433 protein-coding genes, 4 tRNA genes and 1 riboswitch (1 of these 438 only partly in view) are annotated in these 451,260 nt (G+C 61.6%); of the genes, 213 read left to right on the top strand and 224 right to left on the bottom strand.

Translation table 11 applies throughout. From position 1 onward, the window contains the following. On the bottom strand, positions 1–247 hold a 247-nt coding region (locus tag C0V73_RS12725; RefSeq protein ID WP_102020327.1), incomplete at its 3' end, for a hypothetical protein. Positions 248–373: 126 nt separating this feature from the next. Further along, a complete protein-coding gene (locus C0V73_RS12720) occupies positions 374–616 on the bottom strand; it encodes a hypothetical protein (protein WP_102020326.1) in 243 nt (80 codons plus the stop codon). 434 nt (positions 617–1,050) lie between these two features. On the opposite strand from C0V73_RS12720, the gene C0V73_RS12715 reads away from it, so the two are divergent. Beyond that, positions 1,051–1,737, top strand: a complete 687-nt coding sequence (locus tag C0V73_RS12715) for a TetR/AcrR family transcriptional regulator (protein WP_102020325.1) — start codon at positions 1,051–1,053, stop codon at positions 1,735–1,737. Between the two features lie 23 nt (positions 1,738–1,760). Then, the gene (gene ilvC, locus C0V73_RS12710; protein WP_054151077.1) at positions 1,761–2,780 is read left to right on the top strand and encodes a ketol-acid reductoisomerase; all 1,020 of its coding nucleotides are present in this window, start codon (positions 1,761–1,763) and stop codon (positions 2,778–2,780) included. Between the two features lie 79 nt (positions 2,781–2,859). Here ilvC and C0V73_RS12705 read toward each other — a convergent pair whose 3' ends face one another. Then, positions 2,860–4,053 (bottom strand): GGDEF domain-containing protein, encoded by a 1,194-nt coding sequence (locus C0V73_RS12705; RefSeq protein WP_102020324.1) that lies wholly within the window; start codon positions 4,051–4,053, stop codon positions 2,860–2,862. A gap of 199 nt (positions 4,054–4,252) precedes the next feature. Between C0V73_RS12705 and C0V73_RS12700 the strand changes: the two genes are divergently transcribed. The 5 genes from C0V73_RS12700 (at position 4,253) to C0V73_RS12680 (ending at position 8,654) form a co-directional block, all read left to right on the top strand. Next, entirely contained in the window at positions 4,253–5,476 is a 1,224-nt protein-coding gene (locus C0V73_RS12700) for a PLP-dependent aminotransferase family protein (protein ID WP_102020386.1), read from the top strand. A gap of 117 nt (positions 5,477–5,593) precedes the next feature. Continuing rightward, complete coding sequence (locus tag C0V73_RS12695; protein ID WP_102020323.1) at positions 5,594–6,703, top strand: endonuclease/exonuclease/phosphatase family protein; 1,110 nt, start codon at positions 5,594–5,596, stop codon at positions 6,701–6,703. Further along, complete coding sequence (locus C0V73_RS12690) at positions 6,700–7,437, top strand: DNA mismatch repair protein MutT (protein ID WP_102020322.1); 738 nt, start codon at positions 6,700–6,702, stop codon at positions 7,435–7,437. The genes C0V73_RS12695 and C0V73_RS12690 overlap by 4 nt, the downstream gene beginning before the upstream one ends. Positions 7,438–7,511: 74 nt before the next feature. After that, entirely contained in the window at positions 7,512–8,429 is a 918-nt protein-coding gene (locus C0V73_RS12685) for a PhzF family phenazine biosynthesis protein (protein ID WP_102020321.1), read from the top strand. 149 nt (positions 8,430–8,578) lie between these two features. Beyond that, positions 8,579–8,654 (top strand) — tRNA-Lys (locus tag C0V73_RS12680). A gap of 306 nt (positions 8,655–8,960) precedes the next feature. Here C0V73_RS12680 and C0V73_RS12675 read toward each other — a convergent pair. From C0V73_RS12675 to C0V73_RS12665, 3 genes are read right to left on the bottom strand one after another with little or no spacing between them, the layout of a single operon-like run. Beyond that, the gene (locus C0V73_RS12675; protein WP_102020320.1) at positions 8,961–9,752 is read right to left on the bottom strand and encodes a heme ABC transporter ATP-binding protein; all 792 of its coding nucleotides are present in this window, start codon (positions 9,750–9,752) and stop codon (positions 8,961–8,963) included. Further along, positions 9,752–10,840, bottom strand: coding sequence for an iron ABC transporter permease (locus C0V73_RS12670; RefSeq protein ID WP_102020385.1), 1,089 nt, complete (start codon positions 10,838–10,840; stop codon positions 9,752–9,754). Before C0V73_RS12670 ends, C0V73_RS12675 begins: the two co-directional genes overlap by 1 nt. A gap of 2 nt (positions 10,841–10,842) precedes the next feature. Continuing rightward, positions 10,843–11,724 carry an ABC transporter substrate-binding protein gene (locus tag C0V73_RS12665; protein WP_102020319.1) on the bottom strand — a complete coding sequence of 294 codons (882 nt, stop codon included), beginning with the start codon at positions 11,722–11,724 and terminating at the stop codon, positions 10,843–10,845. A gap of 245 nt (positions 11,725–11,969) precedes the next feature. On the opposite strand from C0V73_RS12665, the gene C0V73_RS12660 reads away from it, so the two are divergent. From C0V73_RS12660 to C0V73_RS12625, 8 genes are all read left to right on the top strand, one after another. Beyond that, complete coding sequence (locus tag C0V73_RS12660) at positions 11,970–12,314, top strand: antibiotic biosynthesis monooxygenase (protein ID WP_102020318.1); 345 nt, start codon at positions 11,970–11,972, stop codon at positions 12,312–12,314. A gap of 7 nt (positions 12,315–12,321) precedes the next feature. Beyond that, positions 12,322–12,840, top strand: coding sequence for a heme utilization cystosolic carrier protein HutX (hutX, locus tag C0V73_RS12655; protein ID WP_102020317.1), 519 nt, complete (start codon positions 12,322–12,324; stop codon positions 12,838–12,840). 122 nt (positions 12,841–12,962) lie between these two features. Continuing rightward, the gene (locus C0V73_RS12650) at positions 12,963–15,569 is read left to right on the top strand and encodes a mechanosensitive ion channel family protein (RefSeq protein ID WP_102020316.1); all 2,607 of its coding nucleotides are present in this window, start codon (positions 12,963–12,965) and stop codon (positions 15,567–15,569) included. A 109-nt stretch (positions 15,570–15,678) separates the two neighbouring features. After that, complete coding sequence (locus C0V73_RS12645) at positions 15,679–15,951, top strand: hypothetical protein (RefSeq protein ID WP_102020315.1); 273 nt, start codon at positions 15,679–15,681, stop codon at positions 15,949–15,951. Between the two features lie 149 nt (positions 15,952–16,100). Then, positions 16,101–16,925: a response regulator gene (locus C0V73_RS12640; protein ID WP_102020314.1), complete on the top strand. Its 825-nt coding sequence runs from the start codon at positions 16,101–16,103 to the stop codon at positions 16,923–16,925. 86 nt (positions 16,926–17,011) lie between these two features. Then, entirely contained in the window at positions 17,012–18,343 is a 1,332-nt protein-coding gene (locus C0V73_RS12635; RefSeq protein ID WP_102020313.1) for a response regulator, read from the top strand. Positions 18,344–18,412: 69 nt separating this feature from the next. Then, positions 18,413–19,339 (top strand): ABC transporter ATP-binding protein, encoded by a 927-nt coding sequence (locus tag C0V73_RS12630; protein ID WP_102020312.1) that lies wholly within the window; start codon positions 18,413–18,415, stop codon positions 19,337–19,339. Beyond that, entirely contained in the window at positions 19,336–20,097 is a 762-nt protein-coding gene (locus tag C0V73_RS12625; RefSeq protein ID WP_102020311.1) for an ABC transporter permease, read from the top strand. The genes C0V73_RS12630 and C0V73_RS12625 overlap by 4 nt, the downstream gene beginning before the upstream one ends. Before the next feature lie 5 nt (positions 20,098–20,102). Here the strand turns inward: C0V73_RS12625 and C0V73_RS12620 are convergent, their stop codons facing one another. From C0V73_RS12620 to cobS, 3 genes are read right to left on the bottom strand one after another with little or no spacing between them, the layout of a single operon-like run. Next, positions 20,103–20,804 (bottom strand): TIGR02281 family clan AA aspartic protease, encoded by a 702-nt coding sequence (locus C0V73_RS12620; protein WP_172450150.1) that lies wholly within the window; start codon positions 20,802–20,804, stop codon positions 20,103–20,105. Next, positions 20,801–21,022 carry a DUF1289 domain-containing protein gene (locus C0V73_RS12615; RefSeq protein WP_102020309.1) on the bottom strand — a complete coding sequence of 74 codons (222 nt, stop codon included), beginning with the start codon at positions 21,020–21,022 and terminating at the stop codon, positions 20,801–20,803. Before C0V73_RS12615 ends, C0V73_RS12620 begins: the two co-directional genes overlap by 4 nt. A 35-nt stretch (positions 21,023–21,057) precedes the next feature. After that, positions 21,058–21,843: an adenosylcobinamide-GDP ribazoletransferase gene (gene cobS / locus C0V73_RS12610; protein ID WP_102020308.1), complete on the bottom strand. Its 786-nt coding sequence runs from the start codon at positions 21,841–21,843 to the stop codon at positions 21,058–21,060. A gap of 141 nt (positions 21,844–21,984) precedes the next feature. On the opposite strand from cobS, the gene cobT reads away from it, so the two are divergent. Both cobT and C0V73_RS12600 read left to right on the top strand, forming a co-directional pair. Beyond that, entirely contained in the window at positions 21,985–23,007 is a 1,023-nt protein-coding gene (cobT, locus tag C0V73_RS12605; protein WP_102020307.1) for a nicotinate-nucleotide--dimethylbenzimidazole phosphoribosyltransferase, read from the top strand. Continuing rightward, entirely contained in the window at positions 23,000–23,422 is a 423-nt protein-coding gene (locus C0V73_RS12600; RefSeq protein ID WP_102020306.1) for a diacylglycerol kinase, read from the top strand. The genes cobT and C0V73_RS12600 overlap by 8 nt, the downstream gene beginning before the upstream one ends. Positions 23,423–23,429: 7 nt before the next feature. On the opposite strand, the gene C0V73_RS12595 is transcribed toward C0V73_RS12600, so the two are convergent. After that, positions 23,430–24,965: a HAMP domain-containing sensor histidine kinase gene (locus tag C0V73_RS12595; RefSeq protein WP_102020305.1), complete on the bottom strand. Its 1,536-nt coding sequence runs from the start codon at positions 24,963–24,965 to the stop codon at positions 23,430–23,432. Positions 24,966–25,084: 119 nt separating this feature from the next. On the opposite strand from C0V73_RS12595, the gene C0V73_RS12590 reads away from it, so the two are divergent. The 3 genes from C0V73_RS12590 (at position 25,085) to C0V73_RS12580 (ending at position 26,891) form a co-directional block, all read left to right on the top strand. Further along, positions 25,085–25,666 (top strand): thermonuclease family protein, encoded by a 582-nt coding sequence (locus C0V73_RS12590; protein WP_102020384.1) that lies wholly within the window; start codon positions 25,085–25,087, stop codon positions 25,664–25,666. A 26-nt stretch (positions 25,667–25,692) separates the two neighbouring features. Continuing rightward, positions 25,693–26,337: a uracil-DNA glycosylase family protein gene (locus C0V73_RS12585; RefSeq protein ID WP_245407963.1), complete on the top strand. Its 645-nt coding sequence runs from the start codon at positions 25,693–25,695 to the stop codon at positions 26,335–26,337. A 65-nt stretch (positions 26,338–26,402) separates the two neighbouring features. Beyond that, positions 26,403–26,891 (top strand): Lrp/AsnC family transcriptional regulator, encoded by a 489-nt coding sequence (locus C0V73_RS12580; RefSeq protein WP_102020303.1) that lies wholly within the window; start codon positions 26,403–26,405, stop codon positions 26,889–26,891. Positions 26,892–26,918: 27 nt separating this feature from the next. Here C0V73_RS12580 and C0V73_RS12575 read toward each other — a convergent pair whose 3' ends face one another. The 3 genes from C0V73_RS12575 to C0V73_RS12565 form a co-directional block, all read right to left on the bottom strand. Beyond that, the gene (locus tag C0V73_RS12575; RefSeq protein ID WP_102020302.1) at positions 26,919–27,788 is read right to left on the bottom strand and encodes an NAD(P)-dependent oxidoreductase; all 870 of its coding nucleotides are present in this window, start codon (positions 27,786–27,788) and stop codon (positions 26,919–26,921) included. Positions 27,789–27,860: 72 nt separating this feature from the next. Beyond that, positions 27,861–29,423 (bottom strand): hypothetical protein, encoded by a 1,563-nt coding sequence (locus C0V73_RS12570; protein ID WP_102020301.1) that lies wholly within the window; start codon positions 29,421–29,423, stop codon positions 27,861–27,863. A 92-nt stretch (positions 29,424–29,515) separates the two neighbouring features. After that, entirely contained in the window at positions 29,516–30,334 is an 819-nt protein-coding gene (locus C0V73_RS12565) for a methyltransferase domain-containing protein (protein WP_102020300.1), read from the bottom strand. Positions 30,335–30,459: 125 nt separating this feature from the next. Between C0V73_RS12565 and C0V73_RS12560 the strand changes: the two genes are divergently transcribed. Further along, positions 30,460–31,197 carry a DUF2270 domain-containing protein gene (locus C0V73_RS12560; protein WP_102020299.1) on the top strand — a complete coding sequence of 246 codons (738 nt, stop codon included), beginning with the start codon at positions 30,460–30,462 and terminating at the stop codon, positions 31,195–31,197. Positions 31,198–31,199: 2 nt separating this feature from the next. On the opposite strand, the gene C0V73_RS12555 is transcribed toward C0V73_RS12560, so the two are convergent. The 4 genes from C0V73_RS12555 to C0V73_RS12540 all read right to left on the bottom strand — a co-directional run bounded on the left by C0V73_RS12555 (position 31,200) and on the right by C0V73_RS12540 (position 34,154). Beyond that, positions 31,200–31,466, bottom strand: a complete 267-nt coding sequence (locus C0V73_RS12555) for an usg protein (protein WP_006726048.1) — start codon at positions 31,464–31,466, stop codon at positions 31,200–31,202. 172 nt (positions 31,467–31,638) lie between these two features. Then, the gene (locus tag C0V73_RS12550; RefSeq protein WP_102020298.1) at positions 31,639–32,469 is read right to left on the bottom strand and encodes an ABC transporter permease; all 831 of its coding nucleotides are present in this window, start codon (positions 32,467–32,469) and stop codon (positions 31,639–31,641) included. Continuing rightward, positions 32,466–33,269, bottom strand: a complete 804-nt coding sequence (locus C0V73_RS12545) for an ABC transporter permease (protein WP_102020297.1) — start codon at positions 33,267–33,269, stop codon at positions 32,466–32,468. Before C0V73_RS12545 ends, C0V73_RS12550 begins: the two co-directional genes overlap by 4 nt. Before the next feature lie 111 nt (positions 33,270–33,380). Further along, positions 33,381–34,154, bottom strand: coding sequence for an ABC transporter substrate-binding protein (locus tag C0V73_RS12540; RefSeq protein WP_102020296.1), 774 nt, complete (start codon positions 34,152–34,154; stop codon positions 33,381–33,383). A 357-nt stretch (positions 34,155–34,511) separates the two neighbouring features. Here C0V73_RS12540 and C0V73_RS12535 point away from each other — a divergent pair, with 357 nt between their 5' ends. After that, complete coding sequence (locus C0V73_RS12535) at positions 34,512–36,875, top strand: OmpA family protein (RefSeq protein ID WP_102020295.1); 2,364 nt, start codon at positions 34,512–34,514, stop codon at positions 36,873–36,875. A 66-nt stretch (positions 36,876–36,941) separates the two neighbouring features. Here C0V73_RS12535 and mobB read toward each other — a convergent pair whose 3' ends face one another. The 4 genes from mobB to C0V73_RS12515 are packed head-to-tail and all read right to left on the bottom strand — an operon-like array spanning position 36,942 to position 40,231. Beyond that, positions 36,942–37,463 (bottom strand): molybdopterin-guanine dinucleotide biosynthesis protein B, encoded by a 522-nt coding sequence (gene mobB, locus C0V73_RS12530; RefSeq protein ID WP_102020294.1) that lies wholly within the window; start codon positions 37,461–37,463, stop codon positions 36,942–36,944. Beyond that, positions 37,460–38,086 (bottom strand): molybdenum cofactor guanylyltransferase MobA, encoded by a 627-nt coding sequence (gene mobA / locus C0V73_RS12525; protein ID WP_102020293.1) that lies wholly within the window; start codon positions 38,084–38,086, stop codon positions 37,460–37,462. The genes mobB and mobA overlap by 4 nt, the downstream gene beginning before the upstream one ends. Positions 38,087–38,090: 4 nt before the next feature. Then, the gene (locus C0V73_RS12520; protein ID WP_102020292.1) at positions 38,091–39,296 is read right to left on the bottom strand and encodes a multidrug effflux MFS transporter; all 1,206 of its coding nucleotides are present in this window, start codon (positions 39,294–39,296) and stop codon (positions 38,091–38,093) included. Positions 39,297–39,325: 29 nt separating this feature from the next. Continuing rightward, positions 39,326–40,231: a DMT family transporter gene (locus tag C0V73_RS12515; RefSeq protein WP_172450149.1), complete on the bottom strand. Its 906-nt coding sequence runs from the start codon at positions 40,229–40,231 to the stop codon at positions 39,326–39,328. Positions 40,232–40,460: 229 nt separating this feature from the next. Here C0V73_RS12515 and C0V73_RS12510 point away from each other — a divergent pair, with 229 nt between their 5' ends. Beyond that, positions 40,461–42,995, top strand: a complete 2,535-nt coding sequence (locus tag C0V73_RS12510; RefSeq protein ID WP_172450148.1) for a HAMP domain-containing methyl-accepting chemotaxis protein — start codon at positions 40,461–40,463, stop codon at positions 42,993–42,995. Between the two features lie 24 nt (positions 42,996–43,019). On the opposite strand, the gene moaA is transcribed toward C0V73_RS12510, so the two are convergent. Continuing rightward, on the bottom strand, positions 43,020–44,006 hold the full coding sequence (gene moaA / locus C0V73_RS12505) for a GTP 3',8-cyclase MoaA (protein WP_245407962.1): 987 nt from the start codon (positions 44,004–44,006) through the stop codon (positions 43,020–43,022). Between the two features lie 205 nt (positions 44,007–44,211). On the opposite strand from moaA, the gene C0V73_RS12500 reads away from it, so the two are divergent. Beyond that, the gene (locus tag C0V73_RS12500) at positions 44,212–44,574 is read left to right on the top strand and encodes a DUF971 domain-containing protein (protein WP_102020288.1); all 363 of its coding nucleotides are present in this window, start codon (positions 44,212–44,214) and stop codon (positions 44,572–44,574) included. On the opposite strand, the gene C0V73_RS12495 is transcribed toward C0V73_RS12500, so the two are convergent. Further along, complete coding sequence (locus C0V73_RS12495; protein WP_102020287.1) at positions 44,555–45,046, bottom strand: MarR family transcriptional regulator; 492 nt, start codon at positions 45,044–45,046, stop codon at positions 44,555–44,557. The genes C0V73_RS12500 and C0V73_RS12495 overlap by 20 nt on opposite strands. Before the next feature lie 47 nt (positions 45,047–45,093). Here C0V73_RS12495 and C0V73_RS12490 point away from each other — a divergent pair, with 47 nt between their 5' ends. Together C0V73_RS12490 and C0V73_RS12485 are read left to right on the top strand one after the other, a co-directional pair. Beyond that, the gene (locus C0V73_RS12490; protein ID WP_102020286.1) at positions 45,094–46,017 is read left to right on the top strand and encodes an alpha/beta hydrolase; all 924 of its coding nucleotides are present in this window, start codon (positions 45,094–45,096) and stop codon (positions 46,015–46,017) included. 70 nt (positions 46,018–46,087) lie between these two features. Next, positions 46,088–46,696, top strand: a complete 609-nt coding sequence (locus tag C0V73_RS12485) for a pyridoxamine 5'-phosphate oxidase family protein (RefSeq protein ID WP_102020285.1) — start codon at positions 46,088–46,090, stop codon at positions 46,694–46,696. A gap of 10 nt (positions 46,697–46,706) precedes the next feature. Here C0V73_RS12485 and C0V73_RS12480 read toward each other — a convergent pair whose 3' ends face one another. Together C0V73_RS12480 and C0V73_RS12475 are read right to left on the bottom strand one after the other, a co-directional pair. Then, positions 46,707–47,771, bottom strand: a complete 1,065-nt coding sequence (locus tag C0V73_RS12480) for a GGDEF domain-containing protein (RefSeq protein ID WP_102020284.1) — start codon at positions 47,769–47,771, stop codon at positions 46,707–46,709. 218 nt (positions 47,772–47,989) lie between these two features. Continuing rightward, on the bottom strand, positions 47,990–49,597 hold the full coding sequence (locus C0V73_RS12475) for a fumarate hydratase (protein ID WP_102020283.1): 1,608 nt from the start codon (positions 49,595–49,597) through the stop codon (positions 47,990–47,992). 178 nt (positions 49,598–49,775) lie between these two features. Between C0V73_RS12475 and C0V73_RS12470 the strand changes: the two genes are divergently transcribed. Continuing rightward, a complete protein-coding gene (locus C0V73_RS12470; protein ID WP_172450147.1) occupies positions 49,776–50,642 on the top strand; it encodes a diguanylate cyclase in 867 nt (288 codons plus the stop codon). 45 nt (positions 50,643–50,687) lie between these two features. Here the strand turns inward: C0V73_RS12470 and fumC are convergent, their stop codons facing one another. After that, on the bottom strand, positions 50,688–52,076 hold the full coding sequence (gene fumC / locus C0V73_RS12465; protein ID WP_102020281.1) for a class II fumarate hydratase: 1,389 nt from the start codon (positions 52,074–52,076) through the stop codon (positions 50,688–50,690). 448 nt (positions 52,077–52,524) lie between these two features. Between fumC and C0V73_RS12460 the strand changes: the two genes are divergently transcribed. Further along, the gene (locus tag C0V73_RS12460; protein ID WP_102020280.1) at positions 52,525–54,399 is read left to right on the top strand and encodes a L,D-transpeptidase family protein; all 1,875 of its coding nucleotides are present in this window, start codon (positions 52,525–52,527) and stop codon (positions 54,397–54,399) included. Between the two features lie 63 nt (positions 54,400–54,462). Here the strand turns inward: C0V73_RS12460 and C0V73_RS12455 are convergent, their stop codons facing one another. Further along, entirely contained in the window at positions 54,463–55,134 is a 672-nt protein-coding gene (locus tag C0V73_RS12455; protein ID WP_245407951.1) for an HAD family hydrolase, read from the bottom strand. 147 nt (positions 55,135–55,281) lie between these two features. Between C0V73_RS12455 and rpiA the strand changes: the two genes are divergently transcribed. From rpiA to gor, 3 genes are all read left to right on the top strand, one after another. After that, positions 55,282–55,983, top strand: a complete 702-nt coding sequence (rpiA, locus tag C0V73_RS12450) for a ribose-5-phosphate isomerase RpiA (RefSeq protein WP_102020278.1) — start codon at positions 55,282–55,284, stop codon at positions 55,981–55,983. A 17-nt stretch (positions 55,984–56,000) separates the two neighbouring features. Continuing rightward, positions 56,001–56,543 (top strand): DUF2059 domain-containing protein, encoded by a 543-nt coding sequence (locus C0V73_RS12445; RefSeq protein WP_102020277.1) that lies wholly within the window; start codon positions 56,001–56,003, stop codon positions 56,541–56,543. Between the two features lie 115 nt (positions 56,544–56,658). Beyond that, positions 56,659–58,047 carry a glutathione-disulfide reductase gene (gene gor / locus C0V73_RS12440; RefSeq protein WP_102020276.1) on the top strand — a complete coding sequence of 463 codons (1,389 nt, stop codon included), beginning with the start codon at positions 56,659–56,661 and terminating at the stop codon, positions 58,045–58,047. A 445-nt stretch (positions 58,048–58,492) separates the two neighbouring features. On the opposite strand, the gene C0V73_RS12435 is transcribed toward gor, so the two are convergent. Then, positions 58,493–59,353 (bottom strand): alpha/beta fold hydrolase, encoded by an 861-nt coding sequence (locus tag C0V73_RS12435; RefSeq protein WP_102020275.1) that lies wholly within the window; start codon positions 59,351–59,353, stop codon positions 58,493–58,495. 244 nt (positions 59,354–59,597) lie between these two features. Here C0V73_RS12435 and C0V73_RS12430 point away from each other — a divergent pair, with 244 nt between their 5' ends. After that, positions 59,598–60,974 carry a 3-deoxy-7-phosphoheptulonate synthase class II gene (locus tag C0V73_RS12430; RefSeq protein ID WP_102020274.1) on the top strand — a complete coding sequence of 459 codons (1,377 nt, stop codon included), beginning with the start codon at positions 59,598–59,600 and terminating at the stop codon, positions 60,972–60,974. Between the two features lie 81 nt (positions 60,975–61,055). Then, on the top strand, positions 61,056–61,454 hold the full coding sequence (locus tag C0V73_RS12425) for a GFA family protein (RefSeq protein ID WP_102020273.1): 399 nt from the start codon (positions 61,056–61,058) through the stop codon (positions 61,452–61,454). Between the two features lie 6 nt (positions 61,455–61,460). On the opposite strand, the gene C0V73_RS12420 is transcribed toward C0V73_RS12425, so the two are convergent. Then, positions 61,461–62,351, bottom strand: coding sequence for a hypothetical protein (locus C0V73_RS12420; protein WP_102020272.1), 891 nt, complete (start codon positions 62,349–62,351; stop codon positions 61,461–61,463). Between the two features lie 204 nt (positions 62,352–62,555). Continuing rightward, positions 62,556–64,487: an LTA synthase family protein gene (locus tag C0V73_RS12415; RefSeq protein WP_102020271.1), complete on the bottom strand. Its 1,932-nt coding sequence runs from the start codon at positions 64,485–64,487 to the stop codon at positions 62,556–62,558. 200 nt (positions 64,488–64,687) lie between these two features. Between C0V73_RS12415 and C0V73_RS12410 the strand changes: the two genes are divergently transcribed. The 4 genes from C0V73_RS12410 to bluB all read left to right on the top strand — a co-directional run bounded on the left by C0V73_RS12410 (position 64,688) and on the right by bluB (position 68,568). Next, positions 64,688–66,367, top strand: a complete 1,680-nt coding sequence (locus C0V73_RS12410) for an NAD+ synthase (RefSeq protein ID WP_102020270.1) — start codon at positions 64,688–64,690, stop codon at positions 66,365–66,367. A 2-nt stretch (positions 66,368–66,369) separates the two neighbouring features. Beyond that, positions 66,370–66,705, top strand: coding sequence for a hypothetical protein (locus tag C0V73_RS12405; RefSeq protein ID WP_102020269.1), 336 nt, complete (start codon positions 66,370–66,372; stop codon positions 66,703–66,705). A gap of 19 nt (positions 66,706–66,724) precedes the next feature. Continuing rightward, complete coding sequence (locus C0V73_RS12400; RefSeq protein WP_102020268.1) at positions 66,725–67,561, top strand: TolB family protein; 837 nt, start codon at positions 66,725–66,727, stop codon at positions 67,559–67,561. Between the two features lie 38 nt (positions 67,562–67,599). Beyond that, positions 67,600–67,790: riboswitch (cobalamin riboswitch) on the top strand. 40 nt (positions 67,791–67,830) lie between these two features. After that, positions 67,831–68,568, top strand: a complete 738-nt coding sequence (gene bluB / locus C0V73_RS12395) for a 5,6-dimethylbenzimidazole synthase (protein ID WP_102020267.1) — start codon at positions 67,831–67,833, stop codon at positions 68,566–68,568. Here the strand turns inward: bluB and C0V73_RS12390 are convergent. The 4 genes from C0V73_RS12390 to C0V73_RS12375 form a co-directional block, all read right to left on the bottom strand. Beyond that, a complete protein-coding gene (locus C0V73_RS12390) occupies positions 68,525–69,718 on the bottom strand; it encodes a DUF2865 domain-containing protein (RefSeq protein ID WP_172450146.1) in 1,194 nt (397 codons plus the stop codon). The two genes, bluB and C0V73_RS12390, sit on opposite strands and share 44 nt — an antisense overlap. Continuing rightward, positions 69,715–70,356 carry an acyl-homoserine-lactone synthase gene (locus tag C0V73_RS12385; RefSeq protein WP_102020265.1) on the bottom strand — a complete coding sequence of 214 codons (642 nt, stop codon included), beginning with the start codon at positions 70,354–70,356 and terminating at the stop codon, positions 69,715–69,717. Before C0V73_RS12385 ends, C0V73_RS12390 begins: the two co-directional genes overlap by 4 nt. A 100-nt stretch (positions 70,357–70,456) precedes the next feature. Then, positions 70,457–71,185, bottom strand: coding sequence for a helix-turn-helix transcriptional regulator (locus C0V73_RS12380; protein WP_102020264.1), 729 nt, complete (start codon positions 71,183–71,185; stop codon positions 70,457–70,459). Positions 71,186–71,301: 116 nt separating this feature from the next. Then, positions 71,302–73,617 (bottom strand): NADP-dependent malic enzyme, encoded by a 2,316-nt coding sequence (locus C0V73_RS12375; RefSeq protein WP_102020263.1) that lies wholly within the window; start codon positions 73,615–73,617, stop codon positions 71,302–71,304. 212 nt (positions 73,618–73,829) lie between these two features. Between C0V73_RS12375 and C0V73_RS12370 the strand changes: the two genes are divergently transcribed. From C0V73_RS12370 to C0V73_RS12350, 5 genes are all read left to right on the top strand, one after another. Next, entirely contained in the window at positions 73,830–74,684 is an 855-nt protein-coding gene (locus tag C0V73_RS12370) for a UDP-2,3-diacylglucosamine diphosphatase (protein WP_102020262.1), read from the top strand. Between the two features lie 153 nt (positions 74,685–74,837). Then, positions 74,838–76,007, top strand: a complete 1,170-nt coding sequence (locus C0V73_RS12365; RefSeq protein WP_172450145.1) for an ABC transporter permease — start codon at positions 74,838–74,840, stop codon at positions 76,005–76,007. A gap of 7 nt (positions 76,008–76,014) precedes the next feature. Next, the gene (locus tag C0V73_RS12360) at positions 76,015–76,824 is read left to right on the top strand and encodes an ABC transporter ATP-binding protein (RefSeq protein WP_102020260.1); all 810 of its coding nucleotides are present in this window, start codon (positions 76,015–76,017) and stop codon (positions 76,822–76,824) included. A gap of 3 nt (positions 76,825–76,827) precedes the next feature. Beyond that, a complete protein-coding gene (locus C0V73_RS12355; protein ID WP_102020259.1) occupies positions 76,828–78,201 on the top strand; it encodes an MlaD family protein in 1,374 nt (457 codons plus the stop codon). Between the two features lie 26 nt (positions 78,202–78,227). Next, positions 78,228–78,863, top strand: coding sequence for an ABC-type transport auxiliary lipoprotein family protein (locus tag C0V73_RS12350; protein ID WP_245407950.1), 636 nt, complete (start codon positions 78,228–78,230; stop codon positions 78,861–78,863). A 122-nt stretch (positions 78,864–78,985) separates the two neighbouring features. Here C0V73_RS12350 and C0V73_RS12345 read toward each other — a convergent pair whose 3' ends face one another. Continuing rightward, complete coding sequence (locus C0V73_RS12345; protein ID WP_102020257.1) at positions 78,986–84,832, bottom strand: hypothetical protein; 5,847 nt, start codon at positions 84,830–84,832, stop codon at positions 78,986–78,988. A gap of 472 nt (positions 84,833–85,304) precedes the next feature. Between C0V73_RS12345 and C0V73_RS12340 the strand changes: the two genes are divergently transcribed. Then, entirely contained in the window at positions 85,305–85,679 is a 375-nt protein-coding gene (locus C0V73_RS12340; RefSeq protein ID WP_102020256.1) for an Hpt domain-containing protein, read from the top strand. 114 nt (positions 85,680–85,793) lie between these two features. Next, entirely contained in the window at positions 85,794–86,114 is a 321-nt protein-coding gene (locus tag C0V73_RS12335) for a 2Fe-2S iron-sulfur cluster-binding protein (RefSeq protein ID WP_102020383.1), read from the top strand. A gap of 295 nt (positions 86,115–86,409) precedes the next feature. Here the strand turns inward: C0V73_RS12335 and C0V73_RS12330 are convergent, their stop codons facing one another. Continuing rightward, the gene (locus tag C0V73_RS12330) at positions 86,410–87,036 is read right to left on the bottom strand and encodes a DUF922 domain-containing protein (RefSeq protein ID WP_102020255.1); all 627 of its coding nucleotides are present in this window, start codon (positions 87,034–87,036) and stop codon (positions 86,410–86,412) included. A 104-nt stretch (positions 87,037–87,140) separates the two neighbouring features. Between C0V73_RS12330 and folP the strand changes: the two genes are divergently transcribed. From folP to folK, 3 genes are read left to right on the top strand one after another with little or no spacing between them, the layout of a single operon-like run. Then, positions 87,141–88,016 carry a dihydropteroate synthase gene (folP, locus tag C0V73_RS12325; protein WP_102020254.1) on the top strand — a complete coding sequence of 292 codons (876 nt, stop codon included), beginning with the start codon at positions 87,141–87,143 and terminating at the stop codon, positions 88,014–88,016. Beyond that, on the top strand, positions 88,013–88,384 hold the full coding sequence (gene folB, locus C0V73_RS12320) for a dihydroneopterin aldolase (RefSeq protein WP_102020253.1): 372 nt from the start codon (positions 88,013–88,015) through the stop codon (positions 88,382–88,384). The genes folP and folB overlap by 4 nt, the downstream gene beginning before the upstream one ends. After that, positions 88,365–88,889, top strand: a complete 525-nt coding sequence (gene folK / locus C0V73_RS12315; RefSeq protein WP_102020252.1) for a 2-amino-4-hydroxy-6-hydroxymethyldihydropteridine diphosphokinase — start codon at positions 88,365–88,367, stop codon at positions 88,887–88,889. Before folB ends, folK begins: the two co-directional genes overlap by 20 nt. A 27-nt stretch (positions 88,890–88,916) precedes the next feature. Here the strand turns inward: folK and C0V73_RS12310 are convergent, their stop codons facing one another. The 4 genes from C0V73_RS12310 to C0V73_RS12295 form a co-directional block, all read right to left on the bottom strand. After that, positions 88,917–89,468, bottom strand: coding sequence for a hypothetical protein (locus C0V73_RS12310; protein ID WP_102020251.1), 552 nt, complete (start codon positions 89,466–89,468; stop codon positions 88,917–88,919). Positions 89,469–89,609: 141 nt separating this feature from the next. Beyond that, positions 89,610–90,719 (bottom strand): TIGR01620 family protein, encoded by a 1,110-nt coding sequence (locus tag C0V73_RS12305; RefSeq protein ID WP_102020250.1) that lies wholly within the window; start codon positions 90,717–90,719, stop codon positions 89,610–89,612. Next, positions 90,716–92,188 (bottom strand): YcjX family protein, encoded by a 1,473-nt coding sequence (locus C0V73_RS12300; protein ID WP_102020382.1) that lies wholly within the window; start codon positions 92,186–92,188, stop codon positions 90,716–90,718. Before C0V73_RS12300 ends, C0V73_RS12305 begins: the two co-directional genes overlap by 4 nt. Before the next feature lie 129 nt (positions 92,189–92,317). Next, on the bottom strand, positions 92,318–92,812 hold the full coding sequence (locus C0V73_RS12295) for a histidine phosphatase family protein (protein WP_102020249.1): 495 nt from the start codon (positions 92,810–92,812) through the stop codon (positions 92,318–92,320). Between the two features lie 275 nt (positions 92,813–93,087). Here C0V73_RS12295 and dksA point away from each other — a divergent pair, with 275 nt between their 5' ends. After that, the gene (gene dksA / locus C0V73_RS12290) at positions 93,088–93,507 is read left to right on the top strand and encodes an RNA polymerase-binding protein DksA (RefSeq protein ID WP_102020248.1); all 420 of its coding nucleotides are present in this window, start codon (positions 93,088–93,090) and stop codon (positions 93,505–93,507) included. 91 nt (positions 93,508–93,598) lie between these two features. Here the strand turns inward: dksA and C0V73_RS12285 are convergent, their stop codons facing one another. Next, a complete protein-coding gene (locus C0V73_RS12285) occupies positions 93,599–95,086 on the bottom strand; it encodes a flagellar biosynthetic protein FliO (RefSeq protein WP_172450144.1) in 1,488 nt (495 codons plus the stop codon). Between the two features lie 257 nt (positions 95,087–95,343). Here C0V73_RS12285 and C0V73_RS12280 point away from each other — a divergent pair, with 257 nt between their 5' ends. Next, entirely contained in the window at positions 95,344–97,965 is a 2,622-nt protein-coding gene (locus C0V73_RS12280) for a PAS domain-containing sensor histidine kinase (RefSeq protein WP_102020246.1), read from the top strand. 90 nt (positions 97,966–98,055) lie between these two features. On the opposite strand, the gene C0V73_RS12275 is transcribed toward C0V73_RS12280, so the two are convergent. Both C0V73_RS12275 and C0V73_RS12270 read right to left on the bottom strand, forming a co-directional pair. Then, entirely contained in the window at positions 98,056–98,982 is a 927-nt protein-coding gene (locus tag C0V73_RS12275) for a pseudouridine-5'-phosphate glycosidase (RefSeq protein WP_102020245.1), read from the bottom strand. A gap of 28 nt (positions 98,983–99,010) precedes the next feature. Then, entirely contained in the window at positions 99,011–99,955 is a 945-nt protein-coding gene (locus C0V73_RS12270) for a carbohydrate kinase family protein (RefSeq protein ID WP_102020244.1), read from the bottom strand. Positions 99,956–100,197: 242 nt separating this feature from the next. Here C0V73_RS12270 and recA point away from each other — a divergent pair, with 242 nt between their 5' ends. The 3 genes from recA (at position 100,198) to C0V73_RS12255 (ending at position 105,480) form a co-directional block, all read left to right on the top strand. Further along, positions 100,198–101,286: a recombinase RecA gene (gene recA / locus C0V73_RS12265; RefSeq protein ID WP_102020243.1), complete on the top strand. Its 1,089-nt coding sequence runs from the start codon at positions 100,198–100,200 to the stop codon at positions 101,284–101,286. 153 nt (positions 101,287–101,439) lie between these two features. Next, positions 101,440–104,097, top strand: a complete 2,658-nt coding sequence (gene alaS, locus C0V73_RS12260; protein ID WP_102020242.1) for an alanine--tRNA ligase — start codon at positions 101,440–101,442, stop codon at positions 104,095–104,097. Between the two features lie 135 nt (positions 104,098–104,232). Next, complete coding sequence (locus C0V73_RS12255; RefSeq protein ID WP_245407949.1) at positions 104,233–105,480, top strand: GGDEF domain-containing protein; 1,248 nt, start codon at positions 104,233–104,235, stop codon at positions 105,478–105,480. Between the two features lie 6 nt (positions 105,481–105,486). Here the strand turns inward: C0V73_RS12255 and C0V73_RS12250 are convergent, their stop codons facing one another. Beyond that, on the bottom strand, positions 105,487–107,121 hold the full coding sequence (locus C0V73_RS12250; RefSeq protein ID WP_102020380.1) for a SulP family inorganic anion transporter: 1,635 nt from the start codon (positions 107,119–107,121) through the stop codon (positions 105,487–105,489). A gap of 163 nt (positions 107,122–107,284) precedes the next feature. Between C0V73_RS12250 and C0V73_RS12245 the strand changes: the two genes are divergently transcribed. After that, a complete protein-coding gene (locus C0V73_RS12245) occupies positions 107,285–107,803 on the top strand; it encodes a hypothetical protein (protein ID WP_102020241.1) in 519 nt (172 codons plus the stop codon). Between the two features lie 33 nt (positions 107,804–107,836). Here C0V73_RS12245 and C0V73_RS12240 read toward each other — a convergent pair whose 3' ends face one another. Continuing rightward, positions 107,837–109,051 carry an NADP-dependent isocitrate dehydrogenase gene (locus tag C0V73_RS12240; protein WP_102020240.1) on the bottom strand — a complete coding sequence of 405 codons (1,215 nt, stop codon included), beginning with the start codon at positions 109,049–109,051 and terminating at the stop codon, positions 107,837–107,839. Positions 109,052–109,273: 222 nt separating this feature from the next. Here C0V73_RS12240 and C0V73_RS12235 point away from each other — a divergent pair, with 222 nt between their 5' ends. The 7 genes from C0V73_RS12235 to C0V73_RS12205 all read left to right on the top strand — a co-directional run bounded on the left by C0V73_RS12235 (position 109,274) and on the right by C0V73_RS12205 (position 116,518). Beyond that, positions 109,274–109,810 (top strand): hypothetical protein, encoded by a 537-nt coding sequence (locus C0V73_RS12235; protein ID WP_102020239.1) that lies wholly within the window; start codon positions 109,274–109,276, stop codon positions 109,808–109,810. A 135-nt stretch (positions 109,811–109,945) separates the two neighbouring features. After that, on the top strand, positions 109,946–110,779 hold the full coding sequence (locus C0V73_RS12230) for an RNA methyltransferase (protein ID WP_102020238.1): 834 nt from the start codon (positions 109,946–109,948) through the stop codon (positions 110,777–110,779). Beyond that, complete coding sequence (murI, locus tag C0V73_RS12225) at positions 110,757–111,602, top strand: glutamate racemase (RefSeq protein ID WP_102020379.1); 846 nt, start codon at positions 110,757–110,759, stop codon at positions 111,600–111,602. Before C0V73_RS12230 ends, murI begins: the two co-directional genes overlap by 23 nt. An 84-nt stretch (positions 111,603–111,686) precedes the next feature. Continuing rightward, positions 111,687–112,976, top strand: coding sequence for a hemolysin family protein (locus C0V73_RS12220; protein ID WP_102020237.1), 1,290 nt, complete (start codon positions 111,687–111,689; stop codon positions 112,974–112,976). Between the two features lie 394 nt (positions 112,977–113,370). Beyond that, entirely contained in the window at positions 113,371–113,607 is a 237-nt protein-coding gene (locus C0V73_RS12215; protein ID WP_102020236.1) for a DUF1127 domain-containing protein, read from the top strand. Positions 113,608–113,761: 154 nt separating this feature from the next. Next, the gene (locus C0V73_RS12210) at positions 113,762–114,898 is read left to right on the top strand and encodes an MFS transporter (protein ID WP_102020235.1); all 1,137 of its coding nucleotides are present in this window, start codon (positions 113,762–113,764) and stop codon (positions 114,896–114,898) included. Positions 114,899–114,997: 99 nt separating this feature from the next. Next, on the top strand, positions 114,998–116,518 hold the full coding sequence (locus C0V73_RS12205; protein ID WP_172450142.1) for an ATP-binding protein: 1,521 nt from the start codon (positions 114,998–115,000) through the stop codon (positions 116,516–116,518). 29 nt (positions 116,519–116,547) lie between these two features. On the opposite strand, the gene pepT is transcribed toward C0V73_RS12205, so the two are convergent. The 3 genes from pepT to C0V73_RS12190 form a co-directional block, all read right to left on the bottom strand. After that, complete coding sequence (gene pepT, locus C0V73_RS12200; RefSeq protein ID WP_102020233.1) at positions 116,548–117,783, bottom strand: peptidase T; 1,236 nt, start codon at positions 117,781–117,783, stop codon at positions 116,548–116,550. A gap of 29 nt (positions 117,784–117,812) precedes the next feature. After that, positions 117,813–118,643: a D-alanyl-D-alanine carboxypeptidase family protein gene (locus C0V73_RS12195; protein ID WP_102020232.1), complete on the bottom strand. Its 831-nt coding sequence runs from the start codon at positions 118,641–118,643 to the stop codon at positions 117,813–117,815. A gap of 166 nt (positions 118,644–118,809) precedes the next feature. Then, positions 118,810–119,853, bottom strand: a complete 1,044-nt coding sequence (locus C0V73_RS12190) for an endonuclease/exonuclease/phosphatase family protein (RefSeq protein ID WP_102020231.1) — start codon at positions 119,851–119,853, stop codon at positions 118,810–118,812. A gap of 361 nt (positions 119,854–120,214) precedes the next feature. On the opposite strand from C0V73_RS12190, the gene rpsD reads away from it, so the two are divergent. The 5 genes from rpsD (at position 120,215) to C0V73_RS12165 (ending at position 124,777) form a co-directional block, all read left to right on the top strand. After that, positions 120,215–120,832 (top strand): 30S ribosomal protein S4, encoded by a 618-nt coding sequence (gene rpsD, locus C0V73_RS12185; RefSeq protein WP_102020230.1) that lies wholly within the window; start codon positions 120,215–120,217, stop codon positions 120,830–120,832. Positions 120,833–120,945: 113 nt separating this feature from the next. Then, positions 120,946–121,872: a glutaminase gene (locus C0V73_RS12180; protein ID WP_102020229.1), complete on the top strand. Its 927-nt coding sequence runs from the start codon at positions 120,946–120,948 to the stop codon at positions 121,870–121,872. 58 nt (positions 121,873–121,930) lie between these two features. Further along, positions 121,931–122,818: a tRNA 2-thiocytidine(32) synthetase TtcA gene (gene ttcA, locus C0V73_RS12175; RefSeq protein ID WP_102020228.1), complete on the top strand. Its 888-nt coding sequence runs from the start codon at positions 121,931–121,933 to the stop codon at positions 122,816–122,818. 175 nt (positions 122,819–122,993) lie between these two features. Beyond that, entirely contained in the window at positions 122,994–124,199 is a 1,206-nt protein-coding gene (locus C0V73_RS12170) for a lipase (RefSeq protein WP_102020227.1), read from the top strand. Further along, a complete protein-coding gene (locus tag C0V73_RS12165; RefSeq protein ID WP_102020226.1) occupies positions 124,196–124,777 on the top strand; it encodes a protein-S-isoprenylcysteine O-methyltransferase in 582 nt (193 codons plus the stop codon). Before C0V73_RS12170 ends, C0V73_RS12165 begins: the two co-directional genes overlap by 4 nt. Before the next feature lie 6 nt (positions 124,778–124,783). On the opposite strand, the gene C0V73_RS12160 is transcribed toward C0V73_RS12165, so the two are convergent. Continuing rightward, positions 124,784–125,401, bottom strand: a complete 618-nt coding sequence (locus tag C0V73_RS12160; protein ID WP_172450141.1) for a thioesterase domain-containing protein — start codon at positions 125,399–125,401, stop codon at positions 124,784–124,786. Positions 125,402–125,678: 277 nt separating this feature from the next. Between C0V73_RS12160 and C0V73_RS12155 the strand changes: the two genes are divergently transcribed. Beyond that, a complete protein-coding gene (locus C0V73_RS12155; RefSeq protein ID WP_102020224.1) occupies positions 125,679–126,506 on the top strand; it encodes an inositol monophosphatase family protein in 828 nt (275 codons plus the stop codon). A 58-nt stretch (positions 126,507–126,564) separates the two neighbouring features. Here C0V73_RS12155 and C0V73_RS12150 read toward each other — a convergent pair whose 3' ends face one another. The 3 genes from C0V73_RS12150 to C0V73_RS12140 form a co-directional block, all read right to left on the bottom strand. Then, the gene (locus tag C0V73_RS12150; RefSeq protein WP_102020223.1) at positions 126,565–127,770 is read right to left on the bottom strand and encodes a multidrug effflux MFS transporter; all 1,206 of its coding nucleotides are present in this window, start codon (positions 127,768–127,770) and stop codon (positions 126,565–126,567) included. A 132-nt stretch (positions 127,771–127,902) separates the two neighbouring features. Further along, positions 127,903–128,235, bottom strand: coding sequence for a Grx4 family monothiol glutaredoxin (gene grxD, locus C0V73_RS12145; RefSeq protein ID WP_102020222.1), 333 nt, complete (start codon positions 128,233–128,235; stop codon positions 127,903–127,905). A gap of 106 nt (positions 128,236–128,341) precedes the next feature. Then, entirely contained in the window at positions 128,342–128,572 is a 231-nt protein-coding gene (locus C0V73_RS12140) for a hypothetical protein (protein ID WP_102020221.1), read from the bottom strand. A 122-nt stretch (positions 128,573–128,694) separates the two neighbouring features. Between C0V73_RS12140 and C0V73_RS12135 the strand changes: the two genes are divergently transcribed. Beyond that, positions 128,695–129,849: a hypothetical protein gene (locus C0V73_RS12135; protein ID WP_102020220.1), complete on the top strand. Its 1,155-nt coding sequence runs from the start codon at positions 128,695–128,697 to the stop codon at positions 129,847–129,849. A 58-nt stretch (positions 129,850–129,907) separates the two neighbouring features. Here the strand turns inward: C0V73_RS12135 and C0V73_RS12130 are convergent, their stop codons facing one another. From C0V73_RS12130 to C0V73_RS12120, 3 genes are all read right to left on the bottom strand, one after another. Continuing rightward, on the bottom strand, positions 129,908–130,141 hold the full coding sequence (locus C0V73_RS12130) for a BolA family transcriptional regulator (RefSeq protein WP_054149753.1): 234 nt from the start codon (positions 130,139–130,141) through the stop codon (positions 129,908–129,910). 114 nt (positions 130,142–130,255) lie between these two features. Beyond that, positions 130,256–132,478, bottom strand: coding sequence for a phosphoribosylformylglycinamidine synthase subunit PurL (gene purL, locus C0V73_RS12125; RefSeq protein ID WP_102020219.1), 2,223 nt, complete (start codon positions 132,476–132,478; stop codon positions 130,256–130,258). Between the two features lie 148 nt (positions 132,479–132,626). Then, entirely contained in the window at positions 132,627–134,045 is a 1,419-nt protein-coding gene (locus tag C0V73_RS12120) for a PLP-dependent aminotransferase family protein (RefSeq protein ID WP_102020378.1), read from the bottom strand. Between the two features lie 43 nt (positions 134,046–134,088). Between C0V73_RS12120 and C0V73_RS12115 the strand changes: the two genes are divergently transcribed. Then, positions 134,089–134,385 (top strand): DUF1127 domain-containing protein, encoded by a 297-nt coding sequence (locus C0V73_RS12115; RefSeq protein WP_102020218.1) that lies wholly within the window; start codon positions 134,089–134,091, stop codon positions 134,383–134,385. Here the strand turns inward: C0V73_RS12115 and C0V73_RS12110 are convergent, their stop codons facing one another. From C0V73_RS12110 to purC, 5 genes are all read right to left on the bottom strand, one after another. Then, complete coding sequence (locus C0V73_RS12110; RefSeq protein ID WP_102020217.1) at positions 134,386–134,772, bottom strand: hypothetical protein; 387 nt, start codon at positions 134,770–134,772, stop codon at positions 134,386–134,388. It abuts the gene before it with no gap. Between the two features lie 61 nt (positions 134,773–134,833). Continuing rightward, on the bottom strand, positions 134,834–135,505 hold the full coding sequence (purQ, locus tag C0V73_RS12105) for a phosphoribosylformylglycinamidine synthase subunit PurQ (RefSeq protein ID WP_102020216.1): 672 nt from the start codon (positions 135,503–135,505) through the stop codon (positions 134,834–134,836). Then, complete coding sequence (locus C0V73_RS12100; RefSeq protein WP_102020215.1) at positions 135,502–135,759, bottom strand: hypothetical protein; 258 nt, start codon at positions 135,757–135,759, stop codon at positions 135,502–135,504. Before C0V73_RS12100 ends, purQ begins: the two co-directional genes overlap by 4 nt. 19 nt (positions 135,760–135,778) lie before the next feature. Next, positions 135,779–136,021, bottom strand: a complete 243-nt coding sequence (gene purS, locus C0V73_RS12095; RefSeq protein ID WP_102020214.1) for a phosphoribosylformylglycinamidine synthase subunit PurS — start codon at positions 136,019–136,021, stop codon at positions 135,779–135,781. A gap of 18 nt (positions 136,022–136,039) precedes the next feature. Continuing rightward, positions 136,040–136,804, bottom strand: a complete 765-nt coding sequence (gene purC, locus C0V73_RS12090; RefSeq protein ID WP_102020213.1) for a phosphoribosylaminoimidazolesuccinocarboxamide synthase — start codon at positions 136,802–136,804, stop codon at positions 136,040–136,042. 242 nt (positions 136,805–137,046) lie between these two features. Here purC and C0V73_RS12085 point away from each other — a divergent pair, with 242 nt between their 5' ends. Beyond that, entirely contained in the window at positions 137,047–137,361 is a 315-nt protein-coding gene (locus C0V73_RS12085; protein WP_102020212.1) for a DUF1476 domain-containing protein, read from the top strand. Positions 137,362–137,400: 39 nt separating this feature from the next. Here the strand turns inward: C0V73_RS12085 and C0V73_RS12080 are convergent, their stop codons facing one another. Together C0V73_RS12080 and C0V73_RS12075 are read right to left on the bottom strand one after the other, a co-directional pair. Further along, the gene (locus C0V73_RS12080; RefSeq protein WP_245407948.1) at positions 137,401–139,872 is read right to left on the bottom strand and encodes an EAL domain-containing protein; all 2,472 of its coding nucleotides are present in this window, start codon (positions 139,870–139,872) and stop codon (positions 137,401–137,403) included. Between the two features lie 183 nt (positions 139,873–140,055). Continuing rightward, a complete protein-coding gene (locus C0V73_RS12075) occupies positions 140,056–140,604 on the bottom strand; it encodes an alpha/beta hydrolase (protein ID WP_102020211.1) in 549 nt (182 codons plus the stop codon). 167 nt (positions 140,605–140,771) lie between these two features. Between C0V73_RS12075 and C0V73_RS12070 the strand changes: the two genes are divergently transcribed. Both C0V73_RS12070 and C0V73_RS12065 read left to right on the top strand, forming a co-directional pair. Then, positions 140,772–142,430, top strand: a complete 1,659-nt coding sequence (locus C0V73_RS12070; protein WP_102020210.1) for a tannase/feruloyl esterase family alpha/beta hydrolase — start codon at positions 140,772–140,774, stop codon at positions 142,428–142,430. A 242-nt stretch (positions 142,431–142,672) separates the two neighbouring features. Then, a complete protein-coding gene (locus C0V73_RS12065) occupies positions 142,673–143,464 on the top strand; it encodes a DUF2189 domain-containing protein (RefSeq protein ID WP_102020209.1) in 792 nt (263 codons plus the stop codon). 16 nt (positions 143,465–143,480) lie between these two features. Here the strand turns inward: C0V73_RS12065 and C0V73_RS12060 are convergent, their stop codons facing one another. The 5 genes from C0V73_RS12060 to rpe form a co-directional block, all read right to left on the bottom strand. Further along, positions 143,481–143,771 carry a hypothetical protein gene (locus tag C0V73_RS12060; protein WP_143708338.1) on the bottom strand — a complete coding sequence of 97 codons (291 nt, stop codon included), beginning with the start codon at positions 143,769–143,771 and terminating at the stop codon, positions 143,481–143,483. 80 nt (positions 143,772–143,851) lie between these two features. Further along, on the bottom strand, positions 143,852–145,153 hold the full coding sequence (gene purB, locus C0V73_RS12055) for an adenylosuccinate lyase (RefSeq protein ID WP_076397530.1): 1,302 nt from the start codon (positions 145,151–145,153) through the stop codon (positions 143,852–143,854). Positions 145,154–145,216: 63 nt separating this feature from the next. Then, positions 145,217–145,699, bottom strand: coding sequence for a hypothetical protein (locus tag C0V73_RS12050; protein WP_245407947.1), 483 nt, complete (start codon positions 145,697–145,699; stop codon positions 145,217–145,219). Continuing rightward, complete coding sequence (locus C0V73_RS12045) at positions 145,696–146,415, bottom strand: DUF2259 domain-containing protein (RefSeq protein WP_102020206.1); 720 nt, start codon at positions 146,413–146,415, stop codon at positions 145,696–145,698. Before C0V73_RS12045 ends, C0V73_RS12050 begins: the two co-directional genes overlap by 4 nt. Then, entirely contained in the window at positions 146,412–147,089 is a 678-nt protein-coding gene (rpe, locus tag C0V73_RS12040) for a ribulose-phosphate 3-epimerase (protein ID WP_102020376.1), read from the bottom strand. The genes C0V73_RS12045 and rpe overlap by 4 nt, the downstream gene beginning before the upstream one ends. 212 nt (positions 147,090–147,301) lie before the next feature. Here rpe and C0V73_RS12035 point away from each other — a divergent pair, with 212 nt between their 5' ends. Further along, complete coding sequence (locus C0V73_RS12035; RefSeq protein WP_102020205.1) at positions 147,302–148,066, top strand: SDR family NAD(P)-dependent oxidoreductase; 765 nt, start codon at positions 147,302–147,304, stop codon at positions 148,064–148,066. 6 nt (positions 148,067–148,072) lie between these two features. Here the strand turns inward: C0V73_RS12035 and C0V73_RS12030 are convergent, their stop codons facing one another. Continuing rightward, positions 148,073–149,167, bottom strand: coding sequence for an ABC transporter substrate-binding protein (locus tag C0V73_RS12030; RefSeq protein ID WP_102020204.1), 1,095 nt, complete (start codon positions 149,165–149,167; stop codon positions 148,073–148,075). 164 nt (positions 149,168–149,331) lie between these two features. Here C0V73_RS12030 and C0V73_RS12025 point away from each other — a divergent pair, with 164 nt between their 5' ends. The 7 genes from C0V73_RS12025 to C0V73_RS11995 are packed head-to-tail and all read left to right on the top strand — an operon-like array spanning position 149,332 to position 155,078. Next, entirely contained in the window at positions 149,332–149,817 is a 486-nt protein-coding gene (locus C0V73_RS12025; RefSeq protein ID WP_102020203.1) for a flavin reductase, read from the top strand. A gap of 26 nt (positions 149,818–149,843) precedes the next feature. Continuing rightward, positions 149,844–150,776 carry a MoxR family ATPase gene (locus C0V73_RS12020; protein WP_102020202.1) on the top strand — a complete coding sequence of 311 codons (933 nt, stop codon included), beginning with the start codon at positions 149,844–149,846 and terminating at the stop codon, positions 150,774–150,776. A 1-nt stretch (position 150,777) separates the two neighbouring features. Continuing rightward, positions 150,778–152,052, top strand: a complete 1,275-nt coding sequence (locus C0V73_RS12015) for a VWA domain-containing protein (protein ID WP_102020201.1) — start codon at positions 150,778–150,780, stop codon at positions 152,050–152,052. Next, positions 152,049–152,378, top strand: coding sequence for an XdhC family protein (locus C0V73_RS12010; RefSeq protein ID WP_102020200.1), 330 nt, complete (start codon positions 152,049–152,051; stop codon positions 152,376–152,378). The genes C0V73_RS12015 and C0V73_RS12010 overlap by 4 nt, the downstream gene beginning before the upstream one ends. Then, positions 152,378–153,094, top strand: coding sequence for an XdhC family protein (locus C0V73_RS12005; protein ID WP_102020199.1), 717 nt, complete (start codon positions 152,378–152,380; stop codon positions 153,092–153,094). The genes C0V73_RS12010 and C0V73_RS12005 overlap by 1 nt, the downstream gene beginning before the upstream one ends. Further along, on the top strand, positions 153,091–154,734 hold the full coding sequence (locus C0V73_RS12000; RefSeq protein WP_102020198.1) for a molybdopterin-binding/glycosyltransferase family 2 protein: 1,644 nt from the start codon (positions 153,091–153,093) through the stop codon (positions 154,732–154,734). The genes C0V73_RS12005 and C0V73_RS12000 overlap by 4 nt, the downstream gene beginning before the upstream one ends. Before the next feature lie 2 nt (positions 154,735–154,736). Then, on the top strand, positions 154,737–155,078 hold the full coding sequence (locus tag C0V73_RS11995) for a TfoX/Sxy family protein (RefSeq protein ID WP_102020197.1): 342 nt from the start codon (positions 154,737–154,739) through the stop codon (positions 155,076–155,078). On the opposite strand, the gene C0V73_RS11990 is transcribed toward C0V73_RS11995, so the two are convergent. The 5 genes from C0V73_RS11990 to bcp form a co-directional block, all read right to left on the bottom strand. Then, positions 155,066–155,473 carry an NUDIX domain-containing protein gene (locus tag C0V73_RS11990; protein WP_102020196.1) on the bottom strand — a complete coding sequence of 136 codons (408 nt, stop codon included), beginning with the start codon at positions 155,471–155,473 and terminating at the stop codon, positions 155,066–155,068. The two genes, C0V73_RS11995 and C0V73_RS11990, sit on opposite strands and share 13 nt — an antisense overlap. Before the next feature lie 5 nt (positions 155,474–155,478). Further along, positions 155,479–156,981: a DEAD/DEAH box helicase gene (locus C0V73_RS11985; protein WP_102020195.1), complete on the bottom strand. Its 1,503-nt coding sequence runs from the start codon at positions 156,979–156,981 to the stop codon at positions 155,479–155,481. Between the two features lie 235 nt (positions 156,982–157,216). Next, positions 157,217–158,524 carry a M23 family metallopeptidase gene (locus C0V73_RS11980; protein ID WP_245407946.1) on the bottom strand — a complete coding sequence of 436 codons (1,308 nt, stop codon included), beginning with the start codon at positions 158,522–158,524 and terminating at the stop codon, positions 157,217–157,219. 134 nt (positions 158,525–158,658) lie between these two features. Next, a complete protein-coding gene (locus C0V73_RS11975) occupies positions 158,659–159,504 on the bottom strand; it encodes a ferritin-like domain-containing protein (RefSeq protein WP_172450140.1) in 846 nt (281 codons plus the stop codon). 1 nt (position 159,505) lies between these two features. Next, positions 159,506–159,973: a thioredoxin-dependent thiol peroxidase gene (gene bcp, locus C0V73_RS11970; RefSeq protein WP_102020194.1), complete on the bottom strand. Its 468-nt coding sequence runs from the start codon at positions 159,971–159,973 to the stop codon at positions 159,506–159,508. Positions 159,974–160,095: 122 nt separating this feature from the next. Between bcp and C0V73_RS11965 the strand changes: the two genes are divergently transcribed. Further along, on the top strand, positions 160,096–163,506 hold the full coding sequence (locus tag C0V73_RS11965; RefSeq protein WP_102020193.1) for a DUF3971 domain-containing protein: 3,411 nt from the start codon (positions 160,096–160,098) through the stop codon (positions 163,504–163,506). 12 nt (positions 163,507–163,518) lie between these two features. On the opposite strand, the gene C0V73_RS11960 is transcribed toward C0V73_RS11965, so the two are convergent. Next, entirely contained in the window at positions 163,519–164,211 is a 693-nt protein-coding gene (locus C0V73_RS11960) for a cobalt-precorrin-6A reductase (RefSeq protein ID WP_102020192.1), read from the bottom strand. After that, positions 164,201–165,337 carry a cobalt-precorrin-5B (C(1))-methyltransferase gene (locus tag C0V73_RS11955; protein WP_102020191.1) on the bottom strand — a complete coding sequence of 379 codons (1,137 nt, stop codon included), beginning with the start codon at positions 165,335–165,337 and terminating at the stop codon, positions 164,201–164,203. The genes C0V73_RS11960 and C0V73_RS11955 overlap by 11 nt, the downstream gene beginning before the upstream one ends. Before the next feature lie 107 nt (positions 165,338–165,444). Between C0V73_RS11955 and cobA the strand changes: the two genes are divergently transcribed. Genes cobA through cbiB form a run of 4 tightly spaced genes read left to right on the top strand, consistent with a single transcriptional unit; the run spans position 165,445 to position 169,584 of the window. Continuing rightward, the gene (gene cobA / locus C0V73_RS11950) at positions 165,445–166,302 is read left to right on the top strand and encodes a uroporphyrinogen-III C-methyltransferase (protein ID WP_172450139.1); all 858 of its coding nucleotides are present in this window, start codon (positions 165,445–165,447) and stop codon (positions 166,300–166,302) included. Beyond that, positions 166,299–167,603 (top strand): cobyrinate a,c-diamide synthase, encoded by a 1,305-nt coding sequence (locus C0V73_RS11945; RefSeq protein WP_102020189.1) that lies wholly within the window; start codon positions 166,299–166,301, stop codon positions 167,601–167,603. Before cobA ends, C0V73_RS11945 begins: the two co-directional genes overlap by 4 nt. Then, positions 167,600–168,604 (top strand): threonine-phosphate decarboxylase CobD, encoded by a 1,005-nt coding sequence (gene cobD / locus C0V73_RS11940; RefSeq protein WP_102020188.1) that lies wholly within the window; start codon positions 167,600–167,602, stop codon positions 168,602–168,604. The genes C0V73_RS11945 and cobD overlap by 4 nt, the downstream gene beginning before the upstream one ends. Then, complete coding sequence (cbiB, locus tag C0V73_RS11935; RefSeq protein ID WP_102020187.1) at positions 168,601–169,584, top strand: adenosylcobinamide-phosphate synthase CbiB; 984 nt, start codon at positions 168,601–168,603, stop codon at positions 169,582–169,584. The genes cobD and cbiB overlap by 4 nt, the downstream gene beginning before the upstream one ends. 59 nt (positions 169,585–169,643) lie before the next feature. Here cbiB and C0V73_RS11930 read toward each other — a convergent pair whose 3' ends face one another. After that, positions 169,644–170,369, bottom strand: coding sequence for a Crp/Fnr family transcriptional regulator (locus C0V73_RS11930; protein ID WP_102020186.1), 726 nt, complete (start codon positions 170,367–170,369; stop codon positions 169,644–169,646). Positions 170,370–170,560: 191 nt separating this feature from the next. On the opposite strand from C0V73_RS11930, the gene hemN reads away from it, so the two are divergent. From hemN to C0V73_RS11890, 8 genes are all read left to right on the top strand, one after another. Beyond that, on the top strand, positions 170,561–171,910 hold the full coding sequence (gene hemN / locus C0V73_RS11925; protein WP_102020185.1) for an oxygen-independent coproporphyrinogen III oxidase: 1,350 nt from the start codon (positions 170,561–170,563) through the stop codon (positions 171,908–171,910). A 105-nt stretch (positions 171,911–172,015) separates the two neighbouring features. After that, entirely contained in the window at positions 172,016–172,294 is a 279-nt protein-coding gene (locus tag C0V73_RS11920) for an acyl carrier protein (RefSeq protein WP_102020184.1), read from the top strand. Positions 172,295–172,318: 24 nt separating this feature from the next. Then, complete coding sequence (locus C0V73_RS11915; RefSeq protein ID WP_102020183.1) at positions 172,319–172,792, top strand: 3-hydroxyacyl-ACP dehydratase FabZ family protein; 474 nt, start codon at positions 172,319–172,321, stop codon at positions 172,790–172,792. A 101-nt stretch (positions 172,793–172,893) separates the two neighbouring features. Then, on the top strand, positions 172,894–174,096 hold the full coding sequence (locus C0V73_RS11910) for a beta-ketoacyl-ACP synthase (RefSeq protein ID WP_102020182.1): 1,203 nt from the start codon (positions 172,894–172,896) through the stop codon (positions 174,094–174,096). Positions 174,097–174,109: 13 nt separating this feature from the next. Continuing rightward, on the top strand, positions 174,110–175,399 hold the full coding sequence (locus tag C0V73_RS11905) for a beta-ketoacyl-ACP synthase (RefSeq protein ID WP_102020181.1): 1,290 nt from the start codon (positions 174,110–174,112) through the stop codon (positions 175,397–175,399). Between the two features lie 169 nt (positions 175,400–175,568). Then, positions 175,569–176,597 carry a zinc-binding dehydrogenase gene (locus C0V73_RS11900; protein WP_006726181.1) on the top strand — a complete coding sequence of 343 codons (1,029 nt, stop codon included), beginning with the start codon at positions 175,569–175,571 and terminating at the stop codon, positions 176,595–176,597. 10 nt (positions 176,598–176,607) lie between these two features. Next, entirely contained in the window at positions 176,608–177,531 is a 924-nt protein-coding gene (locus C0V73_RS11895) for a lipid A biosynthesis lauroyl acyltransferase (protein ID WP_172450165.1), read from the top strand. A gap of 236 nt (positions 177,532–177,767) precedes the next feature. Beyond that, positions 177,768–178,499, top strand: coding sequence for a PAS domain-containing protein (locus tag C0V73_RS11890; protein WP_102020179.1), 732 nt, complete (start codon positions 177,768–177,770; stop codon positions 178,497–178,499). A 34-nt stretch (positions 178,500–178,533) separates the two neighbouring features. Here the strand turns inward: C0V73_RS11890 and C0V73_RS11885 are convergent, their stop codons facing one another. Further along, positions 178,534–179,055, bottom strand: coding sequence for a hemerythrin domain-containing protein (locus C0V73_RS11885; RefSeq protein WP_102020178.1), 522 nt, complete (start codon positions 179,053–179,055; stop codon positions 178,534–178,536). A gap of 277 nt (positions 179,056–179,332) precedes the next feature. On the opposite strand from C0V73_RS11885, the gene ccoN reads away from it, so the two are divergent. The 10 genes from ccoN to C0V73_RS11835 all read left to right on the top strand — a co-directional run bounded on the left by ccoN (position 179,333) and on the right by C0V73_RS11835 (position 190,370). After that, positions 179,333–180,973: a cytochrome-c oxidase, cbb3-type subunit I gene (gene ccoN / locus C0V73_RS11880; RefSeq protein ID WP_102020177.1), complete on the top strand. Its 1,641-nt coding sequence runs from the start codon at positions 179,333–179,335 to the stop codon at positions 180,971–180,973. Between the two features lie 11 nt (positions 180,974–180,984). After that, positions 180,985–181,716 (top strand): cytochrome-c oxidase, cbb3-type subunit II, encoded by a 732-nt coding sequence (gene ccoO / locus C0V73_RS11875; protein WP_102020176.1) that lies wholly within the window; start codon positions 180,985–180,987, stop codon positions 181,714–181,716. A gap of 10 nt (positions 181,717–181,726) precedes the next feature. Continuing rightward, positions 181,727–181,879, top strand: coding sequence for a CcoQ/FixQ family Cbb3-type cytochrome c oxidase assembly chaperone (locus C0V73_RS11870; RefSeq protein ID WP_006726187.1), 153 nt, complete (start codon positions 181,727–181,729; stop codon positions 181,877–181,879). A gap of 3 nt (positions 181,880–181,882) precedes the next feature. Further along, on the top strand, positions 181,883–182,749 hold the full coding sequence (gene ccoP / locus C0V73_RS11865; protein ID WP_102020175.1) for a cytochrome-c oxidase, cbb3-type subunit III: 867 nt from the start codon (positions 181,883–181,885) through the stop codon (positions 182,747–182,749). Between the two features lie 167 nt (positions 182,750–182,916). After that, on the top strand, positions 182,917–184,503 hold the full coding sequence (ccoG, locus tag C0V73_RS11860) for a cytochrome c oxidase accessory protein CcoG (protein WP_102020174.1): 1,587 nt from the start codon (positions 182,917–182,919) through the stop codon (positions 184,501–184,503). Then, the gene (locus C0V73_RS11855) at positions 184,500–184,988 is read left to right on the top strand and encodes a FixH family protein (RefSeq protein WP_102020173.1); all 489 of its coding nucleotides are present in this window, start codon (positions 184,500–184,502) and stop codon (positions 184,986–184,988) included. The genes ccoG and C0V73_RS11855 overlap by 4 nt, the downstream gene beginning before the upstream one ends. Before the next feature lie 2 nt (positions 184,989–184,990). Further along, the gene (locus C0V73_RS11850) at positions 184,991–187,300 is read left to right on the top strand and encodes a cation-translocating P-type ATPase (protein ID WP_172450138.1); all 2,310 of its coding nucleotides are present in this window, start codon (positions 184,991–184,993) and stop codon (positions 187,298–187,300) included. Continuing rightward, positions 187,297–187,452: a cbb3-type cytochrome oxidase assembly protein CcoS gene (gene ccoS, locus C0V73_RS11845; RefSeq protein WP_102020172.1), complete on the top strand. Its 156-nt coding sequence runs from the start codon at positions 187,297–187,299 to the stop codon at positions 187,450–187,452. Before C0V73_RS11850 ends, ccoS begins: the two co-directional genes overlap by 4 nt. A gap of 96 nt (positions 187,453–187,548) precedes the next feature. Next, positions 187,549–188,970, top strand: a complete 1,422-nt coding sequence (gene gndA, locus C0V73_RS11840; protein WP_102020372.1) for an NADP-dependent phosphogluconate dehydrogenase — start codon at positions 187,549–187,551, stop codon at positions 188,968–188,970. A gap of 218 nt (positions 188,971–189,188) precedes the next feature. Continuing rightward, positions 189,189–190,370, top strand: a complete 1,182-nt coding sequence (locus tag C0V73_RS11835) for a GGDEF domain-containing protein (protein WP_102020171.1) — start codon at positions 189,189–189,191, stop codon at positions 190,368–190,370. Positions 190,371–190,423: 53 nt separating this feature from the next. Here the strand turns inward: C0V73_RS11835 and C0V73_RS11830 are convergent, their stop codons facing one another. Next, positions 190,424–191,455 (bottom strand): LacI family transcriptional regulator, encoded by a 1,032-nt coding sequence (locus C0V73_RS11830; RefSeq protein WP_102020170.1) that lies wholly within the window; start codon positions 191,453–191,455, stop codon positions 190,424–190,426. A gap of 450 nt (positions 191,456–191,905) precedes the next feature. Between C0V73_RS11830 and C0V73_RS11825 the strand changes: the two genes are divergently transcribed. The 10 genes from C0V73_RS11825 to C0V73_RS11780 all read left to right on the top strand — a co-directional run bounded on the left by C0V73_RS11825 (position 191,906) and on the right by C0V73_RS11780 (position 205,028). Continuing rightward, the gene (locus C0V73_RS11825; RefSeq protein ID WP_102020169.1) at positions 191,906–193,141 is read left to right on the top strand and encodes an ABC transporter substrate-binding protein; all 1,236 of its coding nucleotides are present in this window, start codon (positions 191,906–191,908) and stop codon (positions 193,139–193,141) included. A 164-nt stretch (positions 193,142–193,305) separates the two neighbouring features. Beyond that, on the top strand, positions 193,306–194,208 hold the full coding sequence (locus C0V73_RS11820; RefSeq protein ID WP_102020168.1) for a sugar ABC transporter permease: 903 nt from the start codon (positions 193,306–193,308) through the stop codon (positions 194,206–194,208). Beyond that, positions 194,201–195,145: a carbohydrate ABC transporter permease gene (locus tag C0V73_RS11815; protein ID WP_102020167.1), complete on the top strand. Its 945-nt coding sequence runs from the start codon at positions 194,201–194,203 to the stop codon at positions 195,143–195,145. The genes C0V73_RS11820 and C0V73_RS11815 overlap by 8 nt, the downstream gene beginning before the upstream one ends. Before the next feature lie 4 nt (positions 195,146–195,149). Next, entirely contained in the window at positions 195,150–196,238 is a 1,089-nt protein-coding gene (locus C0V73_RS11810; RefSeq protein WP_102020166.1) for an ABC transporter ATP-binding protein, read from the top strand. 62 nt (positions 196,239–196,300) lie between these two features. Next, positions 196,301–198,760: a glycoside hydrolase family 2 protein gene (locus tag C0V73_RS11805; protein ID WP_102020165.1), complete on the top strand. Its 2,460-nt coding sequence runs from the start codon at positions 196,301–196,303 to the stop codon at positions 198,758–198,760. 63 nt (positions 198,761–198,823) lie between these two features. Continuing rightward, positions 198,824–199,585 carry a sugar phosphate isomerase/epimerase gene (locus C0V73_RS11800; protein WP_102020164.1) on the top strand — a complete coding sequence of 254 codons (762 nt, stop codon included), beginning with the start codon at positions 198,824–198,826 and terminating at the stop codon, positions 199,583–199,585. 27 nt (positions 199,586–199,612) lie between these two features. Then, positions 199,613–200,746, top strand: coding sequence for a Gfo/Idh/MocA family oxidoreductase (locus C0V73_RS11795; protein ID WP_102020163.1), 1,134 nt, complete (start codon positions 199,613–199,615; stop codon positions 200,744–200,746). Between the two features lie 170 nt (positions 200,747–200,916). Next, on the top strand, positions 200,917–201,969 hold the full coding sequence (gene mgrA / locus C0V73_RS11790) for an L-glyceraldehyde 3-phosphate reductase (protein WP_102020162.1): 1,053 nt from the start codon (positions 200,917–200,919) through the stop codon (positions 201,967–201,969). Between the two features lie 173 nt (positions 201,970–202,142). Beyond that, positions 202,143–203,750, top strand: a complete 1,608-nt coding sequence (locus tag C0V73_RS11785; RefSeq protein WP_102020161.1) for a glycoside hydrolase family 43 protein — start codon at positions 202,143–202,145, stop codon at positions 203,748–203,750. A gap of 213 nt (positions 203,751–203,963) precedes the next feature. Then, complete coding sequence (locus C0V73_RS11780; RefSeq protein ID WP_102020160.1) at positions 203,964–205,028, top strand: DMT family transporter; 1,065 nt, start codon at positions 203,964–203,966, stop codon at positions 205,026–205,028. A 98-nt stretch (positions 205,029–205,126) separates the two neighbouring features. Here C0V73_RS11780 and fghA read toward each other — a convergent pair whose 3' ends face one another. The 10 genes from fghA to C0V73_RS11730 all read right to left on the bottom strand — a co-directional run bounded on the left by fghA (position 205,127) and on the right by C0V73_RS11730 (position 212,431). Further along, complete coding sequence (gene fghA, locus C0V73_RS11775; protein WP_102020159.1) at positions 205,127–205,960, bottom strand: S-formylglutathione hydrolase; 834 nt, start codon at positions 205,958–205,960, stop codon at positions 205,127–205,129. A 28-nt stretch (positions 205,961–205,988) separates the two neighbouring features. Beyond that, on the bottom strand, positions 205,989–206,633 hold the full coding sequence (locus C0V73_RS11770) for a DUF1345 domain-containing protein (protein WP_245407945.1): 645 nt from the start codon (positions 206,631–206,633) through the stop codon (positions 205,989–205,991). 48 nt (positions 206,634–206,681) lie between these two features. Further along, the gene (locus tag C0V73_RS11765; protein WP_102020157.1) at positions 206,682–207,128 is read right to left on the bottom strand and encodes a YaiI/YqxD family protein; all 447 of its coding nucleotides are present in this window, start codon (positions 207,126–207,128) and stop codon (positions 206,682–206,684) included. Between the two features lie 4 nt (positions 207,129–207,132). Further along, positions 207,133–207,432 carry a type II toxin-antitoxin system RelE/ParE family toxin gene (locus tag C0V73_RS11760; RefSeq protein ID WP_102020156.1) on the bottom strand — a complete coding sequence of 100 codons (300 nt, stop codon included), beginning with the start codon at positions 207,430–207,432 and terminating at the stop codon, positions 207,133–207,135. Between the two features lie 3 nt (positions 207,433–207,435). After that, entirely contained in the window at positions 207,436–207,687 is a 252-nt protein-coding gene (locus tag C0V73_RS11755; RefSeq protein ID WP_245407944.1) for a type II toxin-antitoxin system ParD family antitoxin, read from the bottom strand. A gap of 77 nt (positions 207,688–207,764) precedes the next feature. After that, positions 207,765–208,223, bottom strand: a complete 459-nt coding sequence (locus C0V73_RS11750; protein WP_102020155.1) for a GNAT family N-acetyltransferase — start codon at positions 208,221–208,223, stop codon at positions 207,765–207,767. Then, positions 208,220–209,347 (bottom strand): S-(hydroxymethyl)glutathione dehydrogenase/class III alcohol dehydrogenase, encoded by a 1,128-nt coding sequence (locus C0V73_RS11745; protein ID WP_102020154.1) that lies wholly within the window; start codon positions 209,345–209,347, stop codon positions 208,220–208,222. The genes C0V73_RS11750 and C0V73_RS11745 overlap by 4 nt, the downstream gene beginning before the upstream one ends. Positions 209,348–209,448: 101 nt before the next feature. Further along, positions 209,449–210,066 (bottom strand): GNAT family N-acetyltransferase, encoded by a 618-nt coding sequence (locus C0V73_RS11740; RefSeq protein ID WP_102020153.1) that lies wholly within the window; start codon positions 210,064–210,066, stop codon positions 209,449–209,451. 57 nt (positions 210,067–210,123) lie between these two features. Further along, the gene (locus C0V73_RS11735) at positions 210,124–211,395 is read right to left on the bottom strand and encodes a hypothetical protein (protein WP_102020152.1); all 1,272 of its coding nucleotides are present in this window, start codon (positions 211,393–211,395) and stop codon (positions 210,124–210,126) included. A gap of 103 nt (positions 211,396–211,498) precedes the next feature. Beyond that, a complete protein-coding gene (locus tag C0V73_RS11730; RefSeq protein ID WP_102020370.1) occupies positions 211,499–212,431 on the bottom strand; it encodes a DMT family transporter in 933 nt (310 codons plus the stop codon). A 283-nt stretch (positions 212,432–212,714) separates the two neighbouring features. Here C0V73_RS11730 and C0V73_RS11725 point away from each other — a divergent pair, with 283 nt between their 5' ends. Continuing rightward, the gene (locus C0V73_RS11725; protein WP_102020151.1) at positions 212,715–213,152 is read left to right on the top strand and encodes a helix-turn-helix transcriptional regulator; all 438 of its coding nucleotides are present in this window, start codon (positions 212,715–212,717) and stop codon (positions 213,150–213,152) included. 4 nt (positions 213,153–213,156) lie between these two features. Here C0V73_RS11725 and lipB read toward each other — a convergent pair whose 3' ends face one another. Further along, the gene (lipB, locus tag C0V73_RS11720; protein WP_102020150.1) at positions 213,157–213,873 is read right to left on the bottom strand and encodes a lipoyl(octanoyl) transferase LipB; all 717 of its coding nucleotides are present in this window, start codon (positions 213,871–213,873) and stop codon (positions 213,157–213,159) included. 214 nt (positions 213,874–214,087) lie between these two features. Here lipB and C0V73_RS11715 point away from each other — a divergent pair. The 4 genes from C0V73_RS11715 (at position 214,088) to C0V73_RS11700 (ending at position 217,907) form a co-directional block, all read left to right on the top strand. Next, positions 214,088–214,172: transfer RNA gene (locus C0V73_RS11715), tRNA-Leu, on the top strand. A 331-nt stretch (positions 214,173–214,503) separates the two neighbouring features. Then, positions 214,504–216,168 (top strand): alginate export family protein, encoded by a 1,665-nt coding sequence (locus C0V73_RS11710; protein ID WP_172450137.1) that lies wholly within the window; start codon positions 214,504–214,506, stop codon positions 216,166–216,168. Between the two features lie 29 nt (positions 216,169–216,197). Then, positions 216,198–217,220 (top strand): SDR family oxidoreductase, encoded by a 1,023-nt coding sequence (locus tag C0V73_RS11705; protein ID WP_102020148.1) that lies wholly within the window; start codon positions 216,198–216,200, stop codon positions 217,218–217,220. 105 nt (positions 217,221–217,325) lie between these two features. Continuing rightward, entirely contained in the window at positions 217,326–217,907 is a 582-nt protein-coding gene (locus C0V73_RS11700) for a DUF308 domain-containing protein (RefSeq protein ID WP_102020369.1), read from the top strand. Between the two features lie 6 nt (positions 217,908–217,913). On the opposite strand, the gene C0V73_RS11695 is transcribed toward C0V73_RS11700, so the two are convergent. Together C0V73_RS11695 and C0V73_RS11690 are read right to left on the bottom strand one after the other, a co-directional pair. Beyond that, positions 217,914–218,414, bottom strand: coding sequence for a BON domain-containing protein (locus C0V73_RS11695; protein ID WP_102020147.1), 501 nt, complete (start codon positions 218,412–218,414; stop codon positions 217,914–217,916). Between the two features lie 68 nt (positions 218,415–218,482). Then, entirely contained in the window at positions 218,483–218,977 is a 495-nt protein-coding gene (locus tag C0V73_RS11690; protein WP_102020146.1) for a peptide deformylase, read from the bottom strand. A 181-nt stretch (positions 218,978–219,158) separates the two neighbouring features. Here C0V73_RS11690 and mgtE point away from each other — a divergent pair, with 181 nt between their 5' ends. Both mgtE and C0V73_RS11680 read left to right on the top strand, forming a co-directional pair. Then, complete coding sequence (gene mgtE / locus C0V73_RS11685; protein ID WP_102020145.1) at positions 219,159–220,571, top strand: magnesium transporter; 1,413 nt, start codon at positions 219,159–219,161, stop codon at positions 220,569–220,571. Positions 220,572–220,680: 109 nt separating this feature from the next. Further along, positions 220,681–221,073, top strand: coding sequence for a MerR family DNA-binding transcriptional regulator (locus tag C0V73_RS11680; protein WP_054149681.1), 393 nt, complete (start codon positions 220,681–220,683; stop codon positions 221,071–221,073). A gap of 29 nt (positions 221,074–221,102) precedes the next feature. Here the strand turns inward: C0V73_RS11680 and C0V73_RS11675 are convergent, their stop codons facing one another. From C0V73_RS11675 to C0V73_RS11665, 3 genes are all read right to left on the bottom strand, one after another. Further along, the gene (locus C0V73_RS11675; protein WP_102020144.1) at positions 221,103–221,579 is read right to left on the bottom strand and encodes an isoprenylcysteine carboxylmethyltransferase family protein; all 477 of its coding nucleotides are present in this window, start codon (positions 221,577–221,579) and stop codon (positions 221,103–221,105) included. A gap of 14 nt (positions 221,580–221,593) precedes the next feature. Beyond that, the gene (locus C0V73_RS11670; RefSeq protein WP_245407943.1) at positions 221,594–222,568 is read right to left on the bottom strand and encodes a DUF1624 domain-containing protein; all 975 of its coding nucleotides are present in this window, start codon (positions 222,566–222,568) and stop codon (positions 221,594–221,596) included. Positions 222,569–222,680: 112 nt separating this feature from the next. Continuing rightward, on the bottom strand, positions 222,681–223,373 hold the full coding sequence (locus tag C0V73_RS11665; RefSeq protein WP_102020142.1) for a DUF599 family protein: 693 nt from the start codon (positions 223,371–223,373) through the stop codon (positions 222,681–222,683). Between the two features lie 592 nt (positions 223,374–223,965). Here C0V73_RS11665 and C0V73_RS11660 point away from each other — a divergent pair. The 5 genes from C0V73_RS11660 (at position 223,966) to dusA (ending at position 229,113) form a co-directional block, all read left to right on the top strand. Beyond that, positions 223,966–225,366 (top strand): L-serine ammonia-lyase, encoded by a 1,401-nt coding sequence (locus C0V73_RS11660; protein WP_102020141.1) that lies wholly within the window; start codon positions 223,966–223,968, stop codon positions 225,364–225,366. A 262-nt stretch (positions 225,367–225,628) separates the two neighbouring features. Further along, positions 225,629–226,066, top strand: a complete 438-nt coding sequence (locus C0V73_RS11655) for a DUF1489 family protein (RefSeq protein WP_102020140.1) — start codon at positions 225,629–225,631, stop codon at positions 226,064–226,066. Positions 226,067–226,153: 87 nt separating this feature from the next. Continuing rightward, positions 226,154–227,239 (top strand): DUF1176 domain-containing protein, encoded by a 1,086-nt coding sequence (locus C0V73_RS11650; RefSeq protein ID WP_102020139.1) that lies wholly within the window; start codon positions 226,154–226,156, stop codon positions 227,237–227,239. A gap of 139 nt (positions 227,240–227,378) precedes the next feature. Continuing rightward, a complete protein-coding gene (locus C0V73_RS11645; protein WP_102020138.1) occupies positions 227,379–227,990 on the top strand; it encodes a tyrosine-protein phosphatase in 612 nt (203 codons plus the stop codon). 55 nt (positions 227,991–228,045) lie between these two features. Continuing rightward, a complete protein-coding gene (gene dusA, locus C0V73_RS11640; RefSeq protein WP_102020137.1) occupies positions 228,046–229,113 on the top strand; it encodes a tRNA dihydrouridine(20/20a) synthase DusA in 1,068 nt (355 codons plus the stop codon). Between the two features lie 79 nt (positions 229,114–229,192). On the opposite strand, the gene C0V73_RS11635 is transcribed toward dusA, so the two are convergent. Beyond that, a complete protein-coding gene (locus C0V73_RS11635) occupies positions 229,193–229,405 on the bottom strand; it encodes a cold-shock protein (RefSeq protein WP_006724570.1) in 213 nt (70 codons plus the stop codon). Positions 229,406–229,852: 447 nt separating this feature from the next. Here C0V73_RS11635 and C0V73_RS11630 point away from each other — a divergent pair, with 447 nt between their 5' ends. After that, positions 229,853–230,485 (top strand): J domain-containing protein, encoded by a 633-nt coding sequence (locus tag C0V73_RS11630; RefSeq protein ID WP_102020136.1) that lies wholly within the window; start codon positions 229,853–229,855, stop codon positions 230,483–230,485. 359 nt (positions 230,486–230,844) lie between these two features. On the opposite strand, the gene C0V73_RS11625 is transcribed toward C0V73_RS11630, so the two are convergent. From C0V73_RS11625 to uvrB, 4 genes are all read right to left on the bottom strand, one after another. Beyond that, entirely contained in the window at positions 230,845–231,351 is a 507-nt protein-coding gene (locus tag C0V73_RS11625) for a hypothetical protein (RefSeq protein ID WP_102020135.1), read from the bottom strand. Positions 231,352–232,458: 1,107 nt separating this feature from the next. Next, entirely contained in the window at positions 232,459–234,174 is a 1,716-nt protein-coding gene (locus tag C0V73_RS11620) for a hypothetical protein (RefSeq protein WP_172450136.1), read from the bottom strand. A gap of 40 nt (positions 234,175–234,214) precedes the next feature. Continuing rightward, positions 234,215–235,183 carry a winged helix-turn-helix domain-containing protein gene (locus C0V73_RS11615; protein WP_102020133.1) on the bottom strand — a complete coding sequence of 323 codons (969 nt, stop codon included), beginning with the start codon at positions 235,181–235,183 and terminating at the stop codon, positions 234,215–234,217. Positions 235,184–235,273: 90 nt separating this feature from the next. Continuing rightward, on the bottom strand, positions 235,274–238,333 hold the full coding sequence (gene uvrB, locus C0V73_RS11610) for an excinuclease ABC subunit UvrB (protein ID WP_102020132.1): 3,060 nt from the start codon (positions 238,331–238,333) through the stop codon (positions 235,274–235,276). A 227-nt stretch (positions 238,334–238,560) separates the two neighbouring features. Between uvrB and C0V73_RS11605 the strand changes: the two genes are divergently transcribed. Further along, on the top strand, positions 238,561–239,472 hold the full coding sequence (locus C0V73_RS11605) for a hypothetical protein (protein ID WP_143708336.1): 912 nt from the start codon (positions 238,561–238,563) through the stop codon (positions 239,470–239,472). 34 nt (positions 239,473–239,506) lie between these two features. On the opposite strand, the gene C0V73_RS11600 is transcribed toward C0V73_RS11605, so the two are convergent. Continuing rightward, on the bottom strand, positions 239,507–241,486 hold the full coding sequence (locus C0V73_RS11600) for an EAL domain-containing protein (RefSeq protein ID WP_102020130.1): 1,980 nt from the start codon (positions 241,484–241,486) through the stop codon (positions 239,507–239,509). Positions 241,487–241,821: 335 nt separating this feature from the next. On the opposite strand from C0V73_RS11600, the gene C0V73_RS11595 reads away from it, so the two are divergent. Continuing rightward, positions 241,822–242,172: a DMT family protein gene (locus C0V73_RS11595; protein WP_102020129.1), complete on the top strand. Its 351-nt coding sequence runs from the start codon at positions 241,822–241,824 to the stop codon at positions 242,170–242,172. Between the two features lie 54 nt (positions 242,173–242,226). Here C0V73_RS11595 and C0V73_RS11590 read toward each other — a convergent pair whose 3' ends face one another. Then, on the bottom strand, positions 242,227–242,664 hold the full coding sequence (locus C0V73_RS11590; protein ID WP_102020128.1) for a hypothetical protein: 438 nt from the start codon (positions 242,662–242,664) through the stop codon (positions 242,227–242,229). A gap of 137 nt (positions 242,665–242,801) precedes the next feature. On the opposite strand from C0V73_RS11590, the gene C0V73_RS11585 reads away from it, so the two are divergent. Beyond that, the gene (locus C0V73_RS11585; RefSeq protein ID WP_102020127.1) at positions 242,802–243,578 is read left to right on the top strand and encodes a helix-turn-helix transcriptional regulator; all 777 of its coding nucleotides are present in this window, start codon (positions 242,802–242,804) and stop codon (positions 243,576–243,578) included. Positions 243,579–243,584: 6 nt separating this feature from the next. On the opposite strand, the gene C0V73_RS11580 is transcribed toward C0V73_RS11585, so the two are convergent. Then, a complete protein-coding gene (locus C0V73_RS11580) occupies positions 243,585–243,971 on the bottom strand; it encodes an acyl-CoA thioesterase (protein ID WP_102020368.1) in 387 nt (128 codons plus the stop codon). 182 nt (positions 243,972–244,153) lie between these two features. On the opposite strand from C0V73_RS11580, the gene C0V73_RS11575 reads away from it, so the two are divergent. The 4 genes from C0V73_RS11575 to C0V73_RS11560 all read left to right on the top strand — a co-directional run bounded on the left by C0V73_RS11575 (position 244,154) and on the right by C0V73_RS11560 (position 249,075). After that, the gene (locus C0V73_RS11575; RefSeq protein WP_102020126.1) at positions 244,154–245,965 is read left to right on the top strand and encodes a methyl-accepting chemotaxis protein; all 1,812 of its coding nucleotides are present in this window, start codon (positions 244,154–244,156) and stop codon (positions 245,963–245,965) included. Between the two features lie 165 nt (positions 245,966–246,130). Continuing rightward, positions 246,131–246,919 carry a hypothetical protein gene (locus tag C0V73_RS11570; protein ID WP_102020125.1) on the top strand — a complete coding sequence of 263 codons (789 nt, stop codon included), beginning with the start codon at positions 246,131–246,133 and terminating at the stop codon, positions 246,917–246,919. A 263-nt stretch (positions 246,920–247,182) separates the two neighbouring features. After that, positions 247,183–248,004, top strand: a complete 822-nt coding sequence (locus C0V73_RS11565; RefSeq protein ID WP_102020124.1) for a sulfite exporter TauE/SafE family protein — start codon at positions 247,183–247,185, stop codon at positions 248,002–248,004. Between the two features lie 96 nt (positions 248,005–248,100). Further along, complete coding sequence (locus C0V73_RS11560; RefSeq protein WP_172450135.1) at positions 248,101–249,075, top strand: DUF2971 domain-containing protein; 975 nt, start codon at positions 248,101–248,103, stop codon at positions 249,073–249,075. A gap of 284 nt (positions 249,076–249,359) precedes the next feature. Here C0V73_RS11560 and C0V73_RS11555 read toward each other — a convergent pair whose 3' ends face one another. Then, complete coding sequence (locus tag C0V73_RS11555) at positions 249,360–250,385, bottom strand: GlxA family transcriptional regulator (protein WP_102020122.1); 1,026 nt, start codon at positions 250,383–250,385, stop codon at positions 249,360–249,362. Positions 250,386–250,706: 321 nt separating this feature from the next. Next, complete coding sequence (locus C0V73_RS11550; protein WP_102020121.1) at positions 250,707–250,934, bottom strand: hypothetical protein; 228 nt, start codon at positions 250,932–250,934, stop codon at positions 250,707–250,709. A gap of 102 nt (positions 250,935–251,036) precedes the next feature. On the opposite strand from C0V73_RS11550, the gene C0V73_RS11545 reads away from it, so the two are divergent. The 3 genes from C0V73_RS11545 to C0V73_RS11535 all read left to right on the top strand — a co-directional run bounded on the left by C0V73_RS11545 (position 251,037) and on the right by C0V73_RS11535 (position 252,756). Next, a complete protein-coding gene (locus C0V73_RS11545) occupies positions 251,037–251,246 on the top strand; it encodes a hypothetical protein (protein ID WP_143708335.1) in 210 nt (69 codons plus the stop codon). An 81-nt stretch (positions 251,247–251,327) separates the two neighbouring features. After that, positions 251,328–252,224, top strand: coding sequence for a LysR family transcriptional regulator (locus C0V73_RS11540; RefSeq protein ID WP_006727766.1), 897 nt, complete (start codon positions 251,328–251,330; stop codon positions 252,222–252,224). A gap of 97 nt (positions 252,225–252,321) precedes the next feature. Then, positions 252,322–252,756 carry a thioesterase family protein gene (locus tag C0V73_RS11535; RefSeq protein ID WP_102020119.1) on the top strand — a complete coding sequence of 145 codons (435 nt, stop codon included), beginning with the start codon at positions 252,322–252,324 and terminating at the stop codon, positions 252,754–252,756. A gap of 3 nt (positions 252,757–252,759) precedes the next feature. On the opposite strand, the gene C0V73_RS11530 is transcribed toward C0V73_RS11535, so the two are convergent. Both C0V73_RS11530 and C0V73_RS11525 read right to left on the bottom strand, forming a co-directional pair. Then, positions 252,760–253,389, bottom strand: coding sequence for a histidine phosphatase family protein (locus C0V73_RS11530; protein WP_102020118.1), 630 nt, complete (start codon positions 253,387–253,389; stop codon positions 252,760–252,762). A 44-nt stretch (positions 253,390–253,433) separates the two neighbouring features. Then, positions 253,434–254,159 carry a pyridoxamine 5'-phosphate oxidase family protein gene (locus tag C0V73_RS11525; RefSeq protein WP_172450134.1) on the bottom strand — a complete coding sequence of 242 codons (726 nt, stop codon included), beginning with the start codon at positions 254,157–254,159 and terminating at the stop codon, positions 253,434–253,436. 112 nt (positions 254,160–254,271) lie between these two features. On the opposite strand from C0V73_RS11525, the gene C0V73_RS11520 reads away from it, so the two are divergent. Then, positions 254,272–255,627: a PLP-dependent aminotransferase family protein gene (locus tag C0V73_RS11520; RefSeq protein ID WP_245407942.1), complete on the top strand. Its 1,356-nt coding sequence runs from the start codon at positions 254,272–254,274 to the stop codon at positions 255,625–255,627. A 21-nt stretch (positions 255,628–255,648) separates the two neighbouring features. Here C0V73_RS11520 and C0V73_RS11515 read toward each other — a convergent pair whose 3' ends face one another. Next, positions 255,649–256,275: a TetR/AcrR family transcriptional regulator gene (locus C0V73_RS11515; RefSeq protein ID WP_102020115.1), complete on the bottom strand. Its 627-nt coding sequence runs from the start codon at positions 256,273–256,275 to the stop codon at positions 255,649–255,651. A 98-nt stretch (positions 256,276–256,373) separates the two neighbouring features. Here C0V73_RS11515 and C0V73_RS11510 point away from each other — a divergent pair, with 98 nt between their 5' ends. Beyond that, positions 256,374–256,970 (top strand): NAD(P)H-dependent oxidoreductase, encoded by a 597-nt coding sequence (locus C0V73_RS11510; RefSeq protein ID WP_102020114.1) that lies wholly within the window; start codon positions 256,374–256,376, stop codon positions 256,968–256,970. 139 nt (positions 256,971–257,109) lie between these two features. Here the strand turns inward: C0V73_RS11510 and C0V73_RS11505 are convergent, their stop codons facing one another. From C0V73_RS11505 to C0V73_RS11465, 9 genes are all read right to left on the bottom strand, one after another. Beyond that, entirely contained in the window at positions 257,110–257,988 is an 879-nt protein-coding gene (locus C0V73_RS11505; protein ID WP_143708334.1) for a hypothetical protein, read from the bottom strand. A 99-nt stretch (positions 257,989–258,087) separates the two neighbouring features. Beyond that, positions 258,088–259,320 (bottom strand): hypothetical protein, encoded by a 1,233-nt coding sequence (locus tag C0V73_RS11500; protein ID WP_172450133.1) that lies wholly within the window; start codon positions 259,318–259,320, stop codon positions 258,088–258,090. A 272-nt stretch (positions 259,321–259,592) separates the two neighbouring features. After that, on the bottom strand, positions 259,593–261,626 hold the full coding sequence (locus tag C0V73_RS11495) for an ASKHA domain-containing protein (RefSeq protein ID WP_102020111.1): 2,034 nt from the start codon (positions 261,624–261,626) through the stop codon (positions 259,593–259,595). Between the two features lie 127 nt (positions 261,627–261,753). Beyond that, positions 261,754–262,728: a methyltetrahydrofolate cobalamin methyltransferase gene (locus C0V73_RS11490; RefSeq protein WP_102020110.1), complete on the bottom strand. Its 975-nt coding sequence runs from the start codon at positions 262,726–262,728 to the stop codon at positions 261,754–261,756. Positions 262,729–262,806: 78 nt separating this feature from the next. After that, positions 262,807–263,904, bottom strand: coding sequence for a methylenetetrahydrofolate reductase (locus C0V73_RS11485; RefSeq protein WP_102020109.1), 1,098 nt, complete (start codon positions 263,902–263,904; stop codon positions 262,807–262,809). 4 nt (positions 263,905–263,908) lie between these two features. Continuing rightward, entirely contained in the window at positions 263,909–264,508 is a 600-nt protein-coding gene (locus C0V73_RS11480; RefSeq protein WP_102020108.1) for a methylenetetrahydrofolate reductase C-terminal domain-containing protein, read from the bottom strand. Beyond that, positions 264,501–264,803, bottom strand: coding sequence for a virulence factor (locus tag C0V73_RS11475; RefSeq protein ID WP_102020107.1), 303 nt, complete (start codon positions 264,801–264,803; stop codon positions 264,501–264,503). The genes C0V73_RS11480 and C0V73_RS11475 overlap by 8 nt, the downstream gene beginning before the upstream one ends. Before the next feature lie 108 nt (positions 264,804–264,911). After that, positions 264,912–265,655, bottom strand: a complete 744-nt coding sequence (locus C0V73_RS11470; RefSeq protein WP_172450132.1) for a formyl transferase — start codon at positions 265,653–265,655, stop codon at positions 264,912–264,914. Between the two features lie 44 nt (positions 265,656–265,699). Further along, positions 265,700–266,347 carry an exopolysaccharide biosynthesis protein gene (locus C0V73_RS11465; RefSeq protein ID WP_102020105.1) on the bottom strand — a complete coding sequence of 216 codons (648 nt, stop codon included), beginning with the start codon at positions 266,345–266,347 and terminating at the stop codon, positions 265,700–265,702. 221 nt (positions 266,348–266,568) lie between these two features. Here C0V73_RS11465 and C0V73_RS11460 point away from each other — a divergent pair, with 221 nt between their 5' ends. Further along, the gene (locus tag C0V73_RS11460; protein WP_102020367.1) at positions 266,569–266,736 is read left to right on the top strand and encodes an entericidin B signal peptide protein; all 168 of its coding nucleotides are present in this window, start codon (positions 266,569–266,571) and stop codon (positions 266,734–266,736) included. A 28-nt stretch (positions 266,737–266,764) separates the two neighbouring features. Here C0V73_RS11460 and C0V73_RS11455 read toward each other — a convergent pair whose 3' ends face one another. Further along, positions 266,765–267,391, bottom strand: coding sequence for a DUF1638 domain-containing protein (locus tag C0V73_RS11455; protein WP_102020104.1), 627 nt, complete (start codon positions 267,389–267,391; stop codon positions 266,765–266,767). A gap of 37 nt (positions 267,392–267,428) precedes the next feature. Between C0V73_RS11455 and C0V73_RS11450 the strand changes: the two genes are divergently transcribed. Both C0V73_RS11450 and C0V73_RS23385 read left to right on the top strand, forming a co-directional pair. Further along, positions 267,429–267,590: an entericidin gene (locus C0V73_RS11450; protein ID WP_102020103.1), complete on the top strand. Its 162-nt coding sequence runs from the start codon at positions 267,429–267,431 to the stop codon at positions 267,588–267,590. Between the two features lie 54 nt (positions 267,591–267,644). Further along, a complete protein-coding gene (locus C0V73_RS23385) occupies positions 267,645–267,779 on the top strand; it encodes a hypothetical protein (RefSeq protein ID WP_280951001.1) in 135 nt (44 codons plus the stop codon). A gap of 26 nt (positions 267,780–267,805) precedes the next feature. Here the strand turns inward: C0V73_RS23385 and C0V73_RS11445 are convergent, their stop codons facing one another. Next, entirely contained in the window at positions 267,806–268,507 is a 702-nt protein-coding gene (locus C0V73_RS11445) for a B12-binding domain-containing protein (RefSeq protein ID WP_102020102.1), read from the bottom strand. A gap of 270 nt (positions 268,508–268,777) precedes the next feature. Here C0V73_RS11445 and C0V73_RS11440 point away from each other — a divergent pair, with 270 nt between their 5' ends. The 3 genes from C0V73_RS11440 to C0V73_RS11430 all read left to right on the top strand — a co-directional run bounded on the left by C0V73_RS11440 (position 268,778) and on the right by C0V73_RS11430 (position 271,987). Then, the gene (locus C0V73_RS11440) at positions 268,778–270,343 is read left to right on the top strand and encodes a trimethylamine methyltransferase family protein (RefSeq protein WP_102020366.1); all 1,566 of its coding nucleotides are present in this window, start codon (positions 268,778–268,780) and stop codon (positions 270,341–270,343) included. A gap of 98 nt (positions 270,344–270,441) precedes the next feature. Beyond that, positions 270,442–271,143 (top strand): ferredoxin, encoded by a 702-nt coding sequence (locus C0V73_RS11435; protein WP_102020101.1) that lies wholly within the window; start codon positions 270,442–270,444, stop codon positions 271,141–271,143. A 100-nt stretch (positions 271,144–271,243) separates the two neighbouring features. Continuing rightward, entirely contained in the window at positions 271,244–271,987 is a 744-nt protein-coding gene (locus C0V73_RS11430) for a phosphodiester glycosidase family protein (protein ID WP_102020100.1), read from the top strand. 9 nt (positions 271,988–271,996) lie between these two features. Here the strand turns inward: C0V73_RS11430 and C0V73_RS11425 are convergent, their stop codons facing one another. The 5 genes from C0V73_RS11425 to C0V73_RS11405 form a co-directional block, all read right to left on the bottom strand. Next, on the bottom strand, positions 271,997–272,338 hold the full coding sequence (locus C0V73_RS11425; RefSeq protein WP_102020099.1) for a hypothetical protein: 342 nt from the start codon (positions 272,336–272,338) through the stop codon (positions 271,997–271,999). A gap of 118 nt (positions 272,339–272,456) precedes the next feature. Further along, positions 272,457–273,662 (bottom strand): ABC transporter permease, encoded by a 1,206-nt coding sequence (locus C0V73_RS11420; protein WP_102020098.1) that lies wholly within the window; start codon positions 273,660–273,662, stop codon positions 272,457–272,459. Further along, positions 273,652–274,368: an ABC transporter ATP-binding protein gene (locus tag C0V73_RS11415; RefSeq protein ID WP_102020097.1), complete on the bottom strand. Its 717-nt coding sequence runs from the start codon at positions 274,366–274,368 to the stop codon at positions 273,652–273,654. Before C0V73_RS11415 ends, C0V73_RS11420 begins: the two co-directional genes overlap by 11 nt. An 8-nt stretch (positions 274,369–274,376) precedes the next feature. Continuing rightward, positions 274,377–275,603 carry an efflux RND transporter periplasmic adaptor subunit gene (locus C0V73_RS11410; protein WP_172450163.1) on the bottom strand — a complete coding sequence of 409 codons (1,227 nt, stop codon included), beginning with the start codon at positions 275,601–275,603 and terminating at the stop codon, positions 274,377–274,379. A 239-nt stretch (positions 275,604–275,842) separates the two neighbouring features. Next, a tRNA-Ser gene (locus C0V73_RS11405) sits at positions 275,843–275,932 on the bottom strand. A 304-nt stretch (positions 275,933–276,236) separates the two neighbouring features. On the opposite strand from C0V73_RS11405, the gene C0V73_RS11400 reads away from it, so the two are divergent. The 7 genes from C0V73_RS11400 (at position 276,237) to C0V73_RS11370 (ending at position 283,703) form a co-directional block, all read left to right on the top strand. Next, entirely contained in the window at positions 276,237–277,301 is a 1,065-nt protein-coding gene (locus tag C0V73_RS11400; protein ID WP_102020096.1) for a septal ring lytic transglycosylase RlpA family protein, read from the top strand. Positions 277,302–277,355: 54 nt separating this feature from the next. Further along, complete coding sequence (locus C0V73_RS11395) at positions 277,356–278,525, top strand: D-alanyl-D-alanine carboxypeptidase family protein (protein WP_102020095.1); 1,170 nt, start codon at positions 277,356–277,358, stop codon at positions 278,523–278,525. 118 nt (positions 278,526–278,643) lie between these two features. Then, positions 278,644–279,336, top strand: a complete 693-nt coding sequence (gene tmk / locus C0V73_RS11390; protein ID WP_102020094.1) for a dTMP kinase — start codon at positions 278,644–278,646, stop codon at positions 279,334–279,336. Beyond that, the gene (locus C0V73_RS11385; protein ID WP_102020093.1) at positions 279,333–280,358 is read left to right on the top strand and encodes a DNA polymerase III subunit delta'; all 1,026 of its coding nucleotides are present in this window, start codon (positions 279,333–279,335) and stop codon (positions 280,356–280,358) included. Before tmk ends, C0V73_RS11385 begins: the two co-directional genes overlap by 4 nt. Positions 280,359–280,530: 172 nt before the next feature. Further along, complete coding sequence (gene metG, locus C0V73_RS11380; RefSeq protein ID WP_102020092.1) at positions 280,531–282,084, top strand: methionine--tRNA ligase; 1,554 nt, start codon at positions 280,531–280,533, stop codon at positions 282,082–282,084. Positions 282,085–282,088: 4 nt separating this feature from the next. After that, complete coding sequence (locus C0V73_RS11375; protein ID WP_102020091.1) at positions 282,089–282,874, top strand: TatD family hydrolase; 786 nt, start codon at positions 282,089–282,091, stop codon at positions 282,872–282,874. A 10-nt stretch (positions 282,875–282,884) separates the two neighbouring features. Then, on the top strand, positions 282,885–283,703 hold the full coding sequence (locus C0V73_RS11370) for an MBL fold metallo-hydrolase (protein ID WP_102020090.1): 819 nt from the start codon (positions 282,885–282,887) through the stop codon (positions 283,701–283,703). Between the two features lie 48 nt (positions 283,704–283,751). Here C0V73_RS11370 and C0V73_RS23270 read toward each other — a convergent pair whose 3' ends face one another. Next, positions 283,752–283,919: a hypothetical protein gene (locus C0V73_RS23270; protein ID WP_245407940.1), complete on the bottom strand. Its 168-nt coding sequence runs from the start codon at positions 283,917–283,919 to the stop codon at positions 283,752–283,754. 115 nt (positions 283,920–284,034) lie between these two features. Between C0V73_RS23270 and C0V73_RS23265 the strand changes: the two genes are divergently transcribed. After that, positions 284,035–284,295 (top strand): hypothetical protein, encoded by a 261-nt coding sequence (locus tag C0V73_RS23265; protein WP_245407939.1) that lies wholly within the window; start codon positions 284,035–284,037, stop codon positions 284,293–284,295. Positions 284,296–284,506: 211 nt separating this feature from the next. On the opposite strand, the gene C0V73_RS11360 is transcribed toward C0V73_RS23265, so the two are convergent. Then, the gene (locus C0V73_RS11360) at positions 284,507–285,262 is read right to left on the bottom strand and encodes a metallophosphoesterase (RefSeq protein ID WP_102020088.1); all 756 of its coding nucleotides are present in this window, start codon (positions 285,260–285,262) and stop codon (positions 284,507–284,509) included. A 111-nt stretch (positions 285,263–285,373) separates the two neighbouring features. Further along, the gene (locus tag C0V73_RS11355) at positions 285,374–287,860 is read right to left on the bottom strand and encodes a glycoside hydrolase family 3 C-terminal domain-containing protein (protein WP_102020087.1); all 2,487 of its coding nucleotides are present in this window, start codon (positions 287,858–287,860) and stop codon (positions 285,374–285,376) included. 237 nt (positions 287,861–288,097) lie between these two features. Between C0V73_RS11355 and C0V73_RS11350 the strand changes: the two genes are divergently transcribed. After that, complete coding sequence (locus C0V73_RS11350) at positions 288,098–288,538, top strand: DUF4864 domain-containing protein (protein ID WP_245407938.1); 441 nt, start codon at positions 288,098–288,100, stop codon at positions 288,536–288,538. Positions 288,539–288,596: 58 nt separating this feature from the next. Here C0V73_RS11350 and tgt read toward each other — a convergent pair whose 3' ends face one another. The 5 genes from tgt to coaD all read right to left on the bottom strand — a co-directional run bounded on the left by tgt (position 288,597) and on the right by coaD (position 292,559). Beyond that, positions 288,597–289,727 (bottom strand): tRNA guanosine(34) transglycosylase Tgt, encoded by a 1,131-nt coding sequence (gene tgt / locus C0V73_RS11345; protein ID WP_102020085.1) that lies wholly within the window; start codon positions 289,725–289,727, stop codon positions 288,597–288,599. Between the two features lie 3 nt (positions 289,728–289,730). After that, a complete protein-coding gene (gene queA, locus C0V73_RS11340; RefSeq protein WP_102020084.1) occupies positions 289,731–290,825 on the bottom strand; it encodes a tRNA preQ1(34) S-adenosylmethionine ribosyltransferase-isomerase QueA in 1,095 nt (364 codons plus the stop codon). A 92-nt stretch (positions 290,826–290,917) separates the two neighbouring features. Further along, positions 290,918–291,427 carry a peptidylprolyl isomerase gene (locus C0V73_RS11335; RefSeq protein ID WP_102020083.1) on the bottom strand — a complete coding sequence of 170 codons (510 nt, stop codon included), beginning with the start codon at positions 291,425–291,427 and terminating at the stop codon, positions 290,918–290,920. Positions 291,428–291,466: 39 nt separating this feature from the next. Further along, a complete protein-coding gene (locus C0V73_RS11330; RefSeq protein ID WP_102020365.1) occupies positions 291,467–292,036 on the bottom strand; it encodes a peptidylprolyl isomerase in 570 nt (189 codons plus the stop codon). Positions 292,037–292,064: 28 nt separating this feature from the next. After that, entirely contained in the window at positions 292,065–292,559 is a 495-nt protein-coding gene (gene coaD / locus C0V73_RS11325) for a pantetheine-phosphate adenylyltransferase (RefSeq protein ID WP_102020082.1), read from the bottom strand. Between the two features lie 210 nt (positions 292,560–292,769). Here coaD and C0V73_RS23085 point away from each other — a divergent pair, with 210 nt between their 5' ends. The 3 genes from C0V73_RS23085 to C0V73_RS23380 all read left to right on the top strand — a co-directional run bounded on the left by C0V73_RS23085 (position 292,770) and on the right by C0V73_RS23380 (position 293,361). Continuing rightward, complete coding sequence (locus C0V73_RS23085; protein WP_172450130.1) at positions 292,770–292,928, top strand: hypothetical protein; 159 nt, start codon at positions 292,770–292,772, stop codon at positions 292,926–292,928. Between the two features lie 83 nt (positions 292,929–293,011). Then, positions 293,012–293,164 (top strand): hypothetical protein, encoded by a 153-nt coding sequence (locus C0V73_RS23080; protein WP_162760091.1) that lies wholly within the window; start codon positions 293,012–293,014, stop codon positions 293,162–293,164. A gap of 62 nt (positions 293,165–293,226) precedes the next feature. Then, on the top strand, positions 293,227–293,361 hold the full coding sequence (locus tag C0V73_RS23380; protein ID WP_267499031.1) for a hypothetical protein: 135 nt from the start codon (positions 293,227–293,229) through the stop codon (positions 293,359–293,361). A gap of 166 nt (positions 293,362–293,527) precedes the next feature. On the opposite strand, the gene gyrA is transcribed toward C0V73_RS23380, so the two are convergent. Then, on the bottom strand, positions 293,528–296,329 hold the full coding sequence (gene gyrA / locus C0V73_RS11320; protein WP_102020081.1) for a DNA gyrase subunit A: 2,802 nt from the start codon (positions 296,327–296,329) through the stop codon (positions 293,528–293,530). A gap of 195 nt (positions 296,330–296,524) precedes the next feature. Here gyrA and C0V73_RS11315 point away from each other — a divergent pair, with 195 nt between their 5' ends. Continuing rightward, positions 296,525–297,154, top strand: a complete 630-nt coding sequence (locus C0V73_RS11315; protein WP_102020364.1) for a MarC family protein — start codon at positions 296,525–296,527, stop codon at positions 297,152–297,154. Positions 297,155–297,164: 10 nt separating this feature from the next. After that, the gene (locus tag C0V73_RS11310) at positions 297,165–298,442 is read left to right on the top strand and encodes a DUF2254 domain-containing protein (RefSeq protein ID WP_172450129.1); all 1,278 of its coding nucleotides are present in this window, start codon (positions 297,165–297,167) and stop codon (positions 298,440–298,442) included. 92 nt (positions 298,443–298,534) lie between these two features. Here the strand turns inward: C0V73_RS11310 and C0V73_RS11305 are convergent, their stop codons facing one another. Next, positions 298,535–299,083, bottom strand: a complete 549-nt coding sequence (locus C0V73_RS11305; RefSeq protein WP_102020080.1) for a single-stranded DNA-binding protein — start codon at positions 299,081–299,083, stop codon at positions 298,535–298,537. A 268-nt stretch (positions 299,084–299,351) separates the two neighbouring features. Here C0V73_RS11305 and uvrA point away from each other — a divergent pair, with 268 nt between their 5' ends. The 3 genes from uvrA to C0V73_RS11290 all read left to right on the top strand — a co-directional run bounded on the left by uvrA (position 299,352) and on the right by C0V73_RS11290 (position 304,982). Beyond that, positions 299,352–302,273 carry an excinuclease ABC subunit UvrA gene (gene uvrA, locus C0V73_RS11300; RefSeq protein WP_102020079.1) on the top strand — a complete coding sequence of 974 codons (2,922 nt, stop codon included), beginning with the start codon at positions 299,352–299,354 and terminating at the stop codon, positions 302,271–302,273. 92 nt (positions 302,274–302,365) lie between these two features. Next, a complete protein-coding gene (locus tag C0V73_RS11295; protein WP_102020078.1) occupies positions 302,366–303,169 on the top strand; it encodes a DUF72 domain-containing protein in 804 nt (267 codons plus the stop codon). Positions 303,170–303,320: 151 nt separating this feature from the next. After that, on the top strand, positions 303,321–304,982 hold the full coding sequence (locus tag C0V73_RS11290; RefSeq protein ID WP_172450128.1) for a Na/Pi cotransporter family protein: 1,662 nt from the start codon (positions 303,321–303,323) through the stop codon (positions 304,980–304,982). Positions 304,983–304,997: 15 nt separating this feature from the next. Here C0V73_RS11290 and C0V73_RS11285 read toward each other — a convergent pair whose 3' ends face one another. Continuing rightward, complete coding sequence (locus tag C0V73_RS11285) at positions 304,998–306,476, bottom strand: NAD(P)H-hydrate dehydratase (protein WP_102020077.1); 1,479 nt, start codon at positions 306,474–306,476, stop codon at positions 304,998–305,000. Positions 306,477–306,827: 351 nt separating this feature from the next. Between C0V73_RS11285 and C0V73_RS11280 the strand changes: the two genes are divergently transcribed. The 4 genes from C0V73_RS11280 (at position 306,828) to hspQ (ending at position 310,122) form a co-directional block, all read left to right on the top strand. After that, positions 306,828–307,166: a P-II family nitrogen regulator gene (locus tag C0V73_RS11280; protein ID WP_006727717.1), complete on the top strand. Its 339-nt coding sequence runs from the start codon at positions 306,828–306,830 to the stop codon at positions 307,164–307,166. 63 nt (positions 307,167–307,229) lie between these two features. Then, positions 307,230–308,639 (top strand): type I glutamate--ammonia ligase, encoded by a 1,410-nt coding sequence (glnA, locus tag C0V73_RS11275; RefSeq protein WP_054149214.1) that lies wholly within the window; start codon positions 307,230–307,232, stop codon positions 308,637–308,639. Positions 308,640–308,784: 145 nt separating this feature from the next. Continuing rightward, positions 308,785–309,705 (top strand): DMT family transporter, encoded by a 921-nt coding sequence (locus C0V73_RS11270; protein ID WP_102020076.1) that lies wholly within the window; start codon positions 308,785–308,787, stop codon positions 309,703–309,705. Positions 309,706–309,792: 87 nt separating this feature from the next. Further along, the gene (gene hspQ / locus C0V73_RS11265) at positions 309,793–310,122 is read left to right on the top strand and encodes a heat shock protein HspQ (RefSeq protein WP_102020075.1); all 330 of its coding nucleotides are present in this window, start codon (positions 309,793–309,795) and stop codon (positions 310,120–310,122) included. 78 nt (positions 310,123–310,200) lie between these two features. Here hspQ and C0V73_RS11260 read toward each other — a convergent pair whose 3' ends face one another. Beyond that, positions 310,201–310,836: an invasion associated locus B family protein gene (locus tag C0V73_RS11260; protein ID WP_102020074.1), complete on the bottom strand. Its 636-nt coding sequence runs from the start codon at positions 310,834–310,836 to the stop codon at positions 310,201–310,203. A 274-nt stretch (positions 310,837–311,110) separates the two neighbouring features. Between C0V73_RS11260 and C0V73_RS11255 the strand changes: the two genes are divergently transcribed. From C0V73_RS11255 to C0V73_RS11245, 3 genes are all read left to right on the top strand, one after another. After that, positions 311,111–312,916, top strand: a complete 1,806-nt coding sequence (locus C0V73_RS11255) for an extracellular solute-binding protein (protein WP_102020073.1) — start codon at positions 311,111–311,113, stop codon at positions 312,914–312,916. A 98-nt stretch (positions 312,917–313,014) separates the two neighbouring features. Continuing rightward, on the top strand, positions 313,015–313,686 hold the full coding sequence (locus tag C0V73_RS11250) for a DsbA family oxidoreductase (protein WP_102020072.1): 672 nt from the start codon (positions 313,015–313,017) through the stop codon (positions 313,684–313,686). A 57-nt stretch (positions 313,687–313,743) separates the two neighbouring features. Then, positions 313,744–314,679 (top strand): DMT family transporter, encoded by a 936-nt coding sequence (locus C0V73_RS11245; protein WP_102020071.1) that lies wholly within the window; start codon positions 313,744–313,746, stop codon positions 314,677–314,679. Between the two features lie 33 nt (positions 314,680–314,712). On the opposite strand, the gene mfd is transcribed toward C0V73_RS11245, so the two are convergent. Both mfd and C0V73_RS11235 read right to left on the bottom strand, forming a co-directional pair. After that, the gene (mfd, locus tag C0V73_RS11240) at positions 314,713–318,222 is read right to left on the bottom strand and encodes a transcription-repair coupling factor (protein WP_102020070.1); all 3,510 of its coding nucleotides are present in this window, start codon (positions 318,220–318,222) and stop codon (positions 314,713–314,715) included. Between the two features lie 3 nt (positions 318,223–318,225). Further along, entirely contained in the window at positions 318,226–318,540 is a 315-nt protein-coding gene (locus C0V73_RS11235) for a succinate dehydrogenase assembly factor 2 (RefSeq protein ID WP_102020069.1), read from the bottom strand. 95 nt (positions 318,541–318,635) lie between these two features. On the opposite strand from C0V73_RS11235, the gene recG reads away from it, so the two are divergent. Next, on the top strand, positions 318,636–320,741 hold the full coding sequence (gene recG / locus C0V73_RS11230; RefSeq protein ID WP_102020068.1) for an ATP-dependent DNA helicase RecG: 2,106 nt from the start codon (positions 318,636–318,638) through the stop codon (positions 320,739–320,741). 8 nt (positions 320,742–320,749) lie between these two features. On the opposite strand, the gene C0V73_RS11225 is transcribed toward recG, so the two are convergent. The 9 genes from C0V73_RS11225 to pcsA form a co-directional block, all read right to left on the bottom strand. Next, positions 320,750–321,481 (bottom strand): DUF502 domain-containing protein, encoded by a 732-nt coding sequence (locus tag C0V73_RS11225; protein WP_102020361.1) that lies wholly within the window; start codon positions 321,479–321,481, stop codon positions 320,750–320,752. Positions 321,482–321,583: 102 nt separating this feature from the next. After that, positions 321,584–323,410, bottom strand: a complete 1,827-nt coding sequence (gene glmS / locus C0V73_RS11220) for a glutamine--fructose-6-phosphate transaminase (isomerizing) (RefSeq protein ID WP_102020067.1) — start codon at positions 323,408–323,410, stop codon at positions 321,584–321,586. A gap of 139 nt (positions 323,411–323,549) precedes the next feature. Continuing rightward, positions 323,550–324,911, bottom strand: a complete 1,362-nt coding sequence (glmU, locus tag C0V73_RS11215) for a bifunctional UDP-N-acetylglucosamine diphosphorylase/glucosamine-1-phosphate N-acetyltransferase GlmU (protein WP_102020066.1) — start codon at positions 324,909–324,911, stop codon at positions 323,550–323,552. Between the two features lie 73 nt (positions 324,912–324,984). Continuing rightward, entirely contained in the window at positions 324,985–325,737 is a 753-nt protein-coding gene (locus C0V73_RS11210; RefSeq protein WP_102020065.1) for a FadR/GntR family transcriptional regulator, read from the bottom strand. Positions 325,738–325,887: 150 nt separating this feature from the next. Further along, positions 325,888–326,961, bottom strand: coding sequence for a BMP family ABC transporter substrate-binding protein (locus tag C0V73_RS11205; RefSeq protein WP_102020064.1), 1,074 nt, complete (start codon positions 326,959–326,961; stop codon positions 325,888–325,890). Positions 326,962–327,001: 40 nt separating this feature from the next. Next, positions 327,002–327,922 (bottom strand): ABC transporter permease, encoded by a 921-nt coding sequence (locus tag C0V73_RS11200; protein ID WP_102020063.1) that lies wholly within the window; start codon positions 327,920–327,922, stop codon positions 327,002–327,004. Further along, on the bottom strand, positions 327,919–329,010 hold the full coding sequence (locus C0V73_RS11195; RefSeq protein WP_102020062.1) for an ABC transporter permease: 1,092 nt from the start codon (positions 329,008–329,010) through the stop codon (positions 327,919–327,921). The genes C0V73_RS11200 and C0V73_RS11195 overlap by 4 nt, the downstream gene beginning before the upstream one ends. Then, positions 329,000–330,589, bottom strand: a complete 1,590-nt coding sequence (locus tag C0V73_RS11190) for an ABC transporter ATP-binding protein (RefSeq protein WP_102020061.1) — start codon at positions 330,587–330,589, stop codon at positions 329,000–329,002. Before C0V73_RS11190 ends, C0V73_RS11195 begins: the two co-directional genes overlap by 11 nt. A 122-nt stretch (positions 330,590–330,711) precedes the next feature. Next, entirely contained in the window at positions 330,712–331,440 is a 729-nt protein-coding gene (gene pcsA / locus C0V73_RS11185) for a phosphatidylcholine synthase (RefSeq protein WP_102020060.1), read from the bottom strand. A 190-nt stretch (positions 331,441–331,630) separates the two neighbouring features. Between pcsA and C0V73_RS11180 the strand changes: the two genes are divergently transcribed. Continuing rightward, positions 331,631–332,836 carry a UbiH/UbiF family hydroxylase gene (locus C0V73_RS11180; RefSeq protein ID WP_102020360.1) on the top strand — a complete coding sequence of 402 codons (1,206 nt, stop codon included), beginning with the start codon at positions 331,631–331,633 and terminating at the stop codon, positions 332,834–332,836. On the opposite strand, the gene C0V73_RS11175 is transcribed toward C0V73_RS11180, so the two are convergent. Beyond that, complete coding sequence (locus C0V73_RS11175; RefSeq protein ID WP_102020059.1) at positions 332,813–333,775, bottom strand: AEC family transporter; 963 nt, start codon at positions 333,773–333,775, stop codon at positions 332,813–332,815. The genes C0V73_RS11180 and C0V73_RS11175 overlap by 24 nt on opposite strands. Positions 333,776–333,817: 42 nt before the next feature. Beyond that, positions 333,818–334,564 carry a cytochrome c biogenesis CcdA family protein gene (locus C0V73_RS11170; RefSeq protein ID WP_102020359.1) on the bottom strand — a complete coding sequence of 249 codons (747 nt, stop codon included), beginning with the start codon at positions 334,562–334,564 and terminating at the stop codon, positions 333,818–333,820. A 185-nt stretch (positions 334,565–334,749) separates the two neighbouring features. On the opposite strand from C0V73_RS11170, the gene C0V73_RS11165 reads away from it, so the two are divergent. From C0V73_RS11165 to C0V73_RS23370, 3 genes are all read left to right on the top strand, one after another. Continuing rightward, a tRNA-Lys gene (locus C0V73_RS11165) sits at positions 334,750–334,825 on the top strand. Positions 334,826–334,928: 103 nt separating this feature from the next. Continuing rightward, positions 334,929–335,051, top strand: a complete 123-nt coding sequence (locus tag C0V73_RS23375) for a hypothetical protein (protein ID WP_280951000.1) — start codon at positions 334,929–334,931, stop codon at positions 335,049–335,051. A 126-nt stretch (positions 335,052–335,177) separates the two neighbouring features. Beyond that, positions 335,178–335,303, top strand: a complete 126-nt coding sequence (locus C0V73_RS23370) for a hypothetical protein (RefSeq protein ID WP_280950999.1) — start codon at positions 335,178–335,180, stop codon at positions 335,301–335,303. A 138-nt stretch (positions 335,304–335,441) separates the two neighbouring features. Here C0V73_RS23370 and C0V73_RS11160 read toward each other — a convergent pair whose 3' ends face one another. Then, entirely contained in the window at positions 335,442–336,896 is a 1,455-nt protein-coding gene (locus C0V73_RS11160) for a cobyric acid synthase (RefSeq protein WP_102020358.1), read from the bottom strand. Positions 336,897–337,894: 998 nt separating this feature from the next. Here C0V73_RS11160 and C0V73_RS11155 point away from each other — a divergent pair. The 4 genes from C0V73_RS11155 (at position 337,895) to bmt (ending at position 342,221) form a co-directional block, all read left to right on the top strand. Further along, positions 337,895–338,893 (top strand): ABC transporter substrate-binding protein, encoded by a 999-nt coding sequence (locus C0V73_RS11155; protein ID WP_102020058.1) that lies wholly within the window; start codon positions 337,895–337,897, stop codon positions 338,891–338,893. 220 nt (positions 338,894–339,113) lie between these two features. Next, on the top strand, positions 339,114–340,028 hold the full coding sequence (locus C0V73_RS11150; protein ID WP_102020057.1) for a proline/glycine betaine ABC transporter permease: 915 nt from the start codon (positions 339,114–339,116) through the stop codon (positions 340,026–340,028). Beyond that, positions 340,021–341,073, top strand: coding sequence for a glycine betaine/L-proline ABC transporter ATP-binding protein (locus C0V73_RS11145; RefSeq protein ID WP_102020056.1), 1,053 nt, complete (start codon positions 340,021–340,023; stop codon positions 341,071–341,073). The genes C0V73_RS11150 and C0V73_RS11145 overlap by 8 nt, the downstream gene beginning before the upstream one ends. A gap of 128 nt (positions 341,074–341,201) precedes the next feature. Then, a complete protein-coding gene (gene bmt, locus C0V73_RS11140) occupies positions 341,202–342,221 on the top strand; it encodes a betaine--homocysteine S-methyltransferase (RefSeq protein ID WP_102020357.1) in 1,020 nt (339 codons plus the stop codon). Positions 342,222–342,293: 72 nt separating this feature from the next. Here bmt and C0V73_RS11135 read toward each other — a convergent pair whose 3' ends face one another. The 5 genes from C0V73_RS11135 to cysG all read right to left on the bottom strand — a co-directional run bounded on the left by C0V73_RS11135 (position 342,294) and on the right by cysG (position 347,251). Next, positions 342,294–343,106, bottom strand: coding sequence for a ferredoxin--NADP reductase (locus C0V73_RS11135; protein ID WP_102020055.1), 813 nt, complete (start codon positions 343,104–343,106; stop codon positions 342,294–342,296). A 170-nt stretch (positions 343,107–343,276) separates the two neighbouring features. Further along, positions 343,277–343,789, bottom strand: coding sequence for a DUF934 domain-containing protein (locus C0V73_RS11130; RefSeq protein ID WP_102020054.1), 513 nt, complete (start codon positions 343,787–343,789; stop codon positions 343,277–343,279). 13 nt (positions 343,790–343,802) lie between these two features. Beyond that, a complete protein-coding gene (locus C0V73_RS11125; protein WP_102020053.1) occupies positions 343,803–345,476 on the bottom strand; it encodes a nitrite/sulfite reductase in 1,674 nt (557 codons plus the stop codon). Between the two features lie 15 nt (positions 345,477–345,491). After that, positions 345,492–345,806 (bottom strand): DUF2849 domain-containing protein, encoded by a 315-nt coding sequence (locus tag C0V73_RS11120; RefSeq protein WP_102020052.1) that lies wholly within the window; start codon positions 345,804–345,806, stop codon positions 345,492–345,494. A gap of 2 nt (positions 345,807–345,808) precedes the next feature. Next, a complete protein-coding gene (gene cysG, locus C0V73_RS11115) occupies positions 345,809–347,251 on the bottom strand; it encodes a siroheme synthase CysG (RefSeq protein ID WP_102020051.1) in 1,443 nt (480 codons plus the stop codon). 270 nt (positions 347,252–347,521) lie between these two features. On the opposite strand from cysG, the gene C0V73_RS11110 reads away from it, so the two are divergent. From C0V73_RS11110 to C0V73_RS11100, 3 genes are read left to right on the top strand one after another with little or no spacing between them, the layout of a single operon-like run. Continuing rightward, the gene (locus C0V73_RS11110; RefSeq protein ID WP_102020356.1) at positions 347,522–348,109 is read left to right on the top strand and encodes a deaminase; all 588 of its coding nucleotides are present in this window, start codon (positions 347,522–347,524) and stop codon (positions 348,107–348,109) included. A gap of 20 nt (positions 348,110–348,129) precedes the next feature. Next, the gene (gene mazG / locus C0V73_RS11105) at positions 348,130–348,963 is read left to right on the top strand and encodes a nucleoside triphosphate pyrophosphohydrolase (protein WP_102020050.1); all 834 of its coding nucleotides are present in this window, start codon (positions 348,130–348,132) and stop codon (positions 348,961–348,963) included. 6 nt (positions 348,964–348,969) lie between these two features. Next, the gene (locus C0V73_RS11100) at positions 348,970–350,187 is read left to right on the top strand and encodes an NAD(P)/FAD-dependent oxidoreductase (protein WP_102020049.1); all 1,218 of its coding nucleotides are present in this window, start codon (positions 348,970–348,972) and stop codon (positions 350,185–350,187) included. Here the strand turns inward: C0V73_RS11100 and bchJ are convergent. From bchJ to dusB, 11 genes are all read right to left on the bottom strand, one after another. Next, positions 350,087–350,824, bottom strand: coding sequence for a bacteriochlorophyll 4-vinyl reductase (gene bchJ, locus C0V73_RS11095; RefSeq protein WP_102020048.1), 738 nt, complete (start codon positions 350,822–350,824; stop codon positions 350,087–350,089). The genes C0V73_RS11100 and bchJ overlap by 101 nt on opposite strands. Beyond that, the gene (gene bchE / locus C0V73_RS11090) at positions 350,811–352,436 is read right to left on the bottom strand and encodes a magnesium-protoporphyrin IX monomethyl ester anaerobic oxidative cyclase (RefSeq protein WP_102020047.1); all 1,626 of its coding nucleotides are present in this window, start codon (positions 352,434–352,436) and stop codon (positions 350,811–350,813) included. The genes bchJ and bchE overlap by 14 nt, the downstream gene beginning before the upstream one ends. Positions 352,437–352,522: 86 nt before the next feature. Further along, positions 352,523–353,857: a GTPase HflX gene (hflX, locus tag C0V73_RS11085; RefSeq protein ID WP_102020046.1), complete on the bottom strand. Its 1,335-nt coding sequence runs from the start codon at positions 353,855–353,857 to the stop codon at positions 352,523–352,525. A 67-nt stretch (positions 353,858–353,924) separates the two neighbouring features. Beyond that, positions 353,925–354,176 carry an RNA chaperone Hfq gene (gene hfq, locus C0V73_RS11080; RefSeq protein ID WP_006728386.1) on the bottom strand — a complete coding sequence of 84 codons (252 nt, stop codon included), beginning with the start codon at positions 354,174–354,176 and terminating at the stop codon, positions 353,925–353,927. Between the two features lie 110 nt (positions 354,177–354,286). After that, positions 354,287–355,150 carry a D-amino-acid transaminase gene (locus tag C0V73_RS11075; RefSeq protein WP_102020045.1) on the bottom strand — a complete coding sequence of 288 codons (864 nt, stop codon included), beginning with the start codon at positions 355,148–355,150 and terminating at the stop codon, positions 354,287–354,289. Between the two features lie 14 nt (positions 355,151–355,164). Further along, on the bottom strand, positions 355,165–356,541 hold the full coding sequence (gene trkA, locus C0V73_RS11070; protein ID WP_102020044.1) for a Trk system potassium transporter TrkA: 1,377 nt from the start codon (positions 356,539–356,541) through the stop codon (positions 355,165–355,167). Between the two features lie 49 nt (positions 356,542–356,590). Then, entirely contained in the window at positions 356,591–357,955 is a 1,365-nt protein-coding gene (locus C0V73_RS11065; protein ID WP_102020043.1) for a sigma-54 dependent transcriptional regulator, read from the bottom strand. After that, positions 357,945–360,209, bottom strand: coding sequence for a PAS domain-containing sensor histidine kinase (locus C0V73_RS11060; RefSeq protein WP_102020042.1), 2,265 nt, complete (start codon positions 360,207–360,209; stop codon positions 357,945–357,947). The genes C0V73_RS11065 and C0V73_RS11060 overlap by 11 nt, the downstream gene beginning before the upstream one ends. A gap of 179 nt (positions 360,210–360,388) precedes the next feature. After that, the gene (gene ntrC, locus C0V73_RS11055; RefSeq protein WP_102020041.1) at positions 360,389–361,840 is read right to left on the bottom strand and encodes a nitrogen regulation protein NR(I); all 1,452 of its coding nucleotides are present in this window, start codon (positions 361,838–361,840) and stop codon (positions 360,389–360,391) included. Then, positions 361,840–362,979, bottom strand: a complete 1,140-nt coding sequence (locus tag C0V73_RS11050; RefSeq protein WP_102020040.1) for a nitrogen regulation protein NR(II) — start codon at positions 362,977–362,979, stop codon at positions 361,840–361,842. The genes ntrC and C0V73_RS11050 overlap by 1 nt, the downstream gene beginning before the upstream one ends. After that, positions 362,976–363,977, bottom strand: a complete 1,002-nt coding sequence (gene dusB / locus C0V73_RS11045) for a tRNA dihydrouridine synthase DusB (protein ID WP_172450127.1) — start codon at positions 363,975–363,977, stop codon at positions 362,976–362,978. Before dusB ends, C0V73_RS11050 begins: the two co-directional genes overlap by 4 nt. Before the next feature lie 173 nt (positions 363,978–364,150). On the opposite strand from dusB, the gene C0V73_RS11040 reads away from it, so the two are divergent. Both C0V73_RS11040 and C0V73_RS11035 read left to right on the top strand, forming a co-directional pair. Then, entirely contained in the window at positions 364,151–365,359 is a 1,209-nt protein-coding gene (locus C0V73_RS11040; protein ID WP_102020038.1) for a bifunctional 2-C-methyl-D-erythritol 4-phosphate cytidylyltransferase/2-C-methyl-D-erythritol 2,4-cyclodiphosphate synthase, read from the top strand. After that, the gene (locus tag C0V73_RS11035) at positions 365,359–365,865 is read left to right on the top strand and encodes a CinA family protein (protein ID WP_102020037.1); all 507 of its coding nucleotides are present in this window, start codon (positions 365,359–365,361) and stop codon (positions 365,863–365,865) included. The genes C0V73_RS11040 and C0V73_RS11035 overlap by 1 nt, the downstream gene beginning before the upstream one ends. On the opposite strand, the gene C0V73_RS11030 is transcribed toward C0V73_RS11035, so the two are convergent. From C0V73_RS11030 to C0V73_RS10950, 17 genes are all read right to left on the bottom strand, one after another. After that, the gene (locus C0V73_RS11030; protein WP_102020355.1) at positions 365,850–366,302 is read right to left on the bottom strand and encodes a type II toxin-antitoxin system RatA family toxin; all 453 of its coding nucleotides are present in this window, start codon (positions 366,300–366,302) and stop codon (positions 365,850–365,852) included. The genes C0V73_RS11035 and C0V73_RS11030 overlap by 16 nt on opposite strands. A 10-nt stretch (positions 366,303–366,312) precedes the next feature. Then, positions 366,313–366,873 carry an AAA family ATPase gene (locus C0V73_RS11025; RefSeq protein WP_172450159.1) on the bottom strand — a complete coding sequence of 187 codons (561 nt, stop codon included), beginning with the start codon at positions 366,871–366,873 and terminating at the stop codon, positions 366,313–366,315. A gap of 21 nt (positions 366,874–366,894) precedes the next feature. Beyond that, a complete protein-coding gene (locus C0V73_RS11020; protein ID WP_102020035.1) occupies positions 366,895–367,191 on the bottom strand; it encodes a HigA family addiction module antitoxin in 297 nt (98 codons plus the stop codon). 8 nt (positions 367,192–367,199) lie between these two features. Continuing rightward, positions 367,200–367,481 (bottom strand): type II toxin-antitoxin system RelE/ParE family toxin, encoded by a 282-nt coding sequence (locus tag C0V73_RS11015; protein WP_102020034.1) that lies wholly within the window; start codon positions 367,479–367,481, stop codon positions 367,200–367,202. Positions 367,482–367,507: 26 nt separating this feature from the next. Then, positions 367,508–368,503 (bottom strand): lipoyl synthase, encoded by a 996-nt coding sequence (lipA, locus tag C0V73_RS11010; protein ID WP_102020033.1) that lies wholly within the window; start codon positions 368,501–368,503, stop codon positions 367,508–367,510. 40 nt (positions 368,504–368,543) lie between these two features. Then, positions 368,544–368,798, bottom strand: a complete 255-nt coding sequence (locus tag C0V73_RS11005; RefSeq protein WP_172450126.1) for a GlsB/YeaQ/YmgE family stress response membrane protein — start codon at positions 368,796–368,798, stop codon at positions 368,544–368,546. 76 nt (positions 368,799–368,874) lie between these two features. After that, a complete protein-coding gene (gene lpdA, locus C0V73_RS11000) occupies positions 368,875–370,320 on the bottom strand; it encodes a dihydrolipoyl dehydrogenase (RefSeq protein ID WP_102020032.1) in 1,446 nt (481 codons plus the stop codon). Positions 370,321–370,395: 75 nt separating this feature from the next. Beyond that, positions 370,396–370,662, bottom strand: a complete 267-nt coding sequence (locus tag C0V73_RS10995; RefSeq protein ID WP_102020031.1) for a YdcH family protein — start codon at positions 370,660–370,662, stop codon at positions 370,396–370,398. A gap of 110 nt (positions 370,663–370,772) precedes the next feature. Beyond that, entirely contained in the window at positions 370,773–371,411 is a 639-nt protein-coding gene (locus C0V73_RS10990) for an SGNH/GDSL hydrolase family protein (RefSeq protein WP_102020030.1), read from the bottom strand. 16 nt (positions 371,412–371,427) lie between these two features. Next, complete coding sequence (locus C0V73_RS10985) at positions 371,428–372,771, bottom strand: pyruvate dehydrogenase complex dihydrolipoamide acetyltransferase (RefSeq protein ID WP_102020029.1); 1,344 nt, start codon at positions 372,769–372,771, stop codon at positions 371,428–371,430. A gap of 12 nt (positions 372,772–372,783) precedes the next feature. Beyond that, a complete protein-coding gene (locus tag C0V73_RS10980) occupies positions 372,784–374,160 on the bottom strand; it encodes a pyruvate dehydrogenase complex E1 component subunit beta (protein ID WP_102020028.1) in 1,377 nt (458 codons plus the stop codon). A gap of 15 nt (positions 374,161–374,175) precedes the next feature. Then, complete coding sequence (gene pdhA / locus C0V73_RS10975) at positions 374,176–375,222, bottom strand: pyruvate dehydrogenase (acetyl-transferring) E1 component subunit alpha (RefSeq protein ID WP_102020027.1); 1,047 nt, start codon at positions 375,220–375,222, stop codon at positions 374,176–374,178. A 148-nt stretch (positions 375,223–375,370) separates the two neighbouring features. Then, positions 375,371–375,688 (bottom strand): septum formation initiator family protein, encoded by a 318-nt coding sequence (locus C0V73_RS10970; RefSeq protein ID WP_102020026.1) that lies wholly within the window; start codon positions 375,686–375,688, stop codon positions 375,371–375,373. 147 nt (positions 375,689–375,835) lie between these two features. After that, entirely contained in the window at positions 375,836–377,110 is a 1,275-nt protein-coding gene (eno, locus tag C0V73_RS10965; RefSeq protein WP_102020025.1) for a phosphopyruvate hydratase, read from the bottom strand. 214 nt (positions 377,111–377,324) lie between these two features. Beyond that, complete coding sequence (kdsA, locus tag C0V73_RS10960) at positions 377,325–378,173, bottom strand: 3-deoxy-8-phosphooctulonate synthase (protein ID WP_102020024.1); 849 nt, start codon at positions 378,171–378,173, stop codon at positions 377,325–377,327. Then, positions 378,170–379,063, bottom strand: coding sequence for a VOC family protein (locus tag C0V73_RS10955; RefSeq protein WP_102020023.1), 894 nt, complete (start codon positions 379,061–379,063; stop codon positions 378,170–378,172). The genes kdsA and C0V73_RS10955 overlap by 4 nt, the downstream gene beginning before the upstream one ends. Positions 379,064–379,090: 27 nt before the next feature. Next, entirely contained in the window at positions 379,091–379,633 is a 543-nt protein-coding gene (locus tag C0V73_RS10950; RefSeq protein ID WP_102020022.1) for a DUF1003 domain-containing protein, read from the bottom strand. 201 nt (positions 379,634–379,834) lie between these two features. Between C0V73_RS10950 and lexA the strand changes: the two genes are divergently transcribed. Further along, on the top strand, positions 379,835–380,548 hold the full coding sequence (gene lexA, locus C0V73_RS10945; protein ID WP_102020021.1) for a transcriptional repressor LexA: 714 nt from the start codon (positions 379,835–379,837) through the stop codon (positions 380,546–380,548). Here lexA and C0V73_RS10940 read toward each other — a convergent pair. Beyond that, on the bottom strand, positions 380,529–382,802 hold the full coding sequence (locus C0V73_RS10940) for a ComEC/Rec2 family competence protein (RefSeq protein WP_245407958.1): 2,274 nt from the start codon (positions 382,800–382,802) through the stop codon (positions 380,529–380,531). The genes lexA and C0V73_RS10940 overlap by 20 nt on opposite strands. Positions 382,803–383,290: 488 nt before the next feature. On the opposite strand from C0V73_RS10940, the gene gltA reads away from it, so the two are divergent. The 6 genes from gltA (at position 383,291) to glp (ending at position 390,270) form a co-directional block, all read left to right on the top strand. Further along, positions 383,291–384,580, top strand: coding sequence for a citrate synthase (gene gltA, locus C0V73_RS10935; protein WP_102020019.1), 1,290 nt, complete (start codon positions 383,291–383,293; stop codon positions 384,578–384,580). A 217-nt stretch (positions 384,581–384,797) separates the two neighbouring features. Further along, positions 384,798–386,687, top strand: a complete 1,890-nt coding sequence (locus C0V73_RS10930) for a peptidylprolyl isomerase (RefSeq protein ID WP_102020018.1) — start codon at positions 384,798–384,800, stop codon at positions 386,685–386,687. A gap of 26 nt (positions 386,688–386,713) precedes the next feature. Then, the gene (gene trpD, locus C0V73_RS10925; RefSeq protein WP_102020017.1) at positions 386,714–387,736 is read left to right on the top strand and encodes an anthranilate phosphoribosyltransferase; all 1,023 of its coding nucleotides are present in this window, start codon (positions 386,714–386,716) and stop codon (positions 387,734–387,736) included. Positions 387,737–387,746: 10 nt separating this feature from the next. Further along, the gene (gene trpC, locus C0V73_RS10920) at positions 387,747–388,562 is read left to right on the top strand and encodes an indole-3-glycerol phosphate synthase TrpC (RefSeq protein ID WP_102020016.1); all 816 of its coding nucleotides are present in this window, start codon (positions 387,747–387,749) and stop codon (positions 388,560–388,562) included. Further along, entirely contained in the window at positions 388,559–389,056 is a 498-nt protein-coding gene (gene moaC / locus C0V73_RS10915; RefSeq protein WP_102020015.1) for a cyclic pyranopterin monophosphate synthase MoaC, read from the top strand. Before trpC ends, moaC begins: the two co-directional genes overlap by 4 nt. Continuing rightward, complete coding sequence (glp, locus tag C0V73_RS10910) at positions 389,056–390,270, top strand: gephyrin-like molybdotransferase Glp (RefSeq protein WP_172450125.1); 1,215 nt, start codon at positions 389,056–389,058, stop codon at positions 390,268–390,270. The genes moaC and glp overlap by 1 nt, the downstream gene beginning before the upstream one ends. Before the next feature lie 87 nt (positions 390,271–390,357). Here glp and C0V73_RS10905 read toward each other — a convergent pair whose 3' ends face one another. The 4 genes from C0V73_RS10905 to C0V73_RS10890 all read right to left on the bottom strand — a co-directional run bounded on the left by C0V73_RS10905 (position 390,358) and on the right by C0V73_RS10890 (position 394,444). Then, positions 390,358–391,995, bottom strand: a complete 1,638-nt coding sequence (locus tag C0V73_RS10905; RefSeq protein WP_280951005.1) for a CTP synthase — start codon at positions 391,993–391,995, stop codon at positions 390,358–390,360. A 134-nt stretch (positions 391,996–392,129) separates the two neighbouring features. Further along, positions 392,130–392,537, bottom strand: coding sequence for a preprotein translocase subunit SecG (secG, locus tag C0V73_RS10900; protein WP_102020014.1), 408 nt, complete (start codon positions 392,535–392,537; stop codon positions 392,130–392,132). Positions 392,538–392,645: 108 nt separating this feature from the next. Continuing rightward, positions 392,646–393,416 carry a triose-phosphate isomerase gene (tpiA, locus tag C0V73_RS10895; RefSeq protein WP_102020013.1) on the bottom strand — a complete coding sequence of 257 codons (771 nt, stop codon included), beginning with the start codon at positions 393,414–393,416 and terminating at the stop codon, positions 392,646–392,648. Positions 393,417–393,562: 146 nt separating this feature from the next. Next, a complete protein-coding gene (locus C0V73_RS10890; protein WP_102020012.1) occupies positions 393,563–394,444 on the bottom strand; it encodes an alpha/beta fold hydrolase in 882 nt (293 codons plus the stop codon). Between the two features lie 217 nt (positions 394,445–394,661). Between C0V73_RS10890 and parE the strand changes: the two genes are divergently transcribed. The 3 genes from parE (at position 394,662) to C0V73_RS10875 (ending at position 398,565) form a co-directional block, all read left to right on the top strand. Next, positions 394,662–396,716 carry a DNA topoisomerase IV subunit B gene (parE, locus tag C0V73_RS10885; protein ID WP_102020011.1) on the top strand — a complete coding sequence of 685 codons (2,055 nt, stop codon included), beginning with the start codon at positions 394,662–394,664 and terminating at the stop codon, positions 396,714–396,716. Between the two features lie 91 nt (positions 396,717–396,807). After that, positions 396,808–398,013 (top strand): AI-2E family transporter, encoded by a 1,206-nt coding sequence (locus C0V73_RS10880; RefSeq protein WP_102020351.1) that lies wholly within the window; start codon positions 396,808–396,810, stop codon positions 398,011–398,013. A 132-nt stretch (positions 398,014–398,145) separates the two neighbouring features. Beyond that, positions 398,146–398,565 carry a hypothetical protein gene (locus C0V73_RS10875; protein ID WP_102020010.1) on the top strand — a complete coding sequence of 140 codons (420 nt, stop codon included), beginning with the start codon at positions 398,146–398,148 and terminating at the stop codon, positions 398,563–398,565. A gap of 5 nt (positions 398,566–398,570) precedes the next feature. On the opposite strand, the gene C0V73_RS10870 is transcribed toward C0V73_RS10875, so the two are convergent. From C0V73_RS10870 to C0V73_RS10860, 3 genes are all read right to left on the bottom strand, one after another. Continuing rightward, positions 398,571–399,710 (bottom strand): DUF2336 domain-containing protein, encoded by a 1,140-nt coding sequence (locus tag C0V73_RS10870; protein WP_102020350.1) that lies wholly within the window; start codon positions 399,708–399,710, stop codon positions 398,571–398,573. A 148-nt stretch (positions 399,711–399,858) separates the two neighbouring features. Beyond that, on the bottom strand, positions 399,859–400,467 hold the full coding sequence (locus tag C0V73_RS10865) for a flavin reductase family protein (protein ID WP_102020009.1): 609 nt from the start codon (positions 400,465–400,467) through the stop codon (positions 399,859–399,861). Next, complete coding sequence (locus C0V73_RS10860; RefSeq protein WP_102020349.1) at positions 400,467–401,051, bottom strand: nitroreductase; 585 nt, start codon at positions 401,049–401,051, stop codon at positions 400,467–400,469. Before C0V73_RS10860 ends, C0V73_RS10865 begins: the two co-directional genes overlap by 1 nt. 110 nt (positions 401,052–401,161) lie before the next feature. Here C0V73_RS10860 and C0V73_RS10855 point away from each other — a divergent pair, with 110 nt between their 5' ends. After that, complete coding sequence (locus tag C0V73_RS10855) at positions 401,162–402,115, top strand: hypothetical protein (RefSeq protein WP_102020008.1); 954 nt, start codon at positions 401,162–401,164, stop codon at positions 402,113–402,115. 4 nt (positions 402,116–402,119) lie between these two features. Here the strand turns inward: C0V73_RS10855 and C0V73_RS10850 are convergent, their stop codons facing one another. The 5 genes from C0V73_RS10850 to C0V73_RS10830 form a co-directional block, all read right to left on the bottom strand. Next, the gene (locus C0V73_RS10850; RefSeq protein WP_102020007.1) at positions 402,120–402,959 is read right to left on the bottom strand and encodes a lysophospholipid acyltransferase family protein; all 840 of its coding nucleotides are present in this window, start codon (positions 402,957–402,959) and stop codon (positions 402,120–402,122) included. A 97-nt stretch (positions 402,960–403,056) separates the two neighbouring features. After that, entirely contained in the window at positions 403,057–405,054 is a 1,998-nt protein-coding gene (thrS, locus tag C0V73_RS10845) for a threonine--tRNA ligase (RefSeq protein WP_102020006.1), read from the bottom strand. Between the two features lie 115 nt (positions 405,055–405,169). Then, on the bottom strand, positions 405,170–405,598 hold the full coding sequence (locus C0V73_RS10840; protein WP_102020005.1) for a DUF2267 domain-containing protein: 429 nt from the start codon (positions 405,596–405,598) through the stop codon (positions 405,170–405,172). 66 nt (positions 405,599–405,664) lie between these two features. After that, positions 405,665–406,033 (bottom strand): membrane protein insertion efficiency factor YidD, encoded by a 369-nt coding sequence (gene yidD, locus C0V73_RS10835; RefSeq protein WP_102020004.1) that lies wholly within the window; start codon positions 406,031–406,033, stop codon positions 405,665–405,667. A 2-nt stretch (positions 406,034–406,035) separates the two neighbouring features. Continuing rightward, on the bottom strand, positions 406,036–406,482 hold the full coding sequence (locus tag C0V73_RS10830; protein ID WP_102020003.1) for an iron-sulfur cluster assembly scaffold protein: 447 nt from the start codon (positions 406,480–406,482) through the stop codon (positions 406,036–406,038). A 269-nt stretch (positions 406,483–406,751) separates the two neighbouring features. Here C0V73_RS10830 and folE point away from each other — a divergent pair, with 269 nt between their 5' ends. The 3 genes from folE to C0V73_RS10815 all read left to right on the top strand — a co-directional run bounded on the left by folE (position 406,752) and on the right by C0V73_RS10815 (position 408,861). Beyond that, positions 406,752–407,357, top strand: coding sequence for a GTP cyclohydrolase I FolE (gene folE, locus C0V73_RS10825; RefSeq protein WP_102020002.1), 606 nt, complete (start codon positions 406,752–406,754; stop codon positions 407,355–407,357). 15 nt (positions 407,358–407,372) lie between these two features. Beyond that, complete coding sequence (gene hisI, locus C0V73_RS10820; RefSeq protein ID WP_102020001.1) at positions 407,373–407,825, top strand: phosphoribosyl-AMP cyclohydrolase; 453 nt, start codon at positions 407,373–407,375, stop codon at positions 407,823–407,825. Between the two features lie 79 nt (positions 407,826–407,904). Continuing rightward, on the top strand, positions 407,905–408,861 hold the full coding sequence (locus tag C0V73_RS10815) for a patatin-like phospholipase family protein (RefSeq protein ID WP_102020000.1): 957 nt from the start codon (positions 407,905–407,907) through the stop codon (positions 408,859–408,861). Positions 408,862–408,909: 48 nt separating this feature from the next. On the opposite strand, the gene C0V73_RS10810 is transcribed toward C0V73_RS10815, so the two are convergent. Both C0V73_RS10810 and C0V73_RS10805 read right to left on the bottom strand, forming a co-directional pair. Then, positions 408,910–409,344, bottom strand: a complete 435-nt coding sequence (locus C0V73_RS10810) for a CBS domain-containing protein (protein WP_102019999.1) — start codon at positions 409,342–409,344, stop codon at positions 408,910–408,912. A gap of 118 nt (positions 409,345–409,462) precedes the next feature. Next, entirely contained in the window at positions 409,463–410,224 is a 762-nt protein-coding gene (locus tag C0V73_RS10805; protein WP_102019998.1) for a rhomboid family intramembrane serine protease, read from the bottom strand. Positions 410,225–410,537: 313 nt separating this feature from the next. On the opposite strand from C0V73_RS10805, the gene C0V73_RS10800 reads away from it, so the two are divergent. The 6 genes from C0V73_RS10800 to C0V73_RS10775 all read left to right on the top strand — a co-directional run bounded on the left by C0V73_RS10800 (position 410,538) and on the right by C0V73_RS10775 (position 415,673). After that, positions 410,538–411,149 (top strand): PilZ domain-containing protein, encoded by a 612-nt coding sequence (locus tag C0V73_RS10800; RefSeq protein WP_102019997.1) that lies wholly within the window; start codon positions 410,538–410,540, stop codon positions 411,147–411,149. 482 nt (positions 411,150–411,631) lie between these two features. Beyond that, complete coding sequence (locus C0V73_RS10795) at positions 411,632–412,240, top strand: transglutaminase-like cysteine peptidase (protein ID WP_102019996.1); 609 nt, start codon at positions 411,632–411,634, stop codon at positions 412,238–412,240. Between the two features lie 217 nt (positions 412,241–412,457). Beyond that, on the top strand, positions 412,458–413,252 hold the full coding sequence (locus C0V73_RS10790; protein ID WP_102019995.1) for a hypothetical protein: 795 nt from the start codon (positions 412,458–412,460) through the stop codon (positions 413,250–413,252). A gap of 96 nt (positions 413,253–413,348) precedes the next feature. After that, positions 413,349–414,809, top strand: a complete 1,461-nt coding sequence (locus tag C0V73_RS10785) for a serine hydrolase (protein WP_102020348.1) — start codon at positions 413,349–413,351, stop codon at positions 414,807–414,809. A 47-nt stretch (positions 414,810–414,856) separates the two neighbouring features. Then, entirely contained in the window at positions 414,857–415,129 is a 273-nt protein-coding gene (locus C0V73_RS10780) for a hypothetical protein (protein ID WP_102019994.1), read from the top strand. A gap of 16 nt (positions 415,130–415,145) precedes the next feature. Continuing rightward, complete coding sequence (locus tag C0V73_RS10775; RefSeq protein ID WP_102019993.1) at positions 415,146–415,673, top strand: gamma carbonic anhydrase family protein; 528 nt, start codon at positions 415,146–415,148, stop codon at positions 415,671–415,673. 9 nt (positions 415,674–415,682) lie between these two features. Here the strand turns inward: C0V73_RS10775 and C0V73_RS10770 are convergent, their stop codons facing one another. Genes C0V73_RS10770 through znuC form a run of 3 tightly spaced genes read right to left on the bottom strand, consistent with a single transcriptional unit; the run spans position 415,683 to position 417,787 of the window. Then, positions 415,683–416,090 (bottom strand): Fur family transcriptional regulator, encoded by a 408-nt coding sequence (locus C0V73_RS10770; protein WP_102019992.1) that lies wholly within the window; start codon positions 416,088–416,090, stop codon positions 415,683–415,685. A 4-nt stretch (positions 416,091–416,094) separates the two neighbouring features. Next, a complete protein-coding gene (gene znuB / locus C0V73_RS10765; RefSeq protein WP_102019991.1) occupies positions 416,095–416,910 on the bottom strand; it encodes a zinc ABC transporter permease subunit ZnuB in 816 nt (271 codons plus the stop codon). After that, on the bottom strand, positions 416,900–417,787 hold the full coding sequence (gene znuC / locus C0V73_RS10760) for a zinc ABC transporter ATP-binding protein ZnuC (RefSeq protein ID WP_102019990.1): 888 nt from the start codon (positions 417,785–417,787) through the stop codon (positions 416,900–416,902). The genes znuB and znuC overlap by 11 nt, the downstream gene beginning before the upstream one ends. A 121-nt stretch (positions 417,788–417,908) precedes the next feature. Between znuC and C0V73_RS10755 the strand changes: the two genes are divergently transcribed. Beyond that, complete coding sequence (locus C0V73_RS10755) at positions 417,909–418,994, top strand: zinc ABC transporter substrate-binding protein (RefSeq protein WP_172450155.1); 1,086 nt, start codon at positions 417,909–417,911, stop codon at positions 418,992–418,994. Between the two features lie 93 nt (positions 418,995–419,087). Continuing rightward, positions 419,088–420,278, top strand: coding sequence for a GTP-binding protein (locus C0V73_RS10750; protein WP_102019988.1), 1,191 nt, complete (start codon positions 419,088–419,090; stop codon positions 420,276–420,278). A 3-nt stretch (positions 420,279–420,281) separates the two neighbouring features. Here C0V73_RS10750 and lpxB read toward each other — a convergent pair whose 3' ends face one another. The 14 genes from lpxB to C0V73_RS10680 form a co-directional block, all read right to left on the bottom strand. Beyond that, the gene (gene lpxB, locus C0V73_RS10745) at positions 420,282–421,457 is read right to left on the bottom strand and encodes a lipid-A-disaccharide synthase (RefSeq protein WP_102019987.1); all 1,176 of its coding nucleotides are present in this window, start codon (positions 421,455–421,457) and stop codon (positions 420,282–420,284) included. Then, positions 421,454–422,344 (bottom strand): LpxI family protein, encoded by an 891-nt coding sequence (locus C0V73_RS10740; protein ID WP_102020347.1) that lies wholly within the window; start codon positions 422,342–422,344, stop codon positions 421,454–421,456. The genes lpxB and C0V73_RS10740 overlap by 4 nt, the downstream gene beginning before the upstream one ends. Positions 422,345–422,347: 3 nt before the next feature. Then, positions 422,348–423,163, bottom strand: a complete 816-nt coding sequence (gene lpxA, locus C0V73_RS10735; RefSeq protein ID WP_102019986.1) for an acyl-ACP--UDP-N-acetylglucosamine O-acyltransferase — start codon at positions 423,161–423,163, stop codon at positions 422,348–422,350. Further along, entirely contained in the window at positions 423,160–423,627 is a 468-nt protein-coding gene (gene fabZ, locus C0V73_RS10730) for a 3-hydroxyacyl-ACP dehydratase FabZ (RefSeq protein ID WP_102019985.1), read from the bottom strand. Before fabZ ends, lpxA begins: the two co-directional genes overlap by 4 nt. Continuing rightward, positions 423,620–424,684: a UDP-3-O-(3-hydroxymyristoyl)glucosamine N-acyltransferase gene (lpxD, locus tag C0V73_RS10725; protein ID WP_102019984.1), complete on the bottom strand. Its 1,065-nt coding sequence runs from the start codon at positions 424,682–424,684 to the stop codon at positions 423,620–423,622. The genes fabZ and lpxD overlap by 8 nt, the downstream gene beginning before the upstream one ends. 50 nt (positions 424,685–424,734) lie before the next feature. Next, complete coding sequence (bamA, locus tag C0V73_RS10720) at positions 424,735–427,062, bottom strand: outer membrane protein assembly factor BamA (RefSeq protein ID WP_102019983.1); 2,328 nt, start codon at positions 427,060–427,062, stop codon at positions 424,735–424,737. A 194-nt stretch (positions 427,063–427,256) separates the two neighbouring features. Next, complete coding sequence (gene rseP, locus C0V73_RS10715; RefSeq protein WP_102019982.1) at positions 427,257–428,390, bottom strand: RIP metalloprotease RseP; 1,134 nt, start codon at positions 428,388–428,390, stop codon at positions 427,257–427,259. 66 nt (positions 428,391–428,456) lie between these two features. Beyond that, positions 428,457–429,290 carry a phosphatidate cytidylyltransferase gene (locus C0V73_RS10710; protein WP_102020346.1) on the bottom strand — a complete coding sequence of 278 codons (834 nt, stop codon included), beginning with the start codon at positions 429,288–429,290 and terminating at the stop codon, positions 428,457–428,459. An 8-nt stretch (positions 429,291–429,298) separates the two neighbouring features. Continuing rightward, a complete protein-coding gene (locus tag C0V73_RS10705; protein ID WP_102019981.1) occupies positions 429,299–430,042 on the bottom strand; it encodes an isoprenyl transferase in 744 nt (247 codons plus the stop codon). A 49-nt stretch (positions 430,043–430,091) separates the two neighbouring features. Next, positions 430,092–430,652 carry a ribosome recycling factor gene (gene frr, locus C0V73_RS10700; RefSeq protein WP_102020345.1) on the bottom strand — a complete coding sequence of 187 codons (561 nt, stop codon included), beginning with the start codon at positions 430,650–430,652 and terminating at the stop codon, positions 430,092–430,094. Between the two features lie 60 nt (positions 430,653–430,712). Then, positions 430,713–431,435 (bottom strand): UMP kinase, encoded by a 723-nt coding sequence (pyrH, locus tag C0V73_RS10695; protein WP_102019980.1) that lies wholly within the window; start codon positions 431,433–431,435, stop codon positions 430,713–430,715. 98 nt (positions 431,436–431,533) lie between these two features. Beyond that, positions 431,534–432,460, bottom strand: a complete 927-nt coding sequence (gene tsf / locus C0V73_RS10690) for a translation elongation factor Ts (RefSeq protein WP_102019979.1) — start codon at positions 432,458–432,460, stop codon at positions 431,534–431,536. A 260-nt stretch (positions 432,461–432,720) separates the two neighbouring features. Beyond that, a complete protein-coding gene (rpsB, locus tag C0V73_RS10685; RefSeq protein ID WP_102019978.1) occupies positions 432,721–433,488 on the bottom strand; it encodes a 30S ribosomal protein S2 in 768 nt (255 codons plus the stop codon). Positions 433,489–433,676: 188 nt separating this feature from the next. After that, a complete protein-coding gene (locus C0V73_RS10680) occupies positions 433,677–434,507 on the bottom strand; it encodes a cell envelope integrity EipB family protein (protein ID WP_102019977.1) in 831 nt (276 codons plus the stop codon). Positions 434,508–434,623: 116 nt separating this feature from the next. Here C0V73_RS10680 and C0V73_RS10675 point away from each other — a divergent pair, with 116 nt between their 5' ends. The 4 genes from C0V73_RS10675 to C0V73_RS10660 all read left to right on the top strand — a co-directional run bounded on the left by C0V73_RS10675 (position 434,624) and on the right by C0V73_RS10660 (position 437,522). Continuing rightward, positions 434,624–435,094, top strand: a complete 471-nt coding sequence (locus C0V73_RS10675; protein WP_102019976.1) for a RidA family protein — start codon at positions 434,624–434,626, stop codon at positions 435,092–435,094. Further along, the gene (locus C0V73_RS10670; RefSeq protein ID WP_102019975.1) at positions 435,091–435,822 is read left to right on the top strand and encodes a glycerophosphodiester phosphodiesterase; all 732 of its coding nucleotides are present in this window, start codon (positions 435,091–435,093) and stop codon (positions 435,820–435,822) included. The genes C0V73_RS10675 and C0V73_RS10670 overlap by 4 nt, the downstream gene beginning before the upstream one ends. A gap of 10 nt (positions 435,823–435,832) precedes the next feature. Further along, positions 435,833–437,032: a GNAT family N-acetyltransferase gene (locus C0V73_RS10665; RefSeq protein ID WP_102019974.1), complete on the top strand. Its 1,200-nt coding sequence runs from the start codon at positions 435,833–435,835 to the stop codon at positions 437,030–437,032. 70 nt (positions 437,033–437,102) lie between these two features. Continuing rightward, positions 437,103–437,522, top strand: coding sequence for an HIT family protein (locus C0V73_RS10660; RefSeq protein ID WP_102019973.1), 420 nt, complete (start codon positions 437,103–437,105; stop codon positions 437,520–437,522). Between the two features lie 33 nt (positions 437,523–437,555). Here C0V73_RS10660 and C0V73_RS10655 read toward each other — a convergent pair whose 3' ends face one another. The 8 genes from C0V73_RS10655 to cysE all read right to left on the bottom strand — a co-directional run bounded on the left by C0V73_RS10655 (position 437,556) and on the right by cysE (position 443,817). After that, positions 437,556–437,744 carry a hypothetical protein gene (locus tag C0V73_RS10655; RefSeq protein ID WP_102019972.1) on the bottom strand — a complete coding sequence of 63 codons (189 nt, stop codon included), beginning with the start codon at positions 437,742–437,744 and terminating at the stop codon, positions 437,556–437,558. Positions 437,745–437,834: 90 nt separating this feature from the next. After that, on the bottom strand, positions 437,835–438,167 hold the full coding sequence (locus C0V73_RS10650; protein WP_102019971.1) for an AzlD domain-containing protein: 333 nt from the start codon (positions 438,165–438,167) through the stop codon (positions 437,835–437,837). Then, positions 438,164–438,946, bottom strand: coding sequence for an AzlC family ABC transporter permease (locus tag C0V73_RS10645; protein WP_102019970.1), 783 nt, complete (start codon positions 438,944–438,946; stop codon positions 438,164–438,166). Before C0V73_RS10645 ends, C0V73_RS10650 begins: the two co-directional genes overlap by 4 nt. 71 nt (positions 438,947–439,017) lie before the next feature. Further along, a complete protein-coding gene (gene clpA, locus C0V73_RS10640) occupies positions 439,018–441,495 on the bottom strand; it encodes an ATP-dependent Clp protease ATP-binding subunit ClpA (RefSeq protein WP_102019969.1) in 2,478 nt (825 codons plus the stop codon). A gap of 9 nt (positions 441,496–441,504) precedes the next feature. Continuing rightward, positions 441,505–441,852 (bottom strand): ATP-dependent Clp protease adapter ClpS, encoded by a 348-nt coding sequence (clpS, locus tag C0V73_RS10635; protein ID WP_102019968.1) that lies wholly within the window; start codon positions 441,850–441,852, stop codon positions 441,505–441,507. A 241-nt stretch (positions 441,853–442,093) separates the two neighbouring features. After that, entirely contained in the window at positions 442,094–442,441 is a 348-nt protein-coding gene (locus C0V73_RS10630; RefSeq protein WP_102019967.1) for a phasin family protein, read from the bottom strand. A gap of 203 nt (positions 442,442–442,644) precedes the next feature. After that, positions 442,645–442,851 carry a DUF3126 family protein gene (locus tag C0V73_RS10625; protein ID WP_076396262.1) on the bottom strand — a complete coding sequence of 69 codons (207 nt, stop codon included), beginning with the start codon at positions 442,849–442,851 and terminating at the stop codon, positions 442,645–442,647. Positions 442,852–442,992: 141 nt separating this feature from the next. Beyond that, positions 442,993–443,817 carry a serine O-acetyltransferase gene (gene cysE / locus C0V73_RS10620; protein ID WP_102019966.1) on the bottom strand — a complete coding sequence of 275 codons (825 nt, stop codon included), beginning with the start codon at positions 443,815–443,817 and terminating at the stop codon, positions 442,993–442,995. A gap of 71 nt (positions 443,818–443,888) precedes the next feature. Between cysE and C0V73_RS10615 the strand changes: the two genes are divergently transcribed. Beyond that, complete coding sequence (locus C0V73_RS10615; RefSeq protein ID WP_102019965.1) at positions 443,889–444,692, top strand: enoyl-CoA hydratase-related protein; 804 nt, start codon at positions 443,889–443,891, stop codon at positions 444,690–444,692. A gap of 3 nt (positions 444,693–444,695) precedes the next feature. Here the strand turns inward: C0V73_RS10615 and C0V73_RS10610 are convergent, their stop codons facing one another. Continuing rightward, positions 444,696–445,481, bottom strand: a complete 786-nt coding sequence (locus C0V73_RS10610; RefSeq protein WP_102019964.1) for an alpha/beta hydrolase — start codon at positions 445,479–445,481, stop codon at positions 444,696–444,698. Positions 445,482–445,646: 165 nt separating this feature from the next. On the opposite strand from C0V73_RS10610, the gene C0V73_RS10605 reads away from it, so the two are divergent. Continuing rightward, a complete protein-coding gene (locus tag C0V73_RS10605; RefSeq protein WP_102019963.1) occupies positions 445,647–445,892 on the top strand; it encodes a zinc-finger domain-containing protein in 246 nt (81 codons plus the stop codon). Positions 445,893–445,920: 28 nt separating this feature from the next. Then, positions 445,921–447,084 (top strand): FAD-dependent monooxygenase, encoded by a 1,164-nt coding sequence (locus tag C0V73_RS10600; RefSeq protein ID WP_102019962.1) that lies wholly within the window; start codon positions 445,921–445,923, stop codon positions 447,082–447,084. A gap of 16 nt (positions 447,085–447,100) precedes the next feature. Here C0V73_RS10600 and C0V73_RS10595 read toward each other — a convergent pair whose 3' ends face one another. Further along, complete coding sequence (locus C0V73_RS10595; RefSeq protein WP_102019961.1) at positions 447,101–448,291, bottom strand: cystathionine beta-lyase; 1,191 nt, start codon at positions 448,289–448,291, stop codon at positions 447,101–447,103. Positions 448,292–448,647: 356 nt separating this feature from the next. Between C0V73_RS10595 and C0V73_RS10590 the strand changes: the two genes are divergently transcribed. The 3 genes from C0V73_RS10590 to C0V73_RS10580 all read left to right on the top strand — a co-directional run. After that, complete coding sequence (locus tag C0V73_RS10590; protein WP_102019960.1) at positions 448,648–449,676, top strand: amino acid ABC transporter substrate-binding protein; 1,029 nt, start codon at positions 448,648–448,650, stop codon at positions 449,674–449,676. Positions 449,677–449,843: 167 nt separating this feature from the next. Next, positions 449,844–451,037, top strand: a complete 1,194-nt coding sequence (locus tag C0V73_RS10585; RefSeq protein WP_102019959.1) for an amino acid ABC transporter permease — start codon at positions 449,844–449,846, stop codon at positions 451,035–451,037. A gap of 35 nt (positions 451,038–451,072) precedes the next feature. Further along, positions 451,073–451,260, top strand: the 5' portion of a protein-coding gene (locus C0V73_RS10580; protein WP_245407956.1) for an amino acid ABC transporter permease. 931 nt of this gene lie beyond the right edge of the window; only the first 188 of its 1,119 coding nucleotides appear in the window; the start codon lies at positions 451,073–451,075; its stop codon lies beyond the right edge, outside the window.

The raw sequence follows: 451,260 nt of genomic DNA, 5'->3' as shown, positions 1-451,260 counted from the left end.
AAGAAGCGTTGGAGACGGTGCGGTTGACGAGGGTCACCGACTTGTCGGCGTTGACCTTGTAGATCTCGCGAACGTCACGGCCGTCACCGTTGGAGAAGGTGTGGAAGAAGGTCGAACCGGCCGGTGCCTTTTCCAGCTGAACGTTTGCGTTGTCATAGGTGATCGAGCCCGGGATCGGCTGGACGGCGGCGAAAGCGGCCGAACCGGCAACGAGGGAGATGAGGGCTGCGGAGATGATGGTCTTCATGGTCGTTTTCCTTATCTAGAATTGAGAGACACGCTTGGTGTTCAGCTCAGGATTGTGGTTGTGAGTATGATCAGTCTGTGTTCTCGGTCGTCAGTCTCAGAGATGTGTCTCTGGTCGTCTGGGCGTTCAGTCGCTGTTTGATACGGAACGCGAGACGAGGGAGACGGTCCGGTCTGCATTCACCTGATAGATCTCGTGGACCTCGGATCCATTGGCGTAGAAGGTATGGAAGAAGTTCGAACCGGTGGGAGCCTGTTCGAGCCTTGGCTGCGCACCGCCATAGGTGATCGAGCCTGGGATGGGCTCTACCGCGAAGGCGGCCGATGTGCCTGCGAGGGTGGTGAGGAGTGCTGCTGCGATGATCTTCATTTTGGTGTACCTTTAGAACCTCGCTAATCGAACTGCTCGGTTCGATGAGATGTATTTGGCGCAGAACGCTTGGGATTACAATACCCCTTTGCGCACAATCGAACTGATTGGTTCGGTGAAAATACCCGGTATCCAGGTTGGCACTTGAAAAATGGAGTGAGGAAAATCAGGGAGTTAGGCTGTCTTTTTGCCGTCATTTAACTATGACATACAACGATTATTTTTTATTCTTTTCACCCTTTTGTGACTGCCGTTTGAGCTGTTTCAGCGGTGGCGGGGGCTGATTTCAGAGCCTTTAAAATGTGCGAACTGCCCAAGAAGCAGACTCGGCTCTTACGCATTTGCCGAGAATTTCTTCAATCGGGGGATTGACCTCCGATGCTCTGCCGGACATAAAAGGCCAGAACCGTACCGTACGGTACTAGGAGGCGTCCATGTCCATTGATAGCCAGACCTCGGAATTCACACCGCGTCAGAACGCCGTTCTGGCCGAGGCGCTGCGTCTGCTCGTCGAGGGTGGCGATAAGGCGGTGACGACGGCTGGTCTGGCGCGGGCTGCGAATTGCTCGAAGGAAAGCCTCTACAAGTGGTTCGGCGATCGCGATGGCCTGCTGTCGGCGATGATCTCCTACCAGGCGAGCAAGGTCCGCACATTCGAGCGTCCTGGCGAGCGGCTGACCGTCACCAGCCTGACGGAGCATCTCGATGTGTTTGCCCGTGACCTGCTCGAAGTTCTCGCTGGCGATGTTTCGTTGGCGCTTAACCGTCTTGCTATCGGCCAGTCGAGCCGCGACGGCTCCAAGCTCGGCACATTGCTTCTGGAACGCGGTCGTCGTCAAATCGATCGCCGCGCCCGGGCCTTGCTCGATGCCGGTCAGCGGGACGGACTTTTGCGCTTCGGCGACGGCGAAGACGCCTATCGCACGCTTTACGGCCTCATCGTCAGCGATCTGCATGTGCGCATGCTGCTCGGTGAAGCGCCGCAGACCCACAAATTCGGTGGCCGGGCAGCCAAGGCGGTTTCCGCTTTCCTCGCCCTTTATGGCACCGACCGCGTATTGGCGGGCCTCGACGGGGCATCCCGTTCCGGTTCGCCGACCAACAACATCCACCACAACTGACAAGCATAGGGAAGGACACTACAATGCGCGTCTATTACGATCGTGATGCCGACTTGAACCTGATCAAGTCGAAGAAGGTTGCCATCATCGGCTACGGCTCCCAGGGCCGCGCGCATGCGCTGAACCTCAAGGATTCGGGCGCACAGAACCTCGTCGTTGCCCTGAAGGCCGGTTCGCCGACCATCAAGAAGGCTGAAGCCGACGGTCTCAAGGTCATGACGGTTGCCGAAGCTGCTGCCTGGGCCGACCTGATGATGATGGCGACCCCGGACGAACTCCAGGCTGACATTTACAAGGCCGACATCGCACCGAACATCCGTGACGGCGCCGCCATCGCGTTCGCTCACGGCCTGAACGTCCATTTCGGCCTGATCGAGCCAAAGTCGACCGTCGACGTCGTCATGATCGCTCCGAAGGGCCCCGGCCACACGGTTCGCGGCGAATACCAGAAGGGCGGCGGCGTACCTTGCCTCGTCGCTATCCACCACAACGGTTCGGGCAACGCCCTTGAACTCGCACTCTCCTACGCCTGCGGCGTTGGTGGCGGCCGTTCGGGCATCATCGAAACCTCGTTCAAGGAAGAGTGCGAAACAGACCTCTTCGGCGAACAGGTCGTTCTCTGCGGCGGTCTGGTTGAACTGATCCGCGCCGGCTTCGAGACGCTGGTCGAAGGCGGCTATGCCCCGGAAATGGCCTATTTCGAGTGCCTGCACGAAGTGAAGCTGATCGTTGACCTGATCTATGAAGGCGGCATCGCCAACATGAACTACTCGATCTCGAACACGGCCGAGTGGGGCGAATATGTCACCGGTCCGCGCATCATCACGGCTGAAACCAAGGCTGAAATGAAGCGCGTCCTGCACGACATCCAGACCGGCAAGTTCACCTCGGACTGGATGCAGGAATACCGTGCCGGTGCTGCCCGCTTCAAGGGTATCCGCCGCATGAACGACAGCCACCAGATCGAAGAAGTCGGTGCCAAGCTGCGTGGCATGATGCCGTGGATCGCCAAGAACCAGTTGGTCGACAAGGCCCGCAACTAATCTCGTCTTCGAGATGAAACGAAAGCCGGGAAGGGCAACCTTCCCGGCTTTTTCGTGCGCGTTTTTTGCCTGTCTGCCCCTAGGCTTGGCCGAGCAGACGTTCCGTGTCGTCGTTGTCGCACACCCTGTTTCGGCCGTCTGCCTTCGCCCTGTAGAGGCGCCGGTCTGCGGTGGCGACGAGAGATGCTTCGTCTTCGTGCTGGGCGGCGACTGCCACCCCGATGCTGATCGTCAGGCTGGCCGTGCCGCCAGTTTCGGTTGGCAGCTGGAGTTGGGCGACGAGTGTCCGCAGTTTTTCGGCAAAGGCGGTGGGTTCAAGTCCGTCTGGGCCCTGCAGGAGGACTGCAAATTCCTCACCGCCATAGCGGGCAGCCACGCCGTCCGTCTGCCTGATGCTGTCCAGCAGCAGTTCGGCCACCACCTGCAGACATCGATCACCTGCCTGATGGCCATGGGTATCGTTGAAACGCTTGAAGTGGTCGACGTCGATCAGGAGGAGGGCCAGCGGCCGGCCGGTGCTGCGCATTAGGTTAAGGCGACGGGAGAGTTCCTCGTCGAAGCCCCGTCGGTTGTCGAGGCCGGTGAGTGCGTCGGTGCGTGCATGCCGACGCAGCTGCTCGTTGGCGCGCGTCAGTTTCTCGTTGCTGTCTGCAAGGGCCTCGACCAGCACGCGGGTTTTCCGTTCGGCTTCGATGCGCTTCTCGTCCAGGCCAATCAGCCGGACCATGTAGCTGGCAAGGAAGCCGACATAGGCCGCACAGATCGGCACCATGATCCAGTTGCCTTCGCGGATGGCTGCAGCATTCACCAAGGCCGTGACAATCAGGATCACCAGCAACGTCGAACGCGGTGCGAGATAGGCGCGGGCGGCACTGGACTGGACGATGCCGCAGCCTACGGCAAGGACGACGACCTGAGTGTCGGGGCTGCCACCGGTATAGAGGATGCCGAGCGCGCTGCCCCAGGCCACGCCCGAGACGAGGGAAAGAAGGACAAACCGGTCGAGCCAGGGCTTGAGGGAGGCGTCGGCGGGGCGTCGGCGATAGCTGTAGTCACCCCACCCACGAAGTCCGACCTGCAGCGTGAGGATCAGGCAGATGATGCCGACCTTGGCCGTCTGCCCTTCCAGATAGGGCAGAACGGAAGCGGACAAGATCGCAGCCGCGGCAATCAGATGCGGTGTGATGCTGAACAGAACGGAGAGGTGATCCCACGGGGGATTTGTTTCATCGTCAGTGCCGAGGATGGGGAGGGTAAGCTTTTGCAGCAGCAAGTCATATGTCCTTCAGATTCCCGGGCAAACATAGGGGATTCTTCCATAAGTTTCAGTGCAAGCTCTAAAACAAGCCCGTCATGGTTTCAGATTGGTGAATACACGTCGAGAGGCAAAGAACTCGATAGGTCAGTATTGTTGACCTATCGAAATTTTCGTGGTCTTCTCGGGCCATAACAACAAGCCCGAGGAAACACCGATGCTGAACTGGGATCACGTCTTTGCCACGCGGTCGTCGCGCATGCGCGCGTCCGAGATCCGCGAACTGCTGAAGCTGCTCGATAAGCCAGACATCATTTCGTTTGCAGGTGGCATTCCTGACCCGGCCCTGTTTCCGCAGGCGGAATTCGCAAAGGCCTATGCCAATCTCTTTTCAGACGGGCGCGCCGGGGCCGCGCTTCAGTATTCGGTGTCCGAAGGCTATCTGCCGTTGCGCGTCTGGCTGAAGGAAGAGATGGGCCGGCTTGGTATTGCCTGTGATGTCGACAATATCTTCATCACTTCAGGCTCCCAGCAGGCACTCGACTATCTCGGAAAGCTGTTCATTTCGCCCGGTGATACGGCACTCGTGACTTGGCCGACCTATCTCGGCGCGCTGCAGGCTTTCAACGCCTACGAACCAAAGTATGACCAGCTCGGTACCGGCAATCGGACGCCGGCAAGCTATCGTGCTACGGCCGAGGCGCAGGGGAGTGTCGTCAAGTTCGCCTATCTCTCCACCGACTTTGCCAATCCGACGGGCCAGACGGTGAGCCTTGAGGAGCGGCAGCAGATCCTGGCGCTCGCCGATGAACTCGATATCCCTGTCATCGAGGATGCGGCCTATCAGCATCTGCGCTACGACGGCGAACCGATCCCGCCGATCCTGTCGCTCGACATAGCCCGCAGCGGCGGGATCGACTCTTCCAGGACGATCTATTGCGGCAGTTTCTCCAAGACGCTCGCTCCCGGTCTGCGCGTCGGTTACGTGGTCGCTGCCAAGCCCGTCATTCGCAAGCTGGTGCTGATGAAGCAGGCGGCCGACCTGCATTCCTCCACCATCAACCAGATGGTCGTGGCAGAGGTCGCCGAGACGCATTTTGCCGCCCAGATCGCCAAGATCCGTGCGGCCTATGTGGCGCGCCGTGATGCGATGCTTGCCGCACTCGACAGATACATGCCCGAGGGCGCTCAGTGGACCAGGCCGGAGGGTGGCATGTTTGTCTGGGTGACCTTGCCGGAGGGCATGGACGGCGCGGCGCTGCTGGCGCGGTCCGTCGAGACGGAGAAGGTTGCCTTCGTTCCTGGTCAGGCCTTCTTTGCCGACCGGTCGGGTGCCAACACGATCCGGCTTTCCTATTCCTGCGCCAATGAGGCGATGATCGAGGAAGGCATCCGGCGTCTGGGACGCCTCATCGGGACCGCGCTCGATCGCGCGGCCTGATCGGGGCTGTTGGCGGAGCGCATAGGCAAGCCGCGGGACTTTCGGTTGCAGCGGCGGGGAGGGCGTGGTTGAGTGCGCCCGATCCCACCGCTTGACAGCTCCTTTTGACAGGTGCCCATGTCCATACGCATCGCGACCTTCAACATCGAGAACCTGATCGCCCGGTTCGATTTCACCGGCTTTCGCAATCAGCTGAAGTCGGATCGGGTGCTGAAGCTCTTCGAGATTAAGTCTGAAGCCGACTATCAGCGACTGGAAGCGGCCCGGATCGTCTCGTCCACCGACGATACCCGTCAGCTTTCGGCGCTGGCAATTGCCGAGACTGATGCCGACATTCTGTGCCTGCAGGAGGTCGACAACATGGAGGCGCTCAAGGCCTTCGAATACGGCTATCTGTTTCGCATGGTCGGCTCAGGCTATCGGCAGAAATACCTCGTCGAGGGTAATGACAGCCGCGGCATCGATGTCGCGGTTCTGATGCGCGAAGAGACGCGCGACGGGCAGCGTATCGAATTGCGCGACGTCACCAGCCATGCGGCGCTCACCTATCATGATCTTGGGCTTTACCATCCGGGCCTCGGGCCCAATGTCCGTCCCGAGGACAGGATCTTCAAGCGTGACTGTCTGGAACTCGACCTGCGTATCGGCGGGCGACCGCTGACCGTCTACGTCGTGCACTTCAAATCGATGACCAATGGTCGCGACGGCGTCGATGGACGCACCTCGACCATGCCGATCCGGGAGGCGGAGGCCAAGGCCGTGCGCCACATCATCGAAAATCGCTTCGGCCGTGAGAATGCAAGCGAGCAGAGCTTCGTCATCTGTGGCGACATGAACGACTATCAGGAACGGGTTGATGTCGTCGGGGATCGCCGTTCGGGCTATGAGTTCGTTCCCCATGGAAATCTGCCGAGTGCGCTTGATGTGTTCTCACATGACGGCTTTGCCGAGAACGCCATGCTGCGGCGCGAGTTGCTCGATCGCTGGACGCTCTATCATGCGCGGGGACCGGAAGAGCAGCATCTCTGCCAGCTCGACTATATCTGGCTGTCGCAAGGACTTGCCGCGGCCAATCCGCAAGCGGTGCCCGACGTGATCCGCAACGGCCAGCCGTTTCGCACACCGTTTCCGCCGGGCCAAGAAGTGGAGCGCTATCCGCGTACCGGCTGGGATCGGCCCAAGGCGTCCGATCATTGCCCCATGGCCATCACGTTGCATCTGCCATGAGCCTTTCCCCGATTGACGATACCGGTCTGCCCGCCGATGGCAGCATGCATGTGGTGCGCTCGCTTGAACTGCGGGTAGCGGACGGTCCGCATCCGCTGGAGGTCGCCAAAGCGCAGAGCATTGCTGAGAATTGGGAGAGGGAGTTTGCCGCCAATCCCGCCCTCTTCAACGGCAAGATGATCCTGCAGCAGCAGATCCGCTATCGTGACGGGCATCTGGTGGCTGAGGGGCATGTGTCAAGCTTTGCCACCTTCATGTGGTGGCGACGGCAGCCGGATCTTGCCGGGGCCTGCCACCTGTTCGGCTATCCCGTCCTGGTCTCTTCCGATGACGCGCTGATTGCGGTCGAGATGGCGCCACACACGGCCAATCGGGGCCAGGTCTATTTCGCGGCCGGCTCGCTCGATCTGTCCGACGTGGTCGACGGGCGCTGCGACATCGAGGGCAATATGCGCCGCGAAGTGCAGGAGGAGACCGGCCTTGACCTCGATGAGGCCGAGGCAGATCCGGTGCTTCAGGCGAGCTATCGTTCCCGCCGGCTGACGCTGGCGCGGGTCTTCAGGTTCCGCGAGACAGCCGACCAACTGGTCGAGAGGATCGATGCCTTCGCCCGGAGCTCTCCCGAGCCCGAGATTACCCGCGCGGTCGCGATCCGCAGCGGGGATCCTGCCGCGCACCGCTACGGGGTCGCGATGCTGCCGATTCTGTCCTGGTATTTCGGTTCCGCTGCCTGATTTTACTCGTCTTGCCTTGCCGTTTCGCCTCGGGCAGTGTGTGCCGCGAGCGAGACCTTCAAGGGAGACGGCCCGTGGCGAGAGACTATGCCATCTATGACGTATTCACCGACCGGAAACTGGCGGGAAATCCGCTTGCGGTCATCTTCGATGGCGGCGGCCTCTCGGATGAGATGATGCAGACGATTGCGGGCGAGATGAACCTCTCGGAGACGGTCTTCGTTCTTCCCGCCGACCACGCTTCTCATACGGCCCGCATCCGCATCTTCACGCCGGGGCGCGAATTGCCCTTTGCCGGCCATCCGACCGTGGGCACGGCGATAGCGCTTGCAGAGCGCGCCTATAGCGGCGAGACGGCCAATATGGATCTCGTTTCCGTGCTTGAGGAAACGGTTGGGCCCGTGCGCTGTGCGGTGCGCGTGAGGCCAGGGGAGGCGAGTTTCGCAGAATTCGACCTGCCGCGCCTCTCTGTCCACCACGAGCATCAGCTGGACCGCCAGGGGCTTGCCGATGCGCTGTCCGTCAAGGTGAGCTCCATCGGCTTCGAGAACCACCAGCCGATGGTCTGGAGCGCTGGCGTGCCTTTCCTGCTGGTGCCGCTGCATGATCTCGCGGCAGTTGAAGCCGTCGAGTTCGAACCGCAGCTTTGGGAGAGGGTAGCGCCGATGAGCGAGGGGCGATTGACCTCCGCCTACATCTATTGTCGAGGTGGCGTGCACCATGCAGCCAAGTTTCACGCGCGCATGTTTTCTCCCGATATGGGCATATCCGAGGATCCTGCGACTGGCTCTGCCGTGGCTGCCCTTTCGGGCGCGATCCATCATTTCGACGCGCTGCCGGATGGACATCACCCGATGATGATCGAGCAGGGCCTCGAGATGGGCCGTCCCTCTCACATCCACCTTCACATCGATGTGAAAGATGGCTCTGTTTCGCGGGCTCGCATCGGCGGCCAGGCGGTGCGGCTTGCGACGGGAACGCTCGACCTTTGAAAATAAAAGGAAATTTCTGCTTTTTGGAATTTTTTTGACCAAACAGCCAAGATTTTTCGCGGCGGCGCTGGACAAGGTCCCATATCCTGTTTATACGCCCGGTCACGCCACCGGAAACGGCGGCGGACGTACCGGAAGCCGGTGCAGGCGGGTGATTAGCTCAGTTGGTAGAGCAGCTGACTCTTAATCAGCGGGTCGTAGGTTCGAGCCCTACATCACCCACCATTCTCTTCAAAATCAGTAATTTGATGAATACTGCGAGGGAACGCTATGGCGTTCACCATGACGCTCAGGCTGTCGCTTGCTGCCCATGTGTTGCAGCGAGTCGTGCTCTCATTCGTTGATCTCGGTTCAGTTAGCCGGACAAGTGAGGGTGCGAGTGACGGCACTGCGCATGATCTGCTGCCGAGACGGCAGTGTTCTCTCTATGTTTCCACAGTCTGTCGCTCGTGTTCCCGGTATGTATCGGATTTAGGCGCAATTCCGATTGCGTTGCCCTGTGGATAACTGTGGACAACCTATGTAGCCGGCTCAGCGTGTCGCGCTGAGCCGCGCCTGGGGCAGGACATAGGGGATGGCGGCGCTGGGCAGGCGGCCCACGGTGCCGGAAAGCCCATAGACATGCGCTATCGTCTCATCGTCGATGGTCGCCTTGGGGCTTCCTTCGCGGATCAGGCGTCCATGGTGCAGAATTGCCAGGTGATCGGCAAATTCGGCGGCCAGATTGAGGTCGTGCAGGATGGCGAGCACCACGCCACCCCGCCGGGCAAAGTCGCGGGCGATTTCCAGCACAGAGATCTGGTGGCCGATGTCGAGGCTGGCGGTCGGCTCATCGAGAAAGATTGCGCGCGGGCGGCCGTCCATCTGCGGGTCCGGCATTTGTGCGAGCACGCGGGCGAGTTGAACACGCTGTTGCTCGCCGCCTGACAGGGCGTTGTAGCTGCGGCCTTCGAACCCAGAGAGATCGACGCGGACCAGCGCCTGGCGGGCGGCAAGGTTTGGATCGCGGCTGCCATGCGCAACTGCGCCCATGCGCACCACCTCAAGCGCGGTGAAGGGGAAGGAGAGGGCAGTGGACTGCGGGAGCACCGCACGCTCGCGAGCGAGTTCCAGCGGGCTCAGCGAGGCCATCCGGCAGTCATGGTAGTACACGTCGCCATCATCGGGCTTCAGCTCGCCTGACAGGGTCTTGAGCAGCGTCGATTTTCCAGCCCCGTTCGGACCGATGATCACGGTGAATTTGCCCGGCTCGAGGCTCAGGCTGACATTGTCGACAAGGCTGCGCCCGCCGCGTCTGATGCTGACATTCTGCGCTCTGATCATCACAATCCTTCCATGGCCTGGCGGCCCTGACGGCCGAGGAGCAGCATCAGGAAGACGGGTGCTCCGAGGATCGCCGTAATGATGCCGATCGGCAGTTCGGCCGGTGCGGCGATCGTGCGGGCGACGGTGTCGGCGAGCAGCAGCAGGGCCGCTCCGCCGAGTGCCGATGCCGGCAACAGGAAGCGGTGCGCCGGGCCGATCGCAAGCCGCAAGAGATGAGGCACGACGATGCCGATGAAGCCGATCGAGCCAGCGGCAGCCACCGTTGCGCCGCAGGCCGCAGCGACGGCCAGGATCGTCAGGCGCTTCAGCCTCTGCACCGGTACGCCCATGTGGAAGGCGGCCGCATCCCCAAGGATCAGCGCGTCCAAGCCCCGGGCGACGAAGGGGATGATCGCGAGAACGAAGACGACAAAGGGAAGAATGGCGACGATCTTGGCGGTCGTCGCGCCGCTCAGCGAGCCGAGCGACCAGAAGGTGATGTCGCGCAGCGCCCGGTCATCGGCGATGAAGATCAGGAGGCCGGTTGCAGCCCCCGTCATTGCGGCAATCGCGATGCCGGAGAGAATAAGTGCCGTCGTCGAGGTCTGACCGTTGCGCGTGGCGATTGCGTACAGAAGCAGCGTGTTGCCCAGGCCGCCGAGGAAGGCCATCAGCGGCAGGAACTGCTCGCCGAAAAATGCTTGAAGCGGAAAGAGCAGGGTCGGTCCCAGAACGATGGCAATCACGGCTGCCAGCGCCGCACCCGAGGTCACGCCGACGATGCCGGGATCGGCCAGCGGATTGCGAAACAACCCTTGCATCATCGCGCCGGACACGCCAAGGGCAGCTCCAATCAGGAGGCCCATGCCGGTGCGGGGCAGACGTACGGCTTCGAGGATGATCCGGTTTTGCTGGTCCATGGCGGCCTGATCGCCTGTGATATAGGCGATCAGGTGTGGCAAGCCGACGCCCGTCGGGCCGATGACGATCGACACGAGAACCGAAACGGCGAGCAGGACGGTCAGCAGGGCGATGACGAGCATGCCGAGACCGGAGCGGTCTCCATCGCGCCTGCCAAGGGTCGACATCAGCGCCAGCGTGCTCACGGTCACTGTCCTTCCGGATAGAGCATGCCGTTCAGGTCGCGTGCCGCGTCGGCGGCACGCGGTCCGAGGCCGAGCAGATAGAGCCCGTCCATCGTCAGGAAAGCCTTGGTCCGACCGGCCGGCGTTGCGGCAAGTGCCGGCAGCGCGAAGGCCTGTTCGGCCGTCAAGTGCTGGGCGCCGCCGCTCATGACGAGCACGACATCGGGAGCTGCGGCAATCACCGCTTCATCGGTGAGCGGCTTGTAGCCGGTAACGCTCGATACGGCATTTTCGCCACCGGCAAGACGGATCATGGCGTCGGCGGAACTTTGGCTGCCGGCTGCCATCACGCGGCCATTGGCGAGAGAGAGCGCAAACAGGACCTTCTTCTTGGGTCCCGTTGCTGCCGTCACCGTTTCCTCGATCGCCTTGATGCTGGCTTCGACGGTCTTTGCCAGTTCTTCAGCTTTTTCAGCACGACCGATAGCCTGGCCGACAGCGCGGATCTTGGCCGGGATTGCTGCAGTCTCCGGGGGCGACGGAATGCTGACGAAGTTGAGACCGCTTGCCTTCAGGATGTTGACCGAATCGACCGGGCCGGCACCGGATTCCGCGATGATAAGGTCTGGTTTCTGGGAGAGCACGCCTTCCGCGGAGATCTGGCGGACATAGCCGATGTTCGGCTTGGATGTGGCTTCCGGCGGGTAAAGGCTCGTCGTATCCACCGCCACCACACGGTCGCCTTCTCCGAGAGCGTAGATGATTTCCGTTACGGTTCCGCCGATCGCGACGATGCGCTCCGCATCCTTGGCGGTGGCTGCCGAGGGGAGGAGTGTGGGCAGCAGGATGGCGAGGGCCGCGGTGGCGGAAAGCACCTGGCGGCGCGAGGAGCGAAGGGGCAACATGGATGCGTACAAACCTATGATCCTGGCATCTGCAGAGCCGCCGCAGCCGCCCGGAGAACGCCGATGTTGAGATTGCCATGCCGAGGATCTGGCCCCGACATTTAACTTGACTGCGATACACAAGTTTAAATAGGAAGGCAACAGAGCGTGGTCGTTCCACCGCTGCGGATTTCGGGGTAAGCTTGGTATCCGAAGGCGTGCCCGACCTCGACGAAACAGCATCTTGCAGAGAGGGAAGCAGATCCATGTACATCGCAATGAACCGTTTTCGCGTCGTCCCGGGCTTCGAAGAAGCTTTCGAGAACCAGTGGAAGGCGCGCGAAGGCCGGCTGGCTGAAATGCCGGGCTATATCGAATTCCACATGCTGAAGGGTCCGAAGGCGGACGATCATACGCTCTATGCCTCGCATACCGTCTGGGCGACCCATGCCGATTTCGTTGCCTGGACCAAGTCCGAGCAGTTCCGTGCAGCGCATGCGCGCGCCGGCGAAAGCAAGGTACAGTATCTCTCGGGCCCGCATTTCGAGGGCTTCGACGTCATCATCCACGAAGATCGCTCGGGCAAGCGCTCGGCGCCGGAAGCCGCGTGAGGAACACATGGACACGCTGACGCAGACGAGTGGTGAACGGCGCGAGCGGGCGCTTGCGGCCCTTGCCGAAAAGCCCGATGGCGTGATCGAGCAGATCGCGGCCAAGGCCGAGGTCACGCCCGCAGAAGTGCTCGCCGTCCTGCCTGAAGGGGCAGCCGTGGTTGTGGCGGCCCAGCATTGGGAGCCGATCTGGAAGGACCTGTCCTCCTGGGGCGACATCCTGATGATCGTGCATACGGAAGACATCGTGCTCGAAGTCGAGGGAAGCCTGCCCGACGGCAGCGAAGGGCATGGCTGGTTCAACATCCATGGCGACAGCCCGATCGGCGGTCATATCCGCAAGGAGCGTTGTGTCTCGATCGCCTTCGTCGATCGTGGCTTCCACGGTCGACGGTCCTGTTCGGTCTGGTTCATGAATGCCGACGGCAAGGCCATGTTCAAGGTCTTTGTCCGCCGCGACAAGGAGCGCAATCTGCTTGAAGAGCAGGTCTCGCGCTTCGAAGCCCTGCGTCAGGCGATCGCCTGAGCGTCTCGACGCTAGCCACCGGTCCTCGAGGGCCGGTGGCTGCATGCCTTTAAGTCGTTCTTTCTTTTGCCTTTAACTGGATCTATTGTCCCGCGGTTTCCATCCACGCACTGGACTTCGTCTTGATCCGATTCCGCTTGATTGCTCTTCTCGTCGCGTTCTGCCTGTTCGCGGGAGGCCATTCGCTTCCCTTTGCTCCCGATTTTGCCCAGGCGCAGGACGCCGGCGCCCCGGCGTCTCAGCCTTCCGAGGCCGCGAGCCCGGAAGCAGCGACGCCGGCACAGCCTGCTGCCGCTCCTGCGGCGCCTCAGGCGGCACCTGCACCTGCACCTGCACCCGCACCGGCACCGCAGCGCGACGAGCAGATCGTTGCCGCCGAGCAGCGCATCGAGGAGGCGCGCACGCGGCTTTCGAGCCTTCGCGATCAGGTGGAAAAGAACCTCCAGGAAGACGGCGTTCTGGCCGATCTCAAGGTCCAGGTCGACGCCTTGGGCCGCGAAGCGCTGGCGATCACCGTCGATCTCCGGCCGCGCATCGATGATATCCAGGCCCGCCTGACGGAGCTGGGGGAGGCACCCGCCGAGGGGCAGCCGGCCGAGAGTGCGAGTGTGACCGAGGAACGTGCCCGGCTCAATGCGGCGCGGGCCGAGGTCAATGCGCTCACCGGGCAGGCCGAGGATCTGTCGATCGAGGCGAAGGCGCTGTCCGACCGCATCTCCAACACGCGTCGCGCACTCTTTACCAGCCGGCTGTTTGAGCACACCGATATCAATGGTGGCGTTCTCGAAGAAGCGCTGCAGTCGTTTTCTGCTGATGCCGAGCGCGTTCAGCGGAGCATCACGAGCTGGCTGACCTTTGTCATCAAGTTCAAGGCCTTGCCGCTGGCGATCGCCGTGCTCTTGTCGACGGCGCTCGCCTCGCTGATCCTGTTTGCCGAATACCGGCTGTTCGGGCGCATCAACCGCCGGGATCCGACGATTGCGGATCCCTCCTATCTCAGCCGGTTCTCCGTCGCCTTCTTCTCCACGATCCTGCCGTCGCTGGCACTCAGCTTCTTCCTGGCGTCGGCCTATTTCCTCCTCGACACCTTCAATGTACTGAGGCCGGACATTGCGCCCATCGTCGCATCGGTCTTAGGGCTGATCGGTCTTGTCTTCTTCGTGACCGCGATCTCGCGCGCCGTGATGGCGCCGGCGGAGCCGAACTGGCGGCTGGTCAGGCTTTCGAACAAGGGCGCGCGGGATCTGAGCATCGCCATTTTCCTGATGGCTCTGGTCAATGGCCTCGACTACGTGCTCTCGGTTATCAGTGAGACCTACAGCTCGCCAGTCGTGCTGACGGTCATGAAGAGTTTTGCCTCTTCGGTGGTCGTCGGTTTGTTGTTGTTCTTCGTCTCGTTCTTGCGGCCTGTGCTCTCCCAGACGGGTGAACCGACAGCGCCGGGGCGGCCCTGGCCACGCGCGGTGTCGATCACGCTGAGGGTCGTTGGCGCCGTCCTCATCCTCGCGGCCGCCATCGGTTATGTGGGCCTTGCACGCTTCCTCGCCACGCAGATCGTGCTCACGGGTGCTGTCGTGGCCACGATGTATATCGGCATCCTCACCGGCAAGGCGATCTCTGCACCCAATCAGTTTGGCGAAACCCGCGTCGGCCAGTTCGTCGGCAAGCGCTTCCGGCTCTCGGCCGTCGGGCTCGATCAGAGCGGTATCGCGGCGGGACTGTTCATCTATGCGTTTGCGCTGATCACGGGTGTGCCGCTGATTTTGATGTCTTGGGGCTTCCAGCCGCGCGATCTGCAACTCTGGTTGTTCAACCTCTTCACCGAGATCAATGTCGGTACGATCCGCATCTCGATCTTCGGCATTCTCGGTGGCGTGTTGCTGTTTGCGGGCGGTCTGGTCGTCACACGCTGGTTCCAGAAGTGGCTGGACGGCAATGTCATGGCGCGCTCCCATGTAGACGGCGGCGTGCGCAATTCGGTCAAGACCGGGGTCGGTTATCTCGGCACGGGCATTGCCGGCATCATCGGCATCTCCGCTGCCGGCATCGACCTTTCAAGCCTGGCCCTGGTTGCCGGTGCCCTGTCGCTCGGTATCGGTTTCGGTCTGCAGAACATCGTCTCCAACTTCGTTTCCGGCCTGATCCTTCTTGTCGAGCGGCCCTTCAAGGTCGGCGACCATGTGATTACCGGCGTCAATGAAGGTATCGTCAAGCGCATCTCGGTGCGCGCGACGGAAATCGAGACGTTCCGCCGTCAATCGATCATCGTGCCGAATTCCGAACTCATCAATGCGCCACTCGGCAACTGGACGCATCGCAACAAGGTGCAGCGCTCCGAAGTGCCGGTCAGCGTCGCCTATGACACGGACCCGCAGGAGGTCATCGATCTGCTGCTTGCTGTCGTCAACGAGCGGACCGATGTATTGCGCAATCCGGAGCCGCATGTGGAATTCCTGCGCTTCGGAGCCTCATCGCTGGACTTCGAGCTGCGCTTCCACCTGGCTGACATGGGCGAGGGGCTGCATGTGCGCAACGAAGTGCGCATGGAGATCCTCCGCCGATTTCGGGCACATGGCATCGTCATGCCGTATCCGCATCAGGACGTCATGCTGCATGTCCAGGACCATGATCGTCAGGCGCTCATGCGGCGCAAGGCGAAGCCTGCAAATGTTGCTCCGACTGCAGAGGAATTGTCAGCCGTGCCAGATGATGACAAACTCCTGCCATGAACGCCGCATTCAGCCGCCATTCAGGCGGAATGCGGCACAAGAGGGGCAGAAGCGATCGGGACTGACCGATTGCATTTGAGAGGACGGAGCCTTTGGCTCCGCTGTCGGCATGAAGCAGGTCGTAGCACAGCTGGTTGTCGTTTTGGGGAGCGTTCTGGTCGCGGGACCGGGCCTTGCCGCATCCGTCCTCAATACCGGATCTTCATCGGTCGTGCTTGTCGTCGTCGAGGATGGCACGAAGACAGAAGTTGCCCTTGATGCCGGCGGCTCCGACACGATCTGCGCTGCCGGCTGCTTCCTCACCCTGCCCAATGGCGACCGTATCGGCCTTGCTGGCGGCGAAACCGTCGAGATCAAGGACGGCGTTGCCACGATCAAGTAGGTGCCGGTCACGGCACTAGCCATACCGCGATATTCCGAAATGCTTAACTATGCGCCATCCTTGCTGCGGGCCGAGGGCCTCAGTTAACGGTTCCGCAAAGGGCCTTTGCTAGATGTCTTGCTAATGAACAAGATAGGTAAAGGCTAGTCATGGCAGTTCTCGGCGTTTCTGGAATGCAGTATTCGGGAGAGACCTTCCCCGATATCCGGATCATCCTCGGCGAAGACTCGAACGTCTTCACACAGATGATCAGTCAGCGCCTCAAGGAACTGATGGGCGTCGATATCGAGATCTGCCGGACTTTCGAAGACCTGCAGATGGCGAACGAGCTGTCGCAGGAGCCGGTCGTACTGGCGATCTCGAACATCAACCTGCCCGGCGCCGAAAACGGCGAAGCCCTGGAGTATCTGATCGACTGCAACATCCCGACGGTGGTGTTTACCGGCACGTTCCAGGATGAAATGCGCGAAAAGCTGCTGTCCAAGGACATCGTCGACTACATCCTCAAGGACAATGTCTTTGCCGTCGAGATGCTCGCCGAATCGGTCTACCGCTTCCTCACCAACCACCGCCACCACGTGCTGATCGTCGACGACAGCCCGACGGCGCGCGCGCTGCTGTCGAGCCGTCTTCGCCGCTATAATTTCCGCGTCAGCCTGGCTGAAAGTGGCGCCAAGGCGATCGAGATCCTCAAAGCCAATCCGGATATCGGCCTCGTGGTCACCGACTACAACATGCCCGATATCGACGGCTTCGAGCTGACACGCCGCATCCGCTCGGTGCGTGGATCGCATGAACTGCGCATCATCGGCGTTTCGTCCTCGACCAACCGGCTTCTGTCGGCACGCTTCCTGAAGGTCGGCGGCAACGATTTCATGCTGCGTCCCTTCATCGACGAAGAGTTTTACTGCCGCGTCAACCAGAACCTCGACACGCTGGTTCAGATCAAAGCTGCGCAAGCTCACAAAAAATAGGTGCGACGTATAATTACAGTCGCTACAGTCCTGCCATTAGGAGGAGGTCGCCCGCTGGGCGATCTCGGTAAAGTGGTAGGTATTTCATGTATTTTCCCGAGCAGATTTACGCGCGCGAACCTTCAATTCAGCGCAAGCGGGCCGAGCAGGGGCGAATACTGGTCATCGAGGACTCCCGTTCTCTCTCCTCGATCATGCGCCACAAGCTTGAGACCGATTTCTCCTGCCAGGTGACTCAGTGCGCCAATGCAGACGTCTTTCGGCAGGTCATGCAGAGCGGGCAAACATTCGATGTGGCGGTCGTCGATCTGAACCTGCCGGGCGCCTCGGATGGTGAAATCCTTGATGCCGTGATCGCGGAGCACATCCCTGCCGTCGTTTTTACCGCCGATTTCAACCGGGATCTGCGCGAGCGTTTGCTGCAGAAGGGCGTTGCCGACTATCACGTCAAGAACCACGAGAATGCGATCGACCTCGTCCTGTCTTCCGTGGTCAGGCTGCTCGGCAATCGCGATGTCGGGGTGCTCGTGGTCGACGATGTGCCATCGGCCCGCACGATGCTTGCTGACCTGCTGCGGGTGCAGAAGTTCCAGGTCTATGAGGCGTCGACGGGCTTCCAGGCCATGGAGATTCTCACGCGTCAGCCGCATATCGAACTGGTCATTACCGACTATCACATGCCGGACATGGATGGTTACGAGCTGACGCGACGCATCCGCCGCGAGCACGACAGTGACCGGCTGCGGATCATCGGTATCTCCTCGTCTGCCGATCGCCTTCTCTCGGCGAGCTTTCTCAAGGCTGGGGCCAATGATTTCGTTTATCGGCCCTATGTCATCGAAGAGTTGCAGTGCCGCATCCAGCACAATATCGAAACGCTGGCCCAGCTTCAGCAATTGCGTGTCGCAGCCTTCAGCGACTATCTGACCGCGCTGCCGAACCGGCGCTACTTCTTCGATGCGGGCCCGGCCCAGGTTGCCGGGCGGCTGGAGCGGGGCGAGCCCTGCTGCATCGCCATGCTGGATATCGACCATTTCAAGAAACTGAACGACACCTATGGTCACGAGATCGGCGACCGTGTGCTGCAGGCTGTCGGTTCGAAGCTCGCGCGTCAGTTGGCTGGCAGCGGCCATCTACTGGCACGTCTTGGCGGCGAAGAGTTCAGCGTCCTGATGCTGGGCCTCGATGTCCAGCAAGGGTCGGCGCTCTGCGAGACGCTGCGTTCGGAGATCGAATCCTTGCGCGTGGCCCTTGATGATCAGGATCTCAATGTCACCATTTCGATTGGTCTCGCCGAGATCGCCGGACGCGAAAGCTTCAGCAATTATCTCGCAGCAGCCGACCAGCTGCTCTACATGGCCAAGAGCTACGGTCGCAACCGTGTCTATTCCGAGACCATGCTTTCCGACCCGGACTGATATCGTCTCTGGTGCCATCGTGACCGGGCGCCTATATGTGTCCGACCCGCCGCAGACTGGAATGTCCCCATGGCTCCCATTATCTCCATCAATTCGCTCTCCAAAACCTATGGCAATGGCTTCAAAGCCCTTGATGATGTCAGTTTCGACATCGAGCAGGGCGAGATCCTGGCGCTGCTCGGTCCGAACGGGGCCGGCAAGACGACGTTGATCTCGATCATCTGTGGCATCACCAACCCCAGTGATGGTCAGGTCACGGTGTCCGGCCACGACGTCGTGCGGGACTTTCGCAAGACGCGCGCCGAGATCGGGCTTGTGCCGCAGGAACTGACGACGGATATGTTCGAGACGGTGTTCAACACCGTCAGCTTCTCGCGCGGACTGCATGGCAAGAAGCCTGATCCTGCCTACATCGAGCAGATCCTCAAGGACCTCAGTCTCTATGACAAGCGCAACAATGCGCTGCGCGAACTGTCGGGCGGCATGAAGCGGCGTGTGCTGATCGCCAAGGCGCTGTCGCACGAGCCGCGTATCCTGTTCCTCGACGAGCCGACAGCCGGCGTCGACGTGGCGCTGCGCAAGGACATGTGGCAGCTCGTCGAGCGCCTGCGCAAGACGGGTGTGACCATTATCCTGACGACCCATTACATCGAGGAAGCCCAAGAGATTGCCGACCGCGTCGGTGTCATCAACAAGGGCAAGCTGCTGCTCGTCGAAGAAAAGAACGCCCTGATGCGCAAGCTCGGGCGCAAGCAGCTGACGATCCAGTTGCTCGAGCGGATGGATGCCATTCCTGAGAGCCTTGCCAGTTTCGCCCTGACGCTCAGCGCCGATGGGAAAGAACTGGTCTACGAATATGAGTTGGGAAGCGGAGATGGGGAGATCGCCAAGCTGCTGCTCGCCATCGAAACCGCTGGGATCCGCTTCGATGATGTTTCCACGCGTCAGACGTCGCTCGAAGACATCTTTGTCTCGCTGATCGGAGAGGCCGCATGAATATCGAAGCGATCAAGTCCATCTATGTCTACGAGATGGCACGCACGCGTCGCACGCTGTTGCAGAGCGTCATTTCTCCCGTGCTGTCGACGGCGCTCTATTTCATCGTCTTCGGGGCGGCTGTCGGGTCGCGCATGGAACAGATCGGCGGCGTCTCCTACGGCGCCTTCATCACGCCGGGCCTGATCATGCTTGCCCTGATCACGCAGTGCGTGTCGAACGGGTCTGCGGGGATCTATTTTCCGAAATTCACCGGGACGATCTACGAGATCCTCTCGGCGCCAATCGCCATGAGCGAGATCCTGGTCGGTTATGTCGGGGCGGCTGCTACCAAGGGCATGATGATCGGCCTCATCATTCTGGCAACCGCGATGTTCTTCGTCGAGTTGCACATCGCGCATCCGTTCCTGATGCTGCTCTTCATGGTGCTTACCTCGATCACCTTCAGCCTTGCCGGCTTCATCATCGGCATTCTTGCGAAGAATTTCGAGCAGTTGAGCCTTGTGCCGTCGCTGGTGGTGCCGCCGCTTACCTTTCTCGGCGGGACCTTCTACTCGATCGACATGCTGCCGCCGTTCTGGCAGGCGGTCAGCCATCTGAACCCGGTGTTGTATCTGGTGAGCGGCTTCCGCTGGAGCTTCTTCGAGGTGTCCGACGTGCATCCGCTGATCAGCCTCGGCATGATCAGCCTTTTCCTTGCAGCCTGCCTCGGTTTCCTCGCCTGGATCTTCACGACTGGCTACAAACTGAGGCCCTGAACCGATCAGTCGCGCAGCCTGAGTTCATCCGTCTGCATCTGCAGCGAGCTTAGGCTCGACAGGAAGCTCATGCCGAGAAGGCTCTGGTCGAGCAGGCCTTCTTCCAGCACCACGGCTTCGACATTGGTGCGCACGATCGGCCCGAGGCGGATCTCAGGGATCCGGAGCGGGGCCGCCGAGGCGCGCCCATTGGCGGTCAGCACGGTTCGCGTAAAGCTCAGATCGCCGGGATCGATGCCCATGCGCATGGCGTCTTCATAGCGCAGCGCGACCGAGCTTGCGCCTGTGTCGATCAGCACGGGGACATTGACGGGACCCATGCCGACGGTGGTCTCGAAATGACCGCCCAGCGACTTGTGCAGGACCACTTCCGCACTCCCATCCGCGGTCGTGACGGTTACCGCACGACCGGGCATGAGGCCGGCCAGCACCCGTTCGCCAATGCTCTGAAAGTCTCCGCGGTAGAGGTAGCCGGTGACTAGGGCGAGGGCGATCAAAACCCAGATCGCCATCTGGCGGATGCTCTGGCCGAGTTCGCGCCGTCCCAGCAAGACGCCTGCCGAGATCATCAGAAGGATGGGCAGGGCCACGACCATGCGGCCGAAGTCTTCGTTGTTGATCCCGAAGCTCTGGCCGCTGTCATGGTTGATGATCAGAATGACGAGGCCGATGGCCAGGATGGCGATGCCGATGATGAAGCGCATCAACCGCCCTCACGCTCGCGGATCATGCGGGTGCGTCGCGTCTCGCGCCGTGGCTTGCGCTCCATGTTTTCCATGCGCGCCGGCAGTTCGGACATAATCGTCCGGCGCTCGAGGCCGGTATAACTTGTCCAGAGGCCGATCTCGTCGCGGGTGCGCCCGCAGCCGAAGCAATAGCCGGTCTTGTCATCGATCGAACAGACGAGAATGCAGGGGGATTCCATCGCGAGCCCTTTGGTTTCGCTCCTATATCGGGTTCCTAGACTAGCATGGCAAGGGTCAGGAGAAAGGCGCTCTCGCAGAGTTGTTGGCTGGCGCCGATGGTATCGCCGGTGTGGCCGTCAATGCGCTTGCGGCAATGGCGGGTGAAAGCCGAGACGGCGAGAAGGCTGATCGCGGCTGCCACGAACCAGGCATGAAAGGGCAGCGCGACGAGGCTGAGAGCGAGCGTGATTGCTCCGCCGAGCACTAGAGCAGTCCGCGCTGCCTCCGCGTTAGGAAGACCAGCGGACGCTGCAATGCCGTCTGTGCGCGCCGAGGGCAGGGACGACCAGTGCCAGACCATCAGTGTTCGGGACAGGATGGCAGCAGCCAGCCAGGTCAAGCCGGCAGCCAGCGGGGGCAGGACTTGAATGAGGGTCGACAGGGCGGCGATCCTCAAGCCTGCTGACAGGATCAGCGCGAGCGCGCCGTAAGTGCCGATCCGGCTGTCCTTCATGATGGCAAGCGCTTTGTCGCGGGTCCGGCCTCCGCCGAAACCGTCGGCGGTGTCGGACAGGCCATCCTCGTGCAGGGCGCCGGTGAGCATGACCTGCGCGGTGATCGCGATCAGTGCGATCAGGACAGGTGCTACGCCTGCTAGCGACAGGATACTGATCACCAGACACGCGGGGAGGGCAATGACCAGACCGGCAAGCGGGAAGGCCATCACGGTGCGGCTCAGGCCGCCATCATGGCCGGCGAAAAAGCGGTCCGGGACCGGCAGGCGGCTCAGGAAGGAAACGGCCCTCGCCGTCTCCGTCAGAAGGTTCTCGACAACCTGCATGATCCCAATGTTCCGTATTTCAGCATTCGTTTTCGTCCTCGACCGGCTGCGTCGTTTTTTGAGTTGAGCGGCACGGGTCCGGTCAGTAAGAGAGAGGCCACAAAGCCTGATTTGCTGGAAGATTACAAGGAAGCCCGATCCATGAGCGTTACCGGCCTGCCATTCGACGATTTTCGCGCCCTGCTGCGCGACCTGCCGGGCCCCAGCACGGCGGCGCTCGTGGCTGCGCGCGAGCGTGACAAGCAGCTGACCAAGCCGCCGGGCGCACTCGGCCGACTGGAAGAAATTGCCATGTGGCTCGCCGCGTGGAGCGGCCGTGCGCCGGCCGTCAACCGTCCGCTGGTCGCGATCTTCGCGGGCAATCACGGTGTGACCAAACACGGCATCACGCCGTTTCCGCCGTCGGTCACCCAGCAGATGGTCGAGAACTTCGCGGCTGGTGGTGCGGCCATCAACCAGATCTGCGTGACGCATGATCTCGGCCTCAAGATCTTCGATCTGGCGCTCGACTACCCGACCGGCGACATCACCTGTGAGCCGGCGCTCTCCGAGCGCGACTGTGCCGCCACCATGGCCTTCGGCATGGAGGCAATCGCCGGTGGCACGGATCTGCTCTGCATCGGTGAGATGGGCATCGGCAATACGACGATCGCCGCTGCGATCAACCTCGCGCTCTACGGCGGCGAGGCGGAGGACTGGGTCGGTCCGGGCACCGGATCCGAAGGCGATGTGCTGGCGCGCAAGGTGGCCGCCGTCAAACAGGCGGTTGCCTTCCACTGCGAACATCTGTCCGATCCGCTGGAAGTCTTGCGTCGCCTCGGTGGTCGCGAGATCGCCGCTATGGCGGGTGCAATCCTTGCCGCACGCATGGAGAAGATCCCCGTTCTCATCGACGGTTACGTGGCGACTGCTGCGGCTTCGATCCTGAAGGCCGCCAACCCGTCTGCACTCGACCACTGCCTGATCGGCCATGTCTCAGGTGAGCCCGGCCATCTGCGTGCGATCGAGCGCCTCGGCAAGACGCCACTTCTGGCGCTCGGCATGCGGCTCGGCGAAGGCACGGGGGCTGCACTTGCGGCCGGTATCGTCAAGGCGGCAGCCGCCTGCCATACCGGCATGGCGACCTTCGAACAGGCTGGGGTATCCAACAAGTCCCATGAGTGATCGCGCGCCAAAGAAGAGCGGCGCCAAGCCGCTCGCATCCACCGTCATCAAGAAAAAGACCGGCATCGCGCATCTGTTCGCCGCCGCCCAGTATTCCGCGCAAGGCTTCAAGCGTCTCGTTCAGGAAGCGGCTTTCCGGCACGAATTGCTGGGATTTGTCGGCGGGCTCGTGGTCTTCGCTCTGGTCGGGGCGAGCCTGTTCGAGTTCCTCGGCTTCATCGTCCTGATGATGCTGATGTTCTCGGTGGAAGCCCTGAACACCGCTATCGAAGAACTGGTGGACCGGATTTCGCCCGAGATTTCCACGGTCGGGCGGAATGCCAAGGATCTCGGGTCCTTCGCGGTCTTCTGCTTGATCATCGCCAACGGCGCCTTTGCCGCCTATGTCGTGATCAGCCGGCTGTTCCTTGGCTAATCGCCGATCAGGCGAACTGGCGGCGGCGGGGCTCGACCGCCTTTGCTTCCGACACCGCAGGCAAGCTTTCGAGCACACGGCTCGAGGGCAGGATGGCGATGACTTCCGTGCCTTCGCGGAGCTTCGACTTGAGCTTGAACTCGCCGCCATGCTTGGACAGGATCGCCTGAACGATCGGCAGGCCAAGGCCTGTGCCCTGTTCGGCGCTCTTGATCGCAATCGAGCCCTGACCGAAGGCGGATAGCACCACGGGGATTTCGTTCTCCGGAATGCCGGGGCCGTTGTCGCGGATCGAGATGTATTGCCCGCCACCGGCGGTCCAGCCGGCCTTGACCATGATCTCTCCACCCTGCGGCGTGAATTTCACGGCGTTCGACAACAAGTTCAGGATAACCTGGCGCAGCGCCTTTTCATCGGCCCAGAGCGACGGGAGGTTGGCTTCGAATTGCTGCTCGATGCGGATGTTCTTCGATTTCGCGCGCAGCTGAATCATGCCGATGCAGTCCTCGGCCACTTCGAGCAGAGCCACGCTTTCTTCGCTGAGCTCGTATTTGCCGGCCTCTATGCGCGAGAGGTCGAGGATCTCGTTGATCAGTTCGAGCAGATGCGTGCCGGAGCGATGGATGTCGCCGGCATATTCCTTGTAGAGCGGGTTGTTCAGCGGTCCGAGCACTTCGGTCGCCATGACCTCCGAGAAGCCCAGGATGGCATTGAGCGGTGTGCGCAGCTCGTGCGACATGGACGCGAGGAATCGGGACTTCGCCATATTGGCTTCTTCCGCCCGACGGCGCGCCTCGTCGGAGAGGGACTTTGCCACTTCGAGTTCGGCGATCAGATCGTCTTTCTCCGTCTGGAAGGACAGGAGTTTCAGATTGGCCTGGTGAAGACGCTTAGTGATGTAGATGAAGAAGATGAGCGCCGTGGTGAAGACCGCGGTCAGTCCAAGATCCAGCATGTCTTGACCCCTGGCGGACACGTAGGTCAGCGCAACCACTGTCGGCAGGAAGCCGAAGAGCACGGCTTGGCGCAGCAGCATGCTCGCCATCGCGGTGATCGAGAGGGCCAGCAGAAGGACGGCACCCTTGTAGAAGGTGAAGGCGGTCGGATTGCAGGTCGCGCAGTCCTGAAGGGCAAAGATTGCCCAAGACATGCCCATGGCGACTTGGGAGAGCAGCAGGATGCGGCGCCAGCTGCTCTGGCTTTCCAGTGTGATCTCGGTCTTCGACGCCCGCTTGACGATCAAGATGCCGATCGCATGCATGGTGAGGGCAAAGAGACCCCAGACGATGAAATGGGGCTGCGCCGTGAAATAGGCACCGGAGCCAGCAATCAGAAGGATGATGATCGGGATGACGGCTGCACCCTGAAGGCAGGCTGCGATATGCATTGCGAGGATTTCGACGTCGAATGCGGGGGATGTGCCCTGGCCGGACTGCAGACGTTCACGCGTTGCACGAAGGGCGCGCGTCGTTGCCCTGCTGCGATCGTTTCGCGTCAGGTCGAGAACATTCTTGTCCGCCGATGTATCTACGCCGTTACTCATTGCGTTGCAGTCTTCCGCGCCCTTGGTGAACCCTAGCGGCGAATTCTTAAGAAGATCCTGTCTTGGAAGGATTTGTTTGCCATGTGTGAAAAGGATTCGTTCTTGAAATGGGTGGGAATGTGACGAGGCGCCTGAAGCACCTGCGGGACATCGTTGTGGCGCTAGCCATCCTGGCGCTGGCGCTGCTGATCATCGCCAAGCTGGAAAATGCACAGGCGCTGCGCTTCACTGGTCCGTTAATTGCCATAGACGGGGATACTCTTGCTGTCGCGGGCGAGCGATTGCGCATCGAGGGGATCGATGCGCCGGAACTCGGCCAGATCTGCGAGAGGGGCGACGGCTCGACCTATGCCTGTGGGGAAGAGGCGCGGCGGACGCTGAGAGCGCTCGCGTCCGATGGAGCTTGGGAATGCAGTGGCACGCGCCGCGACCGCTATCAGCGGCTGCTCGTCGCCTGCAAGCAAGGGCTTGATGACCTCGGCGAGCGTCTGGTGGCGGCAGGTGCTGCGGTCGCCGATGGGCGCTATCTTGTTGCAGAAGGCAAGGCACGAGCAGCAGGCGAGGGGATTTGGGCCGGACGGTTCGAGCGGCCTTCGGACTGGCGGCGGCTGAGGCAGGTCGAGGAGGCGGAACTTGCCGGCTGGGTCCAGGCGTTACTGCCCCGCTGGATATCGAACTGGTTCGAGGGAATGAGAGAATGACTGCCGATGCACCGACGCCGCCGGCGATGCCGCGTGGCGATCTGCCGCCGACGATTGACGCTTTGAGCCATGCGATCGCCCAGTGTCGGATCTGTCGTGACTGTCCGGCCGGCGGGCCGGAGCGGCGCATGCCGCACGAGCCCCGGCCGGTCGCCTATCTTTCGGCAACCGCCAAAGTGTTGATCGCGGGCCAGGCGCCGGGGCTTCGGGTGCATGAGACCGGTATTCCCTTCAACGACGCGTCGGGAGACCGGCTCCGGCTCTGGATCGGGGTAGACCGCGATACCTTCTATGATCGTTCGCGCTTTGCGATCGCGCCGATGGGCTTCTGCTTCCCGGGCTATGACGAGAACGGCCATGATCTGCCACCGCGCCGGGAATGCGCGCCGCATTGGCGCCAGACGGTGATGGATGCCATGCCGCAGGTGGAGCTGATCCTCGCGATCGGACAGTATGCGCAAGCCTGGCATCTCGGCAGTCTGAGGCGGAAGACAATGACCGAGACGGTCGCCCACTGGCGGGACTTCCTTCTCACCAACCGTGAGGGGCCGCGCGTGCTGCCCTTGCCGCATCCAAGCTGGCGCAATACCGGCTGGCTCAAGCGCCATCCCTGGTTCGAGGAGGAGGTGCTGCCCGTGCTGCGGCGCGAAGTTTCCTTGTTGATAGGCTGAAATGATTTTCCATAAATTTTAAGAAATCGGCTATATCACAGAAAATCAGTTTTACAGGACGTGTCATGGATCGCCTCGACCGCAAAATTCTCCGCATTCTCCAGGAAGACTCCACGCTCGCCGTGGCGGATCTGGCGAAGAAGGTCGGCCTGTCCACGACGCCATGCTGGCGCCGCATCCAGAAGATGGAAGAGGATGGCGTCATCCGCCGCCGCGTGGCGCTCTTGGATCCGGCCAAGGTCAACACAAAGGTCACGGTTTTCGTGTCGATCCGCACCTCCAGTCATTCGATCGAATGGTTGAAGCGGTTTTCCGAAGTCGTCTCGGAGTTTCCGGAAGTGGTCGAGTTCTACCGCATGAGCGGCGACGTCGACTATCTGCTGCGGGTCGTCGTGCCCGACATTGCAGCCTATGACGCTTTCTACAAGCGGATGATCGCCAAGATCGAGATCCGTGACGTCTCCTCGGCCTTTGCCATGGAGCAGATCAAGTACACGACCGAGCTGCCGCTCGACTACATGATGATCGACAATCAGAAGTCCCAGGAAGACTGAGGGGCGCCGTAGCGCCCCATCCGATGGTTATTTCTCCAGGCGTGCCAGCAGGGACGACGTGTCCCACCTGTTGCCGCCGAGCTTTTGCACCTCGCCGTAGAACTGATCGACCAGTGCCGTGACCGGCAGATTGGCGCCGTTGCTGCGCGCTTCGGTCAAGACGATGTCGAGATCCTTGCGCATCCAGTCGACGGCGAAGCCGAAGTCGTATTTGCCCTGGTTCATGGTCTTGTGGCGGTTTTCCATCTGCCACGAGCCGGCGGCGCCCTTCGAGATCACCTCGATGACCTTCTCAATGTCGAGGCCGGCCTTCTTGCCGAAATGCACGCCTTCAGCGAGACCCTGAACGAGACCGGCGATGCAGATCTGGTTGACCATCTTGGTCAGCTGACCGGCGCCTGCCGGACCCATCAGCCCTGTCATGCGGGCGTAGGCATCGATGACAGGCTTTGCCGTCTCGAAGGTCTCGGGCTCACCGCCGCACATGACGGTCAGCACGCCGTTCTCTGCACCGGCCTGGCCGCCGGAGACGGGTGCATCGATGAAGCCGCAGCCTTTCGCGGCGGTTGCTGCGGCAAGTTCGCGCGCGACCTCGGCCGAGGCGGTCGTGTTGTCGATCAAGATTGCGCCCGGTTTCATCGCGGCGATCACGCCGTTTTCGCCTGTCGTGACCGACCGCAAGTCATCGTCATTGCCGACGCAGGTGAAGACAAAATCGGCGCCGTCTGCAGCTTCTGCCGGTGTCAGGCCGTGGCTGCCGCCGAATTTTGCCACCCAGCTTTCCGCCTTGGCGGTCGTTCGGTTATAGACCTTCACCTCGTGGCCACCCTTGACCTTCAAGTGACCGGCCATGGGGAAACCCATCACGCCCAAACCGATGAATGCGACCTTTGCCATTACGTCTCTCCTGCCTTGCGCTGTGCGACATGCATAATCGAAGGCAGGACAGGACGAAAGGTCTCCGGATGGTCAATCCGCCTGAGCTGGATCATCAGTTTTGTTGCCGATCTTATGGTCGGGCGTCAGTTCCAGGCTCAATTGTCCAAGACGGCTCGAAATCTCGTTCCACAAGCGTCTCAAGCGACGGACATGCAGATCGTCGCCGATCCAGTCCATCAGGTGCTCGATGGCCCGCGATGACATTTCCTTGGTTTCGCTGATGGTCGTCAGTGCCCAGATGCTGAATTCCCGCGCATCGACCTCCTTGATTTGTCCATCGGCCCCCGGGATCAGGAACTTGGCCGTACTCTTTTCCTGCACATGTTTCATCGGACCGGTGGGCGCGAGGAGGACGGCCGCGTAGATCCTGTCAAAGGCATCGACGGCCTTTCGATCGGCGTCAGTGTCATCACTGCGGTTCTGCTTCAGGGCGCGTTCGAGATCGAAGATCGTGCGGACGTTGAACTGCCGCAGCAGCAGGAAACGGTCAAGGCCGACGACGCAGCACAGTTGCGCCTGGGCGATCCAGTCGACCGTCTGGTAGATGCCATAGGGCGTCTCGATATGCAGCATGATCGGATTGTAGGTGGCGAGCGACTGCACGTCGGAAATCCCGCATTCTTCAAGCCGGAAACGCGTGAAGAAGTCGATGCCATCGATGGCATCGAGCGGTACGACCCGTGTCCACTCAATGAAGCGGTTGTCCGATTGCTTGATCCAGTTGATCTGGCTGCCGACCTTGACCAGGATGAATTGCAAGACACTGCCCGGAAGCAGCCCGAAGGCCAGAGCGAGAAGTATCCAGAGCGAAGACAGCTCGCCGATTGGCGTGTTTCGTTCGATGCTCACGACTTCCTGTACGGCGCTCAGATCCGGTAAGGCGCGATAAAGTGCTGCCGATGCGAGGACCGAGATGACAATCATCGCCGCCTGACGGATCATCGTGTAGCCGTTCAGATCGAAGACTGCGAGCGCCTGGACGAGGTAGCGCAGCGACGAGAGATAGGCGCCGACGAAGGTGATGGCGGCGACGGTCAGGACGTTCTCGGCAAGTTGCCTCAGTTCGGTTGCCGATGCTTGTTCCGAGACCTGCATGCCGCCGACCGTCAGGAGGTTGAAGGCCGTCCCATTCAGACAGGTTGCCTCCGTGTCGAAACATCCGAAACCAGAGAGTGTCAGGACAAAGCCGGTCATGACGACGAACAGATATGGAAGGGCGGCGGCCAGCAACCGCAGGTCCCCCCGATTTAGAAAGAACCGGGTCTGGAAAATCGTATCGTTGATTTCCTTGACTATGCTTTCGGTCGAGCGAACTTCATTCCAGTCCTCGGACTTCCGTTCGTCCTTGCCCCTGACGTCTGCTGCGTATTTGGTCCGGACGAACTCGAATGACGGGCTTGTGCTGTCCTCCTGCTGATCGATGACAGGAAAAGTCTTCACGTAGTCACGGATGAGGCGTAGCCGTCGTAGCCTGATCTCATATCGCCCGAAGATCAGGGCGAAGATCGTGATGAAGGCTATCGAAAATGCGGCGACCAATGTCCATGCCATGGACGGGTCGGAAATGGCTTGCGCGGCAACTTCTGTTTGCATGGCTTCCCCCTTTTCTTGGGGGAAGCCTAGTGACTTGGTATTTGCTGGCCACTAATCGCATGCAATCTCCAGTGGAAATTACAATCCAGGATTTAGTTTCCTTTCTTTTTCGCAACAACCAGATGGCCAGGCGACGGTTCACCGTCCTGCATGCGGACGTTGATGTCGGTAATCTCGACCAATTCGAAGCCGGTGGCGGCCAGGCGCTCGCGCACATAGGTCTCGGCATGGACGAAGCGCTGATGCGGTCCGACCATGAAGGGGCGGTCTGCCATCACGTCTGCGGGCCTTGTCTCCGACGAGAAAACGAAGATGCCGCCTGCGGTCATGTTCTCGGCGGCGCCGAAGAAGAGCGGTTCCAGTGCGCCGAGATAGGGCAGCACATCGGTCGCGGTCACCAGGTCGAAGGCTTCGTCGTCGTTGTCTTCGAGGAAGTCCTCGAGTTCGGCGACGTAGAGGGTCTCATAGAGATCCTTTTCATGGGCGATCTCGACCATCTTCTCGGAGATGTCGATGCCCGTCATGTCGTCCACCATGTCGCGCAGCGCACCACCGGTCAGGCCGGTGCCGCAGCCGAGATCGAGCAGGCGCTTGAAGGGGCCGAGCTCAAGCGCCTGGAGGCGCTGGCGCACCATCATCGGCACGGTGTAGCCGAGCTGTTCGACAAGGATGTCCTCGAACGCGTCCGCATGCTGGTCGAAAAGCGTCTCGACATAGGCATCGGGTGCCTTGGGTGGGGCTTCTCCGCGTCCAAGCGCGGCAATGCGGACCGAAGCACCGCCATGGTCGTCGGGGTCGATGGCGAGGACTTCTTCGTAAGCCTTCACGGCTGCATCGATGTCGCCGGCCTTTTCGAGGGCGAGTGCGCGGTTATAGGCTTCCGCCAGGGCTTCTTCGTCGATCTTGGCCATGTGAGGCTCCTGTTTCCGTGGCCGGCTGCCGGCCTTTGCCGGTCGTCTAGCCGGTCGGGCGCTGCTTGGCAATGAAAACGGAACAGAGGACGACCTCTTGGTGTTTTTCGGGTATGGAGCCAAGCATGGAACAAACCGCACAGGAAAAAGCCGGCATCTTGCCGCTCGAAAGCGCAACGCCCGCCCGTCGCGCACCCGCCTTGCCAGCCAATTCGGCTGAGAAGGCCAATATGATCATCCACTACTACCGGGGTGAGATTGGCCGGATGACGAGCTGGCGCGACCGGATCGACCGGACGTCCAACTGGTCGATGACAGTCGTTGCGGGTCTGCTGTCGGTATCGCTTTCGACACCGGCCTCCCACCACGGCGTGGTGCTGTTCGCCATGCTGCTCATTTCTGTATTCCTGCTGATCGAGGCGCGGCGCTATCGCTTTTTCGATGTCTACCGGGCACGTGTACGCCAGCTTGAGCGGCATTACTTTGCACAGGCGCTTTTCCCGCAGGCGGAGCTGAAGGCCGATTGGGCGCAAGCGATTGCCGCCAGCCTGCGCAAACCGGTTTTCCTCATCGGCTACCGCGATGCACTCTTCCGCCGCATCCGGCGAAACTACATCTGGATGTATCTGATCCTGCTTCTCGCCTGGGCACTGAAGATCTCAAGCCCCAAGCTGCAGCAGGCCGAGATCCCGGCCGAGTTCGTCACCAGCGTCTGGCAGTTCGTCGAAAACGCCCATCTGGGGCCACTGCATGGCGGCGTCGTTCTGGCCTTAGTCGGCATGTTCTATGCCTCGCTGCTCATCGCGGTCGTATGTCGCGAACCTGACGACGGCGAATTTGCCCATGGCGAGGTGCATGTCTGACGTCAGTGAAGGATGAATTCGCCCTTCAGTGAGCGCCATTCGCTGGCTGCGATCATCTTCTTGTGCACATAGGTAACCGAGTGGAGCGGTCCCTCGATCTTGTCCTGCCAGAAGCGCAGGAAGCCGCGCATCTCCGGAAAGTCGGGAGCGAGATCGTAATGCTGCCAGATATAGGTCTGGAGCAGAGAAGGGTGGTCCGGCAGGCGATAGAGGATTTGGGCGGTGGTCAGCCCGTAACCCTTCAGCATCAGTTCCATTTCGCTGTTCATGTCCGTTGCTCCGTCTCCCGTGGCAGGGGATCGGCGCGGACGGTTATATCGCTTCCGCGACCGACCGGGGCCGCGACCGACGCGGGCCCTGCCACCATGGAAACACCGCGTTGTGAAGGAAGTCCTAATGCAGATTTGGCCGCGACACGCCTGTCGCGGCCGAGTGCCAAACTCAGCGCTTTAGATGCCGTGTGAGGCGGGCCTCGATGGCGGCCCAGGTGTGACGCAGGGTCTCGACAATGGCGAGGTAGAAGATCGCCGCCCAGAGATAGGTCTGATAGTCGAAGGTCCGCGAGAAGGCGTAGCGGGTCTGGCCCATCAGGTCGAGAACGGTAACGACCGCGACGACCGCCGAACCCTTGATCATGAAGATGATCTCGTTGCCGTAGGGGCGCAGGGCGACGATCAGGGCCTGGGGCAGGATGATCTTCCAGAACGTCACCGATGTGGGCAGGCCGAGCGATTTTGCGCCCTCGGTCTGTCCGCGCGGCACGCTTTCGATCGCGCCGCGCAGAATTTCCGCCTGATAGGCGGCCGTGTTCAGCGTCATGGCGAAGAGCGCGCAGTACCAGGCCTCACGGAAGAACCACCACAGGCCGACCGCTTCGATCTGCGGGCGGAAGGAGCCCAGGCCGTAATAGATCAGGAAGATCTGCAGCAGCATGGGCGTGCTGCGGAAGACGTAGACATAGGTGTAGGAGATCGCGTTCAGAACAGGGTTCTTCGCCATACGGGCAAAGGCGACAGGGACCGAGAGAACAGCGCCGAGCGTGATGGAGATCGCGGTCAGTGCGAGGGTGGTTGCCAGCCCGTTCAGATAGCGTGGGCCATAGCGGCTGACCTTCTCGATGTCCCAGTTGGACACGACGGACCAGAGCAGGGCGGCACCCAGAACCAGCCAGAGGCCGACCAGGAGATAGCCGAGCACACGCGTCCCGGTGATCTTGCTGGCGCGGGCGGCGGGGGCTGGGCGAGCCGGGATGATTTCCAACGCATGGCTCATCGGCTTGCCTCCGAACGGTTGGCCCAGCGCGATATGGCGTTCAAGCCCACGGACGAAATGCTCGCAAGCACAAGATAGATAAGACAGGCGAGCCCGTAGAAGAGAAAGGCTTCCTTGGTGACTCGTGCTGCGACGCCGGTCTGCCTCAGGATGTCGGTGAGGCCGATGACCGAGACGAGTGCTGTGTCCTTGAGAAGCACCAGCCACAGATTGCTGAGGCCAGGCAGGGCTATCCGGATCAATTGCGGGATGATGACCAGCGACATGGTCTTGCGCCGGGAGAGGCCGACAGCACTGCCGGCTTCGTATTGACCTTTCGGTATGGCACGGAAGGCGGAGAGCAGCACTTCGGAGGCGTAGGACGAAAAGACGACCGACAGGGCAAGCATGCCGGCAAAGAAAGCGTTGATCTCGATCCGCTGCTCGCTTCCGAGCCATGTCATGAGAGACTGCAAGGCGATCTGGAAGCCGTAATAGACGATGAACAGGGTCAGCAGTTCCGGGAGGCCGCGGAAGATCGTCGTGTAGATGCCTGCCGCCATCCGCAGGCTGCGTTCATGCGACTGCATAGCGAGCGCAATGGCAAAGCCGAGCATCAGGCCGAGCGGCAAGGTCACCAGTGCCAGCGATATCGTAATCTTGACGCCGAAGGCGATGTCATCGCCCCAGCCTGCGTCTCCGCAGGCAACGAGCGTATCGGCTGCCAGAAGCCGGAAGACGCCCACCGGGCCACAGAATGGATCAAAGGTGTAGGTGATCCAGGCCCAGATCGAACCGAGCGCGGAGGACAAACTGTCCATTCGCTTTTTCCCCTTTGGCGGTTTGCCCGCCTTTTGATGTTATGCCGTACAAATGCAAAATGGCGGAAGTGTTCGACTTCCGCCACTCGTTTTCGTTAGACGATGCGGCGATCAGTTGCCGTAGACGTCGAAATCGAAATATTTCTTGTTGATTTCGGCATACTTGCCGCTGGCGCGGATGGCTTCGATCGCGGCAGAGAACTTGTCTGCGAGCGCGGTTTCACCCTTGCGCACTGCGATGCCTGCGCCTTCGCCGTTGATCTCGACGTCCACTTCGAGCGGGGTCAGGATCTTGCAGCAGGTGCCGGCGTCCGACTTCAGCCACTCCGACAGGACGACGATGTCGTCAACGACTGCGTCCACGCGTCCGCCTTCGAGGTCGAGCTTGTATTCGTCAGCGGTCGGATAGAGCTTCAGTTCGGAATCCGCCATGTGCTTTTCAGCGTAGTTGGCGTGCGTCGTCGAAGACTGCGCGCCGATCGTCTTGCCCTTCAGGCCGGCTAGATCGGTGATCGGCGAATCCTTCGGCACGGCGACGGCCGGCGGCGTGTTGTAATACTTCTTCGAGAAGTCGACCTTCTCGAGACGCTCGGGCGTGATCGACATGGAAGCGATGATCGCGTCGAACTTCTTGGCCTGCAGCGCCGGGATGATGCCGTCCCAATCCTGGGTCACGAACTCGCAGGAGACCTTCATTTCTTCGCAAAGCGCCTTGGCGATGTCGATGTCGAAGCCGACGAGGGAGCCATCAGCTTCCAGGTTGTTGAAGGGCGGGTAAGCGCCTTCGGTGCCGATGATCAGCTTCTCTTGAGCCATGGCCGAGCCGGCAAAGAGCGACAGGGCAGCGATCGAAGCTGCGGCCAGAAAACGTGTCGGAATACGCATAGGATCCTCTCTGTTGGGTGGACGCCGTTTGTTGTTGTGAGGCGGCTGTCCGTGATCGTGTGGCATGGTCGGCCACACTTGGGCCCAATATTCGTCTTGTTTGAGTGACGAAATCAACAGGAAACAATGTCGCTTGCAAAAAATGCACGCGTTGATGACCGTGAAGGGCTGACAATCTTTCGGAACGGCATCGAACATGGCTTATGGAGCAAAAGACGTCCGAACTCGTTCAGGCAGGGTTAATGACGCGGAACCTAGCTTGGCGGCAGTGACTGGACGCGTCGTCGACCTCGTTATTGAACGTCATCGTCCGAAGGATCCCGTCGGTTACGATGTGTAGGGAAGGAAACAGGAAGAATGTTGAAAAATAGATTGCTGGCCACGGTTGCGATCCCCGTGCTGTCGGTGGCGATGATGGGGCAGCCCGTCATCGCTTCAACCAGCAGCATGGGCGAGAGCCAGAATCAGTCGCGCCAGGCGGAAGAGGCCCTGATCCAGTTGGCCCAGGCCGTGGTCTGCAGTGACGGTAGCGAAGCAGCCGATGCCGAAACCTGCGCCGCCCGCGACGCACAGGCCGCTGCCGAAGCAGAAGCCCAGCGCGCGGCCGAGGAAGAGGCACAGCGTGCTGCTGCGGAAGAGGCGCAGCGTCAGGCTGAAGCCGAAGCGGAAGCCCAGCGTGCTGCCGAGGCGGAAGCCGAGGCACAGCGTGCTGCGGAAGCTGAGGCCGAAGCACAGCGTGCCGCTGAAGCGGAAGCCGAAGCTCAACGCGCTGCTGAAGCTGAAGCCCAGCAGCAGGCGGAAGCCGAGGCAGAGGCTCAGCGTGCCGCCGAGGCAGAAGCCGAAGCCCAACGCGCTGCGGAAGCAGAGGCCGAGGCACAGCGCGCCGCTGAAGCGGAAGCTCAGCAGCAGGCCGAAGCAGAAGCCGAAGCCCAGCGCGCAGCCGAGGCCGAAGCGGAAGCCCAGCGTGCTGCGGAAGCAGAAGCCGAAGCTCAGCAGCAGGCTGAAGAAACGCAGCCGGTCGAGGAACCGCAGGCCGTGACCTGCGCCGATGGTTCGCGGGCAGCCTCCGAGGACGAGTGCGCGCCTCCGGCACCGCAGCCGACCGAAGAGGAGCAGCCGGCCGAAGAACAGCCAACCGAAGAGCAGCCCGCTGAAGAACAGCAGCCGTCTGAGGAAGAGGCTGCACCCGAGCAGACCGAAGAGCAGGCTCCCGCGGCTGAGGAAGAACTGCGCCCCGGTCAGGACGCCGCTGGCGAAGAGCCCACAACGGAAGGCGAAGTGCCTGCCGATCAGGCTGAACAGCCGACCGACGAGCAGCCCGCGGAAGAGCAGGCAACCGGTGAAGAAGTGCCCGCCGAAGCCCAGCCGGAAGGCGAGCAGGTTCTCGTTCCTGCCGTAGAACCGCCGGCCGATCAGCCGGTGCAGGAGATCACCGACACCCGCACGACCGAAGAGAAGGAAGCCATCGCCGAGGATCCGTCCCAGACGTCCGAGACGGTCGTTCTGCCGGTTGAAAACGGTGCTGCCGTCCTCGACAGCGACAAGGATGCCGACAATTCAGGCGGCGAGGGTGTGCGCGAGCAGCGCAACGAACTGCGTGCCCAGGAAGACGTCGCTCCTCCGCCGGAAAGCGATGCTGAGGCTCAGGTCGAAACGACGGCCGCCGACCAGGAGACGATGCAGGCAACGATCGCCGAAGAGGGTACGACGCTCGATGCTGCGCCGACCTTCGAAGTGCCGACCTCTGTGACCAACAACGTGTCGAACAGCACGGTGACCAACAATGTCACGAACAACGTGACCAATAACGTCACCAACAACACGATCGTGCAGAACAACGTGGTCAATCAGGTCACGGAAGTCCGTGTCGTCGAGCAGATCGACAACCGGACAGTCATCAATGTCGGCAACCGGATCATCGTTCGCGGCGATGATCGTCAGCGTCTGCGCTACGATGCGGAAGAGACTTACTACGAGCAGCTCCCGCGTGGCCGTACACGTGAGACCATCGAACGTGCCGACGGCAGCAAGCTGGTCACGGTCTACAATCGCTACGGCGACGTCATCATTCGCTCGCGCATATCGCCGCGCGGTCGTGAATACGTCCTGATGTATTCGCCGGAAGCTGACAGCGAACGTCCGACCATGTATGTCGATGTCGGTCTGTCCCTGCCGCCGATGCGTCTGACCATCCCGGTCGACGACTACATCGTCAGCACGACGCGTTCGCCGGATCGTGACTACTACGACTTCCTCGCCCGCCCGCCGGTCGAGCGTGTCGAGCGCGTCTATTCGATCGACGAAGTGAAGTCGTCGGCCCGTATCCGCGACAAGGTTCGTCGTATCGATCTCGATACGATCACCTTCCCGTCGGGTTCTGCCGAGGTGCCGCTGGAGCAGGCTCGTACCCTGCGTAAGGTTGCGCAGGCGATGGAGCAGCTGCTTGAAAAGGATCCGGGCGAGGTCTTCCTGATCGAAGGCCATACGGATGCCGTCGGTTCGGATCGTTCGAACCTCGTGCTTTCCGACCAGCGTGCGGAAACCGTAGCCAACCTCCTGACCGAAGTTTACGGCATCCCGCCGGAAAACATGTCGGTCCAGGGTTACGGCGAGCGCTTCCTGAAGATCCGCACGGAAGCAGCCGAACAGCAGAACCGCCGCGTCGCCATCCGCCGCGTGACCACGCTGGTCCGCCCGGCCGGCGTGTCGAGCAACGACTGATCACGAGAACCCAAGTAAAAGGGCCGCCGGAGAAATCCGGCGGCCCTTTTTTCGTTCTGGTTGGCTTCAGTGCTTGGGAGGGAGTTGCGTGACCTGGGCGATGAAGTCCGCAATCGCCGCGGTGTCGTCGAGATCGAAGACCGGCAGATCCGTGTCCGTCACGGCATGGTCGGCTGCGATTGCGCGGATATGCGGATCGGTCGGCGCTAGTGGCTCCCGATTGTTCGCGGCCTGCCTGCGGGCCTCGATCTTCGGCACCGGTTCGCGCTTGTAGCCTTCAATCAACACCAGGTCGCAGGGACCGATGCGGGAGAGGATCTTGTCGAAGCTCGGCTCAGGCGCACCGCGCAGTTCATGCATGATGGCGTAGCGAGTGCCCGAGACGATGACCACCTCGTGGGCGCCTGCCTCGCGGTGGCGATAGCTATCCGCTCCGACCTTATCGATGTCGAAGTCATGATGGGCGTGCTTTATGGTCGAGATCCGATATCCGCGTCTGGTGAACTCCTCGACCAGACGCACGGCGAGCCCCGTCTTGCCGGAATTCTTCCAGCCGGCGATGCCGAAAATGCGGGGGCTGGTCGTCACAAGTCACCTCGTTCGAGAAGAGTGGCGGCAAGCGCCAGATCCTCTGGCGTGTTGATGTTGAAGAAGGGATCGACGGGTCCTGACGGGCCATCCAGGAGCGCAAATTCGACCGTTCTTGAGGGGTGACGGGCGACGAAATCGAAGACACGGCGATGATCTGGATCATCCAGCCATCTGTCGAGGTCGTCTGCCAGCGATAGCGGCCAGAGAGCGGTGACGGGATGCGCGCGACCGGCACAGGCTGCCATCACGATCGTGCCGCTGTCGGCCTGTTCTGCGAGGCGGGTGACGAGGTCGCGGGGCAGGAAAGGCGTGTCGCAGGGCGTGGTCAGAATATGGGTGGGCGCTTCTCCATCCTCCGTGCAGGCCCTCAGACCGGCGAGCACACCGGCGAGCGGACCCGGCCGATCCGGCTTCGTATCCGGGAGCAAAGTCAGGGTGCCGGCAAGTGGATGGTCGAGCGGTGCGTTGAGAACGACCGTGGAGACCTGCGGCTCCAAGCGCCGTGCGATGTGCAGCGCAAGGGGTGTTCCACCGAGCTCAATGATTGCCTTGTCCGTGCCCATCCGCCGGGATAGGCCGCCTGCGAGGATGACTGCGGGAGGGCGAGCGTCCGGGTTCATGTGTTCACCGCTCTTCACCCGGCGCGAACCGCAGGAAGATCACGGCGATCAGCGCCAGCACACAGCAGGCAAGCATGACCAGCAGCAGCGGCATGGCTCCCGTCTCGACCGACAGGATGCGGGAGGCCAGCCAGGAGACGAAGGCGCCTCCGCCCATGGTGATGGCGCCGCCCAAACCGGAGGCCGAGCCGGCAAGCTCGGGGCGGACGCTGACGATGCCGGCATTGGTGCTCGGCAGAGACAGGCCATTGCCGAAGCCAACAACGACCTGGGGGGCGAAGAAGGCAATCGACGACACGAAGCCCTGGAGGAAAAAGAGAATGGGGACTGCCGCGCCCACCAGTGCAACGATGCCGCCCACCAGCATCATCATGTCGATGCCGGCGCGCCTTGCAAACCGGCCCGAGAGGTAGTTGCCGGCAATGTAGCCGGCGGCGATGAACATGAATTGCAGGCCAAGCACGCTCGGTGTCAGGCCCATCAGCGTGCCGCCGACGAAGGGCGCACCACCGAGAAAGGCGAAGAAGGCGCCTGAGGTGAAGGTGCCGGCCATGGTATAGCCCCAGAAGCGCGGCGAGGCGAGGAGGCGCGGCCAAGCCCGGAATTGCTGCGAAAAGCTGCCGCTTTTCTGGCGGTTCGTCTCGCCAAGATCCCGGTAGACGAGCAGAAGCACCAGGATTGCCGCAACGAGGATTGCCACGAAGTTTGAGCGCCAGCCAAAGCTGTCGCTGAGCAGGCCGCCAAGCGTCGGACCGATCATCGGGATCAACGTCATGCCCATGGTGACGTAACCGATCATTGAGGCTGCTTCCTCCATCGGCACCATGTCGCGGATGATGGCGCGGGACAGAACCAGTCCGGCAACGACGGCCGTCTGGACCATGCGCGCGATCGTCAGGACTTCGATCGAGGTCGCGACCACACAGACGAGGGAGGCAAGGATCAGGATGCAGAGTGCGCCGAGCATCACCGGTCGACGCCCGTAGCGGTCCGACAGAGGGCCGATGACCAGCTGGACGAGGGCCGTCATCGCGATGTAGCCGGAGACCAGGACCTGCACGCGGTCGTAGTCCACGCCCAGATCGGCCGCCATCGCCGGCAGTGCCGGAAGGAAGATGTTCATCGTCAGCGCCGAGAGGCCCGCGATCGCCACAAGGGTGAGGATGTGCGGGGCCGTGGTCCTGTCGAAGAAGCGGGAAACTTGCTGCACGCGTTCGTGTCCTTGGGCGCTGGCCTAGATCAGCCGGGAGAGGCCGGATCGGCGCGGCGGGCGAGTGCCGCCTTCTTCTTGCTCTCGCGATAGAATGTGTAGAGGCCGGAGCCGATGACAATGGTTGAGCCTACGACCATCCAGACATCCGGCGTTTCGTTGAAGAACAGCATGCCGAGAAGCACCGCCCAAAGCAGGCTCGTGTAGCGGAAGGGTGCGATGAAGGAGATCTCGCCCGTGCGCATCGCCATGATGATGGCCTGGTAACCGGCGAAGAGAAAGATCGAGGCAAAGGCCAGCCGGCCGAGTGCGCTGCCAGACATCGGCTGCCAGCCGCCAAAGACGGGGATCAAGAGGAGGCCGGCAAAGGAGATGGAGGCAGCTGTGAACAGCGTCACCGTCAGCGACGAGATGTTGGGATCGATGCGGCGGGTGACGAGATCGCGCCCGGCGGCCGTGATCACGCAGAGCACGATGTAGACTGAGGCAAGCGTGAAGCCTTCAGGCCCCGGCTGAATGATGACGAGGACGCCGATGAAGCCGAGACCGATCGCGGTCCAGCGCCGCCAGCCGACGGGTTCCTTGTAGAACAGCGCCGCACCCAGGGTTACCGCCAGCGGCAGCGACTGCAGGATCGCCGAAGCATTGGCGAGCGGCACCTGGCCGAGTGCTGCCAGGAAGGCGACGGCGGCGATGGTTTCCAGCACGATTCGAACCAGTATCAACGGCTGCAGGATGTTTCTGATGTGATCGAGCGCGCCCATGCGCCGGGCGACGATATAGACCAGAAGAGCCGTAAAGGCGCCGCGCACGAACATGATCTGCGCTACGGTCAGTTCCGCGGTTACCGATTTCGTCAGGGCGTCGTTGAATGTGAAGCCAGCCATCGAGATCGCCATCAGAAGGGCGCCTCGGGTGTTCTCGGATAATGCCATGCTCGATTCCCGTGCGTGTGGCCCGGTTCTAAACCAAGCGGCATGCGCGAGAAACCGTAATTCGGATGTTCCGCGCCTGAAACGATGCTGCAGTGCCAAAAACGCGGTCGGCGATTAACCTTTGTTCAAACTCCGGTCGACAAGCTCTGATCCGGCGCTGCATGAGGTGGTTCCGTTCCTTCGACCCTGCGCGATGATCTCGCAGGACATCGACCTCTCCGAGGGTCTTATGAGTTTTATTGATCGCCTCCTGCAAAGTCGCAGGATCGTCACCAAGGTATTGCTTTTCGTTGTTCCTCTCGTTCTGCTCATGGCCGGTGTCGGCCTTCTGGGCTATTGGACTGCCACCACTCTCAACGGCCATATGACCGTTACCCGTGCCACCATCGGCAATATCAGCGACTTGGAAACGCTGCAGCAGGGCCTGCAGGAATTCAGCCTCGATCCGACCGATGCGAGCAGGGAGGCTCTTCTTGCCGCGATCGATGGTCAGGAGAAGGGGCTCAATGTCCTCAACGGCGTGCTCGCGAAGCAGGCCCAGTCGGGCGATCTGTCGGCCTTGACCGGATTGCCGGCTCAGATGCGCGACCAGACAGCGGCTCTCTGGGCGAGCAAGACGACCCGTGAAGAGCTGGATGCCGGCCTGACCGCCGCCGTCGCTGCCTTGCAGGCGGAGAGCCAGCAGATCGTCAAACAGGTCGATTTTGTCCGCGACGATCTCGCCGGCAAGGAGCGCTTCGCCAAGGAGCTGCTGTTCGATGCCTCGGCCTTCAAGTCTTTGCTCGATCGGCTCGGTAAGCTGCGCGTTGGCGTGCAGATGGCCTTTACGCCTGAAGAGCAGCTTGCCGAGACGAAACTCTATCTCGGACCGATGCAGAAGGATCTGGCGAAAGCCAACGAGATCGCATCCGACAAGGGCAAGGTTCTGGTCGGCGAAGTTGGGGCTGCCATTGCGAAGATCGAAACGATCCTCGGTCAGTCGGCGCCTGACGATGTCAGGGCGCAGGACCTTGGTCGCGTGCTCGCCGAACTCGTCGAGATCGAACAGAAGATCACCTTGCAGGCTGCCAAGAACAGCGATGTCGCTGCCGATCGCTTCGTCAACCTCGACAAGCTCGTGGCCGAGCAGAAGGAATTGATGACGCTCGTCGACAGCGCTGCACTCACCATTGCGACGATTGAACTCCGCGTCCAGCAGATGCTGGGGACGCTGGATGATCAGAGCCGTGCAGTGGTCGTCGGTGAGGTGGAGGCGCTGCAGACGGTTGCCGCCCGCATCTCCGAGCTCGGCGCCAAGAACAGTGCTCTGCGCGATTTCCCGCAGAAGATCGCGCCGCATCTGGCGTCGATCACCGAGAGCTCCCAGGCCCGTCTCGATGCCGGCCGCGACTGGCAGGACAAGCGACTGGCCGCCAATGCGGCTGTCTCTTCCGCGATGGGATCGCTGCGCAATTTCGTCAGCCAAGCCCAGGAAATCGGCCGCGAGGACAGCGAGCGTTCTGCGACGATTTCAGTCATCACCATGGTGGTGGGCACGCTGCTTGCCATCATCGGCGGCCTGATGCTGGTCGAGACGCTGCGGGCGCCGCTGAAGCGCATCACCGGCGTCATGTCGAGGCTTGCCAGCGGCGATCTGTCGGTGCCGATCGAGGGCCGCAATCGCGGTGACGAGATTGGCGACATGGTGCGCTCGGTCACCGTCTTCCGCGATGCGGCACTTGAAAACCGGCGTCTCGAGGAGGAGGCAGAGGCGGCACGTTCGCGGTCCGAGCAGGAGGGCGCACAGCGTGCCCAGGAGCGGGCCCGCGTCGAGGCCGATCAGCGCTCTGCCCTCGAGGCCTTGTCCTCGGTGCTCGAAGCGCTCGCAAACGGACAGCTCAACGTTTCCATGCGTGACGACCTGCCGGCCGATTTCGTTGCCATGGCATCGACCTACAATCAGGCGGTCGAGGCGCTGCGTGCGACGCTCGAAGAGGTTCGGGCGGCCAGCGTCGACATCAATGCCGGGACCGAAAATCTTGCGGTTTCCGCCGATGATCTGGCACGCCGCACCGAACAGCAGGCGGCAGCACTCGAGGAGAGCGTGCGTGCGCTCTCACACTTGAGCGATGTCGTGCGCTCGACGGCAGATGGGGCAGGGCGCACCGCCCAGTCGGTCCAGTCCGCCCGCGATCATGCGCGGCAGTCTGGCGTGGTGGTCAAAAGGGCCGTCGAGGCCATGGCCGAGATCAGCCGTTCCTCGGAGAAAATCTCGACGATCATCGGCGTTATCGATGAGATCGCCTTCCAGACCAACCTTCTGGCACTCAACGCGGGTGTCGAGGCGGCACGCGCTGGTGAGGCCGGTCGTGGTTTTGCGGTGGTTGCTCAGGAGGTCCGTGATCTCGCCCAGCGCTGCGCTAATGCGGCCAAGGAGATCAAGACTCTGATCTCCGTCAGTGGCGGTCAGGTCAAATCGGGTGTCGAACTGGTCGAAAACACCGGGGCCGCGCTGCAGTCGATCATCGATCAGGTCGAGGAGGTTCAGGCGCTTGTCGAACGCATCTCCGCAGCGACCCGAGAGCAGTCGACCGGCATCAGCGAAGTGACATCTGCCGTGCGCGACGTCGAGCTGATCACGCAGCAGAACGCGGCCATGGTCGAGGAGAACAATGCCGAGATCCAGGGACTTCGCCAGCGCGTCGATATCCTGATGCACAAGATCTCGCGGTTCCGCACCGACACTCAGCGCGCAGAGACGCAGACCTATCGTCGTTCGGCTTGAACCAAAGGAAACAACCGGCGGCGATCAGCCGCCGGTTACGCTCATATGGCGTGCAACGGCCGGCTTGCGGTGGTTGCGATCGATGATGAAGTCGTGGCCCTTGGGCTTACGCGAAATGGCTTCGTCGATGGCTGCTGACAGATAGGCATCGTCATCCGAGGCGCGAAGTGCGGTGCGCAGGTCAGCGGCATCGTCCTGACCAAGACACATGTAAAGCGTGCCCGTGCAGGTCAGGCGCACGCGGTTGCAGCTCTCACAGAAATTGTGGGTGAGGGGGGTGATGAAGCCTAGGCGGCCGCCGGTTTCGCGCACCTCGACATAACGCGCCGGGCCACCGGTGCGATAGGGGATGTCGTCGAGGGTGAACTGTTCTTCGAGCCGTTGGCGAACCAGTGAGAGCGGCAGGTATTGGTCCGTCCGGTCTTCGTCCGTCTCGCCCATCGGCATGGTCTCAATGAGGGTCAGGTCCATGCCTTCGCCATGAGCGAAACGCATCAGATCCGGGATCTCGTGCTCGTTGAAATCCTTCAGCGCGACGGCGTTCAGCTTCACGTGGATGCCCGCCGCCTGGGCGGCGCGGATGCCTTCCATGACCTTATCGAGCTCGCCCCAGCGGGTGATCGTCTTGAACTTCACTGGATCGAGCGTGTCGATCGATACGTTGATGCGGCGGACGCCGCAGTCGGCGAGTTCGGCCGCATTCCGAGCAAGCTGCGAGCCATTGGTCGTCAGCGTCAGTTCGTCGAGGCCGCTTCCGATGTGGCGCGAGAGGCCACGGACCAGATGCATGATGTTCTTGCGGACCAGAGGTTCGCCACCGGTGAGGCGCAGCTTGCGAACGCCTTTGGCGATGAAGGCGGAACAGAGCCGTTCGAGTTCTTCCAGTGTAAGAAGGTCCTTTTTCGGCAGGAAGGTCATGTTTTCCGCCATGCAATAGGTGCAGCGGAAATCGCATCGATCCGTGACGGAGACGCGCAGGTAGGTGACGGCCCGTCCGAAGGGGTCGATCATCGGTGCGGCTCGGTCCACGAGCGGCTCGGCATTGCGCCAATTGGCGGGGGTATGGTCCAACAGGTTCCTCCTGTTCGTTTGATCCAATGTGGGGTCAAGCCCTTTAAGCGTCAAGCTGACATCGACTGTCGACTTGAAATTGGATTGCAAACAGACCGTGATCGCCCTAGGTCTGCTGCAGCCAAACGGAAGAGACGAGTGCCCCATGAGTGAGATCTGGCCGAGCGAATTGAAGGTGTCCAAAGATCGCCGTCTGCTGACGGTGACCTTCAACGACGGCGTTGTCGCCTCGCTTCCGGCGGAAATGCTGCGTGTGCTTTCGCCATCGGCGGAGGTCCAGGGGCATGGGCCTGGGCAGAAGGTCACGGTGCCCGGCAAGCGCAATGTCGGCATCCGCCAGATGACGCCGACGGGCAATTATGCCGTTCGCATCGGCTTTGATGACGGTCACGACACCGGCATCTTCACATGGCTTTATCTCCGTGAGCTTGGCGAGAGCGGCGGTGAAAAGTTCGCCGCCTACGAGGCAGAACTTGCCGAAAAGCGTCTCAGCCGCGATCCTCGCTGACTTCCAGATCCCCCATTTCATCCGATGACAGCATGCGCTGGATCAGCAGATCCATGTTGTCTGCGAGACGCTGGCAGTCCTCGATCGGCGTCGCCGACAGGGTGCGCTCGATGAGATCCGTCTGAATACGCATCGCCTTTTCGCTGAGCGCTCGTCCTTCGTCCGTCAGGGAAAGCCTGAGAATGCGCTTGTCCTTTGGGTCTGGTCGCCGCTCGAGCAGTCCACGTTTTTCCATCTGGGGCAGCAACATGCTCATATTGGAGCGACCGACGAGCAGCTTGCGAGCGAGTTCCTGCTGCGAGATTCCCTCGAAACGATAGAGATTGACCAGAATATCGAGATGCGGCGGCTTGATGTCGAGCGGCACCAGAGCGCGGCCCAAAGCTTGCTGCATCAACTGGCAGGCACGTGCGACTGAGATCCAGCTGCGAAAACGGGGATGGTCCCAGGGGAAGGCTTGCTTTTTGTTCATTCTTGTACTTTATTGTTCAGCATTGAACATTCGATGGGATTCTGACTATGCCATCCTTTCCTCTCAAGGTCACCCGCCTGGCTTTCGCGCAGCTCGAGAAGGCGTCACCTGCGCTTGCCGGTCGTATCGCCTTCGAGCTTTTCTGTCGAACGCCGAGCCGACGACCGAAAGGCGCCAAGGCGAAACAGGTCTTCATGGTGGGGCGCAATCGATTGCGGCAGGCGCAGACGGTGCGGCTTGCGCTGTCGCGCGGGATGGCCGCGGCCCATCTTTTGCCAACTGAGACCGTTGGCAAGAATGGGCACCGGATCCTGGTGGTGCATGGCTGGGGATCACGTGCCGAGTACCTGTCCGATCTGGCGCTCGGGCTTCGCCAGACGGGTGCGGAGGTCGTCGTTCTCGATCTGCCGGGTCACGGGGCGTCTAGCGGGCGGCGGCTGGACCTCAGGATTGCCGCTGAGGCCATCGTCGCTGCCGAGCGCCATTTTGGCCGTTTCGACGGTGTGGTCGGTCACTCCTTCGGCGGCGCAGCCGTGATGATGGCCGCTGGCTCTGTCTTTCCGGAACTGAAGCCACTGCAGGCCGCCCGGATCGCTCTGATCGGTTCGCCGTCGAGCATGGGAGAGGTGTTCAACGGTTTCGCCTCCATGGTCGGCCTTGGGCGCGGTAGCGTTGGAGCCATGCGCAATCGGGCGATGGAACTGGTCGGGGCGCAGGTCGAGGACCTCGATGGCGTCAGTGTGGCGCGCCGCATCGATCGGCCCTTGCTGGTGGTTCATGCCGAGGACGACAAGGAAGTCAATGTCGGTCACGCTCAACGCTATATCGGCGTGTCGCCGCATGTCCGGCATCTCTGGGCCAATGGCCACGGCCACCGGCGGATCGTCAGTGCGCCCGAGGTGATCGCTGCGGTCGCGTCCTTCCTCGCTGGGGCAGATGCGTCGGCCCAGGTTGATCGCCGGGTGTCATAGAAGCGTCATCGCCCTTGCCTAACCCGGGTTGCTGGATAGTGTTCAGAACCGGAAAGAGGAGAGTGCGGCAATGACGATCATCACATCCGTGGACGATTTGACGGCGATCTATGGCGCGGTGAGTGAAGCGTCGACCGCCAAGGTGACGCGAGCTCTGACGCCGGCCTATCGGCGGATGATCGACATGTCTCCCTTTGTAGCCCTTGCGACCGTCGGGCCGGAGGGGCTGGACTGCTCGCCGCGCGGCGATCGCGGGACAGTGGTGAGGGTCGAAGATGACCGGACGCTCGCTTTGCCGGATTGGCGCGGCAACAATCGGGTCGATTCGCTCATGAATATCGTGCGTGATCCGCGCGTGGCCCTGATGTTTCTTATCCCCGGCTCAAACAGCGTGATGCGCATCAACGGCCGCGCCGTTGTGTCGGTAGCGCCTGATCTTCTGCAAAGCTTCGAGATGGACGGCCGTCATCCACGCAGCGTCATCGTGATCACGATCGACGAAGCCTATTTCCAATGTGCGCGGGCCGTCATGCGGGCGGAATTGTGGGATGTCGAGAAGCACATCGCGGCCGATTCGCTGCCGACTCCCGGCGAAATGCTGAAAGCAGCGAAAGAGGACTTCGACCGAGAAACTTATGACCGGGAATGGCCCGAACGGGCCGCCAAGACCATGTGGTGACCGCGCCGGTTCAGCGCTTGTAGATCAGCCAGCTTTTGTTGAAGTCCTTCTTCATCCCGTCTTCATAAGGCTTGGTGCGATTGCGGCCGGCATTTTTGGCGCAATAGAGCGCGATGTCCGACTTGGCATAGAGTTCACCGGCGTCTTCGGCGTCGGGTGCCATTGCAAAGCCGAGCGAGATGGTGATCGGCCCGTAGTTTACGCCGGTCTTGGAATTCTTGAACGGCGTGGTCTCGAGCGCAATGCGGACGCGCTCGCAGGTCTGGTAGATTTCGTCCGCCGTGTTGCCTTCGATGATGATGGCAAACTCTTCGCCGCCCGTCCGTGCCACGAAGCTGTCCTTTCGGACATTGGCGCGGATCACGGTTGCGACCGTTGCGAGGATCTTGTCGCCAACGGGATGACCGTAGGCGTCATTGACCTTCTTGAAATTGTCGATGTCTGCCAGAACCAGTGCCGCAAGCGGCTTGGTGCCACTGGTGTAGATCGTTGCAAGCTTTTCGTCGAAGGCCCGGCGGTTGGCGATGCGGGTGAGCGAATCGGTGTTGGCGATGCGCTTGTATTCGTCGAGTTCGCGGCGAACCTCGTCCATTTCCTGGGAGCGCTGCGACATCTGCACGACCGTCTCCTCGCCATGGGCCATGGTGGAGCCGGTGGCTTCGGTCAGGATGTTGATGGCGCTGCGCAGGATGTCGGCGCTGTTGGTGCTCTTCGAATTGATCCGGTGATAGGTTTCGCCGAGCAGGCGGTTGTAGCTCTGCAGGGAGTTCTGCTCCTGCTGCAGAAGTCGCAGCAGCCCGTCCAGTTCGCCGATCAGCTTGCTGTGGACGTTTTCGATGGCTTTGGACTGGTGGGCGGCAAAATACTGTTCGCCGACGGCATCCAGCTCATCTTGCGTCGCACGGCTGCCGAGCGCTGCCAGTTCCCGGGTGAGAGATGGATTGGAGCCGATGAAGGCTTCGTAGAACAGCTCGTAATTGCGCGGGATTGGGGCAACCCCCATCGAGCGCATCGCGTAGGTGATCTGTGCCGCGACGTCAGGTGCCTGCGTCTTCGGCGGTGTCGCCGTGCTCATTCGGCCAACTCCAGTGGTCGCTCAGTCAAGGCCTTCAAAGGCCATAAGAAAAATTACAGGCAAATGATTGGAAAATGTTTAATGTTCGCGCAACGACAATTTGTCGGTGCGAAATGAGCGGCAATCGCTCTTTTTTGATAAGTATCTGCGAAATAAGGAATAATCGCCGTTGCGGAAAATGCCTTCCGCAACGGCAGTTCGTTTGGCTGCAAGAAAACTCAGCCGAGATTGAATTCCTGGAAGAAATCATTGCCCTTGTCGTCTGTGACGATGAAGGCGGGGAAGTCTTCGACCTCGATCTTCCAGACTGCTTCCATTCCAAGTTCAGGATATTCCAGGACGTCGACCTTCTTGATGCAGTCCTGCGCCAGACGGGCGGCCGGACCGCCGATCGAGCCGAGATAGAAGCCGCCATGGGTCTTGCAGGCCTCACGCACGGCGCGCGACCTGTTGCCCTTGGCAAGCATGACCATCGAGCCGCCGAAGGACTGGAACTGGTCGACATAGCTGTCCATGCGGCCGGCGGTCGTCGGGCCGAAGGAGCCGGAGGCGTAGCCGGTCGGGGTCTTGGCAGGGCCGGCGTAATAGACCGGATGGTTCTTCATGTATTCGGGCATGCCTTCGCCCTTTTCCAGGCGATCGCGGATCTTCGAATGGGCGAGGTCGCGCGCCACGATGATCGTGCCTGTGAGCGACAGGCGCGTCTTGACCGGGTGCTTGGTCAATTCCGCCAGGATTGCGCTCATCGGCTGGTTCAGATCGATCTTGACGACCGACGAGGAGAGCGCCGTGTCGTCGATCTCGGGCATGTATTTCGACGGGTCGGTCTCCAGCTGCTCGATATAGATGCCGTCCCGGGTGATCTTGCCCTTGGCCTGGCGGTCGGCGGAACAGCTGACACCGAGGCCGATCGGCAGCGACGCGCCGTGGCGGGGCAGGCGGATGACACGCACGTCGTGACAGAAGTACTTGCCGCCGAACTGCGCGCCGACACCCATCGACTGCGTTAGCTTGTGGATTTCCTTTTCCATCTCGATGTCGCGGAAGGCGTGGCCGCTCTCCGAGCCTTCGGTCGGCAGATCGTCCAGATAGCGTGCGGAGGCGAGCTTGACGGTCTTCAGCGTCATCTCGGCGGATAGGCCGCCGATGACGATCGCCAGATGGTAGGGGGGGCAGGCTGCCGTACCCAAGGTGAGGATCTTCTCCTTGAGGAAGTCGATCATGCGGTCATGGGTCAGAAGCGATGGAGTGCCCTGATAGAGGAAGGTCTTGTTGGCCGAGCCGCCGCCCTTGGCCATGAACAGGAACTTGTAGGCGTCCTCGCCCTCTTCATAGAGGTCGATCTGGGCCGGCAGGTTGGTCTTGGTGTTCTTTTCCTCGAACATCTTGATCGGGGCGAGCTGCGAGTAGCGCAGGTTGCGGCGCTCATAGGCGTCACGCACGCCTTCGGCCAGTGCTGCGTAGTCCTGTCCGTCGGTCCAGACGCGGCGGCCCTTCTTGCCCATGACGATCGCGGTGCCAGTGTCCTGGCACATCGGCAGGATGCCGCCCGCGGCGATGTTGGCATTCTTCAAGAGGTCGAAGGCGACGAAGCGGTCGTTGTCGGTGGCCTCGGGGTCTTCGAGGATCGAGGCGAGCTGCTTCAGATGGCCGGGGCGCAGGAGGTGGTTGATATCCGAGAGTGCGGTTTCGGCGAGAAGGCGCAAGCCTTCAGGTTCGACCGTCAGGATCTCCTGACCCTTGAAGGTCTCGATGGAGACATAGTCTGACGTGATCTTGCGATAGGGAGTCAGGTCTTCGCCAATTGGGAACAGATCGTCTGCCATCACGGGGCCTTTCGCGACGTAAGCTGGAAATTCCGGTGGTTTACGGGGAAGGGCTTAACATTTCAATGCGGCGAAAGCCTTAAGCTGCGCGTTGACAGGACAGGTGGCCTTCTGGGAAAGGCCTGGTCGCACGCCCTCCAACGGGCCTGTCAAAAACGGAGAAGTGCAAGGAATGCCCATGGACTACGCCAACCGAGCGAAGTGGTATCGCTCGATCATCGCCAAGATCTTCCTCGTCAGCTTCGTCTGCATCCATGTTCCCCTGATTGCACTGCTGATCAATTTCGGCACGGCCACGCAATCGGATATGTTGACGATAGGGCTCGTCGTGCTTGGGGCCACGCTGGTGGGAACCGCAGCCTGCCTGGCGACGATGTGGTGGTTGACGTTGCCGCTGCGCAATCTGGCGATGGCGATTAGTCGCTATCGCACCGGAGCTGCCTTTGCGGAGGAGAACCTCAACAAGCATGGCGATGACGAGATCGCGGTCGTGACCCGGGCCGTCTGTGGCATGGTCGGCGAGATCTCGGCGCTCGCGGAACGCGTCGACGGCCAGCCGGCTCTCGACCCCCTGACGGGCTTGTTGAATGGCAGCGCTGCCTATGGCGTGCAGCTTGGACCCCTGGCGCGGCAGATCGGTGGTACGGCGGAGATCGTCGTTGCCGTCTTCGAACTGGAGGCGATCGGTGTGCCGCTTTCGGGATTGGACCAGGAAACATCCGACCGGGCGCTGGTCGCCGTGGGCGATCTTGTGCGCCAACATTTCTCACCGCGGCCGGTGGCGGCTCGTATGTCCAATACGACATTCGTGCTGCTCTTTGCAGGCGATGAGCTATCAACCGTCCATGCCAGCTGCGAGGCTATCCGGCGCGCTGTGCTTGAACTCGAAGTCGGCTCCCTGGCGCGTGGTCGACTGCGCGTGACGTTCGGGCTTGCCATTCGCCGCAGAAACGAGGCCATGGCCGACTTGTTGCATCAGGCGGACATGGCGCTGTTCCGGGCGAAGGATATCCGCCGCACCGGCCTTGAGATGTTGCTGCGCTAAGCGGGCAAGAACTGGTGGCGCGGAGCCCTCCGCGCCGCTTGGCCTTTACTGCGGGCCGATCATCAGTTCCGGGCGCACGAACTGGTCGAACTCCTCGTTGGTCAGATAGCCGCCGCCGACGGCCTCTTCACGCAAGGTGGTCCCGTTCTTGTGTGCGGTCTTTGCGATCTTGGCGCAGGTGTCGTAGCCGAGGCGGCTGTTGAGCGCCGTCACCAGCATCAGCGAATTCTCGACGCCCTTGCGGATGTTGTCCTCGCGCGCCTCGATGCCTACGACGCAATTGTCGGTGAAAGAGACCGCGGCATCGCCAAGAAGCTGGACCGACTGCAGGAAGTTGTAGGCCATCATCGGATTGAAGACGTTGAGCTCGAAATGGCCCTGGCTGCCAGCGAAGGTGATCGCGGCCTGATTGCCGAAGATGTGAGCGCAGACTTGCGTCAGGGCTTCCGACTGAGTCGGGTTGACCTTGCCCGGCATGATCGACGAACCTGGTTCGTTTTCCGGCAGCGCCAGCTCGCCGAGACCGGCGCGGGGGCCGGAGCCTAAGAAGCGGATGTCGTTGGCGATCTTGAAGAGTGCTGCCGCCGCCGCGTTGATCGCGCCATGGGCAAAGACCATCGCGTCGTGTGCTGCGAGCGCCTCGAACTTGTTCGGGGCCGTGATGAAGGGCAGGCCGGTGATCTCGGCAATTTCTGCCGCTACCTTCTCCGCAAAGCCGATCGGCGCATTCAACCCCGTCCCGACTGCGGTGCCGCCCTGGGCGAGTTCATAGAGACCCGGAAGGGTGAGTTCGATCCGCTTGATCGAAGAGGCGACCTGGGCGGCGTAACCGCCGAATTCCTGGCCGAGCGTCAGCGGCGTTGCATCCTGGGTGTGGGTGCGGCCGATCTTGATGATGTGGGCAAAGGACTTCGCTTTGGCGTCCAGAGCGGCGTGCAGGTGCTTCAGGGCCGGCAGCAGGTGGTGGACGACATGCTCGGCGGCCGCGATGTGCATGGCCGTCGGATAGGTGTCGTTCGACGACTGGCTCATGTTGACGTGGTCATTCGGGTGGACGGGCTTCTTTGAGCCCATTTCCCCGCCCAGCATCTCGATCGCGCGGTTGGAGATCACCTCATTGGCGTTCATGTTCGATTGCGTGCCGGATCCGGTTTGCCAGACAACGAGGGGGAAGTGATCGTTCAGCTTGCCGTCAATGACTTCCTGGGCGGCCGCAACGATGACATCGCCAAGTTTTCGATCGAGTTTGCCGAGCGCCATATTGGCGCGTGCTGCTGCCTGCTTGACGATGCCGAGCGCGCGCACGACTGGAAGAGGTTGCTTCTCCCAGCCGATCTTGAAGTTGCCGAGCGATCGCTGAGCCTGGGCGCCCCAATAGCGGTCCGAGGCGACCTCGATCGGGCCGAAAGTGTCGGTTTCTGTGCGGTGGGTCATCTGATGTCCTGCCTTTGACGGGGGCTGTGCCGGCTGCCGGCGTTAGCGGTGGATTTAGGTGCTCGCGGGGCCGTTACAAGCTGAACACCATAAGATGATTGTTATTGTCAACTATATATCGGGATACGCGTCCGCTACGGTCGCGGCGGCGCGTCTGTGTCGTTTGCAGCACGTGTCACGACTATTTGTCGTGAAGTGAATGGGGATCCTGGGGGCGCATTTGCTACGAGTTGTTAACGTCAATCAAAATTTAACGAATGTTTCCATTTAGTTTGCGCGGGCACGGCGGCTTTCCTCGGCCGACGGGTCACACAAAGTTGACGCTGTTGCATGAGAGAGCATGGCGACGTCCAACTTTTCAACGATATGCCGATCCGCTAGTGATCCGCCAAGACACTCATGATGCCGCGAGTCCGCCCACGACTCGGCCCGGGAAATGGAACAGAGAATGACGAGAAACACGAAATTCGTAGTCACCGCGCTTCTTGCTGCGACTACCGCGGTCGGAACCCTGCCGGGCGAGGCGACCGCCACGACGCTTCTCGATCTGCTCCGCGGCGGTCCCGGTCGTCAGGCCAAGCAGCAGGCTGCTCCGGCCTCGCTGGAACAGCAGGCGCGCGGTGGGCTCGAGATGGGTGATCCGGAGCCGTTGCCGAAGGTCGCGGGCCCGCAGTACTACACCTACAAGCCGGAGGCGCAGCGCGCCATCAAGATCAAGCTGCCGGTGTCGGAGCCTGTCGCAGGCTCCGCCGAAGCTCAGGCTTCGCCGGAAGTCTTGGGTAGCCGGCGTTTCCTGTCCGACGTCTCTGTTCGGGCGAACGACGAGGTCGCGAAGACTGTCGAAGCCTATTACGGCAATCTCAATAAGCCGCTGATCTGGACGGATGGCGAGGGCATTTCCGAGCGCGGTCGCCAGATGATCGAGGCACTCGCAGCCTCAGACACCGTCGGTCTGTCGCCCGACGACTACCTTGTGCCCATGCCAGCCGAAACGGCTGATCCTGCCGATCCGGAAAAGCGCCAGCGCGAACTGATGGCGTTCGAAGTGGCGCTGTCGGCCAAGGTCCTGACTTACGTACAGGATACGGCGCGCGGGCGGATCGATCCGAACAAGATCTCCGGCTATTACGACTTCAAGCGCAAGGGCGTGAACGTTGCCCCCGTGCTCGACATGCTGCGGCTGAGCCCCGATGTCGCCGCCTATCTGCGCAACCGCGATCCGAAGAGCCCGCAATTCGTGGCCTTGCGCGACGAGCTCGCCCGTCTGCGGGCGGAAGATGCTGAGGCCTCGACCAAGCCGATCGCGATTGCGCCGGGTACCTTGCTGAAGCCCGGTCAGAGCAATCCGGAACTCGCCAATGTCGTGGGCGCGGTGAAGCAGGTGGCCTCCGAAGCCGTCCTGACCGCGCATGCGGCAACGCTGACCGGCTACATGAACACGCCGGAATACACGCCCGAGCTGGTCGCGCTCGTCGAAGCCTTCCAGAAGGAAAAGGGCTTGAAGCCTGACGGTGTCGTCGGTCCTGCCACGATCCGCGCCATGACCGGCCACAGCAATGCCGAGAAGATCGCCAAGCTGCAGACGTCGCTGGAAGCCGTGCGCTGGCTGCCGGCCGATCTCGGCTCGCGCTATGTCTTCATCAATGCACCGTCCTTCCGCGCAACTTACGTCAACGGCGGCAAGGAACAGCTGTCGATGCGGGTGGTCGTCGGTTCGAAGGCCAACCAGACCTATTTCTTCCAGGATCAGATCGAGACGGTCGAATTCAATCCCTACTGGGGCGTTCCGAAGTCGATCATCGTCAACGAGATGCTGCCGAAGCTGCGCGCAGATCCGTCCTATCTGGACCGTCTCGGCTACGAAGTGTCCTATGACGGCCGCAAGGTGGCCTCCAGCCAGGTCGACTGGAACGTGACCCATGCCGTCGACGTCCGTCAGCCGCCGGGTGGAGACAATGCACTCGGCGAATTGAAGATCCTCTTCCCGAACGAGCATGCGATCTACATGCATGACACGCCGTCGAAGAGCTACTTCAACCGTGACATGCGGGCGCTCAGCCATGGCTGCGTACGTCTCGCCGAGCCGCGCGTGATGGCGGCTGCGGTTATGGGCACGACGGTCGAGGAAATCGGCAAGCAGATCGCATCGGGCCAGAACCGTGCCGTTCAGGTTCCGCAGAAGATCCCGGTCTACGTGTCCTATTTCACGGCCTGGCCGAACAAGGACGGCGTCGTCGAGTATTTCGATGATGTCTATGGCCGCGACGGCCACACGGCCAAGGCCTTCAAGGCGACGACGGATGCGCGCGCGCCGCGTGTCTGATCCGGCAGATTTCTGCGCGTGATATTGAATGGCGGGCCTGGTGCCCGCCATTTTTCGTGCCGCTTAGCGGGTCAGGCGCTCGACGAGTTCGACGGTCAGTTCGTCGAAGTGTGCGATCACATGCGAGGCGCCGAGCTCTTCCACGGGTACGTCCGAATAGCCGAACGGGACGGCGATCGATGGGATGTTTCCGTTTCGGGCGGCTAGGATGTCGTTGATGCTGTCACCGATCATCAGCACCTTGTCGGCAGTGCCGCCCGCGCGTTCGACGATGGCCAGAATGTGAGCGGGGTCAGGCTTGCGGAAGGCGAATGTGTCGCCGCCGGCAATGGCAGCGAAATAGTCGGTCAGCTCCAGACGTTCGAGCAGCGGTAGCGCCAGCCGTTCCATCTTGTTGGTGCAGACGGCCAGCCGGAAGCCTGCGGCGCGCAGCCGATCAAGCGCGTCGAGCAGGCCCGGATATGGGCGGCTCTTGCCGGGCATGGCTGCTTCATAGTGATCGATGAAGCGGTCGAGCAGGGCAGGGACCTCGTCTTCGGTCAACGGCGCACCGCGCAGCGCGAAGGCGCGCTGGATCATGACGCGGGCGCCCTGGCCGACAAGATGGGTCAAGTCATCATAGGTAACGGGGTCGAGATCGCGGGCCGCGATCGTGTGGTTGAGGCTTTCGACAAGGTCCGGGGCCGTATCGATCAGGGTTCCGTCGAGGTCGAAGACGATGGTCGTGGCGGTCAAGACGAAGCTCCCTTGCAATCTCATCAGTGCTGCCGGGGGTAGGGGAAATCCTCTGAAAAGGCAACGCCGCATGGCGATGCGGGGCTTTCACTCGGCCAAGGAGGCGTGTAAACAGCATCCAACGAAACGGACGGGAGCTTTCGGCGCATGGACGCCCGCGAAATGAAGATCAAGGCCGCAGCTGCGGCGCTGGAACATGTCGAAGATGGCATGCGTCTCGGGATCGGAACCGGTTCGACCGCGGAAGAATTCGTTCGGCTGCTGGCGGAAAAGGTGGCCGGAGGCCTCAAGGTCGAGGGTGTCCCGACATCCGAGCGCACGGCGCGCCTCTGCCTTGAACTCGGCGTTCCGCTGAAGTCGCTGGACGAACTGCCGCAGCTCGATCTGACGATCGATGGCGCAGACGAGATCGATGGCGGTTTTCGCCTTATCAAGGGCGGCGGCGGCGCGCTTCTGCGGGAAAAGATCGTCGCGGCTGCCTCGACCCGGATGATCGTGATTGCCGACGAGACCAAGCTGGTCGAAACGCTCGGTGCATTCCCACTGCCGATCGAGATCAATCCCTTCGGCCAGGCGTCGACCCGGCTTGCGATCGAACGACTGGCAGACGAGCTCGGTCTCAGCGGTCCTATGAAGCTCAGGACCCGTTCGGACGAGAGCCTCTTCATGACGGACGGCGGACACCTCATTCTCGACGCATCTTTTGGCCGCATTCCTGATGCAGACGCTCTGGCAAGCCGGCTCAATCAAATCCCCGGCGTGGTGGAACACGGCCTTTTCATAAACTTGGCATCGCTCGCGATCATCGCCGGACCGGCGGGTGCACGGGTGATGGAGCCGAAGAACTAACAGGAGCATTGAATTTCATGATCAGCTTTACGGGTATGGGCCGCTTTGCCTCGATCGCCGTCATCGCCGGCAGCCTTGCACTGGGCGCCGTTTCGGCAAAGGCTCAGGACGTGCCGGCCGAGCACATGCAGGCGGCACGCGACGCGATCAGCGCGCTTGGCGTTACCAACCGCTTTGATGCGATCCTGCCGAACATCATGGACCGTCTGACGGCCCAGCTTATCCAGGCCTATCCGAACCTTCAGGACGTTATCTCGGCCAAGGTTGAGGAAGAAGCCCTGAAGCTCGCTGCTCGCCGTGCAGACCTCGAGCGCGAAGCAGCGCTCGTCTATGCCAAGGCGTTCACGGCTGAAGAACTGAACCAGATCACTGCGTTCTACGGCAGCGAAGCCGGCAAGAAGCTGTTGAAGGATGGCCCGATTGCCACTCGCGAACTGCTGAAGGCAGCCGACATCTGGACCGCTGGCATCGCACGCGATCTCGAACAGCAGGCCAATGCGGCCCTGCTGGCCCAGGTTCAGGCCGAGCAGCCGGCAGCGGCCGAAGCGCCGAAGCCCTGATACGATCCGTTTTGGATTTTCGAGCCCGGGCGTCGTCCCGGGCTTTTCTTTTTGTGCTTGCGTCTCCTATATCAGGCGAAGTTGCAGCAAGCGCCCAGCCGGGCAGGAGACCTCCATGAGCCAGTTCGACTACGACCTCTTCGTCATCGGCGGCGGCTCAGGCGGGGTGCGCAGCGCCCGTGTGGCGGCATCGCTCGGCAAGAGGGTGGCGATTGCCGAAGAGTATCGCTTCGGCGGCACATGCGTGATCCGCGGCTGCGTGCCGAAGAAGCTCTTCGTCTATGCCTCGCAATATCACGAGCATTTCGAGGATGCGGCCGGCTATGGCTGGACGGTTGGTGAAAGCAAGTTCGAGTGGCCGTCGCTGATTGCCGCCAAGGACAAGGAAATCGACCGGTTGGAAGGCCTCTATCGCAAGGGCCTGGAGAATGCCGGCGTCGAGATCCTTGAAACGCGCGCCGAACTGACGGGGCCGCACAGCGTGCGCCTCGTGAAGGGCGGCCAGGAAGTCACCGCCGAGCGCATTGTCGTTGCCGTCGGTGGTGCGCCCAATCCGCATGCGGCTCTCCCAGGCTATGAGCATTGCATATCGTCCAACGAGGCGTTTCATCTTGAAAAGCTGCCGCGCTCCATCCTGATTGCCGGCGGCGGGTATATCGCGGTGGAATTTGCCAACATCTTCCACGGGCTGGGCGTCGAAACGACGCTGATCTATCGCGGTGGCGAGATCCTCAGCCGCTTCGACCAGGACATGCGCCGTGGGCTGCATGAGGCGATGGTGGCCAAGGGCATCCGCATCATCTGCCAGGACCATATCCAGAAGGTGACCAAGTCGCCCGCTGGCAATCTCGACGTCGAGACGATCAACAATGGCCGTCTGGTGGTCGAGCAGGTCATGCTGGCGCTCGGCCGCGATCCGAACACCACGGGGCTCGGCCTGGAGGCCGCAGGCGTCGAGACGAATGAGCGTGGCGCGATCGTGGTCGACGCCTATTCGAGGACCAACGTGCCGAGCATCTTCGCTCTCGGCGACGTCACGGACCGCGTACAGTTGACGCCGGTCGCGATCCATGAGGCGATGTGCTTCATCGAGACGGAGTACAAGAATAATCCGACGTCACCCGATCATGATCTGATCGCGACCGCAGTCTTCTCGCAGCCGGAGATCGGCACCGTTGGCCTCTCTGAAGAGGCTGCTGCGAAGAAGTTCGAGGAGATCGAGGTCTATCGCGCGCAGTTCCGTCCGATGAAGGCGACGCTGTCGGGGCGGGCCGAGAAGATGATCATGAAGCTGATCGTCAATGCCGCCGATCGCAAGGTCGTCGGCGCGCATATCCTCGGCCACGACGCGGGCGAGATGGCGCAGCTGCTGGGCATCACACTCAAGGCCGGCTGCACCAAGGACGATTTCGATCGCACCATGGCGGTTCACCCGACAGCTGCGGAAGAGCTTGTGACGATGTACACGCCGACATACCGGGTCCGGAACGGCGAGCGGGTCTAAGCCGCCGCCGTTTGTACCGACATTAAAGCATTTCCTGCGGGTCTCATCAGAGGTCCGCAGGTGATAATCAGAACTTCGAGATGAGATCCAGTCCCAGGACGGGTGCCGATAATGCGGCAAGGCTCAGAAGCGAGAGCAGGACAATCCGGAGCCGGCGGCTCCTGCGGGTTTGTACTCCAGTCCAATCATACGCCATCACACGATCCTCATGATCAACGCAGGAAGTATCAACTTCCCGAACACCACGTTACGCCCCCATAGAGCGGGGTAGAGGGCGAGGCTTGCGTGAAGCTTGCCTCTGGTCGGTACGGGCGCACGCCTCGGGATTGAGGTGTTCGCAAGGTCTCCATGCTCTCATGAAGCGACCGCTTTGCAAGTTTTCACTGAAAAGCGTGCGTGTTTTGGGCTGTGAATTGTGTGGGTAACCATGCTGCGCTGCGATAGCTCAAGCCTGCTTCAGCCAGTCCACCGCGGGTCCCCAGAGAGTGTCCTTGAAGGCCGAGCGGAAAAAGCCGAGATGGCCGACTGTGCCGCCTGCTTCATCCGGCGAGACCCAGCGGATCTCTGTCGGGGCGCGGCTATAGTATTTCAGCAGTGCGTGCTGGGCCTTCGGCGTGCCCCAGGGATCGTCGGTCAGGCCGATAGCGAGAATGGGAGTCTCGACCTCTGCAAACCGGCGCGCTGCATCCATCGTCGGATCGGCGAAGAAGTATTCGGGATGCCGGCCCCAACGCGCCCATTCGCGAAAGATGGTCCCCGGCAAGGTCTGACCCAGGCCGATCTGGCCGGGAACCTTGCCGAGCACTGCCGCCAGCGGCACGCCGACCAGGTTCATCTGGCTGAAGACGCGAAACGTCGGCTTGGTGTTTCCCCAGTAGCCGGTCATGGTCGCGACCATGAGATAGCGGGAGAACCTGTCGGAGCGGCCACCGAGCGCCAATACCTGTCCGCCGAAGGACTGGCCGACGCCAACGATCGGATGATCGGGTCCTTCCAGTTCCAGCCGTTGCAGGGCGGCGGGCATGTCGAAATGCGCCCAGTCGCGCATCAATAGCGGACGTTTCCAGCTCTTCGGTGCCTGCGAGGCTGCGACGCCGCGATAGTCGTAGGTCATGGCAGCGCGGAAGCCTTGATGGGTGACGAGATGTTCGGCAAAGCGGGCATAGAATCCGCGGGGCACGGCTGCGGCCGAGGAGATGAGCGCCATGGGGCCGTCGCCTTTGCCCCGCATCAACGTGCCGTGGAGCTGGAAACGGTCCGCCGTTTCGAACTGGATTTCGGCCTTTTCGATTTCGTGCTGTGTCATGCCGAACCTCCCGTTCCGGATGTCAATCGAGATCTTACGTTTACGTCCATGTCATATCAAGCGTCTGCCATCTCGAGGGCGGGGCCGTGCAGGTCCAAAGGGTGGAAAACTGGCCGGTCGCCTCATCGTTATACCCTTCGAAAGTCCCTAAACTTCGGCTTTCCAAGGATCGATTAACCGTTTATAAGCCCCCATCCGATGCGGCCGGGAGGTTGCCGCAGCTAGTATCAGACAGGTGACGACCATGGCGCAGAATTGGACCCCGAGCAGCTGGAGACAGAAGCCGATCAAGCAGGTTCCGGCGTATCCGGACCTCGACGCATTGAAGGCTGCCGAGCAGCAGCTTTCGACCTATCCGCCGCTGGTCTTTGCGGGCGAGGCCCGTCGCCTGAAGAAGTCGCTGGCCCAGGTCGCGGAAGGCGAAGCCTTCCTGCTGCAGGGCGGTGATTGCGCCGAGAGCTTTGCCGAGCATGGCGCCGACAATATCCGCGACTTCTTCCGCGCCTTCCTGCAGATGGCCGTCGTCCTGACTTTCGGCGCCCAGCTGCCAGTGGTCAAGGTCGGCCGTATTGCCGGCCAGTTCGCCAAGCCGCGTTCTTCGGACATGGAGACGATCGGTGGCGTCGAGCTGCCGAGCTACCGTGGTGACATCATCAACGGCATCGAGTTCACCGAAGAGGCCCGCATCCCGAGCCCCGAGCGCCAGCTGATGGCCTATCGCCAGTCGGCTGCCACGCTGAACCTGCTGCGCGCCTTCGCGATGGGTGGTTATGCCAACCTCGAGAACGTGCATCAGTGGATGCTCGGCTTCGTCAAGGATAGCCCACAGGCTGAGCGCTACCGCAAGCTCGCCGACCGCATTTCCGAAACCATGGACTTCATGAAGGCCGTGGGTATCACCTCGGAAAACAATCCGAGCCTGCGCGAGACCGATTTCTTCACCAGCCATGAAGCCCTGCTTCTCGGCTATGAAGAAGCGCTGACCCGCGTCGATTCCACCTCGGGCGACTGGTATGCCACCTCCGGCCACATGATCTGGATCGGCGACCGTACGCGCCAGGCTGACCATGCGCATCTGGAATACTGCCGCGGCATCAAGAACCCGATCGGTCTGAAGTGCGGCCCGTCGCTGCAGGCTGACGATCTGTTGAACCTGATCGACATCCTGAACCCGCAGAACGAAGCCGGTCGCCTGACCCTGATCTGCCGTTTCGGTCACGACAAGGTTGCCGAGCACCTGCCGCGCCTCATCCGTGCCGTCGAGCGGGAAGGCCGCAAGGTCGTGTGGTCCTGCGATCCGATGCATGGCAACACGATCACGCTCAACAACTACAAGACCCGTCCGTTCGAGCGGATCCTGTCGGAGGTCGAGAGCTTCTTCCAGATCCATCGTGCGGAAGGCTCGCATCCGGGCGGCATCCATATCGAGATGACCGGCAAGGACGTGACCGAATGCACAGGTGGTGCGCGTGCGGTCACCGGCAATGATCTTGCCGACCGTTACCACACCCATTGCGACCCGCGCCTCAACGCCGACCAGGCGCTTGAGCTTGCGTTCCTGCTTGCCGAGCGGATGAAGAGCGGCCGTGACGAAAAGCGGATGCTGGTCGCGAACGGCTGAAGCACAAGTTCAGCATTCCGAGTTTGACGACCGGGCGGGCTTCAACGAAGCTCGCCCGGTTCTCGTTTGCGGAGGTGTGTGATGGGCGAAGACAAGACTTGCGGCTGCCTGTGCGGTGCGGTGACGATCACTGTTCGAGGCAAACTCGGACCCGTCAGCTATTGCCATTGCTCGCAATGCCGTCGGCAGACCGGGCTCTACTATGCGACGACGGATGCAGCGCTGAGCGAGGTCGAGATCAGCGGGCGCGAGAAGATCGGCGCCTATAGGGCAAGCCCCGATGCCGAGCGCGCCTTTTGCCGCGATTGCGGTTCAGCACTTTACTGGAAGGCGGATGGCGAGACGCGGATCTCGCTGATGGCGGGCCTGTTTCCGAACCCCACGAGTCTAGAGGGGGGCTATCACATCTACTGCGCCGACAAGGGTGATTTCTACGACATCGAGGATGGCTTGCCGCAATATGCCGCCAGCCGCAGCTGAGCGCCTTCAGGCGGCGGCCGCGTTCTCCGACTCGATGCCCAGTGTTGCCAGAGCCTGATGATAGGACTGGTCGATGGCTGCGAACTTGGCCGACTGCCAGTTGAAATAGTCTTCCAGGAAGCGGTTCGTCAGCAGCAGGTCGCCCCGGCGTCGCGGGTGTTCCCAGCATAGAAGCTCTTCGGTTTCGGCCTTCTTGAACATGCGCTTCAGGTTGGTGGTCGAGACCTGATAGGTTTCGCTCAATTCCACCAGCGTTACCGGTCCGCAGGATACGTTTTCAGCCGCGCGGTCGACATTGTCGAGACGTGCGATCAGGTCGTGCAGGATGATGCCGCCAAGATCCGACCACAGGAAGTGGCCGATCGAGTCCGGGGGCTCGCGCCACATCGGATCGCCCACCATGATGTCGGCGCCGATGGGTTGGGCGATCAGGAAGATCCGCTCTTCGGCCAGCGAGGTCATTTCGCGATTGCCGCCATCGAGCCGGTCGAGGCAGGCGAGATGCCCGTTGAACCAGCTGCGCAGGCCGTTCAGGCTGAGTTCCGTGGGCTCAAGGACGCGGACACGCTTGTCGGGGACGTCAGGGACGTCGCGCAGGAATTTGTAGGCGACCAGTTCCGCCAGATAACCCGTCGCCGTGTTGCGGCTTGCAGCCCCCAGGCGCATGACCGTTTCCACGAAACGTGTGGCCGTCAGGCCAGAAAGCGGGTCGTCCGGCGTGCGGCGCAAGGCGAGCGCGAACACCGACTGCGTCATCAGCCACTTGCGGTGGGATGCCTTCAGGCGGGACATGCGCGGGGTCCGCATGTGAATGCCAATGAGATGCTGGGCGATCTGCCTTTCGATCGCCGGGTAGAGCGGATGTGCAACTATTTCAGCGCGCGACATGAGCGGCATGGCAAGAGCTCGGCGTTAAACTTTGAATGCAATCAGAGTGTTCGACCGCTCGTGCAGCCAGGCAAGAACAGTGGTCGCTAATACTGTCAAGCACGCCGGTTTGGTGAACAAAAAAAGTCTATGACTGAAATCGGGGGGCGCTGCAATAGCGCCCCCCGTTCAAAATGTCTTTATGGATAACTGTGATCCGAAGTAACGATCCGCTCAACTGCTCGGTTGCAGTCGATCGGACTGCTCGGGGAAGAAACGATCAAGTCCGTAGCCTTCGCCGAACATCACATCGTGCTGGAGAAGACGGTAATCGCGGATCAATGGGTCGATGCGGCCCGACAGAGCCCAGTCGGCCTGCGCCTTGTTGTTACGGCCGATCAGTTGATGCCGGTCGATGACCGAGTAACGTTCGGCGACGCGGCCGAGCATACCGGTGTAGTAGGGGTGGCGATAGCCGGCCATGCGGACGATGTAATACGGCAGCTGCGACGGGCTGACCGAGCCGATGTCTTTCTGAACGCCGCGCTTCGACGACCAGATGACGAGCGGGGTCTCGTGCTCGCGCTTCATGGTGGCGACCGAGGCCTTGCGGGTGGCGACGACGTTCGCCATGTAGCCGCTTTCCGTATAGACCTCGTTCAGCGGCGGCAGGTGATCGCCGAAGAGCACGATGATCGTCTCGCGGCGGCGCTTCTTCGCCCAATCCATCAGAGCCTTCAGGCTCTGGTCCGCTTCTTTCACACCCTGCGCATAGGTCGCCAGCGCGCTGGTGTTGCCGTCAGAGAGGGTCGGCGCGTCAACCTCGATGGTGTTCTTCGCGTAGCGGTTATGCTCATAGGGGCCGTGACCCTGCAGGGTGACCGCGAAGAAGAAGAAGGGTTCGCTGGTGTTGTCGGCTTCCCGGATGATGTGGCGCGTCAGGGCCTCGTCCGATGCGAAGATACCGCGCTTGTCCATGACCGGCATGTTCTCTTCGGACTGGAACTGACGGAAGCCCAGCGACTGGTAGACGTTGTTGCGGTTCCAGAACCAGCCCTGGAAGGGGTGGAAGGCCTTGCTCACATAGCCCTTCGATTCAAAGAAGGTGGCGAGCGAAGGCACGGGACGGCGGATATACTGCTGATAGGGAATGCTGCCATAGGGCAGGAAGGCATTGGAGAAGCCGGTCAGCGCTTCGAATTCGACGTTCGCCGTCATGCCGCCGAATTCCGGCGAGAACACCTGGCCGGACTGCGCGGCGCGGATGGTCGGCATCGGATCGGCCGAGTAGCGGACGCTGCTCATCTTGGTCGGATCCCACAGCGACTCGCTCATGACGACGATCACGTCAGCCTGACGGCCCGAGAAGAAGGACGCCGGCAGAAGGTCGGTCTGCATGTCGGTGATGGCGACGTGATTGTAACCGGCGGGGGCGCTGACGCTCGCCATCGGCACATTGAAGGCAAAAGCCATCAGGAAGCCGTTGTGGCGATAGTTTTCCTTCTGGTCCCACATCATCGGCACAATGTTGAGGCGATCTCGGAAGGCGGAGAAGGCCATCGGGTCCATCAAGGAGATGAAACCAGCGAGCAGTGGGAAGGCGAGGGCAAGGCGAACGCCCCGGCCTGTCAAGTTCAGCCGCGGAAAGACTTTCCGGCTCTTCCAAATGAGCGTGACGAATGCTGCGATGAAAACGAGGCTGCCGATTGCAAGAGCAATGGCTTTGACAGGTTCGGCCGCAACCATGGCCGGCAGCAGCTGCATGATCTGACGACCGAAGAGGAGGTCACTCGGAAAAAGCGGGTCCGAGAGGAAGAGCTGCTTCTGGCCCGAGAAGAAGGCGGGCAGGAGAGCCAGCGGCGCGACGAAGAGCGTGGACTGGTAAGCCTTGCCGATAATCGCATCTGCAAAGCAGAGGACCAGGAACATGATCCCCACGGCCACAAGCCCGGGCCGGCTCGACGATGTCATGTATTCGACGACATCGACCATGGTCCCGCGTGCGAGCACTTCGCTCAGTACGACGATGACGGCTGCGATCAGCGCCGTGTTGACCCACTGAATGACCAGCGGCAACGTCCAGGACGTGCCGAGCTCGCGTTCGCGCGTCGCACCAAAGGCATTGAAAATGGTCGCGACGAGCGATTTCGGGCTGGTCTGTGCCACGTCGAACTCCGGGTCAGGGACAGGTGTCGTAAAATCTTCGCACAGATGTCACACAAGTGTCATGAATGCTACATGAACCGCAACGCAGAAGCCTTTGTTCCCATACTTTCAGGGGGATTGGTTAGCGGCGGCGGACATTGCCGATCACAGGGTCGACAAGTAGCGTTGCGATCATTCACGCGAGCGGCTAAATCGATGTCATGAGCGAAGCAAAGAAGATCTCCGACGTCCTGCGTATCGCGGTGGCACAGTTCAATCCTGTTGTCGGCGACGTCGCCGGCAATCTAGCCAAGGCGCGGGCTGCGCGCGCCGATGCGGCCGGCCAGGGAGCAGACCTGCTGTTGCTGACGGAGCTCTTCATTTCCGGCTATCCGCCGGAAGATCTGGTGTTGAAACCCGCCTTCCTGAGCGCTTGTCTCCAAGCCGTTGAGGCGCTTGCCGCCGATACTGCGGATGGCGGTCCGGGCGTGATCGTCGGCTTTCCCCGCCAGGGCGAGAAGGGGCGGCACAATTCCGTCGCCATTCTCGACGGTGGGAAGATCCTCGCCTTCCGCGATAAGCTCGATCTGCCGAATTACGGCGAGTTCGATGAGAAGCGAGTCTTTACCGAAGGTGCGATGCCGGGGCCGGTCAACTTTCGGGGTGTGCGCATCGGGGTGCCGATCTGCGAGGAGATCTGGAATGATCTCGGCGTCTGCGAGACGCTGGCCGAGACCGGCGCCGAAATTCTGCTGGTGCCGAATGGCTCGCCCTACTACCGAGGCAAGGTCGATGTGCGCCATCAGGTGGCGCTGCGTCAGGTGATCGAGACGGGCCTGCCACTGGTGTTCGCCAACCAGCTCGGGGGGCAGGACGAACTCGTCTTCGACGGCGCGAGCTTCGCCTTCAACGGCGACAAGTCGCTCGCCTTCCAGATGAGCCAGTTCGAGGAGACGCTTTCGGTCACGACCTGGAAGCGCACGGCCGACGGCTGGCGCTGTGACCAGGGGCCGATGTCGCGCATTCCGGAGAAGGAAGAGGCCGACTACCGCGCCTGCGTTCTCGGTTTCCGCGACTATGTGAACAAGAACGGTTTTAAGAGCGTCGTGCTCGGCCTCTCCGGCGGCATCGATTCTGCCATTTGTGCTGCCATCGCCGTCGATGCGCTCGGCGAGGAGCGGGTGCGCACGATCATGCTGCCCTACCGCTATACCTCGCAGGAGAGCTTCGCCGACGCCGAAGCCTGCGCCAAGGCGCTCGGCTGCCATTACGACATCGTGCCGATCCAGGAGCCGGTTGAAGGCTTCCTGTCATCGCTGTCGGAAATGTTCGAGGGTACCGAGAGCGGCATCACCGAAGAAAACCTGCAGAGCCGCACGCGTGGGACGATCCTGATGGCGGTCTCCAACAAGTTCGGCTCGATGGTCGTCACCACCGGCAACAAGTCGGAGATGTCGGTTGGGTACGCCACGCTCTATGGCGACATGAATGGTGGCTTCAACCCCATCAAGGACCTCTACAAGATGCAGGTCTATGCGCTGTCGGCCTGGCGCAACGAGAACGTTCCCCCAGGCGCGCTTGGACCATCCGGCGAAGTCATTCCCGCAAACATCCTGTCCAAGGCGCCGTCTGCGGAGCTTCGCCCGAACCAGACCGACCAGGATTCCCTGCCGCCCTATCCGGTTCTCGACGATATCCTCGAATGCCTCGTCGAAAAGGAAATGGGCGTGGACGAGATCGTCGCACGGGGCCATGACATCGCGACGGTGCACCGGGTGGAGCACCTGCTTTACCTCGCCGAATACAAGCGCCGCCAATCGGCACCGGGCGTGAAGATCACAAAGAAGAACTTCGGACGCGATCGCCGCTATCCGATCACGAACCGTTTCAGGGATCGCTGAGCGTGTCGATTGAGGCGCACGATGCCCGGGCTGCTTTGCCTGACTTCACGGCGGAGGAGCGCAGCTATATCTTTGCTGTCGGAGCGCATGACAATCAGGATAGCGGGCTGTACCGGACGCTCTCGAGCGCCGCCTACTTCCTGCCCTCGATTGTGATTGGCTGCTACGGTCTGTGGGACGGGAGCTTCAAGATGCTCGGCATCGGGTCCCTCACGCTGATCGTCAGCCTGATCTGGGGTTTCTACACTGAATGGCGCAGTGCTCAGCTTGAGCGCAATGGCCGGGCGATCTTCGCCAAACTGCGCCAGGCGATGGAAAATCGCTCCATCGCAGACTGATTTTTCCAAGGAGACCATGATGCGCAGTTCGGTCGAGATTTACGACATGGCGACACGCGAATGCGAGGTCGTTTGGCAGACGGATGACCTGGTCGAGGCGCCCAACTGGTCGCGCGACGGCGAGTTTCTGGTCATCAACGGTGATGGACTTCTTTATGCGTTGCCGCTCGATGAGGATGATCCGGAGCCGGAGCTGATCGACACCAGCTTCGCCGTCCGGCTCAACAATGACCACGGCATTTCACCTGACGGTGCCTCGATCGTCTTTTCCGACCACACGCTCTATGGGAAGTCCTGCATCTATATGCTGGGTGATGGCGATGATGAGCCGCGCCAGGTCACCGACAAAATGCCGTCCTACTGGCACGGCTGGTCGCCGGACGGGAAGGTGCTTGCCTATTGCGGCGAGCGCAACGGCGCCTTCGACATCTACACGATTTCGACGAAGGGCGGTGCCGAACAGCGCCTGACCAACGGCGAGGGGCACAATGACGGTCCCGATTATTCGCCTGACGGGCAGTGGCTCTACTTCAATTCCAGCCGCACCGGCACCATGCAGATCTGGCGGATGCGCACCGATGGCACAGGCCTGGAGCAGCTGACCTCGGATGGTCACGGTGACTGGTTCCCGCATCCGTCGCCGGATGGCAGCAAGGTGCTGTTCCTCTCCTACGACGCCGACGTCACGGGCCATCCGCGCGACAAGAATGTCCGGCTTCGGCTGATGGATGCGGATGGCGGCAATGTCGAGACACTGTTCGAGTTCTTCGGCGGACAGGGATCGATCAACGTGCCGAATTGGTCACCGGATGGATCCGCCTTCGCATTCGTACGCTACTTTCCGACAACTGACTGACGCCGTCGTTTTTGACCTGTCCCAGCTTGTCTCTTCACGCTAGAAACCATTTGTCAGGTGCCTGCCTATCGGCAGGAGAATCGGGAAGCCGGTGAAATTCCGGCACGTGCCCAACGCTGTGAGGCGGACGTGATGCGCAAGGGGAAACCCGACCACTGGAGCAATCCGGGAAGGCGCGTGTTGCGGATGATGCCCAGTCAGAAGACCGGCCTGAGAAGATAGACCGAACCCGCGTGGACGGCGGGTGGTTGCGCATTGTGGGGATTACGATGCACGACGATCCGAACGAGTTCCTCGTCCGGACAGCGCCCTTTGTCGACGAGGACAGGGATGCCGTCTACCGGGCCATTCATACGCGACGCGACGTTCGCGACCAGTTTCTTCCCGATCCTTTGCCCGACGATCTCGTGCGCAGGCTTCTTGAAGCAGCCCATGCCGCACCGTCGGTCGGATTCATGCAGCCGTGGAGCTTCATTTTGGTTCGCAGCGCTGAGACCCGTGCGGCAGTCTGGGAGGCGTTTGTGCGGGCGAACGAAGAGGCAGAGGCGATGTTTCCCGAAGCGCGCCGCAATGCCTATCGGGCGCTGAAGCTCGAGGGCATTCGCAAGGCGCCGCTGAATATCTGCGTCACCTGTGATCCTGATCGAGCCGGCCCCGTGGTTCTCGGTCGGACCCATGATCGCCGGATGGATGCCTTCTCAACGGTTTGCGCGATCCAGAATCTCTGGCTTGCCGCGCGAGCGGAAGGGGTCGGGCTCGGCTGGGTCAGCATCTTTCACGAGGCCGAAGTGAAGGCGATCCTCGGGATCCCGGATCGCGTCCAGATCATCGGTTACCTGTGCCTCGGCCTTGTCGATCAGCTCTATGCGTCGCCCGAACTCCAGGTGAAGGGGTGGCGCAAGCGTCTGGCGCTCGAAGAGCTGATCTTCGAGGAGCATTGGGGCGTACAGGCAGCCGGGCCGGTCACTCCTGTAGGGGCTGTGGACCCGGGGCTGCCGGGTTCCTGAGATCGATCGTTCCCTTGTCGGGCGGTATGAAGACCGGGCCTACGCGGCGGACATTGAGGTTTGCTTCATCCAGACTGCGTTCCGCAGCGGGGCGGGGAGCCGCCGGTGTCGGTTTCGACTTCGGTGCGATCTCCAGCACGGAGGACTGGTAGTCGGGCACCGCGGGACGCGGCGTCATGCGCTGGTAGTATTGCTGAAGATTGCAGGCGCAGGTCGGCTCCGCATTTGTCCGGCGATTGCGGTAGACGAAGGCGTTCGGCAGGTCCCTGTAGGGACGGCCGGTGATGGCCGAGACCATGTCGACCGTCTCGCTGCGTTCCGGCGCGTGGAAGAAGAGCTCCGTTTCCGTCCCCGGGCACATCTGCTGACACTGGGCAGCGTCCCGGCCAAAGTTCATCGCTGATGTCTGCGAGGAGATCGGGAAAAAACCGCCGTCGCAGGTGCGGACGCAGAGCGTGCGGACATTGCCGCTCGGAAGGATGCCGATCGGCGGCTGTGGCGTCGCATAGGCTGCTTCCGCCTCGCGGTCCGGGCGGTAGGGTTCCGGCAGCGTGTCGAGATAGGGAATGCGCTCGGCTTCCTGCGGCAGTGGCGGCTCATCCGGGCCGCATCCATTTGCCTCAAGGGCCGTTACAAGAGCTGCGCGGGCATCCGCCACGCGGCTTTCCCGAAGGTCGGCCAGCCGCGTTGCAAGGATGTCGCGATTGGCCTCCATGCGGGAGATTGCCGTTGCCAGGTCGCTGCAGTCATTGCCGCCATCGGGCCGGATCTGGACGATGGAAGAGGTGAGGCAGCGCAGCCGCCGCTGGTCCTGACGCGCCTTGCGCAGTTCCAGGTTCTGCTGCGCAATGGCGCTGGCGTAGCTGTTGATCTCAGGCGATCGTCCGCCCTGCTCCACCAGGACCAGGCGGTCGCGCAGTCGCTCGCAAAGCGCCGAGGCTTCTGCCCCGGATGGCAAGATGCCGCCCATGAGGAGAAACATCGCGATGGAACTGACTATCCTGCTCGGCACATCCGGATTCCAGTTGTCGTTTGCAAGGCAGACTACGACCCTGATGCGGTGCAGGATATCCGAGTGGTGGTCAAATTCAAATGACAGATGACGTGAGGCGGGTGCGGCACCTGCCGCACCCGCCTCGTCCTGTGTCACGCGGCCTGGGCTGCCGTGAGTGTCATCGGTCGTTCGAGCACGCTTCCCTCGATTGCCGCCACCGCCTTCATCCTGTCGAGCAGGTCCTCGGAGACCTCCCAGGATACCGCGACCGCCTGAACCACGCCGATGCGCTGGGGCTCGCCGATCCGCAATCCGGGGCAGCCCATGCGCTTGAACATGCGCTCCAGAAACACATCCGTTACGGTGACGATGTGGCTGAGGCCTGATGCCAGACCCAGTTCTCCAACGCCGCACATCAGTTCGGCTGCGGCGATCGTCACCTGGTTTCCGGCACGGTCCTGCGAGATCTCGGGGTCAATGCAGAAGCGGCTCGATTCCCAGATGGCGGCGCTGCGGATTTGCGGACCGTCGCCGAGCAGGATCGGGAATGTGTCGTCGAGCATGTTCGGCCCAAGCGTCGGCAGCAGACGAAGCGAACCGCGGAGACGGCCTTTTTCCCCATAGGAAAGGACATAGAGCGGATTGGACCGGTCATAGTCGTCGATCTCCCAGGCATCGCGCACCTCGACCTCCCAGCCGAGGAGATCGTGGAAGACACGTTTGCGCAGCCTGTGCATTGCGTCGATGTCGGAGGGAAACTGGTGTCGTCGTGCGCCGTTGATGATCCTGATCATGCCTTGCTCCTTCTTGCAGAACGGAACAGGCAGGATGGAGCTCAAGACGCTTGAATGAAATTGACGGTTGCGCCAGCATTATTATATGCAATCTGTGATACTATGAAAGTTTTGCCTTTTCTGATGACGCTTCCGTGTCCGCGAGACGCGGGATGAGGCCGCGCCAGACGGCTTCAGCGACAGCTTGAGCATTGGTCACGACGTCGAGTTTGTGCCGGGCATTGGCCATGAAGTGTCGGATCGTGCGTTCAGAAATGCCGAGAATAACGGCGGTTTCCCAATAGCTTTTGCCGGCTGCAATCCAGGCCAGTGTTTCACGTTCTCTACGGGTCAACGACTTTCCCCCCGACTTCTCCAAGTTTTCCATGCGAGCGGGTCTCGTCAGCCGGGCGTTCAATCGCGTGCCCAGGCTCAGGAGGTCTCTGTCGTGGAGGCGGCGCCAGGTGGATAGTTCTGGGATATGTGGTCCGGCTTCTACCAGAAGGCCGCTGTTGCGACCGGGCAAGGGGTAGCCAATGGTTATAGGACCGTACTCGTCGCCCCTGTACTTGCTGACGAGTAGAATTGGCTCCAGAGCCGCGAAGACACGGAGGATCTGTTCGACAGGCGGCTTGCGATGCTGGCTGCGCATCGAGTTTGGCGCGTGCCGCCGGTGACTGCGATGAATGGTGTGGGCGCGCATGCGGCCATTGCTGATGACCGCGTCGATATAGGTGACCGGTCCCGTTTCGTAGGCCATCTGCAGGCGGGACAGGAACGCTGGCGGATCGAGCGTTTCCTGCTGGTCAAGCCAATCCAAGAGTTCGAAATATGCCCCCGACTGCGCCATCAACAATACCCTATATTTCAAGGGAAACAGTGTCGGCGTTGCAGCTTTGGCTTGTCTAGTGGGTAAGTTTCGCGGTGGTCGAGCGGCGGACGAAAACCGCCGCTCGACAGCCCAAATCAACCGGCCGGTTGCGATGCTTCGACGACGGCGAGTGCTGCCATGTTGACGACGCCGCGGGATGTCACTGAGGTCGAAAGCACGTGTGCTGGCATGGCGGCACCGAGCAAGATCGGACCCACATGCAGAGCATCCATCATCGTACGGACGATGCCGAGCGAGATGTTGGCGGCGTCGAGATTCGGGAAGACCAGAAGGTTTGCCTCACCCGTCAGCGTGCTCTCCGGCATGGCGCGTTTACGCAGCACCTCTGACAGGGCCGAGCCGCCCTGCATCTCGCCGTCGACTTCGATATCAGGCGCATTGGTCCTGATGATCTCGAGCGCTTGACGCATTTTCGAGGCGCTGGCGGATGGGCGGGAGCCGAAGTTGGAATGGGAGAGCAGCGCTGCCTTCGGGCTGATGCCGAAGCGCCGGATTTCCTGCGCCGCGAGAATGGTCATTTCCGCGATCTCTTCGGCACAGGGGTCGTCCGTGACGAAGGTGTCGGTAAAGAAGATGGCGCCGCGCTGCGAGATCAGCAGGCTGAGGCCCGAGAAGTCGCGCACACCCTCACGCTTGCCGATGATCTGGCGAACGTCGCGGACATGGCGGTCATAGCGGCCTTCGACGCCGCAGATCAGGGCATCTGCGTCACCGCGCTTGACGGCAAGCGCGCCGATGACCGTGGTGTTCGTCCGCACGATCGTGCGGGCAGCTTCCGGGTTGATGCCAGCGCGGCCTACCAGCGCGAAATAGTCGTCGACATAGTCGCGGTAGCGCGGATCGTCTTCCGGGTTGACCAGTTCGAAATCGGTGCCCGGGCGGATGCGCAGGCCGTAGCGCTTCAGGCGCGTCTCGATGATCTGCGGACGTCCGATCAGGATCGGTTCGCCGATGCCGTCTTCGAGCAGAACCTGGGCTGCGCGCAGCACGCGCTCGTCCTCGCCTTCGGCGAAGATCACGCGCTTGTTCGATGCCGTCTTGGCAGCCGCGAAGATCGGCTTCATGACGAAGCCGGAGCGGAAGACGAAGCGGTTCAACTGGTCGAGATAGGTGTCGAAATCGGCGATCGGACGGCGCGCGACGCCGCTGTCAGCCGCAGCCTTGGCAACAGCCGGAGCGATGCGCAGGATCAGGCGCGGATCGAAAGGCGAGGGGATCAGGTAGTCGGGGCCGAAGGTCGGTGTCTCGCCGGTATAGGCGCGAGCGGCGACTTCCGAGACTTCCTCACGGGCGAGGGCTGCGATGGCGCGGACGGCGGCCATCTTCATCTCTTCGTTGATCGTCGTTGCGCCGCAATCGAGCGCGCCCCTGAAAATGTAGGGGAAGCAGAGGACGTTGTTGACCTGGTTCGGGAAGTCGGAGCGACCGGTGCAGATCATTGCGTCTGGACGGGCGGCGCGGGCCTCTTCCGGCATGATTTCCGGCTTCGGGTTGGCGAGCGCCATGATCAGCGGCTTCGGCGCCATGCGGGCCAGCAGTTCCGGCTTCAGCACGCCGGCTGCCGACAGGCCGAGGAAGACGTCGGCATCGTCGATGCTTTCGGCGAGCGCGCGCTTGTCGGTTTCCTGGGCGTAGACCTCCTTCCAGGGGTCCATCAGCTCGTTGCGGCCCTTGTAGACCAGGCCTTCGATATCATGGACCCAGATGTTCTCGCGCTTGGCGCCGAGGATCACCAGGAGGTTGAGGCAGGCGAGGGCGGCCGCACCGGCACCGGAGGCCACGATCTTCACGGTCTCGATCGACTTGCCGGCAAGTTCCAGCCCGTTCAGGATCGCAGCCGCAACGATGATCGCGGTTCCGTGCTGGTCGTCGTGGAAGACCGGAATGTTCATCTTGGCACGGAGCTGGTCTTCCACTTGGAAGCATTCCGGGGCCTTGATGTCTTCGAGGTTGATCCCGCCGAAGGTCGGCTCGAGGGCCGAAATGGTCGAGACCATATCGTCAACGCCAGGTGCATCGATTTCGATGTCGAAGACGTCGATGCCGGCGAATTTCTTGAAGAGGACGGCCTTGCCTTCCATGACCGGCTTGGAGGCCAGCGGTCCGATATTGCCGAGGCCCAAGACCGCCGTGCCGTTGGAGATCACGGCGACGAGGTTGGAGCGTGCCGTGTAATCGTCGGCTGCTGCCGGGTCGTCCTTGATCGCGAGACAGGGGGCGGCGACACCCGGCGAATAGGCGAGCGCCAGATCGCGCTGGTTGCCGAGCGGCTTGGTGGCCTGGATCTCGAGTTTCCCGGGACGGGGATAGCGGTGATAGAAGAGCGCCTGCTCGTCGAGATCGGCGGTCGGGTTCGCAACTTGCGGCTTGTTCTTGTCCTGGGAATTCATTGGTTTCACCGGCAGTTTCTGGTCATCGGATCTGTATGCCCGTCATACACGAATTGACCGGGAGTGGTAGACTTTAGTTCCGCCTATGCCCAGCGAGCTTTCAATGGATTTTGAGGGGTGGAACTCCGTGAAAAGGCATGATCACGGCGATGTCATCTTCCTGAAACACGAGTCTGATTAAGCGCTGTCAAGACAGCGATGAGGACCGTGCCGTGGAAGAAGCCAGCGAAACACGCCATTTCAGGACCCTGTTCATCTCGGACGTTCATCTCGGATCGAAGGCCGCCAAGACGGACTTCCTCCTGGACTTCCTGCGCACGCACGAGGCCGATACCATTATCCTCGTCGGTGACATCGTCGACGGATGGCGCCTGAAGCGCAGCTGGTACTGGCCGCAGCAATGCAATGACGTGGTTCAGAAGCTGTTGCGCAAGGCGCGCAAGGGCACGCGGATCATTTATATCCCGGGCAATCACGACGAGTTCATGCGCGATTTCCCCGGCATCCATTTCGGCGGGATCGAGGTCGAGCAGCGCATCGTGTACGAAATGGCCGATGGCAAGAAATACCTTGTCCTCCACGGCGACGAGTTCGACGTGGTCGTGCGCAATGCCCGGCTGCTCGCCTATCTCGGTGACTGGGCCTATGACACCGCGATCGCGATCAACGTGCTTCTGGCCGCGATCCGTCGCCGCCTCGGCATGCCCTACTGGTCGTTCTCGGCCTGGGCCAAGCTCCAGGTCAAGCATGCGGTCAACTTCATCGGCGAGTTCCAGCGTGTCGTGGCCGACGAGGCCCGCCGCGCCGAGGTGGATGGCGTTATCTGCGGCCACATCCACCACGCCGTGATGGAAGACATCGACGGCATCCACTACGTCAACACAGGCGACTGGGTGGAAAGCTGCACGGCGATTGCCGAACATCCGGATGGTCGGCTGGAGTTGATCTCCTGGGGTCACAAGATCAGCGAAGCGCCGGCGAGCAAGCGTGCCGGCAAACTCGTCCCCATCCTTTTGCCGAAACCGATTGCCGAAACGGCCCAGGACGACGGTATTCGCGCAGCCTGAGCCGCCCCTCTGTTGCAAAGCGGTCATGGCGGCCCGCAATCGGGTTGGAAAACGCAATTAACGGTTTGCAAAGGATTTCTTCGCAGGCGGCGATGGTTATAGTGTGCAGCTATCTGTCACGTGATTTGCGAACCCGGATCCCCCGGCGCGAATTTGGAAGTTGTCGCCACCTTGAGTTCGGTTGAGCAAGAAGACGCCCGTATTGAGATCGATGAGCAGCCGGACGGAAACGCCCGGCTGATTCGACTGGCGGGTCGCTGGAAGAACACCAGCCTGAGCGCGATGATCAAATCCGCCGGTCCGCTGGTTGATTCATCGGTGGTACAGCGGGAGACGATCGATCTCAGCGCAGTCAGCGACATGGACACGGCCGGCGCATGGCTGGTTCGCCGCTTCATAACCGAACGGCGCGAGCGCGGCGGTACGATCGAGATCGTCGGCGGATCCCCGGGGATGCGCGAGTTGATCGAAGCGCTTCCCGAGCACGTCACTGCTCCGGAAAAGCCGGTCGATCACCGCACCCGCTTCGAGCGCATCTTCGAACCTGTCGGGAAGGTCACGATCAGCCTATGGGGCGATCTGATCGCGATGATGTTCGTGCTCGGATCTGCCGTTCGCGGGGCGCAGACCAAGGCTGGGCGCGGCTCCGGTGTGTCTCCGGCATCCGTGGTCAATCAGCTCGACCACATGGGGGTGCGGGCCGTTCCGATCATCACGTTGATGTCGTTCCTGATCGGCGCGATCATTGCCCAGCAGGGCGCGTTCCAGTTGCGCTATTTCGGAGCGGAAGTTTTCGTCGTCGATCTCGTCGGCATCCTGCAGCTGCGCGAAATCGGCGTGCTGCTCACCGCGATCATGATCGCGGGGCGTTCCGGCAGCGCCATCACGGCCGAAATCGGTTCGATGAAGATGCGTGAGGAAATCGATGCCCTGAAGGTCATCGGTCTCAATCCGATCGGTGTGCTGGTCTTTCCGCGACTTGTTGCGCTGACGATTGCACTGCCGCTTCTGACTATTGTCGCCAACTTCGCTGCTCTTTATGGCGCAGCGGTCGTGGTCTGGGCCTATTCCGGCATCACCTTCGATGTCTTCATCACTCGTCTGCACGAAGCAGTCGATTATTCGACGCTCGCGACCGGCATGATCAAGGCGCCGTTCATGGCGCTGATCATCGGGATCATTGCGGCTGTCGAAGGCATGAAGGTGGGCGGCAGCGCCGAATCTCTCGGACGCCATGTCACCGCATCCGTGGTCAAGTCGATCTTCGTCGTCATTCTCGTGGACGGGCTGTTTGCCATGTTCTACGCCGCGATCGATTTTTGAGGGCCAGATGAACACCAGACCTTCCCAAGATCGCGAAGTCATCCTGTCGGTGAAAGATCTGACCGTCGGCTTCGGCGAGAAGATCGTTCTCGACAAGCTGAACCTTGATATCTACCGCGGCGAGATCCTCGGCTTCGTCGGCGCATCCGGCGCGGGCAAGTCCGTTCTGATGCGCACTGTTCTGCGCCTCCTGCCGCGCCGCTCCGGCAAGATCGAGATCCTCGGTGCGGACTACGATGCGGTCGATGACCTGCAACGCATGACACTCGACACTCGCCTGGGGGTTCTTTTCCAGCACGGCGCCCTATTTTCCTCACTCACTGTGAAGGAAAACATCCAGCTGCCGATGCGTGAATATCTGGATCTGCCGCAATGGCTGATGGATGAGCTTGCCTATCTCAAGATCGAGCTGGTCGGGCTCCATCCCGATGCTGCGGACAAATATCCGTCCGAACTCTCGGGCGGCATGATCAAGCGTGCTGCACTTGCGCGTGCGCTGGCGCTCGATCCGGATCTCGTCTTTCTCGACGAACCAACCTCCGGCCTCGATCCGATCGGGGCCGCCGAATTCGATGAATTGATCGCGCAGCTGCGCGATACGCTGGGATTGACGGTCTATATGGTGACCCATGATCTCGACAGCCTGTTTTCCGTCTGCGACCGTATTGCGGTTCTGGGACAGAAGCGCGTTCTGGTCGAGGGGACGCTGGACGACATGCTCGCCTTCGACGACGAGTGGGTGCAATCCTATTTCAAGGGCAAGCGTGCCCGTTCCATTCCCCGGGCGGAGCCTTCCGCCGGACATCCGGTAGAGTGAGCCATGGAAACCAAAGCCAATTACGCCATAGTCGGTTTTTTCACGATGCTGGTCATCGGGGCCGCCTTTGGCTTCGTCTATTGGATGGCCGAATATGGACGCGGTGGCGAGATGGCGCCGCTTGCCATTCGCATTCCGGGATCGGCCAATGGCCTTAGCATCGGGTCGCCGGTTCGCTTCAACGGCATTTCGGTCGGCTCCGTCCGCAATCTATATATCGACAATGAAGATCCGAATTTCTCGGTCGCCTTCACCGAGGTCCGCGCCGACGCTCCTGTGACATCCGGCACCACCGCGGTGCTCGAAATCCAGGGGCTGACAGGCGCTGCTTATGTCGAGCTTTCCGGCGGCGGTCCGGGCTCCGGTGATCCCATCCTGCAGCGTGCCATGGACACGGGCGAACCGGCTATCCTGACGGCTGAACAATCCAGCGTGACCAACCTCTTGACGACCGCCGACCGCATCTTGCAGCGCGCTGATGGTGCCGTGGCCGAGCTTCAGGGCTTCATTGCCGATGCCCGCGCACCGCTCACCAACACCGTTCGCAATGCCGAGACCTTCTCCAAGTCGCTCGCCGACAATGCCAAGGGGATCGACGAATTCCTGAAGAGCGTCAGCTCGCTATCGGATTCCGTGTCCGGTCTCTCCGGCCGCCTCGATACGACGCTTGCGGCAGCCGAGGATCTCTTCAGGGCGCTCAACTCCGAGAAGATCGACCAGATCCTGACCAATACCGAACGAGCAACGGCCAGCTTCGCCGACGCTTCGAACCGCATCGGTCCTGCGATCGACAGCTTCCGCGAAACGGCTGACACCTTCCAGCGCTTCGGCAACAATGCCGATCAGACGCTCCAGAAGGTCTCGTCGCTCATCGACGCGGTCGACAGCCAGAAGATTGGCCAGGTCGTTGACGATGCGTCGATCGCTTCTGCCGATGCCCGCAAGGCGATCGCGGGCTTCCGCGAACTTTCGGACAGCATTACAGGCCGTCGTGACGACATCGACAAGGCCATCGACGACTTCACCCAGCTTGCAAACCGTCTGAACAACTCATCCCAACAGGTCGACGGGATCCTTAGGAAGGTTGATGCGTTCCTTGGCTCGGGTGATGCAAATTCGCTCAGCGTGGAAGCCCGCAAGACACTTGAAGCTATCCGCATGACGGCCGAGAACCTCAACGCCCAGATTGGACCGATTGCGGCCAACCTGCAGCGCTTCTCGGCGACAGGCCTGCGTGACATCCAGACGCTGGTGAACGATACCCGCAACACCGTTCGCGGCCTGAACGACGCGATCACCAATTTCGACGACGACCCGCAGCGCCTGCTTTTCGGCGGCGATACGGTCAAGGAATTTGACGGACGGACACGCCGATGACGAGAACCACCGGGAAGGACGACAGAATGGACAGGATCGGCGTCAACGGCTCCGAAGGCGTGGCAAAGCTCCGGCGGCTGCTTGTGGCTTCGGTGCTGATCCCAAGCCTCGGCCTCGGCCTGGCAGCCTGTGGGTCCAAAGCGAACAACGATACATTCGACCTCACGGCTTCGGTAAGCGATGTCGCGACCAATGCAAGCGCCCGCAACCGGCAGCTCCTGGTGGCTGATCCGTCGGCGCTCAAGGCGCTCGATAGCGAGCAGATCCTGGTGCGTGTATCCGGCGCGGAGATCCGTTATCTCTCGCAATCGCAGTGGAGCGATCGCCTGACGCGGGTCGTTCAGTCGAAGCTCGTCGAAGCCTTCGAGAACACCGGACGCCTCGGCGGCGTCGGGCGGCCGGGGCAGGGTCTGGCGATCGACTTCCAGCTGATCACCGATGTCAGGGCCTTTGAAATCTCGGCCGAAGGTGGCGATCGCGGCGTGGTCGAAATCTCGGCGAAGCTGCTCAATGATCGCAACGGCACCGTCAAGGCGCAGCGGGTGTTCAAGGCGGAGGTGCCGTCGACAGGGTCCGACAACGCAGCCTATGTAGCAGCACTCGACCGTGCTTTCGCACGCGTGACCGGTGATATCGTCGCCTGGACGCTGCAGTCGATCTGAAGCCTCTCAAGGCTTAGCCAGTTAGCAGTCTGACAAAAGAGAAACCCCGGATCAGTATATGATCCGGGGTTTTCTTTTGGCATGCCGGAAGCCGGTTGACCGGCTCCCGTATCGGTTAGTTATCAGCTGAAACGGCCAGCTGCGTGGGCGAGCATGGTGTAGACCTTGCCCGTGTCCGACGTCAGGTAGGACTGGGTGATCGACTTGTCGCGATCGGTGCGGGCGACGTCTGCCAGAAGCTTTTCGAAATCGGCGATGTAGCGATCGACGGCGACGCGGAATTCCGGCTCGCGGTCATACTTGCGCTTGATCTCGTCGAAGGTCTGCTGGCCCTTCAGCGTGTAGAGGCGACGGGTGAAGATGTCGCGCTCGCCGCGCTGGTAGCGGCGCCAGAGGTCGACCGAGGCATCGTGGTCGATGGCGCGTGCAATGTCGACCGAGAGCGAATTCAGCGATTCGACCATGTGGCGCGGATTGCGGGTATCGCTCTGGCGTGCCGCCGGGGCTTCGGCGACCGGGCGCTGCGGGGCAGGGGCCGGACGGGCAGGCGCGGTTTCAGCGGGCTCTTCACGGGAGGCGCCACGCAGGAGGTCGCTGATCCAGCCACCACCTTCGGCGCGCGTGGTCGCGGCCGTCGATTGGTTATAGGCGTCGGTTGCGCCGAGGCTGCCGCGAAGGCCGAGGCTTTCGCTCTGGCGGATCTGCGGCGCCGGCTGTGGCTGTGGCTGCGGTGCGGCCGGCTGGCGACGAACGGGCTCTGGCTGGGCTTCGGCCAGACGACGGGCTACTGGCTCAGAGATTTCCAGCGTCTGGCTGGTGCGGCCGACGAGCTGCGAGATGTCCTGCAGGGCCTTGATCTGCTCGGACACGGCGCGGCGCATCTGGGCCGCACTTTCCTTGGCTTCCTCAGGCAAGTCGAAGGCACCGCGCTTCAGTTCGTTGCGCGTCAGGTCGAGTTCCTTGCGGATGTCGACAGCCGAGCGGCGGATCTCGTCGGTTGCGCCGCTGAAGCGTGCGACAGCTTCGTCCACGGCGCTCTGCATGGCTTCGCGCAGGGCGAGCGCTGCACCTTCGGACTTGCGACCCGCTTCGCCGAGGAGACGGTCGATGTCGCTCAAGGAGACGGCGAGGCCGCCACGCAGACGGTTGGCGAGTTCGCCGGACCGCTTCTCGGCCTCGGTCAGCGTCTTGTCGATCGACTGCTGGGCTTCCTGTTCGGCAGAGAGCAGGGCGTTGCGCATATTGGCGGCTGTAATCTGCGCCTTCTTTTCCGTCTCTCCGAGCACCTGGCCGATGTCAGCGAAGGAGGCCTGAACGCTTTCGCGCATATTGGTTGCCGTCGACTGGGCGCGCTTTTCCGTCTCGCCCAGGATCTGGCCGATATCGGTAAAGGAGGCCTGGACGCTCTGGCGCAGGTTGCCGGCCATCTGACCGGAGCGTTGTTCGGCGCGGTCGAAGGCGGTTTCCACCATCTTGCCGAGACCCTGCATCGTCGTCTCGATTTCTTCCGAGCGCTTCACGAGGCCGATGGAGAGATCGCGCAGCGCCTGCTGGCGCTCTTCGAGCGTGCCGACAAGGTTCGACTGGGCAGCGGATAGAAGCTCGGACGCCTTGCCGAGGACCTGGGTGTGGTCACCGAAGCGGCTGACGATCGAGGAGACCTGCTGCAGCGTTTCGCCGGAGATGGCGGTCAGGCGGCCGAGCTTGTCGTCGAGCAGGCGGTTCGAGGTGGACAGCATGTCCGTCGCCTGGGTCGCCGTCTCGTTGAAGCGGTTCGCGGTTGCGCCGAGGCGGCTGTCGAGGGAGCCGATGCTCTGCACGGCCTGATCGATCATCGAAGACAGGCCGGCATTGCTGTCGCCGAGGCGTTCGATGAGCTGCGAGGCGCTGGCAACCAGGTTTTGCTCGGCGGTGCCGAGGGTCGACACAGTGCGATCCGTGCGCTGGCTGATCGCGTCGACGAGGGCAGCGTTTTCGGAACGCAGGCGCTCGGCGCTCTGTTCTGCGGCAGCGGTGATCTGTTCGGCGGCGACGCGGCCTGTCTCGGCATAGGCGGCGACCACGGGTGCTGCCTTCTCGTCGATCAGGCGCGAGAGTTCCGCCGAGCGGGTCGAGAGCATCGAGTTCAGCTCGCGGGTGCGATCGTCGAGAACCGAGCGGATCGAATTGCCACGGGCTTCGAGCGCCTTTTCGACCGCGTTCATGGTGACGGCGAGTTCCTGGGTATTGCCGGAAATCGCATCGCGGATGGAGTTGCCGCGAGCCTCGAGTGCCTTCTCTGCTGCGTTCATGGCAGTGGCGAGTTCCTGCGTGTTGCCGGAGATCGCTTCACGGATCGCGGCGGCTCGCTGCTCCAGCGTGGTGCTCACTTCGCCAAGAGTGCCCGAAAGGTTGGCCACCTGGGCGGTAACAAGGGCTTCTGCCTGGTTCACCTTGTTGCTGATGACATCGCCGGCCTGCGAGAATGTTTCAGCGATTGTCGCAGCCTGTCCGGCAAGGCGGTTCTGGGTTTCAGTGATGCGCCGCGCCAGGTCTTCGGAACGCTCTTCGACCGTGCGATTGAGTTCCGCGCTACGTTCGCCGATCTGCTCGGCAAACTGCGAGGTGGTGGATGCCAGGCGATCGACCGAGCGCTGAGCCTCGGCATCGAGGTCACGGGCGGCGTCGGTCACGGCGCTGCGCAGGGCAGTCGCCAGGCCTGCAGCCTTGCCTTCGATGGTGCGGTTGACGTTTTCAAGGCCGATGTTGAGCGCCCGGTCCATGGTCGCCAGACGCTCTTCGATCACCGGGGTGCGGGTATCGAAGGTCTCGGAGACGCGGTTCACACCTTCGTCGAGCACCTGCGCGACGCGCATGGAAGCTTCGTCACCAACGCGTTCGATGTTCGACACCTTCTCGTCCAGACGGGCGGCAAACTTCTCGCCGGCATCATTGACGCGGGCGTCGACGCCATCAAGGCCGTTGCGGAGACGGTCTTCCAAAGTTCCCAAGCTTTGCTCGATGCGGGTGCTGGTTTCGTCGAGGCGGATGGTCATGCCGGAGACGGACTGTTCGACCGTGCCGGAGAAGCCCTGGGCAGAGCGGGTGATGTCGTCAGCCGCTTCGCGGATCTGATCCGTCAGCGCACCGGCCGTACCACGCAGGCGCTCGTCGAGCGCGCGGCTGCTGGCGTCGATGGCCTTGCGGAGGTTTTCCTCGTGATCCTCGAGGCTCATCTCAAGCATGCCGGCGCTGGCGGCGACGGATGCGCCGATGGAGGTCGCATGTTCGCTGAGTGTGGTTTCCAGCGCATCGCGGGCATCGCCGAGCGAGGCCGTGATGGCTTGCGTGCGATCGTCGAGCGTCGCACGGATGCGCTCATGGGTGTCGATCAGACGGTCATCAATCGCGGCCACGCCAGAGGTGATCGTCTGCGAAATCCGGTCGGTGTTGTCGCCGAGGGTGGTCGCCAGAGCATTGGTCGCCGTGTCCAGGCTGGTTTTCAGCGTGAAGTTGGTGTCGGCAATCCGGCCGTCGATATCGTCCACGCCTGATTTCAGCGTGCTGGCGATGCGGGCCGCATTGTCTTCCAGCGTATTCGAAATGGTGTTCGACGCCGCAGCCAGCATGCTGTCGAGCCGCTGTTCGCTGCCACCGAGCGCATCGCCGAGACCGGTAATGCCAGCGGCGACCGTTTCAGCAATGCGGCCGGACGACTGGCCGAGGTTTCGCTCGATCTCGCCGGTCGCGTCTTCCAGTGTTGAAGACAGGTAGGAGGTGTGGCTCGCGAGCGAAAGTTCAAGGCGCTCCTGGTTTTCACCATAGGCGTTGCGGATCGCTTCGGCCTTTTCAGCGAAGGCCGCGTCAATACGACGGTCGGCATCGGCCACGGTCTCGATGATAGAAGAGGCGCGCTGGCTCAGTGTTTCATCGATACGACGCTGGCTGTCGTTGAGGGTCTCGAAAAGATCCTGGGTGCGGGCCGTCAGCGTGAGGTCGAGTTCGAGGCTCTTGGTGTTCAGCGCATCGATCAGGATCTCGCTTTGACCCTCGACGAGGCTTGCGATGCCACGGGCCTTGACGTCGAGGGTTTCGGCGAAGCGGTCCTGGTTGGCTTCGAGTGCGTTGACGATGTGTTCGGCGCGGCTCGAGAGTGTCTGTTCGAAGCGAGACTGGTTGTCGCTGAGGGCATTGTAGAGCGAGCCACTGCGCTCTTCCATAACCTGGTCGATGCGCTTCTGGGCGCTTTCCAAGCTCTCGGTGAGGGCCGCCGCACGGGCCGACATCGCGTCTGCAATTTCCTGCGCGCGGTCGGACATCGAGCTGTCGAGCATTTCCTGGCTGGTGCTCAGCGTCATCGCGATGGCGAGCGACTGGTCGGTGAGGGTGGAGCCGAGGCGTTCGATGCTCGAATTCAGGATGCCGCTGATCGAATCCGTTCCGCCGTTCACCGTTTCGTTGATGCGGGCGAGGCTTTCCATCAGCTTGGAATCGAGCGAGCCGGAGCGCTGGTCGAAGGCGCTGGCGAACTCGGCCACGCGTTGGTCGAAGGTCGCGTTGATCTGGCCGATGGTCGTCTGGAAGCGGTCCTCGAAGAGGCCCGAGCGCAGGTCGAGATCGACGATCGCGTCGTCGGCGCTCGCCTGAAGGCTCTGGCGGAAGCTGCGGCCGCGCTCGTCGAGCGAGCTGTTGAGGCGCGACAGCACGTCGTCGAGCGACGAGTTGATCGAGCCTTCGCTGCCCTTCAAGGTCTCGGCGATATCACGGGTGCGCTCGACGAGGGTTTCGTTGAGCTGGCGTGCGCGTTCGTTGAGAGCTGCATTCAGCTTCTCGGTGTTGCTGTCGAGCGTGGAGGCCCGCGTCTCGAATTCGCCGAGCAGTTCGCGACCGCGCTGGCTGAGTGTCGAGGTCAGCGACTGAAGCTGTGTGTCGAATTCGTTGGAGAGCGACATGCCGGACGCGGCCAGCGTCTGGACCATGTTTTCCGTCTTGTGGGACAGCAGCGATCCGAGTGCGGTCACGGCTGCATCCGACTTTTCCATGATCGTTGCAGCGCGCATGTCGATCATCGAGGCAAAGGCTTCGCCCGAGGTCTGCAGGCGTACCGAGATTTCTTCGGTCGCAAGCGACAGCTCTTCCTTCAGCTGCTCGTGGGCACCCACGATCGACGAGCGGATTCGCTCGGCATGATTGACGATCGCATCGCGTTCCGCACCGAGTTCGTGGACGAGTCCACGGACACGCAGTTCATTGTCGGTGTAGCTGCGCTCCAGCGCCGTCACTTCCGAATGGACCAGCGTCTCAAGTTCGGTGGCACGCGCAATCGTGCGCTCGATGCCCTCGTTCATGGCCGAGACTTCACGGCGCACGGCCTGACCGACGGTCATGATGCGTTCGGAGGCGATGGTTTCTGGCTCCGCCAGGCGCAGCGCTACTTCCGCCATGGAGCGCGCGGCGTTGCGCAGGTCATGAGCGCGCGCCATCATGATGGCGAAGGCGAAGAACAGCATGATCGGCAGGAAGGTGCCGACGACGATGGCGACCACGCCGGGCATGGCAACGATGTCGGCAACCGAAGGCGCCTGCCAGATCGCGCCACCGTAAAGAAGCTGCGTCAGGCCGAGGGCGCCGAGCACCCACAGAGCGGAAACGACTGCAGCATTGCGCAGCGCCGACGTGAGCGAGGCACCGTCGAGAGATTTCAGGATGGCGGAGGGCGTGCGGCGGGAACCGTCATTGGCGGGCGCGAAGGCGGGAGCCTTGGGAGCCGGCTCCGGGTTCAATTCACCGGCGCGTGCGGAACGACGCTCTATGGACTTCTTCGAGGCAGAACGCGGGATACTATCTGACACAGGTGCCTCCGGGCCGCGAGCTTGGGACCGAGCCTTGACAGGCGCGGCGGCTTCCTCGCCGTCGAAATCGATGCTCAGGGCCGCCTCGAGAGCCTGGAACGCGTTCTCGTCAATCGAGTCGGACTTCTTGTTCGCCATAGGGTTACGCCTCGTTACCGCTTACTCTCGGCAGGACGGACACTGACAGCGATGCCGCTGATCGCATGGCCCCGTCCGGATCCCGCCGTTTACCTGAGATTCCATCTGTCGCCACGCCAGACGAGATCTCTTCTTTCGCAATTCAACTGCTCACAGCCGGCGTTCCCGCCGGACGTTTTAGCACCGACTGGCTTGCGGGCATAGTTCACGCACTTTTGCCCAATCAACCGTATCGTACTGACACATTTGGTCATGCGATACAATTAATGCGCTCCCGGCGGTCCAGTGTCTCCGGGTCTTGTTAACAGTATTTCAATCAAGGTTTAGGCTGAAAAGCCAGTCTGTGCCGGGGTTTAATTTCCGTTAACCATAGTGCGAGCTTTTTCCCGCAATCCCCGGGGTTTTTAACGCGGTGCCCATACCAATGCCTCAGGCTGGCATCACCAAAAACAAAAAATCAAGGATCACGGTCATGGCAGCCGCAGTCAACATCGCCTTCACAACCCCCGATCACCTCAACGGTCTGACGCCGTCGCAACAGCGTCCGATCGACCTCGTGCATCTTGCATCGCAGACGAAGGGCGACAAGGCCGTGGAAGTCGAGATCCTGCAGATGTTTGCGCGCCAGGCACGCGGTTGTCTCGTCGCGCTGACGGCGGACCGGGGCAAGGTCGAAGTCAAGGCTGCTGCGAACCGCCTGCGCAATGCCGCCATGGCGGTCGGTGCCTTGCGCGTCGCCGCCGCTGCTGATCTCGTGGAAACCAAGGGTGCGAATGCCGATGCCCTGGCTTCGGTCGCTGCTGCCGTCCTCGAAGCGGAACACTTCATCCTGAAGCTTGCCCGCTGATCCCAAACAGGGGCGAGCCGCTGATGCCGCTCGCTTCCCCGTGAGTTGACTGCCCTTCCGAATTGGGAGATGACTTCGCCGGTTTTTCACAAGGCGAAGTCTGGACAGACAAACATGGCAAACATCAGCATCATTGCATTCGACGGCACCCGTTTCGACATCGCGGCAGCCGAGGGCTCCACGGTCATGGAAAATGCCGTCCGCAACTCGGTCCCCGGGATCGATGCCGAATGCGGCGGCGCCTGCGCCTGTGCCACCTGTCATGTCTATGTCGATGACGCCTGGTCCGAAAAGGTCGGCCAGCCGTCGCCGATGGAAGAGGACATGCTGGACTTTGCCGTCGAGGTGCGCCCGACGTCGCGTCTTTCCTGTCAGATCAAGGTGACGGCGGCCCTCGAGGGCCTCGTCGTCCATGTGCCCGAACGCCAGGGCTGAACGCCTCTGTCTGCGCTATCCCCTGTTAAAAAAGCCCCGCTTTCGTCAAGACGAAAGCGGGGCAAGGGGGCGCATCGCCAAGCAGGCGAGGGAGGAAGCACCTGTGGCACCAGGACGCGCCGGGAGAACGGGGAAATCGGGTTACGCTTAATCAACGTATTCGATGACACTTATATTTCAGATTTGTATCAAGGGCCACGCCCAGAAATTGCCGGTTATTCACAGGCGAGGGCGCAAGCCTGGGGCAAGCCGCAGCATGGCAGCAACACTCCCCCTCGAAATTGATGGGTGATTTCTACTGGTTTTCCTGGATTTCCCGGCGATGCCGGAGGATCCGCAACATGCGATCCTGGAAATTCTTCGCCTCGATCATGTCGAATCGCATCTGTGCCTCGTCATGCGCGACGGTCACCTCGTCCGTGACCTCGCTCGCGCGGTCCTGAAGGGTCTCGCAGTCCCGCGTCGGGCGCAGCTTCAGGAGGCGCTGCTCCAACAGCTTGGCATGCTGGCGGGCAATTTCCGCGTGGCGCTCCTCGTGGCGCTTGATGTCGGAGGACAGGGCGTCCCACAGGGTAGCCATCTCCCGCGATGCCCGATTGCGGTTCTTCCAGCGCGGTATGATGAGCTTGGTGTCCACGGTGACGCGGACATCTTCAACCGCGCAGCGATTGCCGCGCAGCGCATAGGTCAGGTCGCCGCCGAAACGGATCTGGGTGGCGCCGGGATGGCGGCTGCCGCTTGCCTGCGTGAAAGGGCCCTTGCGCGACAGTTCGGCATCGAGCTCGGCCGCGGTTCTCCCGCCGATCTGGAAGTAGCTGATAGACTTGCGGACGACGACGTCCGCGCTGGCCGAAAGTGGCAGAGAGATGCCGGTCAGGACTGCCAATATCAGGGCGGCCCGAAGACGGCGGGAGTGCTTCATTCTTTTTTCCGCAATGTTGTATTCGCCGCGCCCTTGGGGCATAGCCAAACCCGATCTGCACTATCGCAGCTTCGCGGATTTCCGTCGAGAGGATACAGGGTCGGGTGACCATGGTTGAACGCACAATTTGGCGTGTAGGGCATGGCCGGAGCCTCGATCTTTCCGAGCGCGGGGCGATCATGGCCATCGTCAATGTCACGCCGGATTCCTTTTCCGATGGCGGCCTGCATGCCGACGTCGAGGCGGCTGTTGCCCATGCGCTGGCCTGTGTCGACGAGGGGGCGGTCATCCTCGATATCGGCGGAGAATCGACGCGCCCGGGTGCCGCCGAGGTCACGCCAGAGGAAGAGATTGCGCGCGTCGTGCCGGTGATCTCGGCGTTGAGGCAGAAGACAGACGCGCTGATTTCCATCGATACCTATCGTGCTGCCACCGCAAAGGCTGCGGTGGAGGCCGGCGCACATATCATCAACGATGTGCACGGGCTGCAGCGCGAACCGGAGATCGCAGCCGTTGCGGCGGCAACGGGCGCTGGTCTTTGCATCATGCATACGGGTCGCGGGCGCGAGAAGCTTGCCGATCCGATTGCCGACCAGCGGCATTTCCTGGGCCTTTCGCTCGATATCGCGGCTCGTGCGGGCGTGGCGCGTGAAACAATCGTTCTCGATCCGGGTTTCGGTTTTGCCAAGGAAACCACGGAAGAGAATATGGAGCTGATGATCCGTTTCGAGGAGTTGCACGACTTTGGGCTGCCGCTTCTGGCCGGCACGTCGCGCAAGCGTTTCCTGGGTGCCCTGACCGGACGGGAAGCGCGAGATCGTGATGCGGCAACGGCGGCGACCACGGTTGCCCTGCGACTGAAAGGCGCTTCCGTTTTCCGCGTCCATAATGTCGCGATCAATCGGGACGCGCTCGTCATCGCCGATGCTATGCTTTCGGCAGAGCGGCAGCTGGCCGCAGCGAAGGAATTGTCCGCATGAGCGGTGTTTTCACCATCACCCTGAAGAACTGCGCCTTTTTCGCCCATCACGGGGTATTCCCGGAGGAGGGGGTGCTCGGCCAGCGGTTCTTCGTCGATGCGGAGTTTGACGTCGATGCGCTCGAATCCGCCGAGACCGATACCCTCGAAGGCACCGTGCATTACGGGATCGCCTTTGAGGTGATCCGTGACATCGTGACCGGCAGCCGTCGCCAGTTGATTGAAGCCTTGGCGTTAGCGATCGCGCGCGGTTTGCTCGACCGGTTCCCGGAAATGCAGCGATGCCGGATCACGGTTCGCAAGCCGAGCGCGCCGATCGCCGGCATTCTCGACCATGTACAGGTGAGTGTTGAACAGTTCAGACGTTAAGCGCTGGCAGGCGGCAACGCTTGGCCTTGGCGGCAATATCGGCGATCCCGTAGCCGCGATGGCGGAGGCGCTTCGCAGGCTCGATGCGCGACGCGATTGCCGCGTGACTGCGGTTTCCCGGCTCTACCGGACGCCGCCCTGGGGCAAGACCGACCAGGACGATTTCTACAACGCCTGCGCTTCCGTCGAGACGCTGCTCGAACCGCAAGAGCTGCTGGCGGCCTGTCTCGAGATCGAGCGGACGATGAAGCGTGTCCGGGTAGAGCGCTGGGGGCCGCGTACCATCGACATCGACATCCTGACTTTCGCCGATCGCATTATCGATGCCGAGCATCTAAAGGTCCCGCATCCGCGTATGACGGAACGCGCCTTCGTGCTGATGCCGCTCGCGGACGTCGATCCGCAGCTCTCGGTGCAGGGGCGCTCAGTTGCGGATTGGCTTGGAAGCATCGATCAGGCGGGAATCGTGATCGCAAACGAAAACCGCGCCTGGTGGCGCGGTTGAATTCTGGCTCTCGCGATTGAGGGGCCGTCAGTCGTTTTCAGCGGTCTCAGCCATGGCAGTTGCCTGGCGATTGAGCTTGAGACCGATGACCGGGATCATCCGGTCTTCCACCTTCACGGAAATGGTGATGTTCATCGCATCGTCTTCTTCGATACGAGCAACCATGGCGCCGTTCAGCTTGGCGCGGTTGATCCCCATGACGGCGCGGTTGCCGGTGACGGTGCCCGAAACAATGTCGAGGCCCTTGCCATCGGCGCCATCCAGGAACTGACCCTTGTAGCTGCCGCCGGACTGCGAGATGACGGCCGACATGGGCTGGCTGAAGACGCCAACGCGGCAGGTGCCGTCGAGCTTAAGGCCGGTTTCCTTGCCCTCAGCCGGAAGCCCGGTGAGGTTGCAGGTGAACTTGGTGCCCTTGTACTTGCCAGCAACGATCTCGCCCGGACCCTTCCAGACCCCGGCGACGGATTCGAAGAAGCGCTTGTCGCGCGAAGCAGCATCGGCGACCGTCGCCGGCATGATTGCGGCAACGGCAAGGATGACGGCGCAGCGGCCGACTGTCGAGGAGCGAGAGAACATCGATTTGCCTTGGTACGAGAAACCAGAAACCCCGCTCAGACCCTAGCGGAAAAATGGTTAATGCATCATTGCCATTAACCCCAAATGCCAGTTCCGACAACCGGCAAAAGTCACTGGTCTCTCCGGTGTGGCCCGTCTGCCTCACCCCGTCCGGTCGCGGTCCTTGCCGGTCATGGAGGGTGTCAGGTCGCCGATGAAGTCGCCGATGCCAGGCCGTTTGGCCGCGCGGAACGGCAGTGGCCTGCAGAGGTCCATGGCCGCAATGCCGATACGGGCTGTCATCAGGCCATTGATCACGCCTTCGCCGAGACGGGTCGAAAGGCGGGCGGCAAGCCCGTGGCCGAGCACCTGCTGGGCAAGGCCATCGCCGATGGCTATGGAGCCTGTGACGGCAAGATGGGCGAACACGTCCCTGAGGAGGCGGAGCATGCCGAAGGAGCCCGGCCGTCCGCCATAGAGTTCGGCCATGCTCCTGATCAGCCTGACGACCTCGAAAAGCACATAGGCGAGATCGACCACAGCCCTAGGGCTGACGGCTGTCACCACCGAGACGCGCTTGGCGGCGTTGAGGATGAGAGCGCGTGCCTTGATATCCAAGGGGGAGAGCAGTTCCCGTTCGGCAAGCTCGATCAAGTGCGGCGCGTCGATGATGTCGTCTTTCACCGCGTCCAGCGTCTTTTGCCCGCGGGTGGTTTCGGGGCGATGGGAAACGAGGCTCGACAGTTTGGCAACGACAGCGGCGGCGCGGGTTCGTTTGCCGCTTTCTGCCGCAGCGTCCGCTTCAATCTTTAGATCCTGGACGGCGTCCAGGCGCCAAAGACCAAGCAATTCCCGACCGACGGCGATCATGAGCGCGAGCAGGCCCACGGCGAGCACTGCGACTGCCAGATAGCCAAGCCAGTCGGCGCGGGCGAAGAGGTCCGAAATCAGTCGGTCGACCCAGAGGCCAAAGGCAAGCGACAGGAGCACGCCGAAAGCGCCCGTCGCAAGTTTGGCGAAGGAGAAGCGCCGACGGCGTGGTTCGGCCACGGGAACTGGCGGCAGTTCATCTGCTGCGGCCGCAAGGAACGGATCTTCCGCGTCGGGGACAATCAGGACCTCGCCGGAGAAGCTGCGCGGCTGTCGGCTGGCCTTGTCTGGAGGGTCGGCGCGCCGTGTTTCCGGCTCAACGGAGAAGGCTGCTGGCCGTCTTTGCGGCTCGGAAGCCTTCGCGGTCGGCACGCTGACAGGGGGCACGGTCGGTTTCTTCATGCGAGACGATCTCCCAGCAGGAATTGCAGCGCGCGGTCCAAGCGGATATGCGGCACCGAAAGCGTCACGCCGTGCTTCTCATCGAGTTGCGGCGGTCGGAAGCGGACGATGCTGAGGTCCGGCAAGGTCGCGGACGTGTCGCCTTCGTCGACGGAGCGGAAATAGGCTTCCGGATCCTGCGGCAGGTCACCCGGAAAGACTGCCGTCTTGCGATCGCCATCGAAGATCTCGTTGCCGATGCGCTCGCCTGCCATCGGCGTGCCAACGATGACGGGCAGATCGTGGCCGTCCTGCTTCACGTTGGCTTCCCGCGTGGCGCGCACCGAGGCGAGCGCCATGACCTCTATACCGGCACCGCTCATGCCGATCGTGCGGATCGCGCGGTTGACGAGGCGGCGGGTCAGCACTTCCAGCCGGTCATGGCTCTCGTGGTGCAAATGGTCTGCCTTCGTTGCCGCCACCAGCACGCGATCGATCCGTCGGCGCACCAAGGACGTCAGGACGTTGTTAGAGCCGGCGCGGAAACAGGCGAGCACGTCTCCCAGAGCGCGTTCCAGATCCTGGACCGCTTCCGGACCGCGGTTGAGCGCTTGAAGCGCATCGACCAGGACGATCTGGCGGTCCAGCCTTGCGAAATGTTCGCGAAAGAAGGGTTTCACCACCACCGACTTGTAGGCTTCGAAGCGGCGCTCCATCATTGCCCGGAGGGATCCCTTCGGGGCGCGGCCTTGCGGGAGAACCGGTAGCGGGGCGAAGGTCAGGGCGGGCGAGCCTTCAAGGTCGCCCGGCATCAAAAAGCGGCCGGGAGGCAGGGTCGATAGCGAGCGCTCATCCGACTTGCAGAGCCTGAGATAGGTCGTGAAGGCCTCAGCCAGACGGCGGGCGGTCATCTCGTCTGCGGGCCCGTCGGGATCGACAGTCGCCGCCAAGGCCAGCCATTCGCGGGCCAGTTCGGCGCGCACGCCGGTTTCTGCAAGCTTTGTCGTGTTCTCTGAAAATGTCCTGTAGTCCTGTCCCAGAAGTGGCAGGTCGAGCAGCCATTCACCGGGATAGTCGACGATGTCGATCGACAGCCTGCCGGCCGAGAACATCCGGTTCCAGGAGCTGGCACTCTTGTATTCGATGGTCAACCTGAGTTCGGAAATGGCGCGCGTCGAATCCGGCCAGACCCGTTCGTCGACCAGTGCCCTGATGTGGTCTTCGTATTGGAAGCGCGGGACGGCGTCGTCAGGCTGTTCCTGCAGCGTGGCGCCGGTCATGCGGCCCGACCGGAGCGGCTCGAACAGCGGCAGGCGGCCAGCATGCAGCAGATTGTGAACCAGTGATGAGATGAACACGGTCTTGCCGGCACGCGACAGACCCGTCACGCCGAGCCTGATCGTCGGGTTGACCAGATGGGCTGCCCGGTCGGTGAGGTTATCGAGGGCAATCGCGGCTTCGTCGGTCAGACTGGTGAGGGAAGGGGGCAAAGGGCTGTCCTGCGAGACGGTGACGGGTGCTGTATCGCCCGGCACGAGAGAGTTCAGATAACTTGATCTCCCATATAGGCGTCGGTTGCGGCGCAAAAAAGAGGCAGGCTTTGCGCGCCTGACAAACCGTCAGCCGACCAGAAAGTCGCGCAGCCGATAGGCCTCGTCGCCCATGGCGTCGATTACGGCGAGACCCGAGGTGGGATAGCCTTCCGGCACCGTCCTTGCCATCACGTCGTTGCCGCACAGCCGGGCAAAGACCTCCTCGATCGCCGGGTTGTGCCCGACAAGCATCAGCGCCTCGACGCCGCGTGTAGAGTCGGCGATCTCCAGATAGGCCTCTGCCGGGGCGTTGTAGAGTGCATCGACATAGCGGAACTCTACGAGGCCCGAGAATACCCGATTGATAGCGTCGGCGGTCTGCCGGCAGCGCTTTGCGGTCGAGCAGACCACGAGATCGGGACGATACTGCTTGTCGGCGGCGGTCTCGGCCAGGAGTTCGGCCTCGGCGAAGCCCGCATCTGACAGGCTTCGATCGAAATCGCGGCCACCTGGCTCGGCCCAACCGGATTTCGCGTGGCGCAGCAGATAGATGCGCTGGGGAGGCTGAATGGAGGGCGTCATCCGTTGGACATTCCGCGTGAGATGGTGCTGGTCACTGAAGTACCGGTTCTTGTGCCTTGCCGTCAACCATGCGCGGCGAATGCGCTCATCATCCTATCGTGGTGGGTTGCTGTATATCCGGCGTCAGTACTCAAGCAAATTATGCTTAAAAAATAGAAATTTAGATGAAAAATGTAACAGATTTAAAAATGGCTTCGAAACAGTCAGAAGGCTTGAACCGGTTGCCTTGAAAGGTTATACACCCGCCCATTGAGATGTTCTTCAGGAGAATCGCGTTGAGTGAGAAGATCAATCTTAGCAATTATGTGCTCTCGGAAGACGATGAGTTCATGAACGCGAACCAGCGGGCCTATTTTAGAGCCAAGCTGATCGCATGGAAGAACGACATCCTTCGGGAAGCGCGCGAGACACTCGACCATCTCGCGGAAGAAAGCGCCAATCATCCCGACCTCGCAGACCGGGCTTCATCCGAAACCGACAGGGCCATCGAACTCCGGGCACGCGATCGTCAGCGCAAGCTGATCTCGAAGATCGACGCCGCCTTGCAGCGCATCGATGACGGGACCTACGGCTATTGCGAGGAAACCGGCGAGCCGATCGGTCTCAAGCGTCTCGACGCCCGTCCGATCGCCACTCTGTCAATCGAGGCCCAGGAGCGGCATGAGCGTCGCGAAAAGGTCTATCGCGACGAGTGAGGCTCAAGCCTTAGCACCTTCTTCTGTCATCGGAGATTTAAGACCCGCCATCGGCGGGTCTTTTTATTTGCGCAGGTGTTCGGTGGCCTCGTTAGGGATTTCGGCTGGCCGACATTTCCCCGAATATCCGCGCAATCTCCGTCTGCAAGTTGGGTTCCTGACCCTGCTTGTCGGAATTCGGCGCTACAGCATCAGATTGGCCATTTGCCGGAAGAATTGCCGAGGCCGGGAGGCGCGGCCGGTCTGGCCGGGTTTCCGGCAGGAGCTGCGAGAACTCGGCAGCGGGCTTCGGCGCAGGGGCCGGATCGGCTGCGAGATGGAAAGCCATTTCTTCTTCGAGCACGCGTTCGAAATCGCTCAGATCGCGGCTCGGCGCTTCCGGTTCGCTGGCCGCCGGTCGGCGATCGGCAACCGGTTCGTAGCGCTTGGCCTCAAACGGCAGAGGCTGTGCGGCAGACGGGGCGGGAGCCAGGACGCGCAGGCGCGCTGCTTCGAGCAGATCTTCTGCTGCGGGCGCATCGATGACGGGCGGCAAGGTCGGGGCGGTGTGTTGCACGGATGCGACCGGTCGTTCTGCCTCGCGAGCGGGCTCAACCATCTCCGGCGCCATGACCGGCTCCACCGGTTCCATCCGGTATGTCTCTGTCGCCAGCGTTTCGGCCTTGGCTGGCGGTTCGATGGCGGGCGCTGCTTCGGTCAGCTCAGGCTCAAGCACCACCGGCGTTACAACGGCATCGGAAGGCCCGGCGTTGGAGACTGCCATGACTGGCTCGACGCTGGCCGTTGGCTGAACCGGCGCAACGTCAGGCGCCACCCGCTTTTCCATAGGCGGGGCGGGGCGCTGTGCGACTTCGATCGTCGGAGTTTGCGCTGGTTCTGCTGGCCGTTTTTCCACCGCTAGCACGGGCGCTGCGACGGCAGCAGGTGCCGCGGCAAAGGCAGTTGCCAAGACCGGCGTTGGCGGGGTGACGGGCTGTCTTTCGAGAGCAGGCTCGGGAGCCCGCGGCTGGACCGGCTGCGAGCGCAGTTCCGCTGGTCGTTGCTCGACACCTGGTGCCGAAGCCGGCTGCGGCCGGGTCTGTGCGACCACCGGTTCAGGTTTCACTGGCTCGGCAACCGGCTGGTGTCTCACGGCCGGTTCGGTGGCGGGGCTCATCGTTGCGGCCGGCGAGGCGATCCGAGGGGCTGCAGCGTCTGTCGCGGCAAGGGCCGGTGCCACGGCCGGGCTCGGCAATTCCGACTGCTCGTCCATGGCCTGCGGGTTGACTGGTCGTGCGCTCAGATAGGGGCGTTCATCGCCGATCCCGCTTTCGATGACGAGGTCGGTAGGGCCGCCGATCATCACGAGGTGCTCGATATTATCACGGCGGATCAGGACGATGCGGCGGCGCGTATCGATGGCCGCCGCGTCCAGCACCTGAAGGCGCGGCTGGCGGTTGCGGCCGCCGCGGACGAAGGGCGACGGGGCCCGGTTGCGCAGGATCCAGAGCACGATGAAAAGGCAGAGCAAGGCAAGGCTGACGCCCAGCGCCGCCACGAGAAAACGATCGCCATAGGCCGAGATCAGGTCATCCAGCATTTTCGTGCTCCTTTTGTCTGGCTTTCTGGCAGAAGACGGCCCTTTCCGCAATCTTGCGCGGACGCCAAGATATCGCGTCCATAACGCAACAAAGTTCCAAATGCTCCGCCAGGATTGCGGCATTCCTGTGGGGGAGCGGCTCTGCGCTCACATCTGGGCCTTTCTTTGCTTTTTGCTGTTGCGGCAAATTGATAAACAGGAGACAGCGCCGATTCTCGCTAGGTCGGATCATCCGTGCGCTTAGGCAAGAGGCATTCATGACACGACAGCAGTACGAACGAGATGGAGACGGCCCCTTGGTCGATCGCCGCAGCGGCATCGGCATGGCGTTGCGCATCCTGCTGCTTGCCCTCGTGCTGATCGCGGCCTCCGCTGCCTTCATCTTCTTCCGTGATCAGTTGGACAACCAGGTCGTGCTGGGCGTGCTCGGCATTCTCGCGATGATGGGCATCTTCTTCATCGTGTCGGCGGTCATCGGTTTCGTTGAGGTGATGCCGCAGTCCAACAGCGACACGCTCGCGCGCCGCTTTCTGGCCAGCCAGCCTGAGGGGACGCTGATCACCGACAGCGAAGGCCGGATCGTCTATGCGAATGTGGCCTATGGCACGATGACGGGCGCCCGCACGGCTACCGAAGTGCAGACCCTCGAGGCACTGCTCTCCCGGTACCGCGAATCGAGCGAGGCGCTTTATCGCCTGACCAATGGGTTGCGCGAAGGGCGCGACAGCCATGAGGAATTCCGGCTCCTGAAGCCGCTTGGCAACCAGACGAACAATGGGTCCGGCGCCCACTGGTACCGCCTGAAGGCGCGGCTGCTGCCTGGCGAAGGTCGCGGCAAGCCGCTGCATGTCTGGCAGATTTCCGACATCACCGCCGAGCGCGACGACCAGGAGCGTTTCTTCAAGGAATTGCAGCATGCGATCGACTATCTCGACCATGCGCCGGCCGGCTTCTTCTCCGCCGGGCGCAAGGGTGAGATCTATTATCTCAACGCCACGCTTGCCGAGTGGCTGGGGGTCGATCTCACCCAGTTCAACCCGGGCTCCATGACGATTTCCGATCTGGTGGCCGGGGAGGGAATGGCGCTCATCAATTCCGTCCAGGCCGAGCCTGGTCAGGCGCGCACCGAAACGCTCGATCTCGACCTGCGTCGCGTTAACGGCCAGAGCCTTCCGGTGCGGCTCGTCCATCGCGTGCGTGCGGCGCGGGATGGGGCACCGGGCGAGAGCCGGTCGATCGTCCTGTCACGCGCCCAAGGCGAGGGCGGCGATCAGTCGGATTCGGTCGCCTCGATGCGCTTCACCCGCTTCTTCAATAATACGCCGATGGCCATTGCTTCCGTCGATGGCGAAGGTCGGATCCTTCGGACCAACGCCCCCTTCATGAAGCTTTTCGCCGATATCATCTCGCGCGACGAGATCGAGCGTCACGGGTTGATCGAGGTGGTGCTGCACGAGACGGAGCGGGAAGGTTTCCGCGAGGCGCTCGCGGCGGCCATGGACCGCCAGGGGGACATCCCCCCGATCGACAGCCGTCATCCGACCAATGACATCAGGCATTTCCGCTTCTACGTGAACGCCGTCATCGACCAGAGCGACGAGGCCCCGGAAGAGGCTGCAATCGTCTACGCCGTCGACGTGACCGACCAGAAGGCGCTTGAGGCGCAGATGGCGCAGACGCAGAAGATGAATGCCGTCGGCACGCTGGCCGGCGGTATCGCGCACGACTTCAACAACGTGCTGACGGCCATCCTCTTGTCTTCCGACCACCTGCTCCTGCAGGCGCGGCCTTCGGATGCGAGCTTCGCCGATCTCATGGAGATCAAGCGCAATGCCAACCGCGCGGCCGTTCTTGTGCGCCAGTTGCTCGCCTTCTCGCGTAAACAGACGATGCGGCCGAGCGTCTTGAACCTCACCGACGTGATCGGCGATCTCAGGATGCTGGTCGACCGGCTGATCTCCGGCAGCAATGTCAAGCTCAGGGTCGAATACGGCCGGGATCTCTGGCCGGTGAAGACGGACCTCTCGCAGTTCGAGCAGGTGCTGATCAATCTCTGTGTCAATGCGCGCGACGCCATGCCGGATGGCGGCTCGATCACCGTCTCGACCCGCAATGTCGATGCCGAAGAGGCCGTGGCCTTCGGTTATCGCGGCCTGCCGTCGGAAGACATGGTGCTGGTCGAAGTCGCCGATACCGGAACCGGGATCGCGCCAGAGATCATGGACAAGATCTTCGAGCCCTTCTTCACCACGAAGGAAGTGGGCAAGGGGACGGGTCTCGGACTTGCCATGGTCTATGGCATCGTCAAGCAATCCGGCGGCTACATCTATCCGGAATCTGAAGTCGGCAAGGGCACGACCTTCCGGATCTTCCTGCCGCGTCATGTGCCCGAGGTTCAGCCGGTTATCGAAGGACAGGTCCAGGCCTCCGTCAGCGGTGACACGATCACCGTTGCGACGGCCAGTGCGAAGGCCGAAGCGCAGGATGCGCCTGATCTGACCGGCAAGTCGGCCGTGGTGCTTCTCGTCGAGGACGAGGAGGCCGTGCGGCGCGGCGGCAAGCGCATGCTCGAGACGCGTGGATACACCGTGCATGAGGCCGGTTCCGGCGTCGAAGCGCTCGACATCATGGAAGAGCTCGACGGCGCGGTCGACATCGTCGTCTCCGACGTCGTCATGCCCGAGATGGATGGCCCCACCCTGCTCACCGAGTTGCGGAAGAAATATCCTGACCTGAAGTTCATCTTCGTTTCGGGTTATGCCGAGGACGCCTTTGCCCGCAACCTGCCGGCGGACGCAAAGTTCGGCTTCCTCCCGAAACCCTTCTCGCTCAAGCAGCTCGCTGTCGCTGTGCGCGAAATGCTGGATGGCGAAGGCTGATGGCTTCTTAGAACGCTAGAATATTGCTGATACAAAGAACCCGCCGGATGGCTCCGGCGGGTTCTTTTATTGTCAGGTGATTTTTGGCTATCAGCCGTTCATGGCGACGGCGATTTCGGCGGCCAGACGCGCATTGTTCTCGACCAGCGCGATATTGGTCTTCAGCGAGCGGCCACCGGTCAGGTGGAAGATGTTGTCGAGCAGATAGGGGGTGACCTGCTTGCCGGCAATCTCGTCGCGTTCGGCGTTGGCAAGGGCCCGGCTGATATAGATTTCCATCTCTTCGCGCGGGATTTCGTCAGCTTCCGGCACCGGGTTGGCGATCAGCATGCCGCCATCGATGCCGAGCTGGTCGCGCATCTTCTGGAAATTGGCGATGGCCGCCGGGCTCTGCAGGTTAAGCACGCTCTTGAGGCCGGAGCTGCGCGACCAGAAGGCGGGGAAGTCTTCGCTGTCATAGGTGACGACAGGCACACCGCGGGTTTCCAGCACTTCCAGCGTCTTCGGAATATCGAGGATGGCCTTCGGGCCAGCCGATACGACGATGACGGCGGTTCGGGCCAGTTCTTCGAGGTCAGCCGAGATGTCGAAGCTTTCCTCGGCGCCGCGATGCACGCCGCCAATGCCGCCGGTCGCAAAGACATGGATGCCGGCGCGGTAGGCGGCAATCATGGTAGCGGCAACCGTGGTTGCGCCGTTGCGGCGCTCGGCGATCGCAAACGCAAGATCGGCGCGCGAGAGCTTCATCACGTGCTCCATCTGCGCCAGCGCTTCGAGTTCAGCCGGCTCGAGGCCGATATGCAGCACGCCCTTGATGACGGCGATGGTCGCGGGCACGGCGCCCTGCTGGCGCACGATGTCCTCGACGCTGCGGGCCATCTGCAGGTTGCCGGGATAGGGCATGCCATGGGTGATGATGGTGGATTCGAGTGCCACGATCGGGGCGCCGCGCTGCTTGGCTGCGCTGACTTCGCTCGAATAGGTGATGGGAAGGAGGGGGGAGATGGAACGGGTCATGGGGGTCTTCCGCTAGAAATTCAGGTTCTCATGCCAGGAAACGGGCAGGCGGGACAAGAGCCAACTGGCGCTTGAGCCGTTCCTCGGAGAGATTTTCGTCGGTTGCGTGGGATGAGGCGAGGGTGATGGCCGCAGACGCGGTGCCGTGGCGCAATGCCTCGGTCAAGTCGGCGCGCTTCAGCCTCGCATGCAGAAAGCCTGCCGCGAACGCGTCGCCGGCGCCGGTTACATCGGCGATCTCGTCAAGCGGCACGGGTTCGATGAGCGCGATGCCCTCGGGACCGAATGCGACCGTCGGGCCGCTGCCGCTGGTCACCGTGCCACCGGCAAGGCCTTGGGCACGCAGCAGGCCCGGCCAGTCCTCGGCTCTTTCCGGCCGTGATCCGGCAATGGCCTCGGCCTCCGCGCCATTCATGAAGAGGTGGCTGATATGGGGCAGGGCGCCTTTGAACTTGACCACCTTAGCTGGCGAGATGGCGATCGCGGAAAGACCCTTGCCATGAATGTCGCAGGCTTTTGCGAGGGCGGTCAGCGTATCCGCGGGGAGGTTTGCGTCGGTCAGCACGTGGCTTGTGCTTGCCAAGCTGTCGCGGAGAGACCGCGCCTTCAGGCGGGGGGCCGTGAAGGCATCATAAAGCGCCATATCGGCAAGCGCGATCACCAGGTTGCCGTCGCGCTCCAGGATCGCCGTATAGCTCGGCGTGGCGCGATCGAGGAACATCACCGGTTGATCGTCGAGGCCAGCGCGCTCGGCTGCTTCCGCCACCATCTGGCCGGCCGCATCGCCACCCCGGGGTGCGATCAGGCGAACGGCCCGACCGAGCCTTGAGAGATTGCGGGCTGCATTGAAGACGCCACCGCCGGCTTCCTCGAACCATTGCCCGGGATTGCTGGCGCCCGGCTTCGTATCGCCGAATATGCGTGCCCGGCGGTCGATATGCGCGCCACCAATGGCGAGGATTTCAACGGTCATCTATCGCTCTCCGGAGCCCGCAAATACCGAATCGAAGTGGTTCCCAAGGCTTCCGCATGCGGGTCGCACAGTTCTCATATCGCCAACCGCTGATATGGTGGAACATGTTTGGAACACTCCCGCGAAAATAGTTTTAAATCAACTACTTCGTATGCTCTTGCAAAATGAGAACAAAAAGTGTACATAGTCCCCATCGGCGGCTTCATTGCCTATGCGGCCTCAATAACCTAAAGGTGGATCAAATGGCACAGAATTCTTTGCGGCTTGTAGAGGACAAATCGGTGGATAAAAGCAAGGCATTGGAAGCGGCGCTCTCGCAGATCGAACGGTCGTTCGGCAAGGGCTCGATCATGAAGCTCGGCGCGAACGAGAGCGTGGTCGAAGTCGAGACGGTCTCGACGGGGTCGCTCAGCCTCGATATCGCGCTCGGCATCGGCGGTCTGCCGAAGGGGCGCATCATTGAAATTTACGGGCCGGAAAGCTCGGGTAAGACGACGCTTGCGCTGCAGACGATTGCAGAGGCCCAGAAGAAGGGCGGCATCTGCGCCTTCGTCGACGCTGAACACGCGCTTGATCCGATCTATGCCCGCAAGCTCGGCGTTGACCTGCAGAATCTCCTGATCTCGCAGCCGGATACCGGCGAACAGGCGCTTGAAATCACCGACACGCTGGTGCGCTCCGGCGCGATCGACGTTCTCGTCGTCGACTCGGTTGCAGCGCTGACCCCGCGTGCCGAAATCGAAGGCGAAATGGGTGACAGCCTGCCGGGCATGCAGGCCCGTCTGATGAGCCAGGCGCTGCGCAAGCTGACCGCGTCGATCTCGCGCTCGAAGACCATGGTGATCTTCATCAACCAGATCCGCATGAAGATCGGCGTCATGTTCGGTTCGCCGGAAACGACGACCGGCGGTAACGCGCTGAAGTTCTACGCCTCGGTTCGCCTCGACATCCGCCGTATCGGCGCGGTCAAGGATCGCGAAGAGGTTGTCGGCAACCAGACCCGCGTCAAGGTCGTCAAGAACAAGATGGCACCCCCCTTCAAGCAGGTCGAATTCGACATCATGTATGGCGAAGGCGTGTCGAAGACCGGCGAACTCGTCGACCTCGGCGTCAAGGCCGGCATCGTCGAGAAGTCGGGTGCCTGGTTCTCCTACAACAGCCAGCGTCTCGGCCAGGGTCGTGAAAACGCCAAGCTCTTCCTGCGCGACAATCCGCCCGTGGCCCAGGAAATCGAGATGGCGTTGCGCCAGAATGCCGGCCTGATTGCGGAGAAGTTCCTGCAGAATGGCGGGCCGGATGCCAATGACGGTGATGGTGCCGACGACGCGTAAGGCGTTTCGCTGTTATCTGAAAGTTTTGACGGCCGCGTTTCCCTGGAGACGCGGCCGTTTTCGTTGCGGCTGCTGGACAGGGAAGAAGCCGGGCGATAAAAGCCATTGATTTTGCAAATTGGCCGGCTTCCCGGCCTGAATGAAGGGCGTGACATGAGCGGTGTAAACGACATCCGGTCGACTTTTCTCGATTACTTCAAGACGAACGGTCACGAGGTTGTTTCCTCCAGCCCGCTGGTGCCGCGCAATGACCCCACACTGATGTTCACCAATGCCGGCATGGTACAGTTCAAGAACGTCTTTACGGGTCTCGAACAGCGTCCGTATTCGACCGCTGCGACCGCGCAGAAATGCGTGCGCGCCGGCGGCAAGCACAATGACCTGGACAATGTCGGCTATACCGCCCGCCACCACACCTTCTTCGAAATGCTCGGCAATTTCTCCTTTGGCGACTATTTCAAGGAGCGCGCGATCGAGCTTGCCTGGAACCTGATCACCAAGGAATTCGGCATCGACCGCAACCGCCTGCTGGTCACCGTCTATCACACCGATGACGAGGCCCATGCCCTGTGGAAGAAGATCGCCGGGCTCTCCGACGACAAGATCATCCGCATCGCGACCAACGACAATTTCTGGGCCATGGGTGACACCGGTCCTTGCGGTCCCTGCTCGGAAATCTTCTACGATCACGGCGATCATATCTGGGGTGGCCCTCCGGGCTCGCCGGAAGAAGACGGTGACCGTTTCATCGAGATCTGGAACCTCGTCTTCATGCAGTATGAGCAGGTGACGAAGGAAGAGCGCATCAACCTGCCGCGTCCGTCGATTGACACCGGCATGGGACTGGAGCGCGTTGCTGCCCTGTTGCAGGGCAAGCATGACAATTATGACATCGACCTCTTCCGCGCCCTGATTGATGCTTCCGTTGATCTCACTGGCGTCAAGGCCGAGGGCGAGCGCCGCGCCAGCCACCGCGTCATCGCCGACCACCTGCGCTCGTCGGCCTTCCTGATTGCCGATGGCGTTCTGCCGTCGAACGAAGGCCGCGGCTACGTGCTTCGCCGCATCATGCGCCGCGCCATGCGCCATGCGCAGCTTCTGGGGGCCAAGGATCCGATCATCTACAAGCTGCTGCCGGTCCTGGTGCAGCAGATGGGTCGCGCCTATCCGGAACTGGGCCGTGCCGAGTCCCTGATCTCTGAGACCCTGAAGCTCGAAGAAACCCGTTTCCGCAAGACGCTGGAGCGCGGTCTGACGCTGCTCTCCGACGCGACCGCGACGCTCGACAAGGGCGACAGCCTCGACGGCGAAACCGCGTTCAAGCTCTACGACACCTATGGCTTCCCGCTCGACCTGACGCAGGACGCGCTGCGCGGTCGCGAAATCGGCGTCGATCTGACCGGCTTCAACGATGCCATGCAGCGCCAGAAGGCCGAGGCCCGCGCCAATTGGGCCGGCTCCGGCGACAAGGCCCAGGAAACCGTCTGGTTCGAGCTCAAGGAAAAGTTCGGCGCGACTGAATTCCTCGGTTACAGCTCTGAAACTGCCGAAGGCCAGGTGCTGGCCATCGTCAAGGACGGCAAGGTTGTCGAAAAGGCGAGCGCTGGTGAAGAGGTTCAGATCGTCGTCAACCAGACGCCGTTCTACGGCGAATCCGGTGGCCAGATGGGCGACACCGGTGAGATCGTCGGCGAAGGCTATTCGCTGGCCGTGAGCGATACCCAGAAAAAGGGCGAGGGCGTCTTCGTCCACGTCGCGACCGTGAAGAACGGCATCGTGACGGCTGGTGGTGCGGTCACGCTCAATGTCGACCACGCCCGTCGCTCGCGCCTGCGGTCCAACCATTCCGCCACGCACCTTCTCCATGAGGCGCTGCGTGACGTGCTTGGCACCCATGTCGCTCAGAAGGGTTCGCTCGTGGCGCCCGAGCGTCTGCGCTTCGATATCTCGCATCCGAAGCCGATCTCGGCCGAGGAACTGAAGATCGTCGAGGAGATGGCAAACGAGATCATCATCCAGAATGTGCCGGTCACGACCCGCCTGATGGCCGTGGACGATGCGATCGCGGAAGGCGCCATGGCGCTCTTCGGCGAAAAATATGGTGACGAAGTTCGTGTCGTATCGATGGGCACTGCGGTTCGCGGCGAGAAGGCCGGCAAGGCCTATTCGATCGAACTGTGTGGCGGCACGCATGTGTCGGCGACCGGTGACATTGGTCTCGTGCGCCTGGTCGGCGAAAGTGCCGTCGGTGCCGGTGTCCGCCGTCTCGAAGCCCTGACCGGGGAAGCGGCTCGCGCCTATCTCGCCGAACAGGACGAGCGCGTGAAGACGCTGGCTGCGACGCTCAAGGTACAGCCGACGGATGTCGTCGCCCGCGTCGAGGCGCTGGTGGACGAGCGCCGCAAGCTCGAAAAGGAACTGGCGGAAGCCAAGCGCAAGCTCGCCATGGGCGGTGGTGCGAGTGGTGGTGCCGAAGCACCGAAGCAGGTGAACGGCATCAACTTCATCGGTCGTGTGCTGGCCGGCATCGACGCCAAGGACTTGAAGGGCATGGCGGACGAGGCAAAGGCCGGTCTGGAAACGGCCGTCGTCGTGTTGATCGCTGTTGCCGAAGACGGCAAGGCAAGTGCTGTCGTCTCCGTCACGCCGGATCTGGCTGCCCGCCACAGCGCTGTCGATCTCGTCCGCGTCGCGTCTACCGCCCTCGGCGGCAAGGGTGGCGGTGGACGTCCCGACATGGCCCAGGCCGGTGGTCCCGATGGAGCTCAGGCCGAGGCTGCGATTGCGGCTGTCGAGGCCGTACTCGGCTGATCTTTTTCGGTTTTATCGGATTGAGGCCGGGCAATGCCCGGCCTTTTTTATTGTCGATTATCGAGATTTACCGATAGTTTTTGCGGATTCTTCAACCTTGCGAACTATGGCTTTTGCATCATCGAGGTTGTCGACTTGGCTGCAGTCTTTCACATTCCCACGCTCACTGTGTGCCTTGCGGCAACGCTGATCATCGTATCCGGCTTTCTCACCCTTCTCTGGGCGCATGAGCGCGACAATCGGGCGCTCGGGTTCTGGTCACTCGGCTTCTCCGCCGGCGCTGTCGGAATGGTGCTGGTCAGCCTGCGGGAAATAGCGCCGCCCATCGTCGCGCTCGGCCTGGGCAATGGCTTGAGCATCTACAGCATCGGCCTGATCTGGTTGGGTTGTCTCGCGTTTGAAGGCGAAACGCGCAAGGGCAGCGGTATCATCGCGGCGGCGGGCGCCGTGCTCTGGCTTTGCCTTTTCGCGTTCCCATCCTTTTCAGGGGATCTCGGCACCCGCATCCTGGTGGCATCGATCCTCTATGCTGGTTACTCCTTTCTCTGCATTCCCATTCTCTTGTCCGGGCAAAGGCGCGAACCTCTGCCGGCCCGCCTCATTGTTATCGTGGCGTTCGGCACCCATGGTGCGGCCTATGTCCTCCGGTTTCCGCTGCAGCTGATCGAGCCGGTGCACCTTGTTGCTGGTCATGCACCGCTCTGGTTTGGCACCATGACTTTTGGTTTCTTCGTGCAGGGACTTGTCGGGGCTCTCGCAGTCTTCGCCATGGTGCATGAGCGGGCGACGCGCCGCTACAAGCGGGATTCCGAGACGGATGTTTTGACATCGCTGTCCAACAGGCGGGCCTTCATGGAGGCTGTCGCCAAGGCGCGTGCCGGTTTCGGCGGATCCGGTCCGGGTGCTGTGCTTGCGGTCGTCGATGCCGATCACTTCAAATCGATCAACGATAACTACGGACATGCGGGCGGTGATCTTGTCCTCATGCAGCTTGGCCGGTTCCTGTCCCGTGAGTTGCCCGACGGTGTTATCGTCGGACGGCTCGGAGGCGAGGAATTCGGTATTTACCTACCTGCCTATATAGCTATGCGGCATCCGCAGCTGCTGGAGGACCTGCGACGCGGGGTGAGTACGATCGCGACAGATGATCTAGCCTCGTTGCCGGGCATTACGGTCAGCATCGGAGCGGTGTCTCTTGCTTCGGGCCCGCTTGATTTCTCGCGTGCTCTCGCCAGTGCTGACAAGGCGCTCTACAGCTCGAAAAAGGCAGGGCGCAATTGCCTCACCTGGGCGACGGCGGATCAAGATCCAAGCGAGCGGCTCGAGCCACCCGTGTCATCGATCGGCGAGTCGGTGACAGCAGCACCGCGTTCTGCCGCCTAAAAAGCGTCAGGGATTGTGGGCTGCCTCGCGTCGAGCGAGCGCCTCTCGCGCTTCGCCCATGGTGCGGACGAAGGTCAAACCGTGCTCGGGTGCTTCGTGGTGCTGGAGCATTGTTTTCAGTTCCGGTCGATCCGTGACGAGGTAGACCTCCACTCCCTGCCGGACGGCTTTGCGGATGACGCTGGTGAGCAGATTTACTCCCGAGGTGTCGACGAACTGAATGCCGGTGCAATCGAGCACGAGATTGCGGTGATCGTCGCCGATGCGGTCGAGCACGGCGCCCGCAGCAGCCACGGCGCCGAAGAAGAAGGCCCCGTCCAGCCGGTAGGTCACGGTATCGGCATCCGTCGCATCCAGCGGCTTTTCCGGCCCTTCTGCCGTCACCCTTATGCTCTTCGACATGTGATGGATGAATTGCAGTGCTGCGAGCGAGAAGCCGACCACGATGCCTTCCGTCAGGTCGCGGAAAACCACCAGCAGGAAGGTCACGCCGAGAATTAGCGCTTCACCGCGCGATGAGCGAACGAGGGCTGCGATCGCCGACTTCTCCACCATGTTCCAGGAGACGACCGCGAGCACGCCTGCTAGGGCCGCGAGCGGTATGAAGGCCGCGAGAGGGGCGGCAACCAGCATGAAGCCGAGCAGGAAGGCTGAATGCAGCATGCCGGAGACAGGGCTTGTCGCCCCGGCGCGGACATTGGTCGCGGTGCGCGCGATCGTGCCGGTAACGCAGATGCCGCCGAACAGGGCCGAGGCAATGTTGGCTGTTCCCTGCGCCACGAGTTCGGTGTTGGAGCGATGCCTGCGCCCGGTCATGCCGTCGGCCACCACGGCCGAGAGCAATGATTCGATCGCGCCGAGCAGCGCAAAGGCGATGGCGTCCGGCAGGACGGCAATGGCCAGTTCCGGCGTGACGTTCGGCAGTGCTGGCAGAGGCAGGCCCGAGGGTATGCCGCCAAACTTGGAGCCGATGGTCGCGACCGGCAGTTGAAGAGCCGCGGCAATCGCCGAGGCGGTGATAACGGCGATCAGCAGTCCCGGCCAGGAAGGCCGGTAGCGGCGCAGCACAAGGATGATCGCGATAGTGAGGCCGGCGAGCCCGGCTGCCGCCGGTGACACGCTCGGCAGGGCATTGGCGATGGCGCCTAGTTTCTCGGCAAGCGGGCCGGGCTCTCCCTCGGTGAAGGTCAGCCCAAGCAGTTCGCCGATCTGGCTTGCGAAGATGATCACCGCAATACCGGCGGTAAAGCCGACCGTGACGGGATAGGGGATGAACTTGATATAGTCGCCGAGCCTCAAGAGCCCGCAGGCGATCAGCATCACGCCGGCCATCGCGGTTGCCAGCAACAGTCCCTCGATGCCGTGGGTCGTGACCGTCATGCTGACGAGCACGATGAAGGCACCGGCCGGGCCACCGATCTGGTGGCGGCTGCCGCCGAGCAGAGAGACGATGAAGCCGCCGATGATCGCCGTATAGAGCCCGCGGTCCGGCGTCACGCCCGAGGCAATGGCGATTGCCATCGAAAGGGGAAGGGCAACAATTGCCACGGTCAGTCCCGCAAGCGTGTCGGCCTTCAGTCGCGCAAGACTATAGCCTTCGCGGAAGACGCTGATCGTTTTGGGAAGGATGACATCTGCCATGTTGATCGCGATTGCCGGGTGGTGAACGCGGTCGCCCCTCTGCCGCGTCTCTTCAGCCATTGGACTCTGAGTCCGCGCATTTGACAACATGGCCAAAGGGATACTGTCGCTGAGTGCGATCTGCCGGCTTTTCGAGGGGCAGAATTCTTCCTATGGATAGATGATGAAGACCGAGACGAGTTATCCCACCCTGATGATTTATCCGCGCCGTGGCCTCGCAGTGCTCTGGGCTGCAGGCGGTGCGGTCATTCTGTCCGTTGCATTCGGCGGGCTCCTGGCGAGCCTCCTCGGCGGCGGCTGGGCGAGCCTGATGACCTTTGTCTATCTGGTGCTGTTCGCGATCGGCATCTTGGGGTTTCGCCGAGGCTGGCAGGGCCTGGTTGCGGCGATGCGGCCCGTGGTCGAGCTCAACAATGAGGAACTGATTGATCTCAGAACCGAGCGCCGGATTGCCTGGGCCTCGATCGTCGAGCTTTCACAGCGCCGCGTGGCCGGTCGCTGGGTGATCGATATCGACTATCTCGATGAAGACGATCCGGATCGTCTCGACAGCTACGATCTGCCGCTCTCCGGCTATCACATCTCCGGACGCCGTCTGGGGGCGGAGATCCGCAAGCGCTTTGCCGAGGTGGATGCCGGCGACGCACTTCCCGATACAGAAAACCCGGCCACGTTGCCGTGACCGGGTTCTGAATTCTCAAGCTCTGGCTGCCGATCAGGCGGCCATTGCCTTCTTCAGGTTTTCATCGACCTTGTCGAGGAAGGCCGTGGTCGAGAGCCACGGCTGATCCGGACCGATGAGCAGCGCCAGGTCCTTGGTCATGTAGCCTGCCTCAACTGTGTCGATGCAGACCTTTTCCAGCGTCGTTGCGAAGTTAGCCAGATCGGCGTTGTCGTCCAGCTTGGCGCGGTGGGCGAGGCCACGGGTCCAGGCGAAGATCGATGCGATCGAGTTGGTCGAGGTTTCCTGACCCTTCTGGTGCTGGCGGTAGTGACGCGTAACCGTGCCGTGGGCGGCTTCGGCTTCGACGGTGCGGCCATCGGGGGACAAGAGAACCGAGGTCATCAGGCCGAGCGAGCCGAAGCCCTGAGCAACCGTATCCGACTGAACGTCGCCATCGTAGTTCTTGCAGGCCCAGACGTAGCCGCCGGACCACTTCAGTGCAGAAGCGACCATGTCGTCGATCAGGCGGTGTTCGTAGACGATGCCGGCTTCGTCGAACTTTGCCTTGAACTCGGTCTGGTAGACTTCTTCGAAGATATCCTTGAAGCGGCCGTCATAGGCCTTGAGGATGGTGTTCTTGGTCGACAGGTAGACCGGCCACTTGCGCATCAGGCCGTACATCATCGAGGCGCGGGCGAATTCGCGGATCGATTCGTCGAGGTTGTACATCGCCATGGCGACGCCTGCGCCCGGTGCGTTGTAGACTTCCTTTTCGATGACTTCGCCATCTTCACCGACGAACTTGATCGTCAGCTTGCCCTTGCCGGGGAACTTGAAGTCGGTCGCCTTGTACTGGTCGCCGAAAGCGTGACGGCCGACAACGATCGGCTTGGTCCAGCCGGGAACGAGACGCGGCACGTTCTTGCAGATGATAGGCTCGCGGAAGATAACGCCGCCGAGGATGTTGCGGATCGTGCCGTTCGGGCTCTTCCACATTTCCTTGAGGTTGAATTCCTTTACGCGCTGTTCGTCCGGGGTGATCGTCGCGCACTTGATGCCGACGCCGTGCTTCTTGATGGCGTGAGCGGCGTCGATGGTCACCTGGTCATTGGTGGCGTCGCGGTTTTCGACCGAGAGGTCGTAGTATTCGATGTCGAGATCCAGGTAGGGCAGGATCAGCTTGTCCTTGATGAACTGCCAGATGATGCGGGTCATCTCGTCGCCGTCGAGATCGACCACCGGGTTGGCTACCTTGATCTTGGTCATGAATATCCTCACGAGTTTTTGCCTGACGCGCAGGCGCGGGGAGGGCGCTCTGCCGATGGCCTGCCTATAACATTCTCTCGTTACAAGGCAAACAGGAGAGGGTGTCTTCCGGTAAATTCTAGGTTCAGACTTTCGACGTGCGTTTTGCCCCAAACTTGGTTGCGGGAGACGCCCGATTTGCGGCTAAAAGCAAAGTATCGATCAGATCCATCGGAGTCTCCCATGAAGCCCCTGTCTGCAGCCTTCGTCCTTGGCCTGTTTTTCGTATCGGTCGCGCCGAGTGCCGCGACAGCCGAGATGAAGGCTCCGGTCCGGGAAATCATCGAGGCGGCGGCCCGCAGCTGGGACAACACGATCGACGAGCCGGCCGAAGACGTCTTCAGCGTGGACCGGCTGGACCGACTGTTCAGCGAGGATTTCGTTGAAGCTTTCGAGGCTGCATCGAAAAATCCGCCCTTCGACCCGCCGGAGGGCGAGACGACCGGCTATCCCTTCGACTACGACCCGATTGCCCAGGGGCAGGATGGTTGCCCCTTCGAGAATATCCATCTCGAGGATGATGGAGAGGGGCAGGTGACTGCGTTTTTCAACAATCGCCGTTGCATGGGCGAAGGCCCTGACTACGAGGTCGAAACGGTCCTGATCTTCGAGGTCGTTGAAGAGGATGGTCGGACGGTGATCGACGATTTCTACCCCGTGGTCGATGGACAGAATGGCTCCTCGATCAAGCAGGACTTGAAGGCGCAAGGCGGGCTCTGAGCTCTGACGCGCCGTTTCTGTGCACGAAACTCACGGGGCGCAACGCCGTTTCAGCGGCTGCCTTGCCGGCGCAACCCCTTTGCGGCCTGACGATTTTATGCCAATGGGTGGCCCACACTCATACAAGGGCAGATCATGGCAGGGACGAACAGCGAGCGCATCATGCTGGCCGAAGGGCCGGCAATCATTCTGGTTGAGCCGCAACTCGGCGAAAACATCGGCATGGTGGCGCGCGCCATGGCCAATTTCGGCCTGGCTGAGCTGCGTCTCGTCAATCCGCGTGACGGTTGGCCGTCCGAAAAGGCGCGCTCTGCTGCTGCCAAGGCTGATCACGTGATCGACGGCACGGTGGTCTTCGATACGCTCGAAGAGGCCATCGCCGATCTCAACTTCGTCTATGCGACGACAGCCCGCTTCCGGGATGGCTTCAAGCCCGTGCGCTCGCCGGTAACCGCCGCCGAGACACTTCGCCAGAAGTTTCGCTCGGGCGAGAAGACGGGGATCCTATTCGGACGCGAGAAATCGGGCCTCTCCACCGAAGACGTGGCGCTGGCCGATGAAATCGTCACCTTCCCGGTCAATCCGGCCTTCGCCTCGCTCAACATCGCCCAGGCCGTGCTTCTCATGTCCTATGAATGGATGAAGTCCGACATCGAGGATCTGCATTCCGTGCCGTTCGATGCGCCGGAGCAGCCACAGGCGACGAAGGAAGAGGTGATCGGCATGTTCGAGCATCTGGAACAGGCGCTTGAGGTCCGGGGTTATTTCCATCCCGCCAGCAAAAAGCCGAGAATGATCGACAATCTGCGTGCTGTGTTCACAAGGCGGGCCTTCACGACACCCGAGATCCATGTGGTGCGCGGCGTGATCAACTCGCTCGACCGATTTTCGCGGCCAGGCCAGATCAATGCGTCGGTAAAGGCTGTGGTGGCGGAAGATGGATCTGATGACGAAGGTTCCGGCAAGTAACAGCGACACGGACGGCTTGAAGCCGATCCTGGTTTTCGATTCGGGCATCGGCGGCCTCACCGTCCTGCGCGAGGCGCGCCTCTTGATGCCGGAGCGCGGCTTTATCTATGTGGCCGATGATGCCGGTTTTCCCTATGGCGGTTGGGAAGAGGAGCCCTTGAAGGCGCGGATCGTCCGCCTGTTCGAGGATCTGTTCGCGCGGTACAATCCCGAGGCAGTCATCGTCGCCTGCAATACCGCCTTCACGCTTGCGGGTGCGGATCTTCGCCAGCACTTTCCGGAGATGCGCTTCATCGGCACGGTGCCAGCCATTAAGCCGGCGGCAGAGCGCACGCGCTCCGGGCTCGTCTCTGTGCTGGCGACGCCTGGGACCGTGAAGCGTGCCTATACGCGCGATCTCATCCAGTCCTTTGCCTCGCAATGCCATGTCCGCCTCGTCGGCTCGGAGAACCTGGCCCGCATGGCCGAGGCCTATATCCGGGGTGAGACGCTTGATGATCAGGCCGTGCTTGCCGAGATCGCCCCCTGTTTCGTCGACAAGGACGGGGTTCGCACCGATATCGTCGTGCTCGCCTGCACGCATTACCCGTTCCTCGCCAATGTCTTTCGCCGGCTCGCGCCCTGGCCGGTTGACTGGCTCGACCCTGCGGAAGCGATTGCACGACAGGCGCGTCGGCTGGTGCCGCTCGTCGAGGGTGCAGAACATCCGGAGGATTTCGACTTTGCGGTGTTCACCTCCGGCAGCCAGGATTTCTCCACGCGCCGGCTGATGCAGGGCATGGGCCTGTCCGTGAAACCCGTCTCTACGCCCTTTTTCGGCTAACGACCTTTTTGGTCGCGGGCCGTCGTGCTACCTATGCGGGGCTGCCGGACGTTCAGCCGGTGTAGAGGAGCCTTGTCCCCTTAGTTGTTTACCGAAATTGCGATTGTTCTTTTCCTGACCGTGCTCAACGGCGTACTCGCCATGTCCGAGCTTGCAGTCGTCTCTGCCCGACCGGCGCGCCTGAAGGTGCTTGCTGAGCAGGGCAGCCGAGGAGCAGAAACTGCGCTCAGACTGGCCGGAGATCCCGGTCGCTTCCTGTCCACCGTCCAGATCGGCATCACCCTCGTCGGCGTCCTCTCCGGTGCCTTCTCGGGCGCCACGCTCGGTGCCCGTCTGTCGGGCTGGCTGCAGGCCCAGGGCCTGTCGGTCGGTCTCGCGGACCCGATCGGGGTCGGCACCGTCGTCGTTCTCATCACCTATCTCTCGCTGATTGTTGGCGAACTCGTGCCCAAGCAGGTGGCGCTCCGCGATGCCGAAGGTGTTGCCGTCCGCGTCGCGATCCCAATGTCGGTCCTGTCCAAGGTCGCCGCACCCCTGGTTTTCCTGCTCAACGGATCCGGAAAACTCGTCCTGTCCCTGCTCGGACAGAGCGGCGAAGGCGGCGGCAAGGTCACGGATGAGGAAATCCGCACCGTCCTTGCCGAGGCCCATAGCGCAGGCGTCATCGAGACCAGCGAATCGGCCATGCTCTCGGGCGTGATGCGCCTTGCCGACCGTCAGGCACGCGGCCTGATGACACCGCGCCGCGATGTGCAGATGCTCGACCTTGACGACACGCTCGACGAGATCCGGGAGAAGCTGAGGGACATTCCCCACTCGCGTATCCCTGTCCGCATTGGCGATTCGGACGAGATCGCCGGCGTCCTGCCGACCAAGAAGCTCTACGAGCGTCTGGCGGAAGGCGGCCCGTTCAGCCTCTCCGAACTGGTGAGCGACGTCCCCGTCGTCTCCGACCTCGCCAAGGCGACCGATATCATCGCCTCGCTCCGCCGCACCTCGCTGCACATGGTTCTGGTCTACGACGAATACGGCCATTTCGAAGGGATCGTCACCAGCGGCGATATCCTGGAAGCCATTACCGGCGCCTTCAGTCAGGACGAAACCGAAGAACAGGCCATGGTGCAGCGCGCTGACGGATCCTATCTCGTCGCCGGCTGGACACCCGTCGACGAATTCATCGATGTGATCCGCGTGCCGATCGATCCGGATCCGGACTACACCACCATTGCCGGTTTCGTGCTGGACGAGTTGAAGCGTATCCCGGAACTTGGCGAGACCTTCACCAAGGGCGACTGGCATTTCGAGGTCATCGACCTCGACGGCCGGCGCATCGACAAACTGCTGGTCTCACCGGTGAGACCCAACGACGCCTGAGGCGATCAGCGCGCCTGCGACAATTTGTTGCATATCGGCAACGGTCTTCGGCAAGATTTGCAATCTCGAATTGCGATCTTGCCGGAGGCTTTTTTGCGTGGCATGTTCCCATCATCCGCAACACGAACAACAGGAGGCGACAGATGTTTCATTTTATCATGCGTATGCGCCTCTCTGGCGGATTGGTGTCATCGACGTGCGTGGGAGTTTCCACCACCGTTCGATCCACCCGATGACTGTCTGAACAGTCATATTTCCTGCCTTTTCCGGCGTTTTTCCACCATCCTGACGTGACTTGCTGTCTGCGCGTTTGAACGCGTCCGTCCGCTCGGCCCACGTCGCTTTTCATCACCGAAAGGACCTGGGCGCAGCTGCGTTCCGGGACGGACAAGTCATGCACGAAAATCAATCTTTAGTTGAAATGCCGCTCGCAAAGCGGATGGACGAACTGCTCGAACGCTTTGGTTCATGGCGGCTCTTGGCTGCCCTGGTCGGAGCGAGCTTTCGGAGGAGACAAATCCGCAATCTCGCGACCCATCTGTCACCGCAGATGCGGCGGGATATCGGACTTCCAGAGGAAGACGATCTGGTTTTGCCACGGCGCCCGTCGCTTTGGGATATCCGACCCTGATCAGGAGCGGCCTGGGCATCCTTAGTTGCCCGGGCCGCATCTTTTTTTGTCGGCGAGCAGACCACTCTGGGCACTGGTCTTCTATGCGAATCGGCAAGCCTCGCCGAATGTCTCGTGCTCCGCCGTTTCTTCCCTGCAGCATCCCGGTATTCCCATGCCCCCCAAGCTCGCCATCATGACCGCCTTTTTCCTGCAGCCGATCGCCTTTGGCAGCTGGTTGCCGCAGATCCCCGGCGTGCAGGAGCGACTGGCGCTTGGGCCGGCCGAGCTCGCGATCGCGCTTCTCGGTCTACCCACCGGCATCCTGCTGATGTTGCCGTTTGCCGGGCAGTTGGTCGGGAGGATCGGCAGCCGCAACACGCTGCTCTATGGCTTTCCGGTTTTCCTGGCGCTCGTGCCCTTGCCGGTAGCAGCGCCCGACATCGTCTCGCTCTTCCTGCTGCTGGTCTTGCTCGGGATGGGTCTCTCGACCATCGAGCTCGGTCTCAATGTCGAGGCTGACATTATCGAGAAGCGCGGGAGCGCGTCGATCATGAACCGTTGCCACGGCTTCTGGAGCCTCGGCATCATGACGGGCAGTCTGATTGGTGCTGGCTTTTTGGCACTTCACACATCGCCCGCGTTAGCCATCGGATTGCTGTCGCTGCTCCTGGTGCCAGTTGCTTTTGTCGTCTGCCGCGCCTTGCCGCTGCATGAGATGCCAGCCGCCGAAACACAGCCACGATCATCCTGGCGGCTGCCGAGCCCTGGTATCCTCGGCATCAGCCTTTTCGTCTTCGGCATCACGATGACGGAAGGGGCCGTTGCCGATTGGTCGGCCGTCTATCTCAAGGATGTCTTTTCAACGTCAGGCATGGCGACCGGCATGGGTTATGTCGTCTTCGCGATGATGGTCTCGGTCGGGCGTTTTCTTGGCGATGCAGCCAAGGAACGCTTCGGGCCTGTTGTCCTGGCGCGGATCTGCCTGTCTTTCTCTCTGGCAGGCATGCTGCTTGTCGTCGTCGCACCCGTGACGGCCATCGTTTATCTGGGGCTCGGCTGCGTCGGTCTCGGCGTGTCGGTCGGCTTCCCACTCGCTGTCACGGCCTCTGCCGATCTCGGGGATCGTCCGGCGGCAGAAAATGTGGCGATCCTGAGCTTCATTGCGCTGTTCGGCTTTCTGGTCGGGCCACCAATGATAGGTTTTGTCGCAGAACTGTCAGGCCTGCGCAGCGGGCTTGCCATGCTTCTGCCTCCGCTGCTACTCAGCATGCTGCTAGCCGGGCTCCTGCGTCGCGGTCACTCCGCGTGAAAACCTTACTTCCCTGTGGGTTTCGCGGATGTAGGCCACACGGGGATGCCCAAGTCTGTTAGGGACTACGGTTCAACACACGAATTGAGGATACCGCCATTGAAGGTCGGAATCGATATGGGAACGGTGCAGGGCGGTCAGCCTGCCAAGCTCGATATCGAGGAGCTTCTCGCGACCCGTCTGCTCGTGCAGGGCAATTCCGGCTCGGGCAAGTCGCATCTGCTGCGCCGTCTCCTCGAGCAGTCTGCCCAGTGGGTGCAGCAGGTCATCATCGATCCTGAAGGCGACTTCGTTACGCTCTCCGACAAGTATGGCCATGTCGTTGTCGACGGTAAGCGCACCGAGGCGGAGCTTGCCGGCATCGCCGACCGTATCCGCCGTCACCGCGTTTCCTGCGTGCTGACGCTCGAAGGTCTTGACGTCGAGCAGCAGATGCGCGCCGCCGGTGCCTTCCTGAACGGTCTCTTCGATGCGGACCGCGAATTCTGGTATCCGGTGCTTGTGGTCGTCGACGAAGCGCAGATGTTTGCGCCTGCCGTCGGCGGTGATGTCTCGGAAGATGCCCGCAAGATGTCGCTGGGTGCCATGACCAACCTGATGTGTCGTGGCCGTAAGCGCGGACTTGCCGGTGTCATCGCCACGCAGCGCCTCGCCAAGCTCGCCAAGAACGTCGCGGCAGAAGCCTCCAACTTTCTGATGGGCCGAACCTTCCTCGATATCGACATGGCGCGTGCAGCCGACCTGCTCGGCATGGACCGCCGCCAGGCGGAGATGTTCCGCGACCTGCAGCGCGGCAATTTCGTAGCGCTGGGTCCAGCCATGTCGCGCCGGCCGCTGCCAATCGTCATCGGTGCCGTGGAAACCTCGGCGCGCTCATCCTCGCCCATGCTGATGCCGCTGCCGGATGCGCCCCAGGATGTCGAGGACCTGATCTTCACGCCGGACCCGGAAGAATTCACCCGGCCGATCGTGCGCCGTGCGCCGCCAGCACCGCGTCCGACCACGGATATCCTCGCCGAACTGTCGCGTTCAACGCCGGCGTCTATGGCCCCTGCGCCGAGCGAATCGCCAATGCGCGGCGCTGAAATGTCCGCCGAAGAGCGCGAAGACCGTCTCTCGGCTGTGCTCTCCGAAATCCTTGGCGACCCCCAGGCGGCCTATCGGACAGACAGCGTGCTCTACCAGGAATTCCTGGTGCGCGCCCGCATGCGCCGCGTTTCCGGCCCGCCGATGCCGATGAGCGAGTTCCGCCGCCGCGTGGCGATTACGCGGGCCGGGGTCGATGAAGTGACGGCCGCAAGCGAGGGATGGCAGACGGCGCTATCGCTCTCTGTTCGCGTCTCCGACGATTTGCAGGGTGTGTTCCTGCTGCTCGCCAAGGCAGCACTACGCAACGAGGAATGCCCGTCCGACCAGCGCATCGCGCGCGCCTATGGCACGCATTCGGCCCGTCGCGCGCGTCGTCTACTCGGTTATTTCGAGGAGCAGGGTCTGGTCGTTGTTCATACCGACTTTGCCGGCAAGCGCATCGTTGCATTCCCGGATCTGGAGGCCGAAACGCAACCCGGCGACCCGAACCTTATGGATGCCGACGATCAGGCAGCGTCCGCGGCCGAATAGGGTTCAGACCTTAATGTTTGCGGGACGGCTCAGGCTGCCCGTTCTTCCCAGACCTTCGCCAGTGCGACGATCGTCTCGACTGCCTTTTCCATATCCTGAAAGCTCACCCATTCGAGCGGCGAGTGATAGGCATGGCCGCCGGTGTAGATGTTGGGGCAGGGCAGGCCCATGAAGGAGAGGCGCGAGCCGTCTGTGCCGCCGCGGATGCTGTGGCGTACCGGTTCGAGACCGACGCGGCGGACGGCTTCGTCGAGGTTGTCCATGATCTCCGGGTGGCGATCGAGGACCTCCTTCATGTTGCGATACTGGTGCTTCACCGTGAAACTATGCGTCGAGCCGGGATAGGTGGCCATCACTTCATGGGTGATCTGCTGCAGCCGATCTTCTTTTTCCGTCAGGCCGGCTTCTGTGAAGTCGCGGATGATGAGCTGAAGCTTGGCCGCTTCCATGCTGCCCGAGATGTCGACGGGGTGGATGAAGCCCTGGCGGCCCTCCGTGGTCTCCGGTGCGATGTCACGGGGCAGGCGGGCGACGATGTCGCTCGCGGCCTTGATCGCATTCTCCATCTTGCCCTTGGCATAGCCCGGATGCATGGCGACGCCCGTGATCTCGATGGTCACGCCGTCTGCCGAGAATGTCTCGTTCTCGATCTCGCCGACCGTCGAGCCGTCGAGGGTGTAGGCGAAGCGGGCGCCGAGCTTCTGCAGATCCACCTTGTCGGCGCCCCGGCCGATTTCTTCGTCGGTCGTGAAGAGGATCTTGATGGTGCCATGCGGAATGTGCGGGTTCGCCATGAGATGGGCGGCCGCCGTCATGATCTCGGCGACGCCCGCCTTGTCGTCGGCGCCGAGCAGGGTGGTGCCGTCGGTCGTGACGATGTCGTTGCCGATCTGGTTGTTCAGCTGCGGATGGGAGGCGACGCGGATCACCTGGCTCGTGTCGCCTACAAGCGTGATGTCGCCACCCTGGTAGTTGCGCACCAGCTGCGGTTTGACATTGGTTCCGGTGAAGTCGGGGGCCGTATCCATGTGGCTGCAGAAGCAGATGACGGGTACGTCCTTGGCTGTGTTGGCCGGGATCGTCGCATAGACATTGCCATGCTCATCCAGATGCGCGTCGGTCAGGCCGAGCGCCAGGAGTTCCGAGACCAGAACACGTCCGAGATCCTTCTGCTTTTCCGTCGACGGCTGCGCGTTGGAGGCCGGATCAGACTGCGTGTCGATGACGACATAGCGGAGAAAGCGGTCGAGAACGGTCTCGGTCATGGGCTGGGCCTTTCCTGGTATTCCTGCGATCACTGGCTGACTTTGGTGCCCAGATGGCGGTCAAAGAGCGTGATCATTTCCTGCGTGCGGGCATTGGCGCTCTCGGCACCCAGTACCACGCCGATCAGGCGGCGGTTGCCGTTGCTGGCCGAGGTGACGATGTTGTAGCCCGACGCATTGGTGAAGCCGGTCTTGATGCCTTCGGCGCCGGGATACTGCACCAGAAACGCATTGTGGCCGCGAAACTTCATGCTGCGGAAGGTCATGCCGCGCGAGGCGAAGAGTTTGTATTCTTCCGGAAAGTCGCGCAGCAGCGCAAGGCCGAGTCTTGCCATGTCGGTGGCCGTCGTCACCTGACGCGGGTCGGGCAGGCCCGTTGGATTGGTGAAGACGGTGTTCGTCATGCCCAGTTCGCGGGCTTTCGCCGTCATCATCTGACCGAAGGCTTCTTCGGAACCTGCAAGGGTTTCAGCGACCGCCGTTGCCGCGTCGTTGGTGGATAGAACGACCATGCCCATGACCGCTTCCTGTACGCTGATCGTATTGCCGGCGCCGACTGCGAATTTGTAGGGCTCCTTGTCATTGGCATTCTTCGAGATGACCAGTCGCTGGTCCCAGTCGAAGCGGCCGGAATGCAGCGCCTCAAAGGTGAGGTAGAGCGTCATCATCTTGGTCAGCGATGCCGGATAGAGAACCTTGTCGGCGTTTTCCGCTTCCAGGATCGCGCCGGTTCCCGCATCGACGAGGATATGGGCGTGTCCGGGTTTCTGGGTCTCTGCAGCTGCCGGCGTGACGGCTGCCAGGAGGCTGAGAAGCAGGGCGGCGAATGACGCCAAGCGGAATGGGGATCGACCAATCATGAAGTAATCTGGACCTGTGCGACGGGATGGGGCGTGTCTTGGATAGACCACTTGCCCCCGTGTGTCAGGGGGTAAGTCTCAGAAGAACCGGATTTGGCACGACTAAAAGGGGGCGGCGATGCCCGGTGAGCATCGATGGGTCGGGCGCTTGCGTTGAAGTGGCTGTTCACTGCCCCGGCTTTAGGTCGGCCGTTTCCTTCAGATAGGCTTCGGAAAAGTCTGTCCGCAGCTCGATCCAGACCGGCAAGTGGTCCGAGATCTCGTGCGTGCGCCAGGTGGAGAAGGCCTTCTCTGTCTGCGGATAGGTCCCCGCAGGCAGGGCGGCAATAGCAGGATCGGCAGCCATGGCCGCATAGCTTGCCGCCTCGGACGTTGTGTAGACTGCCTCTTGCCAGGGTATGATGTCGCCCCGGAGTAGGTTTTCGCTGTCCAGGGGGCCGGTAAAGGCGATCTGGTCGTAGGCTTTCTTTCCATCGAGCGAGGACGGTGGCAGTGGCGACACGCTGAACCCGTTGTCGAGCAGCGCTTGCCCGCCCGGGTCCTTGAGATCCACGATATTCATGTCGCCGAGCATGATGTGGACTTCGTCTGTGGCCTTCGCACGCTTGGTGAGTTCAGCCGCGATGACGCGGATCTCGTCCTCTCGCAGCGGGCGGTTCTCCTTTTCCTCGAACACGATATGGGTCGAACAAAGGGTAAAGCGGAACCACCCGGCCTGAAAGGCTGCGAAGAAGGGTGTGCGACCAATCTGCTCGTCGCCGGGCAGGGCGCCCTTGGGGAAGACCATTTCCCCAATCAGATTGCGGAAGAAGACGCGATTGCGATTGTAGGCAAAGGCCATGCGCTCGTAATTGCCGCGGCCTGAACCGGAGCTGTCATTGATGAAATAGGTCCAGTTTGGCCCGAGTAGCCGCATGAGGCGCTCCATCGAGGCAATGTCCTTGACCTCCTGGATGGCGCAGATGTCGAAATGGTCGATGATTTCGGCAATATAGTGCATGCTTTCGTTGAGGCGCAGCCGACCGCCGTCAAAGTGACGGATGTTCCACGAGCCGATGATCAGCGAATTGGGCCGGCGCGCCGTGGTGATCCTGCTGTTCAGCAGCGCACGCAGCCGAAGAATACGCTCGGCGATCCAGCCGGCATCGCCCGGTCGAGCCCGCCCGCGGGGATAGATTCGTTCGTCGCGCAATGTCTTGTAAAATGCCATGATGCCCCTCCATCGTGCTAAAAAGCCGCTGTAGTCCCACCTTGCCTCGGTGAGTAAAGCGCGAATTGGGTTGGGTATCAATGGTTGTGTCTCAGTCGGCGCCATCGACCATGCTGTGTGATGGAACCTGGCCTGTCATCAAAACGTCGCCTTGCGCTTGACTTGTCGGTCTCTTGCCACTAATGACCCCACCAACGCCGGGCCGAAATGCCCGGTGTTTGTTTTGACATGTCCCGTGGTTTTCTCCGTTCGCTGACGTGAGAAGCCTGTCAGAACCTCTCAGAAGGAGGTTCAGAGGAGGGCGTGTTTCCTTAAGCGGTTTGGCAACAAACCGCTCTAACCTGTTGAAAAGGAAATACGGATGAGCAAGCGCGCATCTTCCAAGTATAAAATTGACCGCCGTATGGGCGAGAACATCTGGGGTCGTCCTAAGTCCCCGGTAAACCGCCGCGAATACGGCCCGGGCCAGCACGGCCAGCGCCGCAAGGGCAAGCTTTCCGACTTCGGCGTGCAGCTGCGCGCCAAGCAGAAGCTCAAGGGCTACTACGGCGACATCCGCGAGAAGCAGTTCCGCGCCACCTACGACGAAGCAAACCGCCGCAAGGGTGATACCGGTGAAAACCTGATCGGCCTGCTCGAGTCGCGTCTGGACGCCATCGTCTACCGCGCCAAGTTCGTACCGACGGTCTTCGCTGCCCGCCAGTTCGTCAACCATGGCCACGTCACGGTTAACGGCGTTCGCGTCAACATCGGTTCGTACCGCTGCAAGGCCGGCGACGTCATCGAAGTTCGCCAGAAGTCGAAGCAGATGGTCACCGTTCTGGAATCCGTATCGCTCGCCGAGCGTGACGTTCCTGACTACATCGAAGTCGACCACAACAAGATGGTTGCCACCTTCGTTCGCGTTCCTGGCCTGTCGGATGTTCCGTACCCGGTCATCATGGAACCGAACCTGGTTGTCGAATTCTACTCGCGCTAATTGCTCGCGAGACGGATTTGTGGAAAGCCGCCCTTCGGGGCGGCTTTTTCTGTTTGCAGTGCAGCGCTGCCTGGGGAAGATGGCGCGGCACAAACGCGGTTGAAGGAAACGAGATGGATCTGCAGTTGATCGCCGACGAGATCGTCACCGCGCTCGAGCCGCGCCTGGGGGAGGGCAAGGTCGCCGACTACATTCCCGAGCTCGCCCGGGTGGAGCCGAAGCAGTTCGGCATCGCGATCACTACCGTCGACGGCCAGACCTTCAAGGCGGGCCATGCCGACACGGCTTTCTCGATCCAGAGTATCTCCAAGGTCTTCATGCTGACGCTGGCGCTGGGCAAGGCGGGCGAATCGATCTGGAAGCGCGTCGGCCGCGAACCGTCCGGCTCCTCCTTCAATTCCATCGTTCAGCTCGAGCACGAGCATGGCATTCCGCGCAATCCCTTCATCAATGCCGGCGCAATCGTGGTCACCGACATGGTCCTGGCCGGGCACAAGCCGCGCGAGGCGATCGGCGAGTATCTGCGCTTCATGCGCTATCTTGCCGATGACGAGACATTGTCGATCGACGAGAAGGTTGCCCAGTCGGAGCAGCGCACGGGTTACCGCAATTTCGCGCTGGCAAACTTCATGCGCGGCTTCGGCAATCTCGATCACCCGGTCGAACATACGCTCGGTGTTTACTTCCACCAGTGCGCGCTGGCGCTGTCTTGCGTGCAGCTGTCCCATGCGGGCCTGTTCCTCGCCAACAGGGGCACCAATCCGCTGACCGGCTTCTCGGTCGTCTCTCCGAAGCGGGCGCGCCGCATCAATGCCCTGATGCTGATGTGCGGGCATTATGATGGTTCTGGCGATTTCGCCTATCAGGTCGGCCTTCCGGGCAAGTCCGGCGTCGGCGGCGGCATTCTTGCGGTGGCGCCGGGCAAGGCCTCGATTGCGGTCTGGTCGCCCGGCCTCAACAAGGTCGGCAATTCGGCGCTCGGTTCGGCCGCGCTCGAAATGCTGGCCACCCGAACTGGGTGGTCCGTCTTCGGGACTTGATCTTCAGGGCCGCAACAGGCATTGCAAGGCAGAATTGCCGCTGAGGCCGGAGCCGCAGATGAACCTCGTCAACACGATCGATAGCCAGAATGCCGCCGCGCTCGACGGCGAGGACGAGCTCGACCTCTCGACCGTGCATCCTGTCTTTGCGAATGCGCCGCGCTCCGTGTCGTTCAACAAGCTACGCAAGCGGCTCATCCGGCAGGTGCGCCAGGCGCTCACCGATTTCGATATGCTGAAGGGCCAGCAACGCTGGCTGGTCGGCCTCTCCGGCGGCAAGGACAGCTACGGCCTGCTGGCGATCCTGCTCGATCTGCAATGGCGCGGACTGCTACCGGTTGAACTCGTCGCCTGCAATCTCGATCAGGGTCAGCCGAATTTTCCCAAACACGTCTTGCCGGAATATCTCGCCTCGATCGGGGTGAAGCACCGCATCGAATATCGCGACACCTATTCGATCGTGAAGGAAAAGGTGCCGAGCGGCGGTACTTACTGCTCGCTCTGTTCGCGGCTGCGTCGTGGCAATCTCTACCGGATCGCGCGGGAGGAGGGCTGTGACGCCCTGGTGCTCGGCCATCACCGCGAGGACATCCTCGAAACCTTCTTCATGAATTTCTTCCATGGCGGCCGGCTCTCGGCCATGCCGGCAAAACTTCTCAACGACGAGAAGGATCTCTTCGTGATGCGCCCGCTCGCCTATGCCGCGGAAGAGGATATGGCACGCTTCGCCCAGGCCATGCAGTTCCCCATCATCCCTTGCGACCTTTGCGGCTCCCAAGACGGGCTTCAGCGCAATGCGATGAAGGAGATGCTGGCCGGGATCGAATCAAAGATGCCGGGCCGCAAGGATGCGATGCTGAGAGCACTCGCCCACGTCGATCCGTCACATCTGATGGACCCCAAGCTCTTCGATTTTGCCGGGCTGATGGCAACGAAGGCCGGTTAAGCGCTGCACTGCACCCATTGTTGCGGTCTTGCTTGTAAAGACACGGGAAAAATCGACGCAATCCTGTTGTAACGGGTTCCAAGGCTGGACTGCGCATGAGGCATCTTGCACATTGCGCGCGGACAGGGACGGCGAGCAGTGCTTTGCGGCTCCGGTAATGTGTGTGGGAGTAGGAATGTCTGAGGTCGCTCAGCCTTCGGTGTCGAGGCGTGCCGTGTTTCTCGTCGGAGGGTATGAACGCAACGACGCTGCCGGCTTCTTCCGGCGGATCGGTCGCGAGATGGACCGTTTCCGCAAATGCTGGTCCGTCGATGCCACGCTTGGAACGCCTGTCGAGGCGTTCAAAGGGGCTGCGACGACCGCATCCGTCGACTATCACGGCCCGGATGGCACCTGCCGGTCAGACATCACCTTTCTGAGCTTTGATGACATGGTGAAGCATGACGGCGCCAGACCCTTCATGGTCAGGCTCGGCGCCTACCTGCTGGCCTTCTTCGACTATGTCTTCAGCGGCACCATGTTCCGCTTCTTTGCAACGAACTGGCGCTTCGCCCTTTATTTCCTCTATCCCTTCGTGACGCTGGTGTTCTTTGCCTGGCTGGGCACAATCGCCTATCGGCTCACAGGTGCCTTGCCGCTTCCCGGTGGCCCCGTAATTCCGGCACTGGTCGGGGCTTGCGTCGCCTATGTCGTTGGCCGCTTCATCGGTCAGCGCTACTTCGTCTTCCATCTGATGGATCTCTGGTCGTTCAGCCGGGAGCACCTGCATTGCCGTCGTCCGGAAATGGATGCCCGCATAGACGTGTGGGCCTCGCTGATTGGCGAACAAACCTCGGCTGCCGACTATGATGAAGTTCTCCTTGTTGGGCATTCGACCGGCGGCGCGCTGATCCTCGATGTCGCGCACAAGGTTGCGGAACGGCTGGTTGCCGAAGGGCGGCCGGTCAACTTCAAGCTCGTCACGGTTGGCTCGACCTCGCTGAAGGTCGCATTGCATCCGGCGGCCAAGCGCGCGCGGGAGAGGCTTGAGGCTCTGGCCGGCTATCCAGGTATCCGCTGGACCGAGTTCCAGGCGCTGACCGACATCATCAACTTCTACAAATGCGATCCTTATGCGCGTGCTGGCCTCACGCATCAGCGCGGAGATCAGTTCCCACGCCAGTATCAGGTCCGTATCCGCGACATGCTGGAGCGCGACGTCTACAAACGCGTGAAGAAGAACTTCTTCCGGGTTCACTATCAGTTTATCTCGGCCAACAGCCGGCGCTATTTCTATGATTTCTTCATGATCTGCTGTGGCACACGACCGATCGAGGCCGTAAGAGGCGATACTCTGCCGCTCGCGGTGGAGGCAGGCAAAACGGCAGAGGCAGTGTCATGATCCGAACATCCTTCATCATCTGGGCCTTGATGCTCGTGACCTGGTGCGCCATGCGCTATCCGGCCATGCGTCGGGCGCGCCGCCAGAAGACCCGGGTCGACCGCCGCTCAACGCTCGACATCTCCCTGCTTGTCACCTGCACCTTCGGACTGGTCGTCATGCCGATCGTCTGGCGGCTCGGCATCTTCGATGGCTTCGCCGATCGCGCGCAGGGGATCGTCCTCGCGATACTAGGGACGCTCACCGGCATCGCCTTTCTCTGGCTCTTCCGGCGCAGCCACAAGGATCTCGGCAAGAACTGGTCCGTGACGCTCGAAGTTCGTGAAGGCCATCAGCTGGTTACAGGCGGCGTCTATGCCCATGTCCGGCATCCGATGTATGCCTCATTCCTGCTATGGGGCATCACCCAGGCTTTGCTGATCCCGAACTGGATCGCAGGCCTTGCCGGTCTTGTCGCGGTGATGGCCCTCTATGCCGTCCGCCAGTCGCGGGAAGAGGCGATGATGCGGGATACATTCGGTGCCGAATACGACGCCTATTGCGCCCGCACCAAGCGGCTCATCCCCGGCGTTTTCTGAGACCCCTCAGCGCTTGCGCAGCGCCTGCGTGATTTCCTTGATCGCCCGGTCATGGAGCGCCGGGTTCTTGTCGATGTTGAAGTGACCGATGCCTTTGATTGCGGTTTCGCCCTGGCGCAGGTTGATGTTGGCGAGTTCGCCCTTGAAGCCGGGCGCCGGTAGGACTGGCGACCAGAGGTTTTCACCACCGGTATAGAAATTGAGCGTCTTCTTTACGTTGCCGGGGACCGGACCCTTGCCGGTCGGATCGAAGCTCAGGATCAGCGCCACCGGGATCTTCATCGGCTGCAGTGCACTTGCCACCGAGAATGTCATGTCGGCACCCAGCGAATGACCGACGAGCACGATCGGGCGGGCATCCTTCGATTCCCGGTAGCGGTCTGCAATCTTGCGGGCGAAGGCCTGGGCATTGGGCAGGGAGAGAACCTCCGCCTTGATCCCGTATGAAGTGAGCTGTTTCCCGAGCGTGTCCAGCCCCGTCGAGAAGATGTTGGCAAAGCCGCGGAAGAGATAGACCTGACCGGTCGCCAGCTTTGGTTTGCGGGGTTTTGCTGCTTCTGCGGGCAGCACGGAGGCAGCAAGGATCAGCGATGCATGGGAAAGAAGGGCGCGCCTGGAGATCATGTCGGGAGGTGGTCCTGAAAAAGCAGTTGTTTCGAATTCATGCATGATTCAGGCCGGCTGACAACCGGAACGGCCGTGCTTTCGACCTCTACTTCACCATTGTTGATGGGCTAGGGCACTTCAGGCGGAACGGGATCCGCCTTCGATGCCCTGGCTCCCTTCTCACACAATTCCGGACGCAAAACCGCTTCGCACTTTTGCTGGAATTGCTCTAGAACGGGCGCGACCGGACGGTGCGACTGGGTCGCGCCATGCCTCAAGCATCAGGAGACGCCTCATGACTGCCGCCATCGATATCGCCGCCCTTGCCAATCTCCTGCAGGAGGCTGCCGTCGAGGAGATCCTGCCGCGCTTTCGCAATCTTGGCGATGGCGATATCAGGATGAAGACGGAGGCGATCGACCTCGTCACCGAGGCCGATGAGGCTGCCGAGCGTCTGATTCGCAAGGGCATCGAGGACCTGATGCCCGACGCTCTGTTCGTTGGCGAGGAATCGGTAGCGGCGGATCCTGCCCTCCTCGATCGCCTCAAGGATGCGGATCTCGCTGTCGTCGTCGATCCCATCGACGGGACCTTCAACTTCGCCTCCGGCCTTTCCTTGTTCGGCGTCATGCTGGCCGTCGTCTCCAAGGGCGAGACCGTGGCCGGTGTGATCTATGATCCGATCGGCAATGACTGGGCGCTTTGCGAAAAGGGATCCGGTGCCTGGCTCTATCGCACAGATGGCGCCCAGGAGCAGATGTTCATGCGGCCGAGCGGTCCGCTCGAGCAGATGATCGGCATTGCCAATACCGGTTTCTTCGATCTCGAGATGCGCCGCAAGATCCTGTCGAACCTTGCCGAGGTCCGGCTCTTCACCAGCTACCGCTGCGCGGCCCATGAATACCGGCTGCTCGGCCAGGGGCACATGGATTTCGCCATGTACAACAAGCTGATGCCCTGGGATCACCTCGGCGGTGCTCTGATGATGCAAGAGGCCGGCGCCCATGTCGCGCGCTTCGACGGATCACCCTATCTGCCGCATCATACTACGGGTGGGCTTTTGGTTGCCGCCGATGAAGACGCCTGGCAGGAATTGCGGGAGCGGATCTTCACCGTCGACTGACTTACAAAAAAGGCCCGGCTTAGACCGGGCCTTTCCATTTCAGAGGGGTGCGGTTCGTTCAGACCGGTTTGTTCTGCGCCTGGAACAACCGGCCCTTTTCGCCGATCAGGACGAAGACGAGGCCGATGACGCCGACCACGAAGAAGCCAGCCACCATCGGCAAAGCCGTGCCGTTGAAGGCCTGGCCGATCGCGGCCCCGATGATCGAGCCACCGATCGTGCCCATGAAGCCCAGAACCGACGAGGCGGTGCCGGCGACGTGGCCGAGCGGCTCCATGGCCAGCGAGTTGAAGTTCGAGCCGATCCAGCCGAACTGGAACATCGCCAGTGCAAAGAAGCCGATGAACAGGAAGAAGGGCATGGGCTGCGGGCCGAGGATCTGAACGACCAGCCAGATCAGGTTGATGGCGATGAAGCCGAGAAGCGAGCCATGCGAGAGCTTGCGCATGCCGAAACGCCCGACCAGCTTGGCATTGACAAAGGACGAGAGCGCCATGAACAGGGCGACAGCGGCAAAGGCGACCGGGAACCAGACGCCAAGGCCGTAGATACCGACATAGACCTGCTGGGCCGAGTTGATGAAGCCGAAGAGGGCGCCGAAGATGAAGGTGCTGGCGATCGTGTAACAGAGGGCCACACGATTGGTCAGCACGATGCGGAAGCCGTCGAAGATGACCTTCACCGTGAAGGGACGCACGTCTTCCGGCGCCAGTGTCTCGGGCAGGCGGACATACATCCAGACGCCGACGATCACGGCGATCACCGCCATGAAGACGAAGATCCAGTGCCAGTCGCCGAAGAGCATGATGACCTGGCCGGTGCCGGGCGCAACGACCGGGATGACCATGAAGACCATCATGATCAGCGACATGACTTCCGCCATCTGGCGACCGCCGAAGACGTCACGAACGATCGAGACGGTGATGACGCGGGTCGCGGCCGAGCCGATGCCCTGGATGAAGCGCAGCAGCAGCAGCGATTCGAAGGAGGGCACGAAGACCACGGCCAGCGAAGAGACGACATAGATCGCAAGGCCGACGATCATCGGGATGCGCCGGCCGAAACGGTCGGCGATCGGGCCATAGAAGAGCTGAGCGATGCCGAAGCCGATCAGATAGGCAGAGACGACATATTGCCGATGGTTCTCGTTCTCGACGTTGAGTGCGGCGCCGATTTCCTGCAGGCCGGGCAGCATGATGTCGATGGCGAGCGCGTTGAGCGCCATCAGGAACGCCATCAGGGCAATGAACTCGGCACGCCCCATGCCACCTAAGGCCTTGGGAGCGGACTGTAACGAATCTGACATGAATTATGACCTTGAAACGGCATGAAGGCGTTGCTTGGGACAACGCCTTCATCGCCTGGAGATTTTTCAGAGGCCTTGCGGCCGGTAGGGTCAGGCGGCGCCGCGAACGGCGATGCCCTGCTCTTCGAGATGCGTCTTGAGTTCGCCCGCCTGGAACATTTCACGCACGATATCACAGCCGCCGACGAACTCGCCCTTTATGTAGAGCTGCGGAATTGTCGGCCAGTTGGAATAGGTCTTGATGCCTTCACGGATTTCCATGTCGGCCAGCACGTTGACGCCCTTGTAGTCCACGCCGAGGTAGTCGAGAATCTGTACGACCTGGCCCGAGAAGCCACACTGCGGGAACTGCGGGCTGCCCTTCATGAACAGGACTACATCGTTGGTCTTGACTTCGTTGTCGATGAATTCGTGGGCGCTCATGTCATTTGTCCTTTCACATGCCGTTCAAGGCGGCAGCTTTGCTTTGCCGTAGAAATAGCAACACAGCTCGCCTTTTGCCAGTGGCGAGTTTGCGGCTAGGCCTGAATTAACGGGCCCGCTGGCGGCTGCGCTTGGCAGCAGAGCGGCGGCGGCTCACCTGCTTGCGGGCCGGGGCCTTCACGCGCTTGGTCGTCTTGCGCACGAAGCGTCCGGTTGTTGCGGAGCGGGTCTGGCGCTTGCGCCGACGCGTCGTACCACTGCGGGTCGATTTCTTCAGGATTTCCTTGAGGACACCTTCGATGACGTCCTTGACGATGTTTCCGAGCAGATCCGCCATGTTTATCCCTCTTGCACCCACGGTTCTGGATGGTTTTGTTCCATACGCTCTTTAAATCAGCGCAAATCTCGTCTAGCAAGCGCCACCTGCGGCCGCCTGCCGTCGATTGAGTGACCGCTTTCATGATCCACAGCCGCATCGTCCTGCATTTCCCGGGTTTCGAACCCCTCAATGCAGAAGCCCACCGCCAGCGCTATGAGCGCTCCGCCGCTCAGGCTGCCCGGATCTGGCAGGCACGCTTCGATGTGGGTGCGCTGTCCGTCGATGAAACGGGCGCGCACTTTCCGGTCGATGCCGCGGTGGCCGGCTGGGCGACCCGCTCCGATATCCATGTGTTCGACCACAACGACCTGATCACCGCGATGCGCTCCGAGCCGGTCTGGCTGCAGATTGCGAAGGGCTTCAAGGCAGGCTTCGACGTCGTGCGGCAGGGCGGAGCCTTCGGCTATTTTCGCCATGCCTGGCGTTTCGGCCTGTTCTTTCTCTTCCCCTTCCTGTTCCTGGCCGCCGGTCTTGCACTCGGGGTCAATATCGCAGCCATTCCGTCAACACTCGACCTGTCGTCCTGGTGGTTCCTGCTCACTGTGCCTGCCGGCGCCCTCGTCTTTCGCTATGGTGTCCTTCGGTTCTCGGATCGCTATCATGTGCTGCATCTGCTGGCCGATTGGCGGCTCGCCGTTGCCGTTGCCGAGAACCGGTCGGAGGTCGCATCCTTCATCGAGACTGTGGCAGATCAGGCAATTGTTGCGCTCAAGCAGCCGTCGGATGAAATCCTGGTCACATCGCACAGCATGGGGGCCAATTTTGCCCTGTCTGTCGTCGGTCGCCTGCTCGAGAAGGCACCTGAGGTCCTGGAGGGACGGCGGATTGTTTTCGTCACGCTGGGTGGAGCGGCTCTGCAGTGCAGTCTGTTGTCGGGCGCCAACGTCCTTCGCCGTCGTATTGGAAGCGTCGCGCGTAGCCAGGCTATCGACTGGTTCGACATCCAGTGCCTGACCGACCCGATCCATCTCTACAAATGCCATACGGTGGCGCTGTCTGGTCACAAGGATGCGCCACAGCCAAAACTGGTCTTCGTCCGTTTCAAGCACGCGATGTCGCCTGAGCGCTATGAGAAGAACCGCCGCGATTTTCTGCGCATGCACCGGCAATATGTGCTCGGCCCCGACCAGCCGAGCGGCTTCGACTTCACCTTGATGACGGCCGGGCCACTCCCGGCGAACAGCTTCCAAGCGCTGGATTCGACACGCGCTCCGGTCATTCATCCGATGTCATGAAAAAGGCCCGCCGCTGAACGGCAGGCCTTTGGTTTCGTCTCGGCAAGGACAGCCCCGATCAGTCGGGAATGCTGGTCTGCAGTGCGAGCGCATGCAGCACGCCGCCCATATTGCCCTTCAGGGCGTCGTAGACCATCTGGTGCTGCTGGACGCGGCTCTTGCCCCGGAAGGCTTCGGCGACGACCTCTGCGGCATAGTGATCGCCGTCCCCGGCGAGGTCGCGGATGACGACCTTCGCGCCCGGAATGCCGGCCTTGATCATGTCTTCGATGTCGCCTGGTTTCATCGGCATGTAATGGATCCCTCATGCAAATCAGCTATGCGAGAACTATCGTGCATTCACCGAAGCGATTCAATGGGGCAGGCAGCGCCTACCCTATGCTCCACAGGCATGTGATCGAATGCCTCAGGCGAGTTCGCCGTCCATGAGCGCGGGGAACCAGGCTTCATGGGCCGTCTTGAGGTCTTCGACCGAGACAGGCTTGGCATCGCCGAGCACAACGTTCGAACCGCCGGTGCGGCCGATCCACGGGCAGAACACGCCAGCTGCTTCGGCGCGGACCTGGACCTGATCGACATTGCCTTCAGTGACGGTCAGGACATAGCGGCCCTGGTCTTCGCCATAGAAGACGGCGATCGGGTTCGCATCGTTCAAGGCGTTGATATGCGCGCCGATGCCGGAGGCCATGGCCATTTCGGCGACGGCAAGGCCGAGGCCGCCCGACGAGCAGTCGTGAACGGCGGTCGCCAGACCGTCCTGAATCAGGCCGCGGACGAAGTCGCCGACCTTCTTTTCGTGTTCGAGATCCACATGCGGTGCCGGGCCGTCGGTGCGGCCGTGAATGTCGCGCAGGTAGCAGGACTGGCCGAGATGTGTGCCCCAGCCGGACGGTGCGCCGGCGAGCAGGATCGCTTCGCCTTGAGCCGCGAAGCGGATGCGGGCCATCTTCTTCCAATCCGCCATCAGGCCCACGCCTGCAATCGTCGGGGTCGGCAAGATGCCCTGGCCGTTGGTCTCGTTGTAGAGCGAGACATTGCCCGAGACGATCGGGAAGTCGAGCGCCTTGCAGGCCTCGCCGATGCCTTTGATCGCAAAGACGAACTGGCCCATGATTTCAGGACGCTCGGGATTGCCGAAGTTCAGGTTGTCGGTCGCGGCGAGCGGCAGTGCCCCGGTCGCGGTGATGTTGCGCCAGCATTCGGCAACCGCCTGCTTGCCACCTTCGAAGGGATCGGCCTCGACGTAACGCGGGGTAACGTCGGAGGAGAAGGCGAGCGCCTTGGTGGCATGGCCCTCGACGCGGATGACGCCGGCATCGCCGCCCGGAAGCTGCAGCGAATTGCCCTGGATCAGGGTGTCATACTGTTCGTAGACCCAGCGGCGCGACGAGTTGTTGGCAGATCCAACGAGCTTGAGCAGCGCGTCCGCGACGTCGCCGGCCGGAATGTCGTTCTCGGCGAGCGGGGCAGGGGTCTTGGGCTCGATCCAGGGGCGGTCGTATTCCGGGGCCTCGTCGCCGAGTTCCTTGATCGGCAGGTTCGCGACTTCTTCGCCCTGATGGATGACGCGGAAACGCAGGTCGTCAGTCGTGTAGCCGACGATCGCGAAGTCGAGGCCCCACTTGACGAAGATCGCCTTGGCGACCTCTTCCTTGGAGGGCTCGAGCACCATGAGCATGCGCTCCTGGCTTTCCGACAGCATCATCTCATAGGCCGTCATCCGCTCTTCGCGCACCGGCACCTTGTCGAGCTGCAGTTCGATGCCGAGGCCACCCTTGGCGCCCATTTCGACCGCCGAGCAGGTGAGGCCGGCAGCGCCCATGTCCTGGATGGCGATGACGGCGCCGGTCTGCATGAGCTCGAGGCAGGCTTCGAGCAGGCACTTTTCGGTGAAGGGGTCGCCGACCTGGACTGTCGGACGCTTCTCTTCGATCGACTCGTCGAATTCTGCAGACGCCATGGTGGCCCCACCGACGCCGTCGCGGCCGGTCTTGGCACCGAGATAGACCACGGGAAGGCCGACGCCCTTGGCTTCTGACAGGAAGATGCCGTCCGCCTTGGCAAGGCCGGCAGCGAATGCGTTAACGAGGATATTGCCATTGTAGCGGGCGTCGAACTCGACTTCACCGCCGACCGTCGGCACGCCGAAGGAATTGCCGTAACCGCCGACACCGGCAATGACGCCGGCCACAAGATGTTTGGTCTTCGGGTGATCCGGCGCGCCGAAGCGCAGCGCGTTCATGGCGGCGACCGGACGGGCGCCCATGGTGAAGACGTCGCGCAGGATGCCGCCGACGCCGGTTGCGGCGCCCTGATAGGGTTCGATGTAAGAGGGATGGTTGTGGCTCTCCATCTTGAAGACCACGACGTCGCCATCATCGATATCGACGACACCGGCATTTTCGCCCGGTCCCTGGATGACGCGCGGACCCTTGGTCGGCAGCGTCTTCAGCCATTTCTTGGAAGACTTGTAGGAGCAGTGCTCGTTCCACATAGCCGAGAAGATCCCGAGCTCTGTGAAGGTCGGCTCACGTCCGATCAGGTTCAGGATGCGATCGTATTCGTCCGGCTTCAGGCCGTGGCTTGCGATCAATTCTGCGGTGATGGGACGGGAGTTGGAAACGGTCATCTGGCTCTCAGGGCAATGGAGATCGGTGGGAGATCGGTTTCGAGGCAGGCTATAACCCAAGCCCGCGCCCGGCGCACTTGAAAAATGCGCGCAATCAGGCCTTTCCTGCCGCTTTCCAGCATACGAAGCCTTGGCTATTTCCCGATGGTCAGACGATGGCGCTGGTGCCGAGCGGCGACTGATCGAGGATCCGCCGAACCGTCTTCAGCCCTTCGATCGAAATCGAGCGTTCGCGGCCTTCGCTGAAGCCGACGCGGACATGGTGATAGACCCGCGACGAACGGGCTGGCTTGAACTCGTCCTCGTCGTCGATCAGCACATCGGCATCGAGCACGGCCTGCTTGAAAGTGCCGGACATCCAGGGCTCGGGAAGCTTCAGCCAGAAGAAGGGCAGGCGCGGATGGGAGCGAAAGTCCTTGCCGGCGAAAAGCTCTCGGACCACCGCTTCGCGCGCGCCGATTTCCGACAATACCTTGCCCCGGATTTCGCTGGCGGCACCCGACAGTACGAGCCGGGCAGAGAGTTCAGCGAGAAGAAAAGGCAGGCCGCCGCTCACCATCTTCTGGGTCACGCGGACGCGCTGGCTCATATGGGGTGGGCAGGCCACCCAGCCGCCGCGCACGCCGGCTGCGACGCATTTCGACAATCCGTTGAGCAGGAAGGTCCGGTCTGGCGCGAGTTCGGCCAGCAACGGAATCTCATCTGCGATCATGCCGCCATAGAGATAGTCCTCGATCAGCCAGACATTGTATTTGCGGGCGATGGCGACGATGTCCTTGCGCCTGGAAAGCGGGAGCGTCGCGAGCGTCGGGTTCTGGCCCGATGACATGATGAAGGCGGCCTTGGGATGTTCCCGGGCGCAGACGCGCTCGAAATCCTCCGGCAAGATTCCATCCTGGTCCGAATCGACCAAGGCGATCTGCCGGCCCATCAGGTTGGCACTGCGGGACACCTGCGAATAGGTCAGATGCTCGCAAACGATCCGGTCGCCTGCGCCGCTGACGGCAGCGACAACGGCGTTGATCCCGGCATGGACGCCAAGTTGCGGCAGGATCTGTTCGGCATCGGGTGTCCAGCTGCCCGAAGACAGCCATTGCCGGCCTGCCTCCAGCCAGTCGGGGGAAAGGGTTCGGGTGTAGCTCGAAATCTCGCCCGGATGGGCCGACGCGATCTCTGCCATGATGCGTCCGACCAGTTCTGCCTGGCCGACATCGATCGCGGCCGTCGTGTCGAAGCGCAACTTGCCCGGCGGTGGGATGATGGCGCGTGTGCCGCCATAGTTGATCGACACAGGATCGCGGGCCTGCGCCGGACCGTTGTCGTCGTTGCCCTGAACATACGTGCCGCGGCCGACCTCGCCTGTCACCAGTCCTCTTTCACGCAGCAAGGCATAGGCACGAGAGATTGTCCCTATTGTCACCCCGACGTCATAGGCGAGATCGCGCTGTGGCGGCAATTTGGCGCCATTGGGTAGTGCGCCTGATTTGATGGCGTTTTCCGCTTCATCTGCGATGCGGACATAAATCGGGCCAGTGCCTGTATCGAGGGAGGGGAGCCAATTTGTCATGATGACAATTCTATAGATTGTCACCGCATGGGAGTCAATTCATATGCTGTCACCACAGGAATTGACATCGGGAATTTTCTCTATGGTGACAATAGAGACAATCGGTTCGAAGGCCGTGGTTGCCCCTGTTCAACCGCCAAGATTGGCGTGGCTGGCTGGGACCATTCAGGTTGCTGGAAGGGCATTGGCACTGTGGCGGCGGCGGACGACGCGCGTCCATCTCTCACAATTGACCGAAGATCAGTTGCGGGATGTCGGTCTGTCGCCTGATGTAGCCGAGCGTGAAATCAGGAAGTCGCGTCTGCTGCTGGTCGAGCGGTCTTATCAGCCGCCGTTCTGATCAGCAGTCGTTCCTGCCATTCGCCCAGCGGACGACGTCCTGGCGGATCCGTGGCGCGACATTTTCGTTCAACAGAGGGCCGAACGCGTCGAGGCGAGGGGGCGTCCCCTCGGCCTGAACCACGAGCACGGGTCGGTCGTCGCGGGATCCCTTGCGAACCAGGAGGATACGTGGGCGACCGGAGAAGGAGCTCAGTTCAGGAGAAAGCTGGTAGGTCCGGAAAGCGGCGTCTCCGGACTTGAACCAGCAGCGGTTCGCAGCGACCGCCACCTTTTCCATGATGTCGAGCGCGGATTGTCCACGGACTGCGGGCCTCGGAGCCTCGGGCTTGCAGGCGGTGAGGCCCGTTGCTGCAAGGAGAATGATGGAGAAGGCGAAGCGGCGCATGGGCGATCTTTCGGCTGACTGCCGCCTTCCCTTAAAGGTCCGTGGTTAAGCGAAGCTTACTTCAGGCCGCGATGACGTCGAGTGCCGAGGCGAAGATGCCGCGACCGTCATTGCCGCCATGGGCAGCTTCGATCAGATTTTCCGGATGCGGCATCATGCCGAGAACGTTGCCGCGTGCGTTGATGACGCCGGCGATGTCGTTCATCGAGCCGTTCGGATTGGTGCCGTCGGCATAGCGGAACACCACCTGGCCATTGCCCTCGATCGTCTTCAGCGTCTCGGCGTCGGCGAAGTAGTTGCCGTCGTGGTGAGCGACGGGGCAGCGGATGATCTGGCCCTTGGCATAGGCGCGGGTGAAATCAGTATCGGCGTTCGCCACTTCCAGCTTGATTTCCCTGCAGACGAACTTGAGTGACTGGTTGCGCATCAGGGCGCCCGGCAGCATGCCGGCTTCGACCAGGATCTGGAAGCCGTTACAGACGCCGATGACCTTGACGCCCTTCTCGGCCTTTTCCTTGATCGCCTGCATGACGGGCATGCGGGCTGCGATCGCGCCGCAGCGCAGGTAGTCGCCATAGGAGAAGCCGCCTGGGATCACGATCAGGTCGACATCGGGAATGTCAGTCTCGGTCTGCCAGATCGTGACGGGCGCATGGCCGGAGATCTTGGTGAGAGCCGCGATCATGTCGCGGTCACGATTGAGGCCTGGGAGCTGGACGACGGCTGATTTCATGGCTGTGGCTCAAACCTTAGCTGGGCTTCCTGGAACTCCCGCAGCTCCAGGCGATTGTCGATGCGGTCTAATCGGCTTTCGAAGTGTCCGACGGTTGCGCGCAGGTTGTTCACGTCACCCTGCAGTGCATGCAATTGCGCGCGCATTGTCTGATTGTCCGCGCGCAACTCGCTGATGGCAAAGTCGACCTTGTCAAATCGCTGATTGAGCTTCTTCAGAAGCTCGAACATCAATTCGCTTGTGACTTCGGCCATCGTGCATCTCCCTCAACCCTTAGGCGATGGAGATAGTATAATTCTCGATAACCGTGTTGGCGAGGAGCTTTTCACACATGGCCTTGAGGTCGCTTTCCGCCTTCGCCTTGTCGGTGCCTTCGACTTCGAGGTCGAAAACCTTGCCCTGGCGGACCTGGCCTACGCCGTCGAAACCGAGGGCGCCGAGTGCGCCTTCAATGGCCTTGCCCTGTGGGTCGAGGACGCCGTTCTTCAGGGTAACGGTGACACGTGCCTTGATCACTGATCTCTTCTCCGAAGCTTACTTGACGAGAACCGGGCCGGTGCCACGGATCGGTTCGTTTTCATTGATGATGCCGAGCCGGCGGGCGACTTCCTGATAGGCTTCGAGAAGCCCGCCCAGATCCTGCCGGAAACGGTCCTTGTCGAGCTTTTCGCGGGTCTCGATGTCCCAGAGGCGGCAGCTGTCCGGCGAAATTTCGTCGGCCAGGATGATGCGCATCATGTCGCCTTCGTAGAGGCGGCCGCATTCGATCTTGAAGTCGACGAGTTGGATGCCGATGCCGAGAAAAAGGCCCGACAGGAAGTCGTTGACGCGGATGGCGAGCGCCATGATGTCGTCGAGTTCGGCAGGATTGGCCCAGCCAAACGCGGTGATGTGCTCTTCGGAGACCATGGGGTCCGCAAGCGCGTCGGACTTGTAGTAGAATTCGATGATCGAGCGGGGCAGGACAATGCCTTCCTCGATGCCGAGGCGGGTCGAAAGCGAGCCGGCGGCGACATTGCGCACGACAATCTCAAGCGGGATGATCTCGACTTCCTTGATCAGCTGCTCGCGCATGTTCATGCGGCGGATGAAGTGGGTCGGAATGCCGATCTTGTTGAGATGCGTGAAGACGTATTCGGAGATTCGGTTGTTCAGAACGCCTTTCCCGTCGATGACTTCATGCTTCTTCTTGTTGAATGCCGTTGCATCGTCCTTGAAGAACTGGATCAGCGTGCCGGGCTCGGGACCCTCATAGAGGATCTTTGCCTTGCCCTCGTAAACGCGGCGGCGACGGTTCATGGGCGGTTTTCTCTGTTGTTGGCATCCCGGCGCGAAAGCGCGGACGCAGTGGATCGGTCTTTAAGGCGGTCCCATAACGGAAAACCTTCGTTTTCACAATGCGCAGATCACCCCTTCCTGCCAAAACGTCGCGCCATCAGGGACTCACCTGGAATCGCGGAAGTTTGCATTGCACTTTGTACTCCCTTTTGATTAATGGGGAAACGAAACCGCACGATGGCGGCACAAAATGGGAGATCGATATGAGCGGCATTGGTGATCGCGAAAAGGCCTTTGAAAACAAGTTCGCCCACGATCAGGAGCTGCGCTTCAAGGCTGAAGCGCGTCGCAACAAGCTCCTCGGTCTCTGGGCCGCCGGTCTGCTCGGCAAGGCCGACCCGGACGCCTATGCGAAGGAAGTCGTTGCTGCCGATTTCGAAGAGGCCGGTGACGAGGACGTGATCCGCAAGGTGATGGGGGATCTGACGGCCGGTGGCGTATCGATCACCGACGAAGAACTGCGCACCAAGATGGTCGAGTTCCTCGGTCAGGCCATCGAGCAGATCCAGAACGCCTGATCCCAGGCTCTGTAATCATCGACATCGATCCGCCCCGGCTTATGCCTGGGCGGATTTTTTATGTTTTCTGAGGAGCTCGGTCACATCTCCGACACTGGCAGGCCATGCCAATCCGTATCCTTGAAGCACGTCACAACCGAGGCGGCTGAGGATGCGGGCGTGCTCTTCCGTTTCCACGCCTTCCGCCGTCACCTTGATGCCGAGCGAGCGGGCAATCTGGATGATCGACTTCACAAGGATCCTCTGCTCCTGGCTGTCGGGCACATGTTCGATCAGTTGCCGGTCGATCTTGAGTGTCGTCGGCTTGAGGTTGAGCAGGCCGACGATCGACGCATGTCCGGTCCCGAAGTCGTCGATCTCGATGTCGATAGCGAGCCGGCGCAACATGTCGAGGTTGCTCATCACGGCGGCGTCCTGGCGGTCGAGGAAGACACTCTCCAGGAGTTCGAAGGAAACGGTTCCGGGCTTTATGTCGAGGTCGTGCAGTCCACGTGCGAGGTCCGGATCAGTCAGGCGGCGTGCGGAGACGTTCACCGATATCTTCGGCGGCGCGATTCCGGCGGCGCTCCAGCCCTCGAGATCGGTCAGTGCCTTTTCCAGAATGAGGCCATCGATCTGGGCGAGCACGCCATATTCTTCCGCGATCGGCAGGAACTTGTCCGGGCCGATGATTCCCCTTGTCGGATGCCGCCAGCGGGCGAGGCATTCCGCGCCGACCACTGACCGCGTCCGGGCATCGAACTGAAGCTGGTAATAGGGGAAGATCTCGTCATTCTCCAGCGCCCGCAAAAGCTCACCGGAAAGGCGGCTTGCGTCGGCCAGTATGGTTCGGCTGGCCGGTGCGTAGAATTCGTATCGATTGCGGCCGAGGTTCTTCGCCTTGTAGAGCGCGATATCGGCATTTTGCAGGAGTTGCTTGGGGTCGATGTCGCGCGTGAGGGTATGAGCGATCCCGATGCTCGCACCGAAGCGGCATTCCTGCCCGTTGTACCAGGCCGGCTGGCGCATATGGGCAATAATCCGGCTTGCAACCGCCGCAATTGTGGATGTTGCCCCTTCGTGGTCGATAATGACGACAAATTCGTCGCCACCGATGCGCGCGGCAAAATCCTTGACGCGGACGTTTTCGCGCAGGATGCGGGCCGCAAGTGTCAGCATGGCGTCGCCGGCGCCGTGGCCAAGGGTGTCGTTGATCTGCTTGAAGCGGTCGAGGTCGATGTGAAGGACCGCAATGCCGGCGCCAAGCGTGCCCTTGCCAGCGCGCCACTCCTCGAGTTTCTCTTCGAGGTAGCGCCTGTTCGGCAGGCCCGTCAGATAATCGTGCAGGGCCGATTGCTCGGCCTCAAGCCGGGTGCGCTCCAGTTCCGCGTTGCGGGCCTCGGCTAGGATCTTTTGCTGCTCAAGCTCCTGCCGGAGGCGCTGGTCTTCGGTGACATCCCAGTTCACACCGATCATCTTTAGCCGGCCGTCATGATCCATGAAGGGCAGGCTGTTGGAGCGGATGTAACGGGTGCTGCCATCCTTGGCGATGATCCGATAGTTGTCGGTAAAGGGCTTCAGCTCGGCAATCTTGGCTGCGACATGGGCCAGGGTGCGGCTGCGGTCTTCCGGATGCAGCTTGCTTTCCCAGAAGCCGCCGATCTGGACGTCGCAATCGTTTTCGACTTCGAAGATGCGGCGCATCCCTTCGTCCCACTCGCTCGTGCCGGCTTCGAAATCGGTCTCGAAGATGCCGATCCCGGAAATGTCGACGGCGAGCTTCAGGCGACGCGACAGGCCATCAAGCCATTCTTCCTGCTGCTTGCGGGCGGTGATGTCGGTGTCGGTGCCGACGATCCGGGCAGGCTTTCCCTCTTCGTCGCGTTCAACGCATGCGCCCCGGCATTCGATCCAGACATAGTGACCTTCCCGGTGCAGCTCGCGATACTGGAATACGGTGTATTCCGGGTCGCCGGCATTCTGTCGTTCGATGCAGTGGACGACGCGCTCGCGATCCTGGGGGTGCACCAGCTGCAGCCAGTCCTCCATGGTGGGTGGGAATGGATCGCCGGGCCTCATGCCGCGGATCTGTCGCCAGATCTCGGAATAGTAGAGTTCACCCGAGCTACGCTGGTCCCATACGCCGGAGAGCGAGCCAACAAGCGCGTGGTTCCATCGGCTCTCGCGCTCCTTGACCTCGTAAAGCTCCCGGCGCAGGCTGGTGATGTCAGTCAGCTGAAGGAACGTCGGCGCTGGCCCTGAACCATGGACGCTCGGGCCGGCAAGGGTTGCGATGAAGTGCCGGCGATCTCCGTTTGCCTTGGTAATCTCGAGAACCGAGGGGATGCCATCCATCATGCGGCTGAGGGCCACGACCATCTTCGGCGCGTCTGCGCCATTCAGCCACTCTACGACATTATGTCCCGCGATATGCTGCTCGCCAAAGGCCTCGCACATCGCTTCGTTTGCACTCCGGATGATGCCATCCGGTTCCAGCCATGCTGCAGGCCAGGGCAGTTGCGATATGTCCATTTCACCCGCACCAGGAGTGGCAGAGTTGGCTGCTTTTGGGTGCAAAATCATGCTCCTGGCCTCGAATGGTTGCAGGAAGTCTATGAGTGCCAACTTAAGAAGGATTTAAACTTGGTCGTTTCCGGCGAACATTAAGACCAAGTTTGCAATTGGTCGCAGGCGGCGTCGCCGGATGCGCTGACCTTACAAGCGCCCGATAAACTGGGCGAAGACCATCGTGCCCTCGGGCCAAGGACCATGGCCAGATTCTGCATTGATATGGCCGGATTCGCCCGCATCGATCAGGAATGATCCCCAGGCGTTGGCGATCTCTTCTGCATGCGCATATTCGCCGAAAGGATCGTTGCGGCTGGCGATCATGATCGAGGGAAAGGGAAGCGGAAGACGCGGATATGGCCCGAAGGTCATCAGGTGCTTGGGGCGTATCTCCGGGTTGGCGACATCAGGGGGAGCCACCAGAAACGCGCCGGCAACACGCTGCTTCATCTCCGGGATGGCATGCACGATGGCGGGCACGCCGAGGGAATGTCCTACGAGCACGACGGGTTTCGTGGACGCGTTCACCTCTTCGGCAACACGGGCAATCCAATCCTCGCGAACCGGCTTCGACCATTCGGCCTGTTCCACGCGCCTTGCCGTCGAGAGCTTCTGCTCCCAGCGGGTCTGCCAGTGTTCGGGGCCGGAATTGGTATAGCCGGGGACGATCAGGATTTCTGCTTCAGAGACTTTCATGGCCCCTATCTGCTGTCGCGCAACGGCGACGTCAAGATTTGTCAGGGCTGAACAGGCGATAAAAATAATACGTAACACATACTAGTTCGGGACTTGTCCCGATGTTACGATCTTCCTGTCCTGGATCGGGAGGAGATCGGTCCGGGCGTTTATCGGGAGGAATTTTCATGAAGCACATCCATATGATGGCTGCAGCCATGCTGCTGCCTTGGCTCGCTCCGTCCGCCGCGCAGGCGGCAATCGCCTGCGCCGACCTTGCCAAGGACGGCAACCACCCATCTGCTGTGACCCTTACCGAGGCTGTCGACACCCCAGCGAGTGAAGAGGTGCCGGTGGCCCATTGCCTCGTCAGAGGGCAGACGACGGAAAGGCAGGGTATTGACGGCAAGGCCTATGCGATCCGCTTTGAGTTGCGGCTACCGAACGCCTGGAATGAACGTTTCGTCCATCAGTTCAATGGCGGCAATGATGGCGCGGTGGTGCCGGCGCTCGGCATCCTGCTTGGCGGGCGCAAGAGCGAGACCGCACTGGGACGCGGTTATGCGGTGGTGTCCAGTGACGCAGGCCATGACGGAAAGGCCAATCCTGACAAGGGGCTGGCCGGCGGTGCCGCGTTTGGTTTCGACCCGGAAGCACGCCGTGACTATGGCTACGCAGCAGTTGCAACCCTCCAACCGATTGCAGAAGAGATTGTCGAGGCTCATTACGGCAAGCCGATTGCATTCCGTTATGGTCTGGGCAGCTCCAATGGTGGGCGCCATGCGATGGTGGCTGCGGAGCGTATGCCCGAGGTCTTCGACGGATTGCTGGTCGGCTATCCCGGTTTCAACCTGCCCAGGGCCGCCGTGCAGCATGCACTCGATATCCAGGCCTGGAGCAGTGTCGATGAAGATATCGCAAAATCCTTCAGCCGCGATGACCTGAAGCTTGTGGCTGACAGCGTGCTAGGCGCCTGTGACAAGCTGGATGGCGCAGAAGACGGTGTTATCGCCGACGCCGACAGCTGCGAGCAGTCCTTCGACATCACTTCGCTGACCTGCGAGGGCGACGCTACCTCCGGATGCCTCAGCACCAAGCAGGTTGATGCGCTGAAAACCTCCCTGGCCGGCCCGGTGGATGCATCGGGCAATGCGCTCTACAGCCGGTGGATCGTCGATACGGGTATCGCATCCGGCAATTGGCGCACCTGGAAGATCGAAAGCCCGATCGAGGCCTGGAAGAACAAGCCGATCATCGGGGTGATGGGGGCGGCATCGCTGGCGCAGGTGTTTACGACGCCGCCGACGGCTGTCGGTGGCACGCCCGAGGCGTTGATCGCCTTCCTCCGAGACTTCGATATTGCCCGCGACGGGCAGAAGATCTTTGCGACCGATGAAACCTTCCAGCAATCCGCCATTGACTTCATGGTCCCGCCTGGGGCCGCAGATCCCAGGCTTGAAGCTTTCCGTCAGGCAGGCCACAAGATGATCGTGTTCCACGGCAATTCCGATCCCGTCTTTTCGGTGCTGGATACGGTCAACTGGTATCGCAAGCTCGACCAAAATCTCGATGGTTCCGCCTCTGATTTCGTCGAGCTCTACCGTATCCCCGGCATGCCGCATGGCGCTGGCGGACCGAGCTTCGATGATTTCGACTTCTTCGCGCCGCTTGTCGACTGGGTAGAGAAGGGCAGGGCGCCGGAGGGGATCCCTGCCGGTGTGACGGAGGGCAATGAGGAGGCAGGTTCGCTCCAGGGGCAGCGTTTCGTCTATTGCCCCTATCCCTCGGTCACACGCGCCAGTGATGATCCGGGCGCTGAAGGCGAAGCACGCTACGCCTGCAGATAACGAGGTCGATGACTGGTGGCGCCCGGCGTCATCAGTCGCTTCACGCCTTCGTGCGCCGTTGAGCGCGACAGGAAGGATATTAGCTGATACACTAATTCCTTAATCAGCATATCTGGTGCGTCGATCCGATGACGATGCGCCAGAGGATACAGACGGCGCGTTGTCGCGACCCTCTCGGCCCGACGCCGCCCGCATTTCACTTTGCAGCTTAACGATCCAGTTTGCTCGAGGAGGAAGTGAGAATGTCGACTTTCCATGTGATGACCAATGCTACCGGTAACATTGAACGGCCTGCGGTTCGCCAGATCGCCGTCGCGGATGTCTTTGCGTCCCTGCGTGAAGGCTATGAGGATTTTCGCGAAAAGCCTTCGCACTATGCCTTTGTCGCGCTGATCTATCCTATCGCCGGGGCCCTGATGATCGGCTGGAGTGCCGGCGTCGAGCTCCTGCCGATGGTCTACCCGCTTTTGACAGGCTTTGCTCTGCTCGGACCACTGATGGCGCTCGGGCTCATGGAAATCAGCCGGCGCCGCGAACTGGGCCAACCGGCCGACTGGTCGAACGTGCTCGACCTCTTCAAATCGCCATCGCTGCCGTCGCTCCTGATGATGAGCGCCTATCTCGTGACCTTGTTTATGGTCTGGCTGGTCGTGTCGCGCGGGCTCTACCTCTCCATGGTGGGTGACTATCCCGCGCCGGGTGTGTTCGCCTTCGCGACCGGTATCTTCGACCACCCGAACGCCTGGGCCTTCCTGTTCTGGAGCAATGGCTTCGGCTTCCTTCTGGCACTTGTCGCCCTGACGATCAGCATCGTGGCTTTCCCGATGTTGCTCGACCGCGACTGCGGGGCAGCGGCTGCTGTCGGTACATCGGTTAGGGCAAGCCTTGCCAATCCGGTGCCGGTTGCCGTCTGGGGCCTGATGGTCGCGGGCTTGCTTGGTATCGGAATGGCGACCCTGATGGTCGGCCTCGTGGTCATCGTGCCGGTGCTCGGGCACGCGACCTGGCATTTCTATCGCCGGCTGGTGGTCTAGGCTTCGGCCGGGGCAATTACCACCGGCTCAACGCATAGGCGCCAACCGCCATGAAGGACAGAACGAGAGGCACAATGCGTTTGCCTCTCGTTTTGCTCATTGCCGCGAGAGCCAACATTGCGCTCAGGGCTGCGAGGAGCAGCAGGGTCGCGACGAGGTGCCGGCTGCCGTCGGTCTCGATGGAGCTTGCGGCAAAGGTCGGATCGACCTCAGCCATCCAGTCATATTTGCTGCCGCCAAGGACGAGGATGCCCAGAACCGCGATCGCATAGATCGCCAGGGTGGCGAGGCGGACCATAGGCTGCATGACATGTCCTTCGATCGAAACGAAACGGGCGCGGATTTCTCCGCGCCCGCCAGTTCATCATGTCGCGTTGCCGCCTCCGGTCAACCGAAGACGCGGGCGAAAATCGTATCGACGTGTTTTGTGTGATAGCCGAGGTCGAACTTCTCGCGGATGTCTTCTTCCGAAAGGGCGGCGCGAACCTCTTCATCGCCGAGCAGCTCTTCCAGGAAGTCGGCGCCCTTTTCCCAGACCTTCATCGCATTGCGCTGGACGAGGCGGTAGCTGTCCTCACGCGAGACGCCGGCCTGAGTCAGTGCCAGAAGCACGCGCTGGCTCATGACCAGGCCCTTGAACTTATTCATGTTCTTCAACATGTTCTCGGGATAGATCACGAGCTTCTCGATGACGCCGGCCAGACGGTTCAGCGCGAAATCAAGGGTGATGGTGGTGTCGGGGCCGATCGCGCGCTCGACGCTCGAATGGCTGATGTCGCGCTCGTGCCAGAGGGCCACGTTTTCCATGGCGGGAACGACCGACATGCGGACCAAGCGGGCGAGGCCGGTCAGGTTTTCGGTCAGAACCGGGTTGCGCTTGTGCGGCATGGCCGACGAACCCTTCTGGCCCGGCGAGAAGAACTCTTCGGCTTCCAGAACTTCCGTGCGCTGCATGTGGCGGATCTCGATCGCGACATTTTCGATCGAGGACGCAATGACGCCGAGGGTGGCGAAGAACATCGCATGGCGATCGCGCGGGATGACCTGGGTCGAGATCGGCTCCGGCACGAGGCCGAGCTTTTCGCAGACATGTTCTTCGACGCGCGGGTCGATATTGGCAAAGGTGCCGACGGCGCCCGAGATCGCGCCGGTTGCGACTTCCGCCCGGGCATTGACCAGACGGTCGCGGTTGCGGGCCATTTCGGCATAGAAGCGGGCGAAGGTCAGGCCCATGGTCGTCGGCTCGGCATGAATGCCGTGGCTGCGGCCGATCCGGACCGTGTCCTTGTGTTCGAAGGCGCGCGCCTTGAGGGCCGCCAGCACGCGGTCCATGTCGGCGATCAGGATGTCGGCGGCGCGCACCAGCTGGATGTTGAGCGTCGTGTCGAGCACATCCGACGATGTCATGCCCTGGTGGACGAAGCGGCTATCCGGGCCGATGAATTCGGCGAGATGCGTCAGGAAGGCGATGACGTCATGCTTTGTGACGGCTTCGATCTCGTCGATGCGGGCGACGTCGAATTCGGCCGGGCCACCCTTTTCCCAGATCGTGCGGGCGGATTCCTTCGGGATCACACCGAGATCGGCGAGCGCGTCGCAGGCATGGGCCTCGATCTCGAACCAGATGCGGAATTTGGTTTCGGGGGACCAGATGGCGACCATTTCCGGCCGGGAGTAACGCGGGATCATCGGGCTCGTCTTTCGTTGGACTTGGAAAATGCTGGCCCCCCTTAGCAAAGTGGGGCGGCAAGCTCAACGGCTGCGGCGGGCCATCACCACGCTCAAGGCGATAAGCATGGCAAAACCGGCCGGCAAGAGATGCCGCACACCCAGCACCGCGAACTGATAGAGGGCAACGGCGGTCGTGTAGAACAGCTGGTAGCCCCAGATGCGTGAGGCAAAGGGTGCGTGCCAATGGGCATAGAAATGGCGGTATTGCAGCGCGTAGAGGCCGGCCGTTGCGCCGATGGTGACGATACCCAGGAGCAGCACCCATCCAGCCAGGACCACGGATGGCCGGCGCCTCTGGGTGGCGAGGTGGATAATCGGTAGCGCGATCAGCCAGCCCAGGAGGCCACCGCCTGCGTAGATAGCCGTCAGGCTGAGATCATGGCTGCCGGTGGCGCGACCGAAGATATGGACAGAGAGCAGGAAGCTTGCCGCCATGGCAAAGCCCCAGGCGATCGAACCGAAGATCCACAACGCAGCCGGTGGAAACCATCGCCACTGCTTCAAGGCTTCACCGGAACGGCGAGCCAGCGCAGATTGTTGCCCTCGAAGCCAAGGGAGACGACCTGGATCATGACCATGTGCGGCGCGGACGAGCCATAGGCGGGTGTCACCGCGCCACCGATCGCATAAGCGCTCGGGCAGTTGCGGCTCTTCGGGACGGACTTGTCGCGATAGACCTCGTGCCGTGCGTCAGCTTTCTTGTCATCGGCGAGCGACAGCGCAAAGCCCTGAACATTGACGTTCATGTTGCGGCAGAGTTCCTCGCCTTCGACGCTGAACTCTTCCAGAGACAGGCGATGGATGCCATCTGAGACGTACAAGCTCGGGAAGGCCTGGTAGCGCAGCTCGCGAACTTGTTCCGACAATTCCCCAATCGGCGACAGGGCGACCAGAAAGCCCGGGTCGTCACCGATCTTTCTGACACCGAGGATCGTCTTTGCCTGAGCGAGGCTCTCACGCCGCGCTTCGCCGACCGATGCTTCTTCGCGACGGATCAGGACCGAAACCGGCGTGCCGGGCACATAGGTATCAGTCTGCGTGTCGATCACCTGGATTTCCGCATAGGCGAAACCGGAGCCGTCCTGTTGACCGAATTGCTCAAAGGCGAAGAACCTGCCGTCCGGAGAGAAGCCGATCGGCCGCATCTCCGCCACGTCACCGGCGCTCGCGGCAGTGGCCGTCAGGAGAACGAGTGCAATGGCGGAAAGCCTGATCCTCAACCGCGACCTCCCTCGGCTGCCTTGCGCAGAGTGTCGACGGTCTTGCGGTAGTCGTCAACGCCCTTGCCCTTGAAGATCGCGGAACCCGCGACGAGGGCATTGGCGCCGGCCTTGGCGATTTCCGCGGCATTATCAGCCGTCACGCCGCCATCGACTTCGAGATCGATCGGGCGGTTGCCGATCAGGGCGTTAGCCTTGGCGATCTTGTCGGTCATCGCGGGGATATACTTCTGGCCGCCGAAGCCCGGGTTGACGCTCATGATGAGGATCAGATCAAGATCATCCATCACGTGCTCGATCACCGAGAGCGGGGTCGCCGGGTTAAGAGAAACGCCGGCCTTCTTGCCGAGCGCGCGGATGGTCTGCAGCGAACGGTGCAGATGCGGGCCTGCTTCCGCATGCACGGTGATGATGTCACAGCCGGCATCGGCAAAGGCCGCGAGATAGGGATCCGCAGGCGCGATCATCAGGTGGCAGTCGAAGACCGCTTTGGTGTGTGGGCGCAGTGCCTTGATCACGGCCGGGCCGAAGGAGATGTTCGGCACGAAATGGCCGTCCATAACGTCGAGATGCACCCATTCCGCGCCGGCATCGACGACGTCGCGGACTTCTTCGCCGAGGCGGGAGAAGTCGGCTGCGAGAATGGAGGGCGAGATCAGGAGAGGGCGGGTCATCTTGTTATCCTCGACGGGCAGGACGGTTGCGCGCCGTCTGGGCGTTGCTTGCCTTGGCAGACGGGGCGATGGCTCGGCGTCCGCATAGCATCGGCGACCCCGGGCGGCAACCATGCCTTGGGATGAGAAGGCGCCATCGCCATGCCTGCCCTTGACGATCGCCGCCTGGCAATTCATCCCTCGGACACATCAAAGCAGTCTGGGAGGACGACATGGCCAAGTTCGTAATCATCACCGGCGGCAGCTCCGGCATCGGTCGGCACCTTGTGTCCGCGTTCGTGCGCGACGGTTATGAAGTCGCCTTTATCCATCTTGGCCAGAGTGATGCCGCTGCCGAAGTCGAGGCGGAGGCTGCGGCACTTGGTGGGCGTGCCGTGGGCCGAGAATGTGAGGTGGCCAACAGTTCAGCGATCGAAGCCTTCCTCGACGAGGTGATTGCCTGGGCGGGCCAGACACCCGATGTGCTGGTCAACAATGCCGGCATCCAGACCTGGGCCTCGATGCTTGAGCTTTCCGAAGAGCGTTGGGATGCCGTCATCAGCACCAACCTCAAGGGCACCTTCCTCAATACCCAGCGTGTCGCCCGACGCATGGTCACTGCCGGTAAAGGTGGGTCGATCATCAATCTCGGCTCCGGCTGCAACAAACATGCCTTCCCGAAGCTCGTGGATTACACCGCCTCCAAGGGGGGCATCGAGCAACTGACCAAAGTCTCTGCCGTCGAGCTTGGGCCGCATCAGATCCGCGTCAATTGCGTGGCGCCGGGCGCGATCGAGACGGCGCGTACACAGGCGGAAGCCCCCGATTATGCCAAGACCTGGGGAGACGTCACACCGCTTCGCCGCGTCGGCACGCCGGAGGATATCGCAGGCCCGATCCTCTTTCTTGCCGGATCGCAATCGGCATTCGTCACCGGCCAGACGATCTGGGTCGATGGCGGGGTGTTCAGCCAGGCCTTCTGGCCCTATCGCGATTGAGGGCTTTTACTGCGTCTTTTCCGGCACCGGCACGAACCGGTCGCCCTGCCACTCCAGCAAGCGATAGGGGCTCTCTGTCAGTTCGTGATCTTCGCCGAAGGTGACCGGACCGAGCGCCGTTTCGAAGGTCGTGCCGATGAGGGCATCCGCGACGGGCGTGCCCATGGCTGAGGAAATGCCCCAGGCATCCGCAAGGATGGTCACAGCGGAATGGGCGGGTACGACATAGCCTTCCGGCGTGATCTTCGCCTCTGTGAGTTCAGCCACAAGCGCTGCGGCGGCAGGCTCCTGGGGTGTCTCGATCAGGCCGACTGCGAGCACGCCATCTTCCAGCGGCACAGGCTCGTCGGCCGCGCGCATGGCCTCGCCGCCGAGCAGGGTCAGCGACAAGCCTTCCGATTTCGCGTCTCGCGCGATGACCGCCACGTCGCCGCGGTCGCCTCCGATAAAGGCGTGGGTGATGCCGGCCGCTTTCACGCGCCGGACAAGCGTCAGCTGCTGCTCCTGGCCCGGACGGAAGGTGTCGACAAAGGCGGGCTTCAGGCCGCGCTCTTCAAGGCTCGTCCGAATTGCCTCCGTCAGTTCGCGGCCACGGATGGTACCGTCTTCGAGGAGTGCGACGGCCGAACCCGCCCAATCACGCAGGATCACATCCGAGAGCTTGGCGGCCTCCTGGTCAGCATTCGGCGCTAGACGGAAGAGCGGCGAGCCCTCCTTGATCGCATCTTCCATCAACCCCTTCCAGCGAACCGAAAGGGTGAGGGCCGGCACATTGGCTTGGCGCAGCGTGGGAAGGGCGTCCTTCAAACTCTCGCTGCAGAGAAATCCGATTGCGGCCGTTGCGCCCGCTGCCGAAATCGCGTCCGCAATCGCCTTGCCGCTGCCTTCGCTGCAGCTCTCATCGATTTCAATGAGCGCGATCGAGAGCTTGCCCGCAGCCAGAGTTGCGCCTTGGCGCACCTGGTCTCCGAGCACCGCGAATGGGCCATTCTGGGGTGCGACGACGGCAATCTTGAACTCGGCGGCCGAGGGCGCGCCGAGGTAGGCGCCCAGGAGCAGCGAGGTTGCGAGAGCAAGTTTCAATAGGGGCTTCTGCATCATGACGCAATCCTAGCCGAAAGCGCAGCCATTTGGAAATGCTGGGTTTCCGGCCTTCGTCGGGTGGTTGGAACGAAATCGTGCTCCTGTTGTGGAAAAGGTAAGGGCCGCGGCCCATATTGCGGTTTCTACGGGGGATGCCTTCAAGGGGAGACGTGAATTTGAGCATGCAAGGTCTGGATCCGGTCGCCTATCGCGAAGCCATGAGCCGCTATGCGGGGCATGTGCAGATCGTGACGACGGAGCATGAGGGTGTCAGGCGCGGCGTGACGATCACGGCGGCTTGCTCTGTCTCCGACAGTCCACCGACCGTGCTCGCCTGCCTCAACAACAGCAATCCGAGCAATGCCGTGCTCTTCGAGAGCGGGCATTTTGCGTTGAATACGCTGGGCGCCCATCATCAGGATCTCGCCAATGCCTTTGCCGGCTTCGGCAAGCTGACGTCCGAAGAGCGTTTCGCGCTTGCGGAATGGCAGGTCATGGCGACGGGCTCACCCGTGCTCTCCGATGCCATCGTCGCCTTCGACTGCGTGGTCACCGACCGCAAGGTCACCAACACCCATACGGTGCTGTTCGGCGAAGTGAGGGCCGTTCATTTCGGCGCGCGTGAGCCGTCGCTCATCTATCTGGACCGGGGCTACCGCACGCTATAAGCTTCCGCTCAAACATGGGAGGAGACATGGCAGAGACCTCGGGAAAGGCACTGCCGGAGACGATCGATGGCATTATCGATCTTCTGTCGGCGGAGGATTATCTGGCCGGCAGGCCGCTCGCCACCGTGCTGTTCCTGGCGCTCAGGATGAAACGCCCGCTCTTCCTCGAGGGTGAGGCGGGCGTCGGCAAGACCGAGGTCGCCAAGGTTCTCGCCAAGGCCCTCGACCGACCGCTGATCCGCCTGCAATGTTACGAAGGCCTCGATATCGCTTCCGCCGTCTACGAGTGGAATTATCCGGCCCAGATGCTAGAAATCCGCATGGCCGAGGCCTCGGGCGTCTCGGATCGTTCGCGGCTTGAGAGCGACATATTCTCCGAACGCTATCTCATCCGCCGCCCGGTCCTGCAGGCGCTTGAGGGCCAGCCCGGCCGGGCGCCCATCTTCCTGATCGATGAACTCGACCGCACGGACGAGGCCTTCGAGGCGTTCCTGCTCGAAGTGCTCTCGGATTTCCAGGTGACGATCCCCGAATTCGGAACCGTGAAGGCCGCCGAGCCGCCGATCGTCATCGTGACGTCCAACCGGACGCGCGAAGTGCATGACGCCTTGAAGCGTCGTTGCCTTTATCACTGGGTTGATTATCCGGCCGCTGCCGACGAACTCGCCATTATCAGGCGCAAGGTCAAGGGCTGCAACGAACAGCTCTCCCGACAGATCGTTGCCTATGTGCAGAAGCTCAGGACCGTCGATCTCTTCAAGAACCCCGGCATCGCCGAGACCATCGACTGGGCGACAGCGCTTACCGAACTCGACCGGCTCGCACTCGATCCGGAGACGATTGCGGATACGCTGGGCACGCTCCTGAAATATCAGGAGGACATCGCCCGCATCCAGGGGAGTGAAGGCGAAAAGCTGCTTTCCGAGGTCAAGGCCGAACTGCTGGCGAAGGCCGGCTGAGATGGAAACCTTCGGGCCGCACCAGGGCAGCCGACGCGACGGCATCGTCGTGCCGCCACCGGCTCAAGGGGACGGGCGGCTCGCCGACAATATCGTGCATTTTGCCCGCGTCTTGAGAAAGGCTGGCCTGAAGCCCGGGCCTGGTGCCCTCATCGATGCCATCGCGGCGATCGATGCAATCGGCATCGGCTCGCGCGTGGAGTTCCATGCGGCGCTGTCGGCCATCTTCGTCAAACGCCACGAGGATCAGCCCGTCTTCGACGAGGCCTTTTCGATCTTCTGGCGCTCGCGGGATCTCGTCGGCAAGATGATCGCGCTGATGTCGCCGGTGGCTGCCATCGGCGAGCGGCAGAAGCCGAAGGCCGGCGGTGCGCGGGTCAGTGACGCGCTGTTTGCCGATAAGAGCCGTGAGTCGAAGCCGCGCGACGAGCCCGATGTCGAGATCGATGCGCGGCTCACGGTTTCCGGCCAGGAGGTGTTTCGCCGGCTCGATTTCGGGCAGATGACCGCCAGCGAGCTCAAGGAGGCGCGACGCGCGATCGAACGGCTCGCCATGCCGCTCGATCTGGTCCAGACCCGGCGCTATCGGCTGTCACCCCGTGGGCGGATCATCGATCCGCGGGCGACGATGCGGCAGTCGCTGCGTACCGGCGGCGATCTCATGCTGCCGAAATTCCGCGAGCGCCGGCAACAGCCGCCGCCGCTCGTCATCCTCGCCGACATCTCCGGCTCCATGAGCCAGTACACCCGCATCTTCCTGCATTTCCTTCATGTGCTGACCGAGCGCCGTCGCCGCGTACACACCTTCCTGTTCGGCACCCGGCTTACCAATGTTACCCGCCAGCTTCGCCATCGTGACCCGGACGAGGCGATCGCCCAGTGCACCGATGCCGTCGCTGACTGGTCGGGCGGCACGCGGATCGGCGAAACGCTGAAGCTCTTCAACCGGCATTGGGCTCGGCGCGTGCTGGGGCAGGGCGCCGTCGTGTTGCTCATCACCGACGGACTGGAGCGTGACGAGGTGGAGCTTCTATCGCGCGAAACCGATCGTCTGCACCGCTCCTGCCGCCGCCTCGTCTGGCTCAACCCGCTCCTGCGTTTTGCGGGTTTCGAGGCCCGCGCACGCGGCGTCCGCGCAATGCTGCCGCATGTCGACGAGTTGCGCTCGGTGCACAATCTGGAAGCCCTGTCGGATCTGGTGCAATCTTTGTCCGGCGCACCGGATCGAGATTGCGACCCGAAGCGTTACCTCGGTCCTGAAAGGAGCCCGTCATGACCTCAGATACCGCCCTGCGCGACCCACTCACGATCGCTGAGAGCTGGCACGCCGAAGGCCGGTCGGTCGCCATTGCCACCGTCATCGAGACCTGGGGCTCGGCGCCGCGCCCGGTTGGCAGCCACCTTGTCATCGACGGCGAGGGTAATTTCGAAGGCTCGGTCTCCGGCGGTTGCGTTGAAGGGGCCGTCATTACCGAAGCGCTAGATGTCATCGAGAGCGGCGCGGCAAAAATGCTGGAATTCGGGGTCGCCGACGAAACCGCCTGGCGCGTCGGGCTCTCCTGTGGCGGACGCATCAGGGTTCATGTCGAGAGGCTCGGCTGATGGATGTTTGGACCCTTACGGCCCTGAATACTGCCAAGCGCGATCGCCGCGGCGCCGTGCTGGTGAGCGATCTCGCCGCCGGCACGTCCCGGCTGATCACGGAAGATCAGGTGCCGACCGGTGACCTCGGACAGGAAATCGAGGTGCGGCTGCTCTCCGGCAAGTCGGGCATGGTCGAGATCGACGGTCGGAGCCTCTTCCTCAACGTGCATCTTCCGCCGCCAAAAATCGTGGTGATCGGTGCCGTGCATATCAGCCAGGCGCTGGCTCCGATGGCGGCGCTTGCAGGCTTCGCGGTAACCATCATCGATCCGCGCACGGCCTTCGCAACACCGGAGCGTTTCGCCGGCATCGACCTGCACGCCGATTGGCCTGACGACGTGTTTGCGAGCATGCCGCTCGACCGCTACAGCGCGATGGTCGCAGTCACCCATGATCCGAAGATCGACGATCCCGGTCTGATCGCAGCCCTTAACGCCGGCTGTTTTTATGTCGGCGCGTTGGGTTCGCGGAAAACCCATGCAAAGAGGATCGAGCGATTGAGTGCGGCCGGCCTTAATGGCGAGGCCATAGCCGGCATCCGCGCCCCGATCGGTCTCGATATCGGTGCTGCCACGCCGGCGGAGATCGCGGTCGCCATCCTCGCTGAGATCATCCAGTCGCTGCGAAGGCGCAGCCTTGTCTCCGCCTCGATCCCGCAAGAGGCGAACGCATGAAGTTCGGGCCAATCCCGACCGTCGAGGCCGAAGGTTCGATCCTCGCGCATTCCCAGCCACTCTCCTCCGGCAAGCTTTCAAAGGGCCATCTCCTGCAGGCTGGTGATATCGCGCGCCTGACCGCCGAGGGCATCTCAACCGTCATCGCCTGTCGCCTCGAGCCAGGTGACCTGACCGAAGACGAGGCTGCCGAGAGACTGAGCACCGCCATCAAGCCCAAGGGTCTCAGCCGCAGTCCCGCCTCGACGGGACGGGTGAATTTCTACGCCAGTGAAAACGGGCTCTTCCTGACGGACAGGGCTGTCGTCGATCGCTTCAATGCGGTGGACCCTGCTATTACGCTCGCCTGTCTCAGCGATCGTCGCGACGTGCGGGCTGGCGATCTCGTGGCGACGATCAAGATCATTCCGCTGGCGGTCGCAGGTGCGAGCGTGGCAGCTGCGGCAGCGATCCTTGAGCAAGCTTACGCCTTTGAAGTGGCACCCTATCGCGCGCATCGCGTCCATCTCATTGCGACGCAATTGCCGTCGCTCAAACCGTCCGTCATGGAGAAGACGGCGCGCGTGCTCGAAGCCCGGCTCATGCCCTCGGCCAGCCGGTTGGTTTCGGAACGGCGCGTGGCCCATCAGGCCGAGGCTGTGGCAGAGGCATTGCGTGCGTCTCTCGAGGAAACACTGCCTGAACGAGATGATCCGCCACTGATCGTGGTCTTCGGTGCCTCAGCGGTCGCCGATCAAGAGGATGTCATTCCCTCGGCCATCCGGCTGGCAGATGGCGACGTCACTCAGGTTGGCCTGCCGGTTGATCCGGGCAATTTGCTTGTGCTCGGCCATGTCGATGGCGTGCCGGTCATCGGTGCGCCCGGCTGCGCCCGTTCGCCCAAGGAGAACGGCTTCGATTGGGTGCTGAACAGGATCCTCGCCGGCCATCCACCCGATCGGGCCGAGATGGCAGGCTGGGGTGTGGGTGGTCTCTTGATGGAGATCCCGAGCCGTCCGCTGCCGCGCCTTGCCGCAACCGCAGACGCCGATCCCGCTGCCTTCGGGCTCGTGGTGCTTGCTGCCGGTCGTGCGAGCCGCATGGGCGAGGGCGGTCGACACAAGCTACTGGCTGAATTCGAGGGCGAGCCGCTCGTGCGGCGCTCTGTTCGCCAGGCGGCGGAGGCAAAGTGTGGGCCGGTGACAGTTGTCACCGGTCATCGCAGCGCGGAGGTCGCCGAGGCGCTTTCAGGGCTTGGCGCGCAGGTGGAGGACAACCCGGATTTCGCGAGCGGCATGGCAAGCTCGCTGAAGGTGGGGCTCGCCGCCATCGAAGCACAGGGACTGCCTGGGATGATGGTCCTGCTCGCTGACATGCCGAATGTCTCGTCGGCTGATATCGCGGCGCTCGCCCAAGCCTATCGCAAGGCAGGTGGCAAGGCGATCGTGCGTGCGGTTTCCGATGGCCAGCGGGGAAATCCCGTTGTTCTGCCGGCCGCCACCTTCGAGGCCTTGAAGGCGCTTGAGGGCGATATCGGTGCGCGACCGGTGATCGAAAGCGCGGGCCTTGCCGTCATCGATGTCGAAATCGGCCCCGCTGCCCGTCTTGATGTGGATACGCCCGAGGCTATTCTCGCCGCCGGTGGCATCCTGAGGGACTGAAGATGGACAATGCGGCAATCGAGGAGATGTTCGAGGCGGTCGGGCCTGTAACGATCCGACGAATGTTCGGCGGCAAGGGCATCTATGCGCGCGGCATCATCTTCGCACTCGAACTGCGCGGCGAGTTGATGCTGAAAGGCGACGACGAGAGTGCGGCGCTGCTGGAAGAAGCCGGCGCCAGCCGCTGGCGTTACGAGGGCCGCAATGGCAAGCCCGTGGCCATGCCCTACTGGACGGTACCGGACGAGGCGCTCGATGATCCCGACATGATGGCGAAGTGGGCGCGTATCGCGCTTGATGCCGCGATCCGGGTCACCGAGCGGGAAGCCGCTCAGCGCAGATAAGTCAGAACTGTCTGTGTGAAGACCGAAAGCGGCTGCGGCAGATCGTCGAGATCAAACCAGCCGATCTCCGAGAGCTTGTCTGGTTCGGTGAGCTGCGGCTCGCCGGTCGTGTCATCGGTGACATAGAGCAGGGAAATCCAGTGCTGGCGGTCCGCCTCGATCCGCTGCTCGGTCAGGCCGAGATAGCGGATTTCGCCGATGTCGAGCGCCGTCTCTTCCTCGGCTTCGCGGCGTGCGGCAATCTCTGCCGGCTCCATATAGTCGACCTTGCCGCCCACGATGTTCCAGTGGCCGGCTTCCGGTGCCTTCATTCGCTTGCACAAAAGCAGTTTGCCATCCCGAAGGATGGCAAGACCAACCCCGAGACCGGGGAAATCGATACCGGGCTGACCCACAAGGATCAGGCCTTTGCGGCAGCAACGATCAGCATGAAGGCGGGGATGTCATCGCCGAAGCCGACAGGCGTCGGGCCGTCGTCATGGTCGTGGTGACGGTTGCGACGACGATCGCGGTTGTCGTCATTGGCCGGCGACGGATTGTTGCGGTTGTTGCGCGGGTTCTGATCGCGGCGCTTGTCCGTTCTGCGTTCCGCCGCTACCGGTTCTGCCTTGACCACTTCGACCTTCACCGCTTCTACCACCTGTTGTTCCTCTACCGGTTTGACATACTCGCTGCGCGTATCGGATTTATGACCGCCGCGCCGCTCGCGATCCTTGTCGCGGCCGCGTTTTCCACGGCTTTCGTCGTGGCTCTCCGCAGGCGCCGGAAGCGCCGACAGGTCACCATCGAGCCATTCGATCTTCTGGTCGATCAGCTTTTCGATGGCATCGAGGAATTTGGTGTCGCTGCGCGTCACCAAGGTAAAGGCTGCACCGGAGCGTCCAGCACGGCCGGTACGGCCGATGCGGTGGACATAGTCTTCGGCGTGGATCGGAACGTCGAAATTGAAGACGTGGCTGACATCCGGAATATCGAGACCACGGGCTGCGACGTCGGACGCGACGAGCAGTGTGATCGCATTGGCCTTGAAGCCCGCCAGCATCGTGGTGCGCGAGCGCTGATCCATGTCGCCATGCAGGGCGCCGACCGAGAAGCCGTGGCGCTCAAGCGAACGGAAGAGGTCGGCCACATCCTTCTTGCGGTTGCAGAAGATGATCGCGTTCTTCAGGTCGTCCTGGGCGCGGATCAGGTCACGCAGCGTCGAGCGCTTTTCGTAATCCTTGTTGTGGCAGGCAACCAGGCGCTGGGTCACGGTCTTCGCCGTCGAGGACGGCGGTGCGACTTCGATGCGCTCGGGGTTCTGCAAGAACTGGTCGGCCAGCTTCTGGATCTCCGGCGGCATGGTTGCCGAGAAGAAAAGCGTCTGGCGCGTGAAGGGGATCATCTTGGCGATGCGCTCGATGTCGGGGATGAAACCCATGTCGAGCATGCGGTCGGCTTCGTCGATGACGAAGACTTCAACGCCGGTCATCAGGAGCTTGCCGCGTTCGCAATGGTCGAGCAGGCGGCCGGGCGTGCAGATCAGGACGTCTGCGCCGCGTTCAAGCTTGCGGTCCTGCTCGTCGAAGGACACGCCGCCGATCAGGAGCGCGACGTTCAGCTTGTGATTCTTGCCGTACTTTTCGAAGTTCTCGGCGACCTGCGCTGCCAGTTCGCGCGTCGGCTCCAGAATGAGCGTGCGCGGCATGCGGGCCCGGGCGCGGCCCTTTTCGAGCAGCGTCAGCATCGGGAGAACGAAGGATGCCGTCTTGCCGGTGCCAGTCTGCGCAATGCCGAGAATGTCCCGCCGCTGCAGGGCCGGCGGAATGGCGCCTGCCTGGATTGGGGTCGGGATCGTGTAGCCGGCATCAGTGACGGCAGAAAGGACTTTTTGGCTCAGGCCAAGGTCAGCAAAAGTGGTCAAAGGGAAGTAGTTTCCGTTCCTGTTCTCGCGAACATCGCTCTATAGCCCTTGAGATTGGGCTCCAATGGTTGCGGCGAATAGTGGGAAACTGCCGGAAAGTCAAGGAAACAGGCGGATTTACCCCTACAAAGGCTTAATGTTCACCATTAATTGGCAAGAGTTGAGCAAATCAATTATAATGCATTCGCTTTCTGGGTGTCGCACAAGGCGAGTTTCCGGTTTTCGAATAGCCGCGTCAATTGATCAGCGGCGTCAGTTTCATGCCGGCATTGAGGAAGCGCATCGGATCGACGGGATCGCCGTTGCGGCGTACTTCGTAGTGCAGGTGCGGCCCCGTTGACCGGCCCGTGGAGCCCGAAAGACCGATCAATTGGCCCGGCTCGACAGTGTCGCCCTCGCTGACGAGAACGCGCGACATGTGGCCGTAACGCGTGGTGAGGCCCAGGCCGTGGTCGACTTCGACCATGTTGCCATAGCCGCCGGAAAAGCCTGCGGTGACGACCTTGCCGCTGCCCGTTGAGCGGATTTCCGTGCCGGTCGGCGCCCTGAAATCGATCCCCGCATGCATGGCAAGACCACCGAAGAAGGGGTCGGGTCGGTTGCCGAATCGGCTGGTGATTTCCTGGCCCGGCGCCGGATTGGCAAAGGGCAGGCGTTTTGCGGTTCCGCGAACGGTTTCAAGACGGTTGAGGGCTGCATCGAGCGCGTTGATCGAGGCATTGAAGTCGCGGTCCGACTGCGGCGCCAGGTAAGGGCCGCCGACGGCATCGGCCACCGGCAGAGCTGCAATCTCTTCAATCGGTACACCCTGTCGCTTGAGAATGGCGGCAATCTCGTCCGCTGTCTGGGACGCGCCGCTTGCCAGTTGATCGATGCGCTGCAGCTGCTCCGCTTCGATCTCCTTCAAGGACAAGGTCATGTGGGAGAAGAGGCGGTCGGCACGATCGGCGACATTCTCGCCTGTCATCGGAACATAGCCGAGCGCTACGGGCGGTTTCTCGGCTGTCGCTGATGGACGTGATGCGCCTTCGCTCCCGAGAAGGGCAGCGAAAGCTTCGGTGCCGTTGGAGAGAGCTGCCTGATCCTTGCTGTCGACGAGAGGCTTCTCGGCCGGGACTGGTCCGCCGGCGGGCAGGGCGTCGGAGGGGGAACCCTCGAGAAGGGCGCCGATCCGGCCATGCCGTGATGTCAGGGCCATCTGCTGTTCGAGGAGCTTTTCCACTTTTTCCTCGACGACCTGCTGGTCGAGCAACTGCCTTGAGGTAACGCGGTCGACCTGAGCGCGAAGCGCTGCGATTCGGTCTTCGTATTCGTGCTGCATGCGTGCCTGCCGCGCCATGGTGGCGCCGATCAGATTGTCGCGCAGAACGAGATAGGTCGTGGCACCGAGATAGCCGATGGCCATTGTGCCAAGAAAGCAGACGGTCAGGGCAATCATCCAGGGGCGGATCGTCATGTGGCGTATCCGGTCGCCGCTCGCCAGGATGACGACGTGCTGCACCTTGCGCTTTCCGAAGACCTGATTGTTTGAAGTCGTCGCCACGCTGACCCCCAATTCCTGCTCGATCAATCGCTGCCGCGCGAATGTCCGATGGCGGTGAGTCGCCTGTCCGCTCCCGCCTTTAGGAGTTACGCATAATTAGGGTTAATGAAGCGTTAGGCGATTGGAATTGCGGTTCAAACCGAGGAATTGTTCTTGGAAGAAAGCGACCGGTAAAAGGATGGCGTGAGGCCGGCTTCGGCGCGGGCGACATCGTTAAACGGTGCTTTCAGCTGGCCGCGAAAATTGGCACGCACGAGATCCTGGAAGGCGCGCGCCGGGTCCCGCTTTTCGCGGGCGCAGAGAAAACGGAACCATTTGGCGCCAACAGCCACGTGGCCCTTCTCGTCCTCGTAGATGACCTTCAGGACGTCGGCACTTTCGATGTCTCCGGTCTCGCGCATCTTGTCCTGCAGTGCAGGCGTCACGTCGAGGCCGCGCGCTTCGAGAATGAGGGGCACCACCGCGAGCCTCGCCGTCAGGTCGTTCTTGGTCGAGTGGGCTGCCTGCCACAGGCCATCATGGGCTGGCATGTCGCCATAGTCGGCGCCGAGTGTCCGCAGGCGATCGCGCACCAGGTTGAAATGCTTGGCTTCCTCGAAGGCCACCTTCATCCAGCCGTCGAAGAAGGAGTGCGGCACCGGTTCTGTTGCAAAGCGGGCCACGATGTCGAGCGCGAGATCGACGGCATTGAGCTCGATATGGGCGAGGGCATGCAGCAACGCCACGCGACCCGGCAACGTGTGCAGCGAGCGCTTGCCGACCGCCTTCGGCGGAACCAGTTCCGGCTTTTCCGGGCGGCCAGGTCGATCGGGAAGCGGCGGATCGAGCGGCGAGCGCAGGGACAGGCGGCGTTCCTGCCAGCGGATCGCCGCCGTTTGTGCGAGCGCCGTCTTCTCATTAAGGTCGGCGCTCAGGATTGCAAGTGTGGCAGCGCCGCGAAGGGAGTGAAAAGCCGTCTCGGGCTGCGTCATCTCGGGCATGTCAGAGGGCCTGCGCCGCCTTCAGCACGGCCTCGGCATGGCCAGGAACCTTCACCTTGCGCCAGACTTCGGCCACCTTGCCCGATCCGTCGATCAGGAAGGTCGAGCGTTCGACACCCATATAGGTCTTGCCGTACATGCTCTTTTCCTTCCAGACCCCATAGGCTTCCAGTGCCGTGTGCTCTTCGTCGGCGGCAAGCACTACAGACAGGCTGTGCTTGGCGGCAAACTTGTCATGGCTCTTCACCGAATCGGGCGAGACGCCGATCACGGTCGCGCCGAGCTTTTCGAACTCTGCGCTGAGGCCCGAGAAGTCGATGGCTTCGGTCGTGCAGCCGCTCGTGTCGTCCTTGGGGTAGAAGTAGAGAACCACTGGTTTTCCGGCGAAATCGGAGAGCGAAACGGTGCCGCCGCCGTTGCGGGGCAGGGAGAAATCGGGGGCCTTTTCCCCGGCAATCAAATCCGTCATGGGATAACCTTTCTTTTGCCCGTTTTATGAGTGAATCTGGGCATCATCGATATATAGTCCGCTCCGAAGTCGTCCAGAGCGACTTGTTAGCGGCATCGGTCGACGGAGACAATCACCAGCACATGTCTGAGATCCGGGGCGAAAAGCTACGGTTTCGCAAGCGGGACATCGTGCCGCTGCATGCCCTTCCGTCCGCCCAGGCCGAAGATCCCCTCATCGTGCATTGTCCACCGCCGAAGCGGTCGCTGTTCCGTCGCTTTCTCAGGGTCTTGGCCGGCTTTGCCGGGCTTTGGCTCGTGGTGTTCTTCGCCGTCTACGTGGTGGTCGAAAGCGGTACGCTTGATTCAGCCCTTGCCCAGCGCGCCCAGGCGGTGCTGAACAGGGCGCTGGGAGCTCAGTTCACTGCCAAGATCGGCGGCACCGAAGTCCGATTCTCTGACGGCATGGAGCTGACGGTCGAGGCGCGCGACGTCACCCTGCACGAGCAGGCCGGCGGCCAGCAGGTGGCCTTGACCCAATCCGTACGCTTCATCGTCGAACCACTGGCTCTGCTCGGCGGCCGTTTCGTAATCCGTGAAGTGGTGAGTGAGGGTATCAATCTTGACGCTACGGTGCTGCCCAAGGGTAAGCCGATCGATCTGAGCGGTCTCCGGATTGACCAGGTTCCGGCGCGGTTGGCCGGTGCTTTCGAAGAATTAGACAGACTGCAGGGCATGATCGCGCGCGGCGGTCTCGACCGTATGCGTCTTGCCGGTCTGGAGATCGAGTCGACGAGTGCAAGCGGGCGACCGCTCACCATTGCGATCGATGATGTCGCGCTGGAGCGGGGCGAAGACGATTCGCTGTCGATCTTCGGCGCAGTCTCGGTCAACGGCCAGCAGACGGAGCTGACCGCGCTAACCACCAATGTCGACGGTCGTGCTGAATCTTTGACGATGCGCATTGCCGATGTCCGGGTCACGCCATTCCTGCTCCGGCGCTCCAGTACCGGTGAGGCACGCCAGGGCATCGATGGCTCTGCCGAGCTGCTTCTGACGGCACGACGCGCCGATGGCGGGCAGGCGCCCGCCATGTCGCTCGGAATCAACATGCGCAATGGCGGCTTCTACTCGGATGGCCAACGCCAGGAACTGACGGACGCAGCGCTCAAGCTTTCCTACGACTTCTCCAAGGATACGATCGAACTTGCGGATTCCGTCGCTCGTTTCGGCGAGACCGTGTTTCCGCTCTCGGGTGGCATCATCGATCTCGACCGGCTTCCTGAGGGACCGAGTTTCGGCAAGGGTTTCGGCATTGATCTGGTGGTGACCGACGGGCGGGCGAATGTGCCCACGGCCGGCGAGACACCGTTTCCCTTCTTCCTGAAAGGCTATGGTCGCTATCTGGTCGGCGAGAACATGCTGCAGCTCGACACGCTGGATGCCTCGACGCCTGGCGGCAACATGCGTGGCAAACTGCAGGTGCGCTTCGGCGGCACGGGTCCAGAGATCCGCTTCAACGCCGAAGTGCAGAACATGGCGACCAGCGTCGTCAAGCAGCTCTGGCCCTACTGGATCGCTTCCAAGCCCCGGCAATGGGTGCTTGAGAACCTCTATGGCGGTATCATTCCGCGCGGCACAATCGACGTCTTCATTCCGCAGAACCGCCTGTCGATCGATCCGAAGCCGGTCCGCCTCAATGCCGACGAGCTGAAGATCGGCTTCGATCTCGAGGATGCCCGGCTGAACCTCACCGGTGAGCTGCCGCCGCTTCGCGATGTCTATGGGCGCTTCGACATGCTGGGAGAACGGGTGGATGTCGACATCCGCTCGGCCGGCTCCTTCTTCCCGTCAGGACGCATGGTGAACCTCGATCGCGGAAAGCTCGTTCTGCAGGACGCTTATGAAAAGCCGCTGATGGCGGATCTGGAGCTCGATGTCAGTGGTGCGGCGGATGCCGTTGCCGAACTGGTGTCGTTCAAGCCGATCGAGGCCTTGCGCACCGTCGATTTCAAGGCCGATGACTTTGCCGGCAAGGTGCGGGGCAAGGCGAAGATCCGCCTCGGTCTGGTCCCCGACCAGCGGCCGCCGACCCCGAGCTGGACGGCTGAGGTCGATCTGGAAGATGTCGATGTGGCGAAACCCTTCGACGGCCGGCGCATCAGCGATGTGACCGGCAAGCTGCTCGTCGACGTCGACAAGGCCAAGCTGGATGCCGAAGCGCTCATCGACGATGTGCCGATGGAGGTCGAACTCACCGAACCGGTTCGGAAGGGCGAGGGGGACGTCGCCCGCGAGCGGGTCGTCACGGCCACGCTTGACAACGCAACTCGCGAAAAGCTGGTGCCCGGGCTTGGCGAGATCGTCAATGGTCCGATGAAGCTCGAACTGCGCCGCCTCGATGAAACCCGTCAGGCCGTGTCCGTCGATCTGCGGTCTGCGACGCTCACCATCCCCTGGGTGGGGTGGTCGAAGGGGCAGGGGATTGGCGCAAAGGCGACGTTCGAACTGTCCAAGAATGGCGAGCTATCATTGATCGAGAAGTTCGAGCTGGATGGCGATGGTTTCGGGGCGATCGGCGATCTCTCGGCCGACGACCGGGGGCTTGTGGCAGCCAATCTGTCGCGGGTGCGGCTCTCGCCTGAGGACGACGTCGCGCTTACCGTGCGGCTCACCAAGGGTGTCTATTCGGTCGTTGCCAATGGGCGCGCCTTTGATGCTCGCTCGCTGCTCTCCACCCTGCAAAACCCATCCAGTGACGGTGAGACGGCGAAGTCCAGCACCTCACTCAGGATCGAGGGCCGGTTCGAGCGCGTTCTCGGCTTCGGTGGCGAACAGCTGTCGGGTGTCTCGATTATCTATGGTGCGGGCAAGGGTCGCGTGAATGCCGTGGATTTCTCCGGCGTGACGGGCAGTGGCCAGGCGCTGGTGGCCAAACTGCGCCAGCCGGAAGGGCTTCGGGAGCTGTCGGTGACGACGAGTGACGCTGGAGCTGTGCTGCGCTTCCTCGATACCTATAAGCGGCTCGGAGGCGGGCTTGCCAATCTGCGGCTGACTGAGACCCGCGACGGTGCCTGGAGCGGCAATCTCGATCTGCGCAATTTCCAGGTCGAGAATGAAGAGCGCCTGCAGACCATCGTCTCGACACCGACCGGTGCCGACGGGCGCAGCCTCAACAATGCTGTACGCAGCGACATCGATGTCAGCTCTGCCCGGTTCCAGCGTGCATTCGCCCGTCTGGCCATGGTCAACGGCACGCTCAGCGTCGAGAACGGCATCGTGCGCGGAGAACAGATCGGCGCGACCTTCCAGGGCATCGTCCGCGACCAGGCCGGAAGGATCGATCTGACCGGCACCTTCATGCCCGCCTATGGTCTCAATCGTCTGTTTGGCGAATTGCCTGTCATCGGCGCCATCCTCGGCAATGGCCGCGACCGTGGCCTGCTCGGGATTACCTTCAAGCTGACCGGGGCAACGTCCAAGCCAAACCTCGTGATCAACCCGCTGTCGATTATCGCGCCCGGCGTCTTCCGCCAGATCTTCGAATTCCGCTGAGGCTGATCTTGGTCAGTCCCGCTCGATCATGATCACAGGCAGTGCCAGCCGCCGTGCCGCGATGATCTTGGCGTAACCCGCGGGTCCCCCGGAATTACGGCATACGAGATGCGTGATGCCATGCGCGGTAAAGAGGTCTGCCTCCCGGTCGGGATCCGATGCCGGCTTGCCGAGGACGAGCATGTGATCGGAAAAACCGAGTGGCGTCTCCGGCGGGTCGACCATGCGGATGACAAAGCGGCAGTCGTCCCGTCCGATGAAGGCATCCAGATACTGCCTGCCAAGAGCGAGAAATACCGTAGCCGCTTGCGGTAACGCCTCCGCTGCCGCCTCAAGCGTCGCCACGGACTTCCAGCGGTCGCCGGGCTGCTTCTGCCAGCGGGGTCGCAGCCTTTGTTCGAGCGGGATCCCCGAGATCGCTGAAGCCTTGATGGCGTTCTCGCTGATGCGTCTGGCGAAGGGATGCGTCGCGTCGATCATTCGGTCGAACTGCTCGTCCCGCAGATAGGCCGCGAGCCCATCTGCGCCGCCGAAGCCGCCGATGCGAACCTCGCCGTCTGGCAGCACCGGATCGACCGTCCGCCCCGCCAGCGAGGTCGTCACGCTATGGCCTTCCTCGATGAGTTGTGCGGCCAGCAGTCGTGCTTCTGCCGTTCCGCCGAGGATCAGGATCTTCTGTCGAGATGCGGGCCGGCTACTGGGCATGGGCAATGACCGTGCCCTTGCGGTCGGTGACGAGGATATCCACGGTGACGCCGCTGTCGCGCAGCACGCCTTCGGCGGTCAGCTTCGCCGCCTCGGCCACCGATTGCGCGATCTCGACCTTGGCCGTCGTCATGATCTCCAGCACTTCCATCGCGGTGTTCGCTTCCTGCACGGCGCGCCGCTCGGTTTCACCCAGCGACATGGTGCAAGGGAGGGAGAGATAAAACATGTTGTCGACTTGACTGCGGGAGGAATGCAGGTCGAGTGCGCCTTGGGCGAGTTTCGACATCTTGGCAAAGCCACCCGCGATCGTCAGGCGCGGCACCGGATGGGAGCGCAGATATTTCAGAAGGCCACCGGCAAAGTCGCCCATGTCGATCAGCGCCCCGTCGGGCAGATCATGAAAGACCTGGGCTGCCTTTTCCGAAGTCGATCCGGTCGCGCCCAGCAGATGCGTCAGTCCCTCGGCGCGCGCCACGTCGATGCCGCGATGGATAGAGTGGATCCAGGCAGCACAGGAGAAGGGATGGACGATGCCCGTGGTGCCGAGGATGGAGATGCCACCGAGAATGCCGAGCCTCGGATTCCAGGTCTTTTCGGCGATCGCGGCGCCACCCGGCACCGATATCCTGATCTCCACATCCGGCGACACCTGATGCTCTGCCGCAAGCGCCTCGATCTCTGCTGTCATCATCGCGCGCGGCACCGGATTGATCGCGGCCTGGCCGACTGCGATCGGAAGGCCCGCTTTCGTTACCGTGCCGACGCCGTCGCCCGCCACAAAGCGGATGCCGCTTCCGGGAGATAGGCGGGTCACCGTCGCGATTACGGTGGCTCCATGGGTTACATCCGGATCATCGCCCGCATCCTTGACGATGCCCGCATAGGCGCTCTCCCGCTCGAAGCCTTCGCAGGCAAGCGCGAAGGCCGGCGTCTCGCCTTTCGGCAGCGTGATCGAAACGGGATCCGGGAAGGCGCGGGTCAGCAAGGCCGTGAAAGCCGCCTTGGTCGCTGCCGTGGCGCAGGCGCCAGTCGTCCAGCCGTTGCGCAGTGGCGCGCCTTCCGGCTTGTCCAGCCGGTGGCCTTCTGCTGCGTCTTTCGCGTCTGGTCGATTGGCATCGCTCATGGCTCGCTTATAGGCGAGGCAGCCTCCGCGCGAAAGTCAGGTGACCGCAGGTTCCGTGCGGAAAGCAGCGGGGCGGAATTGCAATTTTTTCCGACGGGGCCTAGACCATGAGCATGACTGATATGACGCGTCTCGTCTTGCCAACAAGCCTGCCGGCCATCGAGCCGGGCCATGTGTGGCTGGCCGGCGCCGGGCCGGGAGACCCGGGCCTGCTGACCCTGCTCGCGGCCAAGGGGTTGTCGGAGGCAGACGTCATCGTCCACGACGCCCTGGTCAACGAAGACTGCCTGAAACTGGCCCGGACCGGCGCCATCCTCGAATATGCCGGCAAGCGCGGCGGCAAGCCGTCCGCCAAACAGCGTGACATTTCCCTTCGTCTCGTCGAACTCGCCAGGGCCGGCCACCGTGTGCTGCGCCTCAAGGGCGGCGATCCCTTCGTCTTCGGGCGGGGTGGCGAAGAGGCACTGACGCTCATCGAACATGGCGTGCCCTTCCGCATCGTTCCCGGCATCACGGCCGGAATCGGCGGGCTTGCCTATGCCGGCATCCCGGTCACCCATCGCGAGGTCAATCATGCGGTGACCTTCCTCACGGGGCATGATTCGTCCGGGGTGGTGCCGGACCGCATCGACTGGGACGCGATCGGTCGCGGATCGCCTGTCATCGTCATGTATATGGCGATGAAGCACATGGGGCAGATCGCCGCCAATCTGATTGCTGCCGGCCGCTCGCGTAACGAGGCCGTCGCCTTCGTCTGCAATGCGGCTACCCCGGAGCAGACCGTGCTCGAGACCACGCTAGGACGCGCCGAAGCCGACATGATCGCTGCCGGCATCGAGCCGCCGGCAATCGTCGTCATCGGCGAGGTCGTCCGGCTTCGGCCATCGCTCGACTGGCTGGGTGCGCTTTCCGGTCGCAAGCTTCTGCCTGATCCCTTTGCCGTGGAACAGAAAGACACGGCATGAGCGGACTGCTGATCGCCGCGCCGGCTTCCGGTTCGGGCAAGACAGTGGTGACGCTTGGCCTGATGCGGGCGCTGCGCCGCCGCGGAATTTCCGTTGCCCCGGGCAAGGCTGGCCCCGACTATATCGATCCTGCCTTCCATGCCGCCGCGAGTGGCGCGTCCTGTTTCAACTTTGATCCCTGGGCCATGCGTCCCGCGTTCCTCAAGGCGCAGGCCGCTCAATGTGCAGAACGCGGCATGCTGATCATCGAGGCGATGATGGGTTTGTTCGATGGTGCTGCCGACGGGACGGGAAGCGCCGGCGATCTTGCGGCCCTTCTGTCGCTGCCGGTGGTCCTCGTCGTTGATTGCGGGCGGACTTCGCAATCGGTCGCAGCCCTTGTCACGGGCTTTTCCAGGTTTCGGCCAGATGTGCAGGTCGCGGGTGTCATCCTCAACCGTGTCGGCAGTGACCGGCATGAGGGTATGCTGCGGGAAGCCATGGCGAAGACAGAGGTTCCGGTTCTCGGCAGCTTGAGAAGCGATAAATCGCTTTCGCTGCCCGAACGGCATCTCGGCCTCGTGCAGGCGGGCGAACATGGTGCGCTCGAAACCTTCATCGAAAATGCGGCCGATGCCATCGAGGCCGGTGTCGACCTCGATCGCCTGATGCTGTTGGCCGGCAAGACGGCTGACGCCTCGGGCTCCGCAACGGTCACGAGCCTTCCGCGGCTCGGCCAGCGGATTGCAATCGCCCGCGACATCGCCTTTGCCTTTTCCTATCCGCATCTGCTCGAAGGCTGGCGCGCCCAGGGCGCGGAGCTTTCCTTCTTTTCGCCGCTTGCAGACGAAGCGCCGTCGGCGGATGTCGATGCGATATATTTGCCCGGCGGTTATCCGGAACTGCATGCGGGCAAAATTAGCTCGGCGCAGCGCTTCCAGGTCGGCATGGTGTCCGCTGCCGAACGGGGCGCCAGGATCTATGGCGAGTGTGGTGGCTATATGGTGCTCGGAGAGGGACTGGTCGATGCTGACGGAAAACGTCACGGCATGCTCGGTCTTTTACCCCTCGTGACCAGCTATGCGACGCGCCAGCGGCATCTGGGCTATCGGCGGCTGCGGTCGCTTGCACCAGACCTGTTCGCTGGTGAATTCACCGCTCACGAGTTCCACTATTCGACCGTCGTCTCCGAGGGCGCTGCAGACCGCCTTTTCGAAGCAGAGGATGCGTTGGGCGAGCAACTCGGTTCCGTCGGCCTACGTCGCGGCTCGGTGGCGGGATCCTACATGCATCTGATCGATGTCGCGGGAGAGGGCGCATGAGCGGACCTATCCAGCATGGCGGCGGACTTGCGGCTGCCGCTTCGCTTTACGGAGGGCGCATCGAGGACTGGCTCGACCTGTCCACCGGCATCAATCCCTGCCCACCGGAACTGCCCGAGATCCCGATGCGCGCCTGGCATCGTCTTCCAGACCAGGAACGCGAAATGGCAGCGCGCGAAGCGGCTCGCGGCTACTATCGCTCCGGCGCGCGTCTGCCTTTGCCGGTGCCGGGCACACAGTCCGCCATCCAGCTCCTCCCGCGGCTCGTTGCGCCGGGCAGTCGTGTGGCCGTGCTAACGCCCACCTATGGCGAATATGTTCGAGCCTTCACCCTGGCAGGTCTCGCGGTGGACGCCATCAGCGACCTCGAACAGATCAACAGCGATCATCGCCTTGTTGTCGTGGTGAACCCCAACAATCCCGATGGCCGGCTTTACGGGCGGGAGAGGCTGCAGGCATTGGCCGGCGACCTCGTGCATCGGAACGGGCTGCTCGTTGTCGACGAAGCCTTCGGGGATACGGTTCCAGACCACAGCCTCGCAGCTGAACCCAGCCCGAACCTCATCGTCTTCCGCTCTTTCGGCAAGTTCTTCGGGCTTGCCGGGATCCGCCTTGGTTTCGTCATTGCCGAGGAGAGCCTCACCACGCGTTTTGCAGAATGGCTCGGTCCCTGGGCGGTGTCTGGGCCCGCATTGGTTCTGGCCGAACATTTGATGACGTCGGATACACGGCTCATCACCGACCAGATTCGTCAGCGTTCCCGTGCACTCTCCGAAGTCTTGTCGAATGCGGGCCTCACTGTGCGCGGCGGAACGGATCTCTTCCATCTGGTCGAGGATGTGGACGCTGCTGACTTGCACCGCCATCTCTGCAGCCATCACATCCTGACCCGTAAATTCGACTACCGGCCAGACTGGCTGCGCTTCGGCCTTTCCCAAGACGAGGCCGGCGATGCGCGCCTTCTGGCGGCGCTCAACTCCTTTCGGAAACCACAGACATGAGCCACCTCCTCATCCTGCTTGCGGCGATCGGTCTTGATCGCGTCGTCGGTGATCCGCCCTGGCTCTGGCAGCGCGTGCCCCATCCTGTGGTCCTGTTCGGCAAGGCCATCGATCTCTTCGAAAAGCCTCTGAACCGCACGACGTTTACCGCCGAAGGCAGACGGCTGAACGGTGTTATCACCATCGTCCTGCTGCTCATCGCCTCTGCCGTCGTCGGCCTGGTCCTCTCTTCGATCTTCGAATTTCTAGGCGTGGTCGGCCTTGTCCTCGAAATCGTCGTTGTCGGTGTATTCCTGGCGCAGAAAAGCCTTGGCGATCATGTGCAGGCTGTTGCCGATGGGCTGCTCGGGCAAGGGCTCGACGGCGGTCGCCGGGCGGTGGCGATGATCGTCGGGCGTGATCCGAAGACGCTCGATGAAGCGGGTGTTTCGCGCGCCGCGATCGAAAGCCTGTCGGAGAATTTCGCCGACGGCGTGGTGGCACCGGTCTTCTGGTATGCGATCGCGGGCCTGCCCGGGATCCTCGCCTACAAGATGCTCAACACCGCCGATTCGATGATAGGGCACAAGAACGAGCGCTTCTTCGACTTCGGCTGGGCGTCTGCGCGGCTCGATGACCTTGCCAACTGGCCCGCCGCACGGCTTTCGGCCGTCTTTATCGCGCTTGCGGCATGGCTGAAGCTCGGGGCAGGGGCAGGGGCAGGCCGTCGCTCCTTCTCGGCAGCCCTTCGCGACAGCGGCCTGCATCGTTCACCGAATTCCGGCTGGCCGGAGGCCGCAATGGCCGGCGCGCTCGACCTGCAACTGGCAGGCCCGCGCGTCTATGGCGGCGTCAGGGTGAGCGAACCGATGATGCATGCGGCAGGCCGCAGCGATGCCGGCCCCGCCGATATCCTGATCGGCATCCAGATCTTCTACTTGGCCTGTACGGTGATGGCGGCTTTTGTCGCGGTCGCCTGGCTGATCGCGCGCTTGTTCTAGGCCTGAACAGGCTATTCATCGCTTGAGAAAAGAATCGGCGCCGGCTCTGACGCTGAGCGTCAGTCGATACCGGCTGCGTCGCGCAAACGGTCGAGTTTCGGCACGATGACGTGGCGATTGTTCTCGATGACGATGATCCCGTCCTTGCGCAGCTTGGTCATCTGGCGGCTGACAGTCTCGATCGTGAGGCCCAAGAAGTCAGCAATGTCGGCGCGCGAGAGCGGCAGATCGAAGGTCTGGGTGCCCTCGCTTTCCGGATCGATATGGGTCGCGATCAGGTAGAGGAAGCTCGCGACCTTCTCTTGGGCGGTCTTGCGACCCAGCGTCAGCATCCAGTCACGCGCTTCGTCGAGTTCCTTCAGCGACTGGGCATGCAGCTTGCGCTCCATGTCCGGGACTTCGCCGACCATGCGGTCGACGATGTTGCGCGGGAAGGTGCAGATATCGGTGTCGGTCGCGGCTTCCGCCGTGATCGTGCTTTCGCCGAGGAAGGGGCGGCCGAGGAAATCGGGCGCGAACTGCAGGCCGACGATCTGCTGGCGGCCATCGGCCATCATCTTCGACAGCTTGATGACGCCCTTCAGGATATTGCTGTAGCTACCGACCTGCTCGCCCTGTCCGATGACCTCGTTACCGGCTTCGACGCGACGGCGAATCGAGTGGCGATTGAGTTCGACCAGCTGGGCGGATGTCAGCACCGAGCAGAGGCCGCCATGACGGGCTTCGCAGGAACGGCAGACCGCGGGAGCCTCGCATTCCGGGAAGTGTTTTCTGTAGGTGTCCATGGTGAAGCCATCCCGTCAGACCGCTCGGCGCCTTTGAGGCTGCGTCCGGTCGAGTGCCCTCCTCGGGCCGCTGAGTTTCAATAAACTCTACGTGAGAAATGTATCAGCAAATTGATCGAAGTCAAAGGCCGCGATGTGTGACGGCGCTATCTTTGGTCGCAGTTCGATACACCTCAAGGCAGCGCAAACTCATGGAAAATTCCCTTCTCGCCAAGTATTCCGGCGCTGTCCCTCGCTATACGAGCTATCCGACGGCGCCGCATTTTCATGAAGATATCGACTGCGGCAAATATGCGCAGTGGCTCCAGGCGATCACTGGAAAAGAGCGCATCTCGCTCTACATCCACGTCCCCTATTGCGACCGCCTCTGCTGGTTCTGTGCCTGTCACACCAAACATACGCTGAAATACGAGCCGATCGCGATCTATCTGGAATCTTTGAAGAAGGAGATCGCAGCCGTCGGCGCGCTGGTCAGCCGCGACGCGGCCGTCACAGCCGTGCATTTCGGCGGCGGTTCGCCGACCATGGTGCGGCCAAACGATCTGATCGATCTGATGGCAGCCCTTCGGTCGGCCTTCCGTTTTGCCGATGACGTCGAAATCAGCGTCGAGATGGACCCGAACGACCTCGACGAGCCACGCTATGACGCACTCGCCGCCATCGGCATGACGCGTGCCAGCCTCGGCGTGCAGGACTTCCACCCTAAGGTGCAGAAGGCGATCAACCGGATCCAGACCTTCGAACAGACGAAATCGGTGGTGGAGGCTGTGCGGGCGCGGGGCGTGCATTCGGTGAATTGCGACATTCTCTACGGCCTGCCGCACCAGACCGACACGAGCGTGGCAGAGACGGTCAAGGACATCCTGTCACTTGCGCCGGATCGGATTGCCCTCTTCGGTTATGCCCATGTGCCGTGGATGAAGAAGCATCAGACGATGATCAAGGGAGAGGTGCTGCCCGGCCTTGAGGAACGCTTCGCGCAGATGAGCCTTGCCGCCTCGATGCTCGTTGCTGCTGGATACGAGCCCGTCGGCATCGACCATTTCGCGCTGCCGTCCGACCGGATGGCGGTTGCGGCGCGGGAAGGGCGCCTGCGCCGCAACTTCCAGGGCTATACGGATGATGCCGCCGAAGCCCTGATCGGGCTTGGCGCCTCCTCGATCGGGCAATTGCCGCAGGGCTACGTGCAAAACATGCCTGCTACGGGCGAATACCAGCGCATGGCCGATGCCGGCGGTCTCACCGCCGTGCGTGGCATTGCGGTCAGCGATGACGACAGGCTGCGCCGCCGCGTGATCGAGGAGATCATGTGCCGCTTTACTGTCTCCTTCCGGGAGCTCCGGTCCGAATTCGGCAATGCCGTCGATGACATCGTTGCGGAAGCGCGAGCCTTTGCGCAGTCCAACCAGGACCGCATCTGTCTGATCGAAGACGATCACTTCGTCATCACCGAGGCAGGTCGTCCCTTTGCGCGGACAATTGCCGCCGTCTTCGACAGCTACCTCTCCAATGGCAAAGGTCGCCATTCGATTGCTGTTTAGGCAACACTTCGGCTGCAAATTTCGCTGCAATACAAAACCACCATTGGCATTTCACGCTGCTTTCCTTATGTGGAACCCAGAATTTGAGACATATGAGGTACTGGCGTGACCGCTACATTCGACAAAGTTGCCGACATCATCGCAGAGACCAGCGAAATCGATCGCGAGACGATTACGCCGGAAAGCCACACGATCGATGACCTCGGCATCGACAGCCTCGACTTCCTCGACATCGTCTTTGCGATCGACAAGGAATTCGGCATCAAGATCCCGCTCGAGCAGTGGACGCAGGAAGTCAACGAAGGCAAGGTTTCGACCGAGGAGTACTTCGTTCTGAAGAACCTGTGCACCAAGATCGACGAATTGCGGGCTGCCAAGGGCTGATCCGCCACGCGGCGGAGACATGTCATGCTGCTTGAATACTTCCAGATGATTGACAAGGTCGAGAGCGTGGATCTCGGCCTTGGTCGTTTGAAGGCCACCTCGACCGTGCCGATGGAAAGCCCCGTTTTCGAAGGGCATTTCCCCGGCATGCCACTCGTGCCTGGCGTTCTCCTGATCGAAACCATGGCACAGGCCTCCGGCATGCTGCTGCTTGCGGTCAAGGACTTCGAGGCCATGCCCTTCCTGATGTCGGTCGATGGCGCCAAGATGCGCACCTTCGTCGAACCGGGCGCCGTCCTCGATATCGAAGCGGAGCTTGAACACGACGGTTCCGGCTTTGCCGTCACCAAGGCGAAGATCACGAGCGGCGGCAAGAAGGTCTGCGACGCGCAATTGAAGTTGCGCACCATGCCTTTCTCCGAAGTGCCGCTCGCCCCGATCGTGCGCAAGCGCGCAGAGGAAGTCGGTCTGATGGCCGCGATGGCCGCCCAAGCGTAAGGCGCATTCGGCCGCAAGGGCGCAATTCCTATTGACCTTGGGGCCTTATTCGGGAAAACCCGCATTTTACGCTGGCCAGCCTGCCGGCGAGAGGATTGCATATGGTCAAACAACCGAATGATGTGGTGATCACCGGCGTCGGGATCGTCACCTGCCACGGCACCGGCAAGGATGCGCATCTCGCGCTGCTATCTGCGAAGACGGCTCCGGAACCGGTTCTCGAGGCCGATAAGTTCAAGCCCTATGTCGTGCACAAGCTGCCCGAGATCGACTGGTCGGAGCAGATCGGGCGCAAGGACCAGCGCCAAATGGAAAACTGGCAGCGACTCGGCGTGTTCGCAGCGGGCCTCGCGCTCGACGATGCCGGCATGAAGGACGATGTCGACGCCTGCGGCTCGATGGACCTGATCGTGGCAGCCGGTGGCGGCGAGCGTGACATTGCCGTCGACAGCCTGATCGTCGACGAGGCGCTGAAGCGCAACGACCGCGAAAAATTCCTGATCGAGAAGCTCAAAACCGAGCTTCGTCCTACCCTCTTCCTGGCGCAGCTCTCCAACCTGCTCGCCGGCAATATCTCGATCGTTCACAAGGTCACCGGTTCCTCACGCACCTTCATGGGTGAAGAGGCGGCCGGCATATCCGCGATCGCAACTGCCTTCGCCCGCATCAAGGCCGGCCAGTCGACGCATACGCTCGTCGGCGGCGCCTTTGTTGCCGAACGCCCCGACATCCTGCTGCTCGTCGAAGGCATCCGCGCCCATCAGACGGGGCCGTGGCAGCCGCTCTGGTCGCGTGACGGATCCTCCGGCGGCGGCATGATCCTCGGCACGGTCGGCGCCTTCCTGGTGCTGGAATCGCGCGAACATGCCGAAGCGCGCGGCGCGCATATCTATGCGGTGCTGGACGCGGTCGAAGGCGATCGTGGCAATCGCGACGAAGGCAAGCTTGAGGCGCGCCTGGCCCGCATGGTTCCTGAAGCCGCGTCCCTGTCTGCCGCCGATACCGTCGTCTTCTCGGGCGCCTCTGGTCTCGCCGAGTTGACGCGACGTGAGAAGACTCACCTTACGGAACGTTTTGCCGGCATGCCGGTGCGGGGTTATGCCGGATCGATCGGTCATTCGGTCGAAGCGCAGTTCCCGGCGGGTCTGGCGCTTGCAGCACTTGCCATCGATGCCGGTGCCTCAGTGCCCGCTTTCGATCCGGCCAACGAAGCCGCCCAGGCCGGTCCGGCCAAACATGCCATCATCTCCACCGTCGGCTATGTGCGGGGCGAAGGCCTCGCCGTGCTCTCGGCGAATGCGTGAGAAGGATAGATCCATGACCGACAGCCGCTTCAAGGATCATCTCGGCCGCCCGATCATCGCCGTTACCGGCATGGGCGTCATCACCTCGCTCGGCCAGGGCCTCTCCGATAACTGGTCGAAACTGACGTCAGGCCAGTCCGGGATCCACTATATCAAGCGCTTCGACACCGAGGGCATGTCGACCCGCATTGGTGGTACCGTCGATTTCATCGCCGTGCCCGCCAACAATGCCGTCGAACGCTCCTATGCGCTCGCTCGCGAAACGACCATCGAGGCGCTGGCCCAGGCCGGCATCAATGGCGACTTCAACGGCCCGCTCTTCCTGGCAGCCCCACCGGTCGAGCCGGAATGGCATGATCGGTTTGCGCTGGCCGAGCGGGCGCCGGCCTCGACCCAACCGGGCGATGCCTATGACCGCTTCCTTGCCGCCATGCGCGAACAGCCCGATCCGGTCTTCCTTGAAGCCGTTCAGTTCGGCTCGATCTCCGAGCGCCTCTCCGACAAGTTCGGCACGCGCGGCCTGCCCGTGACGCTGTCGACGGCCTGTGCTTCGGGTGCGACCGCCATCCAGCTCGGCGTCGAGGCGATCCGTCAGGGCCGCACCGAGCGGGCGCTGACGGTTGCGACCGACGGTTCGATCAGCCCGGAAGCCGTGATCCGCTTCTCGCTGCTCTCGGCACTGTCCACACAGAACGATCCGCCGGAAAAGGCATCCAAGCCGTTCAGCAAGGAACGCGACGGCTTCGTCATCGCCGAGGGTGCGGCAACCCTCGTCCTGGAATCGCTGGAATCGGCTGTTGCCCGTGGCGCCAAGGTGCTCGGCATCATCAAGGGCTGCGGCGAAAAGGCCGACCACTTCCACCGCACGCGCTCTTCGCCGGATGGCGGTCCTGCGATCGCGACGATCAAGGCAGCGCTTGTCGATGCCGGCCTGTCCGAGGATGCCATCGGTTATATCAATGCCCATGGCACATCGACGCCCGAGAACGACAAGATGGAATATGGCGCCATGCTCTCGGTCTTCGGTGACCGCTTGAAGGACGCCATTCCGGCTTCGTCGAACAAGTCGATGATCGGCCATACGCTGACGGCTGCCGGTGCAGTCGAAGCGGTGTTCTCGATCCAGACCATGCTGACCGGCACGGTGCCGCCAACCATCAACTACACGAACCCCGATCCTTCGATCGTGCTCGATGTGGTGCCGAACGTGAAGCGGGAGGCCTCGGTTTCGGCTGTGCTCTCCAACTCCTTCGGCTTTGGCGGTCAGAACGCCAGCCTTGTCATGACGCGGGAACCGGTCTAAGGCCTGCGCCAACAATTCGGGACGTCATCCTCGGCTTTCAGCCGGGGATCAACGCACCTCGCAAGAACAACGAAGGTCGGCAGATGCCCGGGGGCAGCCCTGGTTTGACGATGAGAGCGTGACGACGCGTCATCTGCATCCGCCCCATAGACCCTGAAGGAAACATGTCATGCGCGCATTGCAACTCGTCGAAGACCGCAAGCTTGAAATCGTCGACCTGCCGGAGCCGGATGCACCGGGTCCGGGCGAGGTTACGCTGCGCGTCAAGGCCGTCGCGCTGAACCATATCGACGTCTGGGGCTGGCGTGGCATGGCGTTTGCCAAGCGCAAGATGCCGCTCGTCATCGGTGCGGAAGCCTCCGGTGTTGTCGAGGCGATCGGTCCCGGCGTTGGCAATATCCTGCCGGGCCAACTCGCCGCCGTCTACGGCGCGCGCACCTGCGGTCTCTGCAAGCCCTGCCGTGAGGGCCGCGACAATCTGTGTGAGAACGTCTCTGGCGTTCACGGCTTCCATCTCGACGGCTTTGCCCAGGAAAAGATCAATCTGCCGGCCCGCCTGCTGGTGCCTGCCCCTCCGGGCGTTGATGCGGTTGCTGCGGCTCTCGCGCCTGTTACCTTCGGCACCGTCGAGCACATGTTGTTCGACAATGCCAAGCTCCAGCCGGGTGAAACTATCCTCATCCATGCCGGCGGCTCCGGCATCGGCACGGCTGCCATCCAGCTTGCCAAGAAGATCGGCTGCACTGTCATCACCACCGTCGGCTCCGACGACAAGATCGAGCCGGCCAAGGCACTCGGCGCCGATCACGTCATCAACTACCGCACCGATCGCTTCGAAGGCATGGTCCGCAAGATCACCAAGAAGAAGGGCGTCGACGTCGTCTTCGAACATGTCGGCAAGGACACGTTTGCGGCTTCGATGTTCTGCCTGAAGCGCGGCGGCCGCCTCGTGACCTGCGGTTCGACCTCGGGTGTGTCGACCGAAGTGAACCTGATGATGCTCTTCCAGCAGCAGCTGAAGCTTTTCGGCTCTTTCGGCTGCCGGATGGAAAACATGGCGGACGCCATGCAGAAGATGGCGCGCGGCCTCGTGCATCCCGTCATCGACACGCAGGTCTCGTTTGATGACATCGACAAGGCGCTTGCCCGCATGGAAGGCCGCCAGGTGTTTGGCAAGATCATCCTGAAGATGGATTGATCGCGTGCGGATGCTCGTCACCCGCATCGTTCTGGCGCTGCGCAAGTTCTATCACTGGTCAGTCGCCCAGATCGCCTTTGGCTTTCTGACTGCGCTCAAGATCTTTCCGGCTGACTCGGCGATCAACTTCGCCGATCGGCTGATGCGCTGGGTGGGACCGAAGACCAAACGTCATCGGCTGATGCAGGTGAATTTGCGCCGCGCCTTTCCGGAGAAGTCGGAAGAGGAGCGCGAGGTCATTGCGCTGGCAAGCTGGGGCCATATGGGCCGGCTTGCCGCCGAATACGTGTTCCTCGATCGTCTCTTCGATTTCGATCCCGAAAAGCCTGGCGAGGGCAGGGTGGAAGTGTCGGGCGTCGAGCAGTTCCTCGACCTGCGGGACAATCCTCGCCCCTTCATCGTCTTTACCGGGCACACCGCCAACTTCGAGCTTTTGCCGGTCGCGGGTGCCGCCTTCGGGCTGTTCGTAACGGTCCTCTTCCGGCCGCCTAACAATCCCTATATCGCCGACAAGGTCTTCGAATTCCGCCGCAAGCGCATGGGCAATCTTGTGCCGTCCCATGCGGGATCGTCGTTTGCGCTGGCGCGCCAGCTGGAGCAGGGCGGTGGCGTTGGCGTGCTCGTTGACCAGAAGTTCTGGAAGGGCGTGGAAACGCAGTTCTTCGGCAATCCGGTTCGCACCAATCCGCTGCTTGCTAAGCTCGCTCGACAGTTCGACTGCGAGGTCTATCCGGCCCGCTGTATCCGCCTGCCGGGGAACCGGTTCCGTCTGGAGATCGAGCCTCAGGTTGTGCTGCCGCGCAACGAAAAGGGCCAGATCGACGTCACGGCCACGGCACAGCTCTTGAACGACAAGGTCGAATCCTGGGTTCGTGAATATCCCGAGCAATGGCTCTGGTATCATGACCGCTGGGACATCAAGCGGTCGATCTAGGACCGACCCTCAGCCTGTTACCAACCGAGTCGATTCGCTGCAGCGCACGAGCGCGGCAGTCTGCCCGTAAGTCCGACTTTTCATCATTCATTTCACAAAGGTGGGCCGATATTTTTTGGGCTGCGCTGCGACCCGGTGCCCGTGCCGATTGAAGGTGACGCAACCTCATGTTACGGACGCCCAATTGTCTGTGACGTGTCGGGTTCTTTTGTCACATCTGAGGGATGAGGTTGCGAATGTCTTTTGACGAATTCCGTGATTCGAATCTGCGCGCAATGTTCGAAGCGGTTTCGTTGAAGAACCTTCAGTTGCAGCAGGCTGTTCGCAGCGGTGATGACCAGCTTGTTCGCGTGCTCGATCGCGAGATCGATCCGCTGATTTCGGCTCTCATCAGTTATCGCGCGACGGATTTCGACGACATCTATCTGCAGATGCGTTTGCTGACGAAACTCCTGCGTGAAGATGCCGATGACCGGACCTGCGTGCTTCGCCATGCGTCCATGCTGACGCTTCTGGTGGAGCGCTATTTCGGCCCGAGGCGGAGCCAGGAGATCCCGGCGCCGAAGGCATCTTCGGCGCGTCCTCTTCAGGGTGGCGACGACATTCAGCTGAACGAAGCCATTCTCAACAATCTGCCGGAGCATGTGGCGGTCGTCACGCGGGACTATCGCTATCTGTTTGCCAATACGGCTATGGCCGGCATGCTGGGCATGCGGCAGATGGAGATCATTGGGCGCAGTGTGTTCGATCTCTGTCTTGCTGATGGCAATGACGACTGGCTGCAGGATGCGCTGGACGCCGCCTTTGCAGGCCGTTCCGGCTCCTTCGTCGCCAGGATCTCGGCTGGGATGGCCAAAAGCGATATGCGTGGCCGATACGCGCCTTTGCGTGCAGCCGATGGCAGCGTCAGCGGTGCCATCCTGACGCTCGGCGAGTCGGAACCCGTATTCGGCGACGTCGCGGCCTGAAGGTGCCTGCTGGTTTGGCAGGCGGGCAGGGGCTTCAGCGCCCGACCGCCTGCAATTCTTCTGCCGTCACGCCCTGCAACAGGTGCTCTCGTTCAAAGGCGATGTGGCGGCGGATGCCTTCAAAGAAACCGCGGAGCATATAGCCGACGGCCTCCATGTTCACGCGGTCGCCAGAGCCGAGCTTGAGCAGCGCATCCGTCAGCTCCTCGGCAAAGCACTCATCCTCGCAATGCTCGAACTTCAGCCTCTCCAGCGTCGGCCCGAGGGCATCGGTCGCATCGGGGCTTGCCTCGAGCTGCGGGAAGAGGACCGTCTCCTCATAGTGGTGGATCCCCTTGATCAGGGGGCCTAAGGCCTTTGCCGCATAGATGCACTTCTGCCGGTTGATGCTCGCCGGCAGTGAGTCGGCGATTTCCTCCAGTTCCCGGCAGAGCGCGAGTTGTTCGGTATGGGCACGATATAGCCAGGCGAGATCACGCTTGCCCGCATCGAGCAGACGGTTCCCCGTCCTCGTATTGCTATTGTCGGCTTTGCCATTCTGCATGTTCGTCAGCATGTCCGTTCTCTCCAACGGGGTTCTCCGCCGCACGGCTCCCCAGTGCTCCAAGACACGCGCATCGGATCCTTGCATTTTGCGATCGAAAGCCTTGGTGCCTGAGGGATCGCGAACCCGATTGCATCTCCAAACCTCGCCAATTTTAGAGAGACCCGCATTGACTTGGATCAAGGTAGCTTGAGCCACCCAATGCGATTGGTGCATCCGACGCGGGAGGTTCGGCCCATTGGGCACAAGCCCCCGCGATGAGATCAGCAAGCGTTGGGGGATTCCAACAATGAACTATACGTTAGAGACACTGGTGATGGCGGTGCTCGCCTTCGCCGCGTTGCTCGGGGTGGCTTTCACCCAGGACAGCCTCTTCGCAGCCCATATGTGGGTTGCGTTCTTCGTGCTCACTGCGGGCACGATCGTCATGCTGCGTCGGATGCAGTTTGCTCCGTCCGTGGCATCCTCCTCCGCCTCCAAGCCCAAGGCGCCGCAGTCGGAATATTTCGACGAGGTCGTCCGCTACGGTGTCATCGCCACCGTCTTCTGGGGTGTCGTCGGCTTCCTGGTCGGCGTGGTCGTCGCCTTGCAGCTCGCCTATCCCGATCTCAACATCGAGCCCTGGCTGAACTTCGGGCGCCTGCGTCCACTGCACACCTCGGCCGTCATCTTCGCCTTCGGCGGCAATGCGCTCATCGCAACGTCGTTCTATGTGGTTCAGCGCACCTCGCGCCAGCGCCTCTTCGGCGGTAACCTCGGCTGGTTCGTTTTCTGGGGCTACCAGTTCTTCATCATTATGGCCGCCACCGGCTATCTCCTGGGCATCACCCAAGGCAAGGAATATGCCGAGCCGGAATGGTATGTTGACCTCTGGCTGACTGTCGTCTGGGTTGCCTATCTCATCACCTTCATGGGCACGGTGATGACCCGCAAGGAGAGCCACATCTATGTGGCCAACTGGTTCTACCTGTCCTTCATCATCACGATCGCGATGCTCCACATCGTCAACAACCTCGCGATCCCGGTCTCGTTCCTCGGCGTGAAAAGCTACTCGGCCTTTGCCGGTGTCCAGGATGCGCTGACCCAGTGGTGGTATGGCCACAACGCCGTCGGCTTCTTCCTGACCGCAGGCTTCCTCGGCATGATGTATTATTTTGTGCCCAAGCAGGCCGGCCGTCCGGTCTACTCCTACCGCCTGTCGATCATCCACTTCTGGGCTCTGATCTTCATGTATATCTGGGCCGGCCCGCACCACCTGCATTATACGGCTCTGCCCGACTGGGCGCAGACGCTCGGCATGGTGTTCTCGGTCATGCTCTGGATGCCCTCCTGGGGCGGCATGATCAACGGTCTGATGACGCTGTCTGGCGCCTGGGACAAGATCCGCACCGACCCGATCATCCGCATGATGGTGATTGCCATCGCCTTCTACGGCATGTCGACCTTCGAAGGCCCGATGATGTCGATCAAGGCCGTCAACTCGCTCAGCCACTATACCGAATGGACCATCGGTCACGTTCACTCGGGCGCACTCGGCTGGGTCGGCATGATCTCCTTCGGCGCGATCTACTACCTGACACCGAAGTTGTGGAACCGCGACCGCCTCTACTCGATGCGCATGGTCAACTGGCACTTCTGGCTCGCCACGCTCGGCATCGTTGTCTATGCCGCCGTGCTCTGGGTTGCGGGTATCCAGCAGGGTCTGATGTGGCGTGAATATGATGCCCAGGGCTTCCTGGTCTACTCGTTCGCCGAGTCGGTCGCTGCCATGTTCCCCTACTATGTCCTGCGTGCCGTTGGCGGTGCCATGTACCTGCTGGGCAGCGTGATCATGGCCTACAACATCCTGATGACCATCCTCGGCTATGAGCGCCAGGAAGCCCCGATCCCCGGATCGGTCGCTCCCGCCGCCCTGCAGCCGGCTGAATGAGGAGGGCTCCCATGTCCATTCTTGATAAACACGCAATCCTCGAGAAGAACACGAGCCTTCTCTTCCTCGGTTCGCTTCTGGTGGTCACCATCGGCGGCATCGTCGAGATCGCCCCGCTCTTCTATCTCGAGAACACCATCGAGAAGGTGGAGGGCATGCGCCCCTACTCACCGCTCGAACTGGCCGGCCGCAACATCTATATCCGTGAAGGCTGCTATGTCTGTCACAGCCAGATGATCCGGCCGTTCAAGGACGAGGTCGAGCGCTACGGACACTACTCACTGGCAGCGGAGTCGATGTACGACCATCCGTTCCAGTGGGGTTCGAAGCGCACCGGGCCGGATCTCGCCCGCGTCGGCGACCGCTATTCGAATGAATGGCACGTTCAGCACCTGACAGAGCCGCGCGACGTCGTGCCGGAATCGATCATGCCGAGCTACTCGTATCTGAAGACGACGCCGCTCAAGGTCGCCAATGTCACCATGGACCTGGAGGCCAACAGCCTCGTCGGTGTGCCCTATACCGAAGAGATGATGGCCCAGGCGGAAGCCGATCTCGCCGCCCAGGCCGATCCGAACGCCGATACGTCAGGTCTTCTGGAGCGCTATCCGAAGGCCAAGGTCGCCGATTTCGACGGCAATCCCGCGCAGGTTTCGGAGATGGACGCTCTCGTCGCCTATCTGCAGATGCTCGGCACGCTGGTCGACTTCTCCACCTATGACGACGCAAGCGGTTACCGCTGAGGAGAGCACCATGGAAACCTACACCGCCATGCGCCACTTCGCCGACAGCTGGGCTCTGCTCGCCATGACCCTGTTTTTCGTCGGAGTCGTGCTCTTCACATTCCGCCCGGGCGGCAAGAAGCCTGCCGACGACGCGGCCAGCATCCCTCTCAAGGAGGATTGAACAATGGCAGACAAGAAACACATCGACGAGATCAGCGGCGTCGAGACCACCGGCCATGAGTGGGACGGCATTCGCGAGCTGAACAACCCGATGCCGCGCTGGTGGGTCTATACCTTCTACGCGACCATCGTCTGGGCCATCGGCTACACGGTCATGTATCCGGCCTGGCCGCTCCTGACCGACAACACCAAGGGCCTGCTCGGCTATTCCAGCCGCGCCGAAGTCGCGCAGGAGCTGACGGCGGCGAAGTCTGCGCAATCGGTTTATCTTGAGAAGATCGCCGCCCTGCCGCTCGACCAGATCGTTGCCGACAAGGACCTGACCCAGTTTGCGCTTGCCGGCGGGGCTGCCGCCTTCAAGGTGAACTGCTCGCCCTGCCATGGTTCGGGTGCTGCCGGCGGTGCCGGTTATCCGAACCTCAACGACGACGACTGGCTGTGGGGCGGTGATCTGGAAGCGATCCATGCCACGATCGCCCATGGCATCCGCTACGATCAGGATCCGGATACGCGCGTATCGGAAATGCCGGCTTTCGCCGACATCATCGAGCCCGAGCAGATCAAGCAGGTTGCGGCCTATGTCGTCAGCCTGACCGGGACGCCGAACGATGCGGCCATGGTCGAACCCGGCCGCCAAGTCTATGCCGACAATTGTGCCTCCTGCCATGGCGAAGACGCCAAGGGCAATCGCGACTTCGGTGCGCCGAACCTCGCCGATGCCATCTGGCTGAAGGTCGATGGCGAGGCGCAGATCGCCGCCCAGATCCGCCAGCCGCGTCACGGTGCGATGCCCGGCTGGGCCGCGCGCCTGGGGGATACCACCGTCAAGCAGCTGACCGTCTATGTCCACCAGCTGGGCGGCGGCGAATAAGCTCACCCCTTGTTCCCAATCTCAGGGCCGCGTCGTGGACGCGGCCCTTTTTCGTGTAATAGAGAAAATCCTATGTGTTGCGACGCTTCGCCGCTGCTTGACTTAAGTCAAGGCGGGCTGGCCTTCGAGATGGGACAAGGCGAGCATCAGAAGAAGGTTCTCGTCCCATGAACATACACGCCGATCAAACCCGCGCCGCCGATGCGCCTGAGGTGGAGAGATTGGACGCCGAGGCGGTGATGTCGGCCAAGAGCCGCGGCCCGCTCTATGAGGCTCGCAAGAAGATCTTCCCGAAGCGTGCGGAGGGGACCTTCCGTCGCTTCAAGTGGATCGTCATGGCGATCACGCTCGGCATCTACTATCTCACGCCCTGGCTGCGCTGGGACCGCGGGGAATTTGCGCCCGATCAGGCTGTCCTCATCGATCTTGCGCATCGCCGCTTCTATTTCTTCTTCATCGAGATCTGGCCGCAGGAATTTTTCTTCGTCGCCGGTTTGCTGGTGATGGCCGGATTCGGCCTCTTCCTGGTCACCTCCGCGGTCGGCCGCGCCTGGTGCGGCTATACCTGTCCGCAGACAGTCTGGGTCGATCTTTTCCTGGTGGTCGAGCGCTTCATCGAAGGTGATCGCAATGCTCGAATCAAGCTCGAGTCGGCACCCTGGAGCTTCGACAAGATCTGGAAGCGGGTCACCAAACACGCCACCTGGATCCTGATCGGCGTCCTGACGGGTGGTGCCTGGATCTTCTATTTTGCCGATGCGCCTTCGCTCGCCATGGATTTCCTCACCGGCAATGCCGCACCGGTCGCCTATATGACCGTCGCCATTCTGACGGCCACGACTTACGTTTTCGGCGGACTGATGCGCGAGCAGGTCTGCATCTACATGTGCCCCTGGCCGCGCATCCAGGCCGCCATGCTGGATGAGAACTCGCTCGTCGTTACCTATAACGACTGGCGCGGCGAGCCGCGCACGCGCCATGCGAAGAAGGCGGTCGCCGCTGGCGAATCGGTTGGCGATTGCGTCGACTGCAATGCCTGCGTCGCCGTCTGTCCCATGGGCATCGACATCCGCGACGGCCAGCAGCTCGAATGCATCACCTGCGCACTCTGCATCGACGCCTGTGATGGCGTCATGGACAAGATCGGCAAGCCGCGGGGCCTCATCGCCTATGCGACGCTCGACGAATATCAGTCGAACATGTCGCTCGCGACCGGTGGCGGAAGCTGCAGCATTGACCCGAAGAAGGTGCGCAACGAAGACGGCAGCTTCTCCGACAAGATCCGCCACTTCGACTGGCGGGTGATCTTCCGCGCCCGCACCTTGCTCTACATGGGCGTGTGGACCGCCGTGGGTGTCGCGATGCTCGTTGCACTGCTCGGTCGGGATCGGTTGGAGGTCAATGTGTTGCATGACCGCAATCCGCAATTCGTGCTCGAATCCGATGGTTCGATCCGCAACGGCTATACGGTGCGCATCCTCAACATGATCGCTGCGCCGCGCGAGATCAAGGTGTCGCTCGAAGGCCTGCCGGATGCCAATATGAAGATCAACGGCATCAACCAGCCTGCGGCCCGCACGTTCACCGTCTCGGTCGAGCCTGATGAGGCCACGACGCTGAAGGTCTTCGTCACACTCGCCGGTGACAAGGTCACCGATGACAACCAGGATTTCCAGTTCGTCGCCCAGGATACCGGCAGCGATGAGCGCGACGTCTATGATGCAGTCTTTATGGGTCCGGGAGCAAAAAAATGACCGCTGAAACACGGAAAGCCTTCACCTTCACCGGTTGGCACATGCTGGCCATCATGCTCGCCTTCTTCGGGACGATCATCACCGTGAACTTCACCATGGCCTATTTCGCGACCTCGACCTGGAGCGGTCTGGTGGTGAAGAACACTTATGTCGCCAGTCAGGAGTTCAACGGCAAGACGGCAGCAATCAAGGAGATGCTAGCGACGGGCATTGCCGGTGACCTCTCGGTGGATGCCAAGGGCATGCGCTACCGGCTCACACTGCCGAAAAACGTGCCTGTCGTTGCCGACAGCGTGCTTGCGCATTTCAAGCGCCCTGTGGGCGAGCATCAGGATTTTGAGCTGGTCATGACGCCTGCCGGTGATGGCCTTTACCTTGCTGAAACGGCTGTTCTACCCGGAAGCTGGATCGTCGAGATCAAGGCGACGAAGGACGGCAAGTTGATCATGCATGAGGCGAAGCGGGTTACCGTTTCAGGAGAATGACGATGAGTTGCTGCGCGGCAGGCACCGAAGGCGCATTGGACATGGAGCGGGCAGGGGGCTCCCTGCCGTCGGCGGAAGAACTGAAGCTCGCCAGCCGTGCCGTCGGGCCGGGCCTCTGGCAGGTCGACATGAGCGTGCCCGCTGTCCACTGCGGCACCTGCATCACGACTGTCGAGGGTGTGCTGAAGGCGCTTCCCGAAGTCGAGCGGGCGCGCGTGAACCTCTCGACCAAGCGTGTCTCCGTCGTCTGGAAAGAGACCGTCGACGGCGTCGAGACCGACCCGGTCAATCTCGCCCGGGCCATCGCCTCGACTGGCTATACCGCCCATCTGTTCACATCAGCGGAAGAAGCTTCCGACGCGCTACGCAACAAGCTGATCCGGGCGGTTGCCGTTTCCGGCTTCGCGGCGACCAATATCATGCTCTTGTCCGTCTCCGTCTGGTCCGGCGCGGATGCCTCGACGCGTGATCTCTTCCACTGGATCTCGGCGATGATTGCAGCACCGGCCCTGATCTATGCCGGCCGCTTTTTCTACGAGTCGGCATGGAACGCGCTCCGCCACGGGCGCACCAACATGGACGTGCCGATCGCGATAGGGATCACGCTCTCCTATTTTGCCTCGCTCTGGGAAACCATTCATCACGGCGAACACGCCTATTTCGACGCGACGGCGTCACTGCTCTTCTTCCTTCTGATCGGCCGTACGCTCGATCACATCATGCGCGATCGGGCACGCTCAGCGATCAGTGGTCTCGCTCGCCTCAATCCACGGGGCGCCATGGTTCTCGCCGACGACGGCTCACGCGAGTATCGCGCCGTGGATGAAATTCGTGTCGGCGATCAGGTCGCGATATCAGCTGGTGACCGCATTCCCGTCGACGGCGTTGTCGTCTCCGGCGAAAGCGATCTCGACATGTCGATCGTCAATGGCGAAAGCGCGCCGGTCTCTGTCCGCCCGGGCTCGGAAATCCAGGCAGGTACGCTCAGCCTGACAGGCTCGCTGACCGTCCGAGCCACGGCAACCGCACAGAATTCTTTCCTCTCCGAAATCATTCACCTGATGGAAGCCGCCGAAGGGGGCAGGGCGCGCTATCGCCGCATCGCCGATCGCGCCGCGCAATACTATTCGCCTGCCGTGCACTTGCTGGCGATCACCTCCTTTGTAGCTTGGGGATTTTACGACGGCGACTGGAAACACGCGATGATGGTCGCGATTGCGGTTCTCATCATCACTTGCCCCTGCGCTCTCGGGCTTGCCGTGCCTGTCGTCCAGGTCGTCGCGGCTGGCCGCCTGTTCAAGGCGGGTGTGATGGTCAAGGACGGCTCCGCGATGGAGCGGCTTGCCGAAATCGAGGCCGTCGCCTTCGACAAGACCGGCACGCTGACGCTTGGCCGTCCGCGCCTCGTTGATGCGACCAAGATCGAGCCGATCGGCTTTGCTGTCGCTGCCGGTCTCGCAGCTCATTCCCGCCATCCTCTGTCGCGGGCGCTTTGGGCTGCCTATGGGGGCCAGCCACGGGGTTTCGACACCGTTCGTGAAGTGCCGGGATCCGGCGTCGAAGCTGAAACATCGGAGGGCGTCTGGCGTCTCGGCAACCGTCGCTTTGCCTGCGTCTCTGGTGCCGTTGATACGACCGACAAGCCTTACTCCGAGGTTGTCCTCTCTCTCGACGGGATCGAACGCGCGACCTTCCTGTTCGAGGATATGTTGCGGCCAAGAGCCCAGTCCTCGATCGCGGTCCTGAAACAGGCCGGCCTCGATCTTGGTATCCTCTCGGGCGACCGTGCCCCCGTCGTCGCCAAGCTCGCCGCCGATCTCGGCATCGAAAACTGGCGCGCCGGTCTCACCCCGCGCGATAAGGCCGAAGCCTGCGCGGAGGCATCGGCTCGCGGTCGCCGCGTGCTGATGGTCGGTGACGGCATCAATGATGCACCGGCGCTCTCGTCAGCGCATGTCTCGATGGCACCCGCTACGGCTGCCGATGTCGGTCGCCAGGCAGCCGATTTCGTCTTCATGCGCGACGGGCTGGAGGCCGTGCCCTTTGCGATCGAGGCCTCGCGCCGTGCGGGTCGCCTGATCCGCGAGAATTTCGCGCTCGCGATCGGCTACAATGTCATCGCCGTTCCGATCGCGCTGCTTGGTTATGCCACCCCGCTGATTGCAGCGGTTGCCATGTCCACCTCGTCGATCATCGTGGTCGCCAACGCGCTGCGTCTCAACCGGTTGAGCCTGGATGAAAACGTGCTCGCTTCTGGCCTTGCCGCGAGCGCATCGACAGCACCTGCCGATGGTGCGAGGATCGCCGCATGAATATGTTGATTTTCCTCATCCCGATTGCGCTGTTCCTCGGCGGCCTCGGTCTCTTCGCCTTTCTCTGGTCGCTGAAAAGCGGCCAGTATGAGGACCTTGATGGCGCGGCCTGGCGGGTCATTTCGGAGAGTGATGACAAGCCCGACGCTTGATACAGCGTTTAACGAACGGTCAATTTTCGCTCTTGCCGCATGCCTTCGCGGATGCGAGAAAGCCGCATCCATGAATTTGCATGCGGAGGCTTCATCGTGCAGCAAGCGGAAATCGGACTGATCGGTCTGGGAGTTATGGGTTCCAATCTGGCGCTCAACATTGCCGAAAAAGGCAATCGGATCGCAGTCTTCAATCGGACGCCGGCGCGCACGGACGAGTTTCTCGCAGAAGCCGGCGATCTGGCCGGCCAGATCATCGGTTGCCACACGATCGAAGAATTCGTTGCTGCCATCCGGCCGCCACGCCCGATCATCATCATGATCAAGGCCGGTGAGGCCGTTGACCAGCAGATGGCCGCGCTGATGCCGTATCTGTCGAAGAACGACATCATGATCGATGCCGGCAATGCCAATTTCCGCGATACCGTCGCACGCTTTGAAAAGCTCGCCGGCACCGACCTGACCTTCATCGGCATGGGTGTGTCCGGCGGTGAAGAGGGTGCCCGTCATGGTCCCTCGATCATGGTCGGCGGTACCGAGGAGAGCTGGAAGCGCGTCGAACCTGTGCTCACCTCGATCGCAGCCAAGTTCAACGATGATCCTTGCGTCGCCTGGCTCGGCACAGATGGCGCCGGTCACTTCGTCAAGACGATCCACAACGGCATCGAATATGCCGACATGCAGATGATCGCCGAGATCTACGGAATCCTGCGTGATGGCCTGAAGATGTCTGCCGCCGAAATCGGCGAGATCTTCGGCGAGTGGAACAAGGGCCGCCTCAACTCCTACCTGATCGAGATCACCGAGAAGGTGCTGAAGGCAACCGACCCTGAAACGGGCAAGCCGATGGTCGACATCATCATCGATGCCGCCGGCCAGAAGGGTACCGGCAAGTGGTCTGCCATCGAAGCGCAGAACCTCGCGGTTACGGCTTCCGGCATCGAAGCCGCTGTTGCCGGCCGTGTTCTCTCGTCGCTGCGCGAAGAACGAATGGCCGCCGAAAAGCTGTTCGGCCTGCCGGCGCTTGCCGATGCACCTGCTGATAAGGCCGCCTTCATCGCCGATCTTGAAAACGCACTGCTCGCCGCCAAGATCGCCGCTTACGCACAGGGCTTTGCCGTCATGTCGTCGGCGTCGGAAGAGTTCAACTGGTCGCTGCCCATGCCGACCATCGCCCGCATCTGGCGCGCCGGCTGCATCATTCGCTCGCAGTTCCTCGATGAGATCACCTCGGCCTTCACCAAGGATCCGAACGTGCCGAACCTCGTGGTAACGCCGGCCTTTGCCCAGATGGTAAAAGAGACCGACGGGGCGCTCCGCCGCGTTGTCGCTTATGCTGCACTCTCAGGCCTTCCGGTTCCTGCCATTACCTCGGCGCTCTCCTACTTCGACACCTATCGTCGCGGTCGCGGCACGGCGAACCTCATCCAGGCGCAGCGCGACTTCTTTGGCGCTCATGGCTTTGATCGCCTCGACGGCAAGGACCTGCATCATGGTCCCTGGGCCGGCCAGTTCTGATCGAACAACAGCATGAACCGAAGGGACCCGACATGAACAATGTCGGGTCCTTTTCTTTTTGGAACCCCTGCCATCGCCAGCCCTTTCATTGCCCTGTGAATGAAATGTCTGGCAGGTGGATTTCGTTAAAATGATAGCCGCTTGTTTACCTTTGGCTTAACGCCTGTGGCCTAGCGTGGCCCGGCGGTTAAGGAAACCGCTCGAAATGCAGGCGAATCATGATGGTGTCCGTTAATCTTTCCACAGTCTCTGTTGGTGCTTTTGCACTCCTGGCTGTCTTCGCGCTCGTCTACTGGCGGCAGTGGCGGCAGGACTCAACGCGCATCGAGTTCGCCCTGCTTTCGGCAGCAACAGCCGCCGGTTCTGCCGGTGCATTCCTCAGCATCTTCTCCAGCGGAGACTTCGGACTGATCACCGTCGGGCTCGCCCAGACCCTGATGCTGCTTTCGGCAACCGTGATGTGGCAGGCGCTCCGCGCATTCGACCACCGGAGCCTTAACCTCAAGCATGCGGTAGCCGGTCCTCTGTTCTTCTTCCTTTTGACCGCGTCAGCTCCGTTCCTGCAGGACGATGTGAATGCCCGCTTCCAACTCGGCATGCTCGTCGGTGCTATCTATACTGCGCTCGCCGCCCGCGAATTGATGGTGTCCGAGACTGAAGAGCGCCTGATCAACCGGCCCTTCACCTATAAATGGTTCGGCCTCATGTCGGCGCTGCTCGTCCTTTCGGGCATCGCGGCCTTTGTCTGGCCGCTCGGCACGTCTGACGTCGTCGCCGCGTCGCAGCCTCTTTGGTTTTCTGGGATCGTGCTGGCAATGTTCCTGCATGCCGTCATCGCGCCGGTCTCCATGTTCCTGCTTGTTCGTGACCGGCTGCTCGTCGAGCACAATTGGGCGGCCGCCACCGATATGCTGACCGGCCTTGCGAACCGCGGCACCTTCCTCGACCTGCTGCAGACGCTGTCGATGAAGATCCGCGGGGAGGGCGCCTTCCTCTATGTTGACGTCGACCATGTGAAGCGGATCAACGACCGCTTCGGCCATTCCGGTGGCGATCACGTGCTGAAGACCTGTGCCGAGCTCATTCAGCGCGAACTGCCGGAGCATGCGCTTCTAGGTCGGCTCGCAGGCGCCGAATTCGCCGCCTATGTGCCGTTCTGCAAGGTGGAGGAGGCCGAGACGCTCGGCAACATCATCCGCGACAGCGTCGCACAGCAGATGTTCTTTCTCGGCGACGAGATGGTCGAGGTCACCGTGAGTGTTGGCGTCGCCCATGGGGCCGTTCAGGTGACGCCGGACGAGCTCCTGAAGCGCGCCGATGCGGCCCTCCACACGGCGAAGGTCCGTGGCCGCAATTCCGTTGTTGTCTGGCATGAGGGCGAAAGCCCGTCCTTCGCCTGAAAGCCGGCGAGGGATGGTGCTGTCTGGACTGGTAGCTCCTATCGCGGCCGTGCCTAATCCCAGCGCGGTTGGCTGACGCTCTGCAACAGTTGCGGTTCGACGCCGTCTATGCGCGCGATCACCGCCTTGGCGAGTTCCCGGCCGGCCTGGCGGACATCCTCCCGCGCGACGATGATCTCGGGCCTGATCCATCGGAGGATCGGTGTGCCCTGTTTCGCAACCAGATCCAGATCGTGGCCGACGCGCAGCCCGGCCGCCTCGATCCCGGCATTGGCGGCAATCGCACTGCTGCCGGAGGAGGAGATCATTCCGTCAGGGGCGTCCGGACCGCTCATCATATCCTGGACGCTCGCCCGGATCTGGTCTAGCGGCGCATCGATATTGATGTGCAACGGCACCTCTTCGGCGCCGAAGGCACGCAGGCCGCGCATAAAGCCATCGAAGGTGTGCTGGTAATAGGTGAGCTTGCTCGGCGGCGGCAACAGAGCAATGCGGCGTCGGCCCTTTTTGACCAGGCGTTCGACGGCGCTGAAGGCGAAGGCCTCGTTGTCGAAGTCGTGATAGGGATGCGCCTCGCGCATGTTCGTCCGTCCATGGGTGGCGAACGGCATGTTCTGCTCCATCAGCAACGCCACCCGTGCATCATCGGGCTCGGTGCGCGAAATGATCACGCCATCGGCCGAGCCTGTCTCGAGAATATAGCGGACCGGCAGCATCGGGTCCTTGGTATGGGCATGCGGCGTCACCACGATATGGTAGGGCGTGCCCGATAGTACCTCCGAGATGCCGACCACCATCTGGTTGGAAAAGCCCAGAATTTCCTCGTCGATGCCGAGCACCAGCGCAATGACGTTCGTCTTGCCTGTGCGCAGACGGACGCCCGCCCGGTTCGGCTGATAGCCCAGCTGGCGCGCCACCATGCGCACCCGTTCCTTGGTCTCGGCGCCGATATCGGGAGCGTCCTTCAGGGCCCGCGATACGGTGGTGATGCCGAGGCCCGTCATGAAGGCGATCGTCTTGAGCGTCGGCCGCTCCTTCGTCGCCACTGGGCGGTCTATGAGGCCGCCCCCCTGCTGATCTGTCATGTCGTCCCCGCCACTCGCACAAGCCACGCTTATAATTGGCTTTTCCTCGCCTGCAAACCTGGAGACCGGCACCTCCTCCCGGTGCGGTGAACGGAAAATCTGAAACGATACAGTGGATTTGTCGAGCGGTATTTTGTGCTGCGCTGCGAAGGCGTGCAACTTTTACGATTGTGCGCTGCGAAATGACGGGTCTTCGCGTCGCGAAGTCTCGCCAAAAGAGACGATGTATCGGGATAAATCATAAAGCGTTGTAAATGTGGGAATAAAATCAGTGATTGGTTGACCCTTGGGGTGCTCGTAATCCGAATCAAAGCGTTTTGAAGGGCGGTGTGCAGGTGCACCCTGACGATGAATGCGGAGGCGGGAGCATTTTTTCCGATCCGGCTGGTTGCGTCTGCGATTTCTTTCGCATAAGTTTTTCCGGCAACGTTTCAGTGAGGGAGGAGACTCATGAATTTTCGTAGCTTTGCGGCAGCTTTGGCCGCTACTGTTGTCATGCCGTTTGCGGCAGCACAGGCCACCGATCTCGAAGTAACTCATTGGTGGACGTCCGGCGGTGAAGCCGCGGCCGTCGCCGAGCTTGCCAAGGCATTCGATGCCACCGGCAACAAATGGGTCGACGGCGCTATCGCCGGTTCCGGCGGTACCGCCCGCCCGATCATGATCAGCCGCATCACCGGCGGTGATCCGATGGGCGCCACCCAGTTCAACCACGGCCGCCAGGCCGAGGAACTGGCTGAAGCCGGTCTGATGAAAGACCTGACGGCGGTTGCCGAAAAGGAAGGCTGGAAGGACATCATCAAGCCGGCAAGCCTGCTCGAGAGCTGCACGATCGACGGCAAGATCTATTGCGCCCCGGTCAACATCCACTCCTGGCAGTGGCTGTGGCTGTCGAACGCCGCCTTCGAATCGGCCGGCGTTGCCGTGCCGAAGAACTGGGACGAGTTTGTCGCAGCAGCACCGGCGCTTGAAGCCAAGGGCATCATTCCGCTCGCCGTTGGTGGTCAGCCGTGGCAGTCGGCCGGTGCGTTCGACGTACTGATGGTGGCCATTGCCGGCAAGGAGACCTTCGAGAAGGTCTTCAAGGAAAAGGATGAGGCCGTCGCAGCCGGTCCTGAGATCGCCAAGGTCTTCAAGGCTGCCGACGATGCTCGCCGTATGTCCAAGGGCACCAATGTGCAGGACTGGAACCAGGCCACCAATCTTGTGATCACCGGCAAGGCCGGCGGTCAGATCATGGGTGACTGGGCACAGGGCGAATTCGCTCTCGCCAATCAGGTTGCGGGCAAGGATTACACCTGCCTTCCGGGCCTCGGTGTGAACGAGATCATCTCGACCGGTGGTGACGCCTTCTACTTCCCCGTCATCGATGACGCGGAAAAGTCGGCAGCACAGGACGTCCTCGCGTCTACTCTGGTTGCCCCTGCAACGCAGGTCGCCTTCAACCTGAAGAAGGGCTCGCTGCCCGTTCGTGGTGACGTCGATCTGGCCGCTGCCAACGACTGCATGAAGAAGGGCCTCGACATTCTCGCCAAGGGCAATGTCATCCAGGGCACCGACCAGCTGCTTTCGGCTGACAGCCAGAAGCAGAAGGAAGACCTCTTCTCCGAGTTCTTCGCCAATCCGTCCATGACTGTCGAAGATGCGCAGAAGCGCTTCGCCGACATCATTGCTTCCGCCGAGTAATCGCGGGTGACCTGTCCGGCCAGGGGTGTCCCCTGGCCGGACATTGGCCATTATCGACCGGGTAGGGCATGAGCGCCCGTCTGCCGGCCGTGCGGGAAGCGTGTGCGTTTCAGCGTGACGGTCTTGGCTGGCCAACCCGTGTCCAGGACGAGGAGGACTGACCCATGGCAAGCCCGTCGCATGCCGGTCGACCTAACAAGCTGTTTCGCAATCTGAACGCCAAGATCGCCTCCATTCCCATGGTGTTGACCGCAATGGTCATCTTCCTGGGCGGCACGATCTGGACGGTCGTCTATTCCTTCACCAATTCGAAGCTCCTGCCGCGTGCGAGTTTCGTCGGCTTCGATCAGTACGAGCGCCTCTGGGACGCGCCGCGCTGGGTGATGTCGATCCAGAACCTGGCGATCTACGGCATCCTGTCGCTGATCTTCTCGATCGTGATCGGCTTCGTGCTCGCCGCGCTGATGGACCAGAAGATCCGCTTCGAAAACGCGTTCCGGACAATCTTCCTTTATCCCTTCGCGCTTTCCTTCATCGTCACCGGCCTTGTGTGGCAGTGGATCCTGAACCCGGATTTCGGGGTGCAGTCGATCGTGCGCTCGCTCGGTTGGGAGACGTTCACCTTCAATCCCCTCTATGATGCCGACATCGTCATCTACGGCATTCTGATTGCCGGTCTCTGGCAGGGCACGGGTCTCGTCATGTGCCTGTTGCTCGCGGGCTTGCGCGGCATCGACGAGGACATCTGGAAGGCCTCGCGTGTCGACGGCATTCCGATGTGGAAGACCTATCTCTTCATCATCATCCCGATGATGCGCCCGGTCTTCATCACCACGCTCGTGATCATCACCTCCGGCATTGTCCGCCTCTACGACCTCGTCGTCGCCCAGACCAGCGGTGGCCCCGGCATCGCCTCCGAAGTTCCGGCAAAGTACGTCTACGACTACATGTTCCAGGCGCAGAACCTCGGACAGGGCTTCGCCGCCTCCACCATGATGCTGCTGACGGTTGCCATCGTCATCATCCCCTGGGCCTATCTCGAATTCGGAGGAAAGAAGCGTGGCTAATCCCGGTTCTCTGAACACCACCGCCGCCGGTTTCGATGCCGTCTCCGATCGTCTCGGAGCCGGGCCCCGCGGCGCAAAGCCGAAGCGCACCTTCTCACCGCGCAACATCATGCTCTATGGATCGCTGATCTTCTTTGCGATCTACTATCTGATCCCGCTCTACGTGATGATCGTCACGTCGCTCAAGGGCATGCCGGAGATCCGTCTCGGCAACATCTTCTCGCCGCCGGTCGAGATCACCTTCGAGCCCTGGGTCAAGGCCTGGGCGACCGCCTGCACCGGCCTTAATTGCGATGGCCTGTCCCGCGGCTTCTGGAATTCGGTGCGCATCACGGTGCCGTCGACGCTGATCTCGATCCTCATTGCCTCGGTCAACGGCTATGCGCTCGCCAACTGGCGCTTCAAGGGTGCGGAACTGTTCTTCACGATCCTGATCATCGGCGCCTTCATCCCCTATCAGGTCATGATCTACCCGATCGTCATCGTGCTGCGCGAACTTGGCATCTATGGCACGCTGACCGGCCTCGTCATCGTGCACACCATCTTCGGCATGCCAATCCTGACGCTGCTGTTCCGCAACTATTTCACCTCGCTGCCGGAAGAGCTGTTCAAGGCCGCGCGCATCGACGGGGCAGGGTTCTGGCAGATCTATCTGAGGATCATGCTGCCGATGTCGCTGCCGATCTTCGTGGTCGCCATGATCCTGCAGATCACCGGCATCTGGAACGACTTCCTGTTCGGCGTGGTCTTCACCCGACCGGAATACTACCCGATGACCGTGCAGCTGAACAACATCGTCAATTCGGTCCAGGGCGTGAAGGAATACAACGTCAACATGGCCGCAACGTTGCTCACCGGCGCCGTGCCGCTCATCGTCTACTTCATTTCCGGACGCCTTTTCGTCCGGGGCATCGCCGCCGGCGCAGTCAAGGGTTAAGCTCATGTCGCACAGTGTATCGATCAAGGACCTCTCGTTGAGCTTCGGCGCCGTTAAGGTGCTGGAAAACCTCAATCTCGACATCGTCGACGGTGAGTTCATCGTTCTCCTCGGCTCATCCGGCTGCGGCAAGTCCACGCTGCTCAACTGCATCGCTGGCCTGCTCGAGCCGACCGACGGCCAGATCTTCATCAAGGGCAAGAATGTCACCTGGGAAGAGCCCAAGGACCGTGGCATCGGCATGGTTTTCCAGTCCTATGCGCTTTATCCTCAGATGTCGGTGAAGAAGAACCTCTCCTTCGGCCTGCAGGTCGCCAAGATGCCGAAGGAGGAGATCGAAAAGCGCGTCCAGCGCGCTGCCGACATCCTGCAGATCGGTCCGCTGCTCGACCGCAAGCCTTCGGCATTGTCCGGTGGCCAGCGTCAGCGCGTGGCGATCGGCCGTGCGTTGGTGCGCGACGTCGATGTCTTCCTATTCGACGAGCCGCTCTCCAACCTCGATGCCAAGCTGCGCTCGGAGCTGCGCGTCGAAATCAAGCGTCTGCATCACAGCCTCAAGAACACGATGATCTACGTCACCCATGACCAGATCGAGGCCCTGACACTCGCTGACCGCATCGCGATCATGAAGAGCGGCGTCATCCAGCAGCTTGCCGATCCGAACACGATCTACAATCAGCCGAGAAACCTCTTCGTCGCCGGCTTCATCGGGTCGCCGTCGATGAACTTCTTGCATGGCGATCTCGTCAACGAGGGCGGCGAAGTGTTCTTCCGGACCCACGACGTCCTCTTCTCGATGAAGGGATATCGCTCGGGGGAGCCACTGACCGGCGGTCGCAAGGTCGTGCTCGGCGTGCGGCCGGAGCACATCAAGGTCGATGAAGAGAGTGGCATCAGCGAATTGCACGAGGCCGTCGTCGATATCGAGGAGCCGATGGGCGCCGACAACCTTCTGTGGCTGAAACATGCCGGCCACACGATGTCGGTCCGCATCGGCGGCACACGTCGCTATGCGCCGGGTGCCAAGGTGCGGCTGGGCTTCGACATGGAAGTCGCTTCGCTCTTCGATGCGCAGACCGAAGAGCGCATCTGAACAGTTCCCCCTGCGCCCCGGGCTGTGACCGGGGCGCCTTTTTCTTCTGCAGGACAAGCATCATGACTGAGAGTGCAAACGGCGGCGTCATCGATCTTCACGGCGAATGGCATCTCGCTTGCGCCGATGGCGCACACGAGGCGGCGATCACGCTGCCGGGTGACGTGCATTCGGCTTTGCATGCGGCTGGCATGATCCCGGATCCCTATTTCGGCCGCAACGAGGAAGTGGTGCAGTGGGTCGCCGAGCGCGACTGGGTGATCGAGCGCCGCGTTGTCGTTCCCGATATCTCCGGCAGCTGGTATCTCGATATCGACTATCTCGACACGGTGGCCGTCGTCTTCGTCAACGATATCCCGGTGCTGTCTGCCGATAATTGCTTCCGTCGCTATCGCCCCGATGTGAGCCACGCGCTGCAGCCGGGCGAAAACACGATCCGCATCGTCTTCCATTCCAGCATCACGGCAGGCGCCGAGCGCCAGGCGCGCCAGCCGTTCTACATTCCCTATTCGACCGGTAATTGTCCGATCCCGAACGGCAACATGCTGCGCAAGCCGCAATGCCATTTCGGCTGGGACTGGAATATTGCGATCGCGCCGCTCGGGATCTATGGCACGCTGTCGCTGAAGAAGCTCGACCCGGCCCGCATCGAGCATGTCGAGACGGAGCAGGTCCACCATGCCGATGGCCGCGTCGAGCTCAAGGTTACCGCTACCATCCATTCCGTCGAGCCAGCCGTAGTGCCGATCCACTTCGCACTCGACACCGACCGTCTCCGCCTGGATGTCGGCATTTCTGCCGGCGAGACCAAGGTCGTGCATGTCTTCGAGATCGAAAACCCGCGCCTCTGGTGGCCATCGGGTTCCGGTGAGCAGGCGCTCTATGGGCTCACCGTCGACCTGCCGACCGAGACCGTCACCCGCCAGATCGGCCTTCGCACTGTCGAGCTGATCACCGATCCGGACGAGGCCGGCAGCCGCTTCGCGCTCAAGGTCAACGGCCGCGAGATCTTCTGCCGTGGCGCCAACTGGATCCCGGCGGACGCGCTATTCTCGCGTTCGTCCGAGGAGAAGACGACCGATCTGCTGAACTCGGCCGTCGCCGCGCATATGAACATGATCCGCATCTGGGGCGGTGGCTTCTACGAGGCCGACTGGTTTTACGATCTCTGCGACCGGCTCGGCCTGATGGTCTGGCAGGATTTCATGTTCGCCTGCAATCTCTACCCTTGCACCGAGGACTTCCTCGACAACGTCGCCCACGAGGTCGAGTACCAGGTCAAGCGGCTCTCCAGCCACGCCTCCATCGTTATCTGGTGCGGTGACAATGAGCTCGTCGGTGCGCTTACCTGGTTCCCGGAATCCCGCGACAACCGCGATCGCTATCTCGTCGCCTATGACCGTCTGAACCGGACCATCGAGCAGGGCGTCAAGAAGACTTATCCGCAGGGCATCTGGTGGCCGTCCAGCCCGGCGTCGGGCTATCTCGATTACGGCGATGCCTGGCATGCCGATGGTTCCGGCGACATGCATTACTGGTCGGTCTGGCACGAGAATAAGAGTTTCGATAATTACCGAACTGTCAAACCGCGTTTCTGCTCGGAATTCGGCTTCCAGTCCTATACGTCGCTGCCGGTCATCGAGAGCTTCGCCGACAAGGCCGACATGAACATCGCTTCGCCTGTCATCGAGCTGCACCAGAAGAATGCCGGCGGCAATGAGCGGATCGCGGGCACGATGTTCCGCTATTTCCGCTTCCCCAAGGATTTCGCCAATTTCGTCTATCTGAGCCAGATCCAGCAGGGTCTCGCCATCAAGACTGCCGTCGAATACTGGCGGTCGCTGAAGCCCCATTGCATGGGGACTGTTTACTGGCAGCTCAACGACACCTGGCCGGTCGCCTCCTGGTCGAGCCTCGACTACGGCGGCAGCTGGAAGGCCATGCATTACATGGTGCGTCGCTTCTTCCAGCCAGTCACGGTCGCCGCGATTCCGTCCGAGGACGGCAGCAGCATTGCGCTCTCCATGGTCAACGACACGCTCGACACCGTCACCATCGACGCCAATCTCTTCGTCCTGACGCTGTCGGGCGAGCGCATTCCGCTGAAAAGCGTGCAGGGTGATTGCGGCCCAGATGCCGCCGACCTGCTGGTCACGCTCGATGCCAGCGAGATCCCGGCCGATGGCCTGCTCGCCTGGAGCTTCACGGTTTCGAACGGCATGACCGGGGAGGGGCATTTTATCAACGGTACCTACAAGGCTCTCGATCTCGAGCCTTCCCGCATCGAGACCTCGGTCACCCCGACCATCGACGGCGCCTTTGAGGTCACGGTCACGTCCCAGGGCCTGGCACTCTTCGTCATGCTCGAAAGCGCGATCCCCGGCCGCTATTCCGATAACGCCTTTGACCTTTCGGCTGGCGAGAGCCGCCGCATCATCTTCAAACCGGACACTCCGCTTGCCGCCGGCACCGTGCCGGAGTTCCGCATCTACGATCTTTACAGCTGCCAGTCGGCGGATTGACAGCCATCATTTCTAAGGGACTGGGCGCCCGATCCAGGACCAAACGAGGAGGAGACTACCCCCATGACCAAACTCGGCTTTCAGCTTTACAGCGCCCGCAATTTCCAGCCCTTCAGCGGCATCTATCCGAAACTCCAGGCCGCTGGTTACAGTGAAGTCGAGGGTTACGGCGCCCTCTACGCCTCGCTCGCCGATGGCGAACTCGACGCCTTCCGCAAGGAACTTGATGACAATAACCTGACTATGCCGACCGCCCACTTCGGCCTCGACATGATCGAGAACGATCCGGCCCGTGTTATCAAGATCGCCAAGACGCTCGGCATCGAGGCGGTCTATTGCCCCTATCTGATGCCCGACCAGCGTCCGACGGACGCCAGCGGCTGGTTCGCCTTCGGCCAGCGCCTGCAGGCCGCCGGCAAGCCGCTGCGCGATGCCGGTCTCGTCTTCGGCTGGCACAATCACGACTTCGAATTCGTGGCTTTGGCGGACGGATCGACTCCGCAGGAGCAGATCTTTGCCGGTGGCCCGGAGCTCGACTGGGAAGCGGATATCGCCTGGGTTATCCGCGGCAAAGCCGATCCCTTCGCCTGGATCGAAAGCTACGGCAAGCGCATCAGCGCCGTGCACGTGAAGGACATCGCGCCTGCTGGCGAGAACACCGACGAAGACGGCTGGGCGGATGTCGGCCACGGCACGGTCGACTGGAAGGGCCTGATCGCGGCGCTGAAGAGCACCCGTGTCAAGCATTTCGTCGTCGAGCACGACAATCCTAAGGACATCGACCGGCTGATCACCCGCTCGATCGCCTCCTTCAAGACCTACTGAACCACTCGCAGCAAGCAGGACATTTCCATGGCACGCGAACTCGGCGTCGGCATCATCGGATGCGGCAATATCTCCACCACCTACTTCTCGCTGGCGCCGCTGTTTCGCGGCCTGAAGGTCGTCGCCTGCGCGGATCTTAATCCGGCAGCCGCCGAAGCCCGGGCAGCCGAATATGGCGTCAAGGCCCAGACCATCGATGAACTCCTCGCCAATGACGAGGTCGACATCGTCGTCAACCTGACGATCCCGGATGCGCATTATCCGGTCTCCAAGCGCATCCTCGAAGCCGGCAAACATGTCTATTCGGAGAAGCCGCTGGTGCTCTCGCTTGAACAGGGCGAGGACCTGCGCGCGATTGCCAAGGCCAAGGGCCTGTCGGTCGGCTGCGCACCAGACACCTTCCTCGGCGGTGCGCATCAGCTTGCCCGCGCCTATATCGACAAGGGCGGCATCGGCCGCGTCACCTCCGGCACCTGCCACGTGATGAGCCCCGGCATGGAGATGTGGCATCCGAACCCGGACTTCTTCTTCCTGCCCGGCGGCGGCCCCATCCTCGATCTCGGGCCCTATTACATCGCCAACCTGATCAACCTGATCGGTCCTGTAAAGCGGGTGGCTGCCCTGACCTCGATGGCCAACGAGACCCGCACCATCACCAGCCAGCCCCGCAATGGCGAGACGATCCCGGTCAAGACTCCCACCAACATCCATGCGCTCTTGGAATTCCAGAACGGTGCCACGATCACCCTGTCTGCCAGCTGGGATGTCTGGAGCCACCGCCACGCCAATATGGAACTCTACGGCACCGAAGGGTCACTTTACGTGCCCGACCCGAACTTCTTCGGCGGTGTGGTCGAGGCCTCCGGTCGCGACAAGAACATCCAGCAGCTCGAAGCCTGGGATCATCCCTTCGGTCGCAACAACCAGGAAAGCCCGCAAGGCCCGCGTGCCAACTACCGCACGGCCGGCCTCGCCGACATGGCGGTTGCGATCCTCGAAGGCCGCGATGCCCGCTGCTCGCTGGACCGTACCCTGCATGGTGTGGACGTGATGGTGTCCATCCTGAAGTCGGGTGAAACAGGTGAATTCGTAACCTTGTCGACAACCTGCACCCAACCTGCAGCATTGGGTATCGACGAAGCGCAGGCTCTGCTTAGATAAGGTCTGTGTCTTAGCCCCTCATCCGGCTGCCGCCACCTTCTCCCCGTAAACGGGGAGAAGGCCTGTGTGGCCGGCGTCTCGCCCTCTTCTCCCCGCTTGCGGGGAGAAGGTCCCGGCAGGGGGGATGAGGGGCGGACTCGAAGACAAGACCTTCTGGGAGAGAACCATCCATGACCTATACCCCCGCCGAAAACCGCTATGAGCGGATGACCTATAATCGCTGCGGCAAGAGCGGGCTGAAGCTGCCGGCGATCTCGCTCGGCCTCTGGCACAATTTCGGCAATGACACGCCGCATTCCACCAAGCAGGCGATCTGCCGCAAGGCCTTCGACCTCGGCATCACCCATTTCGACCTCGCCAACAATTACGGCCCGCCGGCCGGCTCCGCGGAAGAAGCGTTCGGCGAAATCCTCAAGACCGATTTTCGCGGTTACCGCGACGAGCTGATCATCTCCTCCAAGGCCGGCTACAATATGTGGCCCGGCCCTTACGGCGAGTGGGGCAGCCGCAAATATCTCATCGCATCCTGCGACCAGAGCCTGAAGCGGATGGGCCTCGACTATGTCGACATCTTCTATTCGCACCGCTTCGATCCTGACACGCCGCTCGAAGAAACCTGCGGCGCGCTCGACCACATCGTCCGCTCGGGCAGGGCGCAGTATGTCGGGATTTCCTCCTACAATTCGAAGCGCACGCGCGAAGCCCATGCCATCCTGAAGAGCCTGGGCACGCCGCTCCTCATCCACCAGCCCAGCTATTCGATGATCAATCGCTGGATCGAGGAAGACGGGCTGATCGACACGCTGGAAGAGCTGGGCGTCGGCTCGATCGTCTTCTCGCCGCTCGCCCAGGGCATGCTCACGTCCAAGTATCTGAACGGTATTCCGGAAGGCACCCGCGCGACGCAGGACAAGTCGCTCGACCCGGGCTTCCTCAACGAGCGCAATCTCGAAAACATCCGAGGCCTCAACCGCATCGCCGAGAAGCGCGGCCAGACGCTGGCGCAGATGGCGCTGTCCTGGGTGCTGCGTGGCGGCCACATCACCACGGCCCTGATCGGCGCGTCGAAGCCCTCCCAGGTCGAGGACTGCGTCAAGGCAATCGAGACGCCAGATTTCACGGCGGAAGAGCTCACTGAGATCGACGTCTTCGCCAAGGATGCCGACATCAACATCTGGGCCGCCTCTGCCGAGCGCAAGGGCCCGCCGCGGAAGAAGAAGTAAGGCTGAAGATGGCCCCTCATCCGGCTGCCGCCACCTTCTCCCCGTAAACGGGGAGAAGGGCACTGCGGTGACCGTCTCCGCCTTCTCCCCGCCTGCGGGGAGAAGGTCCCGGCAGGGGGATGAGGGGCATCGTTCACGTAAGATAAGCCACTAGGCAGGAGGAACCACACACCATGATCATCAACCCCATCCTGCCGGGCTTCAATCCGGATCCCTCGATCTGCCGTGTGGGCGAGGATTACTACATCGCCACCTCCACCTTCGAATGGTTTCCGGGCGTGCAGGTCCACCATTCTCGCGATCTCGCCAACTGGGAGCTCGTGACCCGTCCGCTCAACCGCGCGAGCCAGCTCGACATGCGCGGCAATCCTGACAGCTGCGGTGTCTGGGCTCCGTGCCTCTCGTACGCCGATGGTCTCTTCTGGCTCGTCTATACCGACGTCAAACGCTTCGAAGGCTCGTTCAAGGACGCGCACAACTACATCGTCACGGCGCCCTCCATCGAAGGCCCGTGGTCCGATCCCATCTATGTCAATTCCTCCGGCTTCGACCCTTCGCTCTTCCACGATGACGACGGGCGCAAGTGGTTCCTCAACATGCAGTGGAACCACCGACCCGAAGCCCGCAACACCATCGGCCACGCCAAGTTCGACGGCATCCTCCTGCAGGAATGGGACCCGAAGACGAAGAAGCTCATCGGCCCGATCAAGAACATCTTCGAGGGTAGCAAACACGGCCTGGTCGAAGGCCCGCATCTCTTCAAGCGCAATGGCTGGTATTACATGACCACCGCCGAGGGCGGCACCGGCTACGACCACGTCGTGACCATGGCCCGTTCTCGCTCGATCGATGGTCCCTATGAGATGCACCCGAACACGCATCTCATCACCTCGAAAGATGCCCCCGACGCCGTCCTGCAACGCGCCGGCCACGGTCAATATGTCGAAACGCCCGACGGCCAATTCTACCACACCCATCTCTGTGGCCGGCCGATGGCGCCGAAGCGCCGCTGCACGCTGGGCCGCGAAACGGGCCTGCAGAAATGCGTCTGGAAGGACGACGGCTGGCTCTATCTCGAACAGGGCGGCGTCGTGCCTGATGTCGAGGTGCCGGCACCTCATGGCGCGATCAAACGCGAAGAACCCGTCGAGATCGTCAGGACGTTCGACAGCGGAGACTTACCGAAAGAATTTCAGTGGCTGCGCACGCCGCAGCCGGAGCGCCTGTTCAGTCTGAGCGAGCGGGCAGGGCGCCTGCGCCTCTTCGGGCGCGAGAGTATTGGCTCCTGGTTCGAACAGTCGCTGGTCGCCCGTCGTCAGGAGCATCACCGCTTCCGTGCCGAGACGCGTCTTGAATTCTCGCCCGACACCTATCAGCAGGTCGCAGGTCTGACCCACTACTACAATCGCTACAAGTTCCACGCGCTGGGGATCTCGACCGACGAAAAGCTCGGCCGCTCGCTGATCATCCTGTCCTGCCCGGGTGACTACCCCTCCGGCAATCTGACCTTCCCAATCGGCATGGGCCAGTCTATCCCGGATGGCGCGATCGATCTTGCCATGGAGATCACCGACAACGACCTGCAATTCTCCTGGCGCCCAGCGGGCGAGGGTGCATGGCACCCCATCGGCCCGGTCCTCGATGCCGGTGTCGTCTCCGACGAAGGCGGCTTCGGCGAACACGGCTCCTTCACCGGCGCCTTCGCCGGCATGTTCTGCTTCGACATCACCGGGCAGGGCCGACCGGCTGATTTCGAGCGGTTCGTCTATCGTCGGGGGTGAGGGGCTCGCCATTCATTGATCGTCATCCTCGGCCTCGTGCCGAGGATCTACTGTGGTTTCACTTGTTCGACGGTCGCAGATGTTCGGGACAGGCCCGAGCATGACGCGCGGTGAGGCTATGTCGTACTTATGAGCCAGTGCATTCGTGTCGTGAGTGATCGCGGCGGCGTGAAACGGACTGTACGCTTTCGACATTCTCTGTAAGCTCCCCGCATGGACCACCACCATCACTCCCATCTCTTTCCCGGCGTTCCGCTCGCCCTCGGCTCGGCCATCCTCTTCGGCGCCTCGGCGCCGCTGTCGAAATGGTTGCTCGGCAGCGTGGATCCTTGGCTTCTGGCGGGCCTCCTCTATCTCGGTGCCGGGATAGGTCTGGCGCTCGTTCATTGGGGGCGGCCATTGCTCGGGCTTGAGCGGGTGGAAACCCCGCTCTCGCGCCCGGATCTGCCCTGGCTTGCCGCCGTGGTGCTGTTCGGCGGCATTATGGCGCCGCTCTTCCTGATGCTCGGCCTGTCGCTCACGACCGCGTCTTCCGCCTCGTTGCTCCTCAATCTCGAGGGCCTGGCCACGATGCTGATTGCCTGGCTGGTGTTTCGCGAGAATGTCGATCGACGGTTGTTGATGGGCGCGCTTGCCATTCTTCTTGGGGCGGCGATCCTGTCCTTCGACAGTGGCACTTTGCGGCTTGATCCGGGTGGGGTGTGGATTGCGGCCGCCTGCCTCTGCTGGGGCATCGATAACAATCTGACCCGAAAACTCTCGTCTGCCGATCCGGTGCAGATCGCGATGATCAAGGGGCTGGCCGCCGGCGGCACCAATGTCATCCTTGCCTTTACGCTCGGCGCCGCCATCCCCGACATGACGGTCATCGCCGCCGGCGCCGTGGTCGGCTTTCTCGGAATCGGCGTCAGCCTTGTGATGTTCATGCTGAGCTTGCGCCATCTCGGCACCGCGCGCACCGGTGCCTATTTCTCACTTGCGCCCTTTATCGGTGCCCTGATTGCCGTGGTTGTTTTCCGCGAGTCGCCATCCGTCTCGCTCCTTGTCGCGGCTTTCCTGATGGGGATCGGCTTGTGGCTGCATCTGTCCGAACGGCACGAGCATGACCATGTGCATGATCCCATCGAGCACGATCATCTTCACAGCCATGACGATCATCACAGCCATGTCCATGACGGCCCGGTGACCGAGCCGCATGCGCATTGGCACCGCCACACGCCGCTGCGTCACAAACACCCGCATTACCCGGATCTGCATCATCGCCATGGGCATGGGTGATGGGCGTCTGGAGGCGAGCGCACCAAAGACGTCGCAGTAAATTCAACGGTAGCGGATGCTCGGGGCAAGCCCGAGCATGACGTCCTGATAGGTTGGCCTCAGCCCAATCGCTCCGCATGCCACTTCAGGTGATCCTCCATGAAGGTCGAGATGAAGTAGTAGGAGTGGTCGTAGCGCTCGTGCATGCGCAGCGTTAGCCCGATATCCGTACCCTTTACTGTCTCCTCAAACTTCCAGGGTGCGAGACCTGTCTCCAGGAAGCTGTCTGCCTTGCCCTGATCAACAAGGAATTCCGGGAAGCGGGCGCCGTCCTCGACCAGCGCGCAGGCATCGTATTTGCGCCACTTGGCGCGGTCGGCGCCGAGGTACTTCTCAAACGCATCCTGCGTCCAGTCGGCGGTCAGCGGATTAACGATCGGGGCGAAGGCCGAGCAGCTCTTGAAGCGGTCGGGGTTTTTCAGCGCAATCGTCATTGCGCCATGGCCGCCCATGGAATGGCCGAAAATGCCCTGGCGGCTCATATCGGCGCGGAACTGCTCGGCGATCAAGGCCGGCAGCTCTTCCGTTATGTAGGAATACATCTGGTAGTGCTCGGCCCAGGGCGTTTCGGTGGCATTGAGATACATGCCCGCGCCCTTGCCCATCTTCCAGTTGGTGAGTTCGTCGGCGACGTCATTGCCGCGGGGGCTGGTGTCGGGGCAGACGACGATCAGACCGAGTTCGGCGGCCATGCGGCGGTATTCGCCTTTTTCCATGACATTGGCATGGGTGCAGGTGAGGCCTGAGAGATACCAGAGCACGGGACGCTTCTCGGCAATCGCCTGGGGCGGCACGAAGACGGCGAAAGTCATCTCGGTGCCGGTCGCATCCGACTGGTGCGAAAAGACGCCCTGCATGCCGCCGAAGGCGGTGTTCTGGGAAAGAATGTTCATCGGGAAGCTTCCTTGTCCTGGGAATGGGTCAGCCGGCGAGCGACACGGCCGCGTTGACAGCGGCGGCCACCAGCACGGTGTTGAAGAAGTAGGAGATCGTGGCATGCACGAGGTTCAGCTTGCGCATCGCGGTCGAGGTGATCACGACGTCGGATGTCTGGGCCGTCATGCCGATGACCAGCGAGAAATAGAGGAAATCGTGACCGCAGGGGTCTGGTGTGCCGGGAAAGTCGAGCCCGCCGCGCCGCCCGTTCTCATGGGCGCGGGAGGGCCGCCAGTAGACATGAGCGTAATGCATCGCCGCCATGGTGTGGATCGTCAGCCAGCCCAGCACGACGGCGGCAACGGCGAGCGCCAGTTCACCCAGTCCCGCCTGCTGTTCGCGGTTCAGCGCCAGAAACAGCGAGCCGATGGCAGCGACGATGGCGAGCACCGTGACGCCGAGAATGACGAAGGCCGGGGCGTCGGCCACATCGGCACGTTGCTTGAGATAGGACGGCGTCAGCCGCCGCAGGCGCAAAAAAGCGAGCGTGAGATAGACGGTGAAAAACAGGATGGCCGGCAACTCGATGGTGATATCGGGTTCCCAGATCGCCACGAAGGGCAAAGCCGAAAGCGCGATCACGCCCGCCACCATGAAGGAGCGGTAGCGGTGATCGAGCACTGAATTCATCATATTTTTCAAAGCGTCGCGCCGCCGTTATGGCCGTTGAATGAGGGTCTACTTCTTGATCCGGCGGCAGAGCCTGTCAAGCGTTTCGAGGAAGGCCGAGCGGTCACGCGGGGAAAAGGCAGCGTTGTAGCCCTTGCTCTCGCCGGTCTCGCGCAAGTGGGCTCCGAGATCGCGCATGGCCGTCGCCATGCCGATATTTGCGGTGTCGAAGATCCGCCCCGTCGGCCCTGTCACCAGTGCACCGGCCGCCACGCAACGACCGGCCAGCGGCACGTCGGCAGTGACGACGATATCGCCTTCGCCACAACGCTCGGCGATCCAGTCGTCTGCCGCATCGAAGGCGCCGGAGACGATGACGTTTTTGACCATCGGATCGCGCGAAGGCCGCAGGCCCGCATTCGCTACAAAGGTCACCGGCAGATCGTGCCGTTCGGCGACTTTCAGGATCTCCGGCTTCACGGGACAGGCATCGGCATCGACATAGATTTCGGGCATTTGATCAGTCGTCAAAAAATCTGCGATAGTCTCGCGCCGCATGCAGGAGACGGATGAGCTCGATCCCGTCCCCGGTGTCGAGTGGCTGGTAGATAATCAGGTATCGCCGGAAGGGGAATAGCCGCATCGCCGGATATCTTGGAAATCGTTGGACGCCTAGATGCGGACGTTCCGCCAATATCCGGTATCGCTCTTCCAACTCTGCGACGAAGCTATCGGCTGCGGCCTCATTGTCCGCCCCGATGAAGGACCAAATGCCGTAAAGATCCTCGACGAAGAGTGGTCTTCGCAGGATCCGCGGCATGGGTCACCGCCGCTTCCGAAATGCTGAGACCAGCTCGTCAGCCGATTCCATCATAACCGGCGGGCCACTTTCCAATCCGAGGGCCGCTTCGCGCTCCAGATCCGTCAGAAACCGCGCGGCCTCCGCCTCGCGTTGCTCTAGCAGATCAAGGCTGTAGCCGATGACGTCTGTCGTTGAACTGAACCGACCCGATTCCACTAGCCGCTCGACCAAAGCTGCTTGTTTATCGTCCAACATAATGCGGTCATGCTTCATCACGTCAACTCCGAGAGACTACGTCAGTCTATCATGATTTCGTATAACCAGCCATCTAGCGAAACGATCGTGAAAACCTACCCCCGCCGCAGCATATCAACATGCGGAATATCATCCTCCAGATATTCCTCCGAAATCACCTCGAAGCCCAGCGACCCGTAGAACTTCTGCAGATGGCTTTGCGCCGAAATCTCGATCGGCTCGCCCGGATGGCGCTTCTCCACCTCGGCAATTGCCTCGCGCATCAAGGCTTCGCCCAGTCGCTTTCCGCGATGATCAGGCGACACCGCGACGCGGCCGATGCGGGGGTGATGCCCCAGCGTCGGGCGCCAGAGCCGCGCGCAGGCGAGTAGGTCATCGCCATCCAGCAGCCGCAGATGCAGGCAGTCGAGATCGTTGCCATCCAGCTCCGGATAGGGGCAGTGCTGCTCGACGACGAAGACATCGACGCGCAGTTTCAGCATGGCGTAGAGGTCGACGGCGGAGAACTCATCGAGCCTCTGCACATCGACCGTGTAGGCAGGCCCCGTGATCAATAGACTACGACGCCCCGGATGCTCTCGCCCTTGTGCATCATGTCGAAACCCTTGTTGATGTCTTCGAGCGGCATGGTGTGGGTGATCATCGGGTCGATCTGGATCTTGCCCTCCATGTACCAGTCGACGATCTTCGGCACGTCGGTACGGCCGCGTGCCCCGCCAAAGGCCGTGCCCATCCAGTTGCGGCCGGTCACCAGTTGGAAGGGACGCGTCGAGATCTCCTGGCCGGCACCGGCCACGCCGATGATGACAGACTTGCCCCAGCCGCGATGCGAGGCTTCGAGTGCCTGGCGCATGACCTTGGTATTGCCGGTGCAGTCGAAGGTGTAGTCGGCGCCGCCGATCAGGTCGCCATTGCGCTTGGTCATGTTGACGAGATACGGCACGATATCGCCTTCGACTTCCTTCGGATTGACGAAATGCGTCATGCCGAACTTCTCGCCCCAGGCCTTGCGATCGGGGTTGATGTCGACGCCGATGATCATGTCGGCGCCGGCAAGGCGCAGGCCCTGCAGCACGTTCAGACCAATGCCGCCGAGACCGAAGACGATCGCGGTTGCGCCGATCTCGACCTTGGCCGTGTTGATGACGGCGCCGATGCCGGTCGTCACGCCGCAGCCGATGTAGCAGATCTTGTCGAAGGGCGCGTCCGGGTTGACCTTGGCGACCGCGATCTCCGGCAGAACCGTGTAGTTCGCGAAGGTCGAGCAGCCCATGTAGTGGTGGATCTTGTCCTTGCCGATCGAGAAACGGCTCGTGCCATCCGGCATCAGACCCTGGCCCTGGGTGGAACGGATCGCGGTGCAGAGATTGGTCTTGCGGGACAGGCAGGAATAGCACTCGCGGCATTCCGGCGTGTAGAGCGGAATAACGTGATCGCCCTTCTTCACCGAGGTGACCCCCGGGCCGACATCAACGACGATGCCTGCACCTTCATGGCCGAGGATCGCCGGGAACAGACCTTCCGGATCGGCACCCGACAGGGTGAAATCGTCGGTGTGACAGATCCCCGTGGCCTTGACCTCGATCAGCACTTCGCCCGCGCGCGGGCCTTCCAGCTGAACGGTCATGACCTCGAGCGGCTTTCCAGCCTGAACGGCGACGGCGGCGCGAACATCCATGGTTTTTCTCCCTGACAAATCGTTGGGCCGGACTTTCGCACGGCATTGCCATCCGGCTCAAGGGGCGAGCCGGATTTTATCAATAGTCTGATTTTTCTTGGCTATTCAGACTTCAGGATCGGGAAATGCTGAGCGGCATCCGCCCGCAGTTTCCCGGTCTGACGCGGGTCTTCGAAGATCTCGACCATGCGCTTGTAAGGTTTGAAGCCTGAGCGCTGGTAGAAGGCAAGGGCGGCCGGGTGGTCGAGATGGCAGGTGTGCACCCAGAATCGCTGAATGGGTTTCTCCCAGGCCTTCTCGATCGCGACATTCATCAGGATGCGCCCTGCGCCAGCGCCGATCAGGCTCTGGTCGAGCCCGAAGAAGGACAGTTCGCATTGCACGGCCTCGCGGAAGTCGAGTTCCAGCAGGCCCAACCGCTCGCCATCTCGCATCATGGCATAGATCTCGACTGCGGGGTCTCCGATGATCGCCAGCAGAGCATCGTCGGCCATCACTGCGCGCGAGACCCAGAGCCAGTCTTCGCCGACCCGGCGATAGAGCGCGCGATAGTCGTCGAGCGACGGCGAATGCCAGCGCTCGACCGTCAATCCATCCGTCGGCGGATTGGCGCGGAGCGCGGGTCTCGCCGTCATTTCAAGGCAGGTAACGATGGTCGCCAGCATGTCGGGCGCAACATCGTGATAGCCGGCGGAGAGGGGTGTGTTCGCGGTGTCCATGCGCTTCTTGGAACCTGAGCGCCCGGCGATGTCAAGCTTGGACGGTGATGGTACGCCTCAATCAAACAACCTGTCGCAGGCATAGATGACGGCATAGGCATGAATGGCGAGCGCTGCGTAATAGCCAAAGCCGGTCATCAGCCTTTCGGCTGCATTCATCGGCACCAGCGCCTCGCGCGGCTTGATCGATTTCGTCCTGATCAGGCTGAGCAGGATGAAAATCATCAGGCCACCGATCAGCATCGGCGCCTCTAGGCCGATCCGCCAGCCTGTCCACAAGATCACACCTGTCACGACGAAACTGGTGATGGCGAGCGCACTTTGCCCTTCGAAGACCTGGCGCAGAACCTGTCCGCCATCAAAGCGGTAAGTCGGCAGCAAGTTCAACAGGTTGAAGGCTCCGAGAATTACCAGGAAGACCAATGTCGGACCGTCCATGGCGGCCGGATGCGGAATGCCTTGCACCGACTGGTGCGCTGCGACCAGGATCGGCACCAGAAGCGCAGAAAAGCCCGCTCCCATGAGGGCGCAGGTCGCCACCTCGAAATGGCTGTTATAGGGCCGCCCACCGATCGCGATCCCGCCCAGAAGCGGCACGAAGATCATCCGGACGCTCGGATGGCCAAAGGCGCGGTAGGCCACCATGTGCCCGAGTTCGTGCAGCAGGATGACCAGCGTCAGGAAGACCGACATCATCAGGCCTGTGGCCGTCAGACTGAAGAACGGCCAGAGCAGAAGGGTGGAGATGATGACCAGCACCGTCTGCCAGGCCGGATGCTCGAAATGCAGGAAGCCTGAGCTGTGGCGTTCCTCGACATGGTCTTTCAGCGAGGCCAGTTCGCGGGACAGCGCCATTTTGCGGAAGAGATAGAAGGCAAGGCCGCGATAGTTGTCCGTCTGCTCGAATGTGACCCGGCTGCCCAGCGGCGCGCGCTCGACCTTCCGGCTTTCCCGGTAGCCTTCCCAGAAGGTTTGATCGAGCGTGCTGTCGCCGACCACCCTCAGGTCGCAGGAAAAGCAGGTGCCAGCGGTCATGGCGGTGCGATCGACGATCATGGTGCGTCGGCTCGGACGGCCGTGGCGGTCCGGGTTCCGGTAGGCGAACTCGATCAGATCCGGCTTGCCGTCGACAGGCTCCACGGAGATCACGTTCGGGTGCCAGGCCGTGAGATCACCGGCAGGCCGCGTGATGTTCCAGAGTTCCTCCGGGCGCTCGCGGATGATCCGGCTCACACGGATCGTCCGGCGCCCGAGCGGGGCTGCCATCAGGAGCCACAGCAGGGCGAGGTTGAACGCGGCCAGAAAGACTGCGGCCTGATGTGTCGCCAAGAAGGCTCTCCCAATGGTGAGGATTGATTGGCCCAACCTAAGCGAGAAGCCTTACGATTCCATCGCTGGAATCGCTCAAATGCAACATATCCTGCCGCTTGGCTCAGCCCGCTTCCGGCACCGTTTGAGCGGGGGATGCCCGCTTCTGCTCCCGCCAGAGAATGAAGAGGCCGGAACCCACGATGATCAGGATGCCCAGCCATTTCGATGGCGTTGGAAACTCGTCAAACAGGAGATAGCCGAGTGCAACGGCCGCAATGATTTCGAAATACTGGAACGGCGCCAGCACCGAGAGGGTCGCCATGCGGAAGGCGCGGACGACGAGCAGGTGAATATAGCCGGAAATCGCGCCCAGAATGATCAGCAGCCCGAGCCCAAGGGCGGAAGTCGGGAGTGCAATCTCGAAATCTGCATCGCCGGCTGCGGTTCCGAGCAGCAGCGTCGCCCCCATGAACAACGTTCCGCCGATGCCTGCCATGGTCTGCATGGTCATCGGTGAATCAGCCTCTCCGATCGCGCGGTTGAGGAACATATAGAGCGCATAAAGGAATGCACAGGCGACTGGGAGCAGGGCGGTTAGGCCGAAGACTTCATAGCTCGGCTGAATGACGATCATCGCACCGCCAAAGCCGACCGCAATCGCCAGCCATCGGCGCCAGCCGACCTTCTCCTTGAGGAAAACCGCCGACATCGCCGTCAGGATGAAGGGCTCGACGAAATAGATCGCGAAGACATCGGCCAGCGGCATGTATTTGACGGCCATGAAGAACATCAGACTTGCCGCGCCGTGGATTGCGCCGCGCAACAGATTGATCCAGGGGCGCTTGGCCGAAAAAGCGCCCATGCCGTTGATCGCAATCAGGAGCGGGAGCACCGAGGCCAGCTGGAAGAAGAAGCGATAGAAGGTGATCTGCCCCGGTGACATGCCCTCCACCGTCGCCATGTATTTGGCGATCGCGTCCATCACCGGCAGGACGAGCATGCAGCCCGCCATGAGGACCATGCCGCGAAAAGGAGTGGAAGACGAGCTGAGCATGGAAGAGACTCGGAAAAAGAGGAGCGTGCTGCGTTCGCTGAACAAGCATGACCCGCCCCTCGTAATCAAGTGAAAGAAACTCGGGAACAAAGGAATGACCTTCGCGTTTATCAGGCGTTTGTACGCATCTTTCGGCTGAGGCCATGTGGCGGGTTTACACTCGTGGGTGGCGCGCCGGGAAAGATGCGGGGTCTATGCATCCGCTAATGTAGCGATGTGAGATCGGAACTTTGTCAGCCGTCGGCACCTGGCTCGACGGAACGAAACGATCAGGAGGTCGCGAATGCCCGCACGCGAGCGTTTTTCCCGTATGACGGATTCGAGTGACGATACGCTTGGAGGGCGCCTTTCCGCGGCGCGTGACGCCTCCGGTCTTTCGCTTGCCGATGTCGCAAATCGCATCGGCGTGAAACGCGACAACCTTCTCGCCTGGGAAGCCGACCGCGCGGAGCCACGTCCGTCGAGCCTAATCGATCTCGCCGGCATTCTCGGTGTTTCGCCGATGTGGCTGATGACCGGAGTTGGCTCGGGTCCGATCCAGGAATCCGGAGACTTGCCGCTGGAGGCGCTGAAGCTGGAACTGCAGCGCCTGACCGATGCCCATCTTGAATGCGGGCGCCTCATCGAAAAGATCGCCCGACAGATCGAAACCTATGAAGAGCGAGACGAGCGTCGGCGGGATGCCGGCGATCTCGGCGGGCCCGTCATGGGGCGGGCGTAAGCCCTCAGGCGGCGTTCGTCGTCGGGCCGAAGACGTCTTCGAATGCCTCGCGCAACCGGATGTCGACATCCGCCATCATCACGGGCAGGCCAAGATCGACCAGGCTGGTCACGCCATAGGCGGAGATCCCGCAGGGCACGATGCCGCCGAAATGGGAGAGGTCCGGGTCGACATTGATCGACAGCCCGTGAAAGCTCACCCAGCGCCGCAAGCGGATGCCGAGTGCTGCAACTTTGTCCTCGCTCATGGTGCCATCCGGCAGGGCAGGCTTTTCCGGACGACGCACCCAGACGCCGACGCGGTCCTCGCGGCGCTCGCCTTTGACGTTCATGCTGTCGAGCGTGCGGATGACGACTTCTTCGAGTGCAGCTACGTAGGCTCGCACATCCTGGCGGCGGCGTTTGAGGTCGAGCATCACATAGGCAACGCGCTGGCCGGGGCCATGATAGGTGTACTCGCCGCCGCGGCCGGTGGCAAAGACCGGGAAGCGATCCGGCTCGATCAGGTCCTTGGAATCGGCACTCGTGCCAGCGGTATAGAGGGCAGGGTGCTCCACCAGCCATACCAGTTCGTCTGCCTTGCCATCAGCGATATCCGCTACCTGCCGCTCCATCTCCGCAACCGCGTCCTCATATCCGACGAGTCCGTCGGCGACTCGCCAGCGCACCGGGGCGGAGCCTTCTTGGGCGTGCATGGAAAGGTCGAGATCAGTGCGGAGCATGAAATTTGCCTTCGGCTGTGGATAGGCGCAAAGCCTTGTTTTTCCTTTATTTGGCAAGAAAAGCCCCAGACTTCAAGGGCTCCAGCCACCCCCATCCTGAGGGCTTTTCCACCGCCCATGACGAATTTTCAAAAATCTGTCACGGCGGGCTTGTGGACCCCAGAGGCTTTTGCTACATGCAGCCCCGCCGGAGCAATTCGGCGCCTACCACGATGCGGTCGTGGCGGAATTGGTAGACGCGCAGCGTTGAGGTCGCTGTGGGGCAACCCGTGGAAGTTCGAGTCTTCTCGACCGCACCAAAAAAGAACCCGGCCTTCGAGCCGGGTTTTTTGTTGTCCGTATGCACGACGCGTGATCTCGCTGCGATACTTCTCCAAGATTCCTTTATATCGATTGTGGCACACGGCTGGATGCAATTTTTCGTATATAATTTTTAGTTGTTGCTTAAGGTGAGGATCGGCATACGCTCATATCGTGTTTGGCAGGTTTGTGGTGGGCGTTATGTATCAAACACTTGCCGATTTGGCGATTATCGCTTTGAAGCGTGCGCCAGTCCCGCCTCGTGGTCTCCCTGCTTATGTAGTCTTTACGACTGCTGTAATCGTCCTGCTTGCGCTGGGTATGCAAAGGGTGGTCCACGCACAGACACCTTCGTCAGACGAAGGACGGGTCGTCGAGAGCATTGATGTTGTTCTGGCCAATCCGTCGCGCGACGCCGCTGCCAATGGTCGCATGATCGATCTAATACGGCGGAGTATCGGTCTCTTTCCCGGTGTAGCCTTCAGTCGGGCCGAAGTGGAGATCGCGATTGCCCGGGCATCCCGTCAGGCGCCGGTCGCATCCGCTGACCTTGTTGTTGATTCCGGGCGTTCAGGCGGGGTCGCTCTCACGATCAATGCGACGCTCAGCGATCAGATCCTGCAAGAGGATCGCGGTTACCTTGTCACCGGCGATGCCAAGGATCTGCCCATCCTTTACGATAGTGAAGGGACCATTATTGTCGGCAAGCTCGAAACCCTGACAATGCTCTATGGCAATGTCGATGCTTGGTATGGACGCCCCGACCTGTTCCTCAACGGGAATCCGCTGGCGTCTGGAGACACAGCCGGAAGCGGGGCGAGCGGATGGGGCGAAGGTTTCGTCCATACGGGTCTTTATGGGTTGACCCCGCTCAACGGCGACATCTACCTCTATGGCGGTCTGAGCGGGATCTTGAGCGGTTCGGCCGGCACTGAGCTCTTCACGGATGAAAGCCGCGCCTATCTCGGCATCGAGGATGCCTATCTCGGCCTCGTCGGCGGTGAAACCTTTGATTCCGGTGACCGGCTGGTCTGGAACGCCTCGGTCGGACGAAAGCGATATGCCATCGCCGACAGCATGATCATCGGCAATACCGCGTCCAATGGCGACGAGCGGGCTGCGCTGCAATCCAATCCGCGCTGGGCCGCCGACATGCTGGTTCTGGGGCAGTTGCGCTACAACAACAGTCTCGCCGAAATCTTCTATCTCGATCCGGACGAACTTCCGGTCGTCGATTCCCGGACGCGCATGGTGGGACTGAACGTCGAGAGCCTGATCGGTGGCGGTTTCAAGTTGGGCGGCAGCTATATCAGGGTTCTCGAGTCTGACTATTCCTACTTTGCCACGACGGCGCCCAATCCAGCGACTGCCACTCTGGGACGTGACGGACTGGAGGTGTTCAATGCGCGCATCCGTTGGGATCAGCCGAATGGCGACTTCTTCGGAAACGCTGAATTCGCCCTGCAGCGCAACGATAATTTTGACATGCATGCGACAGCGCTTGCGGCCGAAGTCGGCTACCAGTTCTCCGAACTCGCGTGGCAGCCCGTGGTGAGCTATCGCTATGCGCAGTTTTCCGGTGATGACCCCGGTACGGCTCGGTTCGAACGCTGGGACCCTCTGCTGTCCGGCGGTAACGGTGAACAGTGGGTCCAGGGCATCAATCATTTCAAGGTGTTTCAGGACAGCAACCTCGTCGCGCACCGCCTGCAGTTGCGCTTGAAACCTAGTCCTCGGGTCGAACTGGTCCCGCAGTTCTGGATCTTCACGGCCGATAGCGCAACAAACCTCGGGGGCAACCCGGCCCTCTCATTCCTCGGTTCGAAAGAGCTCGGCTACGAGGCCAATCTCACGGCCAAGTGGTTCATCTCGCAAAGGGTGATGTTGCAAGGCCATGTTGCCGCGACTTTCCCCGGTGAGGCCGTCAAGGAAGCGACTTCGGGTGCTGCCGATACCTGGTGGAGTGCCATGGCGTTCCTACGCGTGGCGTTCTGATTTTACCAACCACTGAGGAGGATGCCGGAATGGACAGACGGGATTTGTTGAAGGGCGTGTCGCTTGCGGCAGGAGCGGTGGCAGCGAGCGCGGTGATGGATGGTGTCGCGGGTAACACGGCCGCTGCGCAGATGGGGGGTGGTCGACCGGACGGAAATGCTGTGGTCGACATCACATCTACGCCAAGTGATTTTTTCATCTCCAATCGCTTCCAAGGGCGCACCTTCGTCGTGACCGGATCTGCGCGGGGGATGGGGCAGGCAGCGGCGATCAGGCTTGCGCGTGAAGGGGCGAATGTCGTCGGCGTTGACTGGATCAAGGATCTCGGAGAGGCGACGCACAATTCCATTCTGGCTGGCGGCGGAAAGAGCGTTTTCGTGTTCGGCGACGTCGGCGACCCCGCCGTCTCGGAGCAGGCCGTTGCCCAGGCCGTATCGCAGTTTGGCAAGCTCGACGGTGCTCTCAACAATGCCGGGGTGATGGACGGCGTCTATTCGGGTGATCCGATCAATTTCGACAAGCAGCGCGATCTGATCTTCGCTCCCATCCACGAGGCCAGCGATCTCTACTGGGATAATGTGTTCAAGACGAATGCGACCGGCGTGTTCTACAGCATGCGTGCGCAGTTGAAGCAGCTGGTCAAGCAGAGCGCCGGCGGAGCGATCGTCAATGTAGGCTCCATTGCCGGCATGACGGGTCTTTCCGGCAATCCGGCCTATGTGGCGAGCAAGCATGCCGTGACCGGACTGACCCGAAATGCAGCGATCGACTATGCGCCGTACGGGATCAGGGTCAATTCGGTGAACATGGCTGCCACCGATACGCCGATGGTGGCGCGTGCGGGTGAACTGGTTGCGCTTTCTTCGAAGGCTGCGACCGGTCCCACCATGGGGCGCATCAAGATCGACAGCATCCTTGCCTATACCGACAAGAAGCATCGTCCGGCGACTGTCGACGAGCAGGTGGGCATGATGTTGTTCCTGCTGTCTGACGAGGCGTCCAATTTTACCGGCGGCATCTACGCGACCGACGGAGGCTGGACGGCCTATTGAACCGACCGTTCAATGCGGCGTATCATCGGTGCAATGCCAATGATGCGCCGCCGGCCATCCTCGTCTGCATTCTGCCTGGCCGATGCCCGGCGAAAGGAGCGGTCCATGACCATCTCACTCGATGCTGCAGCCCAGGTCTATCGTGAAGCGGTGCGTCAGTCCGTGCGCAAGCATGCGACGTTCCATCTCGTCGAGGCGGTGCTGCTGGTGGTGACTGGTATCTTCGCGGCATTGTTTCCTGTGGTCTCGTCAGCGGCGGCGGTTGTCACCTTCGGCTGGTTGATGGTGCTCACAGGCCTGATCCAGTGCCTTGGACTGATCAGTGCCCGCCACGCGCCGAATTTCTGGCTGCAGTTCACTTCCGCCGTGCTTGCGGTGCTGCTCGGTATCCTGCTGCTGCGCAATCTCGGCGAAGGCCTTCTGCTGCTGTCCCTGCTTATGGTCGTATTTCTGATGATCGAGGGTATTTCCAAGGTGGTCTTCGCGATGACGGTTCGCCCCCTGCCAAGCTGGACCTGGATGTTGATCAGTGGCTGCCTGTCGATCGCTTTGTCCCTGATCTTGCTGGCCTCGATGCCGGTGGCGGCACTCTGGCTCGTCGGTTTGATTCTGGGCATCAACCTCATCGCTATCGGGCTCTCCCTTGGCGCTCTGGCCTGGGCCGTTCGCCAGAGCGCTGCTGGGTAAGGCTGCTCAATCGCCATCGTCGGGAATGTGGCTGTCGACGCCGAGTGTCGTGACGAAATTCTTCACCTCGCGGACCCCGCTCACGGAAAGCACCTTGAGTTCGATCGCCCGGCGTTCCTCGGCCGTGTCTACGGCGCCGCGCAGCGTCACGACATGGCCGTCGACATGGATGTCGAGGCCGGTCAGGACCGTGTCGTCGAAGCCTTCGAGCACTGTTGAAATGTCCGATTCGAGCTGGTCATCATCCTCGCGGCCTTCGGTCGTTGGGGTGTCAGGCGTCGCGAGATCCGGCTCGAAGCCTTCGTCGGTGACCGACTCGACCCTGAAGCCTTCATTGCGCTCGCGGTCGAAATTCGCGCCCGTCTCGCCGTAGCCGCGATTGTCGACCGGGGATGCTGTCGCACCCGGGCCATCGGCATAGGGCCAGCCTTCGCCGATATTGCGCTGATCATAGTCGCGGTATTCGTCTTCGCGGGAGAATTCGGTCTTGCGGTCGTCCTTGGCCATCGGGGGGCTCCTTCGTCACTCTGGTGACGGGATAACGCCGGGCCTTCCGCTTTGTTCGGCCGCGTCCGTCAGCGGGCCGTCTTTTCCCATTTCTTCAGGAGACGCTCCCGCTTCAGGCGGGACAGTTTCTGGACCCAGAAGATGCCGTCGAGCTGGTCTACCTCGTGCTGCATGCAGATGGCGGCGAAACCCTCGAGGTCTTCCTCCACCACCGCACCGTCGAGTGTCTGGTAGCGGACGCGCACTGCCTTTGGCCGCGTGACCTCTTCCGTCATGCCTGGCATCGAGACACTGCCCTCCGTGTGGGTCATGACGTCGTTCGAGAACCACAGGATCTCCGGATTGACATAATCCTGCCGTCCGCCGAGTTCCGGCAGGTCGATGACGGTCAGCCTCTTGAGGATGCCGCAATGGGGTGCGGTAATGCCCACGCCGGGTGCTGCTTTCATGGTCTCGTAGAGATCATCCGCAAGCGTCGCGAGCTCGGGGCCGAAGTCGGTGACGGGCTCGGCCGCCGCTTTCAGGGCCGGATCGGGATAGCGTCGTATGGTCAGACGGGTCACGGTAAGCTCACTTCTGGCGGTGTGTCCGGGCAATCGGCTGTGGCCTGTCGGTCACGCTAGCAGGAAGCGCGGCGCTTTGCACAGCCATGCGCGTTTTTCCGCTATCTGCTTGTTGACTTGAGGGTTTTTGCGGCCATTCTCCGGGTCGTCGAGGCATGGTGCCGCAAAGCGTGAGGTTGGGATGACAGAGAACGACGACGAGATTCTCGACCGCCCGGCGGCCGAAGACAAGCAAGACGACATCTATGACGAGGAAGGCTCGGTTCGCCACGACTTCCTGACCATGGTCGGCGCGGCGATCGCCGACCGCGACGTCATTTTCCTGCGCCAATACGTCGCCAAGCTGCACGAATCGGAACTTGGTGACCTTATCGAGGCGATCCAGCCCGACCAGCGTCTGGCGATGATCCGTCTGCTCGGCGACGATTTCGACATGACGGCGCTGACGGAAGTCGATGAAGCGATCCGCATGCAGATCGTCGACCAGATGCCGAATGCGCAGATCGCCGCTGCCATCGGAGAGCTCGATTCGGACGACGCCGTCTACATTCTCGAAGACCTCGACGACGAGGACCGCGAGGAGATCCTCGCGCAGCTGCCGTTTACCGAGCGGGTGCGCCTGCGCCGCGCGCTCGATTATCCGGAAAGTTCGGCCGGTCGCCGCATGCAGACGGAATTCGTCGCCGTGCCGCCCTTCTGGACGGTCGGTCAGACGATCGACTATATGCGCGACGAGGAAGACCTGCCAGAGAGCTTCACCCAGATCTTCGTCATCGACCCGACCTTCAAGCTGCTTGGCGCTGTCAATCTCGATGCCATCCTGCGCACCAAGCGCCAGGTGAAGATCGAAACCATCATGCATGCGACCAACCACCCGATCCCGGCCGAAATGGACCAGGAAGAGGCGGCCCAGGTTTTCGAGCAATACGACCTTCTGTCGGCGGCCGTCGTCGACGAGAACGAGCGGCTCGTCGGCGTGCTGACCATCGACGACGTGGTCGACGTCATCCAGGAAGAGGCGGAGGAGGACTTGCTGCGTCTCGGCGGCGTCGGCGACGAAGAACTCTCCGACAGCATTGGCGAGACCTCCCGCTCGCGCGTGCCATGGCTTGCGGTCAATCTTGTCACCGCCTTCATGGCCGCCTCGGTCATCTCGCTGTTCGAGGCGACGATCCAGCAGATCGTGGCGCTCGCCGTGCTGATGCCGATCGTGGCGGGCATGGGCGGCAATGCCGGCTCACAGACCATGACCGTGACGGTGCGCGCGCTCGCCACCCGCAATCTCGATATCCACAACGCCTTCCGCGTCGTGCGACGCGAGGCAGGCGTCGGGCTCCTGAACGGCGTGATCTTCGGTCTTCTGATTGGGGCTGTGGCCGGCTTCTGGTTTCAGGATGTCAATATCGGCGGCATCATCGCCACCGCGATGCTGATCAACATGATGGCGGCTGCTATCGCCGGCATTCTCATCCCGCTCGCGCTCGACCGATTCGGGGCAGACCCTGCGGTGGCCTCCGCGGTCTTCGTCACCACAGTAACCGACATCACCGGCTTCTTTGCCTTTCTCGGCCTTGCCACCTGGTGGTTCATGTGATGCGGGGCACAGCGCACACGCCCTCAAGGGCTGCGTTATGGGCGAATGGCGGGGCAAAAAATTGACTTGTACGTAAAAGTCAATATCATGGTCTCCAGTACAGGATCGGATGACCGTGAAGAAATACTATAGCATAACAGAGCTCACGCGTGAATTCGGTGTTTCGACGCGCACCCTGCGGTTTTACGAGGACGAGGGCCTGCTGCATCCGGAACGTCGTGGCCGCACGCGCCTCTACCGTGCTGCTGACCGTCGGTTTCTGCAGGAAATCCTGCGCGGTCGCCGCATCGGCTTCACCATCGCCGAGATCCGCGAAATCGTTCACGTCTACAAGGAGCCGCCGGGCGAAATCGGCCAGCTCAAGCTGATGATGAAGAAGATCGACGAGAAGCGCGACGAGCTCCGCCAGAAGCGCCGCGACATCGACGAGACGCTATCCGAACTCGACCAGGCCGAAGAAGCCTGTCTCACGCGCCTCGTGGAAATCGGCGTCGGCACCTGACGCCGCCTGACCTCGCGCCACTCACCTGATCAGAACCAACGCCGCGTCCGCTTGCGATAGTGCTCGTAATCGAAGCCGAATCGCGCTTCGAGATGGCGCTCCTCGCTTGGGATGGCGAGCAGTCGTGTGGCTGCTAGCGACACCAGCGCTGCCACGAAAAACCAGCTGTTGCCGGACATCAGCCCGAGCGCGACCGTGAACAGCGTATAGCCGAGATAGATCGGGTTTCGGCTGTAGCGGAAGGGACCGCAGGTGACGAGATAACGGGCGCAGCCGCTGTCGAGCACGGGCGTCTGTCGTTCCATCAGCGTACGCACCGCCCAGATATCGAGCGTGACGGCGATAAGCGCAATCGCGAAACCGATCGACGGCAACAACAGCGGATGGGGCGAGGGGATCGGTGCCAGAGCCGCAATGCGTCCGGCCAGAATGGCGGTCAGGATGCTCGTCAGATAGAGCATCGGCGGCCAGGGATATTTCAGAGGCTTCGCACGGTAGGCATTCATTGAAGAACTCCCCGTTACGGCGCTGACTGACTCCTCAACGTGCAATCGTCGGCCAGCGTCTGTATGCGCTGATCCTGCTCCGGCAAGATTGCGCCAGACTGGAGGGGAGAGAAGAGGTTCTCCGCCTGCAGCCGTTCCAGCGTACAGGCGCAGAAGCGCTGGCAGAGCCCCGCTTCATTGCCCTGTTCGAGGCAGCTTGCTTCGCAGCTCCCGATATACTGCGCAACGGGATCGACGGCCGGCGGCGGGATGACGAAGCTTGCCAGATAAAGCCCCGCAATCAGCACCGGCTGATGCAGCAGATAGACGGTCAGCGAATGGCGTCCGCCCCAGCGCAGCCAGCGCGGGCCGGCCGGCAGTCGGTCGATCCAGCCGAGCCTGTCCCCATCTACCAGAAAGCGCGCGACCGCAATGCCTGTCAGCAAGGCGCCGATCCAGGGCAGGAGCGGCACATAGTCGTTCGAACGGGGCAGGGTTTCGGAGAGACCAAGGAACCAGAACCACGGTGCATCGAAGCTTGGCGACCGAAGGTATGCGGACAGGGCGAAGGCGACCACCGCTGCAAGCAGCGTGACGAGCGGCGGAAGCTTCAGAAACAGAAGACCAATCAGGCTGGAGAGCGCGATTGCATGCAGGATGCCGAAGAAGATCCAGCTGTCCGGCGTAAACCAGAAGGTCGCCACCGAAATGGCGGCGGCGGCTATCACGATCGTGCCGAGCCGACGCAGGAAGGGCTGCAGTCTCAGCGTCGGATACTGCGCCAGCACAAGGCTGAAGCCGGCCAGGAACAGGAAGCTAGAGGCGATCATCCGGGCATAGATCCGCAGGAAACCCTGGGTAGATGTGCCCGGCGCCAGATAGCCGAAGAATTCCAGGTCCCAGCTGAAATGATAGCTCGCCATGGCGATCAGGGCGAGCCCGCGCGCGGCATCGAGAGCCAGCAGGCGCGGCCGGGCGGAACCGGATCGGGGCTCAGTCGTGTCTGCCACGCAGTCTTCCTTCACGTCTCGTTCGTCAGGCGCGCTGCCCACGGGTTGGCTCAGCCTGCGGGGTCGGTGCCAAACACGGCAAAATCAAGGCTTTGCAGGTGTCCTCCCGCTTTCAGGTATCGCGCTCGGTCAGCAGAGCAAGGCGCGCCTCGGAGAAAAACTGCCGGCGCAGCAGGACGATGAAGACGAGCACGGTCGCCACCATGAAGACCCAGGGGCTGACGAACCAGCCGAGATAGCCGATCGAGTAGAAGATCGCGCGCAGGCCCATGTTGAAGTGGCTGGCAGCGATGATGTTCATCCGGATGGTGCGTTCGGCCGCGTCCATCGCCCGCTTCGGATCCTTGGCCGCTTCTTCGGTCATCGGGATCGCGCCGAACAGGATGGTGCAGTAGTTGAACAGGCGATAGGACCAGCCGAACTTGAAGAAGGAATAGGCAAAGAGGCCAATCAGCCCGCAGACCTTGAGCTCGAAGGTCGCCCGGCCGCCCTGGACGATAAAGGGTATGTCCCGGAGAATGGCGTCGACCTGTTCGGTCGCGCCGAGCAGTGCAAAGCAGCCGCCTATGGCAAAGATCGTCGTCGAGGCGAAAAATGCCGTTCCATTCTGCAATCCGCCCATGATCTGTGTGTCGATCATCTTCAGGTCGCGGTTCATCGAGTTCAGGATCCATTCCCGCCGCCGCTCGGCCATGGCCTTGGTCAGGCTGGTGCGCGACAGTATCTGCTGGTTGCCGGTGATCCGCGCATAGGCGAGCCAGAGCAGGACAAAGAGCGCCATGGCGCAGTAGTCGACGATGGTCATTGCGGCGAATCCTCAAGGCTGATCGCAGGCGCCATTATCCCGTCGACTGGCTTGTCCACAATGGGAATTAACCACGCGAAAGATATTGGTCCAAATTGAGGCAGGGTGAATGAGGCGGTCGTTAACGCTTCCACTGGCTAACTCATTGTAATTTCATAAATCCATGCAAGAGGCGCATGCCTGATACGCAAAATGCGCCTCCCTTTTGCCATTTTTGCAGTTGCGAAGCCTGCTCGATTTTAATAGATCAAGCATCAGAAAGCGGTCGGGGGACGGCTTTCCTTGTGATGTGACCTCGTTTGGAGTTTCCATGGAAGGCAGTTTCCAGAAGTCGTGCTGGGGTGTCACCTTCCGTGCCTTGATGGGTTTTGCCGGCGTTATGTGCCTGGCCTACCTTTTCGGCACGATCTGACATCCGCCACAGGCGATTGAACAAACAGCGCGGTCGTTTCGACCGCGCTGTTTGCGTTTCAGGGGCAAAACACCATCTCTGCCATGTCGCGGCCATGAAAGCCGATGTCGATTGCAAGGCGCATTCGTGTTAGGCGATGCTCTAGCCTTTGCGCTTTAATGTTCGCATGCGAGGAGCCCCATGTTTCTTTCGGTTTTCGACGTGTTCAAGATCGGCGTCGGCCCCTCGAGTTCCCACACCATGGGTCCGATGACGGCGGCCAACCGGTTTCTCGATCTCATTCTCTCCGACCAGTGGCCGCGCCCGGCAGGCGCCCATGTCGCAGCGCTGAAGGCCAGCCTGCATGGTTCGCTCGCCTACACCGGCATCGGCCACGGTACCGGCAATGCCGTCATCATCGGTTTGATGGGTGAGGCGCCCGACAGCATCGATCCTGATCGGATGGAGGGCATTATAGCCGAGGTGGAACGAACAGGTCGTGTCACGCCACCCGGCCATCCGGCCTATCATTTCCAGCCAAAGGACGATCTCGTCTACGACAAGAAGACCCCATTGTCCGGCCATGCCAACGGCATGCGGCTGTCGGCGCTGGACAAGGACGGGCGCGTCCTGCTCACCCAGATCTATTACTCGATCGGTGGCGGCTTCGTCGTAACCGACACCGAGCTGCTCGCCATGCAGAAGCAGAAGAAGCAGGCCTCGGCGCAAAAGGTGCCGTATCCCTTTGCCTCGGCCAAGGAGATGCTCGCAATGGCCGCCGCCTCCGGCATGACGATTGCGCAGATGAAGCGTGCCAATGAGGAAGTCGTCCGGTCCCGCGAGGATCTGGATGCCGGTCTCGACAGGCTTTGGGACGCGATGTCGAGCTGTATCGACCGTGGCCTGCGCCAGGACGGCCAGCTGCCGGGCGGATTGAAGGTCCGCCGCCGCGCAAAATCGATCCATGATCAGCTGCAGGAGGAATGGCGCTCGAACCGTCTCAACCCTGTTCTCGCCAATGACTGGCTCTCGGTCTATGCCATGGCGGTCAACGAGGAGAATGCGGCCGGCGGCCGCGTCGTGACCTCTCCGACCAATGGCGCTGCCGGCGTCGTGCCCGCCACGATCCGCTATTACCTGCATTTCCATCCCGACGCCGATCAGCAGGGCATTCGCGACTACCTGCTGACGGCTGCCGCCATCGGCGGGATCATCAAGCACAATGCCTCGATTTCGGGCGCTGAGGTCGGCTGTCAGGGCGAAGTCGGCTCGGCCTCTGCCATGGCGGCCGCCGGTCTTGCCGCCGTCATGGGCGGCACGCCGGAGCAGATAGAGAACGCCGCTGAGATCGCGCTCGAACACCATCTCGGCATGACCTGCGACCCGGTCGCCGGCCTCGTTCAGGTCCCCTGCATCGAGCGCAACGCGCTGGGCGCCGTGAAAGCCGTGACGGCGGCCTCGCTCGCACTCAAGGGCGACGGCGTGCATTTCGTGCCGCTCGATGCGTGCATCGAGACGATGCGCCAGACCGGCAACGACATGAGCGAGAAATACAAGGAAACCTCGCTCGGTGGTCTTGCCGTAAACGTCGTCGAATGTTGATGCGGGCAGGGGAATAGCCCTGTCCCGACCCGTCTGCCGTCATCCTCGGGCTTGTCCCGAGGATCTGCTACGCGAGCTTTGCCCCCGACGGTAAAGGTCGCATATCCAAACCATCGTTGACCGGATAGCCCCACCATTTGTAGATCCTCGGGACAAGCCCGAGGATGACGGTGCGTCGTGAAACACACCGAAACTGTTGAGCACGTCCCCCTGCGACACCCCAGCCCTTGACCCGACGCAGGGACCGGCTATCTCGGGTGTCATGGCACTGCATCTCCTCAAGCTCTGCGTCGGAGCCGACTCCATCGACGATCTGCGCGACTGGGTCGCCGAACGCTGCCTCGTGGCCGTGGCGGCGGGTCTTGAACCGCATAGCTCGCATGTCACCCGCATGGTGCCGAAGCGCATGGAAGAGCTGCTTGATGGTGGTTCGCTTTACTGGATCATCAAGGGCCAGTTGTCTGCCCGCCAGAAGCTGCTCGACATCAAGACCTTCACCGGTGGCGACGGCATTACGCGCTGTGAGCTGATCCTTGGCCCCGAGGTGATCGAGGTCGCGCCGGCTCCGCGCCGCCCCTTCCAGGGCTGGCGCTATCTCGATGCCGACGCCGCGCCGCGCGACCTGTCCGCGTCCGGTGCGAATATCGAGGATATGCCCGACGACCTGAAGCGGGAACTGGCTGAACTCGGGCTGCTCTGACGCCTGATGTCGCGGGCGTCACGGCTTGTCGCCCCGCATATCTGAGGATACCTTCATCTCCGGGTGGATCGTAGTCCCGGGGGAATCATGCCGTCATTGAAATCGCCTTTTCTCGCCTTGGCGCTGGGCTTCGGTGCATTTCAGCCTGTTGTCGCTCAGGAGCCGTCGATCGATTTGAAATTGTTCGGCAAACATGAGATTGAGGGAGGCCTCAGCACCTGCCATCTCGCCTTTTGGCAGAGCAACAAGGATCCCGAGACGGACAAGTATGCCTATCTGATCTACATGCCTTACGATAAGGACGGCGTGCAGATGCAAGCGGTCATCGAGATTGGTAAGGATAAGATCGCGCTGAACGAGGGTGCACGCGGCGATTTCGATCCGCCGCCGCGGCTCGGCTACCGGCTCTATTCCAGCGCCGACCATGCGACGCATGTGCTGGTGCGGATTGAAGAGGCGGTCGTCACGGGATCGCTGCAGACGGTCAGCAAGGCGACAGTTACCGTGGTCCGCGAAGATCTTCCGCCTTTCATTGCGGGTGCCAAGGGCGTCATCGGCTGTCCCGGCTCCTCGGCACCCGAGACGGCTCAAGCTGTGCCGGAGCCTGTCTCTGACGAGGGCGCCGCCGCTGGCGGACCTTCACCCTATACCGGTCCGGTCGGGCTGCCGCTCACCCCGCCTGTCACGCTCACGGCCACCAGCGAGGTGCCCCCGGCTGTTCGCAGCGAGATCGCGACCTATGCGCCCGACGAGTGCAGCGAGCCGGACACGCTCGCCTATCCCGGCCAGCGCTATGCGGTGAATGACAATTTCATTCTCTGGGAAGTCCCGTGTTTCCTTGGCGCCTATCAGGGCACGAGCATTTTCGCGATCACACAAAACCCGCCGGCCGACTGGGCAACGATGCTCAGCCTGCCCAATCCGCCGGCGCTGGAGGGCGAGAACAATGCGCAGATGATGAACCCGGAGGTCTTTGCCGAAAAGGGTGTCTTCATCTCGACCTCGCTTGGGCGCGGCCAGGGCGATTGCGGCACCTACCAGGTTTTCCGCCTGATGGACGCGCCGGGCGAGACCTTCGAGTTCCAGCTGATGGAATATCGCGAGAAGGTCAACTGCGACGGTGTCCAGTCCGAGCCGTCCGAATGGCCGCTCCAGTTTCAGGCTGGTGAGTGAGGGCAAGGCTCGGCAGGTTGCGTGGACTTTTTTGGTTCTGCGCCCGCGGGTCTGAGCCTTGCCATCGAAACAGCTGAATCGGGGACCATGAGCCGCAGGGTCAGGCCGATCGTTCGGGCCGGGACCGGGGGAATTTGCAATGTCGAGTGTCGAGGAGAACAATGTGAACCTGGAGCGCGGGGCGCGGCCTGTGCGCGGATGGCGCAGGATTGTCTGGCGGTCGGGCCTCACCCTTGCCGCGCTATTCGGTGCCTATGTCGGCATCCTGATCCTGTCGGGCAATTTCCATGAAGTCTTGCCCGGCCAGCTCTACCGCTCGGCGCAGCTCTCCGGTGCGCGGCTGGGCGAGGAGATCGACCGTTACGGCATCAAGACGGTCATCAACCTGCGTGGCGAGAATGTCGGCAAGGTCTGGTATGACGACGAGATCGCAGCCACCGCGGCGCATGGCGCCACGCATGTGAATTTCGGCATCTCGGCGCGCAAGGATCTGACGCCCGAAAAGGCGCAGCAATTGCTGACCCTGCTCAAGACCGCGGAACAGCCGATCCTGGTGCATTGCATGTCGGGCGCCGACCGCACGGGGCTGGCTTCCGTGATCTTCCTGCAGCAGGTCGCCGGCATCGACGAGGAGGAAGCTGAATGGCAGCTCTCGCCGATCTACGGCCATATCAATCTGCCCTTCCTCGCCGCCTATGCCATGGACGATACCTGGGAGCGGCTCGAAAAGGTGATCGGGCTGGACAGCTGAGCGTGGGCCGGTCGGCATGGTGTCTTTTGCGGGGAAACATGCTAAGGGCGCGGCCATGACGACAGAAACCGATTTCCTCACCCGCGACATACCCGGTCCCAAGCCCTATGGGCGGGCGGTGTTTGCGGTGGCCCCGATGATCGACTGGACCGACCGGCATTGCCGTTTCTTCCATCGGCAGCTCTCGGGCCAAGCACTGCTCTATACCGAGATGGTGGTGGCCGACGCGATCATCCATGGGCCGCGGGAGAAGCTGCTTTCGTTCAACGGTGAAGAACATCCGGTGGCGCTGCAGCTTGGTGGCTCGGATCCGGGAAAGCTGGTCGAGGCGGTCCGGATCGCTTCGGATTATGGCTATGACGAGATCAACCTCAATGTCGGCTGTCCGTCGGACCGGGTGCAGTCGGGGACGTTCGGGGCGTGTCTCATGCAGACGCCCGAGGTGGTCGAGGCCTGCGTTGCGGCGATGAAGAAGGTGGCGACGGTGCCGGTTACCGTCAAGTGCCGAATCGGGGTGGATGATCAGGAGCCGGCCGAGGTGCTACCCGATTTTCTCGCCCGGATGATCGGGGCGGGGGCGGATGCGGTTTGGATCCATGCCCGAAAGGCCTGGCTGAAGGGTCTCAGCCCGAAGGAGAACCGGGAGATCCCGCCGCTGGATTACGAGCTGGTCTACCGGATGAAGCGGGAGAACCCTGACGTTTTCCTCGGCATCAATGGCGGGATCAGCGATCTCGATCAGGCGGTCGAGCATCTCGCTGTCATGGATGGTGTCATGCTCGGGCGGGCGAGTTATCACAATGCGACGCTGCTTACCGAGGTCGATCATCGGATCTATGGCGCGGCGGCGAAGCCGGTCGACTGGGATCAAGTGCGCGATGGCATGATCGGCTATGCGGAGCGGGTGATCGCGTCCGGCGGGCGGCTCAACCATGTCACGCGGCATATGGTCGGGCTGTTTCAGGGCTATGCCGGCGCGCGGCGCTATCGGCAGATCCTGTCGTCGGAGGCGACCAAGCCCGGCGTTTCACCTGACTTGATTGCCGAGGCCTTTGCGGCTGTCGACATATCAGGCGGGCCGAAGACACAGGGCGCTTCGAGCAGCTCTGCCGCTGCGGAATAGGTTCTAGCGCGGTTTTCCGGCGCTTTTATGCCCTGAAATCGAAAATGGCGTCCCGGGGGACGCCATTTGAAATCTGTAATCAGGCAGCCTGGATGTTGACGGCCTTGGGGCCCTTGCCCATGCGGTCCGGCTCGGTGTCGAAGGTGACCTGCTGGCCGTCCTGCAGGGTCTGGAGACCCGAGGCCTGGAGCGCGGAGATGTGGACGAATACGTCCTTCGCGCCGCCTTCCGGGGTGATGAAGCCGAAGCCCTTGTCCTGGTTGAAGAATTTAACGGTGCCCTTGGTGGCCATGGGAGAGTTCCTTGTTCCCGAATTTCTTGTCGTCTGCGCCACGGCCGGCGGACCGGAAGCGGCTGGTTGAAGTTCCGCCGAAACGGAACCGTCGAGTGGTCGCGATAACGGGGAAAGAACGTCTACCGGCGGGAGAAGGCCCCCATGACCGCAGATGCGGTCCATACAAGTCAGTCCAGTCTCCGGGATCTTTGGTGCCCGAACGGAGAAAGAGGTAGGGGCATTTTCGGACCTTGGCAAGTATGAAAAGTCACACTGTGCGGTGCAGCAGCGTGGCAACGGGCTGAAATCCTTGAGTTTTGAGGGGTGGCGGTCGACCCCAGCCGCCCTCCTGCCACCCCCTCGACCCTGCCCGTTACCGATTTTTCGGTCGGGGACAGAGCGGTGTTCCGTCTTGAAGCAGCCGCCATCCGGGTTTAGGGGAGGGGTGGCTGGGCGCGGGAGTGGATGAGTATGGCGAAGACGGGTGCCGCAGTGATCGACCCTTACGAGCTCCTGGGCGTGGCCCGCGATGCCGACGAGGCCGCCATCAAGGCCGCCTATCGCAAGGTGGCGAAGACCGCCCATCCGGATGCCGGCGGCGACGCTGAGGCCTTCGCCAAGATCTCCGCCTGCTACGACCTGCTGAAGGATCCCGTGCGCCGCCGCGTCTTCGACGATACCGGCTATGATCCGCAGCTCGCCGAGCCCACCGACCTCAAGGGGTTGATGGTGCTGGAGACGCTGATCAACGACATGATCCTCGACGAGCGCGAGCCGGGCTCGTTCGATCCCGTCGCTGGCCTGCGCCGCAAGCTCACCGACGACATCCTCAAATGCCGCTTCCATATTCTCGAGCTGGAGCGCCACCGGGCGCGGGTGCGCAAGCATCTCGACCGGCTCGGCCGCCGGCCGGAGACCGACGTGCTCGGCTCGATGCTCCGGGCCCGGGCGCAATCGATTACCGATGCGATCAAGGCCTCGGAGGTGCAGATCGGCGCGATCGAGCGGGCCTATTCCATGCTCGAGGGCTATTCCTACGAGATGGAGCCGCTGCCTGTTGAGGTCGAGGCCGAGGATCTGCCGAAGGCGGCGGAGTAGGGGCTCCGTTTTTCCCCTCCCAAACCCTCCCCACAAGGGGGAGGGCTTAACCTCCCGGCACTGTTTGCGGTTGCCCTTGCCTGCGGCATACCTCCCTTTGTCGGCTGCGCCGACATCTTTCCCGCAGGTGGGGAGGCTGGAGGCCGGGGCCTCGTGCTTCGAGGGGCGCAATCGCGCCCACCTCAGCATGAGGGGATAAGCTGCGGGTTGCCACCCTCCCCTTGAGGGGGAGGGTCGGACCGCAGGTCCGGGGTGGGGTGACCACATGTCCGGATATCCGTTGTCGCCCGGCGCGGTGTCACCCCCACCCGCCGCTTTGCGGCGACCTCCCCCCTCAAGGGTGAGGTGGGTGTGCGCCCTCATGCGGCGGTGCCCGGAGTGGCGGCTTTGGGCTTTTCCGGTTTGCTGTGGTGCCAGGCGAGGCGGTAGAGGGCTGTCGTGTGCGGGTCGGGGTCGGTGGCCTGCCAGTCGGCAAGCGCTGTCCGTTCGCTTTGCGGATGCAGGCCGGGGCGGGTGTGGATGCGGTGGAGCATGGCCAGTGCCAGGCGAAGCTGGGCGGCAGTCTTGGTGTCTTCGGGCCATTGGCGGGGCTCGGTGGTGGGACCGACATGCGGCTCTACCTCGCCAAGCATGGTCTGAAGCAACGGGTGCGCCGCGGGTTTGGCCTTTGCCGCGCAGGGCGGCAGGCCTGCGCCCGAGGCCAGCGGCCGATCGGCGCGCTGCGGTTCGCCGGAGCAGTGCCGGTTGCGCCGGCATTGGCGCCGCCGGCAGGTGAGGGGGACTGCGTGTTCGTCGAGCACGTCGCGCAGCAGGCGCAGGTCCAGCGGTTCGGGCCTGGGGTCGTCGGCGGTTGTCGGTTCTGGCATGTCGGCCTCCTGGTGGTGAGGTGTTTCGGGAATTGGCGAAATAGGGAAATTCGAAGGGGCTATCTCCCCCCTTGCGGGGGAGAACGGAAAATCGAAGGCTTAGGCGAGCGTAAGCCGCCTAAACTTCTGATTTTCCAAGAGAGGGGCAGCGTTCCGTTGGCGCTCAGCTTACCGAGCCCCCCTCTTGCGAAATCTGAGGTTTGGCCCTGACCGGGCCAATTCCTCGATTTCGCTTTCTCCCCCGCAAGGGGGGAGATAGGCCGCCGCATGCTTCGCCGCCGGTCGGGATTGCTCCCTCCGGGTGGGCTGAAATTTGTCTCGGACGAGGCGCCAGAAGCAACCTGTCTAAGTAGTTTTATGTGGCTCCTTCCGGCGCCTCGTTCGGCGTCTATTCCCGCTGCATGCGTCTCTCTGGCAAGGCGGCGACGGTCCTCGGGTCAGGCCCGAGGATGACCGGGCGTAGGGTCCGGCTGCGACGTCACCGTGAGATGACGCTTCAGCCTGGCCGGTGGCCCGGGAGGTTCCCGCCGGATGGTGCACCAATCCGACCGGGACCCTCGCCCGGGGGATGATGCCATGGCCATTGGCGGCCCGGCGCTCATCCCCGCCGTTTGTTTCGCCCCGCTGTCTGGATGTTCGCGACAGCGCTGGCGCCTTGTCTGTGTGCCTCTGAGGCACGTCCTTCCGATCAGGGGTTTCAGGCGTCGGGCATCCGACCGTCCGCCATCACTTCCACCCCTTCGTCCGGAGGGAGACCGTTGCAGCGGGCCGGGGATTTGTGCCTGCGAGAGCACGCCACCCCGGCGCCGGCCCCGCCTCGCCTGACATCGCATCGTCAGGTGTATCCGAGGGCGGGACGGGGATGAGTCTACGAGGGTGGAAATGGTGGGGGATGAAAAAACATGTCGGGGTTTGATTTTGTTGGGGGATTTCTCAAGGTCATCCCCCTTTTTTCGGGATATGGAGTGGTTTGACGTGATCGCGCGGCCTCAGAAGGCTTGTGTCTGGATCCTCGGGTCAAGCCCGAGGATGACGATCTTTTTGGGGGATGGAAGTCGCGGGATTTGGTGTGCGCTACCCACGCAACCTTGAACGGAACCAGGGGCACTAGTGTTTTTTGGATCCCCATATCTCTTTGATTAGTGCCAGCGTATACTCAACTGCGTTCTGCGCAGCGACCTCTTGGAAATTCTTGGTCTTTTCCTCGCCCCAGTCGCAAATACCTTTGATAAGAGCAAAAGGTATCCCTTTGACGCTCGCTGAAGTCTGAATCCCAGCGGCTTCCATCTCTCCTCCAGCCGCTTTAGGGTCCATAGACATTATTAGTGCCTTGAAGTCCTTGTCGTCGACAAGCTTCTCTCCAGTTAGCATAGCTCCGACGTGAATCTTAAACTTCCAGGAATCTCCCGCCGAGTTTAAAGCGTAAGACGGTACCTGCGGGTGAAGTGTGACGCTTGGTCCGCGGAAATGAAATTTGCCCTCCCTAGCAGCAGCAGACTCATACATTCTTACCCCGTCAGCAACGATCACGTCACCAAGTGTCTGTTTTTTCTGATCTGCACCAAAGCATATGCCGGTTGAAATAGCATAGTCCGGCCGAATAGTATTGAATAACTCGTGAGATACGCGCTGGCTTCCGCCTACATTTCCGCTTCCCATTGAGGTGCGTATATAGTGAATATGGATCGTATCGTACAGGCTGTACGTATTGTAAAAATATTCACCCGCGCGGTTTTTTCCTATGTGTTGAAAATTGTTAATCAAAAGCAGTGATTTTATAATTTCATCTTCTATTTCCGTAGCGGAGAAGAGGACAATATTATTTCTAGCCATTTTTAACTTATCCTCATCATCCATCGCCTTTGCGAAGAGCATATCTGCGTCAATAAGATCTCGAGTAGTTGAAGCGATTACCTCACAATAGGCTATCGGATCGAAATTTTGACCAAGCGATCTGACGTGAATTTCTAACCGTCGTAGATATGGGATGTAGATGCTTCGATCTCTCGTTTGCCCATCATTGCGCGAAACTGTGCGTTGAACGATGCCCAGGAACCTGTTCTTTGCTTCTATAAATTTGTGAAAGTCATTGTGTAGAATAAACGAGAGTAAGGTTGATGCGTACTCTTCACTGACTATAAGGCGATCCAAGCCCAAAGCGCTTAGGATGCTAAAATTTAGGGCAATATCAAAGAAAGGGAACTGGTCAACGTCTTCTAGAACTGGGTCATTGAATAGGCCCGTTGGGCTGACCATGTCATGCGCGTCCGCATAGTGCATCTTGAATAACTTTGATGAAATATCTCCCAGAAGCCTAACTTCTTGAGGCTTTGGTTCTATTTTAGAAATAATATAGAGAGAATAGGTTGCCGCGAAATTTTCTTCCTGCAGCTCATTTTGAATAAAATTTCGTTGTGCTTTAACTCTGCTGATTTCATCATAGGTAATCCAGTTAGGAATTGCAGATGCAGAGACAAGGTGCGTCAGCTGCGCCTTAATATATCTGGTCGTGTCAAGCTTCGGAGATTTGCTAAACGCCTCCCTCAGTGGCTGATACCTCGCGAAGTAGCATTTGTAGTGATCCCTCCTATTTCCATACATATCCTTTCTGTTGTCCAGAAAGCTTTCAAAGTCATTCTCGGAATTAATTAGTTTTAGCTTACCTGATCTGCAAAGGTATTTGATTAGATCAATATTTCCACGGTCTTTGGAGAGCAGCTCCTGCGTTTGCGCGAAGGATGCGTACGTATTTCCCGCAGTCATCATGCAGCAGACTTTGATGAACTTCGAAAGCTCCGACTCGGTCCATTTCAAATTCCTCATACTCAGCAATTCCCGATTCAGGAAACTGAGGAATACGGATCTAAACGTCTTCTGAGAGTAATTGTTCATGTAGCAATCGGAATGTATATTTGGACCAGGCGTCCATATGATCAAACGAATTTGGAATGCGTTGTAATCCTCTCCACTCCAAATTGGTAATACCTAAAATTGAATTCGACAATGCGAATTCGTCCTTAATTGACACCTGAGATACTATGCCAATTTGCGCGTGTCTTTCTGGAGATATTTGATCCGACACCACTCCCAAGTATGAAATTTTCTCGATACTTTTTCCCAATTCGTTTGGCAGAAAGTAGAAGAAGTTCGAAATCTCTCTTACATTTGCGTTTTCAAATCCGACACCGGACTGATCGAATAGATCGATGTCATCTTCTTTGATTGATCCAGAAATTCCAACAGAGTAAAAATTCGCAGTTTCCTTGTATTTTTCATCAAACTCAGTCGGCATATAGCAAATAACCGAATTTTTATGTCTAATTACAATGAAAAGTTGAATTTCTAAATACTTTGTCCGGTCAACTTTACCTTTTGGGAAAAAATCTCTCCTGAGGCTGCGCCAGTATCTCATTGGAACAACATCTGATGGCATAATTTTATTATGGAGCCGAAGGTTCATATCCTCCTTGAGGGCGCACATGACTGGAGTTTGGTCGACTTCTCTTCTGCGGTCCCGGCCTATATATATTCTTCGGTAGCTACGATCATATGCTCCCCCTTCCGCCAGTTCCCTTAATCCGAAAGTCGCTGGCGCGTAGCGGTAAAACCTTGATTGGGATCCGTTTTTGCGAATGTCCGTGGAGAGACGCGCTTGGATTGTTTTATGGGGGGTTCGGCCCGCTATCTGCTGGCTCAGTTCTTTATGCTGCAGGATGCAATCAACAATTTCACCCGCAGTTGCTGGTCGCCCCAGTATACGGAGAGCTAATTCCGCCACTGCTTTGTATCGTTGTGTTCCGACAACCGCAGAAGTCGTGTAAGGGGGTTTCATTGTCTCAAGCACCCGGATTCTGCGCAGAATATGCGCGTTTTAATTGTACCTGCTGATTTCAGACAATGGAAGTAAAAAGCTAAGACGTCTTTATCGGCCCGGGCGCCCCGTCTTGCCCTTCGTCCTCGGCTTGCGCTTGCCATCGCCCGGATCCTCGTAGGAGCCGGCGCCCGCGCGGGCGCGGATGATGGGGCGGGGGTCGTCGGACCCCCTCACCAAGTTCGCCTCGCCAATCGGCTTCGCCTCTTGGGGCGAACTATCCTCCCCCACCAGGGGGGAGGAGGGCGCGCGCGGCTTTTCCGGCAGCTTGCCGGTCACCGGTTTTTCGGTGCGGCCGACGGTCATTTCGTCGAGGGTGTTTTTGCGGAAATAGGAGCTTTCCGGGCCGGATTTCGGCAGGGGGACGGCGCCGTCGGTGCCGGCGCCCATGTCGTCGATATGGGGTTTGGAGAAATAGCTGCCCTTGCCTTCCGGGGTGCCCGACTTGTTTCGGCCCGAGGTGGAGATGCGGGGCTGCCCCTCATCCGCCCTGCCGGGCACCTTCTCCCCGCCAGCGGGGAGAAGGGGGGGGCTGCGGCCCTTCGACGTTTCCTGCGACTTGGATTCCTGCTTGGCGATTGGGTCGTCCATCGCGGCGAGTTCGACGGCCTTGAGGCGTTTGATTTCGTCGCGCAGGCGGGCGGCCTTTTCGAAGTCGAGGTCGGCGGCGGCGTTGCGCATGTCTTTTTCGAGCGCGTTGAGATGGGCCTGGAGGTTGTTGCCGACGAGGTGGCCGCCATCGGCGAAGCCCTTGCCGGAGACGCCGGAGATGTCGGCGCGGACGTGGTCGCGCTCGTAGACGCTGTCGAGGATGTCGGAGATGCGGGCCTTGACGGATTCCGGTGTGATGCCGTGTTCGGTGTTGTAGGCCATCTGCTTTTCGCGGCGGCGGGACGTCTCGTCCATGGCGCGCTGCATGGAGCCGGTGATCTGGTCGGCATAGAGGATGACCTTGCCGTCGACGTTTCGCGCGGCGCGGCCGATGGTCTGGACCAGCGAGGTTTCCGAGCGGAGGAAACCTTCCTTGTCGGCATCGAGGATGGCGACGAAGCCGCATTCGGGGATGTCGAGGCCTTCGCGCAAGAGGTTGATGCCGACAAGCACGTCGAAAGCACCCAAGCGAAGATCGCGGATGATCTCGATGCGCTCCAGCGTGTCGATGTCCGAGTGCATGTAGCGGACGCGCACGCCCTGTTCATGCAGGTATTCGGTGAGGTCTTCGGCCATGCGCTTGGTGAGCACGGTGACGAGGGTGCGGTAGCCCTTCTGGGCGGTCTCGCGGATCTCGCCGAGCACGTCGTCGACCTGGGACTTGGCCGGGCGGATTTCGACCGGCGGGTCGATGAGGCCGGTCGGTCGGATGACCTGTTCGGTGAAGACGCCGCCGGCTTCTTCCATTTCCCAGCTGCCGGGCGTGGCGGAGACGGCGACGGTCTGGGGGCGCATGGCGTCCCATTCCTCGAAGCGCAGCGGGCGGTTGTCCATGCAGGAAGGCAGGCGGAAGCCGTATTCGGCGAGTGTCGCCTTGCGGCGGAAGTCGCCGCGATACATGCCGCCGATCTGGGAGACGGAGACGTGGCTCTCGTCGATGAAGAGCAGCGCGTTGTCGGGAATGTATTCGAAGAGCGTCGGCGGCGGCTCGCCGGGTTTGCGGCCGGTGAGGTAACGTGAATAGTTCTCGATGCCGGCGCAGGAGCCGGTGGCTTCGAGCATTTCGATGTCGTAGCGGGTGCGCTGTTCCAGGCGCTGGGCTTCGAGCAGGCGGCCGCCCTTTTCGAGTTCGGCGAGGCGGATTTTCAGCTCGTCCTTGATCGCCTTGATGGCCCCGTTGAGGGCGGGGCGCGGCGTGACATAGTGGCTGTTGGCGTAGATCTTCACCGACTTCATGTCGCCGGTCTTCTTGCCGGTGAGCGGGTCGAATTCGGTGATGCTCTCGATCTCGTCGCCGAAGAGGGTGATGCGCCAGGCGGCATCCTCCAGGTGGGCGGGGAAGAGTTCGATCGTGTCGCCGCGGACGCGGAAGGAGCCGCGGACGAAGTTGATGTCCTGGCGCTTGTATTGCTGGGCGACGAGGTCGGCGAGCAGCTGGCGCTGGTCGATGCGGTCGCCGACCGACATCTGGAAGGTCATGGCGGTGTAGGTTTCGACCGAGCCGATACCATAGATGCAGGAGACGGAGGCGACGATGATGCAGTCGTCGCGCTCGAGGATGGCGCGGGTGGCGGCGTGGCGCATGCGGTCGATCTGTTCGTTGATCGAGGATTCCTTCTCGATGAAGGTGTCCGAGCGCGGCACATAGGCTTCCGGCTGGTAGTAGTCGTAATAGGAGACGAAATATTCGACCGCGTTGTCGGGGAAGAAGTTCTTGAACTCGGAATAGAGCTGGGCGGCAAGCGTCTTGTTCGGCGCGAGGATGACGGCCGGGCGCTGGGTGGCCTCGATCACCTTGGCCATGGTGAAGGTCTTGCCGGAGCCGGTGACGCCGAGCAGGACCTGGGTGCGGTCGTTGTTGGATAGGCCCTCGACGAGGTCCTTGATGGCGGTCGGCTGGTCGCCGGCGGGTTCGAAGTCGGAGGCCATGCGGATCGGCACGCCGCCTTCGGATTTCGCCGGGCGGGCCGGGCGATGCGGCATCCAGAGTTCGCCGTTCTTGAACAGCGGGTTGCCGCTTTCGATCAGGGCGGAGAGCGCCTCGACGGTCGCCGTGACGGCACCGGGGGCGAGGGATTCGGCTTCCTCGAGCGAGACGTCCATGCCGGCGATCGGATTGAGGCCGGCGGCGGCGCGGGTCTTCGGATCGGTGGAGGCGCCGATCGAGACGCCGCGGGAGGTTTTGGTCGAGGTGGTGTTTTTCGCGGTGGGTTTGGTAGTCGCCTTTTCGAGCGCGACCTTCTCCGCATGGCGGCGGGCCTCGATCTCGATCTTCTTGCGGTGTTTGCCGGCTTTCGAGGCCAATTCGCGCTGGCTCTCGACCGTGGAGGCTTCCGCCTCGGCCTCCAATTGCTTTACCCAGTCCGACACCGATCCGGACAGGGGCGCGCCTTCGAACGAGGCTTGCGGGGCTTCCTCGAATCCAGTCGAGGGGGCGGAGGATTTGGGAGATTTGGCCATGGCCGGAATATGGAGAAGGGCGGCGGCAAAGGGAAGGGGCGGGGCGGGATAATCAGAACGAAAACGCAACGGGGAAGAGGAGGTTGTTGCCAGCGTGGTGGCAGGAGGGTGGGGGTGTTAAAGCGGGACAGGGATGTGTTGCGAAGACTGGCGGGGTTGCGCATAGTGGCGCTGCAACCGATGGGAGACGCCGTATCCATACCGCTCATTCGCCCGCACAGCCGTCGATGTCGATGGAGCCGGACTGGTCCGCCGTCAGCGCGGTCGTTCTCGCCCAGAGCACGCGGCGTGAGAGCCTGCTGCGCCAAGAGCGAATGCTCAAGATTTGCGGTCTGGGCATCATTGCGTCGGCCTGCGGTGCCGGGCTCTGGCTGAGCTATCTCCGGTCCGAACCGGAAGTCTTGTTCGCGACGCTTTTTCTGGCATTGCTCGCGCTGGTCCCGCTCTTCACGATGATCGCGGCCAAGCAGCGTCGGTTCCAGACGGATTTCTACATCGCGATCCTGCCCCTGCTTCTGCCTGGCCTCGACCAGTGGTCGATTGTTACCAGGAAGCCGGCACGACAGATCGAGCGCATGCCGGGTCATTATTTCGTTCCGCGTGACGAGATCGACTGCGATTTTCATATCGAAGGCTCTCTGCACGGCATCCCGTTCTCGGTGACGCAGGCGGTTCTGCGGCATTCGCCGGCTGAAAACCCCGAGACAACATTTCGAGGCCTCATTGTCTGGACGCGGGTTGCCAACGCGTTTCCCGGCGACTTCGCTGCCTTGCGCCGTCCGCCGAAAGAACGTTCGCTGTGGCGGGGTACAGTCTTGCCGGACAGGCTGATGCCAATTCCAAACGCAACACATCTGAGGCGTTGGGCCTATGACTTTGTCTCAACGGATCCCGAGTCAGGCGATGTACGGTTGAACGGTATGGTCGGTGCGATCGGCACTCTGCTGACGCTGAAGCTGGACGACCTGCCGCAAGTGGCAATCAGGGGCGCGGACGCATTCGCGCTGCTTCCGCTGCCACGCTTTGGCTGGGATGGCGACACGCCAGCGCACACTCTCGATGTCGAGCGGGACGTCCGACCTTTTGCGGCCAGGCTGCTGAGTGTGTTGCAGGCCCTGGATGCGGTGCGGAAGGTCTAGACACGCTGCCTGGGCTGCCGGTTGAGCGTTTAACTCACGCCACCGACAGATGCTTGGCTTTTGCCTTGCGCTTCAGGTCCGCGGTCGGCTGGTGCTCGGCGATCCAGGTGTCCAAGGCGCTTGGGGGCATGGGGCGGGCGAAGAGGTAGCCCTGGGCGGTGCCGCAGCCGAGGCGGGCGAGGATGGCGGCGTCTTCGGGGGTCTCGACGCCTTCGACGACGATCTCCAGGGACAGGGACTGGCCGAGGCTGACCATGGCGGAGATGAGCTTCTGGTTGGTCTCGCTGCGGGCGACGTCCTTGACGAAGCTGCGGTCGATCTTCAGGCGGTCGACCTTGAGGCCGATGAGATAGGCGAGCGATGAGTGGCCCATGCCGAAGTCGTCGACGGCGAGCTTGTAGCCGGCCTGTTCCAGCTGCTTCAGCTGTTCGTCGGCAAGCGCCGGATCAAGGATCGCCTCTTCGGTGATTTCGACTTCCAAGGCCGAGGGGTCGACGTCGTGTGCTGCAGTCACACGGTGCAGCATCGAGGCGACGGAATAAAGGGCAAATTCGCGCGGTGAGACGTTGAGTGCGACGGTGACGTCCTTGAGGCCGAGTGCCGGCAGGCGGCGGGCGAGCAGGCAGGCGTCTCCTGCAATGCGGGCCGTCAGCTGTTCGGACAGATGCACCGTGCGGGCGGCATTGACGATCTCCGGCGGCGAGACGAAGCCGAGCTGCGGATGCTGCCAGCGGACCAGAGCTTCGAAGCCGGTGATGCGCCGGCTCATCAGATCCACCTGCGGCTGGAACCAAGCGCCGAGGCTGCCGGTGTCGATCGCTCGTTCGAGATCCTGCTCGATGATGCGTTTGCGCTCGGCATTGCGGCGCAGATCGGGATCGAATTCGCGCAATTGGCGACGGTCGCCACGCTTGGCGTCATAGAGGGCCATATCGGCGCAGGCGAGCAGCTCCTCTGCATCGTCTGCATGATCGGGATAGGCGGCAAGGCCGACGCTGAGGCCAACGACTGCCTGGCGCTGGTGCCAGTGGATTGGACGGCGGCTTGCCTCCAGCACTGCGGCAGCATGGGCGCGGGCGCGCTCCAGGGCTTCCGGGCCGCTGACCACCACGGCGAATTCGTCGCCGCCGAGACGGGCGATCAGGCTACCATCCTCGACGATGAAGGAGAGGCGGGCTGCGATTTCGCGAAGCAGGGCGTCACCGGCGCTGTGGCCGAGCGTGTCGTTGATCGACTGGAAGCGCTCGACGTCGAAGATCAGCAGCGCCACTTGCTCCTTTACGACCGTTGCGCGCGCGATGTCACCGGCCAGTCGCCCGTGAAAGAACATGCGGTTGGCGAGACCGGTCAGCGTGTCCCGATTGGCAAGGGCCTCAAGACGAGAGTTCTGGCGTAGAATATCGCTGTTGGCGCGGGTCAGGCTGTCGGCCAGGGCTGTTGCCTCATGACGCGCCACCTGACTGCTGACGAACATGTTTTCCGCCCAGATGCTGCGGCGGATGAAGACGAAGATCATCAGGGAGAGGCAAAGGCCGACCAAGACTTCGTTGAGCCGCCATATGCCAATGAGATTGATCATCAGGGAGATGAGGATCGGGATCGAATAGTTCAGCGCCAGTGGTGTGTAGCCGATCTGCTTGATGACAGAGCCGGCCGCCATGCCGCCCATCATCAGGAAGAGTGGTGCGTGTCGTCCGAGCGGTTCGAAATTCGCCACCGTCCAGGGAAGGGCTGCCCAGATCAGCCCGAGGGCAAGGGCGCCGAGCGACAGGATGGTCAGGCTTCCCTTGGGCGCCGACATCAGCGCGCCGCGCCGGGTCAGAGCCTGCATCGCATAGGCCCGTGCAGCGATCACGACGATTGCGCTACCGAACCAGGCGAGGCTTGCCCAGGTCGTTTCGTCATGAACGTGGAGGATAAAGATGCAGACGCAGAGCGTGATGATGTTCAGAACGAGGGTCGAACGATAGCCGTCAGCGATGTCCGCCACCTGGGCTTGCAGCACTGCCGGCATTGTCCCGCCGCTTCGGCTCTCACTCAACCACATAAAACAAAGCCCATACCGATCGCAATAAATACTCAATAACAAGAGCGACTTAACGGGATGTTACGGCAACTTTGCGCAATTTAACGAGAAATCATCGGCAACTTTTTGGCGACCTGACGACCGGGCTTACCTCGCGCTTAGCGGGCAGCCGAGCGTCAATGGCTGTGGCTCAAGTCTCCGCAGGTTGTAAAACAGGCTGTGGCCTTGTCTGACGGCTACACCATCCTCGTTCCATATTGTTATGACCAGATAGACAGCGCGACTCGGGGTCGCGTCACTATCCTCCCACGCACGAGTTTTCCATGCCGAGCTTTTCCCCCGCCGCTCTCTGGCCCATCCTGCTTCTCTCCCTCTCCAATGTTTTCATGACCTTCGCCTGGTATGGGCATCTGAAATACAAGACGTCCGCGCTCTGGATCGCCATCCTGGCGAGCTGGGGGATCGCCTTCTTCGAATACTGCCTGGCAGTGCCGGCCAACCGGATCGGCGCCGAGGTCTATTCCGCCGCGCAGCTGAAGACGATCCAGGAAGTCATCACGCTGATCGTCTTTTCCGGCTTCTCCGTGTTCTTCCTCAAGGAGAGCCTGACGATCAATCACGCGATCGGTTTTGCGCTGATCGCCGCGGGCGCGGCCTTCGTCTTCCGCGGGTAACGAGAAGGCGCGGCTTGCCAGCCGCGCCCCTCCTTCTGAAAGCATCTGCTTTCCTCAACGGTGTGCAACCACCGGTCCTGTCTCTAGCCGCCAGGCGGGCAGGACAATGGCGAGCATCAGCACCGTGTTGAGCAATACGTTGACCGTGGCGCCAGCGACGAAGGAGCCGGTGCTGTCGACGAAGAACCAGGCGAGTGTCGCCTCGATCAGCAAAAGGCGAGCGAGCCTGGGATCGACCGGGAGCAGCCGGTCGACGACGAGCCACATCATCACGCCCCAGCCGACCATGACCCCGCCGCCGATGGCAGCAAGCGCACGGGCCGCCTGGTGGTCGAGCGTCTGTTGACCGTCAAACGGCCAGAAGACGATATCGGTGAGCCAAGTCGCGGGCAGGGCGGTGGCCGGATGGGCGCCCAAGGCCACGAGCAAGCCGAGGAGTACGACGAAGAGGCTGTTCAGTTTCAGCCAGGTGGATGTGAATTCGGGGGACATTTGCGGTCTTCCTTCTTGGTTGCGATGGACCGACCATGCGAAGCGGAAGAGACTGCCGCAATTACCGCCGAGGTAAGTGACGGCATTGGCTGCGCGTGGCAGATAGTCAGGAGCCCTAGCTTCGAAAGAGGATCGTCATGGCATTGGAATTCGGCGGCCAGCTCCGGACCTGGCGTGGCAAGCGGCGCATGAGCCAGTTGCAGCTGGCGCTCGCCGCAGAGGTCTCTGCCCGCCACATCGCCTTTCTCGAAACCGGGCGGGCCAAGCCGAGCCGACGCATGGTGCTGCTGCTGGGAGATGCGCTGGAAGTGCCAAGGGCCGATCGGAACCTGATGCTGGATGCGGCAGGGTTTCGAGCCGCCTATGCCAGCCGTCCGCTGGATAGCGCTGCCATGGAGCCGATCCGCAAGGCGATCACCCATATGATCGAGGGGCATTCGCCCTATCCCGCCTTTGTCTTCGACCGACACTGGAGGGTGCTGGATGCCAATGCCAGCGGTCGTGCCATGCTGGCCGGCTTTGGGCTCGATGCCGGCGACAGCTTCATCGATTTTCTGCTTGCGCCCGGGCGAGGTCCTGACCTGGTGGAGAACTGGGCTGAGGTGGCGCATCACCTGGCGGCACGGTTTCGGCTGGAGAGCGCACATCTCGGCGGCGATCCGGTGCTAGAGCGGGCAGCAGCCGGGCTCGCCTTCGGACCGGAGCAGCAACATGACGAGCCGGCCAAGGGTGGCGACCTGCCGCCTGTCCTCACCGTGCGCTTTCGGCTCGGCGGACAGGTCTATCCGATGTTTTCGACGATGACGCAGTTTGGCACCGCCGAAGACATTGCGCTGGCCGATATCAAGATCGAGATGTTCTTTCCGACGGATGCGGCCTGCGAGGCGCTGTTCCAGCAGATGGCGGCCGGGTGATCCTCGTCAAGAGGCTGGCACGGGTGTCGGCTTGCCGTCGGCATCCAGCGCCACCATGACGAAGGTGGCTTCCGTGACCTTTTCCATGATGTGGGTGAGATAACGCTGGGCCCAGGTTTCGACCTTGAGCGTCATCGATGTACGACCGACGCGGGATATCTCGGTATAGACGCAGAGGGTGTCGCCGATCTTCACCGGCATGGCAAAGGCCATTTCCTGGACGGCGGCAGTGACGACGCGGCCGCGGGCACGTTCTGCCGCCCGGATGCCGCAGGCGAGGTCCATCTGGGCCATGACCCAGCCGCCGAAAATATCGCCGGCGGCATTGGCATCGGCCGGCATGGCAAGCGTACGCAGTGTCAGTTCGCCCGTGGGTTTCGCAGTCGCGTCGATCATGTCTTTTCGATTCTCTTTTTCTGTTGCGCGCCCAGAAAACGGGGCGTGTGCTGCAGGCGCCACTACTAAATTTTACGGGCGAAAAAGTGCCCCTCACTTTTCGTAGGCGCGCATTTACGGAAATTAGAACTGATAAATATCAAACTTTAGACATTATGGAATTTTTCGGGGGTGGAAGAATGAAAATCATGTCTCTGTCGGTGCGCCTTTATGCACTGGTCGCACTGGCTCTGGCAGTCCTTGTTGGTGCGCTGACTTACAGCCTGTTTCAGTCCTACGACACGCTGGTGCATGAGCGCCGCATGGGTCTGGCGCAGATCAATGACAACGCTGTCGCGATCCTGAACAAGTATCACAAGATGGAGCAGGAGGGCACGCTGACGCGCGAGGAGGCGCAGGAGCGGGCCAAGGATGTGATCGGCGCGATGCGCTATCAGCCCGATGGCTACATGTGGATCAATGACATGCAGCCTGCCATGGTCATGCATCCGATCAAGCCCGAGCTGAACGGCAAGGACCTGAGCCAGAACAAGGATCCGAACGGCAAATTCCTGTTCGTCGAGTTCGTCAACACGGTGAAGGCCGGCAAGGAAGGTTTCGTCGACTACTACTGGCCGAAGCCCGGCTTCGAGGAGCCGGTCGAGAAGCTGTCGCATGTCATCGGCTTCGATGCCTGGGGCTGGGTTGTCGGTACCGGTGTCTATTCGGACGACCTGGCGGTGCTGTTCCGCGGCACGGCGATCCGCTATGGCGTGCTGATCGGCTTTGCCACCATCGGTCTCGTCTTCTTCGCCTATCTCGTGGTTCGCAGCGTCGTGAACCCGATCAACCGCCTCAAGGGCGCCATGCAGGACATCGCCGAGGAAAAGGTCGATGTCGAAGTGGCCGACACCAATCGCAAAGACGAGATCGGCGGCATGGCGAAGACGCTGCAGGTGCTGCGCAACAGCGTTCGCGAGCGTATCGAGCTGCGGGACCGCGAGGTGCAGCAGCAGGCGAGCCTGAACGGCGAGCGCGAGCGCAACGAAATTAACTTGCGCACAGCATCCGAACGGCAGAACCACGCGATCAACGCGCTGGGTTCGGCGCTGGAGCGGCTGGCCGAGGGTGACCTCACCGTGCAGATCGGCGTGATCGGCTCGGAATATGAAAAGCTGCGCGACGACTTCAACCGTGCGGTGGAATCGCTGGGTGGCGTTATTGCCGCGATCAACCAGACGAGCGAGATCGTGACGTCTTCTGCCGGCAATATCAGCGAGGCGACCAACAACCTGTCGAAGCGCACCGAGCAGCAGGCAGCAGCCCTTGAAGAAACGGCGGCGGCGCTCGATGAGATTACCGCGACCGTTCGCACGGCGGCCGAGCGCGCCAACGAAGCACGCCAGATGGTGGCCGAGACGAAGACCAGTGCCAACCGTTCTGGTCAGATCGTGCGCAATGCTGTCGATGCCATGGGCCGGATCGAAGGGTCTTCGCAGAAGATCAGCCAGATCATCTCCGTGATCGACGAGATCGCCTTCCAGACCAACCTGCTGGCGCTGAATGCCGGCGTCGAGGCGGCGCGTGCCGGCGAAGCGGGTCGCGGCTTTGCGGTCGTCGCCCAGGAAGTGCGTGAACTCGCACAGCGCTCGGCCAATGCGGCGAAGGAGATCAAGGTGCTGATCAGCGCATCGGCGGCCGAAGTCGACACCGGCGTGGGCCTTGTGCGTTCGACCGGCGAGGCGCTCGTCGAGATCGAGGCGCTGGTCAACCGCGTCAACGAGAGCGTCAACACGATCGCGACCGCTGCCAAGGAGCAGGCGACGGGGCTGGCCGAGATCAACACCTCGGTCAACCACATGGACCAGATGACCCAGCAGAATGCGGCGATGGTCGAGGAGACCTCGGCGGCCGGCCAGTCGCTGGCGGAGGAGAGCTACAATCTGCGCCAGCTGCTCTCGCGCCTCAAGGTCAATGCCCAGCAGGCCATGGGCCATCGCCGGGCGGCCTGATCGTCGACAAGCATCGTCGGCACAGACGAACGAAAAGGGCCGGTGGAGTGATCCACCGGCCCTTATTTCTTGCGGCGAATTCCTGGCGAATTCCGTTCATGGCGCATTAAGCCGGGAGACCTTAAGCTGGTTAAAGTTGTCCCATATGGGGCCATCGAGGGTGAAATGAGTTTTGTGTTTTCGTCCCTTGGCAGCCGGCTCACGGTTGCTGTTTTCGCAGGCTTTCTCGTTACCGGCTGCTCCGGCAGCGACCGTGTGCCCTTTGCCGATATCGGCGGGCCAAAGGCGGGCGACCAGTTGATCGGCAAGGTGGATCGCGCCCGCGACGGACGCGTCATCGTGGGGCGGGTCGGTGATCCCCGGGCGGAGGCTGCGGCCTATGCCCCGGCGGCGGGCGCGCAGAATGGCGGAAGCCAGGGGCTCGATTATCTCGATACACCCAACATGGCCGAGAGCGACGGGCTGCAGGCGGCGCCTGTGATGGCGGCGGCGGAGCCTGAGATGGCCGATGGGGGCCAGGGCCAAGCGATGAGCGCGATGGTCATTCCGGATGGCGGCGTGAACATCGATGGCGAGCTCGGGATTGGGCCGGCACCGCAGGTGTCGGATCCCGGCTCGACGGAGATGGCAAGTCCTGTTGGCGTGCAGCCGCATATGGTGACCGAGGGCGGGGCGATGGCGATTGCCGAGGGCAATACCAGCCAGCCGGTGGTGGACGGGATCGGCTTCGACGAGCCGACGCAGATCGTGACCGGGCCGAGCGGGGCCCCGATGGCGGAGACGCAGGTTGCCGAGCAGATGCCGGAGGAGGGCGGGATCCTGCCGCTTTCGGTCGACAGCGGCAATTCCGGCCTGGAGGATCCGGTTCCGGTCGAGACCCGACGGGTCGCGGCAAAATCTGCGCCGGGGGGCAAGGATTGCTCGCTCTATCTCGATAAGCGGAACTGCCGCTGAGGCAGCCGTTTGCTTGTTGCGCTAATTCGGGAATTTCCTAAATCTTGAGGGTGCTTGTGGCGCGCGTTGGTGGTTGCGTGGAGGGATCCGGTTGCGAGGAGCGTACCGGGATGGGTAAGGCTGGGCTTGCGGGCGAGGTGGCGGAGGCCTAGAGGCAGGGCAGGTCTTGTGCAGCGGCCTGATGGTCGGTGTGCCCCCTCTTGCCTCACGTTTGCCCTTTCTGACTGTCCGGCCGGGCGGTCTGTCTTTTCCGGAGTGCCCCCATGCCGCCGATTGCCGATATTCTCCTATTTGCCGCGATGCTGGCTGCTGCGGGCGCCGTGGCCGGGCTCCTGGCAGGCGTGTTCGGGATCGGCGGGGGTGCGGTGCTGGTGCCGGTCTTCTACCAGGTCTTCGGTTATGCCGGGATCCCGGAGGAGGTGATCATGCATCTCGCCGTCGGCACCTCGACGGCGCTGATCGTGCCGACCTCGATCCGGTCGTTTCAGGCGCATCGGAAGCGCGGGGCCGTCGACATGGAGCTCCTGAAAGGCTGGATGATCGCGGTACCCTTGGGTGCGCTCGCCGCCACCGTGGTTGCCGCCTATGTCTCGAGCGAAGGCTTGCGGCTGTTCTTCGCGGTCATGGGTCTGGTGCTGGCGGCACGCATGCTGTTTCTGTCCAACCGGATGCATCTCGGCACCGAACTGCCGGGCCAGCCGGCGCGGTTTCTCACAGGCTCCGCGATCGGGCTGTTTTCAGGCCTGATGGGGGTCGGCGGCGGGGTGTTCAACAACACCTTCATGACGCTTTACGGACGGCCGATCCACCAGGCGGTCGCGACCTCCTCCGGCGTCGGCGTGCTGATCTCGATCCCGGCCTTTTTCGGCTTCATCTATGCCGGCTGGGGCGAGGCGGGCCTGCCGCCGTTTTCGACCGGCTTCGTCAACTGGATCGCCTTTGCGGTGATCTTCCCGATCGCCATGCTGGTCACGCCCTATGGCGCGCAGCTGGCGCACCGGCTGAACAAGCGGCAGCTGGAGATGGGGTTTGCGGTGTTTCTGCTGTTCGTGTCGGCGCGGTTTTTCTGGAGTTTGGTGGGGTGAGGGTGTTCCAAAAATGGTCGCTATCAAACAGCATCAAAGGTGGTATGGACTTACGATCTTTACCAATGATTGTGTGTGAAGTGGATGGGTGGGAACATGCAGCCGGAACAACTGTTGGGCTTTAGCGCCGAAGAATTGACATTGTTCAAAATCTTTCACCCGCATGCTCTCACCAAAACACTAGAGGCACTACGTCAAGGTGCGCGCTTCGTGCACTACACTAACGCTGATACCGCGCTTAAGATCATCTGTAATGAAGAAGTGTGGATGCGCAAATCGACTTGCATGAATGACTTCATGGAGATTGAGCATGGTTTTGATTGCCTCAAACGAGCTTATAGCAATCAAAAGGCCAAATTCGTTTCCGTTTTTGACTCCGCATTCCCTGGTTTTTCCAGCAAGCTTGAGGAACGGTTTAACGCGTGGCTACCTAGTTTCAGGAATAGCACGTACATTTCATGTATCTCAGAGCACGACGCATCGGAAGATGCGATTGGTAGGCTCTCCATGTGGAGAGCTTACGGCGGCCCTTCCGGTGTCGCGCTAGTTGTTCACGGGGGTCCGTTTCTGAGGCCTAGCGACGCGCTCAACGCATTTGCATCCCCAGTTGCATATCTGAGCGATCGTCAATTTGAGTTGCAATACGAGCAACTGCTGCAAGGGTTCGAGGACAATTTCTTACTATTGAGGGACCTTGGCGAAGACCAGCTTTTGCACGGGCTATTTGAGGTTTTCAGGCTCGCTACTTTGTGTACGAAGCACCCCGGATTTGCAGAAGAGCGAGAGTGGCGCATAATTTACAGTCCAAGTCTCTACGAGTCAGCCAAAATACGTCCCGCAGTTTTCACCTTTAATGGTGTTCCGCAGAAGATTTATAAAATTCCTCTCAAGAACGTGCCTGAGGAAGGCCTGTACGGAATTGAAGTGGCCGAGCTTGTCGAGCGCGTTATTGTCGGTCCGACGCAGTTCCCGTTGGAAATCCGCGAAGCACTTGCCATTACTTTATCGGAAAAGGGCGTATCGAACCCTCTCGATCTTATCTACGTGTCTGATATTCCCCTTAGAAACTGATTACGTGCAACCCGCTTGCTCTGCTCCATCGTGTTTGGCCAACGATCAGCGATGATCCTGAGGGGGGAGCGTACGCGACGCTCAATGCGCGAGGGCGGGTGGGCTCGACTCTCGGCCTCGGTCCTTCGAGGCCCGCTTGCGAGTGCACCTCAGGATGAGGGGGCCGTTTTCTGTGCGCCTGCTTCTCTATGGGTCAAATGTGGGTGCTCGGTGCTAAGTCCCCTCCCGAACCCTCCCCACAAGGGGGCGGGCTTAACCCGGCCTCGCCCTTTGTGGCTCGTGGCTTACACCACCACGCCCGTCCGATTGCTCGACATCGTGAGCTTGCGTTCCGCGCGCTCCTGCTGGGGGGAGCGGTTGTAGAGTTCGCGGTAACACTTGGAGAAGTGGGAGGCGGAGACGAAGCCGCAGGCGACGGCGACTTCGACGACGGGCATGGAGGACTGGACCAGCAGGTGGCGGGCGCGGTCGAGGCGGATTTCGAGGTAGTAGCGGGCAGGCGAGCGGCCCATTTCCTGTCGGAAGAGGCGCTCGATCTGGCGGCGCGAGAGGCCGGCGTCGTCGGCGATTTCGAGCAGCGACAGCGGTTCTGCGAGATTGGCTTCCATCAGCTCGATGATCTGCAGCACCTTGGAATTCTGCACGCCGAGACGGGCGCGAAGGGGTAAGCGCTGGCGGTCGTTGGCGGAGCGGACGCGGTCGGTCAGGTGCTGTTCGCAGACGCGGTTGACCAGGCCTTCGCCGAAATCCTGGCCGATCAGGTTCAACATCATATCGAGCGAGGCAGTGCCGCCGGCGCAAGTGTAGAGATTGCCGTCGACTTCGTAGAGGTCGGCATAGACTTCCGCTTGGGGGAAGGTCTCGGAGAAGCCGGGCAGGTTTTCCCAGTGGATGGCGCAGCGCTTGCCATTCAACAGGCCGGCCTGGGCCAGCACATGGGCGCCCGTACAGAGGGAGCCGACCGCGACATTGCGGTTATAGGCTTCGCGCAGCCAGGCATTGACCGACTTGTTGTTGAACTCCTCGACATAGATGCCCGAACAGACGATCGCCATGTTCGGGCGGTTTTCGCCACCGAGGAAACGGCGCTCGTCGGCGAGCGAGGAATTCACCTCGATGCCGATGCCGGAGGAGGAATAGACCTTCTGGCCATCGACCGAGGCGAGGCGCCACTCATAGGCGGCGTAACCCAGCATGCGGTTGGCGATGCGCAGCGTCTCGATGGCGCCGGCAAAGGGCAAAAGCGTGAAATGGGGGACGAGGAAGAAGACGATCGAACGCTTCTTGGTCTGTGGCTGCTGCTTGCTCATGATGGTGCCCCGTTGTCCTTGCTGCCGTTCCCTTGTTTTGTCGGCATGCTCCGCCTGAATTGATCGGCGCGATGGTCGCTTTGCGACATTGTCATGAAATCGCGCGCCGTGAAAGTATTCGGGATCGCTAACGAGCGACATTTTTCCGCGTTTTTCAGGCTGCGACGTCATGGATTGGGCGTGGGCGGCGGGGCTGGTCGCAGGTGGTTGAAAAGCTTTGGCTTCGCGGAATGGGAGGCGCTTTGCTTCCGGCGGGCTGTTTCGCCGGTTTGCGACGCGGAGGGGCGTCCGCGTCGCTGAGGGAGAAGGCTTTGGCCGGGTTCAGCGGTGCGTGTCGCCTGCAGGCCAGCCGAGATCCTTGCGCAGATCGAAGGGCAGGGCCTCCAGGGCTGCCTGCTCGAGTCGATAGCGGCGGTGCTCGGCGACCGCTTGGGCGAGACGGTTCAGTTTCGCCGCGAGGTGGCCGGCCATGGCCTTTGCCGTTGCACCCAGCATGGAGGCCGGGGAGGCGGTTCTGATCTCGGGGGTAACACTGCAAACCATGGTCATGGTCGTTTTCCTTCGTGGCTCGGTGGCCCTCTCTTCATCCGTTGTCTGGGGCCGGTTTCTGATATCGCGCAGTCTCAATCATCAATCAAACGAATGTTTCTGATGCCTATCATTCTGAAAACTGATCAATTGGCGATGGCGGGTCAGGCCGAGATCATCGCGCAGGGCGGGGCCGAGTGGCGCGAGCATGCGGCATGCGGCGGCATGCATGGCGCGACGGCGGGATGCCTCCTGAAGCGTGGCCAAGGTCAGCTGCAGGGTCTGGAGCGGGTTGCGAAACATGGCGTGTCATCCTCCTTTCTGATCGAGTGAGAGGAGGATGCGCCCGGATTGACATTCAATCAAACGCAATAGTATCGTCTTCAAGTTCAATTTTGTTGAAGGTCAATCCTCATGACTCTCATGTTGCGCCAGCCGCTTCCGCTTCTCGACAATGATGTTCTGCGCACTTTCGTGGCGATCGCCGAGACCGGCAGTTTCACCACCGCCGCCGACCGGGTGTACCGCACGCCCTCGGCGGTCTCGATGCAGATCAAGAAGCTCGAGGAGCAGCTGAATGTGACGCTGTTCTTACGCGATGCGCGCTCGGTGACGCTGACGGAGAGCGGCGAGGTGTTGTTGCCCTATGCGCGGCGGATGCTGGCGCTGTCGAACGAGGCGGTCGGGCGGTTTCGCATGCCGGAAATGAAGGGGGTCGTCAGGCTCGGCGCGCCCGACGATATCGGCGAGCGCTTCATGCCGACGATCCTGCGCCGCTTTGCCGAGCTCTATCCGCTGATCATGGTGGATCTGACGGTCGATACATCGGGTGCGCTTCGCCGGCGGCTCGCCGAACAGCGGCTGGATCTGACGCTGGTGAATTGCGCGCCGGGGCAGGTGGTGCATGAGGGCGAGGTGATCCACCAGGAGCAACTGGTCTGGGCCGGTGCCAAATGCGGCACGGCGCATTTGCGCGATCCGCTGCCCGTGTCGATCTGGGAGGATGGCTGCTGCTGGCGGGCGGATGCGCTGGCGCGGCTCGACAAGGACAAGCGACCCTACCGGATCGCCTATCTCTCGGCGCATACGATGGCGCAGCGCGCGGCGGTGATTGCCGATCTTGCGGTGGCGCCCTTGCCGCGCAGCTATCTCACCGACGACATGACGGCGCTGGGGTCCAAGCACGGGCTGCCGGAGCTCGGCTCCTTCGAGGTCAGGCTTTTGACCGGCAAGGAGACGTCAGAGACGATCCAGGCGGTGGCCGACAGCGTGCGTTATGCGTTTTCCGAGATGATCGGGATGGCGGCGTAAGTGGGCCCGATCGGTAAGCGATTGGCGATTTCTGGAATTAGGGAAATGCCGAATTGTGTTTGGCGCGGTAGGCGGTAGGCAATAGGATCTAGTGCGGATGAATGATGAGACGAAGGGGCTGCGGCTCGAGGATTTTGCGGGCCAAGCTTACGACAAGCTGCGTTATGGCGACACGGACCGGCAGGGGCATGTCAACAATGCGGTCTTCGCCACCTTCATGGAAACCGGGCGTGTGGAGCTGATCTACAATCCCGCCGACCCGCTGCTGGAGGACGGCTTTTCCTTCGTCCTCGCCAAGCTCGACATTGACTATATCGCGGAAGTGCTGTGGCCGGGCACGGTCGAGATCGGTACGCGAGTGACGCGTGTCGGACGGTCGTCGGTGACCATGCAGCAGGCGGTGTTCCAGAACGGCAAGTTGTGTGCGTCGGCGGAGACGGTGGTGGTGCATTTCGACCAGGCGACGCGCAAGTCGCATGTGTTTTCGGACGGCCAGCGGGCGAAGCTTGAGGGGTGGATGCAGGCGGGGTGAACTTCAGACGAGGTTGGCGAGATGCGCCGTTTCGCCGAGCGTGACCACAGCGCGGCTCTTCCACTGAGCGTTCTCTGCGAGATGCGTGATGCTGCCCGACTTGACCGGGAAGTTCACTCTCCCAAGGCTTTCGATCGGCATGCCGATCCACCACGCGATGACGAAGGTGAGCGCAAAGCCGTGGGTGACGATGATGTGGCAGTCGGCGGGGTCGGCGAGGATTTCGTCCATGGCGCGGTAGATGCGGGTGCCGGTCTGGCGGCGGGTTTCGGCGCCGTCGATGCCGCCGGTGTCGTCAAGGCTGCCTTGATCCGGGACCGGCAGGCGGCGAGTGTCGAGCCAGGCTTGTGGCTTTCCTTCGGCGACACCGTAGCTCATTTCACGCAGGTCCGGCGTCAGGCGGGGCGTCAGTTGCAACTGGCGGCCGATGATATCGGCGGTCTGGCTGCAGCGAAGGAGATCCGAAGAGGTAAGCAGCGGCGTCTCGCCGGCGCAGAGCTCGGCCAAGCGCGCGGCGATGGCGGATGCCTGGAGATGGCCGAGATCCGTGAGGCTGGTGTCGTACCAGCCGCCGACCTTCCCCTCGACATGGTGGATCGATTGCGGATGGGTGACGACGTAGAGGGTTTTCATGCGGGGCCTCCCGGACCTGGCGGCCCCACAGGTGGAGGCTCTGTTCAGCCCTGCTTTTCGTAGAGCACCTGGCTTTCCGTCAAGACCTCATCGAGGCGGCGGCCTTCCTGGAAATGGGCGAGGTGGTCGGGGAAGGTCACGCCTTCGGGGACCTTGGGGCAGATTTCGGGCGCGCGGAGACGCGTTTCGACCGGGATGACGCCGGCCCAGACGCGGGCGTCTACGTCGGCCGGGTCGTCGGAGACGCCGCCTGCGCGGATCTTGGCCGAGGCCTCCTCAATGCGCATGCCGATGACCATGGTGCCCTTGGCCTCCTGGGGGTCGTTTTCGCGCAAGACATCCGTGCGGCCGGGATAGAAGCGGTCGACGACGGCCTTCAGGGCCTCGGCCTTCTCCTCCGGGTCGTCGATGATATGGGCGGTGCCGAAGCACATGGCGGAGCGGTAGTTGGCGGAGTGGTGGAAGCCGGAGCGGGCGAGCACCAGGCCGTCGAGATGGGCAACCGTGAGGCAGACGGGGATGCCGGCCTTCTGGCTCTTCAGCATGCGGCTGGCGGACGAGCCGTGCCAGAACAGCCAGTCGCCCTCGCGCCAGTGGATCGTCGGCGTGCAATAGGGCTGGCCGTCGATGACATAGGCGACGTTACAGAGGAGAGCCGCATCGAGGACGGCATAGACGGCGTGGCGGTCGTAAGCTGCGCGCTCGTGCAGGCGTTTTGCCCGGTTGCGCGGGGTGACGGGGAAGGATTGTGGCTCGGGTCTCTCGTTCATGCTTGCCTCCTGACGGCTGATGCGGCAGGGATAGTCGTAGTGATTGGTCCAAAGAAGATCCATGATGGCTAAAAATATCCGAACCAATTCCGACTGGTCTGCGAGCACGCCGATGCTGCCGGCACAAGGGCCGCGGCGGCTGGCGCTTTATCGCTCGCTGCGCGGGCTGATCGAGAGCGGGCAGATGAAGCCGGGCGACAAGCTGCCGACGACGCGGGATATCGCCAAGCGGTTTGGCGTGTCGCGCGGGGCAGCCGTTGCGGCTTACGAGATGCTGGTGGCGGATGGCTTTGCCGAGGCACGGGTCGGGGCAGGGACCTATGTGGCCGAGGCCGTGCCTCTGGTGCAGGCGGCGCCCGAGGCTCAAGCCGTCGTGGAGGCGGAGGTGGCAGCGCCGCTGCCCGGCACGCTCGGATGTTCGACGGCGGACGAGACGACGCTTCGGATCTTCCGCATGCTGATGAACCGGCATCTGACGCAGCCTTCGGCCCGGCATTTTCATTACAACGATCCGGCGGGGAGTTATGCGCTGCGGGTGGAAGTCGCGGCTTATCTGAAGGCGGCGCGCGGGGTGGTGTGTGAACCGGACCAGGTGATCATGACGGCGGGCACGCAGCAGGGGCTGGATCTAGCGGTGCGGACGCTGCTCAAACCTGGCGATCCAGTCTGGATCGAGGACCCCTGTTATGCGGCGGCGCGCGAGCTCTTCGAGGGGGCGGGGCTGTCGGTGACGCCGGTGCCCGTTAATGGCGAGGGGATCGATGTGGCCTCGGGGATTGCGGCGCGACCGGAGGCGAAGGCGGTCTATGTGACGCCGTCGCATCAATATCCGCTGGGTGTGACGCTTTCCATGGCCAGGCGGCTTGCCCTGATCGATTGGGCGCGGGCGGCGAACGCCTATATCATCGAGGATGACTACGACAGCGAGTTCCGCTTTGCCGGGCCACCCTTGAGCGCGCTTCAGGGAATCGATGGCGAGGGGCGGGTGATTTATCTCGGGACCTTTTCCAAGACGCTGCTGCCGGGGTTTCGGTTCGGCTATCTCGTGGTGCCCCGGCATTTGCGTGAGCGGGTGCTGACCATTCGCCGGCTAACCGATCGATTTCCCTCGACGCTGGCCGAGGATGCGCTCACCGAATTCCTGCGCGACGGGCATTTTTCGGCGCATATCAAGCGGGCGCGCAAGCGGGTGAGGGCCGCGCGGGATGTGCTGGTAGAGGCGCTCAGGGAGGGGCCTTTTCAGGTCTCAGCACCCGAGCAGGGCCTGCATCTGGTGGCGGAACTTGCGCCCGGGGCGGACGATGTTTTGCTTGCGCGACAGGCGAGAGAGGCGGGCTTCGGCACCAAGGCGCTGTCGCCGCTCTATCAGGGACAATCCGGACGGCGCGGCCTTGTCATCGGCTTTTCCGGATTTCCGCCCGAGGTTTTGGGGGCTGCTGCCCGGCGGTTCTGCTCTTCGCTCGGCTGAGGTCGCAGGACGTCGCCGTAGTCAGGCGCTCGAGCCCGGCGACGGCGCGGTCTGCATGGCGCCTGCTATCCAGATGTCGAGAAACTGGCCGAGCATGATCTCGGCGGTTTGCGGCGGCGTGAGCCAGCCGGAGATTTCATAGACGATGACTTCGTGGAACAGCGCCTGCACGCCGCGGGCGAGAAGCTGCGCGCGTTCGGGCGAGGCGCCGGTCGCCGATCGGGCGCTGAACAGGGTGGCGACCTGGCCTTCCAACACCCGGCAGAGATCGAGGAAGGCGTCCGTATGCGGCCCGCGGGTGACGGCGGACTGGCTGAGATAGAGGCCGGCAAAGGCGTGTTCGCGGCAGAAATAGGCAAGCCATGGCGAGAGCAGGGCGCGCAGCCGGTCGGCCAGCGGGCGGTCGTCCGTGCGGTCGACCTCCGCCTTGCCGGCTTCGGCGAGCTTCTCGATTTCGGTGAGGCCGAGGGCGGCCAGAAGATTGGCCTTGTCGCCGAAATGGGCAAAGACGCTCGATTTCGCCACTTTCGCGGCGGTCGCGACCTGGTCGATGCTGGTCGGTTCATAGCCCTGTCGAGAGAACAGGTCGCGCGCGGCGGCCAGGATCTGCTCGCGGGTCTGGCGGCTGCGGGACTGGCGAAGCTTCATGCACGATTCCTTTTGGAAGAGCCTACGCCAAAAATATCTTGACCGAGGTCATTTTAATCATCATAAACTGACCGTGGTCAAAAACAAGAGGATCCCTCATGTCTTTCCTGTCGCGTGATGCCCAGCCGTCCCGGGTTCTGGTGCTGAATGGCAATCCCGCACGGGACACCCTGTGTGGCGCCATGGCGGAAAAGATCGCGGATGAGGCACGCAGGCGGGGCCAGACGGTGAGGCTCGTGCATCTCGAGGATCTCGAATTCGACGCCAATCTGCGTCAGGGCTATCGCGCCCGGATGGACTGGGAGCCGGACCTGCAGGCGCTCGCCGAAAGCCTCACCTGGTGCGACCGGCTGGTGATCGTGCATCCGCTCTGGTGGGGTTCGGCGCCGGGCAAGCTGAAAGGCCTGTTCGACCGCGTGCTGATGCCGGGTTTCGGCTTTCAGTATATCGAGGGCAAGTCGCTGCCGAAGCCGCTGCTGGCGGGGCGCAAGGCGCGCGTAGTCGTCACCTCTGATACGCCGACCGTCTTTCTCAAATGGATCTATGGCAATGGCTGGGTGAAGGTGCTGCGCCGGCAGATCCTGGCCTTTTGTGGCTTCAAGGATCTGAAGGTGAAGTATTTCAGCCCGGTGCGCGGGGCAAAGCCGGAAGCGCTGGCGAAGATGGTGGAGGATGCGGCGGGGATTTTGGGGTAAGGGGATGGGCTGCTTTGGGGCGGGGCGCGGAATGGTGTCTCTCGAAAGGTCGTCGAAAAAAAACGCCAGCACTGCCCGGAGCCATCACAATTCATATTGCGCCTTTTGGACAAATTAAATGTTGTGAAAATGCGTTCGTTCATCCGAGTGTGATGCCGAGCATCCGCAGTGACGCACGCTCAACAGTGGGCAGGACCGCTTTCAGCGCCGCATCGCCGTCGGCAAAGTTTTCGAAGATCATGTCTTTTTCGCCTGCATGCACAATGGCACAGCGGATCTGATAGACGAGTGCGGCGCCAGTTTGCCACTTACCTTGTCCATTGACCCTTTTCTTTTCAAGGCGCTTGAAGAGGGCGGTCACAAAGCGATTAGTATTCCTGAGACCGTCAAGAACTGTCCAACACTCTTCGAACAACTCCTGGTACGGTTCGGCAAGCGTCGTTATCTGTTTAAGCTCTGACTGCAGCGCCTCTACCGCATCGTTCAGTGCCGCCATAGGCTCTGCATCGAACCCCGCCAGCAACCTGCTTTTCACATCCGCGAGGAAGAGGGCCTCCATCACACGATAGAGTTCTAGAAAGCGGAACTTTAGAGGAGAGGTGGCGTACGAGTTGAGGAGGCAATCCATGGCGACTTTCAGACCTCGCCCAACTCCTGGTGCTTCGATAACAGCGCTGGTGGCCCTATCGAATTCGGTCGTTTCGCCGACCATCGGGTTTTCCGCAGCACACGCGACTTTTCGGAAGTCTACGCATGCGTTTTCGGAACCAAGTATTACTTCGACACCTCCGGCGAGAACCTTTGCGTGCTGATCCGGCGGGAGAAAGGCGACAGTTCTGACCAGTGCCATCTCAATGGCAGTGGGCAGCTCATCCTTCCAATCGACAGGGAAGCCGAATATCTCCGCATGACCTTCGGTGGCGTGATCAACAAACCAATACACCGGCCGCCTAATCTCTCGGTCCACTAGGGTGGCAGCAAGCAGATCTGCAGTCCCGGAAAGGATCTCGGCAGCCAAGGCTGCAGCCTCCGTCCCAAGCTTGATGGAACCCACAACGATAGGGCGTGTCGGATCAATGTCCTGAGCGTCACCCAAGGCTTCGCGGAGGTGCATATTTTAACCCATGCTTGCTGCTTGGGTCCAGCAGTCCCTCATGCTGCTAGTTCCTTCCTGCATAATATACTCACGAACGGCCCGAAACACGAGTCCACGGGTCCACTCGCCAACGTTGCTGCGCTTCGTGTCCACCGTCGTACGTATCCGTTCGAAGACTTCGACGCCGAGAGCCTCGACGGCATCTTCACGTGCTGCATCGATCAACGTGGCCATTGCCGTAGGCAGACGGTCTTGCAGTGTCTCATTTTTGTGGGCAAAGCCGGTAGCGGCAGCGAAGCCAAGCACGACGGTGTCGTTGCCAAAGAACCGGTTCTGCTCCTCTCCGAGTGCTTGGTCGAGTGTTATCACCCATTCAACGAACTGCCGAAAGCCGTCTCGTTGATTACCGTCGTCAGAAGTCAGATCGATACCAAGCGATTCAAGAGCTTCATCGACAACCATCGTCTCAACTACGAGGTTGGTTCGATCTACGTTCGGGCTCCGCTGCATCCAGGCCTGGAAAGCCTGTGCAAGTGTCGAGAGGTGGAACTGTCCCGGACGGACTCGACGCTTGTGGTCTTTAACGCGAAAGATTTCGATACCGTTGATATCTTTGATATCATTAGCAAGTCCGCCCGACAGGATGTCGATTTGGTGCTTCATCGACATTGGGCGTTGCCCAGCATTGAGCAACAGCATGCGGTAGGCGAGCGGAAAGAAGGCGATGTTGACCCAGATTTCGAGTCTAAGGGACCGCTGGAGGAACGGCCCGCGCTCGTCCAGCTCAAGCTCGTCGAGAGCTTGGCGGAGCGCATTCGTGCGCTGAAGGCCATCGATGATGTCAAATTCAGTGGGCAAGCTCTGTGTGATTGCCCCCTGCAGCATGTCGAGGTCTGCACGCGACGCTTGAAGGAAGCCCTCTTCCTTGTTGTAATTCTCTAATACCGTCTGGTCGATATCACGGACCGCGAGCACGATCGTCGGTAGTACGCACCCGAGCTTTAGGTCCGCGCGAAGGTTCTTGTAGGGTTTTGATCCGCGAATGATGTCGCGCTGGATCGCGAGGTTTTCTTCAGAGCCTTGGGTCTTATTGAGATACCATTCATAGTCTGCGCGAGCGCTCACCATGAAGTTCTGAATACGACTATCGTAGTCGATACCGATCACTTCAAACTGCATAAAATCACCCGCCTGCGAATAAAGTTCTCTACCACTTATCGCATATCTCTGCTTAATCGCAACTGCACGACGCATGCCGCGACGCGCAATTCTTAGTTGAGTTTATATGCACGGAATTCCAGTGGCAAAAGAATCGTTCAACTACCTTCCCGCAATCAGCCAGGGTCTGTGACAACGACGAACGGCACTCTGAGGGGAGCCTCCCTCAGACCTCGATTTTTGCGCTTCTAAACATTGGTTCCAATTGAACGTGGTCAGGGCGCGCATCAGGCGGATCGCGGGCAGTCAATTGTTCGCTGGTGCAACCTTAGCAAGATCTAAGCAATGCCACCTGAACGCCGCCGCCCCTACTCCCGCGACCGCCTTCTCCTCCGCCCGCCACCCTCGCCATCACCCTCCGCCAGCACCTTCCGCTCCGGCAGCATCACGGCTGCCGAAAGCTTCGGGAACGGATCGACCTTGTTCGGCAGGGCCATGGCGTCGATGAAGAGTTGCTGGAAATGCGGCTCGAGGGCTGTTTCGATCTTTTCGATGCGGGTGACGGTTTCCTCGATTTCGCGGCGGTAGTCACGATTGAGGAGGGCCATCAGGGCGCCGGTGCCGGCGGCGTTGCCGACGGCTTTGACTTCCGACAGTTCGCAATCTGGGATGAGGCCCAAGACCATCGCGTATTTCGGATCGATGAAGGAGCCGAAGGCGCCAGCGAAGCGGATGGTGTCGACGGTTTCGACTTCGAGCTTTTCCATCAGGAGCTTGATGCCGGCATAAAGGGCGGCCTTGGCCAGCTGGATGGCGCGCACGTCGTTCTGCGTCACCGTGATCTTCTGGGCGCCGTCATGCAGCAGATAGGAGAAGGTGCGGCCGTTTTCGAGGATGCGGTGGCTTTTCGCCGCCATGCCGCCATCGACAACGCCATCGGTCGAGATGACGCCGGAGAGATACATTTCGGCGACGACTTCGATGATGGCCGAGCCGCAGATGCCGGTGATGCCGGTCTTTTCGGCAGCCTCGGCAAAACCTTCCTCATCCGACCACTGCTCGACGCCGATGACCTTGAAGCGGGGTTCGAGGGTTTGCGCGTCGATGCGGACGCGTTCGATGGCGCCGGGCGCGGCGCGCTGGCCGCAGGAGATTTCAGCGCCTTCGAAGGCGGGGCCAGTCGGCGAGGAGGCGGCAACCGTGCGTTCGCGGTTACCAAGCACGATCTCGGCATTGGTGCCGACATCGACGAGCAGCATCATCTTGTCCTGGCGGTGCGGGCCTTCCGAGAGCGTGGCGCCGGCGGCATCCGCGCCGACATGGCCGGCGATGCAGGGCAGGCAGTAGATGCGGGCGCCATGATTGATGGCGAGATCGATCTCGCGCGACCAGGTGTGGATCGCGCCTGAGACGGCGAGCGCAAAGGGCGCCTGTCCCAGCTCGGTCGGGTCGATGCCGAGGAAGAGGTGGTGCATGATCGGATTGGCGACGAAGACGGCATCGAGAATGTCGTTGGGGTCGACGCCGGCCTCGGCGCAGACCTTGACGGTCAGCTCGTTGATCGCCTGGCGGACGGCCTTGGTCATGGCCTCGCGTCCGTCCGGGTTCATCATCACATAGGAGACGCGGCTCATCAGATCCTCGCCGAAGCGGATCTGCGGGTTCGACGTGCCGGAGGAGGCGATGACGCGGCCCGAGAGGAGCGAGACGAGATGCATGGCGATCGTCGTCGAGCCGATGTCGCAGGCGATGCCATAGGCTTCGTTGTGCAGGCCCGGCCAGAGCGCGATCATGTTCGGGCGCGAGGTCTCGAGATCGCGGTGGATGGCGGCGGTGACGCCCCAATTGCCCTTGCGCAGCGTCTTCTGGACCTCGGGCAGGAGATGCTGGGCGACGAGGATGTTCTTCAGGCCCCAGTCTTTCTCCAGCATCACGTTCAGGCGGTCGAGATCGCCCAATGGCTTGTGCATGTCGGGTTCGTCGACCTCGACGTAGCACAGCTGGATGGCGGGATTGCGCGGGAAGGTGCGGTCGGTCGCGGCCTTGCGAATGACCTGGGCGTTGACCACGGTATCCGGCGGCACGTCGACCACGAGATCGCCGAGGATCTGGGCCGAGCAGGACAGGCGGCGGCCTTCCGGAATGGTGCGGACCTCGGCGTAACGCTTTTCCTTCGGCCCGACGGGCGAGATGTGGTCGTTGGACGAGGTGATGCCGTGTTTGGCGAACTGGCCTTCCTGGACCTCGATCTGGCAACGGCCGCAGGTGGCGCGTCCGCCGCAGACGCTTTCGACATAAACGCCGAGCGTGCGCGCGGCCTCCAGTACGGAGGTGCCGACGGGGAAACGGCCACGCTTGCCGGAGGGCATGAAGAGGACGAGGGGATCAGCGGCGTCTGTCATTCTGGTCTTTCGGTTTCGAGGGACGTCTCCCTCATTTGTGGTATCGGGGGGGCGAATACCCCCTCATCCGGCGCTACGCGCCACCTTCTCCCCGCTGGGGAGAAGAGAGCTTTAGCCGGCCTTCCAGTTACTCCGTCGCAGCACCGCCACCGACACGCGCAGCACGGCCGCCGCGGCGGCCGCCGCCGGTGGAGGCAGAGGCGGGAGAGGCGGCCGGGGCTGCATGGGCGCCGCCTTCGGCGGGTTTATAGTCGCGGTAGGTCTTGATCCAGTTGTAGCAGTTCTCGTCGGTGCCATTGAGCACGTTGGCAGCGCGGACGGCTTCCATTTCCTGCGGGCGGCAGGGGTTCATGATGGCGGATGTCATGCCCGCACCGATGACCATCGGGATGAAGCCGGCATTGATGCCGTGGCGGTGCGGCAGGCCGAAGGAGATGTTTGAGAGGCCGCAGGTGGTGTTGACCTTCAGCTCTTCGCGCAGCCGCCGGATGAGGGCGAAGACCTGCAGGCCGGCCGAACCGATGGCGCCGATCGGCATGACGAGCGGATCGACGACGATGTCATGCGGCTTGATGCCGTAATCCATGGCGCGCTCGACGATCTTCTTAGCAACGGCGAAGCGGACGTCGGGATCCTGGGAAATGCCGGTTTCGTCGTTGGAGATGGCGACGACCGGGACGTTATACTTGGCGCAAAGCGGCAGGATGGCTTCGAGCTTTTCTTCCTCGCCGGTGACCGAATTGACCAGCGGGCGGCCCTTGGCGACCTTGAGGGCTGCCTCGATGGCGGCGGTGACGGAGCTGTCGATCGCGAGCGGCACGTCGACCAAGCCCTGGACGATTTCCATGGTCTGGACGAGCAGGCCTGGCTCGGTTTCGTTCGGATTGACCGAGGTCACGCCGGCATTGACGTCCAGCATGGTGGCGCCGGCGGCGACCTGTTCGAGCGCATCCTTGATGACGGTTTCGAAATTGCCGGCCTGCATTTCGGCGGCGAGCTTCTTGCGACCCGTCGGGTTGATGCGCTCGCCGATGACGCAGAAGGGCTGGTCGAAACCGATGATGATTTCCTTGGTGGCGGATGCGACGATGGTGCGGGTCATTTCAGTCCTCCGGTCGATGCCGGCTCTCGCACGGCGGGAATGGGATGTGCCGGCAATTGCCGGGAAAAAGCAATGCGGTCAGTGGGTCTGCGAGTGGGCCGCGCGCCCGGCCATTTCCTGCTGGTCCTGGACGGGATCGGCACCGATTTCGCGCATGCGCTGGGCGGCGATGTCATCGGCGCGGGCATGTTCGCGCTTCCAGGGCTGGCGGCCCTTGAGGATGCCCGACTCATGGACGATCTCGGCGACATATTCTTCCTGGCGATAGGCCATGACATGCACGCCGGAGACGCCCTCGATCTCCTTCACCTCGTTGATGATGTCGATGCAGAGCTGCTTGCCTTCCTTCTTCTGGTCCTGCGCGCCTTCGAGGCGAGCTATCACATGGTCCGGAATGTGGATGCCGGGCACGTTTGAGCGGATCCACTTGGCGGTCTTGGCCGAGGCGAGCGGGCCAACACCGACCAGGATGTAGCATTTTTCGTGGAAACCGAGGTCGCGGACCTTCGCCATGTAGTCGCGGAACATCGGCACGTCGAAGCAGTACTGGCTCTGGACGAACTGGGCGCCGGCCTCGATCTTCTTGCCCAGACGATAGGGGCGGAAGTCGTATGGGGGCGCGAAGGGGTTGATTGCCGCGCCCAGGAAGACCTTTGGCGGGGTCGTCAGCTTGCGGCCGGAGAGGAATTTCGATTCGTCGCGCATGGTGCGGACGGTTTCGAGCAGCGACATGCAGTCGAGGTCGAAGACGGGCTTGGCGCCCGGTTGGTCGCCGGCCTGTACGCCGTCGCCGGTCAGGCACATGATGTTGGCGACGCCCATGGCGGCCGCCCCCAGCACGTCGCCCTGGATCGCGATGCGGTTCTTGTCGCGGCAGGCGATCTGCATGATCGGGGCATAGCCCATGCGGGTCAGTAGGGCGCAGATTCCGACGGAGGACATGTGGCAGTTGGCGCCGGAGGCGTCGACCGCATTGATGCCGTCGACCCAGCCATCGAAGACCTTGGCGCGCTCATACACGTCTTCCGGATCGGCGCTGTCGGGCGGGTTGAGTTCAGCGGTGACCGCGAATTCGCCGCGGCGCAGAACGCGCTCCAGGCGGCCGAGGGAGGAGTGGCCGGGCAGGGGATCGAGCGGCAGGTGGACGCCAAGCGGATTTTCGTCGATCTGGGCCATGCTCTCAGACTTCCTTTGCCGTCTGTTTTTCCCGCTCGGCGGCGGCTTCTGCCGTTACGCGCAGCCAGGAGGATGTTTCGCGCAGCGACTGGTTGACCGGCTTCTGCACCTTCAGGATCGCGTCACCGGCGACCATGTTGCGCGAGCCGTTCCAGGCCTGGACCCAGACGCAGGGCATGTCGGGCTCGACTTCGCAATTGCCATTGGCGCGCACGCCTCCGCAGGGGCCGTTGCGCAGCTGCTTGGGACAGTTCATCGGGCAGGACATGCCGGTCGAGGACAGCACGCACTGGCCGCACATGCGACAGTCGAAGAGAAGACCCTTCACATTGCGCTCGACGAATGTGACCGGAGTCTCGACGCGGTTATAGCCAAGCTTCTTCCAGACGGGATGGAGGAAGAGGAAGGCATTGGCGAAATTGCGGTAGAACCATTCGAGGAAGCGTGAATTGCGGACCGCCCAGAGGCGGATGGTATAGGAGCGCCGGGCGCGGCGGTTGGGCGAAACGCCTGATGGTGTGAAGGCCCCGGTCTTTGCCTTGGCGGCCGGGGCAGCATTGCCTTTTTTCGGCGGGCCGGGATCGACGAGTACGGGCTCAGCCATTGTCACGGCCTCCGGCATGGACGAGAGCGACGAGGCGGGCCTTGTCGTAGGCGGCTTCGATTTCGGCGGAAGCGGCTTCGGCCTCGGCTTCGAGGTCGTCACCGACGGGCACGGGATCTGCTTTGCGCCAGTCGGCAAGATAGGCGTCGGTTTCGGCAGCGCCCGAGCGCATGGCGGCCATGTCGATCGCCTCGGTGAAGCGCAGCGAGAGCTCACGCTTTGCCGATTTGCGGCCCTGCTTGACGATGACCTGAGCGGGAATATCCCGCCAGAAAACGACGATCTTGTCTGCCATGCCACTCTCTCCCTTTGACGGCAGAATGCACGGGGGGCATTCGCCGGACTGCGCTTTTCACGACGTCGCTTGTCGCCAAAAACGACGCTGCTGCGAGTCCCGGTGTTTTTACCAGATTCGCCGCGTGACGCCGCACCAGATCCACGACCAGAGTGTCGGCGGGAAGCGGAGCGCCGAGGGGCCGTCGGGCTTCAGCGGGGCAAGGCGACCGGCAAGCGCGTCTTCGAGGGATCGTCTGGTGATGTCGAGGGAAGCGATGGTCAGCAGCAGCGGGTAGGTGGAGATGAAATCGGCTGATGCAGGCCGGGTGCGGACTTCGTAGAGCGTACCGCCGGTGTCGGTGCCGGCATCAACGAGGTGAAGGGTGGCGCCGAAATTCTCAGCGTCGTTTTCCCGAAGCGACCAGTAGCCGCCCATCTGGCCGCGATAGTTGGGATTGATGCCGGCATGCAGATTGATGACCGGGCAGGGCATGGCCGCGAGTTGCTTTCCCGACATGAGGCGGGTGGAGACGAGCAGGATGGTGCCCGGGCCGATCTGCTCGATCAGGTCCTTCGTCTCCGCAGCATTGATCGAGGTGACGGGGTGGATCGGGATGGTGTCCGGAAGGACGCGGTCAAACCCATGAAGGCTCAGCAGTTCAGCGACGCGGCGGTCGGCGAGGCGGCGCAGAAGACGGGCGGCGACCATGGTGCCGAGCTGGCCTGATGCGGCGACCCAGCCCAGCTTTCTGGCGCGGCGTCGGGTGATCTCGCCCTTGCCCTCGGCATTTTCCAGGATGACGTGAACATCCATGCCTGACTTCACGAGGTGCTGGACGACGATGGTCGGATTGAGGCCGCCGGCGGTCATGACGACCACCGGGCGGCGCAAGGTGTCCGTAACGGGCTGAGACATCAGACGACGAGCGAGACTACGGCAACTGCGGTGTAGACGACGAAGCCCGCGATCATCAGCGACAGGATCCCGATGACGCAGCCGGCGAGCACGCCGAGGCCATCACGCTGGGAATGCGCAAAGCCGAGGACGGCAAGCGCAAAGGCCGGCGGCCAGTTGCCGAGCGGGATTGGCAGGAAGACGACGATCGCAAGGATCAGGGCCAATACACCGATGACCCGTTCGGCGAAGCGGCTTTCGAATAGCCAGAAGCGGGGGATGACCAGCTTTTCGGCCCAGCGCATCCAGGGAACGAGACGCTTGACGATCGCCTCGAAGGTCTGCGGCTCTACGCCGTAATCGCTGACGACGCGGGGAAAGAAGACCCGACCGCCGGGCGACATGGCCATCTGCCAGGCGACGAAGACCAGCGGCAGGCCGAGGATGAAGGTGCTGCCGGGCGGCAGGGGCACGAGATTGGGGAGCGCAAAGACCAGGAGGAAGGCGCCGAAGGAGCGGTCCTGCAGGGCGATCGCGATGTCGCGGATCGTCACCTTGCGGTCCGTTGTGCGAGCCAGACGGACCAGAAGGTCCGAAAGGTTTTCGGGATGATTGTGTTCACGCGCGGTGACGAGACCCGCCACCCATGTTTCCGCCCTGTCGGTCATTCCTGATTCTCTGGGTTTCTTGTTGACCTAGCCTCACGTTTGCACGGGGATATTACAGGGGGATTAAAAGCCGGCCGGGTCGGATTTCACGCTTTCGGGAATGGTGAAGGGAGGGTGAAGAATGGAAAAAGAACGCATGAATCGTCCTAAGCCTCTGCCTTGATTTCTCCGCAAGCGCTTGTCACCTAGGTCGTCGTGTTTTGATCAGACGGGGACTCATGATGACTGCAACTTCTCAACGCTCCACAGCTGTCGTGGCCGTGCTGGTCGCGGTGACGCTTGGCCTTTCCTCCTGCGGAAACACGATCCGCGGGATTGGCAATGATCTCGGCAATGCGGTGGATGCGACTCAGGATGCAGGGCGCAGCGTCGCCAATTCGGTGCGGTGAAACGCCAGGTTATTTGGTCGGATAATCGTCAGGCGGCAGACGCCGAAAGGCGGGTGGCTGCGACGAGTTCGGGCTGGAGATCGCCGTAGCCGGTGAAGCGGTATTCGTAGTCCAGCTTCAGATAGTCCGCCGCCCATTTTGCCTTGGCTTGCAGTTCGGCGTCCTCGGTCTGGGCGAGATAGACGATCTTCGTGTAATTGCCGAAGACCATATCACGCAGTTCCGGATGGCGATCGAGCTTCAGCGGCTCGATGACAAAGGCCTCGAACTGGCGGGTGATCAGATCCGTCAGATAAAAGGCGGTGAATTCCGTTTCGCATTCGGCGAGGAATTTTTCCGTGCCGGTGAAGAAGGCGTAGCAATGCGGGCCTGAGAGCCGTTCGATGCCTTCCTCGTGACAGATCTTGTCGACTTCACCCTGGGTGCCGCATTCCGCATAGCCGATGAAGATATTTTCGTGGCCCGCCGCGCGGGCTTCCGCGATCTTTTCGCGAAGCGCTGGTGCGATGCGCTCTGGCCAGACATGCCAGATGGCGGGCAGGCATTCGAGCGTCAGATGGTCCAGTCCGTTGAGGGCTTTTACGGCCAGGATCTCGCGCGCAATCGCGCCGCACGCAATCACGTGAACCTTTTCCGATTTCGCGCGTTGTTCCATCGCAATCCACTCGTTACCAGACAGAAGGTACATTCACATGATGGCGAAAAAACTGACAGTCGGCGCAGCCCTCGTTCTCACCGTCTTCGCACTGTCGTCCTGCGGCAATACGATCCGCGGCGTTGGCCAGGATGCTGCAAATACCGTTGACGCGACGCAGAACGCTGCGAACAACGTCGACGCCGCCGCCTCCCGCTAAGAGCATTCGCGCGGGGGACACCGCTTTGAGCGCAGCTATATCAGGAGAGGGAGCATGACGCTCACGACCATCGCAAAGGCCAGTGCCATCTATATGCTGGCGGCCATCCTGTATGCCGGCGGGCATGTTGCCTGGCAAACCATGGCAACGTCCCCTCAGGGCGAGTACTACGCAAAAGCCGGCCTTTAAAAGGGCCGGCTTCGCCGTTTTCAGACTCAGGCGCGTGCGCCCATGCTGTTGTGCTTGCGGCTGATGAATTCCTTGGCCGTTTCGACCGCCACGGCTGCATCGCGGCAATAGGCATCGGCGCCGACGGCCTTGCCGAATTCCTCGTTGAGCGGCGCGCCGCCAACCAGCACGACGTAATCGTCGCGAATGCCCTTTTCCTTCATCGTGTCGATCACAACCTTCATGTAGGGCATGGTGGTGGTGAGCAGAGCCGACATGCCGAGAATATCCGGCTTTTCGCGTTCCAGAGCTTCGAGGTAGTTTTCGACCGGATTGTTGATGCCGAGGTCGATGACGTCGAAGCCAGCGCCTTCCATCATCATGCCGACCAGGTTCTTGCCGATGTCGTGGATGTCGCCCTTGACGGTGCCGATGACCATCTTGCCCTGCTTCGGGGCGCCAGTTGCGGCGAGAAGCGGGCGCAGAATGGTCATGCCGGCCTTCATCGCGTTGGCCGAAAGCAAAACTTCCGGCACGAAGAGAATGCCGTCGCGGAAGTCGATGCCGACGATGCGCATGCCTTCGACGAGCGCCTGGGTGAGGATGTCATAGGGCGCCCAGCCGCGTTCGAGCAGGATGTTCGTCGCTTCTTCAATCTCTTCCTTGAGGCCGTCATAGAGGTCATCATGCATCTGCTGCACGAGCTCTTCGTCGGAGAGTTCGGAAAGAATGATGTCGTCTTCGGCCATGGTGGTGCTTCCCGCTTCTTTTTCAACGCGATTCCGGTCGCGCCGGGCATGAGACTGCCCGATCGAAAGTTAAACCTCAAGTTCGTGAAAAACTCTTTTCGATTACGACGCGGCGGCAGTGAAAAGCGACGGTGGCAGACAAGTGATGGAAAAGCCGATGTCTGCATGACGCAAGTCGTTGGCGCATAAAGGATGGTTTCACAAGCGGATTGGATTAGCATAATGGAGGAGAGAAGCAGCGCGGACGAGCGCTCGAGCGAGGAAGCAGACATGGACGACATCACGGCAGAACCGGGCGCAGGCCGCCGCCAGCGCGGCGAAGGACGAGGGGCTGCGGCCAGAAGGGCATCGCGCAGCGGCGGCGGTGCCGGTCCGTCCATGCCTTACATCACCCGCAAGATTCAGCCGTATAACGTGCTGGACGAAGAAGGCCTTCAGCTGATCGAACGCAATGCCGACATTGTGCTCGAGGAAATCGGCATCGAGTTCCGTGAGGATGCCGAGGCGCTGGAGCTCTGGAGACAGGCTGGCGCCGACGTCAAAGGCGAGCGGGTGCATTTCCCGAAGGGTCTCTGCCGCGAACTGCTGAAGACTGCCCCGTCGGAATTCACCTGGCATGCCCGCAATCCCGAGCGCAGCGTCCGCATCGGCGGCAATGCCACCGTGTTTGCGCCGGTCTATGGCTCGCCGTTTGTCCGCGATCTGGAAGGCGTTCGTCGTTATGCGACGCTCGAGGACTTCCGCAACTTCGTGAAGCTCGCCTATATGGCGCCGTCGATGCATTCGTCCGGCGGTACGGTCTGTGAACCGGTCGATATCCCGGTGAACAAGCGTCACCTCGACATGGTCTACAGCCACATTAAGTATTCGGACAAGCCGTTCATGGGTTCGGTCACGGCACCGGAGCGGGCGGAAGATTCGGTTGCCATGGCGAAGCTCGTCTTCGGTGACGACTTTGTCGAAAACAACTGCGTCATGCTGAACCTGATCAACGCCAACTCGCCGATGGTCTTCGACGAGACCATGCTGGGTGCGGCCAAGGTCTATGCGCGTCACAACCAGGCTTCGGTCATTTCGCCGTTCATTCTGTCGGGCGCCATGAGCCCGGTGACCGTCGCCGGTACGCTCACGCAGATCCTTGCCGAAGTTCTGGCAGGCGCTTCGTTCACGCAGCTTATCCGTCCGGGCGCGCCGGTTCTGTTCGGCACCTTTGCGGCCTCGATCTCGATGCAGTCGGGTGCACCGACCTTCGGCACGCCGGAGCCGGCACTGGTGTCCTATGGTGCAGCTCAGCTTGCGCGGCGCATGGGTCTGCCTTTCCGTACCGGCGGTTCGCTCTGTGCGTCGAAGGTTCCGGATGCACAGGCAGCACACGAGAGCGCCAATACGCTCAACATGACGCTGCTTGCCGGTGCGAACTTCGTTCTGCATGCCGCCGGCTGGCTCGAGGGTGGTCTTGCCGCCTGCTACGAGAAGTTCATGATCGACCAGGACCAGCTCGGCATGATGCAGAAGATGGCGCAGGGCGTCGATCTGACCGAAGACGGCCAAGCGATGGACGCGATCCGGGAAGTGGGGCCGGGTGCGCATTATCTCGGCTGCGCCCATACGCAGGCCAATTTCCAGACGGCCTTTTACCGTTCGGCGCTTGCCGACAACAACTCCTTCGAACAGTGGGAGATTGAGGGTCGCAAACGCATCGAGGACCGGGCCAACGTGCTCTGCCGTTCTTGGCTCGACAGTTATGAAGCACCGGCGCTCGATCCTGCCATCGACGAGGCGCTGCTTGCCTATATCGCGAGCCGCAAGAATTCGATGCCCGACGCCTTCACCTGAAAGGGTCCCGTTGCCAGGGAGCAAGGCGGAGCCAACCAGGTCGCCGACATGATCCAGAAGGAGGTCTGGCGACCGCATTACAAGATCGAGGGGCCGCGATGAGCGGCCCTTCGGGCGTTTTGGGCAGGCTCGATGCGGCGCTCGCGGCATTCGGTCTGTCGTGTCGTGGTGTGGTGCGGTTTGATGCGCAAGAGCAGGGGCCGTCTCTGGCTGACGGGGGGCGCGCGGCGGCTGTCGTGCTGATCGGTGTTGTCGGCGGTGCCATGTGGCCGGTTTTCGACGGCTGGCGTGCGACGCAGGTGGACGGAGGCGGATCCGATCCGCTCGATCGGTGGTCGAAGATCGTCATCGACGGCGTGGCCGAAGCTTTCGGGGCGTCTGCCTGTTATCCGTCAGAGGCGCCTTACCAACCGTTTCAGGCATGGGCGATGAAGGCGGAAGGGCTGAAAGCCTCGCCGCTCGGGATCCTCATCCATCCGCGCTTCGGGCTGTGGCACAGTTATCGTGGGGCGCTTCTGTTTCGAGACTGGGACGAGGAGGTCGAAGCGCCTTTGGCGGTTGAGCATCCCTGCGATCGTTGTCTTCAAAAACCCTGCCTGTCCTCCTGTCCTGTCGATGCCATCAGCCCAAGCGGCTTCGATGTGGTCGGCTGTCGCCAGCATCTGGCGGGCCCTCTGGGGCAAAGGGGCTGCATGATCTCGGGGTGTCTGGCGCGCAATGCCTGTCCGGTCGGGGCCGAATACCGCTATCCGCCGGAACAGCTTGGTTTTCACATGCAGGCACTGAAACTGCCCGCATAGGGGACGCAGGTGATTTCGGGGATATCGGGTTTGCGGCCTTCACAATGTCCGGAATCATCGCCAAGAACAGGTTCACTCAAGGACCCGTGGAATTCCCTGCATGCGCAAGTGCCCTTCTCTCCTCGGCCTTCTGACCGGTCTGCTGCTGCCTTCACTGGCGTTTGCGGCTTGCGAGCAGATGCGCGAGGGGGCCGCGACCTATCTTGCTTGTCGCTTTGATCCGACGGGGGAGGATATACGCCTGCATCTCGCAGGACCCGATGGTGCGGCTTATGGCGGGTTTGTTGGCCTTCGGCGGCAGCTCTGGGCGGAGCGGCGGGTGCTGACATTTGCGATGAATGCCGGCATGTATCACGACGATCTCTCGCCGGTCGGTTACTTCGCCGAGTATGGCAAGGTGCTGAAACCGGCGGTGACCGGCGGCGGATGGGGGAATTTTCATCTGCTGCCGAACGGGGTTTTCCTTATGAAGGGTGGCAAGGCTTCTGTGATGGAGACGAAAGCCTTTGTCGCCAGTGGCGTGGTGCCGGATTTCGGCACGCAGTCCGGGCCGATGCTGGTCATCGACGGCAAGCTGCATCCGAAGTTTCTGGCCGATAGCGACAGCTTCAAGATCCGGAACGGCGTCGGTGTCGACGACCGCGGGCAGGTCCACATGGTCGTCTCACGGGTGCCGGTGCGCTTTTATGACTTTGCGGTGTTCTTTCGCGACCGCCTTGATGTCGCCAACGCGCTCTATCTCGACGGGACGATTTCGAGCGTGTTCATCGCCGAGGACAAGCGGATGGACCGGCTCTTTCCCATGGGGCCGATCCTCTCCGTCAGCATGCCGATCCCGCAGTAAGACTGGGGGTCAGACGGCGGCCTTCGGATAGGCGCGCTCGAGGCCACCGGAGCGATTGAGGCCAGTGCGGAACGAGGCGAAGGCCGGATGCTGGCTGGATCGGGCTGCTTCCATCAAGCGGATCTGGAGACGGGCAGGGGCATTGTCGCCGATCCATTCGCCTGCGCGCTCGAGCTTAAGCGAATTGAGAAAACGGGCTTCCGAGGCAATCTCCAGATAGACGTAGAGACCCTCAAGCAGGGCATCGTCCTGGGCCGGGTTCTCGAAGATCAGCTTCAGGAAGGCCTGATCCGGCTCCTGCAGGGAGGCGATCTTGGCAGCGACGGTGTCGCGATCCGGAAAAGCGGACATGGGTTTACTCCCTCACATGGTCATGGCTACCGGACAGGGGCACGCCCCGATCCATTAGCATGAACTACACCACAACAAGTTTGCCCGAGGCTTGCTGCGCTGGTGTGAGGGCGTGGCATTACTCGTGGCGGAGCGCGTCGATCGGGTTCATCTGGGCGGCGCGGCGGGCGGGGAAGTAGCCGAAGACCATGCCGATCGCTGCCGAGAAGACGAAGGCCAGCAGGATGATCGAGGGGCTGGCGACGAAGGGGACCGACATTAGGGTGACGGCCGTGTAGGCGATGCCGAGGCCAAGCGCGATGCCGACCACGCCGCCGAAGACGGAGAGCGTCACGGCTTCGACGAGGAACTGCATCAGCACCTGACGCTCGACCGCGCCGATCGCCAGCCGGATGCCGATCTCGCGGGTGCGCTCTGTGACCGAGACCAGCATGATGTTCATGATGCCGATGCCGCCGACGAGCAGGGAGACGGCGGCGACTGCGCCGAGCAGGCCGGTCATGAGCGTCGTGGTGCCGGTGAGGGTGGCTGCCATCTGGGTCATGTCATTGACTGAAAAGTCGTCGTCTCGGCCGGCAACAATCTTGCGGCGTTCGCGCAGCAGGCGCTCGACATCGGCCTGGACCTTTGCCGTGGAGACGCCGTCTTCCGCCGACAGAATGATGCTGGAGACATCCGTCGAGCCGCCGATGCGGCGCTGAAAGACCTTGAGCGGCATCATGACGACATCGTCCTGGTCGCTGCCCATGCCGCTCTGGCCCTTCTTGGCGAGAATGCCGATCACCTGGCAGGCGACATTCCCGACACGGATCGTCTGTTCGATGGCGGGCGTCGAGCCGAAGAGCTTGGAACGGACGGTTTCGCCGACGAGGCAGACGGCCTGACCGCCGCGCTCTTCCGACGCCAGGAAGGTGCGGCCGGAGGCCAGTTCCCAGTTTTGGGCGATCAGGTAATCGTCTCCGGAGCCGATGATCGAGGTCTGGCGGCTCTGGCCGCTGAAGATGACGGTCTGGCTGGACTGGTTGATGGCGGCCACGGCGCGTAGGCCGGGGATCTGCTCGCGGATCGCCTCGATGTCCCTGATAGTGAATTTCTTGGCGTCGGTGGCTGCACGGCCTGGTCCGAACTGGCCGGGACGGACGAAGAGCAGGTTGGTGCCAAGCTTGGAGATTTCGCTCGTGACCTGAGCCGTCGTGCCGTTGCCGATCGTGACCATGGCGATGACGGCGGCCACGCCAATGACGACGCCGAGCACGGTGAGGAAGGAGCGCAAGAGGTTTCGGCGGATGGCGCGCAGCGCCAGTTTCAGGGTTTCACCGAACATGGGCGCGTGCCTCCTCGATCCCGCTGTCGGACTGGATGTGGCCGTCGACAAACCGCAGGGTCCGCTTCGCATAGGCGGCGATATCGTCTTCGTGGGTGACCATGATCACAGTGATGCCGTGGTCGCGGTTGAGGCCGGTGATGAGTTCCATGATCTCGCGGCTGGTCTTGGTGTCGAGATTGCCGGTCGGTTCATCGGCGAGCAGGACGGCGGGGCTGGTCACGATCGCGCGGGCAATTGCGACGCGCTGCTGCTGGCCGCCGGACAGTTCCTGGGTCGTGTGGTTCTCGCGGCCGGCAAGGCCAACCTGCGACAGCGCCTTCAGCGCCCGCGCGCGCCGTTCGCGCCCGTCCATGCCGCGATAGACCAGCGGCAGTTCGACATTTTCGACGGCCGAGGTGCGGGCGAGCAGGTTGAAGCCCTGGAAGACGAAGCCCAGCATGTGGCGGCGGAGCAGCGTGTATTGCGCGCGGTCGAAGCCTGAGGTGTCGATTCCTTGGAAGAAATACTGGCCTGATGTCGGCACATCGAGGCAGCCGAGGATGTTCATGGCGGTCGACTTGCCGGAGCCGGACGGGCCCATGATCGCGACGAATTCGTTTCGCTCGATCGACAGGTCCACCCGGTCGAGGGCGCGGATGGTTGCCTCGCCGCGTCCATATATGCGGGAGATCTGGCGAAATTCGAGGAGCGGGGAGGAGGCCATGGCGCGCCTTAGCCGTTGCGGACGGCCTGGTCGGTGATGACCTGGTCGCCCTCCTTGACGTCGCCCTTGACGACGACCGTGTTCTGGCCGTCGGAGGCGCCGATCTCGATGTTGACGGCGACAGGTACGCCGTTGCGCAGCAGCCAGATGGTGCGCTCGTTGCCTTCGGGTTCGGGCGCACTTTGCGGGGCCTCGCGAGGCGGGCGGAAGAGGCTGAAGACGCCGCTGCCGCCGCCGGTGGTCTCCGTCGCGGTGGTGGCCGGCGGGGAATAGCGCAGGGCGGCATTGGGGATCAGCAGGCCGTTCTTCACCGACTGGACGACGATATCGGCCGTCGCGGTCATGCCCTGGCGCAGCAGAAGGTCGTCATTGGAGACGGAGAGAATGCCCTTGTAGGTTACGACGTCGCTCACGGTTTCAGCAGCGTAGCGGATCGAGGTGATCTCGGCGGGGAAGCGCTGGTCGGGAAAGGCGTCGACCGTGAAGGTGGCGGCCTGGCCGACGGCGACCTGACCGACATCGGCCTCGTCGATCGAGACCTGCAACTCCATCTGGCGCAGATCGCCGGCCAGGGTGAAGAGCGTGGGGGCTTCGAGCGAGGCTGCGACGGTTGCGCCGGTGTCGACATCGCGCGACAGCACGATGCCATCGATCGGCGAGACAATGGTTGCCTTGGACACCGACAGTTTCGCCTGTTCGAGGGCGGCTTCCGCAGAGATGACGTCGGCTTCGGCGCTCTGGCGCGCGGCAGAGGCGGCCTGGTACGTATACTCGGCGGTGTCGAGATCCTGCTGGGTGGAGACGCGGCTGGAGACGAGCGTGGTCTGGCGGTCGAGCTTGGACTTGGCGGATTGTTCGTCGGCGCGGGCCTTGGAGACCGAGGCGCGGGCGGACGCCAGAGCCGCCTCCTTGGCCTTCAGGTCAGCGTTCAGCTTGTCGGTGTCGAGGCGCGCCAGTACGTCGCCCTTCTTCACCTCGCTGTTGAAATCGGCGAGCACCTCACGAACCGTGCCAGACTGTTCCGAGGAGACGTCGACCTGAACGGTCGGCTCCACGGATCCGGTTGCCGTGACGACCACGGTCAGATCGCCAGGCTTCAACTCGGCGGTGGTATAGCTGACGGTCGTTCCGCCTGACGACCAGAGATAGGCACCGTAGCCGAGGCCGAGGATCGCAAGCAGCCCGAGGAAACGCAGGCCCCAGCGGGCCTTTGGCCGCGCGGCACTGGCCAGCATCGCCTTCAGCTCTTCCGTCTCGGACGAGGTCTTGGGGTTCAGGTTGTCGCTCACGTCTGCTCCGTCTCAATCATTCTGCTTTCCCGGACCTTGGACCAGGCCGGCGCCAAGCCCCTTGATCGGTATCAAGGGCAACAGCTTCCTTGGCTATGCAGATAGACTTTCGGCGGGGAAAGGACAGTGAAAGATTGGTAAGGTTGGGAGGAGGGGCCTGTCGCAGGCAAGGGCAGACAGGCCAATGGCGGAAGAGGTGGGATTCGAACCCACGGTACGGTCTCCCGCACGCCGGTTTTCAAGACCGGTTCCTTAAACCACTCGGACACTCTTCCGGACGGGTGCGTTATGCGCAAAGCCGTCGAACTTGGCAAGAGTGATTGTCGCTTGAAAAGTGGGTTCAGGTGGGGAGCGCGTGACCTCGCTGAGGTGCAATTCGGCAATCGGAGCCGGCCCCCACTTGATTAACCATCCGCTAACCATGATTGAAGCTTTCGGGCGTCCGGGATCGTTCAAATTGTGACTTTTCCCATTTTGGCCATTTTTGCACAGGCTTCATTGCGCGCAAGTGAGCGGGGCATGGGGGCCTCGCAGATGGGGCGCGATGTCAGCATGCCCCGCTGATCTGAAGTGGGACAGATGCAGTTTTCGATGCGTGGCCTGATGGCCAATTCGGGGAAGTGGTTCGGACTGGTGCTGCTCTGTGCCTTCACCGCCTCCTGTTCGACCACCAAGACGGCCGAGAAGCCGAAGCGGTCGAAGGAGTATTTCGCCGAATCGATCTATGGCGTGAAGGCCAGCCCGCGTCTCGTTGCGAGCGGTCCGGTCCCCAAGGGCGGCGGGCGCTACATGGTCGGCAAGCCCTATGTGGTGAAGGGCAAGACCTTCGTGCCGAAGGAAAATCCCGGCTATGACAAGGTCGGCGTTGCCTCCTGGTACGGCGATGCCTTTCATGGACGGATGACGGCAAACGGCGAGCTCTACGACAAGGAGCATCTGTCTGCGGCCCATCCGACGCTGCCACTGCCGAGTTATGCGCGGGTTACCAATCTGAATACCGGTAGCTCCGTCATCGTGCGCATCAATGACCGTGGTCCGTTCCACAAGGGCCGGATCATCGACCTGTCGCGCAAGACTGCCGACATGCTGGACATGAAGCATAGCGGCACGGGCGAAGTGCGGGTGCAGTATATCGGCCCTGCACGCATGGACGGGCATGACATGCCCTATCTCATGGCGTCCTATACCCGTAAGGGCGATCGCGGCCCGGTCATAGATCCGGGTGGCCAGATCGCATCGGGCGTGATGGTCGCGTCGAACGATGTAGCCGCACCGCAATACCAGCCACCTGTTGCCACGACCTATCAGACAGCACTGTCGGGCTCGACCCCGAGCGGCAGGGCAGCCAGCCAGACGCTCGACGCGCAGATTCTGATGCAAGGCGGCCAAGCCGTTGTCGCCGGCGGCGTGGTTTCGGGCGAGAGCTTTGCAGCCCTTCCGGAGTTCGGGCCCATGCCGATGCCACGGCCGCATCATATCGATGGTTACGATGGTTCGGGTTATGCGGCGGCCTATGTCGAGGCGGAGCCGCAGGCAGGCGCGCTTGCCTTCGATGCCATTCTCGTGCGCAATGACGGCCTCACCGAGCACTCGATTCTCTCCTCGGTCGCCAAGGGTGGCATCAAGCTCTCCAGTGGGCGCTGACCGCCCCGGCGGCGGCACAGGAGAGGCCGTGTGCCCTGCAGCTGAAGTGTGATCATGCGTCGTCCTTTTCCCGTCCTGCTGCTCGTCTCGATCCTTGCCCTTCCGGGATTTGCCGCCAAGGCGCAGACGCCGGCCACTTCTGCTCCGCAGCTGATCGAGACCAAGGCTACGCAAGTCTATCTGGTCGAGGCGTCGACAGGCACGGTGCTGCTCTCCAAGGGCGAGCGGCAGAGTTTTGCGCCGGCCTCGCTTGCCAAGCTGATGACGCTGGAAGTGGTGTTCGACGCGCTGAAGAAGGGCGAGATCCGGCCCGACACGATCTATCCGGTTTCCGAATATGCATGGCGGACGGGCGGCGCGCCGTCGCGGACCTCCACCATGTTTGCGGCGGTGAAGAGCCAGGTGCCGGTCGCGGATCTGGTCAAAGGCATTGCGGTGCAGACGGCCAACGACGGCTGTTTGATTATCGCCGAGGGCATGGAAGGCTCCGAAGGGAGGTTCGTTGAACGGATGAATGCACGGGCCGCCGAGCTCGGGCTTGCAGACAGCCGCTTCGGCAATGCCACGGGTCTGCCGCATCCCGACAACCGCTCGACACTCTATGATCTGGTGAAGCTGTCGCGGCATCTCGCCTCGACCTATCCGGATCTCTATCAGACGTTCAGCCTGCCGGAATTCGAGTGGAACAAGATCCTGCAGCGCAACCGAAATCCGCTTCTGGGCTTCGGCGCGGATGGGCTGGGGACCGGCTTTGCCGAGGGCAGCGGTTTTGCCATGGTCGCCTCGATGGAGCGGGGCGGGCGTCGGCTGTTCCTCGGGGTGAGCGGGATCGCGACCGACAAGGAACGGACGGATGAGGCGCTGCGACTGCTCAACTGGGGTTTCGACAGCTTCGAGATGCGCACGCTGTTCAAGGCCGGCGAGGTGATCGGCGAGGCGAGCGTCTATGGCGGCGCGCAGTCGACGGTGCCGCTGGTGGCGGCCGCGCCAGTCGACGTCTATGTTCCCGTCAACAATCCCGAGCGGCTTCAGGCGCGCATCGTCTATCGCTGGCCGCTCAATCCGCCGGTCGCGGCTGACCGTGAGATTGCAACGCTCAATATCCTGTCGGGCGACCGTCCGCTGGTCAGCGTGCCGCTGAAGAGTGCACAGGCCGTCGAGGTGGGGACGCTGCGTCAGCGCGCGTGGGATGCTCTGATCGAGCTCCTGTTCTTCTGGATCTGACGAAAATCTGCAGCGCTCGGGTGCTTCACGGTTTCGCTTGAGGTCATCTTGGGTTAGAGCCGTAGGCAAGCCCGCAAGGGGGCAATCTGGAACGCCGCTGGCGGGAAGAAGGCAAGCATTGACGACGGCGCGCGGATTGTTCGTGACTTTCGAGGGAGGCGAGGGGGCCGGGAAATCGACCCAGATTCGCCTGCTTGCGGAAGGCCTGCGCGCACGCGGCCACACCGTGGTGACGACGCGCGAGCCCGGTGGATCGCCGGGAGCAGAGGCGTTGCGCCATGTGCTGCTCTCCGGTGCAGCCGAGCCTTTTGGCGTCCGCATGGAAGCGCTGCTGTTTGCCGCCGCCCGGGCCGATCATCTTGATTGCGTCATCCGTCCGGCTCTGTCGCGTGGCGAGATCGTGCTGTGTGACCGCTTCGTTGATTCCTCGCGGGTCTATCAGGGTGTGACCGGCAATCTCGAGCCGCCGCTGATGGCCGCACTTGAGCGCGTCTCGATCGGGGCGACCATGCCGGATGTGACGCTGGTGCTGGATCTGCCTGCCGATGTCGGCCTGCAAAGGGCACGGCGGAGGGCCGGGGCTTCGACCGAGGCGGCGACGCCTGACCGGTTCGAGAAGGAAAAGCTCGAGATCCACGAGAAGCGCCGCCAGGGTTTTCTCGATATTGCCGCTCGCGAGCCCGAGCGTTGCCGGGTGCTCGACGCCTCTTTCGACGTCGACCACATCGCGCGGGACATCCTCTCCGAGGTGACGCTGGTGATCGCGAGACAGGCGGGTGGCGACCGCGACGGCCAGGCGGCACGGTCATGAGCGAGGAGAGGGCAGGGCTGCTCGACGGGGCGATCGCGCCGGTCAGCAACACGAAACTGTTTGGCCACGAGGCGGCGGAAGAGTTTCTGGCGCGCAGCTATCGTTCGGGCAAGGGTCACCATGCCGTGCTGATCGAGGGGCCGGAGGGCATTGGCAAGGCGACCCTCGCCTTTCGCTTTGCCAACCATATCCTGCGCCATCCGGATCCGGCGACGGCACCTGAGGCGATTTCCGATCCGGATCCCGAACACCCTGTGACCCGGCAGCTCGCCTCCGGCGCCAGCCATAATCTGCTGCACCTGTCGCGGCCGGTGGATGAAAAGACCGGGCGTGTCAGGACCGCGATCACGGTCGATGAAGTTCGCAAGGCCGGGCACTTTTTCAGCCAGACATCGGGCACGGGCAATTGGCGTATCGTGATCATCGATCCGGCCGACGATCTGAACCGCAATGCGGCCAACGCCATTCTGAAGATCCTCGAGGAGCCGCCGAAGCGGGCGATGTTCCTGGTGCTCTCCCATGCGCCGGGCAAGCTCTTGCCGACCATCCGGTCGCGCTGCCTGCCGCTGAAGCTGCAGGAATTGTCACCGCCGGCGATGGATCAGGCGCTGGGGCAGTTGGGCCTCACCATTCCCGCAGGCAAGCGCGATGCTGTCTTGACGCTTGCCAAAGGCAGTGTGGCACGGGCGCTGAAGCTGGTGAATTATGGTGGCGCCGACATCCTGGAAGCCTTCGAGCAAATGCTTGCCACTTCGGGTCCGACCCAGCGCAAGATGATGTTCAAGATCGCCGATGCGCTGTCGGGCAAAGACAGCGAGGTTGCCTTCGGCTTCTTCACCGAACATCTGGGTGATCACCTGGCCGAGACGGCGCGGACGCTTGCCATGACTGGCGATCTTGGCGGTGCCGAGCATTACGCACGGCTCTCCTCCGTCATCAACCAGCAGCTCGGCGTGGCGGCGGCCTATAACCTCGATCGCAAGCAGACGATCCTCGATGTGCTGGCAGCGATCGTGCGCTGATGCGCCCTGGCGCGTGTCTTCGTGGCGCTGCAGCAAAACGGATGTTCCTAAAGGCCGAGGAATGCTTTAAGAGCGTTCGACCCCATTTGTCGTCGCCGCAACATGGCCGGCCCTTTGTGCCGCCATTGTCCGGCCCGTGACATCGCAACCGACGAAAAGACACCAGGTAGACATGAGCGATCCCTTCTACATCACCACTGCCATCTCCTATCCGAACGGCAAGCCGCATATCGGCCATGCCTATGAGCTGATCGCGACCGACGCCATGGCGCGGTTCCAGCGGCTCGATGGCCGGGATGTGTTTTTCCTGACCGGTACGGACGAGCATGGGCAGAAGATGCAGCAGACGGCGCGTGCAGAAGGCATTACGCCTGAGGCGCTGGCCGAGCGCAATTCCAATGCCTTCCGCGAGATGGGCCAGTTGCTGAACTCGTCCAATGACGACTTCATCCGCACGACCGAGAAGCGCCATCACGAGACGGTGCAGGAAGTCTGGCGCCGGATGGAGGAGAACGGCGACATCTACAAGGGCGGCTATGCCGGCTGGTATTCGGTGCGCGACGAGGCCTACTTCCAGGAAGAGGAAACAGAACTGCGCGCCGATGGCGTGCGCTACGGTCCTCAGGGAGCGCCGGTCGAATGGGTGGAAGAGGAAAGCTACTTCTTCAAGCTCTCGGCCTATGAAGACAAGCTCCTCAAGCTTTACGAGGATCAGCCGGATTTCATCGGCCCGAACGAGCGCCGCAACGAGGTCATCTCCTTCGTCAAGTCGGGTCTGAAGGACCTGTCGATCTCGCGCACGACCTTCGACTGGGGCATCAAGGTGCCCGGCGACGACAAGCATGTGATGTATGTCTGGGTCGATGCGCTGACCAATTACATCACCGCGACGGGTTATGTCGAAGACGAGAAGGGTCCGCGCGCCAAGTACTGGCCGGCCGACGTCCATATCATCGGTAAGGACATCATCCGCTTCCACGCCGTCTACTGGCCGGCCTTCCTGATGTCGGCTGGTCTGCCGCTGCCGAAGCGCGTGTATGCTCATGGCTTCCTGCTCAACAAGGGCGAGAAGATGTCGAAGTCTGTTGGCAACGTCGTCGATCCCGTTGATCTCGTTGCGCATTTCGGCCTTGACCAGGTTCGCTACTTCTTCCTGCGTGAAGTTTCCTTCGGTCAGGACGGCAGCTATTCGGAAGAGGGGATCGCGACCCGAATCAATGCCGATCTCGCCAATGGCATCGGCAATCTTGCCTCGCGCTCGCTGTCGATGATCAACAAGAACTGCGAGGGCAGGGTGCCGACACCCGGCCCGCTGACGGCTGAAGACGAGGCGATCCTCAAGGTGGCTGACGACGCCATCGCGATCTGCCGCGAGGAAATGGGACGCCAGCAGATCCACAAGGCGGTTGCTGCCATCATCAACATCGTCAACGAAGCCGACCGCTATTTCGCGGCGCAGGCGCCCTGGGTGCTGAAGAAGACCGATGAGGCGCGCATGGGCACGGTGCTTTATGTGACGGCCGAAGTGGTGCGCCAGATCGCCATCCTCTTCCAGCCGATCATGCCGGCTTCGTCAGCAAAGATCCTCGATCTTGTGGCTGTGGCAGAAGACGACCGCATGTTCGCCAAGCTGGGTGCAGCCGGCCGTCTGACACCCGGCACGGAACTGCCGGCGCCTGCGCCGGTCTATCCGCGCTATGTTGCCCCGGACGCGGGCAAGGCGTGACGCGATGCTGATCGATACCCATTGCCATCTGGACTTCGCCGATTTCGACGCAGAGCGTGACGAGCTTGTCACGCGTGCGCATCAGGCGGGCGTCAAACAGATGGTGACGATCTCGACTCGGGTCCGCAAGCTTCCGACGCTGCTGGCATTGACCGAGCGTTACCCGAGTGTCTTCTGCTCAGTCGGCACGCATCCGAACAATGCCGGCGAGGAGCTGAATGTGACGGCGGACGAGCTGGTGGAACTTGCGGAAAGCCACGAGAAGATTGTGGCGATCGGCGAGGCTGGGCTCGACTATTTCTACGACACGCAGACGCCCGAGGACCAGAAGACGGGGCTGATCCGCCATATCGAGGCTGCGCGGCGCACGAAGCTTCCGCTCGTTATCCATAGCCGCAGCGCAGATGAGGATATGGCTGCGATCCTGACGGATGAGACGGGGAAGGGCGCCTTCCCCTTCATCCTGCACTGCTTCTCGTCCGGCCAGGCGCTTGCCGATACCGGCGTGGCACTCGGCGGCTACGTGTCCTTCTCGGGGATCGTCACCTTCCCAAAATCGGAAGAGCTGCGCGAGATTGCCAAGAGCGTGCCCATGGACCGGCTGCTGGTCGAGACAGACGCGCCGTATCTGGCGCCGAAGCGCTGGCGTGGAAAACGCAATGAACCGTCCTACGTGGTGAACACGGCGGAGGTTCTGGCCGAGGTCAAGGGCGTGAGCTACGCCGAGATGGCCGAGATCACCACAGACAATGCCTTCCGCTGTTTCTCGAAAATGCCACGGCTGGCGTGAGGGAGTTTGGATGAAGGTCACGCGCCGGTTCACGCTCTTGGGTTGTTCGTCGTCACCGGGCGTGCCCCGGATCAATGGCGACTGGGGCAATTGCGACCCCAACAATCCGCGCAACCGGCGGACCCGCGCATCCTTCCTGATCGAACAGATCGGAGCCGATGGCGGCAAGACAACTGTCGTCGTCGATACCGGACCTGACTTCCGCGAACAGATGATCCGTTCACGGGTCGCGCGTCTCGATGCTGTCGTCTACAGCCATGCGCATGCCGACCATCTGCATGGGATCGATGATATCAGAGGCTATTTCATCACCCAGAAGAACCGGATCCCGATCTATGCGGAACCGTATACGATGGCCCGGATCGAGGAAGGCTTCGGCTATTGCCTGAAGACGCCTGCCGGCAGCAGCTATCCGCCGATCGTGGCACCTCATGTCATCGAGGACATGGATCAGCCGATCGTCGTCGAAGGGGCTGGCGGTGCGATTACGATGATGCCGCTCATGCAGGAGCATGGTGACATTGTCTCGATCGGTCTTCGGATCGGCGATGTCGCCTATTGCTGTGATGTATCCGACTTTCCCGACGAGACGGTTGTCAAGCTCTCTGGGCTCGACCTGCTTTACATCGACGCGCTGCAGTACCGGCCGCATCCGAGCCACCTGTCGCTGGAACAGGCGCTCGGATGGATCGAGCGGATCGCGCCTGTTCATGCGGTGCTGACGCATATGCATACGCCGCTCGACTATGAGACCGTGATGGGCGAGACGCCGCCGCATGTCGAGCCAGGCTATGACCAATTTATTATGGAATTTGAAGTAAATATTTGATTTAGTTCATATTATGATTGCGGCAGAGTAGGGCGCTTGTCATCGGTTTTACGGCGCGAAATCCAGACGCATGTGGATCTCGTCGTGGAAGTGGTCACCGACCAGGAGAGCCTGTTTTTCAACGGCCCATGCAGTGAAGCCGAGGGCTTCGTAAAGGTCTATTGCCGCTCTGTTGTTGGCCTCGACACAGATGCGCAGCGACCGCAGATCGGACATTCCAGGGCTGCGGGTGTACTAGCATTGCGTCTGAGATCACGGCCTCGAGCAGATGTCTTGCCACGCCCGAGCGACGCCAGGATGGACGGACGTAGAGACCCCAGATCAGGCCGATATGTCTGGTCTTGTCGGCCCGGGAGCATGCAAGACCAACGACGCCGGCAATCACATCATCCGCGACAGCCGCCATGACATGGCCGTTCTCAAGTCTGTCTGCGACGCGCTCGAGAGGCTGGGACTGTTCCTCGGCGAAGGATGCGCCGAATGCATCTGGATGAAGACGGAGACCTTCAGATCTGATTTCTCTGAAGGCGCAGTCATCGGACGCTCGAAGGCGGCGCAGGTTGAGGGCTTGCAATGTCTGGCTCCCATCTGAAATGTTGAAGGACGATCTCGTGCTCAAAACAGGTCGATGGTTGTCCGGTGCATCGCCGAATGCAAGAGACATTGATGTTCGTTCGGACCATGGGCAACACTGTAAACGCCGCTTTTCCATACCTTTGGGCACGTACGCAAGTTCCATAATCTATCTTATGCGATCTTTGTGTGTGGGCTTGTGAGAGCAAGGTAGGCCTTCCCTTCGGTCCTTAGAGGTCCGCGACTTGAAGGATGGTCTTGGCGGAGATCTCCGTCTCCGAGGGATAGCCGAACGCGTTGTTGATGTAAGTGACGCCGTCGATCACCTTGTTGCGGTTCAGATGGCTGTGTCCGTAGAAATGCTTCGAGGATCCCAGGCGACGGATCTGGGCTTCGAGCCGGTCTGTGCCAAGGACGGGAAACAGTGCCTTGTGCTTTTCCGGATAGCGCGCCGGCATCAGGTCGATGCGCGGCACGAAATGCGAGACGCTATAGACGGCGTCATAGCCTGATGTGTCCGGGATCACATTCATGGCGTCGAAGCGCGCCGCGACGTCGGCAGGCGTGAGACCTTCCCAATTGCATTTGTAGAAATCCATCCAGCCGCGCCGGATCGTCGGACCGGGTTCGCCGAAGGAATAATCATACCAGGCGAGCAAGGGCACGATCAGTGACTTGCCGATGGCAAGCGGTCCGGTCTCGATGCCGTAGCCGTGGCAGAGCGTGTTCAGCGTCTCGAATTTCTCGAAGGAGGGTCCCTTCCCGCTTCTTGCCGTCCAGAGATCGTGATTGCCGGGGAGGAAGAGGAGCTTGGCGTAGCGGGGCGCCAGTTCGTCGAAACAGGCTTTCACAAGATCGAGCTGATCGGAGAGATCGCCGGCGATGATCATGACGTCGTTCGTGAAATCGGCACGCGAGAGAGCGCGGAGCCAATCCAGATTCTGGCGGTAATCAACGTGGAAGTCGGATCCGAGAAAGAGGCGCATACTCAAGGGATCCGCTGCGGTTTCGAAGACATCAGGACCTTCTAACGGATTCTGCGGTATGGGCAAGCGCACTGGCAGACGGAGGTCCTTGCAGACCTCCGCCTTGGCTGCTCAATCGACCACGGTTGGCAAAGGCGGGGCGGAGACCCCTTCCCGCCATTCGGTCGAAAGCTTGAGCGGCAGCGTCGCGCGGATGTCTTCTGCATTGGCGGCAATGATCAGTTCATAGTCGCCGGCCTCGGCAATCCAGGCTCGGGCGTCCGGATCGAAATAAGCGAGGTCGCGGATGCTGATCGAGAGGCTGGCGGTCGCCCTGCCGCCGGCTGGTATCGCCAGTTTGGCAAAGGATTTCAGTTCCTTGACTGGGCGCGGCAGGCGGGAGGCCTTGGGAGCGACATAGAGCTGGACCAGTTCGGCCCCTGCCCGGTCGCCGATGTTCCTGACCTCGACCTCGACGGTGACGCCATCCGAGCCCATGTCCGAGCCTGAAGCCCGGGGGGCAGACCATTCGAAGCGCGTGTAGGAAAGGCCGTAGCCGAAGGGGAAAAGCGGTTTTGCGCCATCCGCATCGTGGTGGCGGTAGCCGACGGCAAGCCCCTCCGTGTAGACCACGTGGCCGTTTTCGCCCGGATAGGTCTTTGGGTCGCCGGTCATCGCGGAGTTGTCGGAGAGGTGCTTTGGGAAAGTCTGCGGCAGGCGGCCGCCGGGTTCGGCATCCCCGAAGAGCACGTCGGCGATCGCATTGCCGGCTTCCTGGCCCGGATACCAAGCCTGAATGACGGCCGAGACCTTGTCGATCCACGGCATTTCCACGGGGCCGCCTGTCTGGAGGACCACGACCGTGCGCGGATTGACGGCGGCGACCTTCTCGATCAGCTCTTCCTGGCGACCGGGCAGGCGCATATTGGGCAGGTCGAGGCCTTCGGTATCCCACTCCCCTTCCCGGCCGACGACGAGGACGGCGACGTCGCAGGCCCTGGCCTGCTCCACGGCTTCGGCGATGGCCGCATCGCTGGTCGGTAGTTCGGCACCGAAACGGACGGCGCGGATTTCGATGCCTTCATAGCCCTCCGGCATGGCGCGGTAGTCGACGCGGATCTCGTAGGTTCGGCCGGCTTCCAACGATTTCTCGACACGGACTTCCGTGTTGCCGAGACCGAAGAAATTGTCGCCGCGGGCCCAGCCGGTTTCGCCATCGACCAGAAGTTCGCCATCGACATAGAGTTTCGCGAAGCCGGCATTGGTGAGGCCGAAGACATGCGTGCCAGCCTCCTCAGGGCGGTAGCGTGTGATGATGCGGGCGGAGAAATCACGCGGGTTGAGCGTGGCATCCGGCATGTCGAGCCAGAAGAACTGGCTTTCTTCAGCGGTGGACGCATGCACTGAAGGTCCGGACCAGTCGCGCCCGTGGAAGAAGTCGACGGAGACATCCCCCCGGATCATCTGGGTCAGGCGGTTGTTGCGGCAGGCCTTGAGGTGGATGACACGGTTGGTGCCCGACAGTGCGCTCTTGATGCCCTCGAGCGGGCTCACCTTGTAATGGGCGTTGATCTGGGCGCTGCCGCCGCCCATGACGCGGGGTTCAGCCGCGTTGGGGCCGAGGACGGCGATGCGGTCGAGGGCTGTCTTGTCCAACGGCAGGATGCCGTTGTTCTTCAGAAGCACCATGCCATCTGCGCCAAGCTTGCGGATGAGCGCACGGTGCTCTGGGCGATCGACGGCCTTCTCGTCTTCCATCGTCGCATCCGCGAAGGCGCCGACGCGTTCGAGGAGGAGCAGCATGCGGCGGGCGGCGGCCTTGACGGTTTCTGCGGGCACCCTGCCCTCGCGCACAGCGGCGACGAGCTTCTCGCCACGGTTGCGGGTCGGGCCCGGCATTTCGAGATCGAGGCCGCCTGTCACCGTGGCTTCCGTGGTGTGCGAGCCGAACCAGTCGGACATGACGATGCCGTCATAACCCCATTCCTCGCGGAGCAATTCGGTCAGCAGCCAGTGGTTTTCGCTGGTCCAGACACCGTTCAGGCGGTTGTAGGAGGACATGATCGCCCAGACGCCGGCCTGTTTTACCGCAGCCTCGAAGGGTGGCAGGTAGATTTCGCGCAGCGTGCGTTCATCGATATCCGACGACATCGTCTGGCGTTCGATTTCAGATTCGTTGCCGATGAAATGCTTGATCGTGGCGGCGATGCCTTGCGACTGGACGCCCTCGATATAGGCGACGGCGAGTGCCGAAGTGAGCATCGGGTCTTCGGAGTAGCATTCAAAATTGCGGCCGTTGAGGCCCGAGCGGTGAATGTTGACCGTGGGGGCGAGCAGCACGCGGGCGCTTTTCGTCTTGGTTTCCTCGGCAAGAGCCACGCCCATCTGGCGCACCAGTTCGGGGTTCCAGCTCGCGCCGATGCCAATCGCGGCGGGGAAGCACGCCGATTTCACACCGCCGACGAGCGAGCCACCACCGCGGGCGCCGTTCGGACCGTCGGTCACCTTGATCTTGGGGATGCCGAGACGCTCGACTGCGACCGTCGTCCAGAAATCGGCGCCGGCCAGCAGAGCGACCTGCTCCTCAAGTGTCATCTGGTTGAGCAGGTCATCGATCATGGCAGAACTCCTCATCAGGCCATCGCATCAGCACGATTCACGGCAACGTTGCAGCCGCATATCCCAGCTCTGCTTTAAAGCGTTTTTGATCGGGTCTTGTCCAGACCGGCTGGTGTCCAAGGAGGTGCCTGCGCTCACGATATCGCGATGAGCGACATCAAACCGTCACAGGACCTTTCCAAGAGGGCGAATCGTCCTATCCTTTTATTTCGGACTTCCTGAAACAAGGGGATGATGATGCGCATGCGGATTGGAATTGCCCTCTTTCTCACAGCCGGGCTCCTCGCTGCCCCGGTGTTTGCCCAGCAGGATACGAAAACAGAGGCTGCCGGCCTTGCCAAGGATGTGATCGAGCAGCAGATCACGGCCTTCCTCAACAACGATGCGACGACCGCCTATTCCTTTGCCTCGCCGGAGATCAAGTCGGTCTTTCCCAATGCCGAACGCTTCTTCGAGATGGTGAAGAAGAGCTACGCGCCCGTCTATCGGCCGGGCAATTATGCCTTCGGGCGCAATCAGGTTTCACCTGATGGCACGGTTGCCTATCAGGAGGTGCTGATCTCGGCACCTGATGGAAAGGACTGGGCGGTCTATTACGAGCTGAAGCGCCAGCGCGACGGGCAGTTCGCCATCAATGGCGTGCGCATGATGCGCGAGACCAATAGCCAGGGCATCTGATGGCAATCAGAGGGCGGGCGGCATGACCGCCCTGCCCTTTGTGCACGATCAATTGGGCTCAGACCGGGTCGATATCGCCGCGTGCCCAGGTCTCGATGGTCTCGGCCTTGAAGTCCTCGAAGCGGTCTTCGGCGATCGCCTGACGGATGCCTTGCATCAGCTCCTGATAGTAGCTCAGGTTGTTCCACGACAAGAGCATGCCACCCAAAGCCTCGTTGGAGCGCACGAGGTGGTGCAGATAGGCGCGCGAGTAATCGCGGGTTGCCGGGCAGGACGACTGTTCGTCCAGCGGGCGCATGTCTTCGGCGTGGCGGGCATTGCGGATGTTGACCTTACCGCGGCGGGTGAAGGCGAGGCCATGGCGACCGGACCGGGTCGGCATGACGCAGTCGAACATGTCGATGCCTTCGGCAACCGATTTCAGCATGTCGTCAGGTGTGCCGACGCCCATCAGGTAGCGCGGCTTTTCCGTGGGTAGCACCGGCAGCGTGATGCGCAGCATGTCGAGCATGACGGCCTGCGGTTCGCCAACGGCGAGACCGCCGATGGAATAACCCTTGAGGTCGAGTTGCTTCAAGCCTTCTGCCGAGCGGATGCGGAGCGCCGGCTGGTCACCGCCCTGGACGATGCCGAACATGGCCTTGCCCGGCTGGTTTCCGAAGGCGATGCGGCAACGTTCGGCCCAGCGGAGCGACAGTTCCATGGCGCGTTCGATTTCGCGCGGCTCATTCGGCAGCGCCACGCATTCGTCGAGCTGCATCTGGATGTCACTGTCGAGCAGGCCCTGGATCTCAATCGAGCGTTCCGGCGACATGTGATGGAGAGAACCGTCGACATGGCTCTTGAAGGTCACGCCCTGCTCGTCGAGCTTGCGCAGGCCGGAGAGCGACATGACCTGGAAGCCGCCTGAGTCTGTCAGGATCGGACCGGGCCAGCGGATGAGTTCATGCAGACCGCCGAGGCGGGCAACGCGTTCCGGGCCGGGGCGCAGCATCAGGTGGTAGGTGTTGCCGAGGATGATGTCCGCGCCGCCTTCCTTCACCTGGTCGAGATACATGGCCTTCACCGTGCCGACGGTGCCAACGGGCATGAATGCCGGGGTTCGGATTGTGCCGCGCGGCATGGTGATCTCGCCGAGTCGGGCCTTGCCGCTGGTGGCCTTCAGATTGAACGTGAAATTCTCAGACATCGGTCAGTCGTCTTTCCGGAAGAGCAGGCTAGAATCGCCGTAGGAATAGAAGCGGTAGCCGGTCTCGATGGCGTGGGCGTAAGCGCCCCGCATCGTGTCGAGGCCGGCAAAGGCGGAAACCAGCATGAAGAGCGTGGATTTGGGCAGGTGGAAATTGGTCATCAGCATGTCCACCGCCTTGAAGCGGTAGCCGGGCGTGATGAAGATGCCGGTCGCACCCGACCAGGCGGGGATGTTGCCATTGTCTTCGGCAGCACTTTCAAGCAGGCGCAGCGAGGTGGTGCCGACGGCGATGATGCGGCTGCCTCGGGCGCGCACGGCATTGAGCGCGGCGGCCGTCGAGGGTGAGATATAGCCGATCTCCTCGTGCATCTTGTGTTCGGCGGTATCATCAGCCTTGACCGGCAGGAACGTGCCGGCGCCGACATGCAGCGTGACGAAATGGCGCTCGACACCCGCGGCATCGAGTTTCTCGAAGAGATCAGGCGTGAAATGCAGGCCGGCGGTAGGCGCTGCGACAGCACCTTCCTCGCGGGCGTAGATCGTCTGATAGTCCGTGCGATCTTGTCCGTCTTCTGGCCGCTTGGCAGCGATATAGGGCGGAAGCGGGATATGGCCGACGGTGGCGATCGCCTGATCGAGATCGGGGCCCGAGAGATCGAAGGCGAGATCGATTTCGCCGGCCTCGCCCTTTTCCGCGACGGTCGCGACCAGCGAACCCATGAGGCAGGCAGAGCTGTCGCCCTGCCCCACACCGAAGTCGATGCGATCACCCTGCTTGATGCGCTTGCCGGGCTTGGCAAAGGCTTTCCATCTGGACGCACCGACGCGCATATGCAGCGTACAGGAGACGGCGATCTCCTCGGCGCCCTCACGATGGCGGATGCCTTCGAGCTGTGCGGGAATAACCTTCGTGTCGTTGAAGACCAATGCGTCGCCGGGCTTCAGGAACGACGGGAGGTCGTAGACATGGTGGTCTTCGAGCACCGGCGTCTGGTCTGGACGGACGACCAGGAAACGGGCGTGATCGCGCGGGCTTGCGGGCCTCAGCGCAATGTTGTCGTCCGGAAGATCGAAGTCGAAAAGGTCTACACGCATCGCTGTCTGTCAGAGTGTGGGTGGAAGATCTAAACGCGAAAACCCGCCCGGGTGCCAGGCACCGAGGCGGGCTTCGTGTGGCTTTAAGCCGATCAGGCGTCGGCGGCAACCTTCATCGAGACGATCGAATCCGGGTCGCTGACGGGCTCGCCCTTCTTGATCTGGTCGATGACGTCCATGCCTTCGATGACCTGGCCCCAGACGGAGTACTGCTTGTTCAGCCACGGTGCATCCGTGAAGCAGACGAAGAACTGCGAGTTGGCCGAGTTCGGGCTCTGCGAGCGGGCCATCGAGCAGGTACCGCGCACGTGCGGGGTAGCCGAGAATTCAGCCTTCAGGTCCGGCTTGTCGGAGCCACCCATGCCGGCACGGCCGGGGTTGAAGTCTGCGCCGCCCTTCTTGCCGAACTTCACGTCGCCGGTCTGGGCCATGAAGTCGGGGATGACGCGGTGGAAGACAACGCCGTCATAGGCGCCTTCGCGCGACAGTTCCTTGATGCGGGCGACATGGCCAGGGGCCAGATCCGGGAAGAGCGCGATGACGACCTTGCCCTTGGTGGTTTCCATCAGGATGGTGTTTTCCGGATCCTTGATCTCGGCCATGGTGTTTCTCCTTGGTTGGGGCTTGGCGCCCGGTAGATATCAGTTGCGACCGACGGTGACCTTGACCATGCGGTCGGGATCGGTGACTTCGCCGTTGCCGCCTTCGCCACGCTTGATCTTGTCGACATACTCCATGCCGGCGACGACCTTGCCGACGACCGTGTACTGGCCGTTCAGGAAGCCGCCTTCGGCGAACATGATGAAGAACTGCGAGTTGGCCGAGTTCGGGTCCTGGCTGCGGGCCATGCCGACCGTGCCACGCTCGAAGGGCACGCTCGAGAATTCAGCCTCGATGTCCGGCAGGCTGGAGCCGCCGGTGCCAGCGCGACCGGGCTCGAAACCGTTTTCCATGTCGCCGAACTGGACGTCGCCGGTCTGGGCCATGAAGCCCTCGATCACGCGGTGGAAGGCAACGTTGTCATATTCGCCCTTGGCTGCGAGATCCTTGATCTGCGCGACATGCTTCGGTGCGACATCCGGCATCAGCTGGATCACGACGGGGCCGTCCTTGAGCTGGATGGTCAGGAAGTCTTCGTTGGACTGGGCCTGGGCGGAGCCGAAACCGGCGACGGCCAGGAGGAATGCGGTTGCGAGTTGGACGAGCTTCATGATCACTCCCGTTCTGAAAAATTGCGGCTCAGCGGCCGTATCTGGAATTGAGGGCAGCCAGCACCGGGGCCGGCACGAAGGGGCCGACATCTCCACCCATGGCGGCGATCTGGCGAACTAATGTGGCCGTTATGGGCCGTGAGGCGGTCGCAGCCGGCAGAAAGATGGTCTGGATGTCCGGTGCCATGGTGGCGTTCATGCCGGCCAACTGCATCTCGTAGTCGAGATCCGTGCCGTCGCGCAGGCCACGCAGCATGATGCTGGCGCCATGACGTCGGGCGGCATGAATAGTGAGATCGGAGAAAGACACGACTTCGAGGTCCCCTGCCCGCGCCGGCAGAACCTCGGCCAGTGAAGCCTGTATCAACTCAGCGCGTTCTTCGAAGCTGAAGAGCGGCGTTTTTCCCGGGTGCGTCCCGATCGCCACGACCAGACGCTCCACCAGCTTCATCGCCTGCACGAGAACATCAAGATGACCGTTGGTCATCGGATCGAAGGAGCCAGGATAAAAAGCGGTCGCCATGAGAGCCCGTTCTTTGGTTTCGCCCGCCTTTTGTCATGGAAGGCCTGAGTTCGCAAGCGTGCAAGCGGAGGCTTAAGGTCACGTTTCGGGTCGCCCCCCGCCATTTTCCAGCGCTGAACCACAGATGAACGGCCCATTCAAGGTCGTTTCAGGCGGGGCACCATAGAAAGGCAGTGTTGCACCAACCCGCCAAGCCACAAGGTCGTTCCCATGCTGGTTCTTCTCATTGCCGCCGCCATTGCCGCATCCCTGCTCGTCGAACTCGGCCTGATGGTTGTTCGAGATCAGATCGAGGCGTCGCAATTCGATTGCAAAGATGAACGCCAGATGAACGGCGTGTTCAAGGGGACTTCAGGCGGTGGTTGGTAAACATCTTCCTACACTGTGCGGGAACTATTTCCGTGCGCAAACATTTTACGGCTGCGAATGCCGGTACGCAAAGGACTAAAGCAATGCATGACAAGGTTACCCTGATCAACCTCGTATGGATGATGATGATGACTGCCATGGTTGCCACCTCCGCAACCTTTTACATCAAAGACAGCGGCGACGCTGCTTTCTACGGCCCGCCGATGACCGCCCGCTACCACAGCTTCGGGCATTAATCGGAAATCAAATCTTCGCCGCTAGAAAAGCAACAACCCCGCTGAGAAAGAAAGGAAAGCCCATGTTTATCACCCTGTCGGTACTGGCTGCCCTGATCAGCGGCATGTTTGTTGCCTCCGTTGTTTCGGCGATTGCCGCACTCAAGCGCGAAGACGATGACTTCCGGGCCATGATGGAACGCCGCAAGGCATTCTGAGACCGATCCCAAGCGGTCACAGTCGGTGGATCCACACGCCGGCCCAATGAAGACCGCATCGAACTTGATGCAGACCTCCAGCAAAAAGCCCGCTCGGACATTGTCCGACGGGCTTTTCGTTATTCATTCGGTTGTTTGAAGCCGGCCCCGGAGGGCCGGCTCTTGATCATTCCGTCGGCGTTTCGCTGCCGGCATCTGCGATCGGGGCAGCAATGCCCTCGCCTTCAACGCCTTCTGCAGCTTCAACGACGTCCTCATCGCTTTCCGGCTCGCTGATACGCTCGACCGATACGACCTTCTCGTCCTTGGCGGTCGAGAAGATGGTCACACCCTTGGTCGCGCGGCTTGCGATACGGATGCCGTTCACCGGTACGCGGATCAGCTGGCCACCGTCGGAGACGAGCATCAACTGGTCTTTTTCCTCGACCGGGAAGGCCGCAACCAGCTCGCCGATTTCCGCCGTCTTAGACGTGTCGGTGGCGCGGATACCCTTGCCACCACGACCGGAGGTGCGGAAGTCGTAAGACGAGGAGCGCTTGCCGAAGCCCTTGACCGAGACTGTCAGCACGAACTGTTCGCGTGCCTTGAGTTCCTGGTAGCGGTCTTCCTGCAGCTCGCCCTCTTCGGCGACTTCTTCGCCGACCAGTGCGATATCGTCCTCTTCGACGCCGCTTGCGCGACGCTCGACAGCGGAGCGCTTGAGATAGGCCGCGCGTTCCCATGGCTCGGCATCTACATGGCCGAGAATGGTCATCGAGATCAGACGGTCGCCATCTGCCAGGGTCAGACCCCGCACGCCGATCGAGTTGCGGCCGGCAAAGACGCGGACTTCATCGACGGGGAAGCGGATTGCCTGGCCAAGTGCGGTCGTCAGCAGCACGTCGTCGTGCTCCGTGCAGGTTTCGACGCCGAGGATCTCGTCGCCCTCTTCCTCGAGCTTCATCGCGATCTTGCCGTTGCGGTTGACCTGGATGAAGTCGGAAAGCTTGTTGCGGCGAACCGTGCCGCGGGTCGTCGAGAACATGACGTCGAGGTTGCCCCAGCTCGTTTCGTCCTCTGGCAGTGGCATGATCGAGGTGATGCGCTCGCCGGGCTCCAGCGGGAACATATTGATCATCGCCTTGCCGCGCGAGGTCGGGGTGCCGATCGGCAGACGCCAGACCTTTTCCTTGTAGACGATGCCGCGCGAGGAGAAGAACAGCACGGGCGTATGCGTGTTGGCTACGAACAGACGGGTTGCGAAATCCTCGTCCTTCATGGCCATGCCAGAGCGGCCCTTGCCGCCGCGACGCTGGGCACGGTAGGTCGTCAGCGGAACGCGCTTGATATAGCCAGCATGGGACACCGTCACGACCATGTCTTCGCGGGCGATCAGGTCCTCGTCGTCCATGTCAGGACCGCCGTCGACGATCTGGGTCCGGCGCGGGGTGCCGAATTCATCACGAATTGCGCTGAACTCGTCCTTGACGATCTGCTGGATGCGAACGCGCGACGACAGGATGTCGAGATAGTCAGAGATCTCGGCGCCGATCTTGTTCAGTTCCTCGTCGATTTCGTCGCGACCCAGAGCCGTCAGGCGGGCGAGACGCAGTTCGAGGATGGCTCGGGCCTGCTCTTCCGAGAGGTTGTAGGTCAGGTCGTCGTTGATGCGGTGGCGCGGATCGTCGATCAGGCGGATCAGCGATTCCACGTCATGGGCCGGCCAGCGGCGGGTCATCAACTGTTCGCGGGCGGTCGCCGGATCCGGCGCCTTGCGGATGAGCGCGATGACTTCGTCGATGTTGGCAACTGCAATCGCCAGACCGACCAAGACATGGGCGCGCTCACGGGCCTTGCGCAGCAGATATTTGGTGCGGCGGCTGACCACTTCCTCGCGGAAGGAAACGAAGGCGCGCAGCATGTCGAGCAGAGTGAGCTGCTCCGGCTTGCCGCCATTCAGCGCCACCATGTTGCAGCCGAAGGAGGTCTGCAGCGGGGTATAGCGATAGAGCTGGTTCAGGATGACATCGGCATTGGCGTCGCGCTTCAACTCGATGACGACGCGGTAACCCTCGCGGTCGGATTCGTCGCGCAGGTCCGAGATGCCCTCGATGCGCTTTTCGCGCACGAGTTCGGCCATCTTCTCGATCATCGTCGCCTTGTTCACCTGATAGGGGATCTCGGTGATGATGATCTGTTCGCGGTCGCCGCGCATCGGCTCGACGCGGGCGACGCCGCGCATAACGACGGAGCCACGGCCGGTCTCGTAAGCCGACTTGATGCCGGAGCGGCCAAGGATCATGGCACCGGTCGGGAAATCCGGGCCCGGGATGATCTGCATCAGTTCCGGCAGCTCGATGGCCGGATTTTCGATCAGCGCCGTACAGCCGTCGAGCACTTCGACAAGATTGTGCGGCGGGATGTTGGTCGCCATACCGACGGCGATACCGCCGGCGCCATTGACCAGAAGGTTCGGGAACTTGGCAGGAACGACGACCGGCTCCGACATGGTGCCGTCGTAGTTGTCGCGGAAGTCGACCGTTTCCTTGTCGAGGTCGTCGAGCAGCGCGTGCGAGACCTTCTCTAGGCGGCATTCCGTGTAACGCTGGGCGGCCGGTGGGTCGCCGTCAACGGAACCGAAATTGCCCTGACCGTCGATCAGCGGCATGCGCAGCGACCATGGCTGCGCCATACGGGCCAGCGCGTCGTAGATCGCGGAGTCGCCATGCGGGTGATACTTACCCATGACGTCACCGGTGACGCGGGCGCTCTTGACGTATTTCTTGTTCCAGTCGAGCCCGAGCTCATTCATGCCGTAAAGGATACGGCGGTGGACGGGCTTGAGCCCGTCACGCACGTCGGGAAGTGCGCGGCTCACGATAACGCTCATCGCGTAATCGAGATAGGACCGCTGCATTTCCTCCATGATGGAAATAGGCTCGATGCCTTGCGGGAACTTGCCGCCGCCGGGAGTGCTTTGATCAGTCAAATCAGGTCACGATCTTTGTTCGGAATCACTGGGAAATTTATAGCGGAACACGCGCGCGCGCGCCAATTTCGAGGCTGGTTATAAACAGGCTTTTGCGGCTGCGGAAAGGCATTTCTCTCAATATCTTGGGCCTCAGCCTTGCAAGCCCACCAAGGCTTCGGCTTTATGGGCCTTCGCACAGGAGAATTCGACACCATGGCCATGACAGACACGATGATCAGCGCCTTTACCACCCTGCTGGTCACCGTCGACCCGCCGGGGCTCGCGCCGCTGTTTCTTGGCCTGACCCAAGGCATGACGCGGGCGCAGCGCCAGCAGGTCGCGGTGCGCGGCTCGGTCATGGGTTTTGCGATCCTCACCGTGTTTGCGCTGTTCGGCGCCACCATTCTCGGCGCGCTCGGGATCTCCATGGGCGCCTTCCGCATCGCCGGCGGCTTGATGCTGTTTGCCATTGCCTTCGAGATGATCTTCGAGAAGCGCAATGAGCGTAAGGAGAAGACCACGGATGATGCGATCACCAAGGATCACATCCACAACCTCGCCGTCTTCCCGCTCGCCATCCCGCTGATCGCGGGTCCGGGTGCGATTTCGGCCACGGTGCTGATCTCGGGCACCATGGACGGATGGATCGGCAAGCTGCAGCTGGTTGCGGTCATTGGCGTGGTGCTTTGCCTCGTCTTTGTCTCGCTTTACCTTGCCGAGCGCCTCAACCGCTTCCTGGGCGTGACCGGCCGGGCGCTGCTGACGCGCCTGCTCGGTGTGCTTCTTGCGGCACTTTCTGTCCAGTTCGTCGTTGACGGGGTGAAATCTGCCTTCATCGGCTGAGGAAACCCGTATGACACAAGATCCAGCCGTCTCGAGCCGCTTGCGATTCATCCTGAAGCAATTCAGCCGGCGGCTCTGGGTGCGCGCTTCGGCCATCGGTGCGATCGGCGTGCTGGCGGCGGTGCTGGCAGCCGTTGCAGAGCGTTTCGTCCCCTTCGAGATCCCGGGATCGATCAAGGCCGACTCGGTCGATACAATCCTCAACATCATCGCCTCCAGCATGCTGGCCGTGACCACGTTTTCGCTGAGCGCGATGACCTCGGCCTATGGTTCGGCGACCAGCAATGTCACGCCGCGCGCAACGAAGCTGCTGATCGAAGACACCGTTACACAGAACGTGCTTTCGACCTTCGTGGGCTCCTTTCTCTACGGGATTGTCGGCATCGTGGTGCTGCAGACCGGCGCCTATGGCGACCGGGGCCGCGTCATCCTCTTCGTGGTTACGATCGGCGTTATCGCGCTGATCGTCTTCCAATTGCTGCGCTGGATAGATCACCTGACCACGCTCGGGCGTGTCGGCGAGACGACAAGCCGGGTCGAAGATGCGGCAGCACGGGCAATCGAGGCGCGGCGGCAGAACCCTTATCTGGGCGGCAGCCCCCTGCAGGACAGAAAGGGCAAAGATGCTGATGGCATGACGCCGGTGAAGGCCGGCTCTATCGGCTATGTCCAGCACATCGACATGCAGGCACTCTCAACGCTTGCCGAGCGGAGCGGCGGTGAGATCCACCTCAGCGTCAACCCCGGCGCTTTTGTCTATGACGACAGCACCATCGCCTATTTTACGTCGGTGACTGCTGTGCCGGAGGACGACATCGCGCCGGAGGATGCCTTGCGACGCGCCGTAACGATCGGCAATGAACGCGACTTTGATCAGGATCCCCGTTTCGGACTGGTCGTGCTTAGCGAGACCGCGCAGCGCGCGTTGTCTCCGGCGGTCAATGATCCCGGTACGGCGATCGATGTCATCGGGCGCGCCACCCGGCTGCTCAGCACATGGGCCGAACCCGTCGAGGACCAGGAGCCTCAGTTCCCCCGCGTCTTCGTACCGGCTTTGACGGCTGACGACCTTTTCGAAGACGCTTTCATGATGATCGCCCGGGACGGCGCAGCCCAGGTCGAGGTTCAGCTTCGGCTGCAGAAAAGCCTCTCAGCGCTATCGCGCCTCGGAGGATCGGATTTTCGGGCCGCAGCACGGCGCCAGGCCACCCTTGCTCTGTCACGTGCCGAAAAAGCCTTGCCGATCGAGGCCGATCTCAAGCGGTTGCGCGACGACCTGAGCGACTAGACGCGGATCTCCCCTCCTGAAACGGCGAACGCCCCGCATGAGCAGGGCGTCCGGGAAATCCAGGTGTGGTTTGTTCGGCGGAACCCGCCCGCTCAGAACGGGATGTCGTCGTCGAGATCGCGCGAGAAGCCGCCGGAAGGGGCGCTGCCGCCGCGGCTTGCACCACCGGAGGAACCGCCACGCGACGGTGCAGGCGAACCGTAGCCGCCGTCGTAACCACCGCCGCCGCCGCCGCCGTAATCGGCGCCGCCGAAGTCATTGCCGCCGCGCGCGCCGCCAGCGCCATCACCGCGCCCCCCGAGCATGGTCAGGTTGCCGTTAAAGCCCTGCAGGACGACTTCCGTCGAGTAACGATCGGCGCCCGTCTGGTCCTGCCACTTGCGGGTTTGCAACTGGCCTTCGACGTAAACGGTCGAGCCCTTCTTCAAATACTGTTCGGCGACCTTGCACAGGCCCTCGTTGAAGATGACGACCGAATGCCATTCGGTCTTTTCCTTGCGCTCGCCGCTGTTCTTGTCGCGCCAGCTTTCCGAAGTCGCGATGCGCAGGTTGGCGATCGGCCGTCCGTCCTGGGTCCGGCGGATTTCGGGATCGGCTCCGAGATTACCGATCAGAATGACCTTGTTGACGCTACCAGCCATGACACTCACCTTACTGCCGCGCCGCCGCGGCGTTCAAAATCCAATCAAATGCCACCTTATCCCATCCGCTTCAGCGATTGGGCGGTGACGGTCTTAAATCCACAGCGAAAATGTTCTTTATTTGTTCTAGTCTTTCTCTATGATCCTGTCAACAGAATCGAAATTCCGCCGTGGGGGCGCCTTGCGCCTCGACTCGGGAGCTTCGTTGACTACATAAGGACAGTTCTCCCAGGAACAGTCCCCTTCTCTTTGCAGATCAGAGCCTGACATGAGCGAACTCAAGACCATTTCTATCCGTGGCGCGCGCGAGCATAATCTCAAGGGCATCGACCTCGATCTGCCGCGCAACAGCCTGATCGTGATGACGGGGCTTTCCGGCTCCGGCAAGTCGTCGCTTGCCTTCGACACGATCTATGCCGAAGGGCAGCGGCGTTACGTCGAGAGCCTATCGGCTTATGCGCGGCAGTTCCTCGAGATGATGCAGAAGCCTGACGTCGACCAGATCGAGGGGCTGTCGCCGGCGATCTCGATCGAGCAGAAGACGACCTCGCGCAATCCGCGTTCGACGGTCGGCACGGTCACCGAAATCTACGACTATATGCGCCTTTTGTTCGCACGCGTTGGCGTTCCCTATTCGCCGGCCACGGGCCTGCCGATCGAGAGCCAGACGGTGAGCCAGATGGTCGACCGGATCCTGGCGCTGGAGGAAGGCACGCGTCTTTATATCCTCGCGCCGATGATCCGCGGCCGTAAGGGCGAGTACAAGAAGGAACTCGCCGAGCTGATGAAGAAGGGCTTCCAGCGCGTCAAGATCGACGGGCAGTTCTACGAGATCGCCGAGGCCCCGACGCTCGACAAGAAGTACAAGCATGATATCGACGTGGTGGTCGACCGTGTCGTGGTGCGGCCTGACATCGCCAGCCGCCTGGCGGACAGTCTGGAGACTTGCCTTCGGCTCGCCGATGGTTTGGCGGTCGCAGAATATGCCGACAAGCCGCTTCCGCCGCAGGAGACTTCGGCCGGTGGCTCCGCCAACAAGTCACTCAACGAGACGCATGAGCGCGTACTGTTTTCGGAGAAATTTGCCTGCCCGGTTTCCGGCTTCACCATCACCGAAATCGAGCCGCGGCTCTTTTCCTTCAACAATCCCTTCGGCGCCTGCCCGACCTGTGACGGTCTCGGCAGCCAGCAGAAGATCGACGAGGCGTTGATCGTTCCGGAAGTGCATCGCAAGCTGAATGATGGCGCCATCGCGCCCTGGGCCAAGTCCAGCTCGCCTTATTACAACCAGACGCTTGAAGCGCTCGGCAAAGCCTTCGGGTTCAAGCTGACGAACAAGTGGTCGGAGCTGTCGGACGCCGCGCAGAAGGCAATCCTGCACGGCACAGAGGAAAAGATCGACTTCCATTATGCCGACGGCGCCCGCTCCTACACCACGACCAAGACCTTCGAAGGCATCGTGCCGAACCTCGAGCGGCGCTGGAAGGAGACCGACAGTGCCTGGGCGCGCGAGGAAATCGAGCGCTTCATGTCGGCGGCCCCCTGCCCGGCCTGCAATGGCTTCCGCCTGAAGCCTGAAGCTCTCGCGGTCAAGATCAACGGGCTGCATATCGGCCAGGTGACGAACATGGCGATCCGCAATGCAGGCTCCTGGTTCGAAGACCTGCCGGCGAAGCTTACCGACAAGCAGAACGAGATCGCGGTCCGTGTTCTCAAGGAAATCCGCGAGCGCCTGCGCTTCCTCAATGATGTCGGTCTCGACTATCTCTCAATGTCGCGCAATTCCGGCACGCTGTCGGGCGGCGAAAGCCAGCGCATCCGGCTGGCGTCGCAGATCGGTTCGGGCCTGACGGGTGTTCTCTACGTGCTGGACGAGCCGTCGATCGGGCTTCACCAGCGCGACAATGCGCGGCTTCTCGATACGCTGAAGCATCTGCGCGACATCGGCAATACCGTGATCGTCGTCGAGCATGACGAGGATGCGATCCTGACCGCCGACTATGTCGTCGATATCGGTCCGGCGGCCGGCATTCATGGCGGCCAGGTGATCGCGCAAGGCTCGCCGCAGGACATCATGGCGCATCCGAAATCGCTGACGGGCAAATACCTGACGGGCGAAATGGGCGTGAACGTTCCGGCGCAGCGGCGCAAGCCGAAGAAGGGCCAGCAGATCAAGGTGGTTGGCGCCAAGGGCAACAACCTGAAGAACGTGACGGCCTCGATCCCGCTCGGCGTGTTCACGGCAGTGACGGGTGTCTCCGGTGGCGGCAAGTCGACATTCCTCATCGAGACGCTTTATAAGGCGGCCGCCCGCCGTGTGATGGGTGCCCGTGAAAACCCGGCCGAACACGAGCGCATCGACGGGTTTGAATTCATCGACAAGGTCATCGACATCGACCAGTCGCCGATCGGCCGCACGCCGCGTTCCAACCCGGCGACCTATACCGGCGCGTTTACGCCGATCCGCGACTGGTTCACCGGTCTGCCGGAAGCCAAGGCGCGGGGTTATCAGGCGGGTCGCTTCTCGTTCAACGTCAAGGGCGGCCGCTGCGAGGCCTGCCAGGGCGATGGCGTGATCAAGATCGAGATGCACTTCCTGCCTGATGTCTATGTCACCTGTGACGTATGCCATGGCAAGCGCTACAACCGCGAAACGCTGGACGTGACCTTCAAGGGCAAGTCGATCGCCGATGTGCTCGATATGACGGTCGAGGAAGGTGTCGAGTTCTTCCAGGCAGTGCCGGCGGTGCGCGACAAGCTGCAGGCGCTGTTCGATGTTGGCCTCGGCTATATCAAGGTCGGCCAGCAGGCGAACACGCTATCGGGCGGCGAGGCGCAGCGCGTCAAGCTCGCCAAGGAGCTGTCGAAGCGCTCGACAGGCCGCACACTCTACATCCTCGATGAGCCGACAACCGGCCTGCATTTCCACGATGTCGCCAAGCTTCTGGAAATGCTGCAAGAACTGGTCAATCAGGGCAATAGCGTCGTGGTCATCGAGCACAATCTCGAGGTCATCAAGACGGCTGACTATATCCTCGATTTCGGCCCCGAAGGCGGCGATGGCGGCGGCCAGATCGTGGCCCAGGGTACGCCGGAAGAGGTGGTGAAGGTCGAGGCGTCTTATACGGGGCAGTTCCTGAAGGAGCTTCTGCAGCGGCGGCCAGTGAAGAAGGTGCAGGCGGCGGAGTGATCCGCCGCTGGCCGGACAGAAGACGGTCTGCCGTCTGCACGGTTTGTTTTGATTTAGCCAATTACCTAACTCTATCAAGCAAGAGGCATTTCATGACCAAATCCGGCACTATCCGCACCGGCATCGGGGGATGGACGTTCGATCCTTGGGACGACAGTTTTTATCCGTCCGATCTGCCGAAGAAGCGCCAGTTGGAGTATGCCAGCCGGCAGCTGACCGCGATCGAGGTGAATGGCACCTATTACTCGAGCCAGAAGCCGGCGACCTTTGCCAAGTGGGCGGCGGAGGTGCCGGAGGATTTCGTCTTTTCGCTCAAGGCCAGCCGGTTCTGCACGAACCGCAAGATCCTGGCCGAGGCCGGGCCGTCGGTGGAGAAGTTCCTGCATCAGGGCATCGAGGAGCTCGGCGCCCATCTCGGGCCGATCCTGTGGCAGTTCATGGGCACGAAGAAATTCGACGCTGACGATTTCGAGGCCTTCCTCGGCCTGTTGCCGAAGACACTGAACGGGCAGCCGCTTCGTCACGTGGTCGAGCCCCGGCATGAGAGCTTTCTGGTGCCGGAGTTCATCGACATGCTGCGCCGGCATGGGGTGGCGGCCGTGTGTGCCGACCATCACGACTATCCGATGTTTGCCGATCCCACGGCGGACTTTGTCTATGCCCGGCTGCAGAAGGGAACCGACGAGACACCGACCTGCTATCCGCCTGCGGAAATCGACGCCTGGGGCGAGCGGTTCAAGACCTATGCTGCTGGTGACGTACCCGGCGACCTGAACCTGATCGCGAAGGACAAGCCGGCGACGAAGGAGCCGCGCGATGTCTTTGCCTTCTTCATATCGGGCGGCAAGGTGAATGCGCCGAAGGGCGCGATCGAGCTCAAGAAGCGGATCGACTGACCTTCCCGGCTTCCTGCCTGTCATCAATTTGTGACATTGGCGAAACTGGACTAGGCTCGGTCGCAGAGTCGCGGTCATTTCTGCGCGCTGGGCCGGCATGCTCCCCTCTTTGGACGTGCGCGTCCAGAATATGAGAGTTCGGGGCACTTCCATGTCGGGCATCGCCGTCTTCATTCATCTTGCCGGCGCAGTCGCGCTGCTTCTCTGGGCGACCCGCATGGTCCGCACCGGGATCGAACGCGCCTATGGCGGCGTTTTGAAGGACAAGCTTCGGCATGCGGTTGGCAACCGGTTTTCGGCGGCCTTTGCCGGATTCCTGTTTGCCGTTGCCCTGCAGAGCGCGACGGCGGTGGCGCTGATCGTCGCCTCGTTTTCTGCGGCCGGCTATGTCGTGCCGGCCATCGGGGTGGCAACGCTGCTCGGCGCCGATTTCGGCTCGGCCTTTGTCGTCCGCATCCTGCGCTATGATCTGTCGCTGCTTGTGCCGGTGCTGCTTCTGGCTGGCACGATCGCGTTTCGGACATCGGAAGCGCGCGGCTGGCGACAGATCGGGCGCATCCTGTTCGGCCTTGGCCTGCTGCTCCTGTCGCTGCGCTTGATTGGTGAAGCGTCCGAACCGCTGCGCGATAGCAGCATCCTGCCGATCCTGTTCAACTATCTCGCCAGCGACTGGATCAGCGCCTTCGTGCTTGCGGCGCTGCTTGCCTGGTCATTCCATTCGAGCGTCGCTGCGGTTCTTCTTGTCGCATCGCTGGCCGACAAGCATCTGCTGCCGGATGCCCTGATCATCCCGCTGGTGCTGGGCATCAATTTCGGGGCCGCGATCATCGCCGCGCTGCTCACCAAGAATGCCGAGCCGAATGCCAGGATCGTGCCGCTGGGCAATGTCGTGATTCGGGGGATGATGACGCTCGTGGCGCTTGGCGGTCAGTTCGCCTTTTCTGTCAGCCCGGCCGTCTTCTCTTCCCAGCCCGGGGATGCCGTCGTTCTCGTTCACCTCGCCATGAACGGCGCCGTGCTGGTGCTTGGCCTGCCCTTTGCCGGTCTCGTTGCCGGTATGATTGAGCGTCTCCTGGCGCGGTCGGAGGATCGTGCCGCCAATGATGACCGGCTCTCGGCGCTCAATGTCGTTGATCTTTCCAACCCGCAGCAGGCGATCTCCAACGCCACACGCGAGGTTCTTGCGGTTTGCGACAAGACGGAGGTCATGCTGAACGGCATATTCGACCTGTTCGAACGCTGGGACGCAAAGAAGATGGAGCGGATAGCGACGCTCGACGACCAGATCGATACGATCCATCGCGACATCAAATTCTACCTCGCCCGCATCTCAGAGACGGCGCTCGACCAGACCTCGGCCGCCCAGTGCCAGAACCTTCTGGGTGCGACGATCAAGATCGAACAGGCGGCCGATATCATCTCGCAGAACATGCTGACGCGGGCGCGCAAGAAGAGCGAGCGCAATGTTGCCTTTTCGGCGGAAGGTTGGGCCGAACTCTGCGCCATGCACAATGAGGTGGTTCAGAATGCGCATCTTGCCTTCAACCTGCTGGTCACCCGCGATCTGGAACATGCGCGCCAGCTCGTCGCCCGCAAGGAGGCCATCCGCGGCCTGGTGAAGACCAGCGAGGAAAGCCATCTTCAGCGCCTGCGCCAGGGCAATGCCGCAAGCTTCGAATCGAGCTCGCTGCATATCGACACCATGCGGGACCTGAAGGAGATCAACTCGCTCTTCGTATCGATCGCCTATCCGCTTCTGGAAGGGGAAGGTCTGCTGCGGCGCAGCCGCCTGGTGCAGCCGGCGGAACTTTAGGCCTCGGATGGGCCTTCAGTCCGGGCGGACATGCGCCACAAGCTCCTCTGCCGTCATTCCCTGCCCTGCCCTCAAGGCCGCCTGGCCGTGCTGATGCACACCGGCGCAGGCCGCTTCGAAGGCCGGCATGCCATTGACCAGTCTGGCACCGATGATGCCGGCAAGCACATCGCCCGAGCCGGCTGTGGCCAGAGTTGCCGGCGCCTTTTCCTCGATCGCAGCGCGCCCGTCGGGCGCCGCGATGACGCTATCCGCACCCTTATAGACGACAATGCTGCCCAGCGCCTTTGCGGCGGCTAAGGCCTTTTCCAGCTTGCCCAGCGTGGTATCCGACGCGACGTCGGGGAAGAGCCGAGCGAACTCCCCTTCGTGCGGCGTCACCACCAGTCGCGGCTCACCATCCTGGAATGCTGATGACAACTGATCGGCAGCGTCCTTGAAGGCGGAGATGCCGTCGGCGTCCAGAACGAGGCTGCGACCGGCTTCGCCCACCATCACGGCGAAGCGGCGGGCCCGGTCGAGGTCGCCGAAACCCGGGCCGAGCACGAAGGTCGAACGGCGGGTGTCGGCCAGCCAGGCAGAGAGGTCGGCAACGGTATCGAGGCGCGACAGCATCACGGCCGTCAGATGTCCGGCATTGATTGCCAAGGCTGAGGCCGGGGATGCCAGCGTGACAAGGCCGGCCCCGGCGGACAATCCCGCCTTGGCGGAGAGCCTTGCCGCCCCGGTTGCTGTTTCCGGTCCGGAAAAGACCGTCAGGTGGCCGCGGCGATACTTGTGATCCTGGACCGAGACTGCCTTGTCCTGTCCAGCCCAGATATGGGGACCGTTGACCCAGAGCTTGCCCGCCTCGGCCTCGACGATCCGTCGGGGAATACCGATGTCGACGACGTCGAGGTCACCGCAGTGCATTCGCCCCGGAAGAAGAAGGTGGCCGGGTTTGCGCGTCATGAAGGTGACGGTATGGGCCGCTTTGAACGCAGCACCGCGAATGCCGCCTGTTGCGCCATCAATGCCCGAGGGAAGATCGATCGCCAGAACTGGAAGACCGACTGCCTCAATGGCGGCGATCGTTTGCCCCACGATCTGCGGGACATCTCGGGTCAGGCCGGCGCCGAAGAGGCCGTCGATGACGACGTCTCCCGCAAGCGGCTTAAAGACGTCGAGGGCTGCGACCGGGAGGCCGCAGACTATCTGTGCCTTGGCCGCGTCGCCCTTGAGGACGCCCACATCCGCGAGGCTGTAGACGACGACGTCCGCTCCTGCCCGCGCGAGCGCCGAGGCCGTGACATATCCGTCTCCGCCATTGTTTCCCGGTCCGCAGAGGACGACGAAACGCAGCGCCTGCGGATAGAGGCGGAGCGCTGCTGCGGCCACAGCCTCGCCAGCCCGCATCATCAGTGCGAAGCTGTCTATGCCCGACCGGGCCGCGGCGAGATCGACGCGCGCCATAGCCGATGGGGAAAGCAGGATTTCCGGAGTGCCGTGGTTCATGCGCAGAGGTTAGAGCATATTCCAAGCCTTGCGCAATGATGCACGATTTTGGGCAGAGCCAATTGCTTACTTTATATGCATTTGCACCTTTTATGCCCTTATCCATTCGGGATAACGCAAAGACCGCAAGGGGTTACGCTGCGGCCGCGCAATTAAAAAAGATTGGCCAAAATCGTTATTTTGATCGAAACGGGCTGGCTTTTCCGGCCAATTTGCTGGAGATTTGCCCGGTCGGATGGAGGAGGCGGCGGTTTTCGCGTAATTTTCGCGAAAGACTGGCACATTCCATGCATCCAGCCCGGCGGGCGGGGCTCATCCTGCTTTACTGAGGAAGCGGAGAGAAATTTTCTCATGAAAAAGATCGAAGCGATCATCAAGCCTTTCAAGCTCGACGAAGTGAAGGAAGCCCTTCAGGAAGTCGGCCTGCAGGGTATCACCGTGACGGAAGCCAAGGGCTTCGGTCGCCAGAAGGGCCATACAGAGCTCTATCGCGGCGCCGAATATGTCGTGGACTTCCTGCCCAAGGTGAAGGTCGAAGTGGTACTGGCCGACGAGAACGTGGAGGCCGTCATCGACGCCATCCGCAATGCAGCCCAGACGGGCCGCATCGGCGACGGAAAAATCTTCGTGTCGAATGTCGAAGAAGTCGTCCGTATCCGGACCGGCGAAACCGGCATCGACGCCATCTAACTCGGACCCGACACTTAGGGAGGTCGGGTTTAAATCGTCTGCTCACGCGAGGAACATAAAAATATGACGACCGCAAACGATATCCTGAAACAGATCAAGGACAACGACATCAAGTTCGTCGACCTGCGCTTTACCGATCCCAAGGGCAAGCTGCAGCATGTGACGATGGACATTGCCTGTGTCGACGAAGACATGTTCGCCGATGGCGTCATGTTCGACGGCTCCTCGATCGCTGGCTGGAAGGCCATCAACGAGTCCGACATGGTGCTGATGCCGGATCCGGCCACCGTGCACATGGACCCCTTCTTCGCCCAGTCGACGATGGTCATCCTCTGCGACATCCTCGATCCGGTTTCCGGCGAAGCCTATAACCGCGATCCGCGCGGCACCGCCAAGAAGGCCGAAGCCTACCTCAAGGCGTCTGGTATCGGCGATACGGTCTTCGTCGGCCCGGAAGCCGAATTCTTCGTCTTCGACGACGTCAAGTACAAGGCCGATCCGTACAACACCGGCTTCAAGCTCGACTCGACCGAACTGCCGTCGAACGACGACACCGATTACGAGACCGGCAACCTCGGCCACCGTCCGCGCGTCAAGGGCGGCTACTTCCCGGTTCCGCCGATCGACAGCCTGCAGGACATGCGCTCCGAAATGCTGACGGTTCTCGGCGAAATGGGCGTCGTCGTCGAAAAGCATCACCACGAAGTGGCGGCTGCCCAGCACGAGCTTGGCATCAAGTTCGACGCGCTGGTGCGCAACGCCGACAAGATGCAGATCTACAAGTATGTCGTGCATCAGGTTGCCAATGCCTATGGCAAGACCGCGACCTTCATGCCGAAGCCGATCTTCGGCGATAACGGCTCGGGCATGCACGTGCACATGTCGATCTGGAAGGACGGCAAGCCGACCTTCGCCGGCGACGAATATGCCGGTCTGTCGGAAAGCTGCTTGTTCTTTATCGGTGGCATCATCAAGCATGCCAAGTCGATCAATGCTTTCTCCAACCCGTCGACCAACTCCTACAAGCGTCTGGTCCCGGGTTATGAAGCGCCGGTTCTGCTCGCCTACTCGGCCCGCAACCGTTCGGCTTCGTGCCGTATCCCCTTCGGCTCCAACCCGAAGGCCAAGCGGGTCGAAGTCCGCTTCCCGGATCCGACCGCGAACCCCTACCTCGCTTTCGCCGCCATGCTGATGGCAGGTCTCGACGGCATCAAGAACAAGATCCATCCGGGCAAGGCCATGGACAAGGACCTGTACGACCTGCCGCCGAAGGAACTGAAGAAGATCCCGACCGTCTGCGGTTCGCTGCGTGAAGCGCTCGAAAGCCTGGACAAGGATCGCAAGTACCTGACCGCCGGCGGCGTGTTCGACGACGACCAGATCGATTCGTTCATCGAACTGAAGATGCAGGAAGTCATGCGCTTCGAAATGACCCCGCATCCGGTCGAATTCGATATGTACTACTCGGCCTGATTTTTCGGGTCACTCATCAGACGCCGGCGGATCGCTCCGCCGGCGTTTTTAGTTTCGAATGGTACCAATTGTTGGCAATCGCGCTTTCGCCCCGGGCACCGTCGCGCTAGCAGTGGTCATCCCTCCTCTGTTGTCACGGTTTTCCATGCCGGCCTCCCCGCAATCGCCCTCGCCGCGCCTCTATGACTGGACGCTCTTCCTGCTGGCGCCGGTGTTCTTCTCGTCGAACCTGATCTTCGGGCGTGGCATCACCGGCGAGGTCGGGCCATTCACGACGGCGCTGCTGCGCTGGGTGGGGGCAGCGATTTTGATGTCGCCCTTCATTTGGCAGGAGCGGCAGGCCTGCCTCACCTTCGTGCGACGTCATACAGCGCTCTGGCTGACGCTCGGCATTCTCGGCATGGGCATCTGTGGCGGCGTGGTCTATTGGGCGCTGACGCTGACCACCGCCTCCAACGCGACGCTGATCTACACGACATCCTCGCTGTTCATCATCCTGTTCCAGTGGCTGTTTCAAAAGCGCGCGATCACGCGGCGGGAACTGGCGGGCATGGTGATTGCCTTTGCCGGGGTCGTGGCGATCGTTCTGAAAGGGCATCCGGAGGCGCTGCTGGAGCTCACCTTCAACATCGGGGATCTGGCGATCCTGGTGGCGGCCATTGCCTTTGCGGCCTATTCGCTGCTGTTGCGGCGTCCGTCCGTGCGCGAGATGCCACCGCTCCCGCTGTTTGCTCTGCTGGCACTTTCAGGCTCGATCGTGCTGGTGCCGCCCGGTCTGATCGAGATCGCCGGCGGCGGCCTTCTGCCGGATACGGGCATGGAGTTTGCCAAGCTTGCGGGCATCATTCTCTTCGCTTCGCTCGCGGCCTTCTATTGCTTTCAACATGCGGTTCAGGTGTTCGGGCCGGGCATTGCGGGCATGACGCTTTACCTGATGCCGCCCATGTCGATCCTGATGGCTGTTATCTTCCTCGGAGAGCGCTTCGAGCACTATCATGCAGTCGGCATTGTGCTGGTGACCGGCGGCCTCATTCTTGCGACCGCACCGAGGCGCAAAGCAGGCTAGGTGTCGCAGGTGACAATGACGTCACACACCATCCCTTGATTTTGCCGGGCTTTCTTCCCAAATATGACAGGGAAAGGAAGTCAAACCATGAAACAACGAAGCGCTAAATTTGGTATCGGGGACGTCGTGCGGCACAAGTTCTTTCCGTTCCGCGGCGTGATCTTCGATGTTGACCCGGAATTCGCGAATTCCGAGGAGTGGTGGAATGCGATCCCGGCCGAAGTTCGGCCTCACAAGGACCAGCCCTTCTATCATCTGCTCGCGGAGAATTCCGAGACGGAATATGTGGCCTACGTGTCCGAGCAGAACCTCGAGCGCGACCGGAGCCAGGAGCCGCTGCGCAATCCGCAGATCCAGCAGATTTTCGAGCCGCAGCAGAGCGGCCATTACAAGCCGAAGATGAACTTCGCGCACTGACATCCAGCAGATACCACGAAGCAAAGAAGCCCGCGTCTTTCGACGCGGGCTTCTTGTTATTCAATGCCTTGAAGGAGATCAGTTGCCCTGCTTGGCAGCGTTCTGGGCGTCGGTGATCGCCTTGTTGCGCTCTTCCTGCTTCTTCTGCATGGCTTCCTGCAGGAGGCGCTGGCGCTCTTCGGCCTGCGACTGCGACATCGCTTCGCCATCGAAGGCGCCGGTGAAGCCGGTCAGCGGGATCTTGATCGGGTTCGGCGCGCGGCGGAAGTTGATCGAGGTGAAGACGACCTCGCCACCCTTCTTCAGGCTGTCGATGATTGCATCCGTCAGCGGGATTTCAGCCGTGCAGCGGTCGGGCAGGCAGACGGCGTAGTCGAGCTTGGTGCCCTTGGCGCCATCGATCTGCATCAGGACGCCCGGCGGGATGAGACGCGCCGAGGGAACGGTGACCTGAAGCAGCTTGCGGTTGACCTTGCCTTCGACCGTGATCAGGCCAACGGCCGTGATCAGCTGGCCATTGGCGGCAACGAGCTGGTTCTGGACGACGCAGACGTCGGACTCTTCCTGCTTGGCGCAGGTCTTGAACCACTTCGCCTCGGAGGGAGCGGCTGCGGCTTCCTGGGCCTGCGCGACAGCCGGCATGGCGGCAGCGGCGAAGGACAATGCGAGTGCAGACACAGCCGTCCGCGTTGCGTTGCTAAGTTTGAACATCATACGTATTCCGTCTCCTGAAAACCCCTGTCGCGCGGACTTCGATGCCGCGTCATTCGCCTGTCTTGTCTGCCCTCACCTGTCGTTCAAATGAGGCAAATACATGACCCGGCGCTCCGGCTCACCTGTTACATTGTGGCGGCCGGAATATCCAGCGTTTCTTTGACGCCGGATCGACTCACCTCGTCTAAATCCCACCCGCTTGTGTTGGTTTTATGGTGATTGTGCTAGCGTCCGCGCACTTTGCAGATTCCATATCCCCGGGAGGACCGAGATCTTGCGCCGTCTCTTGTTTAGCCTTTGCCTGCTGCCCTTTGCCACCGTCGCCCAGGCGGAGCCCGTTCACGGTATCGCAATGCATGGCGAACCGGCACTCTCCGCCGATTACACGCATTTCCCTTATGTGAAGCCGGATGTGAAAAAGGGCGGCAAGGTCAATTACGGTGTCGTCGGCACCTATGATGCGCTCAACCCCTTCGTGCTCAAGGGCATGCGGACTACGGCGCGCGGCGTCTGGGACCCGGAATTCGGCAACCTGCTCTACGAGCCGCTGATGACGCGCTCCGCCGACGAGCCCTTCACGCTCTATGGTCTACTTGCCGAAACCGTGGAATGGGATGCTGACCGGACCTATGTGCAGTTCAACCTCAATCCCAAGGCACGGTGGCATGACGGCAAGCCGGTGACGCCCGAGGATGTGATCTTCACATTCGAATTGCTGCGCGACAAGGGCCGTCCGCCCTTTAACGGTCGTCTCAATGCCGTCGCCACAATGGAGAAGGTTGGCGAGCACGGGGTGAAGTTCACCTTCAATGATAAGGCGAATCGCGAGACGCCGCTGATCTTTGCATCCGCCACGCCGATCCTGCCGAAGCATGCGATCGATCCTGCCACTTTCGACCAGGGTGGGCTCGCCATTCCAGTTGGATCCGGTCCCTACAAGATCAAGGAGTTGCGACCCGGCGAGAAGGTGACCTGGGCGCGCGACACCGATTACTGGGGCAAGGACCTGCCTTCGAAGATCGGCTTCGACAATTACGACGAGATCACGGTCACCTATTTCCTGCAGGAAGCGACGCTGTTCGAGGCCTTCAAGAAGGGCGAGATCGACATCTATCCGGACGGTGATTCCAATCACTGGCAGCGGGCCTATGATTTCCCGGCAGCGCAGAATGGCGATGTCGTGAAGGAAGCTTTCAAGCCGGGCCTGCCAGCGGGCATGCTGGGCTTCGTCTTTAACACCCGCCGTCCGATCTTCGCAGACGTGAAGGTGCGCGAAGCGATCAACACGGCCTTCGATTTCGAGTGGCTAAACAAGACGCTCTACGGCAACGCGTTTACTCGCACGCAGAGCTACTGGCAGAACTCGGCGCTCGGTGCCTTCGGCAATGCCGCCGACGAGAAAGAGCTGGCGCTCTTGGGCACGGCGAAGGACAAGCTGTCCCCCGAAATCCTGGCAGGCACCTATACGCAGTCCGCGACAGACGGCTCTGGCGGCGATCGCAAGGCGCTGGCCAAGGCGGTGAAGCTGTTCAGCGAGGCCGGCTACAAGATCCAGGGCGGCAAGATGCTGGATGCCTCCGGCAAACCGCTTGCCTTCGAGGTGATGACGCAGAACGAAGGCCAAGAGAAGATGGCCCTCGCCTTCCAGCGGACGTTAAAACTGATCGGTATCGACATGGCGATCCGCACCGTCGACGACGCGCAGTATCAGGCGCGCTCCAACAGCTTCGACTACGACATGATCATCAAGTCCTACACCTCGTCGCTGTCGCCGGGCGCCGAGCAGGTCAACCGCTGGGGGTCTGAGTCCAAGGACGCTCAGGGGAGCTTCAACTATGCAGGTGTTGCCGATCCTGACATCGACCGGATGATGGAAGCGCTTTTGCAGGCACGCGAGCCGGCGGATTTCCAGGCTGCCGTGCGGGCCTATGACCGGCTGCTCGTTGCCGGACACTATGTCGTTCCGCTCTACCATATCGGCGAGCAGTGGGTGGCGCGCTGGAAGCATATCGGACGGCCGGAAACCGCGCCGCTCTACGGCTATCAGCGCCCGACCTGGTTCGACGCGCGCGTCCAGTAACCCCTAAGCGTTTGACGCTGTGTTTTCGGGCCGGAGCTTGTCTCCGGCCCGCTTTGCTTTAAGTGACGGGCATATCTCTGCCAGGAAAGGACACCCTCATGGACCGCATCACCATCGACCTCGTATCCGACGTGGTCTGCCCCTGGTGTTATCTCGGCAAGGCCCGGCTGGAGCTCGCGATTGCCGAGGTGCAGGACGAGGTCAGTGTCGACATCAACTGGCGCCCGTATCAGCTCAATCCCGATTACCCGCCTGAAGGCGTCGACCATCAGGTCGAACTGGCGAAAAAGCTCGGCGGCAAGGACAAGATGGACCAGGCGCATGCGCATCTGAAGTCGCTCGGCGCCGAGGTCGGCATCGCCTTTGATTTCGAGGCGATCAAGATCGGGCCGAACACGCTCGATGCGCACCGGCTGATCCATTGGGCCGGCCAGGAAAGCCGGGAGACGCAGACCCGCGTGGTCGATCTGCTGTTCAAGGCCAACTTCGAACAGGGCCGCAATATCGGTGACGCAGCCGTGCTGCTCGACATTGCGACCGAGGCCGGACTGTCGCGTCCCGTGATCGAATCGCTGCTGGGAGGCGATGCCGACGTGAACCATGTGCTGTCCGAGGTCGAAGCCGCCAAACAGATGGGCGTCAACGGCGTGCCGTTCTTCATCTTCGACCAGCAATATGCCGTAAGCGGTGCCCAGCCGCCGGCGGAGCTTGCCAATGCCTTGCGCGAAATCGCCAAGGCGAAGGCCGAGGCCCTGCGCAATCTGAATTGACGGTTGTAACGAACACTCGTATCCCGGTGAGGTAACCTCCTCCCCGGGATCATCACATTGTCCGCCGATACCACCCTCAAAGGCGTTTTCTTCGCCTTCATCTGCTTTGCCGCCTATTCCTTCAGTGATGCCGCCGTGAAGATGGTGGAAGGCCGCGTGCCTGCCTTCGAGGCCGGATTTATCGGCAGCCTGTTCGGTTTCGTCGCGATCCCCTTCCTGATGAAGCGCGGCGACCGCTATACGGATCTGGTGCGCAGCACCAACTGGCCGCTCTGGGGGCTGCGTTTTGTCTGTTCTGCTGTCGGGACGGTCGGCAGTATCATTGCCTTTACCCAACTCTCCATGGCCGAGGCCTTCTGCCTGATCTTCCTGCTGCCGAGCTTTGCGACGATCATGTCGGTGATCTTCCTCAAGGAAGAGGTGGGCATGAAGCGCTGGGCAGCCGTCCTGATCGGTTTCCTCGGCGTGCTCGTGGTCTTGCGGCCGGGTTTTCGCGAATTGGAGATCGGGCATCTGGCAGCGCTGATCTCGGGCTTTGCCGGCGCTGTGACGATCATCATCTTCCGCGCCATGGGGCCGCAGGAAAAGAATATCTCGCTTTATGGCGCGGGCCTGCTTGGTAGCGTCATCATCTGTGCGGCCTTCTCCCTGCCGGACTTTCAGGCGCCTGGCGGCTATGACCTGATGCTGCTTGCCGCTTTCGGCCTGCTGGCTGCCGTCGGCAATATCTTCATGATGCTGGCGTCGTTTTATGCCCCGGCCCCGATCGTCGGGCCGATCCAGTACAGCCAGATGCTCTGGGCCATTCTGCTCGGCTATCTCGTCTTTGGCGACAAGGTCGACTGGCCAATGGGCATCGGCATCGTGCTGATCGTTGGCTCTGGCCTGTTGACGCTGATCCGCGAGCGCAAGCGCGATACGCCGCTTCCGCCGCCGGTGGCCGGCAAGGGCGATGCGGCTCTGGCGATCAAGCCGGAACAGTCCGAGACTTGAACGAGGCCGGGCTTCAACGGCCCCTCCCTCGCCTCAACCAGCTTTCGCCAGTTCCGCCAGTTGCGTCATCACCACCGCAGCACCTGACAGCCGCTTTTCCGGTGTCGGCAGGTCGCGGGTGAGGAACACCGAGTGGTCGGGGCGGATCTTCGCCATCGCGCCCTGCTTGGCGATATAGCCGACGAGCGCTGCCGGGTTCGGGAACTGCTTGCCGCGGAACTGGACGACGACGCCCTTGGGGCCGGCTTCAAGCTTCTCGACATTGGCCTTGCGGCAGAGCGCCTTGATGTAGACGACCTTCAGCAGATGCTGGACCTCGACGGGCATGGGGCCAAAGCGGTCGATCATTTCGGCGCCAAAGGCATCGATCTCGCCCAGTTCGTTGATTTCACCGAGGCGGCGATAAAGGCCGAGGCGCAGGTGCAGGTCGGGTACGTAATCGTCTGGGATCATCACTGACGTGCCGACCTGGATCTGGGGTGACCAGCCGGTGTCGTGGATCTCGTCGACGCCCTTCACTTCGGCGACCGCCTCTTCCAGCATCTGCTGGTAAAGTTCGAAGCCGACTTCCTTGATGTGGCCAGACTGTTCCTCGCCGAGCAGATTGCCGGCGCCGCGGATGTCGAGGTCGTGACTCGCTAGCTGGAAACCGGCGCCGAGCGTGTCGAGCGACTGCAGAACCTTCAGGCGGCGTTCGGCGCCCGTGGTCAGCACCTTGTTGACCGGGAGCGTCAGGAGCGCAAAGGCGCGGACCTTGGAGCGTCCGACGCGGCCGCGGATCTGGTAAAGCTGGGCCAGTCCGAACATGTCGGCGCGGTGGACGATCAGCGTGTTGGCTGTGGGCACGTCAAGGCCGGATTCGACGATGGTGGTGGAGAGCAACACATCGTAGCGGCCTTCATAGAAGGCGTTCATGATGTCTTCGAGTTCACCGGCTGCCATCTGGCCATGGGCGACCGCGACCTTCAGCTCGGGCACGTTCTCATCCAGGAAGCTTTTCACATCCGCGAGATCGGCGAGACGCGGGCAGACGTAAAAACTCTGGCCGCCGCGATAATGCTCGCGCATCAGGGTCTCGCGGATGACGAGCGGATCAAAGGGCGAGATGAAGGTACGGACCGCCATGCGGTCGACCGGCGGCGTGGTGATCAGCGAGAGTTCGCGCACCCCGGTCATGGCCAGCTGCAGCGTGCGCGGGATGGGCGTGGCAGAGAGCGTCAGGACGTGTACGTCGGACTTGAGTTCCTTCAGACGCTCCTTGTGCTTCACTCCGAAATGCTGCTCCTCGTCGATGATCAGCAGGCCGAGATTGGCGAAGTTGACGCCGGTACCGAGCAGCGCGTGGGTGCCGACGACGATGTCGGTCTTGCCCTCGGCGACTTCCTTCTTTACGAGGTTCAATTCCTTGGTGCCGACAAGGCGCGAGGCCTGCTGGACGCGGATCGGCAGGCCCCGGAAGCGTTCGGAAAAGGTCTTGAAATGCTGGCGGGCGAGCAGCGTGGTCGGCACGACAACGGCGACCTGGATGCCGTTCATTGCGGCGATGAAGGCGGCGCGCAGTGCCACTTCAGTCTTGCCGAAGCCGACGTCGCCGCAGACGAGGCGGTCCATGGGGCGACCGGCGCCGAGGTCGGAGCGAACGGATTCGATCGCGGTTTCCTGGTCTTCCGTCTCGTCATAGGGGAAACGGGCTGCGAATTCGTCGTAGAGGCCTTCCTGGGTCGTTAGCACAGGTGCAGAGCGGGTCATACGTTCGGCAGCGATGCGGATCAGGGCCCCTGCCATGTCGAGCAGGCGCTTCTTGAGCTTGGCCTTGCGCATCTGCCAGGCGCCGCCGCCAAGCTTGTCGAGCTGCACTTCGGTTGCCTCGCCGCCGTAGCGCGAGAGCAGATCGATGTTTTCGACCGGCAGGAAGAGCTTGGCATCGTCGGCATAGCGCAGTTCGAGGCAGGCATGCGGGGCACCGGCCGCCTCGATGGTGCGCAGGCCGACGAAGCGGCCGATGCCGTGTTCGGCATGCACAACGATCGAGCCTTCGTCGATGCCTGCGACTTCCGAGATGAAGTCGGCGGCGCGCTTCCGGCGTTTGGAGCGGCGGACCATGCGGTCGCCGAGAATGTCCTGTTCGCCGATGATGACGAGACCGTCTGTCTCGAAGCCGCCTTCGAGGCTGAGGACGGCGGTGCCCGCCTCCCCCTTCTTCAGCTTGTCGACGTCTTTCAGGGCGGCGACTGGAACGAGTTTTTCCAGGCCATGTTCGTTCAGGACCTGCAGCAGGCGATCGAGCGAGCCTTCCGACCAACCGGATACGATGACCTTGACGCCAGCTGCGCGCTTATCGGCGATATAGCTAACGGCCTGGCCGAAGACGTTGGCGCGATTGCCTTCTTCGCTGGCTTCGTTGGCGCTCTTCGCCCAGCGCGGGGTCGGGCGGGCATTGACCTCGATGACCAAACGGCTTTCGCCACCGGCTTCTGCAAAGGGGGTAATGCGGATCGGGTCGAAGGCATCAAGCGACTTGCCGAACTCGCCGGCGCCGAGATAGAGCCGCTCCGGCGGGACGGGCTTGTAGGGCGTGCCCTGCGCGAGATGGCCTTTGCCAGGCGTGGCGGAGTTGAGGCGCGCCTCGTAATAGTCGCGGATCAGCATGGCGCGCTCGTCGGCTGCCTCACGTACGGTATGATCCGTGACGATACGGAAGCCGCGCAGATAATCGAACGTGGTTTCCAGCTTGTCGTAGAACATCGGCAGCCAATGCTCCATGCCGGCGTAACGCCGACCCTCGGAGACAGCGGCATAGAGGGCGTCGTCGCGGGTCGCGGCACCGAACAGCGACAGGTAGTTCTTGCGGAAGCGGCTGATGCTCTCGGGCGTCAGCGTCACCTCGCTCATCGGGTTCAGATCAAGCGAGCGGATCTGGCCAATGGTGCGCTGGCTCGCCGGATCGAAGGAGCGGATCGATTCGAGCGTATCGCCGAAGAAATCCAGTCGCACCGGCTCTTCTGCACCGGGTACGAAAACATCGAGGATGCCGCCGCGGACCGCGAATTCGCCGACTTCCCGTACGGTTGCGACACGATCAAAGCCGTTGCGCTCAAGACGGGCGGCAATGTCATCCATGCGCACCTGGTTGCCGGGCTTGGCCGAAAAACCAAGGCTATCGATCACATCCGCCGGTGCTACCTTCTGAAGCATGGCATTGACCGTGACGAGAACGATCGCCGGGTGCGGATTGAGATAGAGCGCAATCAGGCCTGACAGCGCCGAAAGGCGGCGGGCGGAGACGTCTGCGGATGGAGATACGCGGTCGTAAGGCAGACAGTCCCAAGCCGGCAGGCTCAAGACCGGGATGTCTGGCGCGGTGAAGCCGAGCGTCTGTTCGAGGTTCTGCAGCCGCTGGCCGTCGGAGACGATGTAGGCCACAGGGCGGCCCTGACGCGCGAGTTCGGCGAGGATGAAGGCATCCATGCCGTCGGGCACATGGGAGAGCGTCAGGGCGGATTGTGCGCCGACAATCCGCTTCACATCGATCAGGGACATCATCAGTTACTTTGCAGTGGTGTCTTCGCCCGTGACCGGGGAGAAATCCGGCCGGAGGGCGGCTATGCGTTCGAAGAGCGGCGTCTGGAGATGGGCGGGCACGGGATCGGCACCTGTGATGTAGCGGACGAGGTCATTGTCCTCCTCCTCCATGATATGCTCGAGTTCGTCGAGTTCCTGGTCGGAAAGCTCGCTGATATGGGCCTCGCAGAACTGGCCGAGCATCAGGTCCATTTCGCGGATGCCGCGGTGCCAGCAGCGGAACAGGATGCGCCGACGGCGCGGATCGAGGTCGGCACTGCTTTTCACCAGTCCAGTCATCTTGGCATCCTTCCAATTCTTGCGCCTCTATAGAGCAGCGACCGGCAAATGTCAGCTTGCCAAACCGGCATTTTGCGAGGCATTTTGCCCCCATCATGCGTCCCCATCTTCTCGATCCCCTCTTTGCCTCCGTGGCTTCGCTCAGCGGAGTCGGTCCCAAGCTCGCCCAGCTTCTCGCCACACTGCTCGGGCGCGAGGATGCCGAGGATGCGCGGGTCGTCGACCTGCTGTTCCTCGCACCGCACCGGCTGATCGACCGGCGCCACCAGCCGGGCATCGCCTATGCTCAGCAGGGATCGCTCGTCACCATCACGGGCCGTGTCGACCGCCACATGCCGCCCCCGCCGGGCAAGAACAACATGCCCTACCGCATCTTCCTGCATGACGAGACGGGGGAACTGGCGCTCACCTTCTTCCGGGTCAAGGGCAACTGGCTGGAAAAGGCATTGCCCGTCGAAGAGATCGTCATGGTCTCAGGGAAAGTCGACTGGTTCAACGGTCGGCCATCCATGGTTCATCCCGACCTGATGGTGAAGGCGAGCGAGGCGGAGAACCTGCCGCTGGTCGAGCCGGTCTATCCGCTGACGGCGGGGCTTGGACCGAAAGTGTTGCGCAAGGCGGTCGAATCCGCTGTCGAGAAGATGCCGGAACTTGCCGAATGGGCGGATGCGGCTCTCGCGGCCAAACAGGGATTTGCCAGTGTGCGCGACTGTCTGGTCGCTCTCCACAATCCGCGCGACGAGAAGGATATCGACCCGCAGGCACCCGCCCGGCGGCGTCTGGCCTATGACGAGTTTCTCGCAGGTCAGGTGTCGCTCGCCTTGGTGCGGCAGAAGCTGAGACGCGTGCCGGGCACCCCGATCAAGCCGACGGGCGAACTCAGCGGAAAGATCCGCGCTGCCCTGCCCTTTACGCCGACAAACAGCCAGGTGGCGGCGATCGACGATATCCTGAAAGACATGGCGACAGACCAGCGCATGTTGCGGCTCGTCCAGGGTGACGTCGGCGCCGGCAAGACGCTGGTGGCGCTGTTTGCCATGGCAGCCGCTGTCGAGGCGGGTGGGCAAGCTGTGCTGATGGCGCCGACGGAAATCCTGGCACGGCAGCACCATGCGACGCTCGCCAAGCTCGGTGCGGCGGCTGGCCTGAAGATCGAGGTCCTGACCGGGCGCACCAAGGGCAAGGAGCGCGAGGCGATCCTGGAGCGGATCGCATCCGGCGAGGCTCAGATCGTCATCGGCACGCATGCGCTTTTCCAGGATGCCGTGGTCTACCGGAACCTGACGCTTGCCGTCGTGGACGAGCAGCATCGCTTCGGTGTGCACCAGCGCCTGCGGCTGACCTCCAAGGGCATCTCCCCGCATATGCTGGTCATGACGGCCACACCGATCCCGCGCACGCTGGTGCTGGCTGCCTTCGGCGATATGGACGTCTCCAAGCTTACCGAGAAGCCCGCGGGCCGCAAGCCGATCCAGACTGTGACCGTGCCGACCGAGCGCGTACCAGATGTCATCGAACGGCTGAGGTCTGCCATTGCGGAGGGCAAGAAGGCCTATTGGATCTGCCCGCTGGTCGAGGAAACCGAGGAAAGCGAACTGATGTCGGCCGAGGAGCGGCAGGCGGTGCTTGCGCAGTTCATCAAGGCTCCGATCGGCTTGGTGCATGGACGCATGGCGGGGCCGGAGAAGGATGCCGCGATGCTCGCCTTCAAGAACGGCGATACGCGGCTGCTGGTGGCGACCACAGTGGTCGAGGTCGGCGTCGATGTGCCCGATGCGACGATCATGGTGATCGAACATGCCGAACGCTTCGGTCTTGCCCAGCTGCATCAGTTGCGCGGCCGCGTGGGCCGTGGTGACGAGGCCTCAAGCTGCATCCTGCTCTACAAGGGACCGCTCGGCGAGACCGGCAAGGCGCGTCTTTCGATCCTGCGCGATTCGGAGGATGGCTTTCTGATTGCGGAGGAGGATCTTAAGCTCAGAGGCGAAGGCGAGCTTTTGGGAACGCGGCAGTCGGGCACGCCGGGCTTCAAGATCGCCAGCCTCGAGCACCACGGAGATCTTCTGGAGATCGCCCGCAAGGATGCGGCCTATCTGCTGGATCGAGACCCGGAACTCACCAGCGAACGCGGAGAGGCGGTCAGGACGTTGCTCTATCTGCATCGTCGCGACGAAGCGATCCGCTTCCTGCATGCAGGGTGACGGAAGAGCTATTTGGAGCGGCCCGCAAGCTTGGGCGACTCAACCGGGTCGTCCGCCGCGAGGTCCTGAAACGCCGCCATGGCGTCTGCAGCCGTCGGCTTGTATTCCGGCGTCACCAGACCGGCAGAGATCAGGAGTTTCACACCCTCTTCCGGGCTCATGTCGAGCAGCATCAGCTTGCTGCGTGGCACGAACATCAGGAATCCGGCGGTCGGCACAGGCGTCGGCGCGAGGAACACGGCGACCATTTCCTCGCCATCCTGGTTGAGCTTAGCTGCAATCTCGCCCTTGGCATCCGTCGAGATGAAGACCAGCGCCCAGGTTCCGGCCCGCGGAAACTCGATGAGGCCGACCTTCTTGAAGGAGTTGCCCTGTTCCTTGAGCACCGTCTCGAAGATCTGCTTGGTGCTCTTGTATACGGTACGCACCAGCGGCATCCGGTTGAGGATGTTTTCGCTGTAGGAGACGATCGAGCGGCCGATCAGGTTTCGGCCGAGAAAGCCGACAAGCGTGATGAAGAGGATGGCAATGAGAAGCCCGGTGCCTGGCACGGCAAACTTCAGATAGGCTTCCGGGTTGTAGCGATCCGGAAGATAGGGTTTCACCCAACTGTCGGCCCAGCGGATGAAGGTCCAGGTGAGGTAAATGGTGATCGCCATCGGGGCGCAAATGATCAAACCGGTCAGGAAGTTGTTCCTGAGCCGGGTCGCCATCGAAATCCTGTCAGAACCTTCGGTCATGCCCACCGTCATTGTGCAGTGCCGTAACGCTGCGGACAATGCCGGAGTGACACCTAGGGCGCAAGAGCAAGAATTGGGGCAGCGGCCTGCCCCGATCCGGGATCACTCGACCGTGACGGACTTGGCGAGATTGCGGGGCTGGTCGACGTCAGTGCCCATAAAGACGGCCGTGTGATAGGCGAGCAGCTGGATCGGGATCGAATAGATCATCGGCGAGACGATCTCGGCGACCACGGGCAGAACGATCGTCGCCATGGTCGGGAGCTTGGAGGCGGCTGCCCCCTTCTCGTCGGTGATGAAGATGATCTTGCCGCCGCGGGCTGCCACTTCCTGCATGTTCGACACGGTCTTTTCGAAGAAGCGGTCGAAGGGTGCAATCACGATGACGGGCATGTTTTCGTCGATCAGGGCGATCGGGCCGTGCTTCAGCTCGCCGGCGGCATAACCTTCGGCGTGGATATAGGAGATTTCCTTGAGCTTCAGCGCGCCTTCGAGCGCCAGCGGATAGCTGGTGCCACGCCCGAGATAGAGCACGTCCTTGAACTTGGAGAGATCGCGCGACAGGGCCTCGATCTGCGGCTGCACCGCGTTCAGCACCTGGCTCATGATGCGCGGCATTTCTGCGAGGCTCTTCACGAGTTGCTTTTCTTCCGCTTCTGTCAGCGTGCCACGGGCACGACCGGCGGCGAGCGCGAGCGAAGCGAGAACGGCGAGTTGGCAGGTGAAAGCCTTGGTGGAAGCAACGCCGATTTCCGGGCCGGCGAGGATCGGGAAGACGGCATCCGATTCGCGCGCGATCGTCGATTCCTTGACGTTGACCACAGCACCGATCTTCAGGCCGTTGTCACGGCAGTAACGCAGCGAGGCGAGCGTATCGGCGGTCTCACCTGATTGAGAGATGAAGAGGGCCGCCTGGTCCTTCGACAGCGGCATTTCGCGGTAACGGAATTCCGAGGCGACATCGATTTCGACCGGCAGGCGGGCGTAACGCTCGAACCAGTATTTGCCGACCAGGCCGGCCAGATAGGCTGTGCCGCAGGCTGAGATGGCGAGGCCGCGCAGGTTGGCGAAATCGATCTCGTTTGCCGCGCCCCGAACAGTGTGATTGGCGAAGTCGACGTAATGCGACAGCGCGTGGGAGATCACTTCCGGCTGCTCGTAGATCTCCTTCTCCATAAAGTGGCGATGGTTGCCCTTGTCGATCATGTAGGCGCTGGCCGAGGAGATCTGCACCGGGCGATCGACCGGATTGCCATCGATATCGAAGATGTGCGCGCCCTGCTTGCCGATCACGGCCCAGTCACCATCATGCAGATAGGCGATGCGGTTGGTGAAAGGAGAGAGCGCAATCGCGTCGGAGCCGAGGAACATCTCGCCATCGCCGAAGCCGATCGCGAGCGGCGGGCCGGAGCGGGCAGCCATGATCGTCGAGGGATCGTCTTGGAAGATGACGGCGAGCGCGTAGGCGCCGGTCACGTGGCGCAGCATCTCGTGCATGGCTTCGCGGCGGCCAAGGCCCTGGCGGCGATACTTGGCCAAGAGCTGGGCGACGACTTCGGTGTCCGTCTGCGTGGTGAAGACGGCGCCTTCGGCCGCGAGCTCTTCCTTGATCTCGGAGAAATTCTCGATGATGCCGTTGTGGACGACCGCGACGCCATCGACGAAATGCGGATGGGCATTCGTTTCGTTCGGCACGCCATGGGTTGCCCAGCGGGTATGCGCGATCCCGATATTGCCTGGGAGCGGTTCGCCTGCGAGCTTGGTCTCGAGATTGAAGAGCTTACCTTCGGCGCGACGGCGATCGAGCTTGCCGTCGTTGATGGTGGCGACGCCGGCAGAATCATAGCCGCGATATTCGAGCCGCTTCAAGGCGTCGACGAGACGCTCCGCTACGGGCTTGTTACCGACGATGCCCACGATGCCGCACATGCAATTCTCCGTTTCATATCCATCACGCGGACTGTTCCTAGCGGTTCCGCCGCAATAGGCAATCGCACCTAAGGTCAAATTGCGTTTCGTCTCGTAATGCAACGCAGCATTACAAGCGGTGAAGTTTGGTTTGGCGCTCTTACTTGCCGGACTTCTTGGCAGCCTTGATTGCCAGATTGCGCTCGCGGATGACGGCGGCACGGCCGGGCTTCATCTCCTGCCGGGCACGACCGAAGGCGAGTGCGTCGGCTGGCACATCCTCGGTGATCACGCTGCCGGAGGCGATCAGCGCACCGTCGCCAATCGAGACGGGGGCTACGAGAGATGAATTGGAGCCGATGAAGGCACCTGCCCCGATCCGGGTCTCGTGCTTGTTCACGCCATCATAGTTGCAGGTGATCGTGCCGGCGCCGATATTGGTTTCGGCACCCACCACGGCGTCGCCGATATAGGTCAGGTGATTGACCTTGACGCCCTTGCCAATCTCGGCCTTCTTCACTTCGCAGAAATTGCCGACCTTCGAGCCTTCGGCAAGGTTGGCGCCGGGACGCAGGCGGGCGAAGGGGCCGACAGTGGCACCGGCGGACACATGGGCGCCTTCCAGATGAGAGAACGCATGGATCACGGCGCCGCCCTCGACGGTGACACCAGGGCCGAAGACGACATTCGGCTCGATCAGGGCATCCTGACCGATGACCGTGTCATGGCTGAGGAAGACCGTTTCCGGTGCGATCATCGTCACGCCGGAGACCATCAGCTCGTGGCGACGGCGCTCCTGCCAGAGGCGCTCGATGACGGCGAGTTCGGCGCGGTTGTTGCAGCCGGTCAGTTCGCTTTCTGGCGCATCGACGGCGACGGCCTTGCCGCCGAGCGAACGGGCGATCTCGACGAGGTCGGTCAGGTAGTATTCGCCCTTGGCATTGCTGTTGCCGATCCGGCTCAGGATGTCGAGCGCCTTCTGCCCGTTGATGGCCATGAGGCCGCTGTTGCACCAGGTGACGGCACGCTCGGCCTCGGTCGCATCCTTCTCCTCCCGGATCGCGACCAATTCGCCGTTTTCTACCAGCAACCGGCCATACCCCGCGGGGTTTTTCGTGTGGAAGCCGATGACCGCGACATCCGCACCGCCTGCGAGCGCTTCACGGGCAGCCTTCAGCGGGGCAGCAGTGATCAGGGGAACGTCGCCATAGGCGACCAGAATTTCATCATAACCGCGGACGATTGCATCACGGGCCATGAGTACGGCGTGGCCGGTGCCGAGGCGTTCGATCTGCAGGACGCTTTCGACAGCGAGTTCGCCGATCTTCGCGGCCGCCTCTACCTTCTCCGCGTCACGTCCGAGAACCAGAGCCACATCCGAGACACCGGAGGCTGCGATCGACGCCATCACGTGGGCGATCATGGGGCGGCCGCCGACCGGATGCAGCACCTTGGACATCGAGGACTTCATCCGGGTGCTGTCGCCGGCAGCAAGGACGATGGCAAGGCATGTGCGGGTCATGGATGGCTCCGGGCATGAGAAACGCGATTCTCACTAACGCCCGAGACGCAGGGCTGCAAGACCGGCGTTGCCCTCAGCTCCGATTGGCGGCCGCGTCGGCGGCCTTCAGGGCCGTGATGCGGCCGAGCTGGACGACTTTCTCGGTTGCGGCGCGGGCAGCATCCGCATCCTTCTTCTCGATGGCATCGACGATCGCGAGATGCGTCTCGATGATCGACTCGCCCCGCCCCGCCAGTTTCGGGTCGAAGGCCAGCGTGAAGGCGCCGTCGAGGGCGGCCTTCAAGAAGCCGATCATGCTTTCGAGAAAGGGATTGGCGCCGACGAGGGTGAGCAGCACATGGAAACGCAGATCTGCCTCCACCTGGCTCTGCCAGTCGAGATCTTCCGACCCGAGCAGGTTTGCATAGCGCCGCAATTCGGCGCAGTCCTCGGGCGTCGCGCGCAGGGCGGCGTAAGCGGCAGAAGCCGGCTCGAAGACCAGGCGGACGTCATAGAGGTGGTCGATGAATTCACGGGTGACGCCAGCCTTGAAATGCCAGCGAAGAACGTCTTCGTCGATGAGGTTCCAATGGCAGCGATCGGTCACCCTGGTGCCGACGCGTGACTTTGCGACGACCAGGCCCTTGGCGGTCAGCGTTTTCATCGCTTCTCGCAGGACCGAACGCGACACGTCGAACTGCGATTCCAGCTCGGTGTCGCCGGGTAAAGGTTCACCGATATCGAACTGCCCGCCGACGATTGCCAGACCAAGCTGATCGACCACGCGGGCATGGCTGGTGCGGAGATTCGTGACGATCTTCAGATCCCGAACTTCATCCTTGCGCATCCGTCACCCGTCCCCACTGTACCTTGGGACGGCTTGTTATATGAAACAGCAAAGATCGTGAAGTGAGTACTCAAGAATTTTCCTATTCACGGGAAGGCTAAAAAGAAAGGGCGCCGAAGGCGCCCTTTCCGCAAGTCTGATCCGCAAAACTTACTGCGGAAGCTTGTCGTCTACACCTTCGATGTAGAAGTTCATGCCAAGGATGGTGCCGTCGTCTGCCGACTCACCTTCCTTCAGCCAGGCCGTACCATCCTGCTTGTTGATCGGGCCGGAGAAGGGCTTCAGTTCGCCGGACTTGATCTTGGCTTCCGTGTCCATTGCCATCGCCTTCACGTCGTCAGGCATGTTGGTGTAGGGCGCCATCGAAAGGATGCCGTCCTTCAGGCCGTCGAAGGTCTGAGCGGAGGACCAGGTACCGTCGATCACGGCCTGGGTGCGCTTGATGTAGTAAGGTGCCCAGGTGTCGACGATGGCGCTGAGCTGCGCGGTCGGGCCGGCGGCGATCATGTCGGAGGCCTGGCCGAATGCCTTCAGGCCGCGCTCTTCAGCAACCTGCATCGGAGCGGTCGTGTCGGTGTGCTGGGTGAGCACGTCGACGCCCTGGTCGAAGAGAGCCTTGGCGGCATCAGCTTCCTTGCCGGGGTCGAACCAGGTGTTGACCCAGATGACCTTCAGCTTGAATTCCGGGTTGACGGTCCGTGCGCCATGCAGGAACGCGTTGATACCGGCGACGACTTCCGGGATCGGGAAGGAGGCGATGTAGCCGGCGACGCCGGTCTTCGACATCTTGCCGGCGATCTGACCGTTGATGAAGCGGCCTTCATAGAAGCGCGAGTTGTAGGTCGCGACGTTGGCAGCGGTCTTGTAGCCGGTCGCATGCTCGAACTTCACATCCGGGAACTTCTCGGCGACCTTCAGGGTCGCGTCCATGAAGCCGAAGGAGGTCGTGAAGACCAGGGCGCAGCCGGAGCGGGCCATGCGCTCGATCGCGCGCTCGGCATCCGGGCCTTCCGGCACGTTTTCGAGGTAAGGCGTTTCGATCTTGTCGCCGAAATGGGCCTGGAGCTGCTGGCGGCCGATGTCGTGGGCCTGGGTCCAGCCACCGTCAGTCTTCGAGCCGACGTGGACGAAGCAGACCTTCGTCTTGTCCTGAGCGGCGGCCGGTGCCGCGACGCCGACGATGGCGGCTGCCGAAGCGGCAAGCGCGAGGAGGATGTTCTTCATGATGTACCCCTGTCTGGTTAGGTTGAAGCTTTTGTTTTGATTATCTATCCGGCACGAACGGCTTGCCGAGGCAGGCTGGCGTGTTGATCAGCGTCGTGCGGCGATTATGGGAGATTATAATCAGCACCACAATGGTCGCCGCATAGGGCAATGCGGACAGAAATTGCGAGGGCAGACCGATGCCAAGAGCCTGGGCATGGAGCTGGCCGATGGTGACCGCGCCGAAGAGATAGCCGCCGGCGAGAACCCGCCAAGGCCGCCATGCGGCGAAGACAACGAGGGCGAGCGCGATCCAGCCGCGGCCGGCAGACATGTTTTCCACCCATTGCGGGGTATAGACGAGCGACAGCTGTGCACCGGCAAGGCCGGCACAGGCGCCACCGAACATCACGGCGAGATAGCGGGTGCGGATGACCGGAAGTCCGAGCGTGTGGGCCGAGCCGTGGCTGTCGCCGATGGCGCGCAGCTTCAAGCCGGAGCGGCTCTTAAACAGGTACCAGTTCACACCAGCCACCAGGAGGATGGAGAGGTAGAAGAACAGGTCCTGGGCAAAGAGGATCGGGCCGATGACCGGGATATCGGAGAGGAGCGGAATGACGATCGGCTGCATCTTGACGCCCGGCACACCGACCACGCTTTCGCCGACCATGCCGGAAACGCCGAGGCCGAGGATGGTTAGCGCAAGACCAGTCGCGACCTGGTTCGCGACCAGGGTCAGCGTCAGGAAACCGAAGAGAAGCGAGAACAGAGCGCCTGTCGCGATGCCCGCCAGCACGCCGATATAGGGCGAGCCGGTCATGTTGGTGGCGATGAAGGCGCAGACGGCGCCGATGATCATCATGCCTTCGACGCCGAGGTTGAGCACACCAGAGCGCTCGGCGACGAGCTCACCCATGGCGGCGATCACCAGAGGTGTGGATGCCGTGATGATGGTCAGAAGGATGGCTTCAAACATCGTCACGCACCCTTCGAAGCCGTGTTGCGGGCGCGATCAAATACGAGGCGCACTTTATAGAGAATGAGGGTGTCGCAGGAGAGTACGAAGAACAGCAGCAGACCCTGGAAGACGCGGGTCACCTTGTCGGAGACGCCGATCGACAGCTGTGCGCCCTCGCCGCCGAGATAGGTGAGCGCCAGCACGAAGCCGGAGGCGATGATGCCGAGTGGATTGAGGCGACCGAGGAAGGCGACGATGATGGCGGTGAAGCCGTAACCCGGTGAAATGGTCGGCTGCAGGTGACCGATCGAGCCGGAGACTTCCGAAATGCCGGCAAGGCCTGCCAGCGCGCCCGAGAACATCATCGAGAACCAGACCATCTTGCGGGACGAGAAGCCGGCGAAGCGCCCTGCCCGTTCGGACTGGCCGAGCACCACGACCTGAAAGCCCTTCAGCGTGTAGCGCATCATGAACCAGACGGCGACGGCCGCGATCAGGGCGAAGACGATGCCGAGATGGGCGCGGCCGGACGACAGGATCTCCGGCAGCACGGCCTCTGACACGAAAGAGCGCGACTGCGGGAAGTTGTAGCCCGCTGGATCCTTCCAGATGCCGCGGGTCAGCCAGTCGAGGAGAAGCTGCGCGATATAGACCAGCATCAGGCTGGTCAGGATCTCATTGGTGTTGAAACGCGTCTTCAACAGGGCCGGGATCGCGGCATAGGCGGCACCACCGATCGCGCCCATCACCAGCATCAGCGGCAGGAGGAGCGGCGAGGTCCACTCATAGAAGGTGATCGGCAGGATGGAGCCGACGATCGCACCGGCGATGAACTGGCCTTCGGCGCCGATGTTCCAGTTGTTCGAGCGATAACAGACGGACAGGCCAACGCCGATCAGGATCAGGGGTGCGGCTTTGACCGCAAGCTCATGCAACGACCAGACCTCGAGCAATGGCTCGATGAAGAAGCTGAAAAGGGCGGAGACCGGGTCCTTGCCGAGCAGCGCGAACATGATGCCGCCGAAGAAGACGGTGAGCGCCAATGCCAGAAGCGGCGAGACGATCGCAAAGAGGTTCGACTGGCGGGAGCGGCGTTCAAGTTCAATGCGCATGGGCCGCCTCCGGGGCAGTCTGGAGACCGTGGACGCCGCCCATCAGGATGCCGATGCGTTCGCGGGTCATGGTCGAGGCGGGATAGGCGTCGGACAGCCTGCCTTCGGAAATGGCGGCGATCGATGTCGCCACTTCGAAGATCTCGTCGAGGTCCTGACTGATGACGACGACTGCCGAGCCCGACTTGGCCAGATCGACCAGCGCCTGCCGGATGCGGCTAGCAGCACCTGCATCCACACCCCAGGTCGGCTGGTTGACGACGAGCACGGAGGGCTGGCGATCGAGTTCGCGGCCGACGATGAATTTCTGCAGGTTGCCGCCCGACAGCGAGCCGGCTGCCGGATCATCACCGCTTTTGCGCACGTCCATCATCTCGGAGATACGACGGGCCGCCTGCTGGACGAGACCATGGCGGATGAGGCCGATCTTGCCGCCCGAGAGATAGGCGCTCCGGTCAGACGCGTTGCGCGACAGGAAAAGGTTTTCGGACAGGCTCATGGCGGGAATGGCCGCATGGCCGTGGCGCTCCTCGGGCACAAAGCCGCCGCCGAGAAGGCGCCGCTCGTTGATCCCCAGACGGCCGACCGACTTGCCACGCAATCGGATCGCATCGGGGCTCTGCACCGGGTATTCACCGGAGAGTGCGTCGAACAGCTCGCTCTGACCATTGCCGGCAACACCAGCGATCGCCAGGATCTCGCCCGCTTTCACCGTCATCGAGACATTCTTGAGCGGCATGGCAAACGGCGTGCGCGGGCTGACCGAGAGATCAGTGACCTGCAACTGGATGGCACCGTCTGCGGGCGGCTCGACCTTTTCGACACCGGCGACATCGGCACCGACCATCATGCGGGCGAGCGAGGCCGGGGTCTCCTGGCGCGGATCGCAAGCGCCGGTCACCTTGCCGTGACGAAGCACGGTCGCGCGGTCGCAAATGCGCTGCACTTCCTCGAGACGGTGGCTGATATAAAGGACAGAGCGCCCTTCCGCCTTCAGCTTGAACAGCGTCTCGAACAGCTTGTCTGCCTCTTGCGGCGTCAGCACCGAAGTCGGCTCGTCGAGGATGATGAGTTTGGGGTTCTGCAGCAGTGCGCGGACGATTTCGATGCGCTGGCGCTCGCCGACCGAGAGATCGGCGACATGGGCGCCCGGATCAAGCGGCAGGCCGTAGGCGGCCGAAAGCTCGGCAGCCTTTTTGGACAATTCGGAGATGGAGATCTTCTCGTCGAGCGACAGAGCGATGTTTTCCGCGACCGTCAGCGCCTCGAACAGAGAAAAGTGCTGGAAAACCATGCCGATGCCGAGACGGCGGGCGGCGGCTGGATTGGGGATGATCCTCTCCTGGCCTTCCCATCCGATCGTGCCGACAGACGGTGCGAGAATGCCGAAGAGCATCTTCACCAGGGTCGACTTGCCGGCGCCATTTTCGCCGAGAAGCGCATGGATCTCGCCATGGCCGATGTCGAGATCGATGCCGTCGCAGGCCTTGAAACTGCCGAACAGCTTCGTGAGGCCCCGCACGGTCAGTAGCGGCTTGTCACCCTCGGGCGGTTGTTGCGGCACAGGTCCCTCTTGCATTGCGATGCGTCCCGGCCGGGTCTTGCGCCCGGTCCGCCGCTCAATTCATAACCGGTTTGCGGCAGCGCACAATATATAGGCAAAAGTTTTTTTTGGTTTTGCCCAGCCATCACGGCCGAGCTTTAGTCCCGGCGCCCCAGGGCCGGGAAAATCTGCAGCACGCCGCCGATGGCATAGAGGTAAAGGCCGGTCAGGATCGTACCCCAGACGACCCAGGGGGGCGACTGGAAATGCAACAGGAGCGCATATCCGCCGAAGGCACACCAGAGCAGGAAGACCGCCATATTCACCGTCCGCAGCCGCTTGACCCGCACGGGGTGAAGGAAATGGATCGGAAGGAATGTCAGGAATACGGAGGCGAGAACCACGATCAGGGCCGTCGTTGCGCTGGCATCGATGACGAAGAGCGTAAAGATCAGCATGTTCCAGACGACGGGGAAACCGGAGAAGAAATACTCGTCCGTCTTCATGCCCATGTCGGCGTAGTAGATCGCGCTCGACACGACGATCAGGCCGGCGGCGACGAAGGACCAGGGCTCTCCGATCATGCCGCTCTGATAGAGCGCAAAGGCCGGCAGTAGAACATAGGTGACGTAGTCGATGATGTTGTCGAGCGTATCGCCGGACCAGTTGGGAAGTACTTCCTTCACACGCACCTTGCGGGCGATCGGTCCATCAATGCCATCAACGAGAAGCGCCAGGCCCAGCCACCAGAACATGTCCACGAAACGCCGTTCGGCTGCTGCGACAACGCCGAGAAAGGCAAGAAAGGATCCGGAAGCGGTCAGAATATGGACCGAGAACGCGCGGATCTCGGCATAAGGCACCCGCTTGTAGTTGAAGATCTTCATCCTTGCTCCAGTCGGCGGCATTTCGGAGGAAACGGTATCGGACGAAACGACGCAGTTTGCAACACAAGTGGCGGTCTATGCCCGCTTTTCGCGGGCAGGCGTTTCATACGACTGCGCCATTTGGGCCCATGGATTTTGTCGTGATCGGGATCTAGATACTATGACAGAGAAGACAATCGGGATCCTGACCATGACCTACGAATTCGACATCGCCGTCATCGGCGCCGGGCCGGCCGGTCAGATCGCGGCGATCGCCATGGCCCGTGGAGGGAGACGCGTCGTACTCGTTGGACCCGAGCCTGACGGTTCCGACCGTCGGACGACCGCGCTGATGGACCAGTCGCTCGCTATGATGGAGCGGCTTGGCCTCTGGGAGGAGTTGAGCACCCGGACCGCACCGCTCCAGGTGATGCAGATCATCGATGGGACGAAACGGCTGCTGCGTGCGCCCACTGTCGCCTTCCGAAGCGCCGAGATCGGACTTGATGCCTTTGGTTACAATACCCCGAATTCGGCTCTGCTTGAAACACTGTCGAAAGCCGTGGCGGCGGAGCCCTTGATCACGCGCAAGCCTGGTGCTGCTGAGACGATCCATGTTGGCGCCGATGCAGTGACGATCGGCATTCAGGGTGAAGAGCCACTGACCGCGGGTTTCGTGATCGGGGCTGATGGCCGCAAGTCCAAGACCCGCGAAAGCGCCGGGGTCGGCGTGAAGACCTGGTCCTATCCGCAGACCGCCGTGGTGATGAATTTCACTCACACGCTGCCGCACCAGAATATCTCGACGGAATTCCACACCGAATCGGGACCGTTTACGCAGGTTCCCCTTCCAGGGTTGCGTTCCAGCCTTGTCTGGGTGGTGACGCCGCAGGAGGCCGAGAGGCTGACATCGCTTTCATCAGAGCAACTTTCGACGGAAGTCGAGGGGCGCATGCAGTCCATGCTCGGCAAGGTCTCGGTGGAAGCCGGCGTGCAGGCCTGGCCGCTTTCGGGCATGACGGCTCGCCAGTACGGCAAGGGGCGCGCTGCCTTTATCGGCGAAGCAGGCCATGCCTTCCCGCCGATCGGCGCCCAGGGCCTTAACTTGAGCCTGCGCGACATCGCAGCTCTGGAGGAGATCCTGATCGATCACAGTGCAGCGCCGATTGCAGCCGACTGTGGCGACCGATTCGACCGCAAACGCAGGATTGATATCGCCAGCCGGACGGCGAGTGTGGACCTGCTCAACCGCTCGCTGCTGTCGGGCCTGTTGCCGGTGCAGATGCTCCGGGCTGCCGGTCTTCAGGTGCTGGCCAGTATTGCGCCTTTGCGCAACCTCGTGATGCAAGAAGGGGTGGCACCCGGGCGGGGGCTCAAGAACCTGCCTTCGATGCTACGGGAAAAGGTCCGCAGGTAAGTAACCCTGGGTGATGGCGAAGAGAAGCGCAGAGACGGAAAAGACCGAAATCACCGTGGTGATCAGGATCGTGGCGGACGCCCTTTCCTGCCAGACGCCATATTGCTGGCCGATGACGAAGACGTTTGTCGCCGTCGGCAGCGAGGCGAGCAGGATCGCAGTATAGACCCAGAGCGGGTCGAAATTGCCGACGAAACTCAAGACGACATAAACGAGCACGGGGTGCAGCACGAGCTTGATCGGCACGATGTAGCCGATCTCGGCCGGAATGCGCTTCAACGGGCGCAGTGCCAGCGTCACGCCCATTGCAAACAGGGCGCATGGGGCGGCAGCCTGGGCAAGGTAGTCGATCAGGCGCTGCAATGCGAGCGGTGGTTCGAATGCAAGCGCTGCGGCGAGGAAGCCGATGAGGGTCGCGATGATGAAGGGATGCGTGAGGATCTTCTTAACGACATCGAAGGCGAGTTGCGCGGGCGGCCGTTTGTCGCCACCGGCAAAGGCCATCATCGCCGGCGCGACCATGAAGTGGACAGCGTTTTCGAAGCAGAACACCAGCGCCACCGGGACGGCTGCCTTTTCACCAAAGGCAAGCAGCGAGAGGCCTGGGCCCATGTAGCCGATATTGCCATAGGCGCCGGCCAGCGCCTGCACCGTCGATTCGGCGATGTTGTTACCGCGAACATAGCGGCCGATGACGAAGACCAGCACGAAGATGGAATAGGTGGCAGCAAGACAGGCGGCGATGAAATCGATGCGCGTCAATTCTTCGATCGGCGTGCGCGACACGAGCTTGAAGAAGAGCGCCGGCAGAGTGACGTAGATGACGAAGAAATTCAGCCAGCCGAGTGCCTGGGCAGAATGGTCGCCGAGCTTGCCCGATACATAGCCAATCAGGATCAGGCCGAAGAACGGCAGGACCAGCGCGACGATATCCGCCATGGGCTTTCTCCCTCGGAGCGCGAAACTGCGCCCTGTCGCGACTTAGCCGATTTGCGAGAGGATTGGAAAGGTCTGCTGGAACCAGATCGCCAGGTCCGTGATGTAGCCGAACATGAAGGCGAGGCCTGTGAGGACAAGGAGCGCGCCCATAGCCTTCTCCACCAGGCCCAGATGGCGGCGGAAACGGGTGAGGAAGCGCATGAAGGCGCCGGAGAAGCCAGCTGCGATCCAGAAGGGTACGGCAAGACCGAGCGAATAGATGGCAAGCAGCAGGGCACCGTCACCGACGGTCTCCTTGGAGGCGGCCACGCCGAGGATCGCCCCAAGGACGGGTCCGATGCAGGGCGTCCAGCCAAAGGCGAAAGCCAGCCCCATGACATAGGCGCCCGACAGTGTTGCCGGCTTTCCACCGCCTGCGAATCGATATTCCGAGGACAGCAGGCCAAGCCGGAAGACGCCGAGAAAATTGAGGCCCATCACGATGATGATTGCGCCACCAATCTTCGACAGAATATCCATGTGCTGGCGCAAGAGGCCGCCGATCGTAGACGCCCCTGCCCCAAGCGAGACGAAGACGGTTGCGAAGCCCAGGGTGAAGACCAGCGAGGTCAGGAGCACGGTTCGACGGGCAGCGGCATTCTGAGCCTGCTCGCCATCGCGGAACTGGTCGACCGAAATGCCTGCCATGTAGCAGAGGTAGGGCGGCACGAGCGGCAGCACGCAGGGCGACAGGAAGGACAAGGCTCCGGCCAGAAGCGCGCTGAAAAAGGAAATATCGGCAATCGACACGATCAACTCCGGAACCCGAACCGGGCCCTTCCTAATCCCGCAACCCCATGCTTGCCAATCACCAATGCGTAAGCTGCGACAACGGGGCTGAATTTTGCTTGGCAAACTGCATTTTTGCGGTTGACCGGTCGGGGTCACCTGCATATGTTCCGCGCACTTCTTGAGGCGGCGCAAAATCCGCACGGGAGAGCGTAGCTCAGCCGGTAGAGCAACTGACTTTTAATCAGTAGGTCCAGGGTTCGAATCCCTGCGCTCTCACCACTGTTCAGAATTTCCGCCAGATCATTCAGATTGTAACGATCCGCTTAGCCGATCTCCAATCGCATTGTTCTATTCTGAGCCATGTTCTGGCTAGGGGTAGCCCATGCGCGTGATGGTATTCTTGATGATCGCGGCAGTGTTCAGCATTCTGGCGATCAAACATTCGGACAATTCGCTCGGAACCAGGCGGTTGACGGCGTCGCCGACCGAAGTCGCGACGGGCTGAAGCCCAATTTGTTGCGGATCAGCAACAAGTGCTGAGCTTCGGTGGTTGCTTGGGCCCAAAAGTCTGTCGAGCGGAACTGCTTTTGCCGCAATCTCGTTCAAGAGCTTCAGGCAGGAGCAAAAAACAATGCGTTACATCTTCATCCTGCTGGTCGCCTCGGTGCTCAGCATTCTCGCTTTCAAATACTCGAACAATTCGTTGGGCGGCGGCGAGCTGATGGCATCGCCAATGGATGTGACTGAGGCGCATTAATCTGACGTCTTGGTCATCCGTGTCCGGACGGCCAACTTTTTCATCTGTCATTTCGGCCTGGTGTTTTGTTCTGCGGTCTTCACCTACCAGAGACTGAGAAGGTGAATGGGCCGCCTGCTCTTTCAAGAAACAATAGAATCAGCCCAGCAGTTGCGTCAGCCAATCGCGCGACAGGCGGGTCTCAAGCTCGGCGGCGAGTTCATCGAGCGCTTCGTCGACCATGGCACGGTAGCTCTTTCCGCCGCCTTCGATCCCAAAGCTTTCCAACAGCTTGCGGCGATAGGGGTCGCTGGAGAACAATCCGTGCAGATAGGTCCCGATTACCCGTCCGTCAGCGGAGGATGCGCCATCGGGGCGTCCGTCTATCTCGATGGGCGCCCGCACGGTATCAGGCCCTTCGGTCACACCCAGATGGATCTCGTAGCCTGACAGCGGAACGTCGTGCTCAAGCGAGTGGGCCTTGCTATTGCGCACTGTCTTTTCTGCGGCCATCACCGTCTCCACATCGATGAGGCCGAGCCCTTCAACCGTGCGGGGTGCGCCTTCGAGGCCGAGGGGGTCTGCAACGCTTCGGCCGAGCATCTGGTAACCGCCGCAGATGCCGATGACCCGGCCGCCGCGACGCAGATGCATCTGGAGATCACGGTCCCAGCCATTGGCGCGGAACTCCTCCAGGTCAGCAATGGTCGACTTGGAACCCGGCAGAACGACAAGTCCCGCATCGGGCGGCAGTCGATCACCGGCCCTGATGTAGACGAGGTCGACTTCCGGCTCGGTTGCGAGCGGATCGAGATCGTCGAAATTGGCGATGCGCGACAGGACGGGAACCGCGACTTTCAGAGCTCCGCCATTCCCCTTGGCCAGCCGCTCCAGCACGACCGAATCCTCGGCGGGTAGCCGGCCTGCCGCTTTCAGCCAGGGGATCACGCCGAAGCAGGGCCAACCGGTGAAGTCACCGATCGCGGAAATTCCGTCGTCGAACAGGCTGACATCGCCGCGGAACTTGTTGATGATATAGCCGACGATCTGGGCGCGATCCTCGTCGGGCAGAATGGTATGCGTGCCGACGAGCGAGGCGATCACCCCTCCCCGGTCGATGTCGCCGACGAGCACGACCGGAACCTTGGCACGGGTGGCAAAGCCCATATTGGCGATGTCGCCGGCACGCAGATTTATTTCAGCCGGCGATCCCGCGCCTTCGACGATCACGAGGTCGCGGCCCTCACTGACGGTTGCGAAACTTTCGAGGACCGCTCCGAGAAGCTGCGGTTTCAAGCGCTGATAGTCGCGCCCCTTCGCCTGGCCGAACACCTTGCCTTGCACGATGATCTGGCTGCCGGTTTCACTCTGCGGCTTCAAGAGGACCGGGTTCATGTGGATCGAGGAGGGCGTTCGGGCCGCGAGCGCCTGAAGCCATTGGGCCCTTCCGATCTCGCCACCATCATCGGAAACGGCCGCATTGTTGGACATGTTCTGCGGCTTGAAAGGGGCGACCTTCAGGCCACGATTAGACGCCAGCCGGCAGAGTCCTGCGACGAGTATCGTCTTTCCGACATCAGACCCTGTCCCCTGCAACATGATCGTCCGTGTCATCGCATCCTGTCCTGTTTCCGCCTCGGCATAGATCGCCTGTTTTTCATGGTTTTGCCGCGATCTTGCCACCAAGGTTACTGCAAATGCGACACTGCGGCAGCCTGTCGCGGGCCTTTCGTGCGCAGTTTGTCATTTGCGACGCGTCATGACGGTTTGCGCTCTGGCGCAGCGTCTCCGAAGTGATTATCTGCGGCTCGAAATCAGCGCCCCGAAGAGGCGCAGCACCCTAGGAAACACCCATGCTCTACATCCTGCAGAACCGCAATAGCCTCGCCATCGCCTGGAACGGTCGTGCACCGCAGCGTCAGCCTGTCGCCCGTTGGGAAGTTCGCAATCCGATCAAGGCCGCCAAGGTCTGATCGACACTTCGGCACCTGGAATGCGGCGGTCCATCAGACCTTCGATTGCGGAGCAGGTGCGCCAGAATAACAAAACGCCCCGGTACGCGATACTCGATCCGGGGCGCAACCGACAGTAACGCGCCGGCCCCTCCATCTATCGTTACAGACGTTACTGGATCGTTATCGATCGGGGCCAGATCGCATTTTTTCAAATTTTTTTGTGCGTGCCTCCGAGCATGCAAACGCCCGTCATATTGACGCAGTTGAGACACGTTAAGTCTCACGTGAGAGGGCGACCCTCCCCAGCTTCTGATCCGCCGGATACAACTGCCCGTCCCTTGGGCGACCAAGGCTCGCGCCAGAGCCGAAATGCGGCAAAATCAGTCGCACCAATGGCTTGGGGCGGCGACCACCGGACCCGTTGGCTGCGGCGAGAGGTTGATTTTCAGAACCAAAGACGTAGGCTGATGGTCGTGACACGCGGTCGACAGGGCAATCAGCCCCTCATGACAAGGCCCGGTCACATGAATGGCGAGCCGGCGAGACGCGCCCCGGTCACCATTCGCTGTGAAGAGCAAATTGGCAGAGCGGTGCGCAGTAGCCGTCCCTGCCCTTTCCGATGAACGCTGCAAGATAAGACTGGGAGGTCTTAACTCCATGAAGAAGCTCCTTGCTTCCACACTTCTCGCCGCGGGCCTTTACGCAGTTGCCGGGTCCGCCCAGGCTGCCGAATGCGGCGATGTCTCCATCGCAGAAATGAACTGGGCTTCGGCCGGCGTCGCTGCCTATGTCGACAAGATCATCCTGGAAAGCGGCTATGGCTGCACCGTGACCGTCGTCACCGGTGACACCATGCCGACCTTCGCCTCGATGAATGAAAAGGGCCAGCCGGACATGGCTCCGGAATTCTGGGTCAATGCCGTGCGCACCGCTCTCGACCAGGCAATTGCCGAAGGCCGTCTTATCCAGGCTGCCCCGCTGCTCTCGGACGGCGGCGTTGAAGGCTGGTGGATCCCCAAATTCATCGCTGATGCCAACCCAGACATCAAGACCGTCGAAGACGCGCTGAAGCGTCCCGATCTCTTCCCGGCTCCGGAAGATCCGACCAAGGCTGCCGTGACCAACTGCCCGTCGGGCTGGAACTGCCAGGTTTCGACCGCCAACCTCTACCGTGCGCTTGGCGCAAAGGAAAAGGGCTTTGAACTTGTTGACACCGGCTCGGCTGCCGGCCTCGACGGCTCGATCGCCAACGCCTTTGAAAACAAGAAGGGCTGGCTCGGCTACTACTGGGCTCCGACCGCCATCCTCGGCAAGTACGAAATGGTCAAGCTCTCCTTCGGCGTTGAGCACGACAAGGCCAACTGGGATGCCTGCACGGCCGTTCCGGATTGCGCCGATCCGAAGGTGAATGCCTATCCGGTGTCCGACGTCTACACGGTCGTCACCAAGGGCTTTGCTGAAAAGGCCGGCGTTGCCATGGACTACGTGAAGACCCGCAAGTGGGACAACGCGACCGTCGGCAAGGTTCTCGCCTGGATGGAAGAAAACCAGGGCACCAATGAAGATGGCGCCAAGCACTTCCTCGAAACCTATCCGGACATGTGGACGACCTGGGTCGCCCCTGAGGTCGCCGAAAAGATCAAGGCTTCTCTCTAAGCCTGAACTGTCTGCAACCATGCGGCGGGCTTCGGCCCGCCGCGCTTTCTGCGAAGCGGCATGCCGCATCACGCCATTCAAACGACTCCCGACGTCGCAGACGGCATGAATTCCCTTCCGGAACTCGATTAGCCTCTCACTCGGGAATATGGCATCGCCGTCAGGGCCCATCGCAGCGTTTCAAACGTCATAAAGTGCGAGGGTCGACAAGGGGAACGAGATGGCTTCGACTTTATGTAACTACCTGCCCGAAGTGCTGTGCAGGTTTCCGGAAATCGACGATACGGTCATGCGCGTTGCGCGCAAAAGTATCGACGACAGTTTCAAGGGCTTCGTCCGTGCCTATGGCAACGTGATCGATGCCGTCACGCATCCACTGCAGCTTTTCCTGAACTGGCTCGAGGCGTTGTTCGTCAACACGCCCTGGTTCATTTTCCTGGCTGCGATGGTGCTCATCGTCTATCTGACCAGCCGCAACATGCGGATCGTCGCTATCACCGTCATCGGCATGCTGTTCATCGGTTTCGTCGGGCTCTGGGAAGACACGATGATCACGCTCGCGATCGTCACCGTCTCGACACTGCTCGCGATCGTCATCGGTATTCCGATCGGCATCATGATGGCGCGTTCTGATCGTGCACAGTCCCTGGTCAATCCGATCCTGGACGTGATGCAGACGCTGCCAAGTTTCGTCTATCTGATCCCCGTCGTCATGGTCTTCGGTATCGGCAAGGTGCCAGGCGTGATCGCGGTCGTGATCTATGCTGTGCCGCCGATGATCCGCCTGACCAATCTCGGCATCCGGCTCGTCGACCGCGAAGTGCTGGAAGCAGCCGACGCCTTCGGTTCCTCGCCAAGCCAGAAGCTGATGAACGTGCAGATCCCGCTGGCGCTGCCGACCGTCATGGCCGGCATCAATCAGACCATCATGATGTCACTTGCCATGGTCGTGGTGGCCTCGATGATCGGTGTTGGTGGGCTCGGCAAGAACGTTCTGCAGGCGATCTCCAACCAGTTCCTGACGATCGGCTTCCTCAACGGCTTCGCGCTTGTCGCCATCGCCATCATCTTCGACCGCGCCAGCCAGGCCTATGGCAAGCGTCTTCAGCGCCATACGGAGGTGGTCCATGGCTAGTCACGACATCGAGATCCGCAATCTCTACAAGATCTTCGGGCCGAACGGCGGGGCTTTCATCGATCAGGTGAAAGCGGGTATGTCGAAGGCGGAGCTCAACGAGACGCATGGCCATGTGCTCGGCCTCAAGGACATCAACATCCAGATGCCGGGTGGCGGCATCACCGTCGTCATGGGTCTTTCCGGCTCCGGCAAGTCGACGCTGATCCGCCACATCAATCGGCTGATCGAACCGACGTCGGGCGAAGTGCTGTATGACGGTGTCGATGTCTGTCGGATGAACCCTCTGGAGCTCCGGGAGTTCCGCCGCCACAAGACGGCGATGGTCTTCCAGAAGTTCGCGTTGCTGCCGCATCGCACCGTGCTGGAAAACACTATCTACGGCTTGGATATCCAAGGGATTCCACGTTCGAAGAGCGAGGATATCGGTCGCCGCTGGATCGATCGCGTCGGTCTCTCCGGCTTCGAAAGCCACTATCCGAACCAGTTGTCCGGCGGCATGCAGCAGCGTGTCGGTCTTGCTCGCGCGCTTTCGAACGACGCCGACATCCTATTGATGGACGAAGCCTATTCGGCGCTCGATCCGCTGATCCGCGTCGACATGCAGACAGTGCTTCTCGACCTGCAGCAGGAGTTGAAGAAGACGGTTGTCTTCATCACCCACGATCTGGACGAAGCGCTGCGGCTCGGCGACAAGATCGCGATCCTGCGCGACGGCGAAGTCATCCAGCAGGGCACCGGCCAGGAGATCGTCCTGCAACCGGCCGACGACTACATCTCCGCCTTCGTCAAGGAAGTGAACCGCGGCCGCGTGATCCGTCTCGATACGATCATGGGTCCTGTCTCCGGCCCGAGCGAAGGGCTTGCCCTGCCCGGCGGCACGGTTCTGGAAGCGGCAGCCCGGATCATGACGGATGCCCGCCAGTCGAGCACCATTGTTACTGACGATGCCGGCACGCCGATTGGCCGCGCGGACTTGCAGCAGATCATCTCCGCCATGGTCACGCCGAAGAGCCACGAAGACAAACAGCTCGCGGCGGAGTAGCGCTTTTCTCTCCCACAAGGGAGATGCGGCTCAACGGCCCCGCGCAGTGCGGGGCCGTTGTCGTTTTGGAGATTGAAACCATATAAAGACTTCTTTATATGATCAGCATGACAAAGAGAGGAACCGCCATGGCAACCCCGTCCAATCCGCTTTCCGAACTGCTGGCCGAAAAGGGCGTGCTGCTCGCCGATGGGGCCACCGGCACCAATCTTTTCGCGCAGGGTCTCGAGGCCGGCGAAGCGCCCGAACTCTGGAACGAGGCGCAGCCGGAAAAGATCGTCAAGCTGCATCAGGATTTCGTCGATGCGGGTGCCGACATCATCCTCACCAATTCGTTTGGCGGCACGCGCCATCGCCTGAAGCTGCACCATGCCCAGGACCGCGTGCATGAGCTGAACAAGAAGGCCGCTGAAATCGCCCGCTCGGTTGCCGACAAGGCGCCGCGCAAGGTGATCGTCGCGGGTTCCGTCGGTCCGACCGGTGAATTGTTGATCCCGCTCGGTGCCATGTCCTACGAGGATGCGGTCGCAGCGTTTGTCGAGCAGATGGAGGGCCTCAAGGCCGGTGGTGCCGATGTTGCCTGGATCGAGACCATGTCGTCGCCGGATGAAATTCGCGCGGCGGCCGAAGCTGCCGTCAAGGTGGGCATGCCCTACACGTTCACCGGTTCCTTCGACACAGCCGGCAAGACGATGATGGGCCTGCACCCGAAGGACATCCATGGTGTTGCACCCGACATCGGCGCCGGTCCGCTGGCGGTTGGCGCCAATTGCGGCGTGGGTGCCTCCGACATCCTGCAGAGCCTGCTCGACATGACTGGTGCGAACCCGGAAGCAACCGTGATCGTCAAGGGCAATTGCGGCATTCCGGAATTCCGGGGCGCGGAGATCTTCTATTCGGGTACGCCGCCGCTGATGGCGGACTATGCACGCCTTGCCCGCGATGCAGGTGCGAAGATCATCGGCGGCTGCTGCGGGACGTCCTGTGATCACCTGGCCGCCATGCGCAAGGCACTCGACGACTATACGCCCGGCCCGCGCCCGACGCTCGAAGTGATCGTCGATCGCATCGGGCCGCTGCGCAACAAGACTGCAGACGAGAGCGGTGCGCAGGAAAGCAGCCGTCGTCCCCGCCGTCGCGGCAACTGATCTCCACCAGAGAGCCATAACGAAAAAGGGCGCCCGAGGGCGCCCTTTCTGATTCCGGAATGCGATAAACGATCAGCCGACGAAGGCGCGTTCGATGACGAATTCGGCCGGCTTGTTGTTGGCGCCTTCGGTGAGGCCGGCCTTTTCCAAAAGTTCCTTGGTGTCCTTCAGCATGGCGGTCGAGCCGCAGATCATGCCGCGATCGATCGCGGGATCGAGCGGGGGAACACCGAGATCGGTGAACATCTTGCCGTTTGCGATCAGGTCCGTGATGCGGCCCTGGAAGGGATAGTCTTCACGGGTGACCGTCGCATAGTGCTTGAGCTTGTCGCCGACGAGCTCGGCGAGGAACTCGTGGTTCTTGATCTCCTCCACGAGGTCAAAGCCGTATTTCAGTTCGGCGACGTCGCGGCTGGTATGGGTGAGGATGACTTCCTCGAACTTCTCATAGGTCTCGGGATCGCGGATCAGGCTCGCGAAAGGCGCGATGCCGGTGCCGGTCGAGAACATGTAGAGGCGCTTGCCGGGGGTGAGCGCGTCGAGCACCAGCGTGCCGGTCGGCTTCTTGCGCATCAGCACCTTGTCACCCGGCTGGATGCGCTGCAGGTGCTGGGTGAGCGGACCGTTCGGCACCTTGATCGAGAAGAATTCGAGTTCTTCATCCCAGGACGGGCTTGCGATCGAGTAGGCGCGGTAGATCGGCTTGCCCTCGACCATCAGGCCGATCATGGCGAATTCGCCCGAACGGAAACGGAAGCCGGCCGGTCGCGTCATGCGGAAGCGGAAGAGATGGTCAGTGTAATGCGTGACGCTCAGCACCGTCTCGGCGAATACGCCTTCGGGCACGATCAGTTCGGCATTGTCGGTCTTCACAGGAGCATTCATAGGCTGTCGGTCCTATCGTTCTGTCGATTGGGAAGAGCCTATAATTCAGACCGTCCCATTCCACAATTCAGCCGGCATGCAGATTTCGCAGCCGAGATATCCATTAAAGCGAAGGCGGCATCCTTGACCGAGGTCAATTCGCCGCCCTTACATAGCGATTTTTATAAGTCTCAGGCGCCGGTGGAGCCAAGACGACGCCAGCTGAAACCACCAACTGCCTCGGAATCCCGAGCGGTCGGCTGGTAGCGCTGGGCAACGCCCGTGAGACAGTTTTCGGCAAGCCTGCGCTGGGCAACCGCATTGGTGACCGCGAAGCTGTCGAAGCCGGTGCGCAGCATCAGCGGCACCTGGTCGATCAGCACGTCGCCGACGGCACGAAGCTCGCCCGCATAGCCCAGCCGTTCGCGGAGCAGCGTTGCATGGCTGAAGCCACGGCCATCGTTGAAGGCCGGGAAAGCGACGGCGATCAGCGCGATGCGGTCGAGATATGGTTCCAGCTTCTTCACGTCATCGGCGGGCGCGATGAAGACGCCGAGGCCGACGTCATTGGTTTCAGCGACCGCTTCTAGGAAGGCTTCGAGCGGCAGTAGGGCTTGTTCGCCCTCGCCTGCTTTGCGCTCTTCCGTCTCGGTCACCCAGATGTCGCCTTCGACGAAACCGGTTTCTTTCCAGATCTTGGTCATGTGCTTTCCAGTCTCAGGCGGCTTCGACGGCGGCGTTGCCGTAGAGCGCATCCTTGAAGGGCTTCGGGCCGACGCGGCGATAGGCCTCGAGGAAGGTTTCCTTGGGTTCGAGGCGCAGGCCGAGATAGGTATTGACGATCGTCTCGACGGCGTCGGTCACCTTTTCCGGCTCGAAACCGCGACCAATGATTTCACCGATCGAGGAGTTCTCGTCGCCGGAACCGCCCAGCGTGATTTGGTAGAGCTCGGCACCCTTCTTCTCGACACCCAGCAGGCCGATATGGCCGACATGGTGGTGGCCGCAGGCATTGATACAGCCGGAGATCTTGATCTTGAGCTCACCGATCTCTTCCTGGCGGGCCTGGGAGCCGAAGCGCTCCGAGATGGCTTGGGCGACCGGAATGGAGCGCGCATTGGCGAGCGCGCAGTAGTCCAGGCCGGGACAGGCGATCATGTCGGTGATCAGGTTGGAATTGGCGGTCGCCAAGCCTGCCTTCTCCAGCGCCTGATAAAGCGGATAGAGATCGCCCTTGGCGACATGTGGCAGGATAAGGTTCTGCTCGTGGCTGACGCGGATCTCGTCGAAGGCGTAGCGCTCGGCGAGATCGGCTACCAGATCCATCTGTGCATCCGAAGCGTCGCCCGGCGTGCCGCCGATCGGCTTCAGCGAGATGGTCACCATAGCGTGGTCGGGGTGGCGGTGTTCCTGAACATTGTGGCGGACCCAGGAACCGAAAGCCGGATCGGCTTTCTGGGCACGGGCAAGCGCTTCCCAGCCGTCCGGGCGAGCAGTGAGTTCCGGAGGGGCGAAATAGGTTTCGATTGCACGGATATCGCCTTCCGGCAACTTCAGTTCGCTGTCCTGGATTTCGGCGAATTCAGCGTCCACCTGACGCGTCAGTTCTTCGACACCGGTCTCGTGGACGAGGATCTTGATGCGCGCCTTGTACTTGTTGTCGCGACGGCCATGCAGGTTGTACACGCGCACGATCGCGGTGATGTAGGTCAGCAGATCTTCCTCGGGCAGGAAGTCGCGGATCTTCTTGGCGATCAGCGGCGTGCGGCCCTGGCCACCGCCGACATAGACGGCAAAGCCGAGTTCGCCGGCCTCGTTCTTCTTCAGCTGGAGGCCGATGTCGTGCACCTGGATTGCGGCACGATCCTTTTCCGCGCCTGTAACGGCAATCTTGAATTTGCGCGGCAGGAAGGAGAATTCCGGATGCAGCGAGGACCACTGGCGCAGGATCTCGGCATAGGGGCGCGGATCGGCGACTTCATCGGCGGCAGCGCCGGCGAAATGGTCGGCGGTCACGTTACGGATGCAGTTGCCGGAGGTCTGGATGGCGTGCATCTCGACGCTTGCGAGATCTTCCAGGATAGCCGGCGTGTCCGAGAGCTTCGGCCAGTTGTACTGGATGTTCTGGCGGGTGGTGAAGTGACCATAACCACGGTCATATTTACGGGCGATATGCGCCAGCATGCGCATCTGCTTGGAATTCAACGTGCCATAGGGAATGGCGACGCGCAGCATGTAGGCGTGAAGCTGGAGATAGACGCCGTTCATGAGGCGCAGCGGCTTGAAAGCATCTTCCGCCAGTTCACCCGACAGGCGGCGGGCCACCTGGTCGCGGAACTGTTCTACGCGCGCCGACACAAAAGCGTGGTCGAATTCGTCATAACGATACATGTCTTACCTCAGGCCTCAAGCCGCGATGAATGCAGGGTCGGCATAACCATGCCCTTCCGCATATGCAATGGTCGGACCTTCGGCCCGGATACGCTCGCGAAGGCGCAGCGGACGCAGCTTGCCATCCTTTTCCTCGATCTCGATGACGTTGACATCGACCACGAGATTGCTGGCAAAGGCCTGCTTGCCGGCGGCTTCGAGGGCATCGACCGCCTCAGCATGGCGCGCGACAAAGGCTTCCTGCAGACGCTCGGTCCACTGGCCATTGGCGTCCAGCCATACGGCGATGCCGTCGGTCAGGCGGTTTGCTGTGAGAACCTTGTCTACCATCCTCAAATCCTTGCAAGTTGCGGTTCGGCCGAGACAAGCGCGCCAAGCGGCTCGGAACGGCTGAAATCGGCGCCGGCGACTGCGTCGCCGATGATGACCATGACCGGACCTGATAGCTCTGTGCGAGCTTCCAGGCCTGGCAATTCCTTCAATGTGCCATGCAGCAGGCGGCTGTCACGGCGGCCGGCATTCTCGACGACGGCGACCGTCGTGTCCTCGGCCAGGCCGCCAGCCATCAGGCGCTCAGCGACGGAGGCGGCAACCGTGCGGCCCATATATACGGCGACGGTGGCACCCGACAGTGCGAGACGCGCCCAATCCGGCAGCACATTACCCTGAAGATCGTGGCCGGTGGTGAAGACCAGCGACGAAGAGACGCCGCGCAGCGTCAGTGGCAGTTCGAAATCGGCGGCGGCGGCCAGCGCCGACGTGACGCCCGGCACGATCTCATAGGCGATGCCTGCGTCACGAAGGGCAGCCATTTCCTCGCCTGCACGGCCGAAGACCAGTGGATCGCCCGACTTCAGACGCACGACGCGTTTACCGGCATGGCCGAGTTCGACGAGGAGCGCGTTGATCTCGCTTTGAGACTTCGAGTGGCAGCCCTTGCGCTTGCCGACCGGAATGCGCTCGGCATCGCGGCGGCCCATGTCGACGACTTCGCGGGGCACCAGTGCATCGTAGACGATGACGTCACATTCCATCATCAGGCGGTGGGCGCGCAGCGTCAGCAGATCCTCGGCGCCTGGGCCGGCACCGACAAGAAACACGCGGCCTTCCACACGGTCAGCGGCAACGCCCTTGAGGATGCGGGTTGCTTCGCGCCGGGCGAGGCTAATCTCATCGGCTTCAACGTGGTCTGCGACCTTGCCCTTGAAGAAATCGCGCCAGAACAGCCGGCGCGGCGCTCCACGGGGCACGAGGCGGTCGACGGCGCGGCGATAGGAATTGGCGAGACGGCCGAGCTTGCCGAGCGAACGCGGCAGGAGACGGTCGATGTCGGCGCGGATCATCTGCGCGAGCACCGGGCCGACACCCTCCGTGCCGATCGCAACGGCAATCGGGGCGCGGTTGACGAGGGCTGGCGTGTAGAAATCACAATAATCGGGCTGATCGACTGCATTGGCCGGAATACGGGCGGCGCGGGCGGCGGCCACGATCTCGCGGTCGAGAGCGCCCTCACCCGTCGCGGCAAACACTAGGCGCGCGCCATCCACCTGGGAGGGCTCGAAGGGCAAAGCTACCTGTTCGATGCCGTGCTGGGCGAGGAAGGCGGCGTAATCCTCTTCTGGGGCATCGGTGTAGGCAACGATGCGGGCTTCGGTATTTTTCAGCAGGCGCGCCTTCGCATAGGCCTCGTTGCCGTTTCCGAAAACGGCGGTGACCTCATTCTCGACTTTGAAGAAAGCCGGAAAGACCGAAAGCTGTTTGTCCTGCTGTGCCATGAATCATCCGCTGCCAGAGTGCTGCACTATCGCGTTTTGTCTTTAACAATTGAAGAAACAGAAATTCCTTCGCTCAGCACCTTGCGTATTTCTGTCCTAGTGCCTCCGCCGTTGCGAGCAAAATGCACCGAGTTTCGCTCATACGGATCGCTCGCCCGGGCTAGAGCCATCAAGCGGGCCAAAAAGTTGGAGACAGAGCATCATTTCCCTTTCGGCGGCTCCTGTGCAAGCGCTAGGATCGCATTGCACAAGACTGCGGAGCGCGCCACCTTGACCACACCAGAACTTACCCGTCGGCTTCTCGACGTGATCGAACACGACATTCTTCCCCTGACCGCCCGTGGCGTTGCCGCCGGCAACAAGGTGTTCGGCGCGGCCATCCTGCGCAAGTCGGATCTTTCGCTCGTGCTGGCGGAGACGAACAACGAGCTCGAAAATCCGCTCTGGCATGGCGAGGTGCATACGCTAAAACGCTTCTACGAACAGGGCGAGCGGCCCAATACCAAGGACCTGATTTTCCTGTCGACGCATGAACCCTGCACGATGTGCATGTCGGCGATCACCTGGGCAGGTTTTGACAATTTCTACTATTTCTTCAGCCATGAAGACAGCCGTGACGCTTTTGCGATCCCCCACGATCTGAAGATCCTCAAGGAAGTCTTCGGCCTGGAGCCAGGTGGCTATCGCCGGCAGAACGCCTTCTGGCTGAGCCATGCGATGATCGAGATGGTGGCCTCTGCCAGCGACGCCGATCGGCCTGCCCTTTTCGAACAGGCGAGCCGGATCAAGGCGGAATATGACCGGTTGTCGGAGAGCTATCAGTCGTCCAAGGGCGACAACGACATTCCGCTCAACTGAGCGAGCCACACGGGATTACAATGGAAGCCTCGACCGATATCAATCGCCTGCTCGAGATCATGGCGGCGTTGCGCCAGCCCGAAACGGGTTGCCCCTGGGACATCGTCCAGACATTCGAGACGATCAAACCCTACACGATCGAGGAAGCCTATGAAGTGGCGGATGCGATCGAGCGCAAGGATCCGGATGATCTCTGCGAGGAGCTGGGCGATCTTTTGCTGCAGGTGGTCTTCCACGCACGGATTGCCGAGGAGTCCGGACAGTTCAATTTCGGCGACGTCGTCGAAGCCATCACACGCAAGATGATCCGGCGGCATCCGCATGTGTTTGCGCGATCCGATGCCGATACGCCGGAGGCGGTGAAGGCACAGTGGGACATGATCAAGCAACAGGAGAAGGCGGAACGTCTCGCAAGGCGCGCGGCCCGCGGCTCGGCTGATGATCCTGATACCGGCTATCTCGGCTCGGTGCAGCGCTCCTTTCCGGCACTCACAGAAGCTTTGAAGCTGCAGGAGCGTGCGGCCAAGGTCGGCTTCGACTGGTCGGAGGCTGCCCCCATTCTCGACAAGGTCGAGGAGGAGATCGGCGAATTGCGCGAGGCGCTGGCCGAAAACAAGCCTGACAAGGTCAAGGACGAGCTCGGCGATCTGATCTTCGCATTGGTCAATATCGGCCGGCATGTGGGTGCGGAGCCGGAACAGGCACTGCGCGGAACGAATACAAAGTTCCGCAATCGATTCAGACATATAGAAACGTCTCTTCAGGCATCAGGTGAGACGTTGGTCGATGCTTCCTTGGAACGCATGGAGGAGCTGTGGCAGGCAGCAAAAAGCATCCAGCGGCAAATTGGTTGAACCAGCATGAAGCTCACTGGACTTGATGTGGCCATTGCAGGCGCTGGCGTCGGTGGACTGGCTCTCGGCACCATGCTCGCCCGGTTCGGCGCCTCCGTGACACTCTACGACCAGATGGATGCGCCCCGTCCGGTGGGCTCCGGCTTCGTGCTGCAGCCGACGGGAGCTCAGGTTCTTGCGGCCATGGGTCTGCTCGATCCGGTTGCCGCACGCGGGCGACGCATCGACCGGATGGTCGGACGGTTGAAGGACGGCGGCAAGCCAGTGCTCGACGTGCGCTACCGGTCCGGCGAATTCGGGATCGCTGTCCAGCGGGTGGCTCTGTTCAACACCTTGTTCGAGGCAGCGCGCGCAGCCGGTGTGACTTTCGAGGCATCGGCGCGGATCAGCGGTATTGAGCCGGGGCCTCGTGCCCGCCTCGTCTTCCAGGATGGTGCGCGTTCACCGCAAGCAGACCTTGTGATCGATGCCATGGGGGCCAATTCGCCGATCGGCAGTCGGCCGGATAGCGAACTCAGTTATGGCGCGCTCTGGGCAACGGTGCCCTTCCCCGATGGCGGGCCGTTCCAGGAGAACCTGCTCGAACAGCGCTATGACCGTGCCTCATGCATGGCCGGTGTGCTGCCGGTCGGGACCACTCGCGAAGGGGCACCCGCCATGGCGACCTTCTTCTGGAGCCTGCGCACGGCTGACCATCCCGAATGGGTCAAGGCTGGCCGCGACGCGTGGCTGGAGGCGGTGGGCAAGCTCTGGCCCGATGCGCTTCCGCTAGCGGCTGTCGCCGAACCTATTCATGCGCGCTATCGCCACCAGACCCGCCCGCCGGTGATCGGGCGGCATGCGCTGAAGATCGGTGATGCCTGGCATGCGACAAGCCCTCAGCTCGGCCAAGGCGCGAACATGGCGCTGCTCGACGCTGCATCGCTCGCCTCGGCCCTCGTCCACGCAGAGAATGTCGACGCGGCGATCGCGCGGCATCTGCGGAAAAGACAGATGCATGTGCGCAGCTACCAGTTCCTCAGTCGGGTGCTGACGCCCTTCTACCAATCGGACAGCCGTCTGCTGCCTACCCTTAGGGATCATCTGATCGCGCCCATCACGACATTGCCAGGCGTGCGATCCATCATCTCGACGCTTGTGACGGGCGATCTTCTCGATCCGGTCGGTCGGCTGCGGCTCTCCGAGACATTCGGGCGGACTGCAGCGACCCTGTCGCACCCGTAATCGTCCATTCGCAGCAGTCGTTGCCCTTGGCTTGGCAGCGGGGGTGCAGGACCGAGACTTGGGTTGCGGTCAAGGTGGCGAAGAGGCGTTCGAAGACGGCGCCATGCCAGGGGCAGCCGGGGGTTGCCAGGGGGTTGTTCTGGATCGCAAGCTGAACGACCGGCCGCCTACAGCCCCGCACTTGGCCCGAGAACCGGCCGCTGCCGGCAAAGGTCCAGGCATGGGCGGAGATGGCGCGGCTAAGCAGCCGCTCAGAAATGGCAGTCGGCAGACGCGGCAGCAGCCAGCGAGCCGGCTTCGGAATGCGATTGACTAGCAGATAATGGCCCGTGCGGTCACCGGCTTGCGCCAAGACGCGGGTGGCGTCCTGATCCGACAAGGTATCACAGAGCACGGCGAAGAGCCGCTGAGGCTCTCGTTCATCCAGCATCGTGCCGGGTGGATCGACGAAACGATGGCCGATTCCCGCTCGGTCGAAGATCATACGCGCCGTCTCGTCGCCAAACAGCGCGGCGAGCGCCTGTCCCGTCTGGATGATGGCATTCGGGCCGATCCGGGCTGGCGATCTGGCTTCTGGGACACCATCTGCGACATCGTGGTCGTACGGTCGCGCCAAGCTGCTGTCAGACGTGGGCATCGTGGCTCTCCGGCCCTCCGCCGCAGGCAAGGACGGGTGTCCGCGCCTCTTCCGCCTCGCCGGCCTTGCGGGCACGTAGCTGGCTCGCTCGCTCAGAGGCCGCCTGCCAGTCATCCATCTGAGCCGGTGCGATCTTGCGGGTCATGTCGAAGCCGAAATCGACCTTATCCTTTGACTGCGGGCCCCAGTAATTGTGCTTGCCCAGATCGTAGAATTTCCGCTCGAAGCCGGCTTTCATGAAGGCCTTGAGACAGCCGAGAAGATACCGCCGCCGAAAGCCCTTGCCGCGCCAGGGGTAGTGGAAGAGCGCCTTGATCATGTAGAAGCGGCGGTAATTGTTCATGACCCGGTCGAGCAGTTCGGCGCGGTCCATGGCATCGGGTTTCATAATCGGCGTGACGAAATTGTATTTCGAGAAGTCGAAGATCTCGACCTTGTCGCCCAACTCCTGAAACAGCGGGGAGAAGGGCCAGGGCGTGTACATGGCCCAGTTGGCGAGATCCGGGTTCCAGTCGCGCGCCATGCGATAGGTTTCCTCGAGTGTCTCCGCCGTCTCGTTTTCCAGGCCGACGATGAACTGGGCTTCGGTGAAGATGTCGGCCTCGCGCAGCAGGCGGATCGCCTTCTTGTTCTCAGCGACCTTGGTCTCCTTGTTGAAGCGATCGAGCTTCAGCTGGGCGGCGGCTTCCGTGCCGAGTGAGACATGGACGAGGCCGGCCTTGCGATAGAGCGCCAGATATTCCTCGTCGCGGATGATGTCGGTGACGCGGGTGTTGATGCCCCATTTCACCCTGTTGGGCAGGCCACGAGCGATCAGCTCCTCGCAGAAGGCGATGAACTTCTTGCGGTTGATGGTGGGCTCCTCGTCGGCGAGGATGAAGAAGCCGACCTGATGGTCGTTGACCAGCTTTTCGATCTCGTCGACCACCTTTTTCGGGTCGCGGATGCGATAGTCGCGCCAGAACTTCCATTGCGAGCAGAAGGAGCAGGTGAAGGGGCAGCCGCGCGCCATGTTCGGAATGGCCACGCGCACGCCGAGCGGCACGTAGATGTATTGTTCCCATTCGAGCAGCGTCCAGTCCGGGTCGACGGCATCGAAGTTCTTCACGGTTGGGGCGGCGGGCGTTGCGATGATCTTGTCGTCGTCGGTGCTATAGGCGAGGCCCTTGATGCCCGCCCTCGCCTCCTTCCAGTTTCCAGCGGCAAAGGCGCGGGCGAGTTCGACGATAATCTCCTCGCCCTCGCCGCGGACGATCACGTCGATGTAAGGCGCCTCGGTCAGCACCTGCTGGTACATGAAGGTGGCATGGATGCCGCCGAGGACACGGAGCGCGTGAGGGCAGACTTCCTTTGCGATCTCCAGGCAGCGCTCGGCCATGTAGATCGACGGGGTGATAGCCGTGCAGCCGATGATATCCGGTTGCAGGCGGCAGAGTTCGTCGCGCAGCCGATCCTCGGTCATGTCGTTGGTCATCGCATCAAGGAAATGGATGTCGGTGAAGCCTGCCGACTTCAGCGCCCCACCGAGATAGGCGACCCAGGCGGGTGGCCAGTTGCCGGCGATCTCGGCGCCGCCGGAATGATAGTTCGGATGAATGAAGACGACGCGCATGACCACCTCCCATGTGTGTAAACAAAAGTTGACACACATGGCGGCGGGATCAGTTGACCTGGATCAAGAGGCCATCACGCCTTTGGTCAGCGCTCCCAGTCTTCCTTAGGCGCGGGCTGCGGTCCGCCGAGCTTACGCTCCAACTCGTTGGCCTGGCGATCGGTCAGGCGCACGTCGAGGCTGACGGAGCCGTCCTCGTGATCCTCGCGGCCATCGACGACCGCGTTCTCGTAGAGCCAGGAGATCACGGCATGTTTGTCGGCGGGAATGGTGATCGTCGCCTCGGTCAACACGCCGGAGAGGCGCTGCGAGATGATATCGAGCAGCGTGTCGACACCCTCGCCCGTTATGGCGGAGACCGGCAGGACGTTTGCGCGACCGGCTGCCTTCTGCAGAATGCCGTCGTGGTTCTCCGGGTCGAGGCGGTCGATCTTGTTCCAGATCTCGATGATCCGTTCCGAGCGCTCCTTCTCGTCGATACCGAGATCGTCGAGGATGCGCAGGACATCGGCCGACTGTGCGCCATTGTCCGGATCCGACATGTCGCGGACATGGAGGATGAGATCGGCTTCCAGGACCTCTTCGAGCGTCGCGCGGAAGGCGGCAACGAGGTGGGTGGGCAGGTCGGAGATGAAACCGACGGTGTCCGACATGATCACGGTGCGGCCATGCGGCAGTTTCATGCGGCGGAGCGTCGGATCGAGCGTTGCGAACAGCATGTCTTCGGCGAGCACGCCCGCACCGGTGATGCGGTTGAAGAGCGTCGACTTGCCGGCATTGGTGTAGCCGACGAGCGCCACGATCGGATGCGGCACCTTGCGGCGCTTGGCACGGTGGAGCTGGCGGGTGCGGACTACCTGTTCGAGCTCGCGCTCGAGCTTGATGATCTTGTCCTGCAGCATGCGCCGGTCTGCTTCGATCTGTGTTTCACCCGGTCCACCCATGAAGCCTGCACCACCGCGCTGACGCTCAAGGTGGGTCCAGGAACGGACCAGACGGCCCTTCTGATAATTCAGATGCGCGAGGTCGACCTGCAGCGTGCCTTCTTTTGTGGAGGCGCGGCGACCGAAGATTTCGAGGATCAGGCCCGTGCGGTCGATGACCTTGGCGCCCCATTCCTTCTCAAGATTGCGCTGCTGAACCGGGGTGAGCGGATGATCGACGATGACGAGGCCTGCATCGAACTCGTCGAGCAGCGCTTTCACTTCGGCGATCTTGCCGGATCCCATGAGTGTTGCCGGTCGAGGCTGGCTGACTGTGACGATCAAGCCTTGGACGATGGTGAGATCGATGGCGCGGGCAAGGCCGATCGCCTCTTCGAGACGCGCTTCATTCGAGCGGCTCGGGGCTGGCGGCGCGCCTTCGGGCAGTGCTTGCGCCTTCGCCTGCTTCAGGACGGGAACGAGCACGAGCGCCCGCATGTCATCCCGGCGCTTTTCGTCCTCCGGGATGATCGATTCGTTCTTTGTATCGCGGCTGGTGATGATCTCAGTCCTGTCCGGAAGAGGCTTCGTCGTTCTCGAACATCGTCATCGGCTGGCCGGGCATGATGGTCGAGATGGCGTGCTTGTAGACCAACTGGGAATGGCCGTCGCGACGCAGGAGAACACAGAAATTGTCGAAGGATGTCACGACACCGGTGAGTTTTACGCCGTTGATCAGGAAGATCGTCAGCGAAATCTTCTGCTTTCGTACGGTGTTGAGGAAAAGATCCTGCAGATTCTGAGAACGTTCCGCCATGGCGCCGCTTCTTTCTTTCTTGCCGGTGCTTTGCGACCGGTGTGATTATTGTTGCCAGCTGGTAAGCTCTGGGAATTGGCCCCTCGCCCCTCCGCCGAAAAAACGTGGTATCAAATCACCGTCTTTTCCGCAACGTCGAAAAAGGCGGAACGGATCCGTTCGGCCATGGCGCCGGGATGGCCGTTGGCGATCGGCTGACCATCGATCTCGACGATCGGGAAGCAGATGCTGGTTGCGGCGGTGATAAAGACTTCGCGGGCCGAGAGCATCTCTTCACGGGAAAACTCGCGTTCCTGCACGCTGATGCCAAGCTTTGCCGTCACATCCATGAGCCCGGTGCGGGTGATGCCGCGCAGGATGCCCTGTTCTGCGGGACGGGTGACAAGGACGCCGTCCTTGTCGACGATCCAGACATTGGTGGCCGCGCCTTCGGTGACCATGCCCCGGGCGTCGACGTAGATGGCTTCCTGTGCACCCTTTTCCTTTGCCGCCTGGCGGGCCATGGCGTTGGGCAGAAGTCCGACAGTCTTTATATCGACTCGGTCCCATCGATTGTCGGGAAGGGTGATTGCCTTCAGGCCCTTTTCGTTCTTCGTCGCAATCACCGCCGGATCGGTGATCTTGGCTGTGATGACGAGGCTCGGCGGGGTTTCCGCCGACGGATAGACGTGGTCGCGGCGGGCGACGCCGCGCGTCACCTGGAGATAAAAGAGGCCGTTTTTCACCCGGTTGCGGCGGGCGACCTCGCGGATGACCTGGGTGAGTGCGGCGCGGCTCATCGGGCGCCTCATGGCAAGCTCCGACAGAGAGCGATCCAGGCGATCCAGATGCCGGGTCAGATCGACGATGACACCGTGGCGGATTTCACAGACCTCGTAGACACCGTCGGCGAATTGATAGCCGCGATCCTCGATATGCACGCCCGCCTCGGAATGCGGCAGATAGCGACCGTTGACATAGGCAATGCGCGGCATGGGGTTGTGAACCTTCAGAAATACTGGATCGAAACGCGGAAGAGCTGCTCGACATGGCGAACGGCCTCTGCAGCGGCGAAGAGAACCACGCGGTCCTTGGCCTTGATCTTGGTGTCGCCATCGGGGCGGATCACGGTCTTGTCGCGCAGGATGGCGCCGATGCGCAGGCCTGGCGGCAATTCAAGCTCCCGGAAGGGCTTGCCGACGAGCGGCGAGGTTTCCAGCGCCTCGGCCTCAATCACCTCGGCCTTGCCCTTCTGGACGGCATAGACGGCGCGAATGCGGCCCTTGCGGACGTGCTGCAAGACGCGGGAAATGGTGACGGCGCGCGGGTTAATGTGGGCATCGATCCCGATCGACGTCGCCAGTTCGTGGAAAGACGGGCTGTTGATCAGCGCCATGCCGGACTTGCAGCCGAGGCGCTTGGCCATGGCGGCACTCAGGATATTGGTCTGGTCGTTGTTGGTGAGCGTCACCATCAGATCGGCATCCTGGATGTCGGCCTGCTGGAGGATGTTCTGGTCGAGTGCCGATCCGTGCAGGACGATGCCGTCCTTCAGCTGGTCGGAGACCGCAAGCGCGCGCTCACGGTCGTTCTCGATGATCTTCAGGCGGGTCTTCGGCTGCATCTCCTCAATGGCGCGGGCGACGTAGTAGCCGATATTGCCGCCGCCAGCGATGACGATGCGACCGGCTTCCTGCTCTTCATGGCCGAAAAGACCGAGCGTGCGGCGGGCGTGATCGCGCTGGCAGATGACATAGGCGAGGTCGCCGACCTGCAAGTGATCCTGCGAGCGCACGACATTCAGGCGGCCGTTGCGGTAGATCGCGCAGACCGTCGCCATGAGGTCCGGAAAGAGTTCACTCAGTTGATTGAGCGGAGTGTCGACGACAGGGCAATCTTCCATGCATTCGATGGCGAGCATGGCGATATGGTCGTCGGCGAAGCGCACGATGTCGGTGGCGCCGGGGAAGGAAATGCGACGCAGAACCATTTTGCCGACCTCGATTTCCGGCGAAATGGTCACGTCGATCGGCAGGTTGTCACGGCTGAAGAGATCGGAATATTCCGGCCGCAGATAGTTCTGCGAGCGAATACGCGCGATCTTGGTCGGGACGTTGAACAGCGAATGGGCGACCTGGCAGGCGGTCATGTTGATTTCGTCGTAGAGCGTGACGGCAATCAGCATTTCGGCCTGGTCGGCGCCGGCCCTCGCCAGCACATCAGGATGGGCGCCGTGGCCGACATAACCGCTGACATCCAGCGTCTCGGTGATATGCGAGACGAGCGAGGCGGAGGTGTCGATAACCGAGACGTCGTTGCCTTCCTGGGAGAGCCGCTCGGCAATGCCGTAACCGACCTGGCCCGCGCCGCAGATGATGACTTTCATTCTATGCTTCCTGCCCCAGGATCGGTTTTACCGGACTCGGTTCGACCGCTTATACGCCAAGCGACTTCAGTTTGCGATGGAGGGCCGAGCGTTCCATACCGACGAATTCCGCCGTGCGTGAAATGTTGCCACCGAAACGGTTGATCTGGGCGATCAGGTAGTCTCGTTCGAACATTTCGCGCGCCTCGCGCAGGGGCAGCGTCATGATATGCGTGTCGTTGCGGGCGGAAACCTTCGGCAGCATGTCGGAAAGATCCTGCGGCAGCATTTCGGCGGTGATCGGCGCATCGGGGCTGTCGCCCTGGGCGAGGATCATCAGGCGTTCGATGTTGTTGCGGAGCTGCCGGATGTTGCCTGGCCAGTCATTGGCCTGCAGGACCGCCATCGCGTCCTCGCCGATCTTGCGCTGGCGGATGCCGGCCTGCTCGGAGACCTGGCGCATGAACATGTCGACGAGGAAGGGAATGTCCTCGCGGCGCTCGGCAAGCGCTGGCACCTTCACCGGCACGACGGCCAGGCGATGGAAGAGGTCTTCCCGGAAGCGGCCCTCGGCGATCAGGCTTTCGAGATTATAGGCGCTCGACGAGATGATGCGCACATCCACCTTGACGCGCTTGGAGCCGCCGATGCGTTCGAACTGCTGCTCGACGAGCACGCGCAGAATCTTGTTCTGGGTCTCACGCGGCATTTCGCCGATCTCGTCGAGATAGAGAATGCCGCGATGGGCTTCTTCCAGCGCACCGATGCGGCGGGGCTGACCGGGCGTGCCTTCGGTGCCGAACAGCGCCATCTCCATCCGGTCCGGCGTGATCGCGGCCGCATTCAGCGATACGAACGGCCCGACCGAGCGGGCCGATCGCTTGTGGATCATGCGGGCGACCAGTTCCTTGCCGGAACCCGAGGGGCCGAAGATCATGATGCGGCTGTTTGTCGGCGCGACCTTCTCGATGGTTTGGCGGAGTTGCGAGACGGCGACCGAGGTGCCGATCAGTTCGATCGCGTCACCGGTGCGGCGCTTGAGTTCGGAGACCTCGCGCTTGAGCTTGGAGTTCTCCAGCGCGCGCTCGGCGATCAGGATCAGGCGATCGGCCTTGAAGGGCTTTTCGATGAAGTCGAAAGCGCCGCGCTTGATGGCCGAGACAGCCGTCTCGATATTGCCGTGACCGGAGATCATCACGACCGGCAGATCCGGATGGCGTGCCTTGATTTCGTCTAGCAGCGAAAGGCCATCAAGCCGGCTGCCCTGCATCCAGATGTCGAGGAAGACCAGACGCGGGACACGGTCGGATATGGCGGCAAGCGCACTGTCGGCATCATGGGCGGTGCGGGTCTCATGTCCCTCGTCGCTCAGAATACCGGAGACGATCTCGCGAATGTCCTCTTCGTCGTCGACTACAAGAATATCAGAGGCCATAGACCTTTTCCTTATCGCTTTCAGTGACCATGGCGGGGGCGTCTGCGCGCGGCAGGATGATGCGGATCATCGCACCCCTGCCCCGGTCGAAATCCACCGGTGCGTCGTGCAGCTCAAGCTGCCCGCCATGCTCTTCAATGATCTTCTTCACGATCGCGAGGCCAAGGCCGGTGCCTTTCTCGCGCATCGTCATGTAGGGTTCGAGAATGCGGTGCCGGTTCTCCGTCGGCAGGCCGCGGCCGTTGTCGATGACGTCGACCGTGAACCGGTCGAGTTCTTGATCGAACGTGGAGCGGACCAGGATCTTGCCGTGGTCGCCCAGTTCTTCCTTCGGCACTGCCTCGATCGATTCGACGGCATTCTTGACGATGTTGCCGACGGCCTGGGCCAGCATGCGGGCGTCGAAGCTGCCCTCCAGAGGCTCATCGCCGAAGCTGCGCTGGAATTCGATGTCGGCGCTGCCGATCTCGCGCAGGAAGACGGCATCCGTCAGGATCTCTCGCAGGTCTGAACGCTGTTTCGTCGGCTTCGGCATCCGGGCAAAGGCGGAGAACTCGTCGACCATGCGGCCGATGTCCTCGACCTGGCGCACGATCGTGTCCGTGCACTGGTTGAAGACAGCCTTGTCATCCTCGGCGATCTGCTTGCCATAGCGGCGCTTCAACCGCTCCGCCGAGAGCTGGATCGGAGTGAGCGGGTTCTTGATTTCGTGGGCGATGCGACGCGCCACATCGGCCCAGGCGGTGGAGCGCTGGGCAACGACCAGATCGGTGATGTCGTCGAGGGTGATGACGTAGGAATCGACCGAGCCCCGCGTCTCTTCCCGCGTCACCTGGACGTTGAGGGTGCGTTCCTTGCCGCCTCGGATCATGTTGATCTGCTCGCGATATTCGCCGCGATGGCGGACAGCGGCTTCGGCCAGCACGCGGTCGACCTCAGGTGCGACGAGCGCGAGCTTCTGCCCCATCAGCTGTTCGCCGGGTAGTGCGAGGAAGTATTCGGCAGAAGGATTGACGATCGTGATGATACCATCGTCCTCGACGCCGATGACGGCGGCCGTAACGCCCGAGAGAACCGCTTCGATAAAGCGGCGGCGGTCGTCGACCTCGTCCTTGGCTTCCAGGATCTCATCGCGCTGCGAGCGGATCTGCGAGACCATCTTGTTGAAGGTCCGCGACAGGCTGCCGACGTCGCCGTCTGCCGCGCGCACGGGCACTAGGACATTGAGATTGCCGGACGCGATACTATCGGCGGCACCGATCAACAGGCGGATCGGCCGCACGATGCGGTCCGCGACGGCGATCGCGGTCCAGATGGCGGCAAGCAGCACGATCAGTGCGAAACCCAGATAGAGAATGGCAAACGCGATCTGCAGCGTTGTTCGGCCATCCTCCATCGACTGGTATTCCGCGGTGTTTTCTTCCATCTGGCGCATCGCCTGCATGACCTTCGGGTCAACGGCTCTGATGGTGTAGAGGAAGGTTCCCGACAGGCTGTCGAGCTTGATGATGGCCCCGACGAGATTGGTGATACCAGGCGGGATCAAGGTCGGCTGACCGGCCGAGGCGCTCGCAAGCGCGTCCCGGGGAATCGCCGGCAGAGGCTTTTCCGTATCGATGTCAGCCTGAGTGATCGCAGAACCATCTTCCCGCACCAGGAAGGCGCCGAGCATGCCGCGACCGCGCGCCTGGCGGGTCATAAGCTCCACGAAGCCGGTACGATCGAGATAAAAGAGCGCGCGATTGCGCTCCAGATCGTTCGCCATGGAGATCGTCTGGCCCTGAAGGTAGCTGGCATTCTCCATCATGTAGGCCTGGGCGATGTTCATCGACGAGGAAACGATCGACTGCGTTCTGATCGAGAACCAGCGATCCAGCCCGACATTCAGCGTGATCGAGGCGAAAATGGCGACCAGAATCGCCGGCGTGATCGCGATCACGGAGAAGAGCGCGACGATGCGGACATGCAGGCGAGCGGCGGCACGCCCACGGTTGCGCGCCTTGAACAGGCGCATCACTTCCCGGCCGATGAGGAAGACCAGACCGACGATGAAGAGCGAATTGATGACCGCCGACGCCACCAGCACCCTGGAGGTGGGCTCGATCGGGGTCAGGCCGAGCAGGATCGGCAGGGTCAGGGATGCGCAGAGCAGCGCACCGCCGGCGGTCAGCAGACCAGGCAGCGCAAAAGATGCGCGGCGGTCGTGTGCCAGCGTGTCCACATCTGCTGCGGCGGCGTTCCTCACGCGTGCCATCATTTCCCCCGGATCCGCGCAATCGGATCTTATTGACGCGGCCGCGTGGCGGTTCCCGTCGACTTTGTTTCTGCAAGGCTCGTCACATCGCAAGCCATGAACGGCCACGTTCCATCACGATGAGACGTGACTTTTGAGCAACGCAATGTGGCGAAATTGCAACGGCGGTTCCGCAATTGTCAAGCGGAGCGGGAGCTTCGATAGACCGAGACGCCCAGCTCCCGGATCTTCTTGCGCAGCGTGTTGCGATTTAGGCCGAGCAGATCGGCTGCCTTGATCTGATTACCACGGGTGGCGGTCAGGGCAGCGAGAATCAGCGGATATTCCATTTCCGTCAGAACACGGTCGTAGAGGCCCGACGGCGGGAGGGCGTCGCCGAACGAGGCGAAGTAGGTCCGCATGTTCTCCTCGACGGCCTGCGAGATCGTCATCGTGCCGGAGGGCATGCCGACCTTGGCGATCGGGCTGTCGGAGACATCGGCACGCAGTTCCTGCTCGACGATTTCACGCGCGATCACATCCTGTGGATAAAGCGCCATGAGGCGGCGCACCACATTCTCAAGCTCGCGGACATTGCCCGGCCAGGCATAGGACTTCATCACTTCGAGCGCTTCGTGGTCGAAACGCTTCGAATCGAGACCTTCCTTTTCGCCCTGCTGGATGAAATGGCGGACGAGATCCGGAATGTCCTCGGCGCGGTCGCGCAGCGGCGGCAGGCGCAACGGCACGACGTTCAGGCGATAATAGAGATCTTCGCGGAAGAGGCCCTGGTTGATCGACTGCTTCAGGTCCTTGTTGGTGGCTGCGACGATTCGGACATCGGTCCGGATCGGGGTACGGCCACCAACGGTGGTGTACTCGCCCTGCTGCAGGACGCGAAGCAGACGGGTCTGGGCATCCATCGGCATGTCGCCGATTTCGTCGAGGAAGAGCGTGCCGCCCTCGGCCTGCTCGAAACGGCCAGTGGAGCGGGTCTGGGCGCCGGTAAAGGCACCCTTCTCGTGGCCAAAGAGTTCGGATTCGATCAGGTCGCGCGGGATTGCGGCCATGTTGATCGCGACGAAGGGACCGTTCCGGCGCTTGCCGTAATCGTGCAGCGCCTTGGCGACCAATTCCTTACCAGTGCCCGATTCGCCGGTGATCATCAGCGTCAGGTCCGTCTGCATCAGGCGGGCGAGTACGCGGTAGATTTCCTGCATGGCGGCCGAGCGGCCGACGAGCGGCATGCCGTCCTGCATGTCGTCGTCGAGACGCGCCGGGCGCTTTTTCGGCTCCGACAGCGCGCGACCGATGATGGCGATCAGCTCGGTGAGATCGAAGGGCTTAGGCAGGTAGTCATAGGCGCCCTTCTCGGAGGCCTTGATGGCAGTCATGAAAGTGTTCTGGGCGCTCATGACCAGAACTGGCAGGTCCGGCCGCGCCTTCTTGATGCGCGGCAGGAGGTCGAAAGCGTTTTCATCCGGCATGACCACGTCGGTCACAACCAGATCGCCCTCGCCTGCCGAAATCCAGCGCCAGAGGGTGGCAGCGTTCGAGGTGATCCTGACGTCGTAACCTGCACGGCTCAATGCCTGGTTCAGCACCGTGCGGATCGCAGCATCGTCATCTGCAACAAGGATCGTGGCCGTCATCAGTTCGTTCCCGTGGATTTGGCAAGAGGCGCATCGTCGAGCGCTGTCTCTTTCGACATGGGCATGAGGACCCGGAAAGTGGTGCGGTTCGCCTGGCTGTCGCATTCAACGATGCCGCCATGGCCGCCGATGATTTTGGCCACCAGCGCCAGCCCCAGACCGGAGCCGTTTGTCTTCGTCGTGATGAAAGGATCGAAGAGATGCGGCAACAGATCGGACGGCACGCCTGGCCCATTGTCATGGACGCAGAATTCGAGTGGCAGCGAGATCTTCTCGCGGGAGCCCGCGACCGAGAGGCGAATGCCCGGGCGATAGGCAGTCGTCAGCTGGATCTCGCCATCGGAGCGTTCGCCGATCGCTTCGGCAGCGTTCTTGACGAGGTTGAGGAAGACCTGCACCAGCTGGTCACGGTTGGCAAAGACCGGCGGCAGAGAGGGGTCGTAATTTTCGGTGATGCGGATGTTGCGGGCAAAGCCTGCCTTGGCGACGGCCTTCACCTGATCGAGGACAGAGTGGATGTTGATCGATTGACGGTCGACCGGGCGCTCGTCGGAGAAAACCTCCATGCGGTCGACCAGCGAGACTATGCGGTCGGTCTCGTCGCAGATCAGCCGGGTCAGTGCCCTGTCTTCGTCGGTTACCGCTGTCTCGAGCAATTGGGCTGCCCCACGGATGCCGGACAGCGGGTTCTTGATTTCGTGGGCGAGCATGGAGGCGAGCCCGGTGACGGAGCGGGCCGCGGCCCGATGGGTCAGCTGACGGTCGATCTTGTCGGCCATGGAGCGTTCCTGGAAGACCACGACCACATTGCCGGGCTGGCTCAAGACCGGCGCCACATAAAGGTCGACCAGCTTTTCCTGGCCGAGACGCGGCGAGCTCAGGTCGACGCGGTATTCATTCACAGGCGCGCGGCGTTCGCGAACCTGTTCGATCAGCGACAGCAGCGGACTGCCGAAGGGAATGAAGGTCGAGATGCGGTAGCGCGCCAAATGGGAAGCACTCGCGCCGAAGAAGGCTTCCGCCTCCCAATTGGCGAATGCGATATGGCCGTTCGCGTCGACCATCACCACCGGGTTCTGGATGGCGTTCAGCACGGCCATGGCGAGGCCATTGGTGCCCGCGTTGTCGTTCGCCGTCATGCGGCCTCCTGTCTGGCGCTGGCGTCGGCACTGCTCGAGAGCGCAAGCTCCAGAGCCTCGGCGACAAAACCGGCGTCCTTCGATGTCATGATTGCGGCCTTGGTTTCGCCCGCGAGATCGCGTGCGTGGCGGTCGAGATACCAGCCGAGGTGCTTGCGGGCATGGCGGACGCCGACCTCCGGGCCATAATGCTCCAGCATCATCCTGTAGTGCTCGACAACAAGGCCGGGGATCTCGGAAGCCTGAGGACCGGCATGACCAGCCAGGACACCGGCATGCCAGGGCCTGCCCTGACACGAACGTCCGACCATCACCGCATCAGCGCCCGAGCGGCGTAGGATGTCATGGGCATCCTCGACGGTCTCGACGTCGCCATTGGCGATCAGCGGAATGCGGATCACATCGCGAACAGCAGCGATGGCGTTCCAATCGGCGCGGCCTTCGTAGAATTGCATGCGCGTGCGGCCGTGGACCGTGATCAGCTGCACACCGGCAGCTTCCGCACGGGCCGCGATGTCAGGCGCGTTGATGGAGTTTACGTCCCAGCCGAGCCGCATCTTGACGGTGACCGGGATCTTGACTGCCTTCACCGTTGCTTCGATCAGCGAAAGTGCGTGATCCGGTTCACGCATGAGCGCAGACCCAGCATAACCACCGATGACCTTCTTGGCCGGGCAGCCCATGTTGATATCGATGATGTCGGCGCCGTTCGCCTCTGCAATCACGGCAGCCTCAGCCAGCCATTTCGCCTCGCGGCCGGCAAGCTGGACCATATGAGGCGTGAGCCCCGCCCCCTTGAGGCGCGACCAGCTTTCTGCTGCATTGAAGACGAGTTCGCGGCTTGCCACCATTTCGGTCACGACAAGCCCTGCGCCAAAGCCAAAGGCCAGTTGCCGGAACGGCAGATCCGTCACTCCGGACATCGGCGCAAGCACAAGCCGGTTCCGGACGGGAACCTTGCCGATGCTGAAGGGCGTGTCCAACGCGACGGAAATCAAATGATTATCTTTCAGGCAAAGAACGCATTTGCATTATTTTTAGACAGTCAGCTCTGGCTTGCCAAGAGGCAAAGCTCACGCATCGACAAAAAATCGTGCAAATGCTGGAAAAGCTGATGCCGAGCCGATAGAGCACGGTTGCGAAGAAAATGTGTCATGGACCAGGCAGGGCGATGGAGCAAGGGCGTAGCGGAACAATCGGGGTCGTGGTGGTTGCCGCAGGACGCGGCGAACGCGCCGGCGCCTCGGTCGAAGGACCCAAACAATATCGGCGGATCGGCGGCAAGCCGGTCATCTGGCACACGCTCAAGATCTTCCTCGACTGGCCCAGAAGTGGCCCGATCGCCGTGGTGATCCACCCCGAAGATCGGACGCTGCTCGAGGCAGCCGTCGCTGATTTGCCCCAACGAGAGGATCTGATCATCGTGACGGGTGGCACTACGCGACAGGCGTCGGTGCTGAACGGCTTGCGCGTCTTGCAGGATCGCGGCATCGAGCATGTGATGATCCAGGACGGCGTGCGACCCTTCGTCGATGCCGCACTTCTGGAGCGGATCGCCAGTGAACTCGCAGCTGGAAAAAGGGCCGTGCTGCCGGCCCTGCCCGTTTCGGACACGATCAAGCGCGCCGACACCTCTGGTGTCGTTGGAGCGACCGTTCCACGCAAGGATCTTTTCGCGGCGCAGACACCACAGAGCTTTCACTACGCGACCATCCTGGACGCCCACGAACGGGCAGCCGAGGAGCAGGCCGTGGATTTCACCGACGATGCCTCGATCGCCGAATGGGCGGGCCTACCGGTCCACCTGGTCGAGGGCTCGATCGACAATGTCAAACTGACCGTGCAAAGGGATATCGCCATGGCCGACGAGAAATTGCGGGGCTCCGCCCTGCCCGATGTCCGCACCGGAAACGGCTATGACGTACACCAGCTCGAAGCCGGTGATGGCGTCACGCTCTGCGGCATCTTCATTCCGCACGACCAGAAGCTCAAGGGACATTCGGATGCCGATGTCGCGCTGCATGCGCTGACAGACGCGCTGCTCGCGACCTGTGGTGCCGGTGATATCGGCGATCATTTTCCGCCCTCGGACATGCAGTGGAAGGGTGCGCCCTCGCGCATCTTCCTGGAACATGCCGCAAGGATCGTGCGTGAGGCCGGCGGCACGATCATGAACGCAGATATTTCGCTTATTGCCGAAGCACCTAAGATCGGACCCCATCGCCAGGCCATGCGGGAAAAGCTCTCGGAAATTCTCGGCATCTCGCTTGATCGCTGCTCGGTGAAGGCGACGACCAACGAGACGATCGGCTTTGTCGGCCGGCGCGAGGGGATCGCGGCAATTGCCACGGCGACCGTCGTCTTCCGCGGTGCAGAGTGATGGGGCTTTATCCGGCCGACATCGAGGCGCAGGCCGCAGAGATCATTGCCGCCTATCGACACCTGGGCTGGATGATCGCGACGGCCGAGTCCTGCACCGGCGGGTTGATTGCCGGTGCACTCACCGAGATTGCCGGTTCGTCCGCCGTCGTCGACCGCGGTTTCGTCACCTATACGAACCAGGCGAAAATGGATCTGATCGGCGTTTCAGCGGCAACGCTGGAGGTTTTCGGAGCCGTGTCGAAAGAGACGGCGCTGCAGATGGCGCATGGGGCGCTGATGCGTTCGGGTGCCGAGGTTGCTGTGGCCGTTACCGGCATCGCCGGACCGGGTGGCGGCTCGGCGGAGAAGCCGATTGGCCTCGTGCATCTCGCCTTGAAAACCCGCTCGGGTTTCATCGATCACCGGGAGATGCGCTACGGCGAGATCGGACGAGATCAGGTGCGGCTTGCGACCGTCAGGACTGCGCTTGAAATGCTGGCTGCTGCAGCTCAGACCCCGGCATAGATCTTGTCGGCACGCGCTTCGAAGGCTTCTGAGAACATGCGGAAGGCACGGTCGAACATCGAGCCCATGAGTGCGCCGAGAATGCGGTTCTTGAACTCATAGTCGATGTAGAAATGCACCGAGCAGCCGCCATCCGCCGTTTCTTCGAAGCGCCAGCGATTGTCCAGATACTTGAAGGGACCCTCGATATATTTAACATCGATGGCGCGCTCGGAGGGGGTCAGCAGGACCTGCGTCGTGAAGGTCTCGCGGATCGCCTTGTAGCCCACCGTCATGTCAGCCAGCAGCAATTCCTTGCCATCGCGTTCGCGGCGCGAGCGAATGGTTAGCGCTTCGCAGAGCGGCAGAAATTCCGGATAGCGCTCGATGTCGGCGACGAGAGCATACATGCGGTCGGGCGAGTGCTTGACGGGGCGGCGGGTTTCGAATTGTGGCATGAAGCGGGACTTAATGAGGAAGTCCCGCGAGATCAAGCAGGTGCGCCATTTCGCCGTGGGATTTGAGGGTTATCACCGGTATGGTCGCGCCGTGACGATCGATTTCCTGGATGATGCGCGGGGCAAAGCGGCGCTCGAAGTTCCAGATGTAGGAGAGGAATTCGCGGTCGGGTAAGGGTTCGGGGCAGCCTTCCGCCATATCAGGTCTGACTGTACCTTTGTAACGCGTCACTCTTTTCGCAACGCCCAGAAGGCATTTCCATCTGGAAAGCCGCAGCCAAATAATGAGGTCCGTGCGCGGTAGCCTTATGTCAAATGAAGACGAACCACTGCCGTCTATGACCCAGGCCTCGCCGGCGGCCAAGTCTCTCAAACGTTCACGTTGCTCTTGCCTGCTCCGTTCCTCCCAACCGGGCAGCCAGCGCACATCCTTGTCGAGCGAAACGTAGGTTAGATTGAGCGAGGATGCGAGGCACTGGGAATACGTGCTCTTTCCGGCTCCTGATGAGCCGATGACACAGATGCGGCTTGAGGCACGCAATCGCATCGCGGCATCATTTCCGAGCGGGATCACCAACATTCGGAGCACCCGTCAAGCTGCTGCCACGGGCCTGATCTGATCAAGACCCTTCGCGGTTTTGCTTGCCTGAGCAAGGTCGTAGGTGCGCTGAAGGTTCAGCCAAAATTCAGGACTTGTCGAGAAATAGCGTGCCAGCCGTAACGCGATCTCCGCCGTTACATGGCCATCGCCTTTGTCCAGTGATTCCAGCGCAGGCAAGGGTATACCGGTCTCCGTAGCCACCGTCGTGCACACCAGCCCGAAGTCAGCGATGAAATCATCGAAAAGGACGCGACCGGGATGGATGGGTTCTTCGGGCAATTGCAGCATCTCGCACCTCAGTGGTAGTCGCAAACTTCGACGTCGTAAGCATCCCCATCGACCCATCGGAAGCATATTCGCCACTGATCGTTGATCCGGATCGGATGCTGGCCTTCTCGATTGCCTCTCAGCTTCTCCAGCCGATTGCTCGGCGGTACGCGCAAGTCACCGAGATCGTGAGCGGCGTCTATTGCCATCAGCTTTCGCCGGGCCCGTTCGACTACGTCCGGCGGGAGCGCTCGAACGTTTGAGGTCTTGAAAAGTTGCTCCGTCAGTTTGTCCTTGAAATCTCTTATCATGATTTCATCCAAACCGACAGGGCAGCCTAGGTACGAACCAGTTGCAGATTCTCCCGCGCCGCCTTCAACCGTGCGAAGTCATCGCCGGCATGGTGCGAGGACCGGGTCAGCGGGCTTGAGGACACCATCAGGAAGCCCTTGGTATAGGCGATGTCCTCGTAGGACTTGAACTCTTCCGGGGTGACGAAGCGCTCGACCTTGTGGTGCTTGCGGGTCGGCTGGAGATACTGGCCGATGGTCAGGAAATCGACGTCGGCCGTGCGCAGGTCGTCCATCAACTGCAGCACTTCGTTCCGCTCTTCCCCCAGGCCGACCATGATGCCCGACTTGGTGAACATGGTCGGGTCGAGTTCCTTGACCCGCTGCAGCAGGCGCACGGAGTGGAAGTAGCGCGCGCCCGGACGGACGGTCAGATAGTTACCGGGTACGGTTTCCATGTTGTGGTTGAAGACGTCGGGCTTGGCAGCGACGACACGCTCCAGGGCACCGGGCTTCTTGAGGAAGTCCGGGGTCAGGATCTCGATCGTGGTTTGCGGCGATGCGGCGCGGATCGCCCAGATCACCTTCTCGAAATGTTCAGCGCCGCCATCAGCCAAGTCATCACGGTCGACGGAGGTGATAACCACGTGCTGCAGGCCCATCTGGCGGACAGCCTTGGCGACGTTATCAGGTTCGTCCAGGTCGAGTGCATTGGGCTTGCCAGTCGCGACATTGCAGAAGGCGCAGGCGCGGGTACAGATCTCGCCCATGATCATAAAGGTCGCGTGCTTCTTGTCCCAGCACTCGCCGATGTTCGGGCAGCCGGCCTCTTCACAGACCGTCACCAGCTTGTGGGAACGGACGAGTTCGCGGGTCTCGTGATAGCCCTTCGAGGTCGGCGCCTTGACGCGGATCCATTCCGGCTTGCGCAGCACTTCGGTGTCGGGCTTGTGGGCCTTTTCCGGGTGGCGCACACGCTTTTCGTCTGCGGGCGCCAGAGGTGCCGCGTTCGAAAGATTGGTCCTGTCGAGAATGGTGACCATGGTCAAAACCCTGTCCCGCCGCTCGTGCGGCTGATCGAGATTACCGCCGGACGAGCCGGGCAATGAAGAGAAGGATGCTGGCACCGACGAAGCTGGTGAGCAGGTAGCCGAGCCAGTCACCTTCGACAAAGATGCCGAGGCGACGGAAGATCGCGGCTGCGATTGCAGCACCGACGATGCCGATCACGATGTTCATGAAGACGCCGAAGCGCATGTCCATCAGCTTGCCGGCAAGCCAGCCAGCGAGGCCGCCGAAGAAGATCGTCGCGATAATGCCGACTTCAAACCCTGCCACGTCGAACTCCCTTCGGATCGTCAATTTGGAACCTGCCGCCCATATAGGCGGCGAGGTTCCGTTTCACAACCGGGCTTTAGGCGTTGAGCACCCGGCCATAGGCGTCGAGCACGCTTTCCTTCATCATTTCCGACAGCGTCGGATGCGGGAAGATCGTGTGCATCAGCTCTTCTTCTGTCGTCTCCAGGTTCATCGCGACGACAAAGCCCTGGATGAGCTCGGTCACTTCCGCGCCAACCATGTGGGCGCCGATGAGTTCGCCGGTCTTCTTGTCGAAGATCGTCTTGATCATGCCCTGGTCTTCGCCGAGTGCGATCGCCTTGCCGTTGGCGGCAAAGGAATAGCGGCCAACGCGGATCTCGCGGCCCTGTTCTTTGGCCTTGGCTTCCGTCAGGCCGACCGAGGCAACCTGCGGGTTGCAATAGGTGCAGCCGGGGATCTTGGCCTTGTCCATCGGGTGAACGTTCGGCAGGCCCGCGATCTTCTCGATGCAGATGACGCCTTCATGCTCGGCCTTGTGGGCGAGCATCGGGGGGCCTGCCACGTCGCCGATCGCATAGAGGCCCGGCACATTGGTCTTGCCGTAGCCGTCGATGACGATGCAGCCGCGATCGGTCTTCACGCCGAGCGTTTCAAGGCCGAGATTCTCGATATTGCCCTGGACGCCGACGGCGGAGATCAGGCGATCAGCGGTGATCGTCTGGACCTTGCCATCCTTGGTTTCGATATGGGCGGTGATCGAGTTTGCGCCCTTTTCGACCTTCGACACCTTGGCCTCGGTGATGATCTTCAGGCCGCGCTTTTCCAGCTGCTTGCGGGCGAAGGTGGAGATCTCAACGTCCTCGACCGGCATGATGTTGGCCATCAGCTCGACAACGGTCACATCGACGCCCATGGAGCGATAGAAGGAGGCGAATTCGATACCGATCGCGCCCGATCCCATGACAACCATGGACTTCGGCATGAAGTCCGGCTTCATCGCTTCGAAATAGGTCCAGATCAGCTTGCCATCCGGCTCGATGCCCGGAAGTGCGCGCGGACGGGCGCCCGTCGCGACGATGATGTGCTTTGCGGTGTAGGTGCCCTCGCCCAACACGCCCTTCGGAACCGGGTTCTGCGGCTCGACGACGGGCTTTGTCATCTTGCCGACCACGACTTCGCCGGGCTTGGTCAGCTTGGCTTCGCCCCAGATGACGTCGATCTTGTTCTTCTTCATCAGGAAGGCGACGCCGCCGTTCAGGCGGGCCGAAACGCCGCGTGAACGGGCGACCACGTCCTTGACGTCGGCGGTCATCGTGCCATTCAACGTCAGGCCGTAGGATTTTGCATGGTTGGCGTGATCGAGGATCTCGGCCGAGCGCAGAAGCGCCTTGGTCGGGATGCAGCCCCAGTTGAGGCAGATGCCGCCCAGATGCTCGCGCTCGATGATCGCCGTCTTCAGGCCGAGCTGGGCTGCACGAATAGCGGTGACGTAGCCGCCGGGGCCGGAGCCGATGATGATGACGTCGTAAGCATTCGACATGGGCGCTTCCACTCCTCGGTTTCCTGCGAGCCCCCGCTCCAGCGGAGGCCCGTTTCGGGACTGGAAGCGAGACCCTCAGGCTGCGGGTGTCTCGGCTTCCGGTTCGTGACGAACCAGCATCCCGTAGATTTCATCCTTGAGCTGCATCCGCTTCTTGCGCATTTCCACGATGTGGAAGTCGTCTGCAGGCTCGACATCGGTTTCGGCGCGGTGGATGGCCCGGTTTACCTCATGATAGGTTTCGAACAATCTCGCGAAATGACCATCCGTTTCCTTCAGATGACGCATCAGCGCGACGTGTTCCGGGAATTCCACTGCCAGTTCGTGCGGTGTGTTCGACATGATCCCATCTCCTCTTGCGGGTTGATGGGCTCAGGTTAGACGCAGCGCACAAGACCTCCTTGATTTTGATCAACGCGCCCTGATGGAGAGTTCAGGACGCCGTGTTTTCTTCAAAGCCCGAGCATCATGCGGACGATCGGCTCAAGGCCGCGTCCGATGGCGCGCGTGTTCTCGGCATCCAGGTGGATGCCGTCGAGCGGCGTGGTTTCTGCGACCGATCCGGCATCGAAAAAGGCACATCCGGCCTCATCCGCCGCATCGCGATACATGCTGGCCAGCATGGCGCCCTCTTCCACCGAGTGGTTGAACATGGCGCCGAACACCGAATTGGCCGTCTCGCGGATCGCAGGCGGCGCGACGATCAGGATTTCGGGCTCTTCGAACTCGAATCCCCAGTCGTGCTTCTGCACCTGCTTGACCAGACGCTTGACGCCGCTGGTCGCGCCGATGGCCGTTCCCTGGATGCCACGCTTGAGGTCATTCGTCCCCAGCATGATGATCACAAGATCGATCGGCTTATGCGTCGCGAGAAGCGTCGGAAGCAGCTTGGTTCCGTTGCGCTCGCAATCGCCCAGATGGTCGTCATAAGCCGTGGTGCGGCCGTTCAGGCCTTCGGCGATCACCCGGACCCCATGACCAAGCGCCTTTTGCAAGACGCTCGTCCAGCGGTCCTCGTGGGCATGACGACCCAGGTTCACCGGGTCGTATCCCCATGTCAGGCTGTCGCCATAGGCAAGAACGGTCTTCATCTTAACCGCCCCCGGATCAGACCAGCATGCCCATCGGATTTTCGATGTAGCGCTTGAAGGCGCCGAGCAGTTCGGCACCGAGCGCGCCATCGACGCAACGGTGGTCGGTGGAGAGCGTCACGGTCATGACATTGGCGATCTTCATCTCGCCATTCTTCACGACAACCCGCTCTTCGCCGGCGCCGACCGCGAGGATCGTTGCATGTGGCGGGTTGACCACGGCCGAGAAGCTCTTCACGCCCATCATGCCCATGTTGGACACGGCAGTCGTGCCGCCCTGATATTCCTCGGGCTTCAGCTTGCGGTCCTTGGCGCGCTTGCCGAGGTCCTTCATCTCGTTGGAGATGGTGGACAGGCTCTTTTCCTCGGCCTTGCGGATAATCGGAGTGATCAGGCCGCCGGGGATCGAGACCGCCACGCCGACATCGGCATGCTTGTGCTTGACCATATTGGTGTCGGTCCAGGAGACGTTAGCATCCGGCACGTCGCGCAGTGCGAGAGCCAGGGCCTTGATCACCATGTCGTTGACCGACAGCTTGTAGGCCGGCTTGCCGTCCTTTTCAGGGGCAGCGGCGTTCAGCTGAGCACGAAGCGCCATCAGGGCATCCAGTTCGCAATCCACGGAGACGTAGAAGTGCGGAATGGTCTGTTTGGATTCCTGCAGGCGCTTGGCGATCGTCTTGCGCATGCCGTCATGCGGCACGAGCTCGTAAGAGCCTTCGGCGAAGTTCTTGAGAACGGCTTCTTCCGACGCGCCCTTGGCCAGAACCGGGGCCGGTGCGGCAGTCGACGCTGCTGCGGCAGGCGCCGGGGCAGCCTTTGCACCACCGGTGCTGACCGCCTTTTCGACGTCGCTTTTGACGACGCGGCCCTTCGGACCGGAGCCCGAGACAGCCTTCAAGTCGAGACCGGCTTCCTTGGCGAGGCGGCGCGCGAGTGGCGAGGCAAAGACCCGCTCCCCGCTCGACGCTGCTGGAGCAGCCGACGCGGCGGCGGGAGCCAGCGCTGCAGCTGGTGCCGCGGCAGGCGCAGGAGCTGCTTCTGCCTTAGGAGCAGGAGCCGCCTCGGCTTTCGGTGCGGCAGATCCGCCACCTGCGGCGGCGGCAGCCACGTCCTCGCCTTCTTCGGCGAGGATCGCGATCAATGCGTTGACCTTCACGGCCTCGGTGCCGGCGGGAACAACGATCTTTGCGACGATGCCTTCATCGACGGCTTCCACTTCCATGGTCGCCTTGTCGGTCTCGATCTCGGCGATCACGTCGCCGGACTTGACCTTGTCGCCTTCCTTAACCAGCCACTTGGCCAGATTGCCCTCTTCCATCGTCGGAGACAGGGCCGGCATGGTGATATTGATCGGCATGACCTTGCCCCCTTACTTGTAGCAGACGGTTTTGACGGCCTGAACGACTTCGGCAACGCTCGGCAGTGCCAGCTTTTCGAGATTGGCCGCGTAAGGCATCGGAACATCCTTGCCGGCGATCGTCAGGATCGGCGCATCCAGATAGTCGAAGGCCTGCTGCATGACGCGGGTCGCAATTTCGGTGCCGACGGAGGACTGCGGATAGCCTTCCTCGACGGTCACCAGGCGACCGGTCTTCTTGACGGATTCGATGACGGTCGGCAGATCCATCGGACGAATGGTCCGCAGGTCGATCAGTTCGACGTCGATGCCTTCCTTCGCCAGTTCCTCGACGGCCTTGACCGAATAGGTCATGCCAATACCGAAGGAAACGATGGTCACATCCTTACCGGTCTTGTGGATGCGCGCCTTGCCGATCGGCAGGACGAAGTCATCCATCTTCGGCACTTCAAAGGAGTGACCGTAAAGGATCTCATTTTCCAGGAAGATGACCGGGTTCGGATCGCGGATAGCAGCCTTCAAAAGGCCCTTGGCGTCGGCTGCCGTGTAGGGCATGACGACCTTCAGGCCCGGGATCTGGCTGTACCAGGCCGCGTAGTCCTGGCTGTGCTGGGCGCCGACGCGGGCAGCTGCGCCGTTCGGGCCGCGGAAGACGATCGGCGCACCCATCTGGCCGCCGGACATGTAGAGCGTCTTGGCAGCCGAGTTGATGATGTGGTCGATCGCCTGCATGGCGAAGTTGAAGGTCATGAACTCGACGATCGGCTTCAGGCCTGCCATCGCAGCACCAACGCCGAGACCGGCAAAGCCATGCTCGGTGATCGGGGTGTCGACGACGCGCTTGGCGCCGAATTCCTGCAGCAGCCCTTGCGTGATCTTGTAGGCGCCCTGATATTCGGCGACTTCCTCACCCATGATGAAGACGTCAGGGTTGGCGCGCATTTCCTCGGCCATGGCTTCGCGCAGCGCTTCACGCACCGTCATCGTCACCATTTCGGTGCCGGCCGGAACGTCCGGATCGGCAGCGACTTCAACCTTCGGAGCAGCCGGAACGGCAGCTGCAGCAGGCGCTTCGGCTGCCGGTGCGGATACCGGCTCGGCGGCAGCAGGTGCTGCCTTCGGAGCGGGTGCCGCATCAGCGCTTTCACCATCCTGCAGCAGAACGGCGATCGGCGTGTTGACCTTGACGTTCTCGGTGCCGGCCGCGATCAGCAGCTTGCCGAGCACGCCTTCATCGACGGCTTCCACTTCCATGGTCGCCTTGTCAGTCTCGATCTCGGCGATCACGTCGCCAGACTTTACGGTGTCGCCTTCCTGCTTGATCCACTTGGAAAGCGTGCCTTCTTCCATTGTCGGAGAAAGGGCGGGCATCAAAATTTCGATCGGCATGGGTTCCCTCCCCGATTACAGAAGAATGTCGGTGTAGAGCTCGGAAACATCCGGCTCCGGATCGGCCTGGGCGAAATCGGCGCTGTCCGCAACAATGTCACGCACATCCTTGTCGATCGCCTTCAGCTGGTCTTCTGAGGCCCAGCCATTCTCGAGGAGACGGGCCTTGACCTGCTCGATCGGATCCTGCTCCGACCGCATCTTCTGCACTTCTTCCTTGGAGCGATACTTCGCCGGGTCGGACATCGAGTGGCCGCGATAGCGATAGGTCAGCATTTCAAGAATGATCGGACCCTTGCCGGAACGGCAATGCTCGAGCGCCTCATCGGCGGCTGCCTTCACCGCGCGCACATCCATGCCGTCGACCTGGACGCCGGGGATGCCGAAGCCGGAGCCACGCAGCGAGTAGTTCGACTGGGCCGTGGCGCGGGCCGTCGAGGTGCCCATGGCGTAACGGTTGTTCTCAACGATGTAGATGATCGGCAGCTGCCAAAGGGCAGCCATGTTGAAGCTCTCGTAGACCTGGCCCTGGTTCGCAGCGCCGTCGCCGAAATAGGCGACAGAGACGTTGTCGTTGCCGCGATACTTGTTGGCGAAGGCAAGGCCGGTTCCGAGCGAAACCTGTGCGCCGACAATGCCGTGGCCACCATAGAAATGCTTCTCTTTCGAGAACATGTGCATGGAGCCGCCCTTGCCCTTCGACAGGCCGCTGCGGCGACCGGTGAGCTCGGCCATGACGCCGCGAGCACTCAAGCCGGCTGCGAGCATATGTCCGTGGTCGCGATAGGCGGTGATGACCTGATCGCCTTCCTTCTGCGCCATCTGCATGCCGACAACGACAGCTTCCTGGCCGATGTAAAGGTGACAGAAGCCCCCGATGAAGCCCATGCCATAAAGCTGGCCGGCCTTCTCTTCGAAACGGCGGATCAGAAGCATTTCACGATAGGCGTGAAGCTCTTCGTCTGCTCCAAATTCAGGTGAGTTCTTCCCGGTGAATTCTTTGCCGGCCGATTTGGCGGAAGACTTCCGACCGTTCGCAGCTGCTGGCTTGCGAGGCGCCATGCATCCCTCCCATGGGTTATTATGGTCCAAAGTTGAACACAGAATAGGGAAGAAAGACGACGGCGGCAATGCCATAAATGCATGGCTCACATTCGCCGCAAGCAACTGTAATGACTAAAAAATTTACGATTAACTGAATTCAGGTTAATCAGAAATAGGTGTTGAAGATGACGATTTCATCCGGGCGGGACATGTTGAGCTGATAACGCGCCTTTTCGTCGATGATATCCTCATCCAGCGAGCCATCGCTCAACAGGCTGACTTCCTTTTCGAGGACAGTCCGTTGCGCCACCAGTTTGTCGAGCTCGGCTGCGCGCTCCTTGCGAACGCGCTCAAATTCCTGGCCGGCCCTGAGGCCATAATCGCCATGAATGGAATGATAGCCGAAATAGGACAGGAAAGCGATTGTGACGGCTGGGAGAACGAGACGACCGTATTTCTTTTTCTTGTGATGTCTGGTCCACATGCCGACAAATGCCCTGAAACGCGAAACTGAAATTCCCATTCAGATTAGCGGGCATGTCTTAACCGATCGTTGACCCTGTTCCGCACCTAAAAGAAAAAGCCCGCGCCGGGGAACCGGCACGGGCTTTCAGAATGGATGCAGAGGCGATCAGCCGCGCAGGATGGAAGACCCTGCGTAACGCGCCTGCGGGCCGAGCTCTTCCTCGATACGGATCAGCTGGTTGTACTTGGCGGTGCGGTCGGAGCGGGCAAGCGAGCCGGTCTTGATCTGACCGCAGTTGGTTGCAACTGCGAGATCGGCGATCGTCGAGTCCTCGGTTTCGCCCGAACGGTGCGACATTACGGCTGTGTATGCAGCGCGATGTGCGGTCGAGACGGCGTCGAGGGTCTCCGAGAGCGAACCGATCTGGTTGACCTTGACCAGGATGGAGTTGGCAACGCCCATCTTGATACCGTCGCGCAGACGGGCCGAGTTGGTGACGAAGAGATCGTCGCCAACGAGCTGGACTTGTCTGCCGATCTTGTCGGTCAGAGCCTTCCAGCCATCCCAGTCGTCTTCTGCCATGCCGTCTTCGATCGAGAAGATCGGGTACTTGGCAGCCAGCTCAGCGAGGTATTCGGCCATGGCTTCCGGCTCGAGCGTGCGGCCTTCGCCTTCGAGAACGTACTTGCCGTCCTTGAAGAATTCGGTCGAGGCGCAGTCGAGCGCGATATGCATGTCTTCGCCCGGACGGTAGCCGGCCTTTTCGATCGACTTCATGATGAAGTCGAGGGCGGCCGGAGCGGATGCGAGACCGGGGGCAAAGCCACCTTCGTCACCGACATTGGTGTTGTGGCCGTCGGCAGCGAGCTGCTTCTTCAGCGTATGGAAGACTTCCGAGCCCATGCGAACGGCGTCGCGGATGCTATCGGCGCCAACCGGCACGATCATGAATTCCTGGAAGTCGATCGGGTTGTCGGCATGGGCGCCACCGTTGATGATGTTCATCATCGGAACCGGCAGGACATGGGCGTTCGGGCCACCGACATAACGGTAGAGCGGCAGGCCGGAAGACTGGGCTGCAGCCTTGGCGACGGCGAGCGAGACGCCGAGGATGGCGTTCGCACCGAGGCGCGCCTTGTTCGGCGTGCCGTCGAGCTCGATCATCAGGTTGTCGATCTGGATCTGGTTTTCGGCATCATGGCCGCCGATCGCATCATAGATCTCGCCGTTGACGGCTTCGACTGCCTTTTCGACGCCCTTGCCGAGGTAGCGCGAGCCACCGTCGCGGAGTTCGACGGCTTCATGCGCACCGGTCGAGGCGCCCGAGGGAACAGCCGCACGGCCCATGCTGCCGTCTTCGAGGTAGACGTCGACTTCGACGGTCGGGTTGCCGCGGCTGTCGAGAATTTCGCGGCCGATGATGTCGGTGATGGCGGTCATGTTCGCTCCCTGTAGACGGAAATTGGACAAGGCTCTGAAGGCCGATCACTGGGCAAGAAGCCACCGGACCCGCCTGTGAGTCATCCTCTCTTATCCGATGATCGGGAAAATACAATGACGGATAGGAAGCGGAATGAACGAAATCTAATCGATTTAAACTGCAACTGCCTGCGGCGCTTTCGGTTCAACCGATTGAAGCGCCGCGGAAGGTCGATCAGGACGCCTTGGCGATCCCGTCAAAGGCGATGAGTTTTTCCAAGAGCCGGCGCATGTCAGTTATCTTGACCATATTCGGACCATCCGAGGGGGCGTTGTCCGGATCCTGATGAGTCTCGATGAAGAGACCGCCGACGCCGACTGCGACTGCCGCACGGGCAAGTGTCTCGACGAATTCGCGCTGGCCACCAGATGAGCCGCCCTGCCCGCCCGGCTGTTGCACCGAGTGGGTGGCATCAAAGACGACGGGCGCGCCCATGGCGGCCATGATCGGCAGTGAGCGCATGTCGGAGACGAGCGTGTTGTAGCCGAAGGAGGCGCCGCGCTCGCAGAGCAGCACGTTCGGATTGCCGGAACCGGTGATCTTGTTGAGCACGTTCTTCATGTCCCAGGGGGCGAGGAACTGGCCCTTCTTGACGTTGATCGCACGGCCGGTCTTGGCAGCGGCAACCAGCAGGTCTGTCTGGCGGCAGAGGAAGGCCGGGATCTGCAGGATGTCCACGGTCGGGGCGACAGCAGCGCACTGTTCTTCCGTGTGGATGTCGGTGAGAACCGGAACGCCGAATTCCTTCTTGATGTCGGCAAAGACTTCCATCGCCGTTTCGAGGCCAATCCCGCGCTCGGCGGACAGCGAGGTGCGGTTCGCCTTGTCGAAGGAAGACTTGTAAACGAGGCCGAGTCCTAGTTCGCGGCAGAGCTCGACGAGCTGGCCGGCGATCATGAAGGCGTGGTCGCGGCTTTCCATCTGGCAGGGACCTGCGATCAGGGCAAAACGGCCCTTCTGCGAGAAGACGGCCTTGCCCGTACCTTCGCCGACGACGACTTCCGAATTGGGAGAAACGCTCATTTCAACTCCTCGAAGGCGAAGGTCACGCCTTGCCCCTTTTCCGGCGCGACAACGAGGCGCGCGCCCGTTTTGTGATAGTGGACGCCATTAGCAGCGAGGCAGGCTTCTGTCACGCCAAGATCAACGGTGGAGATGACCACCGCTGCACCCAGGAGACCACGCTCGGACAGGGCAAGATCCCGGCCGTAATGGGCGGAGAAGCCTTCGGTCGTCAGAACATCGACAGCCGCATTGGCGGTTTCGATCGAGAGGCCGAAGGAGTGGGCGGTGACGTCGCGCTGCTCAAGCACCATTTCCAGCAGATACTGGAAGTCGCTCGGGTTTTCCTCGATCAGGACGATCCTCTTCAGACCGATCGACCCGTTTGGATGGACAGTCAGGACGCCGCGATCGGCGGGAAGCGGGTTCACGCGCTCACAGGCAAAGGCGAAGAAATCCGGCGCCCTCAGATCCGCGGCGAAGGCCAGTCGGAAGGAACCTTCCGCCGTTCGACCATCGGGGAAACGAAACTGCCGCGCGAATTCGAGCAGAGGACCGGCGCTCTGCCCCTCGGCGCGGTAGTGCGCGTCGTCGGCTGCCGCATCATCAGTCTTGACGACGAATGCAGAGAGCCCCTCACCGCGGCGAAAGCGGAAGGCCTGGTCGCGGGCCACAAAGACATTGTTGTTGCGCTGTGCCTCGAGGCAATCCTCGCGACTCCCGACGGCCAGTGGCTCGAGATAGGTATCGTCGGCGAAGAAGACGCAGGCGTTCTCTGTGCCGAAGGGATGGCGCGCGTCGGCGGCGACAGTGAAGCCGAGCAGGGACAGACGGTTGCGGCCCGTCTCGAGGTCGACCACGGGCAGGACGAGGTGATCGATGGCGCGCGGCGCAGACATGGGATGGGACATGACGTGTCTCTGTTTCAGAAGCTAGATTTAGGAATTGATCGGTCGGCTTGAAAGGGCCTCGACTGCCTGGCGCAGGGCATCGATCTGCTCACGGGTTTCGCGCAGTTCCTTTAAGACCTGCTCATCGATCTTGTGGTGCAGCGCGAGCACCTCGATCTCGGCCTTCAGATTGATCTCATAATCCTTGGCCGCCATGAAGCGATCGCGCTCCGTCTGACGGTTCTGGCTCATCATGATGATTGGCGCCTGGATGGCGGCCACCATGGACAGAATGAGGTTTAAAAAGATGAAGGGATAGGGATCAAGCGCCCGCGTCGCCAGGATCACCGTGTTGAGGAATACCCAGGCGACGAGGAAGAGCATGAACCCGATGATGAAGGCCCAGGATCCGCCGACCCTGGCGATCGCATCCGCGAGACGCTGACCAAAGGTGGCGCCGGCCAAAAAGTCCTCGCCGGCATTCGTCGAGACCGTCCGGCGTTCGCGCGCCTTGCTCAGAACCTTCTTCTCAGCCGAGGTCAGGTCGGAGGTCTGCTTGCCCAATACAATCTTCTCGATGTCTTTCAGCATATCCCACTTCCCGAAAGAGTCTCGCGCCATGCGAGACGTCTTTTTGGCAGCGCTGCGCGCCGATCCTGTCTTGTTGCCAAGTTTCATCCCGGGCTATCGCATTTTCTCACCGGCTCTTCACGGAAATTTATCCACTTGCGGAACACAAATGGAACATATAGTGTCTGTTCTGGATTTGTTTCACCCTAAGGGGCACCACATATGCTGACGCGCAAGCAACAGGAACTGCTTCTCTTCATCCACGAACGGATGAAGGAATCGGGTGTCCCGCCGTCCTTCGACGAGATGAAGGATGCGCTGGACCTCGCATCGAAATCCGGCATCCATCGACTGATCACGGCTCTCGAAGAACGCGGCTTTATCCGCCGCCTGCCGAACAGGGCTCGTGCGCTCGAGGTGATCAAGCTTCCGGAAGCCTATACGCCGAGCCTGCAGCCGCGTCGCGGCTTTGCGCCGAGCGTGATCGAGGGCAGCCTCGGCAAGACGCCGCCACCAAGCCTCACCAAGCCGCCGGTGGAAGAGAGTAGCTCGTCTGTCTCCGTCCCGGTCATGGGGCGAATCGCTGCCGGTGTGCCAATCTCAGCCATCCAGAACAATACGCATGACATCACGGTGCCTGCCGAAATGATCGGCGCTGGCGATCACTACGCCCTTGAGGTCAAGGGTGATTCGATGATCGAAGCCGGCATTCTCGACGGCGATACGGTCATCATTCGCAATGCCTCGAATGCCAATCCGGGTGACATCATCGTTGCTCTCGTCGACGACGAAGAAGCCACGTTGAAGCGCTTCCGCCGGCGCGGTGCCTCGATCGCGCTTGAAGCCGCGAACCCGGCCTATGAAACACGCATCTTCCCGCCGGATCGCGTCAAGATCCAGGGCAAGCTGGTCGGGCTCATTCGCCGCTACCATTGATGTCGGGCATCGGGTTTGTGGGCGGCCGTTTCGTGCCGCGGCTGAATGGATCGGGCGCCATGTGTTCTGCGTCGGCTTCTCCGGTTCGCCAGTCATAAAGCCGGTGCGCGGTCCAGGGCCGCGCCGCGCCCTCGAAAGAAGTTTTGATCGCCAGGCCTTGCGGCCTGCTTGCAACGCCTGAGATCTCGATGGCGCCAGTGGCTCTCAGGCTTGTCTGCGAGAAGAGAACCGCACCGGATCGGCAATAGGTCTGCCGGGTCTTTGCGGCGAGGACGACCAGATCGGCGCGGTCACAGGCTGCGCCGAGAAGTTCAGAGCGGTCGACAGTCACAATTGTTTTTCCGGATATCAGCTTTAGGGCGCAAGCCTGGCTTATGCAGACGAAGCGCCTGGTCTCGGCCGAGGCGATCAGGCGGTCGAAGATCATGCCTGCTTCCTCTTGCTGGGCATCCGTCCACGTTTCGCCCAGGCGCCAATCGGGTCCCGGCGGCAATGGCCCGAGGTCAAGCATCAGCGGCGGCACGGGTTTGTCGATACCGAGGACGGGCTGCCACTGATCGAAGAGGAAGGCAGAGGGGCGCGCGCGATTGGTGGCGAGGGTGGCTTCGGTATCCTCCCCTGTCCAGACGGCCACGAGGCGTGCGTCTTCGCTGATCATCACGTCGCTTGGCTTCTCCCGCGGTGCCCACCATGTCGCAGCCACTGTGACGGCGATCAACGCCGTGCCGACATGACGCAGACTTGTTCGCAGGAGCGTCAATAGCAGCATGCCGGCAACCGTCCCAATAAGGAACGAGGCCGGCAATCGCGGGAAGATGTAGCCTCCACCCCATCCGGCCACTGTGTGTGCGACCAGTAGCACCAGTTCCAATCCCTGCCCCATCACCCAGAAGAAGGGCGCATCGAGACCAAGCGGCATCATCAGCATCGCGATGAAGCCCGCGGGCATGACGACAATCGAAATCAGCGGCATTGCGGCGAGATTGGCTTCGAGGCCGTGAGTCGAGAGCCGGTGGAAATGGGTGATGGCGAAGATGGCGGTTGCCATTCCACCGATCAGGGAGGTTGCGAGTGTGCCGCAGACGAAGGTGGCGCTTGCCGCTGCAATCCGCATCCCGACAGACCGCGCAGGCGGAAGGATCGCGCGCGGCCTTGCCCGCCACCCAGCATAGCCCGCGATCAATCCGGCGGTCGCCGCAAACGACATCTGGAAGCTCGGCCCCATGACGGTTGACGGTTGGACACAGAGGATGGCAATCGCCGCCAGGGCGAGATTGCGCAGGCTGACGGCGGGCCGGTCGAAAAGCACGGCCGTCAGCATGATCGCGGTCATCAGATAGGCCCGGAGCGCCGAGACCTGATAGCCGGAGATCAGCACATAGCCAGTCGTGGCGATGAGCGCGCCCACCGCCGCGATCTTCTTGATCGGATAACGCTGGGCAAGAACAGGCACAAGGCTGAGCAGGCCACGCAAGCCGACGAAAAAGATGCCGGCAGCAAGCGCCATGTTGAGACCGGAGATCGCGGTGATATGCGCGAGGCCCGAGACCCGCAACACCTCTGTCGCGTCCTCCGACATGGAGCGACGCTCGCCGGTGATGATCGAGGCGGCGAAGGCGCCGGGGTCTCCCGGCAGGACCGCGCGGATGCGATTCGAAATGCGGTCTCGGAGCGAAAACAGGGCCGCATCAAAGCGGGCAGCGAGGCTCACGGCTTCCCCCTGCCCTCCCGGCTCCAGCTTCGGTGGACCGAGAAAGAAACCAACAGCACCGATTCCGGCAAAGTAGCTCTGGAAGGCAAAGTCGTTGAGACCCGGCAGGGCCGGACCGGAGGGGGGAGAGAGCCGCGCGCGGCCAGTAAGGCGCTCCCCGATCGCCGCCGGCACATGCTTGCTGCGGGCAAGGAGGTTCACCCGATCGGGCGGACGTCGCACCGTCGGCTCGACCGTCTGCAGGATCCGCACAGTGTAGCGCCATTCGCCGGCTGCGCCCTGCTCCCTTCGCTCGACAATGCCGCTCACGGTTGTGACGAGCGGCTGATCAAGGATCACAGTCGACAACCGGCGGGTCTCCCACTCGGCCAACAGCATGCCGATGACTGTCAGACATGCGCCCCATAGGATGATGTGCGTGGCAGTATGCCTGAGCGACCGCACGAGCGGGATCGAAAGTACGGCGAGGATAGACAAAAGGACCGAGGCCGAAGGCGGGCTCTTGACGGCAAACCAGATTGCCGCGCCGGCACCCAGGCACACCGGCACGAAGAGGAAGAGATGCCCATGGCGAACCTCGTCCGTTGTGCACTGCCTGATATGAAGCGCAATCCGCCCCAGTCGGTTACGGGTTAGAACTAAGGCTCCGGATGCTGTGGGACGATGCGCTGGCAGTTGATCGATGGCACGCGGCAGGTCCCTGCGGGCTGGCGTTTCGCCGGGCCCTGCATGTCCTACCCCCTGTCTTTCTGCCACGTCGACCATTCGGTTCGTCCGAGCGAAGCCACCCCATCCGGGCACAGGATAGGCGAAAAGCAGGAGCAATCATAGCGTGCGCAAAGTGGCGATTTTGCCGCCTATCCGGGCTTTAAACGATTAGGACCGATCGGTTCGATTGTTGCCGTTTTCGCGACGCACAATTTGCCCTTTGGATAGCTTGGCATTAACTTCGGTATCATATAGCTACATCGACACGCTTAACCGATGGCGGCTTTTTTGAGACGCCTTCCCGCCAATACCGGAGGATCAGCATGACGGACAAAAGCGCTTCTTTGAAACTCGGGGACAAGACGGTCGACCTGAGCGTCAAGGCCGGCACGATCGGCCCAGACGTTATCGACATCGCGGCCCTGTACAAGCACACGGGCACGTTCACCTACGATCCGGGCTTTACGTCCACGGCCTCCTGCGAATCCAAGATCACCTATATCGATGGCGACGAAGGCACGCTGCTGCATCGCGGTTACCCGATCGAACAGCTGGCGGAAAAGGGCGACTTCCTGGAAGTCTGCTACCTGCTTCTTTACGGCGAACTGCCGACGGCAGCGCAGAAAAAGGACTTCGACTATCGCGTGACGCACCACACCATGGTGCACGAGCAGATGAGCAAATTCTTCTCCGGCTATCGCCGTGACGCCCACCCGATGGCGGTCATGGTCGGCACGGTCGGCGCGCTCTCCGCCTTCTATCACGACTCGACCGATATCACCGATCCGCATCAGCGCATGGTCGCCTCGCTGCGCATGATCGCGAAGATGCCGACGATCGCTGCGATGGCATACAAGTATCACATCGGCCAGCCCTTCGTTTATCCGAAGAACGATCTGGATTACGCCTCGAACTTCCTGCGCATGTGCTTTGCCGTGCCTTGCGAAGAATACCAGGTCAATCCGGTTCTGGCGCGCGCCATGGACCGCATCTTCATCCTGCATGCCGATCACGAGCAGAATGCGTCGACCTCGACCGTGCGTCTCGCCGGCTCGTCGGGCGCCAATCCGTTCGCCTGCATCGCGGCCGGTATTGCTTGCCTCTGGGGCCCCGCTCATGGTGGCGCCAACGAAGCAGCCCTCAACATGCTGATGGAAATCGGCTCGGTTGATCGTATTCCGGAGTACATCGCCAAGGCCAAGGACAAGAACGACCCGTTCCGTCTCATGGGCTTCGGTCACCGTGTGTACAAGAACTATGACCCGCGCGCGAAGATCATGCAGAAGACCATGTACGAGGTCCTAGAAGCGACCGGTCACGGCGACGACCCGCTGATGAAGGTGGCGCTTGAGCTCGAGAAGATCGCGCTCAACGATCCCTACTTCATCGAGAAGAAGCTCTACCCGAACGTCGACTTCTACTCCGGCATCACACTGCGTGCGCTCGGCTTCCCGACGACGATGTTCACCGTTCTCTTCGCGCTCGCCCGCACCGTCGGGTGGATCGCACAGTGGAACGAGATGATCGAAGATCCGCAGCAGCGTATCGGCCGTCCGCGCCAGCTCTACACCGGCGCCCCGCAGCGCGACTACAAGGCGCTCTCGGAACGCTGAGACGCCTACATCGCAATCTTTGGAGAAGGCCGGCTCAGTCCGGCCTTCTTTCGTTTCAGCTGACGCCTTTGCGCCCAGGACAGTCGGATGCGATCAAACTCACCGTGATGGCTGCGCATTTCGCCGCTCTATGCCTTCATTTCCCGAAAGCTTTGTTCTAAGGAAGTCAACCTGCTTCGTCCCGGACGAAGGTTTACAATGAGGTTCATGCGTCCCGATGCTCGTCATTCTGCGAAAAGCTTCCCAAACAATCTTTGCCAAGATCTTGCTTCTCTTGCTCGTCGTTTCCTTCGGCGTGTGGGGCGTTTCGGCATCCCTGTTCAGCAACACGTCGGACACCGTTGTTGCCGTGGGTGATCAGACTGTGTCGTCCAGTGACTTTGCTTTCGCCTATCAGCGGCAGGTCTCGGATATGAGCAGCCGGTTTGGAATGCAGCTTACTACAGAGCAGGCCCGTGCCTTCGGCATCGAGTCCCAGGTGTTTTCGCAGCTTGCAGCGGGTGCCGCTCTCGACCAGCTTGCCTCGGACATGAATCTCGGTCTGTCACAGGATCGCCTTGCCCAGCTGATCGCCGATGATCCGGCGTTCAAGAACGCAGCCGGAAGCTTCGACCGCGCGCTATTCTCGTCGCGCCTTCGCAATGCGGGGCTGAGAGAAGACGACTATATCCAGGAGCGCTCGCGTGTCGCGATCCGCAGCCAGATCGTCGATGCGACCGCAGACGGCTTCGTTGCGCCGAAGGTGCTTGTCGATGCGCTGAAGGCCTATCGCTACGAAAACCGCGACATCAACTACCTGCTGCTGACCAACGCCAATATCGAACCGGTCAAGGCGCCCGACGATGCAACGCTTGCCGCCTGGTTCGAGACGACCAAGTCGGGCTACCGCGCGCCGGAATATCGCAGCTTCAACTATGTAAAGCTGGAGCCGGCCGACATCGCCGACACGGCATCGATCACAGACGAGCAGATCCGCGAAGACTATGAGCGCCGCAAGGCGACCTACGAGATCGCCGGCACGCGCACGATCGAACAGCTTTCCTTCGAGAACCGTGAAATGGCCGAGGCCGCCCTGCAGGAACTGCAGAACGGCACCAGCTTCGACCAACTGGTCACCGACCAGGGCAAGACCGCCGGCGACGTGCTGCTTGGTGACTTTACCCGTGACCGCCTTCCCGACCCGGCTCTCGCCGACGCGGCCTTTGCCGTCACGGCCGAAGGCGGCACCACCGCAGTGGTCGATGGAGCTCTCGGTCCGGTCATACTGCGCATCACCAATATCAAGGAAGGTCGCACCCAAAGCCTCGACGAGGTCCGTGAAGAAATCCGTGCGGCGCTTGCCGAATCTGCCGCGATCGCGGACATCACCACCGTGCATGACCAGTTCGAAGACCTGCGTGCAGGCGGCTCGACGCTGAAGGAAGCGGCGGAGCAGCTGAAGCTCCAGTCCTCGTCCGTCACCGATATCGATCGCCGCGGCCTTGATAACCGCGAGACGGAAGTTGCCGGCATTCCAGAGCGTGACAAGCTGCTGACCGAAGTGTTCCGCACCGATGTCGGCGTCGAGGCACTGCCGGTCAATCTGGGCAGCAACGGCTTCATCTGGTTCGAAGTCACCGACATCAAGGCCGAGCGCGATCGCGAACTGGCCGAAGTGCGCGAAAAGGCCGTGACCGACTGGACGGCGGAACAGCAGCGCATTGCGCTCGGCGCCAAGGCCGAAAGCCTGCGCAAGCGCATCGCTGATGGCGGCAAGCTGGAAGAGATTGCCACCGAACTCGGGCTTGCGGTTGAAAGCAAGGCAGGCATCACCCGCCGCAGCGATGACGCCGTTCTCGGCACGACAGCGATCACTTCCGCTTTCTCCGGCCCCCAGGGCACGGTGGCGACGGCTTCGGGTGCAGACCCGTCCACGCAGATCCTCCTGACGGTCACTGCCGTTCGCGATCAGCCGACCGGCGGCGTGCCGCTCAACGAAGACGAGCAGATCGCACAGGTCGCCAATGCGGCCGGTGACGACATTCTCGATCAGATGGTCGGCCAGTTGCAGTCGGAATATGGCGTGACGATCAATCAGGCGCTGGCCCAGCAGGCCATCGTCCGGTAAGCGCCAGCCAGCGGGGGAGCTGCACAATGTCCGGGTTGAAACCCTTCATCGCCAAGATCGCCACGCGCCAGCCGCTCACGCGGCAGGAAGCGAGCGACGCCTTCGAGATCCTGATGTCGGGCGAAGCCAGCATGGCGCAGGTCGGCGGCTTCCTCATGGCCTTGCGCGTGCGCGGCGAGACCGTCGACGAGATCGCCGGCGCGGTTTCGATCATGCGGCAGAAGATGGTGCCGGTGGATGCGCCTGCCGATGCGATCGACATCGTCGGAACCGGCGGCGACGGCACCAATACCTATAACATCTCGACGCTCGCCGCGATCATCGTGGCGGGTGCCGGCGTTCCCGTCGCCAAACACGGCAATCGCGCGCTGAGCTCGAAATCGGGCACCGCCGATGCGCTCTCGCAGCTCGGCGTGAAGCTCGATATCGAGCCGGACCTCATCGGTCGCTGCATCCGCGAGGCCGGGATCGGCTTCATGTTTGCGCAGCTGCATCATCCTGCGATGCGCCATGTCGGCCCTGCCCGCGTCGAGCTGGGTGCCCGCACGATCTTCAACATCGTAGGACCCCTGTCGAGCCCTGCCCGGGTCAAGAAGCAGCTCTTTGGCGTCTACTCGCCCGAGTGGCTGGTGCCCGGAGCGGAAGCTCTGCGCGACCTCGGCCTGACCAGCGCTTGGGTTGTCCATGGCAGCGGCCTGGACGAGATCACGACGACCGGTCCGTCTCTGGTGGCGGCATTGAAAGACGGCGAAATCACCACCTTCGAGCTAACGCCTTCCGATTTCGGCGTGGAAACCGTCACGCTTGACGCCATCCGTGGCGGTGACGGCGCGGTGAATGCGGCAGCGCTGCGTGATGTGCTTGGCGGTGCGAAGACGCCTTATCGCGACGTCGCGCTTTGCAATGCAGCTGCCTCGCTGATCGTCGCCGGCAAGGCGAAGGATGTGGCCGAGGGCATGCATCTCGCTAGCCAGTCGCTGGACGGTGGTGGTGCTGCACGAGCGCTCGAAACGCTGATTGCCATTTCCAATTCCGCCACTCAGGGCTAAGCTTGCGACCATGACCGATATCCTGAAGCGCATAGAGACCTACAAGCGGGAAGAAATCTCGGCAGCGAAAGCCGCCGTTTCGCTTTCCGAACTCAAGGACCGGATTGCCGGTCAGGAAGCGCCACGCGGTTTCCACCGCGCGCTGGTTCGCGCCCGCGACGAGGGCCGTTTCGGCCTGATCGCCGAGATCAAGAAGGCGAGCCCTTCGAAGGGCCTTATCCGTCCGGATTTCGATCCGCCGTCGCTGGCGGCTGCTTATGAAGCCGGCGGCGCTGCCTGCCTCTCCGTGCTGACCGACACCCCAAGCTTCCAGGGCGCACCGGAGTTCCTGACAGCGGCCCGTAAGGCCTGCGCTCTTCCGGCGCTCCGCAAGGACTTCATGTTCGACGCCTATCAGGTTTACGAGGCCCGCGCCTGGGGTGGCGACTGCATCCTGCTGATCATGGCATCGCTCTCGGACGGCGAAGCGGCTGAACTCGAAGCGGTCGCCTTTGAGCTGGGAATGGACGTGCTCGTCGAAGTGCATGATGCCGAAGAGATGGAACGGGCATTGAAGCTTAGGTCACCGCTGGTCGGGATCAACAACCGCAATCTGCGCACCTTCGAGGTCAGCCTAACGGTCAGCGAAGAACTCGCTTCCATGGTTCCGGCAGATCGGCTGCTGGTCGGTGAAAGCGGCATCTTCACCTACGAAGATTGTCAGCGGCTGGAGAAATCCGGCATCTCGACCTTCCTCGTCGGCGAGAGCCTGATGCGCAAGGACGACGTCGCCTCTGCCACCCGTACGCTTCTGACCGGCAAGACCGGCGCTCTGGCGGCCGAATGACAGCCGGGTCCGGCGGACTGACGCATATCGGCGCCTCCGGCGAGGCCCATATGGTGGATGTCTCGGCCAAGGATGACACGGTCCGTATCGCGGTTGCCGAAGGCTTTGTGCGGATGAACCCCGCGACACTTGCGACTGTTATCGCAGGCAATGCCAAAAAGGGCGACGTGATCGGTACGGCTCGGATCGCCGGCATCATGGCCGCCAAGCAGACCAGCAACCTCATTCCGCTTTGCCATCCTCTGATGCTCTCGAAGGTTACCGTCGACATCACGGAGGATGCCGACCTCCCAGGACTTCGGGTCGAAGCGACCGTGAAGCTGACGGGCAAGACTGGCGTCGAGATGGAAGCGCTGACGGCCGTTTCCGTGACCTGCCTGACGATCTACGACATGGCGAAAGCCATCGACAAGACGATGGAAATCGGCGGTATCCGCGTGATGGAAAAGAGTGGCGGCAAGTCGGGCGATTTTCGCCATCCGGAGCGAAGCTGATGTCGCTGCTGCCGGTCGAGGACGCGCTGGCGCGGCTTCTGGCTGCAGCCCAACCGGTCGGCGACAAAGAAGAGCTATCCCTTCATGAGGCCAATGGGCGCGTGCTGGCGGGCGACCTGACCGCCCGCCTGACCCAGCCGCCCTTCAATGCGTCGGCCATGGACGGTTATGCGCTTCGGGCTGAGGATGCGACCGAGATTGGATCAGTGCTTACCGTCATCGGCGAATCGGCAGCCGGGCATGGTTTCTCGGGGACGGTCGGTGCAGGGCAGGCTGTGCGCATCTTTACCGGAGCGCCCGTGCCAGATGGCGCCGACAGCATCCTCCTGCAGGAAGATGCTGAGAAGCTGGATGACGGGCGTATCTGCACCCAGTTTGTGGTTACCCATGGCCGTCATATTCGCCCGCGAGGCCAGGATTTTGCGGAAGGCGATGTGGCCCTTTCGGCCGGGCTCTCCCTCGACTTTACCCATCTGACGCTGGCCGCGGCCATGAATCACGCGACAGTGCCCGTTTATCGCCGCCCCAGGATAGCGATCCTCGCCACCGGTGACGAACTGATGCCTCCCGGCGGCCAGCCCAGCCCAAGCCAGATCATCGGCTCAAACACCTTCGGTATCGCGGCGCTTGCCCGTGATAATGGCGCCGAGGTGATCGATCTCGGCATCGTGCCAGACAATCGCGACCTGTTGCGCGAAGCGGTGGAGCGGGCGCGCGCCCTCGGTGTCGAAGTGCTCGTCACGCTGGGTGGCGCCTCCGTTGGCGACCACGACCTTGTCCAGTCGACGCTGGTTGCGGCCGGGATGGAGCTCGATTTCTGGCGGATCGCCATGCGTCCGGGCAAACCCCTGATGGTTGGCCGGCTTGGCGAAATGCAGGTGCTTGGTCTTCCCGGCAATCCGGTGTCGAGCCTTGTCTGCGGGCTTCTGTTCCTTGAGCCGCTTCTTTGCCACCTCGGACATCGAAAGACGCCACGACGCATGGCCATGGCGAGGCTACAGGCCGCCCTGCCCGCCAACGACAAGCGGCAGGACTATGTTCGTGCGCGGCTGAGTGAAACCAGCGACGACATGCCTGTGGTCGAAAGCTTCGGCAAGCAGGACTCCTCGATGATGCGGATCTTTTCGCAGTCAGACTGCCTGATTGTGCGTCCGCCCAACGCGCCGGCAGTCGAGGCGGGTGACACAGTGCCAGTCCTCTTGCTGCGTCCATAACTGCAAGCCAAGCTACCCGCGCAATAGCCCAGAATGAAAAGACCCGGCACATGGCCGGGTCTCTGAAGGTCTGTCTGCAGTTCGTCCTCAGACGAGGCGGCTCTGTTCCAGTGCCGCACCGATGAAGCTTGCAAAGAGCGGATGCGGGTCGAGCGGCCGGGACTTCAGCTCCGGATGGTACTGGACGCCGATGAACCACGGATGGTCAGGGTACTCAACCGTTTCCGGCAGTAGGCCGTCCGGCGACATGCCGGAGAAAACGAGACCACAAGATTCAAGGCGATCCTTGTAGTCGACGTTGACTTCGTAGCGATGGCGGTGCCGTTCGGAGATGTCCGCCGAGCCATAGATCTCGGAGATCTTGGTGCCCTTCTTCAGCGAGGCCTTATAGGCGCCGAGACGCATGGTGCCGCCGAGATCGCCGACAGCCGAACGCTTCTCGAGCTCGTTGCCCTTCATCCATTCCGTCATCAGGCCAACGACCGGTTCTTCGGTCTTGCCGAATTCGGTCGAAGAGGCGTTCTCGATGCCGGCGAGGTTACGTGCGGCTTCAACGACCGCCATCTGCATGCCGAAGCAGATGCCGAAATACGGCACCTTGCGCTCGCGGGCGAACTGGGCGGCCAGGATCTTGCCTTCCGAACCACGCTCGCCGAAGCCGCCGGGCACGAGGATGCCGTTGACCTTTTCCAGCCACGGCGACGGATCTTCCTTTTCGAAGATCTCGGACTCGATCCATTCCAGCTTGACCTTGACCCGGTTGGCGATGCCGCCGTGGTAGAGGGCTTCGATCAGCGACTTGTAGGCGTCCTTGAGGCCCGTGTACTTGCCGACGATCGCGATCGTGACTTCGCCTTCCGGGGTACGGATGCGGTTGCACACCTCTTCCCAGGCATCCAGGCGCGGCTTGGGTGCCGGCTCGATGCCGAAGGCGGCCAGAACCTCGTTGTCGAGGCCTTCCTTGTGGTAGGCCATGGGGACGTCGTAGATGTTGGCGACGTCGAGAGCCTGGATCACGGCGCTTTCACGCACGTTGCAGAACAGCGAGAGCTTGCGGCGCTCGGCCTGCGGGATCTCGCGATCGGCGCGAACGAGCAGAATGTCGGGATGAATACCGAGCGCCTGCAGTTCCTTGACGGAATGCTGGGTCGGCTTGGTCTTTAGCTCGCCGGCTGCCGGAATGTAAGGCATCAGGGTCAGGTGAACGTATACGGCGGTGCCGCGCGGCAGGTCGTTGCCGAGCTGACGGATCGCTTCCATGAAGGGCATGGCTTCGATGTCACCGACGGTGCCGCCGATCTCGCAGATGACGAAGTCGTAGTCGTCATTGCCCTCGATGACGAAATCCTTGATCTCGTTCGTGACGTGCGGAATGACCTGTACGGTCGCGCCAAGATAATCGCCGCGGCGTTCCTTGTCGATGATGTTCTTGTAGATACGACCGGTGGTGATGTTGTCGGTCTTGGTGGCCGAGCGCCCGGTAAAACGCTCATAGTGGCCGAGGTCGAGGTCGGTTTCGGCACCGTCATCGGTGACGAAGACTTCGCCGTGCTGAGTCGGGCTCATGGTGCCCGGGTCAACGTTGAGATAGGGGTCCAGCTTGCGCAGACGCACGCGGTAACCCCGTGCCTGCAACAATGCTCCGAGTGCCGCGGCCGCAATTCCTTTACCGAGAGAGGAAACCACGCCGCCAGTGATGAATACATATCGCGCCATGGGCTTCACCGGATACCGTTTCAGATTCGATTCCGCCAGCCCCAATCGGGCTTGTCCCACATTTTTCGTGTGGAGTGGCGGAATTCAGACAAAAGAAAACCGGCGGACCCTTGAGCCCGCCGGAGTGATGGATGTCGTTCCGATCAGTTGTTCGGAACGGCGTTGGGGTCTGCTGCCGGGGCCGGCGTTGCCGGAGCCGCAGGCGTAGACGCTGCAGGCGCCGTCGTCGACGGCTGGGCCGGAGCTGCCGGAAGCTGGTCGAGAACACTGCCGCCGCCCTGGGTCGTGCCGTTGCCAGCCGGGATGCGATCCAGAATGTCGGTCGGGCGGGATTCGTAACGCGCAAGGATGCCAAGCGCCAGCGAGATGACGAAGAAGAGCGTCGCCAGGATCGCCGTCGTGCGGGTCAGGGCATTGGCCGTGCCACGCGCAGACATGAAGCCCGATCCGCCGCCGATGCCCAGACCGCCGCCTTCCGACCGCTGGATGAGAACGACGCCGATCAGTGCGACGACGACCATGAGGTAAATTACGAGCAATACGGTCTGCATGGAATGTCCATCCTGCCCAACAGGGGCAAAATCAATGAGGTTGGCGGCTCTTTACATGAGAGGAACGGGCAATGAAACCCCCTCTCCCGCATTTCAGGGCTTTGCCCTTCAGGCGGTGAGTTCCTCGTAGACCCGGTATATGGCGAGGAAATCCGCAGCCTTCAAGCTCGCGCCGCCGATCAGGGCACCGTCGACGTTGTCGACGGCCATGAGTTCCCGGGCGTTCGAGGGCTTGACCGATCCGCCATACAGAATGCGCATTTTCTGGCCTTCAGCGCCGAAGCGCTTGACGAGTTCGGATCGCAGGAAGGCATGGGCTTCGGCAACATCAGCCGTGGTCGGGGTCAAGCCGGTGCCAATAGCCCAGACGGGTTCATAGGCGATGACCGTGCGCTCGGACTTCGCCCCATCCGGAACGGAGCCGGCGAGCTGACGCTTGAGAATATCGAGGGTCTGGCCAGACTTGCGCTCGTCTGCGGTCTCACCGATGCAGATGACGGCGGTCAAGTCGGCGGCGTAGGCTGCTTCTGCCTTGGCACGCACCAGATGGTCGGTCTCGGCATGATCGGTGCGGCGCTCGGAATGGCCGACGATTACATGCGTTCCGAAGCAATCTGCGATCATCTCGGCAGACAGATCGCCGGTGTGGGCGCCCGAAGCGTTCTGGTGGCAATCCTGGGCACCGATTTCGAGAGCGCTGTCGGTGCAAAGCGCGGTTGCGACATAGAGGAGGGTCGCCGGCGGGCAGATCAGGCTATCCACCTTTTCCGCGAGCGGTCCCTGGACACCTTCAGCGATGGCCTTGATCTGATCGAGCGAAGCTCGTGTGCCGTTCATTTTCCAATTGCCCGCAACGAGCGGACGAACTTCCGGTGTCATGTCGCCTAAACCCCTATTTCGCTTCTGCGAAGTAGCAAATCTGAGCCCGGAAGGAAAGATTGCGGAGCGTGATTGGCTCGTTAATCGGGCGACATGGTGAAAATCTGGCCGGATGAAGCCTCTAAAGGCAGCAAAGCAGGAAGACCCTAGCGGATCAGCCAGTTGAGCATGGCACGCCAGTCGGACATCCGCACCGGCGTGCCGTGGGAGCCGGTTTCGAACAGGGTGAACCGGGCGGGCTGCCCCGCGGCTCTAAGCTTTTGATAGATGGCCAGCTGATCGTTGGCCGCATAGACGCTGTCGCGGCTGCCATGGGTGAACCAGATCGGAAGCCGGGCTTTGGCGGCCGCACTTTTCGGCAAGGCGGGATCCGGCGCGCCGCCGAGGATCGCCATACCCGACAGTTTCGCCACCGTCTGCGCGTCGCGCGAGATACCCCAGCAGATGAAGCTGCCCATGGACGCGCAGGCGAGGACGACGGGCTTGCCGCCGGATTGCGCCGAGGCGTGGTCGATCAAAGCGGCGATGTCCGCTACGCCCTTTTCGTCAAAGCTCCTGACCGAGGGGGCGTAATAGGTGCCGCCATTTTCGGCCGCCAGATTCTTCAGGCGATTGAAGTTGCCACCGAAGCTGATGTCGTTCAGCCCGAGGCGACGGTCACCGCCCCGCCCGTGGATGAAGATCACCGTGAAGGCCTGCGCCTGATCGAGACCGACCCTACCCACCTCCAGCGGTCCGGTGGACAGTGGCAGCGTCTGGTTTTCCTGAACACGGCGCACCTTGAGGGAAACGTAGCGATCCTTCACCCGCCGCTCGGGAACGCTGTCGCGGCCATTGATGTCGCGCATCTCGTCATAGTCGACGATCGTGAAGTCACCGCCATCCCTCGTTTCAAGCACGTTCTGCGCCGAAAACAGGTCGTCCTTGAAGGGACCTACAGCCTGCGCATGGGCACTGGCCAGAAACAGAAACGGAAAGAGAACGCAGGAAATCGCCGCAGTGCGTAAATGAGCTGTGGACATCTGCATGGAAGATGGGTTTCCTCTCGGCTCACGCTTGCCTTCGCGAAATGCGCCACGCAAAGCTGGCCCGAATTCAACATGCGCCGGCTCTATGGCCCTTCGCGCCTGCCCTGCCTTTCTGGCACAATCCGACCGATTCGCAGATGCGACTGGCCTGGTGCGGCGGCTTTCTGAAGGTGCCGCAGACCCGGCATCAAACAGCAACAGAGTATCGAACGACGCCATGGACGACAACGATCTCTTTTCCGGCATGCCGCTCGCCCAGAAGGTCGAAGCGGAAACTGTGACAGCGCCTACCCCTGCCCCCGCACCTGTTGCGCGGCCGGCCGCCCCTGCTTCGAATGCGGGTGCCGAGGAATACGGCGCTTCCTCTATCCGGGTTCTCGAAGGCCTCGAACCGGTGCGCATGCGTCCCGGCATGTATATCGGCGGCACGGACGAGAAGGCGCTGCATCATCTGTTTGCCGAAGTCATCGACAACTCGATGGACGAAGCGGTGGCCGGCCACGCCAACTTCATCGACGTGCATCTCGACACCCAGGGCTTCCTGACGGTCACCGACAATGGTCGCGGCATTCCCGTCGAACTGCATCCGCAGGTTCCCGGCAAGTCGACACTCGAAGTGATCATGACCAAGCTGCATGCCGGCGGCAAATTCGACGGCAAGGCCTATGAGACATCGGGCGGTCTGCACGGCGTCGGTGTCTCCGTCGTCAACGCGCTCTCCGACCTGCTCGAAGTCGAAGTCGCCCGCAATCGCAAACTCTATCGCCAGACCTTCTCGCGCGGCGTGCCGCAGGGCGGGCTGGAAGAACTGGGCGAAGTGCACAACCGCCGTGGAACGCGCGTGCGCTTCCATCCTGATCCGCAGATCTTCGGCGACCATGCGAAATTCGATCCCGGTCGGATCTTCCGCATGGCGCGGTCCAAGGCCTATCTCTTCGGCGGCGTTGAAATCCGGTGGTCCTGCGATCCGGGCATGGTGCCGGAAGGCGGCGACATCCCGGAAAAGGCGGTCTTCCACTTCCCCGGCGGCCTCAAGGACTATCTTGCCGCCACGCTCGGCAAGGAATTTACCGTCACCCGCGAGATCTTTGCCGGCAAGACCGAAAAGACCGGTGGCCATGGCGCGATGGAATGGGCTGTCACCTGGTATGGCGGCGACCCGGCTCTGCATTCCTATTGCAACACCATCCCGACGCCCGAAGGCGGCACGCATGAGGCCGGTCTGCGCATTGCGCTGACCAAGGGCCTCAAGAATTACGCTGAACTGACCCAGAACAAGCGCGCCAAAGAAATCACCACCGACGACGTGATGATTTCTGCTGTCGGCATGCTGTCGGTTTTCATCCGTGAGCCTGAGTTCGTCGGACAGACCAAGGACAAGCTCGCGACCGTCGAGGCCCAGCGTCTTGTCGAGAACGTGCTGCGCGACCCCTTCGACCACTATCTCGCCGACAATCCCAACGAAGCGGCAAAGCTGCTCGACTGGGTGATCGAGCGCGCGGAAGAGCGCCTGCGCCGCCGCAAGGAGAAGGAAGTCAACCGCAAGACCGCCGTTCGCAAGCTTCGCCTGCCCGGCAAGTTGGCCGACTGCTCGCAGAACACAGCCGAAGGTGCTGAACTGTTCATCGTCGAAGGTGACTCGGCTGGTGGCTCCGCTAAGCAGGCGCGCAATCGATCCAACCAGGCGATCCTGCCGCTGCGCGGCAAGATCCTCAACGTCGGCTCGGCGAGCCGCGAAAAACTGATGGCCAACCAGCAGATCGCCGATCTCATCCAGGCGCTCGGCTGCGGTACACGGACGAAATATCGCGACGAGGATCTCCGCTATGAGCGCGTGATCGTCATGACCGATGCCGACGTCGACGGTGCTCATATCGCATCACTGCTGATCACCTTCTTCTACCAGGAAATGCCGGAACTGATCCGCGGCAACCACCTCTATCTCGCCGTGCCGCCGCTCTACGTCATCCGCCAGGGTGCAAAGACCGTCTATGCCCGCGACGACGCCCATCGCGCCGAGCTGATGGAGACGGTGTTCAAGGGCAAGAAGGTCGAGATCGGTCGCTTCAAAGGCCTTGGCGAAATGATGCCGGCGCAGCTCAAGGAAACGACCATGGATCCGGCAAAGCGCACGCTTCTGCGGGTCGGCATCGATGATGTCGACTTCGAAGGCACGCGCGATGCGGTGGATGCCCTGATGGGCACCAAGCCCGAGGCGCGTTTCCGCTTCATTCAGGAGCGTGCGGCCTTCGCGGAGAACCTCGACATCTGAGCGTCGGGCGTCAGACGCCCGCCGCCGCCCGCTTGTTTCCCGATCCAGAATGCTCCATATGCAGGGCAGTTTTAACGGGACACTTCAGATTGTGAGCCAGGCTGATATTCAGACCCCGTCGAAAGGGCCGCGTTGGCTCGGTCAGGCAACGGCAAACCGCATCGCATTGATCACGCCGATCTCGGTGGCGCGCTGGCTGCTGGTACTGATCGGTATTGCGGCCATCTATTTCTTCCACGGATTTCTGGTGCCGGTGCTGGCATCACTGGTCATCGCTTTTGCCAGCTGGCCACTCTACCGACGACTGCTTGACCGGATCGGCGGTAACACGACCTTGGGCGCGACACTCGCCCTCTTGTTCATCCTGACCTTCCTGATCGTGCCGATCGGCGTTGCGATCTCCTATGCTGTCGAGGAAATCCGCCAATGGATCACCTGGGCCGTCGAGGCGAACACCACGGGTGCGCCGCCTCCGGCTTGGATCTCGGCACTGCCGCGTGTGGGCGAGTGGCTAGCGGCGAAGTGGACTGAACATATCGGCCAGCCTGGCGCGATCGGAGAACTCATCCAGATCGTTAGCGGCGCCAATATCGGCAATATCTACCGCGCCGTCATTGCGGCAGGTGACGGCATCTTCCATCTGTTGCTGACACTGCTTTTCATGCTGATCGCGCTTTTCTTCGTCTATCGCGATGGAGCGAATTTTGCACGCCAGCTCGACCTGCTCGGCGAGCGTATTCTGCCGAACCGTTGGGAGCGGATCTCACGCGTGGTGCCGGCCACCATCAGCTCCACCGTGACCGGCATGACTCTGATTGCCATCGGCGAGGGCATTATTCTCGGAATTGCCTATTGGCTGGCCGGTGTCCCCTCGCCTGTCACACTTGGCGTCATCACGGGCGTGATGGCGCTCATTCCAGGCGGTGCGCCGCTGTCCTTCACGCTGGTCTCGATCTACCTCGTCGCGAGTGGCGCGATGATCGAAGGCGTTGCTCTGTTCATCTGGGGCTCGGTCGAGCTCTTCATCGTCGACAAGACGGTTCGGCCACGTCTCGTTGGCGGTCCGATCAAGCTGCCGTTCCTGCCGACCTTCTTCGGTCTCGTCGGTGGCGTGAAGACCATGGGCTTCCTCGGTCTGTTCATTGGTCCGGTGCTGATGGCACTGCTCGTGTCGATCTGGCGCGAATGGATCCGTGAAGTCGAGCTTGCCGACGATGTTGTTCCGGACGAAGCGCAAGGGGAGCTGGATTTTGTCGCGGAACCCGCCGTTGAAAACCGCATGGTTTCCGCAGGCTAGCGCCTCATCGGCGATTGTCGATGTCAAGAAAACGGTGCGCTCACTCTTCAAGAGCGCACCCGGTAACGCCTTGCTTTGGCTCCAATCCTCTGTTTCGTCTAGCGCACCAAACATCCTGCCGGGAGCCCCGCGATGAAGACTGCTCTGATCATGATGACGATCCTCGGCTGCGACGACAGCGTCAGCCAGTGCGAATTCGTCGAGACGCCATCAGAGCGCTTCGTCTCCATCGAACTCTGCAATGCGGCATCGGAAGAGGTCCTGGGGCGCTATACCAATATCGGCTACCCAACCGCTGTGGCTGTCTGCCAGATGCCGCCTCCAGAAATTACGGAAGCTCTTGCAGCACAGGCCCCGTTGCAGCCGGGTGATAGCGCTACCTCTCCGGCTGTCCAACCGACAGAAGAGCAAGAGAAGACATTGAAGGACCGGGCGATCGATGCCGTACGCGAGGTTCTGCCCGGCAAGGCGGCAATCAAGATGATCTTCGAAAAGCCGATTCACGTCGTGTCTGAGAGCTATTCCTGGGTCGCGAAAAAGATAACGCCTTGATCTGATCAGGCTGCAGCCAGCGCAAAGCCACTGGCATAGTCCCGCGCCAATCTCCGCTCCTCTGCGATCGCGATCCGCTCGATCATGTCGATCAGCACGCGGGCCGAATCGCTGAGGTCACGGGCGTCTCGATAGCGTGCGACGAGCCGGTGCGCGATATGGTCGAGATCGAAACCATCTGCCGACTGGATGAGCGTGCGCCAGAGCATCACGGCATCAACGAAAAGCGGGCTGACATCCCGTGAGAGACCCGAGGATTCCAGCAGAGCCCGCACCGCATGAAAGCGGCCAGTCGCCAGAATGGAACGCACCCGCCGCTCATCCAGACCGGAAATTGCAACGATGGACGACGAGAAGAAGTCGGTGCGGCCGGCGCAGAGCGCATGCATCAGGAAGGCTGGGGTCAGACGACCGGCGCCGCGAAGCTGGTCTGTGAGGCGCGACAGTTCTTCACCATGCACGTCAGCCAGCAGCGCGATCGTTGCGCAGTCTCCGGCTTCCCGGGCAATGCGCTCGATCCGCCGGGTGCCTATGGCGCCGATCACCAGGCCTGAACCCGCAAGCGCATCGGCGACGAACTGCACCAGGAGCTGGCGAACGCCGCTTGTCAGATCGTCACGCTCAAGCAGAAGCGCCCGGATGCGCTCGCTATGGCCGTGGCGCTCTGCAATGCGGCGGAGCGTGAAGGCAGTGAGGCGTGCACGGGGATTTTCTAGCAGGACTTCGAGTTCTGCAGCATCTCCGATCTCGGCAAGCGCTGCAGCGACGCCGATACTGACGTCGTTTCGGGCTGCGATCAGCGCGCGGGTCTCAACGGTACCGCGGCCTGCGATATCCACGAGATCTGCATCGGAGAGAACCGGCGAATGGAGAATAACCGATGAGGCGATCTCTGGCTGGTCTTCGGCAAGCGACACCATCAGGGCGCGGGGCGCCCTAGCCTCTTGTGCAAGAACGTCGGCCAGTGCGAGGCGCACCTGCGGGGCGGGATCGTCCAGAAGATAGGTCATGGCCATCTGGGCTGCATGACGTTCTTCCGGGGCCATCTCGGACTTCAGGTAAGCCCGAGCCAGAGCGTTCGCCGCACGAGCCCGCTCCTGCGATTTCGCCGTCTCGACCCATTTGAGAAAAGCTGCAACGATCAAAGTCGAACCCACTCGCCACCTGTGCACACCCAAAACATTCGCTATCTCGGACACTAGGTTCAAAGTGTTTAAGAAACGTTCACCACGTTCATTAACCTCCTCCCGAAACCCCTGATATCTACGGGTCTGAGAGGAGGCACAGCACGCGCTAGCCTCGCTGGCCGGGACGCTTCAGCTCGAAGACCGGGCCCATACCGGCATAATCCATGTAGCCCAGCCTCATGATCGGATCTGCGAAGGCAAGATCGAATCGCCCGTCACGGATCACGCCATCAGCGATATGGATACCAACCACCTGGCCGAAGACTGCGTGACTGTCGGTCTCGTTTCCATCCATGTCTGGCAGGGTCAGGACCTTGGTCACCCGGCATTCGAGTGCGGCAACGGCTTCACCGACATAGGGCGCGTCGATGAGCCGGCCAGGCGCTGCTGTGACGCCTGCGAGCGCGAACTCGTCCGTCTCATAGGGTACAGCGGCCGAGGAGGCGTTCATCTGATCGATGAGCTTGCGGCTGACAAAGCTGGCGGTGAAGACCCGCGTCTCCTCGACATTGCGCAGACTGTCTTTGCGACCGCTCGACGAAAACATCACCATTTTCGGGCGATCTCCGACGGCATTGAAGAAGGAATAGGGCGACAGATTGTGGCTGCCGTCCCTGCCCTTCGTGCCGATCCAGCCGATCGGCCGGGGCGCCACGATCGCCTTGAAGGGATCGTGCGCCATGCCATGCGCATTCGATTCGGTTTCGTAGAACATCAATCCTCACCACCGTGCCAGGAGACGACATCCTCCAGGGCCGGACGCGGGCGCTCGACGATCGGGAATTCCGTCGAGCCGATATGGATGAAGCCCGCAACCTTCTCGCCTGGCTTTACGCCGAGGAGCGGATAGGCGCGTTCGTCGAAGGCAAACCATTCGGAGAGCCAGTTGGAGACGTAACCATGGGCATTGGCGGCCATCAGCAGGTTGAGGCAAACGGCGCCGGCCGACATGACCTGTTCCCATTCTGGGATCTTCGCATGCGGGGCGGCCGTCGAGATGACGCCGATGACCACGGGCGCGCGGGTGAACCGGGTACGCTCGACCTTGATCATCTCCTCAGACAGCGCCGGGTTCTTCTCCAGTGCCATTGCCAGAAGTTCCTCGCCAATGCGCGCACGCTCCTCGCCTCGATAGACGATGAAGCGCCAGGGAGCGATCTTGCCATGATCGGGAACGCGCACCGCGAGCGACAGAATCGACTCAATTTCACTCTTGTCCGGGCCGGGCTCGCACATCTGAAATGCGGGCACGGAACGACGAACTGCGAGATAATCGAGCAGTTTGATATCTTTTTTCATTATCTTGATGCCTTCATAGTCCTTGGGCGCGTCGGCAGGTCTTGAAATTGCCATGCGGTTCGGTTTGAAGTTGCCGGCATTGGGAAGGAAGTCAACACACAGTGCATCGCATGTCCCACCAACCTGTTGTCATCCGGCTGCTGCTCGGGCTTCTCGTGGCCTCTGCCGCGACCGTGCCGGCTTTTGCACAGGACGCCTTCGAAACCTTCAAGCAGCTCAACGGCTCCACCAAGATGCCGAAGCTGAAGGCTTTCTCGGCGCCGGGCATCGGCGCGATTGCCAATGTGACCCAGGGGCGCAGCGTAAAGCTTGACGCCAAGCTGACGAATGAAGGCGAGCCCATGCAGCATGGGTTGTCCTGGCGTGTCTTCAGCCCCATTCCCGGCGCCGATGGCAAGCTGCCATTGCTGGCCAGCGCGGAAGGTGGTTCCGCAGCCTTTCAGCTTGCTCCTGGCGACTACTTCGTCAACGTGTCCTTCGGTCGAGCAGGCGCCACCAAGAAGCTCAGCGTCCCGGTAGAAGGTGATATCGCCGACCAGTTTCTGGTGCTGGATGCCGGCGGCATGTCGCTCAATGCGATCTCGGGCACGGATACACATATCCCGGACAAACAGCTCAGCTTCGACATCTATTCGTCGGAAGTCCGCGAGGATGGCGAGCGCGGTCTGGTGCTCTCCGACGTCAAGCCCAACACAATCGTGCGCCTGAATGCCGGGACCTATCATGTCGTCTCGGAATATGGTGCGATCAACGCCGTGGTGCGGGCGGATATCACCGTTGAGGCGGGCGAGCTGACCGAGGCGACGATCCAGCACCGTGCGTCTCAGGTCGGGCTGAAACTCGTGTCCGAAGAGGGCGGTGAGGCAATTGCCGATACTGCGTGGTCGGTGCTCACGTCAGGCGGCGACATCGTCGCGGAAAGTGTCAGCGCCTTCCCCGTGATGGTTCTCGCCGAAGGTCAGTATACGGCCGTGGCGCGCAATAAGGACAAGATCTTCCAGAGGGACTTCGAGGTGAAGGCCGGCACCAACATGGATGTCGAACTGATGCTCGACCAGTCCTGACGATTCAAGCTGCCCGACGGAACTTCCGACGCTCTACCGGCGCCATGCTGAACACTGCACCGAAGAGACGCGCAAGCAGATCCTTGCGGTCGGCATGGGTGCTCAGCTCTTCCCAGGGAATCATCACACCAACACGTGCCCGGATGGTCGAGCCGGACAGGCGACGGAACTCACGGATCAGCAGCGAGACACGCAGCGTCAGCGAGATCTTGCTGGCGAGATGGAAGAGACGGCCGTTCTGTCCTTCGAAGAAGACAGGCACGACATTGGCCTTCGCGGCCTGAATGAGCTTGGCGGGGAACATCTTCCAGGGCAAATCCTCAGCGCGGCCGAATCCCTTCTTCGCTGTCGCCACGCCACCTGCCGGGAAAATCACGACGGTGACGCCCTCCTTCAACAGCCGAAGCGCCTCGTGGCGGGTCTGCATGTTGAGCGCGAGCGCTTCCTTTGTCTCCTCGAAGGAGACAGGCAAGGAGTAAGGCGCCATTTCCGGCACCTTCAGGAGTTCGTTGTTGATGAGGACCCGGAACGGGCGGCCGAGTTGCTCGGCAAGCGCCAGAACTGCAATGCCGTCACCGATGCCGAACGGGTGGTTAGCAACAATCACGATCGGACCGTCCGGGATGTTTTCCGGCGGCCAGGTTCCCTCAACCTTCAGATCGACGTGGATGAGGTCCAGCATCTTGCCGAAGACCCGGTCGGTCTTGCCGACGATGTCGTTGCGCCAGATCTCGTAGAGCCTGGTGAAACGATCGCGACCGGAGAGCCCTTCGATCGAGCGGATGAACCACCGCTTCAGCTTCGGGTCGCGTTCGTTGGCATAAGACAGTTCTTTGAATTTCACGCTGGAGCTCCAGGTGGACGGAAGATCATCGTTCCGTCATATGCCAATTCGATGACAGGCGTCTGACAGGGCGGTGACGCCCTGCCAGACTTTTCGCTCAGACCTTGCGGTTCGCCAGCTTGCGCTTGACATCAGGCGGTGTGGCTTCACCGGCCAGTACCGCCACGGCTTCAACGAGCGGCATGGACACCTGCTCCTGCGAACCCAGGCGACGGATGTTGACGGTCTTTTCTTCCGCCTCACGCTTGCCGCAGACGATGATCACCGGAACCTTGGTCACGGAATGCTCGCGGACCTTGTAGTTGATCTTCTCGTTGCGGAAATCCGTCTCGACCTGAAGGCCGGCATCACGCAGCTGCTCGGCGACTTCGCGACCATAGTCGTCGGCATCGGACGTGATCGTGGCGACGACGACCTGCAGCGGTGCGAACCACAGCGGCATGTGGCCGGCGAAGTTCTCGATCAGGATGCCGAGGAAACGCTCCATCGAGCCGCAGATGGCGCGATGGATCATGACCGGCTGCTTCTTCTCCGACTTGTCGTCGATGTAGAAGGCGCCAAATCGTTCCGGCAGGTTGAAGTCGACCTGCGTCGTGCCGCACTGCCACTCACGGCCGATGGCATCGCGCAGGGTGTATTCGAACTTCGGACCGTAGAAGGCGCCCTCACCCGGCAGAATGCCGGTCTTGATGCGGCCGCCGGACTGTTCCTCGATCTGCTTCAAGACCTCCATCATCACGCTTTCGGCGCGATCCCAGAGATCATCGGAACCGACGCGCTTTTCCGGGCGGGTCGAGAGCTTGACGACGATTTCGCCGAAGCCGAAGTCCTCATAGACCGAAAGGATCAGGTCGTTGATGCGCAGGCATTCCGCCGCCATCTGCTCTTCCGTGCAGAAGACGTGAGCATCGTCCTGGGTGAAGCCGCGAACGCGCATCAGGCCGTGCAAGGCGCCGGAGGCTTCATAGCGGTGAACATTGCCGAACTCGGCGAGGCGGACCGGCAGCTCGCGATAGGACTTCAGGCCGTGCTTGAAGATCTGCACGTGGCCCGGGCAGTTCATCGGCTTCAGCGCGAAGATCTTCTGGTCGGCTTCCTCGTCATCCGGATGCGTAAAGGCATGCGCGGATTTCACCGCGAACATGTTCTCCTGGTACCAGCCCCAGTGACCCGACGTTTCCCACAGCGACTTGTCGAGCACCTGCGGCGCGTTGACTTCCTGATAGGTGCCGTCGAGGCGGCGGCGCATGTAGGAGGTCAGCGTCTGGAACATGCGCCAACCCTTGCCATGCCAGAAGACGACGCCCGGGCCTTCTTCCTGGAAATGGAACAGGTCCATTTCGCGGCCGAGCTTGCGGTGGTCGCGCTTTTCGGCTTCGGCGAGAATGTGCAGGTAGCGATCCAGGTCTTCCTGTTCGGCAAAGGCAGTGCCGTAGATGCGGCTCAGCATGGCGTTGTTGCTATCACCACGCCAGTAGGCGCCGGCAACCTTCATCAGCTTGAAGGCCATGCCGATCTGACCAGTAGACGCCATATGCGGTCCACGGCAAAGGTCGAACCAGTCGCCTTGATAGTAGATCTTCAGATCCTGGTCTGCCGGGATCGCGTCGACGAGTTCGACCTTGTACTTCTCACCCTTGGAGGCAAAAACTTCCTTGGCCTTGTCGCGCGACCAGACTTCCTTGGTGAAAGGTTTGTTGCGCTGGATGATCTCCTTCATGCGCTTCTCGATCTTCGGCAGATCGTCCGGCGTAAAGGGCTCTTCCTTGGCGAAGTCGTAATAGAAGCCGTTCTCGATCACTGGACCGATAGTTACCTGCGTACCGGGCCAGAGCTCCTGCACGGCCTCAGCCATCACGTGGGCGGCGTCATGCCGAATAAGTTCGAGCGCACGCGGATCGGTGCGGGTGACGATCTCAATCTTGCCCTCGACGATGGGGTCTGAGAGGTCGCGCACCGTGCCATCGAGCGCAATCGCGACGGCCTTCTTTGCGAGCGACTTGGAAATCGATTCAGCGACTTGCGCGCCAGTCGTGCCGGCAGCGTATTCGCGGATAGAACCATCGGGGAAAGTGAGAGATACGGAAGCGGACATGCTATGTCTCCTGATCCAGTCCCGCCAACGAATGCGGGTGGTGAAAGGGGCGGGTTGGATCCCGCGATTTACCGGCGCTCCTTAGGACGAAAGCACTGCTGAGTAAAGGATCTTGCTATCCCTGCCCCATGAACCAGAAGTTCCGGGCCTCGGGCGGCAGTTGGCTGAGGACCCTTTCGAAGGTCGCCCGATCCACATGTCGGCGAAGGACGACAGTCACGTCCTCCAAAGCCGTTTCCGTCGAGAGATTGTGCTCATGGCGGAAGGCTCGCACTTCCTTCATCAGCGCATCGCGGTCAACGAAGGGCTTTACAGGCGCTTCGACATCCCAATCGCTCACGAAGATGGCGCGCAAGACGGGCGGCAGGACATTGGCGAAGGCTATCGCCTGCCCGACCGTCAGCCGGTGCCGAAAGACCTGCAGCACCGCCTGCAACATGGTGTAGGCCTGGTGCGAGGTCTGGATCATCGACGTTGCGACAAGGTCCTTCATGAAGGCGTCGAAGTCGGCGGAAGCCTGGCGATATTCGAGCGGCATCGGCATGCGTCGTCTCCGCAATGATTCGTGCAGCCGATCTTACTGCGAGGCCTGGGATTGGTTGAACCCTTATCAACCGAGCTTCTTGCGGCCGAAGGTCCAGAGACGCCAGGGCGCATACCACGCAAAGCGCTGCTCCAAGATCTCGGGAACCGGATCCGGTCCCCAAGTGCCGCCGGGCCCGCAGCGGACGACGCGAAACAGCGTTAACCAGCCACCCGACCACAGACCATGCCGGGCGACGGCTTCATAGCCGTATTCCGAGCAGGTCGGCATGTGACGGCAGGAGCTACCGACGAGGCTGGAGAAGGTGAGTTGGTAGAAGCGGATGAACCCCATGCCAAGCAGTCGGCCCGGCGTCTTGCGGAAGGGCCCGGACCAGTTCCGGCCACGCGGGCGAAGATCGTCCGGACCATGCCCACAGTTGGGGGCATTGCACATGATCAGCTCGCCTCGGCAGCCACGGCCTGGTGCTCGATCTGGTCGAGACAGTCGACCACGGCGTCAAAGGTCAGCATGGTGGAGGCATGGCGGGCCTTGTAGTCACGCACGGGTTTGAGGAAACGCATGTCTTCGAACCGACCGGAGGGTCCCTCGCCGTTCTCCTTGAGCATGGCAAGCATCTCCTGCCTTGCCTGACGGAGCTCCGCCGCAGTTGCTCCCACCACATGGCGGGCCATGATTCCGGAAGAGGCCTGCCCCAGCGCACAGGCCTTCACCTCATGAGCGAAGTCAGTGACCACGCCGCCTTCGACATTGAGGTAGACTTTCACGCGGGAGCCGCAAAGCTTCGAATGTTTTTCCGATACGGCCTGCGCATCGGGAAGCGTGCCGATGCGGCCGATATTGCCGGCAAACTCGAGGATCTTGGTGTTGTAGATGTCGTCCATGGTCAATCCACTCTGGCGCCTCTCCCGTATATAGGGATTGGCTGCTACATTGTCGCCGCCATCATGTCGCAGCCTCGGCCTTTATATCGTTTTCGTCGCCCACTATATCCAAGGGACTGGCACAGGACAAACGCAAGCCGACCCTTAAGGTTCGATCTTCTCACCGCAAACAGCGACAACGGACTTGCATTATGAGCCGCATTACGCATTTACAATCCGGCAAAGCCAAACCAGCGGCCCGTCTCGAACGGGACCGGGAGACCAAGGCCATGGACGCCATCGTCACGAAACTGACCACAGAAGCGCCGCGCCCGACGCGCGAAGAGGCCGAACAGGCAGTTCGGACGCTTCTGCTATGGGCCGGAGACGATCCGGAGCGCGAGGGCTTGCTCGACACCCCGGCGCGTGTCGCCAAGGCCTATGGCGAACTGTTCTCGGGCTATGCAGCCGATATCGAGGACGTGCTTGGGCGCACCTTCGAAGAAGTCGGCGGCTATGACGACATGGTTCTGGTGCGCGACATTTCCTTCTTCTCGCATTGCGAACACCACATGCTGCCGGTGATGGGCAAGGCCCATGTCGCCTATTTGCCGAAGGGCCGCGTTCTTGGCCTTTCCAAGATCGCGCGTGTCGTCGATGTCTTCGCCAAGCGCCTGCAGACGCAGGAGAACATGACGGCCCAGATCGCGCATGCGATCGACGAGACGCTGCAACCACGCGGGGTTGCGGTTTTCCTCGAGGCCGAGCATATGTGCATGGCCATGCGCGGGATCCAGAAGACAGGATCCACGACGCTCACCACAACCTTCACAGGCGCTTTCAAGGACAATGCCGCCGAGCAGGCGCACTTCATGTCCATGGTTCGCAGCCGCTAAGCCCGCGAGTACCCCATGTCCGGTTTCGTTTTCGACGCACCCTCCGCGGACAAGAAGATCCTCGAAGAGGGCCTCTCCTTCACGCCCAAATTCGACGACCACGGCCTTGTCACGGCGGTGGTTACGGATGCGCGCGACGGCGAACTGCTCATGGTGGCGCATATGAACGCCGAAGCGATCGCCTTGACCCTGGAGACCGGGATCGGCCACTATTTCAGCCGCTCGCGCGGCAAGATCTGGAAGAAGGGCGAAAGCTCGGGCAACCTCCAGACCGTCAAGGAAATGCGCGTCGATTGCGACCAGGATGCCATCTGGCTCAAGGTGGAAGTCGCCGGGCATGACGCGACCTGCCATACGGGTCGTCGCTCCTGCTTCTACCGCTCCGCCCAGACAGTTGATGGCAAGCCGTCACTGACCATTGCCGACGATCATCGCCATTTCGATCCGGATCACGTCTACGGCCACTGAGCGCCTTCCCGCATAACGAAATCGTAAGCAGACGGTGTCCTAATATAGTTCGGATTGTTCAGCTAATGGGGTAGCGGAGATGCTGAACTGGAGCATGATTTCAAATGGCGGCGCGGGCGGCGCGCAGCCGTCCAAAGATGGCGGGACAACGCCGCCGGGCGCTATCGTTCCTGAAAAGCGCCCAAAGGCAAAAGTGGCCTTGGCTCTGGGTGGTGGGGCTGCGCGCGGTTGGGCCCATATCGGCGTCTTAAGAGCCCTCGACGAGGAAGGCATCGAAGTCGGCATGATCGCCGGCACGTCGATCGGTGCTCTGGTTGGCGGATGCTATCTTGCCGGAAAGCTTGACGAATTGGAGGCTTTCGCGCGCTCGCTTACCATGCGCCGCATTGCCTCGCTGCTCGACCTCACCATCGGTGGTGGCGGCCTTCTGGGCGGCATGCGTCTTACCAAACGGATGCAGGAACATCTCGAAGGACTGACCGTCGAGGAACTGCCCAAGCCTTTCGTGGCGGTGGCTTCAGAGCTGAACAGCGGACATGAGGTGTGGATCGATGGCGGAAGCCTGATCACGGCGCTCAGGGCGTCCTACGCCCTGCCCGGCATTTTCGAGCCGGTTCACTGCAACAACAGAACCCTGATCGATGGCGCGCTCGTCAACCCGGTGCCGGTGTCTGTCTGCCGCGCCTATGAGCAGCCGCTCGTGATGGCCGTCAATCTGCATTACGATGTCTTTGGTCGCTCGGCCGTGGTCAAGCACAAGGCCTCGATGCCCTCCCAGGCCCACACTGAAACAGCACGCGCCCCGAACAAGGTCGGCCTGACCGGCGTGATGGTGCAGGCGTTCAACATCATCCAGGACCGCATTTCACGCGCACGCCTCGCTGGCGATCCGCCCGATCTCGCACTTCATCCGCGTCTCAACGATATCGGACTGTCAGAATTCCACAGGGCCGGAGAAGCGATTGAACGCGGTTATGAGGAAGCGAAAATCCGGGTCACCGAAATCCGCCGGATGCAGGAAGCCGTCCTGCGCTAGAGGCGGCGTTACCGCCGCCTCGTCACTCGGCTTTGTTCTCTCGCCGTATCAACCGGCGATATAGGCCTTGATGTGTTCGGCCTCTTGCTCGATCTCGCGGATGCGAGACTTCACCACGTCGCCGATCGAGATGATGCCGGAAAGCTTGCCATTGTCCTCGACGGGCACATGGCGGAAACGACGGGTCGACATCATTTCCATCAGTTCGTTGACGCTGGTCTCTTCGCGGCAGCGATAGACATTGGCCGTCATGAAGGCCGAAACCGGCTGATCGAAGGCATTCTTGCCTTCCGACCCGATCGCACGCACGACGTCACGCTCGGTGAAGATGCCGACGATCCGGTTTTCCATGCCGACCACGACGGCGGCACCGATCTTGTGTTCTTCCAGCACATGGGCGGCTTCGCCCAAGGTCAATGTCGGGCTGATCGTGATAACGTTGCGGCCCTTTTGGTCGAGTATGCTTCTGGCTGATGCAGGCATGCGTTCCTCCTCGCATAGAACACTCGGTCGGCAGCCCAACCCTCCTCAGACTGCCGGACCAAAATCGTGCCTTTTATTCAAGCGGAATGCAATAAGCGCTGGATCACGCCCTTGTGGCCTAGCGGCTATGGGGATCGAAAAGAGCAAAGCAGAAGAAGCCCAGGAGAAAGCCACCGATATGGGCATCCCAGGCGATCGCGGCCGAATCACCGCCGAGCATCGGCAGGCCGAGCGCGATGGCGACATTGCCGAGGAACCAGACGATGATGAAAACGCGCACGGTTTTATCGGCAAGCGCCTGCCCGACTGAAAGCAAAGGCGGCTCTGCACCGGTGATACGGGCGAAATTCCGCTGACGCTCGCCGAAGGCGAAACGGCAGGCAGCCCCCATCAGCGCGGAGATGACGCCCGAGGCCCCCACCATCAAGGAAGGAACGCCCCAATTGACGGCTGCGTGAAGGGCGGCGGCTGCCACGGAGGAGACGATCCAGAACAAGACAAACCTGGTCTCTCCGATTCGCCGGCAGACCGGCGTACCAAAAGCGGCAAGCCACAGACTGTTGAACGCGAGATGCTCGAAACTGCCATGCAGCAGCGAATAGGTGACCGGCGACCACAGCCAGGCCAATGACTGCTCCGAGAACGGATAGAGATAGCGAATGGGGGAGAAGCCGAACTCGACGGCAACCCACTGATTGAGCGGAGCCGAGATAACCAGCTCCTGCAGGGCGTAAATGCCGCAGATCACGCCGAGTGCTGCAAGCACGCCTGCCGGCAGATTGAAGATGGGTGGCTCAGGCGAGGAAACCGGCTCTCGGTCCGAGGCATAGGGCTCTCCTGTCGGAAGCGCTCCTCCTCGAGTTCCTGTCTCATCCTGCATCTGCGCTTCCTCTTCTTCAGCTCAACTCAGGTAATGCAGGCGGCGGATAAAAAAAAGGCCACCCGGAAACCGAGTGGCCGGTTGGCGCTCGACGAAACGTCGCGCCGACTGGAGTTGGTGCCGAAGGCTGCCCTTCGCGTCTGATGAAGACGAGATGCCATCTTGATACGAAAAGGGCAATCTCAACCTTCCCTTAACCTTAATTGCCAGGCAAATAACGTTCCGTCTCGAAAAAGCGCGCCCAAAAGCAAACACTATATTAACGGCTCGCCGCCTACTGTTAAGCGACAGAGGAACAGACAGATTCTCCATGATGTACTCTACGCAGGCAAGCCAGAGCAACACGATCGCATCGCCGGGACAGCAACGCGCCTTTCAGCGTGTCGCCGTCAGCCTGCAGGGTCGACTCATGCTTGCCACTTACGAAGAGTATGTCTGCAAGGTGATCGACATGTCCCCGGGCGACGTTCGCTTCGCTTGCGCGGGCATGCCACGCCCGGGTGAACGCGTGATCGCCTATATCGACCACCTCGGCCGGATCGAGGGGACGGTGGTCAAGCTGACCGAGGACGGCTTCGTCATTTCCATCAATGCAACGGTGCGCAAGCGCGAAAAGCTCGCGGCTCAGCTCACCTGGATTGCCAACAAGCACGAACTCGGGCTGCCGGAAGACCGCCGTCACGACCGACTGACGCCGCGCCAGACGCGGACAGAGCTCACACTCGAAGACGGCAAGACCTATCCCTGCCGCCTCATGGACCTTTCGCTTTCGGGCGCAGCCGTCGACATCGACATCCGTCCGCCAATCGGATCGGCCGTTCGCCTCGGCAACATGCGTGGCCGCGTCGTGCGCCACTTCATGGAAGGCGTCGCCATCGAATTCCTGACGTTGCAGTCGAAAGAAGCCCTCACCGAGTTCCTCTGATCCTCCACGACATCCAATGCGAAAGGCGCCTGCGGATCCCGCAAGGCGCCTTTTTCTATGCCGAAACAGAAATCGTGCCAGAGCGGCACAACATTTTTCAAAAAAATTCGATCGCAAAACTGGCCAGATATGCCCAGGCGAGTGAGCCTAGCGGGCACTCTGGCCGTTCGCGAATTGTCTGTCTGCTCGGCTCCAGCACACACCTCCCGATCGGCCAAGCATCGCCCTCGCCTGATCGCACCGACCGCAAACCTCTGTTTTATTGGCATTTATCGGCACTTGTCGCGACCCAGACGAAGAGGATCGTTAAAATGCCACTCAACTTTTCTACAAATTTTCTTCAATATATAATCAAATATAGCGCGAATACATGTAAATATAGAATCTGATTTTCAGATACTTCGTCGCTTATCTTACCGCTATTCTTCGCGGTCGGTCAAAATATCCATGTCATTGCTATCTCCATTACCGGGAGACAACCAATGACAACAAAGAAAAATCTGGGTATTGGAACTCTGGCCGCCGCTATCGCTGGTGTCCTCGCTTTTCAGGTTTCGGCCATGCCGGCCAACATGCAGGTGGTCGGAAAGGCCAACCCGCCGATCGGTCACTACGAATTCTGTCAGACCTATTCCGGCGAATGCGCCGGCAGCCAGGCGGATAGCGGGCCGATGGTTCTGACCGAGGACCTGTGGAAGGCGATCCTCGACGTCAACTACACCGTCAACAGCTCCATCACGCCGCTCACCGACATGGAAATCTATGGCGTGGAAGAGCGCTGGACCTATCCGCGCAGCGTCGGCGATTGCGAAGACTTCGCCTTGCTGAAGCGCAAGATGCTTGTCGACCGCGGCGTCGACCCGGCCGACCTGCTGATGACCGTCGTCCTGCAGCCGAATGGCGAAGGCCATGCCGTGCTCACGGTGCGCACGGACCACGGCGACTTCATTCTCGACAACATGCGCAACAAGGTGCTGCTGTGGTCGGAAACCGAATACACCTACCTGAAGCGTCAATCTTCGAGCAATCCAGGGCGCTGGGTGAAGCTCCAGGACGGACGCGCAGGCATCGTCGGCAGCGTGTCGCAGTAAACCACACGCCACCTCCGCTTCTGGCCCGGTCTGTCCCCGCCTACCCGCCCCCCGACCGGAGCCAATGAGCCGGTCCCGTCCAACCGGGACCGGCTCTCTTTTTGTCGAGCGCCCAGCCACGGGCCTCGGAAATTTCACCGAAAATTAACCACGTTCATCGAAGTCTCATTTCGGGATCAGCCACGCTATCGTGGTGGCGCCGAGGGGATGAACGACGATGCGGGCCGAAACCAGCAGACCGGAGGCGGAATCAGACGAGACACCCCTGATCTCGACGCGCTTCCTTGTCATTGCGATGCTCGCAATCCTTATCCTGGCCGCGGCCTCCTTCGCCATTAGCTGGTATGGCCGCGCCTATGGTGAGCGCTTGTCTCTGGCGGGGCATACCGAGAGCACCGAGATCGTCAACATCGTCATCGGGCGCGACGAACTCGCCTTGCCGGCAAACGTAATCCGCTTCGAGCCAAAGCGCCAAGGAGGCCCCGCTGAACGGGTGGATCTCTATCTTCTCTGGCCGGAGCTTACCGGATATGCGAGCGCGGAGCGTCGGCGCTTCGACGACCTGACGCTGGCAAACTCGCTGATCTTCCTGCAGATTTCACAGAGCACAATGTCGAGAGACATGTCCGGGCGTATCGAGCCCATCTATCGGCATCTGTTTGATGGCCCGCCTACGCCCGGGCCCGCCGGCCTGACCCTGCACACCTTCAAGAGCGCCACGGGCTACGAAGGCGAACAGCTACTCACCGGCACGCTCCCAGACGGCACGACCTATGCCATCCGCTGCCTGATGCCGATGACGCCCGAAGACGCAACCTCCAGCGACTGCCAGCGCGACATCCATGTCGGGGAAGATCTCACCGTCCTCTACCGCTTTTCCAGCCAAATGCTTCCGGATTGGGCCAAGATCGATCAGGCCGTGCGCCAATACGTGGCCGGTCGCGTCCACGCGGCCCCGGCTGCCGCGACGCTTAAAAATCAACTCAAAGCGTCAACCGACCGTTCATCATAAACCTCTTGGTAAGGCTAATTCCGTAGGGTCCCTCGAGATGGTCGCGATTGGGGGAGAGCGCCCTGTCGTCAATTGCTAGATTAAAAGAGTATCGTGGTGCATAAAGTTTTGGGAAGCTTCAACGTCGCAGCCGTTCTTCGCCGGCTTGTCCTCACGCTGTTTGCGGTCCTCGTGGCGAGTGTCGCTGCCGTCAGCGTCGCACAGGCCAACCCGAAATATGCAGGCATCGTGATCGATGCCAAGACGGGCAAGGTTCTCTATAGTGAGAACGCCGACAGCCTGCGTTATCCAGCCTCGCTTACCAAGATGATGACCCTATACATGGTCTTCGAAGCGCTTGAGGCCGGCAAGATTTCGCTCAACAGCAAGGTCCCGTTCTCGGCAAATGCCGCCAAGGAGCCGCCGTCCAAGCTGGGCGTTGGCACTGGGCGCAGCATCACCGTCGAGCAAGGCATCATGGCGCTGGTCACCCGCTCTGCGAACGACGTTGCCACAGCTCTTGCCGAATCTCTCGGCGGCTCGGAGCAGCGTTTCGCGCAGATGATGACCTCCAAGGCCCGCAGCCTCGGAATGACCAAGACGACCTATCGCAATGCGCACGGCCTGCCGAATACGGCACAGATGACGACGGCACGTGATCAGGCTCGCCTCAGCATCGCCCTTCGCCAGCACTTCCCCCAGTATTACGGCTATTTCTCCACCCGCAGCTTCCGCTTCGGCAAGCAGACGATCGGCAATCACAACCGCCTGCTCGGCCAGGTTCGCGGCGTTGACGGTATCAAGACGGGTTATACCCGCGCTGCCGGCTATAACCTCGCGACCTCGGCACAGGCAGATGGTCGTTCTATCGTCGCCGTCGTGCTCGGCGCAACATCCGGTGCTCGCCGCAATGCGCAGATGACCAATCTCGTGCAGCGTTATCTGCCGGCTGCATCTTCGAGCCGCGGTGGTGGCAACCTCATCGTCAAGAACGACACCTCGGTCGCGCCTGCTCAGGCAACAGCGTCGCTTGGCGGCGGCAATGTTCCGAGCCTGCCGCAGACCGGTCCGCTGCCGACCGTTCGTTATAGCGGTGTGGCACAGGCCTATGCCGCATCACCGGCAGGCAATGCTGCGAGTGCCGCACTCGAGACAATGCGTCCCGTTGCCCCCAGCGCCACGCCGGCGGTGCCTGTTCCGCAGCCTGCGCCTGCCTACATGCCGGATTCCGGTGCTGCCATCGCGCCAGCGGCGCCCACGCAGTCGGTCGCCGCAGCCTCTACAATGCCGCCGGACGTCGATGCGGTCACGACTGCATCAACCACGCCGAGCTCGGGCTGGGTCGTGCAGATCGGCACGTCACCCAACAAGGACTTGGCCATGGATCTCTTGCGCAACGCGCAGGAAAAAGGCGGAAAGGTATTGCGTTCCGCCACCCCCTTCACTGTCGCCTATGGCGATGGTGCCCAGCAGATCTACCGCGCCCGTTTTGGCGGCTTCGACGAACAGAAGGACGCGGTGAATGCATGTAACGCCCTGAAGAAGAAGGGAATCGGTTGCTGGGCAGCTGCCCAGTAACACGGTCACCCGAAACCTCGATTTGTACTGTTTACGAGGAATACGGAATGGCAACGAAAGACTTCCGACATCAACCGGTGGATGGTCAGGACAATAGCGGCCTGTCGCCTTCGAGCGGTGTGCTGCACCCCTTGCACGAGGCAGCCTACCGCCTTGCCGATCTGGGGCTTCGCGAAAAGCGCTCGAAGACCAAGGACCTGATCGGGCTTCTGCTCTCTCACGGCGCCCGGGCCTGGCGTTATTCCCAACCCGAAGCCAGCATCCATCTCCACGTGACGTCTCAGGCCGGACGCTTCCCGGTCATCATGCGCCTGCGCTGAACAGACGGATCCGCCGATGCCGCTCTACCGTCTCGGAGACAGGGTGCCGAAACTGCCGGGCGCCGGAAGCTACTGGATCGCGCCGGATGCCCAGGTCATCGGCGACGTGCAGCTCGGCGAAGATGTCGGCATCTGGTTCGGGGCGGTTCTGCGGGGCGACAATGATTCGATTTTGATCGGTGCCGGCACCAATATCCAGGACGGCGTGATGGTGCATACCGATCCAGGTAAAGGCGTCACGATCGGCGAGGGCTGCACCATCGGCCACCACGCGATCATTCATGGCTGCACGATCGGCAACAACTCGCTTATCGGCATGGGCGCAACCGTCCTGAACGGCGCTCGGATCGGCAATAACTGCCTGGTCGGGGCCAATGCGCTTATCACGGAAGGAAAAAACTTTCCGGACAAATCCCTGATCGTCGGCTCCCCCGCCCGTGTCGTCCGTACCCTCGACGAGGTGGCCGTTGCGCGGCTCAGACTGTCGGCGGAAAACTATGTGCGCAACTGGCGCCGATTTGCGGCGGACCTGCAGCCACTGTGAGCGCTGCCGTCAGGTAGCAATTTCCGCACAGGTCGCACAAAATCCCCTGATCTCGATCGTCGTCTTTTCCGGCTTGAAGCTGCGGCCACGGGTGATGGTTTCCAGCCGGTGGTCCACGTCGTGGTCGTGGAATTCCGTCACATGTCCGCACTTGTTGCAGATCATGAAGGCGACCGTGCCATGTCCCGAGCAGCCGTCATGAGGATGCGCACAGGCGACGAAGGCGTTCAGGCTTTCCAAGCGATGGACCATGCCGAATTCGACCAGCTTGTCGAGCGCCCGGTAGACCTGCAGCGGTGCGCGGAAGCCGTGCTCCCGCAAGCGGTCGAGCAGGGTGTAGGCCGAGAGCGGTCCGTCGCTGCCGACGAGGGCGTCGAAGACGAGGGACTGATTGCGTGTGAGATCGGTCTTGGTCATGGGTTCAGCCCCTCGAGCGAAGGTCGGTTGTCCTGGCGCCCGGTCGAGGCAGCAGGCTGATGATGAAGAGCAGGAGTGCAGCAACCACGATCGACGGTCCGGACGGCGTGTCGTAGGTCAGCGAGCCGAAGAGGCCCATGACGACGGCCACGGCGCCGATCACCGAGGCAAGCACTGCCATGACTTCCGGCGTCGTCGCAAAGCGTCGGGCGGCAGCAGCCGGGATGATCAACAGAGACGTGATCAGCATGATGCCGACAATCTTCATTGCGATCGCAATGACCAGGGCCATCAGGAGCATGAAGATCAGCCGCGCGCGTTCGGGCTGCATACCCTCGGCTTCAGCGAGTTCGACATTGACTGTCCCGGCCAGCAGGGGCCGCCAGAGCCAGGCAATGATCGCCACCACCACGAGGCCACCGATCCAGACGATGGCGACGTCGGTCGGTGTTACCGCCAGAATGTCGCCGAAGAGGAAGGCGATGAGGTCGAAGCGGACCCAGGTCATGAAGGCGACCATAACAAGGCCGATCGCCAATGTGGCGTGGCTGAGGATGCCGAGCAGGGCATCGGCAGAGAGACCCTGGCGCTTCTGGAGAACGATCAGGATCAGCGAGACGAGTGCCGCGACAACGAAGACGCTGACCATCAGGTTCAGCGAGAAGAAGAGCGAAAGTGCCACGCCCAGCAGGGCCGAATGGGCCATCGTGTCGCCGAAATAGGCCATGCGCCGCCAGATGACGAAACAGCCGAGCGGACCGGTCGTGAGAGCAAGTCCGACACCGGCGAGCATGGCGCGGACGAAGAAGTCATCCAGCATGATCGTGCTCCCGGTTCTTGTGGGGCCCATGGTCATGGCCATCATGGTGATCGTGGCCATGGTGGTCGTGATGGTGGTGCCCGTCTTCGGGATGGCAGTGATCGGTCACGCTGCCATCGGCGTGCTGGACGCGCCCATCGGGCAGATGTGTGTGATCGTGGTCGTGGCTGTAGACCGCGAGCGTCTGTGCAGCCTTGGCGCCGAAGAGCCGCATGTATTCCGGGCTTTGGCTGACCGCCGCCGGGGTTCCCCGGCAGCAGACATGGCCGTTGAGACAGATGACCGTATCGGTTTCCGCCATCACCACATGCAGGTCATGCGAGATCAGAAGAATGCCGCAACCGGTCGAATTGCGGATGGATGTGATGAGGTCGTAGAGCGCGATCTCACCGGAGAAATCAACGCCCTGGACGGGTTCGTCGAGAACGAGAATATCGGGCTTGCGGGCCATGGCACGGGCGAGCAGGGCCCGCTGGAATTCCCCACCCGACAGGTGCTGGACCTCTGCACCGGCAAGATGCGCGATGCCAACAGCTTCGAGTGCCGTATTCACTTCAGCGGAGGACAAGGGTGCCGTCAGGGTCATCAGGCGGCGGACCGTCAGCGGCATGGTCCAGTCCACGGAGAGGCGCTGTGGCACGTAACCGACGCGCAGGCCGGGCTTGCGCTCCACCCTGCCCTCGTCCGCCTTGGTCACCCCGATCGCCATCTTGGCGCTCGTCGACTTGCCGGACCCGTTGGGGCCGATCAAAGTGACGATCTCACCGGGGCGCACGGAGAAATCGACCCCGCGCACGAGCCAACGGCCGTTTCGGTAGACACCAGCGCCGGTGAGTGACACCAGCGGTGCGGCCTCCCGTGATTTCATGGCATTCATAGGTTTCTCGAGATTTTGATGTTGCCACCTCCTATGCCACACGTTATAGCATAACGCAACTTAAGTAATAGTATTACATAACCACCCTCAGGAGCATTGTATGACCCGCTATCGCCTCGGACTGGCTGCCTCCACGGCGCTGCTTTTCCTGTCGCCCGCTTTCGCGATGGCAGCGCCTGACGTCGTGGTCTCGATCAAGCCTATCCACTCGCTCGTCGCTTCGATCATGAAGGGTGTCGGCGAACCGTCGCTGATCGTCGAGGGTGCCGCCTCCCCGCATACCTATACGCTGAAGCCGTCCAACGCCCGGGCACTCGAAAATGCCGACGTCGTTTTCTGGGTGGGCCCTGGTCTCGAAGCCTTCCTGGATAAGCCTCTCGAGGCTTTGCCGAAGAATGCCAAGGTGGTGGAGCTCGAAGACGCGCCGGGCCTGACCAAGCTGCCGTTCCGCGAAGGCGGTGCCTTTGAGGGTCACGACCATGGTGACCATGCCGAGGCCGGCGAAGGCGCTGATGACCATGCGCATGATCATGGCGCCGAAGAAGCCGGCCATGACGATCATGCCAAGGCCGAACACGCCGATGATCACGGGCACGACCACGGGGCGGAAGACGCCGCTGCCGCCGGTGAGGTCAACGGGCACGAGGATCATGCCCATGAGGGTCATGATCACGATGAGCACGAGCATGGCGGCACCGACATGCATCTCTGGCTCGACCCCAGCAATGCCAAGGCGATGGCGGCTGAAATCGCGAAAAGCCTTGGTGATGCCGATCCGGCAAATAAGGCAGCATACGAAGCCAATCTCACGACCCTCAATGCCGAGATCGATGCGCTCGACACGGAGATTGCAGCGCAGCTGAAGCCGGTGCTGGAGAAGCCCTTCATCGTCTTCCACGATGCCTACCAATATTTCGAAAAGCGTTATGGCGTGCGGGTGGCCGGTTCTGTGACCGTCAGCCCGGAAACCATGCCGGGCGCCGAGCGGCTGTCTACCATTCACGCAAAGATCGAGGAACTCGGAGCGGCTTGCGTATTCGCCGAGCCGCAGTTCGAGCCGAAGCTGATCAGCGTCGTTACCGAAGGCACGCAGGCGAAGTCCGGCGTGCTCGATCCCGAGGGCGGTGCGCTGGAGGCTGGACCAGGTCTCTATGGCCAGTTGATGCGCAATCTCTCGACATCGATGAGCACCTGCCTCTCGCAGTAATCTGATCCCTCCCCCGGGCGAAAAAGGCGGGACTTCGGTTCCGCCTTTTTTAGATCATCTGTTGTTATGTTATTACATTAAATGGAGTCTCTCATGAAGAAGCTTCCCGTGACCGTCCTGTCCGGATTTCTGGGTGCCGGCAAGACGACCTTGCTCAACCATGTTCTCGCCAATCGCGACGGCTTGCGTGTCGCCGTCATCGTCAACGACATGAGTGAGGTGAATATCGATGCGGCGCTGGTGCGTGGCGGGGATGCAGCTCTGTCGCGCACGCAGGAGCAATTGGTGGAGATGAGCAATGGCTGCATCTGTTGCACGCTGCGCGACGACCTTTTGAACGAGGTGCGCGGGCTCGCCGAACAGGGACGCTTCGATTACCTGCTGATCGAGGCGACCGGCATTGCCGAGCCCTTACCGATTGCCACCACATTCGACTTCCGCGATGAACAGGGTCGCAGCCTGTCAGACATCGCGCAGCTGGATACCATGGTGACCGTGGTGGATGCCGCCAATCTTATCGGTGACTATTCCTCAAGCGACTTTCTCGCAGACCGCGGCGAGGCTGCCGGTGAAAACGACAATCGGACGCTCGTTGATCTCCTGGTCGAACAGATCGAATTCGCCGATGTGATCATCCTCAACAAGGTCGGCACAGCCACCCCGGTTCAGCTCGATGCGGCGCGCAAGATCATCGCGGGGTTGAATGCCGATGCCCGTATCATCGAGACCGACTTTGCCCATGTGGCCGCAAAGGACATCCTCGGGACCGGGCTTTTCGATTTTGCCAAGGCCGAGACGCATCCCCTGTGGTTCCAGGAACTGCACGGCTTCCGGGATCATGTTCCGGAAACAAAAGAATATGGGATCCGCTCCTTCGTCTACCGCGCCCGCGCACCGTTCGACCCCACTCGCTTCCGGGCTTTTCTCGATCGTTCCTGGCCGGGCGTCATCCGGGCCAAGGGCTTCTTCTGGCTGGCCACCCGTCCGCATCATGTCGGCGAACTCAGTCAGGCCGGCCCACTCGTCAGGACGACCAAGATGGGCCTCTGGTGGGCCTCGGTGCCCAAGTCTCGCTGGCCCGACGATCCGGGCTTCCTCAATGCGATGACACCCTATCTCGACCAGGAGTGGGGAGACCGGCGGCAGGAGATCGTCTTCATCGGTGCCGATCCCATGGATCAGCGTCAGATCACGGCGGAGCTGAATGATTGCCTCGTTGCAGCAGAAACTTTCACGCCGACGGCCTGGGAGGGCCTTGCCGATCCCTTCGCCCGTTGGGCCTGAGGATCAGATCTTTCCGCGCTTTTGCAGGACGGAGAGAACCACGGCCGCGCCGGCTTCACCGGCTGGCCGTTCCGTTTGCAGCTTGCGCCAGACGTCGTCATATCCGCTGAGCATCGCTGCACGTTGCGGTGTGTCCAGCGACAGGCGTTCGGCCCACCGCACGAGGCTCGCGGGCCGAAGCACGTCGTTGAAGTATTCCGGGACGACGGCATAGTCCGCAATCAGGTTCGGCAGGGCACCGGTCCAGATCTTGATGCGGTTGGCGAGCAGCCGGATGATCCAGTCGCCCTTGTAGGTCGATACGACCGGGACATGGGCAAGCGCCAACTCCAGGATGACGGTGCCGGAAGCCGCGATCGCGGCGTCCGCTTCCTCGAAAGCGCGCCACTTTCCCTCGTCGCCGACCAGGATATCGGGCCTCAAGGTCCAGTCCCGCGTGATGTCACGCGCGCGGGCTTCCTGGCGAGCCACTGTGGGCAGCACGAAGCGCGTCTCGCCGTTGCGGGCGACGAACTCCTTCATCGCGTCCCCGAAGACCGGCAGGAGCTGGGTGATCTCACTGCCACGCGAACCCGGCAACAGTAGAATGGTTTTGGGCTCTTCCTCGCCTTTGACCGCTCTCGCCTTGCGGGCTTCGCGGATGCGACGGATATCGGGGTGGCTGGACAGTCTATGGCCGACGAAATGGGTTTCCGGTCCACCGAGCCGCTGCATGACGGCGGGCTCGAATGGCAGGACCGCCAGCACGGCATCGACATAGTCGAGCATGGCCTTGGCGCGGTATTCCTTCCAGGCCCAGACGCTGGGGCACACATAGTTGACTACCGGCAGATCCGGCAGCTTGCGCCGCACCTTCTTTGCCACGCGATGGGTGAAATCCGGGCTATCGACGATCAACAGCAGATCCGGCTTTGCCTCGACGATCGCATCAGATGTCAACGAAATCAGTTTGATGAGGCGCGGGAGCTTCGACAGCACCTGGGTGACGCCCATGATCGAGAGCTCGGAAAAATCGAAGAGCGACCTCATCCCTTGCGCCTCGAGCGCATCCCCACCGACGCCGACGAGTTCGACAGGGCCTGGATGCATCGCCTTCAGCTGCGCAATGAGATCGGCCCCGAGCAAGTCTCCCGAGACCTCGCCGGCAATCACGGCGATCTTCAGCGGCTTGTCGCTCATGCTTGAAGCTCCTTGTTCGACCGGTCTATGCCGACGACAAAGATCCCGGCGGCATCCGCAGCCGCGATCATCGCCTCGCGCTCGACCACGAGGGCCCGCCCGGCTTCGACGGCAATGCCCGCCAGCCCTGCGGCTTTGGCGTTTGCGACAGTCGAAACGCCGACTGTCGGCAGATCTGCCCGAAGATCCTGCTGCGGCTTGCAGAGTTTGACCAGAACGCCCTTGCGGCGCTGGGAGATCCGTCCCTCCGAGCGCAGCCCCTTAACGCGGGCAAGCATGGCATCGGTGCCTTCGACGCCCTCTAGTGCTACGATGCGGCCACCGACCGCAACCGCCCCCTGCCCGACGTCGAGCCTGCCCAGCGTCTCAGCGGCATCCGCCGCTCTGTCGATATCCTTCAACGCATCCGCGTCCGGGGAAATCGTCCCGAGTGGTCCCACCGTTGCCAGGAGACCCGGCAGGATTTCATGCGCGCCGAGCACTTCGCAGCCTTGCGCCTCGATCAGCGCGATCACCATGCGCAAGACAGCATCGTCACCGCCGGCGAGCAATGTCTTGAGGGCACTCGGGAGCTTGAGAAGAGATTTCCAATTGACCCGGATCTCGCCGAAGGCCGGGCGTCGCTTGACGGCACCCGACATCACGACCCGGCGAATATCATGCTGACGGAACAGCGCAGAGAGACCCGCCATGTCGCCGACGCCGATGACAGCGGTGTCGAAGCCTTGCCAGATATCGTCGGCTTCGTTCTTCAGTCTGAGGACGATGGGATCCTCGCCTGCGTCACGAGCCGCTTCGGCCAGGAAGAGCGGCAGTTTTCCGCTGCCAGCGATGATCGCGAGGCGACCGGTCCGCGGCAGGCCGTCACGATGCGCGGCCGCCGTCATCAATCAGTTCTTGCCGCGATGGGGCGACGACAGCGCCCGGTCGCTTTCGGCCGCGATGAAATCGAGGATCTCGATCACGGGTGCACAGTCGAGATATTCCTCGCGGATGGCCGCAGCATTGGCGCGGGCAGAACCTTCGCTCTCGAAGATCTGCTTGAAGGCGCGGCGGACCTGATGGATCACCGAACGCTCGATACCCGCGCGGGTCATGCCGACGACGTTGAGGCCGCCCAGAATGCCCGGATTGCCGTTCAGCATGCCGTAGGGAATGACATCATAGGCCACGGCAGACAAACCACCGATGAAGGCCTGACGACCGATACGGGTGAACTGGTGCACGGCGCAGCCACCGCTGAGGATGGCCTTGTCACCGACGTGGACATGACCGGCCAGCATGACATTGTTGGAAAGGATGATGTCATTGCCGAGAATGCAGTCATGGGCGACATGCGAATTGGCCAGGAACAGGCAGTGGTCGCCGACGCGGGTGATACCGCCACCGCCGACCGTGCCGCAGTTCATCGTCACGCCTTCGCGCATGGTGCAATTCTGACCGACGACCAGAGTGGAATCTTCGCCCGCCTCGTGAAGGCTCTGCGAGACACCGCCAATCACGGCCATCGGGTGGATCTTGGTGCCGGCGCCGATTTCGGTCAGACCGGTAACCACGGCGTTTGAGATGAGCTCAACCCCGTCTTTCAGCGTCACGCGCGAACCAACCCGGCAGAACGGACCGATACGGACATTTTCGCCGATCACCGCGCCGTCTTCGACCACGGCCATCGGATGGATGACGGCGCTTGCGGCGATCTGGCTCATTTCTGATCCTTGCGCATGATCATGGCACCGATGTCAGCCTCGGCGACCAGCGCGCCGTCGACCTTGGCGTCGCAATGGAACTTCCAGATGTTGCCGCGCTGCTTCTGCTTCACGACGTGAAACTCGACGCGATCGCCCGGCACGACAGGCTTGCGGAAACGGGCATTGTCGATCGTCATGAAATAGACGAGATTTCCGCCCTCGCCCTGAAGCCGTGCACAGATAGCACCGGCAGTCTGCGCCATGCCCTCAATCAGAAGGACGCCCGGCATGATCGGGCTTTCCGGGAAATGACCCGTGAAATGCGGCTCGTTGGCCGTTACGTTCTTGATGCCGATGGCAGAATTGTCACCGTCGATCTCGACGATCTTGTCCACCAGCAGGAAGGGATAGCGGTGGGGCAGAAGCTTCATGATCTCGAGGATATCAGCCGATCCCAATTCGCTCTTCGCGAGTTCAGTCATTGCTGGCTCCTTTGTCTTTTGCGCGGCCATCATAGCGGCTCAAGGTGTCCGCCACCTCGCGCAGATAATCCTTCAATGGGCGGGCCGGTACGCCGCCGTATTTTTCACCCGGGGGCACGTCTGCGAGAACGCCGCTCATCGCGGCAATCTGTGCGCCGTCGCCAATCTTGATGTGGCCATTGACGCCAGCCGCACCGCCGATCATGACGCCATCGCCGATGACCGTGCTGCCGGCAATGCCGACCTGGCTGACGATGCCACAATGACGCCCGATGCGAACGTTGTGACCAACCTGGACCAAGTTATCGATCTTGGTGCCCTCGCCGATCACGGTATCGTCCATGGTGCCACGGTCGATGGTGGTGTTCGCACCAATCTCGACATGATCCTGGATGATGACACGGCCGACCTGAACGATCTTGAGCATGCCACGCGGGCCCGGCGCATAACCGAAGCCGTCCTGGCCAATACGGGCGCCGTTGTGAATGATCACATTGTTGCCAACGAGGGCAACCTGAACCGTCGCGCCGGCGGCAATCACGCAGTCGCGACCGATCCGGACACCCGGTCCAATCACAGCACCTGGGCCGATGCGCGTGCCGCTGCCGATTTCGACATCAGCGCCAATGACGGCCATGGGCTCAATTTCAACGCCGTCTTCAAGGCGCGCCGTCGCATCGACGAAGGCTGCTGGAGAGATTTTTGCCGTCTCGGACGTCATGCGAACAGGCGCAAGCCCCTGTGGATGCAGAAGACCGCCCGCAAGAGCAAATGCCGTATGGGCACTCTTGGCGACGAGAACGGGAATATGGGAAGGTACCAGGGAAAGCAGAGGCTTCTCGCAGAAGATCGCCGTGGCTTGGCAAGTCGTGAGTTCTTCACGGTTGCGGCGAGAGAGGATGTAGCAAACATCCCCATCCTTCGCCCGCGCCACCGGCGAAACGGATCGAACGATCCGTTCCCCGTGGCTCGCATCCTGCAATTCCGCCCCCGTGTGGGCTGCAAGTGCAGCCAAGGTCACCCCGGTATGGGGCGGAAAGAAATGATTATGCTCCATCAGCAAACGCTCCAGAACGTCAACCTGCCAGCAGTTCTGGACCGCCAGTGTTAGAACTGGTTCGCCATGCTGAAGCGGAATTCCTGGGTCTCGTCGAAGTCTTCCTTGGCGACCGGAACCGCGTAGTCGACGCGAAGAGCACCGAAGGGCGAATTCCAGACGAGGCCAGCACCGACAGATGCACGGAGAGACATTCCGGTCCCGTCGGCTCCCGTGTCACTCGCAAGTTCGCTTCCGAACAGCGTACCGGCATCAGCAAAGACTGCGCCGCGGAAGCCGAGATCCTGCGGAACCAGCGGAAGCGGGAATGTTGCCTCTGCGGACGCCGTGAAGTACGTCGTACCGCCGATCGAGTCATCGCCCATGCGAGGACCGATACCGCTATTATCGAAGCCACGGATTTCCTTGCCGCCGATCTTGAACTGATCAAAGACGTTCAGGTTGTCACCGAGGGCAACGACGTGACCGGCCGAACCAGCCAGCGAGCCTACGATGTCGAACTCGTCCGACAGGGTGTAGAACATGCGGGCGCGGATGAAGGCCTTGTAGTATTCGGAGTCGCCACCGAGACCGGCATATTCATGCGTAAAGCTCGCATAGATGCCTTCATGTGGGTTCTGGCGATCGTCGACCGTGTTGTAAACGATCGAGTGACCGAGGATCGACTGCTTCCAGGTGCCTTGCTCAATTACATCAAGGTACGGCTGAGCCGTATTTCCAGAGTTCGCACCATCGTTAATGTAGTCGATTTCTTTGTACGTATACCGAAGGGTGGTCGCAAGGTCTTCAGTAATAGGCGCGGTGACCCGAATGGTACCACCCTGCTCCTCGTAGTCGTAATAGGTGTTGCTGCTGGTCGAGCTCTTGAAGAGATCGAAGCCGGCGGCCAGACGGTAACCGAGGAAATAGGGCTCGGTGAACGAGAAGTTGTAGGTCTGCGTGTCGTCGAAGCCGCCACCGGCAGCAAGACGAATGAACTGGCCACGACCGAGGAAGTTCTTTTCTTCGACAGACGCTTCGAGAACCAGGCCACCATCGCCGACGGAGTAACCAGCACCGATGCCGAACGAACCAGTCGGCTGATCCTGAACATCAACAATCACGACCACGCGGTCCGGCGAGCTGCCAGCCTGGGTCGAGATGTTGACCGCGGAGAAGAAGCCGAGAGCTTCCAGACGGCGCTTGGCGCGCGAGATAGTCTCCTGGTTGAAGGCGTCGCCTTCGGAGATGTCGAATTCGCGGCGGATGACGTAGTCGCGGGTACGAGTGTTGCCACGCACTTCGATGCGCTCAACGTAGGCGCGCTCACCCTGGTCGACCAGATAGGTCACCCCGATGGTGTTGGTTTCGAAGTTGCGGTCACCACGCGGCACAACGCGGGCAAAGGGATAGCCAGCCGAAGATACGCGGCGGGAAATCGCTTCCATCGACTTCTGGACGTCGCGGGCGCTGTAGGTGTCGCCTTCACGCGTCTCCAGGAGGCCCTGAAGCTCCGAACCGTCGATGCCATCAACAGTCGATTCAACCGATACCGCACCAAAGCGATAGCGTTGGCCTTCGTCGACCGTGATGTTGATGGTGTATTCGTTGCCGGTTTCGTTCAGCACGGCCTCAGAAGAGATCACGCGGAAGTCGGCATAACCATGGTTGTAATAGAACTGGCGCAGCGCTTCTTCATCGGCGCGCAGCTTGTCTTCATTGTAGACGTCCTTGCGGGTCAGGAAGGACAGGATGCCCGATTCCTTGGTCTGCAGAACGGCGGCCAGACGACCGTCGGAATAGGCGCTGTTGCCGACGAAGTTGATCGAGCTGATCTTGGTGCGCTCGCCTTCGTTGATCACGAAAGCCAGGTTCACGCGGCCTTCTGCGACCGGCACGACCTGCGTCGTGACTTCGACGTCGCTACGGCCAATGGCGCCATAGGCTTCGCGGATGCGCTGGATGTCGGCGCTGATGAGGCTATCGCTGTAAGGACCCTGAGCCTGGGTCTGGACGATGCCCTGAAGCTTGTCGTCCTTGATCTTGCGGTTGCCGTTGAACACCACCTGATTGATCAGCTGGTTTTCAGCAACTGTGACGACGAGCGTACCGCCGGATACCGAAATCTGAACATCAGAGAAGAAGCCGGTCGCGTAGAGACGCTTGACCGATTCATCGATGTCGGCATTGGAGAAAGTCCGACCCGGCTGGATCGAAAGGTTGGAGCGTACAGCCTCAGGCCCAACACGCTGAGCGCCGCGTACGTCGATACGCTGAACCACTGCAGCTTCGGCCGCAACGGCCGATGCGAGGACGGCAATACCTGCTCCCGAAGACACAACACCAGCAGACAGCGCGACCGCCGATACTGCGTTCAAAAACTTTGAACCAGCCTTCATGTGTATACTTTACCTTCTTCCATTGCCCCGCAGTCGTTACCCGACTCCGGCCCGTGTGTGGTTTTAGCGGGTTTTACCCTACAAGCAAGTGTGCGAGTTAATTTCTGTTTACTTCATTTCAACGCGTGGCCCAATCGCCACTATCAATTTGAAACATCGTAAACAAACCCTTTCGCAGCTTGCAAGCTCCCCCGCTAGCCAATCAACCGGCTGATATCGTTCCAGGTGGCAAAAACCATCAGAGACAGGATCATGGCCATACCGATGCGGAAGGCGATTTCCTGTGCGCCCTGACCCATCGGCCTCCCTCGCACTGCTTCAATCGCGTAGAGAACGAGATGCCCCCCGTCAAGCACCGGAACTGGGAACAAGTTCAAAAGCCCCAGAGAAACGGAAAGAACCGCGGCCAGATTTAACAGGGCGATAACGCCGAGTGTCGCCATCTCCCCGGATGCCTGGACAACTCGCACCGGTCCGCCCAGCTGATCCGCGTTCATACGGCCCGCAATCATGTTGCCGATATAATCGAACGTGCCGGTCACGATATGGCCGGTCTGGCGGACTCCTTCCCACAGAGCCTGAAGTGGGGACAGTTCGACGATTCGGAAATTGCCAGCCTGCTGGTCGGTGATGATGCCGATCTGGCCGACTTCCATCTCGTTGCCGAAGCGATCGGTGGTGACAGCCCGTTGCGGAACCAGATCGAAATCGACTTCCTGACCATCGCGGCGGACCGTCACTTCGACCGGTACTTCCGGCCGCATTGTGATGTAGCGCACAACATCGTCGAAGGTCTCGATGGTGCGACCATCCAGGGCAACCAGAACGTCGCCACGCGCAATGCCGGCGACCTCCGCGGCACTGCCCGGCTTGATATCGGCCACAACAGGATCGGAGACCGGCTTGCCCATGGTTGCGAACATCCCGGCGAAGATTACGATGGCGAGCAGAAAATTGGCAAGCGGGCCTGCGGCGACGGTCACGGCGCGCTTCCACAGCTTTGCGCCGTTCAGTGTCTGAGCGCGTTCCTGCTCGGTCAGCTCTTCGGCCATCGAGCCATCAGGGCGGCTCGCAGCATCTGCGTCACCGAAGAAGCGTACATAGCCCCCGAGAGGGATTGCTGAAATCTTCCAGCGGGTTCCGTGGCTGTCCGTATAACCGATCAGCTCAGGACCGAAGCCGACGGAGAAGGCGAGGATCCGGATGCCCGACCAGCGCCCCGCCAGATAGTGGCCCATTTCATGGATGAAAACGAGCAGTGACAGGATCAGGATGTACGGCAGGATATACCCGCCGAGGAAACTGAAGATTGCGCTGATGTGATCCATCTATCCGTATCCTGATCTCGCACTTGGCGAAGGTTGACGCCGTCGACTGCCGGATTGAACCGATCCTCAAAGACCGAAGAGGAAGGCTCCCATGGACACGACGGCATTGGCACTTCCGGCGGAACTGCCGATGGCCAAGAAAAACGCGGCAAAACAGGCAAATACAAGGCCGTCAACGCGGTCCATCACACCACCATGGCCGGGAATGAGCTTGCTCGAATCCTTCACGCCAAATCGCCGCTTGATAAAGGATTCAAAGAGGTCACCGATCTGGCTTGCTATCGAAAGAGCGAGCGCCACCAGCACCACCCATATGCCGACGTCCTGGAAATGGGCCATTGCCACCAAAAGTCCACCGGCCACACCGGACACGGTCCCGCCAATGGCGCCGGACCATGTCTTGCCGGGCGATATGCGCGGGGCAAGCTTCGGGCCTCCGATGGCCCGCCCGACGAAGTAAGCCAGGATGTCGGTTGCCCAGACCACCACGAAGACGAAGAGCATGGCGATGAAGCCGAGCGAATCCTCACCCCGGATGGCGGACAGCGAAATGGCGCTCAGACCAGCATAGAACAGCCCGCCGGGCTGCCACCAGCTGACACGGCGCAACAAAGAGGGAATGGCAGATGTGATCACAAGACCAGCAAAGAGCGGCACGGTCAGTTCGGCCTGTCCAAACAGCATGTTGAGGCTGATCAACGCCATCGACAACCAACCGAAGGCATTCGCCCTCAGGCTGCCTTCCGCGAGCCGCGTAATCGTGGACCATTCGTAATAGATCAACAGACCGATCGCTGCCGCCACAGCCTTGAAGGCCAAACCGCCTAACCAGGTCGCCGAAAGGACCAAGACGATCATCACGATGGCAGAGACGATCCTGAGCTGCAGCTCGCGCGACATGGTCAGGGTCATGAGCCGACCGCCACGGCTTTCGCCGAGAGACCGCCGAATCGGCGATCGCGGGCGGCGTATCGTTCCAGGACGGAATGAAAGAGCGCCGGCGTGAAGTCGGGCCAGAAATCCGGCACGAACATCAGTTCCGCATAGGCCGCCTGCCAGAGCAGGAAATTCGACAACCGCTCCTCGCCGCTCGTGCGGATGACGAGATCGGGATCAGGGATACCCGCCGTATCCAGGCAGTCGTTGAGCTTCTGTGCGTCAATTTGAGACGGATCGAGCCGACCGGCCTGGACTTCTGCCGCCAGGCGGGCTGCTGCCCGTGCGATTTCGTCACGGGAGCCGTAGTTGAAGGCGATGACGAGGGTCATGGCCGTATTGCCGACCGTGGTCTCTTCGGCCTCGAGCAGCAGCGAGCGAATGTCGTCGCGCAGGTTCTGTCGCTCTCCGATCACCCGGATCCGCACACCCTCGCGATGGAGGTCAGCAAGGTCGCGGCGGATGAAGGCTTTCAGCAGTCCGAAAAGCTCGTTCACCTCGGCTTCCGGGCGCCGCCAGTTCTCGGAGGAGAAGGCAAACAGCGTCAGAAAAGCAACGCCCGCCTCGCCGGCAGCCTTCACGGTTTCGCGGACAGCCTCCACCCCCTTGCGGTGGCCGAAGGTGCGCGGCAAGCCGCGCGCATTCGCCCAGCGCCCATTGCCATCCATGATGATCGCAACATGCTGCGGGACGATGCGATGTTGAACTGTCGACATTGGCAAGGATCCAAGCGGCTCAGAGAGGACGATATACAGCGACTCTCGCTTAAACCTGCATGATTTCCTTTTCCTTCTCGACGAGCAAGCGGTCGATGTCGACAATCGTCTCGTCGGTCATCTTCTGCACCTTGTCAGAGAGGGAGCGGCTGTCGTCCTGGCTGATCGAACCGTCCTTTTCGGCCTTCTTCAAACCGTCCATGCCGTCACGACGTACGTGGCGGATGGCGACCTTGGCCTTTTCGGCGTAGTCGTGCGCGACCTTGACGAGCGACTTGCGGCGCTCTTCGTTGAGTTCAGGCAGCGGAATGCGCAGGTTCTGGCCGTCAACGATCGGGTTCAGCCCGAGATTGGCTTCGCGGATGGCGCGGTCGACGGCGTTGACCATCGACTTGTCCCAGATCGAAACGCCGAGCATGCGCGGCTCCGGCACGGTGACGTTCGCCACCTGGTTCAGCGGCACGCGCGAACCATAGGCATCGACCGTGACCGGATCGAGAATGTTGGCCGAGGCACGCCCCGTGCGCAGCGATGCGATGTCGTTCTTGAATGCATTGATCGCACCGTCCATGCGGCGCTTAATGTCGTTGAGATCAACCCCTGCGGTCATCATGGTTCTCCCATTGCTCTTTCAGTCGGCGACATCCAGCGATGCCGCCCTTGCCTGTGATCAGTTGTCGGTGACGATGGTCATGCGACCGGCGCCAGACAGGATTTCGCCGAAGCCACCCTTCTCATGGATCGAGAAGACGATGATCGGAATGTGATTTTCGCGCGCAAGGGCAACTGCCGCGACGTCCATGACGGCCAGACCCTTCTGCAGGACCTCGTCATGCGTCAGGCTGTCGAAGCGCGTCGCGGTGGGGTCCTTCTTCGGATCGGCGGAGTAGATGCCGTCGACCTGGGTTCCCTTAAAGATCGCCTGGGCGCCGATCTCGGCGGCGCGGAGGGCTGCGGCGGAATCGGTGGTGAAGAACGGGTTGCCGGTGCCGCCGGCGAAGATCACCACCCTGCCCTGCGCCAGATGGTGCAAGGCGGCGCGCTGCGAGAAGCTCTCACAGATTTCCGGCATGGCGATTGCCGACAGAACAACCGTGTCGATGTCGAGTTTGCGCAGCGAGGTTGCAAGTGCCAGCGCGTTGATGACAGTCGCCAGCATGCCCATGTGGTCGCCGGTGACGCGATCGCCGCCCTTGGATGCAACGGCTACGCCGCGGAAGATGTTGCCACCGCCGACGACGACGCCGACTTCGACGCCCATGCGGCGGGCTTCAGCGATATCGCCAGCGATCCGATCGGCCACTGCGACATCGATCCCGAATCCCTGACTGCCCATGAGGGCTTCACCGGAAGCCTTGAGGAGGACGCGTTTGAACAATGGCTTGGCTGACATGAAAGCTCCCGAGAACAATTCTGTGCCGGATACACGAAGGGCATCGCGTTGTCACGCGATGCCCCAATGTTTTCCCTTGAAGAAGGGGAAAAGCGCTATCAGCCCTTGGCGACAGCTGCGACTTCGGCAGCGAAGTCGGACTCTTCCTTTTCGATGCCTTCGCCGAGCAGCAGGCGAGCCATGCCGGTCACTTCGATCGGGGCGCCAGCGTCCTTCTCGGCAGCCTTGATGGCGTCGCCGACGGTCAGGTCCGGGTTGATGACGAAAGCCTGCGAGAGAAGAGCGACTTCTTCGAAGAACTTGCGCATGCGGCCTTCAACCATCTTTTCGATGATGGCTTCCGGCTTGCCCGAGGCGCGCGACTGTTCGATGAAGACGTTGCGCTCGCGCTCGGCGACAGCAGCATCGACTTCTTCCGAACGGATGGCGAGCGGGTTGGTTGCAGCGATGTGCATGGCGACCTGGCGGCCGATGGCAGCCAGTACGTCCTTGTTGCCGGTCGACTTCAGCGCGACGAGAACGCCGAGCTTGCCGAGGCCTTCAGAAGCAGCGTTGTGGACGTAGGTTGCAACAACACCGTCTTCGACCGAGAGCTTGACGGCGCGACGCAGCGTCATGTTCTCGCCGATATGGGCGATTGCATCCTTGATGGTGTCTGTGACGGACTTGCCGGTTGCCGGATAGGTGGCAGCGCCGATTGCGTCGACCGAACCGTCGGTGCCGATGGCAACAGACGCCACGCCGCGGACGAGTTCCTGGAAGGCATCGTTACGGGCAACGAAGTCGGTTTCGGAGTTGAGTTCGACGACAACGGCCGAGGTGCCGGCGCCGTTGATGCCGATCAGGCCTTCAGCTGCCGTGCGGCCCGACTTCTTGTCAGCCTTGGCGATACCCTTGGCGCGCAGCCAGTCGATGGCGGCTTCGACGTCACCGTCGTTCTCGATGAGAGCCTTCTTGCAATCCATCATGCCTGCGCCGGACTTTTCGCGCAGTTCTTTTACCAGTGCTGCAGTGATTTCAGCCATTGTGTGCCTCTTGTCTGTTCAGGCGGTCGACCCGTGGCCGCGAGGGGAACGGTGAACCGCTAGGTTGGGGACGAAATGTACCCGGATGTATGACAACGTGATGAAGCGGGTCACCACGGAAACAATCGGCCGCCTTCGACACCTTCTCGCGTGACGCGAATGGCATCTTGAAGAACGGAGGCCGCCCGCTGCTCAGGCGAGCTTGCAGGCGGCCATTCCCTTGACGGGAAAAAGCGGCGGTTACCCGCCACGTAAAGCGATTAAGCTTCTGCTTCGGTCTCGAGAGCCGGCTCGATCGGAGCTTCGGCAGACGCGCCGATGTCACGACCCGAGGCGCCCTGCTGGCGAGCGATGCCGTCGATGGCAGCGCGCGAGATCAGGTCGCAATAGAGCGAGATGGCGCGCGAAGCGTCGTCGTTGCCCGGGATCGGATAGTCGATGAGGTCCGGATCGCAGTTCGAGTCGATGACAGCAACAACCGGGATGCCGAGGCGCTTGGCTTCGTCGATCGCGATCTTTTCCTTGTTGGTGTCGATGATGAACATCAGGTCCGGGGTGCCGCCCATATCGCGGATACCGCCCAGAGCCTTTTCAAGCTTTTCGCGTTCGCGCTCGAGGTTCAGGCGCTCCTTCTTGGAGTAGCCAGACGCTTCCGAAGCCAGGATCTCGTCGAGCTTGCGCAGACGGGCGATCGAGTTCGAAATGGTCTTCCAGTTGGTCATCATGCCGCCGAGCCAGCGGGAGTTGACGTAGTACTGGGCCGAACGCTTGGCGGAATCAGCGATGATTTCCGAAGCCTGACGCTTGGTGCCAACGAACAGAACGCGGCCGCCACGAGCGACGGTGTCGGACACGACCTGAAGGGCGCGCGACAGCATCGGAACGGTCTGAGCCAGGTCGATGATGTGGATGTTGTTACGATCGCCGAAGATGTACGGCTTCATCTTCGGGTTCCAGCGGTGCGTCTGGTGACCGAAGTGAACGCCAGCTTCCAGAAGCTGACGCATGCTAAAATCAGGCAATGCCATGCCTTTTTCTCCTTTTCCGGTTTAACCCCCGCGAGACAAACAGCAGGCCTTTCAGCCAGCCACCGGGCGGAAACGACAGGATTTCTCCCTGACGATCCCAAGTCTCGCGTGTGGAATGACGCCGGCCATACAGGGGCGTCGGTCAAAAATCAATAGCGGAAGCGCCGAATTCCGGCAATCGAGCCGGTTTACTGGCAATCGCCGTCGGGCTTGCCGAGCACTTCGAGCTTGGTCAGCTTGCCGGCCAAGACGAAGTCGCCGTAGTCGAGCGTCAGGTCACGGGTCACGCCGTTTTCGTAGAGCTTGAAGGACTGGCTGTAGATCGGCTCCTGGTCGCCCCTCGTCTTCTCGTCGAAATAGGCGATCGAGACCGGCCAGTAGTCCTGCGTTCCGAGCGTTGCCAGAGCCTTGGCTTCCGGATCGGTCTTCGCCGACTTCTGCGGGCCGCCGACAATCGTGGTCGTCAGGAAGGTCTGATCGCCGTCTTCGGAACCGTCGAAGATACGCGATTCGAAGACGCGCTCGCCCTTGCGGGCGCGGGCGATCACTTCAAGCATGTGCTCGGCTGGAAAGCGGCTGTCGGCGAGCTCGATATCGCGCCTATCGGGTCCGGTCAGCTCGATCTTGACCTTGCCGCCGGCTTCGGCCGCTGCACCGCTGACGTCCTTGTCCAACTGGTCGTCGGTGAAGGATTTGTTCTCGAATCGGAACTTGCCAGCAGGCACGTCCTCGAAGGTAGTCGAACGCTGGTCGGTGACGCGCACGCCCTCGCCCACATCAATGCGGGTCACGAAGCGGAACTGGGTGTTGAAGCCCTTGCAGGCCGAACCACTGAATTCATAGACCATGCGACCGCGCACGGATTCGATCCCGGAGCGGTCGGATGCCTCTTTCAGCACGATCTCGTAGACGGCGCGATGCGGCACAAGGCCGACGGTCGCCGCATATGCCGCCTGCCCCGCCGCGCCAAAGGCAGCAAGGGAAAGCGTCGCACGGACCGCCATTCGCAAAGGAAACATCGACACCCTCCTGTTGGACTCGTCATCGATGTTATAAGAACACATCCGGCAAAAGCGAGACATGCTTTTCGTCGCCACAACTTTCTCAACTTTTATCAACAGACCGGGAATCGACCATGTCCGACACAATCGACGGCCGCCTTGCAGCGCTGGGCATCAGCCTGCCTGAAGCTGCTGCCCCTGCCGCCAATTACGTGCCCTATGTGATCAGCGGAAACCTGCTGTTCCTCTCCGGCCAGTTGCCGATTGAAGGCGGAAAAGTGGCGGTGACGGGTCTTGTCGGCGGCGATGTCGTGCTCGCCGACGCCCAGCGGGCGGCCGAACTCTGCGCCATCAACATCCTCGCTCAGGCGAAAGCCGCACTGTCCGGCGACCTGTCGCGGATCACCCGTGTCGTGAAGCTGAATGGTTTCGTCGCTTCGGCCCCGGGCTTTATCGAGCAGCACCTCGTGATCAACGGTGCCTCGAACCTGATCGCGAACGTGTTGGGTGACGCCGGCAAACATGCACGCGCTGCCGTAGGCGTTGCGCAACTGCCGCTGAATGCCGCCGTCGAAATCGACGCCATCCTGGAGATTGCGCTGTGAGTTCGGTTGACTGGATCAAGGACCTGCCGGTCGCCCATCGCGGCTATCACGACATGAACAGCCAAATCTGGGAAAACACACTCTCAGCTTTCAAACGGGCCATTGAGGCAGGCTTCGCCATCGAATGTGACATCCAGCTCTCGTCCGACAGCGTCCCCATGGTGTTCCACGACCACGACCTGCAGCGGCTCTGCAACATGAATGGTGAAGTGCGCGAACGCACCGCTGGCGAATTGCGCATGCTGTCGATCGGTGGAACCGCCGACAAGATCCCGACGCTTCGCCAGATGCTGGACCTCGTGAAGGGCCGGGTGCCGCTGGTGATCGAGCTCAAGGGCATCGATGCCGAGCATGATGACGGCTTCGTCGAGGCGGTACTTGAGGTGCTAGAGGGTTATGAGGGCAAGGTCGCGCTGATGAGCTTCGACTATCACCTCCTGCGCGCGCTGAAAGTGGCGGAATGCCCCTGGCCGGTCGGCCTCACGGCGGAAGGCGTCAAGCCGGAGAACCTCAGCGCCCACAAGGAAGCCATGGATCTCGGACTGGACTTCACCTCCTATTGCGTGGCGCATCTGCCGAATGATTTCGTCACCGGACTGCGTGAAAAGGGCACACCCGTGATTACCTGGACCGTCAGGGATGAAATCATGCGGGCACAGACCTATAACTATGCTGATCAGATGACATTCGAAGGCTTCGACCCGCGCCAGTCGCCGGCGATTGCCTGACGGGAGATCCATGGCAGACGAGGTGACGATCCGTGTAGTGCGCTCCTTCCAGGAGATCCCATCCAGTGAATGGGGTCTTCTCTCCGGGGCCTCCCGTTCGGAGCCGGGCTACAATCCCTTCACCTCGCATGCCTTCCTTTCGGCACTCGAAGAATCCGGCTCGGCGACAGCCGAGACCGGCTGGATGGGCCATCACCTTTTGCTGGAAGAGGAAGGGCGGCTTCTCGGCGCCATTCCCTGCTATCTCAAGAGCCACAGCCAGGGCGAATATGTCTTCGACCATGGATGGGCGGATGCCTTCCACCGGGCTGGCGGGCGTTATTATCCCAAGCTCCAGGCATCCATTCCGTTTACGCCGGCAACAGGGCCGCGGCTGCTCGTGCGCCATGGTGAGGATGTCACGCGGATCCAAGGGCTACTGGCGCATGGACTGCAGCAGGTGGCCGGTGAACTCGGCACCTCATCGGCGCATGTGACCTTCCTTCCGCAAGGTGAGCTATCTTCCCTTACGGAAGCCCAATTTCTGCATCGGACGGATCAGCAGTTCCACTTCATCAATCGCGGCTATGCGAACCACGAGGCGTTTCTCGCTGAACTCTCGTCGTCGAAGCGCAAGAACCTGCGCAAGGAGCGCCGGGCAGCCCTCGAAAACGGCGTCAGCATCGACTGGCTGACGGGAGCGGACCTCACCGAGGACATCTGGGACCAGTTCTTCCGCTTTTACATCGACACAGGCAGCCGCAAGTGGGGCAGGCCTTATCTGACCCGCCTCTTCTATTCGCTGGTCGGTGAGCGCATGCCCGACGACATCCTGCTGGTGATGGCGAAGCGAAATGGGCGATATGTGGCCGGCGCCATCAACTTCATCGGTGCGGAAGCCCTTTATGGTCGCCATTGGGGCTGCATCGAGGACCATCCCTTCTTGCATTTCGAGGTCTGCTATCATCAGGCGATCGACTTCGCGCTGGAGAAGGGTCTCGATCGGGTCGAGGCGGGTGCCCAGGGCGAGCATAAGCTGGCACGCGGCTATGAACCGGTTCTCACCCATTCCGCCCATTTCATCGCTCATCCGGGCCTGCGCCGGGCTGTTGCCGACTATCTCGCGCATGAGCGCCGTGAGGTTGCCCAGGCCGGCGAATATCTCGGCGAACACACACCCTTCCGCAAAGGCGAGCGGGTGCCGCGCGACGGCGAGGAATTCGACGGTTGAGAGCGCTGCCGCGCTCTTGAAGCCGGCGCAGGCTTGCCGTTAAGTGGCCCCGACAATCGAGGAGACAGCCATGACCGCCTATGATCCCAACAACATCTTCGCCAAGATCCTCGCCGGCGATATTCCATCGGTGAAGCTCTACGAGGACGAGGATACGCTCGCCTTCATGGACGTCATGCCACAGGCGCCGGGCCACCTTCTGGTGATCCCGAAGCAGGGTTCACGCAATCTGCTTGATGCCGATCCAGCGGTGCTGGCAAAGCTGATGCCAGTTGTGCAGAAACTGGCCAATGCCGCCATGGAGGCCTTCGAGGCTGATGGCATCTATATCGCGCAGTTCAATGAACCGTCGGCCGGCCAGACCGTCTTCCACCTGCATTTCCATGTCATCCCGCGTCACGAGGGCGTGCCGCTCAAGCCGCATGCCGGCGGGATGGCTGATGTCGAAATGCTGAAGGCCCAGGCCGAAAAGATCAAGGCGGCGCTCTGAGACGAGCGCCGCGTGACCAGTCCTGGCCAGACGTCAGGCGACCAGGCCGCCGACGACAACGACGGCGGCGATGCCGACCAGGACAAGGACCATGATGGGAAAGGAGCCGGTCGAGCTCCAGCTATCACGCCTTGATGACCGCTTGCTCAAATCATCCGGCAGAACCTTGAAGCGGGGCGGATCCCCGTGTTTCAGCTTTCGGAAGCGTACTACTTTTGACATTTCGCTTTCCTCCTGTTGATCAGGAATCCGATGTGGGGAGCGAAATGTGGCAATACCAGCCTGCTCGCGCGTCTGTGAACGCGTATGATCTCAGAGCCAGATCAGGCCCGCCCCCAGGATCGCCAGGGGCACGACAACGCCAACGATGACGCGCTGGCCGGACAGAAGGAAGGCTGCAAAGCCGATTCCGGCTGCCGCCAGGCGCAACCACAAGGGCGAGGCTTCCAGCGCACCGGTCGGAAAGACGACGAGTTTTGCCGTGACCGCCATGACCAGCGCTGTTGCAACCGCCCTCACCCAGTTCAGCGCCTCGGAGCCCTCCTGCAGCCGGTTGCCGGCCAGCACGCCCATCCAGCGCCAGAAATCCGTGGCCAGCCAGCCAGCGACGATGATCACCACATAAGGCCAGTAGTCTTCGATCATACCACCTCCTCGGTCGAGACTGCGGCATCCGGCTGGTCAGATCTCGCCTGTGCCTTTTCACCACGGATCACGTAGCGATCGAAGAGATAGGCAAGCGTTCCACCACCAAGACCCGCGATCAGGATATCAAATCCGGGTACGAGGACGGCGAGCACAGGGCCGGAGACCACGCCGACGATGAAGGCGACCTTGACGACCGATTGTCGGCCCGTGGCCCAGATGGACGCGGTGAAATAGACGGGCGTCAGGAAGAAGAGGAGGGCTGCGACGACAGGCGGAAACTGGGAAACCAGCCCGTAGCAGACGCCGACAAGAATAGTATTGACCGTCACGAGGGTGATGCCGAAGCCGGCGAAATACGCGACACGTCCCTCTCTCGGGACGTTCTTGAAGCTTCCCATCGCGAAGACCCAGGCGGTGATTGCGACGAAATGCGACAGGAAGAGCAGCAACCAGGTCGGGGTTTTCTCGGTGCGCATCTCCGGCACCAAGGACGCGACCATCGGCATCATGCGGATCGAGGACAGTGAGACGGCGAGGAAGATGGCGAGCAGGTTGGCGCCACTCGTCATGGTACCGATCAAGATCATCTTGGCCGGGAGAGCCCAGACGGTCGCCGTCATGACCATGGCTTCGGTGCGGCTCACGCCGGATTGAAGCGCAAAGGCGGAGAAGCCGACGAAGGAGATCATGAGGATTATGGCGGGCAGACTGAACAGCCCGCGCATGCCGGTGAAAAACCACCGTGTCTGTGAAATATCGGAAGTGGCCGAAGACATCTGAATTTCCGGTTCGGCAAAAAGAAAGTGCCGGGCGCTAAGCCCGGCACGGGTCTCTCAACTGATGGTGCTTACTTCTTCTTCGGCACCTTCGGCACGGCCGACCGCTTGGGCTGCTTCGGTGCTTCGTCGATCACCGCCACATCGCCCTCATCCTCGATCACCGAGGCCTTGGTCGCTGGCTTGCGCTTGGCCTTGGCGGGCTTTGCGGAGGCCACTTCGGCTTCGGGCTTGGGCTTGACGGGCGCCACTTCGGAAATCGCTTCCAGATCAAGCACCTCGGTGCCGCTCTCGTCGGTCTTTGTACCGACCTTCACGACGCCGCCCTTCTTCAGCTTGCCAAACAGGATCTCGTTGGCGAGCGGCTTCTTGATGTGCTCCTGGATGACACGACCCAGCGGACGGGCACCCATCTTTTCGTCGTAACCGCTCTTCGCCAACCAGGCGATGGCAGATTCGGACAGATCGAAGGTCACGTTGCGCTCGGACAGCTGGGCTTCCAGCTGCATGACGAACTTCTGCACGACCTGATGAATGACTTCCGTCGGCAGCGGCGCAAACGGGATCGTCGCGTCGAGGCGGTTGCGGAATTCCGGCGTGAACAGGCGGTTCAGCGCCTCCTCGTCTTCGCCGGTGCGCTTCGAAGAGCCGAAGCCGATTGCCGACTTCGCCATTTCCGACGCGCCCGCATTCGTCGTCATGATCAGGATGACGTTGCGGAAGTCGATCTTCTTGCCGTTGTGATCCGTCAGCTGGCCATGGTCCATGACCTGCAACAGGATGTTGTAGATATCCGGATGCGCCTTCTCGATTTCATCGAGCAGCACGACCGAGTGCGGATGCTGGTCGACGCCATCGGTCAGGAGGCCGCCCTGGTCGAAGCCGACATAGCCGGGAGGTGCACCAAGCAGGCGCGAGACCGTGTGCCGCTCCATGTATTCCGACATGTCGAAGCGCAGCAGTTCGACGCCGAGCGAGGCCGCAAGCTGCTTGGCGACTTCCGTCTTGCCGACGCCGGTCGGGCCAGAGAAGACGTAGGAGCCAATCGGCTTGTTCGGTTCGCGAAGACCGGCACGGGCGAGCTTGATCGACGTCGACAGAGCTTCGATGGCCTTGTCCTGACCGTAGACGACCGAACGCAGTTCCTTCTCCAGGTTGGCGAGAACCATCTCGTCGTCCTTGGATACGGTCTTGGGCGGGATGCGGGCCATCGTTGCGATGGTGACCTCGATCTCCTTCTCAGTGATCAGCTTGCGGCGCTTGGAGGCGGGCAGCAGCATCTGGGCCGCACCCGTCTCATCGATCACGTCGATCGCCTTGTCGGGCAGCTTACGGTCAGAGATGTAGCGGGCCGAGAGTTCGACAGCCGACTTGATCGCCTCGTTGGTGTAACGGAGCTTGTGGTAGTCCTCGAAATAGGGCTTCAGACCCTTCATGATCTCGATCGCATCATCGATCGACGGTTCGTTGACGTCGATCTTCTGGAAGCGGCGGACCAGCGCCCGGTCCTTTTCGAAGAACTGGCGGTATTCCTTGTAGGTGGTCGAACCGATGCAGCGGATCGCCCCCGAGGAAAGCGCCGGCTTCAACAGGTTCGACGCATCCATGGCGCCGCCCGAGGTGGCACCTGCACCGATCACGGTGTGGATCTCATCGATGAAGAGCACCGCACCCGGATAATCTTCAAGTTCCTTGACGACCAGCTTCAGCCGCTCTTCAAAGTCACCGCGATAGCGTGTGCCGGCGAGCAGCGTGCCCATGTCGAGCGAGAAGATGGTGGCGTCGGCCAGGGCTTCCGGCACCTTGCCCTCGACGATGCGCTTGGCAAGGCCTTCGGCGATTGCCGTCTTGCCGACGCCCGGGTCGCCCACATAAAGCGGGTTGTTCTTGGAACGACGGCAAAGCACCTGGATCGTGCGGTTCACTTCGTCGTGGCGTCCGATCAGCGGATCGATGCGGCCGGTCTTGGCCTTTTCGTTGAGGTTGACGCAATAGGCCTTGAGGGCCTCCTGCTTGCTCTTGGCCGAACCTTCCTCCGGCTCACGACCCTGCTTGGCCTCAGGCTCGCCCTCGTCCGAGCCGCGGGGGCTGCGGACCTGCGATGCGCCGGGGCGCTTGCCGATACCATGCGAGATGTAGTTGACGGCGTCGTAGCGCGTCATCTCCTGCTCCTGCAGGAAATAGGCAGCATTGCTCTCGCGCTCGGCGAAGATGGCGACGAGCACGTTTGCGCCGGTGACTTCTTCGCGACCGGACGACTGGACATGGATCACGGCGCGCTGGATAACGCGCTGGAAGCTGGATGTCGGCTTTGAATCCTCGTCGTAACCGGTGATCAGGTTGGCGAGATCATTGTCGACGAAGTCGGTCACGGTCTTGCGCAAGGCGTCGAGGTTGACGTTGCAGGCCCCCATTACGGCGGCGGCATCAGCGTCGTCGATCAGAGCGAGCAGCAGGTGCTCCAGCGTCGCATATTCATGGTGACGCTCGTTGGCGTAGGTCAGGGCCTGATGCAGCGCTTTTTCGAGGCTGGGTGAAAATGTTGGCACGTCTGATCCTCACTTCTTTTCCATGACGCATTGAAGCGGATGTTCATGTTGCCTGGCGAAATCCATCACCTGTGAGACTTTTGTTTCGGCGACTTCGTAGGTGAAGACACCACATTCGCCGACTCCATGATTATGCACATGCAGCATGATGCGGGTGGCAGCTTCCCTGTCCTTTTGGAAGAAGCGCTCCAGAATGTGGATCACAAACTCCATCGGGGTGTAGTCGTCGTTCAGAAGCAGTACGCGATACAGATCTGGCTTCTTCGTCTTCGGCTTGGTGCGAGTGATCACCGAGGTGCCGCGATTGGCGTTTTCCCCGTCACCCTGGCTTTGCATGAAGACCGGCTTGGCAGTCATTTCAGTTCATTCTCCGTTGTCCGGCCGGTTTGCCGTTACACATCGGTGCGGACGAACACTCAGCACAGTAAGGTAGTTCATTATGCGGTGATTTTAAGCCCCCCGGGCTGCCATGACGACAATTTGTCACGAAGCCCGGAAAAGCGAGAAAAGTGAACGATCAGGTTATACCAGCAGGCACAAATGACAAGACCGGCCGCGCAGGGCGCGGCCGGTCTCGCATGTTACACGCAAGCTTCGATCAGGCGGCAGCCGACATCGGCGCCATAGCCTTGCCGACCACGCCCTCGTAGGGCTTGTAGGCGATCTTGGCGAGTTCGGCGTACATCTCGCCCATCTTCGTCGCTTCGGCGACAAAGCTCTCGTACGAGGACTTCATGAAGGAGGTCTGGAGCTCGAAAGCCGCCTCGACGCTCTTCACCGATGTCAGTGCTTCCATATAGGAAGCCATGTCCTGAAACGACTTCTTGGAATAGTCCGTTGCTTCGGTGGCGATCGCCTGGAAGCCCTTCGTGACCTCAGAATAATTCTTCAGCATGGCATCCATGGCTTCTTTGCCCTTCACGTTGGCGTCAGAGATATTGAACATGTGAGCCTCCTCCTTCTGTTCGGCATATCAGAGGCCTCGAACATAGCAGTCGCACAAAGAGGGTCAAGTGAATTTGTGCATCGCACAACAATCGTCAATTGTAAGCCGGATAAGAAAAAAGGGGCCTGTACGCCTCGGTACAGCCCCCCTGCTTTACGCTCATTCCATCCAATCTTGCCGCCGATTGCGGCGACAAGAATGCGTTACGTCAGATCGACGTCGAGGATCGCCATCGAGAAATTATAGGAGAGATCACCGTCTTCGTCGTCCTTGAAGACAACGCCGAGAAACTCGTCACCGACATAGACTTCAGCGGAATCGTCCTTGCGCGGACGAGCCTTCACGCTCATCGTGGGATTGAAGGTGCGCTTAAAATAAGCGTCGAGCTTCTTCAGTTCTTCCGGCTTCACACTGTGTCTCCATGGACTGTTTTCGGGGAGTGTTTCGATTTGCGCGCTTGTCGCACGGCCTTTCCGCCGATGTAAAGACGCAAAGAAAAGTTTGCCCCGGCAAGCCGGGTCGTTCTGCGCCAGGCTGATCGCGAAACCGCTTCAGTCCTCCGAAGCGATCATCTGATCCATCGACCGCGCAGGCTCGGCGCAACCCGCCTCCCCAACCACGCGCGCCGGAACGCCCGCAACCGTCGTGCATCTCGGCACGGGCTTCAGGACCACCGAGCCCGCCGCGATGCGCGAGCAGCTTCCGACTTCGATATTGCCGAGCACCTTTGCCCCTGCCCCGATCAGAACGCCGTCGCCGATCTTCGGATGGCGATCGGCGCCCTCCTTGCCGGTACCGCCGAGGGTTACCCCATGCAGGATCGAAACATTGTCACCGATGCGGGCGGTTTCGCCAACCACAAGCCCGGTGGCGTGGTCGAGGAAGATGCCCTTGCCGATATGGGCTGCCGGGTTGATGTCCGTCTGGAACATGTTGGACGAGCGGCTCTGCAGGTAAAGTGCAAAATCACGGCGCCCGTTGTTCCACAGCCAATGCGCCAGACGGTGCGTCTGGATCGCGTGGAAGCCCTTGAAATAGAGCACCGGCTCCATGAAGCGCGTGCAGGCGGGATCGCGATCGTAGACCGCCTGGATATCGACCCGGAGGATCGAGCTCCATTCCGGCCAGTCGGCCATCATCGCTTCGAAAGCCTGACGCAGCACGATTGCCGGCACGTCGGAATGGTCGAGGCGCTCGCAGATGCGATAGATCACACACTCCTCCAGCGAGCGGTGGCTGAGCACCGTCGAATGGAAGAAGGCCGCCAGCATCGGGTCACGATCGGCCGCCACGCGGGCTTCGTGCCGCAGGCTGTCCCAGATCGGGTCCATGGACTTGACGGTTTCGGTCTTGAGGACGTCGTTGTGTGCGACCATTGCCGGTCTCCTCGTTCGTCTTGGAATGGCATTATATAGTCGAAGACAGATCGAACTCAAATGGGGCCCGCATGAAACAGTCGAACACCCTTGCCAATGGCTTTATCAAGGCTTTCGTCGATGGCGCGAAAGGGCTTCTGGTGATCGACAATCCGCAGCGGAAGAACGCGATCACGGCTGCGATGTGGCGAGCGATTCCGGACGCGATCCACTGGCTGCATGCCGAGGCTGGCGCCCGCGTCATCGTGCTGGCCGGCGGCGGACAGGCCGATTTCAGCGCGGGAGCAGATATTTCGGAATTTACCGAATTAAGGAAAGATGCGGCGACCGCCCGCATCTACGAAGCGTCGAACAGCCGTGCCTTCGCCACCATCCGCGAGGCCCCCGTCCCTGTCATCGCGGCTGTCAGGGGCATTTGTTATGGTGGCGGTTTCGGCCTTGCTGCGGCCGCCGATCTGCGGCTCGCCTCCGCCGAAGCGGTGTTTGCCGTCCCCGCCGCCAAACTCGGTCTCGCCTACCCTGCAGATGCCGTGCAGGATTTCGTGAGGGGGTTGGGCAGCCAGCTGACAAGAAAGGCGCTCTTCACTGGCGCGCCGCTCAAGGCGGAAGAGCTGATGGGGGCCGGCTTCCTGTGCGAGATTACAGCGACCGCCGATCTCGAAACCCGCACCGACATCCTCGCCGAGGCGATTGCGGCCAACGCGCCGCTGTCGCTCCGGGCCTCAAAGCTCGCCTTGCGGGCCGTCGAGCTTGGTGACGACGACCTTCTGCGCGAGGCGGAAATCATCGGAGCTTCGACCTTCGAGAGCGCGGATTATCGCGAGGGGCGCGCAGCCTTTGCCGAGCGCAGACGCCCCGTCTTCACCGGTCGCTGAGGCTCAACGGTCCGCTAGCGTGTCGTAAAAATCCAGCGCCGCTTTCTTGAACACGCGATCGCCAACGGCAAGCATGTGGTCCCGGTTGGGGATGTCGAGCGCGACAGCGCGTGGCATCAACTCCGCCAGTTCATGCGGCGAGCCGGCAATGTCATCCTTCGTCCCAACACCAATCAGGCAGGGAATATCGACTTTGGCGATATCCTCACGGCGCACGAGATCCCGCGACGTCCGGATGCAGGCTGCCAGCGCCAGCCGATCCGACTTGGTCTGGTCTGCAAAGGCACGGAACATGCGGCCGCGCTCATGCGTGACGTCATCCAGCGACGGAGCAAGCAAGGCGTCGGCGATCGGATCCCAGTCACCGACACCATCACACATGCCGATGCCGAGCCCCCCGAAGACGAGCGAGCGCACACGGTCGGGATGCTCGATGGCGAGAAAGGCGGAGATGCGCGCGCCCATCGAATAACCCATGACATGGGCCTCGGCGATGCCGAGATGGGTCAGGAGAGCTGCAGCATCCCCCGCCATGGATGTCGGATGGTAGGCTTCCGGATCATGCGGCTTGGTGCTCGCACCATGGCCGCGATTGTCAATCGCGATCACCCGGTAGCCAGCGTCCCCAAGCGTTCTCAGCCAACCCGGATAGACCCAGTTGACGCTCGCCGACGAGGCAAAGCCATGAATGAGCAAGATCGGATCGCCTGCCGGGTCGCCATCGTCGAAATAGGCAAGCTCGAGCCCGTCATTGTGAAAGTTGGAAAACGGCGGGGCGTCGAGATTCATGAATGGGTCCTTATTGCCTTGAGGCCGCAACCATAGCCAACAGCATCCTGACATCAATTGCCGCAGACCGATTTTCTGTGACTTTTGCCCGCCGCCGGCTCTACACTTTTCGGAAGGACGGCGCTAATGTCCGCGCAAACTCGCAAAGCATTCTCGGAGCAAGACATGGCCGGCCACACCATTCCCCATTTTCAGAACGACGGCGGTCATCGCGTGATCGAAGTCGGCGTGAAGGAATTCATGTGCACCGGCGCTTCCGTGCCCTTCGACCATCCGCATATCTTCATCGACATGGGACATGACAACGAGAAGGTCTGTTCCTACTGCTCGACGCTCTATCGCTACAATCCGAGCCTGAAGGCCGAGCAGACGAACCCGGCGGGCTGCGTCTTCCACGTCAAGGCAGCGTGACCCAAGCGTCACGATCGGCATAGTTCCCATGTCCATCAAGCACGCCGCCATCGTCGGAGCCGGGATGGCGGGGTTGACCGCTGCCCTGGCGCTCGCGCGCAAGGGTATTTCCTCAGACATCATCGAACAGGCGCCACAGCTCGGCGAAGTCGGCGCGGGTCTGCAGCTCTCGCCGAATGCCACACGGGTGCTGGCGTCTCTCGGCGTGCTCTCCGATCTGGAACAGCACTGGCTTGAGCCAAATGCTATCAGCCTCGTTTCGGGAAGGGACTTGCGCGCCCTGGCTTCGGTCCCGGCTGGCAGTTTCGCCCGCGAACGCTGGGGCTATCCCTATGGCGTCCTGCATCGCTCGACCCTACAGCAGGCGCTGTTGCGCGCCGTGCTCCATCAACCGCTCTGCCGGCTGCATCTCGGCCAACGGGTGCAGGGGATCGGCGCAGAAGCCCTGGGGTCGACCACCGGTCACAAGCCGGATCTCGTGATCGGCGCCGATGGCGCCTGGTCGGTCGCACGGGATGCCATTCCCGGCAGTCCCACAGTCAGCTTCTCCGGCAATATTGCCTGGCGCTTCACCATCTCCCAGAGCGGCGCTCCTTCGTTTCTGTCTCGCAATGGCGTGACAGCCTATCTCGGGGCGAAGGCGCATCTGGTCAGCTATCCGCTGAAGGAGATCGACGGCTTCAACCTCGTGGCGATCGCTGCCGGCACGAAGAGTGATGAGAGCTGGGCGATCGATGCAGATGCGGCACGGCGCGCCATGCTGCTCGAACAATTTTCCGGCTGGCACCTCGACATCAGGACAATTCTTGCCAGCGCTGAGCAGCCGACCTTCTGGCCGCTTTACGAGGCCTCCGACGGCAATTGGCACAATGGTCGCGACACGGTGCTGATCGGCGACGCGGCGCATGCGATGATGCCGTTCTCGGCCCAGGGTGCTGCGATGGCCATCGAGGACGCGTTCTCGCTTGCCGCCCATGTCGCCCGGGCACCCCTCCCCTTGGCGCTTGCCACGTTCTCGACCGAGCGAAAGGGAAGGGCTGCGCGGGTCAAGGCACGCGGCGACTTCAATCGCTTCGCCTATCACGCCCGTGGCCCGTTTCGAATCGGGCGCGATATCGTTCTTTCGCTTCGGCCGGCCGAAAAGCTCGCCGCCGATCTCGACTGGCTCTACGGCCATCGGATCGGCGACTGAGGTCAGGAACCGTCAATCAGACGGCAGCCGCTTCGGCAAAGCCGCGTTCGAGGTCGGCGGTGATGTCCTCGACATTCTCAAGACCGATCTGCAGACGGATCACCGCGCCATCGGTTGGGCCCTTGCGGATCTTTCGGTCATCCAGATTGACGTGCACCGCCAGGCTCTCATAGCCACCCCAGGACCAACCCAGCCCGAAGAGCTGCAGCGCATCCAGGAAGGCATGCGCCTTCGGCTTAATCTTTTCCCGGGACGGAGCCGGAAGCACGAAGGAGAAGACGCCGCTTGCGCCCTTGAAGTCGCGCTTCCAGAGCGCGTGACCCGGGAAGCTCTCCAAGGCCGGATGCAACACACGCGCCACGTCATCGCGGGCTTCGAGCCAGCGGGCGACGGAGAGCGCGCTCTTATAATGGTGCTCGAGCCTCAGCCCCATGGTGCGCAGCCCGCGGAGGATCTGGTAGCTGTCATCGGGAGCGCCGCAAATGCCAAGCGTGATGTTGGCTTCGCTCAGCGTCGGCCAGTGCTTTGCATTGGCCGAGACCGTGCCCATCAGAATGTCCGAATGGCCCGAAGGATACTTGGTCGCCGCGTGAATGGTCACGTCGGCACCGAAGTCGAGCGCCTTGAAATAGAGCGGCGTGGCCCAGGTGTTATCGATGGTCACAACGCAATCGTGCTTGTGGGCCGCGTCGGAAATCGCTCGGATATCCTGCATTTCCATGGTGTTGGAGCCGGGCGCCTCGGTATGCACCAATTTGGTGTTGGGTCGGATCAGCCGCTCGATATCGGCGCCGATCTCCGGGTCGTAATATTCGACTTCGACCCCGAGACGGGTCAGCATCGTGTCGCAGAAATGGCGGCATGGCGAATAGACGGAATCAACGATCAGCGCGTGGTCGCCCGCCGAGAGGAAAGCTAGAAACGGCACGGTGATGGCGGCGAGCCCCGACGGGACGAGGATCGTGCCGGCCGAGCCTTCCAACGCATCGATTGCGCGGCAGAGAGCATCAGTCGTGGGAGTTCCGCGCGTGCCATAGGTATAGGGCTGCGAACGCGTTTCCATGGCCCTCGCGTTGGGGAACAGAACCGTCGAGGCATGCACCACCGGCGGATTGACGAACCCGTGGTAGTCTTCAGGATCATAGCCGACATGGCACAGTTTCGTATCGGTGCCGGCGGCGGCCAGCCAGTCTTTGGATTTGCTCATGGATTCAAGATTCCTCACGGTCGGATAGCGTGGTTTTCGCGCCTCCGGGAGGGCCGGTCAAGTTGCACAATTCCGTGATCCGAAGCGCAAGTCTTGCTGCTTACGCATATCAGCACAGTCAAAAAGGCGTCATTTTCATCACTTTGGGCCAAAAACCACACATTTTTGCCTATTTGGAGGGCGATTTTGGTAAATTCGCGCTTTTGTGGCCAATTCGCGGCATAAAGACTTGACCCTGTCCGCATTTGCGACTGAGATATGAAGGCTCGCACCGGGAGGCCGTGAGCCGACGTGCGCTGTTGGTTTCAGCAGCAAGCCGTCGCTGGCATACAACAAGAGAAAAAAGGTTGGGAAAAATGAACAACAAGTTCCTGTCAGCCGCCATCGGCGCTGCGGTCCTGGGTTTTGGCGCGTCTGCTGCATCCGCTGCAACGCTCGATGACGTGAAGGCCAAGGGTTTCGTCCAGTGCGGCGTGAACACGGGTCTCGCCGGCTTTGCATCGCCGGACGCAGCCGGCAACTGGACCGGTTTCGACGTCGACTACTGCAAGGCTGTCGCTGCCGCCGTATTCGGCGATGCCACGAAGGTAAAGTACACACCGACCACCGCACAGAGCCGCTTCACCGCGCTGCAGTCCGGCGAAGTCGACATGCTTGCCCGTAACACGACCTGGACCATCAGCCGCGACACCGCGCTCGGCTTCAACTTCCGCACCGTCAACTATTATGACGGCCAGGGCTTCATGGTCACCAAGGCGCTCAACGTAAAGTCGGCCCTCGAACTCTCGGGCGCTGCCGTCTGCGTACAGTCCGGCACCACGACCGAACTGAACCTTGCCGACTACTTCAAGGCCAACAACCTCGAATACAAGCCGGTCGTTTTCGAAAAGCTGGAAGAAGTCAACGCTGCCTATCAGGCTGGCCGTTGCGACGTTTACACGACCGACCAGTCGGGCCTGTATTCGCTGCGTCTGACGCTGACCAACCCGGACGAGCACGTTATTCTGCCGGAAATCATCTCCAAGGAGCCGCTTGGCCCGGCCGTTCGCCAGGGTGACGACCAGTGGTTCGACGTCGTATCGTGGACGCATTATGCACTGGTGACAGCTGAAGAATTCGGCATCACCCAGGCAAACGTCGACGAAATCAAGTCGACCACCACCAACCCTGATATCAAGCGCTTCCTCGGCGCTGAAGCCGACACCAAGATCGGTACCGACCTCGGCCTGACCAATGACTGGGCCTACAACATCATCAAGGGTGTCGGTAACTACGGCGAAGTCTTTGAGCGCAACATCGGCACCAGCACCCCGCTCAAGATCGAGCGCGGCGTAAACGCCCTGTGGACCAAGGGCGGTCTGCAGTACGCTCCGCCGATCCGCTAAGATCCGGCTGACGTTTGCGAGGCGGCGAAAGCCGCCTCGCGCTTATCGGGACGACGGGTTCAGACCGGCACGGACGCTGCGGTCAGCAGCGCAATTAAAGAATGCCGGCTGTTTTCAAAAACAAGAACAGTTAAGGGCTCAAAGAAGCCCCGGGGATTTGGCACAGCATGACAGATCACGCCACCAGTATACCTGCCGGTGGGCAGAGCGTGGGCTCGCTGATCTACGATCCGAAAGCAAGATCGATCTTCTTTCAGGTCGCTACGATCGCCATCATGACGTTTATCGTCTGGACCATCGCGAACAACACCATCGAAAACCTCGCCCGGAGCAACACCGCAACGGGCTACGACTTCCTGAATGGCCGCGCCGGCTTCGACATCGGCCAGAGCCTGATCGCCTACACGGCGGATTCGACCTATGGCCGCGCCATTCTCGTCGGCCTGCTGAATACGATCCTTGTCGCCGTAACGGGCATCATCACCGCAACGATCATCGGCTTCCTGATTGGCATTGGTCGCCTGTCGAGAAACTGGCTGATTGCCAAGCTTTGCACGGTCTATGTGGAAGCGTTCCGCAACCTGCCGCCGCTGCTCGTCATCTTCTTCTGGTACTCGGGCGTGCTATCGACGCTGCCACAGCCGCGCGATTCCCTCGAACTGCCCTTCTCTACCTTCCTCAACAACCGTGGTCTGGCCTTCCCCAAGCCGATCTGGGGAGATGGCGCGGGTATTATCCCGATTGCGCTCCTGATCGGCATTGTCGCGACCATCGTCGTTGCACGCTGGGCCAAGGCCCGTCAGATGCGCACCGGCCAGATCTTCCCGACCGGATGGGTTGGCCTTGGGCTGATCGTCGGTTTGCCGCTGATCGCCTTCCTCGCCGCCGGCTCGCCGCTCACCTTCGACTACCCGGTCGCAAGCCGCTTCAACATGTCGGGCGGTGCGGTCATCGCGCCTGAATTCGTTGCCCTCTACCTCGCGCTCTCCTTCTACACGGCCGCCTTCATCGCGGAAATCATCCGCGCCGGCATCAAGGGCGTCTCGAAGGGACAGACGGAGGCAGCATCCGCCCTTGGCCTGCAGCCCTCGACCACGACGCGTCTGGTGATCGTGCCCCAGGCGATGCGCATCATCATTCCGCCGCTGACAAGCCAGTATCTCAACCTGACGAAGAACTCGTCGCTCGGTGTGGCCGTCGGCTTCCCCGAACTGGTTTCGACCGGCGGTACGACGTTGAACCAGACAGGTCAGGCCATCGAGATCGTCTCGATCTGGCTCGTCGTCTATCTCTCCATCAGCATTGTGACCTCGCTCTTCATGAACTGGTTCAATGCCAAGATGGCCCTGGTGGAGCGTTGATCATGGCACACGACCTTTCCTATGTGCGCCAGGACATGCTGGCACCCCTCCCCGCCCCGACCTCCGATGGCAGCATCGGCGGCTGGATCCGCAAGAACCTGCTCGCGACGCCGAAAGATGTGATCCTCACGATCATCGGCCTTGCGGTTCTCGCACTCATCCTGCCGGGTGCGATCAACTTCCTGTTTCTCGATGCAGCCTGGTTCGGCGCCGACCGTGCCGT

It is taken from the genome of Rhizobium sp. TH135, assembly GCF_002855515.1.
Lineage (GTDB): Bacteria > Pseudomonadota > Alphaproteobacteria > Rhizobiales > Rhizobiaceae > Allorhizobium.
The sequence above is the reverse complement of the archived record's forward strand: the minus strand, read 5'-3'. Positions and strand labels throughout refer to the sequence as shown.

Coding starts and splice junctions, on each gene's coding strand:
- C0V73_RS11100 (WP_102020049.1), top strand. CDS start 348,970: ATGAAGCTCACTGGACTTGATGTGGCCATTGCAGGCGCTGGCGTCGGT.
- C0V73_RS12715 (WP_102020325.1), top strand. CDS start 1,051: ATGTCCATTGATAGCCAGACCTCGGAATTCACACCGCGTCAGAACGCC.
- C0V73_RS11890 (WP_102020179.1), top strand. CDS start 177,768: ATGTCTTTTGACGAATTCCGTGATTCGAATCTGCGCGCAATGTTCGAA.
- C0V73_RS12515 (WP_172450149.1), bottom strand. CDS start 40,231: ATGGCATTATCCGAGAACACCCGAGGCGCCCTTCTGATGGCGATCTCG.
- recA (WP_102020243.1), top strand. CDS start 100,198: ATGGCACAGAATTCTTTGCGGCTTGTAGAGGACAAATCGGTGGATAAA.
- pyrH (WP_102019980.1), bottom strand. CDS start 431,435: ATGTCAGCCAAGCCATTGTTCAAACGCGTCCTCCTCAAGGCTTCCGGT.
- C0V73_RS12160 (WP_172450141.1), bottom strand. CDS start 125,401: ATGATCTCCAGGCGCGCCCTTCTTTCCCATGCATCGCTGATCCTTGCT.
- C0V73_RS11375 (WP_102020091.1), top strand. CDS start 282,089: ATGCTGATCGATACCCATTGCCATCTGGACTTCGCCGATTTCGACGCA.
- C0V73_RS11570 (WP_102020125.1), top strand. CDS start 246,131: ATGAGTTTTGTGTTTTCGTCCCTTGGCAGCCGGCTCACGGTTGCTGTT.
- mfd (WP_102020070.1), bottom strand. CDS start 318,222: ATGATGTCCCTGATCGATGTGAAGCGGATTGTCGGCGCACAATCCGCC.
- C0V73_RS10610 (WP_102019964.1), bottom strand. CDS start 445,481: ATGAATCTCGACGCCCCGCCGTTTTCCAACTTTCACAATGACGGGCTC.
- C0V73_RS12340 (WP_102020256.1), top strand. CDS start 85,305: ATGGCAGCCGCAGTCAACATCGCCTTCACAACCCCCGATCACCTCAAC.
- C0V73_RS12355 (WP_102020259.1), top strand. CDS start 76,828: ATGGAAACCAAAGCCAATTACGCCATAGTCGGTTTTTTCACGATGCTG.
- C0V73_RS11975 (WP_172450140.1), bottom strand. CDS start 159,504: ATGCCCGAGATGACGCAGCCCGAGACGGCTTTTCACTCCCTTCGCGGC.
- C0V73_RS11830 (WP_102020170.1), bottom strand. CDS start 191,455: ATGACAGATCAGCAGGGGGGCGGCCTCATAGACCGCCCAGTGGCGACG.
- C0V73_RS11700 (WP_102020369.1), top strand. CDS start 217,326: ATGACCATCTCACTCGATGCTGCAGCCCAGGTCTATCGTGAAGCGGTG.
- C0V73_RS12135 (WP_102020220.1), top strand. CDS start 128,695: ATGATCCACAGCCGCATCGTCCTGCATTTCCCGGGTTTCGAACCCCTC.
- C0V73_RS10855 (WP_102020008.1), top strand. CDS start 401,162: ATGTCCCACCAACCTGTTGTCATCCGGCTGCTGCTCGGGCTTCTCGTG.
- C0V73_RS12335 (WP_102020383.1), top strand. CDS start 85,794: ATGGCAAACATCAGCATCATTGCATTCGACGGCACCCGTTTCGACATC.
- C0V73_RS10985 (WP_102020029.1), bottom strand. CDS start 372,771: ATGCCGATCAATATCACCATGCCGGCCCTGTCTCCGACGATGGAAGAG.
- C0V73_RS11040 (WP_102020038.1), top strand. CDS start 364,151: ATGGAGCAAGGGCGTAGCGGAACAATCGGGGTCGTGGTGGTTGCCGCA.
- secG (WP_102020014.1), bottom strand. CDS start 392,537: ATGCAGACCGTATTGCTCGTAATTTACCTCATGGTCGTCGTCGCACTG.
- C0V73_RS11555 (WP_102020122.1), bottom strand. CDS start 250,385: ATGAGCAAGCAGCAGCCACAGACCAAGAAGCGTTCGATCGTCTTCTTC.
- C0V73_RS12555 (WP_006726048.1), bottom strand. CDS start 31,466: ATGAACAGCGAAATGGAACTGATGCTGAAGGGTTACGGGCTGACCACC.
- C0V73_RS10860 (WP_102020349.1), bottom strand. CDS start 401,051: ATGAAAAAAGATATCAAACTGCTCGATTATCTCGCAGTTCGTCGTTCC.
- C0V73_RS12015 (WP_102020201.1), top strand. CDS start 150,778: ATGGAAACCTTCGGGCCGCACCAGGGCAGCCGACGCGACGGCATCGTC.
- C0V73_RS11225 (WP_102020361.1), bottom strand. CDS start 321,481: ATGACCGAAGGTTCTGACAGGATTTCGATGGCGACCCGGCTCAGGAAC.
- C0V73_RS23385 (WP_280951001.1), top strand. CDS start 267,645: ATGACGCTCACGACCATCGCAAAGGCCAGTGCCATCTATATGCTGGCG.
- C0V73_RS11665 (WP_102020142.1), bottom strand. CDS start 223,373: ATGACCATCGTCGACTACTGCGCCATGGCGCTCTTTGTCCTGCTCTGG.
- C0V73_RS12275 (WP_102020245.1), bottom strand. CDS start 98,982: ATGACCCGTTCCATCTCCCCCCTCCTTCCCATCACCTATTCGAGCGAA.
- C0V73_RS10800 (WP_102019997.1), top strand. CDS start 410,538: ATGTACTCTACGCAGGCAAGCCAGAGCAACACGATCGCATCGCCGGGA.
- C0V73_RS12295 (WP_102020249.1), bottom strand. CDS start 92,812: ATGACGCCCTCCATTCAGCCTCCCCAGCGCATCTATCTGCTGCGCCAC.
- C0V73_RS12435 (WP_102020275.1), bottom strand. CDS start 59,353: ATGACACAGCACGAAATCGAAAAGGCCGAAATCCAGTTCGAAACGGCG.
- C0V73_RS11945 (WP_102020189.1), top strand. CDS start 166,299: ATGAGCGGACTGCTGATCGCCGCGCCGGCTTCCGGTTCGGGCAAGACA.
- bchJ (WP_102020048.1), bottom strand. CDS start 350,824: ATGCCCACGTCTGACAGCAGCTTGGCGCGACCGTACGACCACGATGTC.
- C0V73_RS11655 (WP_102020140.1), top strand. CDS start 225,629: ATGGCACTGCATCTCCTCAAGCTCTGCGTCGGAGCCGACTCCATCGAC.
- lpxA (WP_102019986.1), bottom strand. CDS start 423,163: ATGAGCCAGATCGCCGCAAGCGCCGTCATCCATCCGATGGCCGTGGTC.
- C0V73_RS11870 (WP_006726187.1), top strand. CDS start 181,727: ATGGAAACCTACACCGCCATGCGCCACTTCGCCGACAGCTGGGCTCTG.
- ccoS (WP_102020172.1), top strand. CDS start 187,297: ATGAATATGTTGATTTTCCTCATCCCGATTGCGCTGTTCCTCGGCGGC.
- C0V73_RS11205 (WP_102020064.1), bottom strand. CDS start 326,961: ATGAAGAACATCCTCCTCGCGCTTGCCGCTTCGGCAGCCGCCATCGTC.
- purB (WP_076397530.1), bottom strand. CDS start 145,153: ATGATCCCGCGTTACTCCCGGCCGGAAATGGTCGCCATCTGGTCCCCC.
- C0V73_RS12425 (WP_102020273.1), top strand. CDS start 61,056: ATGGGCGAAGACAAGACTTGCGGCTGCCTGTGCGGTGCGGTGACGATC.
- C0V73_RS12280 (WP_102020246.1), top strand. CDS start 95,344: ATGACACGACAGCAGTACGAACGAGATGGAGACGGCCCCTTGGTCGAT.
- C0V73_RS12430 (WP_102020274.1), top strand. CDS start 59,598: ATGGCGCAGAATTGGACCCCGAGCAGCTGGAGACAGAAGCCGATCAAG.
- C0V73_RS12235 (WP_102020239.1), top strand. CDS start 109,274: ATGAAGCCCCTGTCTGCAGCCTTCGTCCTTGGCCTGTTTTTCGTATCG.
- C0V73_RS12570 (WP_102020301.1), bottom strand. CDS start 29,423: ATGCAAACAGAAGTTGCCGCGCAAGCCATTTCCGACCCGTCCATGGCA.
- C0V73_RS11495 (WP_102020111.1), bottom strand. CDS start 261,626: ATGACAGACGCCGCTGATCCCCTCGTCCTCTTCATGCCCTCCGGCAAG.
- C0V73_RS12005 (WP_102020199.1), top strand. CDS start 152,378: ATGGATGTTTGGACCCTTACGGCCCTGAATACTGCCAAGCGCGATCGC.
- ilvC (WP_054151077.1), top strand. CDS start 1,761: ATGCGCGTCTATTACGATCGTGATGCCGACTTGAACCTGATCAAGTCG.
- C0V73_RS10950 (WP_102020022.1), bottom strand. CDS start 379,633: ATGCTGAAAGACATCGAGAAGATTGTATTGGGCAAGCAGACCTCCGAC.
- C0V73_RS12495 (WP_102020287.1), bottom strand. CDS start 45,046: ATGAACAAAAAGCAAGCCTTCCCCTGGGACCATCCCCGTTTTCGCAGC.
- C0V73_RS12500 (WP_102020288.1), top strand. CDS start 44,212: ATGAGTGAGATCTGGCCGAGCGAATTGAAGGTGTCCAAAGATCGCCGT.
- C0V73_RS11410 (WP_172450163.1), bottom strand. CDS start 275,603: ATGCTGGCCAGTGCCGCGCGGCCAAAGGCCCGCTGGGGCCTGCGTTTC.
- hisI (WP_102020001.1), top strand. CDS start 407,373: ATGTCCGGTTTCGTTTTCGACGCACCCTCCGCGGACAAGAAGATCCTC.
- dusA (WP_102020137.1), top strand. CDS start 228,046: ATGACGACAGAAACCGATTTCCTCACCCGCGACATACCCGGTCCCAAG.
- C0V73_RS10660 (WP_102019973.1), top strand. CDS start 437,103: ATGACCGCCTATGATCCCAACAACATCTTCGCCAAGATCCTCGCCGGC.
- C0V73_RS11125 (WP_102020053.1), bottom strand. CDS start 345,476: ATGTATCGTTATGACGAATTCGACCACGCTTTTGTGTCGGCGCGCGTA.
- C0V73_RS12445 (WP_102020277.1), top strand. CDS start 56,001: ATGATCAGCTTTACGGGTATGGGCCGCTTTGCCTCGATCGCCGTCATC.
- C0V73_RS11585 (WP_102020127.1), top strand. CDS start 242,802: ATGGCATTGGAATTCGGCGGCCAGCTCCGGACCTGGCGTGGCAAGCGG.
- C0V73_RS11820 (WP_102020168.1), top strand. CDS start 193,306: ATGGCAAGCCCGTCGCATGCCGGTCGACCTAACAAGCTGTTTCGCAAT.
- C0V73_RS12585 (WP_245407963.1), top strand. CDS start 25,693: ATGCCGCGTGGCGATCTGCCGCCGACGATTGACGCTTTGAGCCATGCG.
- C0V73_RS11520 (WP_245407942.1), top strand. CDS start 254,272: ATGCTGCCGGCACAAGGGCCGCGGCGGCTGGCGCTTTATCGCTCGCTG.
- C0V73_RS12420 (WP_102020272.1), bottom strand. CDS start 62,351: ATGCCGCTCATGTCGCGCGCTGAAATAGTTGCACATCCGCTCTACCCG.
- C0V73_RS11260 (WP_102020074.1), bottom strand. CDS start 310,836: ATGATGTTCAAACTTAGCAACGCAACGCGGACGGCTGTGTCTGCACTC.
- C0V73_RS11755 (WP_245407944.1), bottom strand. CDS start 207,687: ATGAAGCATGACCGCATTATGTTGGACGATAAACAAGCAGCTTTGGTC.
- C0V73_RS11120 (WP_102020052.1), bottom strand. CDS start 345,806: ATGGTAGACAAGGTTCTCACAGCAAACCGCCTGACCGACGGCATCGCC.
- C0V73_RS10890 (WP_102020012.1), bottom strand. CDS start 394,444: ATGCAGATGTCCACAGCTCATTTACGCACTGCGGCGATTTCCTGCGTT.
- C0V73_RS12675 (WP_102020320.1), bottom strand. CDS start 9,752: ATGATCAGAGCGCAGAATGTCAGCATCAGACGCGGCGGGCGCAGCCTT.
- lexA (WP_102020021.1), top strand. CDS start 379,835: ATGCTGACGCGCAAGCAACAGGAACTGCTTCTCTTCATCCACGAACGG.
- C0V73_RS10970 (WP_102020026.1), bottom strand. CDS start 375,688: ATGTGGACCAGACATCACAAGAAAAAGAAATACGGTCGTCTCGTTCTC.
- C0V73_RS12560 (WP_102020299.1), top strand. CDS start 30,460: ATGGAACAAACCGCACAGGAAAAAGCCGGCATCTTGCCGCTCGAAAGC.
- C0V73_RS12010 (WP_102020200.1), top strand. CDS start 152,049: ATGACCTCAGATACCGCCCTGCGCGACCCACTCACGATCGCTGAGAGC.
- C0V73_RS11030 (WP_102020355.1), bottom strand. CDS start 366,302: ATGCCACAATTCGAAACCCGCCGCCCCGTCAAGCACTCGCCCGACCGC.
- mobA (WP_102020293.1), bottom strand. CDS start 38,086: ATGAACCCGGACGCTCGCCCTCCCGCAGTCATCCTCGCAGGCGGCCTA.
- C0V73_RS10585 (WP_102019959.1), top strand. CDS start 449,844: ATGACAGATCACGCCACCAGTATACCTGCCGGTGGGCAGAGCGTGGGC.
- pdhA (WP_102020027.1), bottom strand. CDS start 375,222: ATGGCGCCTCGCAAGCCAGCAGCTGCGAACGGTCGGAAGTCTTCCGCC.
- C0V73_RS11835 (WP_102020171.1), top strand. CDS start 189,189: ATGATGGTGTCCGTTAATCTTTCCACAGTCTCTGTTGGTGCTTTTGCA.
- C0V73_RS11015 (WP_102020034.1), bottom strand. CDS start 367,481: ATGATAAGAGATTTCAAGGACAAACTGACGGAGCAACTTTTCAAGACC.
- C0V73_RS11455 (WP_102020104.1), bottom strand. CDS start 267,391: ATGGAACAACGCGCGAAATCGGAAAAGGTTCACGTGATTGCGTGCGGC.
- C0V73_RS11620 (WP_172450136.1), bottom strand. CDS start 234,174: ATGAGGAATTTGAAATGGACCGAGTCGGAGCTTTCGAAGTTCATCAAA.
- folB (WP_102020253.1), top strand. CDS start 88,013: ATGAGCGGTGTTTTCACCATCACCCTGAAGAACTGCGCCTTTTTCGCC.
- bamA (WP_102019983.1), bottom strand. CDS start 427,062: ATGAAGGCTGGTTCAAAGTTTTTGAACGCAGTATCGGCGGTCGCGCTG.
- C0V73_RS23080 (WP_162760091.1), top strand. CDS start 293,012: ATGCATGACAAGGTTACCCTGATCAACCTCGTATGGATGATGATGATG.
- C0V73_RS10595 (WP_102019961.1), bottom strand. CDS start 448,291: ATGAGCAAATCCAAAGACTGGCTGGCCGCCGCCGGCACCGATACGAAA.
- C0V73_RS10770 (WP_102019992.1), bottom strand. CDS start 416,090: ATGACCAAGACCGATCTCACACGCAATCAGTCCCTCGTCTTCGACGCC.
- C0V73_RS12375 (WP_102020263.1), bottom strand. CDS start 73,617: ATGAATTCCCAGGACAAGAACAAGCCGCAAGTTGCGAACCCGACCGCC.
- C0V73_RS11295 (WP_102020078.1), top strand. CDS start 302,366: ATGACCAAATCCGGCACTATCCGCACCGGCATCGGGGGATGGACGTTC.
- C0V73_RS12575 (WP_102020302.1), bottom strand. CDS start 27,788: ATGGCAAAGGTCGCATTCATCGGTTTGGGCGTGATGGGTTTCCCCATG.
- C0V73_RS11615 (WP_102020133.1), bottom strand. CDS start 235,183: ATGAAACCCCCTTACACGACTTCTGCGGTTGTCGGAACACAACGATAC.
- glnA (WP_054149214.1), top strand. CDS start 307,230: ATGACGACCGCAAACGATATCCTGAAACAGATCAAGGACAACGACATC.
- C0V73_RS12070 (WP_102020210.1), top strand. CDS start 140,772: ATGAAGCACATCCATATGATGGCTGCAGCCATGCTGCTGCCTTGGCTC.
- bcp (WP_102020194.1), bottom strand. CDS start 159,973: ATGACGGATTTGATTGCCGGGGAAAAGGCCCCCGATTTCTCCCTGCCC.
- C0V73_RS11425 (WP_102020099.1), bottom strand. CDS start 272,338: ATGTCCGCTTTTCCGGATCGCGACACCGTCGCTGCCAAGATCGCCTCC.
- C0V73_RS10840 (WP_102020005.1), bottom strand. CDS start 405,598: ATGCCGATGCCGCTCGAATATCGCCAGGCTTCCGCCGACTTCGACGCC.
- C0V73_RS11630 (WP_102020136.1), top strand. CDS start 229,853: ATGAGTATGGCGAAGACGGGTGCCGCAGTGATCGACCCTTACGAGCTC.
- metG (WP_102020092.1), top strand. CDS start 280,531: ATGAGCGATCCCTTCTACATCACCACTGCCATCTCCTATCCGAACGGC.
- cysG (WP_102020051.1), bottom strand. CDS start 347,251: ATGGCACAGCAGGACAAACAGCTTTCGGTCTTTCCGGCTTTCTTCAAA.
- C0V73_RS12475 (WP_102020283.1), bottom strand. CDS start 49,597: ATGGCAGACGATCTGTTCCCAATTGGCGAAGACCTGACTCCCTATCGC.
- C0V73_RS10740 (WP_102020347.1), bottom strand. CDS start 422,344: ATGACGGCGGCCGCGCATCGTGACGGCCTGCCGCGGACCGGTCGCCTC.
- C0V73_RS12035 (WP_102020205.1), top strand. CDS start 147,302: ATGGCCAAGTTCGTAATCATCACCGGCGGCAGCTCCGGCATCGGTCGG.
- C0V73_RS11420 (WP_102020098.1), bottom strand. CDS start 273,662: ATGTTCGGTGAAACCCTGAAACTGGCGCTGCGCGCCATCCGCCGAAAC.
- lipA (WP_102020033.1), bottom strand. CDS start 368,503: ATGGTCACCATTCTCGACAGGACCAATCTTTCGAACGCGGCACCTCTG.
- C0V73_RS10790 (WP_102019995.1), top strand. CDS start 412,458: ATGCGGGCCGAAACCAGCAGACCGGAGGCGGAATCAGACGAGACACCC.
- C0V73_RS12595 (WP_102020305.1), bottom strand. CDS start 24,965: ATGAGTAACGGCGTAGATACATCGGCGGACAAGAATGTTCTCGACCTG.
- C0V73_RS10930 (WP_102020018.1), top strand. CDS start 384,798: ATGCTCGTCATTCTGCGAAAAGCTTCCCAAACAATCTTTGCCAAGATC.
- C0V73_RS10680 (WP_102019977.1), bottom strand. CDS start 434,507: ATGTTTCCTTTGCGAATGGCGGTCCGTGCGACGCTTTCCCTTGCTGCC.
- queA (WP_102020084.1), bottom strand. CDS start 290,825: ATGCGTGTAGACCTTTTCGACTTCGATCTTCCGGACGACAACATTGCG.
- C0V73_RS10995 (WP_102020031.1), bottom strand. CDS start 370,662: ATGTCGAACACACCGCACGAACTGGCAGTGGAATTCCCGGAACACGTC.
- C0V73_RS12075 (WP_102020211.1), bottom strand. CDS start 140,604: ATGAAAGTCTCTGAAGCAGAAATCCTGATCGTCCCCGGCTATACCAAT.
- C0V73_RS11305 (WP_102020080.1), bottom strand. CDS start 299,083: ATGGCTGGTAGCGTCAACAAGGTCATTCTGATCGGTAATCTCGGAGCC.
- C0V73_RS12130 (WP_054149753.1), bottom strand. CDS start 130,141: ATGCCGATGAAACCAGGCGACATCGAAGACATGATCAAGGCCGGCATT.
- bchE (WP_102020047.1), bottom strand. CDS start 352,436: ATGCGCGTCGTCTTCATTCATCCGAACTATCATTCCGGCGGCGCCGAG.
- C0V73_RS12065 (WP_102020209.1), top strand. CDS start 142,673: ATGTCGACTTTCCATGTGATGACCAATGCTACCGGTAACATTGAACGG.
- C0V73_RS11540 (WP_006727766.1), top strand. CDS start 251,328: ATGACTCTCATGTTGCGCCAGCCGCTTCCGCTTCTCGACAATGATGTT.
- C0V73_RS11910 (WP_102020182.1), top strand. CDS start 172,894: ATGGTCAAACAACCGAATGATGTGGTGATCACCGGCGTCGGGATCGTC.
- C0V73_RS11900 (WP_006726181.1), top strand. CDS start 175,569: ATGCGCGCATTGCAACTCGTCGAAGACCGCAAGCTTGAAATCGTCGAC.
- C0V73_RS11795 (WP_102020163.1), top strand. CDS start 199,613: ATGGCACGCGAACTCGGCGTCGGCATCATCGGATGCGGCAATATCTCC.
- C0V73_RS11175 (WP_102020059.1), bottom strand. CDS start 333,775: ATGGCGGATATCGTCGCGCTGGTCCTGCCGTTCTTCGGCCTGATCCTG.
- trkA (WP_102020044.1), bottom strand. CDS start 356,541: ATGAAAGTCATCATCTGCGGCGCGGGCCAGGTCGGTTACGGCATTGCC.
- C0V73_RS12230 (WP_102020238.1), top strand. CDS start 109,946: ATGGCAGGGACGAACAGCGAGCGCATCATGCTGGCCGAAGGGCCGGCA.
- C0V73_RS11490 (WP_102020110.1), bottom strand. CDS start 262,728: ATGACCCGCACCATCGTCGCATCCGCCACCAAGGAAATCATCATCGGT.
- folE (WP_102020002.1), top strand. CDS start 406,752: ATGGACGCCATCGTCACGAAACTGACCACAGAAGCGCCGCGCCCGACG.
- C0V73_RS10875 (WP_102020010.1), top strand. CDS start 398,146: ATGAAGACTGCTCTGATCATGATGACGATCCTCGGCTGCGACGACAGC.
- C0V73_RS11530 (WP_102020118.1), bottom strand. CDS start 253,389: ATGAAAACCCTCTACGTCGTCACCCATCCGCAATCGATCCACCATGTC.
- cobS (WP_102020308.1), bottom strand. CDS start 21,843: ATGCAGGTTGTCGAGAACCTTCTGACGGAGACGGCGAGGGCCGTTTCC.
- C0V73_RS11335 (WP_102020083.1), bottom strand. CDS start 291,427: ATGGCCGAGATCAAGGATCCGGAAAACACCATCCTGATGGAAACCACC.
- C0V73_RS12330 (WP_102020255.1), bottom strand. CDS start 87,036: ATGAAGCACTCCCGCCGTCTTCGGGCCGCCCTGATATTGGCAGTCCTG.
- C0V73_RS23265 (WP_245407939.1), top strand. CDS start 284,035: ATGTCTGGTCTTGTCGGCCCGGGAGCATGCAAGACCAACGACGCCGGC.
- C0V73_RS11785 (WP_102020161.1), top strand. CDS start 202,143: ATGATCATCAACCCCATCCTGCCGGGCTTCAATCCGGATCCCTCGATC.
- C0V73_RS12215 (WP_102020236.1), top strand. CDS start 113,371: ATGCACGAAAATCAATCTTTAGTTGAAATGCCGCTCGCAAAGCGGATG.
- C0V73_RS11545 (WP_143708335.1), top strand. CDS start 251,037: ATGCCTATCATTCTGAAAACTGATCAATTGGCGATGGCGGGTCAGGCC.
- C0V73_RS11280 (WP_006727717.1), top strand. CDS start 306,828: ATGAAAAAGATCGAAGCGATCATCAAGCCTTTCAAGCTCGACGAAGTG.
- pcsA (WP_102020060.1), bottom strand. CDS start 331,440: ATGAAGATCTTCAACTACAAGCGGGTGCCTTATGCCGAGATCCGCGCG.
- C0V73_RS10645 (WP_102019970.1), bottom strand. CDS start 438,946: ATGTCTTCGGCCACTTCCGATATTTCACAGACACGGTGGTTTTTCACC.
- C0V73_RS11355 (WP_102020087.1), bottom strand. CDS start 287,860: ATGATCGATGACCTGCTCAACCAGATGACACTTGAGGAGCAGGTCGCT.
- cobT (WP_102020307.1), top strand. CDS start 21,985: ATGAGCGTTACCGGCCTGCCATTCGACGATTTTCGCGCCCTGCTGCGC.
- hflX (WP_102020046.1), bottom strand. CDS start 353,857: ATGCGGGCGCTCGTGCTCGTTCCCGTCCTGAAGCAGGCGAAGGCGCAA.
- C0V73_RS11020 (WP_102020035.1), bottom strand. CDS start 367,191: ATGCTGCAATTGCCCGAAGAACCCATCCATCCCGGTCGCGTCCTTTTC.
- C0V73_RS12635 (WP_102020313.1), top strand. CDS start 17,012: ATGTATTTTCCCGAGCAGATTTACGCGCGCGAACCTTCAATTCAGCGC.
- C0V73_RS12245 (WP_102020241.1), top strand. CDS start 107,285: ATGAAGACCGAGACGAGTTATCCCACCCTGATGATTTATCCGCGCCGT.
- znuC (WP_102019990.1), bottom strand. CDS start 417,787: ATGAATGCCATGAAATCACGGGAGGCCGCACCGCTGGTGTCACTCACC.
- C0V73_RS11805 (WP_102020165.1), top strand. CDS start 196,301: ATGACTGAGAGTGCAAACGGCGGCGTCATCGATCTTCACGGCGAATGG.
- C0V73_RS10810 (WP_102019999.1), bottom strand. CDS start 409,344: ATGCCTGCATCAGCCAGAAGCATACTCGACCAAAAGGGCCGCAACGTT.
- C0V73_RS11825 (WP_102020169.1), top strand. CDS start 191,906: ATGAATTTTCGTAGCTTTGCGGCAGCTTTGGCCGCTACTGTTGTCATG.
- C0V73_RS12580 (WP_102020303.1), top strand. CDS start 26,403: ATGGATCGCCTCGACCGCAAAATTCTCCGCATTCTCCAGGAAGACTCC.
- fabZ (WP_102019985.1), bottom strand. CDS start 423,627: ATGACTGAACTCGCGAAGAGCGAATTGGGATCGGCTGATATCCTCGAG.
- bluB (WP_102020267.1), top strand. CDS start 67,831: ATGCACGACGATCCGAACGAGTTCCTCGTCCGGACAGCGCCCTTTGTC.
- C0V73_RS12000 (WP_102020198.1), top strand. CDS start 153,091: ATGAAGTTCGGGCCAATCCCGACCGTCGAGGCCGAAGGTTCGATCCTC.
- C0V73_RS11370 (WP_102020090.1), top strand. CDS start 282,885: ATGAAGGTCACGCGCCGGTTCACGCTCTTGGGTTGTTCGTCGTCACCG.
- C0V73_RS10705 (WP_102019981.1), bottom strand. CDS start 430,042: ATGTCGACAGTTCAACATCGCATCGTCCCGCAGCATGTTGCGATCATC.
- C0V73_RS11595 (WP_102020129.1), top strand. CDS start 241,822: ATGCCGAGCTTTTCCCCCGCCGCTCTCTGGCCCATCCTGCTTCTCTCC.
- C0V73_RS12460 (WP_102020280.1), top strand. CDS start 52,525: ATGACGAGAAACACGAAATTCGTAGTCACCGCGCTTCTTGCTGCGACT.
- C0V73_RS11290 (WP_172450128.1), top strand. CDS start 303,321: ATGTCGGGCATCGCCGTCTTCATTCATCTTGCCGGCGCAGTCGCGCTG.
- C0V73_RS12020 (WP_102020202.1), top strand. CDS start 149,844: ATGGCAGAGACCTCGGGAAAGGCACTGCCGGAGACGATCGATGGCATT.
- C0V73_RS11315 (WP_102020364.1), top strand. CDS start 296,525: ATGGCCATGACAGACACGATGATCAGCGCCTTTACCACCCTGCTGGTC.
- yidD (WP_102020004.1), bottom strand. CDS start 406,033: ATGTGCAATGCCCCCAACTGTGGGCATGGTCCGGACGATCTTCGCCCG.
- C0V73_RS10650 (WP_102019971.1), bottom strand. CDS start 438,167: ATGATCGAAGACTACTGGCCTTATGTGGTGATCATCGTCGCTGGCTGG.
- cobD (WP_102020188.1), top strand. CDS start 167,600: ATGAGCGGACCTATCCAGCATGGCGGCGGACTTGCGGCTGCCGCTTCG.
- rpsD (WP_102020230.1), top strand. CDS start 120,215: ATGAGCAAGCGCGCATCTTCCAAGTATAAAATTGACCGCCGTATGGGC.
- frr (WP_102020345.1), bottom strand. CDS start 430,652: ATGACCGCAGGGGTTGATCTCAACGACATTAAGCGCCGCATGGACGGT.
- C0V73_RS11565 (WP_102020124.1), top strand. CDS start 247,183: ATGCCGCCGATTGCCGATATTCTCCTATTTGCCGCGATGCTGGCTGCT.
- C0V73_RS12700 (WP_102020386.1), top strand. CDS start 4,253: ATGCTGAACTGGGATCACGTCTTTGCCACGCGGTCGTCGCGCATGCGC.
- hfq (WP_006728386.1), bottom strand. CDS start 354,176: ATGGCGGAACGTTCTCAGAATCTGCAGGATCTTTTCCTCAACACCGTA.
- C0V73_RS11600 (WP_102020130.1), bottom strand. CDS start 241,486: ATGCCGGCAGTGCTGCAAGCCCAGGTGGCGGACATCGCTGACGGCTAT.
- C0V73_RS11550 (WP_102020121.1), bottom strand. CDS start 250,934: ATGACCATGGTTTGCAGTGTTACCCCCGAGATCAGAACCGCCTCCCCG.
- C0V73_RS11500 (WP_172450133.1), bottom strand. CDS start 259,320: ATGCGTCGTGCAGTTGCGATTAAGCAGAGATATGCGATAAGTGGTAGA.
- C0V73_RS11235 (WP_102020069.1), bottom strand. CDS start 318,540: ATGACTGGACTGGTGAAAAGCAGTGCCGACCTCGATCCGCGCCGTCGG.
- C0V73_RS12195 (WP_102020232.1), bottom strand. CDS start 118,643: ATGATTGGTCGATCCCCATTCCGCTTGGCGTCATTCGCCGCCCTGCTT.
- C0V73_RS11400 (WP_102020096.1), top strand. CDS start 276,237: ATGCAGTTTTCGATGCGTGGCCTGATGGCCAATTCGGGGAAGTGGTTC.
- C0V73_RS12540 (WP_102020296.1), bottom strand. CDS start 34,154: ATGCGTATTCCGACACGTTTTCTGGCCGCAGCTTCGATCGCTGCCCTG.
- C0V73_RS12615 (WP_102020309.1), bottom strand. CDS start 21,022: ATGGAATCCCCCTGCATTCTCGTCTGTTCGATCGATGACAAGACCGGC.
- C0V73_RS10990 (WP_102020030.1), bottom strand. CDS start 371,411: ATGAAGACCGTTCTTGCCTATGGCGACAGCCTGACATGGGGATACGAC.
- C0V73_RS10865 (WP_102020009.1), bottom strand. CDS start 400,467: ATGTTCTACGAAACCGAATCGAATGCGCATGGCATGGCGCACGATCCC.
- mazG (WP_102020050.1), top strand. CDS start 348,130: ATGGAAGCCTCGACCGATATCAATCGCCTGCTCGAGATCATGGCGGCG.
- murI (WP_102020379.1), top strand. CDS start 110,757: ATGACGAAGGTTCCGGCAAGTAACAGCGACACGGACGGCTTGAAGCCG.
- C0V73_RS11135 (WP_102020055.1), bottom strand. CDS start 343,106: ATGAATGCTCCTGTGAAGACCGACAATGCCGAACTGATCGTGCCCGAA.
- C0V73_RS11705 (WP_102020148.1), top strand. CDS start 216,198: ATGGACAGACGGGATTTGTTGAAGGGCGTGTCGCTTGCGGCAGGAGCG.
- C0V73_RS11075 (WP_102020045.1), bottom strand. CDS start 355,150: ATGCCGCGCATTGCCTATGTCAACGGTCGCTATCTGCCGCATTCCGAG.
- C0V73_RS12350 (WP_245407950.1), top strand. CDS start 78,228: ATGGACAGGATCGGCGTCAACGGCTCCGAAGGCGTGGCAAAGCTCCGG.
- parE (WP_102020011.1), top strand. CDS start 394,662: ATGGACGACAACGATCTCTTTTCCGGCATGCCGCTCGCCCAGAAGGTC.
- C0V73_RS12645 (WP_102020315.1), top strand. CDS start 15,679: ATGAAGCAGGTCGTAGCACAGCTGGTTGTCGTTTTGGGGAGCGTTCTG.
- fghA (WP_102020159.1), bottom strand. CDS start 205,960: ATGAACATTCTTTCCCAGAACACCGCCTTCGGCGGCATGCAGGGCGTC.
- C0V73_RS11675 (WP_102020144.1), bottom strand. CDS start 221,579: ATGAATGCCTACCGTGCGAAGCCTCTGAAATATCCCTGGCCGCCGATG.
- C0V73_RS12120 (WP_102020378.1), bottom strand. CDS start 134,045: ATGACAAATTGGCTCCCCTCCCTCGATACAGGCACTGGCCCGATTTAT.
- eno (WP_102020025.1), bottom strand. CDS start 377,110: ATGACCGCCATCACCGACATCATCGGCCGCGAAATTCTCGACAGCCGC.
- C0V73_RS11780 (WP_102020160.1), top strand. CDS start 203,964: ATGGACCACCACCATCACTCCCATCTCTTTCCCGGCGTTCCGCTCGCC.
- C0V73_RS12545 (WP_102020297.1), bottom strand. CDS start 33,269: ATGGACAGTTTGTCCTCCGCGCTCGGTTCGATCTGGGCCTGGATCACC.
- recG (WP_102020068.1), top strand. CDS start 318,636: ATGCGTCCCCATCTTCTCGATCCCCTCTTTGCCTCCGTGGCTTCGCTC.
- ntrC (WP_102020041.1), bottom strand. CDS start 361,840: ATGACGGCCACGATCCTTGTTGCAGATGACGATGCTGCGATCCGCACG.
- C0V73_RS11470 (WP_172450132.1), bottom strand. CDS start 265,655: ATGACCGCCGGCGGCCTCAATCCGACCATCGTCGTCCAGCACCTCGTG.
- C0V73_RS11035 (WP_102020037.1), top strand. CDS start 365,359: ATGGGGCTTTATCCGGCCGACATCGAGGCGCAGGCCGCAGAGATCATT.
- hutX (WP_102020317.1), top strand. CDS start 12,322: ATGGACACGCTGACGCAGACGAGTGGTGAACGGCGCGAGCGGGCGCTT.
- thrS (WP_102020006.1), bottom strand. CDS start 405,054: ATGTCCGCTTCCGTATCTCTCACTTTCCCCGATGGTTCTATCCGCGAA.
- C0V73_RS12380 (WP_102020264.1), bottom strand. CDS start 71,185: ATGGCGCAGTCGGGGGCATATTTCGAACTCTTGGATTGGCTTGACCAG.
- C0V73_RS12410 (WP_102020270.1), top strand. CDS start 64,688: ATGAGCGAAGCAAAGAAGATCTCCGACGTCCTGCGTATCGCGGTGGCA.
- C0V73_RS12060 (WP_143708338.1), bottom strand. CDS start 143,771: ATGCAGCCTATGGTCCGCCTCGCCACCCTGGCGATCTATGCGATCGCG.
- C0V73_RS11695 (WP_102020147.1), bottom strand. CDS start 218,414: ATGGCCAAGGACGACCGCAAGACCGAATTCTCCCGCGAAGACGAATAC.
- C0V73_RS11535 (WP_102020119.1), top strand. CDS start 252,322: ATGAATGATGAGACGAAGGGGCTGCGGCTCGAGGATTTTGCGGGCCAA.
- C0V73_RS11560 (WP_172450135.1), top strand. CDS start 248,101: ATGCAGCCGGAACAACTGTTGGGCTTTAGCGCCGAAGAATTGACATTG.
- C0V73_RS11155 (WP_102020058.1), top strand. CDS start 337,895: ATGAAGAAGCTCCTTGCTTCCACACTTCTCGCCGCGGGCCTTTACGCA.
- C0V73_RS11160 (WP_102020358.1), bottom strand. CDS start 336,896: ATGACACGGACGATCATGTTGCAGGGGACAGGGTCTGATGTCGGAAAG.
- ccoP (WP_102020175.1), top strand. CDS start 181,883: ATGGCAGACAAGAAACACATCGACGAGATCAGCGGCGTCGAGACCACC.
- C0V73_RS11310 (WP_172450129.1), top strand. CDS start 297,165: ATGACACAAGATCCAGCCGTCTCGAGCCGCTTGCGATTCATCCTGAAG.
- C0V73_RS12100 (WP_102020215.1), bottom strand. CDS start 135,759: ATGGCCGAAGTCACAAGCGAATTGATGTTCGAGCTTCTGAAGAAGCTC.
- C0V73_RS12180 (WP_102020229.1), top strand. CDS start 120,946: ATGGATCTGCAGTTGATCGCCGACGAGATCGTCACCGCGCTCGAGCCG.
- C0V73_RS12630 (WP_102020312.1), top strand. CDS start 18,413: ATGGCTCCCATTATCTCCATCAATTCGCTCTCCAAAACCTATGGCAAT.
- clpS (WP_102019968.1), bottom strand. CDS start 441,852: ATGACTGCCAAGCCGGTCTTCATGCAAAGCCAGGGTGACGGGGAAAAC.
- C0V73_RS12210 (WP_102020235.1), top strand. CDS start 113,762: ATGCCCCCCAAGCTCGCCATCATGACCGCCTTTTTCCTGCAGCCGATC.
- C0V73_RS12690 (WP_102020322.1), top strand. CDS start 6,700: ATGAGCCTTTCCCCGATTGACGATACCGGTCTGCCCGCCGATGGCAGC.
- C0V73_RS12250 (WP_102020380.1), bottom strand. CDS start 107,121: ATGGCAGATGTCATCCTTCCCAAAACGATCAGCGTCTTCCGCGAAGGC.
- ccoG (WP_102020174.1), top strand. CDS start 182,917: ATGAACATACACGCCGATCAAACCCGCGCCGCCGATGCGCCTGAGGTG.
- C0V73_RS12665 (WP_102020319.1), bottom strand. CDS start 11,724: ATGTTGCCCCTTCGCTCCTCGCGCCGCCAGGTGCTTTCCGCCACCGCG.
- C0V73_RS10605 (WP_102019963.1), top strand. CDS start 445,647: ATGGCCGGCCACACCATTCCCCATTTTCAGAACGACGGCGGTCATCGC.
- C0V73_RS11385 (WP_102020093.1), top strand. CDS start 279,333: ATGAGCGAGGAGAGGGCAGGGCTGCTCGACGGGGCGATCGCGCCGGTC.
- C0V73_RS11930 (WP_102020186.1), bottom strand. CDS start 170,369: ATGGACACCTACAGAAAACACTTCCCGGAATGCGAGGCTCCCGCGGTC.
- C0V73_RS11895 (WP_172450165.1), top strand. CDS start 176,608: ATGCTCGTCACCCGCATCGTTCTGGCGCTGCGCAAGTTCTATCACTGG.
- C0V73_RS11150 (WP_102020057.1), top strand. CDS start 339,114: ATGGCTTCGACTTTATGTAACTACCTGCCCGAAGTGCTGTGCAGGTTT.
- rpe (WP_102020376.1), bottom strand. CDS start 147,089: ATGACCCGCCCTCTCCTGATCTCGCCCTCCATTCTCGCAGCCGACTTC.
- C0V73_RS11650 (WP_102020139.1), top strand. CDS start 226,154: ATGCCGTCATTGAAATCGCCTTTTCTCGCCTTGGCGCTGGGCTTCGGT.
- C0V73_RS12565 (WP_102020300.1), bottom strand. CDS start 30,334: ATGGCCAAGATCGACGAAGAAGCCCTGGCGGAAGCCTATAACCGCGCA.
- C0V73_RS10615 (WP_102019965.1), top strand. CDS start 443,889: ATGAAACAGTCGAACACCCTTGCCAATGGCTTTATCAAGGCTTTCGTC.
- C0V73_RS10805 (WP_102019998.1), bottom strand. CDS start 410,224: ATGCAGGATGAGACAGGAACTCGAGGAGGAGCGCTTCCGACAGGAGAG.
- C0V73_RS11195 (WP_102020062.1), bottom strand. CDS start 329,010: ATGCGCATTGAACTTGAACGCCGCTCCCGCCAGTCGAACCTCTTTGCG.
- gltA (WP_102020019.1), top strand. CDS start 383,291: ATGACGGACAAAAGCGCTTCTTTGAAACTCGGGGACAAGACGGTCGAC.
- C0V73_RS12490 (WP_102020286.1), top strand. CDS start 45,094: ATGCCATCCTTTCCTCTCAAGGTCACCCGCCTGGCTTTCGCGCAGCTC.
- purC (WP_102020213.1), bottom strand. CDS start 136,804: ATGAACCGTCGCCGCCGCGTTTACGAGGGCAAGGCAAAGATCCTCTAT.
- C0V73_RS11480 (WP_102020108.1), bottom strand. CDS start 264,508: ATGGCTGAGCCCGTACTCGTCGATCCCGGCCCGCCGAAAAAAGGCAAT.
- C0V73_RS10795 (WP_102019996.1), top strand. CDS start 411,632: ATGACAACAAAGAAAAATCTGGGTATTGGAACTCTGGCCGCCGCTATC.
- C0V73_RS11660 (WP_102020141.1), top strand. CDS start 223,966: ATGTTTCTTTCGGTTTTCGACGTGTTCAAGATCGGCGTCGGCCCCTCG.
- gor (WP_102020276.1), top strand. CDS start 56,659: ATGAGCCAGTTCGACTACGACCTCTTCGTCATCGGCGGCGGCTCAGGC.
- C0V73_RS23270 (WP_245407940.1), bottom strand. CDS start 283,919: ATGTCCGATCTGCGGTCGCTGCGCATCTGTGTCGAGGCCAACAACAGA.
- C0V73_RS11960 (WP_102020192.1), bottom strand. CDS start 164,211: ATGCCCAGTAGCCGGCCCGCATCTCGACAGAAGATCCTGATCCTCGGC.
- cbiB (WP_102020187.1), top strand. CDS start 168,601: ATGAGCCACCTCCTCATCCTGCTTGCGGCGATCGGTCTTGATCGCGTC.
- C0V73_RS10775 (WP_102019993.1), top strand. CDS start 415,146: ATGCCGCTCTACCGTCTCGGAGACAGGGTGCCGAAACTGCCGGGCGCC.
- C0V73_RS11955 (WP_102020191.1), bottom strand. CDS start 165,337: ATGAGCGATGCCAATCGACCAGACGCGAAAGACGCAGCAGAAGGCCAC.
- C0V73_RS12115 (WP_102020218.1), top strand. CDS start 134,089: ATGCTGTCACCACAGGAATTGACATCGGGAATTTTCTCTATGGTGACA.
- C0V73_RS11395 (WP_102020095.1), top strand. CDS start 277,356: ATGCGTCGTCCTTTTCCCGTCCTGCTGCTCGTCTCGATCCTTGCCCTT.
- C0V73_RS12270 (WP_102020244.1), bottom strand. CDS start 99,955: ATGACCGTTGAAATCCTCGCCATTGGTGGCGCGCATATCGACCGCCGG.
- C0V73_RS11450 (WP_102020103.1), top strand. CDS start 267,429: ATGATGGCGAAAAAACTGACAGTCGGCGCAGCCCTCGTTCTCACCGTC.
- lpxB (WP_102019987.1), bottom strand. CDS start 421,457: ATGAGCGACAAGCCGCTGAAGATCGCCGTGATTGCCGGCGAGGTCTCG.
- C0V73_RS12310 (WP_102020251.1), bottom strand. CDS start 89,468: ATGTTCTCTCGCTCCTCGACAGTCGGCCGCTGCGCCGTCATCCTTGCC.
- C0V73_RS11285 (WP_102020077.1), bottom strand. CDS start 306,476: ATGAACCACGGCACTCCGGAAATCCTGCTTTCCCCATCGGCTATGGCG.
- C0V73_RS11680 (WP_054149681.1), top strand. CDS start 220,681: ATGACCGTGAAGAAATACTATAGCATAACAGAGCTCACGCGTGAATTC.
- C0V73_RS11130 (WP_102020054.1), bottom strand. CDS start 343,789: ATGACCAAGATCTGGAAAGAAACCGGTTTCGTCGAAGGCGACATCTGG.
- C0V73_RS12140 (WP_102020221.1), bottom strand. CDS start 128,572: ATGGCGGATCTGCTCGGAAACATCGTCAAGGACGTCATCGAAGGTGTC.
- lipB (WP_102020150.1), bottom strand. CDS start 213,873: ATGCTCCGCACTGATCTCGACCTTTCCATGCACGCCCAAGAAGGCTCC.
- C0V73_RS11885 (WP_102020178.1), bottom strand. CDS start 179,055: ATGCTGACGAACATGCAGAATGGCAAAGCCGACAATAGCAATACGAGG.
- tsf (WP_102019979.1), bottom strand. CDS start 432,460: ATGGCTGAAATCACTGCAGCACTGGTAAAAGAACTGCGCGAAAAGTCC.
- C0V73_RS11905 (WP_102020181.1), top strand. CDS start 174,110: ATGACCGACAGCCGCTTCAAGGATCATCTCGGCCGCCCGATCATCGCC.
- C0V73_RS11210 (WP_102020065.1), bottom strand. CDS start 325,737: ATGCGCAAGGATGAAGTTCGGGATCTGAAGATCGTCACGAATCTCCGC.
- moaA (WP_245407962.1), bottom strand. CDS start 44,006: ATGATCGACCCCTTCGGACGGGCCGTCACCTACCTGCGCGTCTCCGTC.
- tpiA (WP_102020013.1), bottom strand. CDS start 393,416: ATGACACCGGAAGTTCGTCCGCTCGTTGCGGGCAATTGGAAAATGAAC.
- C0V73_RS12190 (WP_102020231.1), bottom strand. CDS start 119,853: ATGGCATTTTACAAGACATTGCGCGACGAACGAATCTATCCCCGCGGG.
- alaS (WP_102020242.1), top strand. CDS start 101,440: ATGAGCGGTGTAAACGACATCCGGTCGACTTTTCTCGATTACTTCAAG.
- C0V73_RS23085 (WP_172450130.1), top strand. CDS start 292,770: ATGCTGGTTCTTCTCATTGCCGCCGCCATTGCCGCATCCCTGCTCGTC.
- C0V73_RS11435 (WP_102020101.1), top strand. CDS start 270,442: ATGAGCGGCCCTTCGGGCGTTTTGGGCAGGCTCGATGCGGCGCTCGCG.
- C0V73_RS12660 (WP_102020318.1), top strand. CDS start 11,970: ATGTACATCGCAATGAACCGTTTTCGCGTCGTCCCGGGCTTCGAAGAA.
- C0V73_RS11590 (WP_102020128.1), bottom strand. CDS start 242,664: ATGTCCCCCGAATTCACATCCACCTGGCTGAAACTGAACAGCCTCTTC.
- C0V73_RS11460 (WP_102020367.1), top strand. CDS start 266,569: ATGACTGCAACTTCTCAACGCTCCACAGCTGTCGTGGCCGTGCTGGTC.
- C0V73_RS11810 (WP_102020166.1), top strand. CDS start 195,150: ATGTCGCACAGTGTATCGATCAAGGACCTCTCGTTGAGCTTCGGCGCC.
- C0V73_RS11740 (WP_102020153.1), bottom strand. CDS start 210,066: ATGGACACCGCGAACACACCCCTCTCCGCCGGCTATCACGATGTTGCG.
- C0V73_RS11765 (WP_102020157.1), bottom strand. CDS start 207,128: ATGCCCGAAATCTATGTCGATGCCGATGCCTGTCCCGTGAAGCCGGAG.
- lpxD (WP_102019984.1), bottom strand. CDS start 424,684: ATGGAGCATAATCATTTCTTTCCGCCCCATACCGGGGTGACCTTGGCT.
- glp (WP_172450125.1), top strand. CDS start 389,056: ATGTCGCTGCTGCCGGTCGAGGACGCGCTGGCGCGGCTTCTGGCTGCA.
- mgrA (WP_102020162.1), top strand. CDS start 200,917: ATGACCTATACCCCCGCCGAAAACCGCTATGAGCGGATGACCTATAAT.
- C0V73_RS12385 (WP_102020265.1), bottom strand. CDS start 70,356: ATGATCAGGATCATCAACGGCGCACGACGACACCAGTTTCCCTCCGAC.
- ttcA (WP_102020228.1), top strand. CDS start 121,931: ATGAACCTCGTCAACACGATCGATAGCCAGAATGCCGCCGCGCTCGAC.
- C0V73_RS11250 (WP_102020072.1), top strand. CDS start 313,015: ATGGACCGCATCACCATCGACCTCGTATCCGACGTGGTCTGCCCCTGG.
- C0V73_RS12150 (WP_102020223.1), bottom strand. CDS start 127,770: ATGGGGCGTGCCGAGTTCATTGCCCTGATGGCGTTCCTGATGGCGCTC.
- bmt (WP_102020357.1), top strand. CDS start 341,202: ATGGCAACCCCGTCCAATCCGCTTTCCGAACTGCTGGCCGAAAAGGGC.
- C0V73_RS10830 (WP_102020003.1), bottom strand. CDS start 406,482: ATGGACGACATCTACAACACCAAGATCCTCGAGTTTGCCGGCAATATC.
- C0V73_RS11060 (WP_102020042.1), bottom strand. CDS start 360,209: ATGGCACGCGTGAGGAACGCCGCCGCAGCAGATGTGGACACGCTGGCA.
- C0V73_RS11065 (WP_102020043.1), bottom strand. CDS start 357,955: ATGGCCTCTGATATTCTTGTAGTCGACGACGAAGAGGACATTCGCGAG.
- znuB (WP_102019991.1), bottom strand. CDS start 416,910: ATGCTGGATGACTTCTTCGTCCGCGCCATGCTCGCCGGTGTCGGACTT.
- trpD (WP_102020017.1), top strand. CDS start 386,714: ATGTCCGGGTTGAAACCCTTCATCGCCAAGATCGCCACGCGCCAGCCG.
- C0V73_RS11430 (WP_102020100.1), top strand. CDS start 271,244: ATGCGCAAGTGCCCTTCTCTCCTCGGCCTTCTGACCGGTCTGCTGCTG.
- C0V73_RS10675 (WP_102019976.1), top strand. CDS start 434,624: ATGTCCGACACAATCGACGGCCGCCTTGCAGCGCTGGGCATCAGCCTG.
- C0V73_RS10750 (WP_102019988.1), top strand. CDS start 419,088: ATGAAGAAGCTTCCCGTGACCGTCCTGTCCGGATTTCTGGGTGCCGGC.
- glmS (WP_102020067.1), bottom strand. CDS start 323,410: ATGTGCGGCATCGTGGGCATCGTCGGTAACAAGCCCGTAGCGGAGCGT.
- mgtE (WP_102020145.1), top strand. CDS start 219,159: ATGACAGAGAACGACGACGAGATTCTCGACCGCCCGGCGGCCGAAGAC.
- C0V73_RS12305 (WP_102020250.1), bottom strand. CDS start 90,719: ATGAAGAAACCGACCGTGCCCCCTGTCAGCGTGCCGACCGCGAAGGCT.
- pepT (WP_102020233.1), bottom strand. CDS start 117,783: ATGACCGAGACCGTTCTCGACCGCTTTCTCCGCTATGTCGTCATCGAC.
- lpdA (WP_102020032.1), bottom strand. CDS start 370,320: ATGTCGAATGCTTACGACGTCATCATCATCGGCTCCGGCCCCGGCGGC.
- C0V73_RS12480 (WP_102020284.1), bottom strand. CDS start 47,771: ATGAGCACGGCGACACCGCCGAAGACGCAGGCACCTGACGTCGCGGCA.
- grxD (WP_102020222.1), bottom strand. CDS start 128,235: ATGAGCGCCCACGAATTCATCGACAACGAAGTCAAGACCAACGATGTA.
- hspQ (WP_102020075.1), top strand. CDS start 309,793: ATGAAACAACGAAGCGCTAAATTTGGTATCGGGGACGTCGTGCGGCAC.
- coaD (WP_102020082.1), bottom strand. CDS start 292,559: ATGGCGACCGCTTTTTATCCTGGCTCCTTCGATCCGATGACCAACGGT.
- cysE (WP_102019966.1), bottom strand. CDS start 443,817: ATGGTCGCACACAACGACGTCCTCAAGACCGAAACCGTCAAGTCCATG.
- C0V73_RS12360 (WP_102020260.1), top strand. CDS start 76,015: ATGAACACCAGACCTTCCCAAGATCGCGAAGTCATCCTGTCGGTGAAA.
- C0V73_RS11525 (WP_172450134.1), bottom strand. CDS start 254,159: ATGAACGAGAGACCCGAGCCACAATCCTTCCCCGTCACCCCGCGCAAC.
- C0V73_RS11510 (WP_102020114.1), top strand. CDS start 256,374: ATGTCTTTCCTGTCGCGTGATGCCCAGCCGTCCCGGGTTCTGGTGCTG.
- C0V73_RS12155 (WP_102020224.1), top strand. CDS start 125,679: ATGACTGCCGCCATCGATATCGCCGCCCTTGCCAATCTCCTGCAGGAG.
- C0V73_RS12085 (WP_102020212.1), top strand. CDS start 137,047: ATGAGCGGCATTGGTGATCGCGAAAAGGCCTTTGAAAACAAGTTCGCC.
- C0V73_RS11855 (WP_102020173.1), top strand. CDS start 184,500: ATGACCGCTGAAACACGGAAAGCCTTCACCTTCACCGGTTGGCACATG.
- ccoN (WP_102020177.1), top strand. CDS start 179,333: ATGAACTATACGTTAGAGACACTGGTGATGGCGGTGCTCGCCTTCGCC.
- C0V73_RS11575 (WP_102020126.1), top strand. CDS start 244,154: ATGAAAATCATGTCTCTGTCGGTGCGCCTTTATGCACTGGTCGCACTG.
- C0V73_RS11745 (WP_102020154.1), bottom strand. CDS start 209,347: ATGGATGTTCGCGCCGCCGTCGCCGTTCAGGCTGGAAAGCCGCTCGAG.
- C0V73_RS12720 (WP_102020326.1), bottom strand. CDS start 616: ATGAAGATCATCGCAGCAGCACTCCTCACCACCCTCGCAGGCACATCG.
- cobA (WP_172450139.1), top strand. CDS start 165,445: ATGAGCATGACTGATATGACGCGTCTCGTCTTGCCAACAAGCCTGCCG.
- C0V73_RS12535 (WP_102020295.1), top strand. CDS start 34,512: ATGTTGAAAAATAGATTGCTGGCCACGGTTGCGATCCCCGTGCTGTCG.
- tgt (WP_102020085.1), bottom strand. CDS start 289,727: ATGTCTGAGAATTTCACGTTCAATCTGAAGGCCACCAGCGGCAAGGCC.
- C0V73_RS10815 (WP_102020000.1), top strand. CDS start 407,905: ATGCTGAACTGGAGCATGATTTCAAATGGCGGCGCGGGCGGCGCGCAG.
- C0V73_RS10655 (WP_102019972.1), bottom strand. CDS start 437,744: ATGTCAAAAGTAGTACGCTTCCGAAAGCTGAAACACGGGGATCCGCCC.
- C0V73_RS10980 (WP_102020028.1), bottom strand. CDS start 374,160: ATGCCGATCGAAATTTTGATGCCCGCCCTTTCTCCGACAATGGAAGAA.
- fumC (WP_102020281.1), bottom strand. CDS start 52,076: ATGACCCACCGCACAGAAACCGACACTTTCGGCCCGATCGAGGTCGCC.
- C0V73_RS11050 (WP_102020040.1), bottom strand. CDS start 362,979: ATGACGGCGAACGACAACGCGGGCACCAATGGCCTCGCCATGGCCGTG.
- C0V73_RS12640 (WP_102020314.1), top strand. CDS start 16,101: ATGGCAGTTCTCGGCGTTTCTGGAATGCAGTATTCGGGAGAGACCTTC.
- C0V73_RS10955 (WP_102020023.1), bottom strand. CDS start 379,063: ATGTCCCATCCCATGTCTGCGCCGCGCGCCATCGATCACCTCGTCCTG.
- ccoO (WP_102020176.1), top strand. CDS start 180,985: ATGTCCATTCTTGATAAACACGCAATCCTCGAGAAGAACACGAGCCTT.
- C0V73_RS11625 (WP_102020135.1), bottom strand. CDS start 231,351: ATGCCAGAACCGACAACCGCCGACGACCCCAGGCCCGAACCGCTGGAC.
- C0V73_RS11605 (WP_143708336.1), top strand. CDS start 238,561: ATGTCGATGGAGCCGGACTGGTCCGCCGTCAGCGCGGTCGTTCTCGCC.
- C0V73_RS12470 (WP_172450147.1), top strand. CDS start 49,776: ATGGACTACGCCAACCGAGCGAAGTGGTATCGCTCGATCATCGCCAAG.
- C0V73_RS10780 (WP_102019994.1), top strand. CDS start 414,857: ATGGCAACGAAAGACTTCCGACATCAACCGGTGGATGGTCAGGACAAT.
- C0V73_RS12110 (WP_102020217.1), bottom strand. CDS start 134,772: ATGCGCCGCTTCGCCTTCTCCATCATTCTCCTTGCAGCAACGGGCCTC.
- C0V73_RS12030 (WP_102020204.1), bottom strand. CDS start 149,167: ATGATGCAGAAGCCCCTATTGAAACTTGCTCTCGCAACCTCGCTGCTC.
- C0V73_RS12510 (WP_172450148.1), top strand. CDS start 40,461: ATGAGTTTTATTGATCGCCTCCTGCAAAGTCGCAGGATCGTCACCAAG.
- C0V73_RS11445 (WP_102020102.1), bottom strand. CDS start 268,507: ATGGCCGAAGACGACATCATTCTTTCCGAACTCTCCGACGAAGAGCTC.
- C0V73_RS11415 (WP_102020097.1), bottom strand. CDS start 274,368: ATGGCCTCCTCCCCGCTCCTCGAATTTCGCCAGATCTCCCGCATATAT.
- C0V73_RS12550 (WP_102020298.1), bottom strand. CDS start 32,469: ATGAGCCATGCGTTGGAAATCATCCCGGCTCGCCCAGCCCCCGCCGCC.
- C0V73_RS12165 (WP_102020226.1), top strand. CDS start 124,196: ATGATCCGAACATCCTTCATCATCTGGGCCTTGATGCTCGTGACCTGG.
- C0V73_RS12285 (WP_172450144.1), bottom strand. CDS start 95,086: ATGCTGGATGACCTGATCTCGGCCTATGGCGATCGTTTTCTCGTGGCG.
- C0V73_RS11330 (WP_102020365.1), bottom strand. CDS start 292,036: ATGAAGCTCGTCCAACTCGCAACCGCATTCCTCCTGGCCGTCGCCGGT.
- C0V73_RS11515 (WP_102020115.1), bottom strand. CDS start 256,275: ATGAAGCTTCGCCAGTCCCGCAGCCGCCAGACCCGCGAGCAGATCCTG.
- C0V73_RS11145 (WP_102020056.1), top strand. CDS start 340,021: ATGGCTAGTCACGACATCGAGATCCGCAATCTCTACAAGATCTTCGGG.
- rpiA (WP_102020278.1), top strand. CDS start 55,282: ATGGACGCCCGCGAAATGAAGATCAAGGCCGCAGCTGCGGCGCTGGAA.
- C0V73_RS11350 (WP_245407938.1), top strand. CDS start 288,098: ATGCGCATGCGGATTGGAATTGCCCTCTTTCTCACAGCCGGGCTCCTC.
- C0V73_RS11770 (WP_245407945.1), bottom strand. CDS start 206,633: ATGAATTCAGTGCTCGATCACCGCTACCGCTCCTTCATGGTGGCGGGC.
- trpC (WP_102020016.1), top strand. CDS start 387,747: ATGACCGATATCCTGAAGCGCATAGAGACCTACAAGCGGGAAGAAATC.
- C0V73_RS10710 (WP_102020346.1), bottom strand. CDS start 429,290: ATGTCGCGCGAGCTGCAGCTCAGGATCGTCTCTGCCATCGTGATGATC.
- C0V73_RS11800 (WP_102020164.1), top strand. CDS start 198,824: ATGACCAAACTCGGCTTTCAGCTTTACAGCGCCCGCAATTTCCAGCCC.
- C0V73_RS11190 (WP_102020061.1), bottom strand. CDS start 330,589: ATGCAAGAGGGACCTGTGCCGCAACAACCGCCCGAGGGTGACAAGCCG.
- rpsB (WP_102019978.1), bottom strand. CDS start 433,488: ATGGCATTGCCTGATTTTAGCATGCGTCAGCTTCTGGAAGCTGGCGTT.
- C0V73_RS23375 (WP_280951000.1), top strand. CDS start 334,929: ATGCGCGTGATGGTATTCTTGATGATCGCGGCAGTGTTCAGCATTCTG.
- C0V73_RS11270 (WP_102020076.1), top strand. CDS start 308,785: ATGCCGGCCTCCCCGCAATCGCCCTCGCCGCGCCTCTATGACTGGACG.
- C0V73_RS11965 (WP_102020193.1), top strand. CDS start 160,096: ATGTCTGAGATCCGGGGCGAAAAGCTACGGTTTCGCAAGCGGGACATC.
- C0V73_RS11725 (WP_102020151.1), top strand. CDS start 212,715: ATGCCCGCACGCGAGCGTTTTTCCCGTATGACGGATTCGAGTGACGAT.
- C0V73_RS11360 (WP_102020088.1), bottom strand. CDS start 285,262: ATGCGCCTCTTTCTCGGATCCGACTTCCACGTTGATTACCGCCAGAAT.
- C0V73_RS10665 (WP_102019974.1), top strand. CDS start 435,833: ATGGCAGACGAGGTGACGATCCGTGTAGTGCGCTCCTTCCAGGAGATC.
- C0V73_RS12080 (WP_245407948.1), bottom strand. CDS start 139,872: ATGGACATATCGCAACTGCCCTGGCCTGCAGCATGGCTGGAACCGGAT.
- glmU (WP_102020066.1), bottom strand. CDS start 324,911: ATGACCCGCACATGCCTTGCCATCGTCCTTGCTGCCGGCGACAGCACC.
- C0V73_RS11915 (WP_102020183.1), top strand. CDS start 172,319: ATGCTGCTTGAATACTTCCAGATGATTGACAAGGTCGAGAGCGTGGAT.
- C0V73_RS23370 (WP_280950999.1), top strand. CDS start 335,178: ATGCGTTACATCTTCATCCTGCTGGTCGCCTCGGTGCTCAGCATTCTC.
- C0V73_RS12240 (WP_102020240.1), bottom strand. CDS start 109,051: ATGACCAAGATCAAGGTAGCCAACCCGGTGGTCGATCTCGACGGCGAC.
- C0V73_RS12695 (WP_102020323.1), top strand. CDS start 5,594: ATGTCCATACGCATCGCGACCTTCAACATCGAGAACCTGATCGCCCGG.
- C0V73_RS12170 (WP_102020227.1), top strand. CDS start 122,994: ATGTCTGAGGTCGCTCAGCCTTCGGTGTCGAGGCGTGCCGTGTTTCTC.
- hemN (WP_102020185.1), top strand. CDS start 170,561: ATGGAAAATTCCCTTCTCGCCAAGTATTCCGGCGCTGTCCCTCGCTAT.
- C0V73_RS11760 (WP_102020156.1), bottom strand. CDS start 207,432: ATGCCGCGGATCCTGCGAAGACCACTCTTCGTCGAGGATCTTTACGGC.
- C0V73_RS11730 (WP_102020370.1), bottom strand. CDS start 212,431: ATGCTCAGCTCGTCTTCCACTCCTTTTCGCGGCATGGTCCTCATGGCG.
- purL (WP_102020219.1), bottom strand. CDS start 132,478: ATGACCGTTTCCAACTCCCGTCCCATCACCGCAGAATTGATCGCAAGC.
- kdsA (WP_102020024.1), bottom strand. CDS start 378,173: ATGAGCGTTTCTCCCAATTCGGAAGTCGTCGTCGGCGAAGGTACGGGC.
- C0V73_RS11645 (WP_102020138.1), top strand. CDS start 227,379: ATGTCGAGTGTCGAGGAGAACAATGTGAACCTGGAGCGCGGGGCGCGG.
- C0V73_RS11180 (WP_102020360.1), top strand. CDS start 331,631: ATGACCTACGAATTCGACATCGCCGTCATCGGCGCCGGGCCGGCCGGT.
- C0V73_RS11635 (WP_006724570.1), bottom strand. CDS start 229,405: ATGGCCACCAAGGGCACCGTTAAATTCTTCAACCAGGACAAGGGCTTC.
- C0V73_RS11850 (WP_172450138.1), top strand. CDS start 184,991: ATGAGTTGCTGCGCGGCAGGCACCGAAGGCGCATTGGACATGGAGCGG.
- C0V73_RS10590 (WP_102019960.1), top strand. CDS start 448,648: ATGAACAACAAGTTCCTGTCAGCCGCCATCGGCGCTGCGGTCCTGGGT.
- purQ (WP_102020216.1), bottom strand. CDS start 135,505: ATGAAATCAGCCGTCGTCCAGCTCCCAGGCCTCAATCGTGACCGCGAC.
- C0V73_RS12600 (WP_102020306.1), top strand. CDS start 23,000: ATGAGTGATCGCGCGCCAAAGAAGAGCGGCGCCAAGCCGCTCGCATCC.
- C0V73_RS12625 (WP_102020311.1), top strand. CDS start 19,336: ATGAATATCGAAGCGATCAAGTCCATCTATGTCTACGAGATGGCACGC.
- C0V73_RS11475 (WP_102020107.1), bottom strand. CDS start 264,803: ATGGCAGACAAGATCGTCGTTTTCTGGCGGGATATTCCCGCTCAGGTC.
- C0V73_RS11485 (WP_102020109.1), bottom strand. CDS start 263,904: ATGGCCCAGATCGACGAAAATCCGCTTGGCGTCCACCTGCCGCTCGAT.
- rseP (WP_102019982.1), bottom strand. CDS start 428,390: ATGGATCACATCAGCGCAATCTTCAGTTTCCTCGGCGGGTATATCCTG.
- C0V73_RS23380 (WP_267499031.1), top strand. CDS start 293,227: ATGTTTATCACCCTGTCGGTACTGGCTGCCCTGATCAGCGGCATGTTT.
- C0V73_RS11465 (WP_102020105.1), bottom strand. CDS start 266,347: ATGACCGACAGGGCGGAAACATGGGTGGCGGGTCTCGTCACCGCGCGT.
- C0V73_RS12400 (WP_102020268.1), top strand. CDS start 66,725: ATGCGCAGTTCGGTCGAGATTTACGACATGGCGACACGCGAATGCGAG.
- moaC (WP_102020015.1), top strand. CDS start 388,559: ATGACAGCCGGGTCCGGCGGACTGACGCATATCGGCGCCTCCGGCGAG.
- C0V73_RS10630 (WP_102019967.1), bottom strand. CDS start 442,441: ATGTTCAATATCTCTGACGCCAACGTGAAGGGCAAAGAAGCCATGGAT.
- C0V73_RS11440 (WP_102020366.1), top strand. CDS start 268,778: ATGGACGACATCACGGCAGAACCGGGCGCAGGCCGCCGCCAGCGCGGC.
- uvrB (WP_102020132.1), bottom strand. CDS start 238,333: ATGGCCAAATCTCCCAAATCCTCCGCCCCCTCGACTGGATTCGAGGAA.
- C0V73_RS12485 (WP_102020285.1), top strand. CDS start 46,088: ATGACGATCATCACATCCGTGGACGATTTGACGGCGATCTATGGCGCG.
- C0V73_RS12345 (WP_102020257.1), bottom strand. CDS start 84,832: ATGGCGAACAAGAAGTCCGACTCGATTGACGAGAACGCGTTCCAGGCT.
- C0V73_RS11995 (WP_102020197.1), top strand. CDS start 154,737: ATGGACAATGCGGCAATCGAGGAGATGTTCGAGGCGGTCGGGCCTGTA.
- C0V73_RS12025 (WP_102020203.1), top strand. CDS start 149,332: ATGCAAGGTCTGGATCCGGTCGCCTATCGCGAAGCCATGAGCCGCTAT.
- C0V73_RS10600 (WP_102019962.1), top strand. CDS start 445,921: ATGTCCATCAAGCACGCCGCCATCGTCGGAGCCGGGATGGCGGGGTTG.
- uvrA (WP_102020079.1), top strand. CDS start 299,352: ATGAGCGAACTCAAGACCATTTCTATCCGTGGCGCGCGCGAGCATAAT.